Consider the following 461373-nt stretch of genomic DNA (forward strand, 5'->3'; position numbering starts at 1 on the left):
ATAACGGCACTCCGTTGAATTTTTATATTTACATAAATCCCTATGCGGAAGGTGACGAATTTACCATATACGACTTTAAGGCTGAACAAGTAGGTATGTTGTCGGAAGTATTAGGAAAGAATATGACGACTAATATGGTACGTGATACGGCTAATGTAGCCGAGACCGGAGGTGTAAAAGAGGTTATTCCGGCGCAACATCTTATAAATTTGGAAATGGAACCTAAAGAAGTATTGTTCTCTGATGCCATTCCCCATGTTAGCGGAAATATGTTAGGGAGCGGAACGATAGAAAAACAACCGGACGGAACCTGGCTGGTGGATATTGTGCAACCGGCTTCGGAAAGCCCCGGTTCGCGTCCGGTTATTAGCCTAAATTTTGGAAAGAATATTGAAATTGAATTTGGGGTAAATTATCGTTTGACCGTAGTGTTTGAACCGACAACGGACACGGCTAACAAAAAAAATATATGTAATGTATGGTTTTTAAGGAGCGACCGTACTACTCCTTTTTACGTGTATACGTCATCTGAACAGGTATACGGGGACCAGTTAAATAATGAAAGCACGGCACAGGTGGGTAGTGTAAATTTATATCTGGTATCGTCTAATGCACCTTTTCAGGTGAAATTGGTAAGTATGAAATTGGAAAAATTAGGTTATAGGAATAATGCCAAACTGGCGTATGAGAATCCGTACAATCCCGTATATGTGAGGACATTTAACGGCGCGGCGGTTAATAACGGGGATGCTACGGAGATTGTAAACAACCAGGACGGGACATTTACAATCAGTCAAACCGGAAAAGATTCTCAGGGGCGTTCTACCTATGTATTACATTCATTTACTGCTATCCCGACGACAGCCGGTAAAGAATATGATGTTACGCTGCAATGGACATCGCCGGATATTGCCAAAACTTTAACCCGAATAATAGTATTGTCCGGTATTAGTTTTCCCATACAATTAACGGGGAACAAGAATAGCGTTACGGCACGGATAACGGCTATTCAGTCATCTATAAGCAGCTTGTCGGTATATCCTGAAGATAATGATACACCGTTGGAATTTACTATTAAAAATATCACAGTGAAAGAAGTATTATAAAAAGAGGTTTTATTATGTATGCAAAATTGGAAAACGGGGTTTTAATTCCCTCTCCCGGTCACATAGGGAACGTATTTAATCCGAATGCAGAAACCTTGCTTGAGCATGGTTATAAGCTTGTAGTTTTCCCGGATGTTACGGAGGTTTCAGAAGGAAAAGAAGTTTATGAAGAGACAGAAACCGAAATAATCGTGAGTTATGAGGCGGTTGTATAACTGGGTAACAGGTCATGTGCCAGATAAGGTGCTGCATCTGGCGGTTTGTTTTATCGTGTCTTTAGGAAGCTGGGAAGTGGCTGTCGGGTTGGCGGCAGGACGTGAATCGGGGAATATTGCATATCCTGAAAGGTACGGTGATAGTCTTCTGGATTTGTTTTTTGACGGGATAGGTATTGTTACAGGGGTTTTAATTAAATATTTATTATGTGATGATGGAAGAGGTATTTAACACATTACGGAACTTGGTAGTATCTACAATATCGATGTTGCTTGCTTATTTTGCACCTGTAGGTAACTTTGTTTTCGTTATCTTTTTTGTTTTTCTGGTGAATTGTGTTGCCGGGTTAATCGCTGATATTTATGCGAATGATGAGCGTTTCCGGATAAAGAAATTTTTTCGTTGCTTGGTTGAAACGATGGTTTTTTACATGATAGTCGTATGCATTTATACGGTTGGGGAACGGATGGGGAATCCGGCCGGAGCAATACAATGTATTACGGGTGTGGTATACGCGGTTCTTTATTTTTATTCTGTTAATGTATTGCGAAATGTGAAGGAAATATTGCCGTCAAGCCGGGCCATTGCTTTTTTATATTATGTCGTTAGTTTTGAAATGCTTAAGAAAGTGCCTTTTTTGGAAAATTTTGTCAGGAGGGAGGAAAATAGATGAAATATTTTACGATACAGGAACTTTGCGCAAGTGATACGGCGCGAAAAAAGGGAATAGATAATACGGCTCCGGGCGATGTAAAAGTAAGATTGTCTACTTTGGTGGAAAAGGTTCTTGACCCTTTGCGCGAAAGATATGGGAAGCCGATCAGGGTGAACAGTGGTTATCGATGCCCGATACTAAATAAGGCTGTAGGAGGTAAACCGACGAGCCAGCATTTGAGAGGTGAAGCGGCGGATATTACGGGTGGCACTGTGGAAGAGAACCGCAAATTGCTGGCTTTATTAAGTGATATGGAGTTTGACCAGTTGATAGATGAAAGTAATTTAACGTGGATTCATGTGAGTTACCGGGCCGGTAATAACCGTAGACAATTCTTGAAATTATGAAGGGACTGTTATATCTTGTTATTGTCTGGTTTGCCGTGTCCTGTACTCGGACGGTTTATATTCCAGCAATACGCACACAGATTGCAAAAGAAACAGATACGTTGGTGGAGACGCAGTTGGTTCCCTATCGGGATAGCGTAGTGACAGAAGATACGGTGAGCTATCTGGCCAACCCGTATGCAGAGAGCTGGGCCGGAGTAATAAATGGTAAATTGTCACATTCGCTTAATATTAAGGATTCACCGGTGACAGTACCGGGGAAGGTTTACTATTTTTTTGTGCATGATTCGGTAGGTTACCCGGTGAAAGGGGATACAGTTTACCGGGAGCGTGTTCCTGGATGGTGCTGGTGGACGCTGGGAATTGGGGGGGTATGTTTAATGATTTTTATCGGTAAAGTTTTCAGGATATGGTGAACGGCAGAGCCTAACTTGATGTGAAATAATCTCAGGAAAATCAGCTTGTATCGTGGATGGATAGTTAACAAATAAAAGAGGGAACATAAACAACGTATATAATTTTGTTCATTATGAAGGAAATAACTCTTATTGTAAACCGGGCCAGCGTATATGATGAGGTAGCTAAAACAACAAGCTATACCGGAGCGAAAATGCAAAATGAAGATGAGACAGCATACAACCGTATATTTACAACGGATGAGGATCAACAAATGCTCGAAAGATTTTGGATTGAGGCTTGTCATATCGCCACTGACAATTTCAAACCATTTATTATGCATGTGAGTAAATATACTGAAAGCGACTACATAGTAAAACTTAAATTGTCATCATCGTTTGACGAGAATTTAAATGCTACGACTGAATCTTCTTTATTCAGTTTCTTCGTTGTCACAATAGTAGCAAAATGGTATCAATTCACCAATAAAGGAGAAACAGAATATTATACCAACTATGCTACAAAGTTAATGACAGATGTAATGCGTAAAATTTACTGGAAGAAAAAACCAAAGCGAATCGCTCCAACGAAAAAGTAGTCCATAAAATAATATAAATAATATGGCCAAAAAGACTATCAGCATTACTCTCTATTTGTCGGAATTGATTTACGATGTACAGAATAAAACTTATCTCACCGCCAGAAGTCGCTATAACGGCAATAACTACAAGGAAATAGCGAATATGCAAGCTGATGACGATGACGAAAATTCTAATCAAATTATACGGAGTATCGGTAATGCTTTTGCCATTTTGAAAACAAAATTGTGCGAGTATATATTTGACAGCGGAGATACTGCTTCGGATGAACAAATAATAACAGAGGGAGAATTGACTCTTACCCTTGAAATGCCTCATAACTATAATCCGGCAACCAGAAAAACTATAGCATCGGCTATGCACCAGTTTATTGTGGATAGTGCCGTAGGTGACTGGTTTATCATTACCAACAAAAGTGATGCTACCGATTATATGACAATGGCGGCAGCGCAGCTTGTGATAATCAGGGAGGCTATAAACAAACGGGTACGCCCGACAAAACCAAATATTTAAGGATATGGAATGTCATTATACATATAAAATGTCCGGAGGAAAAACACTGGTAACATTGCTTTTTAAACGGGAGGAACTGCTCTACGATATAGAGAACTATTCATATGTTGAGGGTGATGTAATGCAAACGAATGCAGAGCATGAACGTCACCAAGTGACAGACGTAGGCCAAGATGGAAATATAGACCGAGTTACCCGTGTGCTCGACCTGGCTCATGCAGAGTGTGTGAATATGCTTTATCCTTACACAAAGCAGCCTGTGGATATTAAAGAGGGAAGGGATAATACTCTCACAGAAATGCAAGAATACGAAATAAGGATGGTTGTACCGGGCGAAATGTCAAAAACGACTATAACCTTGCTTGAACGGCTCATCCATGAATATATGGTTTACAGAGTTCTTTCGGATTGGATGAGTATTACGAAACCTACAAGCAAAAGGAATTGGCAAGAAAAGTTAGACGACATAGAGGAAAAAATATATACCTGTATTAACACCAGATGCGGAAGGATAAGACGAACTCAAACCCCATTCTAAATTATATTTTCAAGGTAAATTTATTTGTATTAAAGAAGTGAAACGGCTAAACCTGTTAATTTGGTTTAGCCGTTTTATTGTGTTTATCTGGGTTGGTTCAGTAACCGCTGCGTATACTGTACGGTACAACTGAAAATACTTTCTCCCTTATTAAGATTACAAAGCAAAACTATGCAAAAATACTTATAAGCACTTCCACGGAAGCCACGCAAATAGTGGTCGGCGGAAGACCATATCAATTGCCAATTGAAAAGGTCCCGAGAGCCGTAAAGTATAGTCTGTACGTGTCCTTTACGGAACCTGCCACGCTGAATAATCGTATCGACTGTTTTGAGAATGTCTGGTGCATCGAGTTTGAACGGCCGAGTAACGAGCAATCCTCTAACGCTTGTGAGCGTAATATCGGTATCAGAGAAATCGACTAATGATCCGCTGCCGGTCATGGCAAAAGCTTCCGGGTAGGAATTAACGCCATAGGCAATGTTACTCGGCATCATACCCCATTTTTTACTTTCCAGCGAATAGATATAGGCATAAACGCAAGAGGTATTATAAACTATTATGCGCTGATGGGTATAGTCGTAGAGCATTCGGCATGCGGAGAGGAACTCACGAAACGGAAGATAATTAAATTCTTCAACTGTAAATCCTGCCATATCTATAATTTCGGAACTTTGAGGTAATGAAGCAAGCGAAAAGTATTCTTCTGCATCAATGGTATCGGAAAGACACAGGCTATTTGAACCGGAGATAATCATAATGCCGCGGCGGGTTGCAAAGAGGACAGCACTATCAATCTGGGTAATACTGTCGGGATTAATACAGACATCACGAGTTACGGGCTGTTTCGCGGAATATGTACCTGTGGAAGATACTTCCATAGCCCAAACACCTTCGGTGGTAAAAGCGTAGAGGGGAAACTGACCGAACTGCCCTTGAGACAAGGCTTTTACAGCAGCACAAATGCCTAAAATAGTACCTGTACCCACTGTGTTAACTCCAGTAACCGGATAGGAAAACGGATTGTTTATTTCGGAAGTATAAATTTTATTGGGTATATCGATCGTTGTATCGGAAAGAGGAGAGACAGCCGGAATATCGCCTGTTGCCTTAGTCAAATAATCCCAACCGTCAAAATAAAAAGCTCCGTTGAGAAAGTTATGTTGTTCGAGGGGGACTTCATAGTAAATCGGTATCATATTACCGACGGATATAACAGCCTTATACGCATTTATATTGGGGTAAAAGAAGTATAGCAAGGGTGCATAAAACCCTATAAGCCCGGTATCTCCTCTCACTACAATGTCTTTGCCGTCTTGTTTTATATACACAAATACACTCACACGTTCGGTATAATCATCGGTATAACCAGGAGGACTATATTTATCGACATAGCCATCGGAGAAAGTGAACAATGCGGATCCATTAAAACCATCGAACAACTGTTTTTTGATGTTGGTGATGTTCAATCGCTGATTATAAACGAATGAGTAACGGGGTATGAGTTTATCGTGGCTGTCATAGTCGTCACTCATTACTTCGCGAGTAACTAACGATTGCAAATAATCTTCTTCTACCTGAATGAGTGTACGGACGGTAGTGAGCTGTTCTACTTTGATACTTTCCAGAAAATAGAATTGGGCACAGCTTTTTATATCTTCTTTTACATCGTCTTTACTGCGCTGAGGTATCATCAAACGTCCGGCCGGATGGGTTAGCTCCGATGGGGAATAAGTGAACTCATAGAGCTTGGCAAAGCTATTCTTCTGATAACGCAACGGATAAAGGGAAGTACTTGCAGTCTGATTAACATGCTTACAGATGCAATAGCTGTCGGATATATCGAGATTAACAAATTTCGTACACTCTCCGTTCTGGTCATAGGTATAGACGGGCTTTGAAACAAATATATCGACGGATCTCACAATATCTTTCCAATTTTGCAACCGTGTAATATATGCCTCACCTATAACGGCATAATCAAGTGCATGAAAGACTCCGGCCACTTGCAATGTGGCACTGGTATATGAACCTTTACCTGTGATGTGTTTATAAAAGACTTGCGGAGCGAGGTCGGAGGAACAAACCATCAGAACCGGAGCTGAATGTTTGGTAAGTGTCCCGTCGTACAAACGATATGCGTAGCGTAAAAGGAAGGGATAGATAAATTTCCCTTTGCTGGTGGAGTGATCGGAAATAAACTTATTTACCTTGGCTAATACCTGACTTGTAATTTTTGATTTATTGGCATCAGAAAATTCATTCCATATATCACCCTCATTTATGCTATCGAAAGAAATACTGAACTCATCGGTACTTTTCATCTCTCCTTGCAACCCAAAAGCAATAGGACATTCGGGAATTTCGGTACCGAGATACAGATAACCGGTGGCACCGCCTTTCCAAAGGAAATAATGTGTACCATCGGAAGCAAGGGCTATAAGCGTATTGCCAATGGCATTGACCTGATAAATCTCGGTATCGGAAAAACTACGCAAATGTGTAAATGTATCATTTCCTAAAGTCCACGAAAGATTATTGGTATTATCGTCCTTTACTATATAGTGATTATAGTTAGAGGTGTGGTGAATGAATACCACACCTTTGCCGTAGGGCAACGAAAATATTAGCTTGGGTGGAAAAACGGGTTTAAGGGATTCTTCTTCGGGAATAAGTCCGATAACACCTGCCAGATCACCATCGAGACATTGATAGTCGGATGGCATAGCCGTAAATCCGTTGTACTTTATTTCTTTTATCATAACAAGATATTATTATTTGTGATAATTGTTACGGCCTTTCCGACCTCGTAATGGTTTACAAGCTCCCCTATGGGAAAAGCTATACGTTCTTTTGCGTTGCATCTTTCAAGTATTATTTTACAAAGACGACTGCTGTATGTACGGAAGTTCCTGCATTTCGGGGAACGGTTAGTAGGGATGCATTGTGCCTCATGCCTTCCGAGATTATTACCTGAAGCATGCAGGCGCACATATAAATAATATTCGTATCCATCGGTACAAATATCAATTACATCGCCACGAGAAATACCCAGCAAACGCGCTACGCGAGCCGTAATATCTATGCGCCCATTTTTATAAAAAGTAATGTCGGGCCGACGTGTTGTATTACCAAGCAGTTTTTCCATGGTGCGGTCTAACAAGTTCGAAATACTCCATATCGCAAGTGCGGCATACTTTCACAGATAGTTTACACCGAGAATTTGCAGGAATGGAATAATCAAAGAAAATACGATTTACAGTGGGACAAAGACTTTCAAATCCGATACACCGGTATTTAGAGTTATATTGAATATCGGACAAATGCGTCTCTACGTCTATTTTGGGATTTATTGTAAACGCATAATTGCCCGATGATGGAACATAAAACATAAAGACACGAGCAATTTCAAATTCCATCACACCCATTTTTCTAAACAGAAAACGAGAGAATGTAATAGAATTGTCGCCAGAATCGGCAATGACATAAAGTAAAGGTAATGACTTATATAGCCAATCAGTAATTTTTTTAATCATAATACGAAGTTAGTAAATGACATTCGACATCACATTTTATCAGTTAATTTAGCGACAGGGATAATCTTTTCGGGAACGGAAAGATATTGTCTCTATGTAGAGAAATGAACGAGTTGTTTCTAATTCCCGACGATGTGCATAGGCTGTTTCTCGAGATGCAAATATGAATGAACATACTTCATAACGGTCTGTGCCACGCATATTAATAACGTTGGCATAGTATCGATGCCCAAAAACATGGGCAATGATACTTTCTATTACAGTTTCTTTTGACATTGTTTTCTATTTTCTTGTATATTTGTGACTTAATTTTAATGAACATGGAAAATCTTAATGATCCTGATAAACTGGAGTCTTATAAAGGTCCTGGAGCTTTTTTTCCTAAATATGTGGATGAAAGAAATTCTCGTAAAATAATGCAAAAGCAATTCGACCTTATCAAACAGAAAGAGCAGGAAATCATTGAACTACGTAAATACAGAGAGGAAAGCCGAATATCGGCTAAACGATCATTTAAATTTGTTATTCTCGGAATAATTATCGCTTTGCTTACTCTTATTGCTACCATAATTGGGTGGTTTATTTAGAGTATTAATTTACTTGGATAATATTTCTCTAATTCTGGTGATAGGTTACGAGTTTCTTGCAATTCTTTTTCAAATTCAGATATTCTTAGCTCATTTTTGTCAACGGCTATTCTGGTTATAAAACAATGTACTTTTATACCACTATCGGTCAGACCTTCCCATATCCGTGCTGGGACACCATTTAATTCTACTATTTTATTTGTATTTTCAATTATTATTTTCATCACTGTAAATTTTATGGATTATAGAATAAATTCTTTGTAAATTTCCAGGAACTGCTTACCCGCATATTCCGCTAATTCAGCACTTTTAAAACAAAGGCGCAACCCGCTACCCGTAGACGCATCCAAATAGCCGTAACCCACACTGTAGAACACGAAGCCCGAAGAAGAATTTGGGTAGAACCAGAGCATCCACTTCTTTTGATTCTCATCATTCCAGTTGGGTTTCCAGCCCTCATTCAAAGCCTCTGTGATAGTTTTAATTTTCCTGTAGGCAATTTCATCTTTTGTAAATCCATTAATAAATGAAAAACTTTCATTAATAGGATCAATACCTAATTCTTCACACGCATCTTCATAGGTTTTAATACGGTCTGTTACTTTCTGGGAAAAGAATTCTTTTCCAAAAGTATCTTCCAACATGATTTTCAATTCGGGAGAAGCCGTATTATAAATAATTTTTGCTTTGCTTTCGTCAATTTGCAATGTTTTCATTTTCTCTATTTTTATACTATTTTATTCTCAATATCCGTTGTTTATTTATTGTTACTCCGGTTATATGAATACCTCCTTCTTCTATCAAAGAATTAAGTTCTTTATCCATCGATTAATTTCTGCAGATCTTCTAATGATGCCATTATTAGCGTATTTGTATTTCCTGTGCCCATAGCGTTATTAAAATTTAAACATTAATTGTTTTTGATGCCATTGTAAACGCCTCTTTGCCCTTTCATAATATCCTGTATGTTTTTCTATTGCTGTAAGGCTGAATTCCAAATCATGACATGCAATCAGCATTAATTAGTGTAATATTTCCAAACTTTTCAGGTATCATTTTATCACTATATAAATTTCTTGCCTTAACGGTATAGGCAATACACCTTATTTTCCGTAACGGTAAGCATATAAACTTCAAGTTTTCTTTTCTTTGAATTGATTATCCGGATTAGTTCCGGTTGAATTGGATTCTTTTTAATTATCATCCTTATTTTGTTTTTTAAGTATTAGAGTACTGGAAGCATATCTTCTTACCGCCCGATTACTATCTTTTTCCAACTCTGTCAATATTTCCACCAAGGTATTTGGATTTCCAGCGACAAAACTTCTTACCGCCCAATCACTATCTTTTGCCAATTCTGATAATATTTCTACCGAGGTATTTGGATTTCCAGCGACAAAACTTCTTACCGCCCAATCACTATCTTTAGCCAATTCTGATAATATTTCCACCAAGGTATTTGGATTCCAGGCAACAAAACTTCTGATCCTCCAATCACTATCTTTAGCCAACTCTGTCAATATCTCCACCGGGGTATTGGGGTTTTCGGAGACCACTATATTATTATTTTTCATGACTGTATTTATTGATTAAAAAGGTAATTCCTCTGCTTTTGCGTATTTGGAAAGATATTCATTTGCGTGCTTAACTTCTCTTCCGGTATAGTTGTCTGGATCATTTGCAATTTGATAATATTTGTCATATTCTTCGATAACAGCCTTTGCAAAGTCACGACTTTCTACAAAAGTTTTTGCTTTTTCAAGAGCTTCAAGGGCTTTTTCTCCTTCTTCGATTTCTAACTCTATTCCTACGACCTCGTTCTGATAGTTTCCGAGGTTGAAACATTTTTGATAATAAATTTTTGTTGCTTTCATTTCTATTCTGTTTTGATTAAATTTTCTGTAACGCTTCCATGCATTCAAAAGGAAAAGATGTGTTTAAAACGTCATACACTTCGTCGGGTATATTATCCTCGTTTTCAAAATCACCTTCTACACTTTTTGCCCCTGTTGAAGTAGCAATATGTCTCTCTTTAAACTCTTTGCCATTAATGGTCACAGTACTTTCCCAACCTTTGGGAGTTACTTCAATTATTATCTTATTTATTTTCATACCCTTTATTAGTCATTTAGAATTGGATTAATTTTTGCAATTCGGAAATAGCTTCCAAATCACGTTCTGCCTTTTGTCTGAGACTATCAACTGTTTTATATAGCTTCTCTTTTTCCTTAACAGTTGCCAGTCGCCAATCTGTTATTCCCTCCCACACCCCGAAAGGATTAACATTGATGACTTCCGAATCTATACATGCATAATCCCTAAATTCACCGTTATTATAGTCTCCTTTCAAGATGGAAATTATATTTTGGGAATCACTTACAAGTATATCCCCGTCTTTGAAATTAGTACCTTCCATAATGTTCCTTTCTACCGTTTTGTTTTACGCTAATTGATTAATAAAATCTTTCAACTCGTCACAGTCACACTTACCAGCATCTTTTTTAATCTGGCAACAGCCGGACGAGCCAAAGCGACAAGCGTTTTTATACGCTTCAATAGCTTTTTTCGTCAAATCCATCTCTGCCATTTGAACTGCCTGATGAGCCACAGTAGAATTAATCATCTTGTTTCTGGCATTATATTCTACCTCCATTGCCGTTACGTAATCCCTTGCTTCTTTTGATTTCATAAATACTCCTTTCTTCTTAGTTACGCGTTAGTTATTAACTATTTAATTTCTTCCATTCTATCGCTACTTTCTGCATTTCATCAAGTATTCTTTCTGAAAATGCTTGCCAATCAGCTTGCCAAGTTTTTGTACAAAAAAGCGGAACAGGGCTATCATTCAAATAAAAATCAATCCATGAATACCCCTTTACGCTATCATAATTGTTTCTTCTATATCTAAGTATAGGACGAAGTTCTCCTGATAGATAAGATTCTTTGTCCTTATCCAAAACCTCTATTAGCAATTCTTTCCTTTTGCTCATTACTGTTCTGATTTGAATTAATAAAAATATTCAGGCTCTCTTTTCTTTGAATTGAAAGAAATCGTATGAAATATGGCTCAATAAACTCACTTGGAATTTTAGTTAATTCATCCATTGTTAGTACCTGAATTTTGTGAAGTGAATAATCGCCATAGGTTTGGTGTGGTCATAAGAGACAAACCAAGAACGCCAATCCTCGAAGTCAAGCCCGTCATTGGAAGCCAGTTCACGAGCGTCAAAACAAGGGGCGTAACCGAGTAAAGCAGGAACGCCTGTCGCTAATGTTCGGGCGGTTATCTGTTCCACTCGCCGGAACGTCAGTTTTTGCAATCCGATACCGTGCTCCCGTGTTATCCGAGCAATTTCAACCTGTGGACTATGGTACGGTTTGTCCGTCCACTCACGAACAGAAATGCAAGCCTCGCCACGTTCAACCTGTTCAAACCGTTTCTTCCAAAGGTCATAGTTTGCCCGGATTGTGTGCAGCTTTATCGGCGCGTTGTGTTTCAAACATTCATCACATTCTGGATAGTTCGTGTTCCGGTATTTCGGGGGACAGAACTGACATTGTTGCCCGAACCTGAATTTTTCTTTGAAAAAGGTCTTTTCCCCCTCTTTTCTGTGTCCTTTCGGAAACTTTCGGGATAGTGTAATAACATACGTTTTCATAACCGTTTATTTTACAAGTGTTTACGCCGCCATTCTTAACAGCTTGATATTTAGTTATTTTGTAATTCTTAAAAAAGAGTTGGTAACTTTCGTTCTACTGTGCAAATAGTATCGTTATGGCTTCCACCGTGCGCAACCAACAATATTTCTATAAGTTCAAACCCTCTTTTTTTCCCAATACCTGAACTATTCCAACCAAAGCACATTACTATACCATTTGGTTTAACAATTCTTGCTATTTCATTTATGTGTTTAGTTCTCCAACTACTTTGAGTGGTTTCGGACGTTACATCTAAACCTACGTTCTTGTAGCACTCGCTTACTTGTCGCAATGAATATGGAGGGTCGTAGAAAACTAAGTCAATGGAATTGTCTGCAAACCGTTTCATAAAATCTGCCGCATCCAAATGATAGTCTGTATCATATTTGGGGTTCAGGTCATTGGTTATTTTAGCCAATTTGCATTTATTTGCGAATGGGTCAATGCTAAACATATCAGGGGATAAGTATTTCCATATCAATTTTCGGATGCACTTTATATCAAATGTGTTCGAGTTTGGCATTTCCCATTTTCGACTGAATAATATACCCATGTTGCTGTAATTATAATTGTTTCCATTATTTTGTTTGTTTTAGCTGTTTATTACTCAATTCCTCACAACCCTCGCAGTTTCCATAGCAGCGAACAAGCTTTTGTTGCCATCCAGATCTGTATTCAGCCCCGCAACACCCCACGTATTCATTTGTTGCAGTTGAAAGTATCAGAAAACGCCTGTTTTTTCGCTCTTCAACTCCGGCAATATACTTAGCGTACTCCTTGCACACTTTGGGGCGGGTTTTGCCGCAGTTGTAAGCCCTGTGCGAGCAATAATGTTGGCAATGAGAGCGAGTACACCATTGTCCGGGACATAGTTGTTTGCACATTATTTCAATAGCCTCGCTAACACGGTGAAAAGAGCGTTCTCCCTCACGCTCTATTATGCTACTGTTTTCAAGCAGGAAGCGAACAAGTTTTTCATCATCGCTCGTGCGATTGTCGTCATTTGGTAAGTCCACTTGCTTTTTTGTTCTCTTTTTGCAATCCAAGTAAGTCAAGAATTGCAGGTGTTGTGGGTATCCTAATTTTGTTCCCATAGTTGCTGCTTTCATTTCTTTATTATTTAAATAATATGTATAGCCCTCGAATCACATTCACTTGCAAATACAAATGCATCTTTGTACTCATCAAATGCACTTAAAAATGAGTTAACGTAATCTTCATCAGTAGCTTTGTACATCTCATGTGTAAATACTCCCCACTGACCTTGATATTTTTCTTTAATTTCTTTCTTTACTACTATATTCTTATTCATTTCTATTTTAATTATGCGTTAAACCTTTCAATACAAATCAATTTACTATCAAATAGTATGTAGTACCTATTATCCATATAGGCATTTATTAGATTAAAATCGTGTTTATCTATTGAGGTGGTTTTCAAGTCTATTTTCCCCACGATTTCAACAGGAGATACTCTTACTTCCTCAATCCATTCTAAACTATTGAGCCAATCAATAATTTCAATATCAGATTTCAATTTATCCATTTTTTTATGTTGTTATTAGTTAATACTTTTTCCCATGCCTTTTTTCTCGGAGTTCGTTATACTTCATTTTTTGATCGATGTGCCAAAACAGGTTAATACCAATATGTTTTGCAAGTCCGAAGATAGACAGTACCATATCGTTAATGACAGTAGGGAAATCATATAAACCGCTATATCTCACAGGAAGTGTAGATATGGCATAAATGGACTCTGTGAATGTTTCATCTTTGCATGACTCTGCCATATCATCAATGCAATCATCTACTATATCCTTAACTGCAATTCCAAAGGAGATATTTCGAGCCCCTGCTAAGTCAAATAGACGAATGACTGCATCGGCAAGTTCATCTTCTACTGTATCCTTGATAAACTTCTCAAAAGCACATTTAAAACGCTTGGATTCTTCTACTAATGCCGGGTATTTTGAAAATTCCTTTTCAAACTTTAGTCTATTGCTCTTTTTTGATTTTCTGTCTGCTTCTACGGCCTCCATAAGCTCGCTTATAACAAGGCATAAATAGTGCTCGTTACTCAAGTCCTTATCGTGAAACCCATGATCGTAAGCCGTTTTATAGGATTTGTCTCTTAATTTGTTTAAATTGATTTTATTCATGCTATCTGTTTTATCTTTAAGAGTTTATTCATTTTTATCAAATATATTATAACCTCTACCTACACAATTTGCAGGAAGATTATCTCTTTCCAATGTTGCTTGGTTCATAAATGAATCTTTAAAGTAGAATTTACTTCCCAAAGGAGTACAAGCAAGTATAAACCCTCTCAACTCTCGCCAATCATACTTTCTTCCACTCATCAAGCCAACCTTGTATAAATCACAAAATCTAATGGTTTTATGAATCATAGACAAACTGCTTTCAAAGTCTACAATTGGTTCGATACTTGCCCATGTTTTGAAACCGGCTTCATGTAATTGTCTCATTGTTGCTATCCGCTCGTCATTGGTGGATGCGCCCGGTTCAAGTTCATCGTGACCAGTCAGAGTAAAGCCGAAAGCGATGTATGCTTTCATCATGGTTGACAATGACCAATGAACGGCCGTCCACTTTCCGTTCAACTTATCCAGAAAGTCGGCACGTTTGGTCAATACTTTTACCGGAATGAAATTATCGATGCAGATGGATATCGCCTTGCGTGTAAGGTCGAATGTTTCAGGGAGAAAAGGATCGCTGGTAAATGTGAAGAATAAACCATGCTCCTGAAGCTTGGCAAGGTTTTCCAACAATTCTTTTTCAAATATGCGTAGCGCATCATCTTCATTCTTGAAACATTTCTTTAACTTGGCTATATCGCTCCATATGTGAGACATAACGCCTCGCTTACAATAACAATAATCGCATTTGTTGGAGCATCCTGTGAAAAAGTTACATGCCCAATAGCTATATTCACCGGCTCTACCAGATGGGTTGTATATTGCTTTTCCGTTAAATTGTTTTTTTCCCATTTCTTTATTGTTATTTGTTAATAATTTGGATTCAATACATTAACATCGCACTCATGACATAGATTACATATCTTGTCTTTGTCTCTAAGGCACACAGCTTTAGACTTTGCTTTATTCTTTTGTGCCCACTCTACGCCAGCTATAAAAGCTCGTTCCATATCGCCTGAATCAATATTATGGTTTATCATACCTTTTAGTTCTTGCTGCACGTAATACTGTGCGGCTCTCTGTATCTTACTCATTTCTTTATTGTTATTAATCAAATAAAAAAACATTTACAGTGCCATTTCTAAATTCGGCTCATAGTGTCTGCAAACTCTTTTTCAAAATCAAGTGATTCACCTGAAAGATTTGCAAGAGTAGCTCTAAGCATGAAGTTACGAAAGGCTATTTGGCATTTCTCTTTTGTTTCCCTCTTTACCATTTCGGCTGCTTCTAAGGCAGTTTTTTGCGGTATAACATCTATATACTCGTAGTAACTACTTGCTACGTCTGTGTGCTCTGTAATAAATCGCTTCGCGTTTTCTGATATTGTTATCTTACTCATTTCTGAAAAGTTATACGTTAATTGGTAATTTCATAAAACATAGCCAATGCGTTTGAGAGTACTTTCCTGATTTATGCCCAAATAATGGTTCAACGCCAAATATTTCAATTATACGGCTTACCGGAATCTGAAGCTCATTCCATTTAAAAATAAAAATTCCATAAGGTTCTAAAACCCGCATGCTCTCGTCGAATCCTGCTTTTAAATCAGTTTCCCACGACGGGAACAGTTTTCCATACTTCTGAGCGGTATAGCTATTTTCGCCTACATCTTTAAAATGTGGTGGATCCATTACTACGAGTTTGAAAGAATTATCCGGATATGGTATATTACGGAAGTCTGCAATCAGGTCCGGATCCACTTTAATATGTCTACCATCGCAGGCTGTGAATTCTTCTTTACGGATATCCATGTATACGGCCAAAGGATTTTGTTTATTAAACCACATCATCCTTGAACCACAACAGGTATCCAATATTATTTTTGATTTGCTCATTATTAAATTGTTCTGAATTACTTTCATAATTTGCTGTTAAAAGGGGCATTCATCTTCAAAGTCCGGTTTCCAGCAGTCAAAGACACTATTCGTTGCTACATCGATTAAAAACTCCATTCGAAAATTATCCGTATCCATTTTATTAGTAATAGGATTATTCCTATTACGATGATACAGAATGTCGAAGCGCAGATGCGGATAATAATTTTTTCCGAAAGAAATTTCATACGTTTAGCGTTTATTTTTCCTGTAATCGGCTATAATATTCCAGTTGCTATCGTAGTATGCGGTTTCCCATGTGGGATGGAAACTGATGCTTTTTTTACTGTTAATCAATGTCGCTTTCAGTCCACTACCCGAAACACCTGTTACTCTGGCCGCATTTTTGTTGACCAGAACATTCATCCCTATCTCAAGGAAATCCATTTTATATTGTGATTTTATATTTTCGAAAACGCATGTGTCCCCTTTTGTCATAATCTTTGTAGTTTGGTGGTTATTTACTGTTTTTTGTATATATGTTATTCCGAGTAATAATGGCATAAACTCCATTGTCTTTTTTAGTGGAAATCTAGAATCTGGCAAAATCTTTATTCTTTGTACTTTTTAATACCTCTGTAGCGACAACAGAGAAATTGCATGCGAATCCTTTTCCTGTTGTATGGTTTCGTAATAAGGCTCCTTTATCCGGACTTACGTCGAAATACCAATCTTCGGGATTATCTTCATCCTGGAAAAAGACTATTCTTTCTCCGCTTTTAATTCCTATTGATTCTGCTGCTGCCGCATTTATACCGATAAATCCTTTTTTATTGAAAGATATTGTGGCTATGCCGTTTAAGGCTTTTCTGCCTACTGTTGAAAATTCTTTTAGTTTCATATGATATTATTTAATTTGCATTTATGTAATAGTGGTTACTGTTTATATAGGCTACTAAAGTTTCGCCATGGTATACTGTCTTTCCACGGTGTACCGTTTCTCCGGGAAAATTATAGATGAACGTGAGATACTGTTCTTTGCTTACTTCTTTCATGGTTACTGTTTTTTAAGGTTGATTTTTTTCGAATTAAAGGCATGTTTTTTTTGACGAGTTCTATAATTCTGTCGTGGTACTCTGTATTACGGTTTAATGGCCCGCGAGACTGAATAATGGTAAAAGAATTTAGTGATATCTCTATTGTTTCTATTCTTTTACCTCCGATGGTTGCAGAAAGTATCAGGGAGTCATTTTTCTTGTAATAGTTATTTGTATATACGCAATGGTGCATGTTGTCTCCTTCTTCTACGAATTCCTGTACGGACGTCAAAACCCGAACGTTTATAAGATCATCGGAAAAGGCTATTCCAAAATACTTTCCTTTATTTTTCTTATATGCTTCTTCTTCCTGAATAGCTTGTTTTTTTTTCTTTTCCATATCTATTTTTCGCTGGATTTCCCTTTTTTTAGCGACAAGTTTGTTATGCGCATTATGAAGGTCGTCAGAAAAGATTACTTTTGGATTGCGAATGTCTTTATGAAAATAGAGGAGTAAATCGATGTAGTCGAGCCATAGCAACCTATCTTTTATTTCGTATTTGTGCCGGAATGCAATTTTTATGGCCGACCAGCATCTTGTAATTTGACGTTGGTTATGCGCAAAATTTTTAAACCACTCGATATTCCCTGTCTTCAAAAGGGTTTCTGCTATATTATTCCCTAATATCAGACTAAAAAAATCGGCCGGATGGAATCCATGGTATTTTCCTTTAAATCCGTTTCGTTTAATTTCGGGTAGGTATTTCACGGCCGGATAAATTTTATAAGGCAAAATATTATATACTTCATGGCAATATTTTCTTACTTCCATTCTTTCCCACCATCGCCAAATATCCAGGTAACACAGATTCCCCCCCCGGGGTACCGAAAGGGTTACTTTTTTCCCATTCCGGGAAACCCAGTGCTGAACTACTTCATGGCAGCTATATTCGGGTGATTTATTGGTAAAGAATTTTGCGGAGACAAAAAATAACCGAAAAAGTTGATATCCTTTGTGTGTTGTTGTTATTCCAAAATAGGCTGAATCTTTAAATACACGTTTTTTTGTTTCTTCTACTTTCAACTTATGACCGCAATTCGGACATTTACAGCTCTCCAGTTTTGCAAGGAGTATCGGTTTTTCATCCCATATGTGACCGCAGTCCAAGCAAGTGATTCCTTTCTTCGATATCCGGCCTATATGTTCTATGCAGTGATCGTAAGCCCATTTTGTTTGTTTATCGGATATGTCCGTGAGTTTTTTACTCAACCGGGCTACTTCTATTTGTATTTTTGTTTTCGGTATCATAACAGGTCGAATAAATTTAATTGTTGGTTATTGTTTTTTTCTTTTTTATTCTTCCGGCGTTGATTTTCCATTTTCCGAGTGTCTTGAAACATTTGTACTTTTGACTGTTTAGTTTCATTCTTATCTTGTTTAAGCCGATCTACAGAATGGTTAACAACTACATTGCAGTTTATAGCTTTCCCTACTTTGATATCATCTTCATCGTAGTAATGCACGGCCATAGAATACACCTCATCATCGGTAAAGCCATTTTTACCGGTGGATCTGACCGTATTCAGAATATAGGTGATACAGTCATCAATGTTTTTTAGGGGGTTGGCATACGTAACAGTAAACATAGGATCTTCTTTAGCCCTCTTATCAAGATAATTCTTGATAACTACTTTGAAATGTTCTGTTCCTTTCATATCTTTGTTTTATTTTTAAGTTTTTGGTCCGGATGCAAATGTGGTAGTTAGTGTCCGGACTTTATTTTTAGTTTAAAAGTGGCTTGGATTTATATACGATAGGATTCGTTTTCAAATGCAATACTATGCATCATCTCTCGGAAACGATCGGCAATCCTTTCATCGTAATATTTTGCTATATCATTTGGAGGCATATTGGTGGTTACAATCGTAAACAATTGTTTATCGTACCGATATGAAAGTAAATCTATAAGTGGCCGACTGACATTTCCATAGTGGAGGATTTCTACCGCATCTTTACCCATATCGTCAATGGCAAGCATTTCATATTTCATGATATTGCAATATTTCTCATAGTTATTTTTCGCCATCTCACACAACTCAGTGGCCGTTACGAGGCAAATAGCTTTTGCATTGGCAGTATCCTTTTCGTAGAGAAAATTAATGATGGAACGGATGGCAAGTACCATTGTGGTTTTGCCGTTTCCACAAATTCCACAAATGAATATTCCAAATTTACTATCATTTGAGGTAATCCACCGGGCTACTTCTTCGATATGCTGTTTTGTTGCATCATCCGGAATAAATGTGCGATGACGAAACTCTACTTCTGCTTTATAGGCTGCCATAAGCAGATTTTTAGCCTGACCGAAGGTATATGGCAACCTAAAACGAGGTATTATAGTCTTTTTTTTCAGAAGTACTGACGACAGATCCTCTACGTCTATTTTTGTTGTCTTGTTTATTGCTAACATTTTTCTTCTTTTCGTTTTCAATTTGTATTCTTAACCAATCACAGAAATGTTGTTTGGCATCTGATAAATCGTTATGTTTTTTTGCGCGGCATTGGCAATCGAGCATGAAAGCATCAATGCGGGTATAAATTACATCTTTGTTTGTAATTTGATATTTCATCATCATTTGTTCGATCCATATCGGAGAAGCTTTCATATCAGCTATGAATTGATATTCGAGTTTTTCCCCCCTACCATCTCCTGCAGAAGAATACGTTTGCTCGGATTTTAAATGCAGTTGTGCAACTGATGTCGTTTCTTTTTTATCAATTAAGAGATAAGGAAATTTATCTATCACAGACCTACGTTTGATGGCTTGAAAATAGCGCTTCTGTATGCCCCGACTTGTAAGTATTTTTTCCGAATTAAAAAGGTTCTTATCGAAGAAATCCCATTTAACCAAGCGTTGTACTATCTGCTCTATAAGCTCAGAAGATATCCCTGTCAGTTCTTTCAGGAGTTTGTACTTTAACATATCATTCCACTCTGCATAGTATCCATTACGATATACCGCACAAAGCAGCTTGATAACCGTGATTTCTCCTTTAATCCCGAACTCTCCCGATATGGCTGAAATTTTTTCATCAATAAAAAAATCAATATCGAAAGGGAAATAATCTATTCCTTTTTTGAATGGACGCGCCATATGTTATATTTTAGACTTCCTTAATTTTTATGCCATGAACAAGCAACATGAGTTTCCGCTTGATGATATATTCTTTTGTCCGTACACCTTTGGTGTCTTCTACTTTGAGAACACCTTGAATATCGTTATAAACGAAATCGGCAATATAGGTGCATGAATGTTCTATAAGTGTTCCTGACGCATCCCGTTGTGCGGGAATGAGTTCATAGCGCACCTGTTCACGCAAATTGGAAATAAGTCCGGCACGTTGCATCAGTTTCAACTGATTGGAGCGATGATACTCTTTTTTAGAAGCATAGCTTCCTACCTTTTGGGCATGATACTTATTTGTGCGGGAGTTATTTTTGCTCTGTTTCTGTGCTAAAGTCCGAAATTGCTTAATTGTTATTTGTTGTTGTTTCATATTCGTAAACTTGTGAAAATTCCACAGGTATAAAGCGTCCGATGGGAATTGTCTTGCTTTCTTCGATAAAAGAATTTATTTCACGCTTGATAAAAGTTCGCTCAGGATGTTTTAATGCTTCCTGATATTGTTTCTCCTGCTGGTCAAGGAGGTATTTTTTTATAAGCATATTGGCACGAACGGCTGTGTAGGTCTGTACGATGAATGTGCCATTTTCTTCATCATCTCCTTCTTTGTCATCGTGAGAGACAATACGGGCGATGATCTGATAAAATTTCAGCTTACTACTGTCTTCTGCTTCGTTCAGGGTTTCTTCACTCATTCCAGACTCAACAAATTCTTCTAAGGAGATTTCATTTTTAAGATAGGCTTTGTTTATATCATCGTTCCTCTGTTTTTTTGTTTTGAGATTGTCAATCAGTACAATGCAATATTCGAGTTCTTTTATATCGGAAACAGTGAATCCACCATTGTAATTCAGTTCTATATAATCGGTGAGGATTGTTAAAGCATTCTGTACAGACGTGGCATAAAGCAGAAAACTGTGTCGTTTATCATTGATTTTTACTACTGATTTGTAGGGAAACAGTGATTGATTTTTTCTAACAAAAGACATCCGTTTCTGATTGGATACTTCAACATCTTTAACAGAACCTTCCTCTTGCCAAAAACGTATCTGCATGAGTACATCGTTATCGACAAGTGTACCTTTTTCAAAAAGGATTTCATTTCGCTCGATGGACACAATTTTTCCTGTGTTTTCATCCACAAATTCCTCCATCCATGTTTTTAATACGCTACGTGCAATGAATTTATTAAGCATACGCGCCGGATCGGACGTGATATAACGTATTTCTGATTTTCTCGATTCTACAACTTTCCTCATATCATTTTGCTTTTAAGTTTTTTTCCAGGGATAAATTTCACTGTTTTGTGTACGAGATTTTCAATAATGTCTTGTTTTATCATTCTGCTTATTTTTAAGTTTTAGAATTAATTGTTTAATCATGTGGGCACGGCATTTGCATTTCTGCATTGGGAGTACTCATAGAGCCTGGCAGCATCATCAAGATAGGAGATGATTTTCTGCAAATCTGACTTACATACTTCCATCGGTCAATATCATATTTGTCAACTCATCGAAATAGAGTTCGTCGGTTGGTATGTCATCATTGGCAGCCATAATCTGATTTGCAATACTCTTTTTATCGTTGATGATATTATACAAAACTCGATCAATAGTTCCACGTCCTATCAGATAATAGCACGTTACGTTGTCTTTTTGTCCGATACGATGCGCCCGGTCTTCGCACTGGCAACAATCTGCATAAGTCCAAGGGAACTCCACAAACGCCACGTTAGAAGAGGCTGTTAGTGTTAATCCTACGCCTGCGGCCTTGATAGAACAAATGATTAGTTTTGTATCCGGATTTTGTTGAAAACTGTCAACGGCAGCTTGCTTAGATACCACACTATCCCGACCTGTAACACTTACCTCACAAGGGAATAACTTTTTCAGTTCATCTACAATCTCGTGAAGGGAGCAGAAGATTATAAGTTTCTTGCCACTGTCAAGAAATACATTGATAAAATCAACAGCTTGCTTAACCTTACCTTTGGCGGAGAGAGAGCGCAATGTCATGAACTTAACCAAGGCCTCCATACGCATTTTACGACGTATCTCACTATCGGTACATTCTTTGTATTGCCGCAAATACCCGGCAAGGTCTTCCTGAGCAAGTCGGTATTCGTCTACATTTGAGATGTCTACATATAAGTCTACTCGTGTTTTATCGGGTAAATCGGCAAGAACGCTACGTTTTTCACGACGTATCATACAACGCTCGTACAGTTCAGCAGAGAGATTCCCAAGGTTTTCGCCTTCTGCATAGTCAGCGAGGAACTTTGCCTTACCGCCGAACTCCGTGAGCCTTTCCATGATGGAAAGCTGAGATACGAGATCTTCCGGTTTATTGACTACCGGAGTACCAGATAAGAGGATGATGTATTTTTTACCGGTTGTTATGCCCTTGGTGAAAATTGTTTGTTGTGCTGCAGGATCTTTGACGCGATGACTTTCATCTATGATAATGCTACGAAATAACTTAATCTGCGGACAGAATACAACATCTTTCAGCCTGAAGGACTTCCGGCCTTTAATATCCCACACGAAATATTTGCGTAAGCTTTCATAATTGACAATGGCTATCTGATATATTCCCATTTGCAGGAGATAAGGCCAGGTTGTGCGTGTACTATTATCGAGGACTAATGCTTTTTTATCGGTAAGTTTTTCAAACTCACGCTGCCAGTTTATTTTAAGAGAGGAAGGACAGATTACCAGACAGGGATAGGCATTGGCTGTATCGGCAATGCCGATGCTTTGTAATGTCTTTCCAAGCCCCGGTTCATCGCCTATGATAAGGCGTTTCTTTTCAAGCCCGAATAATATACCTTCATTTTGGTAAGGGTATGGCTCGATTTTAAGATTATGTTGCAATTTTATCATTGTTTTTTATATCTCCATCCGTTAAGTTCATATACTCGCTTTTTTGCTTCTTCCCGATCTAAATAACTGGGTTCTCCATATACAGGACTTGAGGATGTGCCTGTATCGGAAACTTGGTCATAGCGATAAATTCTAAAGCAACTGCCGCGAAGCTCATAATGATATTGTCCTACTTTGGGTTTCATATTACAAGTTTTAAGCACCAATATTGGAATGCGAGTTCTTCATATTTTTCACGACCACGATTGTAAATTGCATCACCGCGATTGATATATTTCTTGAAGATTTTGCAGTTTTTTTTACTTATTGCATATATAAAATCCCGGTTTGAACCTGCAATATCCATATACCATGCACGGCTTCTGTCCCAATCGAAAAAATAAACTGCTTCGTCAAACTGTGCCTGACTTTCGGCAAACGTGGTCTTAAGGTCACCTCCAAATTTAAATTGAGGCAACCACCAATCCCATTTACACCGGGTATCAAGGGTAAAGGAAAATTCACCGTATTCAAATTGTTGTCCGTGGTTCACCATGAAGTTTTGAGTGTCTGCAAATTCGAGAACTTTGGCAAGGAAAGTATCACGACTGGCTTCCATACGCAAAGCTCTGTGCATTTCTTTTGCATGGTTAAACTCCTCTTCGGTATATTGTTCATTATCGACTGTATAACGATAATAGTTTACTCTTTTCTGCTCTGTTATAATGGCATCGACAAGGCTTCCGAAACGGAAAGCCGCTTCTTTATCTCCATATTGAACGCGAGGATATAAAAGATTTTTAAGTTCGGTGAGGTCGGAGTTGCTGACCTCACTTCGTCTGTAATATTCACCGGGGTTATTACTTTGCTTTAACTTCGTTTCCATAATAAATGTGTTCGGATTTAATGTGCACCGGAGAATTTTTGTCATTAGCCAGTTTCTCACAAAACATTATTTGTTTTTTGAATATCTTGGACAGTTCTTCAACGGAGAGTGTAATACCCTCATGCGTCCACCACATCATAAAGATTTCGGGGAAAGCATCAATATCGAGAGGTATAATTTTATTCTTAACGGATGTTTTCGGCTGATACTGTAAAATGCTTGTTTGCGCTACGCCAAAAAGACCATCCATTTCAACGGTTTGTTTTTTCATTTGTACTTCCAAGCGTTCTTGCTCTGCTTTTTGCTTACGTTCTGCTTCGCGACGTCCGGCTTCCTGGGCTTCTCGGGCAACAAGTTCAGCTTTTAGCTTTTCGGCTTCTTCGGCAGTTTTTTTTGCAATGGTTTCAAGTTCCCGTTTTTTGGAAGGTAAACGGTCGAGATAATCATCGCGATTACTTTCCATTTCGAACTTATATTGTTCTTTGAACTTAGGGAATAATTCATTAAGCACGGATTGCCGGATGGACCGTAACTCATCGGCGGATAATTCTGCTGGGAGAATGACGGAAGAGGTTACATTTTGTATCCAATCATCGGACAACAAGACATTGAATTGTTCTATGGCTTGTTTCTGTGCCTCATAATTGTCAAGCGTAATTGAATTATTGTAACTCATCATCTCATTGATGGCGGCATTCAGAGTGCGATTAAAAGATTGTTTGTAATCTTCTTCACAATTTAAACGATAGGTATTGCAAGCTATTTCAATACGTACCCGGCGTTCTTCTTCTCTACGTTTGCGTTCCGCTTCTTCGAGTTTTTTCGCTGCGTATGCATTACGGTATTGTTGTAATTTATAAGGGAGGCTGTCTTTTTTGGAGGGATCTACATCATTCTCCATTGCCGTGAACGTGGCACGTATCTCGTCAAAGAGTTTAGTACAGGGGCTCCGCTTCTCATTCATCTTGCGAACAGTCTTTTTGGCCCGTTCGATAAAAAAGGCCGCTTGCTGATCAAGATCGCCGTTCATTCCCTTCTGATTTATTGCATCGAGCAATTCTCGACAGGCATTAAGGCATCGGTCGTGTGATATCAGATTGTCTTCGTAGGCTTGAGGTGCTGATTGCACAATGATTGCTACATTTTCTTGCTTTATTATTAATTTATTATCATCCATTGACATACAGATTTTACGTTTGACATAGTTTATATAAATATTCAATTTCTCACAGTAATGTCCATTGATACCGTAATGCATCATAGGGCATTGTCCACAGGGATGATCAGAACGCTCCATCATCATCTGTACTGGATGTTTCGGACGGATTGACGGTTATCCCGGCAGAGGTATCGGAAGTATTACCAAATGGTTGCGGATCATGGGCCTGATCTTCTTCCATACCATAATAGTCGTCAATTTCCGGTTTTTCGGGTTGTTGTGTTTCTAATTCGGTATTTTTGCCTATACGTACTTTCGGGTATGTTTTGAAAGCGTGTTTTATACATTTTGCCATTAGGAAACTTGTATCTATAGTGCCGTTGTTGGCAGTATAGAGATCATTGGGTATTTCATCGTACGAGCGGGTATCATTGTTCCAACGGCGATTATTTTTTGCTGAATATATTTTTAAACGCATCCAATCCTGTTCGGACATTATGCTGTAATCGTCAGTTCCGTCGGCACGGGTTATATGCATATAACATGCAATAATGTTATTGGACTTATGTGGCAAGTGGCAAATGTAATCGACAGATTTACGGCCGTCACGGTCTGAGAAACTGAACTCGTCTTCTTCATATACCAGAACGGGGTTATCGGCGTGCCGTATCTGTCCGGAACGTATACGCATGACCAGTTCTCCATATCCGGAAATGGTGAGTGTGCAACGGCCTTCGTATATGCCAACTTTTTGTCCTTTGTCGTTCAATTGTTCGCCAATCTTGTAACTACGGCCTTGCAGGTAACACAAGGCTCGTGTGCCCGGCTCCAGGGAAAGACCGCAAACGGCCAAGTCGATGAAAGCTGTAAAGATTGAAAAACGTGTCGATGAGGTACGCAATTTTTCATTGTCGGAGAGCAACCTACTGAAGTAGTTGCTTTCACGCTCATAGGCTGCTTCTCCTGTACCCTCACCCCAAAGGGTATTATAGATTTGGATAAATCTTGAACGTACTGAAGGATCCGTCACAATGTCTAATGGTTGAAGTTTGTTAATACTTTCAACGGTTAATTGAATGTTGCTCATTGTTGATATAATTTATTTGTTAAAGAGTTAGTAGCCGGGACGAGAATCGAACTCGTTCTACAACGGTAGAGGAAACCGATGTGTGCACCTGTACACTACCGGGCTATGGGCGTTCAAGCCCTATGATTGTTTACTGATATATGCTAATCTCGTACGACGGGCATATTTAATGAACACGCCATAGAGTACACTCTTGTCGGAGAACCGGAGAAACGTCATTGGTTAACCCTCGTTGTCGTTATCGAGATACATAGGGTTTGGTTTCTCCATAACCTCGTCACACATCTTTTCGTAAGCCATAAGCCACGGGTCAATCTTGATCCAACGCTTATATAGACGTGTCATGTAGAAAATTGCGCCAATAGCAAGAGCCTTGTCTATGACTACATGAAAAAGCCATACAGTAGGGTTTTCGTCTTGTTCCTCGCTGAAGAGAAACAGAAAGGCAAACATGCCGAGCGAAAGTAAGATGGCGATTCGGATAATTGATATTGTCTTGTTCATGAGTTCTTTGTTTTAGGTGATTGTTGTTTATTTCATAGGGGGCTTCTTGCAGTAGGACGACATGGCTATTTGCGCTTTTTGAGAGTGTAAAGAGAGGCTTGTGCATTAGTCTCGTCAACCGACTTTATGCGATTTTCCGTTAGCCATGCTTCGATTTCCTCACGCTTGAAATAGTATGAGCCGTTCTGTTTGTAGCTTGGAAAGACGCGACCATGAGCCATACGGCGCACACGGTCTACCGAGCGGCGCAGGTATAGTGCAAGTTCTTCAATGTCCCACACATTTTTTTTCAAAATCTCGCGGCGGCGGTTGCTCGCCTCGTTGTCGGCCTTGATACCGTCAAGCGTGGCATGTATCTCGGCAAAGATTTTTTCCATTTTATCAGTCATGACTCAGTAAGGTTTTACTCTATTCGTTTAACAAGTATTGTTCTTTCTTTACGATTAATAGAAGTAGAGAACTTTTTTCCCCACTGAAAACCAAATGAACTTGACATTGCTTTTACACTATTCATCCTTCTTGCAGGAAAGGAATGTTCCTCACCTATCTGCATATTTTCAAGTATGCGTAAAACAGGTGTTTCTTGCTGATTTTTTTCCATATAATATTATTTGATAAATAATTTATTTAACTTTATGAGACAAAGGTATATCAAAATATCCATATTGCAAAGTAAAATATACATTATTTTCATTTAAAAACAAAACAAACTATACACAAAAATAACAACCTTATGAATATCAGAAAGTTAAGACAACTCGTAAAAGACAGTGGAAAAACGAAGGTTCAAATAGCAAAGCTAAGTGGGATAACGAGAGTTACACTTGATAACGCTTTACAGGGAGGTGATATAAGAGTTAGTATCATCGAGTCTCTTGCAAAGACTTTAGGTGTTAGAGTAGGTGTTTTTTTTGACGAAGATGCAATTGGGCAAAACGCAATAGCACAGGGGCAAAGTTCTGTTGCAGCCATTAATAGCGATGTGATAATAGGTCAAAATGTTTTGCTTGAAGAAAAGGTGAAACATTTAGAGGAAATTATTGCAGAAAAGGAACGACTTATTAACATTTTAATGGAAAGGAAATAGTATGGAATTTGTCATATATATAGCCGTATTGTTATTATGTGCATTGATATTTTTTTTATGGAATCCTAATACCAGAAGAATTAGAAAAATTCAATCTTTAATAAATAAGGACAGAAGTGTTTGTGATGTGATTAATTACTCAGATGGTTGGAATATATCTAATGTCAATGTAACTAATGATGCGTTGGTTATTATGGTTGACCCGGGTGTTATGCCAATTTATAAATTATACATAACCTATAAAAATCGTAAACCAACAAACAGCGAAATCAGAACACTTTATCATGAACTGACAAATGATAACTCTATTGTATCAAAAGCACACAAGGCAAATATGCCTGTGGAAAACTATATAGAACAAAAAGGATACAGTAACAACAGTAATGATAGATAATCAACCTTAAAATTCTAAACAAATGAAAATGCGAATGAAAAAATCACTTTTATTATTTCTATTTTGCCTTCCACTGCTGAGCATGAAGGTCGATACTCCAGAGACAGTGTATATCTGTACCGGACCGAAAGCGGAAGTATATCATTCAACTACCAAATGCCGGGGATTAAATCGCTGTAGTGGAGAAATTAAAGCTGTAAGTCTTGAGAAAATAAAAAAGAGTAGAAGAGCATGCAGAATATGCTATAATTAGCAAAATTATATTTGATAAAGAAATGGAATGTATATGTAAAATTTGTGGTAAAACAGTAACTTCTACTGTTTGCGAGAGAAATAGGCATTTGGAAGAAGAACACCCTAAAATACAAAAATCGAAATATTCATTTGAATATTTTAAAACTATATACAAAGAATTACATAAAGGAAAATCTCAAAAGAGTCATTTGAAAAAATTAAATAGAATAAATAATACCAAAAGAAAAAAAGAACATATTAAACAAAATGGAAAAATACAACAGAAATCTATTTTCTGGAAATCAATTTTAGTGACTTCCTTCGAAAGTTCAAGAAAGAAGCATTAAATAAAAATTATTTTGAAAATGCTATAAGTCTATGGCTGTTATAAATAATTAATATTCATGTAAATAATAAATTGATTAAGATGAAAATATTGTACTACATAACTCTTGTTGTGGCTATATTAGTAACAATGGGTATAGTAGCAACAATTATGTTGTTATTTTTAAACGAGGATAGTATTATCCTCAAATTTGTATATGCGTTATGCGGTTATGGAGTATTCGCAAATCGAAAGTTTATAAAGAAATGGTTTAAGATTTCGTAATTCGAGATTACAGTATTTCCACTGTTTGGATTTTACTTGGAAAAGAACCGATGTTTAAGTGATCAATGGGTACTTAATGGCGTACTACTACTTTTCAGCATTGAAGCGTTCCACTTGTTGGGCATCAATATACCATCGTGGACATTGCCGTCTATTGCAGCACATCCTGAAATTATAAGAAAAGAACCTAAAGAAGTATTTGAATAAACAGCAATAAACTCAAATAAGCCTTGTAAACGCATTCAAATCTCGCAAACAACAAACACTTCGTCCGACATCAGAAAAAACCAACAGCGGGTATTTCTGAAGCTCCTAAAGCCATTCTGTGGAGCAGTATCAAAACAACTTTGGAATACGGGCCACCGCAGCTTGTTTGTTTTTATCCAAAATCTTCGCGTAGATCTGGGTAGACTCGATGCTTTTGTGCCCCATGAGCTTTGACAGGGTGTAGAGGTCAACGCCGGCATCGAGCATCATGATGGCGAACGAATGCCGGGCGCAATGAAACGTGATATGTTTGTTTATACCCGCCGCCTTTACCCATGCCGTAACCGCTGTACGAGCCTGCTGTATGGCCGTGAGACCGTCAAACACTTTTGCATCGTTATCGTATCTTTCCCCAAGCAACTCAGCAGCCTGCTCGTTGATGTCGAGATATTCAAGCGAGCGAGTTTTCTTTTGCATGAATACGATGCGCGTCACCTCGCCGACTTGCTGCACCTCTCCCCATGTCAGCTTCGCGATGTCTGACCAACGTAACCCCGTAAGGCACGAGAAGAAGAATGCACGACCGAGCACCTCAGAGGGAGCAGGCACGGTTGCGAGACACCGCATTTCCTCAACGGTTAGAAATTCCCTGTCGGATTCCGGATCCTTGAACCGCTCCACGTTCAGCGAGGGATTGCGCGTGAGCACACCGTCCTTGATTGCGAAATTGAATAAACTACAAAGCTTCTGAAACATCAGTGCCTTCGTACCCTGTGCTATCGGACGCGGCCTCACATCGCGCTTCCGGTCGTCGATATCCCACTGCATGGCCTTAGCGTCAAGATAATCCCGAAAGCCCTGCACCCATCGGGGCGTTATGTCAGCGATCTTCAGCCGTGTGTTTGGCTCATAACGCAGCAAATGAGACCGACAGTTCAACCACGAAGTCTTAGTCGTGCCATCCTTTCGGTCAATGATAACCTGAAGATATTCGTATAATAGCACATCTTTGGTCACAGGTATGTCAACACCGAACTTCATCTGCTGGAGTTCTATTATCCTTTTGGCCTTTATGCTCTCAGCGAGTGCAAGTGTCTCTCTATTCCTTGCCCGGTCATCCTTTGTGCGTTCCGGAACAAGATAGAGAGACAAAAACTCATGCTTCCGGATACCGTTTACATTTAAATCAAGAAATAGCGATGCATTTCCATTGGCGCGTGGACGAATGCGCAGATAGACCATTTCTTTCGTTTTCTTTGTTGCCATTGCCGACTCGGTTTTAATTTGTTGCGGCTGTTGCGCAATTATTGATGCGCAACAAAATCGCAACGCAAATATACACATTATTTACCATACATACACACAAAAGCGCGATAAACTTTTTAGGTATATCGCGCTGATATTCGGCATATAATGTGTACCTTGTGTGTAGGTGTTGTGTATATCCGCACTGCTTTAAAACTCGCTCGTGAAATGAAAACGTATTTTTGGAAAATCCGTCTGTGCCATTTGCAGCACATAATTAGAATCGGCCAGAAATACATCCCGTCCTTCTTTATCCAGAGCCATAAACTGATGTTTCCGTTTTTTAAAAGCTTCGAGCGCATCTGCATCGTCACTTTCTATCCAGCAAGCCTTATATAAACTGATAGGTTCCCAACGACACTGGGCTCCATACTCGTTCAAGAGCCGATATTGAATAACCTCGAACTGGAGCTGCCCTACCGTCCCTATAATCTTACGGCCATTGAACTGATTAATGAACAATTGGGCAACACCTTCGTCCATCAACTGGTCTATGCCCTTATTCAACTGTTTGGTCTTCATCGGATCGGTATTCTCGATATATTTAAACATCTCGGGAGAGAAACTGGGTAATCCCTTGAAATGCAAATCTTCTCCGGCGGTGAGGGTATCTCCAATCTTAAAATTACCTGTATCCGGCAAACCTACTATATCTCCGGGATATGCCTCGTCAACAATAGATTTTTTTTGAGCCATAAAAGCAGTAGGACTGGAAAAACGCATCATCTTACCGCTCCTTACATGTTTGTAATTGGCATTTCGTTCAAACTCTCCGGAACATACCTTCACAAAAGCGATACAACTACGATGGTTCGGGTCCATATTGGCATGTATCTTAAAAACGAAACCGGAGAAAGCCTCTTCATCAGGTCTTACTATACGCTCCTGTGCCTGTACGGGTTTTGGAGACGGCGCTATCTGTACAAAACAATCGAGCAATTCTTTTACTCCGAACATATTTAATGCCGAACCGAAAAAAACGGGAGCCAACTTTCCTGCAAGATATTCGTTTTGATCGAACTCAGGATAGACACCTTCTATAAGTTCCAGATCATTACGAAGCTTAGCAGCATCGGCCTCTCCCACATAATTGTCCAAATCGGGGCTGTTCACATCCTTGAGCTCTACACGCTCGGTTACAACTTGTTTATTGGGAGTGAAAAGATTGAGATTCCGTTCATAAATATTATATACCCCTTTAAAATGCTGACCTATATTTATAGGCCAACTAAGAGGACGTACGCTAATTTTCAATTCCGATTCCAACTCATCAAGGATATCGAAAGGATCCCGTCCTTCCCGGTCCAGTTTATTGACAAACACGATAACCGGCGTATTGCGCATACGGCAAACTTCCATGAGCTTACGCGTCTGCATCTCCACGCCTTTTGCCACATCTACTACGATAATTACGCTGTCTACTGCCGTAAGCGTACGATAGGTATCTTCAGCGAAGTCCTGATGACCGGGGGTATCTAATATATTAATCTTGTAATCGCCATAATTAAATCCCATAACGGACGTTGCCACCGATATTCCTCTTTGCTTCTCTATTTCCATCCAGTCGGATGTAGCGGTCTTCTTTATTTTATTGGATTTCACCGCACCGGCCACATGAATGGCTCCACCGAAGAGAAGCAGTTTCTCGGTGAGGGTGGTTTTACCGGCATCGGGGTGACTGATAATGGCAAAAGTACGCCTTTTGCCGATTTCTTCTGTAAGTGTACTCACTGTTTCTTATTTCTTTAATATTTCAATGCATCGGGCCAAACTATCTTCCCAATGCGGTATTTCTATGGAATAAGTCTCTTTTATCTTCTTCTTGTTTAATACGCTATAAAACGGACGACGCACCTTAGCCGGATATTCGCTGCTGTCGATAGGCAGAACTTTGCAAGTTATACCGGCCAAACGATGTATAGAACGTGTGAAATCATACCAACTGCACACACCTTCATTACTGAAATGATATATACCGGGAATAAAAAGCGGTGCTTTCAGCAATACAAGGATAGCAGATGCCAGATCGGAGGCATAAGTCGGCGTACCGACCTGATCCGAAACTACTTTCAGTAATTCCCGTTCTTCTCCCAAGCGTATCATGGTCTTAACAAAATTATTTCCATACGGAGAATACAACCATGATGTTCTTATCACTGCGGCAGAATCAGGGGCGACAGAAAACAACAGCCGTTCCCCCTCCAGTTTTGTACGTCCGTATACTGAGACAGGAGCCGGTATATCAGTCTCGCTGTAAGGTTTATGCCCCATACCGTCAAATACATAATCGGTAGATATCTGAATCATTTTGGCACCATGGCGTATCACAGCCTCCGCTAAATTACCTACAGCTTCGGTATTGATCTTATGACACAGCGATTCATTTTCTTCCGCCTGTTCTACCTGAGTATAAGCGGCACAATTGACAATAAAATCAATACTTTCTGCAGTCATATATTTTTCTACTGCAACAGCATCTGTAATATCCAGTTCCTGTACATCGGTAAATAAACTGCGAAATGTATTTTCAGCTGTCAGGACCGTTTTCATTTCCCGGCCGAGCTGCCCGTTAGCACCTGTAACCCATACCGTACATTTTTTATCCATATTTGTGACAATCAATTTACAATTCCAGCTCTCCGGCTTTATCCTGCTTATATTTTTCGGAAAGCAAAGCCAGAAAGGAACCTATTTGCTGCATAGCTTTCTTTGTTTCTTCGCTTAGCTCCTTCTTTTGAAGACGTAGCATCAATGCTCCGTACATTGCATTGAAACAAGTCTCCAACTCACCCGATTTTTCTTCGCCCGATTTCGCCCTCAATTCTACAATATACGGCAATGTTTTAAAAAAGGAAGCGCCATAAAACGGTTCACGGGGAGACTTTAACAGACGCTCATGCAGATCGGTCAGTTCTATAATCACATTTTTATTTAACTGCAAATGTCCTTTTTCCATTACTCCTTCACGCCGCATCATATCGATAAGGGACTCATACCATTCCCTCATTTCTTTCTTCTGACTGTCCGGAATATCATATTTATCAATAATGTTTTCCTGAATAAGATCCAGATCCAGTTTATATGCCCGGATTATGTCCTCTATTTGCCACATATAAAGCAGATATTCGGCTATATTTTCCTTTTTTTTCTGACTTGATATAATCATGACTTGACCCTTTTCAAAATTACGTTACCGATGATACACTTGTCATTATATAAATGTTCATCTCTATAACAGCGGGGGTTATAAAACGGGTACAAAGTTAATACAATTACAGGAAGCTTCACAGCTATATCCGCTTTTTTATTCAGATTCCATGGCATTGCACCAAAGGGACAAGCCCTCCCGTATTCGGGTTCCAGAATATGATGTTTGTAAAAATTATACATACAAGCCTTTAATTCTTCACACATGCGGTCATAAGATACAGAATCACCCGGCTCCCCGCTTTCAACAAAAAAAATGATAATAACGCCGACTTCAGAACTAAACTTCGGGATTTCCATCTCGGTAGTGCCTCCCAATGTGATTACAAAATTCCAGGGTTCTTTCGTAAACTATTCATAAATTCTACCATACTATCGTTTAATGTCAGATTGAAACGGGACAATGCATTATTCAATATAGCAGTTCCTTTTCCTCTTGATCAGAAGAAACGGAAGCCACCATAAGAAAACGATCACAACACTGCAAAAAAATCCGGGCGGCTATAGCCATATCGGTATTCCCTGTACTAAATAATTTATAAGTATTTTCACTTTTAATCTTTCTATGAAATATAAAGATAAGTAATTATTTCCGATTATTGTTAATATATAAATTTTTACAATTATACCATCAAATATAAATAATATATATTATATTTAACTTTATATGAACAAAAAATATAATTTTGTTATTAAATAAAATTTAAAAATACAACTATATGAAAAAAATTATTCACTTACTACTCATCTTTCTCTATATTTTCCCCTTATATGGAGAGAAAACAGTTTTATATTTTGCCGTAAAAGACGGTAGTATATGTTATATCGATTTAAATGACCCGAACAAAAACATACACAATACCGGAATTGCCAGCGGTGCCCATCCGCTAACCATACAAGAAGACGAAGGTTCTTTATATGTTTTCGACGCAGGAGAACAATTTACCTATATTGACACTGAAAAAAATAAAGGAGACGGAGAAGTTTTCGTTATCAATTCAGATGGAAAGAACAACTATACTCGGGAAACGGTCATTGAGAATCGCGGAGGATATTCATCCGATGATTTTTACCGGGGAATTATTGTTCCGGGAACGTCTGACATGTATCTGCCGGACCGGAACCTCGGAATACGAAAAATACCGAAAGAGGTACGAGATATTTCGATAAACGCAGCTTCTTACCTGGTAAGAAACGAACAATTAGGATATTACTCAAAAGATTATTTTTACGGAGCTCTTAACGGAACCATACAAAAAAGAGGCGATATCTGGTGGTGGTGCAAAAGATATAACGTAAGCGGAATTTTCAGGTTCGAAGAGTCGGATATCAAAGACTACCCGGGAACCATACGCCCCGCCGCCGGTGCCATTTTCTATAATTTCTATATATCCACGTTCGCGTTCGACGATAAAAACGGTTATATGTATCTCGCCATGCGTATAGGGGACAAAGACGCTATTTATAAAATAAAAACAGAACTTGCGGAATCAATTAGCAGCACAGAACAAATGTCCCTCTTTCGTACATCGGCCATATGTATAGACGATTCTCCATTTAAAGATGAAGGAAGTATTGGAGAATTCATCCATATATCCCAAATGGCTGTCGACACCATCGGAGGCTATATATATTGGGCTTACCAAAGTCCTGACGAAAATCACAAAAGCGGAATTAAACGGGTATCTCTGAACATAGAACAACCATCGTTTGCCGATGTGGAAAACATAGCCGAGGGTATTGAAGCCTATGGCATTTGTATCGGATCGGAACTCAAAACTGGGAAACAGATACAAATCACGGCTCAGGCCGGAAACCTAAAAGAAAGTATAATACAACAAAATGCACAAAACGCGTCCTCTCTTAAGATTAAAGGGAACCTGGATGCCCGTGATTTCAAATATATTATGGATGAAATGAGACATAAATTATCATTTTTAGACCTTTCGGAAGTCAATATTACAGCCTATCGGGGAACCGAAGGTACAGTAATCGGACAAATCACCGACTATCCGGCCAATGAAATTCCCGCAGGAGCATTCCAGGCCTCATTTTACTCCCCCTCCCCATTAAGTCAAATCATTCTTCCCAATACACTGGAATCTATAGCAATGAAGGCGTTCATGCAATGTAAATATTTACACTCCGTAATATTTCCTCAAACTCTGAAAAAAATAAACACAGCGGCATTCGGGTCTTGTGAATCTCTTAAAAATATAGAACTTCCTCCTTCATTAGAATATCTTGGATATGCGTCTTTCAGCAACTGTCCCGGCCTGACCGAGATAGAAATTCCGGCCTCTGTCAAATATCTGATCCCGGGAGCGTTCAGGGCCTGCAACAACATAAAATCATTCCATGTCGAAAATGAGAATAAAGCATATAAAAGTATAAACGGCACTATCTTTTCCTTAGACGGAGATACACTAATCACTTATCCTATAGGCAAACCAGAAACAGACTATTCCGTTCCAGAAGGAGTAAAAGTAATCGCATTCGATGCTTTTCTTTGCAACCGGTTGCAAGAGGTGACATTTCCCGAATCATTGGAATTAATAGAATCTAATAGTTTCAGCATACAAGGTTGGGGAAATAGTGATTTAAATATAAGTCTATTAGAAAAAGCTGATTTTAGTAAATGTATAAATCTGAAAACAATACAATCATATGCTTTCGCCCGAACGGCCTTAAAAAACTTAGACCTATCAGCCTGTATTTCACTAACTGAAATTGAAAATAGTGCATTCGGATTTGAGTTGAGAAACATCAAATTACCTAAAAATTTAAACCGTATCGGACAATACGCATTCCAGTCATCTGTAAAGAACTTAATGTGTCTGGCAGAGAAACCTCCGGTATGCGAAACCGGAGCGTTCGGAGAGAATAATACAAACACTATATTATACATTCCTTCCGGTAGCGGAAACAGTTATAAAACAGCCAACGAATGGAAAAATTTCACACAAATAGAAGAGGTAAATTCTGTTAATACGAAAAAAAATATTTTCGTATCAAACGCAGGCAGTTTGTCCCGATTGCTGACAAATGATGATAAGGCATTTGTTACAAATTTAACCGTTTCGGGAACTATAGATGCACGGGATTTTAAGACTATTCAGGACTTACCGTTTTTGAATAATTTCTCACTGTCCGAGGCCAGAATCTCTGCTCATACAGGAATCGGCGGGACAGTTGGAGCAGAGACGTCTTATCCTGAAAACGAAATTCCGCAAGATTTTTGCAAAGACAAAGAAATTGAGAATTTCATATTCCCGACATCGGTCGTATCAATCGGACAAAATGCGCTTAACAATCCATCACTAAAAGTTATAGATTTATCGGGATATACCAACCTGACCACTATTCAAAGGCCAGGAGCTTTTTCAGGAGGAAATTTCCATACGGTAATCCTCCCGTCTTCACTAAAACAATTTGCCGGATTTAATAATAATGACAAGATAAAAAAGGTAGTAAGTTATTCTACAGTACCGCCAGAAACAGAAACTATACGTATCGGCTCGTCATTCTCATCAACCGATCGTGATCATTGCATCATTTATGTTCCTAAAGGCTGTAAAGAAACTTATCGTAATGCAAACGGATGGAAACGGTTCACAAACATTATAGAAATGGACGACAGTTATATCTACCCTATACAAGAAGACTTACAAACTAAAGCTTGGTTCAACGAGAACCATCTGATTATAGACTCTGAAAAAGGTATAAATAAAATAACGGTTTATAATATGACCGGGAAATTAATCATTACGAAAATTAATCCTTCAAATAGGATTAGTTTACCATGCGAAACGACAAAAGGTTTATATTTAGTCGGTATCACATTCGACGATAACAGTACACAAGCTATAAAAGTAATGAAACAGTAGCTCACTAATATACATACAACCATATATAAAAAGAGCCCGGATAATTAATATAGATTATCCGGGCTCTTTTTATATCGCATACATTACTTTCAATTCTTTTTTACAGAATTTCTTCCCATATACATAGTTTCAGGTTCACGCAACCATTGGTTTTAATAATAATTCCCTCTTTTTCCAATAGTAGCTTTTGATCAGTCCATCCCGGCACAAGCCTTCCCTGACTATTGACTACACGATGGCAGGGTAAATTCATCTCTTTCGGAACCAAAGACATTGACTTCCCTACCCGGCGTGAATGCCGGGGAAAACCGACAAGACGGGCTATCTGTCCGTAAGTAACGACCTTACCGAAAGGTATTTCCCTGACAATACTGTAAACTTCGGCGTCAAAATTCTCTAAATCGGGTTTCATCTTTGCTGAAATCTTTTTTGTATCATTACAAATATAGAGACAATCTCCTGAATATCCACAGCCGATTGTAATGATAAAAGCCGGAATAAATCCGGCTTTTATTCTCTCACGATCCAATTACCTGCATGAAAGACTGTATATCTAACAAGTTATAATCAAATACCTAACGACTTTTTAATAGCTTCGATCTTCACATCGGCATCGGCATTGGCTCTGTCATAATCGGCATAACTGTCCATATGCCCGTGAACTTCGATATAAAATTTGATTTTAGGCTCTGTTCCCGAAGGACGAATAGAAACTTTGGTTCCGTCTTCGGTAAAATATTGAAGGACATTAGAAGTAGCAGGCATATCCAATTTCGTTTTTTTGCCTGTTTTCATGTCTGTAGCTTCCAAAGAATCGAAATCTTTTACCAGAACAACCTCGGAACCTGCCAGTTCTTTCAGCGGATTTGCCCGGTAATTTTTCATCATAGCTACAATCTCTTCTGCCCCGGATTTACCTTTACGTACTACGGATATACCTTTTTCTTTTGAAAATCCGTACTCAAGATAAATATCCTGCAACATCTGGTACATGGTTTTTCCGTTGTCTTTCGCCCAGGCTGCTATCTCAGCCATTAAAGAGATAGAAGACACAGAGTCTTTGTCACGTGCAAAATCTTCGGGTAAGAATCCAAAACTTTCTTCTCCTCCGCCGATGTATTTTTCTTTACCTTCCAATTCACGAATAACAGCAGCTATCCATTTGAAGCCTGTGTAAGAATCGTACATTTTTATATTATTACGATCGGCTATGGTCTTAATGGTTTCAGTCGTTACTATCGTCTTCACAATAAACTCCTTACCTGTAAGACGTCCTAATTCTTTATAACGGGTCATCAGATAATTCAGGAATATCATCACGATCTGGTTTCCGTTAACCAATATGAACTCGCCTTTATCGTTACGAATAGCAATACCTATCCGGTCGGCATCGGGATCGCTCGCCATGACTAGTTCGGCATCTGTTTCAATGGCTTTACGAATAGCCATATCCAGCGCAGCCGGTTCTTCCGGGTTAGGTGATACTACTGTAGGAAAGTCTCCGCTTACTACATCCTGTTCGGGCACATGGATAATGTTAGTGAATCCGAAATTCTTTAATGAAGCGGGAATCATTTTCACCCCTGTACCGTGAATAGGTGTATACACAATTTTCAAATCGTGATGGCGGGCAATAGCATCGGGACTAAGGGAAAGCGTTTTAATTCTTTCCAAATATTTTTTATCCATTTCCTCCCCGATAATCTCTATCAGATCCGGATTGCCTTTAAACTTAATATCTTTAACCGAAGTGATTTTGTTCACCTCGTTTATGGTTTCTTTGTCATGGGGCGCGATCATTTGAGCGCCATCGCTCCAATACGCCTTATAACCATTATACTCTTTAGGGTTATGAGAAGCCGTAAGGATTATACCACTCTGACAACCTAATTCACGAATGGCAAAAGATGTTTCGGGTGTAGGACGCAACGAATCGAAAAGATAGACTTTAATACCGTTCGCCGAAAAAATATCGGCCGATATTTCGGCAAACTTGCGACTGTTATTCCGGCAATCGTGACCTATAACGACTTTAATCTGCGGTACGTCTGAAAAAGCTTTTTTCAAGTAATTGGAAAGTCCCTGTGTAGCCGCTCCTACCGTATATATGTTCATACGATTTGTTCCGGCTCCCATAATGCCGCGAAGGCCTCCGGTTCCAAATTCCAGGTCTTTATAAAAAGATTCTATCAATTCGGTCTTATCGTCGTTTTCCAGCATAGCTTTCACCTGTGTTCTGGTTTCCTCGTCATAGCCGTCTCCCAACCATACCTGGGCTTTCGCCGTAACATCTTTCAATAATTCTTCGTTTTCCATATTCACAACGTATTTAAAATTTGTATTTTATTCTCTATAGACAAATATACAATTTATTTCAATATTGTCTCATAAAACGAAAAAAAACCTTTTTTTAACCAGCCGGATTATTTAACAGTTTCCAGGAATTTATCACCGGTTTGCTTTACAATAGCCCGGTAATAATCTTCGGAATAACCCGGAAAAAGAGGATTTGCGGGCAACCCGTATCCATTCTCCTGGAATTTTCCGTTTTCTTCTCGTTTAACATTACCGTCCAAGAACTTAACCATCAAATACTCTCCCAATTCTTTCCAGCGGGCTGTGCTATTCTGTGCCTGCGATATACTATAATCGGTGAGATAACGTACCGCATCTTCCGGTGAATTTTTGTATAATTCCACAGCAGCTTTATCTACAGCTGCCTGACTTTTATTAAAACTTTCTTCCAGATCGGTCTGTACATTGCGTATGTCTCCTATCATCCTGTCATACCGATTATATGCCATATTGGCAACCCAGTTATGTATCCAGAAAGCCGAAGTCCATGAAAATTTCAACAGATTGCCATTAGCCGGACTGAAACATTCGGGTACGTGAGTAAGGCTGCAATATATAGGTATATATACACAAGTATTCGCATCATCGACACCGAACCAGAGAACTCCTCCTATAGGGTCGGGCAACCAGTTTCTCATTTGTGCAACCAAAGTAAAGCCCGTTTGTTGAGTAGCTGTCGCACGTTCCATGCAATAATGTTTTCCATCTACTTCAAAAGACATGGGGCGATACCTGTACGGCACTTTGAAGGGGCCGGCTCCCACGTCTTGGCTCATATCGAAAGGCGTACCTTCAAAGTGGTCGCGCATGGCGTCCTTCATATCTTGTACAGTTAATTTACGATTAGGTTTTATATAAAGGGGAAAAGGTTCCTCTGAAGTACCGTTCAGATACGGAAGATAACGGTCCATATCTTCACTGTATTTACGAAAGAAACTCCATACGCGTGCTTCACAAGCACGTAATGCTCCAAAGTCGGCAGGTGCATAAGTTTTAGCAAAGCTAAAATCTTTGTTCAGTCCGTCAAAATATCCTTGTTCACGGGCAAACGATATAACATCCGGCGAATAGATACAGTTATCTTTATCTTCTAAAGGAAATTTATGAATACGAGCCTGATTGGCGTGCCCGGCTATACAATCGTCAGGAATACGAACGGCTACCCACACGGCTCCTCTTCGCCCGGGACCTTTCCCAATCATATCCATGACCCAAACTTCATTGGGATCGGCAATAGAAAAAGTTTCCCCACTACTATAATACCCATACTTTTTCACCAGCGAGGTCATCACTTTTATCGCTTCTCTTGCTGTTTTGGCTCGTTGTAACGTTATGTACATCAAACTGCCGTAATCAATAATTCCGGTCGTATCAACCAGTTCTTCCCGGCCGCCCCAGGTAGACTCGGTAATTGACAACTGATGTTCATTCATATGTCCTACGACCGAATAAGTCTGTTCCACTTGTTCTATTTGTCCCAGGTATTTATTCGTATCCCACTCATATATGTCCAGCATAGAACCTTTAGGGTAAACTGCAGCCGGATATGTAGTCAGAGAACCATACAATGTATGCGAATCGGCTGAATAGGTTATCATCGTACTTCCGTCTTCTGTAGCCTGTTTTCCGGCTAAAAATCCCGTACATGCAAACACCGGCACCCCGGGTAATAATAGCGCCGCAAGGGCCGTAATAAGATTTTTTTTCATCTATTTCCTGTCTTTTATATATTTACCATTTAAAATCACGTGTATATACCTGTTCATTTCCACAGGCATCGGTCACAGTAAAACGCAGCCTATGCATTCTTCCTCCAGACACTCTCGAAGGCTCCAGCTTATACGATGCTCTCGCCGTTTTTCCATCCAGTTCAAATAATACGAATTTACCGTCAATCGTTCCTTTATAATTCTCGACACCACTATGCCGGTCGCTTATGCGAAGCGTAACTATGCCGGTGCGCCCCCATTGTTCGGGTTTAATAGGAGTTATCACAGGTTTTACCGTATCTATGGCTACGGCATAGGTTCCCAGGTCTCTGATTTTAGAAATTAAATAACCGTTCTGATATCTTCCTTTCACAGTACTTTTAGTTTTACCATTGATATGTACCATGTAATATGTCTGTTTATCCCTCTGATTATCTTGCGATAATTTTATGGTAAGAGTGGCAAAACGGTGCATAGGAACCGTGTTATTATGCAATACGTGCACATCCGAAACATATCCGGGCTCCTTACGTGCAGCATAGCGGAAATTGAAATCATCATAAAAAACATCTGGCGGAATTTCGAGTCTCACACCTTTTTCCACAAACAAATTCGCCTGGTTATATTTCATACGATGTCCCACCTCCTTTTTCACAGGTACCGGTTGCTTTATTCCTTGTATGGTAAAATTCACAACGGAACGATTCCCAAAACCATCGGACAACACATACCGGCAATTGTAGTCACGTTCTTCATTTATCCTGAAAACACCTCTGTTCACCACATCATTATATACACCGGATAATTTATTTCCCGGATCGACATATGATTTCATGACAATGGATTTATAAAGTATCTTATCTTCATAATCTATGAAACTATTCAGATACCGGCTTTCATCAAAAGAAAAAGCATCTATACAATAAGAAAAGAGAAGTATTCCGTCTACATACAATTCGGTCTTTTTTACGCCATAGATATTTGTCGTACCATCCATCCGGTCATACGCTTTAATCCCTAATGCAAGATCACCCCAAGCCCGAAAGGGACGAGCCAACGTATAATTACCGCTCTCATTTTTTATTACCGGTTGGCGGCATTTCTCAGTAGTTCCATCGACTACACCATTTATCGGGTATAATACAACCTGACGAGGATCGGGAGCTACGGCATCACGTATTAAAGTTTTAAAAAAAGGCATAGGGTCCACCGGCTTTTCCGTCCGGGTTTCCCTGATATCCAGATGCAAATGAGGACCTCCTGAAGAACCGGCATTGCCGCTATAAGCGATAATACGCCCCTTTTGCACAGGAATTTCCCCCGGTTTAAAATATTGGGTAAGAGAAAAATTCTCATTTTTATACTGAATCGGCTTTACAATTTTATCAATAAAAGGAGCAAACCGGTCCAGATGACCATACACAGTAGTATAACCGGAAGCATGAGCTATATACACAGCTCGTCCAAATCCCCATGGAGACACCATGACACGCGAAACATATCCATCATCCATAGCATAAACAGGAATACCGATACGCCCTTGTGTTTTAAAATCAAGTCCCGAATGAAAATGACTACCTCGTAACTCGCCGAAATTACCACTTAGATACAATGGTATTTTCATAGGAGGAAACATAGTTTCCGCTTTAGCTGATGTTATTATCGTTAATAATCCAATTACCAAAAAAGAAAAACCGATATATATTTTTTTCATTATACGTTTTGTCATAAGGAACGCAAATATAAAAAAAACAGAGGAAAGCTAAAAGTAAAATACATTTCCCGGCTCCCTTTATTAAGGTTATTTCTCTATTATACACACATACCTCGACCATACATATGCTCATTTACATTTTTTCTATTTTAAAGGTGAGAAAAAATAATATTTTTTTCATCTTCTTTTCATCTGGTTATCAAACGTATGTAATAGCAACAGCACTTTAGTGTACATTTTATTTGAATAAAATTAATCTCTACTATTGCAAAATTGAGAAATGACGTCTATATTTGCACTCGCAATTGGGACCGAGAGAGGCTCGCTGGTTGTAAAAATAAAAAGTTGGTGTGGTAGTTCAGCTGGTTAGAATACATGCCTGTCACGCATGGGGTCGCGGGTTCGAGTCCCGTCCGCACCGCAAATCAAAACTCTAAGTTAGTTAATTTCAACTACTTAGAGTTTTTTGTTTTTGAAGAGGGGCGCAATTAGGGGCGAATTCGCAAAATAGCCAACTTGCTATTGTTCAATATTTTGGCAAAATTAAAATTCCCCAAAGAAAATTTTCTTCTCAAAAAATCTTTAGTAACTTAATGCTTGAATTAAGTTATAAAGACCAGGTGAAACCGTCTCCGCATATCCTTGCATCATACTCGATAAGCCCTTGAAAATGGCAACTACTCAATCTATCTTCGGATAATGGTTATAGGGCAAGAGACGAAAACACCTACTGGTTATGAAACAGATAATAGCCTTTGGATAGCAAAGCCAAATTACCAAAGAAAAATTCATGTCGTGCCGTTATTCTTGATATAATTCGCCACGATAAAAATATCAAGAATCCTTACCTTAAATACAAAATCCCCAAGGACAAGATTAAAAATTGAATGAGTCGGTAGCAATGAAGAAGCTCCTGCCTCAATTTGAAGCCCTTTCATATCATAGAATTTCTATGCAGAGTTTCTCCTGGCTTGTTATTCAGGATGCATATTTCGGGATATATTAGACCTCAAATAGTCGCACATCGGGCGGAAGAATCAACGTATCAAAAGTAAGTCAAAACGAAATATTCCGTTACAACCGTCATCAAACCTTGTACAACTGCGCAAGGCGTTATAAAAAAAGAAGCAGATTGCCTTCCCGCCTATCAGGTATCGCCACACACCTACATATACACGGACAAACAACCCTATACGGAAAGTCATCTGTACCTTACCTTATGTATGCTTCTTCTTAATTTGGCGATTTCGATAAGCAAAGGACTTCTTACAATATGTCCGTTCCGAAGAACTATACAAAGATAAAGTATTTCATTCACTACCCGATTGAACCTCAGACAAAATATTGCTTGTTCTCCGATAGGATTTTTTTGTCAGTTCCAAACTCATATCTATTCGCATTACGCATGGAATAAGGTAGTCGGCATTGAACAAAAGGCAGAATTTATTTTGGAGAAACTTTTATTGCCAATCAAATATTCATACATTTATAGGTAATTTCAAAATGCAGAAATAACTAATTATTATGAAAGTAATTTTAGACTCTAATGTATTTGATGATGTAGTAAAAGGGAAGATAGACCTTGATATATTTGAAAAGAATAATATTGAGGTTTGTATCACCCATATACAAGTCGACGAAATAAATGAATGCCCTGATAAAGAGAAGCGGGCATTGCTTTTTAATTCTATGACCGCACTAAGACCAGAGAAAATCCCTTCAGAATCCTTCGTCATTGGAGTGTCTCGAATTGGAGAGGCAAAAATTACGGATGGAGATCACATTATTGAGCAACTAAGAAATAGTAACATAAAACGGACAAATGATGCGATAATTGGAGAGACTGCAATCAAAAATGACCTTATACTGATAACTAATGATAAGAGATTTAAAAATAAAGTCATTGAATTAGGTGGTCATGCCATGGATACAGAAGAACTCATACGCAATATCGGGGACGGTATAAAGGACAAAAATTTTCTGTACGATTAACATCTTCACATCCCTGAGTTAAAAATGCAATTCATTTAATCATCTTAATATAACCAAAATATCAATTAAATAAAGTCATTCGATTGTAAAAAAGAACTACCGTACGCACCGCTTATAAGATTACGAAACATCCTGAAGATTAATGATTTTCAGGATAGTTTTTGTATATATGGGTAATACAGAAGCATTTCAAAATTATCCGGTATTTTTATAAATGGTATTTTTCTTCTAATTGAATCTCCTGTAAATGGCTATCCTGCACATGGCTATCAATATGATAACACACCTTGTCGATTCAAAGTAACTCCGTAGCTTTAACAGTTTTTATCTTATGTAATAAGGCATGTGATATAAACTATAAATTTTCTCACTATTTTAAAAATTCCAGAGCTTCCAACAGAGCCGTTTTATTAATTGGTTTAGTTACATATCCGGTAAATCCGCTTTTCATAATGCGTTCGATATCATCGGAAAAAGCACAGGCAGAAACTGCTATAATGGGAATATCCACATTTACCGAACGAATTTTTGCAATAGCTTCATATCCATCCATGACAGGCATTTTTATGTCCATAAGAATAGCATCCGGATTATTCTTTTCAAAAAGTTCTACAGCTTCTTCTCCATTCCATGCGTGCAATAAAGTGAATTTACCTTTCAGCATAGTCTGGTATAGACGAAAATTATCGACGACATCTTCTGCAATTAACAGAACCGGAAGTTTTATGCGTACATTATCTTTTTTATCCATCGGGGCAATTGCTGCTGTTTTTGCCTCGTGCTCCTGGAATGATGTGCTTTCCACCGGTTTTACGGGTAAAGTGAACCAGAATGTACAACCGCCCGATTCATTGGTATAAACTCCTATCTCCCCGCCCAAGCGTTGTACTATATTCGTGCAAATAGGTAACCCCAACCCTGTTCCGTTTGTAAATGTATCTAATTTTACAAAGCGTTTGAAAACATCACACTGTTGTTCTTCCGGAATTCCACGTCCTGTATCGGAAACAAAAAATCTCAGTCCGTGTTCTTCCAGCTCATAGCCGAAACGAATATGTCCTTCCCGGGTAAATTTCATGGCATTACTAACCAAATTGGATATCACCTGCAACACACGGTTTTGTTCCGTATTAATTACACATGTTTTCAATGACGGTATAAAAACAATATCGACTTCCGGATTCACCGATTTGCGCCTGCAAGTCATTTCCAGTGTTTTCAGCATCTCATTTATATCCACTTCACTATATACAAATTCCAAAGTATTTGCTTCTATTTTAGACAAATCCAAAATATCATTAATGAGTTGTAACAGCAAATCATTATTACGGCTGATCACCGACATATATTCTTGCTTTTCTTCATTGTCTTCGGTGGCAGCCAATAACTCGCTAAATCCCACTATCGCATTTAAAGGTGTACGTATTTCATGACTCATATTAGAAAGAAACAGAGACTTTAAACGATCCGATTTTTCGGCAGCCTCCTTGGCCTCTTTCAATGCGTCTGCAGCCTTGCGCTGTACCGTTACATCTTCAAATTTCAATACACATCCCCGAATATTTCCTTCTTTGCCTTTATCGAATACAGGTATGGCCGTTACTTCTATATCCATCCCTCCTATCAATCTTCGCTCGCCTTTTTCTATTTTTCCTGAAAGCATAGCCCGCCCTGCCGAACAGCTGGTGCAAGGCTCTGTTTGTCCTAACACTGCTTTGTAGCAACAACAACCTTTTTTGTAACGCAGCGCGAAAGGATGATTGGAATATTTATCGACATTCGACCACTGTACTTTAAAATCGGGGGTAAGAAAGACCAAGCCATTATTGGTATGATTCAGAATCAACTGGTTTATTTCCTGCGCTTCTTCCACATCTCTGTTGGCCTCGATTAATTTCTTTTCATTCAATTTATTATCCGTAATATCCCTCAAGGTCCCTATGATACGAAGCGGGGCTCCCGATTTATCACGTTTATCGACCGTAAGGTAAAGATCATAATATGTTTCATATTTACCGGTGACATCATAACGAATTTCGCGATGTGCATTATCTATAGTCCCTTCTTTTATGTCTTTGAATATTTGTAATATATCATTCTTATCATCAGGATGTATATAACGGATCACATCCGATGAAGATACTCCGTTTTTATTTTTGAAAAAATTATCATTTCTATCTTTGAATTCCTGAAATTTCAAATAAATCAAATCAGTAGCAATATCCCAAATGAGAGGCACTGTAAATGTTACGGCAAAAGCTATTTTCATCTGACGATTCGCCTCTTGCAACTGTTCCTGTACCTTTATCAGATCGGTAATATCCCACCGGGTAGCCATCAACCAATTATGCGCGTCATTAGAAACCACATTTTTATTTACGATGGAATAATGTTTTACTCCGTCCGGAGTCACATATATCTCTTGCGCACGGTAAGAACCGTTATCTTCTATAATCTTTTTATCGACCGACTGATAATACTGCCCTCTTTCCTCACCATATATCTCAATATCTGTTTTTCCCAATATTTGTTCACGGGTGTATCCTCCGGTAAGTTCACACTGCTTGTTCCAGTAAACATATTTCAATTCATCATCTATATCTTTTATTATCAACGGCATAGGCATATTATCCAATACCGCATTCAACAGTTTCTCATTTTGTTTAATAGAAAGGTCTTTTTTCCTTCTTTCTGTAATATCTTGCTCGAAACAGATTACGTATTTTTCATTCAGCCTTTTAAAACGACCTTCGAAATACAATTTACAACCGTTATAAGTGACAGAATATTCCACTTTTACTATATCATCGGATTTCAAAACATGCTGAATCCCACTCTCCACATTGCCGATAAATTCCGTATCTACATATTCTTTTATATGTTTACCCAGAATTAAATCCTCATGTATCTTTTTCCCATTATAAATTTTTCGTATAATCAAATGGTCATCAATTAAAAACATAATATCAGGTATAGAATTTATAACCTTACCGGACATTTCCAAACGACCTGAAATACGTTTTCTGTAAATATAGATAAAAAGGAGATTACCCATTATTGCCGACAACACCCCTATTATGATATAAATAATCATTTTATTATTTATTTTAATGCACATTCAGGTACAAATATATAAGATATTTTATCTAATACTATGCTTAATTAAATTATTTATTACAAAATGAAATGCAAATAAGATAAACATATGTAAGTTTTCTGCTTTACTCCATCCATAAACCTACCTTCGGAACCATATACCTAACAAAACCTACCCGGTAACTAATCTATAGATTTATTATAAATAATATTTATATTTATAATTATATGAGTCAATTCTTTTTTCAGAAAATACATTATAATCCGATAAACAGACGTTAATATCCAAACATTTTATATATTTGTAGGAGTTACATGAAGTGTTGAAGACTTTTTGTTTTATAATAATATATTCATAACTTTGCAGTAACAAAAACATAAAATAACAGGTGGGATATACATGAGACAATCAGGTGATTTTGATGAATACGTACAATTTAAAAAACAACGAGGCAGAGAGATGGCGTGAAGCCATTGCTTTAGCCCAAACAGGCTGGTGGGAAGCCGATCCCGATCATCAGGTTTATTTCTGTTCGGACTTCATCGCAGACTTATTAAGTCTTCTGTCTAAAGAAATATCTTTTTCGTATCTCTTTAATACGATACGTGAGGATTACCATGACCCTGTCAGTTCTAATTTCCTCCCGGAAAATAAAAAAGAAAAACGAGAACTTTCCAATCCGTCAATTGCTCCGGCCGGTACTATCCGGATATATTGCAAGTGTGGACAGGAGCAAACGAATGAAAAAAGAACGGTTGACGTATATAAAACAGATAAATATGTTATTCTCAATGCCTCCACCGCTTTTGCTTTCGACAAAACCGGGAGTTAGCCGTCCACCGGGTACAAGGATTATTTACCTAAACCTTTCTTCGAAAACGAATTAAAAGTAATATAAAAAATGGTTATGAACCTATTTGCTCAGATGAAAAAGTCTAAATATATTTTTACTTTCATAACGAATTTACTGCTCTGCCTGGCAGTATCGACAAATGCGCTTGCAAACAATGCAAACGAGGAAAACGATTATATACTACTCATCAATACTTATACCGAAGCCACCCCTTGGAGCATCGACGTCATTAAGCCTATCATGGATATCGCTTCCCAAAGCAATAAGCTGGATCTCCATGTAGAAAATATGAATACACTGCTTATTGAAAATGAAAAAGATTTGTTGAGATTCGAGAATATTATTTTTTCCCATTACCGTATAAAGCCCCCAAAAATGATTGTATTGGTAGGTTTCGGAAGTACTATTTTAATAGACAGACTTGTTTCTGAATGGGGAAGGGATATACCTATTATGATTTGTAGTGAAAAAGATTATATATCAAATAAAGAAAATTTATTTTCAAGAAAAGCAATACTACCGGAAAACCGGATTCCGCTTTCTGACCTGCAAAAAAAATATAACATTACTCTATTGCAAAAGCCTGTCTATCCGGAAAAAAACCTTGACCTGATGCTCAGAATGCTTCCAGAAATGAAAAAACTTATTTTCATCGGAGATAAAACATACATTAGCCAACAAACCGACAGCGATTTAAAACAGTATATTAAAGAGAAATATCCATTTGTCGATTATCAATTCATTTCGTCGGCGCTTGTCACGACCGACAGTTTACTGACAGACCTTAATTATATAGATCCGGTTACGACCGGTTTGTTGTTTTCTTCTTGGTTTCAGAAACTGGATTTTCTAGGATACACCCTGATGATGACCAATCCTTATTACATAACCGAGACCTCTCCCGTCCCGATATTTTCTCTCTACCCGGCGGATATCGATAATAAAAACGCTCTTATAGGCGGATATTTCAATGATACGAAAGAATATGAGGAAAAAGAAAAAGAAACTGCAACCCGGATATTGAGAGGAGAACGGCCATCCAATATTCCATTCTTTGAAAATCCGGACGGAGTGCCAGTATTCAACTACAACAATCTATTATTTCATAAAATAGATCCTAAGCTATGCCCTAAAGAAACGATCCTTTTCAACAAACCTCCTACGTTCTGGAAAAAATATAAAGATTTTTTGATAGGCGGAGGTATTCTGCTGGTTCTCATCATAATCGGTTTTCAATACCGTCGTTTACGGACTCTAGAAAAATTAAAAGTCACCCAACAGCGAAATCTAAAATTAAGCGAACAATATACTAATCTGGTAGACAATATGCCTATCATATATATGAGGGGTACACTCATAAAAGACAACGAAGGAAATATAACCGATGCTACATTTTTAAATGTAAACCATTATTTCAATGCGATCTTCTATCCGAACGGAGAAGTAATCGGTAAAAAATGCAGTGAGGTTTTACCAGATATCATGTCCGAATTCCTTCATTATTCAAATTTATGTTTAAAAGAAAAACATACTATTACCTACTCGTCGTACAATAAAAATAAAAACATATTCTACGATATAGTCATGAATATTACCGGAAATAATAAATTCATTGACGTATTCTGCGTAGACAGTACGGCTCTGCACAATGTCCAGATCCAGCTACGTTCCACCAATCAAAAGTTAGCGATGGCATTAGAAGTAGCTAATATCATACCCTGGAGATGGAATTTGAAAGAAAAGACAATTATATGCGATATGAATCGCATTGTGAAACACGACAATGAAACAAATATAACAGGTGAGGAACTCATCGTAGCTCCAGAGGAGCAATATTTTTCAAAAGTCCATAAAAAAGACCGAGAAAGGTTATTACAAGCTTATCAAAATCTGATAGAAGGAAAAATCAGTAAAGTCAAAGAAGATGTCAGAATACTAAACAAATACCATTTCGAATGGGTAGAAATACAGGCTACGATAGAAAGTCGCGACGAAAATGAAAAACCGATATCTCTGGTAGGTTCATCTTTGGTAATTACCGAACGGAAAAAGATGGAAGAAGATCTATTATCGGCTAAAGAAAATGCCGAAGAATCGAATAAACTCAAATCGGCATTTCTGGCTAACATGAGCCACGAAATACGCACCCCTCTAAATGCAATCATCGGTTTTTCCGAAATCCTGGCTTCAACAAATGAAGAAAAGGAAAAGCAAGAGTACATCAGTATTATAGAGAACAATAATGCTTTATTATTACAGCTTATAAACGACATACTTGACTTGTCTAAAATTGAAGCGGGATCAATGGAGTTCACCTACTCAGATTTCGACCTTAACGACCTGATGAAAGAATTAGAACGTAGTCTCTTATTAAAAATTTCACCGGACAAATATTTAACTCTTCATTCTGAACTTTCCTTACAAGATTGTCATATACACTCTGAAAAGAACAGATTGTCTCAGTTAATTATCAACCTGGTTTCCAATGCAATAAAATTTACAGACAAAGGAGTTATAAATTTTGGATACACCGTTAAAGGAAAGATGCTGCATTTTTATGTAACCGACACGGGATGCGGTATTCCCAAAGACAAATTAGACAGCGTGTTCGGGCGTTTCATTAAACTGAACAAATTCGTGCCCGGTACCGGTCTCGGATTAGCTATATGCCGGTCTATAGTTAAACGCATGGGTGGTGAAATCGGAGTAATTTCACAAGAAAACCAAGGCTCCACATTCTGGTTCGAGATACCTTATCTTCCGATAACAATAGAAAAGAAAATAGAGGGTAAAGAACAGCCTGAAGAAATTAACGAACATGAGATCACTATTCTGGTAGCTGAAGATAATGAATATAATTATAAGCTAATAGAATCCATATTGAAAAAGGAATATAAGCTTATTCATGCATGGAACGGACGTGAAGCGGTAGAATTATACTTAAAACACAAGCCTCAAATTATTTTAATGGACATAAATATGCCGGTTATGAATGGATATGAAGCTACCCGAGAGATACGTAAATACGCACCAAACGTACCGATCATCGCGGTTACCGCTTTCGCATATGCTTCGGACGAAGAAAAAATAAAGGAACACGGTTTCAATGATTATGCCCCAAAACCTATTAATGCAAGCATATTAAAAAAACAAATCATCGCAAATTTACAACGGCATTTTATTTTTCTTTAAATAAAGGCTTCATCATACATCAATTATGGCAAAAAGAATATTAGTAAGCGGAGGAGCCGGTTTCATAGGCTCTCATTTGTGTACCAAACTGGTACAAGACGGAAATGACGTAATTTGCTTAGACAATTTTTTTACCGGTGCGAAAAAAAACGTGGAACACCTGATCGGATATACGAACTTCGAAATTGTCAGGCATGACGTAATAGATCCATTCAGAGCAGAAGTGGATGAGATCTATAATCTGGCTTGTCCAGCTTCTCCGATACATTACCAGTATGATCCCATACAAACGACCAAAACTTCGGTATATGGCGCGTTAAATATGTTAGGACTGGCCAAACGGGTACGAGCAAAGATTTTACAAGCTTCGACGAGCGAAGTTTACGGAGATCCCGAAGTACATCCTCAGCCGGAAGAATATTGGGGCAATGTTAACCCTATCGGCATACGCTCATGTTATGATGAAGGAAAACGCTGTGCCGAGACATTATTCATGGATTACCGCCGCCAACACAATCTGAGGATAAAAATCGTCCGCATATTCAATACTTACGGACCTAAAATGCTTGCGCACGACGGCAGAGTAGTTTCTAATTTCATCTTACAGGCTCTTAACAACCAGGTAATCACCATTTATGGAGACGGACAGCAAACCCGCAGCTTTCAATATATCGACGACCTTATTGAGGGTATGGTAAAAATGATGGATACAGAAGATAATTTCACAGGGCCGGTAAATATGGGCAATCCCGTAGAATTTACTATTCTGGAACTTGCCCAAAAAATTATAAAACTGACAAACTCCAAATCAGAAATAGTATTTTTACCTCTGCCACACGACGACCCGAAACAAAGAAAACCGGATATCAGTCTTGCCAAAGAAAAGCTAAACTGGGAACCGACTATCCAATTAGAAGAAGGTTTATTGAAAATGATAGAATATTTTACCAAGAATCACATACAATAAGAAAAAACATGGAAATCAACCGGAACGAATATAAAATACTGATAGTAGATGACATTAGTTCAAACGTTTTATTGCTAAAAGTCTTATTGGTAAAAGAACAATATAACGTAATCACCGCAAGCAGCGGACGTGAAGCCTTAACATTGATCGAACAAGAAAAACCCGATCTGCTGCTCCTGGATGTAATGATGCCCGAAATGAGTGGCTACGAAGTCGCCCAACATATGAAAATGAATGCCGAGATGAAAGAAATTCCTATCATCTTCCTGACCGCATTAAATTCTACAGTCGATATAGTAAACGGTTTTCAGGTAGGAGGAAACGATTTTATTTCAAAACCGTTTAAGAAGGAAGAACTGACTATCCGCATCGACCACCAGCTATCCCTGATCGCTGCAAAACGCATCATCATAAGACAGACGGAAGAATTAAGAAAAATAATCTGTGGACGAGACAAATTGTATTCGGTCATAGCTCACGACCTGCGTTCTCCTATGGGAGCCATAAAAATGGTATTGAACATGCTCATATTGAATCTTCCACCGGAAACCATAGGGCAAAATATGTTCGAAATGCTGGAAATGGCAAACAGAACGACAGAAGAGGTGTTTTCTTTACTCGATAATTTACTTAAATGGACAAAAAGCCAGATAGGAAAACTAAATGTGGTTTATCAGGATTTCGAAATCACCGAAGTGCTGGAAGGAATTATAGGAATAGTATCCATGGTAGGCGAATTAAAACATATTAGGATCAGCCAAGACGAATGTTACGAACTTGCGGATGTACATGCAGACATCGACATGACCAAAACTGTTATGCGTAACTTATTAAGCAATGCTGTTAAATTTAGTCATGAAGGAGGAGAAGTCCTCGTTTCTATCAGGAAAGAAAATGATATGGCTATCATAAGCGTAAAAGATTCAGGATGCGGAATGAGTGAAGAGGATCAAAAAAAGCTTCTGAACGAAAGTACCCACTTCAGTACTTTCGGGACCAATAAAGAGGAAGGCTCCGGCTTAGGTTTATTATTGTGTAAAGATTTCGTAGAAAAGAACGGCGGAACTCTTTGGTTTGAATCTCAAAAAGGAGTAGGATCGACTTTCAGTTTTTCAATACCATTAAAGAAATAAGGCGCATTGTTTTTAATATATACAAGTTAATATTTTTTCGTTAGGACGGTTATATAACCGCCCTATTTTTTTCTGATTTATTTGATCAGAATAAATTCCTATTTTACACGGGCATATTACAATATACCATTCAATGCATTCTTAATCTGTTCCTTTAACAAGGAGACTGATATAGGTTTAGTTATAAAACCGCTGCAACCGGCTTCACGGGCCTTCTCCTTATCGCTTTCAAAAGCAAAAGCAGTCACCGCCAGAATAGGAATCGTAGAATTAAATTCCCTTATTTTCCGGGTTGCTTCCAACCCATCCATAACAGGCATACGGATATCCATTAAAATAATATCCGGGGACAACTCTTTACACATCTGAACTGCTTCAAGACCATCGTGTGCCCATTCTACCGTATAATCTTTCCGTAAAATGGAAAATATCAGCAAATAGTTACTTCTCGTATCTTCCGCAACAAGAACTACCGGGTTATCTTTTCTAACCACCATATTATTTATTTCATTTGATTGGGATACTGTCATAGAATCTTCTTTATTTTGCAAGGGTATTACATACGGATGTGTAAACCAAAAACGCGAACCTTTACCCGGCTCCGAATCCACTCCGATGCTACCCCCTAACTGTTCTACAATACTTTTGCAAATAGACAATCCCAAACCTGTACCATTTACAAAATGATCCAATTTTACAAAACGCTCGAATATCTGAGATTGCCTTTCTCTCTCGATGCCCACGCCCGTATCGGAAACATAAAATTCAATATGTTCTCCTTTTATTTCATAACCAACGTGAATACTGCCTTCATGGGTAAATTTCATAGCATTATTGACAAAATTGGATAGAACCTGATACAAACGATTCTTGTCACTCCTCAAATAGCATTCCTGTTCATTGTCATCAAATACCAGATTTACATTTTCGGACGTCTTAATCTGTAGGGAATAAACAATCTCCTGACAAAGCTTGTTCGCATCAACATTATCGAATGTAAAATCAAACATACCCGCTTCTATTTTCGAGAGGTCCAGTATATCGGAAATCAACTGAAGCAACAAATCATTATTTTCCTGTACAATCTTTATATATTTACGACGTTCTTCAATATCATTAGTATCTACCAACAAATTGGAGAAACCTACTATTGCATTCAACGGTGTACGTATCTCGTGGCTCATATTAGCAACGAATGCACTCTTAAGACGATCCATTGCCTGTGCTTCATCGCGGGCTATCACCAATTCCGCTTCCGTTTCTTTGAGTTCTGTTATATCATAATTGATTCCTATCAATTCTATAATATTCTGTTCGGGATCATAGTTTGTAACAATCATATTCATGCTTAACCAGTTCCATCTCTCATCCTTCCCGTTTCTCATCACCCGTACGTCCCTCTGGAAATTCTTCTCCGTACCGTTTATTACATTGCATATAAATTCTAAAGCTTTTATACGGTCATCCGGATGTAATTTACTATAGACTCCTACTATCTCGGAAAGCGGCGTATTCTCATCCTCACCCAAATTCTTAAACCATTGTTTAATGGCATAACCTTTCATATCGGCCAGGTTCAGTTTACAATATCCTACTTTGGCATAATCGGAAATAAAAGAGAAAAAATTCTCAAAATCACGAATACGATTAAGAGAATCGAAACGTTCCGTATTATCTATATTCAAAAAAACATATCCATTAAAAACACCTTGATTGTCGTACCATTTACATATCTTGGTATATAAATCTATCCCTGTAGATTTTTGAGAATTATAATACACTCCGTTGACGTTCTTAAACTGGTAATTCATGCTGAAATCCACCATATCTTCTTCACGGATACGTTTTCTTAATTCAGTATTTATATTCGGATTGGAAAAGAGATTAACCCCCAACACATCGCTCTTTTTTACAATCCCGAAAATTTCCATATCCTTATTATTAAGATCGGTCAATGTACCGTTCTTATCGTATATTTCCACTCCAACCGGAATATTGGCAAAAACATTTTTAAAAAGCTTCTCACTACGGTCCATCGCCCGGGAAGCTTTCACATTTTCGGCCAAATTAATGAAAAGCCCTACAACCTCGTCTTTTTCAGGGGAATAAACGATCCAATGGGAATAAATCTCATTTTCTTCAACATACTCGTCCATCTCTTTATATATTCCTTTATCCAGAATATCCAGTATAAAATCGACTTTCTTTTTGGGATCCTCATATATTTCTGAAGCTAAGCGTCCTACAAAATTTCCGCTAAAACGGCCGAAAATATCGAGGCAAATCTGATTGGCATCCAATATACGATAATCGCAGGGGACTCCTTCTTTATCGCGAATGACGGACATATGTATATACCCCAAAGGCATATACCGGAATAAATTATACAAGAACTGCTTTTCGCGGATCACATTATCTTTTGCCTTTCTCAGCTCCAGGCAAATACTTATAATATTAGCCAAAGAAAGGAACCATTGATAGTCGTTATTACTCCATACATGATAGCTTTTCACCAGATCCAATCCCATATAGCCCCAAACTGAATCACAGTTAGTTAAGGGTACTACCATAAGAGATTTTATATTCTGCCGGGCCAATATTTCGTACTCCGATGCTGCTTCGGCAGGTAATTGGTTAATCGTATCGAGAATAATAGGTTGCCCCGACAAAATATGGTTACACCACCAGGGCGATTCATCCACCATCGTATACTGCAAATTATCTTTCTCCGCAGAAATATCCTTGGAAGATAGAACTTCATGTGTGCAATAATGGTATGTATGCTCCTTATCGAACTCAAAAATATAAGCACGCTCAGCCTGATAATGTTTAAGTATATCTTTTAAAATATTATCTACACAATTTTCTACGTTTTCATCTTTCAAAAAACGCAATAAACTCTGTGAAATAGACTTCTGATGAGATAACAGATTATTTACATTATGGAAATCCGAATCAGGACTACGCCCAGGATCATCTATTAATTGAAACGAACCGTACGAGCTTAATTTTTCTTTTGTTACAGGGTTTATTTCACTTCCCCCTAAACGGGCGCGTCCCCATACCACCCCCTGTTTGGAATGAACCGGAAAGACCCGTTCATAAAAATCTTTTATAATAGAAGACCGGAATTCTGTAAAATCTTCACTGCGATAATCTTCACACACCAACTTATGAAAATCCTCGAAAGAAATCATATCATTGTCCAATCCAAAAAGATCGGCAAGAAATTCTGAACACACAAAATGTCCTGTCAAAAAATCAGCTTCCCACCAACCTATCTGGGCCAGAGAAGACATTTTGCGAAACCGCTCGTTACTGTCAAGCATATATTATATTAATATTTTCACCTGAATCTTTTCTATTGCCGTGTAAATATAAACAATTATTCACAAGTTACATAGAAATTATAATAAAAATAGCACAAAGTCCCCTACAAAAGGAACTATTACATGAAAAACCATTACATAAAAAATATGGTATCACCTCCTTATCATATATATTTACTGTTAATAGTCAAACTCCAATCGGGTAATAACCGGGTTATGATCGCTCCATTTAAATTGCGGAGAATAGTAATCGGTTCCCCTCATGTGTTGTGAATAAAAAATATAATCGATCCTAAACATACGCCACATACCACGATACGTATATCCGTAACCATTTCCGCAAGCTATAAAACTATCTTTCAGAGAACCTTTTAATTTACGGTAAGTAAAAGACGCAGGAGTATCGTTAAAATCACCACACACAATAACAGGATAAGGGCTTTTGTCTATCAGATTACGGATCAGGCAAGCCTGCTCTGCCCGTTTGCCAAAGTTGTCCAAAAGAGATTCTTTCATATAGGAAAGAGCTCTTTCCTCTCCGTTAATATCATCGAATCGCTGGCTTTTAGCAAGTTTCGAACGGCTGCTATTCAAATTGGTAGTCTGCATATGCACATTGTATACCCGTATAACTGTATCATTTATTAAAACATCGGCCCACATACCACAATTCTCACTATCCCTAAACGGAATGAAATAAGAAGACCGGATAGGATATTTGCTAAAAATGGCAATACGAGTCTTCCCGTCTTCTACAGGTACTGTTTTATACGGATATGCCCGGAATGCATTATAAATACTATCTTTTGTAAATTGCGTATTCCAGCCAAATTCCTGTAAACTAATAATATCTACATTTTCTTCGTTCATATACCTGGCTATTTCTTTCGCCGTATAACCGGTAGTCTCGCGATTAAACACACGTACATTAAATGTGGCCACTTTCAATGCATATCCCCCGGAATTATGATCTTTATTATATTGTATTACCGAAGACAAATAATTTAAATTAACCAAAACAGCTATTACCGGAAGCCATATCCAATATTTTTTTCTAAATCCCCAATACAAGGCAAGCCATAAATTCAGGATCAACAAGCCGGGTAAAATCAATCCTATAACAGCCATTACAGGATGGTATGCAGGATGATAATAGGAAGAAAAAGCTCCCGCACACGTCACCATAGCAATAAGAAGTGTTATTGACACTATTATGCTATAAAAGAATTTAGATACTGCTAATTTTCCCATAATTCACATCAGGAATTTCTTTTCGCCTTTTCCCATACACCTGTTCCTCTCTTCTTACGAAGATAGAAAAATCCTCTGATCACATTCACGTTCATGAATAAAAAATAATAGGGAATAAACAGAAATTTATTCTTTATAGACTTTGTAGACAGGTAATATCCCCACAAACCCGATATATAAAAGAGGCATTGCAGCACCAGCAACAACCAGTAAATAAAAGAACCTGTACCCAGCGCAAGTATGATGTTCACAGGAAAAAGTAAAAAAAGAAGAATGGGGGTTAACGACCACCGTAATACCCGATGAGATACATACTGGAAAGTAAGCATTCCATAACGAAACGGATTCAACAAATAACGCAAGCGCATAATAGACTGAAGGCCTCCGGCTGCTATACGTACTTTTCTTTTCTCCTCTTCATGCATATCGGCCGAACCGCTCTCTACCGCATATGCAGCATCGCAATAAGCGATTTTATATCCTTTTCCGGCTATGCGCAATGATAGAATAAAATCATCCAGCAATGTATTGTTTTCCATCTCTTCAAATAATTCCCGGCGAACAGCAAACAGTTCCCCGGCAGCACCTACCGCAGTATATAACCGGGAATCAAGAGATTTAAGACAAGACTCATATTTCCAGTATATTCCTTCTCCACCGGCAGCAGCAGCGTCCTTATCTTGCACGGCGATGCGTTTCTCTCCGGCAACACATCCTACCTTCTTATCCCGAAAACAAGCTACAATCTCACGAAGGGCTTCCCTATTTATCATTGTATTGGCATCGGTAAACACGACTATCGGAGTATGCACATACGCCATTCCTCTATTCAATGCGGCAGTTTTTCCGGAACGTTGTGGCTGGTGAAGAACATCAACACCCGGATATGCCGATAACAACTCACCGGTTCTGTCATTACTACCGTCTGTTACCCACATTATTCTCAATTTGTCTTTCGGATAATCAAGAGACAAAGTATTATTCATCTTCTCTGCTACTACCGCTTCTTCATTATATGCCGCAATAAAAAGTGTTACCTCCGGCAAACCGCCTTCCTGTTCAGGTATTACCGTCCGGCGGAAACATTCCTTAATTTTCACCAGCAAGTAAAGCAAAATACCATATCCTAAATATGTATAGAAAATGATAAACAGACTTATCCAAAAAATAAATTCAAGAATACGCATATGTCTTTTTACAAACTATTATAATTTTTAAATCGTTTCACTCTCTAATAAAATATTTTTTTTAATCGCCCATAAATATATAGAGGAACCGGGGACATCTGCTCCGTAAAAAATTGTAAAATACATAACATAAAAAAATAACTAAAGAAGGTACTGCCACATATAAAAGCAATAACATGGCATTACTATCCGGAGCTATGATCTTATAAGCAGCTCTTTTCAATAACATTAATATCTGCTGATGTATGATAAAAACAAAAAAACTACCAGCCGAAAGTTTTACCAGCTTATTCCCATATCCTTTTATTATAAGCCAATGACAAAGATTAAACATAAATATTATTCCTACTAATATATATAGGAAATAAATGTAATTATAATATATTTTAAAATGATGTAAAACGACAAAAGAAGCGATATAAAAAAAAGGAAACAATATAAAACTTGAAACTCTACTATTCCGAACGAACAAAACCAGATCCGTATTTTTTATGCTCGCAAACGCCCCCAATATAAAAAAGTATGCAAATTGACTACCGGAAAATCCGATTATGTCGAATACGGAAAAAACATACCAGATAATGCTTATAACAAGAAATCCCCACACTCCTGTGACTTTCAGATAAATATAAATGAAAGGAGAAAACAGACATATAATGAATAAATCGATTAAAAACCAACATTGTCCGACAAAAGGATATCCGGTGAATATGCCGGTATAGGCATTAATAAAATCAAGCCAGTTATAATCGGCAATCAGTTTATTTTGCCCGGAGAACAGGCTCCTGGTATAAGGAAATTCCTGTGCTATAAAGAATAATAAAAGGAAAAAAGTAGTACTTATCAAGACCGGCATAAGTAATCTATGCGCCCGGTTTTTTATTTTTTTTATATAACACGACCAGGTGTTACTGTAGTTCATAAAAAACAAATACCCGGCTATTGCGGCAAAGAGTGGAACCGCGATCCAATTCAGAAAAGAAAGGTGCTTAATTACAAACTGATATATTACAAATCGAGAGTCGAAATCCTGAGGTACAGGTGCTGTAATTACCATATGCATAAAAACGACCTGCATACATAAAATCGTACGGCTAGCACTAATCGTACGTGAAATGTCGGACGGTAGCCTGTTAGAATATTCCATAAACTATTCTTTTATATTAATAACACTATTCTTCAACCTGGTTTTCTTTTCGTTCTTATCACTGATAACCCATCTTTAGCACCTTTCAACAAAGGATTAATCAATTTAAATTCAAATTTAAATAAATAAATCAATAACTTTTTAGGAATCGCTACCAACACCTGATATAAATAGGATAAAATACGGTCCTTTACCCCTGAGATGTTTCTACTTGCAAAAATAAGCCGGTTACGTGTATGATAATATACTTGTAACGGACTTTGCAAACCCACACTGGCACTTTCTTTATGACCTATTACCGCCTGTGGTTCATACCATATACCGAATCCATGCTCCTGCATACGCCTGCACCAATCCAGCTCTTCATAATACAAAAAATAATCTTCCGGCATTACACCGAATATCTCTATATCTTTACGGCGTATCATCATAGCCGCCCCGTTAGCAAATGCAGTCTCCCCGGCCCTGTCGTACTCGCCGTTATCTTTCTTCCCGTAACCGAGAAATTCATTCCTAAGCGTGATACGGCTCATCGGAGTTGCCCCGGCATATTGCAATACCGTATATTCGGGCCAAAATGTGGTTTTAGGAGAAACGCAACCTATATTGGGATCACGTTGCAGACACTCCACCAGAACCGACAAAACCGGCTTCGTAATTACCGTATCGTTATTCAGAAAAAACAAATAATCTCCCTTTGCCTTTCCGATGCCTAAATTATTTCCCCCTGCAAATCCCAAATTTTCTTTGCTACAAATAATTGTCACATCGGGAAATTTGTCTTTCAGCCTCTCTCCGTCACGATTGCGGGAAGCATTATCTACGATAATGACTTCATAAGGATGAGTTTCGACTCTCCTTAACGAATCTATCAATTCGCAGGTATCGTTAAACCCGTTATAATTTACCAATATAATAGATACCAGATTATTCATCGGAAGATACGTTTTGATGTGGTGTGTTATTAAAACTCATATCTTTACGGTACATCCGGATACAGGCGCCTACATAGCTCCGGACAGATACACATATTAATACAGGCAATTTCAATAAACTCATGAACAAAGCCCGGTTGTACATCTCGAAAGGTATAGCTATGGCAAAAATAACCATTTCCAGGAATATAAGGCTCCACCATTTTACTGAAACGGGGAAAGAAACAAAACTCCAGATAACAGCAAAAAGTACAGCTGTTATAAATCTTATTTGTTTGGGAAAAGGAATCCACTGGAAGAACTTATCCACCATATTTTTATTTATGGCGCCCGATTTCATGGCTTTCAACAGAGACGCCAGAACTACGGTTTGAGAATGAGCCCACCGGATACGCTGTCCGAAAAATATCTTCTCGGTTGCAGTCTTTTCATCATAAACATAGACCTTATCTCCATAATCTACAAAAATACCTTCTTTCGCCAGTAAAACTTCCATTTCCTTATCTTCGGCGAAAGTCGTACATTTTCCAATGTTTTCTTTTATCCAGTTAAAATCGAAAACGATGCCAGACCCGATAATGGCTGAAGAAAAACCGGCATTCACATGCCCTTTCCTGTAAATCGTATTGTTTATCTCTTCGGCAACAGCATCCCATACCGCGACAGAAGTATTACAGTTTTTCCAGGTCCGGTGTAATTGCAAAGCAATATCTTCCCGGGAGACATTGTTAACCTGCTTCAAAAAATCTTTACCAACTATATTATCGGCATCCAAAATAATAACCTTATCATATCCTTCTATCCGGTCCAAAGCAAACTTGATGGCTTTCGACTTTAAACTTTGCTTAAAATCCGGTATTAATAATTTTACAGGCAATTCGGATAAAATCCGGTTTGTTTCATCCGTCATTTTATCAGATACCACTACAACCTTATATCTATCTTGTGGATAATCCTGATCCAGGAACTTACAGACCGAGTCCAATATAACAGCATCTTCCTTATAAGCAGGAAAAATAACGGCGAAAGATTGCAATGAAGTCTCATGCTTTTTACCTTTGGAGGTGCGTGGAAAAAAGGAATAAAATGTAAAATAGGCGTTATATAAAACATATAGCGCAATAACACAGAATATAAAATAATCTATAATCGTAAAAAGCATGTTTTCAATAAATTAATAAATTTACAACAAATATATATTATTTATTATAATCACAGAAAAGAAGTATATATCATTTTCCGTGTATTACTATTAAATCTTTTACTCATCGATAAAACCGATAACTTTTTTCATTTGATTTTCCCATGAAAGATTTTCAATGCTATTTCTTATCGCTTCCGGGGTATCTTTCACCTGACGCCGAAAATCTATAAGACGGGCAATATCAATAGGACTCTCATCCGCCGGAGCTTTGATTATATATGGTTTCTTTTCAAAATCACTATCGGTCTCGGAATATACGAAAGGAATACCCCGTGCGGCATACTCTCTGTTTTTCAATGTTTTTATAGAAGTAATACCGCTACGATGCCTGGCAAGGCTACCGATCCCCATATCGGCTTTTTCAAATAATTCATCCAACTCTTTACCATGTTTTGCACCATGTAAAATGACATACTTCTCCAAAGCGTATTGACGGATAAGCGTAAATATCTCTTTTCTTTCTCTTTCACCGAAGAAATCCCCTATCAAATGAAAATAAACCCTATAGGAAGGAGCATCTTTATAATAATGACCTAATCCTGCAATTAACCGATCAAATCCATGCCAGTAATGAATTTCCGCCACTCCTATAAGGTGCAATTCTTTCTGAATATCTCCGGAATTCTCTTTCAATTTTATACGGCTGAAATCAATCCCGTTCGATATACGGATCGTAGGAATCCCGAAAATGTCTTCATAATCGGAAAATGTAACGATACGATCGATATGATATTTCAAAAAACGTCTGAAACATTTATCGGCAAATAACTTCAAGTTTTTCTTGGCTCCTTTGTATTCCTGGTCATACGGGTAAGTAGGAATTTCCATTACGATATGTACCCCCATATCCCGCAACTGTTTCAGCATGTGCAAAACAACAGGTCTGGCATTATGAGCAGAACGTATATATACAAAATCAATATTATTTTGTCTTACATAATTCACAACCGAATTATATTCTATGCGTTTCAATATCTTCCCCTTTAAACCGCCGCCATAATCACCAATAACCTTATCATCTACCCGCCTTTGTTTATATCCGTTCTCATCGGTCAAATAACATAACTCCGTAGCAACGCCGCATGCTTTCAATGCGGTTACCTGATAATGTATCTTTTTACTAATCCCGTTCGCCGGATTAAATCCGTGAAAAATAAGAAATAAGGCTTTCATTTTATTTTTTGACAAATGATTTGAATAATAAAATAAGTAAATTTTTTCCGGTTACATATTCCCGATAACGGGATAAACAGTATTGAGCAATATGCAACCGATCCTTGAACGGCATTTTATAGGACAACCATACGGCGGCATTTAACATTCCTGACAGATATTTATCCATCGTCTCTTTTGTTTGGGGATGTTTTTCTACATATTTCAGCAATTCATCGGCTACAATAAAATAGCTGTCCATATTTCGAAGGGAGAACCGGTTTGTCATGATAGAATTTTCCCGTATTCTTCTTCTAAAAAAATTTTCATGAATGCACATTACCTTTTCTGCCTGTAAATAAAGAAGACCTGTAAAAAGCTGGTCTTCATGAATAATACCGGGATAAAACATCATTGTTTTGGTTTTAACAAAATCTGTCTTTATAAAATTAAGACACGCAGAAGGTGAATAAGCTTTATTATCCAGCAAAATATTCAGAACTTCAAGTCCTGTATAAATACGGTTCTCATCGGTATATTTATTTCGCTGATACGATAATCCCAAATCGCGGGCAGTATCCGGATTCAAAATGGCAGCATCAAAAAAAACAAAATCCAAATCATAATTTTGACATTTATCATAACACCGTTCCAATGCATCCGGCTCCAAATAATCATCGCTATCCATAAAATATAAATACTCGCCTTCGGCTTGTAAGATTCCGGCATTCCTGGAACAGGACAAACCTTGGTTATCTTGAGAGAAAACCTTTATACGATTATCCTGAAGAGATAATTTATTGATAATTTCGGGGCTTTTATCCGTGGAACCATCATTTATAACAAGTATCTCTATATCCCGAAGTGTCTGGCCGATTATCGAATTAATGGCGATCTCCACATATTCCCCGGTATTGTAAACGGGTACTATGACACTTACTTTAGGTATCTCTTTCATAACAATAAATTATTTGTCCGTATGATTTTTATTTAAGAATTTTAAATTACGGAACCTATCCGATAAATCATATTCTTTACTCCACTGGGTATATATAAAAAACACCAGCAGAGAAACGATAATCTTCGCTGCCAGGCTTATATAAATAGACATATAGTCTATCCATAAGGACAGTACATACAACAATATTATCATACAGACGCTAAGAATCACAGGAGTAATAAACTGTTTCCAAAAATTACTCATAGACATCCTAAATGTCACTTTATACATCGTAAGATAACACTGGAGAAAATTCAATACAACAGCAATGCTCATAAATACAGCTACAATCTCCAGTTTTCCGAAACCAAAAACGCCCACACAAATGGCAGATACGGATGAGAAGGCCGAGAATACGCCGCATATAAACAAAGACCGTGTATCATTCCCAGCCTGGAATAAAGCACCGGAAGTATTCAACAATATCTGTAACCCTACCGTAACGGATAAAATACGAAATACCGGAACAGAGGGCAACCATTGTCCGCCGAAAATAATCAGCGTAATTTCCCGGGCAGTAAAAAAAAGAAAAACCGATAAAGGGAAGCCGATATAAGCCAGAAAATGGATAATCTTCTCGTAGGATAACAACATTTTAGTTTTATCTTTCTGCATTTCCGAAAAAACAGGATGCATAACAGGCCCTAATACATGCGAAACATTTTGCAAAGGCAGCATCATCAAACGGTAGGATTTTTCATAATATCCCAACGGAGCCATACCCATATATTTTCCTATAATGAGTTTATCCATATTCTTTCCTGCATAATTAAGCAGATTGAATAAAAACTGGTACAAGGAATAATTGGAGATTTTCCTGACCGGCTCCATATCGAGATGCCACCGGAAAGTCTGAGGATAACGGCGGATATTCAATATAAATATAAAAACAGACGATAAAACAGGATTAACGACGAGTGCATAGATGCCGGCTCCGAGATAAACGGAAAATATAGCTAAAATACCTGTACTGATCTGTACAAAGAAAGTTCTGCCCGCAATATACTTAAATTCTTTACGCTTATAAATAAGAGCATTGGGAACAATATTTACCGTTGCAAAAAAAAGATTAACAGAAAGAAGCTGGCAAATAACCGTCAATGTAGAATTGTTATAATAGCGGCCGATAAGCCAGGATAGACCAACGAATAGTAAAGAGATAAAGATACCGATCCAAAGTGTAAAAGTAAAAATAGCCGATATTTCCCGCTTATTCAGATCTTTATGCTGAATAATTGCCGGCCCTATTCCCATTTCGGAAAACGTACTGAAAAAAGCAATGATAACTGTAGCTATTGCGACAACACCAAAATCTTCAGGAACCAGCATACGTGAAAGTATTCCTGCGATCACCAACGAAATCAACATTCCCGAATATTTGGAGATTGCAGTATAAAATGCACCCGAAAATAAATCTTTTTTTACCGACATAAACTTATAATTTCATAGTCACTATGTATCCCATCCATCTAAATGCCGCTCAACAGCCTTTCTATTTATCTTTAAACAAATGTCAAACTCTTACCCACTCTCCTTTTTCCGGTTCATACCGTTTCACTACTCTGGCAGGATTTCCCACTGCAACACTATAATCCGGGATATTTTTGGTAACCACGCTTCCCGCTCCTATCTGACATCTTTTGCCTATATGCACTCCGGCCACGACTACGCAGTTAGCACCTATATGCGTATCTTCGTCTATCACCACCATCTTCTTATCTAATCCCTGATCTTTCGAGTTACGGGAACCATCTTTATAGGTATGATTAAATCCCGATATAAACACATGCTGTCCTAACCCGCAACCAGATTTAATAACAACCGGACCTATAACGACAGAACCTATACCTATTCTCACCTCATCGCCCAAAATCACATCGCCGGCACCATTGTTTATCGTAGTAAAGTCCTCAATGGTAGCACTATGTCCGACATCAAAACGATTCCATGGAAAAACATCTATTCTGGAACGCCGTGAACGAATGACCGTTCCTTTTCCTTTTTTATGCACAAACGGGTTAATAAACCATTTTACCCAAAGACGGGGCTTCGGATTTCTCTCTGGTACTATTAACCAGAGAATAAATCTCTTTATTTTATTATTTGCTTTTATCTTTTTCTTCAAACCGTCCATAAGGAAAAAATCATTTGTCTAAACATCACTAAATTTTCTTCGAAAAGGTTTCGTATATATCCAACAGCTTTTCGGCTGTTTTTTTCCAAGAAAAATATTTTATCCTTTCCAAACCATACAAAACCTGAGCATCATACAATTCGGGGGAAGATTCCAATTCGAGCATTTTTTCCGCTATCTCTTCGGGTGAACGGGGATCGACCAACATTCCTCCGTCCCCTACGATCTCAGGTATAGCAGACGTATTACTGGTTATAACAGGTGTGCCGCAAGCCATGGCTTCGAGAGAAGGAATACCGAAACTTTCCCGAAAAGATGTATATAAAAACGAAAATGCTCCGTTATACAGATACACCAAATCTTTATTAGGAATATACCCGGGAGAAAATAAATAAGGTTTTATCTCTTCTATATCTTGTTCTTTCAAAATAGTGTCTAATAATGTTTCTCTTAAATCCGCCACAAGTAAAGGGCGTTTCGCTGACGATTTCTTTAAATAAAGGCTATATGCTTTTAAAGTGCCAGCCGTATTTTTCTTAGGATCGGTGTTTCCCAAAAAGAAAAAATAGCCTGTTTCCGTTATATATTTGCGAACAACATCACTAACATTCTCAATAGGCTTAAAATGTGAGTTAAACCCGTTATATACGGCTATTATTTGATCAGCGGGTAATTGAAGAGTAGTTTGTATATGTCTGCACTCGAAATGAGACACCGTAATAATTTTCCGGCACTTAGGCAAAATACGGGGCACGACAAGTCTCCTGTATATACGTCCCATATTTTGATACCAGGACTTATTTTCATCTTGTCTCGGTTCCAAAAATATTATATCATGCAACGTGAGCACTAAAGGGACTTTGCAAAACAAAGGGGCGGTATTACTGGTGCAATGTAAACAATCGGGATTTATTTTAGAAACGGCCCGTGGCAAAGCAACTTGTTCCCATAAAGGATACGTAGGACAAGAAATTTCTATAATATGAAAATTCTCACATCCGGACAGGCATCGGTCTTCACCGGGACTAACCAGAATGTAGTATTCGTTTTCTTTATCTATTTTTTGCAGCTCCCGTATCGTTTCCAGGACTACAAAATCCATCCCATGCTTATTAGGGCGGAAAATACGTTGGGCTTCAATTGCTATTTTCACGGTACTTCAATTATTCGTCATGAGGAGTATGAACAAACGTCTTATGGGAACGGAATATGCGAAAATGATTAAAAAACATAAGCATAAACAGAACCGGCACATAAAAAAGCGCTTTTAACAACCGCTTATTTACAAGATAGTCCGGAATAGCCAAAGCAAATGTCACGCATAAAACACCAAATAAAATGAACCATTTTATCGACATATAAAAACTGAATGGCAATAATAAACACGCTATAATAAGAATACTGCCAAAAAGCATTACCCTGGGAGGCATAATCCACTGGAACAATTTATTACAATAATCCCAGTTCCCGTTAAATAACGCTTTGGGTAATGCCCGGGCTCCTAAAAACAAGTTATGTACCTGACTGAACAACCATCTTTTTCTTTGTTCGTAGAACTGTGAACTTTTCTTTACTTTTTCATCATAGGTATGGATATCGGCCAGATATTCTATATAGATATTTTGTTTCAACAATAATACTTCCAGTTGTTTGTCTTCTCCTACCGAATCGGCGTTATATATAATCTTTCTGAAAATATCGTATTCGAAAGCCATTCCTGAACCGATGAGACCGGCAGAGAAACCCAATTTAGTATGTCCTTTCCGGAAAATAGAATTATTCATTTCCTCACTCACCGCATCCAGTACCGCAACACTCGTATTCATATTTTTGGCAACGCGATGCGTCTGGACGGCAGAGCAACCTGAATAAAATGCATTATTAAGGTGTTCAAGGAAATCGGGATCGACCAGATTATCTGCATCCAGAACGACAACCATATCATATTCCGGTTTATTTTCCGCGATGTAATCGGTTGCTTTTTGAAGGGCGCGTATTTTCGTATGGCATGTTTCATCCACAGTTATTACTGTGGCGGACAAAGCTTCCAATGCCTTATTCGTTTCATCTTTCATTTCGGCCGAAATGACAAAAACGTCATAATTTTCCCTGGGATATTTTTGTAAGAAAAAATCTTTTACCGAATTTACTATGACTTTATCCTCCATATATGCAGGGAACAAAACAGCAAATTTATACTTCTTAGCAGCAGGGGGATACTTATTTTCTGATTTACCCACAGATTTTGCGGCAAAGACAAATAAATATAACACAAAAATAGCGAATATCAAGAATAGCACTGCATCTGCTATCCTGAAAATATACTCACCGTTTTCTAAATTAAATAAAGACTCGATGTCCATGAATTTATGCGATTAATTGTTTTGTTACATCCTTTTCTTTTTCCAAATAAGGACTCTTTAATATAATTGCCAGGAATATGAAGGCAATAAACATAGTCGGGAATTGCCCCCAGAAAGGATTCCCGTATGCACTTACGAACATGCCGAAAATACCACACAACATACCGGAGAGAATTCCGCGTTGTTCCTTATTTTTAATTTTAAACATAATGATTAAAGCACACTTTATCATTACAATTATCAAACCTCCCAAATACAAAATCGCACCTACTATACCCGTTTCCACCCACACTTTTACATACCAAGAGTCATTGGGTATATTGGTCGTAAAACGATATGAAATATCCCGGTTCTCTACACCGGAAAGCCCCAGTCCTTCACCGAACGGTTTGTGTTTAAGATATTCGGCTAATTTCTTCTGGTTATCCCGGCGAACATTAAAAGAAGCATCGTTAGTAGGCTGAAATGCGCTTCTCATCCGTCGTATCATACCGTTGCCTTGTCCAATAGTAGTATAGGCAAAAAAAACGTATACAAACGCCAATAATATTGTACCTGTTAAAAAGGCTTTGAAATTCTTACTTATCAAAACAAATAAAGCCAGGCCCGCCAACGGCACGATCATGGCGCCTCTCGTCCCGGAAAGGAACATGCCATATATGGCAAATCCGGAAATAATAGCGTAAAAAATCTTCAAACCATAATTTTTTACATAAAAAGCGAGTATTCCCAATGTTACTCCCGCAGCCCCCATATTGGGTCCGAAATTACCGGCATCGGTAAAGAAAGAGAAATAACGGGTTCCGGTTCCTATGATATGGGTTACCGAACCGCCGTTCGCCAACCAGCGTTTTTCTACGAAATCGAATCCCCAGTACTTTTGCATCATTGCCTTCAATACGGCCAGCATGGTAAAACACGCATACAAAAAAATCAGGACACGGATTTGTTTATAATCTGTTATTACCAAAGAAACAATAATAGATAAAAAAAGCCCATTAAAAATGAGACCCCGGGACAGGATCCACGCTTGTACCATCCCTGACGGATTTACAATTTCTAAAACGCAATATACCATCCAGACGAAACTGAATATGACAAGTGCATTCCATGCCGATCTCCATTCTATATTACGGTTACACGAACTATGTATACATATCAATACCAGTTCACTCACCAATAAGGCATCCATGACAACACTGATTCCTTCGATGGTATAATAACGATGTATACCCATCAAAAAATAATTCAAAGTAAAGATCAGGTACAATAGAATAACCGGATATTGCAGAATAGATAACAGGGTTATAATGACAATGGGGAAAATAATAATTCCGGCCGATAAAGGTATATTACCGGTAGAAAAGGCAATGACTATCCCGACCAACCCGAGAAATAGAGTCAGCCTTAGCCATTGTTTCCAATTCGTGGCAATATTATAATTATCGGTCAAATCAATCATAATCGGGTCTTTATTTTACCGCATCTCCTTTTGCAGTCAATCCCATGTGCATCATTTGCACTGCCAGTAAATGACCGGATGAGCGTGGAGGCAATTTTCCCGTATAATCTTCTACGGCTTCTCTATCGGCATTATTCAAACAGATGCATACCGAAGACTTACCTGCTACCTCTTCCAAGTGATTCAGAACTTCTTCATCGCTCTTTTTCCATACTCGTTTTGCATTAGCGACAATCAAATTAAGGCTCGCTTTAGTCAGCAACGATGTCGGTACACCTTTAAGTTGTAAAGCCGGATATTCCACCAACAAAATTTGCAGGTTTGCCGTATCAAGTCCCGGCTTCAAATCATGATAGGAAGCAGCCAGAATATAAGATGCATCCATCGGGAAATCTTCGCCGGCTTTTAAGTAACACGCATTCAATCCCTGTTTTTCCCACTCCTCTATTAAAAATTTAGCTATATAACTTTTTCCTTCTTGAGGTTCTATACTCATCAAATTGATATAAATCGTTTTTCCGGGCTCCAGTAAATTATCTATCTTATTACATAAATAAGCGGCCGATATGCGGTTCCAGTTCTTAGCATATCCTCTGTACCTCAACCTGCTTCTTCCCGAAAATATACCGCATACCTTTGTACCTGTCAATTGTTGTGTACGCTGAGCATCCCGTAATGTACGGTCCAATATTTCTATCAGCAGATTATATGCGGTGATAAAAACAAGACTGCCGATGAAAGCGGCGATTATAAATAAAAGACGCTTGCTCTTGTTGGCACCTAAAGGAAATGATGGTTCCGTCACGGTATTTAACCCGGCCGTAGTGAGCTCGATATTCTTTTTCCTCAAATATGCCAGATTCAGGAAATGCAACATTTCGAGATAAGATTGCTCCGTTACATTTATTTCCCTTTCCCTGCGCTTTATATCGGTTCCTACCGGAGAAAATGTCGTATATTTATTATGAAAATCTTTGAGACGTTCGTCCAGAACTTTCAACTCGGCCTTTGACTTCGTGTTATTGATCAAAGCTTTTAACCATTCCGAAACCATTTCTGGAATGGCGACACCTTCTTTAGAATATTGGTATTCGTCTATATTGTCGGATATTTGAGATATTTTCCGCTCCGCTTCTTTAAGTTGTCTTTTATAATTCAGGAGCTCCACATCACTTTCCGCTTTATTTCCCGTCGTGAACATCTCTATCTCCGTTATTTTACCATTTATCACAGAAACTTCATTTAAAGCTTTTAAAAAATCCTGATTCGTGTGAAATAATTTCGTGCGGGTTTCCATTTGTTTGTTCAGGGATTCCAACAATTTCTGGGAGCTTTGGAATTCCCTTAATGTAGCTTCATAACGGTCTTCATAATTACTAAAAGCGTGAGCGGTAGCTTTTGTCTGCTCCGAATAATTAATAATATTATTTTCAACATTATATTTTGTCAAAGCATCTTCTTGTTCTTTTAACTCCTTTCGTTTCTTTTCTACCTGTTTCCGGAAATATTCTATCACATCGTTTGTTGCCCGGTAACGCAGTTCATTATAATTATTAAGAAGTTCCTTATTAAACAATTTGACTGTCGTAGCCGCGATACCCGGATCGTCGGACTGATAAGAAAGATCTATCATATCGCTGTTCCCGATACGCTTAATCTGTACCGTATTCAAAACAGCATAACTATAATGCCGGTCATGTCCGTTTAATAGCGCATACATAAAATTACTTGCTACGGGAACAATACTCTTTCTCAAATTCGCAACTGTCTTTTCCACCGATTTTTTATCTATCAGTGATTTAATCTCATCAGGGACTTTTTCCTGTAACCGTTGATAATTTTGGGCTGTTATATATTCGTTATCTTTATCTTTATTTCCATACATCATATCCATAGCAAACAAATGAAGAGCCACACTCTCCAAAGTAGACTGTGAACGCAGCAAACTGATAAGATTATCGAAAGTATTGTTCACAATCTGATAGTTGCTCGTGGAGCCGTCCCCTTCCAACGAGGCCATAGATACTATACCGGTATAAATAGTCGTATTCACAGTATAACTCTTTGGCAGAAACTGGGTAAAGTAAGCAACCAATATAGTAACAATCAAACTGCCGAATATCAACTGATACCGTATCCTGTACAAAAAACGTGAAATAAATAAAGGTATATTATTCATCTTATTGTTTCATTATTTTCACATCGGTCAACATCTCCAGCAAAGTAATAGCATTCTGTAAAGCCACCCGTCCCGATTCATACGCAACAAGCGCCCCGGAACGGCGCCCTCTTTCCATAGACAAAGAGATTATGTCTATTTTTCCGTTTATAAAATCCTGCTCCGAAATTTTCATCTGTGCATTATATAATGCCGCTGCTTCGGCCTTCGCTTTCAACACAGCCAGTTCTTGCTGCACTTTATTATAAGCCTCCAAAACTATCAGCTTACGATTCTCTACCGTAATAGCGTAATCATATTCCATCTGGAGCAAACGAGCTTTATAAGCCTTCACATTTTGCCTTTGCCCCCCGATCAAATCGCCTAAAGGAATAGAAAGATTCACTCCTATATTATAGAGATTTTTCGTATTTCCCACCGCATAATAATTAGCAGAAGGATCATCCGATACTGTCGTTGGGGTAAAAAGCTGTCCATACTGGTAATTAGCCGTAATACGAAGATAATCCAGCCATTTGCGTTTTATGACCTTCAGTTCGGCTTCCGCTTCTTCACGTTTTGCATCATAAATACGTACGGTCGGATGTTTTTCAACAGACTCGAGAAAAACGGACAACGGCGGTAACTGTATATCTTTAAAATCAAATAATTCTTCTTCGTTTAAAGTATCTTTAACCGCAACGGGACGGGAATAATCGGTCACGGTAACCACAGTATCATACGGCAATATCTCCGAATTCGCCCATGTATTCTGTGCTCTGCCCGTCAGCGGGAAGCATAGAATCAACAACACAATAATAAAATGTACTTTATTCATATGCAGAAGTCTAATAAATATTCTTTAAAACGAGTTATACATTTTCTTTTTGAACAAACGCAGTCAAAGTTTTCAAAATAATCTTTATATCCATAAAAAATGAAAAGTTCTTTGCGTAGCGAATGTCAAGCTGCTTTCGTTCTTCCGCCGACAATCGTCCGGCACTTCCCCGTTTTTCTACCTGCCACAAACCTGTCAATCCGGCCGGAGCCATGAATCGGTCTATATATTCGTCTTTTGTCAGCAACTCGGCTTCATACAATGGAAGAGGACGATTACCGACAACCGACATATCACCTTTTAAGATGTTTAAAAGCTGAGGAAGTTCATCGATACTATACTTTCTTATAACACGGCCGACTTTCGTTATACGGGGATCATTTTCTATTTTTACGAAAGCATTTTCCTGCTCATTACGTATCTGAGATTGATAATCATCTTCCGATATCACAAAATCGTCTCCGATAAGAAGAGTACCGTCAAAAACCGTACTATCGTCGATCATAAGTTCTCCACGATCCGAAATATATTCTTTTCCACCGGTATCTTCTGACTTTTCTCCAGATTTATACTGGTTCAGGTCGTCAAATTCTTTCAGACGTTTATCTGCTCCTATATACATCGAACGGAATTTCAGGAAATCAAAAATACGATAATTACTTCCTACTCTCTTGGATTTGTAAATTACCGGTCCCCTATCTTCCAGATTAATAGCTATTGCCGTAAATATAAAAAGAGGAGAGATACAAATAAGTGCCGTTAATGAAAAAAGAATATCAAAAGACCTTTTCCATAAGGGAAGGCGAAAATGACTAATATCTTCCTGTTTATTATCCGATCGGGAAGAAGACAGCATCAAATCCCGGCTTTTATATGCAAAATAGATTCCTTTCAATAATTTTTCCTTTTCTACTTGTGGGGAAACCGTGTCATTAACACCATATTTCAAATATAATTTACGTTCTTTATCGGTCAAACCAGCAGTAATAAGGATAAAATAAGCTGTAGGAATATTTCTCCTTATGAGCCTAAGTATATCGTTATGTTTATTAAGATACTCTTTTTCACAAAGAAATATTTGAGGCAATACATCCATTTCAGACTGCCATTGTTGCTTTAAGGCTGCATCATAAGCCTTAATAAAGATCATACGTCCGTCCAGTAATTCGTTGAAACGGGCAATGCTTTCTTTATGATCGCCTATATAGACAATACGATCGCGCATCAAGATATAATCTTTTTAATTCTTATTTTCAATTCCATCGGATTAAATGGTTTGACGATATAATCGGCAGCACCATCTTCTAACAATTTAATACGTTCGGACGTACTATCTTCACTGGATAATATAACAACAGGGATACATTTGAACAACTCGTTATTTTTCACATAATGAAGGAACTCATCTCCTCTCATCTCAGGCATCCTGATATCGGATATAATCAAATCGGGGACATTCCCTTCCATTAGCCATTGTATACCTTTCACTGCATTATCAAAATAAATTATTTCAAATTCGGAAGAGAGATACACTGAAATAAGTTTTGCGATTGTTTCTTTATCATCCAGAAGTAAAATACTTTTCATATTTCTATTATTCCGTTTATCTTTTGTCTATTAAATCATAACACTTCATAAACAAAATACTACAACACCTCACACGGTAACTCATAATTTACAACACCTCACCTGTTTATGTGTATATATTGTTTTATTCGCTAAAGCCAATTACATATTGACCTACAAAGGTATTGAAAACGAATTAAATGTCCAAATAATTTACATTCATTCTTAACGCACCTCGATCTTCTTTTTCCTTTTTCTTGATAATCAGAGATTCAGCTAAAATTTTCACACAGGAGTTAAAGGTATAATGTCCTCTGTTTTAATCCCGTAGCTTAACACCTAACGCAGGGTCTTTTTTTCTCCGCCTTTGCTATCCGAACGTCATGGCAAAACAGCAAAAACAATACAACAATCTGATCAGAAACCATGAATGCCCCATAACACATAGGGACTACGAGATTTAAGTCCTGTAGTCCCATGTGTTTCCAATCAGATAAATCTGCAAAAAATATTTTATCAAATCATACTTTCATTTTCACCGGAATACAAATATCTACAATCCATTTTTTCTCAGGATGTTCATCCCGGTTATTTTGATATATCTCGTAATGATGTCCCGTGCCGCAGCAACAACCATGTTCTTCCACCAGATCGTACATGGCATGCCATGCATCCGGGAATTCTTCCATAGCGATTTCAAAACGGCCTACAGCATATAACCCTCCTTCTATTTCATATTGTCCTATTTCTCCACTGGTCTTTATTTCTTCATGTACTATCAAAGCAGCATCGGCCGTCAATTTTTCTTTTTCGGTGATATCCGGATCATCATGATAGACAGATAGTAATTTCGCACCCGGAACATTCACCAATCCTCTGGGATAAGCCCATTGAATAAGCTTCACAAAAGCATCCTGCATTTGGTCAAAAGCTCCCTGATGACGGCAATAAATAATATTGAAAGCTGTTACTTTTTTAATTTCAAATGTGCAATTCATTTCTTTTCCTCCTGTTATTAATGTTTTCGTGGTACAAAAATAACGGGAATAAAGCCGGGAACCCGGCTGGTCTTTGCTTATGAATTGACGTTTTTTGCTGTATGATTCACGATTTCTGCTCCTGTATTCCTCGGCTGTAACACCAAAATGTTTTTTAAAATTACGACAAAAAACATTTACCGAATTAAATCCACACTCATAAGCAACATTCTTAATAGGAGAAATGTCACTACCGGACAATAAGGACGCGGACTTTTCCAGACGCTTTCTTACTATATACCTGCCTAAAGTCTCTCCTACTACAAGCTTGAATACACGATGAAAATGATACGGCGACAACCCGGCCATACCGGATAACTCACTTGCCGATAATGAATTATCCAAATGCAACTGAATATAATCAATCACGCAATTTATCTGTTTTTTATAATCACTTTCATTTTTTCGAATCATATCCGTATCATTTATTTGCAAAGGAAAGGTTTTTCCTATAATATGCAAAAGCTATACCGGTAATTAAAACGATAGGGAAATGATAACGAACCTTTATTTCCGGAAACAAATTAAATCATCATTTTTACAAAAAACGATTGATTATTAAAACCGAAGTATGGACTTTGCCGTAAAAACAGAATTTAAAAACCTGAAATATTATACCGCTATCTCCGGAACATAGGTTTATAATACATAAAATCAACGACGGCGATAATCATTCAGATGTTCACCGTACATTTATACCCGTTATTGAATATCCGAATAAAAGTACTGTCACATATATACATAATCAGGATACCTGTACCAACTCCCTTACGAAATCTGTCCCAGGACTATTCATTATTTCTTCAGGAGTCCCTTTTTGTTCCAGCCTGCCTTGATTCATGACCAACACCAGTGTACCCAGTTTTAAAGCTTCTTTGATATCATGCGTAATGAAAACAATAGTTACTCCCAGTGTTATATGGATACGAGCTATTTCGTTTTGTAACATTTTACGGGTAATCTCATCGACAGCACCGAACGGCTCATCCATCAACAAAATATCCGGATTTGCGGCTAAAGAACGCGCTATTCCTACTCTTTGCCTCTGACCGCCGGATAATTCTGCCGGATAGCGATCGAGCATATCCATATCCAGTCCTACAACTTTGATCAGTCTTTCCACTGCCAGTCTGGTCTTTTCCTTATTACGTTGGTTCAGCAGTTCTGGCACATAGGCGATATTCTTACGCACCGTCATGTGAGGAAACAAACCGATACCTTGTATGACATATCCGATATTTCTACGAAGCAAAGTCTGATTTTCTTTTGATATATCTTTTCCATCGATATATACGGTACCGGATGTCGGGCTTAACAATCCGTTAATCATTTTCAGCATTGTAGTTTTGCCACTGCCAGAGCTTCCTATGACCGTAACGAACTGTCCTTTCTTTATATCCAGTGAAAAGTCTTTCAATACTTCGATCGTACCATAAGATTTGAAAACATGTTCAAATCGTATAACCACATCACTATCCATATACAAACATTAAAGTAATCCTTTCTTCTGCAGGAATATTTTAGCGACCTCCCTGTCGGAACGTCCTTCTACATCTACTTGATAATTCAATTCCGACATTTCTTCATCAGTGAGTATACCTCCCATTTTAGCCAGGATATTCTCCAAGCCCGGATGTTTCTCCAAACAGTCTTCCCGTACTACTGTCGCACAATAATATGTAGGGAAAAAATGTTTATCATCTTCCAGGACCGTCAATCCGGAATGACTTAACTGACCATCGGAAGTAAAAATATTCATAACATCTATTTTACCCGATTTTATCGCTTCATATTTGAGACCAATATCCATATCCAGGGTCTTCTTAAATTTCAAGCCGTATTGTTCACAAAGGTCCTTATATCCTTTCGGTATTTCATAAAAATCATATTCCGCTCCTAAAGTGAAAACACCGGGGTATTTTGCCAGATCGGAAAATTTTTTCAAATTATATTTTTCTGCATTTTGCTTATTTACGGCTAATCCGTACGAATTATTAAAGCCATAAGGAGCAATCCACTTCACACCATATTTCTCATAATATTCCTTCTGTAATTGCGGATATAATTCCTCATGTACGGGACAAGTGTCTTTTTTTAATACGACGAGCCATCCTGTTCCTGTATATTCGGGATACATATCGAATTCTCCTTTTAGCAAGGCTGGATGAATATTGCTGGTTCCACCTCCTATTCCTTTAGTAATAACTACATTATAATCCGTATTATTCTCTATCAATAATGATAACATCTCTCCCAGAATAAACTGTTCGGTCATAGGCTTGGTAGCAATATGAATTGTTCTGCTTCGGTCTTCACACGCCGAAAGAAATATTACTCCGGATAATATAACAGGCCACATTTTCCATTTCATGATTCGTCTCAAATTAATTTTCGTTTTTTATTGATATATCGCTCATAACGTCCCACGCCCCAATCTGCCAAAAGAGCAAGTAACGCTATCAGTATGCTACCGGCAACCGTCATCTCACTGTTGTTCGTAGTAATGCCTCTATATATGGCAACCCCTAATCCGCCGGCTCCTATAAAAGCCGCAATACCGGCCAGGGCAATCGTCATCACCATCATATTCCTGATCCCCGATAATATAACGGGAAAAGCCAGGGGTAACTTAATACGCCATAACATCTGGAAAGGAGTACTTCCCATTCCCCGAGCCGCTTCGATAATTTCTTTATCTATTCCGGTTATTCCCGTATAAGTATTGCGTACCATAGGCAACAAAGCGTATATAGTAAGAGCTATAATGGCAGTAGTATTTCCTATACCGGAAAGAGGAATAAGAAAACCGAAAAGGGCAATAGAAGGTATGGTATAAATGAGATTGGTAAGTCCTAATATCCAAGAAGCATTCTTCTTATACTCACTTATAAACACTCCCAATCCCAGTCCTAATATCACCGCTCCCGATATTGATATTACGGATATCTGAATATGCTCGATAGTTAGGTCCAAAAAGAACCGCCATCTGTCGGCATATAATATGAACAGATTTTTAATCATTATTATACGGTCCTAAAAATAATATCCTACATTCACATTGAAACGCGCATTCCATTTATTACTGCCAGTTCCTGCCCCGAAAGCCTCCCAGTCAGGGCCCAGCCAAGCCTGATGCTTACCCAGCGCATAGTCGATATACACCCATACGGGCCCAGCGGTCAGAAGGCACCCGGTAACATTCTGATAACTATCGTTAAATTCTTTTTTCCATTTTTGCAAACATCCGAAATCATTATAGAACTGTATACTGCTTATGGGGCCCCATTTGACAGGAATCTTATATCCCACCCCTATGGTATAAATATTGGCTTTAGAAGCGACTCCGTAAGGAGCACCGTATGCGGTCATGACAATCGTATCGGACGATTGTCCCGCCGCATTTTTAGGAGACATGGAATAAGTCGCTATCTGTGTTTTTACGCTCAAACCTTTCCAATACAGCTCATGATGTACGGCAAATGCATAGCGGGTCCCGTTCTTTTTCGTATCCAGATTATATAATCCGCCGAATTGAGCAGAGGCGCCTATTTTCTGATAGACGGAAGTTCCCCATTTATAAAAGAACTGGGCATTCCCCTGATTCACTTCTTTATTACGCCCTGCCACGTCATACCCGTAACGGTCGTTACTCGTTTCGGCGGTAGCACTAAACAATAATTCGTCCGCATTTTTAAAGATGGCGGCAGCAAAATCCCAGTGTTCCCCTTCATAAACATATTTAACGCCCATGTCCGAATCATCTTCAAGACCTACATAATAGGATATCTGGAATAAAAAGTTATGTGCAGTATACGGCTGAATACCGAATGGGACACGGGTCAGTCCCAATTGTAACTGCGACCTTTCATTTACCTGATATCCTATCCAGCCGTATTTAAGCATGGCTCCGCCGAAATCCTTACTGTAAAAACGAAAGTCGGCGTCCATGAGAATTTTTTTATAGGAGCCTCTTAAATGAAAAAGCAGCACATCATAGCCGAAATCACCTCCCCGATGTTTATGACCGTCATTCCAATTAGAATAGTTGTAACTGAACCGTAATGCACCTCCTAATTGAAATTCCGGCAAACCGTCCCCCAAACTAAAAGCATAAGACCGGAATGTAAGCAAGGAAAGAAGGAGACAAATTATTCCCTTGTGTATCATAATAACTGCATGTAATTAATTATTCATAACTATAGGTATTCAAAATCTTCATATATATATATATTTCCATAACAATTATTAATTCATTTAGTTTAATAAGTGTTTTAAAGTACCATAGCCGAACCTTTCCTTTTTAAGACTTGTTTTTCATTCATAATCAATCAGAACCGTATAAAAATGAAAAAATTCTTAAATTATACCCAGTGGCAAAATGCCGCCGATACTCTGCACATGTTATTACAAATAACGGGTAAAATAAAATTGGATCGTTGCTATAAACAGCCCGAATGGTCACATATACGGCAATATCTCACTATTGACGGCATAACTACCGGAATCATGCCGGGAGACGAATCGCCCTTTGAGATACTGGTAAATCTACGTAAACATTATATCAGATTACGAAACGCCACAGGAAAAGAAATACGCATCCCGCTGGAAAATGAAGTATCTATATCGGAATACTACAAACAAATATCTCAAGCTTTAAAACACATAGGTTCACCTACTCGCATTTTTGTACGTCCTCAGGAATTTTACGATTCCATCGATTTTGATAAAGACGAAAAACATGCATCTTATGATAAATATGCCGTAAACTTATTCCTGGATAATCTGCATTTTGCCTATTTAGCATTAAAAGAGTTCATGTCTCCTTTCCGGGGAAAAGTCACTTATCCGGCATATTATTTCGGTACGATGGATCTCTCCGGAATTATTTACAGTGGCGAGTCTGAACCCTTCGAAACAACCGATAAAATATCTCTACATGCTTTTGACGAAAGAAGTTGTGAATTCGGTTTTTGGCCGGGAGACCCTATCTTCCACAAACCCTCTTTTTATGTCATGCCTTATCCCTTCATATCGAGTATCGATCATTATGGTAATATACTGCGTCCCGATCAAGCCGTATTCAAACCGGAAAAAAAGGAATTTTTCCTCACTTTGGAAGATGTTTTTAGACATGATCTGCCTACCGAAGCCGTTATCGAATTCTTTAAAAGCAGTTTTACCATTCTACAACAATTAAAAAAATGGAATAATTTCGACTGGATTACTCATCCATTAAGTTATTCTTAATAAAAAACTAAACTACTATACAATATTTATAATTGAACAGAAGAAATGGTTGAATAAAAATTCAACCATTTTTAATATATAATAAATAGAAAAAAGTTGATAAAATTTCATTGTTATATAAATATTTTTCCATATTTTAGTAAAACAAAATATTCTAACTCTATATTACTATGAACACAAAAAAATTATTCCTGAGAAATAGATTCTGGATAATTCTACTCACCGTTTTATTCTGTATTCAAAATATTACAGGGCAAATTTACAAACTGGATTATTTTGATCTCATCTGTGACGAACTTCCACTAAATGCCAGAACAATCTCTAAAAAAGCCGATATCGGCTCATATATTTATCACTTTCAAGTAGGGGGCATATCGTTTGAACAGACAGCCCGGCCTTCTACTGAACTAATAAATAAAAAAATTTCCTTGGATTATATAGATAACAAATTAATTATACATATAGGAAATCAAAAATTTTATCCGGAACTTCCGGCATGGCAACTAGCTCCTATTGCCGAATTCTCCGATTCCGGTACACATTCCGCATTCACTCTATATGGCAATAATATTGATGCTGGCATGAATATACCTTTTTTATACCACCCTGCATTTATCGATAATCTGGTAGGACTTAGATTATTTCAGGCAGACATTTTACTCCCCCGGTATAACCCTAAAAAGGTACTTAAAGAAATATTAGCATTCTCTATCGAATCGACTATAGATCAATCAAGAAAGAACGGACAAAGCGAAAATGACATATACCTGTCCTTTAAATCTCTTTTGGAATCCTTTGGAACGGAAAACGTCACTATGAATAATTACAAAGAATCTTACATAAATTTATTATCACAGCTTTTTGAAAATTTTATGCCTGTCGAAAATAATTTGGCCGGAATGTGGAATTTACCGAAAAAAGATAACGAATATATATACGAAAAAAGTGAAACAAAGTTTCTCCCACGTGATAAATCAAACCTGATACAAATTGAAAAAGAATTATCGGATGAGGCAAGCAATGTCTTGATCGAAATATTTAAAAAATATACCCGTAACTATTTAAAACAATCGCCCGAAAATGCAATACAAAACTTGACAGAATTCATAAACCAAATATTCCAGAATTCCGAATTCCAAAATTTTTACATCTTAACTGACTGGAACAGACCTGTAACATTCTATATACGTGATAATCAACTGCAAATAGACAGTAATCCCTGGTATTTATTTTCGGCTTTGGACCCCATCGCTCAAAAAGTAGATTTACTGACAGAAGCATCCGAATTATATAATAAAAAATGGTCATTGCTGAAAGCTTATAACCCGGCAGTAATAACGGTTGTGGAAAATGTCGCCAAATGGTCTGCATTTTTTAGATATGTAAAACAAAACAATCCTGAGAGTTGGAATAAATTCATGGATAAAATGAATATTCTAAAAGATCATATTCCATTCATACCCACCCCTATTGACTATAAACTTAATGAACAATCCACCCATTAAAAAAAAGATCTTTTTTAGTTACGCATGGCGAGACATGGGTCTCGCTATGCGTATCGACTCCGATCTACGAAGATGCGGCCTCAACAATATCTGGCGAGACCGTATAAACGGTGAAGCGACCGGAGATTTCAGAAAAGAATACCAACAAAAAATAGATGAATGCGACTACTTTATCTTACTGGACAGTCCTAATTATAGAAATTATTCCACCTGGTGCAAAGACGAAATAAATTATTTCTTACAGATACAAGCGCAACACTCCCATAAAAAACTTATCTTATGCCTCGCACTAGCTGACGGAGAATGGCGTTATCCTGAATTATTCATCAACCAGCGTACTTATAAGTACATAGATTTTTCATCATCGGAAAATACCCCCGGAGCCATTTACGACAACGAAAGCAAATATAATTTAGCGATGTTAGAATTATGCTCTGTGTTCAAAATAAATTATTCTCCATGGACCGAGAATGACTATGAACAAGATTTTCTAGATGAACTTAAACAAAGCACTAATAATAAAATCACAGAAAAAGACAGAGAATATCTTTTAGAAGAATACAGAATCATTTCGTATAAATGGTTACAAAACATGAATACGGTGGAATCCAGAATCAATAATTTAATCACCGACTGCGAAGCTCTTAATATTAAAACGATTTTCCCCTACATTTTGCTGGGAGACTATTTATATAAAAAAGCTGAACTCAACAAATGTTTTGAGCTATTCCTGAAAACAACAAGTTTATATCCGCAAGATCCACGTCCTTTCCGGTGGCTGGGAACCATCAACTACTCATTTAAAAATTATGACAAGGCTATTTACTTTCATAATGAAGCTATAAAATTAGCAGAAATTTCACCGGACAAAGGACATAAAAAATATATAAGAGAATCCAGGCTCAGTATCATTTGTGTGCTTTTAAAAAAAGGGTTAGCAGAACAGGCTCTTGAAAAAGCTAAAGAATTTGAAGAAATATACCCTGAAACAGAATGGGATAATCCTGTTATTTATTCGTATGTGGCCCATGCTCATCTAATTACCGGTCAAACATCCGGGCATGTTTATGAATTATTACTGAATGCCATTTCGAAATTTCCGCAAGAAGAAAGATTCCACAAGTTTTTAGGAATATATTTCATTAATAAAAAGATATATTCCAAAGCATTAGAGGCTTTCGAAAAAGCTATAGATAACAGTTCTTCCCTGAGCCGCACGATTGAATATTATTATGATGCGATATTTACATGCCATAAACTCGGATTAAAAAATAAAATAAATGACATCATAAAAAGATGCAATGTAATTATACAGCCCGATATACAATTATCCGACAATGACATATATACGCTTGGATATATCTATTTCTACGGAGAAAACTTCATAAAAGCCGAAGAATATTACAAAAGGTGTCTGTCGAAAAATAAAAAAGAATATTCATTCTAATCGTCTCCTCTACTCAAAAAGAAAAAAGACGGGAGAAAAAAGAACTCACCAGAGAGGTGTCCAACAAAGCTGGATAAATAAGACCGTAAGCAGCCCCGTAAAAGTGAGCATTATGATTGATATTATCTCCCGACTGTTTAGCCATATACTGACAATATACCAGATATAAAATACCGAAAACAATACCGGGAACAGGTATGATTGCAAATAAAAGTATTTTGCTCCACGGCTCCAGAAATATAGAAGAGAATAAAACAGCGGAAACCGCTCCCGAAGCTCCTATCGACAAAAATGAAGGATTGTTTCGCTGACGGTACAAATCATACGCCGAAGCCATAACCATTCCTCCTATATACAGGCCGAGAAAACCGAAAGCTCCAAAACCAAGATAGCCGAATACCCGTTCGATATATACCCCAAACGACCAAAAGGTGAACATATTCACCAGCAAATGAGTCATATCGGCATGCACAAAACCATGCGTTACCAGCCGATACCATTCATTCCTTTTTACGGTAAGATAAGGAATGAAAGCCAGCTTTTCAAATAGGCGACGATCTTTAAAACAACGTAAAGAAATGACAACCGTAAGCGCAATAATTATATAAGTAAACATATCTGTCTTATTTTAAATAAATTTCATTATTTGAACAAATATACGACTATTATGTAACATTCGGTAAAACAAAAGAGTTCCGAGGCATTATTCCCCGGAACTCTTATTTTTATTTTTATAATAAGATATTATAAACAAACTTTTGTTACCTGATCTCCGGCTTTAACGATATAAACAGCACCCGCCGGCAAAGAGAATGTATCTGTTCCTCCGGCAGAAACGTTACTTTGTCCGACCAATATACCATACATGTTATAGACCTGAACATCGCTATCGCGGTTTACCGAAACCAGAACTTTACCATTTTCAGTTGTTACCAGCATAGAGGATATTTTTGTAGCCTCTGCTCCACCGGTCTCTCCTGTTATCTTGATATTTGCCAGACGGTAACCGTAATTAGTAGGATTATTAGCTGCCGTAAATGCGAATTTAAGATTCAGCTTATCAGCCTGAGGCAAACTCATTCCACTGATATTAGAGAATTCGTTCATTGCACCTAAAGTCACTGAAGGAACTGTTATATTCGCATCATTACAAGTCACGGTCATTTTACTAGAATTACCTGTATTTTCTTTTGAATTACCGCAAGCCATATCAAAAGAAAGTTCCAAATTACTATATCCTGCCACATTAATGCCGGAGATAGAGAAGAAAGATTCTTTATTAGCGACAAACCAAATGTTATTCACGTCATTTACGTTTCTTACCGAAGCATTTTGTCCGCCAAAAACGCATGAAGGATTCGACCAGTCAGTGAACTGATCCGGGTAAGGCCAGCTATTCTGATTCGGACCATAGGTCTTCGTAACAGCTTTATCCCCGAATGTTTCCAAGAAAACGACACCGCCCGTACCGGGATTTACAGGTTCATCGTCTCCACTTTCGTCATAGAAGTACACATCGCCTGTATAAGTCATTTTAACATCTTTACTTTCATCATCCTTCATATCAATGGCAATAGTATAATTTCCTTCCGTACCACTGATAGTCATCGTACCGCTCATCATATAGCGGACTTTCGTTCCATCATAATAATAAGAGGGGTAATTAGGAAAATTAACCGGCTCTCCGGCTATTACCGTTCCCGGATCATACGAAAAAGCGAAATCAACCGTATAAGTACCTACAAAATCAGGATTGCCCGGTTGTCCCATAAATTCAAAATAATATAATTCTCCGTCACCAGTCGGTTCTCCCGTCATTTCATCTAAGCCAACATCTCCTTTTACTAAAATAAGTTCAAAATCAGAGGCATCAATACCTTCATCTGCATAATAAGAACCGTAATAATCTATTTCGGCAATCCATTCACCGGCAGCCGGAGCTTTTACGATTCTTTTGTTCAATTTGGCACGGCCGGCGGACAATGCGGTCAACGGGATCATTGCACAAAGTGCTATTATTAAAATAACACTCGCTTTTTCAGTAAATTTTTTCATACGCTTTTGTTTTTAAATTTTACAATATATATTAATCTACAGTCTCTTCTGAAATAATAGAAATATTTTCTATATCCATGCTATCTGTGTTTACCCGGATCGTATCCGTATCCGGCCGATGGTAAATAGTCTGGCACTTATATGATTTATTTACAGGCACCTTAGGCCCGGAAAATTTGCCCCTATATCGGGACAGGCTTTTATCAGCCAGTACCTTTTCCATAAAGTAAGCAAATACAGGTAAAGCGGTCCGGCTTCCCTGTCCCAGAGCGCCTGTGCGGAAATGAATACTACGGTATTCCCCCCCCACCCAGGAACCTCCGACCAATGCTGGTGTAATTCCAACAAACCAGGCATCGGAATGGTTGGACGAAGTTCCGGTTTTACCGCCAAATTCCGTATCATATTTAAATAGATCGTACCCCCATAATGCCTGAGAAGTCCCCAACGGCTCGGTAAGTCCTGCTTTCAGCATCTCGGTCATAAGAAAAGCCGTTTCATAAGTCATTGCTTTTTTCTGCCCGGGTTTATAACGATACAGCACGTTACCGTCCTGGTCTTCGATACGGGTAACCCATACGGGGTTATGAGACATCCCGTCATTTACTACCGTACAATAGGCATTGACCAACTCAAGCAACGAAACATCCGAAGCTCCCAAACTCAACGAAGGCGTATCATCCAATGGAGAATTTATACCCATAGCCCGGGCCATCTTTATAATATTCGGAATCCCAACTTTTTTTGCTACCTGAACGGCAATGGTATTAATAGAACGTGCAAATGCCGCTTTTAGAGATAATGTATCGCCCGATAAATTTCCATCGGCATTGTGAGGAACCCACTTAGCGGGCTTCCCTTTTTCCGTAACGTCCCAATCCACATACCGGTCTATCTCCTCATCACATGGTTCCATTCCAGCCTCTATCGCCGCCGCATATACAAAAAGTTTGAACGTAGAACCGGGCTGACGTTTCGAAAGCACTTTATCATATTTCCATGAATCGAAGTTAATATCTCCTACCCAAGCTTTTACATGACCGGTATGCGGTTCCATTGCAACAAAACCACAATGCATAAAACGTTCCATATATCGTATAGAATCCATAGTACTCATCAATGTGTCTCTCACGCCAAACTTATAATCAAACACTTTAAGGCGATGAGGCTTGTTCAGATAATAAGTAACGGAATCCGGTTGATCCGGAAACTTTTGCTTAAGTTGCTTATATGAGACCGTTTTCTGCGCCAAATCTTCAATAAAACCGGGAATCTCTTTATGTTTCCTATCCTGCCAGGGATTTTCCCGTCCCCAATGACTGTTAAAATTGCGCTGTACGATACGCATCTGTTTGTCCACTGCCTCCTCGGCATATTGTTGCATACGTGTGTCCAGTGTGGTATATATCTTTAATCCGTCGGCATACAGATCCATATCATTTTCTTTGCACCACTCCTGCAAAAAACCGGCAACTGCTTCTCTAAAATATAGTGCAGTTCCGTCATAATTGGACTCGATATTGTAATTCAGTTTTATAGGAATATTTTTCAAAGAATCATATTGAATTTCCGTTATCAACTTATGATTGAACAGATTATTCAGTACCACATTCCGGCGTTTTAAACTGTTTTTAGGATTTAAATGAGGATTATAAGTAGTCGTAGCCTTTAACAAACCGATAAGAGTAGCCGCCTGTTCTACGGTAACATCAGACGGTATAGTATTAAAATAGGTCTTACAAGCCGTTTTTACCCCGAACGCATTACTGCCGAAATCGACCGTATTGAAATACATCGTAAGAATCTCTTTTTTGGAATAGAACATCTCTATTTTCACAGCTGTGATCCATTCCTTTGTTTTCATAACGAGTAATTTCACTCCGGGAATGTAACCCAATAATCCGGTAGAATATTGGGAACGCACCTTGAACATATTCTTTACAAGCTGCTGTGTAATGGTACTGGCTCCACGCGCACGGCCATGAGCCATGTCTTTAACAGCTGCAAATATACCTTGCAGGTCTACACCGAAATGTTGGTAAAACCGCTCATCCTCAGTACAAATAAGCGTTTGTATCAATATAGGGGAGATCTCGTCATATTCCACCGGAGACCGGTTTTCCCTGAAAAACTTACTGATAGGCTTATTATCGGCACTATAGATAACAGAAGAAATATTTTGAGACGGATTATTGATACTGGATAATCCGGGAGATTTACCAAATAACCATAGAAAATTAATATCTACCAGAAATAAGTACAACAGAAAAACGATGAGAAAATTAAGTCCGCACAGACCCATCTTTCCATACCAGGGCGACCTTTTGTAGTATGCCTTGTACCTAATTATACTGCTTTCACAACAGTAATAAAACTTGCGGATTCGTATCCACAAAGGACAAACGAGCCTCTTTACCTCCGATAGGATCATGCAATCAACATGTATATATTACAGATTCATGTAACTTCAGCAGCAAAATTAATCATATTTTCCGAATACACGTTAAAATATGAAGAATATTCACGGATATAAATGCTCAAAACCACTTTTCATTAAAAGTTACCTTTATTTTCAGATAAATCATTGCCACCTATACTCTAATATAAAACTGAACGATAATCAGATAAAAACAGGTCACGAATATTTTAAACACTAAAAAATTATATATTTACCGGATTGGATATTTTTATTTTTAGCATTACCTTCGCAACCGAAAATATTTCAAATCATGCGCATTATAAATCACACATATATGTTTTATAATCAAATATTTAACACAACAAACCATCCTCATAACCATTTCTCTTTTGCTAATAATTTCTGCATTTACGACAACAAAATTCACCTATGAAATTAAAAGGTATTCTTTATGGTTGCATATCTTCTGGGACATACGGTCTCATTCCGCTCTTTGCTCTTCCAATCATGAATAAAGGGATCGCTTTTGATTCGGTACTGTTTTACCGCTTTTCCTGCGCTACCGTTGCTTTAGCCGTACTTATGTTATTCCGGAAAGTATCTTTCCGTATCGGGCAAAATGAAATATTGCCGTTAATTACATTAGGAATATTATTCGCTCTATCGGCACTCTGCCTGTTTCGAAGCTATAATTTCATGCCGGCCGGAATTGCAGCTACGATACTTTTCTCATATCCTATTTTTGTAACACTTATCATGGCTGTTTTTTTCCATGAAAAAATCTCATTGATAATTATTACAGCCATTACCCTAGCATTCACAGGCATTTATCTTTTATATGGAGGAGACACGCAAGGACCGTTATATACGACAGGTATCGTACTCGTTTTGCTGTCAGCATTATCTTATGCAGTATATTTGGTTATAATAAACAGCTCTACGGTTTCTCATATGTCCGGAATAAAAATTACATTTTATGCTATGACAGTCAGCTCGCTATTTTTTTTATTGAAAACGACTTCTTATAACAATCTGCAAATACTCCCGGATACAGATTCCATAGTCAATATCATACTCCTCGCTCTTATTCCTACCATTATTTCATGTGTCACAATGGTTTACTCGGTACATTACATAGGCTCTACAGCGACGGCTGTACTGGGAGCAATGGAACCATTAACGGCTGTATGCGTTGGAATTTTTGTATTCGGAGAACCTTTCTCAATTAGTCTGGCCATAGGAATGACTCTTATTATTCTGGCGGTCATCCTCATTATAGTATCACATACTCTCTCCAAATATTTAAAAGAATTTCAACATTTTATACGAACCGAAATAGCCGGAAAGAAACCATAAAACCCAATCGATATGAGAACCAAAATAGATATCAATACGTGGAAAAGAAAAGAGAACTATCTGTTCTTTAAAGATTTTGTTACCCCGTTCTTCAGTATAACTGTAGAAATGGATGTAACAAAAGCATACAAAAAATCTAAAGAAAAAGGTTATAAATTCTCGTTATATTGTATGTATGCTGCTTTAAAAGCGGTAAACGAAAACGAATCTTTACGGTATCGCCAACTGGATGGTGAAATTTATTTATATGATCGCATCGAACTTAATACGCCTATCGCCCGTGCCGATCATTCTTTCTCGTCGGTCATTTTACCGTATTATAAAACATTTTCCGGATTTTCGCAAGCCGCCCTACCTATTATCGAAGCTGCAGAAAGAGGAGAAGGAGATGCATATAGCGCCGATGCTCGTAAAGACACTTTTGTCGTAAGTATCAATAAATGGTATAATTTCACAGGAGCGACATTTCAAATCCCGCAAAATGCGGGAGAAAGCATACCGCTTATGGCTTTAGGAAAAATGGTTTCAAAAGAAGGGCGTCTCCAAATGCCTGCAGTAATGAACTTTCATCATGGCTTTACCGACGGATATAACGTAGGACTATTCTGGAACCGGTTTCAGGAATTACTGGACGAAGACTGAAAATAGCGAACAATCCTGTATTTCGAGATGTTTTTGCTAATACAAAAACTATCAATGATGAATATTGCTATTAACGGAGCTACAGGATTTATCGGTTCCAATCTTTCTCATTATCTTTCCTGTATAGGACATTCTGTGATACCTATCGGGAGAGCTATTTATTATGATCAGCATAAACTAAAACAAACACTGGAAGGCACTAATGTCGTTATCAATCTTGCCGGTGCTTCCATTAATCACCGATGGTCTAAATCATACCAGCATGAAATATATTCCAGCCGGGTAGATGTAACCCGCCAACTGGTAAAAGCTATAAATAGTTTATCTCATAAGCCGGAACTGCTGATCTCGGCTTCAGCTGTAGGATTTTATGATTCACAAGGTATACATAACGAATACAATCACCGGCAAGGAAAAGGTTTCCTTCCCGCACTGTGCCGGGATTGGGAAGCAGAGGCAAACCAAGTATCCTCCGATATCCGGCTGGTCATCACCCGGTTTGGCGTCGTATTTTCCTCTAATGGAGGCGCATTTCCGCAAATGGTACGGTCAATCCCTTGGGGAATATCTTTTCGGATCGGGAATGGTCATCAAATTATTTCCTGGATCGCACTGGCAGATCTTATGCGTGCCATGGAATTTATTATTTCTCATCCGGAATTAGATGGTATTGTAAACTGTACAACACCAGAATCTATTACCCAGGGAGAGTTAGCCAAAGCTATAGCCAATGCCTATCATATAGGTATCATATTATCTGTACCTGCTCTCCTGTTCAAACTATTATATGGTAAAGCTTCAACTGTATTTACGGAAGGTCAGCATGCTAAACCGGTCAAATTGCCAGAATACGGTTTTTCTTTTATTTCACCGAATGCCGAAGATTTTTTACAAAGAACAGCTCCTAAAAAAACAAAAAAATGACGGGAAGTACAAAAATATAATTTACTTTGTCAGACATGACTTAATACTATAAATAACAATGAAAACAAAAAATCTACTTTATTTTACCCTGGCTATCATGATTTTCTGTTCTTGCCAGGATAAGAAATCATCCGGCAAAGAAGCAAATATTGTTTACGAGAACATCATGAACCGGAAAAGCGTACGTAACTACACCCCACAACCGGTAAAAAAAGAACTGTTAGACACTCTCGTCCGGGCTGGTATGGCCGCACCTACAAGCAGGGATATACGTCCCTGGGAGTTCATCATTATTACCGATAATGAAATATTACAATCATTAGGGGAAAAACTGCCTTTTGCTAAAATGCTTAAAGAAACAAAACAGGCTATCGTAGTCTGTGGAGATTCCATCAAATCGGATGCATGGGTACAAGATTGCTCCGCAGCCACAGAAAATATACTTTTAGCAGCAGAATCACTGGGATTAGGAGCTGTATGGACTGCTGCGTTTCCGTACCCAGACCGCATTAAAGCTGTAAGCGAAACTTTAAAATTACCGGCGAACATTATACCTTTGTGTGTAATCCCGCTCGGATACCCGGCCGGAAAAAACACTCCTAAAAATAAATATAATCCGTCCGTTATCCACTATAATGTATGGTAATACGACAGAATATAAAAAAGGTGGCTTTTAGGCCACCTTTTTTATGTATGCTGCATATTAATTATTCAGCACTTTCTTGAGCAGGAGCTTCTGCGGTAGCCTCTTCTTCCACCGGAGCGGCGGCAGCAGCTTCCTCGGCAGCTTTCGCAGCTTCGGCCTCAGCCTTGGCAGCAGCTATTTCTGCACGTTTTTGAGCAACAGCTTCGGCTTTAGCCTTATTAGTTTCCTGTTCGGCTTCAAGACGCTTTTTGGCTTCTATAGCTTTAGCATCATTCAATTTAGCTTTCGCGGCTTCTGTTGCAGATTGTTTGTTTTTCAACCAGGCTTCAAAACGCTTTTCTGCTTCTTCAGCGGAAAAGGCTCCTTTTTTCACACCACCTAAAAGGTGTTTCTTCAATAATACACCTTCGTTTGAAAGTATATTACGAACCGTATCGGTGGGTTGAGCACCGGTTGTCAGCCAATACAAAGCTCTTTCGAAATTCAAATTTATTGTAGCAGGATTAGTGTTCGGATTATAAGAACCTACCCTTTCAATAAACTTACCATCACGTGGTGCCCTGCTATCGGCGATTACAATCTGATAGAACGCGTAATCTTTACGGCCATGTCTTTGTAATCTGATTTTTGTTGCCATTTGAAATTTTATTAAATTGTTAGTAATTGCATTAGCGGTGCAAAGGTAAGATTTATGTTTTGTTCTGCAAAACAATTTAAGCAGAAATGAACATTCAGCCCATTTTTATTTTTTACCCGTCATTATTCTTTCAAAAAACTTATTGAATAGAATTGTTAAAAATACCAGAACATATCAATTCGTCATAGTAATGTAACGTATTTCATATATTATTTTTTGCATTTTTGCAGCAAAATACACTCTGAGACTTGTTTATTACATATAATATATATAACTTTGGTAACTTATTTTCTTTTCGGTCCATAATATGGAACATATAAATTGTTTAAATATTACTAACCTAAAAACAAAACATTTATGAAAAAATCTACTCTTCTTAAAAGTTTATTTCTGGCAGCTACTCTGTTCATGAGTACAAGCGCCTTTGCAGAGGAAATCTACAAAGAGACCTTCGACAACGTAACTCCCGACAAAGGTAAAATAGATGCCTGCAAAGGATTTGACCAGGCAGTAAACGGTGTCTCTTATGTGGCTACGAATAACACTGCAGGAGATATCCGTAAAACGTCAAGTCTAAATCCGCACCTTTGGTTACCAGCTGGAAAAGATGCCGGAATTAAAATATCCAACATCAATACCAGCGGATGCAACAACATGGTATTGTCTTTTAAAATAGCTCCCAATAAAGGAGGTGCAAAACTTGCTTTATCCATAACTGCAAACGGAACAACCATCGAATTTCCCGAAACCGTGCTGACTACTCAAAACGAATATCAGACAATTACCTGTACGACACAGATTCCTGAAGCTTCAGCTACGGAAATCATAATAGAAGCTTCAGCTACGGGGAACTCTACAGCTACGACCAATGGTTTAAGAATCGATGATATCACTATTAACGGCGACAAAGCCGCCGATGCACCGGTAATTACCGCTGAAAACGTTGACTTCGGAACGGTTTACGACGCTACCGAAACAAGCAAAAATTTAGTTGTAACGGGAACAAATACTACTGCTCCTATCACTTATGTTTTAGCTGACGATAATAATGTATTTACCGTTACAGGTGACTTAACTGCAGCCGGAGGAACTCTTACAGTAAAATTTGCTCCCAAAGCCGGAGGCGAATATGAGGCTACATTAAATATGGTAAGCGGAACCGCAAGTAAAACCGTAAATATAAAAGGTATATACGAAGCTCCTCAAACAGCGACTTTGCCTTATGAGCAAAATTTCGCAACAGATTTAGGCGACACATATGCTTACAGCGTAAGCGGTAGCCGTACTTGGTTCTGGGCACAATTTGAAAATAGCGGAACGACTGAAACTTACGCCCAAATGGGTGCTGGCAAACCTTCTTCTGCCAATGAGGACTGGTTAATTACTCCGGGCATTACTTCTAATTCTAATGACGGCGTTACTATTTCTTTCGACACGAAGACAGCTTACGCCGGCAAACCATTACAACTTTTATACTCTAAAAATTATAAAGGCGTAGGCGATCCTACAGCTGCAACATGGACCGAAATTACAAAAGATGCAACTTGGCCTGCAACTCCTGCCAGCGGTTATTCCAATATTACCCCGTCTGGAGATATAACAGTAGCAGGTAGCGGACAAATTCATTTTGCATTTAAATATACTTCAGACGATAGTGCAGAGGGTTCTTCTACATGGCAAATCCATCAGATTCAAATTAAAGCAGCGACTTCTGGTGTTGAATCTGCAAGTAATAACGAAACAAATATATACGCAGCAAACGGGACTATTTATGTAAATGCCGTAGCCGGCGAACTTATTGAAGTTTACAATACATTAGGACAGAAATTAATGGCTAAAAAAGCTACCGACGGTCTTAATGCCATTAATGTAAACGGTTCCGCATTAGTTATCGTAAAAGCCGGTAACAAAGTAGCAAAAGTTGTTCTTTAAGAAAAATAAGAATGAATATTATAAACTATCTAAGGAAGGAAGCGCGGACTATCTGCGCTTCTTCTTTTTTAATCATCATATCTGTATTACCCGCCTATAGTGAAATCGTTTATACCGAGAATTTCGATTATCCAATCGGAGATCTTTTATCGGCACACGGGTGGGAAGCATTCAGCACAGGAAGCTCCCCGATATCTGTTACCAACGGATTATCTTTCCCGGGCTATCCCGGCTCTGATATAGGGGGAGCAGCAGTTATAGACGCAAACGGAGAAGACGTTCGTCATGCTTTCGATCGCCCTATTACAAAAGGAAGCGCCTATGTAGCTTTTATGGGAAGAGTATCCTGGAGTGACAAAGCCTCATACTTCGTCTCCTTATGGGACGGAACAGTAAGTTATACGGTTCATAATTATCACGGACGGGTTTATGCTAACAGCGACGGACAGGTAGGATTATCTTTTGCCGATAATCAAAAGTCCGAATATTCATCTTCTTCTTTCTTTTCCCCGGAAGGAAAAACATATCTTTTTATCATACGATATGATATTGTTCCGGGAAACAATAATGACCAGGTAAGGCTTTACGTATTGGATGAAATAACAAAAAATGAACCGGAAACAGCTACGATAGGTCCGTTAAGCGATGCCACCAAACCGGACGTTTTACCCAATGGTTTCGTTCTCCGTCAATATAGCGACGGTCAGCAAATGGTCATCGACGGCATACGTGCTGCAACATCGTGGGAAGAAGCTGTCGGCATTACTTCAGGAATTGTACCTACCAGTAAAAACAGCTTTTTTTCTATTGACCGAACAACCAACGGGTTGGAAATAAATCTGGAAGAAGCAAAAGACATTATTCTCTATAATATCACCGGACAAATAGTAAAAAGACTAAACGGGAACATAGGGAAAAACTCTATTATGAATCTTTATAGGGGGATATATATACTACGGATAGGTAATGAAACAGTCAAAATATCCCTCTAAAGCAATAAACCCCGTACTTTAAATTTGAGTTACGGAGTTTATTTATATTTGAATATACAATAAAAATAAGGCAGAGCCTTTATCCTCTGCCTTCATTTTTTTACGATCATAAACTTTCTTACTGGTAATTATCCGATGATACGATACCGGATGTCCATACATTTCTATTTCCGCTTCACGACTACCACGCCGAGAAGCTTTCAGATAATCATCTTTAATCATTTTCTTCTTTCCCATATCATTTATCATTAAGAATAACAAAGATAATACTTACGGCTATCATTACAAAAGAACTTCCTTCTCCTAACTTAGCAAAGCACTCCGCAATACATGTATAATGTTCTCACGTGCAGTTTTCGGATTTAAAGCCCTTTCTTTCCGCATACCAGGAGGAGTAACGGTAATGACACGTGATATTCCCTCATTTGCCAGACCGGGAATATCTTCTGTTTTTCCTCCGACAGCCCAAACCGGAATATTTTGCAGGCGCGCCCTCCTCGCCACCGAGACAGGCACTTTCCCGTGAATTGTCTGGGAATCGATACTTCCCTCTCCGGTTATGACCAAATCTGCTCCTTTCAACAAATCTTCAAAACGTAAAACGTCCATTATCCAATCAGCTCCTCTCACCAACTCTGCATTCAGAAACACCTTTAAACCATATCCTACACCACCCGCAGCTCCTACTCCGGGAATCATATATGATCTATCATTATATTTACCCTCAACAACCTTGGCAAAAGAACGTAAACCGCAATCCAGTCTGGTTGTCATAAACTCGTCCGCCCCTTTCTGAGAAGCGAACATATAAGCAGCCCCGTTCGTACCATAAAGAGGATTATCCACATCGCAAGCGATCCGAAGCTGGATATTTCTCAATTCCGGCATAACATCTTTATCATCTATAGACACTATTTGCTTCAAATTTCCTCCGGCGGGCTTCACCTCATTACCTGCTTCATCGAGAAAATGAAAACCGAGAGCGGATAATAATCCTATGGCCGCATCGTTAGTAGCGCTCCCGCCGATAGCAAGAATAATTTTTTGAAATCCTTTCCGTAACGCTTCAGCAATGATTATCCCGGTTCCGTAAGTTGTAGTCTTCTCCGGATTATATTCCCTTTCATTAAGCAACATCAGTCCACTCGCTTGCGCCAACTCTATTACAGCCGTCAGGCCATCCCCTAATACACCCCAAAAAGCGTTTATAGGCCGCATTAGAGGATCATATGTATTACATGGGAAAAAGTGCCCCCGTGTAGCATTTACCAAAGTCGCCATTGTCCCCTCTCCTCCATCGGCCATCGGGACAGAAACGACCTCGCAAGCGGGATATATTCCTATTATAGCAGTTCTCACGGCATCGGCAACTTGTAAAGAAGAAAGGCAACCTTTAAAAGAATCGGAAGCCACTACTATTTTTTTCATTATCTATTATTTCTATGTACATTTATAAACCTTTCCTACAAATATACTTTTATTATCCAACAAACAGAACAAAAGTATCATCACATCTGCCATTCAAAGCACGAAGCTCTACTGTAAGAACTGTTAACATTTGGAACAATCGATTTGAAATAAATAAAACAAATTGAATTATCCGTTTTTTTATTTATTTTTGTATCATTGAATTCCCTTGAAGAGTCGAGGGCATAATTTTAACGGAAAGCGTTTTCTATTATCAGTGGCTTTGAAAACCGCCAATTTTTAACTCATTCATTGATAATAGATAATTGATCTCCGTCTTTTCTCCGTTATATGTGTTTTGCATATATACAGAAAAGGCGTGGGGCTATTATCTATTGAATGAGTGGGTGCTTGGCGGTACCTCAAAGCCGATAGATATTCCCCGCGCCTTCTTTTTTCTGTAAACACATATAAGGTATATATGAAAAAGCATATTCTCATTGCTGCCCCTCAGCATTATTCTAACACGTCATAGATAAATGTCCATGAACCCGAAATTTCGTTTCGGGACGACACTGATAATTATTTTTTATCATTTTTCACTCCTTCATTTTATCCATGACCACACTAAAAGGAAAAATAGTTCTTCATTTTCTAAAACATATAGAACCGGTTCATCCGTTTATTACATGCCAGAAAATACAGCCTTATATCCGGTTACATCATCTTACTTTGACAGATAACGGGATACGATTCCTGGGAGGAGATTTCATCTTGTATACAAATATACTGGATTTACGCGAAACCAAAGAAGGATTACACATCATCCTGAAAACAGGATGGGTCTATTTCCTTTCTCACAACGAAAATAAACATTTTTGTTGCGAAGTATACCAGAAATGACTTGAATAAAAAAGCTTTTTCCCATTTAATTAGTATTTCATATTGCAAAATACATTTATTCTGCCTATGTTTGTAGTTACAGACAGTACAAATATAATTAAATTCAAGTATTATACTTAAATATTACAAGTAATTTAATTTTTATTTTCATTTAAAACTAAAAACTACACATATTTTAATATTCAAATATGGAAAGTCCGGAAATTATAAAACAATTACTTACATATACGGGAATGTCCGCCAGAAAATTCGCTCAAACAATCGGATTGAAGACGGTACAGAACATATACGACATACAGAAAGGTAAAATAAAAAAAATAAGTCCGTCCTTTGCAAAAAAAATTATAACAGTTTTTCCCGAAATAAACCAGGCCTGGTTATTCACCGGAGAAGGAAATATGTTAAATTCCGGCTATAATTTTCCCGAAAAGAATTCTTTTCCTGTTAATGAAAATAAAGCGTATTACAGGAGCAAAAGTCCTTATTTTTCACATATTCCTCTGGTTTCCATACACAACGCAAATTATTATACAACAGGATGCGACAATGATGAATATCTTCACAGATTACCAACCATTCCAGTTATAATCGACAAAGATTTTCAAGGAGAATACAGATGTTTTGAAGTGGACGGCGACAGTATGGACGACGGAACCCGAAACGCAATATGCGATAAAGATATCGTCCTGGGAAGAGAAGTTAAACGCGAATTATGGAAGAATAAATTACAGATAGATGATTGGGATTTCGTTATCGTACATAAAGAAGGTGTAACAATTAAACGCTTGTCGGGACAGGATACCGAAAAAGGAATTATCATTTGCCATCCCCTAAATAGCTTATACAATGATTTTGAATTAAACCTTGACAATATATACGAAATCTATAATATCATCAAAATAGTAGATCGAAGCATGAGAAGATAAACACTCTATAAAATCTATCCTGTCCGTCTGATTAATGCCCGAGATGGAGAATCACCTGCGATACTTGAACTGTATTTAATTAGATCAGGAATATGCTACCTTTATTTTTGCAAGCACTCAAAACTTACTAAACGTACTCATCTTATCGTTCTTAAATAGAATACCATTATAATTATACTTTATAAATATCCTTAGAAAAGGATTACCGCAAAAGATTTAATCCATAAAAAAGGACGAATATACATAGCTCCCAGTTTTACAAATAGTTATAAAAACAGGGAGCTATGCATTCAATCCGCTAAAAATCAACATCATTTGTGGAGATGGAGGGATTCGAACCCTCGTCCAAACGAGGAACTAATGAGCTTTCTACATGCTTATCTTCGTTTCGATTGTCGGGTACAGACAAGACCGAAGCCACCAATCCATACCTTAGTCTTTAAAATTTCACCAACTGTCCAAGACAAACAGCAAGCTATTTCCGATATTATTGCACCACCGTTTCGGACCGCTTCGGAACCACAGCATCCGGGTGATGTCCCGTCTCCACAACTATTGCGGAGATTAAGCTAATCTACTATACTTCGATTAAGCAGCAAGAGCGTAATTATTTTCGCCAGTTAAATTTTTGATGTCTGAGATTATAGAGCAAGCCATCTACGCTCTGCATGCTTACACACCACTTCTACCCGCTGTCAAAACCGGTCATCCCCAGTTTGTCACAAAGACCACTCTTGTGGCCGTAGACGTAGTTTGTTACAAAGATACTATATTTTGATTTAATAAATAACTCTTCTTGTTTTAAAATTCAATAATGCATATATATTGCATATTATTACATTTAAAGCTTAAAAATATGATTTAATATACAGAAACAAGATTATATATACAATTTTCACTACTTTTGCACACAATAAGAACAACACCTAATATGAAAGAGTCTACAGCACCCATACCCTCTCCTTTAATATCCCTTATTCCTATTATTACTTTAGTTTGCATATTATTCATGGTTATAAAAGTATTCGGCGGAGAAGCCTTATCGGGTGCAAGCCAAGTATCGCTACTTATTTCCAGCGCGGTATGCATTCTCATCGCTATACTCGGTTATCGCATTTCCTGGAAAATACTGGAAGAACATATAGGAGAAAACGTCAAGAAAGTAACTCCAGCCCTTATCATTCTACTGCTTATAGGTTCTATTGCCGGTACCTGGATGCTGAGTGGCATTGTCCCCAGCCTTATCTACTACGGATTACAAATCATGCATCCCAAATTCTTTCTGGCAATAACCTGTATCATCTGTGCTGCTATATCTATTATGACAGGCAGTTCGTGGACTACTATTGCTACCATCGGAGTTGCATTTATAGGAATAGGAAAAGCACAGGGATTCGAGATCGGATGGATAGCCGGAGCTATTATTTCGGGCGCTTATTTCGGCGACAAAATATCCCCTCTTTCCGATACCACAGTACTAGCATCCTCCACTACCGAAACCCCTCTCTTTACACACATCCGCTATATGCTCGTTACCACCGTTCCATCAATCATTATCACTCTTGCCATTTTTACCGTAGCCGGGCTTAATCACACGGTAACATCCTACGATCAAATAGCCGCTTTCTCAAATACATTAAATGAAACATTCCATATTACTCCCTGGTTGCTTATGGTACCTGTTATTACAGGTGTGCTTATTGCATTAAGATTACCAACTATCATCACCTTATTCTTGTCTACAGTTTTAGCCGCCATATTTCTGGTAATATTCCAACCGGATATTTTACAAAAAATATCGGGAAATGGAGCCTTTGATTTCACTGCAGGTTTTAAAGGAGTCATGACGAGCATTTATGGTTCGACAAACATAGACACAGGTAATACCGAAATAAATAACCTGATAGCCACGCGAGGCATGTCGGGTATGATGAATACAATATGGCTTATTTTATGTGCTATGTGTTTCGGAGGCGCACTGTCCGGAAGCGGAATGTTAAAAAGCATCACATCTATTTTCCTCCGTTTTGTCAAAAAACCGAAAACGGCTGTCATCTCTACCGTGTCTTCAGGCTTATTCTTTAATGTATGCACTGCCGATCAATATCTGTCCATTATCCTAACCGGTAATTTATTCAAAGGACTTTATAAGAAACAAAAACTGGAAAGCCGTCTGCTCAGCCGTTCGGTCGAAGATTCCGTGACCGTAACATCGGTTCTTATTCCATGGAATTCCTGCGGTATGACACAAGCAACAGTATTGGGAGTTTCTACACTCACTTATCTCCCTTTCTGCTTCTTTAACATACTGAGTCCTATTATGTCTATTGCGGTCATTCTACTCGGCTATAAAATATATCCGGGCAAACAGGAAAAAGAAATTACAGAGAATAATACGGTCATCCGAAATATCCGTATCCAGAAAATATGATATTCTAATTTTTCAGCAACATGATCATTTTGATAGATAAATCAAATAAAACAATCTTTGCGTTAGCGTTCTGTCCTATATCCTTCTCCGCCTTTTCAAGATGTTCCATAATAGACCTTACATTCCGCTCATGTATGAACGGTGCAAAACGGGAAGAAAACATTTCTTCATCCCGGTTCATATAATTCAATTGAGGATTGTTAAGGTTATAGATATAATTCTCCCGTATCATCCGCTGCATATAGGAAAGAAATTTCCTGATGCGTTCCCGTCCTAAGTCGGAAACTTCCTCACTCCAGCTTTTCAGATCCTTTATCTTACGCATATATGCCAAACGCATAACCCGAACGAAAAAGTCAAAATATGCTTTATTCTCTTCATTCAGCATCAGATTTTCCCGGGCTCGTATATAATTCCCTTCCGCTAAATGAGCCACAGCCAAAGCGTCCTGACGGGCTATACCGAATTTTTCCTGTAAATCGGCAGCCATAACCTCTGCAGGCAACGCCTTCATCGCTACACGTTGTGAACGGGACAAAATGGTTCCCAACACTTTCGCAGGCTCATCGCTTACCAAAATGAACACCGTATTTTCATACGGTTCTTCCAATAATTTCAGCAATTTATTTGCGCAAGTCTGATGCATACGCTCCGGCATCCATATAATCATAACTTTATACGGAGATTCATACGTTTTCATATTCATCTTACGCAGGATACGTTCGCTTTCGTCGCCGTAAATAATCGCTTGCGAATTCTCTGCACCTATATAAGAGAGCCAGTCGTCTATACCAAAATAAAGATGTTCTTTAAGGAACGCCCGCCATTCGTTGTCATAATCATCGCAGGATTTTTTCTTTTTCTTCTCACTTCGAACTATAGGAAATACAAAATGCAGATCGGGATGAGTCAAGGCACTGTATTGACGGCACGAAGGACATTCCCCGCAGGCCTCATCCTGCCGGCGGTTAGTACAATGAATATAACGGGCATAGGCCATAGCCATAGGAAACTTTCCTATCCCTGACGGCCCGCAAATCAACTGTGCATGAGCGATTTGCCCGGTATGCACTGAATTCAGCAACCGTTCCTTGATCTCGTCCTGTCCTATTACATCCTTGAAAAACATGCTTTCAATATATTTCTTTTGCCACCTTGCGTACACTCTCGGTTGCCATCATCGAATAGAAATGAATGCTGGGAACTCCACGGGATATCAATTCTTTTGCCTGCAACGTACACCATTCCACACCCACTTCCTTCGCAGCTGCGTCATCCTTGCACTTACGCAACTCCGTCACCAACGTATCCGGCATATCCACATGGAACACTTTAGGCAATACGGTCAATTGATTACATACGACTACCGGCTTTATTCCGGGTATGATAGGAACATGGATACCGATAGCCCTGCAACGTTCTACAAAATCAAAATATTTGGCATTATCGAAGAACATCTGTGTAACAATATAATCAGCTCCGGAATCTACTTTCGCTTTTAGCCATTTCAGGTCTTCATCGGGGTTGGGAGATTCATCATGTTTCTCCGGATAACCGGCAACCCCGTAGCTAAACGGGGTACGTACCAGATCCATTCTCGTTCCGTCCAAAAAATAGCCTTCATTAAAATTATTAACCTGCCCCTGCAGATCAATCGCATGTTCGTGTCCATCGGCATCCGGCGTAAACCGGTTCTCATGCTTTGCCTTATCTCCTCTTAACAGTAACAGATTACAGATTCCTAAAAAATTAAGATCAATAAGAGCATATTCTGTCTCGCTACGGCTGAATCCGCTGCATATAACATGCGGTACTGCATTTATCTGGTATTTATGCTGTATAGCGGCAGCCATGGCAACCGTACCCGGACGATTACGTACCGATATACGACGATACAGGCCATCGGGAGTATCTTTATATACATATTCGCTACGATGGGTCGTAATATTAATATATAACGGATTAAATTCGCGCAAAGCATCCACAGTTTTAAATACACGGTCAATGCTACTGCCTTTAAGCGGCGGAAGCACCTCAAACGAAAATCCTGTTTTTTTGCTCTCGTTTATCAGATCTGTCACTTTCATATATAACTCTTCTTGCATTTGAAATACAAATGTACTGTTTTTATATCAAACAGAAAAACAGAGTATCAATAATTACAGAGAATCATAACAAAATGCAAATATTCGTTTCTAAAAATCATTAAAAAGCAGCCAATCATTAAATTACATTAAAACCCTTATTTTTCATGCCAGATAACTATGTTTTATAACACAAAACTTTTTATATTTGCATCGTGTTTTTCATGGTATTAGATTTAAGGTTAACGAAGATTGGTTGTCGGGATGACAATCAATTTTTTTTGTATATACCCTATTTCTTATAAAACAATTAAATAGCGGCTCCACGCCTCAATAATAAATTATTATATCATATACCATCAACTATCAACGAATCAATTCATTAACGGTAACAAAAAATCTCTACTGAAGAAAAATACGCGGAACTTGCAAAAACAATTTATTTTGATAGTCCAACTATCCACTACCGCACAACATAACCGCAGTACACATGGCATAATAAAAATGACAGGTAAGAGCATTCCCTCCTTTTAAATTTATCAATAAAAAGGAAACAGGAAGTTCTATTATCGACTGGCTACAGCAGACAATGAAAAATCGGAAGTTTAATTACAAAATCACCCTCACACATTTTCCCGATCTTGTAAAAGTTCTGCATGCAGAAAAGACAGACCAACCTACCGGATCGATATATTCCCATGTAAAATACAAATCCTCTGTGACTCATAGCTTCATCCGCCACTGCGTCGCGTGCTATAAAATCCGGACGAAGAATACCTGAAGACCGGGATGATAAAAAGCCATATTACCGGATAACAGAAACATAAAGTCCATAACAGATGAAATGGAATAAAATGTAAAGTCTTTTTTAAAGAATAATTGATTTTATCTTTTTCATAAAATATAATCTCGGAACAACAACGACTTATGTATGCTTGTTTATATATTATCTAATCATTATACATGTATGAAACAATATAAAAATATACAAGGCACAAATATCTCCTTTCTATTGCGGCGGCATCGCCGCTCGTATATCGGTCATCATAGCCGGGCACACAGAAGGAGAACTATACCGTAAGATCTCTATTCTATGTAATAATTATTGCCCGCCCCCGAAGACGTAGGTGAAGAATATCATCTTTTAATGACAAAGCTGAAAGCGTTCAACGCGACTCTCCACCAGCATATCCTGAAAAAAACATAGTGTTCAAAGAATCTCCGCAACCGGAGAAACAACTTTTTAATAGCTTATAGCAGTACAAATAGTTTCAACTTTTTAAAAGTTACAATAACAATGACAAAAACAATAAAAATAAAGCGTGTCTACGAAGAATATTCTGCAGAAGACGGATATCGTATACTGGTAGATCGTTTATGGCCAAGAGGCGTACGTAAAGAAAATCTGCATTATGACTTATGGGCAAAAGAGCTGGCTCCTTCTCCGGAGCTACGGAAGTGGTACCATACCGATCCGGAGAATAGATGGAAAGAGTTTCGCAACAGATATATATTTGAATTATCAAATTCGGAACAAGTTCGGCAATCGATTCAAGATATCGGACATTATAATACTATAACCTTACTCTACGCAGCAAAAAATCCTGTACAAAACCATGCCCAGGTACTCAAAGAGTATCTGAATAAAGTTTTCCATATCGAATATTAGCTTATTCTTCTATTTACCGGGTTGTAAAAAACAGCAGGATTGGGTAAAAGTTCCCCCAAACAGATCCTTTACCGTTTTAACCAGCAAATGTAATAATTCAATCATGTTTCCCTCCATACTTAAATCATCCAGCACACCGAATGATTCATTGCTTATCGCAAAAGATTTTCCTTTGCACCGGGAGCATACTGAAAAACAGAACCGACAATTCGGCAACTATCCAATTCTTTGCAGTCACCGCAAGTATTAAATCCTTTTTCACATACACACTTGCGAATCTCACAATAATCGCTGCAATATGCAAATTTCGCACCGCCTGTACGACACCCCATGCAATTGATGGTTGTTGCTGTAATTTCCGGAGCATTATTCATTTCACTCCACTTTTGAGCGGTTTTCTCTCTTAAATCATTGTCATTTGCGACTGTGGCCATGCGGGCGTCGCAACTTTCGCAATCCAATCCACAGCATGCAATTAATTGTTTCATTTTTAATAATCTACAGTTATTTCATTAAAAAACAGAGTTCTTTAAAATCATAAAAACGGACACATACTCTTTTTCGCACCTTCATGCTATGCTTTCACATACCATCATCTTTTAGAGTTGACTTAAAACCTGACAACTATTCTCTGACTGCGCCAAATATAAAAAAAATTGAATCGAGTTTACCCGATAGTACAATATTTAATAACACGTTTCACCATAACTTATCCATACGAAAGTATAGATTTCATCAATATATATATTGATATAATCAGTTTGATTTATAACATACATATATATACATTTGTATCAAACAAAAACAAATAAACAATAAGTAATATGAAAACATTAGATTATATCCAACTGGATGAAAAAAAAGTAGAAAATGTAATAAACGGGTTACAACAACTTCTATCCGACTTTCAAATTTATTACACCAACCTCAGAAGTTTTCATTGGAACATAAAAGGCCATTCATTTTTTATGCTCCATAGTAAATTTGAAGAAATGTACAATGATGCAGCCGAAACCGTAGATGAATTGGCTGAAAGAATTTTAATGCTCGGAGGCATTCCCAATCACCGGTACAGCGATTATCTTAAAATTTCCCGGATCAAAGAATCAAAATATATAGATAACGCGGACAAAGCATTAACGAATATAGAAGAAACATTCCGGCATTTTATTTCAGAAGAACATAAATTATTGTCTGTCGCTTCAGAAGCATCCGACGAAGTTACCGTATCTATGATGAGCGATCTACTGAAAAAACAGGAAAAAATGATCTGGATGATAAGAGCATATACTTCTCTTTAAATAGAAATACGATATTATAAAGAAATCCCGGAAGTTTTTCCGGGATTTTTTATAGTTAAACACCTATTATGTCATTAGGAAAACAAATAATATCCAGAAAAAAATATAATTTTGAAATCAGATACCGATCTATTGGCTTTCGAATGATAATCCGGGAATATAAGCCCAGATTATAATTACATCCGACATAATCTATATAAGAATTACACCGTATACATATAGTCTGTAACCGTACATATTTACTGTTCCGAAAACAATTTACACAAATATCGGTTACACTGAATAAACAAAGTTCATGAAACCAGGGACTAAAACTCTTATCAAAGATTAATAACCAATAAATTACAATAGATACATAAATAGTTTATAATTAAAAAACAGGAGGTATTGATATGTTATGGGAATTTACTTTCAGATTATTTTTAGCAGGAATATTAGGAGCAGTCATAGGACTCGAACGGGAATACAGAGCCAAAGAAGCCGGGTTCCGTACCCATTTTCTGGTCTCTCTGGGAAGCGCCCTTATTATGATCGTTTCTCAATACGGATTCGAAGGCGTATTAGGTGAAAACGGCATAGGACTGGACCCCAGCCGTGTAGCAGCACAAGTCGTAAGCGGTATAGGTTTTATCGGTGCCGGCACTATAATTATTCAAAGGCAATTTGTCCGTGGCCTTACAACAGCAGCAGGAATATGGGCCACTTCGGGCATAGGACTGGCCATAGGAGGCGGATTATATGGAGTCGGCATTGTTGCGACCACATTTACTTTACTTGGACTCGAACTCCTTTCTATTATTTTCAGGAAAGTAGGAATGCACAGTATATCGTTAGAATTTTGTACAAGCGAAGAAAACAACCTGAAAAAAATAACAGAAAAAATAACTTCTGCTAACGGCCGATTCGTCAGTTATTCGGTAAAAAAAGAAATATCCGAAGACAAAATATTATACCACGTATCAATGGTAGTAAAAACGAGAGACAACAGAGACGAAAAAGAGCTTATTTTATTTCTGCAAGGGCAACCGAATTTAATAATCGAAAAAATAGAGTGATAAGGATAATATAATAATGCATATATCATTTACACAATTTTTCAGCAATAACACAACAGCATACATTCCCTTATTATCCCTAATAAATCATACTAATATTTATCAGGAAAAAATCCGTCTATCATAAAAAACAATTACTATTTCTTTTTCCAACGGCTAAGATATTTTATTCCCCGGGTAAAAAACCATGAAATAAAACGGGAATGACCGTTCTCTCTTAATATCTTACGACAATATTCCTGAAATTCGGCCGCTGAACATTCTTTCGTAAATTTACCATTCTGATAACAAAAGCTGCAATATTCCTCGTTCAATGAACCGTCGGCATTAATTCCACCCCCCAACGGATCATGATCCATAGGCATACCACAACTTTGGCAAAAATGTCTTTTGCGCTTCATAATTAATTCATATTCTGATTTCCACTATCTATAACAAAACAAATATAATATTATTTCCATAATAATTCAACAATTTAAACAAAGAATATCTTATTTTCTATTTCATTGATAATAACCGTCAACTATAATATACCATTCGTAAAACCGTCTTATTAAAAAATACACATGCATGTAATCTCTTTTAATCTACTTTGCATTACAACTAAAAGCCATACTCGAAAATAGTATCATACCCTTTTACGGAACAAATACAATTTAATGAGCAAATAAATTAAAAAAACAACTTCGCTTTTTCACTGAAATAGATTTAAAGCCTACGAAGATCGTCTGTCGCGAGGACAAACGGTCTTTTTTATAATCATTCTCGAAAGATTCTACAATGCCATTATTTTAACTTCGAGTAAAATATTTTACGCCGGTTTATCTGACATATAAAAAAATATTTCTTTTTTTGTGTTACAAATTCTCTTCTGTTTCGTTATCAGATAAAACAAATAGATATAGTGCGAAAAGTTATCATGAATATTTTATGAGCCAGGAACCGTTACTTACTGCTTACCTGAAGTTAAAAAAGAATCTGCTTCAGATGACAGGACGACTGCTAAGGAACGAAGAGGATGCTTCGGACGCAGTACAAGAAGCTTTTTCCAGGCTTTGGATAATCAAGGACCGTATCCATGATGAAAAAGAAGCTTCCGCTTTGGTTATACGCACGGCACACAATATCTGTATCGACAATATCAGACATCATCAAAGTATTCGGAATCATGAAATAAGTATTGAAACAGAAAATATTCAAATTTCCGACACAACAGACAAAGAACTGGAAGTCCGGGAAAAATTCATACTGGTAAAACAAATTATAGATCGGGAGTTATCTGAATTGCAACAAAAAATACTGGAAATGAAAGAGTTCGAAGGATATGAAATCGAAGAAATAGCACAAGAACTCAATATGCAACCTACAGCCGTTCGTATGAATTTATCCCGGGCCCGAAAAGAAATAAGAAACCAATATAGCCGTTTGACTCATGAAAAATAGCCCTGTACACCAGCCCTGTAGCAGCTCATCTGACTGGAAAAAACTCCTTAAAAAGTATTACGAAGGAGCAACCACCGGAGAAGAAGAAAAAAAACTCAGGCAATATCTGCTCACACAGGAATCGAATAAAGAATTCCGTGATGATCTGGCTACGATGGCTTACACCGCAACGGGACAAGCTTTGCACAAACTTCACCGAAACAAGGCAGCATCACAAATTCCGCTATATCATTACCTCGCCCGTAGCATCGTAGCTGCGGCACTTATTGGTATCATAATAGGTTATTTTACACTACATAATAAGAATGATGAATATATCGTATATATCCATGGTAAAAAATATACTGAATCGGAAATAGTCCTGAAAGAAATGAAACAATCCCTGGCCGAATTCGATAATACCGAAATTTCGATAGAGCAGGAGTTATTCGATATTTTAGGACAACCGGCCAATAAATAACATAAGCATATAATACGGCAAATGAAAAGAATATTATCCATACTCACATTTTTACTATTGTTGTCCTGGAACAGCATATATGCACAGAAAGGACTTAATATAGAACCTGTTTTTTCAGGAGAATACAATGATAAGGAACAAGCCGTCGTAATCTATCTGAAAGGTAAAAAATTAAAACCATATCACCTGGATATCTTCTACAGTGTTTCGATACAGGATTCTCAGGACGACGTATTGAAATTTGAAAAAGCAGTACTGGCGGACGGAAGAAATGCATCTAACAGCGAGATCATCAAATCGGGGAACAAAACACTCGCCTGCTACTATCAATTGCCGCCAGATAAAAAAGATGGTCCGAACCGTTTTATTTTATTCAGGAAAAAAGGTTCGGCATCGGCAACCCTTATTTATATGGAAGGAAATACCGAACTCGATTCGCTCATCAACATCTTCATAAACAAGAAAAAACAATAATAAAATATATACTTATGAAAAAACTACTTATCTTACTATTATGTACCGTGTCGATTCCGGCTTTCGCCGTCCCAGATGAAAAACCGGACACAACATTCACTTTCAATGATAAAAAATTCGTAATCAACGATTCTACAGAATTTATTACGGTAAACGTTTATCAGGATACAACCTCCCTTGAAAAAATATACGAAGCCCGCTTCAATAATGGAAACCGTCACGAAACCTGGCAACTAAACGAATCCATTACATTTCCCTTCTCTGATCTGATAGGAAATAACGAGAAAAAAAGAAATCGGATGAAACCGCATTGGAGTGGTATCGGATTCGGATTCTGTCAAGCTATGGACGGTATGAGTTTTATCAATAAACCTAACGGTGTATCCATTAATTTCTCACGTTCATACGAAATATTCTGGAATATTTTTTCCTACAGGCTAACAAAAAGCAAACGCAATTACGGGCTGGTATCGGGTATCGGACTTGACTGGCGTAATTATGTAATGGACGATAACCGGTACTTTGTAAAAGAGAATCAACATATTCTCATACAGCCATGCAACGAAAACATGAGCCTGAAATATTCCAGACTTAAAACACTGGATATTACAATTCCTCTCCTATTCGAATGGCAACCTGAATCTAACCGCAATTTTTTCTTTTCAATAGGTCCGGTAATGAATATCAAGACTTACAGCAGCCTAAAGACTTTGTACAAAGTTGAAGATACGGAACACAAAATATTTCACAAGAACATAAACCCAAACCCAGTCAATATGGATATTCTTTTACAAGCGGGGTACAACTTCATTGGTTTCTACGCCAAGTATTCACCGTTCAACATTATGCAAAGCAAATACGGCCCCGATATGCAAAGTTTTTCTACGGGTATTATGCTTTTATTCTGATCTAAACAAATCCACCTACAACAATGCCGGAAAGACTCATTGTCTTCCGGCATTATCATAACACGCATTTCAGATACACACAATCGTCAAAAGCAATAATATTTCTCTCTAAAAATTATCTATGTATAATAATAGACGCGACTATTCCGCCAGTTGCTTTACCCGGCAACCCCATATCGCATAATATAAGATGTATATCTCACCCAAAACGACAATCGCCCAAGTCAATCTCCAGCTCCCCTGCATGGCATCGGCAAATATCCCCTGAAAAAGCGGAAGTAAAGCTCCGCCAATCACACCGATCATAAAGACCCCGGAAGCTACCGACGTATATTTTCCCAACTTATTGACCGATAGTGTAAAAATAGCTCCCCACATAACCGAGTGAAATAATCCTACTACCACCAGTAACCAAGGATTGTTCAATATAATAGCTAAGAGAGTAAACAATGCTGCAAATACCGCAGCAAATGCCAGCTGCGAATCGGGAGAGATCCTGCTTAAAGAACCGGATATAAGTCTTCCGGCCAGCATTCCCGCCCAATAAAGGGTCGCCATCAACGCAGGTATAGAAAAATTCACATCAAAAATAGTCATAGAATGCAAACCGAAAAATGAAAATAACTCTCCCTTATTTTCCAGCTCCAGCGCATATAAATTAATATTCGCACCCACACATACTTCCACACCCACGTAAAAGAAAATAGCGATGATACCCAACGTGAGATGACTGAACGACCACACGCTTTTTTCAAGCTTCTCACCCTTTTCCGCTTTTGTTCCCTGTATATCAGGCAGACTTAACCGCGACATAACGACCGCTACAATAGCAATAACGACCATTAACCACATAAAAGGGGCTTGAAGCTGAGCAACCTGTACATCTTCCATCGCAATTCCCCCGAAAACAATTCCGGTAACGAAGAACGGTGCAACCGTAGTTCCTACCGAATTTGAAGCTCCTCCTATATTCAGTCTCTGGACAGCCTGAGTACCTTTCACATTACAAGCTGTCAAGTAAGGATTAATAACAACCTGAAGGATAGTAGCAGCCGACCCTACTACGAAAGATCCCAATAAAAAGATAAAATATCCCCAAGGAATTACAGCCGATGCCAGATGTATTTTCGATTCAGGAAATTTCACCGTATAAAACGAAGATAACCAAAAAATACCCAATCCGACGACCATAATCAGTAAGGCGCGGATTAAAGTTCCTTTATAACCGTACCGCGTAGCCCACGCCGAACCGATTCCTCCCGTTACCGGATAAGCCAGAAACCAGGAAAAAGATATTAATGTGGCGAAAGTATTTTTCAAATCGCCCGCTCCACTTAAAAATGCGGATTTCAACGGTCCTTGAAACTGACCGTTAGCTGTAGTTAAAAATCCGACAAAGAAAAATAAGACTACCAGTGTGATAAAAGGAGCCAAATAGTTTGTTTGATTCTGTTTTTGTGTCATGGTCATTATTTTTTAAAGTCTGTTTTTTACAGGCGGATAATTAAAAAAGAAATTATTATTTTGTTTTCTTATCCGGCTTTATATCCTGTCCGCATTGAAACTCCGAACCGCTTCATAGAACGCTTTTATATTCTTTAACGGCACATTCGGGGGGACATCACATCCCGATGAAATGATATAATTCTTATACTGTACTGTTTTCTCAAGTAACTTTCTCGTAATTAAGAAAACTTCTTCGGAAGACATCATTTTAAAAACTCCTACCGGATCAAGATTTCCCATAACCAAAACATTTTGCGGAACCTGTTTCAATATTTCAAGCATATCAGCCTTATTTCCGAAATGATATCCCATGGCTCCCGTTTCCAGCATAGCTCCGGTACAATGTCCCGTATTACCACAATTATGCAGGACTATCATGAAATTATCATCTTGTACTTCTTCTATAATAGCCTTTATATACCGGGAAGAATAAAGTGAACAATCTTCATTACTGATAAGTCCGGCCGCAGGCTCGGCCATTATTACACCGTTTATCCCTGATTCTTTCATCGCCCGGCAATATTTCAGTATAAATTGACTACATTTATCCAGTAATAAACTGACTGTATCAGGCTCGGTATATATAGCCATCATGATTTCCGTCATATCGAATAACCGCCCGGCCAATGAATAAGGCCCTATACACCCGCCAAAAATGGGTTTTTCCTTGATATTCCCGGCTGCCAGACGATTAGCTTTCAAATATTCCGCTACACGGCCTTTTTCCAGTGAAGGTACTTCAAGCGCTTTCACAGAATCGTAATCCGAAACAAGCCTGTTCACCACGCTCGGCACTTCATTTTCAGGAAAAACCACATCTGCTCCGAATGCTTCCGCTTCTACCGTCAGGTCCATGATGGTAGTACAGGCATCTGCCGGATACATATCATACAGTCTTTTGATGGCTTCATAATGGACCTGTCCGTCAGTAACTGCATCAATTACGCGGTTTCCCGTCATTTCAATTCCCGGATGTGTCATGATAGGAATAGCCAACCGTTTTGAAGAATTTAAAGTTTCTTCCATCCATTTTCTCATATTTCTCATAACTCTATACCTCCTTTCGTTTGTAACAATTCTTATTTTCGCAAATATTGCATGAATATGCTTTCCGTTCTATATTTCTGCCTATTCCGATAATTCCGCTCACCGACTTGATAGGCAACATAAGGCAAGAGTCAGTCAATATTATTCCGCAAGGATTATCCGGCAACAAAGAAAATAACAATTGCTGCTCTGTAAGTTTCCACCCACAATATCCGGGACTATAAGGATAAGTAAAATCATCATTTACATTCATTGCCAGCTCATCGGAAATCTTTGTTACACAGGCTTCCGCAATTACGCTTCCTATGGAATCAGCAATGAATTCCTCCAAAATCTCACCTTTGTCCCGAAGTTGCTTCTTATATTTATCGTACGCTGTTCCCGCAGTCGTGGCAAAAACACAACACTTCTCCATTCCATACAAGTAACGGGTGATTATTCTTCCCGGCTTAAAACGTTTATAGCCGATTTCTACCGAAACCTTATCTAAAACACTTCCGTCATAGATCTCATAAACATATTGCGGATCACAAATCCGGCTAATTTCATTATAAATCCTATCTACGGATAACAAAATATTTTCTTCCGGTATATGTTTCTTATACCCCATTCCAAGAAAAATCTCCCCTTTATCTATATTCAACGAGGAAAGATTCAGTCTACAATATTTCATAAGAGATCAGTATAAAATAAAAGTCCTATCCAGCCTTTAACTCATGGGATGTTTGCCCTAATCTATAAAATCATTTCACATTCCCAATAATTCTTTTGCTTTTTGCACCGCAGCATTAGCATTCGAAGTATAAGCATCCGCCTTAATCTGTCTTGCAAAATTATCATTCAAAGGAGCTCCTCCTACCATGACTTTCACTTTATCCCGTACTCCGGCATCCTCCAAGGCTTTAATCACTTCTGCCATATAATTCATTGTCGTAGTCAATAACGCCGACAAACATACGATATCGGCATTCAACTCTTTTACCGCTTTTACAAATTGTTCACTTGAAACGTCAATTCCCAGATTAATCACTTCAAACCCACACCCCTCGAACATAGAAGCAACAAGATTTTTACCTATATCGTGCAAATCGCCTTTCACGGTTCCGATTACAATTTTCCCCAGTGTAGCATTATTTCCATCACTTAATAAAGGTTTGAGTATTTCCAGCGAGCCTTTCATGGCCCGGGCAGACATCAATAAATTGGGAACAAATGCTTTTCCATCCTGAAAACGTTGCCCTATGACTTCCATTCCTTTAATAAGTGCGTCGCTGATAATAACCTGCGGGTTAGCTCCCTCTTCAAGAGCTTTATTTACATTCTCTGTCGCCACTTCGAGTTTGCCGGTCTCGATTGCGACCTGAATCTTATCTAATAATGCCTCCATAATATATATTATTTTTATTTTAATTGATCTTGCGCCACCTCAATAAATGCCAGTATATTTTCCAACGAAGTATCCCCCTCAACCGAATGAGAAGGAGAAAAAATGTATCCTCCGTCTCTTCCTGCTTCCAGTAATTTTTTTGATTCGGCCACGACCTCATCCCGGGTTCCAAACGGTAAAGTCTTCTGCATAGAGAGCCCTCCATGAAATGCCAGACGTCCCCTATAACGGGCCAATATATCATATACATCCATTACTTCGGGCTGAAACGGATTAAAACAGTTCAAACCTATGGATATCAAATCATCGAACAACTCATCCACATCTCCGCAACTATGAATCATGACGAACTTTCCTGCTTCTCTGACACGGCCGTACATACGTTTCAAACGGGGATAAATAAATTCCCTCCATAAGTCGTATCCCATAATCAATCCGACCTGTTGTCCCCAATCGTCTCCAAAGTAAACAGCATCAATATCATACTCCAACGCTTTGTCTACCTGAGCCAGATTATAGTCACATATCGCGTCCAGTAGTTCATGAACAAAACCGGGATTGATATAAAAATCCATTAACAGATTCTCTATACCACGTAACGTCCAAGCCCGTTCATATAATGAAAAGCCTATCTGGAAACAACGAAATAAATCCGGTTTTTTTTCTATTTCCGATTCGATATTATCATAAAAACGCGGATCATGCGGATCTGGAAACGTATAGTCCTTCAATGTCGGTTCCGAAAGTAAACAACCTTTTACATCGCCTATATCTTTATCCACACTCCTGTCCCATATCACTTTAAAAACATCCTGATAAAGATTATTTCCCAAATAATCGAAAAAGCCATAATCATTTCCCAAGTTTAATATATGATTTCCTAATGGAACATCCAGATCTTCCACTCCATAATATTCTTGTAATAATTCTTTCGGTTCCTGTGTAAACTTAAAAGACCAAGGTACATAAGGAGGCTTTTTACCTTCCAGAACGGCCCTCACTACTTCGCGCTTTGTCATTTCGATATTATATTATTTAATTAAAGACACTTTTAAGCAAAGATATGGTAAGATATTTATTAATATATATTCAGAAATTGCCGAAAAATATTCTATATTTGCACTATATCTAATATTAGAGATAAAACCATGAAAAAACTAACCTTTGAAAAAATCATACCTGATAACGAAAGCTCATTCAAAGCAACCATATTTGAAGAAAAATACTTTTCTTCTCCTTTGCACTTCCATCCTGAATTCGAAATCATATTGATCGAAAAAGGAGACGGTTTATGTTTCTGTGGTGATTATGTAGGCCGGTTCCAACCGGGCGATATTGCCGTATTCGGAAAAGGACTGCCCCACTTTTACTTAAGCGACAACAGGTTCTATAAAGAAGACTGTGAAGAAATATGCCAATCCATATGCATTCAATTTAAAGAGGAATTACTTCCTCTGGATTATAAACAAATGCCTGGATTCAAATCAATTTATCATATATTAAAAGAAGCGGAAAGAGGCGTCTATTTCTTTTCCAAAGGGAATAAAAAACTGATCGAACTTATCCGTTCGATACCTAAAACCAAGCGATTCGAAAAAATTATCCAGCTGTATACCATACTCAACATATTGGGAGAATCAAACGGTTATACCGTTCTGGCCTCTTATAACTACCAAAACAATGACATCAGCCAGGATACCGTATATCAGAAAGTAATAACTTATATAAACAAACATTACCAGCAGGAAATCACGCTCGAAGAACTCGCAGACTCTGTGTGCATGAACCGTTCCGCTCTTTGCCGCCGGTTCAAGAAAGTTGCAGGCAAAACCATCTTTGAATTTTTAAATGAATTCCGGATAGCATATGCCTGTAAATTAATAGCTAATACCGACAACAAAATATCGACTATAGCTTATGACTGCGGATTCAATAATCTGGCACATTTCAACTCTCTATTTAAAACGTATACAAACCATACTCCAAAATCATATCGCAATTATTTCCACATGCAAGAATAGAACCCGTATCACATCCCCCTTAGTTATCATTGAACAGTAAAATCATACATACCGGAAGATAATTCATAAACATATTTCCCGTTCTCTCTACCTTTAAAAGTTACGCCTTCCATACCGGGAGAAACAGAAACCTCGCCCTTTTTCACATTTTGCGGATATAAAGTTTCTAAATACAATATTGCAGTCGTATTCGCCGGAATTGTAAATTTATAGTGACATTTCGTTCCTTCTACTTTCCAGCTACTTTCTATACGGCCGTACATAGAATCATAATATCCTCGGGCATATGTCATTTTCCCTGTAGGATCCGGTTCAGGTTTTAATATAAAATGTTTAAATCCCGGATAATTTTCGTCTCTCTCTATTCCCAAAGAACAGGAATACAGCCAGTAACCTACCGCACCGAAAGAATAATGATTAAATGAATTCATCTGATTATTTCCACCGAAGCCATTGGAACGAGTATAAGAATTCAAGCGTTCCCATATCGTAGTAGCCCCTTGCTTCACCGGATAAAGCCAAGAAGGATAACTATCCTGCTGAAGGAGACGATAAGCAATATCGCTCCGGCCGTTAGCCGATAAAGCGACATTAATCCAGGCCGTACCGATAAAACCGGTCATGAGGGAATAAGGAATACAATCTATTCCGTCGTCGGTCTTATTCTCACGTATAACAGTACCGACAAGATTTTCCAAAATTTTACTTCTATCTTTTTTGTCAGGTAAATCAAAAGCTAAAGGTAATACATAAGAAGTTTGGCTGTCGACCAAATCTCCTCTTTCCGTTTTATACTTACTGAACTGTTTTCCTCCGGAATGAATTGTCTTTCCCGTAATAACATCTATATATGTTTTATTAAAGAAAGACTTTCTTTCCTCATAAAGTTTTTTGAAAAAGGCTTCATCTTCTTTTTTATTCAGTACGGAAGCGATCTTAGCCATTAGTTCCAAATCATAAATAAAATATGCCTCCCAAAGAAGAGTCTTATCATTCCTGTCGTCCTCCGGACTCAGCCAATCTCCCAGATTTCCCCACGCACCCGGATCGTCCTGAACGAATATCCCGCTCTCACGGTCAATATTTTTTCTATATAAGAAATCAATATAATCCTTCATGGCATCGTAATGTTCCGAAAGAGATTGCCGGTCGTTATATTGCATATAATTTTCCCAGGCAACAGTAATACCGGCACTTCCCCATAATACACCACCGAAGCCACCACCGACCGGAGCGACATCGGCAAACCTGCCGTCACTACGCTGCACATCACGCATGGCCTTTATATGACGCTTCAAAAACGGCTGTACATCGGCCAGATAAGTAGCGGTACGGGAAAAAACCGATATATCGCCACTCCATCCCATTCTCTCATTCCGCTGGGGACAATCGGTAGGAATAGACAAAAAATTACCGAATGTCGACCAAGTTATATTTTTCCATAATTTATTGACATCCTCATTTGAAGATTCATAATTAGAAGCCAGATGATGAACCGAACTGATGACTTCTCCTTTTACATCGCTTACCGGAAGGGCAGAAGAAATTCCTGTGATTTCTACATAACGATAACCATGAAAAGTAAAACGGGGATTTATCGTCTCTTCTCCACCCCGGGTTATATAAATATCCTGCGCCATAGCTCCCCTGATATTTTCCAGCATGAGCATACCTTTATTGTCTTCATACTGAGGTAAATCCGGATATAAAATCTCCGCAAACCGCAACGTAATTTTTTTCCCGGATTCACAACCTGTCAATTTAATCAGAGGCACGCCTACCATATTCTGTCCCATATCGTAAATATATACGCCGGGACGGACCTCTTTGACCGAAACAGCCGATAGTTCCTTTATCTTACGGGGAGACGGGCCTATATCACACATCAGCCTCATATCATCATACTCATTTTGCAATAGACCATGATGCACCGCCGGAGCCGTATTGCCAGCAAGAGGTATAACAGATGCGTTTTTCCACCTGCTATCATCGTAAGAGGCCGTGCACCATCCTCTCACCGCATCTTCCCGCCCGGCATTATAAACCTCCCCCTGGAAGAAACTCCCGTACGTTACAGGGCCCTCGCTATAACATTTCCAGGAATCGGGACGAGTCGTTACAATTTTTTCTCTTCCATCCGAATAAGTAACGACCAGTTTCGCCAGTAACGACTGCCTGTCTCCAAAAAGGTTCCAGGCATCTCCTCTATAAGTAATACCTCCGCTCCACCATCCCTCACTTAATATGGCTCCTATTGCATTTTTACCGGGACCGATCAGAGAAGTCACATCATATACATGATAAAAATGCGTTTTATTATACTGGGATAAACCGGGATTAAAATAGTCATTCCCGACACGCTTACCATTTATGTAAACTTCATATATTCCCCGGGCTGTAATATATAAACGGGCTTTTGTTACCCGTCCGGAACTTTCGGAATTAAAAACGGTTCGTAACATGGGTGCGGCATTCCTGTTTACATTCTTCGTCCGTAATATTCCGTTATGCCCTCCGGTCAGATCGTATCTATGTTTATCCGAGTACAACGTATTGGAAGGCATCCGGTAATTCTTGATTTCAATATCGGAAAAAGAAGCTTTCATTCCGGGCCAGACCTGAAATCCTATTTCCCCTAAAACCGGAAACGTAATAAAATCACCTCCTTGTCCCAACGGATTCAGATTCAATTCAGCGACTAAATTTTGCTTTTCTCGACCATTAATATATATCTGTGTATATCCGTATACAGAATTAATATACAGTCGGTGTTTCTGATAACTATTATCTTTATTAAGGACAAACAAGGGTATTTCGAAACTTTTAAATGGAACATCTTTTTTGTCCGAAGGATGATATCCTACCCTGTAAACGTTCAGGGAGGCAAGCCCGTTCTTCTTCAAATTTCCTGCATCTATCTCCACAGCGATATATGACTCATTGTATTTGCTCTCGATATTATAGATATTCTTGTTTTTATCCATTAAACGATAATCATTCGCACCATAGACAAAAGCCGCTTTAGTCGTCCCGGAAGATTCATCGAATTGTAAAGTACAGCTAACTTTATAGACGGGAAGATAATGCGCATAAAGTACCAGATCATTGCTGCCTATCCATTGTGCCCCGTTCCATGCGGAAGAAATCCGGTCCGGCTGCATCAGTCCGGTCTCGAAGCAGGAAGTCGCCGAATGTCGCTCATTATCCTGGTCCCATACTTGCAATATCCAGTCATATCTGGTTTCCGGACTTAGCGGTAATCCGTCATAACGGATATTCAAGGATTCGTCACTCCCTGTTTTACCTGAATCCCAGACAGTCTTACCCGACTCATCCGAAACGGTAATCCGGTAAGCTTTCTGATAACATCCGCGACGGCCGTCATCGACCGTCATCTGCCAGCTGAACCGGGGATTCCCGGTCTCTATTCCTAACGGCTCGTGTTCATATTCAACTTTCAGATGCTCCACCGTTATTCCAGCCTTTGCAGAAATACAAAACAAGCAACTGCATATCAATACTGTAGCAAATCCCAACACACGCATAAAATCCTCTATATACATATTTCTATTCAGCGATAAAAGAATAAATACCGGCAGGGCAACTAAAAGTAATATACCTATCTGTCACTATTCCCTCCGATACAATACCGTTATCGACATACTTTCCATGGCTCCAGACCAAGCGATCGTTTATTTTTATCACTTTATATTTCCTTAGTTTCGGAATACCTATCGTTGCATTCGATCCTTCGGGAACTCCTGCCTGCAAATAAAATTTCTTGTCTTTAACCTGAAACGCCGATTTGATCTCGCCTTTTACCGAAGGCACTTTCGTTTCGGCATATTTCAAGGGACCGGGCTGTGGCATAATCCGGAATTTTTCAAACCCGGGAGTGACTGGCGATACCCCGCAAATATATTGAGAACAGACAACTAACCCGCCGCCACTCCAGCCATGATTAACGGTTCCCCCTCCGAAACCGTCTTTTCCGATCCCCCACCCTTCGAACAATGTAGTATAGTCGGGATGATTCACCATATAGGCAAAACGTTTCTCATGCCGTGCTATAGCTTCTTTTTCATATCCCATTAGCATCATCGCTTCGAAAACATATTTCTCCATATAAGGGCTGGCATGTTCTTCCTGCTTAAAAATATTCAATATTGAAGGATATTTGGATTTATCGGCAATACCCGAAACAACAGCCAAAGCCTGTACCCGGTCATCGACAGCCCCTTCATAGAGAGGATGGCGATATGCATTCCCATTCCAGAATTGCCCGTTGAACGATTTCTTAAATTTTTCCAGGAATGCTCCGTAAGACATTGCATCGTTCGCATAATCCAGCTCGACAGCCATATTATACATGCCGCGAACAGCTATATAATACCAAAGGTTATATAGCAAAACCATATCTTTATGCTCTCCCCAGTCTCCCCATGTCCAGTCTCCATTCCTGAATTTCATCGTTCCTTTTCCATCCGGCTCCCACAATTCCAAATACTTTTTTATCTTAGGGTACAACTCTTTAATCAACGTCTTATCGGCTGAATACATGTAATAATACCATATGCCATATTCACCTATTGTAGCCAGAACCTGTCCGGGAAGTTCATCGAACCAGTTACCGGCCGGAACGGGAGCGAACATGCTTCCGTCAGGACGCTGCCAGTTCACCGTTTCTTCAAGCCACTTCCTCACAAGCTTATGACTCGAAACCGACAAAGCATAATATGCTTCTAATGATTCATTAACAGCATCGCCCGCCCACTGGGCTCTCTCCCTGTCGGGACAATCCATAAAATTATCCCGCATTGTAATATACAAAGAGCGACAGGATTTTTTCCATAGCCGGTTCAAAAAATCATCGGAACAATTAAAATAACCTGAAAAATCGGCATCATATCCCGTCTCTCTATAACGCACATCTATAACTTCGGCGCCGTCAGGAATAACATAATACATTTTATGTCCGTTGATCCAGGCCAGATGTTCATACTCTTGTATTCCGTCTTTCGTAATATATTCTCCATATATGCAGGTAGAAGGGCTGAAAAGCAGATAACTGTCCGTAAACATCTTCACTGCCCTTCCTTCAGAAGCCTTCAGCTTTATATAAGGGGTGAACTGACAATTATAAGGAAGTTTACATATAAGGGTGTCTCCGCTTCGATATTTTTCGGGAAACGATTTCAGTCCGTAATTTCTGAACATAGGAATACTACGTCTATGCAATTTATTCCACGGATAGCATCCTGCTTCACCAAATACACGCACTTCCTGTAATTTATTCGGATCGAAACCGGAAGAAGTCCAGTCCCCTATCTCTTGTCGGGCATCATATGAAACATTCGACTCCGACAGCCGGAAATTGGGTACAGGCCCTTTACTCATACCATACGATTTCAACACACTTCCTCTCCAGGTCTTATCGCTTATAATCTCCCATTCCGGGGTCACGCATTCAAAAAGCAAACCTGCTTTCCCACTACTTATATGCGAAAATCCGTCTTTCCCGAAATACCACATAAGTACAGTAACAGTATTTTTTCCTTGCTTCAGCCAAGGAGCGATATCTATCTCATCGTAATAAGTATCGGTAGGGTTAGGTCCCCTTTTCAAACCTCCTTCGAAAACAACAGGCTCCCCGTTTATCCACAACCAATATTTACTGTCTACGGCTATCCTGGCTATTGCCTGTCCCGGAACTTTAGCAACGTCAGTCTGTTTACAAAACACATACCAGGAATTAGTTACATTCTGATTATCAAAAGCAACGATCCATTTTGCTTTCCAGTCGGCAGAATAAACCGTAAAACTGATAAAAAAAACTATTAACGATATTATCCCTTGTTTCATAGTTATATACAGATTAAGAATTTTTGTTTTTCATTCTCACACCGAAAATCCGCATGTCAATCCGAAGGCTTACAATTACCTACTATTATATCTTCGCGGCACGGCCGAAACCATATCACGAAGATAATCATTATTTTACTATCACAGTTACAGAACTTTTAATATCGGTAGCAGAAGAAGCGCAATGAAGCGTAAAACGATCCGATTCTATATTCCAGTCTTTGCTCGTATCATCATAAAAAGCCAGCCTGTCAACCGGTATTTCGACCTTAACGACCGTACTTTCCCCTGCTTTCAGGAACACTTTTGAAAAACCTTTCAATTCTTTTAACGGGCGTTCTAATGAAGGATTCGACTGGGAAGCATATATCTGCACCGTTTCTGCTCCTGCCATTTTTCCCGTATTGGTCAACTCCACAGATAAAAGAATCGTTTCATTTTTTCTATATTCTTTTTTATCCGATTTAATTTTACCGAATTTAAAATTGGTATAAGACAATCCATATCCGAAAGGAAATTGCGGAACAATCTTTTTCGTATCGAACCAACGATAACCGACATATATGTCTTCTTTGTAACAAACATCTGTCCCGTCTCCGGGGAAAGACAGGTCTCCATAAAAATGAGCACCGTTGTCTTCTAATCGCTTAGGAATACTAAAAGGAAGTTTCCCGGAAGGATTCACCTTTCCCGAAATAACATTTGCCGTTGCACTCCCCGCCTCAGATCCCAAATACCATGACTGCATAATTGCCGGGACCTTTTTTACCCAGGGCATTGCCACCGCATTTCCACTGATAAGGATGACTCCGGTATTTTTATTTGTATGGCATAGCTTTTCTATCAGTTCATTTTGTCCGTAAGGAAGTTCAAATGTTCTACGGTCTTCCCCTTCACAATCCTGGTAAAGCTCTTTATTCAACCCGCCGATAAAAAGAACAATGTCCGCAACCTTAGCCTTTTCCAGAGCTTCACCGGCCAGAAGACAATCATCTTGTTTTCGATCCGAGCTATATCCTTGCACGTATTCGATTACATCGCCGCCAAACTTATCAATCAATCCTTTTAAGGGAGATATTTCCTCTTTTACTTTCAATTCCGAAGAACCTCCACCCACGGTCAGCGGTCGGACAGCATTCTCTCCCACAACAAGAATTTTTCGATACTTTCCGGGAATAACCGGAAAAAAATCATTCTGATTTTTCAGCAACACAATTCCTTCTTCTGCAATTCGCCTCGCCACACCGGCATGCTCTTTTGTTGCAAAACTTCCGTAGGGACGATTCCGGTCCATAGTCGTACGGTACATAAGGCGTAAAATGCGGCGAACCTTGTCATCCAATTCCTTCCCGGTATATTTTCCCGATTTCAAACCGGCCAGATAAGCGTCCGCGAGATAAAAATCTCTGTAAGTAAACGGATCATTTTCCGGTTGCCGCTTAAACGTCCCCATTTCAATATCCAGCCCGTTCCTCACAGCCTCGTCTGTATCATGAGTACCGTCCCAGTCACTGACCACGACCCCGTCGAACTTCCAGTCTTCTTTCAACAACTTATTCAGCAGATAATCGTTATGACAACAATGAGTACCTCTTAACTTATTGTATGCACCCATAATCGCCCATGCACGACCTTGTTGTACTGCGGCTTTAAACGCTGGAAGATATATCTCATGCAACGCACGGTCACTTAGCTCGACATTGATATGTCCGCGCCATTTTTCCTGATTATTCAGTGCATAATGTTTTACACACGCCGCAACCCCGTTTTCCTGTACCCCTTGAACATAAGGGACTACCAGAACCGAACTAAGATACGGATCTTCTCCCATGTATTCAAAATTACGACCGTTCATCGGAGACCGGTAAATATTTATACCAGGACCCAATAAAATATCTTTCTTCCGATACCTGGCCTCTTCTCCTATTGCTTTTCCGTACTCATATGCCAGCACCGGATTAAAAGTAGCTCCCAAACAAGTCAGCGCGGGAAACGCCGTACAGGAATCGTTCGTCCATTTTGCCCCGGCAAAATCATCCCATAATGTTTCATTCCGTATACCATGGGGGCCGTCACTATGCCATATTTCCGGAATTCCTAACCGGGGTACTCCGGCTGAACTGAATTTTGCCTGAGCATGACACATCGCTACTTTTTCTTCCACCGTCATCCGGGAAATGGCATCTTCTATGCGTTGTTCTACCGGTTTAGAATCATCCAAATAAACCGGTATTGGTCGTTTTTGCGCCGAAGCGAATATTACCGAACTAACCAAAAGACCTAAAATAATCGTTTTTCTTTTCATAAACAGTTTATATATGCATAATTAATTACACCGGAATATATTATCACGAAAGACAAAAATCAATTCATTCATCTTCCATTTCAAAAGAGGGAGGAACTGAACTGTCATCACTCGCCCACGCTTTATTCGGATATTTGCCCATAACAAGCTCCAGTTTTCCTCCTCGCATAATATCCTTATGGCTGAACCATGATTTATTCCATACTTTTCCGTTCAGTCTTGCCGACTGTATATATTTATTTTCCGAAGCATAATGCTCACAAATGATTTCAAAAGTTTTTCCGTTACCCAACTTTATAAGGGATCTCTCAAAGCGGGGACTCCCTATCGCATACATAGGCAAACCGGGCGTCACAGGATAAAAGCCAAGAGAAGAGAATACTACGAACGCCGACATTCCGCCTCCGTCCTCATCTCCCGGCATTCCCATGAGATCATTCCTGAACCACTGATCAAGAAGACGGTGTATCTTCTTCTGGGTTCTCCAGGGTTGTTTTACATAATTATACAAGTAGGGAATATGTAATGAGGGTTCATTACCCATGGAAAATTGACCGACATTCCCTGTCTGGTCAGGTAGTTGCGCATAAAATTCATATTTGGGTTTACCCAACGGTTCCCGGAATGTCCTGTCAAGATTCCCGACAAACTTTTCGTTTCCTCCCATTAATGAAACCATATCCGCTATATTATGAGGTACGGCCCACCGATAAGTCCAGGCGTTATTTTCATCATAATAATCTCTTGCTCCCAATCCTCCGCTAAACTTATAATCCACTCCTTCAATAAAATCACCTTTGTTATTCCGGGGATGAAAAAATGCAGTTTCTTTATTATATAGCTTCCTATAACCCTGGGAGTTTATGAGAAAATCGTTCACATCATCCTTCATGCCCAGTTTTCGGGCTATTCTCGAAAGACACCAATAATCGTAATAAGCTCCAAGACTGATGGCAACGGATTGTCTTCGTTCCCAGGAGTCGACCTCTTTCACAGATTCGGTTTCCCCTATATTCAATCCGGGGAAATATCCGTTCCGGGTAAAGAAGTCATCCAGTTCGGTCTTCGGAATACGTAACCAAGGTAAGTGAGATTTTTCGGACAGCGCACTTTTACAGGCCTTATATGCTTGAGATACATCAAATCCGGTTAAGTCTTTACAAAGGGCATCGGCAATGACAGAAACAACGTGGTTCCCGTTCATACGGTGACTGTCACCCGTTACTTCGGGAAATGTAGGCATCCAACCCTCAGGAGTCTGCCGGGCCATTCGTATGAAAGACCGGATCATCCAAGCTTGTTTTTCCGGTTCGATCAGTATTCTCAACGGATGAACCGCCCGGTAAGTATCCCATACCCAATCATCCGTATAGAAAGGAATTCCTTCATCCTCATGCACCTTCTTATCGAAACCGCTATAATATTTCCCATCTTCGGAAATATTCACCATCCGTTCGTATATCCGGTACAGGGAGGTATAGAACACCACTTTATCATTTTCATTGTCACCCTGCACCTTTATCTTCCCCAACGCATTATTCCAGATATCCCGTCCCCGGCGGGCAATTATACCGGTATCGTATGTATCAATCTCTCTCTGCATATTTTTCTGCGCCTGCTCTCCACTGATATACGAGATGCCGTAACGGATATGTATATCGGGAGTACCGAAACATAATATTACTGAAGCATCCCTACCACTATATTTCGTACGAGTATAATCCACTTTATTATTTTTTCGCACTATTCCCGCTCTTGCAGGCATCTCTTTCGTCTCCAGATATATAAATACTTTCGTTTTTCCGTCACGGAGTATTTCATACCCCCTTACCGTATCTCCCGAAACCTCCAATTCCCCGTTTACAGCGGTTAAAATGAGATTGCCATTATTATCTTCAAAATGGAAATGACATACGGCAGACTGATGGGAAGGCGCATAATCGATATCCACTTCTTCCTCATCAAAACGGACAATATAACGATAAGGCTCAACCATTTCATTATCATAACTATATCCCTTAAGACAAACACTGTCTCCTACCATTCGGAAAGGGCTTATCCTGAAAGAAGATGGACTACGATGGCTTGTCGTAACAAGCGGTATTCCATACATCTGCTCGCTCGTATATGATTCTTTGTTGGGAATAAAGCGAAGCATACTGTTGGGCAAATGCACCGTAGGGAAAGTCGGTACCAGCAAATGGCTGATATTTCCCATATAAGGATTCACATAGTCCACCGGATCCTTCTCTTTTCCCGGACTATTGCAGGAACAAAAATTCAAGACCACGCTCAGTATCAAAAACAGCCGGAGAAAAAACCGCATTATCTTCATAACTTTTTAATTTTCCAGAATCTAAAAACTTATACCGGTAACAAAACATTCACGTATTTCAATAACCCTTTAAAATAAAACCGGATAACGATTTTAAAAAATCGGCCGAACTGACTATTTACAATCCGGCCGATGACTTAATATCACCTTAATAAAAACCTATTCCGCAGTAAGATTAGCTTTAGTAGGCCAACCGGGATTTTGATAAATAGGAGACAAAGATACATCTGTACCATCTCCGGATGTTACCTGAAAATGTTCCTCTGCTATAGGACTTAAATAATGTGCCATTTTCCACTTCAAACCATTATATACAATGGATGACGGAACTACTTCATAAGGTCTAAAATAAAGACTTGTTTTGGGACTGGAAACCGTACTGGAATTTCCTTTATCATATTTAAGGTAAGCCGAAGGATACTGGTATTGTATCACAGGTCCCCAAAGTTTAAAGCCTTCAATATGATAAGGAAGATTAATCATCTGGTCCATTGCCCTCCATCTCAAAATATCCATATTTCTCAATCCTTCCGCCATCAGCTCACAACGTCTTTCGCGGCGTATATTATAAAGTTCGGAGTCAATCAGCCTGCCGCCAGAATAAGCCCCCCAGTCATTCAAAGCTTCTCGATCCATTTGTGTTGCATCGATGGTTTTTCTGTAATTTATATCGACACCGGCTCTTTTTCTTATTTGTTTCCAGTACTCATCGGCATAATCGTCCAATCCGCCCGTCCTTTCATAACAGGCTTCTATATAGTTAAGATATGCTTCTACAGCCCTGAAAACCAATGTACCGGTCGTATTTTTCGAATCAGTCAAGCAAGTCGAGGCATCAAAATTCAAACCTTTACGCAAATCATATCCGGTAGCTGAAGCTTTCGAACGGCCTTTGAGGTTCACAATAGGAGATTCCAACTCGATAGGTACGGTACTGGTTTGCTGGTCGGAAGTAAAAAGAACATTTTTCTGTCCGGGTTCTTTCAGGAACAGGAATAGACGGTTATCTCTGTCTTTTCTTACTGCCGGTATGGAATCATCACCCTGATATTGAGAATCCGGATCATAAATTGGCAAACCATTTTTCATCAGGAAACAATCAACCATACCCCGTGTAATGTTAATCCGGCCTCCTTGCAGTTCTTCATTGTTGCCGTTAGTCACACCAAGACCGACATCATATTTTCTCCACATAAGCACCTCGGGATAAATTGACATGTTCGTTTGTGCAAACATATCATAATAAGGATTTATAGGATCACTTGCCGATTGCTGTAACAAATACGTATTTTCTACCAGAGGTGTTGACTCGGCAACAGCTTTTGCTTCTACCATCGCTTTATCCAGGAAAAATGCTATTTCATTATCAATACTACCAGAAGGAAATTGATACGAAGCATTATAACTTTTAGTCTTTCCAGGCCAGCCCGGTCCATTAGGAACAAAAGCCGTTTCTTTAAAATATTTTTCCCAGGTAGCTTCGAAAAGAGCGACACGCGAACTAAATAATTGCGCACATGGTTTTGATATGCGATTTTTCATACCGTCAGGCGAAACATTTTCCAGAAGTATCTTGGCAGAATCCAGATCGGCAAGTATAAAACGGGCAACTTCATTTCGGGGCATACGCCTGCTCGCCGTGAGCAGAACTTTCTCATCATTCGGCAAGACTGTCGTGATTATAGGAAAATCTCCAAGAAGCTGTAATTTCTTAAAATAGGCATAAGCCCGTAAAAAATACATTTCACCTATATAATGCTTTACATTTACCTGATTGCCCTGAATTTCTCCTGCTTTCCATTTCGGAAGAACAGACTGGAAGAAATAATTACACCTGTAAATTTCACTAAAGTCCCAGTCTCCGCCTGTTTGGACAGTCTTATATTGATCTGAAAATCTCGTTACTTTAGGATAAATAGAGGCTTGGTTATCGGTTATATCATCATATCCTGCAACAGATTGATCACCTCTGTTCGGTGTAGGAATAATATTATAGCAATTTATAACGTAAGCACTTACCTGAGTATCGTCCGTGAAATAATTTTTAGGAGTAACATCCGAAATCGGTTCTTGAAGAAGAAAATCGGTACACGAACTGAAGATCAGCAAAAGATATATACAAAATCCTTTATATATTAAATGATTCATATTGTTTTTCATAATGCTAAATTTAAATAGTTACACTAATGCCTACCGAGTAGGTTTTATTTAACGGATACGAAGCATTGGTCGGATTATCAATTGTTTCCGGATCAAATATCTTGGTCAGTTTTGTTCCTGTCCATAGATTTTCACCCGACAGATATACCCTGACTTTTTCCAGTTTGATCTTATTGGTCCATACTTTAGGCAGCGTATATCCCACCGTGAGGTTCTTCAAGCGGATATAAGCGGCATTCTGAAGATACCTCGTCTGTACACAACGGTTCTTTCCCATTGCATAATCCCAGATTTCCGGTGTAGAAGGCCTCGGATAATAAGCATCCATATTTAATCCCAGCGGATGTTCGGGATCGTCACGGAAATAATCGAGATGTTGTTTCAGCACGGTCGATTCCCACATGGAACGACCTGCTCCCCAGAACATATAAGCCTGATTAAAATAATCTCTTTTCATTACCCCTTGGAAGAAAAGCCGCAAATCTATCCCTTTCCATTCGGCACCAAGATCCAGACCAAAATTAAAACGCGGAGTAATATTACCGATAACACTCCTGTCACCCGGATCATTCAGCGTATTGGAGCCGGCATCGATCTTACCGTCTCCATTGATATCGGCATACATAATATCTCCGGCCCCCCAACTGTTTTCTTTACCGGAAAGCAACGCTGTTTGTCCGCCATTCGGCAACGATGCCAGATGCGCATCCATTTCTTCCTGAGTCTTTGCCATACCGACAGTGGTATATCCCCAGATATTACCATATCTTTCTCCTTCGTTAAATGTCGTATAATAAATAGAGCCTTCATACTGGTTGGCATATCCTATATTATGCGTAGGATTGTTCGGGTATTTCAAAATCGTCGATATTGCATCGGATAAAGTAAAGCGAACATTGTAGCTCAAACCATTGGAAAGGCGATCCTGCCAGGCAATCTCGAAATCGAATCCCTGGGTCTTCATATCTGTATTATTCGCTCTTGCAATCTGGTCTCCCGATAACCCGTAAACTGCAGGAAGTTTAGGAGACGGACCTATCATATTATTGGTATAACGAATAAAATAGTCGAATGATGTTGTCAATCTGTTATTCAAGAAACTAAGATCTACACCTACATCGTATGTCCTGATTTTTTCCCAAGTAAGATATTCATTCACATCAGACGGAGCCGACGCAATATTAGGTTTCACCCCGTTGATCAGCCAGTTACCTGCAGCCATGGCTGTTCCCATGACAGAATAGGTGGGATAGAAAGCATTGGTATTCTGGTTACCGAGAGAACCATATGAACCTCTTATCTTAAAGTTTCCTACATACTGTGTATAATCTTCCCAGAAGCGTTCCCGGGCTACATTCCATCCTAATGATACCGAAGGAAGTAAATTCCATTTATTTTTATTCTGGAATCTGGATGTTCCGTCATAACGGAGATTGGCTTCGAACAGATAACGTCCTTTATAATCATAATTCACACGCCCGAAATAACCTGCTGTCGCCCAGTTAGCCAAACCGCCGGAAACCCCGGGAGCGACCGTCTGCCCATTCTGGTCGATACCTGAAGTAGCATTCAGAGTAGGGTTTTCAGTAAGGATGAGACCTGTACGGTTTGCCCCTAATGTCCTGTATTTCAACATTTCGAATTGATATCCGACCAATACTTTAAAATAATGACCGCTTATTTCTTTCGAATATTCCGTATAAACATTTGCATTATAATAGTTCGAACGGTTAAAGCTTTCATCTACATAAGAGTTCCCATCTGTCATTACAGGATTACCGGCCACATCGTGTATAAAGAGTTGCTGACGGTCATAATGTCGTAAGTTCTCTACTAAGTTAAAATTATAATCTCCGATAATTCTCCAGCCTTTAATTGGTTCCAGCGTAACGTTGAACTGATGGGACATCCTGTCATTTATATTTTTCTCCCGTCCGGCTTGTACAATTTCCATATAGGGACTCGGACTGTCAAATATATATCCGTTCGGATCATAAACCGGTACCATAGGCCATCCCTGTGCAGCCACGCGGTATTCCCATCTACCTTTACCGGAAGAAGGTTGCTCATACCTTGCTCTTATAAATTTTCCGATATACGACAACGACAGCCAATTCGTTATCTTAGTATTGATTTTTGCCGTTACGCCTATACGGTCCTGAGTATCTCCTCCGAGTTTCATCATACCCGGGGCTTCCAGATAATTTCCCGAAAGATAATATGAAACATTATTGGAACCACCGCTCAACGCAAGATTATGTTCGTGAGCAAAGGTACGAGGTTTATATATAGTTTTAAATACATCCACATTATCATTACCGGCTGCATATCCGCTCGCCCATCTTTCAGGATTCGCCGGATCGACGATAGTCGTCATCGGGTATTGCTTTCCATTATAGGTATTCATAGGAATTTTACCATCCTGAAAATCTTTTATACGCTGCAGCCATTCCGGAGTAAAAAATTGCGGTTCACCGCTATACCGCTCCATATCATTATAGAACAACGCAAAAGAATAAGAATCGGCCATTTCCGGCAAAGAGATCGGTTTGTTGGAACGAAAACTTCCGTCATAAGTAATAACCGGTTTTCCCTTCTTCCCTTTTTTTGTGGTAACCAGAATAACACCGAACGGTGCACGCGAACCGTAAATGGCAGAAGAAGCCGCGTCCTTAAGAACAGAGATATTCTCCACGTCCTGCGGATTAAGTGTATTGATATCGCCTTCCATTCCATCTATAAGAACCAACGGACTTCCGCTGGAACCCTGGCCTATAGTACCTAACCCCCGGATACTAATTGACGGATTCGTTCCCATCATCCCCCCGTTGGTATTACTGATATTCAAACCGGGCACAGCTCCCTGAAGAGCCTGTACTACATTCGACACCGGTCTGTTTTCTATGATCTTCGAATCTATAGCAGAAACAGCTCCTGTCAAATTCACTTTTTTCTGAGTACCGAAACCAACAACGACAAGCTCATCCAGTTGGTTGATACTTTCTTTTAATGTGATAAACAATTTTTTTTGTGCATCGGCTACGACATCCTGGGTCGTATAGCCGACATAAGAAATCGTCAAGGTAGACTTATCCGGCGCATTTAAAGCAAATGTACCGTTAACATCAGTCATTATTCCGGTCTTGGTACCTTTAATATAAACTGACGCCCCAATAATAGGCTCTCCGCTTTCATCCACAACCACCCCCGTCAGCTTTGAATTTTGTGCAAACAAGACGGCCGTCGAGAAAAAACAAACGAGCACAGTTACAAACCTGAAAGAGCGAAAACAGTTTACCGCTCGTTTCAATCGTTTTGAATTCTTACTTTTCATTGTATTCGAATTAAAGATTTAACCATGATATATTATTATCTGTTTCAAATAATCCTCCGATATTACATAAGTCTTTCAAATAATGTATTTTAAGTATATTCCTTCTATTTTTATTTATTGGATTCAATGCGCAATCAGGCCCCTCCCGAAAAGATAATGAGTACAAGGCCCGTGATGAAAAGGAGGAACATTGCTGTTAAAAGTGTATATATCAGCTTCGAAGCATTTTTAAATTCTTTCCATACAAATACGCCCCAGATTGCAGCGACCATTGTTGCTCCCTGACCTAATCCGTATGAAATAGCAGCACCGGCCTTACCGGCGGCTATATAGCTTAAAGAAGTTCCCAAAGCCCATATACAACCACCTAAAATACCTATAAGATGCGTTCTGAAACTGCCATGAAAATAGTCATGATATGATACAGGAGTTCCTTCAAAAGGTCTCTTCATAACGAGCGTATTAAACAAGAAATTGCTCAATAAAATTCCTGCAGAAAAAATAAAGAAAGCTCCGTAGGGGGTTAACAATCCTGAAGAGGGCCGACAAAAGTTCTCCAGATCCATCGAAGCTGCGACAAACCGGTAAAAAAAGGCCATCAGAATACCGGCGAAAACAGCCAGTACAATTCCCTTAACATTCACTTTTCCTTTATTCGTTGTATTGTTTTTCCGAGCTGCTATTCCATTCAGAACAATTGCTATCACAACAAGCAATACGCCTATAAACAGGATAAAGGGATCTCCCTTCGGTTGCGCGAAATAATTAATAAATACTCCTAAAACCAAAGCGATACCCACTCCCAGCGGAAAAGCAACAGCCATACCGGCCAGAGAAACCGATGCTGAAAGCAAAATATTGGAGGCATTAAATATAAATCCCCCTGCCACAGCACTGGCAACATTCTTCAAATCGGCCTGTCCCAAATCGGATATAAAAGAGCGACCGGCATCCCCATGACTGCCTAAAGTCAATCCCATCAAAATACTGAACAAGAAAACACCTATTACATAATCCCAATAAAACAATTCATAACGCCAGCTTTTCGCTGCTAATTTCTGAGTATTGCCCCATGAACCCCAACATAGTATCGTAATAAAACAAAATACTATGGCTAATGAATAACTCTCTACTATAAACATCTCGATCTAAATATTCAAATTCGTACTTCTTTTCTGTAAGGAATAGAACTTTGTGCACCTTTTCTCGTAACAGAAATACCTGCTGCGGTATTCGCCATTTTTACTGCGTCCGTAACCGATAATCCTTCAGATATCCCAACACAGAAAGCGCCACAAAAAGTATCGCCTGCAGCCGTCGTATCAATAGCTTCTCTTTTTTCAGCAGAGATATGCAGAAATATCCCGTCACATTTTACAAATGCACCACTTCCACCCATCGTTATAATCACATTTTTTACCCCTTTGCGACTTATCGCATCTGCAGCGGCGCAAGCAGAATTGCTGTCAACTATTGTTATACCGGACAGCATTTCCGCTTCAATTCTGTTTGGAACAATGGCATAGAGGTACTTTAGTAAGCTATCCGGAATATTTCTCATAGGAGCAGGATTCAAAATGACTTTACTTCCGCTTCGATATGCTAACTTGGCTACATACTCCACAGTTTCTATAGGTGTTTCCAATTGCAATAATACGATATCGGACTTTTCTATAATATCTTTAGCTTTATCTATATCTTCGATACACAACCGGGCATTCGCTCCCGAAGCAACAACTATACTGTTTTCTCCTTGTTTATCTACAGTAATCAATGCAACACCCGTAGGGATTTCCGGATCTATGAAAACATAACCGGTATTGATATTCTCCGCCCGAAGTACTTCCATAGCGTTTTTTCCCAGCAAGTCATTTCCTATCTTAGCAATGAAAACCGGTTTTTCCTTACCTAACCGGGAAACAGCAACTACCTGATTGGCACCCTTCCCTCCGGAATTCATAAAAAAATCATTTCCAAGAATCGTTTCACCGGGGGCCGGAAGCTTATCTGCCCTTACAACCATATCAATATTGAAACTTCCTACAACAACTATTTTTTCTGTATTCATAAAGACAGGAACATAAAATTTACACCATACAAAACCTCGAAGAGAAAATATTATATCAGAACATTGTTCCGAATAGACTGGAACAATGTTCTGATGATTTGATTATTGAACAGCTACCTTGTATGCTTTACCTTCAACTTGAACAATGTAAATACCTTTTGCAGAAACAGTATACGGTTCATCGGCGTTGAAAACATCTGTCTGTCCTGATACTGAAATAATTTTTGCCTGAGTATCCGAACCTTTTACAAAGACCATACCATTCGCTGCATACACCAATACGTCATTCGCGGATATACCTTCTACCGCATCTGTTCCATATTTTTCAAACTCATACAGCGAACCAAAATCCCCAAATCCATAGAATACAAGATTACCATCCAGCATTCCATGCATAAAATCATTTATTTTGTAATCATTATCATAGCTTCCGTTAGCATTACATATACCATAGAAGAAACTGCCATCATCTATTCTCCGGTCGATTTTCCACGCTCCGTCCCAAGAAGAAGAACTTACTACGAATTTACCATCGGAATAAATCATTTTCGCACCATTTTCCATATTGGCTTTATTATAAATATTCACTCCCGTAATATTATTTCCGGTAAACGCCCATAATTGATTATCCGACTCTTCTTTAGCCGCCGTTATTACGCCCGTACCATCATTAGTCAAGTAGCCTTCTGCGGCCCGGCGTACATTTTTTACTTTATACCAAACCATATTGTCATCCGTGCTTATAGTGAACGGCAGGTCTATCAAAGCCAGACTATATTGATAACTGGCTTTTTTCAGATTATTCAGGGCGGCACTTACATTACTCTGTGTAGAAGAGGGATCATCCACGACAGCCTGTGCAATAGCAATAGCAGCCTCAAAGGCACTTATGCCTTCGGCATACTTTTCGGCTGTTGCAGGATTGCTCTTGTCATTATTTACTTTAATGGTATACTCTTCAATAAGTGCAATCAAAGCTGAAAAATCCACTACAATTTCCTGGCTGGCATCTTCAAAAATCCACGCACAACCGCCTTCAGTTGCCGTATGTCCATAGAATATGATGCCTATATCCAAAGTACCATGGAGGTAGTTATCATTTGTAGCCGTACCGGGAAGAAGACCATACAACCCATTATCATCTTTAATAAGCCAGGAATGATTCCATTCTGTATCGGCAGGCGCCAACTGGGCAGTTCCATTACCTCCTTCAACAGATATTAATCTTGCGCCATTTTCCAAAAAGGCTTTATTATAAATCTGAAATCCGTCAGTTTCATTACCGACAAAACACCACAGAAAATTATCCGCATCATCAATATCGGCCATTATCACAGCCTGATTGTAAGCCTCAGCCTTCATATAAGCCGCTTTGCCTCCATCTGCCGCACGTAGATTTTTTATACGATACCATGTTGCTCCTGCACCCGTATCGGTACTTGGCGTAACAGGCAGTGCAGCCAGAAGTGCATTCTGGGATATGAGCATAATAAATGCAATAAGTAAAAATAGATTTCTTTTCATGATAAATGTGATTTAAAAAGTTAACAATCAAATTACAGAGAACACCTTAATAAATTCAGCATAATGGCATTATCATCACACTTAAAAAATAGTATTTTTTATTATAAAATTAAAATATTAACAAAAAAAGAAGTTTATCCTTTAGCTATACAGTATAAAGTGTTTAACACCGAGCAAATAGAATATAGTTTATACATTACACAAAAGAAAATTCAAATTCAATATAAATTGTATCTCCTGAAATCCCGTCCTCGTCTTAATCAGGAACGAAACTTCAAATTATTGATACGACAATATATAGTGATCAGCACTTTGTGATAATAATTATAAATAAAACCGATAAATAAGCAGATGAAAAGTTATTTCATAATATTCTGGCAATCAAGGTAATTCTAATAAACCTTTTTCATTGGGCAGTCATAATGTTAATGAACTAATCTAGCATGTTTTATTATCAGACCGGAAGCGAATGCTTATTATTTATTTTCTAAAAACACCCTATCCGGCCCGATTTTTTATCTGAAACTCCTTTTTTATTACTTATAAATCGGTTTTTTCAATTTATTCCCAATCCATAACACACCGAAGAGAGGCTCCCTCTGCCTTGACAGTGGAAGCTACGTGAATCAAAGGATAGTCGTTAAATATGGCTGCATTATGCGCATTCTGCGGAAAACCAGGATTTGCGTCAGCATCTGCTGTCCAGAAAAGAGCTAAAGATGTATCGTCCATAACAGTAGTTCCGTTGAAATATCCTGTCGGAGTTGCGGTAAATCCTGTCATATTGTTCTTTAAAAGATTGTCTCCAGCAGTATAAAGGTTACTGGTTTCTTTATATGACCAACCGTAAGTAGATGCTAATGCCGATGCTATGGTCTGTTCCTGTCCTGAAATCAAAATTTCCACTGTACCTTGCAACTCGTCCCAATCTGCTACAGTGGGAATCCTCCAACCTCCTGCAGGGGCTATTTTTTCACTCGATGCTGCAAACCAGTTATAATAAGTCTTTTCTTTTGCCACGACATATGCGGGAGTAGATAATCCGCTCCAGGTTTCGCTGTTGCCTAATTGAATATCCGTTCCATCATTATATTTCGTAGTTTTTAGATTTTCAGCCATCCAAATCTGGAAGCCAATCTGAACTACCTTATAGTGATTACCCGAGCCGTCGGTACATTCTACAAAATAGAATTCCATTTCGCTGTCCGAAACCGGAACATCGGTAACTATCGTAGAACAATTTCCCGAATGACCTGTATAGATAATCCGGTCTCCTTCATTATAAAGCATTGCAACCGTACCGGCAACTGCTTCCGGAGCTTCCTGAACGCGAACCGGTTTCTTTGCCGTCTTACCTACATAAGAAACTGCGGGTGCCACCTGAGTATTATTGCGTTCCAAATACTTAGTATGGTATGCATATCCTTTGCCCGTTACACTGACCACATACGCACCCATAGGTAATGACAAATCAAACGTATTTTCTCCTGCCGAAACATTTTGTTTAAGGCCTGTCATTTTCTTACCATCCAATCCGAATACTTCAACCACGGCATCTCCCTGTTGTTTAGCCTGGAAAGTTACAATCGTCTTCCCGTCAGCACCAAATACACGAAGGTTTCCGTTCTCATTGCCAATTTGCTCTATTCCTTCCGGAGTAGGAGTCAAGACTAACGTTCCTCCTCCTTGTACGGTTTTGGTCTCTCCCGTATTTACATTGAATACATCAACCGATTCAACAGTCTCGGCTGCACCTGACCCGATAAAAGTAATCGAATAATCGGCACTCAAACCGGGTAATGATGTTGCGCATAATAATGATAAAAGAATTAAGTAATTTTTTGTCTTCATAATCATATAGAATTTAAGTTGTGAATAAAAACTTTTTTTATTTATTATATATACATCAAAGGTAGAATATAATTTACTCTTATATTTATTCGTAAATTGCTATAAGCTATGGAATATTTGCACTATTTCCTATTAAGTAAAAATAAAACCTATCTAGCGTAATAAAACCTACTGTTTTCAGGAATCAAATATAAATATATATATAAATGATTAAAGCAAATTTCGCAAAATCTTTCTATACAAATCCGTATTTAACATTGTAGCATCAATTACGATAACACCGTACTTACGCATTCTGTTCTATTTAAACTTCCACGAATATAAATGCCCATATTTGTTCCACTGAAAATTAAATTATAATATATTATTTGCTCTATTACTCAAAAAAATCGTTGATACAGGTCTCAAGAACAGATGGCTTTCACTAATATGTAAAAAGTAGCTCCAATTAAAATATATTCATCATCTTAATAGCATACAAGCAGTTATTTGTCAATTTAATAAACCCGAAGCAAAATTATCAACTTCATCTCCGGGTTTATTTCCCAATTCATAACAACTGATTTTATTTATATTTTGCCGGTTTAGCTGTAATGTTCCGTACAAAATAATCTTTTATACGGGTTTGTTGCTCAGGAGTCGTAGTCAGGTAAACATGTTTGCCTTGTTCATTTTCTTTAAAATGGCTGACTCCTTTTTCATCTATAGAAACGAATCCTTTCGGTGATTCATGAAAAAAAGCACTGTCCGGTTCCATTACATATAAAACAGCCGTAACATCCCAGGTAGGGCGGTCATAAGGCATTTCTGCATACATAGAATATCCATCGACCATGGGATGTTTCGGCGACCACTTAAAATCATTCTGTATACTTTTTCCGGGATAAAGAATCTTTTCTCCCAATTCGTACGGAGTAAATACAATTTCAGTCGGCCATTCAGTAAATACTTTTTGAGCAGAAGGAATATCCATCAGTACGTTATATTCCGAATAGTCATCTTTATCAAAACAACCGGCCATTACAGAAAGTAATTTTACTTTTTTGGCAATTAGTTCCGAGCCGCTCAAAGAAGAATATTCATCTGCAGGAGTATCCAGTAAGCGAACAAGATTGGTGGAAAAGCCGACAGATATAACAGTAACGGAATTATCAGGCTGTTCCGATAATAGTTTCCGGTAAAGTTTCGATGCGTCCGGAAGCGATTCATAATCGGTAAGTGTTCTCTCATATTTGGGCTGTCCGTTTTCTTCCATCATACAAACTTTGGTCGTAAAATTCATATCATTCGTATCCAGTGTTTCCCCTTTCTTCAATATACCGACGGGAATCTCCGGATAACCGTACCACGTTCCCATAATATCAATATATTCAGGAGCATAACGATAGTCCTTGTTCAACATGATCGCCAATATGTTTACACGACCTTCGTCTTTATATTTATATAATAAATCCAACGCCAATGCATCGTCCACATCGTTTCCCATATCGGTCTCGAAAATAACATTTACCGGAGAAACGGGTACTTGTTGTTCTTTTTTTCCGCATCCCAGTAAAAAAAATCCAAGACACATAAGTATTACTATTTTGCTATAACTGTTCATATTTCAAAGTTTTAAATATAATAAAAAAAAATATTTCGTGATATTAATTCTTTATCGTGCGCTTTTGTCCATTTTAAATACCAATGTTCCTCCGGCCATGATCTCTTCATAAGTAATTTTGAAATCTGTTAAGTCGGCACCATTTAGTTTGACCGATTTTACATATTTATTATGATCCGACAGATTCTCTGCGATAACCGTAAATGATTTTCCTTCGGGCAGCTCTATCTTTACTTTGGGGAGCTGCGGCGCACCGATAACAAACTCACCACTAACCGTATTCACCGGATAGAATCCCATCGCACTAAACATATACCATGCCGACATCTGCCCACAATCATCATTCCCGCACAACCCGTCGGGTTTAGGCATATAAAATTTATCAAAAACTTCGCGTATCAGTTCTGCTGTACGATAATTCTTTCCTGCCATCGTATACAGGTATATCACATGATGGCTGGGCTCGTTTCCCTGCGCATATTGCCCTATCAGTCCTGTGACGTCTCCGGTAAACCCGCCCTGCTCCGTTTTATTTGCCAATATAAAGAGCGAATCCAGTTTAGCCGTGAAAGATTCTTTTCCACCCATAGCCTCTATCAATCCGTCAATATCCTGCAGGACATGCCACGTATATTGCCACGCATTGCCCTCGGTATAATCACCCCCCGCCGTTCCTGCATGCGACAAATGATACTTATCGAAAGGAGTACGCCAGTTTCCTTTCGAATCTTTACCCCGCATAAGTTTTGCAGACGGGTCGAAAAGACTTTTGTAATAACAGGAGCGTTCCATAAAAAATGCATAATCTTCTTCTTTTCCCAGTTTTTGCGCTAACCGGGCGGCACAATAATCATCATATCCGCATTCGAGTGTTCGGGAAACCGATTCTTCAGGAACTAAGTCATACGGAAAATAACCATACCGGTCATACATTTTCCAGTCATATTTGCGATGATATCCGGTAAGGGATTTTTTCACCAGTTGATACGCTCTCTCATAATCGATACCTTTAAAATTCTTCAAGCAGGCTTCTGCAACTACAGGAACTCCGTGATTACCTATCATGCAGTATGTTTCCTTTCCCCACAATGCCCATATAGGCAGATAACCATAAGCCTCGGCATGCAAAAGCATCGTATTCACCATATCCGGAACCAGTTCCGGAGTAATGATCGTATACATAGGATGAGCAGCCCGGAAAGTGTCCCATAAAGAGAACGTAGAATAATATTTTCCGAACGGAGACATCGAGACAGAATCCGTTGCTCCCCGGTAAAAACCATCCACATCGGCAATATTAGAAGGTTGTAACATTAAATGATAAACCGAAGTATAAAAATTTTTCTTCTGATCTTCTGTACCTTCTACTTTTACGCGTGACAAGTATCTATTCCATTCTTTGTCTGCATTATCTTTTACTTTTTCGAAATTCCAGTGATCCAGTTCTGCTTCCATATTTCTTTCGGCACCTTCGAGGTTTACCATCGAATATGCTATTTTCACCTGTAATTGTTCCTCTTTTCCTGTATCGAAACGGAAAACTTTTTTAGGAGCTTTACTATCCTTTTCTCCCGTAACATCTTTCACAGAAACAAACGGGCGATCAAACTTCATGACAAAAAACAATTGCCGTCGGGTCCAGGCACGAACAATCTGATGACCTACTATCGTACTATCGTTTTTTATCCGAACATCAGAAAAAACCACCCGGTTGTCATAGTCTTTCCGGCTACCGACAGATCCACTCTGAAAATCTATATAAACCGATCCTTCCTCACCCTCAAAAAAATACTTGTGCATCGCAACATGAGGAGTCGCGGTCAGTTCTATTCTTACCTTATGATCCGTCAATTTTACCCCATAATAGCCAGGAGTGGCTTTTTCACTTTTCTTATCATAACGGCTTTGAAAAGCATCTGCAGGTTTCCCTGAAAAAGGCATCATCAACAAATCCCCCATATCGGGAACTCCGGTACCATTCAGTCTGTTCTGCGTGAAGCCCCAGATTTTTTCATCTTCATAACGATAACCGGCGCAATAGTCCCACTCAAAATTTCCTGTTTGAGGACCCGGCTGCATCATACCAAAGGGATAAGCGGCGCCCGGATAAGTATGCCCTGTATATGTAGTTCCTACAAAAGGATCGACATAATCACAATAATTAATATCTTCTCCCTTTTTCGAAATACAACCGGAAATCATCAGCACAGACAGTGATAATATAAATACAGATCTCATGGACATCTCAATATTAATATTTTACAATCAATTTCTTTACAATTTTTCCTTTATCCAAACCTGAGATATTCACCAAATACAGACCAGCGTCAAAACCGTTTAAAGGAATGATAAACGTATATTCCCCGGAAGAGGAGCATTTACCTGATACTTCATATCTTTTTATACCTTGCAGATCGTTTATCGTAATAATTATATCTTGAGGAAGCATAGTCCTAAAGCTAATCCGGATCTTATCTTTCGCCGGATTCGGAGCAATTTCGATATTCGACAATACAGCTTCAGGATCGAATACAGACAACATTTCGGACACAGGAACAAAATACCATTGCTGATTATCACTACCTGTTATATTGTTATTATATTCGATAGCATTTGTCCCATTCTCATAATTACCTCCGCTGTTATTGACCGATTTACCCGTTCTTTTATTAACTATACCATACATATTACCGGTATTCACGGGTTTTATATACCATTGCTGATCCGGATTGTCATTTTCTGCCGAAGTTTGGATTAAATTTATATTTTCATCCGTTCTTGTCATTGCCAAACCCGAATTTTTATTGATTATCTGAAACAAGTCCCCTTCTATCTGTTTCATTTCCCACAACTGAGCATCATTATTTTCCAAGGGTTCCCACATAACCAGTATTTCATTAGCGTCCAACGAATTCTGATTAACACTAATCCAGTTTCCTGTTTTTTTATTTTTAATCGCATAATAATAATTGTCAGGAACAAAAGGTTCGGAAGGTTTCTGCGGTTCAGCAGAGAAATTTTCCGTCAAGAATTCGATTCTTTTCTCCACATAGGATTTAAGATAATCGATACCTTCCTGATACGTTTTAAATAAATAGTTTTCTAAATAAACTTCTTTATCGAGAATATCCCAGGTCTCGAAATTTCTTTTCTGGGATGCATCGATCAACTGTGCGGTCTCATCGATATATGAAAGCAACGAACCGGATAAATCGTCTGCAATAAGCTTCTGCCATCGTCTGCATACTGCATCCCTGAACCAATCATCGCGCCATAATTGATGTATCCATTCTTTAGGATCCCAGGCTGCATCTCTCATAAATTTACGAGTCGCATCCCCCAACCGTTTGTCATTGTTGAAAGCAATATCATAATCCCATAACGGCCCGTAATATAACTTGTCATCGGAACGTTTTTTATAAAAATACGTACTCCAGAAAGAATCGGGATTGCCTGTAAGCTCGCAAGCGATATACCAGTTAACAAGAGAGACCGTATCTACCATGGCACGATATCCTTTTTCCGGATCGGCAAAATCGGCGGAGAAAAGCCGTTTCTCATAATCGGCAAAATATTTTTTGATATAAGCAAGCTGAGTACTGTTGATGACATCCGAGTCCGGAGACTTTACCACCAGCTTCATACCATGTTCTGTGAGAAACCATACCGGTTCGTCGGTCGGATCACCGGCCTGTTCAATCAGATACCCTCCTGTAATATCAGGTTCGGTTATCTCCGTACCTTCCTGTTCCACAACATTTACACGGTTCTTATCTACCTGTATCTGGTCGGTAAGCATATAATTACCCAGATAAGTCCCATTGAGCACGACATCGACAAAACGTACCGAAGGAGTAAATTCAAATCCCAAAATCGTACTTATTTTAAAAGCTAAAGCATTCCTTATAAGCGTTTTATCTGCATAATTGGCCAAAAGAACCCAACTTTTAGCTTTAGCCGGCAAATTCAAGACATTAGCCTTTTTATCGAATTTTATCCTATAAGCCTTTTTATCCATCCTGAATGTCGAATTTCCACGTAATCTGATTCCGGCAATGGCCGAAAGCTCTTCGGTAGGATCGGAACTTTTAATTACGACATTTCCGGAAACATAATTTTCCTTATCAACCACAGGCGCCCCGTTCTCGGTCGTAATGTATAAAGTGGGCAGATTGGTAAGTTGCTCTTGAGCAAAAGACTGAGTTACATAAAGCGATAAAGCAAATATTATACTCAATAAATACTTACCTGATTTACCTCTAATTATAGTCATGATATATAAATTTTATTTACTTCAGCAGAGAAGTAATCTGGTTAATAATACGTTATTATTTTTTTTCTGACGAAATTTCCCAAATATCCGTCCTGAAGGGACAAGCCGGAAGCCCCTCTTTATTATATAAATTACCATCCGGATTGTTGCCCCAATCATAACGGACCGCTACAGGATTTTCTACCCGGTCACTATAAACGATGACTTTATCTCCGGAAATATACGCCTTAGCCCAAACAAAATTTTTATCGTTTCCGGCAATGGAAAATCCACTCAGATAACCGTATTTATTACGTATATCCAGTCCTGAACCTATGTGATCGAAGGTAATAGTTATTTTGTTCCCTGTTACTTCGAACGACTTAAACACCGGCCCCGAAACTATCAGATCTTCTCTTCCGTAATCGTTCTTCAATGCATGAAGCGCCAACCGTACTCCCACATCTTGTTTATTTCGGGGATGGATATCTCCGGCATCCCCAATATCTATAATGACGGCTTGTCCTGTTCGGGGTAAAGAGAGCGTCATTGTTTGTGCTTCTCGCAATTCGGCCCAGGAACTCTCCCGGGGCTGCTCGTCCGACGCCATATAATTAGCTAATTGTACCCAATAGAACGGGAATTCATATCCCCATTTATTTCTCCAATCGTTGATGAGAGTCGGGAATAAGGTCCTGTAACTATAAGCATCCTCTGCATTATTCTCTCCTTGATACCATATTACCCCTTTCATTGCCAGCCTCACAATAGGATGAATCATGGCATTATACAACAATGAAGGATAAAAATTGGGAGATGTCGCCGTATAATTATATTTTTTGTTCGACTCGGCCAGCTTATATTTCCAAATACCGGATAAAAAATACTTCTTTTGGTCCACTTCCAGATAAACTTCTTCCGGAGTTCCGTACACGCCTCCTCCGGCGGCCGTATCAACAATACGTACACTTATACGGTTAACTCCCGGTTTTAACACGCCAGGAGAGACATTATACAATCTGGGAATATTGTATCCTTCCGTAGCCCCTACTTTTACACCGTTAATCCATGTGTCGTCATTATCATCTATTTTTCCAAGACTTATTAACGCTGGTTCGCCCGTTACAGATTCCGGCAATAAAAGATCGTACTGGATCCAAACCACTCCGTCTATATTCTCCAAATCAGGAACAGTCCATATCTGCGGAACCGGTAAATCCCCCCACCCGGAAATATCGGTAGACGGATTCTGCCAGCCTTTCTGTAATCCCAAATCATTTTTAAGGGCTGCATCATACAGAAGTTTATTCTTTATATTTTCAGCCAGAAATTTTTCAGGGTCAGATTGCCTGACCGCATTATATCTTGCCATAAATTTATCTGGCAGAGCATTAAAAACATCCGGACTAATCCAGGTTTCTATGTCGGTCCCTCCCCAAGATGAATTTATAATCCCAATAGGAATACCCGTTTCCTGATATAATTTACGCGCAAAGAAATAAGCAACAGCCGAAAAATCTCCAACAGTAGACGGAGTGCAAATATCCCAGTGACCTTTAAAATCAGGCTCCGGCATAAAAGACATTTCATGGACTACATTGAAAGACCGTATTTGAGAATAATCTGCCGTACACATTTCTTTTTTTGCGTTCATCGAGTTCGATACGATCCATTCCATATTCGATTGTCCGCTACATAACCACACATCTCCAATAAGAATATTTTCTTTCACCAGAACATTTTTTTTACCACGAACTTCCAAGGTATACGGTCCCCCATAAGTCATAGGATTAAGAATAACCTTCCAGTTTCCGGCCCGATCGGCTATGGCCGTTAATCTCTGGCCGTTGAAAACAATTTCAATCTTTTCGTTCTTATCTGCCCATCCCCATAACGAAACCGGTTGGTCACGCTGTAATATCATATTATCCGAGAAAATCGCCGGCAACCTGACTTCCGCAAACAAAAACGATATTCCCCAAAAAGCAAATAAAAGAATCAATAAAGCACTTTTTTTCATGGCATTATGCAATAATAAGTATTTAAAACAAGCAATCGAACGGGATAAATTCTCCTCTATTTTTTAATAATAGTCTTGCTTACCTGTAAATTGCCAACATTAATTTTAGCAAAATAAAGACCTCTATCCATACCGGACATGTTCACAGGAATTTTGACATCTCCTTCCTGACGGGAGCCATGTGTAAATACTTGTTGTCCCAAACTATTATACAATGTCACCGATATGTTTTCCATAGCGGGAACATTGAATGAAATCGCCGATTCAGTATCCACCGGGTTAGGAGAAACAGTCACGTCAAAAGCCGAGTTTTTTGCCGATTCAACACCGTCTGACTGATTACTGCTATATACACGAACATAATCGACATACATATCTATAACTCCGTCATAACGTGATAAATCAACAGGCCACCCTCCACCGGTTGAAAGATTTATCATAAAATAAAACGGTTTTGTTTTGGATATAGGCAATACTTCATGTCTTGCTACTTCAATATTGTCACAATAATAAATTATATCCGTTTCCGTAATCTTACAGCCGTAGATATGCAACTGATCATACCAGGGTGCCAAAATATTATAATTATACATATCTATAAGACCTTTAGTCTGGTAGAACTGGTCACAAATTTGTACCGGCTTTCCGGTTTGATTCCAGGCATGAGAAGTCACACGATACAATTGTTTGCTGTTGGGCGAACCGGGACCTTCTCCGCCATATGCCTCGATAACATCCAATTCGTCGCAAGGTTCCGTTTTAATGCTGATTCTATCTTTAACACTTAACAACCAGAATGAAGGCCATGAACCCGGAGCATTCGGCCCAATAAAACGACATTCGAAATAACAAGGAGCTTTAGCCATAATTCCGCGATTGTTGCTAAAGAGGGAGGATATTAACCCTGCACTGTTTTTATTGGCATCGGCACGGATACGTAAATAAGAATCTACCTGGCTGAAAGGATTATTCTTGTGATCAAAACTTGTAAATGGTATAGAACTGAAATCCTCCTGTCCGTAAGGAGGTTTATGGTCATAATAAGTATGTTTTGAAGGATCAACGCCAATGGATAATTCTGTATCAAAATCGTCGGCAAATACTAATTTCATACCTGCTGCTGCAGGAGGATCCGCAGGCAGTCCTTCATTCCAAGAGACTCCTCCCTTATTATATAACTGTAAATAACAATTATCCCTGTATGATTCACTATTCGTACCGGAAATTCTTATATTAAGCGGGCCATGAGGATACTCGTCCGCCGGAAATACAATGGTTCCCGCACCTTCGCTGTCCAGGGCCACCGTACCCACAAGTTCATATGTGCCGTAACCGGTTCCCTGTTTCCAGCAATGAACTTTTACTTCCGAATACGTAGGGGCGGAAATATCTATAGTGGTATTCCCCTGAATATCGGAACAATAAGCTGGAGACTTTACTCCTATGAGACTGGCTGCATAAATGCTTCCTGTCATCAACAATAAAATTAGAAATAAAATAGTTTTTTTCATGATCGGCAATTATTTAATTGTTATAATTTATTTTTCCCCGGTTTTATATCTTTCGTAATTTCACCTCCAGCCCATTTTAATATGATTTTCAGAGGAACATTCGTCTGAACGGAAAGTGAAGGTTTATCGGTTTCTTTATTTCTTTTTTTACATAGAATATCAAGCAGCCCCCCTTGTCCGAAAGGATATTTTTTAACTCCGTATTCATCGGTCAGACGTACGTCAATCAAAAGGGTGTTATCAGGCACATCGGGTCTGATCCCGAATATATATTCAAATAAATCGGAAGTAGGAACCAACGCCGTCCAACCTAAAAACTCGCTCAGGCTCCTGCCGCCAACTGCTTCCGGAGCATAATTCTCCCACAGCTTTCCAGTCTCATTAAATACTTCTACAACATTCAGCACATGATTCATAGCTATTTCATGAGCCAAAGCATTTTCTCCGAATTTTGTAAGACCTTTCAGTACCATATAATTGGTAGAAGCCCATATAGCACCTCTCCAGTATCCTCCATCGGCATCATAACCCGGTGCGTCTGCCGACAAGGTAGGAACACGATGAACTCTTTTAAATTTTTTCGGATCGTTCAGATGTCCTATGAACCGTTCTTTCCCGTCTGCCGGAACAACATCGGCCAATAAACTCCAATATGCTGCTATACTTTGTACATAATTTAAAGAACCGTCCCTGTACCGGTCATAAAAGAATGCGGTTTTGTCATCCCACATATTTTTCTGTACATACTGTGTCAACATTTTCACTTCATCTTCAATGTCTTTAACATCATTTTCGCGACCCAATATACCAGCCATCCGGATCAGTATCTTACCACAAAATATTTGTTGCATATTGATATCTATCCAGGACATAAATCCGGTACTGAAACGCGGATCATACTGTTCTCCTTCCGGAAGCCGGGGCTGATTATCCATTCCACACCCCCAACCGCTTGAAAAATAAGAACCGTCAGGCCATGACCTGTAAGTCCTGTACCACTGGTAATAGGCAAGCAGGGGAGAGAAAACAGCTTTCAACCGTTCCTTATCTCCGAATGACTGATAATATTCCCATTCTGCCCAAGGCATTATATTAGGACCGGTACTGGAGACATCAAATTTTGCAAAACAGTCTGTTCCGTCATCCATGGATATTTCACGGCATATAAAACCATCCTTGTGTTGTTTACAATAAAAATTATCCAATGACCTGATATATTTGAATGCATTGTTCGCATACCGGCCATACATCGTCATGAAACAACCATCCCACATAAAAATATTTTTATTTACAAACGGTGGGAAAATATAAGGCGATACGAATCCGTTTTCTTTAGTAACCTGACGCATATTTGAAAAAGATTTCTTCCAGGTTTCCCAATAACAATTGATCACATCCGGTCTTGCCGGCCACGACGGTTCGGGAAGCAGAGGTTTAGCTTCTTCAAAAGCCGGAGGTTCCGCAAAATCTGCATCTATTTTTAAAAACTGGTTTTCTTCCACATATTTATTGGGAATGCTAGTATCAAAATAATGCTGACTATATGCCGTAGTACATCCGGCACAAATAAATAAAGCCAACATATTTATTAACGGTCTTTTCATCTCTCGTATATATTTATTTCTCTCAATTATAAATTTATCGTATTAAACACAAACAGAACAATCAGTCGGTAACGGTCGTATGCCATTCATCTACCCACATCATCGGCTCGATATTTCCATCGGCATCAAAAACCAATGGCCGTCCCCAGTACTGCTGATCATGCCCCTTGACATTATCGGAAGCCGACCCCCATAAATCACCCATCCAGATATATTCTATACCTTTAGTCGTTTCTAACGGCATTACGAAAGTTTGCTGGGCCGGGATCATTGGTGTAGAATGCGCCGGATCAATATTATTGATATAAGCAAATACCTTATCTTCCGGTTTTATAATTTTATTATCCGGACCGTACATGTTAATCTCATTAATGAATATCTCATTATAAGGGTAATTAGCGGATGCCTTGAGCATAAAAGACTTCAAGCCGGCAGCTTTAAATTTAAGCGTTATGATATTATACATAGAAGTACGTTCAACAGATGTTTCCGTCACTATCTCGTGCCATTCCCCATTTTGTCTGGTCAACAATTCAAATTGCGGTACCGCGATATCATCATGACGTTTAAGAGATAAAGTATCACCGCAATATGTGCCGGAACGGTTGCCGGTGAACTGATATATCTGCAAATGTTCTATCTGACACTCATTATAAAAATCGATCTGCACCGGACTAAATGAATTATCCGGTCGCCGGCCTATCATCGAATACATATTAGGAGCAATCATACCGTCGGTAAGCGCCGGAGCGGGAACACCCGGAAACCGGTTTATATTGCCTTTAAACTGAAAACCCGACATAGGTTTATCGGATATGTGTACCCTGACTCCCGAACCTTCGTTACAAAAACAGCAAGTCTGGTCGATCAGAAAATAATATTTGCCGTCTCTTTTAAACATGGCACTAGCTTCGCAGCCTTCGGTCAAATAGCCGCTGTTTTCTAAAGTCGATTTGAGATAATTATCACTTAGTTTTTCTATTGAACCTTTATGTCCTTCTATCGTATTATATAAAATATAAGCAGTATCATCATCATCTACGAAAAGAGCCAGATCTCCGACACCATATTTAGAATTCAATACTTTTACATCTGTATTAACGATTTTAAAAGGCCCCTCCGGCTTATCGGAGACTGCCACTCCGAATTTGCCGTCCCATAATACCGGATACCAGTTATACCACAAAACATATTTTTTTGTCTTTTTATTGTAAATAACATGAGGCCTGTAATAATAGCCTGACGGAGGATTTTCAAGTAACCGCCCTTCTCTTCTCCAATTCATCATATCGCTGGAACTGTAACACTGGTAATAACTATTCCGTGAAAAACCGGACGTATTTCCATAAGCGGTTCCATACCAGTAAAAACGGTTTCCGTACTTAACTATACGTCCGTCATGCGCATCAACAATGTTGCCGTCGGTGTCCACTCTGGACTTCAGATTATTGATAACGATCTCTTTCTGAGCAAGTAGCAGTCCGGAAAAGAAAAAAGAAAAAATAAGAATCAATATTTGTTTCATGTTCGTTGTTATATTACTATTTCAATTCAATCAAAAACTCGTTTCTGGCATTACCGGATCATAAAGGTTCTATCCGGAACGAATAGCTTAAAGGAACATTGGCCGGAATCATATATTGGGTTAACGGCAGCGGACCGCAGCTTGCATTACCCAACCCTTGCTGTACACAATCTATATTCACATAAATCTCCGGTTTCCGCACCTTATCTAAATCAAAATCGTGAAGCGCATTCCAAATATCCTCATCAGAGAAGTGCAAAGCACTGAAACTCATATGATCTTTCGAGGTTATTTTAATTCCTTTATTATCACTGCCAGAGATCGTAAACCAACGTATATCTTCCCGGTTTCCCATACTTTGAGACCGGACATAATGTTCTTTTTCCATCCCGGTTACAGTCGTTTCATATATACCGAATAACGAAGCCTGCTTCCGGTCACTATAATTTTCTTCGGGCCCCCGTCCGTACCATTTTATAAATTCCGATCCTTCAGGCATAACTATCTGCAAACCTAAACGACGGATTATTCCGCCACCGGACGGTTTTATAAACTGTGCACTGACGTCAATTACTCCATTAGAATAAATATCGTATTTAACGAAATAAGGAATAACAACCTCACCGTCTTTGGTTTTCACCGTTACTTTAAAATCGGTAAATAAGGTTACGAATTTTTCACTGGTATCTACTTTGTAGGTGAACATAGGCCGATCATAAACAGTCTCATAATACGATTGATCCGAGAACTTATCGTTATTTACACTACGATACCAATTCAACACAAATCCTTGGCCACCATAAATCATTTCTTTTTTCCCATACCGAAGTGATGATAAAATACCTGTTTCCGAATCGAAAACAATCCTGGAATCGTCTCCGTTTATTATCAAATCTTTTCCATCACGGGTTACACTTATTTTATTTAAATCTGCTGTCTGGACAGCAGGAATTTCCGGACGGGAATTTAACGGAAATTGTTCCGATGCGACAATATGTCCCGCATCGGCCCAAGTTGCATCATCTTTCAATGAAAACCAAACATTCAGGAAATACTCGCTCCCTGCTTCAATTCGTGTTTTATACGGAACGGTCAAAGTTGTCTTGCCGTTAGCCTCAAGAAATAATGAAGCAACCGTTCCCGATTCTACGGTTATTCCGTTCCGCATCACCGTCCAGCCAATATCGAATTTTTCCAGATTGGTGAAATCATACTTATTCTCTATTTCTATTTTACCTGCATTCAACGCCAAGCCTCTGAACTTTATATACTGATATACTTTTTTTACTTCCAGTAACTTTGCGGTAATCCTCCTGTCGGGAGTAGTGAGACCATTGCAGCAAAAATCCAAATCGTTCGGCTTATCTCCAAAATCTCCTCCGAAATAATAATGATCGGCAGGTTCACCGTATTTATTAATTCCCTGATCTGCCCAATCCCATATACAACCGCCGATCATTCGTTGAGACTTATTTTCAATATAATCCATATACTCTGCCAGATTTCCGGGTGCATTACCCATAGAATGCGCATATTCACACAAGAAATAAGGTTTTTCCGATTCTTGCTGATCGAAAGCGGTCATACGCAGAATATCCGGATACATATGCGAATCCATATCGGCATAATCACTATTCCCTTCATAATGTACCGGACGTGTAGCATCCAGCTCTTTTACTTTTTTATACATCGCATGGAAATTTTCACCTCCGCCCGTTTCATTACCCAGTGACCAGAAAATCACCGACGGATGGTTTATATCCCTTTGTATCATACGGGTAACACGGTCGACAAATGCCGGCTGCCAGTCTTTATCCTCACTTAAACGATGATTTCCGTGAGCTTCCAGATCGGCTTCATCCATAGTATAAAGACCATAATAATCGTACATAGCATACATTTTCGAACTGTTGGGATAATGACTGGTACGTATGGTATTTATATTATGCTGTTTCATCATAATTATATCTTTTTCCATGCTCTCTACCGGAACCGCCTTCCCGTAACGGGGATGAATATCATGACGATTCACTCCCTTGAAAATAACAAGTTCGTTATTTACATATACTTTCTTATTCTTGATCTCGATCTTCCTGAAACCAAATTTAGAGGACATAGCCTCGGTCTCTTTTCCTTCTGCATTTTTCATGCTTACAATAACACTATACAATGCCGGATTTTCGGCCGACCAAAGTACAGGATTCTTGATTCCGGTTTCCATCAGGATTGTCTTTTCTTCTTTTGACCGGAGTTTATTAATATTTCCGGAAAGGACAGCAACCGTTTTTCCCGAGGGGTCTAAAAGGGAAACTTCCACCATACTGCCATCTACAGGCCGATCTCCATAATTTCTTACCGAAGCATTTACTTTGAAAACCGACATGCTGTAATCATTATCATTAAATTCCGAATTCAAACGGAAATCACGGATATGTACTTTCGGCGAAGCGTACATATACACATCCCGGTGAATTCCACTTAAGCGAAACATATCCTGGTCTTCGATATAACTGCCGTCCGTCCATCGGTATACTTCTACAGCAACCGTATTTTCTCCCGGTCTTATATATTTTGAAATATTGAATTCGGCATCATTATTCGATCCCTGGCTATATCCGACCTTACGACCGTTTACCCAGACATACATCCCGCTATAAACTCCGTCAAAATGAAGAAATACCTCTTTATCTTTCCAGTTGTCAGGAATATTGAAATTCCTTCGGTAAGAGCCTACCGGATTTACTTCGGTTTCATTCGTATATCCTTTTTGGGGAAGGATCAGCGACGTCTGATTTTTAAAAGGATAAGTAATATTCGTATAGATAGGCGTTCCATATCCGAACATCTCCCAACTGGACGGAACGGGTATCTCTTTCCATGAAGACACGTCATATTCCGTCTTGTAAAAATCAACAGGCCTTTCGGACGGTTGTTTTACCCAATGAAATTTCCACAGACCGTTTAAAGACTGATAAAATGATGATGAAGGCGTTTCCCAGGGCCTCTCATAATATTTATCCGATTTCAGGCTGTTTGTCGAAGGAAAAGGAATATAAGAACAATGTCCCGGTTCTTTATTAACCGCAAATATCTGTTCGTTTTCCCATTCCGCTTTTCCGTGTAAATTATCGGGAGGGAGTTTAGCAGAAGTTGCTTTAAGCTTCCACGAATTTGAAGCACCGGGTAATATGTATATATCTGTTCCGGCTGTTTCTTTTGTTTTGAAAGAGATCCTCTTATCCGAATTACCGGATTGAATAATATAACGGTCATTACCGGATTTTATAAATTTCCAGAGCTGATTTACATTTCCCCTGCTATAATCCCAGATACCTAAAGGTTTTTTACCTCCTTCGGAACTGGCTATGTCAAGGCTTTTTAATGTAAACGGATTATATACTATATAATAATCTTTATAAGGTACAAGCCTCCAAAGTTGTCCATTATTGTTCTTCTCTTCTTTACACAGATAAATAGTAGTCGAATTGCTCCGGCTTTCTTTATTGTCAAGGACTAGCCCGGAAGGACTTACTATTTTATACAAAATATGCTCGTTTATTTCCTGCGAATACAATTTTATATGCATCACAAAGACAAGCAATGTCGATATAAAGATATATATGATATTTTTTCTTCCGTTCATAGATAGTATATTATGGTAGTAGTAATAATCCTGGTATAAATTAACTCCGATCAGCGTATTCTCAAAAAGCTTACGCCGTGAGAGGGCAAATTCAGCCGCATAGAACTCGTTATATTAGGAATATCTGTCTGGCGCCATACATCCCTGACTTCGTTCACAACAGGGTAACCTAACGAAGAAAATAACAAATCGTATACTTCATCTACGTTCCCTAAATTAAATATTCCTACGGCTTTGCTGCCATCTTCCAATTCTTTTACCCATATCTGAATATTTTTATCTTTAATCAGCCGTTGCGCCTGTTTCCCAAGCGGATCCTGATTAACATCCAGCACTTCGGTATTTGTCAATAAACTAAGTGTAAACGGTTCCAGCTGACTTAAATCACAACCTATTAATAGCGGAGAAGCCAGCAGACTCCACAGTGTGATGTGTGTATATTGTTCATCGGGAGTAAGTCGGGAATTCCGTAATTCTTCACCCCAGCCTACTTTACCCACAATAAGCATATCGGGATCGTTCCAATGACCGGGGCCAGCATAAGAATAATAAGGATATTGATTGAATCCTATATCACTCATAGATTCCCAGGTATCGGTAATATCCCAGGTTGTTCTCCAACTGTTTCCTATGGCAGCACCCCAGCGCCATACATCGTCAAAACCATATTGGCACAGGCTATAAACGATGTCACGATCGAGTTCTCTCAAATGTTTTTGCATTAATAAATAAGGTTTCATATATGCAGAGGTAGAGGTATCTTTTTCACGATCGAAAACTTCGCTGTAATAGCACCAGTCATATTTCAGATAATCGACACCCCATTTGGCAAATATTTCGACATCTTGTTTCTCATGTTGATAAGAACCCAGATAACCGGCACAATCCCTGGGACCGGGAGAAGTATATATACCAAATTTCAAGCCCAGTGCATGAATACTGTCTCCTAATGCTTTCATATCCGGGAATTTTTTATTCGGTAGCATATTTCCCTTACTGTCTCGTGTATCCTGCCAGCCACCATCCAGATTTATATACGACCAACCGTAATGCATCAATCCCTTTTCTTTAAAAATATGGGCACTTTGCAACATTTTCTCCTGGTCTACTTTTAGCCCCCAACAGTTCCAACTGTTCCAGCCCATAGGAGGAGTAAGGGCTATTTTATCTCCTATCCTGATAAGTAACTCGCCTCGGGCTGCCCCTTTTTCGTTCTTTGCGGTCAAAATAACTTTATAATCTCCTTCCTTCTCGGGTTTCCCTGTGATAATACCAGTTTTACGGTCCAATTTCAATCCTTTGGGCAATCCCTGAGCCTCAAACGTCATCGGATAAATTCCGGAAGCGGCGATCGTAAATAAGAACGGATGTCCCGGACGGGCTCCATATACTTTGGGACCGTTTATCTTTGGAAAATCGGAAACAGGAGGAGTCAAAATATAATAAGAAATAATTTCCTTATTTTTGAATTTGCTTGTTTTATCGTCAATGTACGTAACATTAATTTTAATTCTTGTATTACCAGGAAATGCGATTTTCTTATCTAAGACTTTCAAGGGTGCTATTTCGATTTTTTCTGTTATCGTCTGAAGCATCTTGCCTTCTTGGGTATCTTCAACCGTAATCTGTAATTTTCCTGACTGCGTTTGGGGTAATTTATTGCGGAGATAAATATGATATTCACTCTCATTATAATCATTCAATGCCGTATAATCTATATCAAGTCCGTCTATCAGGTCATAAATCTGTAACGTAGGGATATCTGCATAAATCCCTCCCGAGCTTTCGCCGTCATATACCCTTATCGCCAGCACATTTTCTTCATCCCAAAGAACCGCCGGATCATCTAAATTCACAATATAATTCCTTGGTATTTCCCAACGGGAAACGAATCCTTCGGGATCGGAAGGAAATGTACCTGTTTTTCCTATTAACTTTCCATTGAGATAAACCTCGTCGGCATCATCTATTTTAGCTACATAAAAATTCAGTTTTTCTTTCAGATATGATTTATCCAGCATCGTTTTAGGCAGAAAGAAATGTATGCGATACCAAGCATATCCGTCGTAATTCATATATCCCTGTCTTTCCCAAGGAATAGAAGTTTTCACCTGTTTCCAGTCATTATCATCAAAAGTTCTTTCTTTCCAGGAAATATTATCTCCGGTTTTAAATCTTGCTTCAGGAAAAGATAAATGCAGCTGTGCGCTTAGATGCGTCATAATAAAAAGGCAGCTCACAAATAACAATACTTTATTTTTCATATAAATTATGTTTTTCATTGGTTTTATTTACTGGAATAAACATCATCTTTCTCAATGAGATAATAGTCGATTCATTTCTCTATTTCAATGATATAGGGATGATTTGTCATATTTAAATTAATTGCGGATATACCGCTTACTACCTTAACCGGTTTTGTTCCTACTACTGGATTATAGATTGTCGCTTTCTTTAATACTTCTCCAAAATTCACCCGGATATTATCTGCACCTTCTTTAAAACGCTCGCCCCAGATGACAAGAGAAAAATTACCGTTACTTTTCTGAAGCAACAAATCATGTACGGTTTCGGGCTGATCGGCAATGCCATAAGACAAACTACCCGGAGAATCAATAGATTTATTATCGGCCAGAATGGTAGTAAAGTTATGCAAATAGTCAGCGGCTAATCTGGGAGTATAATCCGGTCCGTAAAATCCATAAGTCAATTCAGGATTTTCATCGGTTCTGTCCCTTAAAATATACATAGCCGTATGGCTCCATCCCCGTTTGTACTGAGCCAGATATGTGGACATATATAATAATGCCTGCATCTCTTCGGTAACTTCACCATTTATCGTAGATCCTGTCTCGGTGGTTACCCGGGGTAAAGACCGTAGCTCATCTTCGGTATAACCGGTAAAATTCTTTATCCAGGTTTTTCCGAAATTACCATATAAACCATCGACCTTACAAGCACTTGTAGGATCAGATGCTACCCATGTCTGGTTATTTTGTACCGGAGGAAAACCCGGATGAACAAAATAATTATGACAACAGGCTACATCGGCATATTGGGTTCCATCGGGCATTAACGTATTCGCCCCGGCCGGAATAGTAAGATACTGTAAACCGCAATTATCGGTTTGAGCTCCGGTCTCCGTTGTACTCCAGACAGGATAATCTTTTAATATCTCATCTTTTTTCACAGCTGTATATAAATCTCTATGTAATTCGGCTACCGGCAGCCAAGAAGCATTAGCTCCTCCTTTTTTACCTTTATATTTCACATCCCAGTTATTCGGTTCATTGCAACCTTCAATGGCGAGCAAGGCCTGTGACTGTGCCACTTTTTTTACATTAGAAATAAAAGCCGGAAGATTAAAGTTTTTCTTTGTATTGAGACTACCCAAGCAACAAGCGACCTTTACTCCGCTTTTTTTATAAAACTCGGCTATGGAAGCTGGTTTATCTGCATTATCAAGACGTATCCAACGTATCCCCGTGTACTTACAACATTCCACGGTTTTGTCAATATTCTCACCCCGGCCATAAATAGCACTATTGGCTCCGATACTATTGAGAAAATCATTCGCCGGCACAGCAACCTCTTCTTTTACTGCTATAGACCGAGGATTACTACTGTAAACACGCACATAATCTACATACATATCTGCAACATTATTATATCGAGACAAGTCTACCGGCCAGCCGCCGCCAGTCGCCAGATTGATCATGAAGTACAAAGGTTTGGTTTTAGATATAGGTAATGTTTCGTGGCGGGCAACTTCAATATTATCACAATAATAGATAGTTTCGGTCTCTGTTATTTTACAACCGTAAATATGGGGAGATTCATACCATGTCGATGGAATTCCGTATTTGTTCATATCGGTCGGAAAGTAGCTGGCATGAAAAGCGTCACAAATCTGCTGAGGCGCTCCGGGCTGATTCCAGGCATGTGCAGCAATACTGTACAAGGGACCCGAATTAGGAGAATCTTTACCTTCACCTCCATAAGCTTCTATAATATCCAGTTCATCATTCGGTTCACGATAATTATTTATATCGTCTTTCACACTCATTAACCAAAAAGCAGGCCAGGTGCCCGGAGCATTCGGACCTATAAAACGACACTCGAAATAACACGGCATCATCGTAGAAAATCCGGTCTTATCGCTAAAGATAGAAGATATCAGCCCTGTACTGTTCTTGTTCGCGTCGATCCGTATCCTCAAATACGAGTCTATCTGGCTAAACGGATTCTTGGAAGAATTAAAATCCACAAAAGGGATAGAACTGAAATCTTCTTCCCCGCGTGGCGGTTTATGATCATAATACGTAGCATTTGAACCGTCGCCTCCTATAGAGAGAGCGGAATCAAAATCATCGGCATAGACCAATGTCATACCTTGTGCCGGAGACGGAGTTGCAGGTAATCCCTCTTTCCAGGATACACCGCTTTTATTATAAAGCTGAAGATAGCAATTATCGGTATTAGAAGCACTGCTACCCGATATTCTTAAGGTAATTGGACCATGCGGATATTCATTGGCAGGGAATACAAAAGAACCAGTTCCTTTATCGTCCAATTTTACGGTTCCAACAACCGAATTTGTTCCCAAACCGGTTCCTTGTTTCCAACAGTGGACCATAATCTGTTCGAAATTAGGGGCGAGAATATCTATTTTGGTATTCCCTTGTATCTCTGAACAGTATCGAGGAGATACTACTTTAATTATATCCGCAGAATAAGCATTACAAAAGAAACAAAATAAAATAATGCTGAATAATAATGTTTTTTTCATGGTCTTATATATATTTGAATTCTTTTTTAAGACTGAATAAAATAAATTCTTGAAAACACAGTTTAATTAAACCAGTCCATTTAATAAGCATATTTACAATCCGTATATTTAATGTATATATTTTAAAACTTAATCGTAACACCTTACAAATTATACAGCTTAAAATATATTTAACGCGGGGTTCGTAACAGATATAAAGGTTAAAGAAAATAGTTAACCGGGAAACCCACTCCTTTATTAGCACATTTATGAAACAAAGATAAATTAAGAATTACATTATTACTTATTGATGAATTGCATTAAATTATGGTATATTTGCACAATGTTGTTTTTCATGAACAATATAATAACAATTACGAATTAATAAAATACATCCGAACAAAGACATAATAAATTAATTCATTATATATCAAATATTTAAAGATAATAATTCAATCATATCTTATTCAAAAGAACAGATCAATTGAATCAACTTCAGTCAGGAGGAGTATACTAAAGTTTACGAAATAGCGGGATACAAGCACTATTATATTTAATATTGAATTTTCTTGTAATCCGGTAATTATAAAAAACAATCGGGTTTATAAGTACCTTATCCAAATTTCAACTCAAATATAGAAATAAATAAATTAAAAAAAGAAAGGTAAAGTTGTAAAAATACAGTCGTTTCAGAATTTATTTTTAGCCTGAAATTCTTCATAAAAAAGATATGCTATCTAAACATACTTTCGGAAAAAGTATATATGTTATTAAATTTCAAGCCAATCTATCTATTTTCAATAAAATCTAATATGTACGAATCAGAATCTTATATTCCAATAAATTAAACTTTCGTCTCTTTTTTCAAAATAAGAACAGCATATTCAAAAAAAAATTATAATTTCACCCCGCTGAATCAATTGAATTTATGAATCAGGTGTTGATACCGGAAAAATTATATATTTAAAATTTCCCTTCTAAATAAATGTAACGAGTAATACTTTCAGGGAATAAATAATTTTATTAAACAGGTGTACCATGGAATCTTATGAAAGTTTTTCCAGAACAGAATTATTAGAAATAATTGACCATCTCAAAAAGGAAAATGAACAACTCGCTTCCCACGTAAGAGGGCATAATGCACGAGATCATAAATCCGAAGTCATAGTAAAATATGCCGGTAAAATATTCGATTCACTCCCCGTCATGCTTACGATATTGGATCATTCTGGTACTATTGTAGATTATATTCCTTCGGGGAAAAATAATTATACAGGATCAATCGGTAACCAACTGATAGGAACACATCTCTCTCACATACTTCCAGACGAAGCTTATAATAAAATTCTGGATAATCTGGAATCGGTCATCACGACCCATCTTCCTTCCACCACATATTATTCGTTACAAAACAATAACAGGTTACGACATTTCGAAAATTATATATTTCCACTTAACGACCAACATATTTTTTGTATTTTCCACGATATCACCGACTCTGAAAACGAATTAAAAACATTAAAATACGCGGTGAACAGAGCAATGGAAGAAATATATTCCTGCTCATTAGACGGTACGATAAAATTTGCAAATCAACACTTTATAGACAGACATCATTTATCCCAACCTCTTTCTCAATACAAGATATACGATTTGAACGATTCTTTGCAAGGTAGAGAGCAATGGGAAGAAAAAATAAGAATAATAAATTCCACAGAAAATAAAACCTTAAAATATACCACCCGATACGGACGAGAAAAGGAAAACAATATAGCACAAGAAATAGTGGCATCCATTATACAGGACCCCTCAAAAGAGAGTACGATATGGTTCTTTGCCAGAGATATATCGCTAAGGATGGAGCAGGAAAACAAAATCAAAGAACTTAATTACATCATGGATGCTATCCTGAATAATATCCCCGTATATCTCTTTGTAAAAGATCCCGGGAACGATTTCAAATATCTATATTGGAATAAAGCATTCGAAGAATATTCCCATATTCCGGCTACTCATGCCCTGGGAAGAACCGATTTCGAAATATTTCCCAACCGGCAGGATGCCGAAAAATTCAGAAAAGACGATCTGCTGTTATTAAAGACAAGAGAAAGACTGGAATTCCAGGAGGAATATGTCACTGCGACCGGAGAAACCCGTGTTGTAAGTACATCGAAAGCCCTTGTACCTACAGAAAATAAAATTCCCCTCGTTATAGGAGTGTCGTGGGATATTACGGAACTGAAAGAATCGGAAAAAGAACTTATATCCGCACGTATAAAAGCCGAACAGTCCGACCGGTTAAAATCGGCGTTTCTCGCCAATATGAGCCATGAGATAAGGACTCCCCTGAATGCTATTGTCGGTTTTTCAAAATTGATGGCAGAGACTACTGATGAAGAAGAAAAACAACAATATTGCGATATCATCGATAATAATTCCGAAATGCTCCTGCAACTTATCAACGATATCCTGGATATTTCCAAAATAGAAGCGGGAACTCTTACATTCATAAACAAGCCTTTCGACCTAAGCGCTTTATGTCAGGATATATTTGAAGTACACAAAAACCGTGTAAAAAAAGGAGTAGAGCTCATTTTCGAAAATAACCGTCCCGGACTTATATTACAAAGTGACCAAAACCGGATTGCACAAGTTATCACAAATCTTATTACCAATGCAATAAAATTCACCGACCAGGGAAATATCCGGTTCGGCTTCTACATAAAAAATGAACAAATCAATTTCTACGTAATAGATACGGGACATGGAGTCCCTAAAGAAAAAATCGATACAATATTCGACCGGTTTATCAAATTAAATAATTTTGCACAAGGTACAGGACTGGGGCTCTCTATCTGTAAAATGATATTAGAAAAAATAGGCGGAACCATCAGCCTCGAATCCGAAGAAGGCCGCGGTTCCACATTCCGTTTTACCATTCCATATAAAAACGAAATTAATAAAAAGGAAACAATAAAACCAATAAAGAGTATAGATACCATGGTAAAGACGCAATTACAAGGGAAAAAAATTCTGGTTGCGGAAGATATCGAAAGTAATTTTTTACTGCTAAAGGTTTGTCTGGAAAAAAATTATAATCTTGTCCGTGCCAAAGACGGGGTCGAAGCCATTGCAAAGTTCAAAGAATGTAATCCTGATTTAATTTTTATGGATATAAAAATGCCGGAGATGGACGGACTGGATGCCACAAAAATAATCCGGAATTTGTCTCCGGATATTCCTATTATTGCCTTAACCGCATTCGCATTCGAAGAAGACAAGCAGAAAGCCTTTAAAGCAGGCTGTAACGATTTTATTACTAAACCGGTTTCTTTCAAAAGGTTAAACGAAATATTAAACCAATATCTTCATACAGAATAAAGATATATTTTTTTTGAAATAATTTCGTAATATTTCCTCTATCATTCCGAGATAAAAACGGCCGTTCCTTTTTACAGGAACAGCCGTACCAATCATCAAAGTTATATTAAAAGTACATTTATCTGAGCAAAATATCCTGTATCTTCTTTTCTAACCCGGCTTTCGGCATAACTCCCGAAAGTAACCGGGGTTTACCCTGCACAGGAATAAAAAGCAAAGTGGGAACCGTCCTTATCTTAAATATGTCGGAAAGTTCTTCCTCCTTATCTACATCTACTTTATAAATATAAATTTTATCTTTATATTTTCCGGCCAATTCTTCCAGCACAGGTCCCAACGCTTTACAGGGTCCGCACCAGGTAGCATAAAAATCTACCAATGCGGGTTTGTTCCCCCGGTACTTCCATTCCGAATTTACCGTATCCGTATCTGCTATTTTTACGGAAAATTCTTTCCGGGTTAATTGTTCAACACTCATTCTTTACCTCCTTTTACTTGCCCAATTTACTTTCAACGGTCTCTTTATCGAGTTTGCGTGTACAAAAGAACCAATCATAACAATGCATTTCTCCCTCTTTTCCCTCCATCCTGTCTTTAGCAACACCACAGGAACCGGCCGTAGGGACGATCACTTCATCACCGGGACGCCAGTCGGCAGGAAGGGCTACCCCGAAATTATCGGCTGTCTGCAGGCCGATAAGCACCCGTTTTATTTCATCGAAATTACGGCCTAAAGCCAAGGGGTAATACATAATCGTGCGGATAGTTCCCTGGGGATCGATAAAGAATACCGCACGCACAGCCGATGTGGAACTTTCTCCGGGCTGGATCATTCCGTAAAGTTTGGCAACATTCATCGTTATATCTTCGATCAAAGGAAACTTAATCTCCACATTCTTCATTCCTTTATAATCTATTTTATCTTTGATTGTACGCAGCCAGGCAATATGACTGTACAGTCCGTCTACAGATAACCCCACCAGCTGACAATTCAAGTTCTCGAACTCTTCCGCCATTTTCCCGAACGTCATAAATTCTGAAGTACATACAGGAGTGAAATCTGCCGGGTGACTGAACAGTATGATCCATTTACCTGCATAATCCGAAGGGAAATTAATTTTACCTTGTGTAGTTACTGCTTCAAAAGATGGTGCTTTTTCGCCGATCCTCGGCATTACGTTTACTTGATTTTCCATAATGTTACATTTTTATTGTTTATTGATAAATATATTTACTCTCTTTGTCTTCCGTTTCTTTAGATACCCGATACGGTATTCACCGATTAAACTTCTCACAACATTTATCGTTCGGAGACGGTTCAAGAATTATTATAATCTTTATTTTTCAATCTTACCAGTCTTAATTTTTGTACAAAAATATATCCCCGTTTTATATAAATCAAATAGATATTTTTTATATTTGTATTGATAAAATAAATACTATATGACCATACAACAATTTGAATACATCGTGGCAGTAAACCGTTACCGCCATTTTGTAAAAGCCGCAGAAGAATGCCGAGTCACTCAACCGACTTTAAGCACCATGATACAAAAAATGGAGGATGAGCTCAACGTAAAAATATTCGACCGGAATAAACATCCGGTGGAACCTACCGAAATGGGAATGAGAATAATCCGGCAGGCCGAAACTGCTTTACATGAAATCCGCCGGATACAAGAAATGGTACATTCGGAAAAAGAACTTATTTCGGGTAACATACGTATAGGAATCATCCCCACCATAGCCCCCTATCTCATACCGCCTTTTATCTCTGCATTCCGGAAAGACTTCCCTGCTGTAACGCTGTCCATATCGGAAATGAAAACGAACAATATCATTTACAATTTACGGAGTTCTCTATTGGATATGGCTATTGTCTCTACCCCTATAGAGCAACCCGATTTCCTTGAAATTCCGTTATATTACGAACGTTTCGTCGCCTATTACTCTCCCGACGAGCCTCAAAAGGATATCCAGCTAAACGCGCAGAATATGCCCTTGGAGCATCTTTGGGTATTACAGGAAGGACATTGTTTCCGGAAACAGATATTCAACTTCTGTGACAAAGCCTCTACCCATAATATGACTTATGAGGCGGGCAGTATAGATACTTTAATAAAGATAGTGGACAACAACGGCGGGTATACCGTTATTCCCGAACTCCACCTGCCGCTTCTTTCACCGGAACAAAAGAAAAACATCCGGGAAATTTCTTCACCGCCTGCGGTAAGGGAAATTTCCATTATCATACGTAACGACTATATTAAAGAACGTATAATAAACGCCGTTGCCGACACGATCAAAAAGATCATTCCCGAACCGATGCTGAACGAACATTTGAAAAAATTCTCAATCAAATTATAATTATCCGTCCGCACGAATAACTATCGTTGGTAGTACATCACCAAGGAAGTTTTTTGCAGGAGATGCTCATTAATCTGGAACCCTACCTTTGCAGGATTACTGTTTTCACACAGGTCCAAATGTTCTGTACGTAAAGCATATAGGGTTATCATATATTCATGAATACCGTCCCCCACGGGAGGACAAGGTCCGCTATAACCATGAAGGCCGAAATCGTTCAGGCTCTGAACTGCACCTCCGGGCATCAATCCCGATAAAGGATCACCCGCATTGCCGGCAAGCTCCGTAACCGACGACGGAATATTAAAAACCACCCAATGCCACCATCCGCTACCCGTAGGTGCATCTTTATCGTAAAGAGTCAAAGCAAAACTCTTTGTTCCCTTCGGTGCATCCGACCAGATTAAATGAGGTGAAATATTTCCGCCACCACACTCTTCACTATTAAACACCTGGATTCTCCTTACCTGTCCCTTTACATCCGGACTTGTTAATGTAAAATTACTTTCTCCGTTCATTCCATATCTTATTTAATTTATAAGATTAAAACAAGCAGATTCATTTTAAGGTTTATCCAATACGTCAATACGAGTTTAAAGGATCTTTTAATCCCTTTTAAGGGGCATGCGCCGGGAAAGTCGCAAGCAGCTAACGACTCCTGCTATCACAGAGAAAAAAAGTGCTGCCAGTAAACAAACCCGTGTACTCTGCGCATGAGGTATATAACTGAACAATATCGCTACAAGGGAAGCACCTAATGTCTGACCAAGCAGGCGTGCCGTACCCAGCATACCGCTGGCTCCTCCGCTACGGGAAGGGGGTGCAGAAGAAATAATTGTACTGTTGTTCGGAGTCTGAAACAAACCGAACCCCACACCGCATACTGCCATGCGCCATATTATATCCATATTGGAAGGCGCTTCGGAAAGTGCATATAATAAATACAGGCCTGTTGCCAATATAAACATTCCTATTCCTCCCAAAAGTCCTGCGTGGATACGCTCTACCAGATAACCGGCGGCCGGAGCAGCAAAAAGTATCGCGACCGGCCACGGAGTAATAAGAAGCCCCGTCTCTATTTCATTTCTGCCAAGAGAATCCTGAAAGAAAAAAGGGAGAGATATCAAAGCAAGCATTTGAGCCGTAAACGAACAAACAGAGGTAACTACCGATAAAGAAAAGATAGGTATTTTCATAAGATCAACCGGCAGCAAAGGATTCTCTTTATGAAGCTGATCCCGGATATACCACGTAGCGACAACAACAAGCAACATCAATAAAATAGCCAGTAACCACGGACTTTCATGATGGGCAAATCCCTCTATCGAATAGATAAGCAAGCCGAAAGTCAAAGCATTGGCGACTGCCGCTTTCTTATCGAATCTACGGTCTCTGCGCATCTCCCGTTTCGGCAAGAACAATGCTCCCATAATAAGAGCCGCGGCACCCATCGGTAAATTCATGGCAAACAACCAGTGCCAATCGGCAATGGCAAGGACAGCTCCGGCGACAGTAGGCCCAGCTACAGCAGAAACGGCAACGACCATAGCATTAATGGCGAGCCCGCGTCCTAAATATTTTGCCGGATAAATAGTTCTTAACTGGGCGGCATTCACTCCCGTGATAGCAGCAGCACCCAATCCTTGAAGAGCCCGGGCTCCTACCAACATCCAAAATGAATCGGAAAGAGCACAAACGAGAGAAGTAATACAAAAAAGCCCTACCCCCGAAAGATATACCCTACGATAGCCATAAATATCTCCTAAGGAAGAAAAAGACAGTAAAGAAACAATCAACGCTAACAGGTAAGCGTTCATGATCCAGATCGTAAGGGATGGAGTCGTTCCGAAATCCTTTGAAAAAGTAGGAAGAACCACGTTGGCAATACTGGCATCAAGAACCGACATCATAAGAGTAATAGAAATTGCCAGAACCGCCCATATCCTTCGGGGCATAGGAAGGCCGTCAGCCTTTTTCTCACACGTCATTACCTCAACTGTCATCTGTATTTTTTATGGAACAAAAGTACTCAATCTGATAAAGCCGTGATTATCCTTTTTAACGAAATTACTATCTTTTATATTTAATAAATAACAAGTACAGAATTATGTATAGAATTTTAGATTTTCTTTTAATAGATATTACAGAGTATTTAATGACGGTTAACCTTGTTATTTCTTAACTAATTGCTATTTTTGTTCTTATTATTAAAATTATTTTCATATATGATTATAATATAGCTCACAAACTTTGGAATATATTCACCGAAGAAATACGGGCTTAAATAATTAAAATGTTCCCGGCAATACATTTTAAAGAACAGTAGCGAGATTGCCGGGAACATTTACAAAAGGCATAAAACGTTTTTATTTCCGTTAAGAAATAAGGCGTTTTTCATAGATTAGCCATTCAAGATTACTCATCTTTTTATACATTACAAATTTATACATTGATAATCAATTATTTGTGACGTATTGTATGTATTTTGCTATCTGTCGGTTTCTAATTACACTATATTATCCTCCTTAGGAATCTAAAAATGAAAAAACAAATCTTACGAATCAGATTTGTTTCGGAATTCGAAACAAACCAAATCGAATTTTCGTTTTATAGAAAACATCCAATAATAATGCTTAAACATGATAAATCAAATACTAAACTCTGAACTTATCAATGCCATTAAAGAAAAAACACAGGAAAAAACAAATTTAGCCAACACTTTGATGGATATTTTACACTTGGGAAAAGAAGCAACTTACCGAAGGTTGCGCGGTGAAGTCCCGTTCACTTTAAGTGAAGCCATCACTATCTCCCACGCCATGGGTATTTCGATTGACAAAATAGCAGGTTCATATATCAATACGAACGCATTTTTCAATTTGAACATGGTCAGTTCTGAAAATCCATCAGAAACTTATTATGCTATTATCAACAAACACGTCGAGATTTTCTCTTTGCTGATAAATGACCCGGCTTCGGAATTAGGAGCTTCATCCAATATTATTCCACAAACTCTCTATTTCCGATATTACGAACTTTCGAAATTCCATCTGTTTAAATGGATATACCAACACGAAAAAGTAAATTTCTGCAAACGCTACGAAGATTTCGAACTTTCTCCTAAATTATTACAATGCCAGAAAGATTTTGTAGAAATGTCCCAATTACTTCATAAATCTTATTATATATGGGACAGAGAAATATTCCGGCATCTGATTAACGATATAAAATATTTTTCCAGTATTCATCTCATATCGGAAGAAAGCGTCCGGGCTCTGAAGAAAGATTTTTTACAATTGTTGAACGAAGCGGAACACATTGCTACGACAGGACAATTCTCCACGGGAAAAGAAATACAGCTATATATCGCCAACACAAATTTTGAGGCGACTTACAGCTATGTAAAAAGTACCGACTTTCATTTAAGCATGATAAGAGTATTCTCTATAAATTCGATCACAAGTAAAGACGATATGATATTCGGCAAGCTGAAAGAATGGATACAATCTTTGAAAAAATATTCTATTCTTATTTCCCAAAGCGGAGAAATACAGCGTATCGAATTCTTCAAAGAACAAAGAAAACTGGTCGAGAACCTATAATTACAATAGTCTCTACAAACCAAATTAAAAAGAATTCGGCATAAACAGTATCGATAAGTTAATTGTTTTACAAAAACAAAATAAACGATTTAAATATAAAAACATGGAAGCTTACAAATTAACCGATAATAAAGATAAAAAACAATATGAATTTCATATAGAAGGTTTCACCCCGAAAATAGAATACATAAAAAACAATAACGGAGAAATATATCTTACCCATACCGAAGTTCCCGATCAACTAGGAGGTCGCGGTATAGGCAGCGAACTGGTAAAACAAGTGCTGGAAAACATCGAAAAGCAAGGATTGCGGCTGGTTCCACTCTGTCCTTTCGTAGCCGGTTATATACAAAAGCATCCCGAATGGAAGCGCATCGTTATGAGAGGGATTAAGATAGATTAAATCAAAATGAAAGATATTATTGAATATACAAACGAGGAAATAACGATTCTCTGGAAACCATCGTTATGCAAGCATACGGGTATATGTGTAAAAACATTGCCACAAGTCTATAATCCCCGCGAAAGACCGTGGATAAAAATGGATAATGCGACGACCGAACAGTTAATCGGACAAATCAAAAAATGTCCCTCAGGTGCATTAAGCTACAAATTACTGAAATAAAATTACCAGGGGCTCATCCCCTTTCCCAAAATATTCACGGTTATATCTCCCATTGTACGATGGAAAGATATAACCGTGAATGGATTTTCAGCCCAAAATAAATTTTAAACCTTTATTTAATATTGGGGTTCAGATCATGCCATTTATCAATCGGTGGAATTATACCCATCGCTATCACTTCATCCCTCAATTTACACAAATGGTTATAACTGTTTTCCAACTCTTTTTCTTCTTGCAATGTGCCTTCTACTTCCCGGTAATGTACTCCATCTTTCGTAATAGAGGTCTCCATGGCCATCATAATATGATTAAATTTTCCTGATGATACATACACTCCGGCAGGCCAGCGGAACGGTGTTCCTCCCATAGCTGCCGCAATCATTTCGATAGAAAGATAAGCAGGACTCTGAAAAGAAGAACGTCCTCGCAAATCGATAATATGTTTGCCTCCCTGGATAACCCGTTGTTTTAAGTCATTCCAGTCTTTTTCAGACAACTTATCACTACCGATCAATTTGTCCAGAGCTACTCCGTTCACATCCGTAGTAGAGGCAAATACGGCCATTTGTTCTCCATGCCCGCCATAAGTACGGCAATTCTTTATTTCAGAAGCCGGAACACGAAAATACTTTACCAGTTCATTCTGCAACCGGGTGCTGTCCAAAGCTGCGAGAGTTGAAACCTGTGCCGGTTTCAATCCCGAATAAAGCAAGGTAATAAGACCTGTAATATCCGCCGGATTAAATACGACTACTACATGTTTTACTTCAGGACAATATAAACGAATATCTTTCCCAAACTGTTCTGCTATCTGTGCATTTCCTTTCAGCAAATCTTCTCTTGTCATCCCTGCTTTTCGGGCGGCTCCACCGGACGATACAATATATCCGGCTCCCGTAAGTGCTTCTTTTATATCCGTAGAGTAAGTTATGTTCACATTCTCAAACCCACATTGCAACAATTCTTCGGCCACTCCTTCCAGAGCCGGGCCATATGGGTCGTAAAGGCATACATTAGGCGTAAGTTTCATCATCAAAGCGGTTTGTGCCATATTGGAACCTATCATTCCGGCTGCACCTACAATAGTTAATTTCTCATTTGTCAGGAATCCCATAATCATATTTTTTAGTAAATAAATAATCCTTGCCGTTTTCTCGTATAACAAAAATAAGTCATATTTTGATAACCTATTTATATAAAATTGTTCTCCGATATATCTATAAGTTATAACAATCCCCAGCCTATTACCCATTGTAAAGCCAGAGGATCCGGTCTCATGCCTTTTTGTAAATACAAACCTGTTTAATTTTCTCCTTTCGTAAACGACAACAATATATTTATGTAAATAAAAACCGGATACAATACATTTCCAGCAATTGCCGAAAAAATATACCTTTGCTCCACTATAAACACAAGATTATATCAATTATGAAATTATATCTTTCTCTCGCTCTTTTCTTATATTCCATGACCTGCGGATACTGCCAGGATATTTTTTCTGTAACTATAGAAAAAGCTGTAGAAAACCAGCTACATATATATCCGCATTCCACGCTCAAAGATATATATAAGAATTTCTTTCAGGACAAATTTGGTCCCGGGCATCTTTTACCAGATACTGCAATAGCCGGAAATTATCTCCGAAAAGAACTGGCTGCCATGACTTCCGATGAAAGCCCTCTATTGGAACTTACCGGATATCAGGGTAATTTTTACCGCATAAATTTATCTGTGATTCAAAGTGGTTATATATCTTATGACAAATTTTTCGATTGTTTTATCCGTAGTATGGAAGGGCTCAAACAACCGGAAATACCGGAATGGAAAAAAGAATGGGAACAAATAGAAACGATAATATCGAAAAAATATAACTACCTGCCCGATTATGAGCAAGACAAAAAAGAAATTATCAACAACCTCGATTCCGGAGACTATATAGGACACCATAGCCGGCTGTTCGAACTTAATTATAAACCCCATTACAGGATCATAAGGCGGGATATTGCAGAACGAGAAATCATCCCTCTATTGCCTCCAGCACTTGCGAAATGATTATCTATACATTTATTTCAACGGTTCAACCGGTTTGCTGTTAAGGATTCTGTCTGCCAGTTCTACATCCTTCTCAAAAAGACTTAAACTTACCTGCCAAGTGGGAATATCGGTCATGGGTAATAAATTAGAAATATTCTCATTGGAAAGAAAACATGGAACACCGTTAGTTTCAAGTACTCCTTTCTCAATATTAGCGTCCACTGCCGAAGCGTACTTTTTGTAAACGACAATTTTATCTTCTTTCATAATCGTATGGTATTAATGATTTACACAAATATATAAAAACTAAATGGTAATTCCCAACAGATTACTATTTTTGTTTAACAATTAATCCTTAAAAAATATTTATAACACATTAATAATAATACTTATCCTATAGAGTCTACGGCATTTCTCAACCGTTCCATCGCCACCTCCAGGTTAACGCGCGGAGTACCTACGTTCATACGCATATATCCCTTTCCCTGGGGACCGAACATAACACCATTATTTAACGCCAAACGAACTTTATCCACAAAAAAAGCAGATAAACCGTCTTCGGGTAGATTCAGTTCCCTGCAATCAAGCCACACCAGAAACGAAGCCTGAGGCCTCATCATCTTAATACGGGGAATATAATCGTGCAAATATCGTTCTACGAAAAGAATGTTCTGTTCCACATAAGAAAGCATCTGTTCCAGCCATGCATGTCCTTCCTTATAAGCAGACTGGGTAGCAACTAACGCGAATATCGAAGGGGCATTAAATTCATTAGCCGACATCCATCCGTAAAACTTACTGCGAATATCCTCATTCTCAATAATAGAGAATGAGCTTATAATCCCTGCCATATTGAATGTTTTGGTGGGAGCTGCAAATGTAATACTGTTTTGCGCGGCCATTTCCGAAACGGAAGCAAACGGAATATGTTTATGGCCGAACAACGCCATATCGGAATGTATTTCATCCGATATGACCAGAATATGATGACGGGCACAAATATCGGCTAAACGCACCAGTTCATCCTGGTTCCAGACTCTCCCTCCCGGATTATGCGGATTACATAAAATCAGTATCTTGCAACGTTCGTCAATTACACTTTCCAGCTTTTCAAAATCCATTTCATAATGGTCACCCTGATTTATCAAAGGATTACGGACAACTTCCCGTCCGTTCATTTCAGGGACCAACCGAAACGGATGATAAACGGGACTCTGAATAATCACTTTATCACCGTCTTCACTGAATACCTGCAAAACCATACCTATTCCTGTCACGATACCAGGTACATAAGACAACCAGTCCCGCTCTACTTTCCAGCCATGTCTATATTCCATCCAATCGATTATCGACTCCCAATAGCCATCTTCGGTAACCGTGTATCCCAATATGGGGTGACGTAACCTTTTCCGCATAGCATCCAGAATGAAAGAAGGTGTTGCGAAATCCATATCAGCTACCCACAATGGCAACAAATCGGTACGGCCATAACGTTCCTGCAGGACATCCGTTTTTAAAGCTCCCGTGTGATGACGATCGATCTGTTCGTCGAAATTATATATAATATTCATAGTCAAGTTATTTTTAAGCTAAGATAATTATTTTTCGGAAAAACAGCCTATATTTTGTTATATTTGCAACCGGAATTATCTAACAGACATACTATGAAAAAGATTACTTTTGTTTTATTCTTTATTCTATTTTACAGCATTTACTGTCTTGCCGAGAACCAAATACGGGTTAATCAAATCGGATATCTCACCCACAGCCCCAAAAATGCGGTATGGATATCCCGGGAGCCGGCGAAAGAGAACCGTTTCCATATTATTGACGAGCAAAACGAAAAAATTATATATACAGGGATTTTTAATACTGAAAAGCAAAAAAGATCTCCTCTTTTTGCGGGACGTATAGATTTTTCATCTTTAAAAAAGGCTGGAAGATACCATATACAAATCGGCAACATATCATCACCCTCTTTTTCTATAGGAAACGATATATATGCAGGAGCAGCGGATATTCCCTTACAATATATGCGGCAACAGCGATGCGGCTACAATCCATTCCTAAAAGATTCTTGTCATCAGCACGACGGATTTATCATATATCATCCTACACGCACCGGAGAACATATAGATGTACGGGGCGGATGGCACGACGCTTCAGATTACTTGCAGTATGTCACGACCTCGGCAAACGCAACTTATCAAATGCTTCTGGCATATCAGCTGTTTCCCGATGCTTTCGGAGACGAATATCAGGCAAACGGAACACCCGGAAAAAACGGGATTCCGGATATTTTGGACGAGGCCAGGTGGGGATTGGAATGGTTAATAAAAATGAATCCTGACGACAGTACTTTTTTTAACCAAATAGCAGATGACAGGGACCATACCCAGTTCAAACTTCCGCAAAACGACAGCATCGACTACGGGTGGGGAGCCGGAAAAGGACGTCCGGTATATTTCTGCACCGGTAAAAAACAGGGACTTATGCAGTATCAGAACCGAACCACGGGACTGGCATCCACTGTCGGCAAATATGCCTCTGCTTTCTCACTGGGAGCAGATGTAATGGAACCATACGCCCCCGATTTTTCAAGATATCTTCTGAAAAAAGCCCGTAATGCTTTCGAAGCAGGCGTCGCGTCTCCAGGCGTATGTCAGACGGCACCCTGCCGGGCTCCCTACCTGTATGACGAAGATAACTGGTGCGACGATATGGAACTGGCCGCCGCACAACTCTATGCCGTTACACAGGAAAAACGATATCGGGATGCTGCCGTATATTATGGCCGCATGGAACCCGTTACCCCTTGGATGGGTGCCGATTCGGCCCGTCATTACCAATGGTATCCGTTCCTGAATATAGGACACTTTCAACTGGCGGTACATGACAACGGCGATATAAGAGAGGAATTTATACGTAATATACGTTCCGGGTTACAAAGGATAAAAGAAAAAAGTGAAAGCGCCCCTTATGGTAAAACGTTCGGCGTAGGCATACCTTTTATCTGGTGTTCCAACAACCTGATAACCGCAGCGCTTACACAATGCCTTCTCTACCGGACTCTTACCGGAAACACCGATTTTTACGAAATGGAATGCGACCTGCTTAACTGGATATTCGGTTGCAATCCATGGGGAAAAAGTATGATCGTAGGGTTCCCGGGGCATGGCGATACCCCTCGTTTCACTCATTCGGCTTTAATACCCGAAGGTATGATACCAACGGGAGGCATCGTAGACGGTCCTGTATATACGTCCATATTCAACAGTCTCCGGGGAGTCAAACTGAATAACGAAGATACCTATTCTTCTTTCCAATCGGATTATATAGTATATCACGATGATATGGCCGATTATTCGACAAATGAACCTACCATGGACGGAACGGCTGCCCTATGCATTTATCTGGGGTATTTATCGCAACCACGTAAATAAGTTGCCCGGAAAAACGGTCAGAATCCTAACTCTACCTGAAACCGGAATTCCCAACGGTTATAGTCAGGATCGGCTGCCATTTTCTTATAATTGTAAGAGGCATCGGCCTGTATTTTCAATGTATGACCGATGAGATATTTGGTAACACCTATGGTAGACTGATTGAAATATTCATATCCGACCAATGATTGTACAGATTCGTCTGGTAACAAAGTTGAATTGCGTAAAGCTATTTCCCAATTAGAGCGAAAAAGATAACTGGTTTGTACGTTCACACCGTTTCCTTTATATATAAATTCAGGTTCTCCCGGCTCTACCTCGTCGGGAGAAGGAATATAAAGAACTGGCGTATCGCACGAACGTCCCATAAAGTCGGTATAAAAAGCAAATCCTTGGTATTTAAAGATAAAATCGGCAAAATAAGAAGACAGACTGCGCGTTCGGCCGCCTGTCAACATAGCGCCATTCTGTCCCTGAACACGCAAAGCCCTGTCATTAAAACTATAAGCTCCCGCAAAAAGTATCTTCGGTTTTTCTTCCCGTGCAAAATCACCTTCCTGCACGTCTCCCAGACCTTTAAAACGTCCCAGAGGGAAAAGTTCCAGACGTCCTGTATAAGCCAGACCGCTACCTTTGGAAGAACTCCAGTTCCGTCCTTCCCCCAATGTAACCGAGGCACGGGCCGCCAAGTCGAAATGACCGAACAAATGTTTATTAAACTCTCCGAAAAAACCGAAATCCCTGTCGAGATTAAATTCGGAATTTACGATAGAACGGTCAACAAACTGTAAGGCACTGGAAGAATTGGTACGGGCCCTGTTGGCTTTGATCTTCGTCTGTCCGAATCCAACATTCCAAACGGCCGACGGAACATAATATACCATGGCATCCCGAACGATATTCATATTCCCGTTCGGCAATACTTTCGCATCATAAGGGGTAAAACCCAACTGAATAGAATAAGTAAGCTTAGGAGAATATATGTAACCGTCAAAGCGTAAACGCAGACGTTTTACACGCGCTTCGGTCTCGGTAGCAGTAAAATCTTTATTCAGCTCTACTCCCACCATGTTCTGCATACGAAAACGCATAGTAAGTTTATAGCTCTCGTTTTTCGGTTTAAATGAAATTCCTCTACCTACCTCTATATTCGGCATATTACGAAGTATCTCGGTCAATTCCTCGTCGTCATCCCCCGATAAAGAAGTAATAAGGGAATCAAGACGTGAACGAGCAGGTTCAACAGCATTCGCCTGCACAATAGTTCCTATAAAAAATAATAGTGCCGTTAAAAAGCGGAGAAGTATTTTCATATTATTTAAATTAAATCCATAATTTGTAGTATGCAAAGATAAATAACCAAAACTGAAATTATTATTTCAAAACGATTACATTACTGCAAACAATAATCGAATTAATTTGTGCATACTGATCCATACAAATATAGCTTTATTTTGACGAGGACATTATCATCCCCCGAAAATTTAATCATCTATTCCGCAAAATACATCATAAAAAATCACTCCGCAAAAATAAAACCGTTTGTTCCAACCGACGCATCCTGACAGTCACTCATTCGTCCGGCTTTTGGCTTAACGTTAAATAACACTATTACATTCGCCTCTATTTCGATCATCATTTATTTAATACTTCTCTTTTACTTTCAATATTGGGTAAAAGACCTGTGATTATTCCCAATAAAGGCAGGAGGGTACTGATCTGAAAAATAAATTCGATACTCGTCCTGTCGGCCAGCCACCCGAAAAAAGCAGAACCTATTCCTCCCAAGCCGAACATAAGTCCGAAAAAAACACCTGCAATCATTCCGACCTTTCCCGGCATCAGGTCGGTTGCATATACCAGAATAGCAGAAAAAGCCGATGAAATGATAAGGCCTATAATAATAGCCAGCAAAATAGTACAAACCAGATTTGTATAGGGAAGCATCAAAGTAAAAGGTGCCGCACCTAAAATAGAACCCCATATCACATATTTTCGCCCAAAACGATCTCCCAGAGGACCGCCCACGACAGTACCCACTGCCGATGCAGCCAGAAAGGCGAAAAGGCAGTATTGAGAACTTTGTACCGATATACCGAACTTATCTATCAGGAAAAAAGTAAAATAATTGCTCATACAAGCAAGATAGAAATATTTCGAGAATACCAGTACCGCCAGAATAAACAATGCCGTATGTATCTTTCTCCTGGTTAATCCGTGTACCGCCTCCGATGAAACTGCCGATTTACCCGTTGCAAGGATCAGCTGCCGTTTATACCAGTTTCCTATTTTTACAAGGATGAGAACAGCCAATACGGCGACCAGTGCAAACCAGCCGATAGCACTCTGTCCGAAAGGAATTATAATAAGCGCAGCCAAAAGAGGCCCTACTGCACTACCTGCATTACCGCCTACCTGAAATATAGACTGGGCTAATCCTTTCCGGCCGCCCGAAGCACACTGAGCAACCCGTGAAGATTCGGGATGAAATACGGAGGATCCCCAGCCGATCAAGCCCACCGCTACCAGTATGGGAACAAAACCGGAAGCCACGGAAAGCGTAAGCAACCCGACCAGAGTAAAACACATCCCTATAGCCAGCGAATAGGGCTTCGGGCGACGATCGGCCAACCGGCCTATGAAAGGTTGCAAGATAGAAGAAGTCATCTGAAAAACCAGAGTGATTATACCTATCTGAGCAAAAGTAAACCCGAATTTTTCCTTCAGGAGAGGATATACGGCCGGAATTAAAGACTGCATCATGTCATTTAACAAATGAGAAATACTGATCATGAACAAAACCGGATATATCGTACCGGATTTTGGCAGTTGGCCGTCGGACAGAACGCGGGCAGACTTTATAAAAGTATTCATTGCGGGAATTTAGGGATCTTTCAAAATTATAACGATTATATTTAATGTATTTCTAACATCTCCGGCATCTATATACCGAACCAACCGCTCATGAGAAAAATAAAAAAGTAATCGACCGTATTAAAATCAGATAAAGTAATTATATTAATAAAACCCTGCAAGTAAAACTTGCAGGGTTCATACGTTTCTCTTGGGAAATCGGCGGAAAGAGGGGGATTCGAACCCCCGGTACCCTTACGAGTACGACAGTTTAGCAAACTGTTGGTTTCAGCCACTCACCCATCTTTCCATAGGGTTGCTGAATCAATGATTCGTCCTAAACGCGGTGCAAAGATAAGTCGAAAATTTGAACTTGCAAATATTTTTTTGGTATTTTATCTGCGAAATATTCACTACTTTTGTTCCCGGTAAGAGCAATCAAGAACCTTACTGCTGATTTACAAATGAATAAACAAAATTCTCGACATACGGGAAAAAGCAGGGGCATCATAATTATCATTATTGTTGTCATGTTGCTAGGAATAACAGGATGGACAGGTATTACCTTTTTCTTTTTGTCCGCCGTGCCAGAATCGTTCATGGTATATATAACTCCTCAAACTACGACGTCACAACTGACAGAGGCACTCTCTATCCAAACCGGAGAAAATAATGCCAAAAAAATAATAACTCTTGCCTCTGTTCTCGGATTCGACAGCACAGAGAGAACCGGAGCCTATAAACTTTCGGGAGGAATGAGCGTATACAAGGCCGCATCAAAATTATCCCGAGGCTCGCAAACTCCTGTACGATTTACTTTTAACAATATAAGGACCAAAGAACAATTTGCCGACCGGGTAAGCAAATCTTTGCATATATCTAAAGATGAGCTACTTACAATGCTTAACAACGACTCTATATGCAACAGTTACGGTTTTACATCCGAAACTATTCCGGCTTTGTTTATTCCCGACACGTATGAATTCTACTGGACAGTAACTCCTAATAAATTCATAGAAAAAATGAAACAAGCTTACGATCGTTACTGGAATCAAGAACGTACCCAAAAAGCCAGATCCATAGGACTGACACCTGTAGAAACTGCCGTGATTGCATCGATTGTAGAAGAAGAAACGAATAAAAAAGACGAAATGGAGGATGTCGCCGGATTATATATTAACCGGTTGAAACAAAGGATGAAACTACAAGCCGATCCCACCGTCAAATTCGCTTTACAAGACTTCGGATTACGCCGTATTCTAAAAGAGCACACGATGACCCCATCACCATACAACACTTATTATGTAAACGGACTGCCTCCGGGACCTATACGCTTTGCCTCTAAGACAGGACTCGACGCTGTCTTAAATCATAAGCAGCACAATTATTTATATATGTGCGCAAAAGAAGATTTTTCGGGTTATCATAATTTTGCCACTACTTTACCAGAACATCAGCGAAATGCTGTCCGGTATCACAAGGCTCTGGCTAAAAGAAATATCTATAAGTGATACTTCTTCCGAACCCGTCACAAGAGAAATGATTTTCCATTAATAAACAAGATAGAACCGATACGGATAAAAACCACAGAGGGACAGATCCGTTAGAGTGATCTGTCCCTCTGCCATAAATAAAGATAGCCTTATTTTTTAACTTTCGCTGTCGTATCTACTGCAATTGTTATCTGTTCCAAAACATAATTATTTTCTAATTCACCCGTGATAGGTTTCATATTCTGATCCAACATACGCACGCGGCCTTCTTCAATCTGATAATATGTTTTACTTCCATTCTTCAAACCCAGTGTCATAATACTATCCGACACGGAATAATAGCCGGCTTCTACGAATTTACCGTCTTTTTTATCTATATATACCGATGTAAGAGTAAATGTAGAATCGGGATTAACTACCAACGTCGTCATAATACCGGGACCGTCGGCAGCAGGTAAAGTACCTTCATACACACCTATATAATTGATTTCCGACAACGAATCGGCAGCGATCGAATCCGCTTTCATTTCATCTCCTTTACTGCTTTTCGTATTGCCGCAACTTGCAAAAACAAACAATATCAGGGGCAGCATCCACAAACCTTTCAATTTTTTCATTTCATTCAATTCTTTAGAAGTTTATTTTAAAAACAACATTCATTCCTGATTTGTTTAATTACCCGTCCGTTTTGCTTCCAAAACGACATTCTATACTAAAAAAAGGATTTTCACATTATCATAAAACTTTTATATCTTTGCCGGCCTAACTCTTTCTTATATGAAAAAACAGACCTTAATAGATCTTTTTGAAGAATCCGTAAAAACATACGCTTCAAATACCTTCCTGATGGAAAAAACAGGAAAAGTGTGGACCCATACTTCCTATGAAGAGACCCGCCAAGCGGTTTACAGGTTAGGAGCCGGACTTGTTTCTTTGGGAGTAAAACCGGGAGATCATATCGCTTTATTATCGGAAGGAAGAAATGCCTGGATCATAGGAGAACTGGCTATGTTCTATGCCGGAGCTGTAAACATCCCCTTATCTATCAAACTGGAAGAAAGCAACGACTTACTTTTTCGCCTTATTCATTCGGACTCCCGTTTTATTATGATATCGGCCAATCAATTGCCCAAACTACGCAAGATAAAAGCACAATTACCCGATATACAAAAAATCATAGTAATGGACGAGGTCCCACTGGAAGAACGGGAAATATCACTGCAACAAGTCTATAAAGCAGGAGATAATTATCTGGAAAACCACAAAAACGATTTTTTCGAAATAAGCCGGTCCATTACAAATGATACACCGGCCACTATAACCTATACATCAGGTACTACAGCCGATCCTAAAGGCATAGTCCTGACACATCGTAACTATACCGCCAACGTTGAACAATCGCTCACGCTGGTCGATATTACTCCGGACTACCGGACTCTCATCATCCTGCCCCTGGATCATTGCTTCGCCCATGTCGTAGGCTTTTATATCTTTATGTCCAAGGGTGCGCAAGTAGCAACCGTACAAGTGGGAAAATCGGGTATTGATACATTAAAGAACATACCCGTAAATATTCAGGAGATAAAGCCCCATCTCATTTTATCGGTCCCGGCACTGGCAAAGAATTTCAGAAAATCTATAGAAACCAATATCCGTAAACAAGGGAAAAGCGTGGAACGGCTTTTTAATTTCGCATTGAAATGTTCTTACATCTACAATAAAGACGGATGGAGCAAAGGCAGCGGATGGACATTCATGTTAAAGCCTCTTTTAGCTCTGTTCGATAAAATCCTTTTTACTAAAGTACGGGACGGAATGGGTGGAGAATTGAAATTTTTTATCGGAGGCGGTGCTCTTTTAGATAAAGACTTACAGGATTTCTATTATGCTATAGGCATTCCTATGTATCAGGGATACGGACTGTCCGAAGCGACTCCCGTACTTTCGTCCAACTCCCCATCCCGGCACAAGTTCGGTACATCCGGTTCTCTTGTCAGCCCTCTGGAAATTAAGATACTGGATGCAGACGGACACGAACTCGCACCCGGCGAGAAAGGAGAGATCGTGGTTAAAGGAGAAAACGTTATGGCCGGATACTGGAAAAACGATACGGCTACTGCTGAAACCGTAAAAGACGGATGGTTGTACACCGGAGACATGGGTTATATGGATAAAGATAATTTCCTCGTGGTTCTGGGCCGATTCAAAAGTTTGCTTATCGGCAGCGACGGAGAAAAATACAGTCCCGAAGGCATAGAAGAAGCAATCGTATCTCATTCGCCTTACATAGACCAAATCATATTATATAATAACCAGTCTTCCTACACTACTGCTTTGATCGTACCGAACAAAGATAACCTGAAACGAAAAGTCCATGCAAAATGGGAAAGTACTGATGGCAAAAAAGAAGCTGTTCAGCGCATATTGAACACGCTTAACGATTTCCGCAAAGGAGGGAGTTGTGCCGGACAATTTCCCGAACGCTGGTTGCCTGCCTCCTTTGCTATTCTGCCGGAACCTTTTACGGAACAGAACCAGATGGTTAACAGTACTATGAAAATAGTACGGGGAAAAGTAGAATCGGTATATGCCGACAGAATAGCCTATTTGTACACCCCGGAAGGTAAAGATGTTTTCAACGAACAAAATTATCTTTCGCTAAAATAAAAGGTTATCCCTCTTCCGACAAATACTCCCGGTGAACATTCTTGTGAATACTACCGGGAGCCTTATTCTATACAAACGTTATTCCACTAACTCCAAAGAAATATCCACTACATTTTTTCTGTTTCCCACAACGAACAGCCGTTCCATTATCAGGTATAAGGTCCAGCCATAATCAACATTAATCCATACACTCATATTGTCTTCTCCTGTAATAACCGGAATTTCTTCCGATGGTATGGGAGGTATTTCTTCGGTAACCATATTCTTTAATGCAGAAAAATAACTTCTTATTGCATTATCCGCATCTATAAAACCATAAGACTGCATCTCGATGACGCCATCTTCAGTATCGTAATCATCTACCCAAAATTCTTTCTTCCCGGGTAACGGATCCTTACCAAAATAATTTGGATATTCCTCTTCCATAGAATAAGTGTCGGTCATATCATATCTCCCGCCATGATAAAACAATAACATAGATATCTCTTCCGTTACCCCCGGGAGAAGTGTTTTTTTATCGGAAATCAAAGCCATCGTTTCTCTTAATTTTTCGTAAGACATTACATTTTTCGTACTATCCGGCAACATATTCCACATACTATCGGTCATAATTTCTGCTATTTTAATAGCATCCTTCTCCACTTCTTCCAGATTTTCGAGAGATTGAAAAGCCCCGTTTTCATCCGTTTTGATAATAACCGTATTCATTAAACTATCATTAACCCAACTATCCATTCGGTTATCCAATGGATTACTCGACGTCCTTTCAACATTTTTATACTGGCATTTCAATGTATACGACCCGTCCGTAGAATCTGTAACCGTTACTATATAATCGAATTTATTCTTTTTCCAGGCAAGTGTATCTTCTCCCTGAATAGTATAAATATTCTTTTCATACTTATACGTATGCGATTCTCCCAGAGACCAGTACGCAACGACCTGAACAACGGAATCTTTTTCAAAGATCTGGGCATCCAAATTAAACAGGGAAAATGACAAAGTCAGCAGGAGAACTAATCTGTGTATCTTCATTGTACATCTTTATATGATTAATATTATTACAAAACTAATCATTATTATACATAATTACACAAATGATTTGTTTTTATCGTACAAGTAAAATACATAAATGAAAACGGCCGCATCTCCCGATGTGGCCGTTCCCAACTTGAAATATATCAAAAACAAGAAAGAGGATAATGTTTATTACTAAGAATAAACAAGGATAATAATACCAATGAAACACACAAAAAACAAGAATATAAAGTCTTTTCTTACTGTTTTCTTCTGTTGTATGACAACTCTTTGTCGTTCAAGAGGCCCTTTTGAACCTCGCTTGTATTAATAAAACAAGCAAGCAGGTTAATTGTTTACGTTATTATTATATTTAACTTATTTTATCACAATATTCTTTTATCTCCGTATGCATATAATAAAATAACATGCTATCATGAGTATCCTGAACAGAAATATTCTTAATAAAGCATGTTATTATTATTTATTCGGCCGTGTTTAACTCGGTAGGCGTTACCACTTCATTGTCATCGGAATTTATGAGGGTAGCCATAAACAACCAATAGAAAAGCAGTAAAGCCAGTATGACCGCACCTGCTATCATCCATACTTTTTTCTTTTTCATACGACAAAAGTTCTTATATTTCTCACCGGCACTATTGCAGGAGGAGAAGAGCCGGAATAAGACTCTCAGAAAGGAACGTCTTTCGTATTATTATTGTTCAGGAAATCTTCGGTTTTTCCCAGGAAAGGATTAGATTGAGACCCATTACCGACTTCTTCGGTATTCATTTTCGATTCAAAAGAAGAATAAAGCTGACGATCCTCATCCCAGTTCTGGAACCGGGCCAGTTCGGAACGGAATTTCAGTTTGACATCGCCGGTCGCACCACTACGATGCTTGGCAATAATAATTTCCGCCAGTCCGCGTATATCCATCCCGTTTCCGTCTTCACTGGATTTGGTATAATACTCGGGACGGTGAATAAAACATACCATATCGGCATCCTGTTCTATCGCACCGGATTCGCGCAAGTCGGCCAACTGGGGCCGCTTCCCTTCTCCCCGGCTCTCTACACTACGGTTCAACTGAGAAAGTGCGATAATAGGAATATTCAATTCTTTAGCTAATTGCTTTAACGAACGGGATATAGTACTCACCTCCTGTTCACGGCTGCCGAAAGACATTCCGCTCGCGTTCATTAACTGGAGGTAGTCGATAATGATCATCTTGATATGGTGCTCACGCACTAAACGACGGGCTTTCGTCCGTAATTCGAAAACCGACAGACTGGGCGTATCGTCAATATAGATAGGGGCGTCGAACAGATATTTGATACGAGTCATAAGCTGCTCCCACTCTCCCGTGTCAAGCTGCCCGCTCTTTATCTTTTCACCCGGAATCTCACAGGTATTGATAATAAGGCGGTTTACCAGTTGGACATTGGACATTTCCAGAGAAAACACCGCAATAGGCGTATTATAACTTACCGCCATATTCTTCGCCATGGATAAAACGAATGCCGTTTTTCCCATAGCCGGACGCGCTGCGATAATGATCAAATCGGAATTTTGCCAACCGGACGTCATCCGGTCCAGATCATGAAAGCCTGTTTCCAGACCGCTAAGACCGTCTTTCCTGTTTGCGGCAATCTGTATCAGTTCAATAGCTTCATTTATCACCGGATCTATCTGTGTAACATCCTTTTTCAGGTTACGCTGGGATATTTCAAATAATTTCCCCTCTGCTTCCTGCATAAGATCGTCCACGTCGATAGTTTCGTCAAAAGCTTTAGACTGTATCTCGCTGGAAAAACTTATCAGTTCCCGCGCCAGGAACTTTTGTGCAATGATCCGGGCATGGTATTCTATATGAGCAGCCGACGTTACGCGTCCCGTCAACTCCGATATAACGATGGCTCCCCCTACTTCATCCAGCGTCCCGTTCAGCCTGAGCTGCTCGGTCACAGTAAGCATATCTATAGGTCTTTGTCTGGATGCCAGATCCACAATAGCCTGATATATCAGTTGATGAGTAGGTTCGTAAAAACACTGAGGCTTCAGAATATCACAGACAATCGTATATGCGTCTTTTTCGAGCATAAGCGCCCCAAGTACGGCTTCTTCCAGTTCCCGGTCCTGCGGCTGCAACCGGCCCATTTCCGAAGTCTTGGGTACATAGCTTTTATTTTGTTGCCGGTAATTTCGTTTCTGTTCCATAGTGATGAGAAAATTTGGGAGTACAAACGTAAGGAAACTTTTAGTTTCCACAAAATTTCCTTACGTCATATTATGACATTTTACAGGAGCACCCCCTATAAATCTACAGAACAGGAGAAATAGACGGATAGGCGGCCATCGCTTTCTCGCAATAAGACCTGAAAGCATCCCAATCATAATACGGGCCTTTTTCGGCACCTATAGGCAATTTTACTTCTTCTTCATTGAAAAGGACTTTTACAAGTACTTTTCCGTCTTTATTCTTATACAATATCCATTGTATATTCGCAGCCATAGGATTGTATGTAAAATCCTGCCATACTTCGGCAACTTTCTCCGGATCGGGTTCCGTCACAGCCGCATTTTTAATACCCAGCATTGCCGCCAGAGGAATAGTATTCTCGCCATGGGCAAAACGCAGGTTGGCCGTAGCCCCTTTACCCTCGACCGCATTCTGGGCGGTATTAAGCATATCCTGTAATATCGGGCGGGCAATAGCCACAGGAAGCCCTTTCCCAGGAGCGGAATTTCCCTTCCGTATATATTGAGAAAAATTTATCGTAGACCATATTTCGTATGTTTCATCTTCGGTAAACCACTCGTAAAGCGACAAACCATAATCGGTATTAGGAAGTATGATAGCCAAAGAATACAGATCGGTAACAAAAGTGCGCGGATTTGCAATAAGTTTACGATAATCGCCCGCGAACAACTCTTTCATCAACCGCTCATAAGGTACATGACGTTCGGTAAAAGAATCCATCTGTTTTTTCCAAGAACCATTTTTCATATACTCATCATACTCCGGACTCTCAAAACAACGCAACGCATTATCATGGGAGTGACTGGGATCCATAAAAAAATCGGCAGAGGGAACCAGCCCTTTCAATTCTGTAACAAAAGCCCCCATGCTTCCCATAGATCTCGGGACAACCGTTGACTGAGCTTCCAACCGTACCGGCCCGTTCTCATTCGAAAAAACATCGGGAAAACGATGATACATTCTTGAAGCAATACCTCTGTGTTGTTCCGATCCTAAAGGGGTAAGGTCTCCCCAACGGTGATTCATCAAATTATAAATAGTATCCATGCGGTTTTTCAAACGCTTGCCTTCCGGGGTCAGAATACCCATAGAATCGGCTCGGGACAATGTTTTCCATAAATTAATTACAGGTTTACCGGAATGATGAGTCCTGGAACCATGGCGGGACATAAGCTCTATATGGAATGGTTTATATCCTTTCGGAGCAGGAGTGTTTATAGTATCTCCGAAATAATATACAGCCGAAGGTCCGGCCTTATAATTATCACTGCTCTTAAAGAACTCGCGTATATCATTTACCGCATACAGGGGAAGTGCAAATAATAGCGAACATATTCCCCCGAAAAAAAAACGTCTATTCATCAGATATCCTGTTAATTATTAAATTTGAATGGTAAATATAGCATAAATTATTTGAATCGGGGAATTAAAAAAATCAGAAATAAATAAATATATCTATTCAGAAGAAATCCTTTATCGATTTTATTATCAACAAATAAGGGGAACAATTACAAACCGTATCCGGAAAATTCAGGAAAGATGTTCTTCTTGTTTTTATATCTCCATTAATTCCTAATAAATAGCACTTGACAGAATAATATTTTTTAATTCGCCTATCCCCCATCTTTCCCAATATTTAAGATTTAAAGTTGTATGTATAGAACAGAATGCGTACTTTCGCAAACAGAAACGAACACAATAATTATATATCGGCTATGATCACGTTTCCTAATGCAAAGATCAATCTGGGTTTGAACATCGTGGCTAAGCGTCCGGACGGTTATCATGACATTGAAACTGTATTTTATCCCATTCCGTTACGCGACGCACTGGAAATAGTTCCTTCCCGCAGCGGGAAAACGGAACTGCATATAAGCGGCATAAAAATAGATGGCGATCCTGAAAAAAACCTGATCATGCAGGCATATCGTTCTTTCCAAAGCCGCTTCGATCTTCCTCCCCTGGATATTTATTTACATAAAGCTATTCCGTTCGGAGCCGGACTGGGTGGAGGGTCGGCCGACGCAGCATATATGCTGAACATGCTAAGGACATTTTTTAAATTACCCATATCGGACGATGAACTATGCGAATCGGCCTCTTCGCTGGGAGCAGATTGTCCGTTTTTTATTTACAACCATCCGCTGATGGCAGAAGGAATCGGTGATATATTCACTCCCGTAAATGTTTCTTTAAAAGGCTATCACATCATATTGGTAAAACCTCCTGTAGCCGTTCCTACGGCAGAAGCATATGCAAAAGTAAAACCGACAAAACCAACATTAAGAATTCCGGATATTATCAATAAACCGGTAACGGAATGGAAAGCAGAACTCGTAAACGATTTTGAATCCAGCGTATTTACCGCTCACCCCGATATAAAAAAAATAAAAGAAACCCTTTATAACGAAGGAGCCGACTATGCATCGATGTCAGGCTCCGGTTCTGCTGTTTACGGCTTATTCCGTGAGAAAAAAAATATTAAGAAATTATTTCCCGGCCATTTAGTCTGGGACGGTATTTGTGAAATTTAAATCCTTCTTACTTAACGAACAATGGCTGACAAAAAATCGTTTTAAATGACAAAAGAGCAGGTTATATAATTCTGGCAATATTTTTGTTAATTATAAAATGTATCTTGTCAGTAAGGTACGGATGAAAGGATTTAAGCATGAAAAAAAGGAAAGATAAAATTATGAGCGAAACCAAAGAAAAGTATTCAGAAAAAGAGCAAAAAACTTCTGCTTCCGCTACAGACGATACGGCCACAAAAGAAACAACCGAAGAGGGTGTAGAAAATACCCCGGAAGAAAAAGACGACACTGCCAAACTGACAGCAGCCCTTGATGAATTGAAAGCCGACAATGAAAAGCAAAAGAACGATTATTTGCGGCTCATGGCCGAATTCGACAATTTTCGTAAACGTACGTTGAGAGAAAAAGCCGATTTACTGAAAAGCGGCGGCGAACAATGTATGAGGAATATTCTTCCTATTGTCGACGACTTCGAACGCGGATTACTGGCCATCGGTGAAAGCACCGACGTTGAAGCCGTTAAAGAAGGCATGACCCTGATATATAACAAATTTAAAAAATACCTCGACCATAACGGGGTAAAAGAGATTCCGACAAAAGACGAGGAGTTCAATACGGAATTCCACGAAGCCGTAACGATGTATCCTGTAGAAGATCCTGAACAAAAAGGTAAAGTAATGGACTGTGTACAGAAAGGTTACACCTTAAACGACAAAGTAATACGCTTTGCCAAAGTAGTTGTAGGACAATAATTAAAAAATGACGATGGAAAAAAGAGACTATTATGAAGTGCTGGAGGTCGCAAAAAATGCGTCCGCTGATGAAATAAAAAAAGCATATCGTAAAAAAGCCATTCAATATCACCCCGACAAAAATCCCGGAGACAAAGAAGCCGAAGAAAAATTCAAAGAGGCGGCCGAAGCCTACGAAGTATTGAGCGACCCTGATAAAAGAAGCCGCTACGACCAATTCGGTCACCAGGGTGTAGGAGGAGCCGCAGGCGGAGGAGGTTTCGGTGCAGGCGGTATGTCCATGGAAGATATATTCTCACATTTCGGTGACATCTTCGGTGGAGGATTCGGAGGTTTCAGCGGATTCGGAGGTAGTTCCGGCGGAGGCCGTCGTCAACATGTAAACCGGGGATCGGACCTGCGGGTTAAAGTAAAACTGACCCTTAAAGAAATTGCGACCGGAGTAGAAAAAAAAATAAAAGTGCCCAAATACGTAAGCTGCTCTTATTGTAAAGGAACAGGAGCGGAAAACGGGACAGCCTATACTACCTGTACTACCTGTAACGGTTCCGGAGTAGTCACCCGGGTACAACAAAGTTTCCTGGGTCCTATGCAAACGACTACGACCTGTCCCACCTGTAACGGAGAAGGACGTATTATTACTAAAAAATGTCCTCATTGCAACGGAGAGGGCATAAGAAGGGAAGAAGAAGTCATTACTTTGAATATTCCAGCCGGGGTAGCCGAAGGTATGCAACTTACTATGAGCGGTAAAGGCAATGCTGCCCGTCACGGGGGAATCAACGGCGACCTGTTGGTGGTGATCGAGGAAGAAAAACATCCGGATCTGATTCGGGATGAAAACGACCTGATATATAACCTGATGCTCGACTTTACCACCGCCGCACTCGGAGGATCGGTAGAAGTGCCTACCATAGACGGAAAAGCGAAAGTAAAAATAGAAGCAGGTACACAGCCGGGGAAAGTACTCAGATTAAGAGGAAAAGGTTTGCCTTCCGTTAACCGATATGGCGTAGGGGATCTGCTGGTAAACGTTACGGTATATGTACCGGAAAATCTGTCTGCCGATGAGAAAAAAACAATCGAAGGGTTTAGAAATTCCGGTAATTTCACCCCCTCTTTATCGGTTAAAAACCGTATATTCAGCAAATTAAGACATATGTTCGAGTAAACCGCAATACGATTATAGACTGACAGCCTTTATCTCTTAATGAATAAAGGCTGTTTTTCTTTTAATACGGTTCTGTTTACCCCTGATTATAATTATATTTGACACCATAAAAACAAAACGATGTCAGCACCTTTACTCTCTATACATTTCGCACCTTTACAAGGTTATACACAGGCTGCATACAGGAATGCACATGAAAAAACGTTCGGAAGCGTAGACTATTATTATTCACCTTTTATCAGGATAGAGCATAATGAAATCCGGCATAAAGATATAAAAGACGTATCACCAGAAAATAACCCGACCGAAAAACTTATTCCGCAACTCATAGCTTCAACCCCGGACGAATTACGACGTATCGCTCATTTGCTATCCGATATGGGATATACCCGTGCCGATATTAATATGGGCTGCCCTTTTCCCCTTCTTACACGCAAACATAAAGGTTCGGGTATATTACCTTATACACAGGAAGCAGAAAATCTGTTACGTACTGTTTTGGAATTTCCCGAAATATCATTTTCGGTAAAAATGCGTTCCGGTCTCACAGAACAAAAGGAAAGCCTGGAACTGCTGCCGGTACTCAATGAGCTGCCCTTATCCCATATTACCCTGCATCCGCGATTAGGATACCAGCAATATAAAGGCATACCGGACAGAGAAGCCTTCCGCACCTTTTACAAACTATGCAGTAAACCGCTTATCTATAACGGCGATATATTGAAAATAAGCGACATACAAGCATTACAAGCAAGTTTTCCTAAATTATCCGGCGTTATGATAGGACGAGGACTCCTCCTCAATCCCGCTCTTGCACTGGAATACCGTACCGGAAAAAAACTTTCCCTAAACGAATATAAAAAAAGAATATACGATTTACATCATTCGGTCTATACAAAACTGGAACAGACCTTTGAAGGAGGAGAACATCAACTGCTTGCGCATATGAAAGTTTTTTGGGAATACCCTGCAGAAAATTTTGATAAAAAAGCGGCAAAACGTATAAAAAAATCGGCACGGACAGAGAATTATTTACAAGCCGTCAGAGAGTTATTTTCGGAAGATATATAAAAAAGGAACGGCCGGAAAATTTCCGGCCGTTCCTTTTTTATATCCTGAGAAAAATCAAAGTTTCACTTTGACATTCTTTCCTTTTACACTTTCATTGTGACAACGGTCAACAGCCGTCACTACATACACATAAGACTTGTTTCCCTTTTCATAAGGCAGCTTATAAGCCGTATTACGCGTAGTCGTTACTAACGCATCTCCCCTGCTCAGATCGATAGGTTCACCTTCGGCAAAGCGATAAATGCAATAATAAACAGGCTTTTGCATTTCATCTTTGGTATTTTTACCCTTCCAGCTCAGCATATACCCGTATTCCGTCCATTTGGCTTTCAGGCTCTTCACCTCATCGGGTGCTTTATTATCGATAAACGTATATGCCGGTATCAATGCCGGTTTGGAATGATAGTTATTTGCCAGCTCATCGGCTATCCCTTTATAATTCCTCGTTACCGAATATCCCGGCCACATGCAGTTACCATGTATATTATCCAGATAACGACTTAATTGTATCTTATGAGCCAACTGGTTAGAACCTTCCATCAGATCGGGGGTATCCATCGTACGGCCTACATCCTGTCCCACATACATATGACGGCCGTTCGTATTCTCGTTCCACCAATAAATAAGAACCTCGGAACTGGCGACCTTATGCTCCAGAGTCCAGTATAATTGAGGCAGCATATAATCCACCCATCCTTTTTGTGTCCACAAAAGAACATCGGCATACAAATCGCCATAGTTTTCCAGACCGTTGGTTTTACTTCCGCCAGGCATATTCCTTTCATTACGGTAAATACCAAAGGGGCTGATACCGAAACGTACCCACGGTTTAGTCTTCACGATATCTTCATGAATACCCTCTATCAGTTTATTTACATTATCACGTCTCCAGTCACCCAGGGTCATGCCGTTACCATAACGTGCATAACTGGCTTCATCGGGAAACGGTACACCGGGTTTGGGATAAGGATAAAAATAATCATCCATATGAATAGCATCCACATCATAGCGGGTAACAATATCGTTCACTACCTTTACAATAAAATCACGGCACTGCGGCAACCCCGGATCGAAATATTTCTTGCCGTCATATGTAACGAACCATTCCGGATGTTTATAAAATACATGATTAGGAGGCAGCACTTCGTTATTGGACGTGGTTACGCGATAAGGATTTAACCACGCATGCAATTCCATATTTCGTTTATGACATTCTTCAATCATAAAAGCCAGAGGATCCCAAAGGGGAGTAGGAGCCTGGCCTGCCGTACCCGTTACAAAACGGCTCCAGGGTTCCAGTTCCGAAATATAGAATGCATCCGCTTGCGGACGTACCTGAAAAAGAACGGCATTAATTCCGGCTCTTTCCAGTTTGTTCAGTTGATCTACCAGATAAGCCCGGGTTTGCTCCGGATTCATCTCTTTATACTGTCCCTGGGAAACAGTATGTAACCAAGCTCCCCTGAATTCGCGTTTGGGGTGCTGCTGAGCCATAGAAGTCAATACACTTAAACAGCATAACAATAATGGAATAATACGTACAGACATAAGGATTAATTTATTTTGGTAACACTTTTTTTGATTAATACAGACAAAAATAAACAATTAATTTCATTTTTCCATAAGGCTAACGTCGTTTTAGTTTTTTTGGCAAAAAAAGAATCTTTGCTACATTTTATATCTTTCCAGACCTTTCAGCCGTATATATAAATTTTGAAACCTGATGTATAAAAATTCCGAAGCAGATTTACCTGATAAATTAATTCGATTATCGCATGTAACTCATACCTCCTTTTTTTAAATATCTTCGCCTCACGATAACGGAAATTTTATATCTTTGCGACTACTTTTTAAAGACTTATAGAAACAGATAGAACAAATCAAGGAAATAATAATATGAACGAACTTGCCACAAAGTACAATCCCGCCGATGTAGAGGAAAAATGGTATAGCTACTGGCTGGAAAACGGATTATTCAAATCTAAGCCCGACGGTAGAGAACCTTATACGATCGTTATACCTCCGCCCAACGTCACCGGAGTGTTGCACATGGGACACATGCTAAATAACACTATACAGGATATACTGATACGCCGTGCCAGAATGGAAGGCAAAAATGCATGCTGGGTACCGGGAACCGACCACGCTTCGATAGCCACCGAAGCCAAGGTAGTAAATAAACTGGCAGCAAAAGGAATCAAAAAAAGCGACCTTACGCGGGAAGAATTCCTGAAACACGCCTGGGAATGGAAAGAAGAACACGGGGGAATTATCCTGAAACAATTACGTAAACTGGGCGCCTCCTGTGACTGGGACCGCACAGCCTTTACTATGGATGAAGAACGTTCGGAAAGCGTTATAAAAGTATTCACCGACTTGTATAACAAAGGGCTTATTTACCGCGGAGTACGCATGGTGAACTGGGATCCTAAGGCCCTGACCGCCCTTTCAGACGAGGAAGTAATTTACAAAGAGGAACACAGCAAACTATATTATCTTCGTTATTATATCGAAGGCGAAGACAAATATATCGTTGTAGCGACTACGCGGCCCGAGACTATTCTGGGAGACTCGGCCGTATGTGTAAATCCCAACGATGAAAGATATTCTTTCCTGAAAGGGAAAAAGGTTATCGTTCCATTGGTAAACCGCGCAGTGCCCGTCATCATGGATGAATATGTGGACATAGCATTCGGTACAGGATGCCTCAAGGTTACTCCGGCACACGATGTGAACGACTACATGCTGGGAGAAAAATATAATTTGCCTGTCATCGACATATTTAACGATAACGGAACGATAAGCGAAGCCGGACAGTTATATGTCGGGATGGATCGTTTCGACGTTCGTAAACAGATCAGCCAGGATCTCCAGTCGGCAGGATTGCTGGAAAAAGCAGAAGATTATGACAACAAAGTCGGTTATTCCGAACGTACCAATGTAGTCATCGAACCGAAACTCTCGATGCAATGGTTCCTGAAAATGACCGAAATATCGAAGCCGGCCCTGGATGCTGTCATGAACGACGAAATAAAATTCCACCCGGCAAAATTCAAGAACATCTACCGTTACTGGATGGAGAACGTAAAAGACTGGTGTATATCGAGACAGCTATGGTGGGGACATCGTATTCCGGCCTATTTCCTTCCCCAAGGCGGATTTGTCGTAGCCGAAAGTGCAGAAGAGGCACTAAAACTGGCACAGGAAAAAACAGGAGACAAAACTCTTACCATAAAAGACCTGAGACAAGACGACGATTGTCTGGATACCTGGTTTTCTTCCTGGTTATGGCCTATCTCCCTATTCAATGGTATAAACGCCCCCGATAACGAAGAAATAAACTATTATTATCCTACGAACGATCTGGTAACTGCACCCGATATTATTTTCTTCTGGGTAGCGCGTATGATTATCGCCGGATATGAATACCGGCAGGTAAAACCGTTTAACAATGTTTATTTTACAGGAATCGTAAGGGATAAACTGGGACGCAAAATGTCCAAATCATTAGGAAACTCGCCCGATCCCCTCGAGCTTATTAAAACTTATGGGGCCGACGGGGTGCGTATGGGGCTCATGCTGGCAGCTCCGGCAGGGAACGATATTTTGTATGATGATTCCTTATGCGAACAAGGGCGTAATTTTAACAACAAAATATGGAATGCATTCCGGCTTGTTAAAGGATGGGAAGTAAACGAGACAATAAAACAACCCGAATCTTCGGTCATCGCTATTGAATGGTTCGATGCACAGTTGAACCGTACACTGGCAGAAGTCAAAGACCTTTTCAGCAAATACAGACTCTCCGAAGCATTAATGGCGGTTTACAAATTATTCTGGGACGAATTTTCCTCCTGGTATCTGGAACTCATAAAACCGGGATACCAGCAGCCTATCGACTCGAAAAGTTATCAGGCCACACTGGGGTTCTTTGAAACACTGCTGAAACTGCTCCATCCGTTTATGCCGTTTATTACAGAAGAATTATGGCAACACATCGGAGAACATAAAACCGGAGAGAGCATCATGGTAGCCAGAATGCCTGAACCTAAGGAATACGACAACGCAATTACCGAACGTTTCGAAACAAGCAAACAAATCATAGCAGGAATACGTACCGTTCGTTTACAAAAAAATATTCCAAACAAAGAATCGCTTTTACTGCAAGTAACGGGTGAACACGACAAATCTAACGATTGTGTGATCATGAAGCTTACAAACTTATCCGCTATAGAACCGGTAAAAGAAAAAGAGGCCACAGCAGCTTCATTCCTCGTAGGGACGACCGAATATTCTATTCCGTTAGGAAATAATATAGATGTAGAAGCCGAAATTAAAAAACTGGAAGCAGAGCTCTCTTATTTACAGGGATTCCTCGGTTCCGTAAACAAAAAGCTAAGTAACGAACGTTTTGTAAATAATGCGCCTGCTACCGTTATCGAGACCGAACGTAAAAAACGATCCGATGCGGAAAGCAAAATAAAATCGTTGGAAGAAAGTATCGCTGCATTGAAAAAATAAAGAAATATTATCCTATAAAGGAGAACGGCTGCAATAAAAATTGCAGCCATTCCTTTTATAATTTACAAAGAATAAACCATCTTATTATTTTTTCATTTCCACTCCCATGAGAACACCTTCATATTCATCCAGTAAAGAGTTAACTGTCTTGAGCGCGGTACTTTGTGAACGGGAAGCAATGATTTTAAATATATTCACGAATTTTTGGGCATCGAAAAGCATATTCATCGTATTGCCTTTCACTTCTATATCGGCAGGAAGCTGCCCGATGGGTATAGCGCCTATTGCCTTAAACGTAAGTACGAATTTATCATTCTCTTTTGCAACCGTTCCCCGGATAGGAGTCTTTCCGTAATTCATGACGAACGTACTGTCGGCATTAAACGTAAAACCGAAATTACCAGAAGATATACCTATTTTCTGATAATAAGGAACCAGCTTGGTTTCCAGTTGCGATGCTACGACCTCACCGCCTGCTGATTTAAGAAAATCCTCACTTTTAAATTTACAGGACGGTGACTGATAAAGCCATTTTCCTTCCAGGGCTGCCACTGTCAATTCTTTGTTAGTGCCCAACACCCCGTTAATAACTTTGTCCACACTACCCGAATTAAGCAAATCTTTTAAAGAAAACTGGGCCATTGCCGGTAAAAACGAAATGACAAACAGGCAACATACAATAAATAAAAACTTTACATTAAATACTATTTTCATCTCTCTTGTCATATTAAAAAAATATATATAGCAAAATTACAATTTTTACAGATATAAAATTTACCGGCATATACGTTTTCCGCATAATTACCTACATACATCTTATTAAACCATAAAAAATATTACCTCACGAACAAAGGAAATATCCAGACGTTATATGATACAAAAGGATTTATTTCCTGATGTTGTATACAATCCGCCTCCATTACGGACGTTTCGGTAAAAGGAGGAGCAGCCGGAATTGTCCGGGGGCGGATTCTAAACCATTTTCATGAAATATTTTCTTTCATTAAAAGGCAGACTTTCTACCGTTCTACGGGCGTGAAAGTCTGCCTTTGCTTTACACCTACCTTATATTTTATTTATGTATGGAAATTACCTACCGATACAATGATATTCAAATCCATTCTCTTGCAGTTCGTCTATATCATAGATATTCCTACCGTCCAATATCAAAGGATTACTCATTGTTTTCTTTATCTGTATCCAGTCAGGTACACGGAACTCTTTCCATTCTGTAACGATCAGCAAGGCATCCGCATCTATAGCTGCTTCATATATGCTGCGTGCATATTCCACTTTATCACCTACCCTGCGACGACATTCATCCATCGCTATAGGATCATAAACCTTTATTTTCCCTCCGGCCCGGAGTATTTTATCTATAAGAATAAGCGCCGGAGCTTCACGCATATCATCCGTCTCCGGTTTGAAAGCCAATCCCCACATCGCAATGGTCTTTCCTTCTATCCGCCCGTTAAATGCCTTCATCAATTTTTGGAACAAAACCTCTTTCTGTCTATGGTTTACACTTTCTACAGCTTTCAGTATCTGCATATCATATCCATGTTCTTCGGCTGTTTTAATAAGAGCCTTCACATCTTTCGGAAAGCACGAACCTCCATAACCACAACCGGCATAAAGAAAGCGGCTGCCTATCCGTTCGTCGGAACCAATCCCTTTTCTTACCATATTTACATCCGCCCCTACCAATTCGCATAAATTAGCTATATCGTTCATAAAACTAATACGGGTAGCCAGCATTGAATTAGCAGCATACTTAATCATTTCGGCCGAAGGTATATCGGTAATAATCAGGCGATACTTGTTTATCATAAACGGTTTATACAACCGCGTCATCAATTTTTCCGCGCGGGGAGAGTCCACTCCGACCACCACCCTGTCGGGGCGCATAAAGTCATTTATAGCATTGCCCTCTTTCAGAAACTCGGGATTAGATGCGACATCGAAATCAATATTTACTCCTCTTTTTTCTTGCTCCCGCCGTATAACGTCTTTCACTTTTACAGCCGTACCTACGGGAACTGTACTTTTAGTTACCATAAGAATATATTTATTCATATGAGCGCCTACAGTACGGGCCACATCCAATACATAACTTAAATCGGCTCCTCCGTCTTCATCAGGAGGAGTACCTACCGCACTAAAAACGATATTGGCATTATTAAGACAAGACTTCAGATCGGTCGTAAAACTCAACCGACCGGCTTTATAATTACGGGCCACCATCTCCTCGAGTCCCGGTTCATATATAGGAATAATCCCTTTTTTAATATTTTCAATTTTCCGGGTGTCGACATCCACACATGTAACATCTACCCCTATTTCAGAAAAACAAGCACCTGTAACTAAGCCAACGTAACCTGTGCCAACAATAATTATTTTCATAATACAAATTTACTTATTAATCGGGAACCGACACCTTAATATATTAAACAACACAATAAAATAATCACTTAAATATTTTACTCGGCAAAAGTAAATATTTTTCCTCAAGGATAAGATAAAATATTAAAAATTTAACTGTGATCCGCAAAGACGTAGAGGTGCTCACAAAAATAACCCGGATAAGATATACGACATCTATCCGGGTTATTCATATTTAGAAAAAAGTTACTCTACTAATCAAAAGAAAATCATCGAACGATTACCTTATAAACTTGAACGATTTAGAACCATTCTCACTGTTCACAACCAGTATATAAACCCCTTTTTCGAGATTGGCAGTAGGAATAACGGAGCTTATCATACCTTTTCCTACAACGGCTCCATTCAACGCCACGACCGTATATGTTCCGTTTCCTGCATTGCGCAAAGTAATGCCTTCTCCGGTATTGATTATCTTCATTTCTTCCCTCTTTGTTACATTATCAACTCCGGCAATTATTTCGGCCAGATTGGATGTAATATACGTACGGGCAAATAAATTGCCGGAATTAAGAATATCGAGGGTCAATTGTTTTTCCCCCGTCATAGGAAGATTCGCTTCTATAAGCATATCCGTAGCTAATGCATTCGATTCATATGTTTTCACATACACTCTTCCTACCATAGCCGTTTCCGCAACTTCGGTAGTTATATCTATTTGCGAAGTCTGAATACGTTCCGTAGCACCGTCAGGTAAAATCTCGGTCTTCAGGCTGAATTGCGTATCTTCTTTGGCGGCAAATTGCTGTATCATCATTCGTACGGCATTTGCAGGGACTATAGCTTCTGCAATACCTGGAACAGACATAGTTAAAAAATAATCGGCCGTATATACGGAATCCACAGGAGCAGAAGCTACAACAGGATTAGAGCTCAGACTATACTCTTTCATGGTAATTTCATTCTGAGTATCGCCTGCATTCATCGAGAACCAGTACTTATTATAAGTAGAACTTACTCCTTCTGTATAACCGACAAGAGTTGCATAGTACAGAGGGAATTCTTCCGAACCTCCCAATAAACCCATTAAATCCAAACCTATATAAGCATCTCCCGTATTTACCTTTGTACCATCGGAAATTACAGCATAAGAATTAGCGACGACCGGTCCTCCGAATAAAGCAGAAAATATATCCAAGGTAACACCGTAATCATTTTCCAGAGCAGGAACCATAGCTACCAACAGACCAACTATTCCTCCCTCGTCCTGCTGGTTAATATCCACATTGAAAACAAATGCGCTGTTATCATCCTGAGCAATAGTCAGATTTAATAATTCAGATTTAAAATCGTCCATACCTACAATAGAATAAGAAACGGTCAGTTTAAGGAGCGGAGCATCTGCCGCCGCACCTTCATCTCCATTCGTAGCTACATCGAACATGATTTTCATCCAAGGAGATCCCATCATCTTTACAGTCAGAGCAGACGGTATATTAAGATTGATATTAAAAGGATTTACGGGTAATGTTACCGGTACAGTATTCTCATAGACCAGCGTAATCATCGGGACCATGCCTATAACATTCCCGGCATCATCGCTCGCTTCGGTATAAAGAAGTTCGGTACTGTCAGGAATAAGATTGACATCGACCATAGGAGGTTCTTCTCCTTCCGCTTTCTTCATTTTCACCGATTTCATCAACTGGCATCTGGAAATAACTTGCGCGTCCAATGCTGGAGCCGAGAACAGATCTATGCCTAATTGTTCTTTCAACGGACTTAAAATATAAGGTAGCGCTTCCTGCAAGGCACTTTCCTGCTGTTTGGTCAAACGTGCCGTTTGTGCCGCTTGTACAGATACTACGGACATGGACATTATGACCGCAACAAATAATAACGTAAAAATTTTCTTCATAATCAATTGTTTTTAATCTTTCAAAACATCACGTTTCAATCCTAATTTTATAAATACATTTCAAACCTGGGGACAAAGTACGGCCTTTAATACCTAATAAACAATAGCTAAAATTAATAATCGATATCCTATTATTAATATTTTCAAAATATTTCCTCGACCATCCATATTCTATTATTACCGAAACCAGATAGTTTCATATAAACGACAAAGACATAAAGAGAACATTTTTATTATTTCCTATGTTTACATAGGAGAAAAATAAACCGTTTTTAAACAGATAAAAAACAAGATATAAAAATTTCATATTAATACGAAAGTAAAGAATGATTACAATAATAAAGATCCCCGATTATAAAATCCAAACAGCAAATACTTATTGAAAAACCATACGATAATATATATCACTCCCGATACAAGATTTTTTTTATCTCATTCATTTTGAGAGTTCGGTTATTCTATCTATTTTTACCGGCGAAATATGATATATGTTTTTTCGTACATCAAGCTTCTGTACCTTTAAAGATACATTTCAACACCTGTAATTAAGGAAAAAAGCAAGATTCCCACTGTATTAAAACAAATATTATATGGCACGAATATTACTGCGTCTCTCTTCTGCTCTGGCTTTAATATTATTTTTATTCTCATCCTGCATACAGGATGAACCCTTAAATCCCGAGGCAGACATTTTATTTTTTGATGTTAAAGAAGACGTCGGACAGATTATCCCCGACCTTACCGGAGCACCCACCGACATATTGGTATATTATTCAAAAGGTGATCTCACAAATGAGAAACTGACCCCTATCATAAAAATTACCGAAGGGGCTACAATTTCACCATCACCCGATATTCCCCAGAATTTCAGTAAAACCGTCGTCTATACGGTTACCTCCCAAGACCGTAAACATGTACGTACATACCGGATAACATTCACCAAAGTAATCCTCGACACATACAATTTCGAAAATTGGGAAATTAACTCCAATTACCATTACGCAACTCCTTATGAATACGACGGGGATAACAAAATATCTTTGTGGGATTCCAGCAACCGGGGAGTCGTACTATATCAGAGATTCGATAACCAGGAAGATTATCCGGTACATTACACCACGAACCAGCAGGAAATAATAAGAGGAGAACGTTCGGCTGTTATGGTCACCAAAGTCGGTCCGGGATCTATTTTTAATATACAGTATATTCCTATTGTAGCGGGTTCGTTATTTACGGGGAGACTCGTTCCATTAGAAGCCATGAAAGATCCGTTGCTGGCTACGAAGTTCGGTCAGCCCTATTATAAATTGCCGAAAAAATTTGCAGGATATTACAAATACCGGAGCGGAGCGGGTGATTATATACAATCGGACGGCAGCCGTTCACCCAATAAAAAAGATAAATGTTCGGTATATGCAGTTTTTTATGAACGAGACAGCAAACTAACGACATTAGACGGAACGAACATCCTTACCGATCCTCACATCGTATCGGTAGCCAGTATTAGTGAAGAAGAGCGTCTACAATCCAAAGGAGACGGGATGGCCTATTTCGAAACCAATTTCGAATACAGAAACGGCTATACGCCCGCATCTATCGATTTCGAAACAAAAAAATACAGTCTGGCCGTCATATTCTCTTCAAGTTACAATGGAGACCGCTACGAAGGTACTCCAGGCAGCCGGCTGGTCGTAGATGATATAAAAATTATAAACGAATAATCGCTACACAAATGAAAAAAAAATTTGTCATCATAAATATAATTTTCTTGTTCAGTCTCACCGCATTTTCACAATCCGATACGACTGCATTCCGAAAATGGGAAACTCATATTTCCGTAGGTTATACCATAGGAGGTACGACGCCTATTCCGTTACCATCGGAAATACGTAAAATCGATTCCTACCGGCCTGGGGCCAATCTGCTTTTAGCGGTAGATTTCACCCGGTGGTTCAACTCCGAATGGGGAATTACGACAGGCATAGGAATAGGAACACAGGGGATGTCTATTTCGGCGGACGTAAAATATTGGAACACCGATCTCGTAGTTGGCGACGGGGAAAGTACCGGAAGATTTACCGGAACCTTCAGCGGAAAGAACAAAACCAAAGTAAAAAACGGATTTTTACGCATTCCTATACAAGCCAGCTGGAGACCGTTGAAACGATGGACTTTCCACGGCGGAACGTATATATCCCTGCTTATCGATCCCAAATTCGAAGGAACAGCATCGGACGGATACATCCGAAACGGAGGTCCTACAGGGGATAGAATACAGGTGGAACAGGCTACATTCGATTTTTCGGATGAGCTTCGCTTACTGGATTCCGGACTTCTGGTCGGAGCCGACTGGCAATATAACAAACGTTTTTTTATTACCGGACAGCTGGCATGGGGATTCGTTCCGGTTTTCCCAAATCATTTCAGCGGCATCCCCTATAAAATGTACAATATTTATGCAACCGTAGGAATTTCATATAAATTATAATACTGAAACGATATTTGAGCCGGAACACAAACAAATATCTCATGTACTCCGGCTTATATACCGGTCGTTCAAGAATATCAATTCAGTAAAAAAAGATTCATTTTTCTCTTTTAATAATAAATCGTAATTTTCTATCCGGTTGTACTATAAATTATCAACAAACCAAGCGCAAAAAATTTTAAAAACAGGACAAAATAAACTTATCTAACATTTTTTATCGTATCTTTACCGCAATTTTGAGAAAGATTTATCCGAGGAAGATAATATTTACAAACAAAAAAACAATACTTAAAAAACAAGAAACATCACTATACTTATATGAAAATCAAAACCTTATCGTTATTAGGAGCACTAGCGATACTCACCGTATCGTGTGCTAAAGACGATAACAGAATGACGGGATACGGAGAACTGTCATTCCAGTTATCAGCCGATTACGAGGCCATACCCGTCTCGAAAGCATCGGCGGCCAGTCATAGTAAGGCGGAAAATGCTCTTCCCGACGTCGACAACTTCTCTCTTTCAATGACAAAGGAAGACGGCTCTTTCTCGAAAGAGTGGGAAAAAGCATCCGAATTTCCTCAAGAGTCAAAATTCCCCACCGGAAATTATACAATGAAAGCGTGGTACGGAGACAAAGACAACGAAGGTTTCGACAGTCCTTATTACGAAGGCACTACACGACTTTCAATCCGTGAAAATGAATTAAGCCATGCAGAGATAACCTGTTATCTGGCTAATGTAAAACTAACGGTAGAATATACCGAAGCATTCAAAAAATATTTTACCGACTATTCTACGACAATTCATTCGGAAGGAGGACAGTTCATCGAATTTACCAAGAACGAAGAACGAGCCGCCTATGTGAAACCGGGGAATATATCTATATTAGTAAAACTCACCAAACAGAACGGCGTATCTTCAACATTCGAACCGGCTGCTATTACCGGAGCTACCGGCCGTCAGCATTACCGTATAAAATTAGATGTAAACGAAGGTAACGTAGGAGGTGATATTCTTTCCATTTCTTTTGATGACACTACTGCAGAAGAGCCTATACAAATAGATTTATCGGATGAAGTCATGACTGCTCCTGCACCATTCTTCACTCTTACCGGATTCGAATCGGGAATCATACAGGAAATTAAGGAAAACAATTATGCAGCAGCAGGTACCGTATCTTCTTTTCTGACGGCAAGAGGAGGAATAAAATCCTGTACTTTAACGACAAGTTCCGCAGTCCTCATATCACAGGGATGGCCGGCAGAAATAGACTTGACGAAAGCCACAGAACAGCAAAAGACCATTTTGGAAAAATTAGGGCTTAAACTGAAAGGGCTTACAGGCAATGTAGATAAAATGGCCGTTATCGACTTTACGGAAGTTATTCCTTTTCTTCAATTACAGAACGGAGAAAGCGACCACGTCTTTACCCTGGTTGCAAAAGATAATCTGGGGAAGGTCAATGATCCTATTTCCCTGAATATCAGAAGTCTTGAAGCTGCATTCAGCCTGCAGGAACCCACTCCGGTAGCTGTAGGAAGTACATCGGCCATTATTCCTGTAATATTGGACGGAGATATTTCCAAGCTGAAGATCAGTTACATGAGTGATTTCGGAAGCTGGATAGAATGTTCTAACTTATCGGTCGTATCGAATACAGACAATAGTTATGAGATCAAAGCCGACATACAGGCAGGCAATACGTCCAAGCGCGTAAAAGCATCGTATATGAACGACAGGAAGGTTTCGAACGAAGTGATACTGAAAGTCATAACTCCCGAATACTCTTTATCGACATCGACCGAAGACAGCTGGGCTACTAAAGTAAATATTAAAATAACCACAAATACCGAATACGAAGATATTGTAAATAAATATTTAACAATATATAGTAAGACCGGAACCGGAAACTGGACAAAAGCAACTACCGTTAAAAACGGTACGACAATAACTGTAACAGGACTTACTCCTGCTACTGCATACAGTTTCAAAGGTACATGTACCGATGGTGTAAGCAATACTGTTTTCTCTCCGGAGATCACTGCGACGACCGAAGCCGCTCCCAATCTGCCGAACGGGAACTTTGAAAACTGGACAGAATGGTTATCCAAAGAAATAAATCTGGGCGGTAAATATTCCGATATTTCCGTTAGCTGGACGGCTATTTTCGATAAAACGACCCTTTCATCACAAAATCCTGACGGATGGGCAACCGTTAATAGTAAAACCGTACCGTCCGGAGCCAGCAATTCCTGGTTTATGGTTCCCTCCACATTACAAGCCGAAGGTGCGAATGGCAAAGGAGCATTGATCCGCAGCGTAGCATGGGATAACAACGGCAGTGATCCTGACAGGGCTTATTCTAAAGGTGGTAAAAACAGTCCTAAAAGCATAGCCATGAGATCGGCCGGAAAATTATTTTTAGGTTCATACACCTGTACCCACTCCGGAAACGGAATATCGGACGAAACGTATACCGAAGGATATGAATTTACGTCACGTCCTTCCGAACTTACCGGAATGTACACTTATACGGCCAAAGGAGATGATACCAACGGGACCGCACATGTAACGATAGAAAACCGGGACGGCGGCGCAACGACGGTGCTGGCCGAAAAGCGAATAGCCCTTAATCCCGTATCATCGTTCACGAAATTCACGATACCATTAAACTATACTAATACGGAGCTCAAAGCTACGCACATAAAAGTAATGTTCACATCCTCCAATAAATCATCTTATGATCAAGCAGATGAAACAAGCAACATACAAACGGCCAACAACGATGCTGTAAATATTTGTACATCCACAGGCAGTGAACTTTGTATAGACGATTTAACTTTTGACTATAAATAACGGTAATTGAAATATATATGAAAAAGACTATTTGGATTCTATTTATAAGCGCCGTTTCAGCCCTCGTACTTTCTTCGTGCGACAGGGAAAAACTGACATATGACGAGCCGGCTCCGGAAGTAAAGACAACAGGACAGCTCAACCTGAAATCCATGAAGGTAAATTATCAGGATAATTCCGAAGCAGTACAATCTGCGCCTGCATCAATAAAAAATATTTTAAAAGCTACATCCGCAGTAAGTACATCTTCTTTTATTGTAAAAGTACTGAACAGCGACAACGTAGAACAAGGGAAATGGATATATAGCGCCATGCCCGAAATCATTACTCTCAAAACAGGCAGTTATAAAATTGCCGTTTACTCTCAGGAAGAAGTTCAGTCCGAATGGGAGGCACCTTACTACTATGCAGAAAAAGATTTTGTGATCACCGAATCGTCCATCACAAATATAGGAACGCTTCTCTGTACTTTACACAATATTAAGGTTACTGTTACCTATGATGAAAAACTAAAAGCTCTTCTCGGAGAAGACTGTACAGTAAACATATCTATCGGTAAAGGACAACTGAAATTCTCAAAAGAAGAGACACGCGCCGGATATTTTAAGGCTGAAAAAGAAGAAAACGTATTGACAGCCGAATTTTCAGGCACAGTAGACGGCGAGACTGATGTTCAGTTATATAAAGTTTTTACCAGCGTTAAGGCCGGACAACACAGAATCGTTAAATTCACATTGAAGGATACCGACAACAGCAGCAATCAGGAAGAAGGCAGTGCCTCCGCCGGAATTACACTCGATGCATCATGCACGATCATCGACAAGAATATAAGCGTGGACGCAGGAGAAGAAATAATTCCGGACGATCCCAAACCGGAACCAGAACCGGAACCAGAGCCGGAACCGGATAACGCTCCTTCTATTACCGGAAAAGATTTCGATATAAACAAAGCTCAAAAAACCTCCGAGCTATCCACCGTAATCGTTCTTGTCAGTTGTCCCGAGGGTGAAACCGTTACAGGAATGACCGTCGATATAAAATCGCCAACCCTGACACCGGAAGAATTAATTAATGTAGGACTTAATTCCCATCTCGACCTCGTGAATCCCGGAGAACAAAAACAAGGATTGATAGACCTGGGACTTCCGTGGGGAGACCAGGTAAAAGGACAGAATAATTTAAAGATGGATATCAGCCAGTTTGTCCCGCTGTTATCTCTTTTAGGACCCGGTACTCATAAATTCGAGATAAAAGTAATTTCCAGCTCCGGTCAATCTGCAATAAAAACATTAACCCTCGTAACCGAATAAAACAATGAAAAGAAATATAAAAAACATTCTTGCCTTCGGATTACTATCAATGGGATTATTTACCTCCTGTACGCAGGAAAATAAATGGTTGTCCGGAGAAGGAAAACTAAACCTGAAAGTCAAAGTCACCGGAGACGTGAATATCATAAACCGGTCAAGAGCAAAAGCAGTTTCTACCATCGAAGACAGCTGCAAAATATACATCCGGAACGAAAAAGGACTCGTCCGTAAATATGTAGGCATCAACAATATTCCCGCCGAATTATGGCTGGTTACCGGAGATTACCGGGTAGAGGTCATTGCGGGAGACTCCGTAAGCGCTGCATTCAATACACCATATTACAAAGGTAGCTCTCCATTCACCATTACTCCGAATGAGGTAGCGCAAACATCGGTTACCTGCAAAATAGCCAATACGCTGGCCGAAGTTATTTTCGCTCCCAGCGTAAATAACGTGTTGAAAGATTATCACGTAACCGTATTCACAAGTTCGGGCAGCCTTACGTTCGACTCGACGACTGCCGATTTGATTGGTTATTATATGCTCAACGGTAATGAAACAGACCTGGGATGGAGTCTCGAAGGCATAAAAGGCGACGGGACCCCTTACACACAGGCCGGAATGATCAAAAATGTAAAAGCTACCACAAAATACAAAATGACATTCAACTACTCCGAAGAAGATTATCACGACGGAGGAGCTATTCTGGATATTCAGGTAGATGAAACAACCCTGGATATAACCGACGAAATAGTCATCGCAAAAAGACCTGAAATATCGGGTAACGGGTTTAATATAGCATCTCCCGTTTATTGTGAAGTAGGTATAGGTAGTGCCGTATCGGTCTGGATCAATGCATCGTCCGAATTGAAAAATCTGGTACTATCCTGCGATAAGTTTACTTCGCTGGGACTTCCGGTCAATGAATTTGATTTCATCACCATGACACCGGACGCATACAACACCGTATCATCTTTAGGAATAAGTCTTAAACGTGCATATAATGAAGAAACAGATCAAGACAATGCCAAAGTAATTTTAAGCGAACCATTTATCCAGAGCCTGCCGGAAGGACAATATTCTGTCCGGATTTCAGCGACCGATTCCAACAATAAGAATCAGACGGCCACGCTTAATATTACTATTTCGGATGCAACAGTAATGACCAACCCCGTAGTTTCGCATGAAGTATGGGCTACCCGTGCTACATTAAGGGGCAGCAAACTGAAAGAGACGGACAAACCTCTCCAATTCAACTATCGTATCGTGGGTGAAACTAACTGGACAACCGTCGATGGAATATTAGGGCCGAATGGTGAATTTACGGCGAACATCACAGGATTGATACCGGGTAAAGAATACGAGTATCAGGCTAAAGCCGGAGATGTAATTTCATCCGTTACACAAACATTCAAAACAGATGCCGCACCTCAATTACCGAACAACAGTTTCGAGAACTGGAGTAAAGGGGATAAAGACGTAGCTCTCATATACGGGACAGGAGAAAGCATGTTCTGGGACAGCGGTAACCACGGTTCCATAACAATGGGCGTAAACGTAACGGAATATGACGATACGACTTTCCATAGCGGAAGATACTCTGTCCGGCTTAAATCCCAGTTTGTAGGTATTTCCGCTTCAATCGGAAAATTTGCAGCAGGGAATCTGTTCTCCGGAAAATTCGCAGGAATGAGCGGAATGGACGGAAATCTCGATTTCGGTCGGAAATTCACAGCCCGCCCAGCCAAATTGAAAGGCTACTTCCGCTATAACGCCGGTATCGTGGATAAAGCGAATATCAGTAAAGTACCCGATATGCCTAACGGTAGTACAGATATAGGACAAATATTTATCGCGCTGGGTGACTGGGATGCTCCGGTAGCTATTTCTACGGCAGGGCCCAAATTATTTGATAAAAACGACAGCCATATTATTGCTTACGGAGAATTGCTCCAAACCACAAATACGCCGTGGACAGAATTTACCATTACTCTGGATTACCGTTCTTTGGAACGCATACCCAAATATATTATAGTAGTAGCTTCGGCAAGCAAGAACGGTGATTATTTCGTAGGCAGCACCAAAAGCACCATGTGGCTGGATGACTTAGAATTAATTTATGAATAACAAACAAAAGATAATCCTTATCCTTTCGTTGGTCATGGGCGTGATATGCGCTCATGCCCAGCGATTTGACAGAGGAATAGAACAACATACGTTCGTTCCCAAAGGCCAATGGACATTGGGCAGCTCCATTTCCTATTCAGAATATTCTTTCGATAACTACAAATTTCTGATTATCGAAGGCATTAACGGAAGCGGATATTCTTTTAAAATAAGCCCTGTATTATGCTACACATTTAAGGATAACATGGCTGCCGGAGGACGTTTCAGATACAATCGCTCACTGAACCGCATTAACAGTGCCGATGTAAAAATAGACGATGATCTCAATTTCAATGTAGACAATTTGTATGTACTGAGCCATAGTTATTCCGGAATAGCGATTCTGCGAAATTATATCAGCTTAGGCTCCAGTACACGTTTCGGATTATATAACGAAATACAGCTCACATTAGGAGGAGGCCAATCTAAACTGGTCAATGGAAAGGGCGATTCTCTTACAGGTACTTTCGAAACATCATTCGACGCCCAGATAGGTATGTCTCCGGGGCTTATAGCGTTCATCAACAACTTCACGGCTGTCGAAGTAAGCGTAGGTGTACTAGGATTCAATTACAGTAAAGTGCGCCAGGTAACCGACCAAGTACAGTTTGGGGAACGGAATTCGAGTTCGGCAAATTTCAGGATCAATCTATTTTCTATCGGCTTAGGCATCGCATTTTATCTATAATACTTTTTCGGTTTTGGTAAAAACGATATTTAAAATATTTCTTTCGATATTCTTATGCCTGACATTTTCCGGCATACCTGCAACATGGGCCAATACTCCGGTAACGATTCCGGAAAAAATATCCGTATCCATATCCGAAAACGATTCCCTCAGTACCGATACCTATTCTCAGACTCTCATTATCTCGGAACCGCCTCAGGGACGCTTCAACAGAGGTATCTTCAATTATCTTTTCATCCCTAAAAAACAATGGTTCATCGGATTGAGTGCCTCATTAGGCCAATTCAACAGCAAGGACAGCCAATTGCTCATCTTTTTCAAAGAATTCGACTGTCATGGTTATTCCATGAGCATAAACCCTTTCATCGCTTATTGTTTCAAGAATAATAACTGTCTGGGAGTAAAGTTCGGCATAGGACGTTCACAAGGGGTACTGGACAATATCACCATGGATTTGGGAGAAGACCTCAACTTCACGATAAAAGATATGTTGCTGGAATCGGAAAGTTTATCTACGGTATTTTTCCACAGGGGATATGTGGGGCTGAGTACGAACAAGAGATTTGCTCTTTTCAACGAAACGTTCCTTTCGATCAACAGCGGTACAAGCCGTTTCAAGAGAGGTAGCGAAGAAAGTCTGAACGATGCAAAAACCACCTTCTCCGAAATCCAGCTGGGATTAAACCCGGGATTCTGCGTATTCATTATGAACAACATCAGCACCGAAGTCTCTTTCGGAGTACTGGGATTGAAATACCGTAAAGAAAAACAACAGGATAATAACGGTGAGACAGGATCTTACCATACCAACGGAGCTAATTTCAAAATCAATATTTTCAATATCAGTTTTGGTATGACCATTCATATATAGACATGAACATGATAACTAAAAACAACTACACAGCGTTATTCTTTATGTGGATACCGATTCTATTAATCGGATTTACTTCCTGTCTGGAAAACGATATTCCTTATCCGCGAATCAAAGCGCAAATATTGAAATTAGAAGCTAAAGGGCAAATCTCCCCGGCCGTTATCGACAATGAAGCCGGTATGGTAATACTCACCCTTTCCGATACGGTAGATTTGCGCCATGTTACCATAACATCTGCCGAAATCACCGAAGAAGCCCGCGCTTCATTCCGGCTGGACTCCGTACTGAATCTTTCAAAACCGTTGAAAGTAATACTCTCCATATATCAGGACTATCCCTGGACCATCATTGCCAAACAATCTATTGAACGCGCATTCGAAGTAGAAGGACAAATAGGAGAATCTATTATAGATGAAGATAACCATAAAGCAATCGCTTTCGTAGGAAAAGACGCCAATTTAAAACAAATAAAAATAAAAAAACTGATTTTAGGTCCATCGTCCATTACGACGATACGCCCGGCTATTGAAATGCTGCAGGATTTCACAAACAAGAAAACCGTAGTTGTCACCTACAGGGACATCATGGAAACCTGGGACTTGCTGGTGGTACGTTCTTCCAGCGACGTATCAACAAACCGGGTAGATGCATGGACACATGTAGCATGGCTGTCGGGCACAGGATTGGAAGGTGCCGATAACGGATTTGAATATAAAGAAAGCGGCGAATCGGAATGGAACAAAGTTCCTCCCGCATGGATGATCGAAACCGGAAGCAGTTTTAAAGCACGCCTGATAAATCTGAAAGAAAAAACCACGTATGTATGCAGAGCATTCTCAAACGGACAATACGGAAATGAAATAAGCTTCACAACCGAAGCTGCGGCTCTTCTTACGGATGGCAGTTTCGACAACTGGCATAAAGCCGGGAAATCATGGAATCCCTGGATCGAAGGAGCTACTTCCTTTTGGGATACCGGTAATGACGGAGCCGCTACTTTAGGGGAGAGCAATACTACTCCCTCCGACGATATCTGGAATGGAAAAAGCACAGGAAAAGCAGCCAGCCTGGCAACAAAATTCGTAGGAATAGGTTCCATCGGAAAATTAGCCGCCGGAAATATGTTTATCGGCGAATTCGTAGGAGTGGATGGAACTAACGGTATTCTGGCGTTAGGACGCCCGTTCACCCATTGTCCCACCCGGATGAAAGGTCATTTCAAATATACAACCAAACCTATCAATTACGCCTCATCCGAATTTACGTCACTTAAAGGACATCCCGATACATGCAGCATATACATCGCCCTGGGAGACTGGGATAAACCGGTAGAAATACGCACGAAGCCTTCGAATCAGAAATTATTCGATAAAAACGATTCGCACATCATAGCTTATGCCGAAATGAACTGCGGAGAAAACGTCAGCACCTATCAGGACTTTACACTGGAGCTGGATTACAGAACTACTTCCCGTAAACCCAAGTACATTATTATCGTAGCCTCGGCAAGCAAATACGGAGATTACTTTACAGGAGGCTCGGGTAGCGAACTTATCATAGACGAATTCAGTCTTGAATACGATTATTAAAATAATTATCATAAATACACAGGGCGGAGACTTTATAAAATCTCCGCCCTGTGTATTTTATATCCTGATTGATTTATATTCAGAACCGGTTAATAATCCCGCTTATTTCCCGGACAGATTCCAAAGAAAGGTTACCTGCCATAGGAAGGCTTAATTCCTCTCGTGATAATCTTTCCGCCACAGGAAAAGATAATAAGTTATATTCACGGTAGCATTGCTGCTGGTGCGGAGGAATAGGATAATGAATCAAAGTCCCTACCCCTTGAGTTGTTAAATATTCTTGTAATTCGTCCCGCCTGCGACAACGCAAAGCGTAAACATGGAATATATGTTCGCCCGGACTACCCGGTTCGGGAGTCATCACACCAGGGTGATCTATACACTTATTATATTCTGCGGCAACTACGGCTCTATGTCTGTTCTCTTCATCGAGATATTTCAGCTTTACCGACAAAAAAGCAGCTTGTATTTCATCCATCCGGCTATTCAAACCCCGATATATATTCACATATTTTTTGGCCGATCCATAAAAAGCCAATGTCCGTACCACATCTGCCAGTTCTTTATCGTCCGTAGTAACAGCCCCGGCATCACCCAGAGCCCCCAGGTTTTTTCCGGGATAAAAACTGTTTCCGGCAGCGTCTCCCAAAGCTCCGGTCCGGAACTTTCCGGAAATACCCGGAACGGAAGATACGGCTCCCATAGCCTGGGCATTATCTTCTATGATCTTGAGCCCATAACGGGCAGCCAGTTCTTTCAACTCGCCGCTCCAGCAGGCCCTGCCATATAAATGAACCGTCATAACAGCTTTTGTACGAGAAGTAATAGCACGTTCTATAAGAGACATGTTCAGATTGAATGTACTCTCCGACGGTTCTACGAATACAGGAACAAGACCGTTGTCCGTTACCGCCAGCACCGAGGCAATATATGTATTGGCTGGAACTATCACCTCATCCCCGGGAGCCATGCTCCCCAACTCTATATAAGCCTTAAGAATAAGGCGTAATGCATCCAGGCCGTTTCCCACCGCTACCGCATAATCACAGGATAAATAACGGCACAGCTCCGCCTCAAAACGAGCGACACGCTCACCTAACAGATAACGGCCGGATTCTATTACTTCCGAAGCTGCCTGTTTAAGTTCTTCGAAATAAGGAGTATTTGTTTCCTGTAAGCTCAGAAATGGATATTTCATCATTTATTTCTCATTTTCAAAAAATCCTCGTAATCACGAATATAATCCGCTTCATCATAAAAACCGGAAGCTAATACCAAAGTTACGGCACCGGAAGAAAAATTATTCAGTTCACTCCATATACCGGGTTTTACCCACAACCCGTAATAAGGCCTGTTAAGCGTTACCGTCTTGCGGTCAACGCCGTCATCTATTACGACGTCAAAACTTCCGCTTACCGCTATAATGAACTGATGCAACTCATAATGAGAATGTCCTCCCCTCTCTTCACCGCCCGGTACATCATAAAGATAAAAAACTCTTTTCACCTCGAACGGCAAGGTTATATTATTTTCAACAACGGTAATGCTTCCGTTGGGATGTGTATGTTTATCCAAAGTAATTACGGGACAATCTTCTACCGTTACTTTCCTTTCCTGCATATTATAAAACCGATTTACGATAAGTTTCAAAATCTTCTATATAATCCTCCGCATCATAGAATGTCGATGAAAGTACAAGAGCTAAAGAATTGGTCGAAAAATTATCTATCTTTCTCCATATCATAGGAGGGACATAAATTCCATAATAAGAACGGGACATATGAAAACGTTTTTCTTCCTTGCCGTCGTTCAGAACCACATCGAAACTACCGGAGAGCGCAACGATAAACTCTCGTTGTTCCTTAAAAGCATGCCCGTTCCTGTATTTTCCCCCGGGAACATCGTATATCCAGTAGGTACGCACAATATCGAAAGGGATATGGTGCGAACTCTCTATAAAGGACAGATTCCCCCGTCGGTCCTCTATTTTAGGCAGTTCAATTATCCGAGCATCACTCAATTTCATGATTCGCCAATTTTATAAGATACTGTCCGTACTGGTTCTTCTCCATAAGCTGAGCCTGTTCCAGCAGCTCTTCCCGGGTAATCCAGCCCATCCGGTAAGCGATTTCCTCCAACGACGCAACTTTAAGCCCTTGCCTGTGCTCTATTGTTTCGATAAAATTAGAAGCCTCATACAGCGATTCATGTGTCCCTGTGTCGAGCCACGCGAAACCTCGTCCCATCAATTGTACCTGGAGAGACTCTTCTTGCAGAAACGTTTGATTGACCGACGTTATTTCCAATTCTCCCCGGGCCGAAGGTTTCACCCGGCGGGCTGTTTCGATAACCCGGTTCGGATAAAAATAAAGACCTACTACTGCGTAATTGGAACGGGGATGTTCTGGTTTTTCCTCTATGCTCAAGGCCTGATTAGATGCATCGAACTCCACTACGCCATACCGTTCGGGATCATTCACCCTATAGCCGAAAATAGTCGCTTTTCCCTTCTCGGCATCCGCTACGGCACGGCGCAGCATCTGGGAAAATCCCTGACCGTAAAATATATTATCGCCCAGCACCAGACATACAGTATCTTCTCCGATGAAATCCTCCCCGATCAGAAAAGCCTGAGCCAATCCGTCAGGAGAAGGCTGTTCGGCATATTCAAAACGAACTCCGAACTGTGAACCGTCTCCAAGCAAGCGGCGGAAACCGGGCAAATCGACCGGCGTACTGATAACGAGGATGTCGCGTATCCCCGCCAGCATAAGCACCGAAACCGGATAATAAATCATAGGTTTGTCATACACCGGCAGCATTTGTTTCGAAATACCACGTGTAATAGGATACAAACGAGTACCGGCCCCCCCGGCTAATACAATACCTTTCATTTTATAGTTTTCTATATCGGTAACAAACGTTTACCGTTTGTCATACATGAGTTCATAATATTTTTGATAATCTCCGCTTACAACTTCATTCACCCAATCCTGATGTTCCAAATACCAGCGTACGGTTTTTTCTATCCCTTCGGTAAACGGTGTTTCAGGATACCAGCCCAATTCCCGGGCTATTTTAGAAGGATCGATGGCATACCGCATGTCATGTCCGGGCCTGTCTCCAACATAAGTAATAAGGTCATAATTTATATTTTCCGGATCTGTTTTCAAAACTTTCCGGTACTCCGGTTCTTCCCGCATAATACGGGCTATGATATCTATAGTCAGTTTTACTATATTGATATTCTGCTCCTCGTTGAATCCACCGATATTATAGACTTCCCCTATACGGCCGTCGTTCAACACCAGGTCGATGGCCTTGGCGTGATCCGTCACATAGAGCCAATCCCTCACATTTTCGCCTTTTCCATATACAGGCAAAGATTTTCCTTCTAAAATATTTTTGATAATCAACGGAATAAGTTTTTCAGGAAAATGATATGGGCCATAATTATTAGAGCAACGGGTAATATTCACCGGCAAACCATAGGTTTCATGATAAGCCCGTACAAAAAGGTCGGCACTGGTTTTGGAAGCCGAATACGGGGAACGCGGGTCCAGTCTTGTCTCCTCTGTAAAAAAACAGGTTCCGTAAGTATGGATATTCCTACGCCCTTTAACGACCTTCCTCACATCTTCATCTGCGATATCCAACGGTTGTGGTTCGGCATAATCCTTGGGCAAAGAACCATAAACCTCATCGGTCGATACCTGCAGGAATTTTTTCCCATCCTTGTAGAGGAGATTCCCTCTTTCATCCTTTCCTTGGAGCCAGGCTTTCCGGGCACATTCCAGCATATTCTGCGTGCCTAATATATTCGTTTCCAGAAAAAGCTGTGGTTCTGTTATACTCCGGTCCACATGAGATTCCGCGGCAAAATTAACTACATAGTCTATATCATGCGAAGCAAATATATCATTTACAAGACCGGCATCTTTAATATCACCTTTGACAAATTTTACACGGCAGTCGTTCAATTCTTCCCGTATGGTTCCCAGATTTCCGGCATAAGTGAGCTTATCCAAAACCACTACGAATATATCTTTTCCATATTTTTCCAGCAGATATTTCAAGAAATTAGCCCCTATAAATCCGGCAGCACCCGTAACCAAATATGTTTTCATCGCAAACTTGTTCTAATTTCCGCGCAATTTACAAAATATTTTCAATTTTACTTCTTGCCTTTCTTCTAAAATAAGGCGTAAACAGACAATTTTTCCTAACTTTACGCCCCAAACTCAAAAAAGACTATTTATGATATCTGTAGACGGATTAACTGTCGAATTCGGCGGAACAACTCTATTCCAGGATGTTTCGTTCGTAATTAATGAGAAAGACCGTATCGCGCTTATGGGGAAAAACGGGGCCGGAAAATCTACCCTGCTCAAGATACTTGCCGGAGCACGTACTGCTACACGCGGTAATATATCGGCACCCAAAGACACGGTAATCGCATATCTCCCCCAACATTTAATGACGGAAAATTTCCGTACGGTTTTCGAAGAAACATCACAAGCATTCGCCCATTTATTCGAGATGGAACAGGAGATAAACCATCTCAATGAAGAACTTGCCACCCGTACCGATTATGAAAGCGAAAGCTATTATGCCCTGATAGAACAAGTATCCACTCTAAGTGAAAAGTTCTACTCTATAGATGCTGTCAATTACGAGGAAGATGTAGAGAAGATATTGCTGGGACTCGGCTTTAAAAGAGAGGATTTCACACGACCTACCAGCGACTTCAGCGGAGGATGGCGTATGCGTATAGAGCTTGCCAAATTATTGTTGCAACGACCTGACGTACTTTTGCTGGACGAACCGACCAACCACCTCGACATAGAATCGATACAATGGCTGGAAGACTTTCTTATCAACAGTGCCAAAGCCGTAATAGTCATTTCACACGACCGCGCTTTTGTGGACCACATCACCACCCGTACTATCGAGGTCACTATGGGACGCATTTACGATTATAAAGTGAATTACAGCAAGTACCTGGAATTAAGAAAAGAACGAAGGGAACAACAGCAAAGAGCCTATGACGATCAGCAAAAGATGATAGCAGATACCAAGGAATTTATAGAGCGGTTCAAAGGTACATATTCCAAAACCCTACAGGTGCAGTCCCGCGTAAAAATGCTGGAGAAACTGGAACTGGTCGAGGTAGACGAAGAAGACACATCGGCCTTAAGGCTTAAATTCCCGCCGTCACCCCGTTCCGGAAATTATCCGGTCATTGCCGAAAACGTTAGCAAGAGTTACGGAGATTACAATGTATTCAGGAACGCCAGCTTCATGATAGAGCGAGGACAGAAAATAGCTTTCGTAGGTAAGAACGGAGAGGGAAAATCCACTCTTGTCAAATGCATCATGGGAGAAACAGACTATCAGGGAAACCTGACACTGGGCCACAATGTACAAATAGGATATTTTGCCCAGAACCAGGCATCTTTACTGGACGGGGAACTCACCGTTTTCCAGACCATAGACGATGTGGCGAAAGGAGATATTCGAACCAAGATACGGGATCTTCTGGGAGCTTTTATGTTCGGAGGAGAAGAATCGACAAAAAAAGTAAAAGTACTTTCCGGAGGAGAACGTACACGGCTGGCTATGATCAAACTTTTACTGGAGCCTGTAAATCTTCTTATTCTGGATGAGCCAACCAACCATCTCGACCTCAAAACCAAAGATATATTGAAAAGTGCTCTGAAAGATTTTGACGGTACTCTCATCGTCGTTTCGCACGACAGGGATTTCCTGGACGGACTCGTCACAAAAGTCTATGAATTCGGAAATAAAAAAGTCACCGAACATCTGTGCGGCATTTACGAATTCCTGGAAAAAAAGAAGCTGGACAGTTTACAAGAACTGGAAAGGAAATCATAAAAAGTTTCTTTTATAAACAAAAACTAAAGCGTGATATTTTTAATATCACGCTTTAGTTTTTCACAACAACGGCAAATGAGTGCTATTTAAGAGCCTTCATCACCGCATCGTAATCCGGTTCATGCGTGATCTCCGGAACCAGTTCTTCGTAAATAATCTTTCCGTCTTCGCCAATCACCACAACGGCACGAGCCAGCAATCCGGCCAAAGGCCCATCAACCATTTCCACCCCGTAATTCTTGGAGAACTCGGGAGAACGGAATGCGGAAGCCGCAATAACATGATCAATACCTTCCGTCGTACAGAAACGGGCCTGCGCAAACGGCAGGTCTTTGGATATAGCCACGACCACCGTATTTTCAAGACGAGAAGCCATTTCGTTAAATTTACGTACCGATGTAGCACATACCGAAGTATCCAGACTCGGAAAAATATTCAGTACGATGCGTTTCCCTTTCAGGTCGTGACAATAAAGTTCGCTTAAGTCCGAACGGGTCAATTTAAAACAAGGAGCTTCGCTTCCTGTGGACGGTAATGTCCCGTATGTATGAACAGGAGTACCCTTAAATTTTATTGTTTCCATAATTTATTGATTTTGAATGTTATTTATTTTCTTTAATTTTCAATTTTTCTAAAACTCCCGACAATGTATTTCCTATCCCGGGACTATACCCTATCACAACTTCCGAAACAATACCGCCCGGAGTTACGATAAAGAAAGACGGATATCCGGTGACTCCGTACCGCCCGGCCACCGAAGATGCTCCGCAAAGAATATTCTCACCTCCCGGTTGCTGTGAAACGGCATCGCCAAAACTACCCGGATCGGTTTCGCAGAAAAGTACGGCGGACTGCAATTCCGGCCGGAACCTTTCGATTACGGGTTGCAGCTCGGCCCATTCGGTCTTACTGGCCTCCCCGCTCGTATCCAGGAACAAAAGAATTACCGGCCTCTCCGACTCTTCCCTCAACGAAAACCAGCGCGTATCGTCATATACCGGAAGTGAAAAAACAGGAGCCCGTTTTCCTCTGAGGGATTCGGCCCTATATGAACTTTCCCGATACCGGCCCATGATATCTCCATATTGCTGTAACAACATGGATTCATCAAAGAAACCGGTATCGAAAAGAGGAGCTGTATCATGACTGGTATAACGTACCGTAACCGTCTGTGAACCCAGATGGCCGGGATTGTTTTCAACTTCCCGGTAAACCGGTAAACCGCTGTTCTTATCAAATGCAAACAACATATTTCTCAATGTTTCACCGTTCAGGGTTTCCGTCACTTTCACCGCATTACAGCTTATGCCCGAAACGATCGTATCGGGATACCATTTTACAGAGGCCCGGTCATTCTGTAAAAAACCCTTTAGCTGCTTTCCTATCTCCATGGGCAAAAGCTCAAAGAACATACCCTGTTTCTGTACCCCCGGAAATACCCTGCCACCGGATCGTCGGCCCATAAAAGGTTCGGGATGCTCGTCAAAATGATATTCCCTGAACTTGTCATATTCGAAACGGTACAGGTTTCCGGTGTAATATAAGATAAATCCGGGGATTTCTACCGTATCTTTTTTTCCTGCAAAACGAAAAAAGTAATCATAACCGCACAGGGTATCGGACGGACTCTTCCGGCTTGACATCTCTACTTCATATTCCACCTCTTCATCGGTCATAGGCAAAGTCACGATAAAGTGTAAACCGCCTTTATAACTCTGTATCTTCATCAGATTAGAAAGTAACGTATCCGGAACCGTACCGGCTGAGACTATGAATTGTAACGGGATGATCGCGATTATGAAAAGGAGCCGTTTCATTGTGACGTAATTAAATGTGTTGTATGTTATAACAATCTACCATCCTTTTTTGTTCCGCCCAAAATAAAAAATCCCCGAATAACTCGGGGATTTTTTATTTATTTTATTAAATCCTTATACAGATAACCACCGGGATGATTCTTCCGGCTGAATCCCCCGGACAGAACAATATTTGAGCCGTTGTTCTTCGTCTATTTTTCCTATATGGAAATACCGGGACCGGGGATGTGCAATCATAATTCCCGAAACAGATGAGGCCGGATGCATGGCGCCATTCTCCGTCAGCGATATATCCACACGGCTGTAATCCAATATCCGGTCAAAAAGGAAAGACAGAGAATGATCCGGCAACGAAGGATATCCCATAGCAGGACGAATACCGTCGTAATGTTCTTTCAGCAATTCCCGTACATCGAACTTTTCTTCGGGAGCATATCCCCACAAACGGGTCCGTATATGATAATGCAGATATTCCGTAGCGGCTTCCGCAAGCCTGTCGCTTAAAGATTGCAATAACAAAGCAGAATAATCGTCTCCCGACCGTTTATAATTGTCTATAATGGAAGCTATCTGCGTTCCGGCCGTTACCGCAAATAAACCGACATAATCGGTACGTCCGCAGGTATCGGGCATAACAAAATCATTCAAAGCGAAATAACTGGCTTCCGCATCTCTTTTATCTGCCTGTTGTCTCAGGCACGGAATATCGAACACTCCATTCTCCGTTTTTAAAACGATAGAACTTTCCGAAGAGTTAGCTTCATATATCCCATATATAGCCTTGATAGAATCACCGGCAACTTCCTGGACATGATCCAGCATACGGTTAGCTTCTTTGAACAGCTGCATGGCTTCGGCTGCTTTGGCCCTGTCAGCCTCAGGAAAAGAGGCCAGCCAGGAAGCCTTGCAATGGTCGCATCCGTCCATCTGCGACAAGGATGCGAAAGCCGCATTCATATTCCAGGCGGTAAAAAAATACCGCCAGTTTATAAGCTGCCGCACGTCTTTCACCGTTATATCTTCATACAAGGCAGGTCCGGCTGCTTCCGGTTTTTTGGGAGTATAATCCGTCCAGTCTATCCGGGGGGCACGTGCCGCTGCTTCGGACAGGGGCAAAAGCCGGGGCGCTTCTCCCACCGACTCCCGAAGCCGTTCTTGTTCTTCACACAACTGCAGGATATATCCCTCCCTTGTTTCAGGATTTATCAACTGTGCGGCAATAACCGGATTTTGCGCGGCATCTTTTACATGAATGACCGGATGGCTGTAACACGGCGCAATCTTCACCGCCGTATGCAGTTTAGACGTAGTAGCTCCGCCTATCATCAGCGGGACGCTCAATCCCGCCTTTTCCATTTCTCCGGCTACGTGGCACATCTCTTCAAGGGAAGGAGTTATAAGGCCGCTCAATCCCACAAAATCCACATTCTCTTCCTTTGCTTTCTTTATTATATCCTCGGCCGGAACCATAACTCCCATGTCCACCACATCGAAATTATTACAGGAAAGAATCACCGAAACGATATTTTTCCCTATGTCATGGACATCTCCCTTCACGGTAGCCAGCAAAAATTTTCCGGCCTTAGCCGAGGCGGAATCCGATTTTTCCTGTTCTATATATGGTTGTAAAATAGCTACGGCACGTTTCATGGTACGAGCCGTTTTTACGACCTGGGGCAAGAACATTTTCCCGGCGCCGAAAAGTTCTCCCACCTTGTTCATTCCGGCCATTAACGGTCCGTCTATTACCTTAAGGGCTTTTCCGTATTTCTTCACCGCCTCTTCCAGGTCTGTTTCCAATCCATCGGCATGACCTTTTACCAAAGCATATTCCAGTCTTTCTTCCAGCGACATCGAAGCTCTTTCATCCGCTACGCCGGCAACTTTACCGCCGCTTTTATCCTTCAGCTCCCCGGCCAGTTCTATCAACTTTTCAGTAGCATCCGGACGGCGGTTCAGGACCACGTCTTCTATACAGGTAAGAACTTCGGAAGGAATATCATCATAAACGACCGCCGCAGAAGGATTGACAATCCCCATATCCATTCCGGCCGCAATGGCATGATACAGGAATACGGCATGCATCGCCTCCCGGATATAGTTATTTCCCCGGAACGAAAACGAGAGATTACTGACTCCTCCGCTCACCTTGGCTCCCGGCAGGTTCTTTTTTATCCACGCCGTAGCTTCTATAAAATCCACACCGTAATTGCGGTGTTCGTCTATTCCGGTAGCTATAGCCAGAATATTCGGGTCAAAAATAATATCGTTAGGATCGAATCCGGCTTTATCCACCAACAAGCGGTAAGCCCTTTCGCACACTTCGATCTTACGGCCGAAAGAGTCAGCCTGTCCTTTTTCGTCGAACGCCATCACCACGACCGCAGCTCCGAGACGACGGATTTCCCGGGCGCGGGATAAGAATTTCTCTTCCCCCTCTTTCAGGCTTATAGAGTTTACTATGGATTTACCCTGAATACATTTCAACCCGGCAACGATAACTTCCCACTTGGAAGAATCCACCATGACCGGAACACGGGCTATCTCAGGTTCCGAAGCAATCAGATTAAGAAAGTTCACCATTTCGGCACGGGCATCCAGCATCGCATCGTCCATATTGATGTCGATCACCTGCGCACCGGCTTCCACCTGCTTCCTGGCTATCTCCAAGGCTTCTTCATATTTTTTTTCATTGATCAACCGTAAAAATTTGCGCGAACCGGCAACATTACATCTTTCTCCAACATTCACAAAATTATTTTCCAGCTTCACTTCCAGACGTTCAAGTCCCGAAAGCCACAAGACTCCGGAGGGTACCGCCGGAACATGGGGCATACCCCCCTCTATCAGGGCGGCATATTGCGCGATATGACCGGGAGAAGTTCCGCAACATCCTCCGATAATATTCACCAGACCTTCGTCCACAAATTCTTTTACCTGCTCCGCCATCATTTCGGGAGTTTCGTCGTACTGACCGAAACGATTGGGCAGGCCCGCATTAGGATACGCGCTTATGTAACAGGGAGCTATCGCCGCCAGCCTTTGAAGATAAGGTTTCATATCTCTGGCGCCGAACGAACAGTTCAACCCTACCGACAGAATACCGGCGTGCATGACCGAAGTCAGAAAGGCTTCCAGCATCTGTCCGGACAACGTGCGGCCGCCCTTGTCGGACAAAGTAACCGACAGCATAACGGGAACCGTAATCCCAGTTTCGGACATCGCCGACTGCGCAGCATACAGAGCCGCTTTCGCATTCAGCGTATCGAATATGGTCTCGATCAGCAAAGTATCCACCCCGCCTTCCAGCAACGCGCACATCTGTTCCTTATACGCGGCGGCCAGTTCATCGTAAGTGAGAGCCCGGTAGGCGGGATTATTCACATCGGGAGACATAGAACAGGTTTTATTGGTAGGCCCGACAGAACCGGCGACAAAACGCGGTTTATCCGGAGTCAGCGCCGTATATTTATCGGCAGCGGCACGGGCCACACGGGCAGCAGCACGGTTTATTTCAGTAACATAAACCTGCATACCGTAATCGGCCATAGAGACCGAAGTAGCGTTAAAACTGTTAGTCTCAATGATATCGGCTCCTATTTCCAGATAGGCCTCATGTATCTCCCCGATCACATCGGGACGGGTTATACATAAAAGGTCGTTATTTCCCTTAAGCTGCCCGGGAACATCTTTAAACCGTTCTCCCCGGTAATCGCTCTCTGTAAGTCCGTATCGCTGTATCATCGTGCCCATTGCGCCATCCAGCACCAAGATACGTTTTTTCAACTGCTCTTCCAATCTCATATTGTTATTTTATGGAAATACTAAATAATAAAAGAAACATTACCGGAATTTATTCTTCATCTTCATCCTCCGATTTTTTTCGGGAAGTCAAAGACTTTATTTTACCGGGATTCTTATTAATAAAATCTTTCCAGCTGTGATAAGCATTATCCAGCTGGGGACGATTGGTCTGATAATAATGACAAAGCGCGGCGGCCAGACCGTCCGTAGCGTCCAGCTGGGGCAACATATTCTCTTGTCGTATATGCAATATGCGCTGTAACATGGCGGCAACCTGCTCTTTTGTAGCACTGCCGTTCCCGGTTATCGACATTTTTATTTTCAGCGGGGCATATTCCGTAATGGGTATATCGCGGGATAATGCGGCAGCCATCGCTACACCCTGAGCCCGTCCCAGTTTAAGCATGGACTGCACATTCTTCCCGAAAAACGGAGCCTCTATCGCCATTTCATCCGGCAGATATTGTTCGATAAGTCCTATCACCCGCTCGAATATACGGCGAAGCCTCAGGTAATGGCTATCGTATTTATTCAACTGCAACACGCCCATAGCCAGCAGTTCCGGTTTGTTTCCCGCTATCCGCAGTACTCCGTAACCCATAACGTTGGTTCCCGGGTCTATACCTATTATGATTCGGTCGTTCTCCATCTTACAAATCAATCACCTCCAGTAAAGTAGTAAAACCGACCACCCGGTCGGCAAAGCGCCGTTTCATTTCTTCAGCCAGAACAAATCCACATTCTTCATACCAGCGATTCAGATGTCCGGTATCCGTCACATGGAATTGCAGCGAAAGGCTTATCCCACTGTCCTCGCTTTCCGACATCACCCTGCACAACTGAGGCTCGCTCAATTCTTCTCTCCGCAAGGCAGCCGGGATATAATCGGTCCTCAACCATACGATAAATGCTTCGGCCAAAGAAGCTTCCACATGATAGGTCGTATTATAGATAATCATGATGTTCCTTTTTTATCTTACAAAAGTAAAAAAAGTTTCCTGAAGTATTGCAGATTTTGGAAAATGAATATATCTTTGCCGACGCAAAAAGGGGTATTAGCTCATCTGGCTAGAGCGCGACACTGGCAGTGTCGAGGTGAGCGGTTCGAGTCCGCTATACTCCACGCGGTAGGGAAACCAAATAGTTGGTTTCCCTTTTATTGTTATATTCAATTTTTATTGCACGGTGTAATTTATATGAAATAACAACACAGACATTATAACACAATAAAAATAACAAATCTTTAAAGTCAACTTCATTACGAATGAAATTTCATATAATAAAAAAGCCATTACAATAGTTTTGTAACGGCTTTTTCGAATTACCTTTTCATTAATACCTATATCAAATCAACTTCAGCACCGGGAACATTGGCTATTTTCAAAAATATATCAATACCGGCCTTGTTCTATCCTGTATATATAAATTTCCCGCACCGATACCTGCCAAAGCCGCCAGTTTGTTTGCGTTAAATCCTTTTTTCCCGAAGCAGGCGGATTCTTGCTCCAGTTGTTTCGCGTTCTTCTCTTCGGTCACTTCCTCCATAGGGAAATGAGAAACCAACGGTTACATCGTTCCTCACATAACAAAATAAATCATTTTTGATTTATCATCAGAAAAATTTTGCTCAAACTGAAAAGCCAGCAAATCAGCTATACCTTGCTCCGGTTCCCAGGGAACAAGTAAAAAACGTTCCAAAATAAAAGCTATCATCATTAGGCACAATGATATGAATCTCTGTTTCATTTACAAATTCCACAAAAGTTTTCATATTCATCTGTCGGTTTTTCTTGGTGTCACTGCATTTGAAAATCAAAATATTAATTGCGGCAAGGATATAACGATATTTTAAACGGACAAATACAACAATTCAGTTTGATTGATTCGTTTTGTTCTATTTCAGTTCAAAAGTTATTCTTATGTTTTCCTGACCTACGGCCGCCCCGAGCCCCGAAGGATCATCTATACTTCCTATCTTCGTATAGCTATAAGATGCAGGGAAGGTCTTATAAAAAAGGACCAGACAGCTACTGCCGTACAGCATCAGGTCTCCTGTAAGAATGGTTCCGGGACGTACGGGAGCCGCTGTCAAAGCTTCTGGAAGATAGAAATATTTTTCATTCCCGTTCAGCTCTGACATATTTACCGTTATCGGGAGCAAAGCCCTGAAAGCCCCGGCCGTCGCATTATCCGCCAGACTACCGCTGAAAACGGCGGTGCCGACGGTCATTTCAAATTTATTGCTCATATGATCCTCATGACCATCGTCGTTTCCAGATTCTCCGGGAGTTCCCGGCTGTTCGTCCCGCGACGGCAAATCCGGTAATTCCTTGCTGCATGAAACGAAACATACCGACAGTAATACCCACACCGTAAAAAGCGTTACAACAGGTTTCATCTTTATTTCAGATATGTTTTAAAGAAAGTATCCAGTTTATCAAACGGGATAAGCTCCACTCTATCGTAGAGATCGACATGTCCGGCCCCGGGAACGATATAAAGCTCTTTCGGTTCGGCAGCCAGTCGGTAAGCATCTTCACTGAATTCCCGCGAATGGGCATTCTCTCCCGTGATAAAAAGCAGGGGACGCGGCGAAATGGTTTCTATACTGGCAAAAGGATAGAAATTCATAAACTTCACATTGCTGCTCAGCGTAGGGTGCGTAGTACGTTCGGGAGACTCTCCTTCGGGGGTGAACTCGCCGCGCGGTGTGCGGTAGAATTCATAAAATTCACGTTCCACAGGACCAGACGCCGCAGTCAGTTCATGTACCGTCCCCCCTGTATAGCGGGTCTCACCGCCCAGAAATTCCACATAACGCTGTTCGGCAGCCTCGGCTATGATTTGTTTACGTTGTTCCAGAGTCAAAGAGCTGCCCAGCCCGCTACGGCTTGCCGTTCCCATATCGTACATGCTGACCGTGGCAACGGCTTTGAGGCGCGGATCTATTTTTGCCGCGCTGATAGCAAAACTGCCGCTGCCGCAAATACCTATAGCACCGATGGCGTTGCGGTCCGTAAAAAGACGCGTACCGAGAAAATCGGCTGCGGCACTAAAAGCTTCGGCATACATTTCGGGCGAGACCGCATTGCGGGGCTCACCTTCGCTTTCTCCCCAGTAAGGCAGGTCTATAGAAAGGGTAACAAATCCGCGTTCAGCCATTTTCGTAGCGTACAGGTTTGCGCTCTGCTCTTTCACCGCTCCCATCGGATGTCCAACGATAATAGCCGGATATTTCTTTTCCGCTCTCATACCCGCCGGTAAGAACAGGTTACCCGCCACTTTCATTTTATACTGGTTCAGAAAAGATACTTTCTCCGCGTTTACCGACGTACTTTTATAAAAATTATCCGCACCAGCCTGTGCGAAAGAAATACCTGTACCGAAGATAATAAAAACCATCTCTATTATAAACAAAATACGTTTCATACTCTTTTTATTTTAGTGATTAAAGAACTCAACATCAATTTGCCATACAAAAATACAGTAAAAAGAAAGTCTTTATTGTAGACAGATTACGGGTATGATTACCCGGATTACAGGTTTCCGTAAAACCCGGCAGCAAGTGTATCCAGATAGATCCCGACGGTGCGGCCCGGTTTACGAACCGGAGCCCTGCACCTCAGAATCACTATTAGATAAAAGGTTGTTTCTGTATTTACTCCGGGAAATTACCGGAAAGATTTGCGGAAAATCTCCACGCAATCGGCATGTCCCAGTTCACAGGGATTAGCCAGGAACAACCCTCCCATCGTTTCCCTGGCATTTTTCGCCAGCGTATCGAATTCACCGGGACCGATACCGTAATCGCTCATCTTCAGGTCCGCCACGCCACATGCTTCCTGCAGCTTTACCAGCATTGTGATAAAATCTTCCGGCCGGGCAGCTTCCGGCATACCCATTGTCCGAGCCATCCGCACAAAACGCTCGTCACACACATGTTTCTCTATAAAGAATTCGTAAAATGCCCGGGAAATCATAATCAGTCCCGCACCATGGGGAAGCTCCTGGTGGTATGCGCTCATGGCATGTTCCAGAGAATGTTCGGCGGTAGTGCTGCAAAAGGTCATCACTGCCCCGGAAAGGTTATTGGCGAACGCCATCCGTTCCCGGGCTTCCATGTCGTTCCCGTCCCTGACGGCGCGCGGTAAATATTCCGCGACATTCCCGATGGCAGTCAGTGCGTACATGTCGCTCATCAGATTCGCCGTTTTGGATATGTAACATTCCGTAGAATGGAATAAGGCATCGAAGCCCTGATAGGCGGTGAACCGGGTCGGTACGGTCTTCATCAGTTCCGGATCGACAACGGACAAGACAGGGAACAGCTCGTCATAGCCGCCGAAACCGATCTTTTCATTCGTTTCGTCATTGGTAATAACGCCCCACTGGTCCGCTTCCGAACCGGTTCCGGCCGTCGTTGTGATACATACCAGCGGCAGAGGTTTATTGCGCATAACCTCTCCTTTCCCCGTACCCCCGTGAATATAATCCCACACATCTCCCGGATGTACAGCCATGAACGCTATCGCTTTGGACGCGTCCATTACGCTTCCGCCGCCCAAGGCAACGATAAAATCGCAATCGTTCTCCCGTGCGAAAGCTGCACCGGACATTACGGCAGACCTTAAAGGGTTGGCTCCCACTCCGGCGAACACGGCCGTTTCCGCTCCGGCTTTTTTCAGTTCCGTTTCAACCCGTTCCAGATAACCGTTATCGATTACCGAACGCCCGTTGGAAATAACGATCATCGCTTTGCGTCCGGGCAACGGCTGCTTGTGCAATTCTTTTACCACACCGCTTCCAAACAATGTACGGGTAGGTATATAAATGCTAAAATTACTCATCCTTGTTTTCTTTATTTGTTTATTTGTTTATCTTTTTATATTCTTTTTCCCATCTCATAAGCTTCCGCCATGGCCGGATTACCTTGTATTTCTCCGGGATGCCATACACCTGTAGCCAGAATTCTTCCCTTTACCACCGGATTCTCCAGGCAATCGACAAATCCCATGAGATTATCAAACACGCGCATCAGGTTTTCCCGACCGTCATCACCCTCGGCCGCCGAGGCAATAAAATAAAACTCTTTACCGCTCATCTCCGCATAGGGTCCGCAACAGCGGTCGAGAAAAGTTTTCAACTGCGCGCTCATCGCATAAAAATAGACAGGGGTCCCGAGCACGATCACATCAGCCGCCAGCATTTTAGCGAAGATTCCGGCGGCATCGTCTTCCTGGGGACAAGGTTTCCTGCGCAGGCTGCATGTACTGCATCCGGTACAATAACCGATCTTCTTGTCACGCAAAAACACTTTCTCCGTTTTATTTCCGGCTTCCGCGGCCCCGCGCATAAATTCGTCGCAAAGGGTATCGGAGTTCCCCCCTCTACGGGGACTGGACGATAATATCAATACATTTTTAGCCATAATCTTTTTATTTTAAAAATTAAAATCGTTTTTTGTCAATCCCGGTATACGCCCTGTATCCCACCCGACCTCCCCGGGCACGTCGCTCTTTACTCCGGTAAGGCTCGTTCCCTTTTTTATCGCGGCACGGCTTCCGCCTCCATTTGTTTTTCCGGCCGCGCCGCACGAATTCTCAAAGCGACGAATACGATACTTACCGCCAGGAACATCAAAGAACCGAAAACGGAATACCGTGTACCGAAAAAAGTAATGAAAATACCGCAAGCTACCGCTCCCGCCGTCGTGCCCAGATTGGCGGAGAGCAAATAAAGCCCGTTTGCAAAATCCGGAGCTTCGGGAGCGGCATGAGTTATCATATACTGCATGGTATTCTGTCCGTATCCTGCCAAAATACCCAGAAAAAGAACGATAACAGCCATGACCGGAAGCCATGCGCCCAGAATGAACAGGCATATATAAAAGAACAGCAGGGTGAAAGGAAGGCTCATCATACTGCGCACAGGATTCAGGGCGAGCCGTTTTCCGGCGATCATATTTCCGATAATGTTCGCCAGCCCGTACACCAGCAAAAGTATGCTAATCACGTTATATGATGCCCCGGTCACCGATCCCAGGAAATCGGACATATAACTGAAAAAACCGAATAACGCCCCGTTTATGAGTGTAACGGCCAGAACCGAATACCAGGTCTCGTTTTTTTTCAGTACGCCAAGCTGCGTACCGTAAGAGAGTTTCTCCCGGACAGGCATAGAAGGAACAAAAAAAATAGTCGCCACGAAGACCAGCGCATTTACGGCGGTGAAGAAAAGCATTCCCATCGTATATGAAAACTCACTTGCCACATAACTGGTCACAGGTACGCCGAGCACCATTCCGGCCGATACACCGATGAAAACTCTCGCCACCGCTTTGGACTCATTCCCTTTACCGGCAGACGCGGCCGCTACCGTAAAGGCCATCGAAACATATACGGGATGCAGGAAAGCAGGAACCGCCCGGGCAATCAACAGCACCGTAAAATTATCGGTAAGCATCGATATGACATTGCTCAAAGTAAACAGGCCCACCGCCAGCAACATGACTTTTTTCCGGTTCACACCCGAGAAAAGCAACGGCATGACAGGAGCAGACAAGGCTACGACCAACGCAAATATACTAACCGTCCATCCTGCTTCGGGAACCGTAACATGAAAGGTTTCCGCTATCAAGGGTAAAATCCCGATCACTCCCATTTCGGTATTGATAATACCGAACACTCCGGCAGTGAGTATAAATACGAGCAGGCCGCCCGGCTTTAATTTATTTTTCCGTTCCATAATTCAATGCGTTTCTTCACCGGACAAAATTCGGAAAAACCGGGGAATTCCTTTGTAGATAAATTACGGACTTTATAACCTCAATTACAGAAGTTGTTATTCCTCCCAATATCCGTCCTGTAAGGGAGGCAGCCTATCCTGCGAAAGAGGGGTAAAAGAATTTTGTAGACAGATTACAGATTCTCATACCCTAATTACAGATTTGGGTTCCCGGGTAAAAAACATGTGATACTAATTCGTATATTTGCCGCAGTTCAAATATTCACGTCTATGGATAAAATCATAAAACTGGAAAGCGTAGACCTGTACAACAGCCTGTACGGACTCGAGACATTACACCCCTTGGTGACGGTCGCAGACCTCAGGAAAGCAACGAAAACCCTTAACCATGTCCAACTGGACTACGGACTGTATGCCGTTTTTTTGAAACTGTACAAAAGCTGCGACATCAAATACGGACGTAAGAGCTACGATTACCAGGACGGAACGATCGTATGTTTCGCCCCGGGCCAGAGTATATATACCAGAAACCTGAACGACGATATATCCCAGCCTGTCCTGGGCCTGTTGTTCCATCCGGACCTGATCCGGGGAACCGCCCTCGGGAAAAGCATAAAGAACTACACCTTTTTTTCCTATGCCGTAAGCGAGGCGTTGCACATCTCGGAACAGGAAAGGGCGACTATCATAGACTGTTTTAAGAACATAGGCATAGAGCTGGAGCACGGCATAGACAAGCACAGCAAATCGCTGATCTCGATGAATATCGACCTGCTGCTCAGCTATTGCATGCGTTTTTATGAACGCCAGTTCATCACACGGGAAGGAGAAAACCGGGATTCCCTGACGAAATTCGAAGAGCTCCTGAACGATTATTTCGACAGCGAACTGCCGGCACAGGAGGGGTTACCCTCGGTAAAATATTTTGCCGACAAGATATGTCTTTCTCCCAATTATTTCGGGGACATGGTAAAAAAAGAGACGGGAAAAACACCTCAGGAGCATATCCAGGAAAAGGTCATAGAACTGGCCAAGGAACAGATATCCGGTACGGACGAGACCGTCAGCCGGATTGCTTACTCGCTGGGGTTCCAGTATCCGCAGCACCTTTGCCGGTTATTCAAAAAACGTGTCGGCTGTACCCCGAACGAATACAGACAACGGGAATATAACCGGATTTAAGTACCCGTTCCGGGCCATACGGAAAAACCGCAGCATACCGGATAAAACTCTTATCCCTGCTCCCCGCAATGCATCATGATAAAGAAAAAGACATTAAAAATAGAAACTGTCCACGAGTGCGACAGTTGTCTGGGAAACAAAACCCTGCATCCGCTGGCAACTGCCATCGACCTGTCGAAAGCAGACTGTCCGGAATGTTCTTTCAGATTCGGTTTCTATACGGTCCTGCTCACAGAGGGCGGATGCGAGGACACCAGCTACGGACGCAAATACGATGATTACTCCGGCGCAACCATGATATTTCTGCCGCCGGGCCGGGCTATATTAGCTGACGGAAATAAGCCGTTTCCTCCCGCAGGACGATTACTGGCGTTCCATCCCAACCTGATACTCGGCACGACTTTAGGAATGAACATAAACAACTATACGTTCTTTTCCTATTTTCCGGACGAAGCGCTGCACCTCTCCTTACGGGAAAAGGCCAAAGCCCTGGAATGTATCGACAATATAACCGGGGAACTCCGGCACGCAATCGACCGCCACAGCAAAATACTTATTTCACGGCATATAGAACTGTTGCTGGACTATTGCTCCCGTTTTTACGAACGGCAATTCATCACACGCAACGAAAGAAATAAACAAATACTGGAACAAACCGACCGGCTGCTGGACGAGTATATCCGGACGGGAAAACCGGACGGACGGCTCTCTCCTTCGGCAGAATATTGTTCCCGGCTCCTGCACCTCTCTCCGCAATACTTTAACGACCTTTTAAAATTCGAGACCGGAAAGAAGATACATGAATATTTTCAGTTGAAACAAGTTGAGACGGCCGGAAAAATGTTACTGTCGAAAGAGAACGACGTAAGCCTGATCGCCGAAAAACTGGGATTCCCGGATGTGCAGCATTTCAGCAGACTGTTCCGGAAAATAACCGGGGCGACTCCGGAGGAATACCGGATAACCCGGAACTGAAAACATCAATACTCCCCCAAAGCGGGCGGAATAGACCGGGGGCCCACGAAAAACAAAGTTTTTTCTGCATACTTCCACAAAAACCGCCCCCCTGTAATTGCAAGGACGGTAAAAAAGGGTAACGGCATATGCCGCCCCCGTTACCCCCGGAGTATAATATCAGGTGAACGGTGTTCCGTAAAAAACAATCCCCGGAAAACAAAATACGGAAAGTGAGTAGGTGACCGGGGACTGCGACCGTCTCTTCCGTACCGGAAAAGAGGCCATAACGACAGGGATCGTTCTTAGGAATGGAGGCTCCGAATGCTTTATGCGGTAAATAATGCTCTTGCTGAAAAAACGGCCACTCCCGGAAATAAATCCGTCCAAATTATTTCATCCGGACGGGCCGTTTCCCTATTTTTTAACAATCATGAAAAACATGCGTTGGAATTCTTCGCCCCGTTACCGGGCCGGGGCACGTAAAAACAGGAAGGTATATGACAGGCGGTTTTACCGTGACGGGAATATGCGAAAACGGAACGAAGAATCCGGCACCGTGTGCGGTCTCCCGGCCAGGACGCACCTGTACCGATACGACACAAGGGATATATACACACTGAACATTTACTCAAGTGAAGCCGTAGGATGCCTTAATCAGTAAAGTCAACGGACATATCCCCCAATACGGTATAAAATACGGATCTAAGTTATAGCCCGCATCGGGACATAAGCCGCATAGTTACAACAAGGAGGATTGCTCACTTACTCTGTGTCCATCGCTTTAGTAAAACCACATGAACAGACACATTTTATCGTTCGCAATCACAATCCTTTTTCCACAGGAAAAAGAATCACTCTGCTGTAAATATAAGTTTTTCACCTTATACTGCCAACATTCATAACATTTTCTTAAATATTTGTTTTACTTCCGTAACAGACACACAAAAAGGTGCAATTACAGCACCGAAACCTCATACCTTTCTGCAAACCTGTCTGCGGCGGCCTCCGCTATTCCTTACATATAACGGCAAAGACATTCAAATCTTTCATCCCGAATATATAATCCGGCATCCCATAAATAAAAAATCCTGCAGTAAAAAGCAGGATTTATCCCCAAGCCAACTGTTTTTTTATTTTCTAAAACACTCTATATCTTATTGTATTTCAATAAAATATTCCCATCGTAATTGTTAGTTCTGTCAGCTAAGTTACAAAAAATAGACTAATTACAACCAACCCCACTGATTCCACTGCTTGCGCTCGATTGTTAGTTCTGTCAGCTAAGTTACAAAAAATAGACTAATTACAACTGGGCGGAAGACGAAGCCAATAGGGCGGAAATTGTTAGTTCTGTCAGCTAAGTTACAAAAAATAGACTAATTACAACTTCCGGAGACTGATAATAATGAGCAAGAATATTGTTAGTTCTGTCAGCTAAGTTACAAAAAATAGACTAATTACAACTGTTGGAAATGAGTGAAAACAAAAAAGAAAATTGTTAGTTCTGTCAGCTAAGTTACAAAAAATAGACTAATTACAACTATGGTATGGGAAATTGTAGAATAAAAAATATTGTTAGTTCTGTCAGCTAAGTTACAAAAAATAGACTAATTACAACTTTATTTTTTATTTGGCTATCTATAAACCAATTGTTAGTTCTGTCAGCTAAGTTACAAAAAATAGTCTAATTACAACGTAAACAGCCATTGTTTCATTAAAAAGAATATATATCGTGAATTTAAACCCTCTTATTAAACTTACATATAACAGAACTTTTAACTCCTACAGCAACAGCATATGTAAAGTTATATTAACGGTTTATATACAACTGTAAACAGGGCAATCTTGCCGTTAATAGATTTTATTCATAAATAGCTCTAAACACATAAATAACAGCCAAACCATTACAAATCCTTCATACAAAAAACAACAATAAAATCAATATCTCTATTCTTACTAGTGAATTTTTTTTGTTCGTTATAAACATAAGATTTTATTATTTTAAATCCATTTTCACTTAATAAATCGTTTATTATATGTTCTTCAAAAAATGAAGTAAACCTTTCTATTCCTGCAAACTCATTTTCTTTAATGTAACATTCACCAATACCTTTTTTTACTGTAAAAAATAGAATTCCATTTTCTTTTAGTATATTATAAAATGATTTTAAAATACTGCTAAATTCTTGATAATAAAAATGGGATAATACAGCACAACACCATATACCATCAAAATATTCTTTTGATAATTTTAAATCAAGGATGTCCATTTTAAGAAATTCTATTTTACCAGAATTTGTTCTTTTACGAGCTATTTCTAATTGATTTTCCGTATTATCTATGGCAATCACATTAAATCCCTTTTCAGAAAAAATTACAGCATCTCTTCCATTTCCACAACCTGCATCTAAAATATTACGACCGTTGATTAATTTATTAAAAAAGTCCATTTCTTCATATAAAACCATATTTTCTCTCAACTCATAATATTTATCAGCTATTTCATTATAAGTTTCTATTAATTTTTTATTTTTTATTTTTAAAACATCACAATTCTTTTTTTGAACTGGCATAATAATTTAAGATTTTATCAAACCGCTTTATATAGTCTTTTATAAGTATTTTGCATTGTTTAGTATTACATTCCACATAAATAGGATCTATAACTCCTTGTCTGGAAGTAATCGTTTCATCAGGAAAATATATACCAGAGATCAATATCTCTTCATCAAAGATCACTTGGTATTCAGTAGAATTAAAATTATATCTATATAAATATAACTTTTTTATATGCCCATTTTTTTTATAATCTATCCATTGTTTTATTGTCGTTTCGATATTTCGTTCTTCATCTTTATTACGCTCATCAGCTAGTTCTTCTTCTGTAAACTTGCGAAGAAGCAAGTAACACGTATCTACTTCAATTTTTTTATCATCATATATCTCAAAAATTTTTTTTGATGAATGTGCATATATTCTCAATTTTTTATATTTCTTCTTTTTTGAAGAAACATCATCTAAAGATTTAGTTAAAATTTTATGTGTAAAAGTATCTTGCTTATTTAAAAGCAAATTTATAGAATCCTCTATATTCTGCGTTTTTTTATCAAAATAAACAAAAATAGTAGGAATTAAAGCTAAAACAAAGGCAAGGGTTCTTTCTTTTGAGAAGAAAGCTATTACAGCAGAATCGAACTTATCATAAAAGAAAAAATATACGATAAATACAATACAAAAAATAACATTCAAATATTTAATTGTAGTCGTTATTATTTTTCCCATATCTCAGATTTTATTAAAAATTAATAACCTCAGTATTAATACACAAAAAAGCAAATATATATATCATTCATACTATACATTTCAAAACTTTTATTATTAGCTATAAATTTACAAAATAATCTATATAAAAAAAATAAACATCAATAAAACATAAAAATATTTTTTTAATGGGACTAAAACCACTAATAATTTACGGTTTTATGTAACTTATAATATTTTGTTAAAATTAACCGTAAACCAATAACATTTATTCAAGATAAGTTACTACTCAAATCTTAATATAATAGAGATATCTATACAATATTCAAACAAAAATAAAAACTTGCAACAACTATTTTATCATGGCTAAAAATAACTACAACCTATTACCCTGGTCATTATTCCAAAATCATTGTTTTCCATCCAAGACTATACATACTTCATATAAAAAGAATATATTTTAATGACCTATCTATTTCAATATTCTATGTAACATCAATAGATTATACTACCCTACCACACAATAATATCCACAAAAAACAAAGAACCGATATTTAAAGAAATTTATTCAGAAAGAAACAAACTATATTACAAAAAAATATTCAAAATAATAATTGGTAATTCTGCGGGTTAAATTCCAAAAGCCAGACTAATCACAACCTGCATGAAGCTCTCGTTCTCCTCTATTTATCGCAAAGTTATTTCAACACAATTACATAAGATAATGCCCTGGGCCGTTACCTATCACATGTAAAGTACATCCAATCCGATTGTATAAGATCTTGTTCACTATCATCCTTATCGTAAAATTTCACGTCAAAATGTCCGCAACCCAAATGTAATTCTTCATAGGATATAAAGATATCCGCATCCTCGTAATTTTGTATTGTTAAAGTCGTGCCAGCACTCACATAGCCATCGGTAGTTCTGTTGCTTTGGTTATAATAGACTAATTTTCCCCTTTCTTGATAATAGAAATAAGCAACCATCTTTATATTATGTCCTTTTCGGTGCAGTACATTTGTTTTAACATGCTTTCTCATACCATTTTCCGTATCATTATTATTGTAAACTTCTGTCCTAAAATAAACTATTCCTCCAAATTCCATACCGGACCCGACTAACCGATAACGGGACTAATCCTGTTTAACATTGCCGGTTACCTGGGGACGAATAGCCAGGAACGAAGGTAGCAGCTCGTAGAGACGGCTATCCGCTGCAAGTTCCTTACAAGCATCGTAACTCATGAATAATATATCTTTCTGAGGATAAAACCGGGTATCGGGAGTCATCAAATGAGCTGTTTCCACCTGGCCGGCATATTCCGCTGCGGCAGCTTCAATTTTTTCTTCCAGTATTTTTTCCGATTCGGCGGCGGCATGGATATATATTTTTACTTTCGATACCCCGTTACTGAATATCGTACCCAGATAACCGAGCATAAAAAGATCGGCTTCACAACTAATTATGAAAAAATAACGGGAAGCTCGCCTGAAATCCCGGTTTTCGAATACGGCAACGGGGCATTCCACCCGAGACATGATATTTTCTATCTTCCTGCGCAACAGGACGCCGGGAAGGTGCATTGGAGTGTTCCTCAACAAATTAAATAAACTGGAAATCAGCGGAATATTAAATCCGGCCTTATTCTCCGTATGGCTCTCCCCGGACATAAAACGGGGACCGGCTCCTAATAATAACAAATCGGTTGCCGCTTCATTGCCCAGTTTCACGATCTCCTGGTTCAATTTGTCCGTAACCTTGTACCGCTTATCTATTTTCAGATGCAACTTATTCGCTTCCTTCACGATAGGTTCGAAACTCTCCCGGGCATACTGCATGGCCTTGACCGGAGCCAGATCGGTTCCCAGGGTATAGTGGGCGGCTACGACCTTCATCTGTTTCAGTTGCTTTCCGAAAAGGACGCGCGCTACATTCAGCAAAAGACGACCGCTATCGGGGCGCCCGAAGCAAAGCACCAAACGTTTGTATTTGTTAAGTTCCGGTTTATTCCGGTAAAGTTTCTCGATAAGAATGAGCAAAGGAGTGGTCATGAACGAAGTACTCAAGGCCATAAGGACGAGTATCGCGAAAATCTCGGGGGGAAGGACTCCCATTTCACGCCCGATATTGAGGGCGACGAGCTCCATGAGTCCCCGGGTATTCATGAGCGTTCCTATGATAAGGCTGTCTTTCCAGGATTCTCCTACCGCACGGGCCGCCAGGGCACAGCCGCCCAGCTTTCCGGTTATAGAAACCAAAATGAACATCAGGCATATTCCCCAAAGGGCGGGGGAATTTATCAGACCTATCTGTGTATTGAGTCCCGTATATGCAAAGAACAACGGGAGAAAAAGCACCGTAGCGATATCTTCCACTTTTTCCATCATTACTTTACGGAAACCGAAATTAACAGGCATAACCACTCCGGCCATGAATGCGCCGAACAAGGCATGTATTCCTATGACCTCTGTCGTTACCGATGAAATGATGAGCACCAGAAAAATAAAACCGACAAACGATTTGTTTATCACTTCTTTATTGGCATATAGCGCACCTATCTTTTTCAGGAAAGGCCGGGCAACCAGGAACATGAAGAGAATGTATGCGGCCGTAAGGCCTATCGTGTACAACGCGCTCACGAACGTACCGGCTTTGGCAATAGCTATCACGACCGCCAGCAGGCACCAGGCCGTTACGTCGTCGTTCGCCGCCGAAGCGAGAGAAAGTATTCCTACGGGGGTATGCGTTTTGTTGCGTTCCTGTACGATACGGGCCAATACGGGAAAAGCCGTGATGCTCATCGAGATACCCAAAAAAAGGGCGAAAGGCAGGAAATCGGTCTGTCCCGCCGCATATTCTTCATATACCCAGAAAGATGATACTGTTCCCAGAAAAAACGGCACGACGATACCCGCATGGCTGATCACGAGCGTCTCGTTGATCTTATTTTTCAAAATGCCAAAATCCAGTTCCATCCCGATAACGAACATGAACAGGACGAGACCTATCTGGCTGACCAGCTCCAGATTGGGCAAGGAGCGGGCGGGAAACAATACGTCGGAAATACCGGGCCATAAATAACCGAGCAGCGAAGGCCCGAGTACGATGCCGGCGACGATCTCGCCGATTACGCCGGGCTGGCCTATATACTTGAATATACGGGAAAATATACGGACAAAGACCAATATGATGATCATCTGAAACAGGAGCATCGCCAGGGGATGACTCATATTGCCGGCCATGATATTGAGGAAGATGTCGAAAGGCGAAGTATCGGCTGACGGCGGTTGTTTCTGCAAATGGCTGAACCGCTCCCCGCTCGAGACGGCAAAATATATCAGGCTGCAAAAAACAACCATCATCACCGCATACAGGGTATAATTCCTTCTGCTTTTACGCATATCCCTCGCATTAAAATTACTTCATCAAATATAGAGATAATTTTAGCGTAAAAACCAAAACTCCGGATAAAAAATCTCACCCTGAATTTCATCCCGTCTTTCTTAAAAACAAGTACAGACAGACAAAATCGAGGGTTCGCCAAAAGCGGAGAACAGACAAAAAGTCTCTGATAAAAAAACGGCACAGGCGCCGCCATATTCTTTTTTCAGTATTCACCGCAATAAAAATCAGATACATAACTAAAAAAGACAGAATGATTTTGAAAAAATCACTTGTAACTCCAGTGATTATTAATATTTATATAATATATATTTTATATTTAAATAAGAAAGCCTTCAGCAACCAGTTCCACACAGGGTCAAAAGAATATAATACATTAATAATAAACATATTATAGATATATATTATTTGTAATTATAGTTTCAGGCCGGCGACTAAAAACTTCGTATTAACAACTTATAACCTATCGAAGTCCTTTATTGTATATAATTCTCGATTATAATATCTATATTTGTATATATTAAATATTAAAATTCAGGAAGAGAAAAAAAATAGTTTTCTTAAAATGTTGTTCGGTGTTATTACTATACAACGGTAAGTGACAAGTGCGGGAGTAATATCCTATAAACTCATTTAAAAAACACATATGGGCCATATGTGTTTTTTTATTGCCCCGCCGCCAGGAAAACCGCCGATACCGCTTCCCTGTCCCGCCACATCAAAGCCGGCACGCTACAAGAGGCAAAAACGAGTACGAACTATTTGTAAATAAAAACGTGTTTTTCCTATTTTTTGTTACACTATAAACAAAAAAGCGTGGAAAAATATTCATATAAACGTACAATAAGTATATATTTGCATAACGATAAGTCAAATATAAAACTATATAAGATATGAAAAAAATAAGAGCAGCCATTGTCGGATACGGAAACATAGGCAAATATGTCCTGGAAGCGCTACAGGCCTCTCCCGATTTCGAGATCGCGGGTGTTATAAGACGCAATGTAACCGATGTCCCCGACGAACTGAAAGATTATCCCGTTGCAGGAACCCTGGACGGACTGGAAGATGTAGCCGTCGCTATTCTATGCACTCCGACCCGCAAAGTGGAAGAATTTGCAGAGAAGGCTCTTAGCAGGGGAATCAATACGGTAGACAGCTTCGATATACATACCGAAATAGCCGGACTGCGTTCGCGGCTTAATACCATAGCCAAGAAATATAATTCGGTCGCCGTAACGGCTGCCGGATGGGATCCGGGCAGCGATTCGGTCATACGCGCATTGCTGGAAGCCTGTGCCCCGAAAGGAATCACTTACACTAATTTCGGTCCGGGTATGAGTATGGGCCATACCGTAGCAGTTAAAGCTATTTCCGGCGTAAAAGCAGCACTCTCGATGACAATTCCTCTGGGAACGGGAATACACCGCCGCATGGTTTACGTCGAACTGGAGGAAGGACATCCGTTCGATGAAGTGGCAAAAGCAATCCAATCGGATGCCTACTTTGCCCACGACGAAACCCATGTCATACAGGTAGACAGCGTAGACGATGTCAAAGATATGGGACACGGCGTAAATATGGTCAGGAAAGGAGTATCGGGCAAAACCCAGAACCAGCGTTTCGAATTCCACATGAGTATCAACAACCCGGCTCTTACCGCGCAAATACTCGTATCGGCGGCACGCGCCTCTATGTTGCAACGTCCGGGGTGCTACACCCTGATAGAAATTCCGGTGATCGACCTGTTATACGGCGACAGAGATACTCTTATCCGTCATCTTGTGTAAAAAGAATATCTTTACCGGTATTCTCTGAAATATTTTTATAACTTTGCCCTGTCATTACCCTCCGGCAGGGCTTTGTTATTACGATAAACTAACAAAATTCATAATGCTCGATTTTATTACATGGACAGTCAACCCTTCCATCGTTCACCTGGGACCCTTCGAAATACGGTGGTACGGATTATTTTTCGCAATAGGATTTCTCGCAGGTTATAAGATCATCGAAAAAATGTTCAAACACGAAAAGGTACCCGACGGATGGCTCGATAAACTGTTCATATATGTAGTCGTTGCCACGATAGTGGGCGCGCGTCTGGGACATTGCCTGTTCTACGCCCGTGATTATTATATGGCACATCCGACCGAAATATTCAAGATATGGGAAGGCGGACTCGCCAGCCACGGAGGGGCAATAGGCATTATTATCGCTATCTGGATCTATTCCCGGCATGTCACCCGCCGCAACATGCTGTGGACTTTTGACCGGCTGGTCATTCCCGTAGCATTGGTGGGGGCGCTTATCCGAACCGGAAACCTGATGAACCATGAAATTTACGGACATGTCACCAACCTGCCCTGGGGATTTCGTTTTATAGACAACCTTCATGCATGGATGCAGGGAGCCGAACCTGTATTTACGGCTCCCTCGCATCCTACACAAATATACGAAGCCTTATGTTACCTAGCCCTTTTCGGCCTGCTTATGTATATGTACTGGAAACGAAACGCGGAAGAACGGCAGGGACTTATTTTCGGGGTATTTCTGACAGGTATATTCCTACCCCGTTTCCTTATAGAGTTTGTCAAAAACAATCAGGAAGCTTTTGAAGAAAACATGTTGCTGAATATGGGACAGTTACTGAGCATACCCTTCATTATAGCCGGTATATGGCTGATTGTAAGAGCGATAAAACGTCCCCGCACAGCTATTTCGTTCGCTACCCCGGGAAAGAAATAAAGAAGAAATAAATATTTACATGAAACGAAATGCGGATTTTTATTTCGCCTCTAATAATTTCAGGCAGACAGGACGCTCTGCCTGTATTTTTTTTCCGGTATCGGTCAGTAAGCCCGTTGCAGCGTCGCGCACGAATACCTGCACGGCATTTTCATCCCGGCAAGCAACAAGCAGATAATTGCCGTCCGGCGTTATTACGAAACTACGGGGATGCATTCCCGTAGGTTGATAACCTGTCCACGTCAGTTCCCCGGAATGCAGGTTTATGGCAAATATAGCGATACCGTCGTCCTTCAACCGATTGGACACATACAGGTATTTACCGTCGGGAGAAACATGTATGTCGGCACTCCCACGGCCTTCCACAGTATCTGCCACAACGGTTTGCACCAGCGTCATATCCCCGTTCTCATACTGTAATACCGATACTTTTCCGGATAGTTCGCCGATAAGGTACATATATTTGCCGGAAGGATGGAATGCTATATGGCGCGGTCCCGTACCGGGGTCCAAAGAAAAAGCGCCGGTATACCGCAGCGGAAAGGAGAGATCGTCATACCTCACTTCGAACCTGTATATTTTATCGCTGCCCAGATCACTGGCAAACAAATATCTTTGACCGGGGGAAAAAACGACACAATGCAGGTGCGGGCTTTTCTGTCTCACACCGTCCGGTCCGCTCCCGTGAAATTTAAACAACTGTACGTAAGGCAGTAACATACCGTTCTTTTCCGATACAGGAAAAACGGTAACGCTCCCTCCCGAATAATTAGCAGTCACGACGAAACGGTTCCCGCCGTCGACTGTTACATAGCAAGGATCGGGATCTCCTGTATGCCCGCTATTCAGGAATTTTAGCTCCCCGGTTTTCCGGTCAAAAGAAAAAGCGGCGGCAACGGCGGCATCCGTCGCCCCCAGTTCGCTTATCGCATACACATATTTCCCGTCGGCCGAAGGCGTAAGATAAGACGGATTGCTTATCTCAGCAGCACCTGTTTCCGTACAATCGCCCGTAAGCATATTGAACCGGAAAACATATATACCCCGGTGATATTCATTATCGTAAGTTCCCACGAATAAGAATACTTCCTTTTTTTTATCATTTATATCGGGACTGTTCGCAGCCGATATTCCCGGTAAAGCCATATATCTAAATTTTTTTGACATTCATGATAAGCGTTACGCCCGAACAAAGATAACATTTTTCCCCTGTTACAGAATCATATTGTAAGGCTTATAAAGATTATACCATGTAATTTTACACAAAAAAAGTCTGTAAAACTATCATTTGTTTAATATATTTACTATATTTGTAAAAGTTATATATATAAACACAAAGAATAATAACAAAATACTTTTCCCGGCGCACACAAGAATATTTATAATTTAAACCATAATTGTATAGGATATGAGAAAAATTACACTTGTTTCTATCTTAACAGTCCTCTGCTCGGTTATGTCCGTTTCGGGATATTCGCAGAAGACCGTACCTTATTCTTTCGACTTTTCCGATGCGGAAGCATTCGGACAGGAATGGAGTATTATCGATGTAAGCGGAGGCAATACATGGAGTTTAAACGAAAACTCGGAAGTTCTGTATGTAGGGGAAAAAAGCAATAAAGCCAACGACTGGCTTTTCACTCCGGGCATAACCCTGGAAAACGGCAAGGCTTACAAACTGGTATTCCGCGTGAAAACTGAAGAAGCCTACAATTTCGATTACGAATCTTTCAAGGTGACGTTAGGAGCCGATAAAACCGTGGAAGCCCAAACCCAAATACTGTTCAATGACGACAGATTCAAATGCAATTATTATGCAGACAAAGAGGCGACGGTAAGCGTAACGGAAACCGGAACCTACTATATAGCTTTCAATTGTTACAGTCCGTCCTACATGGGGAAAATATACATAAAGAACGTCACCCTCACTGAGCAGAAAACCTTTCCCGCCCAGATCACAGACCTGACCATTTCCGCCGGAAGCGAAGGAGCGTTAGCGGCGCAACTGAGCTGGACCGCCCCGTCAAAGAACGACCAGGGAGGTTCTCTAAGCTCCTTATCCGGAACCAAGATATACAGGAACAACGATTCTATTTTCGACCTGGCCGGAACGACACCGGGGGCCGCAATCACATGGACCGACAACAGTGTGCCCGCCGCCGGAACTTATACTTATAAGCTGGTTGCTTACAACGAGAACGGCAATGCGGCCGGAACACCCAAAAACGTAACTTCTCCCTGGATAGGCATAGATATTCCTACTGCCGTGACCGATATAACGGCTACGGCCGAAAATTCTACGGTCAGCCTCAGCTTCACGCCTCCTGCGACCGGCAAGAACGGAGGATGGGTGGATGTAAACGCCCTTACCTACCGTATTGTACGCAATCCGGGAAATACGGTACTGGAGGAGGCTTATACCGGGACATTGCCCTATACCGACGAAGTCCAGGACCTGGCCGCCTACACTTATACGGTGGTTCCGTCAAACGCTTCCGGAACCGGACCGTCAGCCAATTCAAATAAAGTAATAGCCGGAAACGCAAAATCGATTCCGTACTCGGAAACGTTCGACACAGCGGACGCTCTCGATATTTACACTATTTTCAGCAACATAGGGAATACCCGTACCTGGGCCTATTACTCTTCAAAGAAACTGGTACAGTACTGGGGTGGAACAAAAGCGGACGAATGGCTGATCACGCCCAAATTCGACCTGAAAGCGGGAAAGAATTACAAACTTACGTTCGACACTTACCTGGAAAGCGCTACATCGGCCAATGAAAAAGACCTGCGTATTACCCTGGGACAAGGCGTTACCGTAGAACAACAAAGCCAGTTACTGGACAGTATCCACCTCGATTACGCGCTGCCCCGTACTATAGAAATTATTTTCTATGTAGAAAACGACGGGAATTGGAACATCGGTTTCAACTGTTTCGGCAAAAGCAGCTCTTATGCCATATTCATCGACAATATAAAACTGGAAGAAACGGAAATCACTCCCGGACCCGTTTCAGATCTCCAGGTCACTCCGGGCGAGAATGGAGCCATGACCGCTCTTGTAAGCTGGAAAAACACTACGGAGACGGCTTCAGGTTCTCCCGTGGATAATTTATCTAAAGTGGAATTATACCGGGGAGACCTGTGTATTCATACCATCGACCACCCGGTTGCCGGAGCGGAAGAGAGTTACACCGACAATCTCGAAACAGCAGGAAAATATACCTATGGCGTAGTTGCTTATATAGGAGCTCTTCCCGGAGAAAAAACAACGGTAGAATCGTCCTGGATAGGAGCTGACGTTCCCGGTCCCGTAACTGACATTACGGTAAAAGCAGAAGGAACAAATGCCGTCATAACCTTTAAAGCCCCGAAAGAAGGGGTTAACGGAGGTTGGCTGGACACAGAGAACCTGACTTATAAAATAGTACGCAACCCGGGAGAAGAACTACTGGTAGAAAATCTGGCCGATACGGTTTATACCGATCAGGATGAAAAGAGTCTGGCTGCATATACTTATGTTATCACCGCGGTATCGAACGGTACGGAAAGCGCGAGCGCGACTTCCCCCAAAATCGTTATGGGAGATGCGCTGGAACTGCCCTATGAAGCTAAAATGGAACGTGAAGAAGACTTTGCTATCTGGTCCATACTGGATGCGGACCAGAACGGAAAATGCTGGCAATACAATGCGGATAAGTGGTGCGTAGAACTTCCGACTTCATCGAAAACGAACGACGACTGGTTATTCACGCCACCGTTTAAAGCAGATAGAGGCAGCCATAAATTATTATTCTCGGTGAAAACAGGTGCATACAGCAGCCGCTATACCGAACATCTGAGAATAACCTTGGGAACATCCAGCAATGATACCACGACACATACGACTATTGCCGAATATCCGGAACTGGTACAATTGACTTATTTCAAAGAATACGAAGTTGATTTCGATATTCCGGAGGAAGGCGTCTGGTATCTCGGATTCGAAGTATTGACGGAAGACGGCAGCTGGGGCGTATCCATGCAGAATTTCACCATCAAAAAAGGTCCTACCAGCCATATAGGCAGTACCCGTGAACAGAAAGTTTACTATGACCGCCGGAACCAGATACTGGCCATCGTACCGGGAGAGATATTGAACGAACTGACCGTCAGCAATATGTCAGGAGCCCGTCTCCTCCACAAAGAACACGTAGGTTCTTCAGTCAGCCTGGAACAACTGCCCGAAGGCATATACCTGGCAAGCTATACTACGTCCGAAGGAAAAACCGAAACCATTAAACTAGTTAAATAACATCACCTGACTATGAAACAAATAACGAATTTAATTCTTTGCGCAATATGGCTGCTCTCCTCCACAGGAATAGCCGCGCAAGTTGCAGAACCGGTAAAAACGCATAAGAACCTGAAAAAAGAGATACAGGGAATGCCGGCCATGCAATTCCAAACCGCCCCTCTGACAACGGCTTTCTTCCTGCCCCAGGCATCGGCTGCAGCACCCGTAGCGGACTTTACCTGTAAATCGGAATCCAGTTCCCAAACCGTGTGGAGCGATAATTTCGATACCGGAATCGGTAACTGGACCCTGACCTCGGAACACCCCGACCTGTTCGGGTGGGAAAGTCATACGACCACCGGAGATAAAGCTTTTTCCAAGATCGACGCCACCGATGTGGCTTCATTCTTCATCGAAGGGCATTACCGGTACGCCAACCGGGGAAACGCTACGGCTACATGCAACCAAAGCATAACGATACCGGAAAACGGGCAAATATCTTTTTATGCCGGTTATTCCCTTAATTTCAGCGATGATTGTACCCTGACCTTAAAAATATCGGACAACAACGGGAACAGTTGGAACAACATATGGGTAAGCACTGATGAAACCACGCCTAAAAATTGGGTATGGCATTATATTAAGAAAGATATATCGGCCTATGCAGGCAAGAATATTTTATTACAATGGTCGTATGACGGTTATACCGGGAGCTTCGATATCGATAATCTGAATATATCGGGGATGAAACCTATCGAACAGGTAGAAGTTAAAACAGGAGAAACAGTTCAACTGGCCGACCTTTCGACGGGAGAACCAACCCAATGGTCTTGGAGTTTCCCGGGAGGAACGCCATCTTCTTCGACCGAACGTAATCCGAATGTATATTATACCCAGGACGGTAAATATGACATCACTCTTACCGTAAGCAATGCAGACGGAAGCAACAGCAAAACACGTACGGCTTTCGTTTCGGTAACAGGAGACAAGCCGGTAGCACAAATACTGCCACCGGCAACTTTCAGGTATTTCCAGACACGCAATACATTTGTCGCTCCGTTATTACCGCTGCAATTCAAAGATAACTCCACTAACTACCCGACCGAATGGACCTGGGGATTTACTGGAATAGGAAATACAGGAGCAGAGATCGTTACCCGTACCGAACAAAATCCGGAAGTAGGCTACACATTCCTGCACAACCAGTCGGTGGCCTTGTTCGTATCGAACGAGCATGGAGTGGCCGACACTACCTTAAACGTATCGGTAGAGTATTCTGGGCTGGCTTTCAACTTCCAGCCGGACGACAGCCCGTTCACCTTTGACCTGGGAGACGGATACGGAAGTTTCCCCGGAAGTAATAAACTGAAAATAACGGAATATGCCGAGAAATTCTCTAAACCTTCACGTCCGGTACTGATACCCGGAGTAAATATTTACTTCACGGCTGCTACCGCAACCGAATTGTTAGACCAGATAGCCGACATTACGGTAAAACTCTGTAAAAGCGAAAACGGTTTACCGGGAGAAGCTCTTGCCATGGAGTCCTGGAGAGTGTTCGAACTGGATCTGCCCAGCGGAACCAGTATGACACCTACCACATTCGAATTCAGTAAACCGGTTGCTATCGATGACGAATTCTTCATTGTCGTGAGCGGATTTCCCGAGAAAAACGACGGAGTGAACGTTGCCATGGCTACTGCACGTTTCAGAGGACAGGGAAATACTGCCTATATGAAAAAAGACGGAGAATGGAAACAGGCAAGCGACTATTTTCCTGCCGGGAAGAATCACACGTCTTATCTTATTGCACCGCTCCTTATCCACTCGGTAATGGCTCCTTTCGCCGAAGTACCGTTAAAAGTAGGGAAAGAGAAAGGAACGGTTACACTGCCTTTCTACTCTTATAGCGGTTATAAAACGCCTATCGCTATCGATGCCGACTGGTGCCGTATCGTAAGGGAACCTAACGGATTTACACTGGATACCCTGCACATTGCTTATGACAGATTACCGGATAACCTTACTTCACGAAAAGCCGTATTGACGATCACGGACGGTATAAGCAACGAAAAAATAGAACTCATCCAAAGCGAAACAAGCGGGACCGAAGAAATCACGGTTACAGAAAAAGCAACCGTACGTCCTTCCCTTTTCTCCGATGAGTGTACCGTAACTTTTCCTGCGGGAAGCAAAGATATCAACGTCTATGACCTGACCGGGAAATTAATATTCTCAAAAAAACCGGGAAGTGAAGACACCCGCATGACTATTACAAGCCGGGACTGGACTCCGGGAATATACGTAATACACGTTGCCGAAGAAGCGGGAACGACAGTAATAAAAGGAATAAAACGGTAATTCTTATTTCATAATAATTCGTATTATAAAAACGCTGCACTTCAAATCCATTTTGAAGTACAGCGTTTTTTAAATAAGTAGCTCCCTTTTTAAAATAGCAACGGCTTACCGCAGATAATCATAAAATCCGTTTATTCAACTCATGTAAATAAACGGATTTCCAAGCAAACTTAAACTAATAAATACTGATCGAAAAAATATTAAAACATCATTAAACGATATCAATATATAGTATTTTGCGGATCCATATTCGTCCATCCGCTCATCCAGTTATCTGACACCGTTTCTGTAGGAGCAAAAGCCCCGATATATGAAACTTTATCGAAACCGGTACTCACATATGAATTACTCCAATCGGCACCAGAAGCCAACGGGCTATCAGAAGCAGGAATCATATTAAACGATGTAAGAGAGAACGGATCACCTTTGAGGCGAAGCTCATTTACGGAAGTAAATGCCTTGTTTTTTCCTCCTTCCCGATTGAAATAACCGGAAGCAAACGTACCGTTGTCATCGGGATTCAGTTGAGTATTTGCCGACCAATATTGAGCGTCCTGATAATTCTTGACCATTCCGGCGAACACACAATTTTCCACCACCAATTTACCGCTCGTAGCAAAAGACTGAGTGGTGGATTTCTTATCGTTCTCGATAATAAGGCCTATAGGGAAAGCAGCAAATAAGGAATTAAATACACGCAATTGTGTATTGCGGCGTAAATGCATCGCAGCCTGGAAACGAGCGTCGGTCTTACTTCCCTTTACCCCCGCTTCATTATTATAAGAAGACGGATTTACCACCGGACCAAACATAGAAACATTAGAAAAGACACAGGATGTATATGGTTCTATCGCCGAAGCATCCGCACAATTATCGGACTCAAAACCGTTTGAAGCCGATTTATCTCCAGTCTGAGGATCTCTCAGAGCCACCAGATATTGCAATTTTCCGGAATATCCGTTATCGGTATCAAAATCATCGTCCCATGTGCGTAATGCAACTAAATGACGGCAATTCACCGTGCCTCCAAACCATTCAAAAGAATCGTCACCAGAATATGATACTTGTACATAATCCACTACCGTACCCGAGCCTACAGAACCGAATGTTATTCCGTTTATCTCATTGTCAGTAGAATATTCTATTCCTGCAAATTCACAGCGCACATATTTGAGGATACCAGAATCATCGTTATCATTATTTCCTCCGTGAGAACTGCGTACTCCTCCTTCAATTGTCTGCTCTCCTTTGTTATTATTCGCTCTGCCTAACAGTATTAAACCGCCCCAGTCACCAGGTTTACGATTTCCCGGAGCCTGTGCCGAAGTAAACACAATAGGTTTATCTTTCGTACCCTCGGCAATGAGCTTTCCTCCTCTTTCAATTATAAGCGTCGCCTTCGAATTTTTATCTCCTTTTATGATAACTCCGGGCTCTATAGTCAAGGTAGCCCCGTCCGTTACATAAACAAACCCTTTTAGGTTATACGTATTGGGATAAGTCAATTTCATGTCTTCTTTAATTTCATAAGCATCGGAACCATCTCCCAAATCAAAACTATTCCCTGCCGGACCCAGTTCTTTATTATCGTCACTACAACTAACGGCAAAAACCGATACCGTAAATAACAAAACAACCATTCTGAACATTTTTTTCATTTCTTCTCGTTTTAATTAATAATTAATACTTATAGGAATATTAAAAATTCAATACCGCTCCCACACTCACCATTCTTCCGGGTGTGTACAATTTAATTATCTGCTCCCTTTTCTGCTTTTCGCCTTGCACATCACGAAACTCGGGAAATTGTTTATATACTACTTTCTCGGCCAGAATATCTTTTATTCCAGCTTTCATTTCAAAAATTTTACCAAATTTCTTACTGACGGTAAAATCAAGACTGTTTCTCGGCATTTCATACGTATCCGGAATATTCACACTCACATCATGGGTGGTACTATTGGACTTACCAATACCAATAATACGCTTACCCAACCGGTTATAAATTAACGATGACATAAGCTTCCAGTCATCATTCTGATAATATAAACCAGCATTAACGATATATGGAGACTGGCCTTGCATCTGACGATTTTCTTTTTTGATAATACCCGAATCGTCAAATTTCACTTTACTATTTATAAAAGTAGCATTGAACAAGAGAGAAAGACCTTTTAAACCTATAAAATCCAAACCCTTTCGAATATCAAGTTCCACTCCTAAGCTGTGTGCGGACAAGGCGTTTTCATAACTATAACGCAATGTTCCTCCCATATCGATAAAGGTCCATTCGATAGGATCGGAAAAATCTTTATAGAATAAGCCTATGCTCACAATTTCACCGGTATGAGGATAAAATTCATACCTTAAATCCAAATTATTTACTCTGCAAGTTTTCAGTTCTTCATTACCACCGATCTCATTAAAAAGATCAAAATCATAATATACAGCGGGAGAAACTTCTCTAAATTCCGGACGATTTAGAGAACGCCCGTATGCTACCCGAAATAATTGCTTATTATTAATATTATAGGAAATATTCACTGAAGGAAGCAAATCGAAATTATTATAATCCCGGCTGGTCATTAATGTTTGAGAAGCAGAAAGAGATTTGTCTCTTGTTAATCGCAAACGATTATATTCGGCCCGCAGTCCAGCATAGATATTAAAACGACGGACAGGAATTTCAACAGCAGCATATCCAGCTCCATATATATTGGATGCCTGATAAGCATCTGTTTTTTTGGTAATTTCTTCAATATAAACCTTATCGGCACCCAACCAAGTATCTTGTATCATCTCATTATACGGCAGATACAAATAAACATTTCGCTCCTCCTGAGTAAGGTTATCGTAACAATAAATAAACTCCCGCGGCGAATAATCACGATCTCTGTATTCTCCGCAAACCCCGCCTTTAACAACAGGCCGAAAACTTATATTCTGCAATGTTCCTTTATAATCAATGCCTCCGGAAACGACATGATCCCTAAATTTCTGAAAATAACGCTTGATATTTTCGTTTCCGGTTATTATACCGGTGAGATCGGCTCCTTCACTAGTCCCTGCCTGATTAGTTATAATACGTCGATCCGGCTCATTTTTATCGGCATAACTATACCCCACTATCCAGTCCAGCGAATGTTCTTTCTTTTTGTCTATAAAATGAGTACCGGCAAACTGTCCCACATAAGTGAGACGGGACTGATACATCATCTCCGTTTGTTCTCTGTAATAAGGACTGCTTATATCTTTTATTCCCGCACGTTCCGTAAGGCGATTTCTACCCAACAAATTGAACAGATTGCGAAACTCAAGCTTGTTATGATTATCCAGCACAAACGTCCAGTTATGCATAATCCCTACTCTAACATCATTGGAATATTGATTATCTATATAATTATCCAAATAAACCGGTTCGTCCGCTACAGCAGAATAGACCCCGAATCTTGCATTCGTTATATTTTTTACAGCTTTATAAGTATTGCTATAATTAATAAACGAAACATTTCCAATCTCCGTTCCTCCGGAAGTTTCAAATCTGCGATTAATATTTAACGACAACCTTTGATCCGGCATAGGCCAGAAATGTTTCACCCTCCAATCTTTATTAAACGCTGTTCTCGTCAGACGAGTAATAGTTTCTGCTTTCTCCCCCGATAGATCGAAATAAGAAGGCATGTCCGGAGAAAGAGCTCTCTTACTCGCATCAAATCCCAACCAATCGGTAGCACTCCCGGGGTTCAAATATATTTTATCAAAATGAGTAACCGTATTAAAACCAGTCGTATAACCTAATTGTATCGAATTCTTCACAGGCAAACTCTTGGTCGAAATCTTAATAAACCCTCCGGCAAAATCTCCAGGGATTTCAGGCGCAGGAGATTTATATATCATCATATTATCTATTTGCGAGCTCGGTAATATATCAAAAGAAAATGCACGGCTATCCGCTTCCAGACTTGGAGCGGCGGTTCCATTAATCCAAACATTATTATAACGCTGCGGCAACCCCCTGACCACAACAAAACGATCTTCTATTATCGAAATACCAGGAACACGCTTCACTACTTCCGAAGCATCCCGATCCAGTGTTTTTGCTATTTGTTGCGACGAAATACCGCTTGTAACCTGTACCTGGGCCTTCATACTTTCCAGCAAAGCCATTTCCGTATCGTTTCTGCGCCGTACCGCAACCATAACTTCCTGTAAAAGGACTCCATCTTCCTCCATCAATAAAACAGTCGATACATTACTTCCGCTTTTAACTTCTACTTCTTTATGAATCTCTTTATATGACAAACATTTACAAACTAATACTTTCTTTCCTTCCGGCACGTGAGGCAAAGAAAAGTTTCCATCCAAATCGGATACACCTACAACAGATGTACCTTGTATTGATAAAGTAGCCCCTATAATAGCCTCCCCACTTTTAAAATCTTTTACTGTTCCCGAAATAGATCCGTTATTCCCAAAAGCAAAAATATTTTCTGAAAATGATATTTGAAATATACATAACATTATAAAAAAAACACATGCGAATCGTCTCATCATTTTATTCATTTTTTACGCGACAAAAGTATAATGCTGCCAATACAAACAGGTTACAATACAATGAACTGTAATTACACATTTATGACATTACGATAACAAAAAATAATGCATCAAATATTCAAATGATTATTCCATTCCTACAATAAATATATAAACTCTATGTCGGAAAATAGTATTTATAAAAAAACGACCGATATAAAAAACAATTGATTTTTATTATTTTTACGAATTAAAACGAGAGCGTATACCTATGATTATTAAAAAAAAATTACTGATTTTCGTCTGGCTCATTTTTTTGTCATTTTCCCTGTCCGGCCAAGAAAACCTATTTGTCTTTCCCAAGAACCAGGAAGAATTTAACGACATCAAAAATAAATCTTTACGCGGAGACCCTCAGGAGAAAGCAAAATATCTTTATGAAATAGGATATTGTTATGAACATGGTATTGTCGTGGAAAAGAATATAAAAGAAGCTGTCAACTGGTACATAAAATCCGGATCGAGAAATTATATACCTGCTTGGTTAACTTTAGCACATGTCTATGAATCGAGAAATAATCCGATCATGTCATTAAAATCTTATTATAACGCCGCACTTATCGGAAGTGATGAAGCTGAACAGGAACTCGCCGGTATTTTCGAAGAAGATAATGACATTATTGCAGGACATTATCTCTCCAGACTTTATTATAAACGTAACGATAACAAGAACTTTGAGATTACCGCATATAACAATGTAAAAAAAGGAGACATTTTTATACAATGGATATGGGGAAAATATATTACAAAAAAATACGCAAAAGACCCGATACGTTATTTAGAAGGCTTTCACTGGCTTGAAAAAGTAGCCACCAGCGATTCTGCAAAAGTAATGAATATTTTAGCGCAAGAATTGGGTATCACCTCCAACAACGAAGATTTCGTGAACTGGTACGGATGGCAAACTCAAGAAACAATATCTAACGCATGGATAGAATTCGGGGTACTTTGCCTGGAGGGTACTGCTTATACTCAAAAGGATCCTCAAAGAGCCGTAATTTTATTTCAAAAAGCAGCAGAACGGGGAAACATCGAGGCAATGAAATATCTGGAAAAATGTTATACCAGCGGAACGGGAGTGACAAAAGACAGCCAGAAAGCTCTATACTGGAAAGAAAAAGCAGAAGAAAGGGAAGATAACGGATTATTAGAATCGTACATGTGGATGCTCGGCCTTTAAATGACGGTCGCCCGCTTATCGCCATTTTTAATCGCCAGGAAAAAACCGGTCCGTATTTCTTTTAAAGACAAAAAGATGTCTTATCCGCATGGTCGGGACATGATATTTTTTCCCGTGTAATCTCCTGAAAACGTTTCTTACATTTCTTCCCTGAGACTATTGAGCAGAGACCACATTTTTTCACCCTCGTCCATATAGAAAGGAGTTATTGCAAAATGTCCGCTTTCTATCCTGCAGTTGGGAGAAGGCGAACAAAGTAATTCTCCCCTGAACAAGAAACCTATCCGTTTTCCGACCGCTTTTCCGGTTTCGTCTGCAAAGATACCGTTTTTTTCATCCTTGAGTTTGCCGATTATCTGATATTCTGTTTTTCCATCAATAACAACAGAATCCATCCCGATATACTCAAAATCCTTTACGGTTACAAACGGCTTTACTCCAATGCTGTCATTCGCATCTTCCGATATATGGTACCACCCGTCAGGCTTTGTCGTCGATTTCGAAACACATCCCCCGAACAAGACGAGAACAGTGCACGTTATGCCAAATAATTTTAGATTCATAACCAACCACCTTTTATATTATCACACAAATTTATATTTAATTATTTTACGTCAATAATTTTTTCGGGAAAAACGTCATTTCCTGAAAACGGTTTTATCCACCGATTATTTATCTTGAGATTTTATGATAAATATACCCCGGAATCTTTTCGAAACCGGGGTATATTCATAAGAAAAATATTTAATTATACCGTCTCATAATTTTATCACCTCTAAATGATCTATATGACAATCATTCGCATTTTCTTTTCCATGAGACATATTGAAGTCATATCCGTTATTATCGGGATCATACGATAATTTTACCGTATGTGTACCTGCTTTCATACCGCGTAGCCCGATATAATTGGAATTCATCCACGTTGTCCAGTCTCCGGTTGCTTCCAGAATGAAAGTTCCGGTATCCTTTCCATCTACAAAGACAGAACGTATTGCGCAGTAAGTGCCATCGGGCCCGTGTCCGTTCGCTCCTCTCAATACGATCATATAATCTCCGTCTTCCGGTAATTCTACAGTGAACCCCAAATCTGCAGGTTTGGCACACAGGTCTACAACAAAACCTGTCCCCGTATATCCGGGATGTACCTTGCATAAAGTACCGGAATGACTGGCTTGTTCCGCTTCATATACGGCTCTCCTCGTCGTATGGATAACCGGATTGGACATATCGGACTGAAAACCGTTCTTATTATCTACGGAATATACCGAATAAAAACCACTCGGTTCATCTTTCATAGAATACGGGGAAGTTACCAGCTTATCTTCAGTATCATTATCAGCATGCAAATAATATTTCAATCCGTCTTCCTGCTCCCAGGTAAGAACAGAATCACGCAGAGATAATACAGGCTCTACCGGAGACCAGCATTTTCCCGGGCCTGCCTGAACCAGATTTATTTTATTATCCGGTGCTCCGGCAACCATTTCCATATCTATGACATAATGTCCTTCGGATGCGGCCGGCAAAATGTAAGGAAGCGTTTTTTCTTCGCCGTTTACTTTCAACGATTTTATTTTATTTCCGTTTCCTTTGACATTCACATCTATAAGAGCATTCCTGTATTTAAAGCCGGAAAGAGATAATTTACCGTTTACCATTTCAGGAACCACCGGATTGAAAGAAACTCCTTCTTCGGTAAGATTTATTCCGAATAATACCCGGTAAACCATGCTTATATAGGAAGATACCGACCATAACTGCCTGCTGGAATTAAGAGCTGTCCCTCTGTCATATCCGGTATCATAGGTCATATTTTCCTTATGTGTAAGGAATAACGCGGATTGACGCATAAGAGATTTCACCATATGGTTTACGGCTTCGACATTGCCGGCTTGTCTGGCGGCATACATATAAGGAGTCTGCCATACAGGCCATATACTCTTATTATGATATGAAAAATCATCGGGAATAGAGGGATAAAGCACTGCTGCTCCGTATTGGTAAAGAGGATAATTCTCTACCATTTCTTTAGATTGTTCTTCTGTTGCCGCACCCAATATGGCACATAATCCGTTGGACATGACGCCTACACGGCCGGTAGCCTTGTAAGCGGAAATTTCAGGATACAAATAACAGTCGTAAAGTCCTTTCTTTTCGTTCCAGAAATACTTATTGATGTTCGTTTTTAAAATATCATGATATTGTTTCCAGTAAGAAGCTTCGCTCTCCGGTTTTCCCAGCAACTCAGCCGACCGGAAGAGAAATTCATACAGGAACAGATGCAGGGCATTGGTTCCGCATGAGAACGAACTGCCTATCATGGCATTTGTAAACCAGTTGGGATAAGTATGGGTACGCCAGTCCATTGAACAGGTTTCTCCTTTGAACAAGCCGACATTCTTATCGAAAGCGACATGTATATCTTTCCGGGCCGTATTTCCAAGGCCTTCATATACCGATGCGAGCCAGCCCTTATCGCCTGTATACAGATAATATTCCCAGGCCGCCATCGCCCAGACTACCCTGTCGGTAGAGATGGGCCAGGAACCTCCGCTACCGGTATCCTGCAAGGCTTCCTCCGGATTCTTTAAGGTCTGCTTCTCCAAAGTCTTACGCGACTCGTCCGGCATGATCCACGCATACGAAAAATAGATGCTATATACGGCATCGCGTGTCCAGGTATCGGGCCAAAGGGCTCCGGCCATAAATGTGCTGTCGGTACGAACATCCAGCAACATTTCTTCCAAAGCCATATTGTAAAGAGCCTCCATCAACAGATTGTTTTCGGTTGAGAATTTGGGAAAACCGGATATGTCTTTATTCAGTTTCCAAACATTACTGCCGTGATAGTCGGACTTTATCTCGGTGGCGGAAACAGCTTCCGCCATCCTTTGTCCCAAAAATGAGGCATCTGTAACACTATTAGGTGTGAAGGCGAACGAAAGGAGCGATCCTTTTTCCCGGACCAACGTCCAGTGTGAAGAGAAATCGGTATTCCGGTCCGACCCGGTCATTTTCAGACTTCCGTTTTCCTCCGCCAGACGAGACTCAATCCCTGTCGTCTTATTGGAAATCGTATACCATCCGCAATTTTTCTGGGTAACAAAATCGAAATTTCCGTAAAACCACTGCGCCGATTCGGGGCGTTCTCCCTCAACGGAGACACAGGTAACCCGGTCACCGTCGAGAGAAAGATAACGTCCGCTTTTTTTATTCTTGATGTAAATTTCTTCTCCCGGAGTCGCTTCGATTTCCCACAAAGAACTTTCTCCCATCTTTTCGGAGCCGAATTTACAAAGCCCGTCTTCTTCATATAAATATTCTCCGGTTTCCCTATTCTGAAATCTCCATTCGGAATATATCTTGCCTTTACTGCTGCAAGCTGTTACGAATAAGAGGAGAACTCCTATTACGAAAACCAAATACTTCGGAATTGTTTTCATATATAATTAAGTTTCAATTAAAATACAACTATTTTAGATGTATTCATTTCATTACCGGATTTTACACATACGATATATGTACCTGTATTCCATCCTTGTGTAGGTAATGTAATTTCATTTTCACCTGCAGTATTCATAACTTTAACAAGTTGTCCCATCGTATTATAAACCTGAACTTCGGACACAATTTCCTTGCAGGAAACTTTAACTTCGGCACCAGCTTTCACCCAGTTAGGATAGACTTTGACACTTTTATTATTCATAACAGATTGAACAGCACTGGTAACGTTTTTTTTCACACTACACACATGAGTAGGTGTTATACCGGCAGGCATAAGAATAGTTTTGTCGAATGAGCCTTTTCCGTTATTACTGTAACCTCCGTTTTCCTTTTTGGTCGCACTGTTATGGAAATTGATACTGACTTCACCGTCATCCACCGAACACAATCCCATATCGTCATATCCATCACCGTCGAAATCCCCTAATACCGGAATGTCATAGGACGTACCGAATTTCATCTCGATATCCTTCACGGCAAAATCGGGAGTTTTATATTCGGTAGTGGAAGGAGTGAACGAACATAACCAGGAGCCTTTATCGTAACAAACGACATCGTCCTGACCGTCACCGTTCATATCTCCGGCCAGCAGAATATCTTTATCGCTTATACCGAATTGAAGGTTCACATCGGGAGCCATCGCCATAAAATGCATCAGCCACCAAAGTCCCCATTCATTATCCCGGCGGATAGCCACGTCTCCTATACCGTCCCCGTTGAAATCGCCCGATAATCTTTTATCTCCTACCGACATTCCATAAATCACTTCCTGAGGATCAACGAAATTATTTGAACCGTCATTATAATAAAAAATCCACTTAATCAATGCATCGTTCAAATCGACTTCGCATAAATCGAAATGGCCGTCACCATTAGCATCAAACACATAAATATCCGAGATAGCCCTGTCTTTCGTTTGAGTAGGCAATGTAAGATCGATCTTCCCGTCCAAATCGAAATCAAATGAATAGCCTTCACTCTGGGACCAATAAACCAAACCGTCCTGACTGTACATACTCATAGTCAAGGATAAAGAAAATAATAAAAAGATAATTTTTTTCATGGCTTTTAATTTTAATATTAATTATATCAATTTACTATGCAACGATTTTGTAATAATACCTCATGAGTATTTCTATCGCTTACACATATCAAATACACCCCTTTTGTCCGCCGGCCGACAGAACAGGATATTTCCTGTTCTCCGGCTATGATATTTTTTTGCAATATCAAGCGCCCCGGCATATCCATCATGCTCAAAGAATATTCCTTACCGGAAAACAATTCTGGAGACTTCACCTGTAACCATCCCGAACTATCCAGGAAGAAGACCGATTTATCGTTTTTTTTTACATCTTCGATGCCTCCATACTCGGGCGACATAAACATCAAATTATCGTAATCGGCGCTATTGCGGTCAACTGGTCCGTAATGAACAGCCGTAACAATGGCATCGGCCCAGTCCTCTCCCCATAATCCTTTTATATCTTCCCGGATATCCCGCTCATATTCCACCCATACGCCATTCTGTGGTTTTACAGGAAGTAATGTTATATAGGCTATATTCGGCTGGTTATAACCTACCCGATAATAAAGGTCTCTGGTTTCCCATACGGGAGATGTCTTAGACGGTTTCAATAAACGAAAACCGAACCAGCTGGCCGTCGTATTATTGGAACGAACCGCTATTTTAAATTTGTTAAATTTATTCACAGGTACGCGTATGGCTCCCTTAGTGGTCGTATTGAAACGAATATCTCCGGCTGTCACCCGAATGGCTTTTTCTCCTTTATAGGCATCATTTATAGAATACCACTCAGCGACATTACCGTTATAATTGCTGGAAACTACCAAAGGTTCCTCATCGTCCATAACAGAGATAAAATCGGCATCGGCGGGATGAAGGGTTTTTCCTTCTGCATCATATTCAAAGACCAGATCGGGAAAATCGTAAGAACCTTGCCGAGGCGCTTCCGGCAAAGAAGGCGAATGTTCCGATGTCAAAACCAAAGTAGCAAACGATGCAACAGAAGAAACCGTCGTTTCGATACGGTTATTATTTACCGTATAAGGTAATTCGGTACTGCCGTCGATCGTAACACAATATAACTTATGAGGAACCAGACCCGAAGGCAAATCGAATGCACACGACACTGAAGACGGTTGAGGGTCTTTATTTACTATATCCCAGCGCAAATCCACCGAATTACCAAAATTAATAAGATCCACTATCATGGCATCAATATGCCGCGTACGTTTGTCATAGCGTTTTTTCAATTTATAATAAAGACCGTTATTACTACCGGTACAAGCGAGATTCCCTTGCATATAGTCCGTAATCAGATAAGCGGGGTTAGAATAATACAAGTATGCGCCGTAAGCTGCTACAAAACGATTCCAACCGGCAATACGGGACAAAACATCCTTCGGATAATTCACGGCATGAAACGGTACGGGATCGGTAAATCCGGCCACTCCGTCCACCACTTGCGCTGCAGGATATCCTCCGGCTGACAAACAAACGGCAAACTGGTAGTCTATATTCTCCCGGGGCCAGCTCGTCGTCAGGTTCATTTCGGCAGGAGGATAAAAATTTGCGAATACCGGTTTATCGGGGAACCGGGATTTCGCATCATAAATATCCCTGTACAGATCGGAATATTTCGTTCCCGTCCCGAAAGGCCACAATTCCATGAATTGGTGGTTTGCTACCGCACCTGTCGTATAATGAGGAATGTTTCCGCTCGTAGAAGGAAGTTGCAAAGCGGTAGTGGTAACATCGTCCCGGCATCCTTTCACAGCTTTATCCAGTTGATCTACGAACTGTGCCATCTCGTAAGAGAAATTACCAGTTCCCGACAGTCCGTCACATACATATGTTTCAGGAAATCCGTACCAGTCCCAGCGATATCCGTCCCAGTTATACTCATTTTGAGCCATGACCGCCTGAGCCGTAAAATGTTCGTTAAAGCTTTTATATGTAGCTCCGTTCACCTCTTCCGGTGCATTCACACTCTCGTTCGTAGACATCAGATAAAGATAAGAGTTGCCATATGTCATGAAACTCCGGTCTCCGCTGTTCCGCATCGCCCAATCGGGATGAGACATGGCAAAAGCAGGGGTTGCTGCATAAATGCCCGTATAACAGACCGAACGGCCACCGATAGAACGGAACTTCTCGATCTTACGTTTCATCATCTCCCGGCTGGTCCATAAACGGTCGTCTCCCACATATGTATTCCAGGTAGATGTACGGGGAGCTATTTCCTCATGGGCTCTCATCCAGGGATGATATTCGAGCGTATTGATCCCGGCAGCCTGTAAAGCTTTTCCCCATTTATCCACATCGAGAGAATTGTCAAATATACACGTCCATCCATGCCGCAAATTTACCTCCGATCCTGTTTCTTCTATTGTCGCTAACGGTAGTACAAGCGGACGTGAAGAATCTATATCGGCCATTGTAACAGCAAGAATGCCTTGTAATGGAACCGGAATTTCCATATCTACACTTCCGGTTCCATTCAATAAAGCATAATGTTCGTATTTTGGTTTCTCCCTCTTATAGAAATTCACTAATACTCTGTTCTCGGAAGCCCGGTACAAAGCCATATCGTCATAACCGTCCCCATTAAAATCGCCGACTACAGGAATATCGGACTGTATACCGAAGGAGACTCCGTTGATAGCCAGATGGGTTTCAAAATCGGGATATCCTGTTATAGATGAAAATGCAACATACCAGGTTCCTGTAGAAGGACGATACACACAAATATCATCTACTCCGTCGGCATTGAAATCTCCTGCAAGCGGAATATCACCGGGCAACCCAAAACGGCCTTTGGCATCGAATTGTCCGTCACAGGGAGCAAAATCGACATACCAGGTGGCTAATGCGGCCGATCCCGAGCGCATAATCGCCAGATCGGTCTTTCCATCCCCGTTAAAATCACCAACGACACACCGGTCTGTCTCACTGACCCCGAAGTTTACCGGAGCTATTTCCTGATAATTTCCGTTCCCGTCATTTATCTTCCATATCCACCGGATCGTTTCTCCCGACATATCTATTTCACAGATATCGGACTTACCGTCTCCATTATAATCACCTGCCAAAGCACCACCGGAAAACGGAACAGTCAAAGATTGAGAAATAACAGAATGGTTTCCGGCGTCAAAATTCCACCCGGTCTGTGTACGGTATATCAGATCATCATGCGCATAAAGTCCCGTACTGAACATGATCGCCGAGAATAATATAATATGTGCTTTTTTCATATCGGATTTATATATATTGGTGATAATACAATGTCTGTAAAATATCTTTTCTGTTTAATAGCCCGGATTATTCGGCAACAGGTTAGAATTGGCATCTATATCGTCACTGGGAACAGGCAGTAACAAATGTTTGGGTAAAGTAAAATTAGACTTACCGATACTTGTAAAGAACGCCTTCGCATATTCTCCGTTCTCATCATATCTGATCAGGTCGAACCAACGGTGTCCGCCTTCAAAGGCCAACTCCATACGCCGTTCGTGACGAATAATCTCTCTTAATTCTACTTGGTCCAAAGTAGTTACGTTCGGAAGCCCGGCTCTCATTCTTACCCGGTTAAGTGGTCCTCCTTCGTTCTCGGAAGAAGCAGAAGCAGAAGCTTCGGATACGCGTCCCAGTTCATTAAGAGCTTCGGCCTTCATAAGCAGTATATCGGCAAAACGCAAAACCGGGAAGTTAAGAGGACTGTCCATAGCACGGTCCACTCCTATATTCTTACACAGGAATTTCTTGACATTATGCCCTGTCTGAGAACAGGCAGGGTCGTACGACCAGCCCTGATAAACGTCACCCTGACACCAAACCGACACCGGTTTCCGCAGGTCGCCTGATTCATAAGCAGATACAAATTCAGGATACACGGCAAACCAACCGAAGTTTCCCCACTTGCCTCCGATATTTATACTGGCCAGCGGTGCCATATATTCATGGTGCCAGCCTCCCTGTCCCAAAATATCGAACTCGGCATACGCTGTTACATCTTTTTCATACTGTACCTCGAAAAGGCTTTCGGGACCGTTCTCACGGGTATCGTCAAAATTCCATTCATATTTACGGTTCAAAGAGTATACACCCAGATTTGTGACAGAGTCTATCGCCACCAAAGTCTCGTTATATTTTTTAAGCGTAAGATATACCTTCGCCAGCATGCCGAATGCAGCGCCTTTGGTCGCACGGCCTATATCCGTCGAATTTTCATAAACAGCGGGCAACATAGAGGAAGCATCGGACAGATCATTTATGATATTCTGGTACACAATATCTTTACTGGTTCTGGAAACCTGAAGGTTATCACTGGCAGTCTGTTGTTTCTCGATCCAAGGCACATCCCCGAAAAGTCTCACCAAATTGAAATAATACAGGGCTCTGAGAAAATGGGCTTCTCCCTTATACTGTGTTTTTTTGGCATCCGATATTTTCGGAGATTTATCAATATTGGACAATATCCAGTTGGTACGACTTATACCCGCCCACGGCCCGCGCCATAACTCTTTTGCTCCGGAATTATCACTCGTAGTAGTAAAATTGGACAACTGGGTAGTCTCCAAACCGTTCCCTCCGGCTTCATTCCCTACACGGCCTTCACCGGCCATAATGTCGAGCGTCCACATACGTAAATTATACATATACGAGCTTTGGAGCCTTTGATACATCGAATTCACCCCGCTCTCTATTTCTTCCGGACTACCCTTTTCGAAAAAGTTCTCGGTAATAATCTGGTCGTTGGGTAATATATCCAGATTATCCATACATCCGCTTAATGATAGCGATAATCCCACAGCGGATATAATATATAAATATATATTATTTATTTTCATAGCTACAATAGATTTAAAATTTAATTGATGCTCCAAACATATACGTCCTGCAAGTCGGATAGATGCCATAGTCAAGTCCCCACAGTCCCACTTCAGGATCGAGTCCCGAATAGTTTGTCAGAGTCCACAAATTATCGAAGCTGAGATACAGTCTGAGCGATTTTACTCCTGCTCTTTTTATCCAATCCTGGGTGAACGTATATCCGAAAGTAAGATTTTTCAATCTCAGATACGAACCGTCTTCCACCCAGCGGGTAGAGGCTCTGTTATTGCGGTTAGGATCGGCGTATATAGCACGCGGCATCGTATGGCTGCTGCCTTCTCCGTTCCACCGGTTCAAAGTGGAGGTAAACTGATTGTACGCACTTTCCATACCTTCATGAGAAACTCTTACTCCATTCCATATATCATTTCCGTAAGAACCCTGGAAAAAGAGGCTTAAATCAAAATTCTTATAACCGAACTGGTTATTAAAGCCAAAAATGAAATCGGGTTGCGGATTACCGATAACCGTACGGTCAAGGTCATTAATTACATTATCATTATCATTGACATTGACGAAATAAATATCACCGGGCGAAGTATTCACTTTGGAATCGTGAGAAGCTTTATCCGCCGCCCTATTCTCCATAGCCGGACCTGTGAATACCTGATCAAGGTTCTGATATATTCCTCCCATTACAAATCCATAGAAAGAATTAATAGGCAAACCTTCCCGGATTAAACTGATGCCATTAAGAATTTCCGGGCCTCCCAGTTTCAATACCTCATTCTTGTTGAAAGACATATTCAAGTTGGTCTCCCAGGTAAACTGACCGACAAAATTGCGCGTATTCAAGGTGAATTCGATACCCTTATTTCTTACTTTTCCTATATTTACAGGGGGCCAGTCTTCTTGTTCCAGCGATGTACCGCTGGTTTGCGGAACCGGTTTTTTCGTCAGCATATCATTCGTATTCTTCAGGTACAAGTCCACACTGGCAACTATACGGTCATTCAGGAACCCCATATCCAAACCTACATTATACTGTTCGACAGCTTCCCATTTGATAGAAGGATTAGACAGTTTGTAAGGATAGATAAGTGATACCAAATTGGATTCGAAACCTCTTTGCGAACCGAAATTATAAACTCCGTTTACCTCCAGTTTATCGGCAAAGGCGTAAGCATCGATATTTTGATTACCGGTCTGCCCATAACCTAATCTCAGTTTCAGCATAGATATCCAGGGAACATCTTTCATAAACTCTTCATTGGATATATTCCAGGCTGTAGAAAAAGAAGGGAAATATCCGAACCGGTTGTTTTTACCGAATTTTGAAGAACCGTCGGCACGGAAAGTGGCGGTAAGAAAATAACGGTTATCATACGAATAATGCAGACGTGCCATATAGGACATCAACGCCCATCTATAAGAATTTCCTCCTACATCTGTAGCTTTAGTCGAATTATCGAGTTCGGTCGTCATTTCGCTGGCCCGGCCCGTACCGGCCGCCGACATCCATTCTTTTTTATACTCTTGGTATGACGTACCTATCATCGCATTCAATTTGTGTTTTCCTATCTTCTTATCATAAGAAAGAGAGTTGTCCCATAAATAAAGTTCTTCATAAGCAGAAGACAAGGATTGGGAAGTATTGGTTTGTTCCTTATTTCCCCATTTATATTTAGGAATATAATTATTGTTATATTCATATCCTAGTTCGGCTCCGCCGGTCGTCTTAATCACCAGACCTTTTATGATCTCCCATTCTGCCGACATATTCGCCAGCATCCGGAAACCTTTCATGCGATAAGACTGCTCATTGATAATAGCGACGGGATTCAACGCGTCTCCGTTCAGCTCCGCATTTCCTGTAGGCCCGTTATATTCCCCGTTCTCATCATACATGGCAACGGAAGGAAGCATCCTCATAGCATTCTGGATCACTGTAGATACCGGTTGATTACGACGATTTTCCGCACTGAGGTTAATATTAGCGGTTACTTTTACATTGCTGAGTATCTGAGAAGAGACGTTAGATTGTAAAGTCAAACGATTGAAATCCGAATTTTTCATAATTCCTTCTTGCGTATAATAACCTAAAGAAGTGGAATGCTGTATTCTTTTTGTTCCCCCCAGAATGGAAAGATTCACCTTGTGCATGGGTGCCATCCGGAATAACGGAGAAATCCAGTCGGTTCCTTTGCCTAACGAACCGGGATCGGAAAACAACGGATTCAAGGAGAGACCGGCATTGCCTCTCATATCATTATGTAAAGAGGCATACTGCGAAGCATTCATCATATTGAATGTCTTCGCGGTTTTCTGAATACCGTAACTATAATCCAAGTTTATCTCCGTTTTGCCTTCACGTGCCTGCTTGGTAGTGACGATCACCACGCCATTCGCACCCCGTGAACCGTATATAGCAGTAGCAGAAGCATCTTTAAGTACATCTATAGTTTCTACATCTGCTGGATTTATATACCACATCCCGCCGTTCACGGGAACTCCGTCAATAACATACAAAGGGGAAGCATCATTTATCGTTCCCACTCCCCGTATAAGGATAGAGACATCTCCTCCGGGAGCACCCGAATTTTGGACAACCTGCACACCGGATATTTTTCCAGCCAGCGACTGAACGACATTGGATGTCGCATTCTTCGTCAGCTCCGCACCCTTTACCGATGCAATAGCGCCCGTTACATCGGAGCGGCGCATCGTACCATATCCCACAACAACCACCTCGTCCAGGGCCTTGGTATTCTCTTCCAATACGATATTCACCGCACTCTTCCCCGATATATTCACTTCGGCCGGATGATACCCGACATAAGAGACCTGAAGAACAGAGCCAGTACCCGTACGAACGGAAAAATCCCCGTTCATATTAGTAACAGTCACATTACCAGATCCCTTTATCTGTACTGTAGCGCCAATAATGGGTTCTCCCGATGCACTCACCACTTTTCCCGAAATAAATTGCTGCGATTGTGCTCCAGACTGCTCGGAACGTACTTGTGTACCAAAAGCCATCATATCGGCCTGCTGCAGTGAGAACAGCGCCATAGCTACGATAAGTCCGCATTGCCTGATGACTCTTTTTCGTTTTCTCTCTCTTGTCATAATTGCGTGTTTTTCGATGTTATTTTTTATCTGTTTTTCATGTAAAAAATAAAGCACTTTTATATTATGCTAAATTAAAAGAATGTCATACATACTCTTTTCTCCATTTTAACCAACAATTATGGTATTTTATCATAATCGTGGGTTCAAACAGGATATTAGAATATTTTCCTTTACAAAGAATTTCTATTTTAATAGACGTGGAACACCACCTTTTCTCCAATAGTCCTCAATTCGTTCCAATGTAACACCCTTCGTTTCAGGAACATAGAAATATCCCCAAATAATTGCAGCCAACGCAATGACCGCATAAAACCAGAAAGCTCCCGCAGGATTACCCAGATTCTCATCGCCCAGATATATTTCCGTTCCTCCTATTGTAAATGCTTTAACTATTTTAAAGAATGTAAATGAAACGATTGCATTGAACACCCACACGGACAACGAGCCTAAAGAAGAGCCGAGCCCGCGCACTTTTTGAGGAAATATTTCAGAAATAATCAGCCAGCCCAACGGGCCTATGCTGATCGCATAAAATGAAACATAGGAAAAGACCAGTATGATGGACAGCCATTTCCCAGCTTCGCCCAGATGTGATGATAAAGCAAAACAGGTACCCAGCAGAACCAGAGAAACAAATATGCCGGTAAGTCCTGTAAAATAAAGTTTACGTCTTCCCAGTTTATCGACAAAATACACCGACACTAATGTAAACAGAAGATTAATGATTCCGACACCCACCGCTGCCCATATAGCAGAAATAGTACCGTCGAAACCGGCCATCAGAAAGATCTTGGGACTGTAATAAATTACTGTATTGATTCCTATAAATTGCTGGAAGAACATAATACCGATACCGATGATCACCGCATTCCTCAGCCAGGGTTTCATAAGTTCCCTGAATCCCGATTTTTCCTCCTTACTTTTTTCTATTTCTCCTTTGATTGTGCGATACGAATTTTCCATACCTTCATACCCTTCTATACGGGCAAGAACTGCACGGCCTTCCTCTTCCCTTCCATTGCTGATCAGCCACCGGGGGGTCTCCGGCATAAACAGCATTCCTATCAGCAATATCAAAGCGGGGATAACTCCAACATAAAACATAGGACGCCAGCAGGAAACAACTGCCTCATCGGCAAAAGCAAGATCGGAAAGATAGGATGCCAACACACCTACCGTAATCATAAGCTGAAACATGGAAACCAATGTGCCCCTTTTTTGAGCAGGCGATATTTCTGCTATGTACAACGGTACGGCAAAAGAAGAAACCCCGATCGCCACCCCAAGAAATAAACGGGATACGATGAGATGTCCTATATTGGGTGCAAACCCCGACCACAGGGCTCCTATGGAAAAAATAACGGCAGAAGCCAGGATAACTGTCTTTCTCCCCAGTCTGTCAGTCACTTTCCCACAGAACAAAGCTCCCAGCACAGCACCTACCAGACCCGCTGCCGTCACCACTTCTATCATGGAATTATCCAAACCGAAATCTTTCTGAAAAAAAGGAATCGCACCGGAAATGACCCCGGTATCGAATCCAAACAGCAAACCTCCTGTCGCTGCAATAATTGCAATGACGTAAATTACGGCATTATTGTGTTTTGGTTTCATTGTATTTGAATTTAAGAATTGAAAAAAATTATTTATCAGGGTTCGTAATTTCTCCAGACATTTTCTTTCAGTGCAGGATTCGGCACATACAGAAATGATTCGGGCGATCTTTCGAACGTACGGTATATAGCCTCTCCTTTTACAATACCTAAATCGGAATGGTCAGCCGGAGTTTTACATATCAGTGCTGTCTTCTCGTAAGAAGGATTGGCACTCCACTCGATCTTGTTCTTTTCATTAAAAACAGGAAACCAAGCTATGCCTTTATGTTTACGGATACCCTCATACTCAAATCCGTAATCTCGGTCACACCAAGCCCCGAAAGTCAAGGGCTCATCGGGATTGGCACTAATAGTGGCATGCGCCCAATACGGAGGAACGATCACGACGTCTCCGGCCTTAGCGTACACGGCATAACAACGTCCAGGATTATCTTCGGCATACTCCTGCATATATATGATAGCTTCTCCCGACCAGATTTCATAAACTTCAGGAGTAGACCAATCGCTGAAACGCGATACCCAATGAATGTGCCCCTGGCTACGGATAGGTTCGTTACCTAAACGACCCGCTGCATATGTCACGACACCATACAGCAAATGCATTTTATAAAGCTGCTCTTTATGTTCCTGCTTCCCTACGTCCATGGCTATAGAATATACGATTTCAGGACCATCACAATCAGGATCGGCCAAACTCGCCCGTATATCGTTGAGAAAACGATTCTCCACCTGCGGACCGAACACATCTTTCCCATATACGAACCCCATAGGGTTCGTAGTGGGTACTATATCAAATCCCGGATTAAATTTCATAGTATTTATACGTTATGTTTTACAAATGCTTTAATGGTCCCGCATAATTGTCCGTCCGACTCTCCGTACGGACGTATGGTATATCGTCCCACCGAAGCAGGTATGATAAAAGTTTCGGCATAATGTACCACAAACGGATCGAATGCTCCGTCGGGACTTTCCACTACAGCTTCCCTGCCTTCTACCAGATTCAATACGTTCACGCTGCCGTCGGTCTCGTGCGTAACAGGTTTTGAAAACCAATGTCTGCGAGTTTCAATGAATTCACATTCGTGAAGTCCGGTATGTTCTTCGGTCCAGCCGTCTCCCTCCGCTACTTTTTCTATTTTATTATATATCTCTTTTTTTACCCAAGATTCAGTACGGTTCCACTGGATGACTTCTTTTCCATGACCTATATTGATAGGACGGGGACGGCCATCCAGTCCCAAACGTCCCCAATCCCACAATTTGAATGTAAAGATGTAAGGAGTCGCACTTATTTCAAGTACCATGCTGTTCTGTCCCGAACAATGTATAGTTCCGGCCGGAATCAATACGTGATCATGTTTTTTCACAGGATAAGAACCTACGTATTTATCTGCATCGAATCTACCTGTAGTTTGTGCATCCGTCAGTGCCTGTATCATTTCAGCAGGTTCCGTTCCTTCTTTCACTCCCAAATATACAGTTGCATCATCTTCGGCATCCAGCAAATAGTAGCTCTCGTCCTGCGTATAATGCATACCGAATTTTTCCTGTATGTATTGAGTAAGCGGATGTACCTGTAAACTGAGATTACCACCCTCCATCGTATCCAGGAAGTCGAAACGGATAGGAAATTCATCTCCGAACCTCCCGTATACAGGGTTACCCAGCAACTCCCGGGGATAAGCAAAGACAAGGTTAACAGAAGGTATCTCGAAACGGATATCCCCGAAACCCAGGAAAAGACTGTTTTCCTCGGGTACGCAATCAAAGCACCAGGCAAAATTAGGAGTGTTTTTATCCAAATCGCAGATTTCTTTCATCCATTGTCCGCCCCAGGGACCCGGATCGAAAAAGGGCACTACGCGGAAAGGAGTGGAAGCCGCTTTTTTAAGACCCTGTTCTACTGCGGCCGCCGTTGCCATTTTAGGTTCTCCGGCCACATTGGTATCCAGCACATAATTCCACCGTTTCATTAATTTCTTTTTCCAGCGGTCGCAAATACGCCAGTCCACAAAAAAAGCACGTTTATACTGCAACCCCGGACGTTCCTTTTTATTTTCAATTCCGACATTGGATATTTCATTCCGTCTGAACCTTAATTGGAGTTCCCAACGAGCCATATCGGCATATACGAGCAAATCGCTCTTTTCACAGAGATATGCAGCACCCACACCATAGACGATGATTTCTCCTGATTCCACAGAATTTATACCGGCACGAACCGCGCTGACTTTCTTGTCATCAAAATAACAGTCCATATGGAAACGGGTCATATATCCGAATATCTCGTCATCGGTAATATCATCTTTAAAAAAGGTATTGATCTCCCCGGAAGTTTTCATCGCATCCGCCGAATTGAACCAATGAGCTTTAGGGAATGCCTGCGTCAAAGCCTGCTTTACTTCTTCGTCCAAAATACCCTGATAACAGTCTATTACAAGAATTCTAACATTCTTTTTTACTATATCCAGTTCTGTCCGAAGCCGGGCTGTTATAGCGGACCAACCGGACCAGCACATATTTTCGGAATCAGGGGTTACGGACACGACAGGAAATTTGTCGTAATTAGATTTATAATTTGAATATTTCTTCATTTTTTTCTTTTTTTATTTCCGATAAATAATAATCCAAGCCCAGTACAGCCGCATTATCGCACAGGGATGACGCAACTATCCGTACTTTATTAACAGGCGACCACGCAAGTCCATTCACCCTATCTGTAATATACGGCAGAATAATATCTTTGCTCTTCATGATACCACCTCCCATGATTACCACCTCAGGATCGTAAGAATGGATATAGGAAACAATAGCAGCCGTCCATACATCCATGCATTCTTTACATATTATCGTGGCATCGGGATCTCCTTCTCTCATCAGGGAGAAAAGGCGTTTAAAGTCTAAATCGGCAACATTCTCTTTGAACCGGGACGATATATTTTCATTGGATCTGATGATCTCGGGTAAAAAGAAAGAAGAGGCCATTGCTTCCACACAACCTCTGTTTCCGCAACTGCAACGACGTCCCCGGTAGTCAACGATAATATGCCCTCCCAGTGAACCAGCCTGACTATGACTGCCGACAAGAGGACGGCCATTTAGGATCACCCCCGTACCGATACCGGTTCCTATTGTCATAGTCACAACATTATCATATCCTTTTCCGGCTCCATGGCGCCATTCCCCGATAACAGCCAACCGAGCATCGTTCTCAATAAAAAAAGGTACGTTCCAGCAATCGTATGCCCACTCGTTCAAATCGATACGGCAAGCATCATCATATTTATCATTCGTCGAAACGATGCGTCTTTCCGACGGATTTACCATACCGGGAAAAGCCATTCCAACCGCATTCAACCGATCCGGGGTTATTCCTTCTTCAGACAAGACGCGCTTTATTGCATTTTCTATAAACGGCAGCATGGAAGCTAATCCGTCAGAAGAATCGGAGGGCAAAGAAACGAATCTCACAATCTCGGAGTGCTGAAGGAGTCCTATCTTTACAATAGTACCACCCAGGTCTATTGCAATACTATAGTTATCTTGCATACAATTATTTTATTAAACAGGGTTCTCCTTCTATTTCTACTAATCTGGCTGCAAAACCATGGTCGGCTATCTCCTGATAATTATGGCCGGCATCGGACGGCCAGCAGGCGGCGAAAGAGAACAGGGTGTTACCTGTGTTCGCCATACGGTGTGCGACCCCGCCCGGTATATAATGCAGACTGCCCGGAAAAACCCGCTCAGCCCATACACGACGTTGTTCATCCATAAGAATAAGCATACCTTCACCTTCAAGTCCCCAATAAAATTCAGCCCGGTCGATCTGAGCATGATAGTGGCCTTTCGTCATCAGGTATTCACTCCCCACCTTACCGGCATGCAAATAAGTAATTCCAAAATACAAACCTCCCGGCGTACCCTCTTTTTCAGGTAAGAAGCTACTTACTTCATAAGCAGGCATGTCGGAATCCAATTCGGAAAAAGCTTTAGTATCGGCAAATATTCCTTTCAGGTCTCCTAACGTGCGGGATATCGTTTGTACATTTTTTCCAACCAACCGGTTTCCGGTAAAAAAAAGCCGGGGGATTTCAATTTCCATATTTTCCATACTATTGTCATTAATGTTCATACCTTGATATCGATATGACAAAGGTATGACGGTAAGCAAATCGCGCTATTCGCAATCTTTGCCAACCATTATGCTATTTTATCATAATTTTATACCCTGGGAGTGGAAATGATAATATTCTAAATGTTCTAAGGATAATTTCAGATGACATTGCGCTTCTTGACTCCATATTTATCTTGATACTCGGAGGGAAGCATATTTGTGGCTCTTTTAAATTGATCTATAAAATTGGACAGATTATTAAAACCTACTTCTAAACTTATGGTAGAAATCTTCATACGTCCTTCAATGAGAAACTTTTTGGCATGCCCTATACGCATATCATTAAGATACTGGACAAATGTCTTTTTAGTGCGCTCTTTAAAATACCGGCAGAAAGCCGTAGGAGTAAGCCCGGCAATAGCCGCAACCTCTTCCAGTTTGATGGGCTTATTGAAATTACGCACCAGAAACTGATATATTTTATTGAACCTTTCGAAGTCGGACGAATTAACCGATTGCGTAAAACCTACGCTGGCCAGCAATTCATACTCTTCGGTCGTAGCCATCATATCGAGCAAGGTAAGCAGGTTCGTCACTCTTTCTACCCCCTCTCTATTGAATGTCTGCCGTATATAACTCGCTATTTTTTCCCTGGATTCTCCGACAAATTTTATACCCCTGCGTGAGCGTTCTATCAGTTCCCGTATCCGCGCCATTTCAGGGAGACGTATCATAACCCCGCTAAACAGTTCTATCCGGAAATACACGCAATGACAAATCGCACGAAGCCCCAGGGCCGTATCCTGATATTCTTTGTCATTCCTCCACTCATGAGGCAACTGAGGTCCCATCATACATACGTCCCCTTCGGAATAGCCTTCGATATGATCTCCCACGAAACGAGTCCCTATGCCTTTTTCTATACACATGATTTCCACCTCAGGATGATAATGCCACGGTACGATAAAATAAGGCAGATCTTCCCGGTAAAAATTAATGTAATTATCTACAGTAAAAGGTAATTCCTGATATAACGGTTTCATAAGCAAGAATGCGATTAGGTTAACCTGAATACAAAAAAGATATTCTGTTCCAAAATTAAAGAAATTATTAAAAAACCGGCAAACTTACGATAAAAATTCCACATCCGTTACTTTTAAATTAATACCGTATTGCATTCAGCCTTTAACTGTTCCTGTAGTCCAGAGGTGTCATTCCGGTATGACGCCGAAAGTATTTTCCAAAAAAAGAAGCATTGGGAAAATTAAGAGAATAGGCAATTTGTTTCACCGTATTATTAGACGAGTGCAATTGTGTTTTCGCATCCAGTATAACGGCTGCCGCTATAATAGACGATACATTTCTTCCGGTAAGAGCTTTAACGGTACTGGTAAGGTGCTTCGGAGAAATACAGAGCTTCTGCGCATAAAAATTAACATGTCGTTCGGTACGATAATATTTCATCACCAGAATCGTCAAATCTTTGAACAGTTGTATACTCCGGCTGTTCTTTTCTGTTATAGCAGCCTGTTTCTTCTTGTAAAGGGCGGTTACTTCATACATGAGTCCCATTATCATATTTCGAAGAAACTCAACATGTTCTTCTTCTTCCAGTCTGTGGCACTTTTTCCCGACTATACAAAAGAAATCTTTCATCCACAAGGCCTCGTCTTCGGTAAGAGAAATCAACGGATTATCAGTAACAGTTTTCAGATACGGCATAGACGCACGTACCAGGCTCATATTTGTAACTAACTTATAAGAATAGAGAAATACATACACCCTGAAATCGGAAGTATGTTCTACCAATTGCATAATTACACCGGGAGGCAAAGTCAATAAATCATGTTTGTTTATCTGGCGTTTCAATAAATTTAATCTTAATGTAGCCGAACCTTCACAGCAAAGAATATAAGCAACGTCTTCTACTCTCCTGGGATATTTTAAATCCTGGAACAATTCGTTCATATTACCATATAATATATCCAGATTTTTTTCCGATTTAATCACATATGCATTCCTTTTTTTCATGACATCTCACTTTTACACCATCAAATATAGATGAAATTTACTTATATGAACAAAAAATCGGAGAAACAGAACATTCATCGTTTCAATATGACCTTTCTTTACCGTTTTGGAAGTACCTACCTTTGTACCATGAATTTATATTATTTAATAATGAAAAGAAAACTAATTATCACATTTATGTTTCTATGCTGTTTAAGCAATTGCCATCTGCTATCGGGACAACATCTTACTCTTCGGGAGAGCATCGAAACCGGCATACAACGAAACCTTTCATTACAGAATAAAAATCTGGACATAAAACAACAAACATATACGGTAAAAGAAAGCCGGGCTCAATTATTACCTATAATAAATGCCTTCGGGAACTTTACCAATAACGTCGACAGAGGAACCTCCGTAAGCGACGGTACGAGCCGGGGAATACCTTATGTAGAAACACAAGGATTACGATATAGTACCAACGGCGGGGTACAATTGTCCATGCCTCTCTACAACCAAACTATTTACACAGGAATCTCCCTTTCCCGGAAAATAGAAGAGATAAGCCGGCTGAATTATGAACAGGCACGGCAGGAACTTGTTTTTCAAATATGTAAATTATATTATCTGGGACAAACTACTTTCCGTCAAATAGAACTTACATCGGAAAACATATCGAGATTAGAAGAATTAAACGACATTACACGAGCTTTTTATGAAAATGAAATGACCCTGGAAATAGATGTAAAACGGGTCGATATAAATCTCGAAAATCTCAAAGTGCAACTTAGCAATGCACAGTCTATGTACGAACAGCAGCTCAATTTGCTGAAATACACAATAGGTCTGCCGGCCGACACGGTCTTTACCCTATCGCCTTTAGACAGCGATATAAATTTATCGTTCCAATGGGAAGGATTATCTTCCAATTTACCGGAGCTAAGATTGCTTCAGGAACAAATCCAAATGAGCAAACTGCAAAAACGCTCGGTCATTCAAGGTTATATTCCGTCTTTATCTTTAATAGGACAATTGGCATATACCAATTATACAGACCATTTCAGGAACTATTTTCATGCCAATACACCGGAATCTTTAAACCAATGGTATAACTCTTTCAACTGGGGACTTTCCCTCAGGATTCCCATCTTCGACGCTTTTGACAAAACCCTGAAGTATAAGAAAGCCAACGTAAATCATATAAAATCGAAACTGGCACTGGAAGATACGCGGCAACGAATGGAGACACAATACAATAACGCCATGAAAGAATGGATGAATAACCAACGTACATACCAAAGGCTGGATAATAACTATAAACTGGCCGAGGAGGTCTACCTGGTAACCGCAGAAAAATATAAAGAAGGCGTTTCTTCCATGACAGAATTACTACAGGATGAATTAAGGATGAACGAAGCGCTGAACAATTATATTTCATCCGTCTATAATTATAAAATGTCAGAGCTAACTTTATTAAGGCTATCGGACAAACTTACGGAACTTCAATAACTTTTATATAACCAATTACCAATATACCAAAAACAGAATATTATGTCAACAGAAAATCATAAAAAACAGCTTAAGAAACTCCGCATATTACGTACAAGCCGCTGGATACTCAGTACAGTAGGTCTCCTTGTCATTATCGCCGGACTCTGGCAATCCGTCCTCCTGTTCCTCGACTATAAAAAAAGCGAAACGACCAATGACGCGCAGATAGAACAGTATGTATCCCCTATCAACATAAAAGTTCCCGGATACATTCGTAAAATATATTTTACGGAGCATCAATATGTCCGTAAAGGAGATACGCTGCTCGTTCTTGACGACAGCGAATACAGAATAAGGCTGAAAGAGGCAGAAGCCGCTTTCATGGATGCTCAAGCCGGAAAAAATGTACTGGAAACGACACTGAACACTACGCAGAATAATGCGGCCGTATTCATTGCATCTATTAAAGAGGCGGAAACTAAAGTAAGCAAGTTAAAAAAGGATTATGAACGATATCAGAACCTGGTAGAAAGAAAAGCGGCGACTCCCGTACAACTGGAACAGATAAAAACAGAGCTGGACATGACTAAAGCACGGATAGAAGCGCTGAAGACCCAGCAAAAGGCGGCGCAAAGCAGTGTGAACGAGGTGAGCAAACGACAGGAAAACAGCAAAGCCGCGATACAAAGGGCGGAGGCAAATGTAGAAATGATGCGTCTGAACTTATCCTACACAATCGTAACCGCACCTTGTGACGGAGTACTGGGCAGGAGAAACATGGAAGAAGGACAGTTGGTAAACGGCGGCCAGAATATCACCAATATTATTCCCGATACCAAAAAATGGGTAATTGCTAATTACAAGGAGACGCAGATTGGAAACCTCACTACAGGGCAAAAGGTAAATATTAAAGTAGACGCATTTCCGGACAAAATATTTACCGGAGAGATCACGGCAATATCTGGCGCAACCGGTTCTAAATACGCATTGGTCCCTGCCGATAATTCCACCGGGAATTTCGTAAAGATTCAGCAACGTATTCCGGTGCGCATCGAATTCACTAATCTTTCCAGCGAAGAAAACAGGCTTCTGGCCGCAGGTATGATGGCCGAAGTAGAAGCAATCTTAAAAAAGTAATGCATGAAACGAAGTAATTTCCCATTTCATGACTGGGTTCCCCGTTGGTTAGGCATATCGATATTATTTTTCATGTTCCTTCCCAGCCTTTTTATCAGCGGGGCATATACCGTCAACAGCGGAGAAATGTCGTCAGGATTAGGTATCTTATCGGAACACATACAATTTTCCAGCTTCTGTACTTCGATAGGAATGGTGGTTTACGCTCCTTTCATGGTAAGCTTCCTCAAGATCGGACGGCCTAAAATGGTCTTTCTTGCCGGCTGCATTATATTATTCTTTTTAAGTTGGTTATGTGCCGTCACAGAGTCCATGCCGTTATTAATGCTCTGTAGTTTTTTTATGGGATTCATCCGCATGATACTGGTATTTAATACTCTGTTCACCCTTATACATTATGCAACGGGCATCGATGCTATCGCCGGGATCGAGAACGAGCCAGATCTCTCGCCGGAAGAATACCAGAAAGGAGAAGCGGCTAAAGGCATCTACCTGCCGTTCATGTATTTATTTTTCATGATAGTAGCCCAAATAGGGAACGCTATTACGGCATGGTGCGCTTATGAATACCAATGGCAATATTCCTACTATTTTATGATGGGGCTGCTTCTTGTTGCCCTGATTCTCACCGAAGTAACGATGAAATATCAGAAACGGCTGTCTCCGGCAAAAATAACTTTCTCCAAATTCGCCGATATGACAACGGCTGCCATCGCCATGCTGGGATTATGCTACATATTGATCTACGGCAAGACTCTCGACTGGTTCGATAATCCCAACATACGTCTCGCCGCTTATATATCCCTGGTTTCCCTGGGTATTTTTTTACTACTTCAGGCCAACAGCCAAAAAGGATATATAAAACTGGAAATCTTCAGTGTACGCAAAGGATTGATCGCATGTCTCATGTTCATGTTCATCATGATACTCAACAGCAGTTCCATACTGGTAAATGCTTTTACGGGAGTAGCCATGAAAATAGACAATTTCCAAAACGCCAATCTGGGTAATTACACAATCATAGGTTATATTGCCGGCGCAGTTACCGCCGCAGTCATGGCCTGGAAAAAAATTCATTATAAATATATTTTTTCGGTTGGTTTTCTCTACATCATTATCTCCGCCTTGTTCCTGTATTTCTGGATACAACCTCAGGGCCTCTACGAATATATGAAATGGCCTACCCTGATACGGGCTGCCGGGATGATTATAGTATATGCCATGAGTGCTATCTACGGACAATACATGTTGCCTAAACGACTTATGGTTTCCTGGGTATTCCTCATGCTCGCATTCCGTTCTGTTATCGCGCCTGTTGCGGGAGTGGCGGTATATAGCAATCTGATGAACGAGCGCCAGCAATACTATATAACAAAATTCGTATCCCGTGCCGACGCCACTAATACAGAGGTAGCAGACTTGTTCCGGCAAACACAGGCAGGAAGTATGATAGCACAAGGGAAAAGCTACGAGGAAGGTTCCAATCTGGCCGCCATATCCCTGCGCGGAAGGATACAAGTACAAGGATTATTAGCTACGCTCAAAGAAATTGCCGGATGGACAATCTGGGGAGGAATTTTATTCATTATCATTACGCTGATTATTCCTTACGACGACAAAAAAGAAAAACTGATACTGGAAACCTGGGCACGAAACAAAGGCTAACTAACATATTCTATTTTTTACCTCTATCATCTGACATTCCCGGAACGGAATTCCGTTCCGGGGATTTCTTTTTTCGTAAAAACGAAGATCCTAAAAATCACCGGCCGTTGTCCGTATGGCAGGATAGTACGCCCCGGTGTGTTTTCCTGAACAATCTTTTTTCTGTACCGTTATAAAGCTAACATTTAATTCATAAACAGAAATTTTTATGTTCAGATATTTGGCTTCATGCAGCATGCTTCTTTTCTTTTTGTTTCCTGCAATCCTGACAGCACAAAATCCAGAAATAGAACTTAGTTACGAACAGTCCGCACAAAGGTTATTACAGGAAAACCAAAGTCTTAAAATAGCAGCCAAGGAAATAGAATGGGCGAAAAATGAACATCAGAGACTGAACGCATTCTGGTATCCTTCTATCAACGCTACGGGAGCTTATGTACACATGTCGAATAAAATAGAAGTCAAAGAACCGCTAAGCCAGTTCACCGATCCGGCAAAAGATTTCGTGCATTCTATTATTCCCAACGACCAGATCATATCTTCTATCCTGGACAAAATAGGTTCCTATTCACTGAGTTTTCCGCTAACGCCCCAGAACCTCACGACCATAGACGCTAATATTACATGGCCCGTTTTTACAGGAGGTAAACGTATCTATGCCGGGAAAATAGGAAGATCGATGGTTTCCATCGCAGAAATAAACAGAGAACAGGTTCATGCAAACCTTCAAGTCCTGCTGGTAGAAACATACTTCGGACTGCGACTGGGGCAACGTGTCGTCGAAGTCAGGGAACAAACTTACCGGTCACTGGAGAAACATTACCAAAACGCACTGAAACTCGAGGCGAACGGTATGATAAACAAAGCAGAACGTTTATTTGTAAAAGTCAATATGGACGAGGCGAAACGTGAACTGGAATCGGCAAAGAAAGACCTGAATGTGGCACAAAACGGATTCAAGGTTTTGATAAAAATGGACTCAGAAAACGACATACGTCCTGTAACTCCCCTTTTCATCAATGACGGACTGCCTTCTGTTTCTTACTTCAAGTCTCTGGTAAGCGATAATAATTATATTATCAATCAAATAAAACTGGAAGAGAATATTGCAGAGAACGAATTGAATATAGCCCGCACCGGATATGCTCCTAATATCGCCTTATTTGGAAAACAAACTTTATATGCACACGGTATAGAAAAGAACCTTTTGCCCAGAACCATGATAGGAGTCGGTTTTACCTGGAATATATTCGATGGTCTCGACAGGGAGAGAAAAGTGAGACAGGCTAAAATAAGTAAGCAAACACTGGAGCTGGGACGGGAAAAAGCGATAGACGACATACGGGTGGCTATAGATAAATTCTATAGCCAGATACAAAACGCTCTGGATAATATCACCGCTTTGAATACCACCATAGAAATGAGTCAGGAATTGGTAAGAATGAGAAAAAAATCCTTCACAGAAGGTATGGCGACCTCCGCCGAGGTGGTGGACGCCGAAGTTATGCTGTCAAAGGTACAGATCGCCTCGCTGCTGGCTTATTACCAATACGATGTAGCCCTGATCAATCTGCTGGCGACATCCGGTATTCCCGATACGTTCCAGTCATACCGGCAAGAGGGTAAGAGCGAACACCTTATTTTTAATTAATCATACGGATAAACAGATCATATCAACCATTAAGTTATGGAGAAACAAAGAAAATACCTGACAATAGCTTTTGTCATTATACTGGTCGCAGTTATTATAATTTCCGCAGCCGGAATGATACTGCTGGGGAATAAACCCATGATACTGCAGGGAGAGATTGAGGCTACAGAAATACGTATATCGGGAAAACTACCGGGCCGTATAGACACATTCCTCGTCAAGGAAGGACAGAATGTGAAAGCGGGAGATACGCTGGTGATCATTAACAGTCCCGAAGCGGTCGCGAAATACGAACAGGTAAACGCCATGGAAAATATCGCCGTTTTCCAGAATCAAAAGATAGACGAAGGAACACGGAAACAAATTATAGAATCGTTTCTGCAACTCTGGAACAAATCCAAATCGGATCTCCAACTGGCAAAGACTACCTATGACCGGATACGTACCTTATATAAAGACAGCGTAGTAACTTCACAAAGGAAAGATGAAGTAGAAGCTTTATATAAAGCTGCAGTAGCTAATGAACAGGCTGCTTACCAACAATACCAGATGGCACTGGACGGTGCACAGAAACAGGATAAAGAAAGTGCACGCTCTCTGGTCGAAGCGGCCAGAGGATCGGTGAACGAAGTAGAAGCCCTGCTACAGGATGCCCGCCTTACGGCTCCGGAAAGCGGACAAATATCGTCTATCTACCCTAAACGGGGGGAACTGGTCGGTGCCGGAACCCCCATTATGAGTCTTGTGGTATTAAACGATGCTCATGTCGTACTGAACGTCAGGGAAGATCTGCTCCCTCATTTCAAAATCGGTGAAATATTCCGGGGAGATGTTCCCGCCATAAATAAAAAAAGAATAGAATTTAAGACGAACTATATCAGTCCCCTGGGAAGTTACGCCACCTGGAAGTCAACCAAACAGACCGGAAGCTACGACCTGAGAACTTTCGAATTACATGCCTTACCCGTTTCACAAGTGGAAGGTTTACGCCCGGGCATGTCGGTACTGGTAAATATGAACGAATTGTAAATAATGGAGAGATGCACAAAAAACGGTCCTTTTGTTTCTGTCCTTAAACGGGAATGGAGACGTATGACATCCCGGAGGCTCTACTTCGGCGTATGTATCGTACTACCGTTGTTCTGTGTCTTTTTCATGGCAACCATATTCGGTTCGGGGCAAATGGAGAATATACCTATCGGTATCGTGGATTACGACCAAACTGCTACTTCGAGGAACATTGCACGAACGGTAAGTGCCGTCCCTACATTCAAAGTGGCGGGAGATTATACCGACGACGTGTCGGCCCGTACGGCTACACAAAAGAAAAAAATATACGGTTACCTGGTTATTCCGCCTAATTTCGAAGAGAATGTACTCGGAGGCAGGCAAACCACATTGTCTTACTATTACCACTACGCACTACTCAGCGTAGGAAGCGAAGTGCATGGGGCTTTCGAAACCGTATTGCAGCCTGTTTCAATGACACCGCTTGTAACGGAAGCTACAGCTTTGGGTATCAGCGAAAACCAGATAGAAGACTTCCTGGTACCGGTCAACGCGCAAGACCATCCGTTATTCAATCCCGACCTGGATTATTCGGTCTACCTGAGTCATCCGTTCTTTTTCATCCTGTTCCAGGTAATCATCCTGCTCGTTACCGTCTATTCGGTAGGAAGCGAAATAAAATTCCGTACCGGCGATGAATGGCTGAAAACCGCCGATATGAATATTTTTACGGCTGTAACCGGTAAATTGCTGCCTTATACGGTCATATTCGTTATTATAGGAATATTTGCCAATTATGTGATGTTCGGCATTGCGAATATACCTTTCTCGGGGCATTTTTTAAACCTAAACCTGTCAATGATTCTTTTCATTATCGCTACACAAGCCTTAGGAGTTTTTCTGTTCTCCCTATTCCCGGCCATCAGCATTATTATCAGTATCGTATCAATGGTAGGTTCGTTAGGCGCAACACTATCTGGTGTGACCTTTCCGGCCCCGTTCATGTTTCCCGTCGTATATTACTGCTCCTTTCTGTTTCCGGTAAGGCATTTTGTGGAAATAAACCAGAATCTCCTGTACGGCAATTACGGGTTCGCCTATTCCTGGCAAAATGTTTGTTCCCTTTTCGCTTTTGTCCCGGTGGCCCTGTTAATACTCCCCCACCTGAAAAAGGCTATATTAAGTCACAAATATGAAAACATCAAGTAAAATAAAATATATTCTCAAAGAAATAGCTTCGATAGCTGTAAACGAATTCAAGACCATATCGACAAGCTATGCGATTCTTCTCGTTCTCATGGGGGGCATTTTCGTATATGGACTGCTTTATAACTATATGTATGAACCTAACCTGATCAGGAATGCTCCGATAGCCGTAGTGGATAAATCGGGAACGGCCCTGAGCCGGGAATATACCCGCCTGATTGATGCCGCACCTCAAGTAGAAGTATATGCCCGGACATCTGATTTTACTCATGCGAAAGAACTGATGAAAAAGAACGAAGTCATCGGCATTATATATATTCCCGACGATTTCGATACGAGAGTAAACCGGGGAGACGAATCTCTCTTTATCATGTACGGAACGACAGATGCATTCCTCTATTATCTTGCCATGCAGGAATCATCCGCCGGAGCCATGATGGAACTGGACGAAAGATACCGACCGGAGATGCTGGTATTTTTACCTCATCAAGACATACAACAAATATCACAATCACAAGCCATTACGATAGCAGGAACAGCTCTATACAACCATACCGAAGGTTATGGCAGCTATCTCATTCCCGCCGTACTCATGGTAATCATTTTCCAAACGTTACTTATGGTTATCGGGATGATAAGCGGAGACGAACGGGACTCGGGTACAATCCGGTTGTACGGCAGGCAAGGACTTTCTTTCGGACATATGGCACGTATCATCACAGGAAAAACATTTGTCTACTGCACGTTATACGCCATATTCTCACTGTTTCTCCTGGGACTGATGCCTGTTGTTTTCAGCCTCCCGGCCATAGGCCATCCTTACGAGATCATTATGCTTATAATTCCTTATCTGCTGGCGACCAGTTTTATAGGACTTTCAGCATCGGTATTCTTTACCGATTCGGAAACACCACTTCTTATGATCGCATTTTTTTCCGTTGGGCTTATCTTTCTCTCAGGAGTTTCCTATCCGCTGGAACTGATGCCCTGGTACTGGCAAGCAGCACACTACCTTATTCCTGCAGCCCCGGGAACACTCGCTTTCGTAAAAATAAATTCGATGGGAGCTTCCATGTCTGACATACAAACTGAATACATCACCCTCTGGGTACAATGCATCGTTTACTTCATACTGGCATGTCTTGCTTACCGGTACAATATTAAAAAAGCCATAAACAATCCGATAACTCAGCCCGGGTGAATCAAAGTCCTCCATAACCAGACGATAAGGAATATAAGCAATCTTCATACATTTTTCCGGGCTTCTTACGGTAACCGAGCTTATGAATATTACTATAAGTCGCCTCCATTTCTTTTTTTAATTTTTGGGCAGCAAGGCTTTCCTTATCGGTTATTTTAAGATAATGCTCTGTCATTATTCCGGCTTGTACCAAAAGGGCGTTGATACAGTTGGGGTAATATTTCAAAACCGTACGGCAACATTCCCGGATAAATATTCCGTCATTACCGGGATACTTCCTGCCGTACCCCTGTGCCAGATCGACCAGACAGAGGGCTATTTCTTCTTTTACGGTAAGAGTGTCCATATACAGGCTGTTACGAATAGCATCGGGATGGATATAGCCGGATGTTATGATCCGGGCATCGGAAGGATGGCTCCGCGCGGTAAGTTCCAGATTATACAGACCACTCTTTTCTGTATAAGCTTTGACATACATATGATTAGGTGCGAGAGCCAGCCAGCATTTTTCTTCCAGTTTATTCATAATGAGTTTGTACAGCAACAGCATGGAGTGACAGTTACCTTTCCCCGTTGCCATCAACGTTGTAACAAACATGTGACTCCACTCTTTCTCTCCGGCAAAATCTTCGGAATTATACCTGAGCGGGAGATGATAGATAACGGTATCTTCTAATAATATGGGGATAGAATCGGTCATAAAAGAGAATACGGCGGCTTGTATGTTTACCGAACATGAATTCCGACCGGCATTATATGATATTCCTGTTTTTTGCTAAAGACCGGCATATTCCGGCATAATATTCTATCCGGCTATCGAAAGCGGATTGTGCCAGGTTCCCTTCGTAGTATGCGTTTTCAACACTAAAAACGGCTTTGGAAAGATCGGCGGTATCCGTGCCATCGAGCATGTTCTCTAACAACCGGAATCCCCTCATATAATCGACCTGTGCCAGAATATGAAAATTTCGTATGCCAAACAAAATGGCTAAGATAAATATAAGTTTATATTTCATCAGTAATACTTGTTTTATTATATATTTTTCTTCTAGCTACTACCGCCGGGACCAGAAATAATAAAAACATAACGATTCGATTCACCATATTATCACAGTAATTCTATTTAAAGCAACATATTCCTGTAAGAACCATTTTTCCATAGCTATAGGACAGGGAAAATGTTCCCGGATCGGTCATTCCCCGGGAAACATCTTCGGCATAAGACAATTTCTTTTTATTGTCCGATACCGTACAAAGATATTCGGGAACAGGACCTGACCATATAAAAAGATAATCTTTATATTCGAAACAGCCATCGAATGTAATTCTTCTATTTTCCCCGAATTCGGGAGTCAGCATGAAAATCAGATCAAAATAGTTTTCTCTTTTTTGACTGTAAATATTGAATATTCTATATTCTCTTTTTTTGATTTGAGGACAAAATGAATTGAAAATCAAAGAATCTATTCCTTGTAAAAACAGACTGTCTTTTATCATTAATTCCGGTAAATATTTATATCTGTCTTCAGCCTGAGGAGTATATCCCGAAGACTGGGCATGAACTATTTCTGTAAAAAAACAGAGTATCAATAAAGAGATTGTATGTTTTAATTTTATCATTTTATTTATCTATAAAAATTGAATTTAATTTTACTAAAAACAGCACATGCCTGTTAATTCCATTTTTCCTTGGGTATATTCAAATGAAAATTCCGCCAAATCGGATCGGATAAAAGGGAGATTCTTCAGGTAATATAGTTTTCTTTTATTATTTGAAATATTCCATAATCTATATGGTATTTCTCCATACCATATAAACAAATAATTCTTATATTTAAAACACCCTTGAAGTTTACTCTCATTATGAAATTGAATTGTAGGCAATAAGGCAAAATACAAATCATATTTATTCTCATTTTTTCTACAATCAATATTAAATGTTTTATGTTCTCTTTTTTTTATTTCCGGGCAAAATGAATTGAAAATCAAAGAATCAATTCCATGCAAAAACACGCTGTCTTTTATCATTAATTCCGGTAAATATTTATAGGTTTTTTCTAATTTAGGGACCGGGATCTTTGATTGTGTATTTAATACACCAAGTGAAGAATAAAATACACTCAAGAATATAATAAGATTTATTTTCATTTTTAATAATATATATATCTGTTCGTCTTAACATGATAAATTCCAAATGAAGGAACTAGTAATCCCTGTTGTCTCAATACACTTGTAACCTGAGATTTAAACAATTTGTCATTATTTCCTGGAAGATTGAATTTAATTTTACTAAAAACAGCACATGCCTGTTAATTCCATTTTTCCTTGGGTGTATTCAAATGAAAATTCCGCTGAGTCAGATTTTATTATAGGAACTACTTTCATATAAAATAGTTTCTTTTTATTGCCAGATATTTTACATAAATATTCCGGAACCGGACCATACCAAATAAAAAGGTAATTCTTATATTCAAAATAACCACCTAAATTAAGATACTCATAATACTGAAACTCAGCAGCTATACTAAAAATTAAATCAAAATAATTTTTTCTTTTTTCACTATAAATGTCAAAGATTTTAGTTTTACCTCTTTTTATTTCCGGACAAAATGAATTAAATATTAAAGAATCAATTCCCAATAAAAACAAACTATCTTTAATGATTAATTCTGGGACATATTTATAGGCTCTTTCAACTTTAAAAACAGGGACTTTTGATTGTAAGTTTGGTATTCCTGTGAAGAAACAAAATAAACATATACCAATTAAATATTTTAATTTCATAATTTAATATTTAATGTATGTATTTGTGGGTACATAAAATATTTCATAAATAGGAATAGATAACTTTTGCTTTTGTAAAACAGTGTTAACTTGAAATTTATATTGTAAATCTTTAAGACTTGCATAATCCGATTTGGGATGACTGTGTATCAACGTTCTGGTAGTATAACTATAATAAAGACGATCCGACATACTATATGATCCTCCAGGTTCTTTTCCTGCAATAACCCTATCAATTGTTCCCGGATTTTCATAGCTTATTGTAATTATGTAAAAATATAATTAATTTTCGTATTAAACAAATATATCTTAACAAAAGAGCTATTTATGACCGATTTAAAATAGAACCGAGAACAGATATATACAAAAAAAATTGATTGTCTCACGACAACCAATCTTTGTTAACCTTAATCTTAATCTAATACTATGAAAAACACAGTGCAAATATAATGGTTTTATGTTATGTAGCATAATTATAGAACACAAAAACACAATTTATTAACTTTATTTTAATATCGATGTCGTATACATGAAATATTTTTACATTTTGACCAACAAAACGGCATTCCATTAACATTTAGTTATAACCGCATGAATATAACGAAATAAATGTGCCGGTAAATTAGTTTTCTGAGGCAAACAGGAAAGAGTACGAAAACCGGCATTACCGTTAATCTCGCATACAGTATAGGAACTTCCGGCAAACAATATGTCCACTCCGGCAAAGTCCAGGCCAATTGCACGGGCAGCACGGACAGCGATATCCCCAACTTCTCTATTCATCTCGAAAGGAGCGACCCGGCCTCCTAAAGAGTAATTGGATTTAAACGAAGTATCGGAATGCCTCATTACCGAGGCGGCAATCTCGCCTCCTATCACCCACACTCGTATATCTTTTCCCCGGCTCGTCTCTATATATTCCTGAGCCAGACAGCGTTCACCTTCTTTCTCTAAAACTTCCTTCATTTCCACTCCAGAATTAACCAGATATACATTTTCTCCTTTCGACCCTTCTATGTTTTTTATAATAAACTTTTTATTTCCGAAAAGTGAGCATAAATGCTCATAATCATATGCGCCTCCGGATAAATATACGGTATGGGGAGTAGGTATATCTGCACAGGAAAGGTGCAAATGAGACAACATTTTATTTCGGGATATTACCATAGATTCATTAGTGTTGAAAACGGGAATACCGCGCATCTCGAAATATACCGATATTATACTTTCATATCCTCTCATCAGCACGAAGTCGGGAAGCTGGCGCAATTCTCCCGCACACAGGCATGCACCCTTCGTTCCGGCCGGAATCAATATGTCTTCAAAAAAGAATACCTGCAGATCTATATCATATTTACGGGCTTCTTCTTCCAGCCAGTTAAAAGCCTGGTTCTTATTATTTAATGTGGACTTAGGATATAAAGCCCAACCTGTTTTTTTCATTTTTCATTCTTTATTAATGTCATTCACTTTATTCCGCTCTACACTTAGGATAAGATATATAAAAAAGAAACTTAGTCCCATAACGGACAAGGCGGTAATCCAAACCGGCAATTTAAGTTCCAACAGTGCTATAAATATACCTATAAAAGTCATAACGTACAGAAATATATTCTTTTTTATAACGCTTTTCATATCCCGTTCGATAGAAACCACCCCGGCATTCTCACGGTACATACATAATTTTGTACGTATTTTAAATGGAATACAGACAACCATATCCATATCATTGATATCAATAACACCGTTATTTATCTGGATGATACGTGCATAATCCTCTCTTTCCAAAGTCAGCACCCTTACTTTTGCCGAGCGATTCATATAGGTAACTATTACGCAATCATTCTCTTCTACACCCAAGATATGCTGATGATTTTTCGTAAGACGTATCACGTCGATATTGTCATCGGTCTCTTTCGACCGGGCAGACCTAAGCATAAGGGTCTTGCTGCAAACAGCCTTGTGCAACCACCGGGCCTGTGTAATGGAACCGTCTTCCGGAAAGACCGCAGGTTTATACAAAATATTATTTAGAAGCAGGCATTTTTTACATAAATCTCTCAACTCCTGCAAACAATCATTATCGAGAGGTTTTATCTCATATCCCGATACATTCCCCTCTTTATTATGGACGGGGGCATAACACCGTTCTATAAAAGCTTTACCGGCAACAGAAGACAGTGTCCGGAAAGCTTCGGTATCGAGCCTCGTAAAAATATCGATTTCCAATAAACGGCGCTGATAATAATAAGGAAAAATCGTAGCCTTTTTCCCATCGGTATACGGTACTGTCTCAAAACATCCTGATATTCCAGATATACTATTATAAACGATTATCTTTTTTTTCTCGTCCAACGAATCATAAATATCCTTCGACACAAGCAGTTTATTATAAACGATGTTCTCATGGTAAGGTATGGAATAAGAGACTTTATTATAATTCATTTTATGGACCAGGAGCAACTGCGAAGCCGTTTCGGGAAACAATGATTTTAACAAACGCTCGGTTATCCCCGCTTTTTCGGGCTCTATCCCTTTGTTAATTACAACGGTTCCTGTCTCTTTCTTTCCCTCTAAATTGTAGATATCTATTTCTCCTCCGTTTATCACCCCTTCCAGGCTACAAAGTTCCACCCTGTTTTGCGGTTTATGTTTACTGCTGGCTACCGGTGTATAAAAAGAGTATTGCTCATAATCACCTGCAACGACCTTTATTCCATTCAGGTAATCGCAAAGTATACGAAATGTCTTCTCAAAGTATCCCGTCCCTTTCTTTATATTGAAATAATTACCATTGATTTCTATCTGAAGTGCGGGAATACCGCATGACTTATTGATATACCGCGAAATGGTATTCGGATTATGCGCTTTGAACGGTTCATCTATCAGAACCCTGACTCCGGGTATATGAATTCCGGCTATACAGGAAAACAAACCGGTAATGATCCCCTGATTCAGTATATTTATTCCTTCATTCGTTCCCAGTTCATAATCAAAAGGGCGTGCCGGATTTGCCAAATGTATATCAACGAGAAAACGAATGTCATGTTCCTTCACATAAATTTCCAGATTCTTTTTGTACTCGCAGGGAGCAACCGGAATATCCGGATGTTCCTCCACAGGATCGTCGTTCGGATCGATACCGGTATTTGTATTATAAAACACATGGCAGCCTATATGTTGGTTCAGCAAGCGTGCCAGTGCGATTGTATATATTTCGGACGGTTTCTCGGCAAAAGTCCCCGAAGCCTCATCATAACGTTTGTGAGTTACGCTGTGAGGAGCCGAAACCAATATATTACTGCTACCTTCCAGTATATTACAAGTTAAACCGGGAATAACAGTATGTTCCCACATTTTTATATCTTCTACCGTCATATATTCCATATTGGTATGCAAATATATAAAATAAATCCAGGGAACACCACCGGAAATATTCTGAACAAAATACAAGATGCAACCTGATAAGAACTATTCGTTACGATATTCCTGCGGGGTCATTCCCACATGTTGCTTGAAATACTTATTAAAAAAGGAAGGATTATTAAAACCTAATGAAATGGATATGTCTTTAATAGGCAAATTCGTTGATTTCAATTGTGCCTTGGCATCCATAATAATTACTCCCGATATGATTTCAAGTGCCGTCTGCCCTGTAGCATTTTTTATCGTAGAACAAAAATGCGGTAAGGTGATTCCCATCTTATCTGCATAAAAAGAGACGCTATGTTCGCGCGTATAATATTGCAATACCAGCTGTATAAATTCGCGGGATATTTCGTTCTCCCTCGTAGGAGCCGTTTTTTTCCATTGAGTACCCTGCTTGTATATACCGGCTATACCATGAATAAATATATCCATGACCGGTCCCATGATTTCATTCGAAAGAATCGCATCGGGAGAACTGTCAGCTCTTGCCAGCAATGCTATGGCATCCCGATATATAGGGAGTATTTCAGGCGATAAAGGAACTATGGGATTTTCCACTATAACGGATCTAAAATCCATAGTACCCTTAATGAAATTAAAACTGTTTACAAAATGAGAAGAAAAGCCTACGAAGTAAAGCAGGGCATCATCCGACACCTCATGTATTTGAATGAATGTATTAGGTATAAGGGTTACAAAATCATTTTCACAAATCGTAAATTCAGCCAGGTTCACCGTGGCACGAATCGTTCCTCTCACACAAAGGGCAAAAATACCCGCTTTTATCTTACAAGGAAATTTGCCATAAAGATTAAGAATCTCACCCGTTATGTTGTCTCCTACGATGTAATCCGTAGGAATATCAAATTTAGGTATTTCCTCTTCAATGTCCATATCGGTATATTTTTTCCATTTCAAATATACAACTTTTTTTTCTAATATTCTAATAATCTTAATAATAGTATATCATTTCATAAAAATAGAACGGCCGGCGATCAGGAGAAGAATCAAAAAAATATCTTCTAAGAGTCACCGGGATAGAAGGTACTTACTTTACTTATAACGAACAAAAAAAGATTCGATACCAAATTACAATGTTCATATATACCATATAAGACCGGGCTACCGAAAAATATATTAACTTTGTACACATGGAATCAAAAGAAAAACTCGCGTTAAAAGCCTGCCGGAACTTAGGTATCGAACGGCTGAACGAAATGCAAAACAAAACCATAGAAATATGTAACGAAGCCGGCGATATCGTCCTTCTCTCACCCACCGGATCGGGGAAAACGCTCGCTTTCCTGCTTCCTGTCCTATTTCATATGCAACCTCCGAGACAAATGGTACAGGCACTCATAATCGTCCCGTCCAGAGAACTCGCCCTGCAAATAGACCGTGTATTGCGAACCATCGCCGCGGGTTTCAAAGTATGCTGTTGTTACGGAGGCCACCCGGTAAAAGAGGAAATAAAATCCCTTTCGATGGCTCCGGATATACTGGTAGGAACTCCCGGCCGTATACTGGATCATATAGAACGGAGAAATATCTTTCTTGAAAACGTGCATACGGTTGTTCTGGACGAGTTCGATAAATGTCTGGAGTTAGGATTTCAGGAACAAATGTCATCGATACTGAAACCACTGTGCAAAGTAAAGACGCGCATTCTCACTTCTGCAACCGACAGCGAAGATATTCCTGCCTTTACCGGCATAAAAAATCCGAAAAAGCTGAACTACCTGAATATACCCGTCAAAGAAAAACGACTATCGGTATTCTATGTTCAATCTCCCGAAAAGGATAAACTCGAAACATTATTATCACTCCTTCAAAACATTGATCCGGGACTCACCCTTATATTCTGTAACCAGAGAGAAAGTGTGGAACGGATAAACGGATTCTTGACGTCTAAAAGAATAATCAACGAGGCTTTCCACGGCGGCATGGAACAACCCGACCGGGAAAGGGCCTTGTGTAAATTCAGGAACCAGAGCAGTTTCATCCTCATATCTACCGACTTGGCTGCCCGCGGACTGGACATACCGGAAGTAAAACATATCATCCATTACCATCTTCCCCTCGACGAGGAGACTTACATACACCGGAACGGCCGTACGGCGCGTATGCATGCCGACGGAAACGCTTACTTGATCCTGGGTAGCACGGAACAGATGCCCGAATATGTAAAAAAAGACGCCCGGACAATCACGCTATCTCCTACGACAATGGAACCGGCTGTGCCTCCCATGACTACCTTGCATTTTTCGGCAGGGAAAAAAGAAAAACTGGGAAAAGGAGATATCGTAGGTTTCCTCATACAAAAAGGAGGAATTGGGAAGGAAGATATCGGCTCCATAGATATCAAAGATCACTACTCTTACGTAGCAATAAACCGGGAGAAAGCCCATAAAACCTTGAAACAAATTTCACAGGAAAAAGTAAAAGGCAAAAAGATAAAGATTGGTTTTGCCCTATAAACTTACTTTGTCTTTGCCACCTGCTCTTCAAATGCTTTCCACAAACTATTATCAGGGACGGGAGCCGTTACTTCTACAAGTCGTTTCGACACAGGATGTACAAAACTGATATGACGAGCATGAAGCGAGATTCCCCCATCAGGATTGGAACGTTCGGCCCCATATTTAAGGTCTCCTTTAATGGGACATCCTATTTTTGACAATTGACACCGGATCTGATGATGACGGCCTGTTTTTAAATCGATTTCCAACAAATGATACCGATCACTGGAAGCAATAAGTTTATATCCCAAAACAGCCTGCCGTGCTCCTTGTTTCATCGCATCGTAAGCTATAGACTTATTCTGTTTTTCATTCCGTATCAGATAATGCGTTATCTCGTCCTCTGTTTTTGGCGGCCGGTTTTTCACTATAGCCCAATAACTCTTTTTCATTTCTCCGTTACGGAACATATCGTTCAACCTGGACAACGCTTTACTGGTCTTGGCAAAAACCACCAGCCCGCTCACCGGGCGGTCCAGCCTGTGGGTAACACCTACGAAAACATTCCCCGGCTTAGCATATTTTTCTTTTAGCCATAATTTAAGAATCTCGGACAAAGGAGTATCACCCGTTTTATCTCCCTGTACGATCTCAGAGTTATTTTTATTTACTATTATAATATGATTATCTTCGTAGATTACTTCCATGATCTTATTATTTGCAGACAAAGATAATAATAAAAACGGAAGGAAAAGCCGGGAACATTCCCGTCTTTTATCCTTCCGTGCAAGCTGTTTGGATAGTTTATATTACATATTCATACCGCCGCAGCAATGGATCACCTGACCGCTCACGTAAGAAGACAAATCAGAAGCCAGGAAAGTAGCCACATTGGCCACGTCCTCCGGCGTACCCCCACGACGCAATGGAATTTGTTTTGCCCATTCGGCTTTCACCTCGTCCGAGAGAGCAGCTGTCATATCGGTAATAATGAAACCGGGTGCAATTGCATTGGCACGAACGCCACGGGAACCGAGTTCCTTTGCAATAGATTTAGCCAAACCTATCATACCGGCTTTGGAGGCGGAATAATTGCATTGTCCGGCATTACCGGAAACTCCCACTACCGATGCCATATTGATGATACTTCCGCCTTTCTGACGCATCATGATAGGGGTAACGGCATGGATGAAATTGAACGCGGATTTCAGATTTACGGTAAGTACCATATCCCACTGCTGTTCGGTCATACGCATCATAAGTCCGTCACGGGTGATCCCGGCATTATTAACCAGGATATCGATACGTCCGAAATCTTTCATGATCTCTTCCACGACCTTATGCGTATCTTCAAAATCCGCAGCATTCGAAGCATATCCCTTTACCTTTACACCCAGTGCGGCAATTTCGGCTTCGGTAGCTTTGGCATTATCATCTATATTCAAATCGGTAAAAGCGATATTCGCTCCTTCCGAAGCAAATTTAAGAGCAATGGCTTTACCTATACCTCTCGCTGCGCCGGTAACGACAGCAACTTTTCCTTCTAATAATTTCATATCTTTCTTCTTTTTGCAGCCCGTAGGCTATCTATATTAATATTCGTCAAATACGTACCAGGAAACCTCCGCTCGAATAACCTCCTCCAAAAACAGTAAGTCCTACCATAGTACCTTTTTTCAATTCGTGTATATGTTGTGCCAACACTAACATCGCGCTAGCCGAACCGGTATTGCCCAGTTCCTCTATATTGTTCAGAAACCGTTCATCCGGAAATCTTAGCTGGTGAGCGACATTAGCCACAATACGCTTGTTGGCCTGATGGCATATAATATAATCCAGATCGGAAATCGTCATATTGCGATTACGGGTTATACGTTCAAGCGCATCAACCAGATATTTGCAAGCATGCAGGAATACATCCCGTCCCTCCGGCATTGCTATGCCGTCTTCTTTCGGGCGTAATCGCACTCCCTCGGGACCTTTGCCCAATGTAGCCAATCCTCTCGTCACAACCTCCAGAATCTCCGATTCACCTTCTCTTTGCGGTTCTTTGGATATAAATACCGCCACTGCAGCATCGCCCCACAAATGACCGCACTTCGGATCCGATTCATTACTATAATATGTATTATGCTCCGAACATATCACTAACGCCTTAGTTGCTTTTCCTGCGGCAAAATAACCTTCGACAACTTCGAGCCCGTTCGTAAACGACGAACATGCCGAGGAAACATACAGAGCTTTTGCTTCTTCAATATTAAACTCTTTTTGTGCGACGTGAGCCAACGTAGCCACTGTATCGTAAGGAGAATAACAAGCCGACACGATAAGATCGACTTCTTCAATAGGATAAGGCAAACCCGGAACCGCATTGCGGATAGCCGCTATCCCCATCGTATTGCTATTTTCATGTTCTCCAGCTTTAGAGCGGGTACGGATACCTGTACGCTGTTCGATCCATTCTCCCGTCAGCCCGTTTACATTCAAAAAATGATTATTATCTACCCTTTCTTCGGGAATATAATAACCGGTTGAGTTGATGTACATAATTATTTTCTTATTTCTTAATTCCGTATAAAATAAAATCCATTATGTACTCTTTCAGTTTAAGCCGTTCAATACCAAGCTCCGCAAAATTATCACGGATATAAGGAACGTCCAATCCTTTAAGAGCATAGTGTAAAACCGAAGCTGTCGCCGCGACATTGGGCATTTGAAACACCCCTTTCTCCACACCTTCCTCCAGTATACCCCGGATAAGGTTCAACTCCTGGTTATCGATGTTCTTACGAGCCTTTTCCACTTGCCAGATATCGCGGAAGAATTCGGCTTTGAGCGTCCCGTTTCGAAGTACCGTGTCTTTAACGGCTTCCAGACGGATGAATATGTAATTCAATAATTTCTCTTCGGGCTGAAGATCCTTATTCGCTACCTCACTAAGCCGTTGCAACAGATGGTCTAACTCTGATTCGATAACGGCCCAGTAAACATCATTCTTGCTTTTAAAGTAAGTATATAACGTTCTCCGCCCTTTTCCCGATGCCAATGCGATATCGTTCATTGTGGTATTTTCAACCCCGTTACGGGCGAAAAGCCTACGGGCGACATCGATAAGCATCTCTTTTGTTTTAGGCATGTGTTATAAACTCCTTCGTGTGCACATTTGTAAAAAAACTGCGCAAAAGTAACAATTAAGTCCCAATATGACAAATTTTACACTGTTTTTTATAACAAATCGTCAGCTGCTATAAAACATAAACTACAAATATGTCAATATCCCGTTCCCTTAAATGACCGACCTATTTAATCCAAGGTCCCCCAATCCTGTACATGTACAATATTTCGGCATATCCCCTCATTGCCTTTTTCTATATTACCACGAAAATGACAAAACAAACCACACATTATCAAATAATTAAACAAAACAAACAGCAAATAAACAAAAAAACTGCACAAAAAATTTGCAAAATAAAAAATCTTATGTACCTTTGCACTCACAAACATCGCGGGATGGAGCAGTGGTAGCTCGTTGGGCTCATAACCCAAAGGTCGTCAGTTCGAGTCTGGCTCCCGCAACTAAAAAAAGAATCGCTACATGGCGATTCTTTTTTATTTTCAGGACAACGCTTTCAATTTTTATAAAAAACCACTGGTATGTATTACAATCCCAATACCGGAGAATACGGCAATGTGTCCTTTTATCTTATAGTTCCTGCCAAATTCCCTGACATATCACTTTTTCACTACCTGGGTAAGAACGCAATAACAGAATAGAATACCGAAATAACTTCCGGAAAGAGGCTTTAAATTTACAGCCTTTCCCAATATCGTAAACGGAATGAAAATACCAGCGGTCATAATCATTACTGTTAATATCAATACCGAACGGGAAGCATAACTTTGAATAAAAGGTATCTTACGAGTGCGTATCATATAAGCTATCAAGATCTGAGACAATACTCTTTTTACGTTTTCTGCCATGAAAAACAGCAGGTTATATTTCCTTTGGGAGAAAACATTATCTCTTTCCCGGCACAGGATACTAACCGCCTATTCAATCACCGCAGGACACAGATTAACGACTGCATCATTTTTTCACTTCAGCAACACTTTTATACAGGCATCCAGCTCCCAAAAGTCAAAAGATTTTTCCATATAATCGTCTGGATCAGAATAGAACCCCTTCCAGTTTATCATTTGTTGTTCCCGAAGCTTTCAGCATAAATACCGGAATATTGTTATTTATTTCCACCATCACTTTACATAATTCAAAGCCATTCATTTTAGGCAATATGACATCCGATATCACTTCTGCCGGCCTGAACATGTCGCCCTCATAAACCGGCATACCTGGTATCCCTATTCCTCCTGCCTCATTGTCTTAATAAATCGGTGACGCGCCGCCCGTCTTCTATTATCCGTATTTTATCATAAATAAAAAAGATTGCATTAAAATATACTCCGGTAATATTCCACTTTATCTCAATACCTTATTAATCAAATTTCAAAAATTCTATTTTTTCAGACTTACGGCTATATTATAAAAAAGAATAACGGCAACCTTTTTCGAAAGGTTACCGTTATTTATTATTTCCAAATACAAAAGCCTTACCGGTTAATCAGCAACCAGGGGTCTTTAATAAGCTTTTCCGGATATTTCTGTTTGATCTGTTCACGAGCTGTCACAGCATCAGGACGATTATCAAAACTGCAAGCTACGACCCGAAACATCCCTTCGGCATTCTGAGCCAGGATAGCCGTATATCCGTCGGCAATAAGGCGGTCTCTCAAACCCATGGCATTCACTTTCTGGATAAAGCTTCCTACAATCACATTATATTCCTTAAGCAAAGCATCATTACCGTCCACGGCATTGATACGTTCCGAAGATTCACGGATCTGAGGCGTTTGTACCGGAGCAGCCGGTGTTGCAGGGGCCGGAGCTACCGGACGAAATTCAGGGTCGGCAATTTCTTCAGCTACAGTAGGTTTTTCCTGTGCTTTTTCATAAGCAGCTTTATAAGCGCTCTGACTGGGTTTACAAGAGGACATTCCGGCAATAAGTGCTACGGAAAGAATCCAAAACATACTCTTTTTCATCGTCTATTTTCTTTATAAATGATTATTCGTTTTAATCATACGGAGAACCTGTTCACCGCATATATGCGACTCCGTACCATCCGATACAAAAGTATAAAAAAATAATCGGAGAATATTATCCGGCATCATCTAAATTTTAATAAAATATTTCTCTTCTATAAAACACCTTTGGAAGAAGGTAGTTCATAATGAAAAACATCTCTTTTTACCGCCATTTTAAGAGCCCGGGCAAATGCTTTGAATATCCCTTCTATCTTATGATGTTCATTCGTTCCTTCCGCTTTGATATTTAGATTCATACGGGCGGAATCACTGAATGATTTAAAAAAATGAAAGAACATTTCGGTAGGCATATCTCCAATTTTTTCCCGGTGGAATTCTACATCCCATACCAACCAAGGCCTGCCGCCAAAATCAAGGGCGACTCTGCACAAACAATCATCCATTGGCAAACAAAAACCATAACGTTCTATCCCTCTTTTATTTCCTAATGCCTTATTTATAGCTTCACCCAGAACTATAGCGGTATCTTCTACCGTATGGTGCTCATCCACATACAGGTCACCCTTTGTATGTACATACAAGTCCATGCCTGAATGACGCCCTATCTGAGCAAGCATATGATCGAAGAACCCAAGTCCCGTAGATATATCGCACAATCCTTTTCCGTCCAGATTCAATGTTACCGAAATTTCCGTTTCCGAAGTTTTCCGGCTAACGGTAGCTGTACGTTCTCCGGCAAAAAGATATTCGGTTATCTCATCCCAATTCTCGGCGATCAACACACAACAGGAAGAGAGCCCTTCTTGCTCTAACCGATCGGCAGCATCGGCATCACTATTAAAATAAATGGCTTTACATCCCAAATTACGGGCCAGCATTATATCGGTAATGCGGTCACCGATTACATAAGAAGAAGCCAGGTCATAATCCTTACCATCCATGTAATGCTTTAACATCGCCGTCCCCGGTTTTCTGGTCGGTTTATTCTCTGCAGGAAAAGAACGGTCTATCAGTATTTCATCGAATGTAATGCCTTCTCCTTTAAATGCAGACAACATCTTATTATGTACAGGCCAAAAGGTTTCTTCCGGGAAGGAAGGTGTACCCAGGCCATCCTGATTGGTCACCATCACCCACTCGAAATCAAGATTCTTACGCATAAAAGATAAATTGCGGAATACACCGGGAATAAATTCAAGTTTATCCAGCGAATCGAGCTGGTAATCAACAGGAGGTTCTACGACTAATGTCCCGTCCCGGTCGATGAACAAACATCTTTTCAATATTTTCTTTGATTCATTTTCCATATATTGCAAGTGCTTCTACCAATATTCTGTTTTCTTCTGCATTCCCTACCGTTATACGCAAACAACCAGAACACAAAGTTATTTTATTACGGTTACGCACAATAATACCTTTATCTTGCAAGTAATTATATAAGGCGGCCGCATCTCGTGTTCTTACCAATAAAAAATTGGCATCACTGGGATAGACTTTGGTAACAAAAGGAAATTCCTGCAAAAGGGTTTCCAGTTTCAAACGTTCCCGTAACAATACGTCCACCCATTCTTTTACGCATTCTTCCTTTTCCAGTATCTCTAAAGCATATTCCTGAGTAAGCGCATTGATATTATACGGATATTTAACCTTATTGAATACCTCTATTATTCCGGACGACGCAAACGCCATTCCCAACCTTACACCGGCACTTCCCCATGCTTTTGAAAATGTTTGCAAAATAACCAGCCGCGGATAATCGGGAAGACGTTTCAAGAATGAGTCCTGCGAAGAGAAATCTATATAGGCCTCATCTATCACCAAAATTCCTCTAAAATTATCCAGCAAGTATTTTATTTTTGATGCGTCGAAAGTATTGCCGGTAGGATTGTTAGGAGAACATATAAAAAGCAGTTTGGTATGATCGTCGGCCACAGCCAGTAAATCTACAGGATCGAAATCGAACTCTTCATCCAACGGCACTTTCCTGTATTCCACATCATTAATGTTCGCACATACTTCGTACATCCCGTAAGTAGGTTCGATAGCTACTGCATTATCGCGGGCGGGAATACAAAACACACGAAACAGAAGGTCTATTGCTTCATCACTTCCGGCTCCCAAAAAAACAGAATCGGGAGAGAGTCCTTTTATTCGAGCGATTTTTTCTTTGATACGGGATTGTAACGGATCGGGATAACGGTTATAAGGGGTGTTAAAAGGACTTTCATTAGCATCCAGCCATACGGAAGCTTCCCCTTTAAACTCACTACGGGCCGAAGAATAAGGAGTCAGCCTGAGAATATTAGGTCTCATCAACTGTTCTATTTCTGTCATTGTTTTTTGTTTTTTGATATTATTTCATTTAACCTTACCGTTACTGCATTTTTGTGCGCGTCCAACTGTTCAAAAGATGCCATTGTCTCGATGACAGGCCCCAGGGAAACCAGCCCTTTTTCCGTTATTTCCTGAAATGTTATTTTTCTGCTGAAACTATCCAGATTCACTCCACTATAAGCTTTGGCATAACCACTGGTCGGTAACGTATGATTTGTTCCCGAAGCATAATCTCCTGCACTTTCAGGAGTATATTTTCCAAAAAAAACGGAACCAGCATTGACCACTTTATCGGCATACCAACCATAATTATCGCATTGTATTATCAAGTGTTCCGGAGCATATGCATTTGCAAAATCCATAATCTCCTTTTCATCTTTCAAAACGACGATACTGCTATGACTTAACGACCTGCGAGTCAGCTCCTGGCGTCTCAATTTTCCAAGCTGACGTTCTATTGTTTCCGAAAGCGAATCGGCCAGCTCCTCATCGGTGGTCAGCAATATAGACTGGCTGTCGGGACCATGCTCTGCCTGGGAAAGAAAATCGGCTGCCAAAAATTCTATATCCGCTGTCCCGTCTGCAATAAGCATCACTTCCGACGGGCCCGCGGGCATATCTATCGCGACATCTTTCAAACTTACCAATTGCTTGGCTGCCATAACGTACCGGTTTCCGGGACCAAAAATTTTATATACCCTCGGAACAGTTTCCGTTCCGTAGGCCATAGCCCCTATAGCCTGTGTACCTCCGATCTTAAACACATTCGTCACTCCCGCAATACGTGCGGCGTACAGGATAGCCGGATGTATTTTTCCGTCATTTCCCGGAGGAGTGCATATTACGATCTCCTTGCATCCGGCAATTTTTGCCGGCACAGCCAACATCAGTACAGTAGAAAATAACGGAGCCGTTCCTCCTGGAATATACAAACCTACTTTTTCTATTCCTACAGATTTTTGCCAGCAAGTTACCCCTGTCGTTGTTTCGACCGGATTACCTGCTATAACCTGTGAAGCATGGAAACGTGCTATATTCGCCGAGGCAACTCCTAAGGCAAAACGTAACTCCGGAGATACAAGTGTTTCTGCTTCTTCAAACTCTCCGGGGGTAACTTCCAGTGATGAAAGTTCCACTCCGTCAAATCGTTTCCCATATTCCCGGATAGCTTCATCTCCCCGTACACGGACATCTGCCAGTATTTCGCCCACCGTACGGTGCAATTCCGAAATATCGTTATCGGGGCGGGCCATCACCCGTTCCCAATCTTCCCGAGCCGGGTATTTAATAATTTGTACCATTAATTTATAAAATCATTTTTTCTATATCCAGCACAAGAATACCTTCGGCCCCGGCTGCTTTTAATTTATTGATTATCTCCCAAAAATACTTTTCTTCCAGAACCGTATGTACCGAACACCACTCATCATTCGCCAACGGCATGACCGTAGGGCTCTTGATCCCCGGCAATACGGCTAATACGTCTTCCAATTGAGACTTGGGAACATTCATCAGAATATATTTCTTACTATCCGCTGCCTGTACAGCTCCTATCCGGAATACCAGTTCTTCCAGGATTTCATTCTTCTCAGGAGTAAGGTTTTCATTGGCAACAAGCACGGCCTCGGAGTCCACAACGACCTCGACTTCTCTCAACTGGTTGCTGATAAGCGTACTGCCAGAACTCACAATATCAAAAATAGCATCGGCCAATCCTATACCGGGAGCAATCTCAACCGATCCGGTAATGACATGTATGTCCGCCTTTATTCCTTTTTCATTGAGAAAAGCAGATAATATCCCGGGATAAGACGTTGCGATCTTTTTTCCGGAGAACCACTCGAGTCCTTTATAAACGGCATCTTTCGGTATGGCGAGGGATAAACGGCATTTACTGAAACCCAAACGTTTCACTTCACGGGTTTTCTTAGCTTTTTCTAAGAGCTCGTTCAGTCCGACAATACCTACATCCGCCACCCCTGAAGCAACCGAATCGGGTATATCGTCATCCCTCAGAAACAATATCTCCACAGGAAAATTCCGTGAAGGGACAAGCAATGTACGCTTCCCGGAAGAAAGTTTTATACCGGCTTCGGCCAGCAAAGCCATCGAATCTTCATACAAACGTCCTTTAGACTGTACAGCAATACGTAACATAATATCTTTTCAATTAATGACGATGATCATTCCGGTAACAAAAAAGGCTTACCCGAACAGGTAAGCCTTCTCATTATATCTTTATTTATACAAACATAACATGCCGCTCACCTCTTACGAAGTCAGAAATGATGCCTTGCATGATGTCGTACGTTTCTATTCATTTTTTATTTATCTGTCGGCAAAAATAAAACTTATTTTTACAAACACAAAATATAATAACAAAAAAATTTCATTTCCACATAAAAACCTTTCTTTTAATAGCAGATTGCAAGTTCAATTCTTTACCCGGCCTACGATTCGTCCTAAGACAAATCCGTAAGCGACGTAAGCGATCATAATGCCATAAGCTTCGATAGCCCCGTTCAAAGATGCTATTTCATCATTAGTGGCATATAACATGGAAACGATAATTATAATGCTGACAAGCACTCCGTACACGACCCCTCGCATTCCTGTATTTTTGATCCAGGAAAACATATTATTAAAGAACCACGTATAAGCAACAGCTACGACGAAAGACATACAAGCCGATGCGACCCAGCCCACCCAAAGCATAGACCCCGACAATGAAGGAAAGATGACCGGTCTTGGCATAAGTACACCCATCATCTGCTCGACCAGAAAGATAACGACCAATATCACATATCCGGCACATGCCGCCAGCAAAGTCAATTCTATTTTCTTCATACTTTTTTTTAGTTAGTAAAATTAAAACAATCAACCGTACACTTTTGTTTACTTTTTTTATCGTACGTCAATAGGAAAAAACATCTTTTTAATCCTTCATTAAAGAATGTTTTTTTTTACGCAAAAATTCAGCATATGTTTTTCTTACTATCGTTTTTTTGTATTTTTATCGCTACAAATCAAGGATAATCTATAGTCTATCTTCTTATCATGAATAAAAAGACCCGATGGATCGTCATAGGGCTTATTTGCGCAGTAGGTGCAGGTATAGTCTTATATCCGACCCTCAGCAAGAATCAAGACACGCTGGAAGAAATACCTGTTAAAGGTAAAAGAAAAGAAAAAAAACCATTAAACGTCAAGGCTGCGATAATTAAAGCCCAAAAACTCACGGATGAAATCAAACCGTCAGGGAATCTCATACCGGACGAAGAAGTCGCCCTTTCTTTTGAAACATCCGGGAAAATCGTCAGTATAAACTTTACCGAAGGAAGTGCAGTGCACAAAGGAGACTTACTGGCCAAAGTCAATGACAAACCTTTGCAAGCCCAGTTAAAAAAACTGGAAGCTCAATATAAACTTGCCCAGGACAGGGTTTATCGTCAGAACGCTTTACTGGAAAAAGACGCCGTGAGTAAAGAAGCATACCAACAGGCAACTACCGATTTTGCAACTTTGAAAGCAGATATAGAACTGATAAAGGCCAATATAGCTCAAACGGAATTGCGTGCACCCTTCGACGGGATCATCGGATTACGCCAGGTTAGCGAAGGTGCTTATGCCGCACCCAATACTCCCATTGCATTATTGACAAAAATATCTCCGTTAAAAATAGACTTCGCCGTTCCCGAACGTTATGCTTCACAGATAAAAAAAGGAACCAGGCTCACATTTACTATCGACGGGCATTTACAGGAATATGCAGCAACAGTATACGCAACGGAATCGCAAGTTAATTCCACGACACATACATTATCGGTACGTGCACTTTACCCCAATACCCGGAATGAATTACTACCGGGACGCTTCGCCGGTATCCGTCTCAAGCTGCATGAAATACCTAATGCCATCGCAATTCCGTCCGAAGCAATCGTTCCTGAAATGGGTGTGGATAAAGTATATCTTTACAAAAGCGGAAAGGCGATGCCTGTCGAAGTCAGAACCGGTATTCGCACGGCTTCAAGCGTACAGATAACACAAGGACTAACCCCCGGAGATACGATTATTACATCAGGTACGCTGCAATTACGCACCGGACTGGATGTAATTTTGGAAAACATTAATTAATTCCCCGTCCTCATGAATATATCCGAATTAAGTATCCGCCGTCCCGTACTGGCAACCGTACTTACTCTTGTTATCCTGCTTTTCGGCTTTATCGGATACAACTATCTGGGCGTAAGAGAATATCCTTCAGTAGATAATCCTATCATATCTGTCGTATGTTCCTATCCCGGAGCAAACGCAGATGTTATCGAGAACCAGATAACGGAACCTTTGGAACAAAATATCAACGGTATTCCGGGTATACGTTCGCTTTCCAGTGTAAGCCGGCAAGGACAAAGCCGTATCACCGTAGAATTCGAATTATCCACCGACCTGGAAACGGCAGCCAATGATGTACGTGACAAAGTATCGCGCGCCCAGCGCTATTTGCCCCGCGACTGTGATCCGCCCACCGTATCAAAAGCAGATGCGGACGCTTCACCTATTCTCATGGTATCTATACAAAGTGATAAACGTTCTTTATTAGAGATAAGCGAAATAGCAGACCTTACCGTAAAAGAACAACTGCAAACAATCAGTAATGTAAGCAGTGTAGAAATATGGGGAGAAAAACGTTTTTCCATGAGGCTTTGGCTGGACCCCGTGAAAATGGCCGGGTGCGGGATAACACCGGTAGATGTGAAGAACGCGATCGACAAAGAAAATGTAGAGCTGCCTTCGGGAAGTATAGAGGGTAATACGACCGAATTGACGATACGGACACTGGGACTCATGCATACGGCGGACGAGTTCAACAACCTTATCATAAAAGAGGACGGAAATCAGGTCATACGTTTCCGGGATATCGGACGTGCCGAAGTTGGTCCGCAAGACACTCGTAGTTATATGAAAATGAACGGTGTCCCTATGGTAGGCGTCGTTGTGATTCCGCAACCCGGAGCCAACCATATAGAAATAGCCGACGCGGTGTATGCGCGTATGGAGCAAATGCAAAAAGACCTTCCCGATGATGTTAAAACCGGCTACGGATTTGATAATACAAAATTCATCCGTGCTTCCATCAAAGAAGTAAAAGATACAGTATACGAAGCATTTATCCTCGTAATCATCATTATCTTTCTGTTCCTTCGGGATTGGCGGGTTACTCTGGTTCCCTGTATAGTAATCCCTGTCTCGCTTATCGGTTCGTTTTTCGTTATGTATCTGGCGGGGTTCTCCATCAATGTATTATCTATGCTGGCTGTTGTTCTGGCCGTAGGACTTGTGGTCGACGATGCTATCGTTATGACCGAAAATATATATATACGCATAGAAAAGGGAATGAAGCCGAAAGAAGCCGGGATAGAAGGAGCTAAAGAAATATTCTTTGCCGTAATTTCAACTTCTATTACTCTCGTTGCTGTTTTCTTCCCCATCGTATTTATGGAAGGTATGACGGGAAGACTTTTCCGTGAATTCAGTATTGTAATATCAGGAGCGGTCATTATTTCGACTTTCGCAGCTCTTACTTTCACCCCCATGCTGGCAACGAAACTTCTGGTCCGCAGGGAAAAACACAACTGGTTTTACAGGAAAACAGAGCCCTTTTTCGAAGGAATGAACCGGCATTATAAAAACTCCCTCAAATTTTTCCTCCGGCACAGAATATGGGCATTGATTTTCATCGGTTTCGTTTTAACAGCCATCGGATGGTTGTGGTTCAATATACCGGCCGAAATGGCGCCGCTGGAAGATCGTTCCTCCATTACGATTAACACAAGAGGGGCAGAAGGCATAACCTATGAATATATACGGGACTATACCGAAGACCTCAACCGGATGGTCGACTCTATGGTTCCCGAAGCCAAATCTATTACAGCCCGGGTATCCAGCGGCAGCGGAAACGTCCGTATCTTCCTGAAAGATATGAACGAAAGAGAACGCAGCCAGATGGAAATTGCCGAAGAATTATCAGGAGCCGTACGAAAAAAAACGATGGCACGCGCCTTTGTCCAGCAACAAAGCACTTTTGGAGGCAGACGAGGTTCTATGCCAATACAATACGTATTACAGGCAACTACTATAGACAAGTTACAGCAAGTCCTGCCAGTGTTCATGTCCAAGGTGAACGATAATCCGACATTCCAAATGGCAGATGTCGATCTGAAATTCAGCAAACCCGAAGCCCGAATCGAAATAAACCGGGACAAAGCAAGTATTATGGGAGTCAGTACGCGCAATATCGCTCAAACATTGCAATACGGGCTGAGCGGACAACGGATGGGATATTTCTATATGAACGGAAAACAATATGAGATACTCGGAGAAATAAACCGGCAACAACGTAATAAGCCCTCGGACCTGAAATCCATTTACGTCCGAAGCGATAATGGCGAAATGATACAACTGGATAATCTCATCAATATGAGCGAGGGCATCGCTCCACCACAGCTTTACCGGTACAACCGTTTCGTTTCGGCTACAATATCCGCAGGTCTGGCGGAAGGCAAAACCATCGGACAAGGATTGGAAGAGATGGATAAAATAGCGAAAGAAACTTTGGACGATACATTCCGGACAGCCCTCGCCGGAGATTCCAAAGAATTTCGGGAAAGCTCTTCCAGCCTCCTCTTCGCATTTATTCTGGCAATTGTCCTTATTTATCTCATACTGGCTGCTCAGTTCGAAAGCTTCAAGGATCCCCTCGTTATCATGCTCACGGTTCCTCTGGCCATTGCCGGAGCTCTCATATTTATGTACTATAACGACCAGACGATGAATATTTACAGTCAGATCGGTATTATCATGCTGATAGGGTTAGTTGCCAAAAACGGTATTCTCATTGTTGAATTTGCGAACCAGAAACAGGAAGCAGGGGAAGACAAGAAAAATGCGATATTGGATGCCTCCCAACAGTGGCTTCGTCCTATCCTTATGACGAGCGCTTCAACCGTATTAGGACTTCTTCCGCTGATATATGCGACCGGCGAAGGTGCTAACGGCCGCATGGCAATGGGTATTGCCGTAGTAGGTGGTATGCTGGTATCTACCCTGCTTACCTTATACATAGTACCAGCGATATACAGTTATATATCCACTAACCGAAAAAACAAATAAAAATGAAATATATCCTGTTATTTACTCTTGTTTGTTACTCGGCCTTGACACATTCCCAAACTCCTTTCACCCTGAAAGATTGTTTGGAAGAAGGGTTAGAAAAAAATTATTCGGTACGTATCGCCCGTAATGAAGGTGATATGAGTAAAAATAATGCCACTATAGCAAATGCGGGATATCTCCCCACTCTGGATTTATCGGCCGGATATGACGGTTCCTTAGACAATATAAATACTACGCCCCGGAATGGCGACTCTTATACGGATAATGGTATATATGACCAGGTATTCAATGCAGGATTGAATCTGAACTGGACATTATTCGACGGTTTTAAAATTTCCACGACTTACGAAAAATTAAAAGAACTGGAAAAAATGGGTGAAACTAATACCCGTATAGCGATAGAAGATTTCATTGCCGGACTTACCTCGGAATATTATAGTTATGTACAGGAACAAATACGGTTGAAGAACCTGAGATATGCAGTTTCTCTTTCTAAAGAAAGGTTACGCATCGTTCAATCGAGATATGAAATAGGTAGTTTTTCACGACTCGACCTGCAACAGGCGAAAGTAGATTTCAACGCTGATAGTGCAAAGCTTTTAAAACAACAGGAACTAGTTATATCTTCCCGTATACGGCTTAATGAAATGATGGCTTGTGAACGCATGGACTATGTATGTCAGGTAGCCGACACAACTATCGGCCTCAACCTGGTTCCTCCGGTCGATCAGCTTTGGGAAAACACACTGAAAACCAATGCGAGCTTACTGAAAGCTGAGCAGAACCATACACTGTCGGAATTGGACCTTAAGACGGTCAACTCCCGTAATTATCCGTACCTGAAATTAAACTCCCGATATGGTTACACCTTTAATAAATACGGATCGGGTACTTATACGCAACGGAATAACTGGGGACTCGACGTAGGCGTCACAATAGGTATTAATCTGTTTGACGGAAACCGCCGGTCCGAACGTAAAAATGCACGGATAGCCATTGAAAATGCGAAACTGCAAAGGGATGAACTCGAACTGGGGCTCAAAGCAGATTTGTCAAATCTATGGCAGGCGTACCAGAATAATCTGGAATTGCTCAAACTGGAACGGGACAATCTGATCGCAGCACGAGAAAATCTGGACATAGCCATGGAACGTTATATGCTCGGCAATTTGTCGGGTATAGAAATGCGAGAGGCACAAAAAAGTTTACTGGATGCAGAAGAACGCATCCTTTCGGCAGAATATGATACAAAAATTTGCGAGATATCCCTGAAACAAATCAGCGGAAATATTCTTGACTATCTGCAAGAGTAGTATCTTTATTATTTACGAAAAAGTAAATAGTACATTTCATCGCTTTCATAAGCTTCCGTAACTTTCAACCCGGCCTTCCGGAATATATTCCGTTGTTCTTCAACCGGAATCAAAGGTGTGGAATATACGGGAGTTTCTATATTATCATGTACTCCATTCAATTCTTTACGCCCCTGTGAATGAGCGATGAGTAATGCCCCTTTACTTTTCAAATTCCGTTTAACCAGATGACTGATAACGGCTATCTTATCATATAAATGGGGAAATACCGAATATAGTATGATATGATCATACTGTTGAACTGGGGTATCCTTCTCTATGTCCTGAACGAAAAAACGGGTATGTTCATCATGCCGAAATTTACTTCGGGCAACCGATATCATCCCGGTAGAACTGTCTACGGCCGTAACAGGAGCTTTCGTTCCTATAATTTCCCTCAGAAAAGGAATCATGACGCCGGTACCGGTTCCCACATCCAAGACGGAATCTCCCGGATGCATACAAAGCCGGGAGAGCATAAAACGCAATTTAACCGGATCATGATAACATATATTATCCCACCGGGAAGCCATCTCATCAAAAAAGTTCATTTTTCCTCTCCTGTTCTTATTTGTTTTTCCAGAAATGTACACCATTCATCCATTCCGGTTCCCTTTGTTGCCGAAACTTCAAAGAAACTCAAATGATGATTTACCTTCCGGGCATTTTCTTTAAGACGCTTCAAATCACAATCGACATAAGGTAATAAATCGACTTTATTAATTACACATATAGAAGCGCTTTCGAACATATAAGGATATTTAAGAGGTTTATCGTCCCCCTCGGTCACACTGATAACTACTGCTCTGGCATTCTCCCCCAGATCGAACATCGCAGGACATACCAGGTTTCCTACATTTTCAATAAAGAGCAATGTATAATCGGATATATCAAGCGTCTCTATGGCACTGCGTACCATGCGTGCATCCAGATGACAGCCGTTTTGGGTATTAATCTGTACAGCCTGAATTCCCAGACGGTTTATACGGTCGGCATCATTCGAGGTTTGCTGGTCTCCCTCAATCACCGCCATCTCATATTTTCCTTTTAACCGTTGTATCGTAGCTTCCAGCAGAGTCGTCTTTCCTGAGCCGGGAGAACTTACCAGGTTCATGGCCCAACTTTTCTTTGCCTTCCAAAATCCCCGGTTATACATGGCTATTTTATTATTCTCCGCTAAAATATCTTGTTCTATTTCCAGCGTAGAGACTTCATCGTGATGATGATGGGCAATTCCATGCTTATGCATTTCTTCATGGCTCATATCGGAACCACATCCGCAAGTTACACACATATCTATTCGTTTTTATAATTGTTCGTTTTCCATATTTTCGATCTCGATAGACTTCAGCCTGAATTCCCGCCCATTAACCAGAAAGGACTCGTAACTTCCGCATACGGGACAAGGAGTATATAAACTTCGCGGTTCGAATACCGACCCACATTGTTCACAAGTAGCTTTCGGTTTTACCCGGGAAATATCGACCCGGACATCCTGTAAGGCTGTACGTTCCATTACCATTTGCAATGAAGTCAATAAAGAATCTATCTCTATCCCGGCAAGGCTCCCGATTTCCAGTTCCAGGCTTCGAATTTTGGAAGCCTGGGCTTTAGCCGCTTCGCGTTCCACCAGATCGACAATGCTCATAGCTAATGATAATTCATGCATAATACACTTCTTTATGAATGATATAAAGCAGCTGCACAAGCTAACTGTCCTACCGACACTGCAGCATCGTTACAAGGAAGTTTAGAAGGAAGATAAACTCTAAAGCCGTCTTTTTTTAACAAATGTACCAGTCGGGAACTCAAAATATTATTTTGCATAACACCCCCTGAAAGAACTATCGTTTTTAATTTTTCTGTTTCTGATGCTTTCCGAATCATCCGCAGCCACATAGCCGCTATTGTCCGGTGAAAGGCTGCAGATATGACCCTCCTTTCTACTCCTTTCCGATAATCTTCGAGCAACGCTGTCATTACCGGTTTGAAATCCAACGAGTTTTCGGGGTTCAAGGGGTAATGGAAATTCACATCGTCTGCCGCCAGATGTTCCAGACGCAAAGGGGCTTCGGCCTGATAATAATTTATATCCGTAACTCCCAGTAAAGATGCGACCGCATCGAACACACGGCCCATTCCCGAAGATAAAGGACTATTGACCGAACGTTCAATCATCCTCTCGACCAGCATTATTTTACGGTCTCCGATCCGTTTCTTAAAATCAGCCGGATAGGGAGCTTCTTTTCCAAATAATGTATATAAAAGAGAAACTGCCATACGCCAGGGTTCTTTAATTGCTGCATCTCCTCCGGGCAAAGGCAAATAAGGCAAATGACACAAACGCTCATAGCTTTCACGAGAACAACGAAACAATTCTCCACCCCATATATTACCGTCTTCTCCATAACCGGTCCCATCCAGACAAAGGGCCAGTACATCCCCGAACAAATGATACTCCGACATAACAGCTACAGCATGTGCATGATGGTGCTGGACTTTCAACAACGGAATATTGTGTTGCCGGGCATACCCCTCCGCAAAAGCAGAAGAATAATAACCCGGATGCATATCACATACGACAAGACGGGGACGGAACCGAAATAACCGGAACAGATGTTGTGCAGATTCTTCATAGAAAACACGGTTGGTTTTGCTCTCGAGCGAACCGATGTACTGGCTGGAAATGATCTGTTCTCCTTTACCTAAAGAAAAGGTTGAAATGATATGTGCACCGGCAGCAAAAATTCCTTCGGTATTTTCATCATTATTCACCGGTTCGGGAGTAAACCCCCTCGCTCTGCGTATCAGTCTCATTTCTCCCGCGACTTTACGAATAATAGAATCATCTACCCGGTTATATATTTCACGGTTATATGACACGATCCTGTCAACTTCCTGCATCAACTCTTGCTTTGCCAGTTCGTCAGAGATGAGCATCGGATCTCCTCCCCTATTGGCACTGGTAACGACAAGGGCTTCCAATTCTCCCGTAGAAAACAAGTCATAATGAACCGGTATATTAGGTAACATAACTCCTAAAGTATGCAATCCTTCATTTAAGGACTTATTCAATTTCAATTGTTCCCTGAGCAATACAATAGGTCGTCTCCAGGAAGTGACGGACTGTTCCTCAACGACAGACAAATGCATATATCTGCGAATAGCATCCGTATCTCTGAACATAACCGCAAACGGTTTGGCATATCTTCCTTTCAGTATACGTAAACGCGAAACGGCTTTACTGTCTTTCGCATTACACAATAAATTATACCCTCCCGTTCCTTTGATTGCTATGATACCTCCATAAAGAAGACAATCTATAAGATCGGCCACTATATCAGGATAATTATGTTTCATACGTTCTTTTCTGTCCAGCAAGGTATAACAGGGCCCGCAATGGTTACAGGCCACAGGCTGGGCATGAAAACGTCTGTCGGAAACTCTTTTGTATTCCGATTCGCACTGAGGACACATTTCGAATACATCCATTGTCGTTTTAGACCGGTCATAAGGCAAATCACGAATAATAGAAAAACGAGGACCACAATGTGTACAATTAATAAACGGATAACCATATCTGTGAGGTTGCATATTCCTGTCTTCCAGACATTTTTCGCAAACAGCGATATCGGGACTCACACGAGTTATATCATTTCCTTCACTAAAACTGGGTGCTATAAAAAAATCTTCATACCGGTCTCTGATGTTTTGTTCCGTTATTTCAACAGACTCTATAGAAGACACTTTCGGTTTCAGGGAATCCAGCATACGAAGAAATGACTCTTTCTGCTCTTCATCGGCTTGCAAGAGAACAAATACGCCGTCATTGCAGTTATCTACATACCCGCGAGCCCCCACTTTCGATGCTAAACGATAAATATAAGGACGGAACCCTACACCTTGCACCAATCCGCGAATATGAATGTGATATTGTACTGTCATGTGTATTTCCTTTTAATGGTTAAACAAAACTGTGTGAAAAATTGTTCATTCATTAAGTTTAACCAATCCTCATTAATTATGTGCTTGGCAATTCCCGGAAAAATTATATCTATAGATACGGCCCACGAATTAAAAATGGCGACCGTCAATTTTCACGGAGTAAGTAAGGAGATATGTATAGAATGGATCGATGCCGGTATAGGAGATTATATTCTCGCTCATGCAGGGGTCGCTCTCACTACTTTGGACGAAGCAGAAGCGACAGCGACTTTGCAGGATTTTAATGCTCTGGCAAAATATAATGAAACGAATCACTATGAGCAGAACCAATGAATTTAAAGATGCATCCCGAATGCGAACCTTATTATCTGCAATCCATCGCATTACTACAAAAAAATGGCGCATCATGGAAGTTTGCGGAGGACAAACGTATGCCTTATCACGTTACCGCATCGAAGAATTACTGCCTGAAAAGATAACGATGTTACACGGCCCCGGATGCCCCGTCTGCGTTACTCCGGCTATCATGATCGACCGGGCACTGGAACTGGCATCACGGCCCGAAGTTATTTTCTGTACCTTCGGTGATATGATGCGTGTACCGGGAAGTCGCAAAGATCTCATACAGGTAAAAGCAGAAGGCGGTGACGTAAGAATGATATATTCACCTTTGGACACTTTAAAAATTGCTACTGATAACCCGAAAAAAGAGGTGATATTTTTCGCAATCGGTTTTGAAACGACAACGCCTATATACGCCCTACTTATACAACAAGCCCAAAAACGGGGCATTAAAAACTTTTCTTTGTTGACCGCTATCTATACGATACCGGCGGCTATAGACCTGATAGCCGGAGATACCGACAGCCGTGTGAACGGCCTTTTAGCCGCCGGGCATGTATGTGCCGTAACTGGTACGGCAAAATATAAAGAAATAGCGGCACGGCACAAATTGCCGATAACCGTCACCGGTTTCGAACCGGTAGACTTGTTATATGGCATATACAAAACAATAAAACAACTGGAAGAAGAAACGTGCCGGGTAGAGAACGGATACAGCAGGGTCGTATCGGAAAAAGGAAATCCCAAAGCCTGGGAAGCCGTTCAACAATTTTTCAAGCCTTACGATTCTTCCTGGAGGGGATTAGGAGAAATACCCGGAAGCGGATTAATACTCCGTCCCGAATATGAACATTATAATGCGGAAAAACGTTTTATTTTCACTGAAAGTGCACCCATTGAGAAGCAAATCTGTCGTGCCGGAAAAATTATGCGCGGCCTGATGACACCGAAGCAATGCCCGGCTTTCGGAAAGCTCTGTACCCCCGATCATCCGGAGGGTGCTCCGATGGTTTCTTCGGAGGGCGTATGCTCAGCTTATTATCGCTATAATCATTAAAATCGACCGATATGAAAACGACACAATGTCCAGTACCACATAAATATGATCATATAGTCATGGCCCACGGAGGAGGAGGAAGACTTACCCAACAACTGATAGAAGAGGTCTTTCACCCGGCATTTTCCAATCCGTTACTCGATCAGTACCATGACGGGGCAATCATCGACCTTCCGTTACGACACATCGCATATACGACTGATTCTTTCGTCGTGAACCCTATTTTCTTCCCGGGGGGCGACATAGGTGATCTCGCCGTGAACGGAACCGTAAACGATTTACTGAGTTGCGGAGCCACCCCCTGTTATCTGTCAGCAGGCTTCATCATCGAAGAGGGATTACCTATCTCGGAATTAAAGATAATCGTGGAAAGCATGAAAGAAGCAGCACAAGCGGCCGGAGTCAGTATCGTAACCGGAGATACGAAGGTGGTAGAACGGGGAAAATGTGACAAGATATATATAAACACAAGCGGAATAGGTATAATTCCGGCCGGAATAGATATTTCTCTGAAACGTATAAAAAAAGGTGATGCCATCATCCTTACCGGAGGCATAGGTAATCACGGAGTATGCATACTTTCCACACGGGAAAACCTAGGATTCGAAACCATTATAAAAAGCGATACCGCCGCCCTTACTACGATGATAACGAATCTGCTGGCAAGTATACCCGATATCCATATCATGCGTGATCCTACACGAGGAGGCCTGTCCAGTACACTGAACGAGATCGCGGAAGGGGCTAATATCACCATAGAAATAGAAGAAGACAAACTACCTGTCAGCGAAGAGGTAGCAGCCGCCTGCAATTTATTGGGATTAGACCCCTTATATGTAGCAAACGAGGGAACCATGCTGATATTCGTACCTGAAGAACAGGCCGAAGATGCCCTCCGGCTGATCCGCCGGGATAAACACGGGAAACAGGCCGCTATCATTGGCCATGTAACAGATGATAAGGAAAGCGATGTTTATCTGAAAATGCCTCTGGGACAAACCAGAAAACTGGACATGCTCAGCGGAGAACAATTGCCACGAATTTGTTGACAAAATAAATATATAACTATGGAAGAAGAAAAGACTTTCTATCAGGAGTTAAGGGAGAAAGGATATACCCGCCGGCAATTCCTCAAATTCTGCGGATTGGTAGGTGTCATGCTGGGACTGGAACAAAGCGGAGTCGCTCAGGTCATCAATGCTTTGGAAACCAAACCCCGTAAACCGGTAATATGGCTCCATTTCCAGGAATGTACCTGCTGCAGCGAATCATTCCTAAGAGCATCTCATCCTCTTGTAGGACAAATATTGCTCGAATTGATATCTCTCGACTATTCCGATACCTTTATGGCAGCAAGCGGGACACAGGCCGAGGAAGTCCGCCTGCGTTCCATGAAAGATAACTGGGGAAAATATATCCTGATCACAGAAGGTTCTGTCCCACTGGGAAGTCCGGGCTATTGCACCATCGCCGGAAAATCGGCAAAACAAGTATTCGATGAAGCGGCAGAGGGGGCCGCCGCTATTATCGCATGGGGCAACTGTGCTTCTTCCGGTTGTATACAGGGTGCTTATCCCAACCCAACCAAAACAAAACCGATTCACCAAATCATATCCGGGAAACCTGTTATCAACGTGCAAGGATGTCCTCCTATTGCAGATGTGATGGCCGGTGTAATAACGTATATGCTCACATTCGATAAAATACCCGAACTGGATAATACGGGACGCCCCAAAGTATTTTACGGAAGGCGCATCCATGATTCCTGTTACAGGCGTCCCGCCTATGATGCAGGATTATTCGTACAATCGTTCGACGATGAAAATGCAAAAAAAGGATACTGCCTTTATAAAATGGGGTGTAAAGGGCCTAATACATTTAACTCCTGCGCTATCATCAAATGGAACGATAATATAAGCTACCCGATACAGTCGGGACACGGTTGCATAGGTTGTGCCGAACCTCACTTTTGGGATTATGAACCTTTGTACAGCCATATTCCTGATGTACACGGTTTCGGCATCGAAGCCACGGCGGATAAAATAGGTCTGGGACTCACCGCAGTTGCAGCAGCCGGGATAACCGCCCATGCCATCGTCACCAATATCCAAAAACGCAAACTTATCAAGAACCAGATGGATAATGATGAAATTAATCAGGAGAATTTCGCAGAAGACGAAACAGATATAAGAAAAAAAGAAATTCAGCTCGAAGAAAAAGCCGACCGACTGGAAGAAGAAGGGCGTATAGAAAATAATAAAAAATAGTAACTTATGGTACAAAGAATAGTAGTTGACCCCATTACCCGTATCGAGGGGCATTTACGCATGGAAGCCGATATAGAGAACGGCGTTATTACAGATGCATTCAGCACCGGTACGATGGTTCGCGGTATAGAGATCATCGTAAAAGACCGAGACCCGCGCGATGTATGGGCTTATGTAGGCCGCGTATGCGGAGTATGTACTTCGATACATTCTCTGTGTTCGGTCCGCGCCGTAGAAAACGCTTTAGGCATCGTTATTCCTCCTAACGCCCAGCAAGTGCGCAACCTTATGCAAGGGGCCTTAACGGAGCAAGATCATACTACACACTTCTACCAGTTACAGGCTTTAGACTGGATAGATGTCATGTCAGCTTTAAAAGCCGATCCCAAACAGGCAGCAGCGGTAGCACAAAGCATATCGCCCTGGCCTAAAAATTCCATAGGTTACTTCTCGGATATACAGAAGAAAGTTAAGAATTTCGTTAAGACTAGTAAGTTCAGTATCTTTTCCAACGGATATTGGGGCCACCCGGCGTATAAATTACCTCCGGAGGTCAACCTCGTAGGACTGGCGCACTATTTCGAAGCTCTCGAAAAGCAAAAAGAAATGGTAAAGATACAGACCATATTCGGCGGAAAGAACCCACACCCCAATTATCTGGTCGGAGGAATGGCCTGCGCCGTCAACATCAACGACCCGAATGCTATCAATCTGGAAAGATTAAGCGCCGTAGCGGAAATCATTGAACTCACCCAGCAATTTGCCGAACAAGTTTATCTGCCCGATGTTATGGCGATACTTTCCTATTATCCCGAATGGACGAAAATAGGAGGAGGACTGCGCAACTATATAGCCTACGGAGATTATCCGATGGGGAATTATGACGAACTGTCGACATACAAGAGTCCGAGGGGAATCGTATACAACCGCGATATATCGAAAGTAGAGGAATTCGATCCGAACGATATGGACGGGCTACAGGAATTTATCAATAATGCCTGGTACACTTACGATCAGGGAAAAGACGTAGGTCTGCATCCTTCGGTAGGAGAAACCAATCTCGATTATACCGGCCCAACTCCTCCGTACGAATATTTGCCCAGAGACAAACCTTACAGTTGGATCAAAACTCCGCGTTATAAAGGCGAACCGATGGAAACAGGCCCGCTGTCCCGTAACGTAGTGGGATATGCAATGGGGGTAGCCGACTACAGAGAAATAACAGACCGTTGCCTGAAAGAAATGAAACTTCCCTATGATGCGATGTTCTCTACGGCAGGGCGTACACTGGCACGAGCTATGGAAGCCGTACTGGTATCAAGATGGATGGGGGATTTCTATAAAGAACTAATCAGTAATATTAAAAAAGGTGATTACCGGATGTTCAATAATACATACTGGGAACCATCTACCTGGCCGAAGGAGGCCAAAGGTTTCGGCCTGACGGAAGCTCCACGCGGAGCGCTGGCCCATTACGTAGATATTAAGGATAAAAAAGTAAGCAATTACCAAATGGTAGTTCCTACGACCTGGAATGCATCTCCCCGGGATACGAAAGGTCAGCACTCTGCCTTCGAAGCTTCTTTGATCGGGACGCCGGTATTCGATAGCAAAATTCCATTGGAGATTATACGTACGATTCACTCGTTCGATCCGTGTATGGCATGTGCCGTGCATCTTTATGATGAGAAGGGTGAACATTTACACCAGTTCGATACGTTTTAAGTAAAAGGAGATACTATTATGATAAGCAGGAAAAAACGATTACGCGAAGTATATGTATGGGAATTACCGGTACGGATTTTCCATTGGGTAAATGCAGTTGCCATCGTAGTCTTATGCATTACCGGTTACATTATAGGTAATCCTCCGGCCATACAACACGGTACGGCTCCCGAATTCAATTACTGGTTCGGGTGGATACGTTTCATCCACTTCGTAGCGGCATTTGTATTCGTTATTAATTTCCTGGTACGCATATACTGGGCATTTGCCGGTAACAGTTTTGCCAGATGGCCTAACTATATTCCTTTGAAAAAAGAACAATGGAGGGGAATCATTGAAACTACAAAAGTAGATGTCCTCTTGTTATCGCCCAAACCGGTATATGACATCGGTCATAACAGCCTGGCGGCATTCACCTATTTCGGAGTGTTCATTCTATTTATTATCCAATCGCTTACCGGATTTGCCATGTTCTGCGTCTCCACTAATAATGTAATGGAACCGTTCTTCACTTGGCTGCTATTCTCAATGGGAGGATTTTATGTCGTACGTGACATACACCATATTGCCATGTGGGCTTTCATCCTCTTCTCCGTCGTTCATGTATATCTGGTATTTTACCACGATTATATAGAACGCAACGGAATAGCCTCCTCTATTATCGGAGGTTGGAAATTTATCCGGGAAGATCTGGCCGAAGAATATGAAACGGAACAAAAACAAAAAGTATTGATTGAACGGCAGAAAAATATAGAGAAACGGGACAAAGGTGTCCTGAATTTAGAGAGAAAGGAGTGATATATGAATGAGATTTTAATTTTAGGGCTTGGAAACCTTGTGTTGAAAGATGAAGGAATAGGTATCCATGTGGTTCAGAAACTGCAATCACAGCAAATACCTACCGGTGTAGATGTCCTTGACGGAGGAACAGGAGGATTGTTTCTGATTGGCACCTTACAACAGTATAAACACTTAATACTGATAGACGCCGCCCTCGACGACCTGCCTGCCGGAACAGTACGACGTTTAAAGCCACGATTTTCCAATGATTACCCGCGCTTGCTCAGCGCACACGAAATAGGGCTGAAAGACATGATAGATGCCATGCTTATCGAAGGTAACATACCCCAGATAAACTTACTGGCGGTAAGCGTAAAAAATTTCCAAAGTCTGGGAATACAACTATCTCCCGAAGTACAACACTGCATTCCTCAAGTTATCCAGCTCGTATATGAGATAATTGAGGAGTTGAGAGGACATAATAACACTAATTATGCCTGCTGATGGACCCGGAACAGACCTTTAAATAAATCCCGAAAAATTTAAAATTTTTCGGGATTTATTTAAATTGAATATTGTTATTCAAAATTATTTCTTCACAAATGATCTTACAATTATACCGTTATCTGTTTCTGCTTTTAAGATATATATACCCGGTAACAGATTATTTACAGGAACAGAAAATTCCGAAGTTCCGATAGAAGACGATTCCCATACCAGACTTCCTGCTGATGAATATATTTCAACTCTGGAAGTTACCCCTCCGGCATAAACATGCAACTTGTCCATTACAGGATTCGGATATATGCGCACATTTTCAGTATACAATGCATCCACAGCCCCCGCCTCGGTTACCACCAGAGGCAACCGGTTATACTCCTCCGGTTCCATAGATACATAAATATTATCTTTTACATATTTTAAGGATAAAATATATTCTCCGGGGTCCAAAGAACTTAAATCACCGTACACATATCCCGATATATTATTCTGACGGCCGGGAACCCAACCTATAAGATCGGCGATACATGTTTCGGCTCCCGTATAAACGGAACGGGCAAACAATCCGATCTGCACATCTCCCTGAGAACCTTGATTGTTACACAAAAAATATTGGTACACTTGTTCGTTCTGCATATAACTATTCTGCTCTCCATTGCGTTTCAACGGCTGAGCCAGAATAAGAACCGGTACCGTAGGAGCAGGATGTACTGTAATCATATCCTCCGTGGTTCTTAGGAACGATATAGATTCACCATTGATAGAATCGGTGTAAAAAACAGAAACTTCGTAATCGCCGGGAGCCAAAGAAATCTGATGTTTCAATAACAGATTCACATCACTTTCTCCATATATCATGGCAGAAGTAGTATAAGTCGTTAACTGTTCTTTTCCAACCGGCATGAACATCAACGAAACCGATCCTTTCAAATGTACTTTGCTTTCATTCCGCAACGATACTTTAAAACCCGATTCACATCCGCTATAAACAGTACTCATAGGAATAACAGAAGATAACAAACTCATTTCGACTTGCGTGTCCCATTCACCGAAAACAACAAAATTATTTTCTATAACAAGAGGAATCTTTCCTTTCTGGTTAATAGGGAATAAAGCATCAATCCAGTCGGCACGTCCTGTTTCACGAAAAACCAGACGAAGTTCATATTCTCCGTTTTCATAAGTTGGAGGAATAGTCGCTTCTAAAGGATAAGTAGTATAAAGATAATACGGGTCAAGAGCATATCCCGCACGTCCCAGTACCTCCAATAATTTATCGTTCTGATATAAAGCGATCCCCATTTCTCCCTCGAACCGGTTCACATTATAATTCCAGGCTTTGTTCACCGTTACCGTAAAGGCAGTGCCCAAAGGAACCCGGCTATCGGATACTTCAACATCTCCGAGTAAAGTCTGGGGCTTCAGTATTTCTTTTTCTTCTCCCTGTTCCGCCGGACGAATCCCCACCATAACCGCCTGGTTATAAATATAACTTCCTTCTCCTCCGCCTATACCCAAGTCGTCAGGATCCATATAATTCATATCGAAAAAACCGTCGCAAAGGCCGCCCCACCCCCAGTTTATATGTAAAAAGTTATTACTGTCTATACCGTCACAAACGAAAGCATGTCCTACTGTTTTTGATGAACCCGAATAATATAAAGGCCTTCCGGATTGCAATTCGCTCAATATAATATTTACCCACTGGCTTGTCGTACAATTATCCCGCTCATACAACCTTAAAGAATTGCCGCTATACTTGAAATTTTCTACTAAAGCCTTATACGCAAACATATTATTCGATCCGCTCGCAAAGGGAGTATAATTCATGTTTATGGAAATCCCCACATCCGACATTAACTTTGCGACCGCATCACCTTCTTCCTCCTTAAATTTCGGTGTAGTCATTGTTATACCTGAAGGACTCTGACGGTAGGAATATTCATACACATCGATCATATTATCCCAATCGTATCTCGACTGACTGAAATCGGCACTCAATTCACCGGCATACTCATTATAATAAGTATTGGAACCTTCTCCTTCCCCGGGCCAGTTATGGTACTTCATGATCTGGGCAAGGGCTGTCGCAACGCAACCGGTCACCATATTCCTTCCATTATATTCCGGACATTGCCCGTTAAAAGGTGCATCTTGGTTCCATCTTGTCGTTATCATAGGCGATACGACCACACTCGCTTTTTCAAAGGCCGATCGTACTACTTTAATTTTACCGCTTCGTACTCTATCTACATACTCACTATATACCTCCAGCCAGCTGTTTAAAGCATCGGGCATACGGTCGGGAACGATCTCCCCCTGATCGGCATATCCTATAACAGGAGTCAATTCATCATCACCGGAAACTACGACAAAACCACTCAATGTATCTATATTAAACATATAATAGGCAGGAGACTTCTCTATAGACCGTATTGGCTGCACCGGACGTACAGACCGCAATTTTGAAGATATCTTCTTTCCGGAACCGGAAGTAGTTGTACTGATATAAGTCTCTGCTATTTTCAGTGCTTGTTCCTGTGTTATCTCTTTAGCCCATAAAACAGGGAAGAAAAAGATAAATATCGAACAAAAGAGAGAAATACGTTTCATATATTTTATCATTTAATATAAAAAATCATCAGCAAATATATAAAAAATTACATAAATAAAGTATCTCGAATAATTTTAATTTATAATAAGGATTATTCCCCCCTCCGCATGTTCATGTTTAAACATCGGGGATTCCCGGGGCTTCGGGGGACTGACGGTAACGTAACCGGGTTGACTGGGAAGGGGCTGTACGGGATTGTGGAGAGAGGTAATTCTTCAGGGATGAAGTGGTGTGGATAATAGTATGGGTAGTAGTAGTAGTAGTAGTATGATAGTGGTATTGGGTGTGAGTGTGGTATGGGTGTGAGTGTTGGGTATTAGGTATTGATCTGATGTTCTTGACCTGTACATATAAAACAGGAGCCTGATCTTCCGGGGGTCATCTCCCCCTTCCGACAAGGCTCCTTTATGTGGCGGCTACCTACTCTCCCACTTTGCGCAGTACCATCGGCGTGACGAGGCTTAACTTCTCTGTTCGGTATGGGAAGAGGTGGGACCCTCGTGCTATAACCACCTTAATTTCTTTTTAAAAAAAGATCCGTATTGAAAGCAGAAGCGAAAACAATGCACTCAAATTATAAACTTCGAAACGTACGTCCTGTGAAAACCGAAAGTCACGGGTGATTAGTATTGCTCGACTTTGACATTACTGCCTTTACATCTGCAACCTATCTACGTCATCGTCTCTGACGACCCTTAAGGGAAATCTTATCTTGGGGCTGGCTTCGTACTTAGATGCTTTCAGCACTTATCCAATCCCGACTTAGCTACTCGGCTATGCTCCTGGCGGAACAACCGATAAACCAGGGGTCGGTCCAACACGGTCCTCTCGTACTAGTGTCANCGTTTTCACGAAAACGTAAAACTGATGAAACCCCTGTCCCTGAGTGACTACAACCAGTTACAGTTAAACGCTAACGCCGTGTTGTCCGATTCGGGTACGATCAGCGAAGAATCCTCCATCCTGAACTTCCGTGCACTGAACATCCGCGAAGCCCACGAACGTCCCGAAGCGATGGAAGAAGCCTCGGTGATGATGGTAGGTTTGGATCCCGATCGTGTGATGCAAGGGCTAGCCGAGTTACAGAACCAAGATATAGAAGAACGTAACTTTCGTCCCGTGTATGACTACTCGATGCCCAACGTAAGCGATAAAGTAGTGAGGATAATCCTCTCCTATACCGATTATGTGAAAAGGAATGTCTGGAGGGAAAAGTAAGTAATGATGGAAAAAAAGAGGGTATTAATTATTTCATCAGAGCCTTGGCGTCAGGAAAGTAGCGGAGGAAATGTTCTCACTAATTTATTTTCACCGTTAAAAGATGAATTTGAATTTGCACAAATCTATACAAATTCTCAGCTGCCCAGCAATAATGTTTGCAAACGTTATTTTCATCTATCGGAAAAAGAAATGCTATCCAGCATATTACATAATCATTATTTTGGTAATGAACTATATTATGAAAATTATCCGGAAAATGATATTACCTGTAGTCAGTCGAAAGATATAACAAGTGGAGGAATCTTTTTTTATATTCGTCGATTAAGATGGGAGATTTTTCAGACAGTTCGATATTTACTGTGGGGAATTTCTAAATGGAAAAGTCCCCGGTTGAAGAAATTTATAGACGAATTTAATCCGGATATCATATTTGCTCCTATGTATTATGATATTCATTTACATAGGCTGGACCGGTATGTTGCAAAGTTGACAAAGAAAAAGCTTATTTCTTATGTTTATGATGATCATTTAAGCTTACGGCAATATTCATGGTCGCCTGTATATTGGTATAACCGTTTGGTATTACGTTACAATGTAAAAAAAACGGCAAAATATTATAGTCTCCTGTATACGATGACTCAGGAACAAATGGATGAATATCAGCCTATTTTAAAAGTTCCTATGAAGATTTTGAAAAAAGGAGGGGATTTTAATGGGGAGATGATAATTAAAGAAAAATTAGACAAACCTCTGAAAATCGTGTATGGAGGTAACTTGTTTTATCATCGGGATAAACTTCTTTGCAAGCTTGCAGAAGCTCTTGAAAATATCAATCGTAATGAGATAAAAGCACAACTTTACATATATACCCAAAATCCTATTACGCCATATTTACTGAACAAACTGAATGATGGGAGAAATAGTTTTTTGATGGGGAAAGTATCGGAAAGAGAATTAAAAGATATATACCGAAATAAGTGCGACATTGCTTTACATGTAGAATCATTCTCACGGAAACCCCGGTTGATAACCCGATTATCTTTTTCAACTAAAATTATTGATTTATTATCAAATGCTTGTTGCATATTTGCTGTTTGTTGGTCGCAAAGTTCGCCCTATAAATATTTGAAGAAAGAAGATGCGGCAATTTGTGTTTCTGATCCTAAAAATATTGAGTCCGAGTTGATTTATCTTATTGAAAATCAGAATATTATTTTAGATTATCGTTTAAAGGCCTGGGAGTGCGGTAAGCGAAATCATGATACGAAAAATATAACCGCTTTATTAAAACAAGACTTTACGAATTCATTGTAATTTTTATAGCGACATTAATATGAATAAGAAAATATTAAATGTTGTTTGTGTCTATTTTTCCATTCCGTTTTTTTTTGGAAAGCAATTGACCTATTTCGGAAGAAAAGGTTATGAGATTCATTTAATCTGTAGTCCTTCGGATAAAATAGCCGCATTCTCAAAACAACATCACTGCCAATATAAGGAGATAAGTATATTAAGAAAATTTTCTGTATGGCAAGATATAAAAGCCGTATATGAAATATATAAATATATACGGTTAAATAAATTCGATACGGTTTGCGGGCATACTCCCAAAGGTGGTTTGCTTTCTATGATTGCAGCATATATGGCGGGAGTTCCTAATCGAGTGTTTTTTCGTCACGGATTAGTATATGAGACAAGCACGGGATTGAAGAAGTTTATTTTGCTTAGTGCCGAAAGAATAGCGTCTTTTTGTTCTACTAAAGTCGTATGTGTAAGTCCTTATTTAATAGAAAGGAGCCTTACAGATCGTTTGACATCGAAAAAGAAAATGATGTTATTGAATATTGGTTCCTGTAACGGAGTAGATGCTAATATAAAATACAATCCGGATTTCATAGATATTTCCAGGAAGAAAGAATTGAAAAGAAAATTGAATATACCCGATGATGCTTTTATAATGGGATATACCGGACGCCTGGTCTGTGATAAAGGAATCGTGGAACTGGTAGATGCCTTTTTAAAATTACAACAAGATAGGGAAAACTTATATCTTTTGTTGGTAGGGCCGGCAGAAGAGCGGGATGCTTTACCTGAAAAGACGCTTCAAGAAATTCGAAGAAATAAAAAAATCGTTTGTACAGGATTAATCGAATCGGATATGGAATACTATTATTCTTTGATGGATGTCCTTTTATTGCCGACGTATAGAGAGGGGTTGGGTACTTCAATACTGGAGGCTTCTTCAATGGGAAAACCGGTATTAACTACATCACATACGGGTAGCCGGGATGCTGTTGTAAATGGAGTTACCGGAATGTATATAAATATAAATGCAGATTCTATTGCAGAGAAAGTGTCAGATTATTTGAATAATCCGGAACTTTGCAGAAAGCATGGAGAAAATGGACGCAAATTTATTATGAAAAATTTTGAAGAAGAAATCATTTGGAAAGAAATAGAAAAGAAAGTCTATACAAATTAAAAAATCATGTATTATTATCTTCTAGTCCTGTTATTGTTATGGTCTATGGAAATTTTCTACTTCCGGATCGCCGACCGTTACAATATTATCGATAAGCCCAACGAGCGCAGCTCCCATCATCGCATTACCCTTCGCGGCGGCGGTATTATTTTTTATTTGGGCGCGTTGGTCTACTTTCTGACCAACCATTACCAATACCCCTGGTTCATGCTCGGTCTCACCCTGATCAGCCTTGTCAGTTTTATAGACGATATCCGTTCCGTTCCCCGTGGTATCCGTCTCATTGTCCATTTCACGGCCATGTTCCTACTGTTTTCCCAGCTCGGTCTGCTAAGCGGTATGCCCTGGTGGTACACTCTGGTCGCCCTGATAATCAGTACCGGTATCATCAACGCCTATAACTTTATGGACGGTATCAACGGCATTACCGGGGGCTACAGCCTCGTTCTGCTCCTTTCACTGGCATGGATCAACCATTACCGGATTTCTTTCGTAGAACCCCCTCTGCTGTATACCCTCATACTGTCCGTCCTGGTTTTCAACCTGTACAACTTCCGTCCCCAAGCCCGCTGTTTCGCCGGCGACGTCGGTTCCGTCAGTATAGCCTTCATTCTGGTATTTTTGCTCGGCAGGCTAATGATAACCACCCATGACCTCAGCTATATCATCCTCCTTTCCGTGTATGGAGTCGACACTGTCCTGACCATCCTCCATCGTCTCCGTCTCAAAGAAGATATCAGTTTGCCCCACCGCAAGCACCTGTACCAGCTGATGGCCAACGAACTGAAGATTCCCCATATCACCGTCAGTCTGATATATATGTCCTTACAAGCCCTGATCATCATCGGCTATCTGTGCAGCAGCCGTCCCTATATTTATTTACTGGTAACAGTCCTTTTGCTGAGCCTTATCTATATACTGTTCATGCGTAAATATTACCATTTACACCAACCTAAATCCGTTTCCCCATGCAAGAAATAAAACTCCTGACCGACGAACTTTTAGACCGAGTCATTCTCGAAGCCCGTGAAAATCCCCGTTTACGTAAAAACTATAACTTCCACGACGACCATGCCGATCCCGTCAACCGCATGCTCAACGCCCTGGAGCCGGGAACCTATCTACCTCCCCACCGCCATCAAGACCCGGACAAGACTGAGATCTACCTCGTCCTCCGGGGCCGTCTCGAAGCCCTTCTGTTTGACGATCAGGGAGAGGTAACCCGACGGATACAGATGGGCCCCGGTACCCCTGTCCACGCCATAGAAATCCCTCCCCGTACCTGGCACACGATACTGGTTCAAGAGCCGGGAACCGTGATCTATGAAATCAAGGAAGGTCCATACGTGCCGTTATCACCGGTTCATCTGGCGCCTTGGGCCCCTTCTGCGGAAGACAAAGAAGAAGTGCTTCGGTACATGCAGACATTGAAAGAAAAATAAGTTATCGCTTAAATGATTTACGAATCCTCTCTCTTATAACTTCTGTTTATGAGGTATAAGAGAGGGGATTTTTTTATAAGATACGAATTGTCATACTAAGAATTATATCTATCTTTGTCATTCAGGCAAATGAAAATATGTCTGTTCGTAACGGAATAATTCTCTAATTAATATGAAAAAAGCATTAATAACCGGTATTACAGGGCAGGATGGTTCATTTCTGGCCGAGTTCCTCATTGAAAAAGATTATGAAGTTCACGGGATTATACGTCGTTCTTCATCATTTAATACAGGACGTATCGAACATTTATATTTTGATGAATGGGTCAGGGATATGAAGCAGCAACGCCTGGTTAATTTACATTATGGCGATATGACCGATTCCAGTTCTTTAGTCCGTATTATTCAACAGATACAACCGGATGAAATATATAACCTGGCAGCTCAGAGCCATGTAAAGGTAAGTTTTGATGTTCCTGAATATACGGCCGAGACCGATGCTGTCGGAACACTCCGTTTATTAGAAGCGGTGCGAATATTGGGTCTGGAGAAAAAAACACGTATTTATCAGGCATCTACGAGTGAATTATTCGGGTTGGTACAGGAGATTCCCCAGAAAGAAACGACTCCTTTCTATCCTCGTTCTCCGTATGGTGTTGCAAAACAATACGGGTTCTGGATTACGAAAAATTATAGAGAATCGTATGGAATGTTTGCTGTAAACGGAATTCTTTTCAACCATGAGAGTGAGCGCAGAGGGGAGAATTTTGTAACCCGTAAAATTACTTTGGCCGCTTCACGTATTGCTCAGGGAATGCAGGATAAACTATATGTAGGAAATCTGGATGCGCGAAGAGATTGGGGATATGCGAAAGATTATGTAGAATGTATGTGGTTAATGCTGCAACACGAGAATCCCGAAGATTTTGTAATTGCTACAGGTGAAATGCATTCGGTACGTGAATTTTGTACATTAGCTTTCGGGGAGGCTGGTATAAACCTGACGTGGCAAGGCGAAGGCATACATGAAAAAGGAATAGATAAATCCACCGGAAAAGTTTTAGTAGAGGTGGATCCGAAATATTTTCGTCCCTCTGAAGTCGAACAGTTACTGGGCGATCCGACAAAAGCCCGTACGCTGTTAGGCTGGAATCCCCGTAAAACTTCATTTGAAGAATTGGTGAGAATTATGATGAAGTATGATATGGAATACGTCAGGAACTGGCGCTCATAGTCGGGGTTATGGAAAAGGATTCTAAAATATACGTTGCCGGACACCGGGGACTTGTAGGCTCGGCTATTTGGGAAAATTTGCAAAAAAAGGGTTATACGCAGCTGGTGGGGCGGACACATGAACAACTGGATTTGCTGGATGGTGCAGCCGTGCGTTCTTTTTTCGATGAAGAACGTCCCGATTATGTAATTCTTGCGGCAGCTTATGTCGGTGGTATTATGGCTAACAGTATATACCGGGCCGATTTTATATATCGTAATTTACAGATTCAGCAAAACGTGATAGGGGAGAGTTTCAGGCATCAGGTGAAAAAACTCCTTTTCCTGGGTAGTACTTGCATCTATCCGCGGGATGCTGAACAGCCGATGAAAGAAGACGCTTTGTTGGCTTCTCCTCTGGAATATACCAATGAACCTTATGCGATAGCGAAGATTGCCGGATTGAAGATGTGTGAAAGTTTCAATTTGCAATACGGAACTAATTATATTGCAGTGATGCCTACTAATCTGTACGGTCCTCATGATAATTTCGATTTGGAACGTAGTCACGTATTACCGGCCATGATAAGGAAAATTCATCTGGGAAAATGTTTGAATGAAGGAAACTGGTCCGGAGTGGAATACGATCTGAATTTAAGGCCTGTAGAAGGCATAGACGGAACAAGCAGTCATGAAAATATATTAAAGATACTGGATAAATATGGCATAACATCGCAGCAAGTCGAGCTGTGGGGAACCGGAACTCCCTTACGTGAGTTTTTGTGGAGTGAAGAGATGGCCGATGCCAGTGTCTATGTGATGGAGCACGTAGATTTTAAAGACGTGCGTGGAGTGCATCCCGAAGTTCGCAATTGTCATATCAATATCGGTACAGGCAAAGAAATAACTATTAGACAGCTGGCCGAGATGATAGTTGAGACGGTCGGTTACAAGGGTAATTTAACGTTTAATGCCGATAAACCGGACGGAACACTGAGGAAGCTGACCGATGTTACGAAACTTCATGACTTGGGCTGGCGTCATAAAATAGAAATTGACGAGGGCGTCCGGCGGATGTATGATTGGTATTTAAAAGGTGAGAAATGAAAACTCCTGATAGTAAATAAAAAGGTTCTGCACGGGACCTTTTTTATTTTGCATTATAATTTATACCTGTCATTTTTGATGTTTTTTTATAAAGCGTTTCAATTCGTCGCCTATATTTTGTTTGCAGCGGTTAAAGTCGTCATAGTTCATTTTCAAATGTCCTGTTATATCATAGGTATTATGGCCTTCCACTAATAATTTGAATATGTGTTGTTCCGTATCGTTCAGGTGAGACAAAATAGAACTCAGGTCTTTTATGTCAATATCATAATCGGAAAGAATTTCGGGAAATGCTTTTTGTAAATGAGCATACTGTTCATAGTCAGCTTTAAGGCTGAGAATCTCATCATAGTCTTGCAAAAATATACGATACATCCATTCCCGGATGTGAGATCTGAATTTAATAATTCCCATGAATTGTTTTCTTTAACAAGTTACTGTTATTCTATAGAAAACCTCCGTTGGTTAAATATTTTTTAGTCAGTATCTACATTAATTTATAATGTCTTTGTATGTTCAGCGGAGGTTTATTGAACAACAAAAAGCCATTATATTCTGCAAATAACTTATTCAAAATTACATAATAAGATTCAGGCTTTAATAAGAAAAGTACGTTTTTTAATTAAAATTAAAGTCCTGGCCGTGTGTTTCCTAAGAAAATAGTTTTTTTGATCAGAATTCTACAGTTACACCTAAAGTAGGTAATATGATCCCGCTTTTCTGATCGATATATTTCATTTTATATCTTTCCGTTCCATGATCGTCAGTATATTTTTCACCTGTGCTTCTCAATACAGGCTGATTATCGTATTTGGTGTTTAATACATTTTGCAGGTCTATATATAATCCTATCATTAGTCCTTTGCGGTAAAAACTTTTATCCAGTCTTACATCTATCTGAGTAAATGTTTTCAATCGTTCACTGTTATACCGGTTATAGTCGTAATAGGGCCTGCTGCTTGCATTCCATGCGGTGACGACAGACGACGTATATTCGTCGTAAGGAGTATAAGGAGCACCTCCCATCAGCCTGAATTTTAATCCGAAGTCCCAATTATATTTGAATTTATATGTACCCGACACCGTGACCAGATGGCGGTTATCCCAGGCTGTCGGTATAAATTTGCGGGTTTTAGGATTACGGAATTCGCTGTGGTACCAGGTATAAGAAGCAAGCATCGTAAATTTACCGCTTCCATACCAACGTATCATGAGTTCTGTCCCGTAGGCTCTTCCTTCCGAAGAACTAGAGGCTGCTTCATTACCCGATGCTCCATAATCGACACCTTTACAAGCCAGCGGAATAGAATCGGTAAGCGAAAGAGGGGCATTATCATATTTTTTGTAGAATCCCTCGGCGGTAATACGGGCGTTTTTACCTACCCGGTATTCCAGACCGGCCACTACTTGGTCGGAACGTATATATGACAGTCCGTTGTGCCTGTTGACGAGAGTTCCGTCGTTATTTTTATATCCCAGGGTCGTATAAGCCGGTAACTGATAATATCTCCCGATGTTACCGTTTATAAACAGACTCTCCGTGAGACCATACGATAACGATAGCCGCGGCGAAATCTGTTTGGCCGGATTGTTCATTTGAGAAGAATAGTTATTGGCATCGGTACGTATGCCCAGAGATGCCGAGAAACGTGAGTCGGGCAATTCATAGGATCCAGAAACGAATATTCCCCACTTGAACATTTTCAGGAACGTATGATAATTGACTTCTTTAGGAGACGATGCGAATATTCTTTGAAAGGTAGTGTTTCTGTAAGTCGCATAATCAATATTGGCTCCTGCCTGTATACGGAAAAGGCGGAGAGTAGATATGTTTTCGAAACGGAGATGATTTTCTATTTCATCCGAATTGTATTTTAATGTCAGGTTATCAAGGGATGATTTGTCGTTATCCCTGTATTTAATGTTGTTATTATTCATATAATTTCGGCTGAGGACAACCGTTTGTACGTGATTACCTCCGTAATGTTTATATACCGCGCCTAATGTGTAAGTTTTTTGTTTTATGACGGGTAAATAAGAGAGAATATATTGTTTCCCTTCATCTTCGGGATCGGCTTTCTGGTTCAGTTTCATGTCGTCGATAGCCCCGATACCGAGTAAAGTGAGTTCATGAGCCTGGTTAAATCGGGTTTTTATTTTGAATTGAGCGTCAGTATATTTGGGCAGGAACGGCATTTTAAGGAGGGTAAAAAGAAGTTGTAGATAAGACTGGCGTACCGATACCAGATATGTCGTGTGAGAACCGATATGTCCGTTTGAAGATAATGCCAGCTCCGACGCTCCGACGGTCGCTTTATAACTGTTCTTTTCTTTGTTCCCGTCCAGCAGTTTAAAATCCAGTATAGAACTCAGAGCATTTCCTTTTCCTGCGGGGAAAGCTCCGGTATAAAATCCGACTTCCCGGATAAAGTCAGCGTCAATGATTCCCATGGGTCCTCCTGAAGCTCCCTGTGTACTGAAATGGTTAATGTTGGGAATTTCTACTCCATCCAGATAGAACCGGTTTTCCATAGGGCCTCCGCCTCTTACCAGCAGATCGTTTCTGTATCCTCCTCCGACGGTGGATGCTACTCCCGGAAAAGAATTTACGACTTTAGATATGTCCCGGTTCGCACCTGCACTTTTTTCAATTTCCTGTACCCCGATAATGCGCATGGAAATAGGACTTTCCGGTGAGGGACGAAACATCCCGGCAGTGACGCTTACTTCTTTCAGGTCTGTTTTACTCCTTTCCATCTCGATATCCATAGCCAGATTTCGGGCAGTAAGTTTGAATTCGGAAGAAGAATAGGGCAAATATCCCAGGCTGGTCGCCTGTACCCGGTATATGCCGGGTTGGATGTTTTTTAATATGAATTTTCCGGTACTGTCTGCAGTACTTCCGTTTGACGTATTCCAAAGTAATACGCTGGCATACGGGATAGGTTCGTTTGTTTGCTTGTCCCTTATCTGTCCGTGAATTTCATAATATTGCTGGGCTGCAACATGAAGAGTAGAGGTATATAAAAGAACGAGTACAATAAATTTTATGCGTATCGTTTGATGTAGTCCGGTCATATTTGTCTGGTCGATATTTTATTTGTTCAAAAGTACGATAAAAAAACGGAATAGGAGTAGTTAAAGTTCTCACTTTTGAACCAATTGAAATTTTAAAGGTTTATAATAAATGATATAATGGATGAGAAAAATGAAGATTCCAAATACTTGTACATCATGCAGAAAAATATTTTGATTAATGATGTTCTTATTTTTGACGGGGAACATGATAATGTCCGGACCGGAAATATCCTGATAGAGGAAAACAAAATCAAGGTGATTTCGGAACAACCTATTCCCGTAGAGAAAGATCAAGAAACCGAGGTTGTGGATGGACTGGGTAATTTTATGATGCCCGGCCTTATCGATGCCCATTGGCATGCTTATATGTCAAGTAATACCATGATGGACTTGTTGACTGCCGATGATGCTTATACGCAATTGAAAGCCGGGAGAGAGGCTGGTAATACATTGTTACGGGGTTTTACTACAATCCGTGATGCCGGTGGCCCAGTGTTTGGTTTGAAGCGGGCTATTGATGAAGGAATAATAAGAGGACCTCATATTTATCCTTCAGGGCCTATAATTTCCCAGACTGGGGGACATGGTGATTTTCGTGCCGTATACGATGTACCGCGTCCGTTTGATTGCTGCGGATGGACACATACCGAAGAAATAGGAGCAGCTATAATAGCGGACGGTGTCGATGCCGTGATTACAGCGGCGAGAAATAATCTCCGTATGGGAGCCAGCCAGATTAAATTAATGACGGGAGGCGGAGTTGCTTCTTTGTACGATCGGTTGGAAGATTCTCAATTTTTTGAAGAAGAGATCCGTGCGGCAGTTAAAGTGGCGGAAGATGCTGGGACTTATGTTATGGTACATGTTTATGCTCCCAGAGCAATAGCCCGGGCAGTAAATGCCGGAGTACGGAGTATTGAGCACGGACATTTGATCGATGAACCTACTATGGCATTGATCGCCGAACGGGATGTATGGCTAAGCATGCAGCCGTTCACTTATGACGACAATCATTTCCCTACAAAAGAACAACAGGAAAAACATGCGTTGGTAGTACAAGGAACGGACAATACGTATAAACTGGCGAAGAAATATAATGTACATTTGGCCTGGGGGACCGATTTGTTGTTTAATCCGGTCGGGACTGTAAATCAGAATCAAGGGATTGTCAGGCTCCAGCAGTGGTTTACCAATTATGAAATACTTAAAATGATAACTCATGATAATGCAGAATTGTTATCTCTTTCAGGTCCGAGAAATCCTTATCCCGGTGATTTGGGAGTAATTAAAGAAGGCGCTTTAGCCGATGTCGTGATCGTTAAAGGTAATGTTTTGGAAGATATAAGCTTGCTTGGCGAACCTGAAGAAAATATAGTTTTTATTATGAAAGATGGAGTTGTGTATAAAAATCTATTATAAATAAAATGTAAAACTTATTATGAAACAGATCTTATCATTATGTTTGTCAGCAATTGCGATGGCAGGATTCAACGATTCCTATGCATGTACACGCGCTCTTTACCAGGGACCGGACGGTCTTACGATTACGGGCCGCACAATGGATTGGAAAGAAGATATACAGACTAATCTTTATATTCTTCCGAGAGGAGTATCCAGAGTGGGCTATGATAGTAATAATACTGTTAAATGGACGTCCAAATACGGTAGTATCGTAGCTACAGGATATGATATAGGGACTAGTGACGGAATGAATGAAAAAGGACTGGTCGTTAATATGCTGTATCTTCCTGAGTCCGATTATACGAGACCTGGAGATACACGTCCGGTTATGGGTATAGCCATTTGGCCGCAGTATGTACTGGATAATTTCGCTACTGTCGAGGAGGCTGTTCGGGAACTTCGGAAAGAAGTTTTCAGGATAGACGCACCTAATATGCCCAATGGAGCAGCTTCTACTCTTCATATGTCTATTTCCGATGAGACGGGAAACAGTGCTATACTGGAATATCTGAACGGAAATCTGGTAATACATGAGGGCAAACAATATCAGGTCATGACGAACTCTCCCCGTTACGAGCAGCAGCTGGCTATTAATGAGTATTGGAAGGGGATAGGCGGACTTACCATGCTACCCGGCACTAATCGTGCAGCCGATCGTTTTGTACGTGCCTCTTTTTATATAAATGTTATTCCTAAGACTTCCAATGAACGGGAGGCGTTGGCCGGAGTGTTCGGAGTTATGCGTAATGTTTCGGTCCCGTTGGGAATCAGTACGCCCGAAAGACCGGAAATATCCTCTACCCGCTGGCGGTCGATATCTGATCAGAAAAATAAGATTTATTATTTCGAATCTACTTTGAGTCCCAGTACCTTTTGGGTCGATTTGAAAAAGATGGACTTTACCCCTCAAGCCGGAACTAAAAAATTGAATCTCGTTAATGGTGAAATATATACAGGGGAAGCGAATAAGGATTTCAAGGAAAGCAAGCCTTTCCCCTTTCTGTTCCGTTTACCGTAAAAATAATTTGAAAGATAAGCAAACAAGAGCGTCTGTCCCGAATCATGCAGGGCAGACGCTCTTGCTTATTTGATGTATAAATTGTGGGAGATTATCCTGTTATTCTGATTTTGCTTTGTCCGTTTGCCGATTTCGTTACTTGTATTTGTACGGCTATTCTTTCGTTCATTTCCTGTACATGTGAAATAACACCAATTTTACGCCCCTGAGTTTGTAGCCGTTCTAAAGCGTCCATTGCTATACTGAGTGTTTCAGAGTCCAGCGAACCGAATCCTTCGTCTATGAATAATGATTCTACATTCATTCTGTTGGATGAAAGAGACGATAATCCCAGTGCCAGTGCCAGTGAAATCATGAAAGATTCGCCTCCGGATAATGAATGTACGCTACGTACTTCGCCTAACATATCTTTGTCACATACCTGTAAAGCTAATGTTTCGCCTATCCGTTGTAGTTCATAACGTTGGGTGAGATCCTGTAAGTGCTTGTTCGCATACCCCAATAGTACGTCCAACGTATATCCTTGCGCTATTTTTTTGAATTTCGCCCCGTCGGCCGAACCGAACAGGATGTCCAGTTTTTTCCAGTTCTCTGCGGTATGTTCTTTTTCCTTAAGTTCTTTTTCATATAATCTTATCTGCTCAAGATTTTTTTCCCGGTTACAGAAAACCGTATCGATCTCGGCGATGCGTTTTAGAGCATTTTGCAACGCATTCTGCAGTTCTTTGAGTCTGTAATTTGCTATTTCCAGTGTCTTTTCACGGTCTATTTTATATTTACTCTTTCTATGTTCGTCCAGTAGTCTTTTTCTTTCCCGGCAGGTTGCCGTGATGCTTATTTCATCATTGCGTAAATTTTCCAGATTTACGCATTATATGTATAGAATGAAAACAACATCCAATAAATTGATAACAAATATCCTGTAAATCAAAGTTTTATAATCTTATTTTTATTTTCGGTTGTTTTCAGTACTTTCAGTAGATTGGCTCTTGTTTGGTGCAATTTTGTTTCTCATTTGTTTCTCAAATTCGATACTTATTCGTATATTTGCAGTAGAAAAAATGAGAAAGGAATCCCTATGGCACGAGTTAAGAATCATACAAAAGTCAAAGAGCCAATTCGTCTTCGGATGAAGTCGCTGAGCAATGGCAGCAAGAGCCTGTATCTGGATATATACCGCGACGGAAAGCGGACATATGAATACCTCAAGATGTATATTATCCCGGAAACGGATAGCAACTCCCGCAGGCAGAATCAGACGACAATGGACGCCGCCAATGCCATCAAGTCGAAGCGTATTATCGAACTGACCAGTAATGAGGCCGGGATTGTATTCCGTAAGGACAAGACTTTCCTGCTGGATTGGATGCAGGTTTATATGGAGGCTCAAGAGAGTGCCGGTAAGAAAGATGGCAGTCAAATCAAGATTGCCATGCGCATACTGAAAGACTATGCCGGAGAAATGGTCACACTGGATCAGATTGACGGGGACTTTTGTCGTGGCTACATCACTTATCTGCTGACGGAATATCATCCGAAAGGCAAGGACATATCGAACTACACGCTTCACAATTATTACCGTGCGTTGAACGGTGCGTTGAACTCTGCCGTCAGGAAGAAAAAGATGAAGGCCAACCCTTTCAACGAACTTGAGAAGTCGGAGAAAATCCGCAAGCCGGAGAGTATGCGGTCGTACATGACCATCGAAGAGGTACAGGCGTTGATTGACACTCCTATGCCCCACGAGGAATACGAGATTGTAAAATGCGCATATCTGTTCTCCTGCTTTTGCGGATTACGCATCAGCGATATAATCAAGCTGAAATGGAATGACGTGTTCGTTGACAGGGGACAGTACCGTTTGGCCGTGTCCATGAAAAAGACCAAAGAGCCTATTTACCTGCCCCTCTCTCCTGAAGCGTTGAAGTGGATGCCGGAACGTGGGGGCAAATCATCAGAAGATAATGTGTTCGACCTGCCGTCCGCCAATACAATCAGAATGCAGCTCAAACCTTGGGCGAAAGCAGCCGGAATCTCCAAGCGGTTCTCCTACCACACCAGTCGCCATACGTTTGCCACCATGATGCTGACGCTCGGAGCGGACTTATATACTGTCTCGAAGCTGCTCGGCCATGCCGATGTGAAAATGACACAGGTGTATGCCAAGATTATCAATAAGAAAAAGGACGAGGCTGTGAATCTTGTAAACGGTTTGTTTCACTAATTGAAGGCATTCTGTGGTCCATGTCTAATTTACAAACATATATTTACGGCATTTCTCCGGTTGTAAATGCAACCGAAGTTAATGCTTCCATCACATATTATAAACTCAAAAAGGTAAATCGACATGAAAAGACCTGAAGACGGCCTTCTCTCTTTTTGGAGGGAGCCAACACCTGCAGCACTTCGCTGCGGACAAGGATGTGGCGAATGAACTTTTCGCCCTGCTTACCGAAGCAAAAACAGTTTATCTCCACGATGTTGTGTTGGGTGGTAAACAGTACCACCGCTATGTGGACGATTTCGTAAACGGACACCGGTACATAGACTGTGACCATGCGGCCTGCCGGAACTGCCACGAAATGAACATCCACATTGTCAAGGGGCTGCTGACCGAGTGCGCCAGTTCCGTCCAGCCCTGCTTTGCCGCACCGGATTTCACGTTTAATGAGTGCATGAAGTTGAAACGGATGTATGACACCTCGGAATCGTTGTCTCCGCTTGGTCCGCCCCGTATCAACCGACCTGCGGCTCTCTCTCTTTCTTTTGGTTGTAATTTTACCCCGGAACAGATGAAAAGTATAGTGGCTTGCGCCAATACTTATCATCTGTTCTGTGTTTCTGTACGCATTGAAGACATGGAGGCTCTCTTCGCCTGCAAGAAGGGCTTTTCCATCCGCGTGAACAATATCCGCCGTGTGGTAATCCTGTTCGATGCGCTTCTTGAAAACTCGTTCATCCAATCTCGGTGGCAGAATGTTCTCGGCAAGGGCGCATTCCTGCAGTCCAAGGACGGGACACGCTCCGTTTCGGTGTCAACCCTGTCTTCCGCGCTGTCATCCATCAAGAACAACATGACATCGGTCGCATACAGCATCCGAAAGGTCATTGATCGGCTGAAAGAATGACAGAAAGTGACAAGAAGCGAAGTATGTGAAAGGTAAAAGCATGAGAGTTACAATGACACGTGCATAGTATCATTCCCCAAATCACGGCATCTTCGTTTACAGGACATACCTTTGACCTCCGTTAGCGCGCTGCATAACGGAGGTTTCATCTCCATTGTCAAAAATCAAACTGTGTTATTATGCCGAATAGAATGACATTCATGGAGCGGATGAGCGGACGGCTCGCCGCCATCGAATCGGTACTGAAGAAATTGGAACCGGTCGAAAGTCTCTTGGAGCGTATTACGCTGCTGGAAAATACCATCTTCACGACCAAGAGAGTTTTCACATTTCAGGAAGCCTGCATGTATATCGGGGTTTCTGAAAGTATGCTGTACAAGCTCACATCGAGCAAGGAGATACCGCACTACAAACCGCGCGGTAAAATGGTTTATTTCGCCAAGGAGGAATTGGACGAATGGCTGTTGCAGAATTATGAACCTACCATGAACGAGGCAGTGCGCAGGGTGACGGAAGCCGCCGCCACAGAACCGTTCCTTAACAAGAGACGCTATGGAAAACGAAAGAAGGATTGACCGCACAACCAGCATGGGGATGGATGAACACCGCCTGTCGGACATCCTCCATGCCTCGCAAATCAAGGCGACGGACATTTATGAGACCCCTCCGCAAATCATCTGGATAGATAACTCAACGATTGCCACGCTCGGCAATTTCAGTGCATCGACTGGCAAGGCGAAATCGAAAAAGACGTTCAACGTCTCTGCGCTTGTCGCCGCATCATTGGCGGGGAAACAAGTATTGAACTACCGTGCACATCTGCCCGAAGGCAAACAGCGTATTCTGTACGTCGATACGGAACAGAGCCGTTTCCATTGCCGCTCGGTATTGGAGCGTATATTGCGGCTGGCCGGGTTGCCCACGACGACCGATCCGGAGAATCTCGATTTTTTCTGCCTGCGTGAATATTCGCCGTCGGTGCGTATCGAGGTCATCGACTATGCGCTGCGCCAACAGAAAGGCTACGGACTGGTCATCATCGACGGCATTCGCGACCTGATGCTCGACATCAATAATGCCGGTGAATCGGTGGAAGTCATCAACCGGATGATGGAATGGTCTTCGAGATACGACCTGCACATCCACTGTGTGCTTCATTTGAACAAAGGGGACAACAACGTGCGCGGACATATCGGAACGGAGATGAGCAACAAGGCGGAGACCGTGCTGGTCATCAGCAAGAGTAACGAGAATCCCGGCATCAGCGAAGTCCATGCGCTCCATATCCGGGAAAAAGAGTTCAAGCCGTTTGCATTTACCATCAATGAAACAGGACTGCCCGTCATTGCGGAAGTACACTCGTTTGGCGAGCCCCCGAAGCCCAAGGCAAGAACGGGGTTTACGGAACTGAGCATCGAACAGCACCGCGAAGCTCTCTCTGCCGCATTCGGGGAAAAGCCCATCCGGGGATTCGACAACCTGCTGCAGAGCCTGATGGTCTCCTACGAGGCAATCGGGTTCAAACGCGGCCGGAGTGTCATGATAAAACTGATGCAATACCTGATAGACAACCTCAAGCTCATCATCAAACGGGACAAGTTGTTCTATTACGACATGACGCCTACCGAGGCCATGCTTTTTGATGAAGAATGAAGTCGTGCGCGGGCTTATATCATTTAGTATACTTTAGTATTTATATATATAGGGGAAAAACTAAACTAAACCTTTTTTTGAAATCAAGTGAAAGAAAAATAGATGACCATAGCAGAAGCAAAACAAGTACGCATCGTGGATTTTCTGGCACAGCTCGGCCACCATGCACAGCATATAAAATCGGAACAATACTGGTACTTCTCACCGTTACGGAACGAGCGTACCCCGTCGTTCAAGGTGAATGACCGAATCAATGAATGGTACGATTTCGGCGAGGCGACCGGCGGCGACCTGGTGGAACTGGCAAAATACATTTGCCGGACGGACTGCGTGAGCGAGGCACTGGCGTATATCGAGAGGCTTGTGAATGGCGCATCACTACCGAGAACCCGTATGCCGACCGCTCCACCCCGACCGGTGGAGGCTGAAATGAAAGACGTGATCGTGATTCCACTCCGCCATCACGCCCTGTTCTCTTACCTCCAATCCCGGCTTATCGACGCGGACATCGGCCGTATGTATTGCAAGGAGGTGCATTATGAACTGCGAGGCCGTCATTATTTCGCTCTCGCATTCGGCAATACCTCCGGTGGTTACGAGGTGCGCAACGCCTATTACAAGGGATGCCTGAACAACAAGGACATCTCATTGATAAGACATCTGACAGAAGAGACACAGGAAAATGTCTGTGTTTTCGAGGGCTTCATGGATTTCCTTTCCTATATGACACTGAAACTGGCAGGCGACCGAACGGTCTGTCTTGCCATGCCATGCGACTACCTCGTGATGAACTCGGTAAACAACTTGAAAAAGACGCTGGCACGTTTACAGGAATATTCGGTCATCCACTGTTATCTCGACAATGACCTTGCCGGGCAGAGAACCACAGAGACCATTGCCGGGATGTATGATGGACGTGTCAGCGATGAATCCTGCCACTATGCGGAATACAAAGACCTGAACGATTACCTGCGCGGAAAGAAACGCTGATATTCAGTGTTCTCCTTTGCCACCTAAAGCTCTCCACCACGAGAGCTTTTTTTATGCCCCGATTTCTCCATTTCCCTCCATAGAGACTGCAATATAGTACGATTTAATAGTTCGATTTTTGGAAATTACATAAATCTCATTAACGAAATAGATGTTTAATGCTCAATTATTTTATGGTTTTATATTTCGTGCGTTTCTTTGCAAAATCATACTAATACAAATTTTAATATTCATACTAAATACATGAACTCATATTTCATTTTTGCCATCGTCCTGACGGTTGCCTACATCATTTACTACGCCGTCATCATAGCGCATGACCTCTACGGGAAAAAGGGGACGGACAAACCGAACGAGGAAGTTTTCGACCTCGGCGCACCGGAAGAGGAAGAGAGTGTGGCTGTCACGGAAAGCGAGACCGGCTTCAGTATCGGTAGCGAGAACTACGAGACGGAAAGTACGGCTACCTCTTCCGAAACATCCCTTGAGGATGTCAAGGACAAACCGGGAACGGCGCAGGAGAAACTGGAACGGCTGAAGGCCGAGGCGGAGGAACAGATGGAAGAGACCACGCCTTACCTGTCGGACGCACGCACGTCGGAGGAGATGTACAAGGCTATGATTTCCAAGGGACGGTTAGACAACCGACCGGAAATAAAGTGGAACCCAATTCAAGACCGGTTGTGAGATGTCGAAAGCTAAAAAGATTCTATGTGCGCTGTGCCTCCCGTTCCCCTACACGACTTTTGCCAAAAGCGGATGCGTGAACTATAGCTGGGGAGCGGATGCGTTGGCCACGATGCACGACTTCGTGGTGACGATGATGCTCTATGTCCAGTATATCTGTTGCGCTATCGCCGGAGTTTACGTCATCGTGTCCGTCTGTCAGATATACATCAAGATGAACACGGGCGAGGACGGCATCACCAAGTCGATAATGACGCTTGTAGGTGCGTGCCTGTTCCTGATCGGGGCATTCTATGTTTTCCCGGTTTTCTTCGGCTACCGCATATAACCTTACTTGTATCAGGTCGCAGACAAATAAAGTATTCACTAAAAAAGTAAACGTATGTTTCAGAAAACCAAACAGCTGTGCCGCAAGGCATTCGGATTCGTCAACGGAATCCCTACCAAAGTAATGATGTTCTCCTTCATGCTGCTGTCCGGCATGGTGGCGAAAGCGCAGAACTCCGCAGGCGACTATTCCGCCGGTACGAGCGCATTATCCACTGTCGCCGATGAGATTGCCAAGTATGTGCCTATTATGGTGAAATTGTGCTACGCCATTGCCGGCGTTGTGGCCATCGTGGGTGCAATCTCGGTATATATCGCCATGAACAACGAGGAGCAGGACGTCAAGAAGAAGATTATGATGGTCGTGGGAGCATGTATCTTCCTCATTGCGGCGGCCAAGGCGTTGCCTCTGTTCTTCGGTATTGCCGCTTAAACATCAAGGATAAGTATGAAAAGCAAGGACGAACGCTATCCGGACTATCCGCTGTTCAAGGGACTGCAACGGCCTCTTGAGTTTTTGGGCATCCAAGGCCGGTACATATATTGGGCGGCGGTGACGACGTGCGGAGCCATTGTCGGCTTTGTCGCCGCCTACTGCCTGCTCGGTTTCATTGCCGGGCTTGTCGTGCTGGCTACCGTCGTATCGGTCGGTATCGTGCTCATCCTTCTCAAACAGCGGAAAGGACTGCATAGCAAGAAGGTCGCTCCGGGTGTGTATGTGTATGCCCACTCGCGCAAGATCTGACGAAAGAAAAACCATCACGGCAATGTGCATGGCTTTATTGATTGTTGAACGCGGGCGGGTTTGTCTTGAAGCAAGGCGAACCTGCCCCTATTTAATTACACGTATATCGAAATGACCCTATACATCATTTTATGTTTTGTCGCTTTGTGCGCGGGTATGGCCTTGTCGGTCTATGCGTTCGGTACGGGCGGCAAGCGCAAGCGAATCTTTCAGGACATCTATTTCTCAGCGGAGGAAACGGACGGTGTGGGTGTGCTGTACACCAAGACCGGCGAATATTCCGCCGTACTTAAGATAGAGAATCCGGTACAGAAATATTCGGCGGACATAGATAGCTACTACGACTTCACGCACCTGTTCACCGCCCTTGCGCAGACCTTAGGCGAAGGGTACGCCATCCACAAGCAGGATATCTTCGTCAGGAAACAGTTTGCAAGCGAACCGGCTGACGGGCAGGAGTTCCTGTCGGCGTCGTATTTCCGCTACTTCAAAGGGCGTCCCTACACGGACAGCCTTTGCTACCTGACCATCACGCAGGAGGCGAAAAAGAGCCGCCTGTTCTCGTTCGACAACAAGAAGTGGCGCGATTTCCTCGTGAAAATCCGCAAGGTGCATGACCAACTGCATGACAGCGGCGTACAGGCCAGGTTCCTGAACAAAGCCGAGGCGAGCGAGTATGTCGACCGCTACTTCGCCATGAACTTCAAAGACCGCACCGTGTCGATGACGAACTTCAAGGCGGACGATGAAACGGTGTCGATGGGCGACAAACGCTGCAAGGTGTACAGCCTTGTGGACGTGGACTGTGCCGCACTGCCCTCGATGATACGTCCGTACACGAACATCGAGGTGAACAACACGGAAATGCCGGTCGATCTGGCTTCGGTGGTGGACAACATACCGGACGCCGAGACGGTGGTCTATAACCAAGTCATCTTCCTACCCAACCAAAAACGGGAACTGGCGATGCTCGACAAAAAGAAGAACCGCCACGCGAGTATTCCGAACCCGAACAACCAGATGGCGGTCGAGGACATCAAGCGTGTGCAGGAGGTCATTGCCCGTGAAAGCAAGCAACTGGTATATACGCACTTCAACATGGTGGTAGCCGTATCTGCCGGTGCAGACCTGCAAAAGTGTACGAACCACTTGGAAAACGCATTCGGGCGCATGGGCATCCATATCAGCAAGCGGGCGTACAACCAACTGGAACTGTTCGTCGGTTCGTTTCCGGGCAACTGCTACACGCTCAATGAGGAATACGACCGTTTCCTGACCCTTTCCGATGCGGCGATGTGCCTGATGTACAAGGAGCGCGTGCTGCACAGCGAGGAAACACCGCTGAAGATTTACTACACCGACCGTCAGGGTGTGCCGGTGGCTATTGACATCACGGGAAAAGAGGGAAAGAACAAGCTGACGGACAACTCGAATTTCTTTTGTCTGGGGCCTTCTGGGAGTGGCAAGAGCTTTCATATCAACTCGGTCGTGCGCCAGCTCCATGAGCAGGGAACGGATGTGGTCATGGTCGATACGGGAAACTCATACGAGGGACTGTGCGAGTATCTGGGCGGCAAGTATATCAGCTATACCGAAGAACGGCCTATCACGATGAATCCGTTTCGCATCAACCGGGAGGAATACAACATCGAGAAGATAGACTTCCTCAAGAACCTTATCCTGATGATTTGGAAAGGGTCGGACAGCCAAATCCCCGAAATTGAGTTCCGCATTGTCGAGCAGATAATCATAGACTACTATGATGCCTATTTCAACGGATTTACAAGATACACCGACGAGCAACGGGAGGTACTGCTGAAAAACCTGTTTGCGGCGGCCAGCCGAAAGAACCCAAACAAACCACCCAGAGAGGTGGATGAGATGGTGCGCAAACAGATAGAGGTGCTTGAGGCACGGCGGGCGGCCCTCAAAGTGACGGAGCTGAGTTTCAACTCATTCTTTGACTACTCATTCGACCGTCTGGAGCAGATCTGCACCGAAAACGACATCACGACAATCAGCTACTCGACCTATTCGACCATGCTGCAGCCGTTCTACAAGGGCGGTGCGTATGAGAAAATTCTCAACGAGACAGTGGATTCGGCACTGTTTGACGAGACATTCATTGTCTTTGAAGTGGATGCAATCAAGGAAAATAAGAAACTGTTTCCCATTGTCACACTGATTATCATGGACGTGTTCCTGCAGAAAATGCGCATCAAGAAGAACCGTAAAGTCCTTGTCATCGAGGAAGCGTGGAAGGCCATTGCCAGCCCGCTCATGGCGGAATACATCAAGTTCATGTACAAGACCGCCCGTAAATTTTGGGCTTCTGTTGGCGTGGTGACGCAGGAGATACAGGACATCATCGGCAGCGAAATCGTGAAGGAGGCCATCATCAACAACTCGGACGTGGTGATGCTGCTGGATCAAAGCAAGTTCAAGGAACGCTTTGACGAAATCCGAAAGATTCTTGGTCTGACCGAGGTGGATTGCAAGAAGATATTTACCATCAACCGCTTGGAGAACAAGGATGGGCGCAGCTTCTTCCGCGAAGTGTTCATCCGCCGGGGGACGACCAGCGGCGTGTATGGCGTGGAAGAGCCGCACGAGTGCTACATGACCTACACGACCGAACGGGCGGAAAAGGAGGCACTGAAGCTTTACAAGAAGGAACTTCGGTGCAGCCACCAGGAAGCTATCGAGGCATATTGCCGGGACTGGGATGCCAGCGGTATCGGGAAGTCCCTGCCTTTTGCACAAAAAGTAAACGAGACGGGGCGTGTGCTCAACCTCCGTCCCGTGTATGAATCCAAATAAGCATTGCAGCCATGAAACGACTACTCCTTATCCTGACCATCGCCTCGGTCGCACTCTGCCAGACGGTTCACGCCCAGTATTACAGCGTGAACTACGACACCCGTACCGTTGCGGCGATGGTGGCCGCCTTCGGTACGGAAGCGGTCGCCGAAGGGTACTACCGGGAGCAGGTCGATGACATCCTCAAGCACTACACGGCAGCGGAGGTCGCTACCGCCGGGATATTCGCGGCCAAGTTCTTGGAGCATAAAGCCCTGAGCGACCTCGGCATCTGGAACAGCCGCACGGAGAACTACTACTACCGGCGCATCTACCGGATGGTGGCGGAGAAAATCATGCCCAAGATATGGGTGGTGGCGAAGCAGATGCTCCATTCGCCGCAAACGGCTATCTATTGGGGCAGTTACCTGATGAAAGTCTGCGACGATACCAAAAGTCTGTGTATGCAGTTCGAGAGCGTGGTGACCAACAGCACGCTGACCTTTTCGGACATCGCCTTTCTCGAAATCAATCCGGAGATTGCCCCCTTGCTAAAGCTCTCCGAAACGGGAAACATCGACTGGCAGCGGATGATGGACAACTTCGCCCACATACCGGGCAACTTCACGCACGAGAACCTGAAAAGCGACCTCGACAACCTTTATAACACGGGTGTCGGCCTTGCAACGGCAGGCATTGCCAATCTCGGTGACGCCCTGTTGCAAAGCAGCTCGTTCCATGACCTGATGGGCGGAAAGGTTGAAGAAATCGGCAACCTGTATGAACACTACGGGAGTCTATTCGAGCAGGCGGAACATGACATCGGCGGCTTGCTGATTGACATGGTGGGTGGTCCGGACAACGTGGCCGGTCTGTTCAACTTCAGCAACTACAACCTCACGGCATGGATGACCGACTACCTGGACGAAGCGATGGGGAACTATTACACGCAGCGGTGGTACATTGCCCGGCGTGACCAAGGGAGCGTATCGCTGTGCGACTACTATCCTCCGACGGACGACAACAGCATCCTGAACGGGGGCGCATGGGTGCGGTTCAACACGAGCGACCCGAATTTCTATCCCAACGCCTCGCAACGGGAACAGGTACTTGCCAACTCGGAAGGATATGCCGGTTGGTCAAGAAACCGCGTGCAGCAGTTGAACAACCAGAACGACGGGTTCAGCTACAGCATCAACTATTGGATGAGTGCCTATATCATCAGCAAGAAAAACAAGCAGACCAAAAAGGCATACGCATACGAAATCCATGTGAGCAAAAGCTGGAATAAGGAAGAAGTTGTCTATGAGGAAGTCTTCGATTCCTACTCGATGGACTTGAATACGTTTCGGGCGCAACTGAATGTCCGACTTGCGGAGTTCAACGAAAACGAGGACGGCTACACCTATTATATATCTTCCGGTACGCGGAACTATTACCAAGCAACGGACGCCGCCAAATTGAAGGGATGCGAGAGCGTGACCATCAGCGTGACCTGTTCCGACGGGGTTACGCTCGGACAGGGCTCGACACAATACAAGTGCCGTAAATGCGGCAGCTCGTTGAATGCCCACACCAAGGAGTGCGCCATGCAGACCTCGGTGACGGAAAACAACCTCGACCTTTCGGAACTGGATGCGCTGTTGAACGAGGCAAACAGCCAAGCGGCCAATCTTGAAGCGCAAATCGGGACATTGGAAAACGAGAACGCTGTCCTGCTGAAGAAAATCAGTACGGCGAGCATTGAGGATGCGGCGGCTTACCGACAGCAGTATAATGCAAACAAGACACGGATAGACCGTCTGAAAGGCGAACTCGCGGAGTGGAAGAAGAAACAGTCCGACTATGCTCAGGCGAAGTCGGAAGCCGCAGACGACAACAGCGTAGCGACGGATGACTATTACCGCATTCCAGCTATCATGCAAGACTGCAAGGCTGCCTACGGCCTGACATGGCAGGACGGCGGATCGTGGAACGGCTATTCGTATGTGCGCAAGGCGACAATGCCGAACATCAACGGCATCATCACATTCAAGGCTACGGTCTCGATTGCCCGCAAGCCGAAATATTTTCTCGGCATCAAGATTCACCGTGCCATCATCCAAATCCAATGGGAACTGACCTCGGTCTATACGGACACGCACGTCGCCGATGTGCTGACACTCGATCCGGGGCTTTCGGATGCGGAGAAAACCAAATTAGTGAACGACCGCATCGCCGAAATCGCCCGTGAACACCCGTCCTGCAAAATCACGACGGAATACGCCCGCAGCACACCGCTGGAGGAAACTCCGTCCGGCGACGTGTACCATCTGCTGTGGTCGAGCGACCGCCTCGAAATCGCGAGGGAGGTGGACAGCAGAATCACAAGGATATACGCCGACTTGGTATCGCTGGAAAAGATGATGCACTACAAGCGGAGCATCCTTGACGTGATGAAGGATGTGTTGCCCGGACTGGACACGGACGAAGGCCGCAGGCTGACGCTCGTGGAGGAATGCCATGACCGCTGGGTGGAGAGCGCACGGACGTTTCGGAACGATGGCGGCAGAAACGGCGGAAAGGAGGTGCGGCCATGAAACGCATTTTACGGATAGCCGCATTGCTGCTCTTCCTGCTGCCCGGTATCGCCAAGGCGCAGTGGACTTTCGATATAGTCTCCGTCGAAGCCTACATCAACGACCACAAGAAGCAGCGCAGCCTGTTGTTGGCCCGCAGTACCTTGGAGTACAGCAACAAACTGTTGCACGAATACAGCTGTAAGGAAGTCGGGGGCTATAAAGAGCTGAATATCGACCTTGACCGGTACACCCGTGCGTTCGATGTCATCGACGTCATGTACCAGTCGTTGCGCACGGTGCTGAACGTCAAGAATACCTACACATCGGTCAGCGACCGTATCGGCGACTATAAATCATTGTTGGAGGATTTCAATGCGAAGATATTGAAACGGGGACGCATCGAATCCGCAGATACCCTGATTATCTCCATCAATGCGAGGGGGCTGAGGGCGATTGCCCGTGAGGGGGAACAGCTCTACAAGTCCGTGAGCGACCTCGTGCTGTATGCCACCGGAGCGGCAGCCTGCTCGACCTCCGACCTGCTGATGGTGTTGGAGGCCATCAACCGCTCATTGGACAACATCGAGCGGCATCTGAACCGTGCGTATTTCGAGACATGGCGGTATATACAGGTGCGTATCGGCTATTGGAAGGCAAAGGTATATCGCTCCCGCACCATGCGGGAGATTCTCGATGACGCCTTCGGGCGTTGGCGCGGAGCCGGAAGACTGGATTATTAACGACAAAAAGAGAAGAATATGAACAGAAAACTATTACTCATGGCGGTGGCGGTCACCGTAACGACAGCCGTACACGCACAGTATGTAACGTACAACCATGATTCGCCGAAGCAGAATCAGGTAACGGTCATGGAGACCGGTACGGGCGCACTCTCGCCCGACCTCTATTATTCCGTGCTGCACAACAAATACAAGAAGTCGGCAGCGGCCAAAAACAAGCTCTCGTTCCGCACGCTTGCCGGTATCAATCTCTACAACCAGGTGGACGAAGCGGAAGCCATTGATTCGGCCTTGGTCAAGCGGGCGAAGGTCGAGGCGTTGAACGTTGCCGACCGGCAGGTGGACATCGCATGGCTTGCCGAGGGCGATAAGGTCAGCGGACAGATGGAGCGGTTCCGGCGCAACATCGACCGTATTCTCCTGTCCGGTGGCACTCCGGCCGACAAGGAACGGTGGACGGAATACTACCACGTCTATCAGTGTGCCATCAAAGCCACGAAAGACGCCTATATGCCCAATGCCCAGCGAAAGAAGGAGTATCTGCGCATTTACGAGGATGTGGCACGGCAGAACGAGATTTTAGTGGGCTACCTTGCCAAGCGTCAGAACGCAACGGTGACGAATGCACTGCTGAACGCAACGGACAACCGTACCCTGCATAAAGGCGGTATTGTCCGCAATGCCATGAGCCGGTGGCAGGAATCACGCCTTGCGGTGCGTGGTTCGCAATCGGGCAGCAACGGAAACGGCGAAGATGACAACGAGAGTGTAAACAGAGGGAAATAAAAAGACAGGGCTATGGCAAACGGAGATATACTTTCGGATTTCGGCATCAACCTGTTGGAGGAGGAAATAGATGATGTCATCTTTCAGACCAACGAGTTTCTGACTGACGCGACTTTTACCGGTGCGCAGGGACCTTTTTGGTGGATATTGCAGATGTGCATGGCACTCGCGGCACTGTTCTCCATCGTCATGGCGGCAGGTATCGCCTACAAGATGATGGTAAAGCACGAGCCGTTGGACGTGATGAAGCTGTTTAGGCCGCTTGCCGTGTCGATTATCATCTGCTGGTGGTATCCGCCTGCGGACACGGGTATGGCGGGGAGCCGGAACAACTGGTGTTTTCTCGATTTCCTGTCCTACATCCCTAACTGCATAGGTTCGTACACCCATGACCTGTATGAAGCCGAAGCTTCACAGATATCGGACAGGTTCGAGGAAGTTCAGCAGCTCATCCATGTGCGTGACACGATGTACACGAACCTGCAGGCACAGGCGGATGTCGCCCACACAGGCACATCCGATCCCAATCTGATAGAGGCGACAATGGAGCAGACCGGTGTGGACGAAGTGACGAACATGGAAAAGGATGCGGCGAAGTTGTGGTTCACGTCTTTGACGGCAGGTGTCATCGTGGGGATAGACAAAATTATCATGCTGATTGCCCTCGTGGTGTTCCGAATCGGTTGGTGGGCTACTAACCTACTAAACACATTATCACATTATAAATAAGCGAATTAATTCTTACTTTATTAGAATGGATAACAAAAAAGCAACAATGATATAATTTATTTGTACGTTGTAGCAAATGCTCTCATTTGAATATAAACAAATGTACGCATTAATGGAGATAATGCAGAAAAACCATGAAGCATATACGACTCACTGCCACTCTCCATTTGTAGATGTGTGAAAGTAACAATCCATTAATGGACAATAGGGTATATAAAGGACAGATTTCCCGTATATTCGTCTCCTTATTCCTGAATTATGAGCGTAAGTCACATAATTATGGAGAGATATCCACCCTTTAATGGGGAGAGCTGTCGGCAAATATTTGATGGAAATGCCCCGAAAATCACAGGAGAATAGCCATACAATGGGCTGATACACAATAATTATTGGATAAACGTGGTCTGCTCCTGCAAACAGCAAGTTGTCTTTTCGTTAAACGAAAACAGGACGGTTTAACGGCGGAAACGCCGCCAAACCGCCTCCCCCCAAAAAGCTCCGGAGTCGGCTTTGATTTTCCTTATGCCATCTCTATACATTTACTTTCCAATTACAGGATTTTTCTTGAATATCCCATAAATGAGCATATAATCCCTCATCTTTTAATAATTGTTCATGTGTCCCTTGTTCTATAATATTTCCACCATCTAAAACAATAATTTTATCAGCATCACTTATTGTTTTTAGTTTATGCGCTATAACTATAACAGTTCTACCTTGTATTAAAGAATTGATTGCATACTGTATTTCCACTTCATTTTCTGGATCTAAAGAAGCTGTTGCTTCATCTAATAAAATTACAGGAGCATCTTTTAATATAGCACGTGCAATTGAGATTCTCTGTTTTTCTCCTCCAGATAAGGTACATCCACCTTCACCTATCATTGTATCATATCCTTGAGGTAAATGTATTATAAAATCATGACATTGAGCTTTTTTAGCCGCCTCTATTATCTCATTATCTGTAGCATTCTCTTTACCAAATCGAATATTATTCTTTATGGTATCCTGAAATAAATATACGTCCTGAAATACCATTGAAATGCGTTGCATAAGTTTCTCAGGATCAATCTCTCGTATATTTTTGTTACCTAATAATATTACACCTTTATCAGGATCATAAAACCGAGCGCAAAGTTTCATCAATGTACTTTTTCCACTTCCAGAAGGCCCAACTATAGCAGTTAAAGAACCTTGTTTCATTGTAACACTTATATCATGTAGGATATATTTATCATTATACCCAAAAGATACATTTCTAAATATAATATCTCCTTGTTCCGGAGCATCTTGTGTTCCTGACATTTCTGGTTCATTTAGTAAATTCAAAATACGTTCACCTGCAATAGAATAATAACGGAATTCTGCAAGATTGATTAGTGCTAATGTTAGTGGGTCAAAAACTCTGGAGCCAACGATAAGGAACATCACAAAAATAGCAACAGAAAGTTTTCCTCCAATTAAAAGGTATGTACCACATAATATCATCAAAGTAAGTCCCATACGAAGAAGGGTTACAGACAACATGACAATAGGTCCAATCAGAGCTTCTGTTTTGATATTCGCACGTTTGAGATCATTAAATGCTTCCTGTAAACGGATGAACTTTATTCCAGTCATATTATATGCTTTGATAACACGTATACCTTGTAAATATTCTTCCATTCTGCTACTGGCACGTATTTTAGCCAGAATTTGAGTTTGCCCTAGTTTCTTTTGAATACTAGAAGTGAAAATAAGTATTAAAAAAGAAATAGGAAGGGATAAAAACATAGCAATAGACATCTGCCAATCTACGAACAATAAACCTAAAAAAGCAAAAATAGGCATGACCAGTGCACCAAGCAATTGAGGAAGATGGTGCGACATCCCTTGTTCTGTCATAGCAAAATCAGTTATTAACATGGAAGATAATTCTCCAGAATCTTTTTTATAAAGAAAACCTAATGACAACTTGCGTAAATGTTCGGCTAAAGCAATACGACCTTCTGCACTAATATTGTATGCTTCCCGGAAATTTGCATTATAGGATTTCTTTTCTCCAAAAATCATAAAAATTATGTATACAAACATTATCACAATCAGCCCCCATAATTTAGATATGTTTAGAGGAGTTCCAGTTCCATCAAAAGCTTTAAAAAGGGTATTTATAACTTCTATTGAAAGACAAAAGGGAACTATATTTATAAAGTTTGCAAGCATTGTATACCCCACAGGCTTGTATAAACGTTTGGTTTGTCCTATAGTAATATGTTTTATAGCCTTTGTAATCATATTATTTCATTTTTTTAGATTTAACTTCCAGTTATGTGCATTTATATAAGCATTCCACATATTTTTATATATGCCTGTAGTAACATGAAGTTCGTCATGTCTTCCTTTTTGAACTAAACATCCTTCCTTAAAAACAAGAATTTGATGAGCAGAGGTGATAGAAGACAATCTATGAGCTATGATAATAACAGTTTTACCTTTTATTAACTTTTGTAAGGCCTGTTGTATTTTATATTCATTTTCTGGGTCAGCAAAAGCTGTTGCTTCATCTAATACTAAAATAGGAGAATTTCGTAAAATAGCCCTAGCTATACAAATTCGTTGTGCCTCTCCTCCAGAAAGAAAAACGCCTCTCTCTCCGACAATCGTATCATATCCTTTAGGAAGACTTCGAATAAAATCATCACATTGGGCAGCTTGAGCAGCTTGTATAACATCCGATAAACTAGCTTGAGTATTTCCTGCTGTAATATTGGCATATATGGTATCATTGAAAAGAAACGTATCTTGGAATACAAAAGACACGATCTCCAATAATTGGGGTGAGGAAATATTTTTTATGTTTATTCCCCCTATTAAAATCTCTCCAGAGGAAACATCCCAAAAGCGAGGAATGAGATTGGCTATTGTTGACTTCCCTGACCCAGAAGGTCCAACCAGAGCTGTTACTTCACCTTGTCGAGCGATAAAAGAGATATCCTTCAGCGCTTCTGTCTTTGTCATATTTTCTCTATCTTCGTAAGCAAAACTTACATTTCTGAATTCAATATCATACGTCTGAGGTATTTGAGGAACAACTGGTTCACATAGTTTTTTTTCCTCAAATATTTTGTCTATACGTTTTACTCCTTCATTAATTTCTACAGTTCCTGAAGCTAAAAATGCGAGTTTATATACAGGGGAAGCTACTCCGGGCCCCATCACGATGAAAAAAAGATAAATTGCAGCTAATGAGATGTTTTTAGGATCAGAGGTCATTATTAATATTCCTACAGGAAGAATAAACGTGACTATTGAATTCAACAGAATAATAAATGCAATTATACCATTTTGATAGTTATTACAGCATTTTAAAGCAAATGTTTTATACGCTTCGATTTCGGCATTGAACTGCCGAAAAGAACGTATACTTTGTCCAAATATCTTTATAATTGGCATACCTCTCACATATTGAACAGCTGAAGCACTCATGCGTTCTTGGACATCAAAATAGATTTTCGTAAGTGCAGTAGCTCTTTTCCCTACAAAATTAGAAAATTGCATTCCTATACTTAAAAGTATGCATAATAGAGCGGTGAATGCCATCCAACCATTTAAAGAAAAAAAGATAATAAACATAAAAGTTATGGTTGCAAACACATTCACCAAATCGGGAATAGTGTGAGCTATAAAATGCTCTATTTTTTCGACATTTTGTTCCATGATTTTCTTTATACAACCGATAGATGTCGAATTTAAATATCCCAAAGACAACTGACCTATATGCTCTGAAAGTTTTATTTTTAACCCATATAAAATACGAAAGGCGGCTATGTGAGATAACATTAATCCCGCATACAAAAATAGTACACCCACAATCAAAGCAATAAAAGCAAGCCACCCCCAACTGATCATTAGCTCAGAATCTATCGTAGATAAATCAGAAGCATGAACAAGCAATTCCTTTAATATTTCATATATAGACCAAAATGGTATAAGTATACATAATGCACTTATAGCGGAAAATAACCCGGAGAAAAGCAATAAACTTTTTTTTTCTCCCGCAATTTCCAGTAACCTAGATAATCCTTCTTTTTTCTTCATTATTTATTTAAATATATATTGTCGTAGTTAGACAAATATTTGTCACAATAATTACCAAGTAAAAAATAGCAAACAGCCATAATTCCTGATTCATATAAGCTGGAGTTTTTTTAGCATATTCTTCATATTCTTTCTTGAAATGTATACATAATGAATATTTATTTTCTATATATACAATTACAAGATTAATACATATATAAATTATATATAAACATAATGTATGTATGGCTCCAAGCAGAAGAATAAAACTTAAATGACAAAATAGATCTCCCATTATCATCGGATTTCTCACTTTTTTATAGGGACCTTCCGTTATTAACTTTGAAGGATGCAAAAACCTATCTTTGGTTGCTTGCAGATTACAATTTACCACTTTAGTACCCCAAACAGACATAAAATATCCAATTAATGCAATAAGGATAATATTGTAAAGAACATTTTCCAACAGTATTACTTTTATGTCAAACAAAGAAAAAATGTTTAGTTTGAAGCGAGGTTGATTTAAGAAGGGCATAATATACCAAAGAATAGATATAAAAAAGCCCGAATAATACATTAATGTATATCTATTATTGCAAGATAAATCTAGTGTTTTAGACATATATTTACGATTCCCAACCTTAAATGCTATATAATAAGGAATCAACCAAAGAAATGAAATTATGGCCAAAATAATTTGGGTGGCCCAGCTAAAATAAATCATATTATTTTTGTATAATTTAAAAAATTACAAATAACCAACAATGCCATAAATAAAACTATAAATAATAGTTTTTGATCAAGGAGAACAGGGGTTTTCTTTCTATAAACTATAAGTTCTGATTTATAATATGGTTCTAAAGAATACTTAACCTGTATTTTTATCATAAAGAGATCTATAAATACATATATAGGGAATAAAATGCAAGTGTAGATTCCACCTGTTAATAACACCAAAGAAAAATGTCCTAATATATCCCCTATGATCATTGGATGTTGAACTCTTGCATATATTCCTTCTGTTAACAATTTACTTGGGGCATAAAATGCACTTTTAGTAGCTTCAATATTTTGAGAAACAGACTTTTTACCCCAAATGCCAAAGAAATATACAAACAACAGAAAAGAAACTGGAATATACAAAACATTAAAAAAAACAAATTCGCCATTTAACCAGTCATATATTCCATGCATCCTTGGTTGCTCTATAAAGGGTAATACATACCATATGAGTGCTGGATAAGTGCTCATAAAATATAACTTTTCCGGAAGCTTTGATTGTTTTTTTAATTGAGAATTATGTTTTTTGTAACCTAGTAGAAATGCGTAATAATAAACAATTAATCCACTTAATGAGATCAAACTAATTACTATGTGAATTATCAACTTTGTATTCATTGCTGTATTTTATTATTTTTATCTGTATTTAAATAAGTATTTTCTTCTATATCATTTTTCGAAGGCATTTTTACAGCTATAATTCCTGCAAAATTGTGCCATTTAATGAAAGTATCCATACATTGAAAACCGACATCAGATAGTAGACTCAAATTCTCTGTAAGACTCAATGGAATCAAAACGCCTCTCAAACTTTGAGCCTTTTTTATAACTTGTTGTTCATTCAAACCATTTTCTTGCTTAAAATCCCAATACAAGTCATTCCATATATCCTCAAACAGTGAATTTTCCGCCCTTATTTTCTCTACAAATATAAAAGCTCCACCTTCTACTAATCCATTATATATCCGTTGTAAGACTTTTTTTCTTTTCCATAAAGGTAAAAACTGTAACGTATACAATGATAAAACTAAATCTATATTAGCAAATTCATTTATTTCCTCTATATGTTGTTGTAGAAATTGAACTAATTCGCTACTACATTTTTTTCTTGCAATCTCTATCATTGGTAAACTTTCTTCGACTCCGATGAATCTCACATTCTTTTTTCTTGAATGCTTTTGTAATAAAAGAGAAATGGTTTCTCCTGTAGAGGAACCTAAATCATATACAACACTATTGTCTCTAATAAACCATTCACTTATTTCGATAACAGCCTTTTGTACTTCCTCGTACAATGGGACACTTTTTCTTACATGAGTGTCGAAATGTTGTGATACTTGTTCATCAAATTTCCATTCTCCTGGAATTGATGTTATCAAATCATCGACTAGCCCTTCTTTATTTCTCATATATCCTCCTTTTAAATATATAATTAATTCCTACAATATTTAAAATCTCAACTAATACTACATATAAAATAAATAGAGGTTTATACAACTCACTAAAGTTTCCCCACACAAAGAAACCTAAGAAATAAAGAAAAGAGAAAATGAGAATCGCTTTAGATAAATTCATAAAAAAAAGAATCCTATTACTGATATAATATATAATAATAGAAGAGAAAGCAGTAAAACCACTTATCATTCCAAATGTATATTTATCATAAGGTGAAACTGTAGAATAAGAAATATTGAACATTATTTTCCAAGTCTGTTCGGGGACTAAAATATTTACAATGTTCAATAGCAATACTCCTGCCTGCACTTGGAATAAACAACTTAAAACGGGAAGTTTTTGTTTCTTTGGTGCTATACCATTAATACTATGATTTAAATAAAATATGAAACTTCCAATTATAAGCCAAATAAAAGGTTCATAATCTGATGATATATGTACAATCCCTGTTTGAAGTTTTAGCAAGTACATAAAACCACCCATAAATGCGACTAAGAAAGAACAGAAGCTAATAAGTCCTTTATATTTTTCGATATTTCTAAGAAAGAGAAAATAAATACAGAAAAAACCGAAGAACAAACATTCTTCTCGAAACAAGACAATTGTCAAGTCTGATGGTATATCATGGATTCCCATGTAAGAGTGAATTACATCCCATGAGAAAAATATCCAGGGAAAACCAGTGAAACATGCTATGGCACATAACCACAACATACACACAAGAATTTTCTTTTTAATTTTTATGTTCATAATATGAATATTTTATTCCGTAAAAGTCTAAATCCGACATAAAAGATTGGCAATTCAAAGAGTCACAAAGACAATTTAATCCTATTTTTGTTTTACCTTCTAAAATGTATTGAGTAGTAATAACAGCAGGTAATGCAGTATATAATAAATTATTTTTTGTATATAAATAGTAAAAGGTATCTATCTTTCTTTCTGGCTCTATTTTAGAAACTTGACAAATTACACTTCCCCACTTATTCTCTTTCTTAACGAGACGTTGATAATCATCTTGCAACATAAGTGTTGCTTTATTTAAATTATGTTTATAAAAGATCTTTATAAACATAAACTTCCCCATTGAGATATAGTCATTTAGCATAATGAATGTTGATATCTTTCTTATTTGTTTTAAAGAAGTAGCCAATTGAGTTAATTGTTCGTCAAATGATGGCATACATATTTTTTTATGTCCAATGAAAGGAAAAAATTTGTGATGTGTATATCGAAAAGGAGACACCTGTATTTCCTTTCCATGAGAATAAACATAGGAACGTGTTTTTCCCATAGATGATGCTGCCAGATCATAAGTTGAACTATATGACCAATTATCAACAGCACCATAATAGATATTAAAATTAGTATTTTCTGGGCTGTTTAAATGAGTCTCTATAATAGTTTTAGAAAATACGCCTGAAATACCAGGCATCCAACCAACACCTATAATAAAGCAAAGTTTCTGAGCTTCAATGCTTTTTTCATATGGTTTTAATAAATCACGCAAAATGCCATATCCTCCTATATCGATGTAGTGGCAATTATTTCTTAATGCATGTAAGGCAATCTTGTCATTTATTTTAAATGAAGGTCCAACAGCATTAATAACCAACAAACATTGAGAACAAAAATTATCCAATTCTACATCATTGTTATAGTTCATTTGGTTATACTTAAGTCGCTCACTATTATAAAATGTAGACATAGATATTTCTTTTATGGATCTCCTACCACCAATTAAAACATGGAAGTGAGTTTGTAGTTGTAATAAATATTTAACTATAATAGAACCAATTGTTCCAGTTCCACCTATTATTCCTATATATTTATTATAAACCATAATACTATTCCTCTATAGATATATTTATGTTGTTGTTTTTTAATATTTCGTTTAACATGTGCAGATTGATATTTATGTCTTCAAAAGTAAAGATGCCAGGCATAATTGGTATACATCCTTTTATTATCGAGAGCACAATTACCGCACAAAATACTCCTGTTAATCTAAATGAGGAATCTGAGTGCAATAAACATTTTACAATAGAATTTTGATTTCTTACATAAGTACATACTATCACAGATTTCTCGTTTTTCTCATTTTTCTCCAATTGCCCCTGTTGTTTATTGACCATTTTACAAATCAATTTTCTAATAAAAGAGCTCTTTCTTAGTAAGGGAACTATGCCCATAGGAAGATTTTGCAGATGAAAAGCACAATCAAAATTTTGTAGTTCTTCAAATCGACTAGCTCGTTGTATAGTCCTTATTTCAGGACTAGAAAAGAATATTAATGGCATATTGGAATGAAAACGATCAAAAGTAAAAGTTCTATCTGAATGATATTTAGTTGGTTTTATTCTTCGGATTTCCCTTTCTGAAAGGAGCATCAGGTCATCTTTAAAACCCTCAAACATATTGATTATTGAAGCTGTTCCAGAAACAACACCTGCTCCAAAATAGATTCTCAATTCGGCTTCTAAAACAGTTTTTTTTAATTGTTCTGCAGCATATTCTAGCATGAAAGTTGTCAACCCTGGACATAATCCCATTCCTGTAAAAATTGTTCCCCGAAAATTTGTTATGTTCTCATTTTTTATTTCTAGTACACGTCCACTATGTCCATAGTCATCATTAATATCAACACATATTACGTGATTTCTTAAACAAATTGTATAAATATCTGTTCCTACACATGAAAAAGGACCAAGTGCCAAAATTATAATATCAAATTGTTTAATAACAGATTCTATATTTTGGGTATCATGTATGTCCATTTTTATGAACTTTACTTTCTTCTCTGATATCTTATGAATACCTCTTGATGCTATAAATAATTCACAAATATCATGATAATGTAGCAAGTAATCTGTAATAAATTGTCCCGCAATCCCTGTGCCACCAATTACTAAAACTTTCTTTTTAGACATAAATTTCTATCTTTTTTTAAGCTTATCCAACAAATTATATAATACAGAGTGATCCCCAAACTAAAAATGCCTGGTAGTAAGCATTCGGTCTTGGGAATTATCCAAGTGACAATAGATAAAATAATTGTTAGTATAACAGGGTTCACAACTATAGACCATCGAGGAACTATAGCTTTGGATGAAAAGTTACTAAATCCAACAATCAGCCAGGTCACTGGAAGTAGAATAAACATAAAGGGGAAAAAAGGTATATTAGATCCTGTTAATAATTGCCAATCTATATTTGTTTGCATTATCATTTTTGATGTACCAATACTATATATTATGGCATAGCTGTAATGATAAAACCCCAACATCAATAAAGAATAAGATATACAGAATGTATTAATAAGCGCAAGCTTTTTATTAACTTTACACATTGTTGTGTATATGAAGTATGTCCCTAATATCCAAAAAGGAAAAGTAAAAATACATCCAAAAGATGATAAATTTAAAATAGTTTCTTCTAAAGAAAGTAGTCTTGAAACAAAATAATCTGTTTCAACAGTTTTCATCTGTACTAGATAGTCGCAGGTTGTGATAAATAAACCTGAGATTACACTTATAATGATTATACAGTCATAATTACGATTGTTCATTCCATAAAAATTAAAAAGCTGCCGGAATCTTTTAGCTTCCGGCAGTCTTTATTTATTTTAAATATTGAATTTTGAAGGGATTACCTTCTGTTTTTATCTTTAAAGGTTCATACTTATCTTCTTTATAGTTGTAAAGATAATAACCTGTTCCTTGAGTAGAAGCCATCCCGAACACCATATAGTCTCCTGCTTTACATTGACTACATGACCAACCCGTAGTTCCGTCAAAGTTCATTTTTTTGACAGTTTTATTATAAACATCTATTTCAAATGTTTGCATTGATTTGTCATTTACATAATCAGGTGGATTACTAACATATCCCGGAACATTGAAATATCCATATAGCTTACCATTTCCTGTATATGTTTTGCTATAAATATAATTTGCTTTATTACCCTTTATGTCCGGTATACTAATTGTTTCTATTGGGAAATAGTATGACTGATCAAAGTCTGTTTCTCCTTTCTTTATACGCAAGAAACCTTCTGTACAGTTTGCAAAATATCCGAAGCCTCCTACACAATAAATATAAAGATCGCCTTTTTCATCAATGAAAGGATCACCTGAATACTCATAAGCGGTTGCCATTGTAGCTCTATTATCAGATATCATTTTAATAGGCTTGTCTGTCTTTGTATCAATCAAAAGTACATAAGCTCCAGTATTAGGGTTAAACTGGGACTTATCTTGAGCTAATCCTACATATAAAATACCATCTCTAATAACCGAAGCACCAGGTTCAGGATTTTTATCACCACTTTCTTTCCCAATTGCATATTCAGATAAATCTATTTCACCTGTTTTTTGCATTGTCGTAGGATTTATTATATACAATTTTCCCAATCCTACGCATGATATATAAGCTTTTTCTTCTGAATCAAATGTAAGGAATGCAGGAAGAGAACCGGAAGGGAGAATCATCGTTTCTTTTTCTTGAATTAGCAAACCATTCTCGACTCTGTACTTATATAAACGGGCATTCATCGATTCTAAGACATAAATGTTACCCCCATAAGTAAAAAGAAAAGATTCTTTTGCAAAGACCAAAGAATTTTGTGTACTTGTCTGTTCTACATTTAAATCTTTAAATAGACTAACATAAGCATTATCACCCACCGTGACACTATGAACAAAACTCATATCGTCTTCTTCATCTGTTGGAAACGGATCATCTTTACTACATGAAATAAAACTTAAAAAGGTCGCTAATAGCGACAATAAAAACCATTGATTTTTCATTTTTTTTATTTTTTTAGTTAAAATAATTATTTATAATATTACAAACTCATCGCTCCCCCTGAAGATTCATCACCAAACCAATTAAATCGTAATTTAATTTTAAAAGTACGACCTTGTAAAGGCTTTTTAAATTCCATATAGCTCTCCTTGTTGAATATATTTTCAACTTCAAACCCTAATGATACTTTATTTTTCCAAATAGATTGCTGGAATCCTGCCGTAAAAAGATGACTACGAGGAATTAACCATTTCTTTCGCTGTTCTGGTAAGTTACTCATTTGCCAACTCCAATCAAAATCATGAACGTAAGATGCGTCTATATAGATTCTAGATATTTCATGTTTCCCAAGTAATCCCTCTGTATGATACTCTAAACCATAGTTAAAATAAAAACGAGGAATATTGGGTACCTGTTTATCATAAGTCGGGTTTTTCACACTTTGGTCATTAGTAGTCCATTTTAGCTTATCCCGAATATCTTGATAGGTTAAGTTAAAATAACTATAAAGCTGTGGAGTCACATCTATTTTTAAATCAAAATCTCCCCCCATGATCTGAGTCTTACCCAAATTCGTATAAATCATTCGTATATCAGCAGGAAATAAACTTATCATATCTGTTATATACATATAATATAAATTTGTCTCTAACTGAAAACGACTTAACCCCATAAAATTACTTTTATCCATGATTAACCCTAAATTTATATTATTACTTATTTCGGGATTTAAATCAACTGAAGGCTTTACTGTCACTCCGTCTCCAAACAATTCTTCCGTATCAGGAAGCCTCACGTTATGTGATAAGGAAAATTTACCTCTCACCCCTTTGAAAAATTCATAACTGATTCCTTCACTTATTCCATAGTAAAAATTGTTTATTTTTGTTTTTTTCGGTTCTTTCTTAACACTTTCAGATTCATCTACAATTTTATCACTTGTTCTATATATTCCAGAATTTAAATAGTATAGACTGAACATTAAAGAGTTTTGAAGTTTGTTATTACGTGAAGAATACTCATGTGCTAACCCCAAAGTATTTCCCTTCATATTACTGGGAAAACCACTAGGGTCAAAACCAACATATTCTGCTGTATAATCATCCTTAGGTCTATACCTTGAATATGTGAATTGATTGTTAAGATTAAAGGTATGTTGCTTTAACTTGTATTTTAAATTCAATTTATGTCTGATTTCAAATTGTTTGTCATCTGAATAGTTTAATAAATTATCATCAGTTTCTCCCATTGTATTTGTTATGGTTCCATCCCATTGCCGTTTTGTTCTAGCGGTATCAACCAAATGCGTATGAATGATTGGAGTTACTAGACCTGACTTGAATTCAAGGTTTTTAAATAAGAAATTCTTCTTCTCTAAAGTTAAAGTAGGCATAATGTTTGTCCCATGTGTATGAGAAAAACGTGAATCAAAATCTAAGGCCTGAATTCCCTTTTTATTGTTATAAAAAGCACATTCTAATTCAATCTTATCAAACCAGAATTTTGTAAATGTTAAACCTACATTATACATTGTGGACCTATAATAATCATTATTTCTTATTACTTCTTGGTAGGCACTTGAAGGTAAATTTGTTTCAAAAACAGGATAAGTCATTTTATAATTATTATCCGATTTATTATGAAAAAAACCTCCTCCAATTTGAATCCCTGGTTTTTCAAACATTTTTTTTACACTGACTAACGTTTTGGAAGTACCAAATGAAGCAAACTCCTGAGTAAAGCCTACCAAGTCACACTCGTCCTCTCTTGTAACAACATTAATCGCTCCTCCCAGACCATCACTGCCATATTCAGCAGGAACTATTCCTTTATATATCTCAATATATTTAATGGCATCAATAGGTATGTCGTTTATATCAAATGAACCATCGGGGCTATTTAAAGGAAAACCATCTATATAAATAGCTACTCTTTTTCCTTCCAGACCATGTATGGACATTTTAGAAGAGCTACCCAAACCTCCGGATTTTCTAACTTTGATTCCAGAAGTACGAGTAAGTACTTCTTCAATTCCAGTTGAACGACCTCTTAATTTTGCTCCATCAACAACCGTTACAGCCATAGGACTTTTACGTATATGATTTATTTCTGCCTGCTGTGAGGATGCTTTTACCACGACCTCATTCAACACTTCTGTACTTTCTTCCAAAAAGAAATTTTTAGTTGTATTTCTATTTACAGTAACAGACTGTTTTATTGTTTTGTATCCGATAAAAGAAACCTCTACAAGATACGTTCCGTTTTGAGGTAATTTTATTCTGTATAACCCATTATCATTTGCATTATCTCCAACCTGATTTTTTCGTATATATACAGAAGCTCCTACAACAGGTTCATTTGTCTTTTTATCTACGATTCGACCAGAAAGAAAAACTTGTGCCCAAGATATCATAGGGAAACAACATATTCCCATAATGACTAAAATTGTTTTTACTTTTCTACACAACATAGGTTTATAATAAAATTTTTTTTTAACATGCATATTATAGTTACATTGGAAGCTTTAGATACATTTATCGTGTCAATATCAATCCAATTGCATAATTTACTATATGCTGTATAATATGCCTTTAGAATAGCTTCTTTACGTGAAAAAATGTCAATAGGAGAAAATTCTTTCTTATCTATACACGCTATCTCTTGGGGTGTACAAAAAAGAGAATATTCCTTTTTTGATAATATCGTCGTTTGATCTTCAATATCTACTCCAATACCCTTATACCTCTTTTTCTTTCCAACAGCAGCAACTGCTATTGCATCTTTATGAGATATAGAACCAACTATGTCAAATGGCCATATTGGTTCACCATCTCTTCCTTTTAAAATGGGAACTATTTCCTTTTGTAAAGTCTGTAAGGCACGATGTGCGGCACAACGTCCCAAAATATAAGTTTTAAGACGTATTTCAGACCATTCTCTTTTAATGAATATTTTTTCCTCATTAAAGAGATTATCTGAAGTAGCAAAAGGACTATCTTCCACAATTTCTACTGCTATATCGGAAAAGGGTAATACAAGCATATTTATACATGCAATTCTATATAATTCATTATCAACTTAGCTAATTCCGCATGATATTTTGTAATAAGAACATGCCCTCCTGGCAATTGGTGGAAAGAAACTTTCTGAAAGTAATTATTCCATAGATGTTGATTGTTTCGAATTGTAGGCTCATCCTCTCTACCGACGATGGAACATAATGGGGTTTTCAATTTACAATCAAGAAACTTGTAATTTACCATTGCTACAGTATTCATTCTCAACTCATGCAAATATTCATGTTTTTCTTCATCTGATAAAGTTGCGATCAATTCTTCATTCAACAGATCTTTTGCACGTGAATAATCCAAAAGGGCATTATCGTCATTTGAAAAGAATTGCATTAAGTCATCACGCAATGTAGGAGGAGTTCCACCAATCATTATAATACCCTGTATCGGAATATTTTCTTGTTCAAATCGTTTACAGATATCATAAGCAATATAGCAACTGTAAGAATATCCCATGATAAACAAAGGAATCTCTTTATCAGCCTCTTTCAGTTCATTGGCTAATAGCGCACCAACTTCTTCTACAGAGGACTTTATCTCACGTCCATCTCCATGTCCCGGATATTGTACTGTATATAAGTTGATTTCTCCGGTAAAATCCCCAGAAAATGTACTATACATACCAGGGGTTCCTGCTGCATATGGAAGACATATAAGTTTTGCATATGGAGTAGAAACCTTTTTCATACAAATGAGATTCTCAACTTTATTATTCTCTATTTCTTGTTCAAGCAGTTCGGCTATCGTAGGTTTATCGAATAAATCTTTTAATTTGATGTTGGTTAATCCGACCTCCTTTAATTCTTTTATTAACCTTACAGATCGGATAGAGTCGCCTCCTATATCCCAGAAATTATCAAATACACCTACCTCTGGTATCCCTAATACCTTTTCCCAGATTAAGGTTATTTGTTTTTCCCTTTCATTCCTTGGACCTACAATATCCCTTTTAACAAAATTTTGTTTCTGATTCGCAATATTGGGTAATTGCTTCTTGTCTGTTTTTCCATTGGCAGAAATTGGAATCTGCTCTATTCTAGCCATTGCGGAAGGTAACATATAGTGAGGTATCTTCATTTGCAGAACAGACATTATATCCTTGTATTCTAAATCACAATTATTTGCTGTAACATAAAAAGCTACAACTACAGGCTGTTTGTTTACATCATATTGAATCTCTGCACAAGCCTCTGTAATACCTGATACTTTTAATAAAGCATTCTCTATTTCTCCTAATTCAATTCTATACCCTCTGACATTTACTTGAAAATCTTTACGTCCTACAAATACAATATCGCCAGTTACAGTCATCTTTACAACGTCTCCTGTATTATATACAATTCCTTCATGAGTAATAGGATTATTGATAAATACAGATTTCGTTTTCTCTTCTTTATTCAAATAACCACATGACACTCCCTCGCCTCCAATATAAAGGATACCAGGAACTTCTGGTAGTGTATATTCTAAATTATCATTTAATACATATACTTGTGTATTATAAATCGGTTTCCCTATTGGAACTATATTTAAATGACATTTGCCGTCTTCTTCAATCGGGATAGGATAAAAAGTGGAAGCCACCGTTGTTTCTGTAGGGCCGTATTCATTAATAAATTTGTGCAAAGGATAATTTTCTAACCACCTGTTTATATCCGAAACATTGATAATTTCAGCACCCAGCATAATAGTCATATTGGGTGATAGGTTTACAGGTCTCTCCAAAAATCCCAACATATTTACCAACATTGAAAAATGAGAGGGAGTTACATTCAAAAAATTGATTTTTTCTTCATCTATAAAATACAGAAGTTTCTCTATATCTTTAGTTGCATTATCGGAAAGAATGTGTAAAGAAGCTCCGGCAATGAAAGGTAGCCAATTAGAAGTAACAGTCATATCAAAGGAATACGATGTTATTAAAGCAAACCTGTTATTACAGTTTACATTAAACGCTTCTTTCTCATAATTCAAAAAATTGGATACATTTCTATGCCTAAGCATTGTACCTTTAGGTTGTCCTGTTGAACCAGAAGTATAAATCATATAAATCAAATCATCAGGAGTATTACAAGGTACTATATTATCCATAGATTGACTATTTATATCATTTACGGTGTATCGACGATATGTATCAGGTAAAGGAATAGAATCATCATCAAGTAACACACAATGTTTAATGTTGGGGGTATATGAACTATTAATATTGTCTACATGTATTCCTTGAGTTACAAGAACTTCTGCTCCACAGTCATTTATCATATACTGTATTCTATCCGAAGGATAAGAAGGGTCAATTGGCACATACGCCCCACCTGCTAAAAGAATTCCAAGTTGTACTATAGGCAAATCAAGCGTTCTGTTCAGTAATAAAGCAACCTTAGAATTTCGTACCACTCCAAGAGAACGTAAGAAATGCGCCATCTGATTAGCTTTTTTCCAAAACTCTGTATAAGTTAAAGAAACTCCTTGATAAGAGATCGCCTCTCTATTAGGATACAAATCTACAGTATTACTGATCTGTTCATATATTGTTTTAAGAGGATAAGCATGTTCTGTTTTATTTGTTTGCTCCAATAATTTTATATAGAAGAGAGGGAGTATATTTGAACATGAACGCTCTTCGTATCCCTTAGTGTTTGTATCATCTACCAATTGGTTAAGCATAGACGTGAATTGTTCAGAAAGTAGTTGTATGTATTCCGCATCAAATAGCTCACGAACATAATTCCAATCAAAACACCATTTATTTTCCCATGTATACATAACAAGGTCTATATAAGTACCAGGTGCACCTGTCTGTACTTTAGGCGCACCAATTGTCAAATATCTAGATGAATGACTGATACCTTTGGGAAGCATATTGATAGAATTACTAAAAATAATTGCACTCAAAGAGCTTTGTTTTAAGCCTTCCTGTTCTGCGATTTTTCTGGACAATTCTATTGAAGATATTGGATACTCAAGCATGGTTCGTACAAATTGTTCTATCTTACGTGCAATAGAAACAATCGGTTCTTGTGGAGATGTTTGGATACGGACAGGGAAAATATCAAGAAAACTACCTATTATATTTTTTGCATTAGGTAAATGCTGTTCCCTGTTAAATACAGGCATGTTGATAATGAGATCATTTTGTCCAGACCACAAATTCATCAGTTTAAAATAGCATGCCATAAGTAAGGAATTAAGGCATATACCAGAAGTATGAGAACTGATTTCAAGAACTTTATTCATCAATAAAGAATCCAATTCCGTATGTAAGGTATTAAAATGGACTTTATTTATTAAAGATGGCTGACATTTCGTGGGAATAGATATTTTCTCTGGTAAATCTTTAAACACCTTTAGGGCAAAATCCATTGCATTCTGATATCGCTTTGTTTGCCTTCTGAATCTCTCCACAAAAACATAGTCAGAAAAAGTTAGACCTTTTTCTTGTTCAACAGTTATTTCTTTACCAGCGATAAACTGATCATAAGTTGATGTTAATTCTTGAAGGAATTGAAAAAAGCTGAAACCATCAATTATCTGGTGATCAATATGTATAATTAATTCATGTTCATCTTCCCCTGTTTTATAAATATTACAATAGAATAAAGGATACTCTTTAAGGTCAAATCTGTGATCATGATCTTTTTCGTCCTTTTGTAAAAAGAATGTTTCCTGTTGTTCTTTGTTCATTGAAGTTATATCTTCATAAGAACTTTTAAATGTCGGATATTCAGGAAGAGTTATCATCTCAGGTTTATCCGACTCTTCGGAAAGAATAGAATGTAACAATGGATGACAGTTAATAATGTGATTTAACGTCTTGTCCCAACATGCTGGATCAAAAAAACCTTTCAATTGTGTCCGACAAATGATATAACAACTTAATCCTGTCGGTTCATTACGGATAAAACTTTTACTGTGATAGAATAATGTTTCTTGGAAATCCATTAACGGAAAAGAATACCCCTCTGGAGTTGCATAGCGTTCCTTAATGGTTTGTGCTATATCTCGTATACAAGTTTTATCTTTTATATCATCTAATGTTATTTTATCAAAAACTTCAGTTAAGCGCTTCATCATTTGATATACAGCGGCAAAAGAAGTCACTTTAGTTATAATATTTTCTGTATATTGTATTTCTAAAGAGGGAATTCCTATTTCTTCGCTGATAAACTCTCGAACTAACAGTTCATATTCATTTAAAGGAGATTGAAGTTCTTTTAATAAATATTGTTCAAGATAATGTTTTTGAGAGACTAAGGTCGGATATTTATAGAAGAAACTATTTTCTAATTTAATATTTAACAGTTCTTCAAGTTTAGAAACAGCCATCATACTGCGTATTGAGTCTCCTCCTAAAGAAAAGAAGTTATCTTCTATATGAATGAGGTTTGTTTTTAAAACTTCTGACCATATTTTTTTGAGAACCAATAAATAATCCATATTATGAGATTCTTTGTTTAGTTTTACAATTGATTTATTATACTGTCCTTGCTCAAAATACTTTGCCATAGATCGACGTTTTATTTTAGAGCTAGAAGTTCTGAGTATTTCTCCTTTTTTTATCTTTATAGAGTATTCTGGAGCAAATCCAACTTTGTCTGCTAGAAATGCGTTACATTCATTTATTAATTGTCTTATTTGTTCTTCCGACATTTTTCTTGATAATACAAAGAAATGAAGTACAATTTCACGATTTTCTGTAGAAGAATAAAAAGATGTAAATACAGTTTTTTCAATTGAAAGACCAAATTTCTCTAAGACACAATTTTCTAAATCAAAAGGATGAAAGTTTTGTCCATTTACTATAATTGTTTCCTTTTTTCGACCTACTATATAAAGAATATTGTTATAATCAAAAAAGCCCAAATCTCCTGTACTTAACCAACCGTCTTTTAATACTTCATCTGTTGATTGTATGTCATTATAATAACCAGACATGACACAAGCGCCTTTTACTTGAATCTCTCCTAAATTTAAATTATTTTGAGGAATACCGTCTTTAACAATGCGTACTTGTAAGCCTGGTAATATTCTACCTGCACTAACAAATTCACAAAAATCTTGTTGTTTATCGACTAATTTGATAATCCCTTCATAGAACGCCTCTCTATTTATTCTTATATTTTTATTTCCATAACCCGGTAAACAGGAAGAAACAATCAATGTTGTTTCAGCCATTCCATATGAAGGGCGGAATGCATTTCGATTAAACCCAAGTTGAAAAAGGGGGGATAATCGGACGTATAAATTAGATGGAACCATTTCTGCTCCAATTGAAAGAGTCTTCACTTGAGATAAATCCAATTCTTTTATGTCATTAGATTGTTCTAACTTTTGAATTAACAAATCCAATCCTGAAGGTGTCGTACCGCCACAAATACTTACTTGATATTCGGAAATTTTCTTTAGAAAAATCAAAGGATCTCTTAAAAAGGAAAAAGGCTCTATTTTTATTTCTGTAATTTGGTTATACAAACAAACCAAATGATTTCCAAATAGACCATAATCATGAAAATATGGCATCCAGTGAATCAAAGTATCTTCAGTTGTAATTTCATCCGCAAGAGTTTTTATTTTCAAATTAGTTAAAATATTGTTAAAACTAAGCATGACTCCTTTGGGTGCCCCTGTACTTCCTGATGAAAACTGAATAACACATAAATCTTTACTATCTCTTTTAGGTATGTGTAAAGAATAATCTTGCAACAAATCCAATTGTTTCATAATATCTTCAACACACACAGCTTTATGAAATGAAGATTTATAATATTCAAATAGATTAATATCATTTGTTATAAGTGTAACTACACCTAATATATCAATTGCATTCTTTAGGCGTTCAAAAGCAATAGAGTTCTTATTACTGAATTGTACAGAAGGCATTAAAACGGGTATACAACCTGCCATAACACATCCCCAAAATAATAATATAAAATTTTCGGATTTTTCAACAGAGATTATTATCTTACTGACAGGCTTTACTTGATAGTAAGATTTTAAAATAAAAGCTATTTTTCTAGATTTTTCTCGTAACTCTGAATAAGTTAGAAAAAGATCACATTGACTATTATTTACAATAACAATTCCTTTTGTCGGCACTTTATGTGCTGCTTCTTCCAACAATTCATATAGGTTTTCCATCTTGCTTTATTTTTTGCCCGCAAAGTTCGTTTGTTTAGCTAAATCCATCAATACCAATTATTAGGTATTTTTAATAAATTGTTGTATGCATATAATATTACTTAAATTATATATTTCTATTTATTGTGTGTAGCTATCGTATTAGTAGTCAGTTGATATTAATTTATATTAGATTGTTATACATAATCATTTATGATAAGGAAATATTACCTACAAAGGGGTATTATATGTATTTTTACCTTCCTATTTTTTGTAAAATGATAAGTTCTTTATATCTCATAAATAACTATTGCTTCTTTATTAAGACCTAGAAATCATCACATTTAATATATTACTGATACGCAATGCTCTAAAAATATTTAGTTATTTACTATAACAGTCAATGTATATTTCAGGTATACCTGATAATCTTCCATTATCATCTGGTCTATTACTGCCAACGGAACGTCCTTGTTATCCCGGAATCATTTGAAGCTGCCGAGTGCGGTATGGTAGTTCTTGGCCGTACCGATGTGATTTAATTGGCAGAGTCGCTCGATGAGATTCTCCATGAATATAAAAAGGGTATTTTCTTTTTCGGTGCACCGGAACTCCATAATTATATCTTCAGATGAATAACCTCGTCGTAGCAGATCGAATCTTTCAATAATCCTGTTCAGCTTTTCCAAATTCTCCTCCAGTTTTCGGATTATTGTCTGAATAACGGTTATCCGTTCGCCAGCCGGTGCCGAAACAGGTCTTGACTGTTTATCATCCCATTCATGAGAGAACACCTTATAACCGGTTGTGATTTGCCTGACGACACGGCGGTGAGTTACAAAATAAACGATAGTGCCCGGACGGCCTTCGACTGTTGACGGGCGGAATTTCACCTTTACTGTTGTCATACTTATATTTATTTAATTGGTAATGTTTCATTCTCGTCTTAACTTGCGGCATATAAAAATGGTCAACGTGACACAGACAACGAGAAAAGCAGCGGTACAGCCGAGTACTTCCCACAGCAATATGCTATGTATAAGACGAGCGTTCGCGGCGCAGGTACAAACGAAAGCCGCCGCGAGGGAGATGATTGCCTCTACCATACACCAGAAAGCGGTTGCGGAGATAAGCACACGGTCATTCGCCGAGAGGCGTCCGGCTAGCCTTGCGCATTCCCGTTCCATCCTGTCGGCCATCTTCCGGCAGATTTTCTCTCCCTCCTGTTCAAGCGTCTTTCTCGCTTCCTCGCCGAGTGTGACCGTGCTTGCCCCACGCAGGGAAGAAACAGCCCCGTCCATTTTGGGCAGGGCTTCCGAAAGTCTGTTTTCGAGCTTTTCCACGTTGGCACTAAGAATGCGGACAGCTTCATAATTGTTTTTCAGCGCATCGATTATGCGGTCTTGCTCCTGCATTTTTTCGGCAGTCGGAAGTGCCCCGTCTATTTCCGAGAAATCGAATTTTTTATTCATAGGCTGTTATCTTTTTCGTCCTGTCTTCGGTTTCTTTCCGATTACCCTTGCCGCTTCACGGGCGCACCGGCGTGCCCATTCCCGTTCGTCCTCGTCCTCGCGTCTTCCCCAAGGCAGGTCGTTGGAACTGCCGCCACCACCTCCCGAAGGAACCGCCGGAGTATCGAGCATCCCGACGAAAAGTGCCGCAGCCATGTCCGTGAGGTCACGGCTGTTGGCTGTCTCCCGGTAGTCGAACTCGTCATTGAATACGTCCAACGCTTCATCGGGAATGAAGAACCGGCGGCTTTCCCCGTCGATGTCGATATGGTACGGGCTGGTACCGGGACGATAGCCGGTGTATTGCGGAACCGGTGTCGTTCCTTGTGCGTGAACCGGAATCGTCCGGGGTGTAGTCGGTATAGATTTCCCTGCGGCGGGCTGTGTCGAAACAGTCCTTGTCTTGGGAGCCGCGTGCAGCTTTTTCCACGTGCTTTCAAGTTTGGTCGCCATGAGGTTGCGCCCCCTGCCGAGTTCGGAAGCCTTGTATCTGGCGTTGCCTTTCTTCAGCACGTAACCGCGCAATATCTTCTTGTTGTCGCGCAGCTCCCAAAACTCATATCCCTTGCTCCGGAGTCTGGCCACGTACTCGTCCCATGACCAGCTTTCCATGGATTGCAGGGTTTCCATGCAGTCCCGGTTCACCTGCCCGATGTTCGTCTCACGTACTTCGGCGGCAGTCGTCCAGCCCCGTTTCAGGGCCACACGCTCGGCTGCCCGCTGTGCCCGCAGGTGTATGTCATGGTCGTTGTTGATATTCCCCCGTTCGTCGATACGGCAGAACGCACCGTGAAGGTGGGGAATGCCGCTCTTGGATTCCAGATGCAGCCACACCGTGCCCTTGCTGCCTTTGAGGGCGGTTTTCGGGGAATAGGTCTTGCCGTTCTTGTCAAGCAGTTCGATGTTGTCGAACTCATCCGTGAAGTCGTCCCACAACCTTTGCCAGTCGTCGATGGTAAAGTCTTTGGTGTGTTCCGGCGCAGGGCTGACCTCGATGCGGATGACGGAATTTTTGACCCGTTTGGACTTCTCCAGCGTCAGCCGCATAGAATCCCATATACCCGTGGCATCCAGACCGGGCGGCAGCAGATTGTCCCCCACGTGGAAGATGCGTTCGGGATGTTTCTTGTTCCTCGATTCTCCCGTGATGTACCTGATGTCATTTATCCCGTGGGAGATGGATTTCGCTTTCCCTATCATGGCTCGTCCTCCCTGTCTTCACCGTTCCTTGTCCCGTCGGGCAGGCGGTTGGAAAACCGTACCTTGTCGAGCACGTCCGTGACACGCTCGGCCAGCCTGCCGAGTTCCTTGAGCCATTCGAGCATGAAAGGGTAACTGTTAAACATCTGTCTGCGCTTTTCGGGGTTCATGCCACGGAGCGCGGACGTGTAGTTCACGAGGTCGCTGCGGCATCCTATAAGGGTCTCCATGACCGCCTCCTGCCTTGCCGTCAGCCTCGCTTTCGGCCTGTAGTTGAAAGCTCTTGCCAGCACGTAGCTGCTGACGGTCATGCCGCACTCGGCGGCAAGGCGGCGGATGTACTGTTTCTGTTCCACGGTGACTTTGGCTCCGATGTATTCGGTGCGGCTGCCGCCGGACGGAAATGATGTGTCTTGCTTATTGTCTTCTGTCATAACTGTTGTTTTATAAGGGTTAAGCGGTGCGAGCCTGCGAGCGCCGCCACCGGCGAACTGCCAGTGAGCCGCGAGAGCGCCAAGGGATGACTGACCGAAGGGAGGTGATACCTTGGCATATCTCGAAACTGAAAGACGTTTTCACCTCTCCTGCGGCGTGCCTCCGCTGCCGGATAAAATGCCATTCAAAGGCCGTTCAGATGCCGTTCGAATACCATTCAGGGCGGGATTGCAAAGGTTTACGACGTGGAAGTTCTGAAAGTCCGTCCATTCCTCGACACAGGTCATGGAAGCGACGGAAGCGGTTTTGGAAGCGTCCACCGCTATCATGCCCAGCTTTTCCATCGTTGCAAGGAGATTGCGGATTCTTTTTCTCCCTATGTTCCATTCCTCCGCGAGTCTGGTTTCCGAGAACTGGAACTGTCCGGGCTGCAATTCCTGCGGCCTGCGGAATGAATCGCCCCTGCCGGGGGACAGTCGCATCCGTGAGAGCAGGTCATAAAAAAGAGTATGGTTGCCGATTGTATTGCCGTCGTCATCTTTCGTTGTCCCTCCGAGCCATTCGATTGCCTCTGCGGTAAAGTGGATGCGGACTGTACGGAAGCCCTGCGGCTTTTTGAAAAGGGATGTTTCCTTGTTCCTCTTGTTTTCTTGCATAATTCAATAAAAAATAAGGGAATGGAGTATCGGAAAACCTACAACAGTTTCAATGAGATAGTGCGTGCGGGAGTTTCCTTGTCCGTCCGATACCCCGTTCCGGTTTTGACATCAGTTCCGGTTCACGTTGGCGGCGGGTTGGGATTGCAGGTGTCCCCGTGCGTCCTCCACCGCCTTGAAGTCGGAAGAGATTTTCATCAGCACGATGCTGACGCGGCAGAGCTGGCCGATGTCAACGAAATCCTTGACGGCTTCCAACAGTTTTTGCGCACGTTCCTGACGGTGTTTCATCACGGCCTCGTTACTTGTTCCGTTTTCTTTGGCAAGCCCGTGATTGAGAAAGCGGTTGACAGCCAACATGTCCGTCGCCTCAATCGTTGCGGTATCGCCGTTGCCCGTCCCGTAACCGACCATTACCCGTATGGAATCGGCCTCGTAGGGGGAACAGCCGCGAAGAAAGTCCAGAATGGTCTGTACCTTCGCGCTGATTACGGGTCTGCTCTCTTTCTTTCTCTGTTCCTTGTTCGGGGATTCCTGAACCGTGGCATTCCTGATACCCGGTTCCATGTTCTTTGAATTGTCCATAACTGCATTGTTCTAAAAAAGGTTGATGAATCATTTGTTTTTCTCATGTGTTACCAGATAGTGGGATGCCTCGCTGTCGATCTCGACCTGCGATTTCACCCGTACCCGTTTCAGCCATGCGTCGAGGTCTTCCTTGGCGAAGAAGCACAGCTTGCCGCCCGGCTTGTAGTAAGGGATTGCGCGGCGCATCATCATCTTGTAGAGATAGCTTGGCTTCAGTCCGAGGTAACGGGCTGCTTCCGTGGTGGTCATCAAATTACGTTCACTTTCCATATACGTTCATTTTTATTGTTACTTGTACTTTCGTAGAATCGGAATCTGCTGTTTTTTCAGACTTTTCCTTTCTTCTGTTTCCGATGCAAAGTTAAGTTTGCTCCAAGGTGGGCCAATGGGGGACGAATGGGGAAAGTGCATGAAAAGAAAATGCGCCATACCGTTGTGTATGAACGGTATAGCGCATAGCTATAATGGGAAGATACCGGGCTGAATGGGGAAACGACGGGCGGTTATGGGGTACCTTTCAGCCGTCTTGCGTTTTCAACGGCCTTGTCGATGGATTTGCGGAAATCTTGATTCTCTTTGGTGGCAGCATTGTTGCAAACATCGCTGCGGTGCTTGTCGTAGTAGGATTTGGATATGCCGCAGCGTTTCAGGAACTCTTCCGACCAGAGTTTCCCGCGCTCTCGCGGCCTGATGGTACGGGCGATGGAAAACACCATGTAACAGATGCGAAGGTTCTCTTTCGGGCGCACGATGACCTCCCGTTCGGTGGGTTTCAGGTTCAGGAAGTTCACGAAGTCGCTGCCCGACAGATACTCGAACTGGTAGTCGTTGCACACCTCGTAAATGAACAGGCACAGGGCGAGGTCAACGGTATCCATCCATGCGGTGGTCTCTTGCAGCAGGCCTGCACGGTTCATGGGTTGCCCTCCTTCACGCGTCTGATGTCGGAGATGATGCTTCCGGCGATTCCTTGCAGACGCTCCACCAGCACGTCGAGGAATACCGGTTTGAAGCACCAGACACAGAAATTCCGGTCACGCTCCTGCTGCCATTCCTTATATGATAGGTTTGCGTGTGCATGAGCTTGGTCATATTTTGCCTTTGCTACTCCGCACTCCGTGTCGAGCGACCTGTATTCTTCCGAATCCAGAGGCAGGAAATCCAACCGGTTACTCATTGCCGAATACTCGCGCCAAAGTTCTGTGGCGGCTGTTTTCGCTTCCTCGTACCGGTGTTCAAAGGGGCTTAGATATTCCTCGAAAAGGGCTTCAAAGTTCACTGTCTGCAACGGTGTCCTGTCGAGTGAAAGGTATTTGTTCGTTTCCGAAAGAAGGGAAGAAGAAAAGTCCAGAAGTTGTCCGGGGTTCTCCTTTACCAGACAGGCTGCCTCCTTGACAAGAAGGTTCGTGTCGTTGAAATCCTGATAGAACAGGGACGGCGGCAAGGCCTGTTCAAAAGACAAGACGCCTTGTCCGTAAGTTGCAAGAAGCGTGTTCACTTCGTGCAACCGTTGTGTTATTTGCCGTATCATCATAATCGTCAGGAATTGAAAAGGTCGTCCATCGTCACCTCGCTGTGGACGATGCTTCTGTTCTTGCCATTGGCCACACCATACGTCGTGATAAAGGTATGAACCAGTGTCTTGTTGGTCTTGGTAAGTTCCCTGAACAAACCGGAACGGTCACGCAACCGGCGTTCGTATTCGGGCTTGATACGGTATGTGTCCATGCAGAATTTCATCTCGCACAGGTGTATGATCCGGTCAGCCCGCTCTATTATCATGTCTATTTGTCCGCCGGGCATTCCTTCCTCCTTATTGGGCTTGACCTGCCATGTGGACAAGGATGTAGCCATGCCCCTTATTCCCAAAGCCGACTTGATCTGTTTATGATGTCTCATGCAGACAAGCTCGAAACTGCTACCCATCCAGTCGAATACATTTCCGGAATCAAGATGATTGCTCCACCATTCATCATCGTGTGAGAGGTTGTCGGCAAGGAACTTGAAATAGAACAGCGAAAAGAAATCCGTAAGCCTGTAAACGGCTCCGCGACGTTTGTTGCCGTACTGAAGCCATTTCTCTATCATATCGGACCTTTCAAGGTTTTTTATCGCCTTGGTTATGTTGCTGCTCTTCGATGATAGTGACTGGAATATGTCCTTGCTTGTCATTCCCGATTCGTGTTCGCTGAGTAGTTGTACGATTGACGTGTACAGGTCGGCATTGTCGAAAAGGGCGTTGTATAGCTCCTCGAACTCCAGTTTCAAAAGTGCGCCTTCATTGAAAAACAGCCGGTCTATATTCTGGGAAAGGCTCAACGCGGGGTCAAGAAGGCTGTAATAAAACGGAACACCGCCAAGCACCATGTATGTCTGGGTAAGCTGGTAACGATCCCATTCGATGCCTCTGGTAGCGAGATACCGCTCCGTCTCATTCAGGGTGAACGGGGACAGATGCAGGTTACACGTCACTCTGGCATGGAGGCCTCCCTTGTTGGCGACAATCTTGTCTTTCATCCATGAGGTCGCGGACCCCGTGGCGATAAGCATGATGTTCCGCTGTGACATGGCCCAGCCGTTCCAGAAGTTTTCAAGGGCCGACACGAATATGGATTTTCCCGAATCCATCCAAGGCATTTCATCTATGAACACAATCCGTTTACGGTCAGCGGGCAGGGACGACAGGTATTCTTCAAGGGCATAAAAGGCTTCATCCCAGTTGCTTAAATGGGAGAACTTTTTTCCCGAATAACTGTTGAGCACATTCAGGAAGTTGTTCAACTGTCTGCGGGTGGTCATTCCATGCGCACCGACATATTTGAAATCAAACTCCCGGTCGAAAAATTCTTCAATCAGGAATGTCTTTCCGATACGCCGCCTGCCGTAGACTATGACCAGCTCCGATCTGTCCGAGTTCAGGCATCTTTCCAGTTCCGCGTGTTCTTTGTCGCGGCCAATAAGTTTATCCATACTTTCATGTTTTGATGCAAAATTACGCATTTGGAATTGCCCAAGCAAATTTTAGAACCACTTATTTGATATTATCTATGAAATATTACGCTGTAAATTCAGATATAAGGTTTTGTGAGGTTTATGAACTGCGTCCATAAATCTGAAATTATCTATCCAAATCAAGAAGATAAGTTCAGGTTTATGTATCTGATAAACAGATATGCCGAGTTTTGACCTCTTCGGATTGAAATCTGGCCGGAAAGGTCAAAATTCGGCAATTATTCAAATAAGGCTGAAAACGGTGGTAATGGAGTACAACGCAGGATGTCAGCCAAATACGTTATCAACCAGATTCACCGCTTCAACTTTCTTGCTGTCAACGATTTTCGCGTAAATCTGCGTAGTCTTTACGTTGGCATGGCCGAGCAGCTTGCTCGTGGTATAAAGATCCGCACCGAGGGTAAGCATCATTGTGGCGAACGTGTGGCGGCTCGTGTGATAGGTGATTTTTTTATTGATTCCTGCCGTTGCCATCCATTTGGCCAGTACCTTGTTGATATTGGGTTCTGCCGGGAGTCCGGCAAAGACATGCAGCCCGTCTTCCGCACCGTTCCTTTCAGGCAGCCAACGGACGGCATGGCGGGAAAGAGGCAAGTAAATCGGTGTGGTAGTTTTTTGCATCACGGTTGACATCCGGTATTGTTCCCCGTCCTGAACAATATCTTTCCATCGTAAGGCATAAACATCGCTCAACCTCAAACCGCAGTAACAGGCGAAAAGGTAGGCACGTTTCACGTCTTCGCGGGGGCATTCCGTGTCAATCAGAACTTTTATTTCGTCAATGGTCAGGTATTCCCGTTTGGATTCCGGCACCTTGATACGTTCTGTGGCTGCAAGTGTCATTATCGGGTTCTCCGGGATAACCTCGGCACGGACGGCGGCGTTGAGTGCGGTGGAGAAATAACCCACGTAGTCCGCTGCACTCTTGGGTGAAAGCGGCTTGTCCCACCGGGTCTTGTAGGTGTGCTGAATCCAGTCGATGAAACCCAGACACCAGTCCTTGTCAATCTCTCTCATCTTCACCTTTTTCTTGTAAAGGGGAAGTAACCGGCAGACTGTTCGTAACAGTTTCAGTCCTCTCGCGCCTTTTCGTTCCTGTTCGGCAAGATAGGCTTCCATCCAGTCGTCCAGTAGCATTTTGGAACGGACGGATGTCTTTTTCAGTCCGGCCTTCGAGTGAGTCAGTTCGATGATGCGTTTTGATTTGATGGCCTCTACCGCCGCTTTTGTGGCCCGGTTCTGCTCCTTGACCATAGGATTGATTTCGGGCAACAGGTACAGTTTCAAGAACTCGTAACTGCGTTTTCCGTCAACATAGATGTCGAGATAATAGGATTCCGAACCGTCGGCGAGCTTCTTCGTGCGCACCTTTACCGGTTCCTTGAGTCTGGTCGATTTCTTTGTTGTTGCCATATATAATAATGTATTTAGAATGCGTCGTCAACCAAGGTGATTGCATCGTCCTTTTTCTTGTCTACTATTTTTGCATAAACCTGTGTGGCACGCACGGAACGGTGGCCGAGGATTTTGGAAACGGTATAGATGTCCGCTCCGAGCGTCAGCAGCAGCACCGCACATGAATGACGTGCCGTGTGGAATGTCACGTTCTTCTTTACGCCTGCCTTATCAGCCCAGTTCTTGAGACTGACACAAAGGTTGCTTGTATTGGGCAGCCCTCCAAAGACAAGGCCATCCGGTGTACAGCCATTACGTTCCGGCAACCATTTTACCGCTTGGGACGAAAGGGGGATATAAACGGGATTGGTGGTCTTTGTCATTACTACCGACACGAGCCATTGCCCGCCTGATATGGAAATGTCACGCCAACGCAATTTCCGTATGTCACTGATACGAAGTCCGCAAAAACAGGAAAACAGGTATGCCTGCCGTACCTGCTCGTTAAAAAATGGCGTGGCTATCATTTTCTTTATCTCCTCGATGGTCAGAAAATCCCGTTTGCTTTCGGGAACTTTGATTTTCTCGGTCATCTCCAGTTTGTACCAAGGATTTGATTCAATCAGTCTCTCACGTACAGCCTCGTTCAAAGCGGTACGCAAAGTGGTATAATAGGAATGAGCCGTCTTGGGAGTAATCTGTTTTCCCCATGCGGTCTTGCAGGAAGAACGAAGCCAGTCGATATAATCAATGTAAAACTGTCTGTCCACATCACAGAGCCTGACATCTGCACGGAATTTCAGCAAGTTTTTACGGGCGTTGTCGATTCCGTTCAGGTCGCGTGCTTCCCGGTGTTCGTGGTTCTTGCGGACAATGGTCATCCAGTCGGACAGCAGCATATCGGAAGATTTGCTTTCCGGTACTGTTCCCACCTTCGCATTGAGCAGGGCTTCTGTCCGTTCTCGCTGAATATCTTCCGCCTTGCGGAGTGTCTGCGCATTTTGCCGCCTTGCTTTGGCAGATGTTTCCGGCATGAGGTAGAGTTGCAGAAACTCGTACTCATGCCCGCCGTCTACACTACGGTCAAGAAACAGGGATAAACGTCCGTCCGCCAGTTTACGGTGACGTAACTTGAACGGAGATTTCTCTATTAATGATTTCTTTTTTCTTCCCATTGTATATCAATGATTTATATCCATATACAAAGGTAACAAATAATCCGGATATAAGTATCGTTTTAGGTAACAAAAATGTCGAATAATAGAGATTTTTAAGGAATACAACAGAAATCATCATTAGTTAATAATACATTGATAATCAGTATTTATATAGATTTTATCTGTTTTTATTTTCCCTTCGTTTCAATACATTGGCTAATGGGTGACGATTTACTGCCAACAAATCCTGTTGGGAATGCTGACGATTTTCGGGCCGATACAGTGGGCGTTCAGCATCCTGCCAAAATGGGAAGGTGCTTGGGCGAAGTGGCTGACACGCTATCTGACGGTGCATTTCTACGGGGCGATGCTCTACTTCGTGGGCTTCTACGTGCTGCTGCTCTTTGACATTGTATTGTGCATCCAAATCGAGAACCTGACGGCGATAACCGCCAGCGAGCAGACGATGGCCGCCTACCTGCAGAACTCGTTCTTCTCGGCGGGCTACCTGATGGCGGCTTCGATTGTAGCTCTCAAGTGCCTGAACCTTGTTCCGGACTTGGCGGCATGGATGATACCGGAGGGCGACACGGCATTCTCTACCCGAAACTTCGGCGAGGGCGTGGCACAGCAGGCGAAGATGACGGCAACCGGAGGGTTGGGCGGCATCATGAGATAATCCGCAAAAGATAATATAAACCCAATAAAAATCATAACAACATGAAATTGCAAGAGAAAATCAAAAGCTGGTGCAAGGATGAGAAATTTATGTCCTTTGCACAGGAACGAGCGAGAAAAGAGGTTTGCGAGGTGGCGGAGAACCACCGCATCGACCCGCAGTATGAAGAACTGGACGAAGCCTTCGAGTACGACGACCGGTACATCGCCCCCTTAGTGACGTACCTAACGTACAAGCTGCGTCTTGCCCTGCTGCAGCGGAACGCTGGTAAGCGCAAAAGAGGAATCTGGTGGGTGCTTGTCCATGTGGAGATGCAGGGCTATTACGTGGAGATATTCTCGGCGGAGTTCGAGAATCTTTTGACGGAACTTCGGGATGCGGTCATACCCATGCTGCACACGGAATATGTACAGATGTTGAACGGTAAAAGGGAATAACCGATGGTCATCAAGAATTTGGAAAACAAAATCAGACTGGTGGGCATCATCTGTACCGCTTTTCTCGTGGGATGTGTCATCATCAGCTTGTCAAGCATCTGGACAGCCCGGACGATGGTCTCGGATGCGCAGAAGAAGGTGTATGTGCTGGACGGCAACGTGCCTATCCTCGTGAATCGCACGACAATGGACGAAACGCTTGATGTGGAAGCCAAAAGCCATGTGGAGATGTTTCATCATTATTTTTTCACGTTACCGCCGGATGACAAATATATCCGCTATACGATGGAAAAAGCGATGTATTTAGTCGATGAGACGGGGTTGGCACAATACAACACGCTCAAGGAAAAGGGTTTCTACTCCAACATTTTGGGTACGAGTTCGGTGTTCTCCATCTATTGCGACAGCGTGGCTTTCAACAAGGAGAAGATGGAGTTCACCTACTACGGACGGCAGCGCATCGAGCGACGGAGCAATATCCTGATGCGTGAACTGGTGACGGCAGGACAGCTCAAGCGTGTACCCCGAACAGAGAACAATCCGCATGGGCTGCTTATCGTGAACTGGCGTACCCTGCTGAACAAGGACATCGAACAGAAAACGAAGATCAACTACTAAACAACGGAGTTTATGAATATCAAGGGATTCAGGCGGATGCTCTTCGGTGAAAAGATGCCGGACAAGAACGATCCGAAATACAAAGACCGTTACGAGCGGGAGGTGTCCGCCGGACGAAAGTTCGCCCAAGCGACACGTATCGACAAGGCTGCCGCCAAGGTACAGGGATTCGCCAACGCGCACCGGATACTTTTTCTGGTCATCGTCTTCGGTTTCGCTATCGGAGGGTTCACTTGGAACATCTATCGCATTACGATGGCATACCGCAACAGCCGGCCGACACGCACGGCGACGGAAATGCAGGATTCGGTGCTGCGGGAAAGACACAAGAGGCTGCAAGGGGGTGAAATAAGGGAAAATCGGAACGAGAACAAGAAATATGAACCGCAATAAAGGAGTGCTTATGAATACACGATTTGAAAAATCAGTCCGCTCGTCGGACGAATGGTACACCCCGAAGGAGGTGCTGAAAGCGTTAGGCAGGTTCGACCTTGACCCTTGCGCCCCTGTCCATCCGTTGTGGCCGACCGCCGAGGTCATGTATGACCGGGACATGGACGGATTGTCCCTGAAATGGGAAGGGCGTGTATGGCTCAATCCTCCGTACTCGCGTCCCCTTATCGAACAGTTTGTCCGAAAGTTGGCGGAACACGGCAACGGCATCGCGCTGTTGTTCAACCGTTGCGATTCCAAAATGTTTCAGGACGTCATTTTCGAGAAAGCGACGGGCATGAAATTCCTGCGCCACCGCATCCGGTTTTACCGCCCGGACGGAACACGCGGCGATTCTCCCGGTTGCGGCAGCATCCTGATCGCATTCGGAGTGGAAAACGCAGAAGTGCTGAAAAACTGCAGCATTGAAGGCAAGTATGTACAACTCAATTAAAAGATGTATGATGAAGATATTTGATAAAATCAATTTCAGGGAGCCGAAGTATATGCTTCCGGCTGTCCTGTATATCCCGCTTCTGGTTGCATCGTACTTCATCTTCGACCTGTTTCAGACCGAAACGGCGGAGATTCCGGACAAGACGCTGCAGACAACGGAGTTTTTGAACCCCGATTTGCCGGATGCCCGGCTTAAAGGCGGTGACGGCATAGGCAGCAAGTACGAGAACATGGCCAAATCATGGGGTAAGATACAGGATTACTCCGCAGTGGATAACATAGAACGAGATGAACCCGATGACAACAAGGAAGAATATGAATCGCAATACACGGTGGACGACATCGCCCTGCTCGATGAGCAACAGCAGGAAAAGGCTGCGGCAGCGCAAATTGCCGATGCCAAGACGCGCGAGCAAGAAGCTCTCGCGGAACTGGAGAAAGCCCTTGCCGAAGCAAGGTTGAGAGGACGCAATGAGGTATTACCGGCGACCGATACGGACAGTACCGCATCGGCGCAACCCCCGACGGCAACCATAGAGGTTAAGGGAAAAATAGAGGAAGAGAGCCGTTCGGTAAAAGCCCCGTCAGAGAACGAACCGCCCAGCGAAGTGGTACGCAAGGTAAAGACGGCTTCGGATTACTTCAATACGCTTGCGGTCAATGCCCGTGAACCGAAACTGATAAAGGCCATTATCGACGAGGACATCAAAGCGGTGGACGGCTCGCGTGTGCGGTTGCGTCTGCTCGACGACGTGGAGATCAACGAGTGCGTGGTCAAACGAGGGTCGTATCTGTATGCCACCATGAGCGGCTTCTCGTCGGGGCGTGTGAAGGGGAACATCACCAGCATTCTCATCGAGGACGAACTGGTGAAGGTCAGCCTGTCCCTTTACGACACGGACGGCATGGAGGGGCTTTATGTACCGAACAGCCAGTTCCGGGAAACGAGCAAGGATGTGGCAAGCGGTGCGGTGTCGGGGAATCTGAACATGAATACCGGCAGTTACGGCAACAGTCTCTCGCAATGGGGAATGCAAGCCGCTACGAATGCCTACCAGAAAACGAGCAATGCCATCGGCAAAGCTATCAAAAAAAATAAGGTAAAGCTGAAATACGGCACTTTCGTCTATCTGGTGAACGGACGTGAGAAACAGTAAAAACGGAAGCCATGATAGAGATTGACAACATATATAATATGGACTGTATCGAGGGCATGAAGCTCATGGCGAACGGCAGTGTCGATGCCGTGATAGCGGATTTGCCTTACGGCGTGTTGAACCGTAGCAACAAGGCGGTACACTGGGACAGGCAGATACCGCTCGAAGCGTTGTGGGAACAGTACCGCAGGATCACCAAGCCGGGAAGCCCCGTTATCCTCTTTGCGCAGGGCATCTTCTCGGCGCGGCTCATGCTCTCGCAACCCCGGATGTGGCGGTATAACCTCGTGTGGCGGAAAGACCGGGTAACGGGTCACCTGAATGCCAACCGGATGCCGCTACGCCAGCATGAGGACATCATCGTGTTCTACGACCGTCAGCCGGTATATCATCCTCAGATGATGCCGTGTCCACCGGAACGGAAAAATCATGGACGGCGCAAGACGGACGGTTTCACGAACCGCTGTTACGGTGAAATGAAACTGGCTCCGGTGCGTGTTGCCGAAGACAAGTACCCGACCTCTGTCATTTCCATACCCAAGGAACACAAGACAGGAGCATTCTATCATCCGACACAGAAGCCGGTAGCCTTGATAGAGTACCTGATGCGCACCTATACCAACGAGGGCGATGTGGTGCTGGACAACTGCATCGGTTCGGGTACGACCGCCATTGCCGCCATCCGCACGGGACGGCATTACATCGGATTCGAGATTGAACCGACGTATTGCGAAATTGCCGGACGACGGATTCGGGAGGAACTGGAACGTGGTCATGGGATTAAAGAAAGCGAAATAAGGGAAATAAAGAAATAAACAATATCAACAGAAACGATATGAACAAGAAAATAATTGTAACTGCATTTCTTCTGGCGGCAGGACTTTTTGCCACACGGAACGCACAGGCTCAGCGTACATACGAAGAGATGGAACGGCTGACTGTCAATGAACAGGTAACGACCGTCATCACAGCCACGGAACCGGTCCGCTTCGTGGATATTTCCACAGACAAGGTGGCGGGCGACCAACCCATTGAGAACATCATCCGGTTGAAGCCCAAAGAGACGGGACACGAGGACGGTGAAGTGCTGGCCATCGTCACCATCGTAACGGAACGCTATCGCACGCAGTATGCACTCATCTACACCACGCGGATAAGCGAGGCGGTGGCAGACAAGGAAATTCAGCTACAGGAACGGGATGCCTACAACAATCCTACGGTCTCGATGTCCACAGCCGACATGGTGCGTTTTGCAAGACGGGTGTGGAACTCGCCCGCGAAAATCCGCAACGTGGCGACCAAGGCGCACCGAATGGTAATGCGCCTGAACAATATTTACTCGGTGGGCGACTATTTCTTCATCGACTTTTCCATCGAGAACAAAACGAACATCCGTTTCGACATCGACGAGATACGGGTGAAACTGTCGGACAAGAAACTTTCGAAGGCAACCAACGCGCAGACCATCGAGCTGACGCCTGCCCTGGTATTGGAACACGGCAAGACGTTCAAGCACGGCTACCGGAACGTGATTGTCGTGAAAAAGATGACCTTTCCGAACGACAAGCTGCTGACCATCGAAATGACGGAACAACAAATCAGCGGGCGCAATATCAGCCTGAACATTGACTACGAGGATGTGCTGTCGGCCGATTCATTTAACACCGCTTTATTGGAGGAGGAATGACGATGAAAAAGACGATAATACTGATGCTTGCCTGCATGTGCGTCTTCATGAATGCAAGTGCGCAGCGTAACAGCGGCCGCCTCTCGCTTGGAGTGGGATTGCTGTATGAGAACGGCATGGACGTAACGCTTGCTTACGAACATGAAATGAACTACCGCCATGCGTGGGAGTTTTTCGCCAACGGCTATCTGAAATGGACGGAATGTAAATCTTGCGGTCATATTTGTCCGGAATCCTTCTGGCGCAACTATCGCACTTACGGTTTCGGTGTGGCGTACAAACCTTGTGTGGTGCGTGGACGCAACCATTACGGCAACTTGCGTATCGGAGCTTCGGCAGGGAGCGACACGAACAAGTTTCTTGCCGGAATCCATGTGGGTTACGAGCACAATTATGTGCTGCGGTCGGGATGCACACTGTTCTGGCAGGTAAAGAGTGACATGATGATAAAAGGGGCGGATTTGCTGCGGACAGGTATCGTGCTGGGGGTGAAACTGCCGATAAAATAAAGGAAAAACAAAAAACGAAAATAACATGATACGAAAGATTCAATGGTTTGCAATGGCAGTGACGGCGGTATTGTGCGCTGCCTGTGACGCCCATATCGACGTACCTGATACGGCGGTACGTCCGGGACATATTCTCTGCGAGGACGGTACGGCTTTATCCTACGTACAGTATGAACAGTCGGGAAAACGGGCAATAGCGGTTGTCTTCGATACCGAACACCGTGAAGGTACGGAAGGGAACGGCTATGCGGTTTACCTGTGGGACATTGCTCCGGCAGCTTTTGCCGACAGCCTCGGTGTCGCACAAGGGACGTCGGCCGACATCGAGGCTTTGGACGGGAACATGAACACCTTTGCGCTGTACGACACACGGGAGACGGCTTCGCCTATGGCGGAAGCGGTCTTTGACCTGTGGCGGTACGGACAGAGTGCCTATATCCCGTCGGTGGCACAGATGCGGCTGCTGTATGCCGTCCGGGAAACCGTCAATCCTGTCATCGAACGGTGTGGCGGCCATCCGCTGCCGTTGGATGAAAACGACTGCTGGTACTGGACATCGACGGAGGTAACCGGACAGGAAACGGCGAAAGCGTGGCTTTACTCGACAGGAAGCGGTGCGATGCAGGAGACCCCGAAGACACAGGCGCACAAGGTGCGGCCGATTATCACACTGAACAGGTAGGAACGAAAAGAGGGAAAGGACAAAGACAATGGAAGAAAGCAAGGAACTACAAGGATTTTACAAAATATTCCGTGCGGTCATCTATATCTCCGTGCTGATGGAGTTCTTCGAGTATGCCATAGACCTTGCCATGCTCGACCACTGGGGCGGCATATTGATTGATATACACGGGCGCATCAAGCGATGGATGATCTATAACGACGGCAACCTCGTGTATAGTAAGATAGCGACCTTCCTACTCATCTGCATCACTTGTATCGGCACACGCAACAAAAAACACTTGGAGTTTGACGCACGCAGGCAAGTGTTATATCCACTTATCTGCGGATTGTTCTTGATTGTGTTCTCCGTGTGGCTGTACCATCATACGATGGAAACGAGGCTCTACACCCTGCCGCTGAACATCATCTTCTATATGGCGGCTACGCTGGTCGGTGTGATATTGGTGCATATCGCATTGGATAACATCTCGAAGTTCATCAAGGAGGGACTGGGTAAAGACCGGTTTAACTTCGAGAATGAAAGTTTCGAGCAGAGCGAAGAGAAGGATGAGAACCAGTATAGCGTGAATATACCGATGCGGTACTATTACAAAGGTAAATTTCGCAAGGGATGGGTGTCGATAAGCAACTGTTTCAGAGGAACATGGGTGGTTGGAACTCCAGGTAGCGGTAAGACGTTCAGTATCATAGAACCGTTCATCCGCCAACATAGTGCCAAGGGCTTCGCGATGGTGGTCTATGACTACAAATTTCCGACACTTGCCACTAAACTTTACTATCATTACAAGAAAAACCAGAAGCTCGGCAAAGTGCCAAAAGGATGCAAGTTCAACATCATCAACTTCGTGGATGTGGAGTACAGCAAACGGGTGAACCCCATTCAGGCAAAGTACATCAATAATCTTGCGGCGGCGAGCGAAACGGCGGAAACCCTGTTGGAATCCCTGCAGAAAGGCAAGAAAGAGGGAGGCGGAGGCAGTGACCAGTTCTTTCAGACTTCTGCCGTGAACTTTCTTGCCGCCTGTATCTACTTTTTCGTGAACTACGAGCGGGAACCCTACGATGCAAACGGAAAGAAACTGTATGCGGAGAAACGGCAAGATCCGCAGACGAAGTTCTGGAAGCCGACGGGTGTCGTTCGTGACCGTGAGGGTGGCAGCATCGTGGAACCTGCCTATTGGCTTGGAAAATACTCGGATATGCCGCATATCCTTTCATTTCTCAATGAGAGCTACCAGACTATTTTTGAGGTACTTGAGACGGACAACGAGGTCGCGCCGTTGCTCGGCCCGTTCCAAACGGCCTTCAAAAACAAGGCGATGGAACAGTTGGAAGGTATGATAGGTACGCTGCGTGTCTATACCAGCCGTTTGGCTACAAAGGAATCTTACTGGATATTCCACAAGGATGGGGACGATTTCGACCTGAAAGTTAGTGACCCCAAGTCACCCAGTTATCTGCTGATAGCCAACGATCCGGAAATGGAAAGTATCATCGGAGCGTTGAACGCTCTGATATTGAACCGTCTCGTTACCCGTGTGAACACCGGGCAGGGGAAAAATATTCCGGTCAGCATCATCGTGGATGAGCTACCGACACTGTATTTCCACAAGATAGACCGACTGATAGGTACGGCGAGAAGCAACAAGGTAAGCGTAACGCTGGGTTTTCAGGAGTTGCCGCAGTTGGAGGCTGACTACGGAAAAGTGGGAATGCAAAAAATCATCACGACAGTGGGCAACGTGGTAAGCGGTTCAGCTCGCGCAAAAGAGACACTGGAATGGTTGTCGAATGACATTTTCGGCAAGGTGGTACAGGTCAAAAAGGGCGTGACGATCGACCGGGACAAAACGAGTATCAATCTCAATGAGAACATGGACAGTCTTGTACCCGCCTCGAAAATTTCGGATATGGCGACGGGATGGATTTGCGGACAGACGGCACGTGATTTCGTGAAGACGAAAACCGGTACGGGAGGCTCGATGAACATTCAGGAGTCGGAAGAGTTCAAGACTACAAAGTTCTTCTGCAAGACGGATTTCGATATGAGGGAGATAAAAGCGGAGGAAGCGGCCTATGTACCGCTACCGAAGTTCTACACTTTCAAGTCGAGGGAGGAACGGGAACGCATCTTGTATAAAAATTTCATACAAGTCGGACAGGATGTAAAAGACATGATAGCGGATGTACTGAACAAGCGTGGGGCGAAATAAATCAAAATCCCTGCAATAATTTACGTGGTTATTGCAGGGATTTTTGTATTCCATTCAGCTACCCGAAATCTTGCGGACATAAATGAATCATCTGACAGTTTCCGATTTGGAATCGTTTTCCGACAGCAGATTTTGTAATTTGTCGATGTCCGGTAGAGTCTTGCGCAAATTTTCCGGCATTTCTTGGGCTGTGCGGTATGTCGCCACGCCCATAGGCTTATCATAGTCGCGCACCATGATTTCGACAAATTGGCGGTTGGCATCCTGACATAGGACAATACCGATTGAAGGGTTCTCGTGCGGTTTCTTGTCGGTCATATCATATACAGTCAGATAACCGCTAAGCTGTCCGAGATAATTCGGGCGGAACTTGCCCCGTTTCAATTCCACGATTACGCTGGCATTCAGTTCTCTGTTGAAGAATACAAGGTCAGCAAACATTTCCTCTCCGGCAACTATCAGGCGATGCTGACTGTCGATAAAAGTGAAGTCGTTTCCAAAACGGAGAATGAACTGCTTGATATTGGTTACGATTTGGTTTTCGATGACCTTTTCGTTCCAGTCCTGTTCGCGTTCTCCCACATTCTCCAGATTAACCATTTCGAGCATATACTCATCCTTGAACGCCAATGTCGCTTTTACGGCATAAATGGCTTCGGGCAGCACTTGAAGGAAGTTGCTCGGCAAAGATCCGCGATTTGAATAGATGTCTTCTTTCAAGTAATTTTTGAGAGAGGATAGCGACCACGCATTTTGAGCGGCACAATGGATATAGAACAATCGTTCTGCGATGTCTTTTGAACGAGTCAGGATTTCAATATGATGTGAAAAGCTAATCTTGACAAAATCGTCCCAGGTAAATTCGGTATTGACCGGTTGCCCGATAAGTTGCAGCAGTAGATGCTCGTCAATATCCAATTCGCCCAACGCTGTTGGATGAATTAAAGCCGTACCCTTTTCCGACGAATGGTTTTCCAATTCGCCCAACACTGTTGGACGAATTAAAAACGTCCTCCATTCCTCATAGAATGAGCGCATCCGTTTCAACCCCGATTCAGAAAAGCCGTGCAGACCGGGCAACTCCCGTTGAAGGAGCTTTGATATGGTAGGCAATGCTTTAGTACCCCAACAGCCGATGCGGGAATTTTCAGACACGAATTTCCCCACTCCAAAATACAACGAGAGAGTTTCTTTGTTGACCGCAGCCGCACTTCTATACCGGCAGCGTTCGATGGCATGTTTGATTATCTCTACTGCCTCTGCATATTGTGTATAATCCGATGGGATAACTTGTTGTTCCATATACATACGTTTTTGTGCCGCAAAGGTACGAAAAATACGGGATATACAGGGCAGAATGCCAACATATTATAGTGCCGTGTGGGTCTTATTCGGTATTTTTAGCGTTCCGGTTTCCTGCACTCGCTTTGCTGCCAATCTACTCACTTAGATGTTCATGTGTCTGGGGCGTGCCGAGAAAGCCGGTAGCGGTGTGGATAAGATTGTGAGCGGTTGGCAGTCTTTGGGTTGGCCGCTTCCTACTGTAGCCGAGGAAACACGTCCGGACTATGTTGTGCTGACCTTGCAGTTAGGGATGAAAACCCGACAAGAAAACCTCGCAAGCAGGATTTGAGAAAAGAGCAAATCTTGGAGTTCTGTGTTGAGCCGCAATCCCTATCTGATATTTTGCAACATTTAGGATTGAAAGATAGGGAAAATCTTATGGAGGTCTATATCAATCCGATGATTGGTGCAGGGGTATTGGAAATGACGGAGCCGGACAATCCCACAAGCCGTAACCAGATGTATGTAACGGTAAAAGTGGAACAAGAATTTCAAAAGTAAGTTTATAATAGGATATTGCGGCTTGGACGCATCCAACCTCATACAAATAACACTGCCCGCGTGAAAATGGGGGCAGTGTTATTTATATGGTAGTTCGCTTATTTAAGCTCGTGTACCGCTTAAAAGTTCGGCAAGTTGCCGGTCGCAGAATTTATCGTATTCCTCCTTGTCTGTACCGCTTTCGATAGCCCGGTCGATAACATCGCCCAGTTCGTCGAAGCAGACTTCTTCATTGACACACTTTGCATTGCTATCATCTTCTTTCAGTAGATAGACCTCGTAGTAATCAGAGCCGTTGAGAGCGATAACGACATATCCGGCGTGTAACCGTCCGTTTACTTTCAGCCGCAGTGCCGGTAATTCTTGGAATACCGTAGCGACAAATTCGCTGACTCCCCACGACATAAAGACGGGTATGGGGGTAAATGACAGTAATTGTTCTTTGATGGTCTGTGCGATGTGCATTACATACTCTTTATCCATAACTTTGATTTTTAATATGATTATTGATTTATGTTAGTTGAACCATTCGGGGTTATCCTCTTTTAATTCCGTGATGAGTTCATCGTCCGGTAATTTGAGGGTCTTCGCATCGGCGAAAAAGAAAACCTCGTCATATATTTGTTCGGCTTCCTTACTTGCAAAACCTTCGCTCTCGTCCTCGAAACTGCCCGGATGAAGTGCATCGAGCAGAGCGGTAGAGCCGATAAGTAGTTCTTCACCTTCGTTGGATTTCACGATACGGCAGATGTAGATATTGCCGTCAAATTGTAGTTCTTTCGTTTTCATACGCCTGTTATCTTAATGGGATATGTCTCCCGTTTGCCTTGAGGTATTCCATGATACACTTCGCTTCTTCGTGCGATGCACGGTTGCGGTCATCGTAATTGCGTGTCTCGTCTGCCATGACCACGATACACTCCTTTACCAACCTGTAAAGGCTTTGCTGCAGCGTGGGGTGCATTTCGGGGATAGCGGCTGCAAACCGTTTGGGATTGAAGCCGTAATCGTTCACTGCTCTTTCCCAGTCTTTGGCGAGCTGGTACTCCTTGCTTTCCTTGATGTTGTCCATAATCTTGAATTTTAATGATTTGTTTTTTATTCCCTCCGTTCGATTCCTTTCTGTCGGAACCGCTTTGGGATTTTATAGATGCGGTAAACGGTTGTCGGTACAGCTTCATACGGGAGGCTTTTCCTGCCAATTACTCTTTCTGAGGGAAGGAAGAATTTGCAGGAAATACATTTCAAGCCGCCGGATCAAGCGCGACGGCCGACCTTTGCATCTGATAAAACCAAACCGGGGCTGACAGGGAATGAAGCTGGGGAAACGCTATAAAAGGGAAGTTGAAAATGGTAAAAAAGAGAGGAAACGAAAGCTATGAATGGAGGAAGGGTGGGTGGTGACGGGTTCGTCAGAAAGTTAAAAGAGGTACTTGGGTCCTTTGTCCGGAGCATACAAAAATGAATAGAGGGCGGATTTCCCCCCCCCTATTCGTTATGACAACAACATTTGTCAGGCAGCTATTTCTTCCGTTTGCGGTTCGGTCTGTGCTTCCGCTTCGGGTTGCGGTTCATCGGGTTGTTCCGCTTCCTGCGTGGCTTGTTCCTGCAAAGCGGCTTTTTTTTCCTTAATGCGTTGGTGCCGCTTTTCGTACACTTCATTATATCCGTCTTGGATATTGGCAAGTTCTTCGGGCATATGCTTTTGGGCGAAGCCAAGCAACAGGGAGGCTGTGGCGTTGTTACCGAATGCGTCCTTGAAATTGGCAATCAGATAATCCCTGCGGATAACGGCTTTCTGCTTGGCGGTAAGGTTCTCGATGATGCGCATTTTGTCCTCGCTCGTAAGGTAGTAATAAGAACCTTTATCTTCAATTCCCACCTCATTGAAATGCTCTTTGCGGAGTGAGGAGAGCAGGAAGAAATACACCATTTTCTCCTCGTCCTGTCCAAATTTGCGCTCTGACATATCGACCTCTAAAATCCGCTTTTTGGTGTCTTCAACGGTCTTTTCGAGGGCAATCTCCTTGTTGCGTTTGTCCTGCTTTTCCAACTTCTCGATAGGTGAAAGCGGCATTTCGGTTGCTGTACCGTTTACGGTGGTAGCGGTATTTGCAACATAGCACAGTGTAATGTCGTTGCTCTCAATACGGAGATAGAGGGAGATTTCTCCTGCTTCGCTTCGGGTGCGGATTGCTTCGCATTTTTCGGTGTAACCGTTCAATTCCTGCCCGTAATCCTTTTCTGCATCCTCGTATTCCTCGGTGGTATCATAATCCTCTTTTTGAGGTGCTTGGGGGCTTTCGGGGTATTTCGTTGCATAGGTTTTAAGGCTTTCCACTTCGTAGCCCATAGCGGTAAGTCGGTCGATGACAGCTTCATTGTAATTGTAGCTTTCGTGGCAGAGGGGAACGGCAGGGTGCTGTTCCATGAGCCGCATAGCCTTTTCGGTAAGGTGCGATGTGTTCATTTCCACCAAGCAAGCGCGGTTGGCGCAATTTCCGCAACCACCCTCACAGAACAACATCATATTATTGGTATTGTGAGGGCATGAAAGACAAAGGGTTTTGTCGAATGAATAGCGATTGAGGTCTGCGGTGTATTGCCGTTCGATGCTTTGTGCCACCTCGGAAGCTTTCATGCCTCGCCAACTATTGTACTGCACCCCCTCTTTCAGATGTTGGTCGTACACCTCACGCTGTATCTCTTCCCCATAACGGCAGATTTCACTTGCCACGCTGATTGTGATTTCGTCCTGCTCCAACAGCAAAGCGATTTCGGGTATCAAGGAAACGAATTTAAGTCGTGTACGGATATATGCCTCCGTCTTGCCGAACTGCACGGTCAAGGACTGTACATCGTGGCGACCGCTGTCTATGAGCTTTTGGTAGGCGTTGGCTTCCTCAATCGGGGTCACATCCTTACGCTGCAGGTTCTCGGTAATCGCCATTTCCTCGGCTGTCTCGTCTGAAATTTCCATGACGATAGCCGGAATTTCCGCCAATTCAGCCATGAGGGAAGCACGGTATCTGCGTTCTCCGAATACAATCTCGAAACGGTTGTCCGCAATAGGGCGCACACCGATAGGCTGAAGCACTCCCTGCTGACGGATGCTCTCGGCAAGTTCCGCAAGGCTTGTCTCGTCAAAGTTCTTACGTGGGTTGTAGTTACTCGGCTGAATGTCTGCCAATGCTACCGATGTGATGTTCTTCTCTACTGCTTGAACTGCTGTTGTTGCCATAATCATAAAATTTAATTGGTTGATATTTGATTTTTTTATTTTCCCTTTTTTCGGTTCTTTTCTCTGCCTGAACCGCTTGGGATTTACAGATGCTTCAAGGGACTGACGAACAAGCTATTTTCAACGCTTTTTCCGGAAAATTACTCTTTCGCAGGAAGGAAGAATTTTACGAGAAATGCACTTCAAAGCGGTGAAATCAAGCGCGGCAGTCCAAATTTGCGTCTGGAAAACCAACCGGCGATGGCAGGAACGAGGCCGGACAAGCGGCAAGTGGAATAAATAAAAAAGTAATACAACCATGCGGTTATAAGAGGTAATAGAACAGGAGAACACCCAGGAGGGTATAAACAGGAAAAACGCTACCTTGTGGACGTGCCCATAAGATAGCGGTATGCTATAAAAGGTATATCGGATGGGGACTACAACCGCCGTACCGGTTATTTCTCGTGCTTTTCCAAATACTCTTTCATCGCCTCGTTCACGATGTCCCGTAGAGACATATTCTTTTCGATGGCGAGGTACTTCATCCGGGTATGAATACTTTTGTTTATGACAAAGTTGCAATGTACAGCAGGCTCTTTTTCCGTTTTGACCGGTGCAGGTTCTTTCTTTTGCGTGGACTTCCCGGTGGATGACAGCAAGCCGTCCAGTCCGCTTCTCATGCCGTTTTTCAATGAATCACTTTTGCCCATATCGTTTTTATTTTAATTTCAACACTTCTTTTGCTAACTCCATGTAGTCCTTTGCCCCGTTGCTGTTCTTGTTATACTCAAAGATATTCATGCCTTTTATCGGAGCTTCGGCCAATGATACATTGTCCCGGATGACGGTCTTGAATACCTTGTCGCAGAACGATTCGCTGATTAGTTCCGCCACACTTTTGTTGAGCGTCTTGCGCTTGTCAAACTGGGTGATGACAATGCCGCCGATATTTAGGTTTGGGTTCAAACGTTCCTTGACAATCCCGACCACATTTGTAATCTTTGCCATTCCGCGCATGGCGAGGAACTGCGCCTGTACCGGGATAATCAGGAAATCCGCCGATGTGAGGGCGTTCAGTGTCAGCAAACCCAGCGAGGGCGGACAGTCAATCAGGATATAGTCGAATTTACGGGTTTCAAGCAATTTTGCAATCAGCCCTTTTAGTATTAATTCCCGCCCCGGCTCGTTGATAAGCTCGGATTCTGTCGCCGACAAATCGAGGCAGGACGGTACAACGGAAAGACCGTTTTCCAACTCGAATACCGGTAAGGTATATTCGCCTTTCATCGCTCCGTACACCGTCCGTTCCTCTTCGATGGAGAGACCGCAGGATTCCGTGAGGTTTGCCTGACCGTCCATGTCGATGAGCAGTACACGCTTTTTCTTCTGCTGCAATGCGGCAGCAAGATTGATGGTGGTAGTTGTCTTTCCGACACCGCCCTTGTGGTTCAAAACTGCGATTATTTTTGTCATAATTTCGTGTCTTTATATCTGATACAAAGATAATACTATTTTTAGTATTTACTATTATTAGTGTATACTATTTTACTACTTTTGTATATTTTAGTATTATAGCATCTACTACTATACTAAACTAAAATACTGATTGACTAAATGTAGTGCATTCTATCATTTCTGATGGGATATTTCCTAATATCCTACTTTACTAACCTTAGTATATACTACATTTAGTATTTGTTGTATAACAGCAAAATAAGCTCATTTTGGAATTAGTCTTATAAATCATCATCATGCGCATTAGATAAATTCTGTCTCAAGTGCTTCCAACAAGTCGTGTATTTGTTTTTCCGCTTCCTCCATATCCGATACAATGTCCTTGATGTGGTAAGGTGCGCCATTTTTACCGTGCCCATCATTTCCAATCCATAGATAGGCTTCGTAATCCGGGTCAAAACCCTCGAAATATTGTTCCATGTCAGCAATGAGGGTATCAATGTCCTCACATTTCATTTCGGCACTGAAATTAAAATCCTGCCCATAGTTGGTATAGCGTTGGAAGTCGAACTGAATATTTGATTTATTTTTGTCATCCACACTTATACTCCAGCCTTTGCTTTGGGATATTTCCGTTACTTTTTGTATCTTTTCTTGAGCGGTCATAGTTTTGAGTTTATAGTGGGGAGACTTCACACCGTCCTACCGATTGCTTTAATCCGTTATTTGAAAGTAATACTCCTGCAGCTCGTCTGGCCATTCGGCGGTCATAGAGCGTGGCTTTCTGGTTGTCCCGCTCGTGCCATTGCCAAATTTTGTGATTAAGTACAAGGCACAGCTCTGTCCAATGCTTGTAGTTATCTTTCCATTCTGCCTTAACCTTTCTGTATGTGTCAGCTATGGCTTCATTCCCGAACTTGTCTGCCATAGAGAAGTCCTGCCAAAAGGTTGTCATCGGGTCATAGCCAGTAATTTCCGCTATATTCCACTTGGGAATTACTATTTTTAATATTTCCATACTTATTATTGTTTTTGTAATACTCATGAATCAAGATTACTATTTCCCTTTGTTCGGTCTGTTTGCGACCGCCGGGAAGATTTTTCTGCTTTCAGAAGGTGGCGGGGAACAATCGGACAAGGCTGATCCGGAAAAATACGCTCGACAGCGGAGAGGAAGATTTTTACGTGTCATTTGCGGCAGTATGCCGGCATTGGCAGGATTGGAGCCGCCGGTTACCTTTGCGGAAAATTCTGTTCCGTAGGTCGCACGGCAGCGGACTTGGGTTTAATGGGAATCCGTTAGAAAAGGAAAGATTTATGAATAAAAGAGTGAGGCGGCCAGCCGGGACGGACTTTCCGATGGACTGTCTTGGGACTACAGAGGGCAGGATTTATCCCGCCCCCTGTAATGCCAAGTCTGTCCGTGTCCGTCCTTTTGCAAAAAGGGGCTTCACGCACTTTATGTAACGTGTTACACAAAATGCGTGAGGCTGCTTGAAGCAAACTGGCCGCAGGATGTAAGGCTATATGAGGGAGAAAGGAATTTTATAAAAGGCCGTTGGTCGATCGGAACAACAAACCGTACCGAGACTTTGCCCGATACGGTCTTGCATATAACTCAGTCTATGTCATAGCCTATCATGTATTCATCGTTGATAAGCAGATAATAGTAGCCGTTGCCACAATTCCTGTATTCTTTGCTGAATCCAGCCGCCATATCTCCATTTTCGCGTGGCTCACACCATAACGTACCGTCATAGCCACAAAAGTCGAAGCGTCCGGTGGAAAACTTTTCGCCTTGCTTCAGTGCCGTTCTGAAACGAGCCATATCCCAACTGCTGCAATACTTCTCGATGGTGGCAAGTCCGATACACTTGCCGTCGATGCGTGTGCCGGTCGTGATGCGGTTCTCGTAGAGGGATTTATCCAAATCGGCATTAGCGATTTTGCGAAGCCAATCATTCGTATGCGTGGCAAGTCGGGCAAGTTTCTGGTATTTCAAGACCTGTTTCTTTCCTATGTCCGCTGCATCTTCGGGAGAGGATGACGGATAGTATATCTTCTCAATGCTTGCCCAATCCGTGAAGATGTACCCGCTTTTTCGTTTTCTTGGCGCAATAATGCCGATGACGTTTTCATTGCGGTTGATGAATAATCGCCTACGTTGTCCTGCAATCCTTACATATAAAGAGGTGGAATTCTGCTCGTTTCGGAGATAGGCTTCTGCCGGATGAATAGTTGTTGTTTCCATATTTGTATAAATTTTGATTTTTGCTGTTCCTATTTTGGTTTACCTGTTCAAAGTTCCGGGATTGTGCCGTTCTTATATAGAACACCGTCCCGATAATGGGACACGATGCCCGGCTTAAGTCCCATTTCCTCAAAGGCTATATGCCTGATATAGTCCTTGTATTCTTTGCCAATGAAATTCTTTCCACAAAGGTTGTTGAAAATCATAGGGACGGAAAAACCGTCTTCGCTCGATAATATCACTTTGTCGTCTTGTCTAATTTCTTCTACCATACTTGTTTACTTTTAATTGGTTGAACTATCATGCTGATTTTTCTTTTTCCCTGCTTTCGTTTGCCGTGCAGGTTTGTTTTCAGCTTTTTGAGGCAGCCAGAGGATGAAGCTGTGGCATCATAAGCCAAACCCGGATAGAAAACCGACCGTGTAACAGTCTGTTTTCGTCATCCGAATGCAATGCGGCTTGGCGATTATGCGCTTCGTCCTACATTCGCCGACGAAAAGAGTAAAGAATGACCTGCCGGTAAAAGCAAGGATTTTGTAAAAAAGAAGAGTCGTATATGATAGAAAAAACGGCTTGGGATGTGAGAAAATACCCTGAAAAATTTGCGGTGTATCGTATTTTATGTAATTTTGCAGTTGTATTTCAAAATTGCATAAACAGTATGGAGGCAAAATATATCCACAGGGAGCTATCCGCCGTGATAGAAGAGGCTTACCGCTATTTTTCAGTCATTACGGTAACAGGACCGCGCCAGTCCGGAAAGACGACGCTGCTCCGCAACTTGTTCTCATACCTACCGTATTACTCGTTGGAAAATCTTGATGTCCGGAGTTTCGCCGAAAACGACCCGGTCGCTTTTCTGAACCAGCACACGGAGGGCATGATTCTTGACGAGGTACACAACGCTCCGAACCTGCTGTCGTATATTCAGGGTATGGTGGACAATGATGCCGACCGGCGGTTTATCCTTTCGGGCAGTTCGCAGTTTGCCATGCTGAAAAAGGTTACACAGTCTTTGGCAGGACGTACCGCCGTTTTCGAGTTGCTCCCCCTGTCATACTCCGAAATACGGGAGCAGATCACCGATACGCCTCTTGACAACCTGCTGTTTAACGGGTTTTACCCTGCCATTTATTCGGGCCGTAACATACCCAAATTTCTTTATCCGGCGTACATGAAAACCTATCTGGACAAGGACGTGCGCGACCTGCTACAAATCAAGGACATGATGCAGTTCCACACATTCATCAGGCTTTGCGCCGGACGTATCGGATCGCTGTTCAAAGCCTCTGAACTGGCCAACGAAATCGGTGTCAGTTCACATACCGTTACGGCATGGCTGTCCGTCTTACAGGCATCTTATATTGTTTTCCTGCTACCTCCCTATTTCGAGAACACACGCAAACGGCTGACTAAAACTCCCAAGCTCTATTTTACGGATACAGGGCTTGCCTGTCACCTGCTCGGCATCGAATCGCCGGAACAGCTTGCACGGGACAAGATGCGTGGGGCGTTGTTCGAGAACTTCATCGTAACGGAAGCCTTGAAGCGGCGGTATAACCAAGGCAAGGAAAGCAACCTCTATTTTTACAGGGATTCGAACCAGAACGAGGTCGATTTGCTGTTGAAAAAACATTCGGGGCTATACGGTATTGAAATCAAGTCGGCGATGACCTACCATGCGGACTTCGAGAAGGCGTTGAAACAAATGGACGGCTGGGTCAAAGAAACCATACTGGGTAAGGCGGTGGCCTATGCGGGTACACTCGAAAATACTGCTGGAGAAATCAAACTTCTGAATTACAGTCACCTGGATGAGGTGTTGGCTTAACAGCCCTATAACAGTCCAGCTAATGCCGACACACACTCCTGCTGCATGGATTTGATGTAATCGAAGAGAACCGAGGGATTGATATTCTTGCCATTTAGCTTGCAGGTGACGTGCAAGTGCTCGCCTGTACTTCGTCCGGTCGAGCCGGTAATACCGACGGCATCGCGGGGACGGACTACCGTACCCTTGGCGGCCAGCACCCGTGAAAGGTGGCAATAGCTGACGGTGTAATTTCCGTGCCGCAGTGTCACATACTTGCCGGACGTCTTGTCTTGTCCCACTTTGACGACCACCCCCTCCATCATGGCCAATACCTGCTCGCCCCGTGCGTGCAGGTCGATACCCCCGTGAAACTTCCTCTTCCCGGTAAACGGGTCTTTCCGGTAGCCGTATGGCGATGTAATTCTGATGCGCTGCAATGGATAAGACACACTGAGATAACGGTCAATCCACAACTTCTTACTTTCATCGGCAGGTTTTGTCGAAGTCTCCTGTGCAGGAGCCATGCTTTCGGGTGTCGGCTCCGGCTTTTTCATACCCTCCTGCAAGGCTTCTACCTTGTATCTTTCTGGTGTCTTGGCAATCGTGTTGAACTGCGCCTGAACGGGCATCGTGCAGAATGAAATACCCGATATTGCTATCAGTAGAATTTTTCTCATTCGGCAAAGTTATAACGGGAATTTTCATGTCGGAAACAAACTACCGTCATTTCTTGTATTGGTTTGATATTTTGCGTCTATTAGTACGATTTTGATTAGATAATTGTACTAATGAAGATAAAAACAGCATATTACAACCATTTATATAGCTGTATTTTTGTCCGTCATAATAAGATGTCTCTATCTTTGTATAGTACAATTTTATAATATGAATATAGTATGAAAAAAGTTCAGATTGAATTTGATGAATTACCCTTTTCGACACTGGAACGATTCGGTCTTACAAGGGAAATGATCGAGGACTTGCCGATGCGTGTGTTGGAAGACATCTGCAACGGCCGGCATTCTCCCGTGCTTCCCGTGCGTGTCACTGACGAGCATGGCGGGCAAATCGAGAGCCGCAGCCGCTTTGCCTTTATCCGCATGGACGACGGTCAGGTGGATGTGGTGTTCTATCCGGCACTGAAATCCTCTCCACTGGAGCGGTATGACGAAGCACAGCAGAAACAGTTGCTCGACGGCAAGGCGATTGTCGCCGATGTGGAAATGTCGGACGGACGGAGCAGCAAGGCTTTCGTACAGATTGACGCCGAGACGAAACAGGTGATGTATGTCCCCACGCCCATCATCGCACGCAACCTGAAAGTGCTGGCCGAGGTCATGCGCCTCGGTACGGTGGAGGTAAACGGGATGCAGCACGGCGAGCCGCTGACGGTAGTCGTGGGCGGCGAGCCTGCCACAGTGGGCATCGACCTTCATGCCAAGACCGGCATCCGCATCTGTTCGGGCGACGCGCAGCAATGGCGCAACCAACCCAAGCGAGAGTGGGACAAATACACCTTCGGGTGCTACGGCTGCTGGGTCATGGACGATGACGGTAACCTTGACTACGTTTCGGAGGAAGACTACACCGAAGAGCTGTGGAACGAACAGAAGAAGAGCGGCGAGCGCAATCGTGCGACAGCTCTCCATAAGTAAAACATCAATCCGTACATTATGGCACAGAACGAATATTATCCCGAAGACGTACTTGTCGGGAAGATGCAGAGCGGCGAATACGGCTGGCTCGATTACGTCAATCATTTCTCCGCCGACTGGCAGGAGGAATACGCCCGTTACTGCGAGGAAAAAGGGCTTGCAGTCGGCAACGAATCCGCCGCCGAGTTCGTCCGCTTCAAGGACGAACAGTTGGAGGCAGCAATGGAAAGCGGAGACGCATAACGAAAACAATCAGACTATGGCGATACGAACGAATACCAATCCCCGGCAGATGGACTTGCAGCCCGAAATGCGCGATATGCTGATGCGCAACGGGCTTCAAGCCCATGTTGCACTTGACGATGCAGGGTATCGGCTGATCGTGCAGGGACATGACTCGCCCCTGCTGGTCTATCCGATCACCGAACGTCAGATGTTGGCACTCACGGACTGGGGAACGAACACTGCCAACAAGAAGGCCTACAACGTGCTGACGAGCATCGTGGGCAAGGACTTCTATATGCCCAAGAACTTCGTCCATGCCCGCAATGCCAACGGTCGTGTGGCTATGGGGCTGCACGGCTACCGCATCGTCATCGGCGAGTACGGGCGCATGGGGCGTATGGGAATGCCCCCGCCGTTCCTTGGCTGGACACCTCGCAACCAGTTGGGCTTCCACCTTCGCAGGGTCGGCGGCCAACTGTTCTTTCCGGGGCCGTCCATCGTACCCGAACGCCCCGACGGGCGCATGAAGCCCGGCGAACTGCAATCAGGCGGTTACGGCTTCTATTACAAGGGGCATCAACAGGAGCAGCCCGTACAGCAACGGGATGTGCTGCAGGACTTGCAGGCGGCTATCACGCCGATGGTCAGCCGTCCACGCAGCAAGGAACCGGCACGGCCGTACAAGGAGCTTATAGCCTCTCCGGTCTATTTCTCCAACGAGAAATGGGCGGAGTGCCTTGCCTCGCACGGTCTTGTCGTGGATGCGGAAAAGCAGACGCTGACCGTGCAGTCGGAAAGCGTCCAAGCCGATATGGTCTATGACCTGACGGAAGAGGAAGTGAGGACACTGGTTGCCGCACCCATCGAGGAGCAGCCCGTAGAGAAACGTCTGGAACTGCTGAACGGCATTATCGGGGCTGACTTTTCCGACAAAGTGACGATGGAGGCTCTCAACAGCGATCAACGCATCGCTATCGGTCTGCATCCCGAAGTACAGCAGGATTTGAAACAACGCCAACGGCAGGAGCAAGAGGCTTTTATGCCAGTGAAAACCTCGCTGCAACAGCAAGAGGAATCCGTACAGGGAAATATCGGTGCGGTAGTGGACGGGCGTGACCTCCAGTTTTTGAATGAAAACAAGGGATGGTATCGGGAAGAGAAACACGGGCGGGAAGTCGAAGTGAGCCAGATAGCCGTTCAACCGGCACAGACCGAGGGGAAATACAGGATGACCGCCGTTATCGACGGTCAGGCTATCAGCCATGAGATAACCCAACGGGACTACGACAAGTTCCTTGCTGTGGATGACTATCACCGGATGAAGCTCTTTTCCAAGATTTTCAGCGAAGTGGACATGAAAACACGCCCGGAAGCACAGCGGGGTCTCGGCACGAAAATCTTTGCCGCCCTCACCGCAGGTACGGTAGTCGCGGCGGGTGTCGCACACGGCATCCACCATCACTGCCATGCCCCGGAGTTCTACGGCGAGTGTTTCGGCGGTCCGCCACGCCCGTACTTCAAGCCGGGTGTCGATACGCCGAGGGATGTGGCCATCCGTTGTTTCGAGGCAGAGATGAACCGTGAAATCAATGATATGAGAATGGGGAGGTAAACCATGAGAGAGGGCGAACTGACTTATGACGATTTTCTGCGCAGGCTGAACATTCAGGACGTGCTTATCGACGCGGGCTATCACCTGAACCGGCGTGACGGCCTGCGCTATCCCTCGTATGTCCGGTTGGACAGCGAGGGGCGGCGCATCCGCAACGACAAATTCATTGTCACGCAGCAAGGGAAATGTTGTTTCAAACCGCAACAGCAGAAGTCGTATAACATCATTTCCTTTATCAAGGAGCATCCGCATTTTTTCGCGGAATACCATGCCGGTGTGTCTCCCGACCGACTGGTAAACCTTGTCTGCAACCGGTTGCTGAACCATCCCGTCGCTGACCGGGATACCCGGATTATCCAGCCTAAACGGGATGTGAAGCCGTTTGACATGGCGGATTACGACATTCACCAGTTCAATCCGCAGGATCGGGCGACACAAAAGAAGTTCTATCCGTTCTTCAAGCATCGGGGCATCGACCTTTACACGCAATACGCCTTCCACCGGAACTTTTGTCTGGCGACGAAACACCGTGAGGACGGCATGAAATACACCAACCTCGCCTTTCCGCTGACCGTTCCGAAAGATACGGGACAGGTTGTCGGTCTGGAAGAGCGAGGGCGCCCTCGCATGGATGGCAGCGGCAGTTATAAAGGGAAGGCGGAAGGGAGCAATTCGAGCCAAGGGCTATGGATTGCCAGCCCAGCCAAAACTACGCTTACCGAAGCCAAGCATATCTACTGGTTCGAGAGTGCATACGACGCGATGGCCTATTACCAGCTTCATCAGGCCAACGACAAGGATTTGCGGAAAGCGGTCTTCATATCTACCGGCGGTAACCCGACGGTGGAACAGATGCGGGGTGTCCTCACGCTCTCGCTTCCTGCCAAGCAACACATCTGTTTCGATACCGACCTTGCGGGAATCGAGTTTGCCAAGAACCTGCAACAGGAGATGTACCGGGCTGTCCGTTCCACCATCGAGGAGACACCGGAGCGGAAGCCTTATCTGGATTCCGTCGCTGACGGCAAGAACCTCGATGAAGGAGACATAGACCTGCTGCCCGACGCTTTGCGGTCGAGCTACGGGAAATATGAATCCGCATGGGAAGAAGCCATGTCGATGCGTTCGAGCGGCCTGTGCCATCCGGACGACATACGGGAACAGACGGATATCATGAACGGAAATTACAAGGAGTTCCGTGAAGGATTGCGGGAGTTCCTCGGTCTGGACAAGGCGAATGACGCCTCTTTTGTCCGTGAACAGCCTACCTATCCCAACAAGGACTGGAACGAACAGCTTTTGGCCGGGCAGAAACAGGAAGAGACGGTCGATGAGACACAGGCGAGAGAACAGTCACCGGAAGAGGAACAACAAACACACTTTCGCCGATGATGACCGATGCACCCACAGGACATTTCCAAAGCATCGTGCTGCAACCGCACGCCGGACAGTTCGTCATCGACGAGCTGCCCGCAATCGTATTGTGCTGTGCAGCATGGGTGTACGGTGGCATGGAGGGACTGCCTCTGACAGCTCTTGCCGTATCGGTTGCCGCATTGCTTTCTTTGGCATTGCTGTACCGTTTCATCTATCTGCGCCGGACACGCTACCACATCGGTAGCGAGCAGCTTATCAGCAGGCATGGGGTGCTGTCCCGGAAGACGGACTACATGGAACAATATCGTATCGTGGACTTTGTGGAACACCAAAGCCTCATGCAGCAGCTTTGCGGCCTAAAGACGGTACGCATCTTCTCGATGGACAGGAATACACCCCGGCTTGATTTGGTAGGCATCAGACACAACTTCGATGTGGTAACGCTTATCCGGGAACGGGTCGAGTATAACAAACGAAAAAAGGGAATATATGAAATCACGAATCATTAGTCTGGTCATTTTTGCCCTCTGCCTGATGCCACACTGGGCAAAAGCCCAAATCACGGCGTCCAATCCGTTGGAATGGATGGCGTTGGCCGAGGGCAACGAGGTTATCAATGACCAAATAGAGAAACAGATAAATGGTCAGACGAAGACAGCTATGCTGCAGAACAGCATCGCCGCCGAGTTTAACCGCATCCACAAATGGGAGAAGCAGTACAACAGTTATCTCAAGACGGTAAGCGGCTACGCTTCATCGCTGAAAGCCTGCACCCATCTCTACAACGACGGCGTGAGAATCTTTCTCACGTTAGGGAAATTGGGCAACGCCATCCGAAACAACCCGCAGGGCATCATCGCCTCCATGAGCATGAACAATCTGTATATCGAGACGGCAACGGAACTGGTATCGGTCTTCACGCTCCTGAATGACGCAGTGGCCAAGGGCGGCAAAGAGAATATGCTCACGGGTGCGGAACGCAGCAAGACCTTGTGGGCGTTGAACGACAAACTTTCGGTTTTCAGCCGGAAGCTGCACCTGCTCTACCTGAGCATACGGTACTATACCCTCAATGACGTGTGGAACAACGTGACGGCCGGGATGCTCGACCGCAACAACGGAGAGGCGGCACGGATGGCCATGTCCCGTTGGCGCAGGGCTGCCGTCCTTGCACGATAAAATCAGGTGAATGATGAAACGGACGATTTGGATAGGCATCTTATTGCTGTGCATCGGTATCGGCAAGGTTCGGGCACAGAACGACCCCGTGCTTGCCGGGATGATCCTGCTCTATACCGACAAGGCGGAAAAGGAGCTGAAGAACCAGGAGAAGGTCATGCTGATACAGACCACCGGACACCTGTGGACGAAAGAGGAAGTGAAAGCCACGACCGACCTGCAACGGGAGTTCAACAACTATTTGGACTCTTTCCGGTCGATAATCTGCTACGCAGCGCAGATATACGGTTTTTACCACGAAATATCAAGGCTGACGGACAATATGGGAGACTTTACCAGACAGGTAAGCCGCAATAGTCCCAACGCGCTGGCCGTTGCTCTCTCCACGCAACGGAACCGCATTTACCGGGAACTGATTATGAACAGCGTGGAGATTGTGAATGACATCCGCATGGCGTGCCTGTCAGACAACAAAATGACGGAGAAGGAGCGCATGGAAATCGTATTTGGCATCCGTCCGAAGCTCAAGATGATGAACAAGAAACTGCAACGGCTGACCAAGGCGGTGAAATACACGACGATGGGCGACATCTGGCGTGAAATCGACGAGGGGGCACGCCCGGCAGCCGACAAACGGGATATCGTGGAAGCCGCCAAAAGACGCTGGCGGCAGATAGGAAGAAATGTAAGACCTTAAAAACAGACAACGTATGGGCGTTTGGAGTACACTATTGAAATATGGCGGCAAGGCCATGAAAGGTGTCGGTACGGCTACAGCGACTACCGGCAAAAGTATGGGTAAGGCAGTGCTGCACCCTTCGCAGACCTTGCGTGGCGCGGGTCAGGCCGTCAAGACGGCGACCATCGGCGGTGCGGTCGGTTATGTGGGCTGGGAGAAGCTGACCACCGACAAAAGCGTGGTGCGTATCGTGAGCGATGCGGTCATCGGCGAACCGGCAACGAATACCCTCGCGGAGACGGCGGACGGAGTGCGTGAACTGACGGGCAAGGCCGGGGAAGCCGTCAGTTCGGTCAGCGGTGCGGTAACCGGCATCGACAACAAGCTGAACGGTGTGTCGAACTTTTTGCGCCAAGCCTCCGGTGGCGGAGGCCTTGATATGTTCGGCAACTTTTTCCGTAACCTCGGCAGCGGCAACGTGTCGGGGCTGAGTATTGCCGGGCTGGTTGCGGCGGCGTTCCTCATATTCGGACGCTTCGGCTGGCTGGGCAAGATTGCCGGCGCATTCCTCGGCATGATGCTCATCGGCAACAATGCGGGTGTCTTCCGAACGCCGGAGACAGAAAACGTGCAGCGCACCCGGACGCCCGAACTTCCGGCAGAGGAACAGACGCATGGCGGAGGGATGAGAAGATAGGGATATGAATCAATAGGTAAACAGCATGAAATATACAGAAGAAATGATCCTGCAATCCGATAGCGGTTATTGTATGCCTTTCGAGGAACAGCAGGGCAAAGACGTGGAGCTGTCGCTCGGCTACGGCGAACAGACCGACCCGGCGACGGGCGAGAAATTCTTTCATCACGGCATTGACTTCAACGTGCGGTGCTATATGCTTTCTGCCCTCGCCAGCGGCATTGTGTCGGGCGTGGGCAACGATTCCGGACACGGCATCTGCCAGACCATCCGCTACGGGGAGTATGAGGTGACATACGGAAATCTGTCCAATGTCTTCGCTCAATTCGGACAGCGTGTAAAGGCCGGACAGACGGTAGCTTTGAGCGGTGACAAACTGCACATGACCGTCCGCTTCAAGGGCGAGGAACTGAACCCGCTGGAGTTCCTGACGATGCTGTACGGGAACATACAGGCAATGCGTCAGGCCGGCGGACACGAGACAGACTATTTATCCGGCTTGGAGATGGAACTGAAAACCGATTATGAACGGGACAAAAGGGAGATAGAGGAACTGATGCTGCACTTCCTGCCGCACTATATGGAGGATTTGCGGCATGGAGCATACACCTTGCCCCGGAATACGGAGCAGTCGCTACGCCACATCTTCACGGTGGGCGCGATGAAGGAGTATTTCTACGAGAATATGCCGAGCATGGCCAATCCGCTCGGACTGGGACACAAGGCCATGCCGCTGGCCTGCAAGGTGCAGAACCTCCTTATTGCGGATTTCCTGCATTACCTCGCCCTGCGGCATGATGTGTACCTCTCCACTGCGAGCAGCGACATAAAAAAAAACTCCATGACGAAGCCCTGACCTATGGCGGCATCATAGACCCGTTGGCGGAACTGGACATCGACATACAGAGCTTCGACATACCGAGGCTTGTCACGGTCTATCCCGACCGGGCGGGTGTGCGCTGGTGGACCAAGGCATGGTTCAACAATCGGGAAGAGGGCGAGACATCCGTCGAAATCGAACGGGAGCAGGCGATACGGTTCATGCAGGACAACATCGAAAAGGACGCATGGCTGGAAGAGTTCTTTCCCCGGCAGATGGAGGTTTACCACAACGCCATCGAGCAGACGAAAGAACAGCTATTGAAACAGATAAATATATAATACACAACATGGATGGAATCAGACATAGCCGGCAATTCGCGGAAATAGAACGTCTTGTGAGCGATTATTTCCATTGCCATCTCGCTCCCGTCATGTCGAAAACGCAGGCTTTCCTCACGAAGAAGCAGGGCGAGGAAATGAGGGAGTATTCCACCTCATTGGGCGGCATACTCAGCGCAATGGCGTCTGCGGCACAGCCGATGGGCGACCCGTACCAGGTACTCAAGGTTACGGGCGAATGGAACTCGAAGACGACGGAGGACTACATCGGAATGTGCAAGGCGGAGATTACCGGCTCCAAGGAGATACAGCAAGACCTCGCATACATGGCCGGGCAATGGCGCGATACCGTCGTGCGGGAAATCGGGCGTGAACGGTACAACGAACTGTCGGAACAATTGGGCGGTGACCTTGCCTACGCCTATATGGACTACCGGGTAGAGGAACTGATGATCGACCGGCTGGTCAAGGAGCGAATGCCGAAATCGTCAGCCGACTACATCATCCGCAAAGCCGCAGAATCAAGCTTGCTCGGACTTTCGCAGACCGCCGCTTGCTGAGGAAATCGAGGCACGGGGCGAAGCGGCCTACCGTCCGAAAGGATGGGAAAAAGGTGCGGGTCGGGTATTGGGCGCAACGGCGGATGCCGTCATGATGGGTGGCGCAGGTTCGTGGGCGACATTGGCAAAGTTTGTCGGGGCGGACGTGGCTATCTCGGCAGTCGCCTCACGCTTCGAGCCTGAAAAGTCGCCCAAGCTCTCTGTGGAGCAATGTATCAGCAAAGGTGTGTTCGGTAGCGAACGGAACGTGTTTACGGACTTCCGTAAGGAGGCTGCAACAGTACAGACGGGTGATAGTGCGCTTATTGTGGCGGCCAACGAGCAGTTGAAGAAAAAAATACCTGTGATGAACTTTAATTTTTTGGAGTGGATGCAGACACCAAAGTTTACCCCTTTCCAAATGTCCGAAAAGCCCGGACACCCTGAAAAGAAAAATGAACGTGCCGAACGGTACAAGGATGTGCCGCTCATCGTCGCTCCCGGACAGGAAGAAGCCTATTTGAAGCATTTGGAGAAATATAAGAATGCAACGGCTGTAAAATCCACAAAGGAATCAACACAGCCGGAAATGGAACAGAGGGAAAAAGTGGAGAAAGAGGAACGGCAGGTGGTTATTCCACATGAGGAAGAAAAGCAAGAGAGAGAGGCTGTGCAGACCAACACGAACGGATGGAGCGGATTGCTCGGTACATTGGGATTAGAGGGATTGGGCGATATCACGGGCAACCTCGGATATGTCATGGCCATGCTGCCCGACATCCTGCTGGGAGCTTTTACCGGCAAGACGCAATCGTTGCGCTTTGGGGACAACCTGTTGCCGATAGCGAGTATTGTGGCCGGTCTGTTCGTGCGTAACCCGCTGCTGAAGATGCTCCTTGTCGGTCTGGGCGGCGCGAACTTGCTGAACAAGGCTGGACACGAGGCGTTGGGGCGTCCCATGCCGTCCGCCGACGTGCATACGGAAAACCAGTACCGCCGTTATCCCGACGAACCGCTCAATTCCCGTATCGTAAACCCTGTACTGCAAGGCAGCACGCTCATCGCCACGATAGACCGTGTGCCTTGTACCATCCAGCTCACGCCGACCGTCGCGGAGGCTTACCGTGCAGGGGCATTGCCGCTGAACACGCTGGCGAACGCCGTGCTTGCCAAGAGCGACCAGTTGCGCCATATTGCCTCGCAGAATTACGACGACGGACAGCGGGAGACGATTGTGCGCACACGGGGCATCCAATAAATCCATGAACAATAAAAGCATGATGATATGAAAGAAAAGTCGCAAATCGAAAAAAAAGCCGAAGAAAAGCAGACGGAACTGCTGTCTGCCGCACTGGGCGGGGCATCGAACGCCGGCGGCCATTGGCTCAACGTATCGGGCAAGGGATTTCCCCGGCTCTATCCGCAAGGGGTCTCGGCCAGCCCGTTCAATGCCCTCTTTATGGCCTTGCATTCGGACAATAACGGATGCAAGACCAACCTGTTCACGCTTTACAGTGAAACCAAGGCACGGGGGGCTGCGGTACGGGAGCATGAGCAGGGCGTACCGTTCCTGTTCTATAACTGGAACAAGTATGTCAACCGGAACAATCCGAATGAAACCATCGACCGTACCGCCTATCTCCAATTGGACGAAGAGCAGAAGGCACAGTTCAAGGGTGTCCACAACCGAGAAATCCGCACGCTTTTCAATATCGACCAGACGACGTTGCCCTACGTGGACAAGCCGGCTTACGAGGATGCGGTAAAGCAGGACGGCAGTGTTCAGGAAAGAGGATATGCCGAGGCGGACAACCGCAGGTTGCGCACTCGGTTCAACGACTTTCTATTGAAGATGCGGGACAACCTCGTTCCCGTGCGCTCGGACGGTAGCGGAGTTCCTCATTACGAGACGGACAAAGATGCGGTCTATATGCCGCGCCAAAAGGATTTTGAGCATTACCACGATTATGTGCAGGAAGCCTTGCGGCAGATCGTGAGTGCCACAGGACATCAACAACGACTTGCCCGTGAAGGCATGGTCATGAAGAATGGTGTGGCTCCGTCAGAGGATGCGGTAAAATATGAAAGGTTGGTTGTGGAACTGGCTTCGGGTATCAAGATGTTGGAACTGGGACTGCCCGCGCGTTTGTCCGATGCAAGCCTGAAGACGGTGGATTACTGGTGTCGGGAGTTCAAGGAAAACCCGTGTATAATGGACGCTCTCGAAAGCGACGTGAACAATGCGCTTGATGTTATCCGAAAAGCGGAACGGGGCGAGAAAATTGAGTACGCCACCCTGCGAAACAGACGGCAGACCACGACCATGCAGGAACAGATGCCCAAGCATTACTTTGTGGCGAATGAAATCCGCCAGCACCCGGACAAGGCGGCGAAAAGCATCGTCCTCGTCATCGACCGGGAGGCGAAATCGGCGGATGTCATTTTGCCGGCAGGAGCTTCGACCGAGGCGAACAACGAGATTCCCGGCATGAACAAGGGGCGTATCGAACGGGCATTGCAGAAAGAGGGTATCGAGCAGGTGCGTTTCTATAATACTGACGGTGCATTGGGTTACAGACCCGATGACAGCTATTTCAATGAAAAAATGGTGACACTGGCCCGGTTAAGGAACTACACGTTGGAAAAGCTCTCCACGCTGGACGTGTCGGAAGCTGTCAGACGGGCGAATGAGGTCGGGTTCGATGCCGTGCAGATGATTCAGGATGACAAGAACCGTTGGGCACTCTATATCAAGCCGGAAAACAAGGAGGGGTACAGCGTCTATCCCGACAAGGAGGATGTGAACCGTTTTTTCTCCACGCTCAAGCAGGCGATGGACAACATCGACAAGGTACGGATGGAGCTGGCGCACAAGTATTATGCACTGGCGGAGGTCAAACCCGACCTGAAAGTGGATTTGTTCGGCAGCGATACGCCGGAGATTGACCTGAACCGTATTCAGCGTGTTGCCATCTTCAAGACCAGGCAGGATGGAATCCAGTGTGTGGCAACCATCGACGGACAAAAGCTGCAGCCCCGCAGCGTCACTCCACAGCAGTGGCAACGGATGTGGGTGGCGGAAGACCGTGACGGCTACAAGCGGCATTTGGCGGCTACGCTGTTTGCCGATGTGCTGCAAAAGGGACAATCCGTCGGGGAACAGAAAGCGGAAGAGCAGGTACGGCAACAGAATGAGGTGGTGGCGGAAAATCGGTCGGAAGAGACGAATGATGAAAATATGTCTCCGAAACGGCAGTTTTGGGACAACCTCAAGGAAAAGCATCCCGACGCCCTGTATCTGATTCGTGCAGGAGAAGTCTATCGGCTTTATAATGAGGATGCGGCAAAGGGAGCTGATATATTGGGGATTACGATGAAGAAATATCCGGAACGTGGATTTTCGGCTTTCGCAGAGTTCCCAAGGACGCAACTGGACAGCTATCTGCCCAAACTTGTCCGTGCTGGTGAGCGTGTCGCCATCAGTGAGATAGAGCTACAGGATAAACGGCAGGACGAGCAGGAAACACATAGGGGTATTCATAGATAAGGAGTGACGATTATGACCAAGAATCAGGAATATGCACTGCAATACGCAGATTATGCGATGGCACAGATGCGAAGGTATGGCATCCCGGCTTCCGTCACATTGGCGCAAGGCATACTGGAAAGCAGCAACGGACAGAGCCGTCTGGCAAGGAACGAGAACAACCATTTCGGCATCAAGGCAACTTCCTCGTGGATTGCCGAAGGCGGCAAATACGGAATCTACACCGATGATAAGCCGAATGAAAAGTTCTGCAGCTATGACAGCGTGGGTGATTCATACGAGCATCATTCCCGCTTTTTGAAGGAGAACAGCCGCTATGCCGGTTGCTTCAAACTCTCCCCGGACGATTACAAGGGCTGGGCACAAAGCATTGAGAAAGCCGGTTACGCCACAGGCGGCAAGTATGCCGAGAACCTGCAGAAAATCATTGAGCAGAACGGCTTGCAGAAGTATGACAGACAGGTGATGCAGGAGATGACGGCACAAGGCCGGCAGTTCGGGGTGGAACACAATCCGCTCCAGACTTCCGAGAGTGCGGAACATGGAACGGGGTATTCGTTCCCGGTGGAACGGGAGGAATTTCTGTTCATTACCTCTCCGTTCGGAACACGGCAAGACCCGTTGGACAGCACAAAGCAACAGATGCACAAGGGCGTGGATATCCGTTGCAAAGCCGACGCGGTACTGGCTACGGAGAGCGGCGGCAAGGTCGTGGCGGTAAACCAGAACAAGAATACACCCGGCGGCAAGTCGCTGACGGTGGAATATGCTCGGACGGACGGCAGCAAGGTACAATGTACCTATATGCACCTCAAGGAGATTTCCGTCAAGGTCGGCGATACGGTACAGGCAGGCGGACGGCTTGGCACATCGGGCAATACGGGGACACGGACGACCGGGGAACATCTGCATTTCGGTGTGAAGAATATCTATGCCGACGGGACGAAACGGGATATAGACCCTGCGGCGTATCTGGCTGAAATCGCACAGAAAGGACATATCAAATTGCAAATGCTGCACAACGGAAATGACCTGCTCGTCAAATACAAGGCGGCGGAAGATACCGTGCCTGAAAAGAACCTTTCGCCAGACGGATGGATGAAAAAACTCCTTTCGTCGGAGGATAGCGGTGTGGGAATATCGGGATGCAACGACCCGATTGTGGAGATGGCGATGACCGCTTTCGCCTCCCTGATGCTTTTAGCCACACAGATTGATAACCGGGAGGAAGAGGAACAGAAGACGGCGATATCCGCCGCGATGGATCTTCGTACCATCGACCTGAAGCCGTTGTTGCCGAATATGAAGAACTGCGACCTGACTATCGGCGAGAACGGCAAGGCCATTCTGAAAGCGGACAACGGGGAACTGCATGTCTCGCGGGAGCTGACCGCTTCCGAGCTGAACCGGTTGTCTGCCACGTTGAACAACGGTACACTCACGGAAGAGGCCAAACAGATGCGTGTAACCGGTATGCTGAATACGGTTATCCTGTCGGAAGCGGCCTCACAGAATTTTGAGCAGGGGATGACCCGGCAACAGGGACAAACGGAAAACCTGCGAAGATAAAGGCATGGCGATATGATAAAATGCGTGATGATACAGCTATGCAAGTGTCTGGCGGGAGTTTCCCTCCTTGCGTTGCACCTCCGGTTCTGCTACCTGCTGTTGGGATGGATCGGGACGCTCGTTGTCGTGGGCGTGCAATTAGCCATCGCCGGATGGATGGTCTGGGCGATGATACGCGCACCCGACTGACCGCACTCTACAACAGTTCAACATCAATCAACCCATGTATCACTTGTCCGGATGATCCATGTATCATTAAAGACAAAAAACAGATGATTAAATGTAATGTTACGGTATGCGGCGTTATCGGCCGCGATGCGTCGGTTCGCAAGAATAAAGAAGAGAAAGAATTTCTGGTGTTTCCGCTCCGGGTACAGATTCCGGCGACGGGTGGCGGGCACACTATCGAGGTGGATGTCCGCAAGGAGGGCTGTCAGGAGGAAGCCGCCGGTTATCGGAACGGCTCCCGTGTAGAAGTGAGGGGTACGATGTATCTCAAACGCCGGGGCGACAAGCTATATTTCAACCTGTTCGCCGATGAAATCTGCAATGCCGCTACGGATGATGCGGATTGCGTCAAGGGCGAGCTGGTGTTTCGTGGTAAGGTCGGCCAGAACATCGAGGAAAAAAGGGATAAGAAAGACCAGCCTTATACGGTGTTCTCGGCGTTTAGCGCAGAGAAGGTCGATGACGGCTTCGAGTACCAGTGGGTGCGCTTCTTCTGTTTCGGTAAGGAGCGCGAAGCGTGGTTGCAGCCGGGTGTAAAGGTGGATGCCAAAGGTGAAATGAACCTGTCGGCACACAACGGGAAAATCAACCTTTCCTGCAAGATGGAGGAACTGACGCAATATGTGGCGGATTCGTCTAACTATAATCAATAAGGGTTATGGCCGGTTACAGAAAGAAGAATGCCGACGGACCGAACAGCGAGGACAAGGCTCTTGACCTGTTCGCCGAAATGATGATCGAGAAAATCGAGGGCATTCAAAAGGACTGGAAAAAGCCTTGGTTTACGGAGGGTACGCTACAGTGGCCCCGCAACCTTCACGGGCGCGAGTACAACGGGATGAATGCTTTTATGCTGCTTTTGCACTGCGAGAAAGAAGGGTACAAGATTCCCCGTTTCTGCACGTTCGATTGTGTTCAGAAGCTCAATAAGCCCGGAAAGGATGGAGAGGAACTGCCGCGTGTCTCCGTGCTTCGTGGTGAAAAATCCTTTCCGGTCATGCTCACCACGTTCACTTGTATCCATAAGGAGACTAAGGAGAAAATCAAGTATGACGATTACAAGAAACTCTCCGATGACGAAAAGGAACAATACAATGTCTATCCGAAGATGCAGGTGTTCCGGGTCTTCAATGTCGCGCAAACTAACTTGCAGGAAGCGAGACCGGAGCTGTGGCAAAAACTGGAGCGAGAAAATTCGCGTCCGGCAATCGAGGAGGGCGAGCATTTCAGTTTTGCCCCAGTCGATACGATGATAAGGGATAACCTGTGGATTTGTCCGATTACGCCGAAATATCAGAATGACGCCTACTATTCCATCACGAAGAACGAAATCATCGTACCCGAAAAGGAGCAGTTCAAATCGGGAGAATCGTTCTACGGGACACTGTTCCACGAGATGACGCACTCCACCGGAGCGGAAAACGTACTTGACAGGTTCAAGCCGACTACTTTCGGTTCTCCTGAATATGCCCGTGAGGAACTGGTGGCAGAGTTAGGCAGCGCACTGGTCGCACAGCGTTACGGCATGACCAAGCATATCAAGGAGGACAGTTGCGCGTATCTTAAAGGTTGGCTTGATGAGCTGAAGGAATCGCCACAGTTCATCAAGACAACGCTTCTGGACGTGAAAAGGGCAACCTCGATGATTACCCAGAAGGTGGATAAGATAGCGCAAGAACTGGAACAAAATGTCGGCGAGAAGCAGGAAAACGGAGCGGCAGCAAAGGAGAATACATTTTATTCTTCTGTTGCGTATCTCCAATTTTCGGATGACACGAGGCAGCTTGACGAACTTCGGGAGAAAGGCGATTACGAGGGATTGCTGACGCTTGCCAAGGAGTATTACGACGGCAATGGCATCAACGAACAGCATACTTATTTATCGGCCACGAACAACAAGGGTGACAGCCTTATTGCCGAGGATGAGAATTTCGCTGTCGTGTACAACGGGAGTGTCGGGGGAACCTACGAGGTGATGTTGAAATTCACGGAGCAGGAAATCCGAGACCATATCCGGCGTTACGGTGTCGATATCGCCGGAGATACAATAAAAGGGGTTGCCAGGGAGATGGCGGCGGAACAGTTCTCCGCTTTGGCGTATCAAAAGATTCCGGCCTTCGAGATGCCGAACGGTGAAGTGCTATATGTCGAATATAACAAGGAATCCGATACGCTTGATGTCGGGCAACCCACCAATGCCGGGCTGGTCGCGCAGCATCGTTTCCCTTACGACCACAATGTCGGGCTGGATGCCAATCTGCAAGCCGTGAACGAGAAGCTGAACGAGCTGGAAGAGTATCGGGCAGAACTACAAGAGGCAGAATACGGCAGCGGTATGCGCCGGTAAGGATGGAAAGAAAAAGATGCGGAACTGGTTGGCTCCGCATCTTTTTTGCAGTTTATTTCCCCAACAAACCGTCTATCATAGACTGTAAATTTGCTATGTCGCAATACTGGTTACATCCCCCTCGGTAGTCCTTTCCATTTTGAGCTGTCCGTATCAGAAACGAATCGAGTTCAATTCTTACGCCGCTGCCCATTCGTGACAGACCGGAAGAGTGGCTGATGTAAACGAACTTGCCGTTGCGCTCAATGAAGCAGGAGGTGTCATAATGCCCTTTTGAATTGGAAGCCACCTTTGCACCAACGGCTGCGGCATATTTGGAAATCTCACGCACCAATGCTGTCTGGAAACTGCGGTACTCTTTTGAAACATAGTCTCCTGCATCTGCAAGTATAGCGTCCTGCCATTTGGTATAAAAATTCTGTGCCATATTGATATTTATTATTATTCGTTCCGCAAATAACTTTTCCATTTCTCGCCGTCAATGGTCAGTTTGCCCATTTCCCAATCGTATTCCACTTCCGGTATATTGGTATAAGGGAAATGAACGGTGTAGCCTATCTGTCCGTAAGAGCAATGCAGAGGGGTAACGCAAATCTCCCAACCGAAGTAAGATTGCGGCGTGCAGTATTTTCGCCAGTTGAAACGACCTGCGGCAATATTGCCGCAAAGTCGTTTGAGTATGTCGTTTGTTGTCATTCTGTACCTCCTTTGCTGAGTATGGTGAGTTGTTCGGGACGGTCTGGAAACCAATAAGCATCACTGTCGATATATACGCATCTATAGCCATTCCAAGGTTTTCTGAAAGCTAATACTTCTTTGGGGCCAAATACCACCCCGTAGTCGTTTGTAAACGCCACCATATCGCCTACAGCCAAATCACTGTCTGTTTCCATGACTTCGGACAACCGGCTGAAAAACTCCATGCCCTCGGCTTCACGCTCTTTCTTCCAGCGCATAAACTCCTCTTTGTGGCTTCTTGATGAGCCAATAGGTAATAACTCCGATGCCAAAACCTCTGTCTCGGAAGAGCTTGTTGAGATTAAGATGATGCTGTCACTATCCACTTTTTCGGGAGTTGAGATAATTCGACATTCTATATCATTATCGGCAGTGTGCCAAAAAAGGAGGTTGCCTTGCTTGATGAAATCGTACTTGCTCATTGTCTTTTGATTTATTGTTTTTTTTATTTCCCTTTTCTTGAAGCCTTTTGACTTCGCCCAAAGGGGTTGTTTTCATGTGCGTCACAAACGGGGGGATGCAAGAACGATGAGCAAGGAACCTGCAATGAAATTTTATGAAATACCGTCATCTCCGATTACGGAAAGTTGTCGTCAAATTTTATTTCAGGTAGCGATAGCGGTACTTGGGCAATGTTCGTCCACCGTACCTTTGCACACGAAAACAGACCTGCGGCGTATGTCGGGGCTGTGAAGGGATTATACCCTTAAAACAGGAATATACCGGCTGTGAAACCGGTGGCGGAAGCTCTGCAGAGCATATTTATAAAAGTAACCGGGGAGCCTGTGCAAAAAAGAGAGCAACCACCCACTTTTGAGGCGGGTGGTTGCCAATGTTTCGGACAAACATCAGAAGTGGTAATCAACAACTCCTCCGATGTAGAGTATCGTTCCCGGTTCAAGCCTACAAACAAACTCCATAAACGTAAAGGACTGTTCGGCAAAAGACTGCAGCCATCGCCATCCAAATAGAAATGATAGGCGACATCCAACGGATTTTCCACTGCCTGTTTGAGATAATAGGTCGAACCCCATTCCAACATATTATCTGCCGTAAGAGCATTCGCTCTTTTTTTGATATTGGCGACATACTCCTCTTTCCATTGCTCTATTCCACCATTATAGCGCATGGTGTCATCGGATATAAGCTCGAACATTCCTTTGGGCAAGGCATGATTGACCAAATTGGCAATATCCTCTTTACGGTCTTCCTCGTCTATTTCTGAACAATAGTCATAGAAGCTCCCGTCTCCTTGCTGGAGTGTGTCCTCATTCAGATAGTTTTCTTTGTCTATCGGCTCCGTTGAAATTTGAAAAATCCTGCTGTGCATAATTGTAAATTTTAGATTGTCAAATATTTTCTTTTTTTCCTTTTCTTGAAACTCTTTTGGCTTCTCGTCGGGGAATGATTTTTATGCAGGACTGACAGCGGGAAAAGGACGGATAAGGCAAGTAAACAGTGTACGGGATGAAACGGAATACCCAACCGCCCAATGTAAGAGCACAGTCAGGCTCGTCCGACTATGCCCTGCAACGAGGTGGGGAGTGAAAGTCAATCTTCGATTTGTGGAAGGCTGCCGTGAAGAATATCCGGGAACCGTTAGTGAAAGCGATACTTGACGACCAGACGCACGCTGTACCTTTGCATATAAAATCTCTCCGAAGAGAATTGCCGACGTGAGATGAAAAGAGACCATAATTGAGAAACGCTATTATTCATAAGGGGAAAAGACTATTCGTGGTTGTTATAAATGCTTGATTAACATGAAAATACAATTCGCGCCATAAAATAATCCTTTCTTGAAATAAAAATCACAGAAAAAGAAACAAGATTAAAAAATAACCATTAACTTTGCACCAGTCAAGTTTCCAATCGAAGCGTCGAACGGAATTAAAAGGGAATCCCGGTGAAAATCCGGAGCTGTACTCGCAGCTGTAAGTCCTATTAAAGTTTATCGCACTCTTTGCCACTGGTGAAAGCTGGGAAGGCGCGATAAGCGGGATGAGCCAGAAGACCTGCTTGATGAGATAGATTTAGTGACCACGGGATAATTGGCATTAGATTAAAATGAACAGAGGCTCGTCCACAGGCACCTATATTCTTTTTGATAACCGATTTCTCATTCGTTGCAAATCTGTCGCAATAAAAACGAATGTGTGTTTAAACTTTTTGTTTAACTTTTAATAATTAAGTTATGAAAAAGAATTTTAGATTCTTGGCAATGGCTGTTGTAGCAATGGCCGCCGCAGTGTTCACGGGATGTTCATCCGACGATGACTTCCTTGCTCCGTATGAGGAGAGTGCGATTCAAACCCGCGCGATAAGTTCTACCAATGCGCTTATCGATTTTGATAACGTACCTTCCAGCGTAATGGCTTCTGACCAGTATGGAAACAATCTCTATTCTGCCACGGCCAACGGCAAGCAGGTAACGACCGGCTACATCACTCAAATCGGGCAAACCGGTACGTACATTCAGTTCCCGATTAACTATTTGGAACAAGAATGGGTAAGCGGACAGCCTTGGGAATATGAATTTTGGAATGGTGGTTTTGCCATCTCTAATTTCCATAATCTGACACAGGGGGATTATCAAAACCAATGTAGCGTGTACTGGCCCAACGGCGGTCATAGCGGTAAAAATTTTGCTGTAGCTTTCGGTTATAGCGATTCATACAATGATTCACAAGCAACCTATGACAAATGTGCGAAGATTTACCTGACCGATGCAACCGGCTACAGAGTCGTTACCACAAACACTCCTGTCAAGGGTACACCGAAATATGGTAAATTCAACAGCGTATGGGTTTGTAATACGACTTATACCTACTTAGTCATGAAGGATGGCAACTCGTTTACACAAGGCTCTTTGTCGGCACAAAAAGGATGGTTTAAGGTGGTATTTGTTGCGTTGGATGCGACGGGTAAACCTACAGGTAAGGAAGTAGAATACTATTTGGCAAACTTCGATTCCAGTAAAGATGCAGAATCAGGTTTGACCAATAAAATCCGTACCGGATGGAATCAAGTGGATTTAAGCGGTTTAGGTGACAGCGTATGTACTGTAGCTATCAATTTCGAAGGAAGCGATTCAAGCGCATACGGATTGAACACTCCTGCTTACGTTGCTATAGACGATATTGATGTAACCGTAAACGAATAACATGAATTTGGGGCAAATGCTTTTTAACGGCAAGTGCAAAGTATTTGCCCCTTTTTATTATATCCCAATGGAGATTGGAATCAAATACTTTCTTCAAGGGAATTTCAGCATTAAAATTATAAATATAATGAAGAAGTATTTGCTTTTATTTTCCTTGACGATATTTCTATTTGCATGCAACAAAGACGAAGAAATATCGCAGGACGTGATATTGCCTCCTGTCATTGAGTTGGATAGCGAGGACGGAATCTACGTTGTAAAGATAGGAAAAGAGGTCGTTATTGAGCCGACCTATCAGAATGTCGATTACGCCGTTTATTCATGGAAATGCAACGGTCGTATCATTTCCGACGAGCCTCAATTGAAATACATTTTCAACGAATGCGGTTCGTATTACGTTACCCTGCGTGTGGATACGAGGGATGCCAGCACAGAGGAAGAAATTCGTGTGGATGTCAATGAATTGGCTCCGCCCGTTATTTCATTGGTAACCCCCTCTATAGGGCTTAAAGTTGTCGCAGGACGTGAGTATATCCTTACACCCGACATTCAAAATGCAGAAGGAGCTACTTATTTGTGGACTCTTAACGGAAACGAAGTCGGAACGGAAAATACTTATACATTCAAGCAAGATGAGTTGGGAACTTATGAACTGACCTTAACCGTAACAAATGAAGACGGACAATCAAAGAAGACAGTTTCTATTGAGGTTGTCGATAAACTTCCGATTGAAATCGTAGTTCCGTCATCTTTATATTTTACCGAGAATAATACCAAATACGTAGAATTAGGACGTACTTTGTTTGTCCGCCCCTTTGTATCAATAAGTGCCGAGCCTTCTTATCAATGGAGTTTGGACGGGCAACCGATTGAGGGAGCCAATTCTTTGGTTTACGGTTTCAAACCCGCTAAAACCGGAGAACACACGCTTACCTTTACTGTGAAATACGACAATCAAGATACAAAAGCAGTGCTCACCCGTAATATTTCGGTCTCCGGTGTCGATGAAGTCAGTGTCAATATTCCGGTGAAATGTTGTGAAGCGGCCGGAAAAAGACCTTTTGCTGCCGGAAATTCCATTTACAGCAATAAAGTATATGAATTTGTTCCGGCTCCGGGACAATTTGTAAACGAAACGAATACAGCAGGTTTCAATGGGGAAAGCACGCACGAAGCAGCCTGTGCTTACGCACAAAAACGTCTTGATAATGAACAATATGTTTCTCTCGGAGGTTGGGGAGGATATATTGTAGTAGGATTCGACCACAGTATCGAAAACAAAGGCGGTTATGATTTTTCCATCAAAGGAAATGCCTTTGATTCGTCAAATGAACCGGGCATTGTATGGGTAATGCAAGATGTCAATGGAGACGGCTTGCCCAACGATGAATGGTATGAACTGAAGGGTTCTGAATATGGAAAACCCGAAACCATTCAGGACTATGCCGTAACTTATTTCCGTCCCGGTCCCAACATGGACACCCAATGGCAAGACAACAAGGGAAATAAAGGGGCGATTGACCGTCTCGGCAACTATCACCCGCAAGAGTTTTATTATCCTTTGTGGATTGAAGAGGATTCCTATACGTTATACGGCACATGCCTGAAAGCACGTACCGAACAAAGCCCGTCGACAGGCATGTGGTCCAATAATCCGTTCGGGTGGGGATATGCCGATAATATTGGTGATGATATGCCCAATAAAGACAATCCTAACGCGGGAGCACTTGGAAACTATTTTAAGATTTCCGATGCGCTCAATATCGACGGCACGTCTGCAAACCTTTCCCATATCGACTTTATCAAGGTGCAGACCGGAGTCAATGTAAAAGCCGGATGGTTAGGGGAAAATTCCACGGAAGTTTTCAAGTTCTGTGATGAAAACAACAATAACGACAAATAAAATTCATTATGAACAAAATATATCATTTCATCCTATTCTGTTTCGCTACGCTCTGCCTTGCTGCATGTAGTGATGACGACCCTGAAGTAAGCGGAATAGACGGCAAGGATCACTTCATCTCCGAGTTTGCTCTAACTGTAGATGGCATTACCTATCAAGCCATGATAGTCGGGGACAAGATTACAGTTGAGATACCTTATAATACCAGTCTGAAAGGGGCTACCGTAGAGTATGCCCTTTGCGAGGGAGCCTCTATTAACCCGAATCCATCGACCATAGAGGATTGGGAGAATGAATGGAAATTCGTAGTTACCTCCAAAATGCAGGATAGCAAAGTATATTCCTATACTTATCAATATACAGACATCGAACAGAGCGGCAGCGTAGTACTTGCCACGCAAGCCGAGGTTGATAATTTTGCAAAGACAGGAATAAACAAAATCGAAGGCAGCCTGACCATCGGAACGGCAGACGGAGAAGAAATCACCAATCTGGACGGACTTGCCAACCTGAAACAAATCAGTAACTCCCTTGTCATCAATCCGTCTTACAAAGGAACGGATTTGACCGGGTTGGATAATCTGGAACAACTCGGAAGTTTCAAATTAGGTTCGACAACTTCTGCCAGTAAAAACATAATGCTCAAAACGGTTAATCTGCCCTCTTTGCTTGGAGTGACCGGTGATTTTGTCGTTAACAGTTCTGTCATTGAAAAAATATCTATACCCAAAGTCGAGTTCATTGGTGAGGATATGTATATAACTTCCGATGCTTTACTTGATTTGGATGCAAATGCCGTTGAATCTGTCGGAGCTTCCTTAATTGTCAAAGGTTCGGTAGCACAAAAAGAATCAGCGACAACCGAAGCCATTGTTTTCTCAGCGCTCAAACAGGTCGGGAATGAACTTACAATCCAATATTTTCCCAAACTGCAAGGAATTTATCTACCGGCATTGGAAAGTGTGGCCGGTACTGCCTCATTCTCCGATATGTCCTCCATCGGAAGTCTTGCAATGACCGAATTACATTCGGTTGGAGGACTAACTATAAAAAATTGCAAAGAAATTTCCATTGTTGAACTTCCCGGTCTTATTTCCTGCGGAGAGACCAGTGTGGATGCGAATAAAGTCAATAAACTCAATATAGCTTCTTTGAAAGATGTACTCGGTGATATGACTTTAACTAATCTGCTCATAGAAGAACTGGATTTGTCCCAGATAAATTTTAACGGAAATACACTTACCCTACAATGTAAGCAACTAAATAAAATCGTAGGATCGGAAACATTTAACGGTAGCCTTTTTCTACTTCCTAAAGATTGTCGATTGACAGAATTTACGTTGGAAGGAATCTCAAATATACAGGGTGACTTCCAATGCATAGATTATTTTTATGTAAAAGAATTTGTTATGCCATTTATTCGTGTGGCAGGAGATATGACTATTGCATTGAATTCGGGAAGTGTTAATACGGCGGCGGAAATCGAATTTCCTAAATTGCAGGAAATTGGAGGGACCTTAACATTAGGGACAAATAGGAATGCAAATAATATTACCTTCCCGTTATTGAAAAAAATTCTCGGTTCATGTTCAGTTACGACTTACAACCTTAAGAATGATATTGAGTTTACCAATCTGGAAAGCATTGGAACGGATGGAGCTGATGCACAAATTAAGTTTGAGATTGAGGCTACTAATATTCTATGTCCCAAATTAAAAACGATAAATGGGAAGTTTGATATTGCAACATCTTCTTTTATGTTTGATATGGAAGTAGATAAAGTATCTTATCCTAACGTAGAATCAATATCCGAAAATCTTTCAATAACATGCCCGTATTCTGATTTTGGTTCTAATGGTATTTTGTCCATTGATTTTTCAGGTCTCAAATCAGCAAAAGGGATTAGTATAAGCGGGCAAGGAGATGTTACTGATTTCAGTTCTTTCAAATACCTGTTTGAAAACAATGTTCTAACAGGAGAATCTCAATGGTCTGTCAAAGAATGTGGTTACAACCCCACTTTCCAAGAGATGAAAGACGGGAAGTACAAGCTTGCCGAATAGATAACGAAACAATAAATTTTCTGCCAATCCTCGGTATGCTTACCGTAAGGTAAGCTGCCGGGGATTAACTATAAAAATAACGGTATGACCTATCACCAATTGAAATATCTGCTATGGAGCGTAGTTGTCGGAGTGACACTATCCTTGACATCCTGCATGAAGTGGGACTACGGCGATGCCGTGGAAGATTTCAACGCCACGGGAGCCGGACTGTTCATCACCAACGAGGGCAACTTCCAGTACGGCAATGCTACCTTGTCCTATTACGACCCGGCAACCAAACAGGTGCAGAACGAAATCTTCTTCCGTGCCAACGGCATGAAACTCGGCGACGTGGCACAGTCGATGACCATCTACGACAACAAGGGCTGGGTCGTGGTGAACAACTCCCACGTGATTTTCGCCATCGACCTGAACACCTTCAAGGAGGTAGGACGCATCGAGAACCTGACCTCACCGCGCTACATTCATTTCCTAAGCGACGAAAAAGCATACGTCACCCAATTGTGGGACAACCGCATCTTCATCATCAACCCGAAGAAATACGAAATTACCGGCTATATTCAAGTGCCGGACATGACGATGGAAAGCGGCTCGACGGAGCAAATGGTGCAGTACGGCAAATACGTCTATTGCAACTGCTGGAGTTACCAGAACCGCATCATCAAAATCGACACCGAAACCGATCAAGTAGTCGATGAACTGAAGGTCGGCATACAACCGACATCGCTGGTCATGGACAAGTACAACAAAATGTGGACGGTGACCGACGGCGGTTATGAGGGCAGCCCCTACGGTTACGAAGCCCCGTCGCTCTACCGCATCGATGCCGAGACCTTCACCGTGGAGAAGCAGTTCAAGTTCAAGTTGGGCGACTGGCCCTCGGAGGTGCAGCTCAATGGCGACAGGGACAAACTCTACTGGATCAACAAGGCCATTTGGAGCATGGACGTGACAGCCAGCCATGTGCCGGTACGTCCGTTCCTCGAATACAGCGGCACGATTTATTACGGACTGACGGTAAACCCCGCCAACGGAGAAGTGTACATCGCCGATGCCATCGATTACCAGCAGCAGGGCATGATATACCGCTACTCGCCCGAAGGGAAATTGATAGATGAATTTTATGTCGGGATTATCCCCGGTGCATTTTGTTGGAAATGAAGAATAAATTGCGGCATATATACCATATTATTTTCATCACGAAAAGACAGGAGATGACGATTCCAATGACAACCAAAGGAATGATTCTCGATCAGATGGTACAAATTTTCACAAGGAAAGGCTGTCATGTCTATGCCTGCAATGCTTTTCTCAATCATGTTCATATACTTGTAGAGATACCATCTCCCACGGACTTCGCAAAGATTATCAATAAAGTAAAAAGTTCTACAGGCGTTGTCTATCGAAAATATCCGGAATATGCGGATTTTTCAGGATGGGCAGCCGGATTTGATTCGTTTAGCGTGTCATTCAATGATCTGAATCGGGTAAAACACCACATTGAGAAACAAGAGACGGTTCATCAGGAACTTTCATTCGAGGACGAATACGACCAACTGCTTGAAGAAAACGGATTCAATGCCTATCAAGATTTTATGCGGGCATCATTCTCTGCATATGCTGCGGTAAATAACCATATTAAAAACAAAAGGAAATGACATATACAAAATATTTACTTTTCTCAATATTGGTTGTCTGTCCATCCGTGCTGTCTGCGCAGGGAATCACCCGGCGTATTCACCAGATAGACGAGGTGACCGTATGGGGCAAACGGCCGATGAAGGAAATCGGCGTGCAGAAGACGAAGTTCGATTCACTCGCACTGAAAGAAAATATCGCCCTCTCGATGGCGGACATCCTGACGTTCAACTCGTCCGTGTTTGTCAAGAGCTACGGCCGCGCCACGCTCTCGACCGTCGCCTTCCGAGGCACGTCGCCCAGCCATACGCAGGTGACGTGGAACGGGATGCGCATCAACAACCCCATGCTCGGCATGACCGACTTCTCCACCATTCCGTCCTACTTCATCGACCAGGCATCGCTGCTGCACGGTACTTCATCGGTGAACGAAACGGGCGGTGGACTGGGCGGTCTGGTCAAACTCGGCACGGCTCCTGAAGTCGCTGAAGGGTTCAACGCCCAGTACGTGCAGGGCATCGGCTCGTTCAAGACCTTCGATGAGTTCGCCCGCTTCACCTACGGAAGTGAGCGGTGGCACGTCTCCACCCGTGCGGTCTATTCTTCCTCGCCTAACGATTACAAGTACACCAACCACGACAAAAAGATAAACATCTACGACGAGGATAAGAACATCGTCGGACAGTATCACCCGAAAGAGCGCAACCGCTCCGGGGCGTTCAAGGACCTGCATTTGCTTCAGGAAGTGTATTACAATACCGGGAAAGGCGACCGTTTCGGGCTGAACGCCTGGTATATCAACTCCAACCGGGAACTTCCGATGTTGACGACCGACTATGGAGATGCAACCGACTTCGAGAACCGCCAGCGAGAACAGACGTTCCGCAGCGTCTTGTCCTGGGATCACATGAAAAGCAACTGGAAACTCGGCGTGAAAGGCGGTTACATACACACATGGATGGCCTACGACTACAAGCGTGAGGTCGCACCTGACAACTGGGCGTCGATGACCCGCTCCCGCAGCAAGGTAAACACGTTTTACGGTCAGGCGGAGGGAGAGTATTCTTTGGATAAAAAATGGTTTTTCACCGCCAATGTATCGGCACACCAGCATTTGGTACGGAGCGAGGACAAGAACATCATCTTGCAGGACGGTGGCAAGGCCATCGTGGGCTATGACAAGGGGCGCGTGGAACTCTCCGGCTCCGTATCCGCCAAGTGGCAGCCGATAGACCGCTTGGGTATGTCGGTGGTACTGCGGGAAGAGATGTATGGTTCCGATTGGATTCCACTCATTCCGGCTTTCTTCATTGACGGTATCATTTCCCCGAAAGGAAATGTGATGCTGAAAGCATCCATATCGCGTAACTACCGTTTCCCAACTCTGAACGACCTATACTTTTTGCCGGGAGGTAATCCCAACCTGAAAAACGAACAAGGTTTCAGTTATGATGCCGGGGTGAGTTTCGATGTCGGCAAGAAAGGCATTTACAAGTTGAGCGGCGGTGCGAACTGGTTCGACTCCTACATCGACGACTGGATTATCTGGCTGCCCACCACCAAGGGCTTCTTCTCGCCCCGCAACGTAAAGAAGGTCCACGCCTACGGCGTCGAGGTCAAAGCGAACTTCGCCGTGCAGCCGGCGAAAGATTGGCTCATCGACTTGAACGGGTCCTATTCGTGGACACCCTCCATCAATGAAGGTGAGAAGATGTCGCCTGCTGACCAGTCAGTGGGCAAGCAGTTACCCTACGTGCCGAAGCACTCCGCATCGCTGACCGGACGGTTGTCGTGGCGGACTTGGGCGTTCCTTTACAAATGGGCGTTCTACTCGGAACGTTACACCATGTCGAGCAACGACTATACGCTGACAGGACACCTGCCCGAATATTTCATGAGCAATGTCTCGTTGGAGAAAAACCTGTTTTTCAAACCGGTGGACATCCAGTTAAAATTCGCCGTCAACAACCTCTTCAACGAGGACTACCTTTCGGTACTCTCGCGCCCCATGCCCGGCATCAACTTCGAGTTCTTCATCGGCATTACCCCGAAGTTCGGGAAAAACAAGAAAAAGTCCGAAAATACAAATATGTAACGATATGAAAGCATTAAAGAATTTAAGCCTGCTGTTGCTACTTGTATTAGCATTCACAGGCTGCCACAATAAAAGTTCAAAACTCGCCGATTTCAACCGAACGGTCTATACACCTGAATACGCTTCGGGGTTTGACATAAAAGGTGCAGACGGCAAAAAGAGCGTATTGGTTACCGTCACGAACCCTTGGCAGGGCGCCGACAGCATCACTACGAACCTGTTCATTGCCCGTGATGACGAAGAGGTTCCGGCGGATTTCACCGGTCAGATGCTCAAGGGGGATGCCGAGCGCATCGTCTGCATGTCCTCGACCCATATCGCCATGCTCGACGCAATCGGCGAAACGGGACGCGTAGTCGGCGTGTCAGGCATCGACTACATCTCCAATCCCGACATTCAGGCACGGCGGGACAGCGTTGGAGATGTGGGCTACGAAGGGAACATCAATTACGAACTGCTGCTCTCGCTTGACCCCGACCTCGTGTTGCTTTACGGCGTGAACGGGGCAAGCTCGATGGAGGGTAAGCTCAAAGAGTTGGATATCCCGTTCATGTATGTCGGCGATTACCTCGAAGAGTCTCCGCTGGGCAAAGCCGAATGGCTGGTGGCACTTTCGGAGGTTATCGGAAAACGGGCGGAGGGCGAAAAAGTATTCGCGGAAATCCCCGTCAGATACAATGTCCTGAAAAAGAAAGTAGCGGACAATATCCTCGACGCTCCGTCAGTCATGCTCAACACGCCTTACGGCGACAGCTGGTTCATGCCCTCGACCGAAAGCTATGTCGCCCGGTTAATCAAAGATGCCGGAGGCGATTACATCTACAAGAAGAACACAGGAAACGCTTCCGCGCCCATCGACCTCGAAGAGGCGTATCTGCTGGCCTCGCAAGCCGATATGTGGCTGCATGTGGGGATGGCGAACACGCTTGATGAACTGAAAGCCGCATGCCCGAAGTTCATCGACACCCGCTGTTTCCGTGGTGGACAGGTCTATAACAACAACGCCCGCACCAATGCTGCTGGCGGCAACGACTACTATGAGTCGGCGGTCGTAAATCCCGACCTCGTGCTGCGAGACCTCGTGAAGATATTCCACCCCGAACTGGTCGAGGAAGATTTCGTCTATTACAAGCAACTGAAATAGATGCGCTCCCGTTCCGCCATATTGTTTGCCATGCTGGCCGCCCTCACCCTTTTCCTGTTTCTGCTGGATTTGGCGGTGGGGGCAGTCGCCGTACCGCTCGGCGATGTATGGGCGGCTTTGACGGGCGGCGACTGCCCGCGGGCGACGGCGAAAATTATACTGAATATCCGACTGATTAAGGCGGTGGTCGCGTTGCTGGCCGGAGCAGCTCTGTCGGTCAGCGGTCTTCAGATGCAAACCCTCTTCCGCAATCCTCTTGCCGGCCCCTACGTGCTCGGCATCAGTTCGGGCGCGAGCCTCGGCGTGGCACTCGTCGTGCTTGCAGGCTTCGGTTCGTCGATAGGCATTGCCGGGGCGGCTTGGCTCGGAGCGGCGCTCGTGCTGGTCGTCATCGCCGCCGTCGGCCACCGCATCAAGGACATCATGGTGATTCTGATTCTCGGCATGATGTTCTCGTCGGGAGTCGGCGCGATTGTACAGATATTGCAATATCTCAGCAAGGAAGAATCCCTGAAAGCCTTTGTCATTTGGACGATGGGGTCGCTCGGCGACGTGACCTTCGACCAGCTTGCGGTACTCGTCCCGTCGATTATCGCCGGACTGTTGTTGGCGGTGGTGACGATCAAGCCGCTCAACTTACTGCTGTTCGGCGAGGAGTATGCCGTGACGATGGGGCTGAACATCCGACGCTCGCGCGGGCTGCTGTTCCTCTCCACGACGCTGCTTGCTGGTACGGTGACCGCCTTTTGCGGTCCGATAGGCTTCATCGGACTGGCCATGCCCCACGTCACGAGAATGCTGTTCCGCAACAGCGACCATCGGGTACTCGTACCGGGAACCGTTCTTTCGGGTGCGGCGGTGCTGCTTCTTTGCGACCTCGTTTCTAAAATGTTCACCCTGCCGATCAACGCCATCACCGCATTGCTGGGAATCCCCATCGTGGTGTGGGTGGTCTTGCGCAATAAATCCGTCACCGCATGATAAAGTTACACGATTTTTCCATAGGCTACGGCGAGCGCACCTTGCTCTGCGAGGTGGAAACCACCATAGAAAAGGGCAGGCTGACTGCCCTTATCGGGCGCAACGGCACGGGCAAATCGACACTGCTTCGAGCCATCGCCGGACTGAACCGCCGTTATACCGGCCGAATCCTGCTCGACGGGCATAACGCCGCCGATATGCGAGCAGCAGAAATGGCCAGAACGCTGGCATTCGTCACGACCGAGCGCACACGCATCGCCAATCTCAAATGCAAGGATGTCGTGGCTATCGGCCGCGCACCCTATACCAACTGGATTGGAAAGATGCAGGAGGTCGACAAGGAGATCGTCATGCGGTCGCTCGCCTCGGTGGGCATGGAGGCTTATGCGGAGCGCACGATGGACAAGATGTCGGACGGCGAGTGCCAGCGCATCATGATCGCACGGGCGTTGGCGCAGGATACGCCGATTATCCTGCTCGACGAACCCACCTCGTTTCTCGATATGCCCAACCGCTACGAATTGTGTACACTGCTGGCACGGCTGGCGCATGAAGAAAACAAGTGCATCCTTTTTTCCACGCACGAGCTGGATATCGCCCTCTCGCTTGCCGATGCGATAGCCCTTATCGACCCACCCCAGTTGTCGTATATGCCGACCGAAGAGATGCGCCGGAGCGGCTGCATCGAGCGGCTGTTCCGAAATAATTGTGTGACGTTCGATGCCACGACAGGATTCATAAAAGTGGGACAATGACTAAGGAATATATCATAGAGAATTTCACAGCAAATATCAGCGTGGACGAATATATTTCACGCTTCCGGGACGAAAAACGTTTTGTCGAATTTTGCAAACAATGCCCCAACTACGGTAATAGTTGGGGATGCCCGCCGTTCGATTTCGATACCGGAGAATTTCTGCGCCAATATGAATATGCCCACCTGATGGCCACGAAAATAATTCCGGTCGAGAAAAATATTCCGATAGACAGAACGCAGGAATTGATTAAACCGGAACGGCTCAGGATAGAAAGGGAATTGCTGGAAATGGAGCACAGATACGGAGGTCGGGCATTCGCCTATGTAGGAAAATGCCTATACTGTCCCGATTCCGAATGCGCCCGCAAATGCAACCGTCCTTGCCTGCATCCGGACAAAGTACGTCCCTCGCTTGAAGCATTCGGGTTCGATATGACACGAACACTCTCGGAACTTTTCGGGATAGAGCTGCTTTGGGGAAAGGATGGTATTCTACCGGAATATCTTGTGATTGTAAGCGGATTATTTCATAATTCGGCAGAAAATATTATCAGTCATACGAAGCGTAATCAGGATTCAGGAAACCTATAATCTTATTACCCTCATTGATAACAAAAGTCCCTGCAATCCGAATTATAGATTGAGGGACTCGATGAAAGTGAATGTAAAAACTAAAAGAACAACTCTACTTTCGTATGCCTGTTGACTTCGACCGGTACATGGTCGGCTATGCCGCCTCTGCTTACCTTGACGATGCGTTCGATCGGTATGCCACGCTTTTTCAATTCTGCAACGATATAATCCGCTCTCGATGTACTTAATGAACCATTAAGCACAGGAGTTCCAGTCGAACTGTCGGCCGCACCGGTTACTCTCAAGGATAATCCGTATTTCTTGGCCACGCGAGCCAGTTCATCAAGGTTAAGCATTTGGGAAGCATCCGTCAGGTGCGCCGTATTGAGGTTAAAAAAGAAATAGACAGGCGACCCGATGCAATTCCCGGCTTGTATGAGTTCCGTCCTTTCAGAGACGATTATGCCCGGTTTCTCGGCATCATCTCCGTTGTTGCCATATCCAATACTTGCAGAATCAAGCAGCGAGATTCCATCCCAATGCCGGTTTTTCAATCTTGCCCGTAGTGAGTTCAATCCGCTGTAATTATTTCTGGGATAACCTTGACGGCGGTCGGTCTCATCGTCATTAACCAGATGACCGTACTTGTCAAGCAATCCTTCTATTTCCAGAATTTTCTTCAATTCTGCGACCGTCCGTCGGTTGCGGTCGTACCAGTCTTTATAACGCTTGTTTTCTCCGGATAAGATATTGGCATGATCCACGAGCCACTCATTCTGACGAATGTAAGATGTCGCATCAACCGCGCGTTTCCAACCGACCTTTCCGAGATGAAACGTGAAACCGGCGGTCAGCGATACCATGTGGTCGCCGAGGCGGTTCGGGCGTCCGTAACCATCGAAGTCCTGAAAGGTGGTCGTGCCGGAGAGTTCCAACATGGCACTTACTCGTTTGGAAATCCGATATTCTCCCTGTACGCCATACGAAACAGTAAAGGGATTATTCCCGTTAGAGGCATTGTGCAACAGGCCGACACCGGCAAAGGGAGCAAGATTCCAGCGTACCTGTTCTTGCCGGGCATATCTGCAGCCAAGGACATTCCACAGCAGATCCGCATGGATATGGTGGTAGTCCTGATTGGACAATGTTCCATCTTTGAACTGCACACCGCTGTAATTGATACGTGCGCCGACGGACGGAGTGAACCATTTTCCGACTGCGAAACTGTACGAGGGTTTCAAGCGTCCGAAGAGGTCTTCGCAGCCGAGAGGTGTGCCGAGAAAGGCGGACGTACCCCCGGCAATACTGACAAACCAGTTGCCAGTCAGGGATGCCGGAAGTACCACTCCGTCAAGATAGACGGGCTGTATCGGTTGCAGTTCCTCCGAGACATTATAGTACGGTGTATGTTGTACAGTATCCACCTGTACGGGTTGTATACTTGCCTGTGCCTGCAACGTGCAAAGCACGGCCAATATAAAAAAGATTTGTTTCGTCATATTCCAATGATATTATTCGTTATACTTTTTGATTTGTCATGAGACGTATGCCACTTACCGTTTGGGTTTCTTGCCAATGGCCGGACGCATCATGCGGCTCGCCATCCTCATGCTGCGGAGTGCCCATGCACGGTTGTCCTCGTCCTCATCGCGCCCCCATTTCAGGTCGCTGCCGCCACCTCCGCCGCCACGAGTTTCGGCAAAAGTGGTGGCATCATCGACCATACCGAGAAACAGCATCGTCGCGCAGTGCATCACGTCTGTACCTTGTTCCGCTATGGACTGGACGAGCGAGCCGTCGAACAGTTGCCGTTCCGCCACGTCCATCTGTGCCGATACGTTCCTATACTCGCCGACCACATTTTCCAGCAGGACATCCTTGAGCAACGTGTCCACTTTGGAATGTATATCATGGGAGTATTTGTAGGCTTCCTCCTTGAGTTCCCCGGTACGTTCCTCAATGGCATCCATGTTCTCTTTCAGCTCGGCAAGCTGCCGGTCAGCCGTCTGTAACTTCTCCTGCTTGTCTGCCAGTTGCCTGTTGATGCCTGCCAGCTCTTTCTCCAGACTTTTAACTTGTGCGGCTAATTGTTCCGCATCGCCCTTGTTCGCTTTCAAATCCTGTTCGGCTGCCGATAGCAGAGCCTCTTTTTCGGCTTTCGACTTCTCAAGGTTATCGACCATTGTCGTAAGCCCCTTGACCCTGCGCTCTGCCAGACGGATGTCCGATTGAAGGGTTGCCAGCACCTTTTGGTGGCGGTCTATATTTTCCTCGATGGTCGTACATTCTTCCGATAGCATACGGCGGTATTCTTCGGTAGTCCTGTGCCGTGCGCCTGTTTCGGATATGCTTGTTCCTCTCGACATTCCCCACCTTGTATTGACTTCGGCGAAAAAGTCGGTATGAAGCTGTTTCATCCTTGCGCTGTATTCAAACTTGTCCTTTCCGGCGAATATTTCCTTGTACGCAAAGCGGCCGTCTTTGATTGGCAACAAAGTACAATGCACATGAGGGTTCAATTCGTCAAGGTGTACGATGAATGCGGCGATGTTCTGCTCGCCATATTTGCCACTCACGAATGAATAGACGTCTTTCGCCCAGCGTTCAATATCGCTCATTCTTTTGATACGGGTATTGTTCGCACCTTCATCAAAATCCACGTTCTGCGTGCCGAACGCGAGTTCGTGCATCCGCTTACGGGAACCGCCGAAAATGAAGTTCACCACCGTGCGGTACTTCGGTTCTGCCAGTCCTTCGTTGGGGTCTTTGATTCCACGCCTCTCCAATATGTCCGCCATCCGTTCGGGAATGTTGCGGCTCGTGTCAATGGGACGTACCTTGCCTCCGGGCGCAATCTCGAAGTTCAGGTGTTTGCGTGTGGGGTCGTAATTCCCCTTATTCATAGCGTACTTTTCCGCCCTTTCACTGCGGTCACGCAAATGTTCGTTGCTTTGGGCTGCGGTGATGCCTTTCGACACCTGCATATCAAGTACCTGTTTTTGATCTGCCATACTCTTTTCGTGTTGTTTGGACAATCCGTCCTGTCCCAGCTTGCTGCTTGCCCGGACAGCCTACCGACGGTCGGAGACCTATCGGGGTATTAGGCTCCCCCTTCCCTTTGTTTCGTGGCAGACGGGCAAGCCCGTGTGCCTCCTATAACCGGCAGGATGACCGTTAAGGGATGGAGGCGGATTGTTCGCGTTATACAATCTGTTTTCGACTCCCGGTTCAATCCACCATCGCCTGTGCCTTCGCCAGAAGCGATAAAAAGGGTTTGCGAAGCGATTTGAGGCGTTCTTGGTCTTCGTCCATGTCGAAGTCCGTCACTGATGCCTCGGTGTCGAGAATCAGCCCGGCGAGGTCTTTGGCGGACTCGATGAAAGCTGCCCATTCTTCGCCGAGGTCAAGCCGGAAGAAATCCACAAGCGGCGAACTGTCATCGAATCTCGACTTGTGCAGGATTTTTTGCAGGGCGGCGTGGGCGATGCAGCACAGGGCTGTTTCACGATGTTCCGTGACCAAAGTGCCGGAATGTGCGGAGGTCGTGATGGAATGGGTGTCCGAACAGTGTCCGGCGTCACGGTCGGCAATTTCAGCCTTTGCCAGACTTACGAGTTGTCCACACATTACGCCAGTTTCGGCAGCGGTCGTTTTGCCGATTACCCAATCGGACAATACCTCACGGAGCTGTCCGGCAAAGTCCGGCTGCTCCTGTGCATCGCGGGGCTGTGCTGCCTGACCGGATTGTACGGTCATGGTAATGACCACGCTTTTGGGAAGCTGGATGCGGGTCAGCAAGCCGAATGCCTCCATTGCACTCAAAAAAGAACGGACGGTAGCCCTGTGCCAATGCCACTCCGATGCGAGGTCGGAAACGGTCAGGTAGCACTGGTTGGGTTGCAGCACGTAGTCCTTCTTTCTTAAAAACGGGGAAACGAAACCTGCCAGTGATTTGTCCAACAGGTCACAGTACGCTTCGGTGCGTGTCTTGCGTTCATCCCCTTTCTCCTTGAGATATTCGAATACCTCCCTGTCTGCCAATATGGAAACAGGTATCTTTTGGTTATTTTTCATTTTCATTCGGTTTTAATGATTCATATTGTGCGGATATGTCAGTGTTGCCGCTGTCCGCTTCATGCGGCAGATTTGCGTGATGATTGTCGTGATAGGATTCTGACAGCATTCCGGGATGCTTTGCCCATCCGGAAAGTGTCCCCGTGTCCTTGCATTCGGACATGACCCGAACGGAGGGATAGAACAGGGCTGCCAGAAGAAGATAGGTAATGGTTATCGCCAAGGTGTACAGATGCGGCACAAAGCCGATGACCAGTGCGACCGATGCGAGTGTGACAAATGCACCGGGGCGGTCAAGCAACCTGCGTAACCAGTTGTCCGTCCATCGGAACGAGAACATTGCGGCACAGACACCGGTAGAGAGTAGGATTCCAAACTCACCCATATGTCCACAGGCATATACATAATGGAAAAGAAGCAGGCATATCAGCCATACTTGCACATACAGTTTACGGGCGTTGCCGCTTCGTGCCATTGCCATGTAAAAGGGTGTCATGAACCGCTTGTTGTTCTTGTACAATGACATTGATACCCCGAAAGGTATCGCGCAGAAAATGAGTAGCAGGATATTCAGTAACATAAGTAATAGGGCTTTTCGGGTATGGGAGTGGGGCGCACAATGAGTTCCAACTGGACAATACCGTATGTCGCCAGTCGGATAAGGGTTTCGGCATCCTTGGGCGAAAAGTACATGGCCGCTTTCTTGATGCGCTGCTTGAATGTACTGTCTTGCTTTCGGTAGATGGCCAAAGCCTTGTCCAGTTCGTGTTCGGGAATAGTCCATGTCGTACCCTCGGCGTGTATGCCGTTCGTCTTGAAGGCACGCAGCACCAATGTACGGGAAACGAGGTAATCGGTGCGGTCGGTTCTTGAGATGATATGCTCCTTGTAGAGATTGTCATCGGCAACCTCTATCCACGTCCGGTAGGTGTTGATGCAATAGACCATCTGTCGGTATAAACTTTCTCTCATATGAAATTCATCAGCACGTCGGACTTGTCTTTCTTGTATTTCAGGAACCCGCTTTTGGAGTGAAGTTCCAAATCGAGGCATAGGTCCCCGTACATCTGCTCCAAAGAATCATAGATGGTAACAAGGATGCTGTTTACATTACCCTCCGTATCAGTCTTGGCGTTCATCTTGAACATCTGTCCGAAAGCGGGATTCGAGTATGCACAAGTGCTATGACCGAATTTTTCCGTCCGCATCGGGATATGGTGGTAAAGCGTGATCAACTCCATGTCGTCCTCGAACATATCCATTACTTCGTCCAGTTCGTAAGGGGTGCGCAACGGAAACGTAAGCAGCACATAGTCGCCGTAGAACTGCGGTTCTTCCATCGTCGTCACATCGAGCAACTGCGGAAGTTGCAGGGGGACGAATGCCATGAAGTCATTATAAAAATGTCGTAACATATTCATATATTTTTCTGTTGTCATATTTTACAGCGTGTGTATGAATGCTTCCATCAGCATTCCGGGCAGCTCGTCCAAGCGGTTGTCTCCTGGGTGCAGCATCCTGCCCAACTCTCTGAAAGCGTCGGGTGTCTGCGAGGCAAGCATATCGAGTTGCTCTCTTTCTTCGGCTGAAAGCAACGCCAAGCAGAAACCGTCCAACGACGAATAAGGCTGGAGAAGCATCCAGATGTAGGCTTGTGCCTGTGCCGGTGTCTTGACTTTTTGATTGCAGATGTCGTCGATACAGGTTCGGACATTCTGAATCAGCCTGCGGTTGGTGCGCATGGCCAAATAAATCATGGCATTGCGATAGGTGATGTCGTTCCGTTCGGCGGCAAGAAATACCTGTGCGCAGCATCGTTCCGTGTCATGCGTGATGTCGGAAAGATTCTCGCCGTCGAAATCAGGCAGACGTGAAAGGAATGCCCGGTACACAGCATCCTCCTTTTCGATAAAGGTCGTCAGGTCTGCCATACAATGAATACCGTAATCAATCGTTTCAGCAAGGGTAGCTCGATAAGTGGCAAGAATATGTTGTCGGTTTCTCTGACTGACGGGCTGGTTATCCAATGAGGCAAAGAACGGCCGGATTGTTTCAGCCACACGATGCAACTCTTTGTCTTCAAGATGCGGCGAGATTTGTTCTTTTACCCACAGTATATCCTTATAAGTGCGTGTTTGAGACAGCACCATCCGTGAAAATTCCATGCGGATGGAATCATGTATCTGTTCACACTCTTCTCTTACAGTGGAATGAAGCCGGCCAAGCGTATCACATTCGAGATACAGGAATACGGAATCCCTCAATGTTTGCCATTGCTTGAGGTGTCCGGTCAATTCTTTAATGGAGAGTCTTTTCTGCCTGCGTATGTCAGACAGGTATTCCCTGTATGTTCCGGCAGGGTCATTCTTGGCTTTCGCCAATCGTTTGCCATTGCCGTTGTCGCATGACGCGCATAGGAATACGGCAATCGAAACGGCAATTATTTTGGCAAAGATTATCGGCTGTTTTAAGTTCGATTTTGATGTTTTCATACTATATTATTTCGTACTATTTAGTGCAAAACTATATATTATTTTTGATACTTCGCATCCGAAAAACCGTATTTTGCGCATTTTTTAATATCGTACTTAATAGTATGATTACCAATGAAAACAAGTGAAGATAAAAACATGAAAAATGTACGATTTTCGTTTTTTAATATAGTATGATTCAGATACTCGAATAAAACTTGTATATTTGCACTTGTTATCATGAATATTGTATATTGATATGGCAAAAGTCGGTTATATATTCGAGGCGAATTCCTACGATGCGTTTGATGCGGATAAGGAATGGATGCGCCAGTACGGGTGTGTACAAGTGGTTGAAGAATCGGTCGGACACGAGACGCTCAGACCGAGATGGAAACAACTGATGTCGAATCTTGAAAGAGGCGACGAATTGGTGGTGTCAAAATTCAGCAATGCCGTGCGTGGTTTACGGGAACTATCGGCATTGATCGAGCTATGCCGCATCAAGGTCGTGCGTATTATCTCCATTCACGATAAAATTGACACCGACAACAAATTGTTTCCGGACACGACACCGGCGGAAGTATTGGCCATGTTCGGGGCATTACCGGAGGAAGTGGCTGTTTTGCGGAAGTCGTCAGATAAGATTATACGCCTGCAGCAGAGTATCAGTATTCCGATTACCAAAAAAAGTATGAGTAAAACTGAACGGGACAAAAAAATCGTGGATATGTATAACAATGGGTATTCAATCCGTGATATTTGGAAAGAGAGCGGTGTCCGGAGTAAAAGCACCGTGTACAGCATTCTCAATAAATACAAGGTTCAGCTTAACCGAACACCGGGACGCGTGCCGGGCATCCGGAAATAGAACTTATAAATCAAATATGGATATTGAAAATCAGTAGATTACTTGCGTAATTCATTATTTTTTCGTATCTTTAAGTTGGATATAACTATAAAAAATAAGACCTATGGGAGATATTATAATTTTATTGTTGGTATTTTTGGTAGTGGGCAGGCTCTTGAGGGGCGTCTTCGGCGGATTCAGTAAAAGCAGTTTTCGGGATGACAAATAAGTTTGGATTGTTATAACAGGCGGATATTTGTTAATTTTGCACCGTATTCATTAAAATCAAGAACAATATGACAAAAGCGGAAATTGTCGCTCAGATCTCACGGCAGAGCGGAATTGAGAAAACGGTTGTGATGACTGTGGTGGAATCATTCATGGAAAATGTAAAAGAGTCGATGGTTGCGGGAAACGAGGTGTTCTTGCGCGGCTTCGGCAGCTTTGTTATAAAACGGAGAGCTGAAAAGACGGCCCGGAACATTTCGAAGAATACGACAATTAAAATTCCCGCTCACAACATCCCTGCATTCAAACCTGCCAAAGCATTTCTGAATGCGGTAAAAGAGAACAAGTAGAGTATAAAAGTACAGATGGTGCAACAACACCGTAATGAGTAAAACAAAAGCGACCCAAAGGCCGCTTTTGTCGTGATAAGGCAAGGATTATTTCTTGCCTTTTTTCGCTGGTTTGGCCGGCTTTTCAGGAGTCTCCTCCTTCTCGACGGGCGGATAGAACTTGACGGCGACTATCACGATACGGTTGTGTTTCACACCGCTTTGGTCGCTCCATTCTTCGGGCTTGAAATACCCCTCGACGGTCAGCATCGTACCCTTGGTCAGTTGGTCGAACGACCCGGTGTTCTCGTTTTTACGCCACGCCTCAAAATTCATAAAGGCGGAAACGCGTTTGGATTCCTCGCCATTATTCTCCAGTCGGCTTACTGCCAGAGGGAAACGTGCTACACTTGCGTTGGTGAACTGACGGATTTCTGCATCCTTTCCTACGAAACCGGTTACTACGAAATTGTTTTCAATCTTTTTCATAATGAATTGTTTTTAGAAGTTATTAAATCAATTTTACGCTGCCTCAAAAAGTAGGTGCAGTTAAGGGAATGCACCAAGGCCGGACGCATCAATACTCTTTATTTTTGTCCGTAGGCAAAACCAGAAGGCTCGATAAAGGAAGATTGTACGGCTGTGCCATTGGTCAAGACTTCCAAAGTCGTTCCCGTCTGCATACTATCTTTGCATCGGAAAATGATGATGACTTCGGCGGAAAACTATTCTGAAAATGAGCGGAAAGCCGTAGTTGCAGGGGAAGTGAAAGAGCAATCCGTCCACCGGCACAATGGTGCGCGTTTCGGCTGTAAGTCCGCAGAATCGGCAGGGATTTTCGTGTAATTCGGTCGGACTGAATAGAGGTGGCTACAAACAGAACACTGAACTGACAACAGGTGGCGATACCGCAGAAGGGAATATCAACGAAGTGGCGACAAAAGGCGGAACGGGGTATCGGGGTGCTGCCATGTTCCCGTCCGGCAGAAAGAATAGGGGACAAAAGGGAAAAAGGAAAGAACCCTGCTTTTCGGAAAAGCGGACGGCAGCTTTTCACGAATGGCTGGTTTTTACAAAAGGATATGGCGCAGCCAAAAGAGAGAGATAGATGTAAAAAAGGGAATGCGGCGTGGCAGGAATGGAAGATTATCCCGTTCCTGCCTGTATCATCAAAATTCTGCCATGATTACCCGATGCTCGAAAATCTTTTTTTGATTACTGGGACGTCTTTGGCAGACCCATAGGTGATGCTTGCCATAGCCGAAGACGAAATAATCATCAAGACGTGTTTTTTCTTGTAGGCGTTCCATGCCGGTACGCAGTTCCGTTTCATCGGTTGAGAAAAGAATCGTGTTGATGATACGGAAGTAGAGTTCTGTTACCTCGTCACAATAAGGACAAAAGCTATGCTCAATCGTTGCTTTCATGTTTCTTTGATTTTAATTATACTTCTACTACGTCTTCTATTCGACCATACAAGACAGAGCGCAACGCAGTCTTGTCAATGGCGCAATACTCGGTGATATGTCCGTGCTGTTTCACGAAATATCGTTTGAGAACATCGGAGAAATCAAAGAAGTAGCCCATCAATGCGATACCTCTTTTGAAATGGATGCACTCTTTCACGTTTCGGGTAATCCAGTTCTTGTCTTCACGGCTCAACTTGTCTCCGTTATCAAGTTGTTCCCGTAACTGGTAAACCCTGCAGCCTTTCAGCTTTTCTAATTCGGGTACGTCCCATTGGACGAATTTCATTGCTACCTGTTGCATCGCTCTTGGATTTAATCGTAAATAATCACTTCATCACGGTACTCGACCACCTCTTTGCCACTGCTAAGACGTACCACTATTTTATTGCCGAAGTCGCCGACAACTGTTCCCTCGGAGTAGCCTTTATAGGGGGTAAGCAGGGTGCAGTGCGCACCTATAATTTCGCTATCTTTTTCGTATTCGTACATAGTCTTGTCATTTTAGGGTTACAACTTGATATCCCATTTACCCTGTGAGAAGATTCTGAAGCTCACGTATTCGTCTGCAAATTCGTAGGACAGAATTTTGATATAAGTTTTGTCTTTGGCTTCCAACGAAGCTATCAGCCTGTCGATTTCTTCTTCCGGATAAACCCAACGAGAGGTAAACTCCGCATCCACGCTATCGCTGTGTCTATTGACAAAGCCGTCAAAAGTGTCATCCAAGAATGCCTCTATCTTGTCGAGGTCTGCTTTGTTTTCCGTCCTTGCGTAGAAAATGTTTGTTGCATAGTTTGCCATAATCCTAAGTTTTAAGTTTTTTATTTTCCCTCTTTTAGCATTTCAGCTACTTTCGGGCTTGATTGAAAATTATGTCGCCTCAAAAGGTGTTATGGCTCTTTATGCAGGGTTTCACGACCAAATACGACCTCTGCAAAGCGGAGCGTGGAGATTTTGTCGGGAACCGTCAGGCTGTGACCTTGAATACAAGAAAGACATGACAAGTACCTTTGCGACACAATTCTCATCAGGCAGACCGAAAGTTGGGATGCGAGGATAAAATGCCTATGGCAGAAGTTACGATAAAAGGAACTTCCGTAAAATTGGGATGCAGCGAAAAAAGAAAATATCGGTGCGATTATCTTCTCTTTTGACTGTGAATATAAAAGTAAGGGGGAGAACTTCGGTAAAGGTTTAGTTTAGTCTATTAGCTTATATATATGCTAAACTAAAGTAAACTAAATATAGGCAGATATATTGGACTGCCTGTATAGGTGTTTTGAGGGAAATGGTTACCTTTGCAAAAAACAATGTTCCTTGAAAGAAACAGAGATTTGTCCTTTTTTCTTTTGGCTGTGGTTATTCATCCATAGATGACTGCAACAATCACTCTTGGCGAGAGGATGAAAATCGTGTGAAATGACTTGGAAAAATACTCAAAGTACGAACAAGTGAAGAGAAAGAAAGGTAGTGCAAATAAAAAAACAAGAAAATATGATAATTCGTGTTTCTGTTCCTAATTTGTTCCTTGATAAAAACACATCACAATATAAATTGTTAATTTATAAGATATTAAGATGTGAAATTTTGAGATATAACTAAATTTTCCAGTTCTTTTTTCTCTTTGGATATCCATTCAGGGTCTAAAGACAGAAGTTCTTCTAAAAGATCGCCCGAGATAATTCCTTTTTTATTTTCGAGCCAATTATCAACGGTAGTCTTGGCGCTGTCGTGTAATTTTGTCAGCCGTTTATTTTCTGTCATAAGTTGTTTATATGCACCTTCCGAATTTTTGAGTGTAGCTGTGATTTCATTTAACGTGCGGGATAATTCTTCCTTTTTTGAAAAACTATCCGATATTCTCTTTTTGAAAAAAATTTCGGTTTCTTCTGCCGATTTTCCGTTCAGAATGCTCTTCTGTTCTTGAAATAATAAAGATAGGTGTGTATCGATTTCTGCTTTTTTATTCTCTTTCAGTTTTATATCTTCCGACAATGTTTTTAAATTTTCTTGTTCATTGTCAAGAGACGATGATAATTTAGCAGTTTTTTCTTTCAGTTCGTTTTGTAAATTTCCGTATTTCTCCCATTCCAGAGATAACGTTTTGATTTTTTCCTGTAAACGGGTTTTATCTATTTTTTCCCAGTTCGGTAATATTGACAGAAAGTGTCCGGCTTCTTGTTCTTTTTCGTTGATATTGCCGATGCAGTTTTTTAATAAAGTACTGGTTTCGATAAACTCGTTCTGCCACAGCTCTATTCTGTGTTTCAGTTGCTCTATTGCTTCGGTGGTTTCCTGCTTTTCTTTTTCTATAGCCGATTCTTCTAAAATATGTTCAGGATCGGGAGACATTTGTATAGGGTGGTGGACGCTGCCGCACACGGGACAAGGTTTGCCGTCGGTTAATTTTGCCCGTAATATGGCGATCTCGACAGGCAATTTCTTATTTAGGTTTTCTATTTTTTCCTGTAAGTTTTGTAATGTTTTATTACCGGTCTCAATGTGTTCCGAATATAATTTTATATCTTTTTCCAACAAAATTTTCGACTTTTCATTTTTGTCGATTTCCTGTAATAATCTGCATATATGTTCATTTTTCGTAACCAGACCGATATATGCTCCTCTCTGCTCGAACCATTCTTCCAGAGCTTTTTCTTTTCTCGTGTTTTTATCGATGGTATCTTTTATAATATGTGCATTCTCTTTCTTCTTATCATAAGATTGCCTGATGCGTATAAGCTCTGCATCGGTTTCGTCCAGATTTTTTTTTGTTTCTGTTATCCTTACGTCTATATCTCTTGCCTGTTTAATAAGAGGTTCTGTCTTTTCATACTCTGATTGCAGGGTTTTCAGGGTCTCGTTTTCTTTATTACCGGTTAGTTTGATTTGTTCCGATTTATCTTTTAATTCTTTTATCTCCCGTAAATAGCGTTCGGATAGCGATGTGTTCTTGGTGAGTTCCTTTTTATATGATTGTAGGCTGATATGATTATCCCGTATTTCCTGGACCAAATTAATTAATTCTATATAATGGAAACGGGGCTTTGCTTTTTCTATAGACTGGTATATTCCCTTAGAGATATTTTCCGATTCGGCCACCGATTTCTCCAGTTGCGCATCTTTGATCGACCAGGAATATTGTTCCTGCATGGTTTCCCAGTCTTTATTGAGACGTTCAATCTGTACTGATAGTCTCTTTTTTTCCTGTTTCAGTTCCTTTATTTCGTCCGGAGAAAGTATTTCTATTCCTTTGATTTTTTCATTGACCAGATTCAGTTCTTGTTCTGCCGATTTTCTTTTTTCAAAGATGGATGAAGATATTTTAGAATAAATATCGGTACCGGTAAGTTTTTCCAATAATTCGGCTTTTTCTCCCTGACTGGCTTTCATAAATGTAGCGAAATCCCCTTGGGCTAATAATACCGCGCGGGTAAACTGATTGAAATTTAATCCCAGAAGTTCGGTGATACGGGAGAGCAATTCGGTTTTTCCTCCATATATTTCGGTACCAGAAGTAAGGTTAATTAACCGTATACGGGTACTTTGAAGTTTCCCGTTGATTTTATTATTTGCCCGGTTTACATACCAGTTAGAACGGTAGTGTTCTCCATCCAGTGCAACGAAATCAACCTCAGCATATCCTTCGGCCGTTCCCCGGCGTAAAATATTACGGCTGTCGCGAATGTTTATGGTTCTGTCTTGTGTTTCGGTTATCTGGAGATTTTCAATGCCTTTGGATGTACGTGGGGTCGCATCGAATAATGCTACACACAATGCATCCAGAATGGTTGATTTCCCGGCTCCCGTACTTCCGGTAATGGCAAATATTCCTGCATGAGATAAAGGTTCTTGTGTAAAATCGATTTCAAATTTTCCCTGTAAAGATGCCAGATTTTTTCCTCTTATAGCTAGTATCTTCATTCCTGTACCTCCTCTATGATTTGTGATAATAAGGCAGTCAGTTCGTCTGTCATTTCCGTATTATATTGTTTTTTATAAACTTCTTGGGCTAAAGTTATGGGATTGAGTGAATGCAGGTCCCGATAAAATACAGTATCTTTGCTTTGTGATGATACTGTATTACTTCCTATCCGGGCTAATCTTACCGATTTATTCCGTAATATTTCTTCTATTTGAAACTTCATGGACGGTTCGGGGTCGGTAATGAGGACATTGACTTCCAGGTAAGGAGAATATTCTGTAATCTCACCTTCCGGTAATTGTTTCAATTCTTTTAATACCTCCGGTAGTCTTTTGGGTTTTTGAGGAATACTTATGAACTTGGCAGGAGCATCGAATTCTATATGTTCTATACGGGCTGCTGTCCCGTTATCTATTTCTATATAAGTAACCCCGTGTTTGTAGTTTTTTTCCGCGAAGGACATAGGAAGGGGACTTCCCGAGTAGCGTACATTCTCTCTTTTTGAAACGCGTTGGGCTTTATGTAAATGCCCCAGTGCCGTATAGGCGATTCCCGTATCGAATGTATCAGGAGAAATACATTCTAATCCACCGATGACAGCACGTTCACTCCGGTCGTTATCCGAAATTTCCGAGCCGGTCGCCTGCAGATGTCCCATCGCAATAATGGTATCTTTTTTTTCTTTTCTGGCGTTGATCTTGTCGAATATATTTTTGTACATATTTTTGACTCCGGTGGCGTAAGTACACTCCTCATCGGTTTTTAAAACGGGATAATCACCTTGTCTCAGGTAAGGGATCGCCATGCACCAGACAGTTGTTTTGTCTTTTTTGTTCTTGACGGGGATAATAAAATGCTCATAGTCTATCTCTTTGTTGCTGTATTTTATGATTCCGCGTACGGTTATATTCATTTCTTCCAGTAAAGGATTCGGAGCTTCTAACCGGGCGGCAGAATCGTGATTGCCCGAAATGATAATGATCTGAATTTCGGGACTTGTATCCGTGACTTCCTTTAAAAAACGATAAAACATCTTTTGGGCTTCGGCCGATGGATTAGGGTTGTCGAATACATCTCCGCTGATGAGTAACAGGTCGGCGCTTTTTCTGCTTAAAGTCTGTTTCAACCAAGCCAGGAATTTTTTATGTTCTTTTATTCTTTCGTACCCGAAAAAAGTTTGTCCTAAATGCCAGTCGGCCGTATGTATGATATTCATAAATAAATTTCTGATGTTTATATATGTTGACCGGAAATTTCAGAAATTCGTTCCAGTCTCAGATATGTTTCTTTGTCGAAAGCTATGATGAGCTCGTCATTTTTGTTGTCTATCCCCATATAAACGGGGCCGAACACCTCGGTTTCGGGGCCTATCCATTCTCCGGAGAATAAGTTTATATTACCTTCCGATTGTTTGCATATACCTTTAAGCATTCCGGATTTCCATGAAACGAAAGCCTTAACCGGTAATCCTGAAAGATATACTATTTTATATGTTTGTTTATCTTTTACTATTCCTACAATATATTTTCCTCCGGGAACAAATTTCGTCGTGTCTCCCCGAAAAGAAACCGCTTTCCATATCCCTTCAATGGGATTATCCGGCCTGTTTTTTACTTTTTCCCGTATACTTTCTTCATTCCAGCCACTTTCTCTTATTCTTTGCTTAATAGTTTGTTTTGTAGTGAGCTGTTTCAATATTACCTTCGCTCCCGTACCAATTATTATTCCGGCTTTTTTACCCCCTGTCTCTGTTAACTTGAAGGAGCCTGCGAAACTTTGTCCGTCTTTACCTACGAAAATTTTACAGAGGTTTTCTTCTTTGACTATATTTACGGTATTATCGTCCGATTTGTAATCATAACTATAACAATTGTTGCAATTCCAATCTTTTAGAACAGTCGTATTTCCATTCGTAACCGAAAATATTTTACAGAATATAAACTTTTTATCTTCAAAGTTATTTCTTTTTTTTGTATCGTATTTGAATAATATAGCATGATAATTACTATCGTTTTTAAAATCCCAGGTAAATCCCCATTCCGGATGGGAAATCTTTAGGGGATACTTCTTTATATTTCCGTTTTTCCCTTTGGAATATTGAGGGTATTTTTTACCTTTTTCACAATGAAGATTGGAGAGTTTTGCTGTTATAATATAATCGTTCATTCCTGCCGATGATATTTCTGTTACGTTAATTGCCGTTTTATTACGTTCTCCGTTCCAGTCAATGAGTTTGTTATCTGCGATTTCGGAATGTCGGAGCTCTTCATTGTGTATTTCCCATGCGTGAGAATTGTCGGTGAAATTATCTTCCCATAATATTTTTTGTGCATTTAAAGACATGACGCTTATTAAAGCAATAAAAGATAATCTAACTCTTGTATTCATATTGTGGATATTGGAGATTGTCACAAAGATAATAAAAGCATTTGAACTATGGAATGAAGGTTTAAAATGATATAATAAATGAATAAATAAGGATATTTATATTAAAATAAGTAATTAATAAGTCTTCATTAAATTTAATAATAAAAAAAATATGACATATTAGTGATTTTTAATATTAATGTAAAGATTTTTTTTATTTATTTTGAATCGAATAGTTTACTATTGCTAATAAATAAGTTGTTTGCGTTAAATCACTTTACTTTTAATAGGTGCGGAATGATACACATTGAAAAACTAAATGGTCTGGACAAAAGGTTATATGAGTTGGTTGCTCCGCTTATAATGAATCCGGTCGTTTTGAGAAAAAATCGTAATTATCCGTTTAAGACTACTCGTAAATATATATGGTACGTAGCGGTTGAGGATGATGCGGTAGTTAGCTTTTTGCCTGTTGAATTCAGAGATAATCAGGCTATCATCAATAATTATTATGTATCGGGAGACAAGCCGGGAGTACTGTCTGAACTTATTGCACAGGCAGTACGGGAGTACGATGATAATTATAATTTAGTATCGGTTACACTCAATGAGCATATCGATGCCTTTAAAGAAAACGGATTTGGTGTGAGGCTTGAGTGGAAACATTATGTGAAAATGTCCCGAAAGCAAGATGAATAATAAAAATGTTTATGAATTAACACAAGAGCGGATAAAGAGAATATTCATGGAATTCGATAATGTCTATGTTTCCTTTTCAGGAGGAAAAGACAGTGGAGTTCTGTTAAATATGTGTATAGATTATATTCGGCAGAATAATCTTGATCGTAAATTAGGTGTTTTCCATATGGATTATGAAGCCCAGTATTCCATGACTACCGAATATGTAGACAGAGTTTTGGCTCAAAACCGCGATATATTAGAGGTATACCGGGTATGTGTACCTTTTAAAGTTGTAACATGTGCATCGATGTATCAGAACTATTGGCGTCCCTGGGATGAATCTATGAAAGATATATGGGTCAGGGAAAGACCGGCAGAATGTTATACATGGCAGGATTTTCCTTTTTATAGGACAGATATGTGGGATTATGAATTTCAGATGCGGTTTTCTTTATGGCTTCATGAAAAAAAGAATGCCGTGCGTACCTGTTGCTTGGTCGGAATACGTACGCAGGAAAGTTTTAATAGATGGAGAAGCGTACACGACGAAAAAAAATTTCGGCGTTATCACCGGTGGGGATGGACCCGTAAAATGTACAATGATGTTTTTAATGCCTATCCTATTTATGACTGGCGTACGACCGATATATGGATAGCAAATGGCAAATTCCACTGGGATTATAATCGTTTGTATGACTTATATTACAAAGCCGGAGTGAGCATAGAAAGGCAGCGTGTTGCCAGTCCTTTTATATCCGCCGCTCAAGAAAGCTTGCGGTTATACAAAGTTATCGATCCGAATACCTGGGCGCGTATGATAGGCCGGGTGAATGGAGTAAATTGTACTGGATTATATGGTTCTACCCGAGCGATGGGATGGCAATCTATCCGTTTGCCGAAAGGTCATACATGGGAAAGTTATATGTATTTTCTATTAGGTACCCTGCCGGAAGATACGCGAAACAATTATTTGACAAAACTGGCGGTAAGCATTGATTTCTGGACAAAAAAAGGAGGCTGTCTTTCCGAAGAAGTTATTGCGAAATTACGAAAAGCAGATGTTCCTTTTGAATTAGGAGAATTTACTAATTATAAGACGACAAAGACTCCGGTAAGGATGAATTATCTGGATGATATAGACATTCCGGAATTTCGTGAAATTCCTACCTATAAGAGGCTATGTATCTGTATTATGAAGAATGACCATGCTTGTAAATATATGGGATTCGCTTTGACGAAAAAAGAAAAAGAGAGTATTAAGGCTGTTCTTGAAAAATATAAAGTAATAGATGAGTGAATTGATAAATTATAAAAGTCCTGTTTATCAGGTTCAGGCAGTACCGGTAGAGAAAGTTAGGGCCAATAGTTACAACCCTAATGTCGTGGCTCCTCCTGAAATGAAATTATTGGAACTTTCGATCTGGGAAGACGGTTATACAATGCCTTGTGTATGTTATTATGTTCCCGAAGAGGATATGTATGAATTGGTGGATGGCTTCCATCGTTATACGGTAATGAAAAAATCCAAACGTATTTATGAACGGGAACAAGGATTATTGCCGGTAGTCGTGATTGACAAAGACCTCTCAAACAGGATGGCTTCTACTATTCGTCATAACCGGGCGCGGGGATCACATAATATCGAACTGATGAGCGAAATCGTTTCGGAACTTACTAAATCGGGTATTTCTGATGAATGGATAATGAAGAATATAGGCATGGATGCCGATGAACTTTTACGTTTGAAACAAATATCGGGCTTAGCTGAATTATTTGCTGATAAAGAATTTACAATTCCTGTATATCGCAGGAAAGGACGTTTGTCTTCGGAAAACAAGAATGTGCACTGACTTGTTATATCTGAAAATTAAACAAGAACGATTATGGAAGAAATTAAACAAAAAGCCTCTGCGTTATTAAAGAATTGTAAGACAGTAGTATTAGCTTCAATAGATGAAAAAGGTTTTCCCAGACCTGTGCCAATGGATAAATTAAAATCGGAAAATCTTTCAGTCATATGGTTCGCAACGGGAGCCAATGCTGAAAAAACGAAACAATTTCATGTAAATCCCAAAGCCGGTGTTTGTTGTTATGAGGGGAATAATAGTGTGGTTCTTACAGGACATATCGAAGCTATAAGTGAGATGGAACATAAGAGGCATATGTGGGATAATGAACTGATAAAATATTTTCCACAGGGAGTGGACGATCCCGATTTTTGTCTTTTGAAATTCAAGGCCGATAATGCAACATTATGGATTGACGGAGATTTTCAAACTATAAAAGTATAATTTTCCGGTTACCCTTTTACTGGTTTTCGTCGGAGTTAAAACAAGGGATTGACGGAGTTTTTACTTCAATAACCGAAACTTCTCTGGTAAAAGAGATAAACCGTTGTGGTTTGTGTTACTGGGGCTTTGGAATGTGAGTGTCTGTTTCAGGTAATGGCCGGTTATTCAGTTATGAATGGGTAAACCCCGGTAGTTGTTTATGATGTAGGTCAACCGGAAATAGAGATAAATCTTCGTATAAATATGGATAGGCAAATCGTAGAAGGTTTATTTTCGGAATAAAAATTTTGTGATAAAGCAATATCTGCAGGCTCTGGTTATGTTTTATACCAGGGCCTGCGGTTATTTATGAAATAGTATTAAAAAGCAAATTTTCTTTTGTGTGTTTCTTTTTATTTCTTTTTCTTTGCAAAACACTAATATAGGAAAGCATGGAAAACCTAAAAGAAATTACGTCACATTTTAAATTGGAAGGATCTGTTCAAAATATAGCTCCTTTAGGTACTGGTCTTATTAATGATTCATATCGTGTGAATACGCAGGAAGTACATACTCCCGATTATGTATTGCAACGGATCAACCATGACATATTTACCGATGTGGATATGTTGCAGAATAACATAATAGCAGTAACCTCTCATATCCGGAAGAAACTGGAAGAAAAGAAAGAAAGTGATATCGGACGGAAAGTTCTGACTTATATTCCTTCTTTGGACGGCAGGTATTATTATTTTGACGGTAATAATTACTGGCGTATGATGATATTTATTCCTGGAGCGAAAACTTATGAAGCTGTAACACCTGAATTTTCGTATTTTGCCGGATTAGCTTTTGGTGATTTTCAATCTATGCTTTCAGATATTCCGGTGAAATTAGGCGAGACAATACCCGATTTTCATAATATGGAGTTTCGTTTGTTCCAATTACGTGAAGCGGTAAAAAAAGACCTTGCCGGTCGTTTGAAAGGAGTGCTTTATTATGTGGATGAAATTGAAAAACGGGCACAAGACATGTGCTTGGCCGAGCAATTGCACAGGGAAGGTAAATTACCTAAAAGAGTTTGTCATTGTGATACGAAGGTAAATAATATGATGTTCGATGCAGATGGAAAAGTATTATGTGTTATTGATCTGGATACGGTAATGCCCAGCTATATTTTTTCAGATTACGGTGATTTTCTTCGTACCGGAGCCAATATGGGGGAAGAAGACGATAAAGATTTGGATAAAGTAGCTTTTAATATGGAAATATTCAAAGCCTTTACACGGGGATATCTGCAAGCTGCGAAAGTGTTCCTCACTCCTGTAGAAACAGAAAATCTGCCTTATGCCGCTGCCTTGTTTCCTTACATGCAATGTGTACGTTTTCTGACAGATTATATAAATGGAGATATTTATTATAAAATTAAATACCCCGATCATAACCTGGTACGTACGAAGGCGCAATTTAAACTTTGGCAAAGTGTGGAATCTCGTCACAAGGAAATGAAAGAGTTTATTGAACGCTGTTTGGATTAAAAGCAGAGACAGAATTACATAGCGGGTCTTAAAATAAAAAGCACGATTTATCGTGCTTTTTATTTTAAGATGTATCGTTTCTGTTATAGCCGAAATTTAAAAAAAAGATGATGCTCTGTTTGCTTATTATTCTGTATTTGATTTATTTATTGAGATGAAGTAATTGACTTTTTGCCTGTGCTTTGTGAGGTTAAATAAGAGTTGCTATATTTGTAATCAAGTAAAATCATAAAGTATATGAATAGATTATTTTTTATGATAATAGCTGTTGTTATATTGACAGCTTGCGATCAGGTTCCAAAATCTTATGAAATTGCCGGTACGGTAGTTGAGGCTGCTTTTAACGGTAAAATGATATATTTATCACGCAGTAATGGCGATGAGTTAGTCAATATAGATAGTACTATAGTCGAAAAAGGCGTATTCCGTTTTAAAGGAGTACAGGATGAACCTGTGATGGGTTATATTCGTTTTGGCCGGGATAATATGGATCTATATTCCCCTTTGACTTTTGTCTTGCAGAATGGTAGTATTTCTGTCCGGTTGGGAAAGGAATTTTCTTGGGCAGAAGGCACTGAGTTGAATAATGAATTAAAAAATTATCAGGAAAGATACCGGTCTTTGAACTTCGCTTACGGACAGCTGCATGAAAAATATGTAAAAATGGCAGGCGACAGTACATTAACAGAACAACTGGAATTTAAATTCTCCGTACAGGCCGATTCTATAAAAAGACTAAGCAATAAGCTGTCGAAATCCTTTGTAGAAAGAAATCTGGATAATGTGGCCGGAGCTTTTATTTTTGCCCGTAACCGTTCTGATTTTTCAGATAGGGAACAGGAGCAGATTGTGGCTAAGTCCGAATCGGTATTTAAAACTGATGCAGGAGTACGGAAAGTCATAGATCGGCTAAAAGCTGTCGAGAAGGTTTCGGAAGGCAAACAGTTCGCCGATATTATATTAAACGTACCCGGGGGAAAAGACAGCCGTCTTTCCGATTATGTAGGGAAAGGTAAATACGTCCTGCTGTCGTTCTGGGCTTCCTGGTGTTCTCCCTGTAAAATATTTATGCCGGATATGAAAGATATATACAGGAGCCATGCCGGTAAATTGTATGTGGTAGGTATCTCGCTGGATAATAATGAAAAAGAGTGGTTGGAGGCTGTTCGGGAATTGAACGAATCCTGGCCGCAGTTTGCCGAATTGAAAAGTTGGAATTCAAAAGCCGTAAGAACATACGGAATAGATGCTATTCCCCAATTTATATTGATTAATCCTGATGGAACCATAGCCGCCCGCGGATTAACGGAAAAGACATTGAAAGATAAACTGGAAACTTTAGTACAATAAGGAACAAAATAAAAACAGGATGTATTTTGATCCATCCTGTTTTTATGTGATAATTTTAAGATAATTTTATCGGGTGTGTAACCTGTTCTTTTAGCAAGGCTATATCCAGAACCTCCTTGATATTGCGAACGTAATGAAATGTGAGTCCTTTCAGGTAATCTTCTTTGATCTCTTCAATATCTTTACGATTCTCTTCACATAAGATAATTTCTTTGATATTGGCCCGTTTGGCGGCCAGTATTTTTTCTTTAATACCTCCTACGGGAAGTACTTTTCCCCGCAGTGTTATCTCACCCGTCATAGCCAGATTCGCTTTTACCTTTCGTTGAGTAAACGAGGAGGCGAGAGAAGTTACCATCGTGATGCCGGCAGATGGACCGTCTTTGGGAATAGCTCCTTCCGGGACATGAATATGTACGCTCCATTTGTCAAATATATCTTCATCTATATTCAGCATTTCAGCATGAGCTTTAATATATTGCAGGGCGATGATAGCCGATTCTTTCATGACATCTCCTAAATTTCCGGTCAAGGTCAGTTTTTCACCCTTTCCTTTATTGAGACTTGATTCGACAAAAAGTATTTCTCCGCCTACAGCCGTCCAAGCCAGTCCTGTAACTACGCCGGCGTATTCGTTACCTTCATATTTATCACGGTTGAATTGAACTGCTCCCAGATATTCATGCAAGTCGTTCACCGAAAGGGTATGAGGGTATTCCTGGTTAGATGCTTTCTTTCTGGCTATCTTACGCATGATTTTGGCTATTTTTTTATCCAGTTCCCGAACACCCGATTCACGGGTATAAGAATCTATGATAGTCATCATGGTCTTTTTGGGAATATCCAGATCTTTTTTATCCAAACCATGGTTTTCCAATTGTTTTGGAACCAAATGCCGCCGGCCTATTTCAACCTTCTCCTCCAGGATATATCCGTTGACATCGATTAGCTCCATACGGTCCAGTAACGGTTGCGATATGGTATTCAGGTTATTGGCTGTTGCAATGAACAGAATTTTAGATAAGTCATAATCAATATCCAGGAAATTATCGTGGAATGCATTGTTTTGCTCCGGATCCAGTACCTCCAATAAGGCAGAAGCAGGATCACCCTTAAAATCATTTCCTATCTTGTCTATTTCATCCAGTACGAAAACAGGATTAGAGCTTCCGGCTTTTATGAGCCCCTGTATAATACGGCCGGGCATTGCTCCTATATAGGTACGGCGGTGACCGCGGATTTCCGCTTCGTCATGCAGGCCTCCTAAAGATACCCGTATATATTTTCGTTTCAGAGCTTCGGCAATAGATTTTCCCAAAGAAGTTTTTCCGACTCCCGGAGGACCGTACAGGCAAATGATAGGAGATTTAAGATCTCCTCTTAATTTTAATACCGCAAGATGTTCCAGTATGCGTTCTTTTACATTTTCCAGTCCGTAATGGTCTTTATCCAATTGCTTTTGTACATGAGGCAAATTGAAATTATCTTTGGTATATTCGTTCCAGGGCAACTCTATCATAGTTTCCAGGTAATTGTACTGTACCGAAAAATCGGGAGATTGAGGATGCAGCCGTTCTAGCTTTTTGATCTCTTTTTCAAAGACTGCCGCTACTTTTTCATCCCATTTTTTCCGGGAAGCCTTGTTCCTGAGTTCCTGTATGTCCTGTTCCTGTACGCTGCCGCCCAGCTCATCCTGAATAGTACGTATCTGCTGTTGCAGGAAATGCTCTCTTTGCTGCTGGTTCAGGTCTTCTCTCGTCTTGGACTGGATATCGGCTTTTAGCTCGATAAGCTGAGCTTCCCGGGTCAGCATGCTATATAAACTGAACGCTCTTTTCTTGAGGCTGTCGATACTTAATAATTCTTGTTTTTGTGCGGCCGAAATGGGTATGTGCGAACATAGGAAATTGATCAGATATACCGGGTTCTCTATATTGCGTATAGCGAAAGTAAGCTCTTTGGTCGGTTCGCCTATATTTTGCAATATATTGAACGTAATATCTTTAATGGAAGCAATGAGTGCTTCGAACTCTTTGTCATTCGGTTCAGGGATATATTCTTCCAGTAAGGATATGTTTCCTTTTAAAAAAGGTTCGGTGCCGGTTATTTCGTTGAGGAAGAAACGCTTTTTTCCTTGTAGGATCACAGTCGTACTGTTATCCGGCATTTCCAGTACTTTTATTATTTCGGCGATTACACCAACAGGAAATAAATCGTCATATCCCGGGTCGTCCACGTCTACCGATTTTTGACAGGTCACGCCTATATAAGTTTTCTTGGTTTGGGCCTCTTTGATGAGCTTCAGAGACTTATGTCTTCCTACGGACACCGGAAGCGCTACTCCCGGATACATAACCATATTACGAAGGGCGAGAATTGGCAGATCCTTATCTTTCAATCCTTTACAGCTCGTATCAGGGTCTCCTGTTACCTCAGTAAATATAGGCATAATCGGGGTAATATTTTCTTCGTTATCGCAATACATATGAATGGTTCCTCTCGTTTTTTGTTAATTAATTAGGTGATTGTCATTTTGTCATGTTTGTTAAAACAAGGACAGGTTTAGGTCAATTATAAAATACATTATACATATAGACAACTAACGTGCCAAATTTAATCATTCGTGTCCGCATGACGAAATTATTATTATTTTTTCCATATTTGTACCTGTAAAAAAATAATTATGTCCAATCCTTTTTTTCAATTCAAGCGATTTACAGTTTATCATGATCTGTGTGCGATGAAAGTCGGTACCGATGGTGTATTGCTGGGTGCGTGGTGCGAAGTAAAAAAGAGCCGTCATATTTTAGATATAGGAGCCGGTACAGGACTTATATGTCTTATGGCAGCTCAGCGTTCCGATGCCGGGATTGACGGGGTGGAAATCGACCCTCTCGCTTGTACACAAGCGAGAGAGAATGTATTGCGTTCTCCCTGGCCTGACAGAATAAGGTTATATAATGAATCATTTCAGGAATTTTCGAAACATACGGATATAAAATATGACCTTATTGTTTCTAATCCTCCTTATTTCGAAGAATCGGTATTGCCCGATGAACACACCCGTATAAATGCCCGGCATACGGTATCTCTCAATTACGATGATATTTTTCGTTGTTCTGCTGACATACTGGCAGCAACCGGGCGTATTTCTTTAATTTTTCCTTTTTCTATGGAAGAGCAAGTAGAGAAGAGTGCTATGCGGCAAGGATTCTTTCCTATACGTAAAACATATGTGTCCGGTACTCCCCGGAGCTTACCTAAACGTATTTTGGAAGAATGGGGAAGATATGAGAGTTTATATGAGAGCGATTCATTGGTAATAGAGGAAAAGAGACATTCCTATACTCCTGAATATATAAATCTTACACGGGATTTTTATCTTAAAATGTAACAAAGTCTGCCGACTTCTTAACAAACATTATTACGGAGGTAAAATCAAAACCTTCGTTACGTTGTTATACCCTTATAAAAATTTAATGGAGTTAATCATCTTAAAAATGAATCAAAAATGATGGACATTTCAACAATTAATTTCTGGGGAAAGACCAAATATTGGTGGGTAGTAGTCATATTGGGATTGCTGTTGATTCCCTGTGGTTTCTGGTTGTGGTTTCAACCGGTGATAGGGTATGCTGTAATTTCCACTCTGTTAGGGTGGGGGCTTGTACTGGCCGGAGTAGTACAATTATTGGTCGCTGGTAATGTGAAGCGCAAAGCAACCGGTTGGGGCTGGTGGCTCGCAGGAGGCATAATTGATATTTTTATCGGTTTTGTTTTGATAGGTAATCTTTCTCTGAGCGAAACCATCTTACCTTTCTTTTTTGCCTTTGTGTTTTTATATAAAGGTTTGAGTAATTTATTCTCGGCTTTCGGTATGACCTCTTCTTATAAATACTGGTGGCTGTACCTGATAAACGGTATATTATTGCTTGTCATAGCTTTCTTGTTTATGTATTCACCTTTCACAGCGGCATATTCGATCGTATTCTTATGTGCTATTGTGTTTGTTTATTGGGGCTTTTCCCTTATTTTGTTCGCTTATGATCTTCGCCCCCGCGTAGGTGATGGTACTGATAATTCGCAACGAACAGGTTCCGATTTACTATAATATACGGTTTAAGCCATTATTTAAAGATACTGCTTCGAATTTAGAAGTGGTATCTTTTTTATATGATTATATGTGCTCGCATATTTATTTTTATCGTTTTAATTAAATAAATATATTTTCATGTCACGTAAGAATGTTGTAAATAATATCAGTAAGATGTATTTTGTCTTTGTTTATAGTAGTTAAATAAAATCGTTAAAGTGTCAGTTAATTTCTCCAAAATGATAATTTTGTACAAAATCATTCCGAAAATGCAGCAAAAGTGTTTTAAATATACTCTATGTTTATAACAAATTTATATCTTTGTACAAGAACCCGTTATCTGTGTATTAAACCTTTTCGGGTATGTGGAGTCAAAGTATAATAATAATTAATGGGAGGAATGAATATGAAAACGAAGAGAGTATCCTTATTCCTGATATCGGTCATCATGACGGTTACTTTTTCTTTCGGGCAAACGTATATTCTGGAAGATGATATATATTATACCCCGAAAGCGAAAAATCCGGTGGTTGAACAAAAGAAGAAAGAAAAAGAGAAAGAAACTTATAGGGAGAATAGCCGACAAGAAACTTCTTATCAATATGAGCGGGATGTAGATGAATATAATCGTCGGAGCGATGTGACCGTCGATGATGTCGTTGAGGCTCAGAAGGAACAGGGAGAATCGCAAAAAACTTCTTTGAAAAAGTCGCGAACTGTCGGTAATGATGATTATAATTATGATGATGGTGAGGGATATTATCTGAATGGATTTAATGGTTCACAATCCGATTATGAATATGCCACTCGTATTCGTCGTTTCCATAATCCGCGATTTACAATAACCATTGGAGATCCCGGATACAATGATATTTATTTTCTTAATTCCAGCGATTGGAATGTATACGTTGACGGGCCGTATGCGTGGGTAACTCCTACATGGTCCAATCCTTGGTACTGGAATTATACATGGGCCCCTGCATCTTATGGCAGTTGGACGTGGAGAATGTATCCATGGGGGCCTTATTGGGGAGGTGGAATAAGTTGGAATTGGGGGTACAACTGGGGATGGAATTCTTGGTATTATCCTCATTACCATCATTATCATGGCTATTATCCTCATTCGGGTCATTGGAACTATCCTTATTATCGGAATACGTCATACAGCCATGGAACATTAGGCCGAAACAACGGTCGTAATATGGGGACGTCTGTGTCAACAGGAGGTTCCCGCCAGAATAACCGGAATCAGGGAACTGTTTCTTCCGGAAACGGTTATAGGGGAAATGGCAATAGTTCGGGAACGATTTCCTCCGGAACAAGAGGACGCGGCGGAAATACGACCGGGACTATCGGTTCGGGTACGACGACAAGACCCGGGGTAAATGAAAGCTCTGCAAACCGGGGACGTCAGCAAGGTGTAACAACCAACCGGGGTGGTAATTTAGATACTCCTATAAACGGAGATAATGCAACTATTATGAATAATGGCCGTGGTTCAGGAACGTCGGTAACACGTCCGTCTACAGGTACGGCAAGTCCTTCGGGAAGCTCGGGAACCCGTGGCAGGACTGGTATTAATAGCGGGAATTCTTCGGGAGAACGTTATTCTGCACCATCCGGAACTTCTCGAGGGCGGTCTTCTTACGGTACAGGTTCTTCTTCGACAGGACGTTCTTCTGGTTATACGAGAGGTTCGTCGCCTTCGGGCACGAATAACAGGAATTCGTATTCGGCTCCTTCGTCACGCCAGTCCAGCGGGAGTAGTTATAATAGCGGAGGAAGCCGGAGTAGCGGAAGCAGCCGGGGTAGTAGCCGCGGTCGATAATGATATGTTAATTTAAGATGTATATAACAATGAAAAAGATATATGTAGCTTTGTTAAGCGCTTTTTTCTGCCCCTCCTTGTTATTGGCACAGGGTGCAACAGACGCATTTAATATTTCTCAAACCGATTTGAAAGGTACTGCCCGTTTTATGAGTATGGGCGGAGCCTTTGGTGCTTTAGGCGGAGATATAACTACCTTGATCCAAAATCCCGCTGGTTTGGGTGTTTATAGAAATTCCGAACTGGCTGTTACACTGGACTTTTCCAATCAGTCGACAGGAAATAAAATAGATGGTTTCAATAGTACCGACAACCGTTTTAAATTCAGTTGCAATAATTTTGGCTATATCGCGGCGATCAATCTTAATTCCGACGTTTCTCCATATATCAATTTCGGTGTTTCTTATAATCGGACTAAATCATTTGAACGCACCTACCAGGGATATTATGGAAGTCTAAATACTTCGATGTCTAATTATATCGCCAATGTGACAAATGGTATTTCTGCAAATGACCTGGGCTATGACTTGGACAGCAATGGTAATCCCGTTTATAATGGAGGCTATGACCCCTATGGTAATGCTCCCTGGTTAAGCGTTTTAGGTTATAATTCATTTCTTATAAGTCCGACTGCGGAGGATAATACATTATATGACGGTATATTTTCCAGAGGCAGTTCTACTGGTTCCGGAACATACCGGGCGCGTGAAAGAGGTGACATTAGCGAATTTTCATTCAATTTCGGTGGAAATATTTATGATGTGTTGTACTATGGTATTGGAGTTGGAGTTACAAATTTCGACTATCGTTTAGAATCCAATTATAGCGAAAGAATAAATAACGGTGTTATTTTGGGAAGTGAAAAAGAAGTGGTTTCCGGGGAATATAATATTGCTAACCGGTTGGTTATGGATGGTAACGGAGTTAATTTCAAGATGGGAGTTATATTACGACCGATAGATAATATCAGGCTCGGTTTTGCATTTCATACTCCTACATATTATACCATGACGAACCGGATGGGTGTAAGCAGTGCCTATAATTTCGGAAAATCGTATCAGGGAGTTCAGCCTAATTCTGCCGTTCCTGTTTTGGAAGATGCGTATGATTATGATTTTCAGTCTCCCTGGCGTTTTATAGCCAGTGCCGCATATTTATTTGGCCGCAGGGGATTAGTCAGTTTTGATTATGAATACACCAACTATCCGGGCATGTCATTGGATTCGCATAATTATGATTATAGGAATGAGAATAACGATATAAAGATATATTATAAGAGCGGTAGTACGTTTCGTGTAGGTGGAGAATACAGATTGACCAATCAGTTAAGTTTACGTTTAGGATATTCATATCAAACTTCCCCCGTAAAGCAGCAGGTTCTGAATGGAAGAGAGATTGTATATACGAGTGGAACGAATACAGCCTATACGCTGGATCGTAGTATTCAATATTACACAGGCGGTTTGGGATATCGTTTTTCTAACTTATATCTTGATTTGGCCTATATATTCC

405 protein-coding genes, 5 tRNA genes, 1 rRNA gene, 1 other RNA gene, 5 pseudogenes, 1 CRISPR repeat array, 1 riboswitch and 1 other annotated feature (1 of these 420 only partly in view) are annotated in these 461373 nt (G+C 41.6%); of the genes and pseudogenes, 169 read left to right on the forward strand and 248 right to left on the reverse strand.

Annotated features, from left to right (window positions below; all coding sequences use genetic code 11):
• The 9 genes from OCV73_RS00005 to OCV73_RS00045 all read left to right on the forward strand — a co-directional run.
• The coding region (locus OCV73_RS00005) for a hypothetical protein (RefSeq protein WP_167551173.1) at positions 1 to 1106 on the forward strand (1106 nt) is incomplete at its 5' end.
• Positions 1107 to 1120: 14 nt separating this feature from the next.
• Positions 1121 to 1321, forward strand: coding sequence for a hypothetical protein (locus OCV73_RS00010; protein ID WP_147548258.1), 201 nt, complete (start codon positions 1121 to 1123; stop codon positions 1319 to 1321).
• Complete coding sequence (locus OCV73_RS00015; protein ID WP_147548259.1) at positions 1305 to 1553, forward strand: hypothetical protein; 249 nt, start codon at positions 1305 to 1307, stop codon at positions 1551 to 1553. Before OCV73_RS00010 ends, OCV73_RS00015 begins: the two co-directional genes overlap by 17 nt.
• Positions 1531 to 1995 carry a hypothetical protein gene (locus OCV73_RS00020; RefSeq protein ID WP_147548260.1) on the forward strand — a complete coding sequence of 155 codons (465 nt, stop codon included), beginning with the start codon at positions 1531 to 1533 and terminating at the stop codon, positions 1993 to 1995. The genes OCV73_RS00015 and OCV73_RS00020 overlap by 23 nt, the downstream gene beginning before the upstream one ends.
• Positions 1992 to 2384, forward strand: a complete 393-nt coding sequence (locus OCV73_RS00025; protein WP_147548261.1) for a D-Ala-D-Ala carboxypeptidase family metallohydrolase — start codon at positions 1992 to 1994, stop codon at positions 2382 to 2384. Before OCV73_RS00020 ends, OCV73_RS00025 begins: the two co-directional genes overlap by 4 nt.
• Positions 2381 to 2800 (forward strand): hypothetical protein, encoded by a 420-nt coding sequence (locus OCV73_RS00030; protein ID WP_147548262.1) that lies wholly within the window; start codon positions 2381 to 2383, stop codon positions 2798 to 2800. The genes OCV73_RS00025 and OCV73_RS00030 overlap by 4 nt, the downstream gene beginning before the upstream one ends.
• 113 nt (positions 2801 to 2913) lie before the next feature.
• Entirely contained in the window at positions 2914 to 3378 is a 465-nt protein-coding gene (locus OCV73_RS00035) for a hypothetical protein (RefSeq protein WP_147548674.1), read from the forward strand.
• Positions 3379 to 3400: 22 nt separating this feature from the next.
• Positions 3401 to 3892 (forward strand): hypothetical protein, encoded by a 492-nt coding sequence (locus OCV73_RS00040; RefSeq protein ID WP_147548263.1) that lies wholly within the window; start codon positions 3401 to 3403, stop codon positions 3890 to 3892.
• Positions 3893 to 3896: 4 nt separating this feature from the next.
• A complete protein-coding gene (locus tag OCV73_RS00045) occupies positions 3897 to 4430 on the forward strand; it encodes a hypothetical protein (protein ID WP_262512820.1) in 534 nt (177 codons plus the stop codon).
• An 83-nt stretch (positions 4431 to 4513) separates the two neighbouring features.
• Here OCV73_RS00045 and OCV73_RS00050 read toward each other — a convergent pair whose 3' ends face one another.
• From OCV73_RS00050 to OCV73_RS00060, 3 genes are read right to left on the reverse strand one after another with little or no spacing between them, the layout of a single operon-like run.
• Positions 4514 to 7192, reverse strand: coding sequence for a hypothetical protein (locus OCV73_RS00050; RefSeq protein ID WP_147548264.1), 2679 nt, complete (start codon positions 7190 to 7192; stop codon positions 4514 to 4516).
• Positions 7189 to 7578 (reverse strand): hypothetical protein, encoded by a 390-nt coding sequence (locus OCV73_RS00055; RefSeq protein WP_147548265.1) that lies wholly within the window; start codon positions 7576 to 7578, stop codon positions 7189 to 7191. Before OCV73_RS00055 ends, OCV73_RS00050 begins: the two co-directional genes overlap by 4 nt.
• On the reverse strand, positions 7559 to 7849 hold the full coding sequence (locus OCV73_RS00060) for a hypothetical protein (RefSeq protein WP_262512821.1): 291 nt from the start codon (positions 7847 to 7849) through the stop codon (positions 7559 to 7561). Before OCV73_RS00060 ends, OCV73_RS00055 begins: the two co-directional genes overlap by 20 nt.
• A 437-nt stretch (positions 7850 to 8286) precedes the next feature.
• Here OCV73_RS00060 and OCV73_RS00065 point away from each other — a divergent pair, with 437 nt between their 5' ends.
• The gene (locus OCV73_RS00065; RefSeq protein WP_147548267.1) at positions 8287 to 8553 is read left to right on the forward strand and encodes a hypothetical protein; all 267 of its coding nucleotides are present in this window, start codon (positions 8287 to 8289) and stop codon (positions 8551 to 8553) included.
• Here the strand turns inward: OCV73_RS00065 and OCV73_RS00070 are convergent.
• The 35 genes from OCV73_RS00070 to OCV73_RS00240 all read right to left on the reverse strand — a co-directional run bounded on the left by OCV73_RS00070 (position 8550) and on the right by OCV73_RS00240 (position 27602).
• The gene (locus tag OCV73_RS00070) at positions 8550 to 8777 is read right to left on the reverse strand and encodes a hypothetical protein (protein ID WP_262512822.1); all 228 of its coding nucleotides are present in this window, start codon (positions 8775 to 8777) and stop codon (positions 8550 to 8552) included. The two genes, OCV73_RS00065 and OCV73_RS00070, sit on opposite strands and share 4 nt — an antisense overlap.
• Positions 8778 to 8795: 18 nt before the next feature.
• Positions 8796 to 9269 carry a hypothetical protein gene (locus OCV73_RS00075; protein ID WP_147548268.1) on the reverse strand — a complete coding sequence of 158 codons (474 nt, stop codon included), beginning with the start codon at positions 9267 to 9269 and terminating at the stop codon, positions 8796 to 8798.
• A 477-nt stretch (positions 9270 to 9746) separates the two neighbouring features.
• Positions 9747 to 10127 carry a HEAT repeat domain-containing protein gene (locus OCV73_RS00080; protein WP_147548269.1) on the reverse strand — a complete coding sequence of 127 codons (381 nt, stop codon included), beginning with the start codon at positions 10125 to 10127 and terminating at the stop codon, positions 9747 to 9749.
• Positions 10128 to 10142: 15 nt separating this feature from the next.
• On the reverse strand, positions 10143 to 10427 hold the full coding sequence (locus OCV73_RS00085; protein ID WP_147548270.1) for a hypothetical protein: 285 nt from the start codon (positions 10425 to 10427) through the stop codon (positions 10143 to 10145).
• Positions 10428 to 10443: 16 nt separating this feature from the next.
• The gene (locus OCV73_RS00090) at positions 10444 to 10665 is read right to left on the reverse strand and encodes a hypothetical protein (protein WP_262512823.1); all 222 of its coding nucleotides are present in this window, start codon (positions 10663 to 10665) and stop codon (positions 10444 to 10446) included.
• Positions 10666 to 10681: 16 nt separating this feature from the next.
• A complete protein-coding gene (locus tag OCV73_RS00095; protein ID WP_147548271.1) occupies positions 10682 to 10969 on the reverse strand; it encodes a hypothetical protein in 288 nt (95 codons plus the stop codon).
• 24 nt (positions 10970 to 10993) lie between these two features.
• The gene (locus OCV73_RS00100; protein ID WP_147548272.1) at positions 10994 to 11242 is read right to left on the reverse strand and encodes a hypothetical protein; all 249 of its coding nucleotides are present in this window, start codon (positions 11240 to 11242) and stop codon (positions 10994 to 10996) included.
• Between the two features lie 34 nt (positions 11243 to 11276).
• Positions 11277 to 11543 carry a hypothetical protein gene (locus OCV73_RS00105; protein ID WP_147548273.1) on the reverse strand — a complete coding sequence of 89 codons (267 nt, stop codon included), beginning with the start codon at positions 11541 to 11543 and terminating at the stop codon, positions 11277 to 11279.
• 117 nt (positions 11544 to 11660) lie between these two features.
• Positions 11661 to 12212 (reverse strand): hypothetical protein, encoded by a 552-nt coding sequence (locus OCV73_RS00110; protein WP_147548274.1) that lies wholly within the window; start codon positions 12210 to 12212, stop codon positions 11661 to 11663.
• A gap of 68 nt (positions 12213 to 12280) precedes the next feature.
• Complete coding sequence (locus OCV73_RS00115) at positions 12281 to 12670, reverse strand: class I SAM-dependent methyltransferase (protein ID WP_262512824.1); 390 nt, start codon at positions 12668 to 12670, stop codon at positions 12281 to 12283.
• A gap of 160 nt (positions 12671 to 12830) precedes the next feature.
• Positions 12831 to 13361, reverse strand: a complete 531-nt coding sequence (locus OCV73_RS00120; protein ID WP_147548275.1) for a hypothetical protein — start codon at positions 13359 to 13361, stop codon at positions 12831 to 12833.
• A gap of 11 nt (positions 13362 to 13372) precedes the next feature.
• On the reverse strand, positions 13373 to 13564 hold the full coding sequence (locus OCV73_RS00125) for a hypothetical protein (RefSeq protein WP_147548276.1): 192 nt from the start codon (positions 13562 to 13564) through the stop codon (positions 13373 to 13375).
• An 11-nt stretch (positions 13565 to 13575) separates the two neighbouring features.
• Positions 13576 to 13797, reverse strand: a complete 222-nt coding sequence (locus OCV73_RS00130) for a hypothetical protein (protein ID WP_147548277.1) — start codon at positions 13795 to 13797, stop codon at positions 13576 to 13578.
• A gap of 19 nt (positions 13798 to 13816) precedes the next feature.
• Entirely contained in the window at positions 13817 to 14410 is a 594-nt protein-coding gene (locus tag OCV73_RS00135; protein WP_147548278.1) for a nucleoside triphosphate pyrophosphohydrolase family protein, read from the reverse strand.
• 24 nt (positions 14411 to 14434) lie between these two features.
• Entirely contained in the window at positions 14435 to 15259 is an 825-nt protein-coding gene (locus OCV73_RS00140) for a radical SAM family protein (RefSeq protein ID WP_147548279.1), read from the reverse strand.
• Positions 15260 to 15276: 17 nt separating this feature from the next.
• A complete protein-coding gene (locus OCV73_RS00145) occupies positions 15277 to 15501 on the reverse strand; it encodes a hypothetical protein (RefSeq protein WP_147548280.1) in 225 nt (74 codons plus the stop codon).
• Positions 15502 to 15548: 47 nt separating this feature from the next.
• A complete protein-coding gene (locus OCV73_RS00150; protein WP_147548281.1) occupies positions 15549 to 15806 on the reverse strand; it encodes a hypothetical protein in 258 nt (85 codons plus the stop codon).
• A gap of 10 nt (positions 15807 to 15816) precedes the next feature.
• Positions 15817 to 16302 (reverse strand): class I SAM-dependent methyltransferase, encoded by a 486-nt coding sequence (locus OCV73_RS00155; protein ID WP_147548682.1) that lies wholly within the window; start codon positions 16300 to 16302, stop codon positions 15817 to 15819.
• A gap of 231 nt (positions 16303 to 16533) precedes the next feature.
• Positions 16534 to 16728, reverse strand: a complete 195-nt coding sequence (locus OCV73_RS00160) for a hypothetical protein (protein WP_262512825.1) — start codon at positions 16726 to 16728, stop codon at positions 16534 to 16536.
• Between the two features lie 145 nt (positions 16729 to 16873).
• On the reverse strand, positions 16874 to 17182 hold the full coding sequence (locus tag OCV73_RS00165) for a hypothetical protein (RefSeq protein ID WP_147548283.1): 309 nt from the start codon (positions 17180 to 17182) through the stop codon (positions 16874 to 16876).
• Between the two features lie 110 nt (positions 17183 to 17292).
• On the reverse strand, positions 17293 to 18627 hold the full coding sequence (locus tag OCV73_RS00170) for a PcfJ domain-containing protein (protein ID WP_147548284.1): 1335 nt from the start codon (positions 18625 to 18627) through the stop codon (positions 17293 to 17295).
• The gene (locus tag OCV73_RS00175) at positions 18624 to 19034 is read right to left on the reverse strand and encodes a PcfK-like family protein (RefSeq protein WP_147548285.1); all 411 of its coding nucleotides are present in this window, start codon (positions 19032 to 19034) and stop codon (positions 18624 to 18626) included. The genes OCV73_RS00170 and OCV73_RS00175 overlap by 4 nt, the downstream gene beginning before the upstream one ends.
• Before the next feature lie 89 nt (positions 19035 to 19123).
• Entirely contained in the window at positions 19124 to 19663 is a 540-nt protein-coding gene (locus OCV73_RS00180) for a P-loop NTPase family protein (RefSeq protein WP_167551175.1), read from the reverse strand.
• A 37-nt stretch (positions 19664 to 19700) separates the two neighbouring features.
• A complete protein-coding gene (locus OCV73_RS00185) occupies positions 19701 to 20474 on the reverse strand; it encodes a DUF4373 domain-containing protein (protein WP_147548287.1) in 774 nt (257 codons plus the stop codon).
• A gap of 10 nt (positions 20475 to 20484) precedes the next feature.
• Complete coding sequence (locus OCV73_RS00190) at positions 20485 to 20877, reverse strand: DUF1064 domain-containing protein (protein ID WP_147548288.1); 393 nt, start codon at positions 20875 to 20877, stop codon at positions 20485 to 20487.
• On the reverse strand, positions 20852 to 21763 hold the full coding sequence (locus tag OCV73_RS00195) for an RNA polymerase subunit sigma (protein ID WP_262512826.1): 912 nt from the start codon (positions 21761 to 21763) through the stop codon (positions 20852 to 20854). Before OCV73_RS00195 ends, OCV73_RS00190 begins: the two co-directional genes overlap by 26 nt.
• A gap of 213 nt (positions 21764 to 21976) precedes the next feature.
• Positions 21977 to 23386, reverse strand: a complete 1410-nt coding sequence (locus tag OCV73_RS00200) for a DEAD/DEAH box helicase (protein WP_147548289.1) — start codon at positions 23384 to 23386, stop codon at positions 21977 to 21979.
• Positions 23383 to 23571, reverse strand: a complete 189-nt coding sequence (locus tag OCV73_RS00205; RefSeq protein WP_147548290.1) for a hypothetical protein — start codon at positions 23569 to 23571, stop codon at positions 23383 to 23385. The genes OCV73_RS00200 and OCV73_RS00205 overlap by 4 nt, the downstream gene beginning before the upstream one ends.
• The gene (locus OCV73_RS00210; protein ID WP_147548291.1) at positions 23568 to 24251 is read right to left on the reverse strand and encodes a PD-(D/E)XK nuclease-like domain-containing protein; all 684 of its coding nucleotides are present in this window, start codon (positions 24249 to 24251) and stop codon (positions 23568 to 23570) included. The genes OCV73_RS00205 and OCV73_RS00210 overlap by 4 nt, the downstream gene beginning before the upstream one ends.
• The gene (locus tag OCV73_RS00215; RefSeq protein ID WP_262512827.1) at positions 24226 to 25554 is read right to left on the reverse strand and encodes a hypothetical protein; all 1329 of its coding nucleotides are present in this window, start codon (positions 25552 to 25554) and stop codon (positions 24226 to 24228) included. Before OCV73_RS00215 ends, OCV73_RS00210 begins: the two co-directional genes overlap by 26 nt.
• Positions 25535 to 26497 carry a recombinase RecT gene (locus OCV73_RS00220; RefSeq protein ID WP_147548292.1) on the reverse strand — a complete coding sequence of 321 codons (963 nt, stop codon included), beginning with the start codon at positions 26495 to 26497 and terminating at the stop codon, positions 25535 to 25537. Before OCV73_RS00220 ends, OCV73_RS00215 begins: the two co-directional genes overlap by 20 nt.
• 31 nt (positions 26498 to 26528) lie before the next feature.
• Positions 26529 to 26602, reverse strand: a tRNA-Arg gene (locus tag OCV73_RS00225).
• Positions 26603 to 26719: 117 nt separating this feature from the next.
• Positions 26720 to 26950: a hypothetical protein gene (locus tag OCV73_RS00230; protein ID WP_147548293.1), complete on the reverse strand. Its 231-nt coding sequence runs from the start codon at positions 26948 to 26950 to the stop codon at positions 26720 to 26722.
• A gap of 116 nt (positions 26951 to 27066) precedes the next feature.
• On the reverse strand, positions 27067 to 27390 hold the full coding sequence (locus tag OCV73_RS00235) for a helix-turn-helix domain-containing protein (RefSeq protein WP_147548294.1): 324 nt from the start codon (positions 27388 to 27390) through the stop codon (positions 27067 to 27069).
• A 14-nt stretch (positions 27391 to 27404) separates the two neighbouring features.
• Positions 27405 to 27602 carry a hypothetical protein gene (locus tag OCV73_RS00240; protein ID WP_147548295.1) on the reverse strand — a complete coding sequence of 66 codons (198 nt, stop codon included), beginning with the start codon at positions 27600 to 27602 and terminating at the stop codon, positions 27405 to 27407.
• Between the two features lie 132 nt (positions 27603 to 27734).
• Here OCV73_RS00240 and OCV73_RS00245 point away from each other — a divergent pair, with 132 nt between their 5' ends.
• The gene (locus tag OCV73_RS00245) at positions 27735 to 28088 is read left to right on the forward strand and encodes a helix-turn-helix domain-containing protein (RefSeq protein WP_262512828.1); all 354 of its coding nucleotides are present in this window, start codon (positions 27735 to 27737) and stop codon (positions 28086 to 28088) included.
• A 1-nt stretch (position 28089) separates the two neighbouring features.
• Complete coding sequence (locus OCV73_RS00250; RefSeq protein WP_147548296.1) at positions 28090 to 28482, forward strand: hypothetical protein; 393 nt, start codon at positions 28090 to 28092, stop codon at positions 28480 to 28482.
• Positions 28483 to 29662: 1180 nt separating this feature from the next.
• On the opposite strand, the gene OCV73_RS00255 is transcribed toward OCV73_RS00250, so the two are convergent.
• From OCV73_RS00255 to OCV73_RS00270, 4 genes are all read right to left on the reverse strand, one after another.
• Positions 29663 to 30799: a site-specific integrase gene (locus OCV73_RS00255; protein ID WP_167551176.1), complete on the reverse strand. Its 1137-nt coding sequence runs from the start codon at positions 30797 to 30799 to the stop codon at positions 29663 to 29665.
• A 189-nt stretch (positions 30800 to 30988) separates the two neighbouring features.
• A complete protein-coding gene (locus OCV73_RS00260) occupies positions 30989 to 32569 on the reverse strand; it encodes a peptide chain release factor 3 (protein ID WP_147548298.1) in 1581 nt (526 codons plus the stop codon).
• Between the two features lie 6 nt (positions 32570 to 32575).
• Positions 32576 to 33445 carry a dTDP-4-dehydrorhamnose reductase gene (rfbD, locus tag OCV73_RS00265; RefSeq protein WP_147548299.1) on the reverse strand — a complete coding sequence of 290 codons (870 nt, stop codon included), beginning with the start codon at positions 33443 to 33445 and terminating at the stop codon, positions 32576 to 32578.
• Positions 33446 to 33461: 16 nt separating this feature from the next.
• Positions 33462 to 34004 carry a DUF4924 family protein gene (locus OCV73_RS00270; protein ID WP_147548300.1) on the reverse strand — a complete coding sequence of 181 codons (543 nt, stop codon included), beginning with the start codon at positions 34002 to 34004 and terminating at the stop codon, positions 33462 to 33464.
• A gap of 760 nt (positions 34005 to 34764) precedes the next feature.
• Here OCV73_RS00270 and OCV73_RS00275 point away from each other — a divergent pair.
• Complete coding sequence (locus OCV73_RS00275) at positions 34765 to 37932, forward strand: leucine-rich repeat protein (RefSeq protein WP_147548301.1); 3168 nt, start codon at positions 34765 to 34767, stop codon at positions 37930 to 37932.
• Between the two features lie 100 nt (positions 37933 to 38032).
• On the opposite strand, the gene OCV73_RS00280 is transcribed toward OCV73_RS00275, so the two are convergent.
• From OCV73_RS00280 to OCV73_RS00295, 4 genes are all read right to left on the reverse strand, one after another.
• On the reverse strand, positions 38033 to 38344 hold the full coding sequence (locus OCV73_RS00280; protein WP_147548302.1) for an MGMT family protein: 312 nt from the start codon (positions 38342 to 38344) through the stop codon (positions 38033 to 38035).
• 155 nt (positions 38345 to 38499) lie between these two features.
• Positions 38500 to 40248: a phospho-sugar mutase gene (locus OCV73_RS00285; protein WP_147548303.1), complete on the reverse strand. Its 1749-nt coding sequence runs from the start codon at positions 40246 to 40248 to the stop codon at positions 38500 to 38502.
• Positions 40249 to 40355: 107 nt separating this feature from the next.
• The gene (locus OCV73_RS00290) at positions 40356 to 41996 is read right to left on the reverse strand and encodes a C69 family dipeptidase (protein WP_147548304.1); all 1641 of its coding nucleotides are present in this window, start codon (positions 41994 to 41996) and stop codon (positions 40356 to 40358) included.
• Positions 41997 to 42018: 22 nt separating this feature from the next.
• Positions 42019 to 43620, reverse strand: coding sequence for a M23 family metallopeptidase (locus OCV73_RS00295; RefSeq protein ID WP_167551177.1), 1602 nt, complete (start codon positions 43618 to 43620; stop codon positions 42019 to 42021).
• Between the two features lie 437 nt (positions 43621 to 44057).
• Here OCV73_RS00295 and OCV73_RS00300 point away from each other — a divergent pair.
• Positions 44058 to 44131 (forward strand) — tRNA-Asp (locus OCV73_RS00300).
• A gap of 1103 nt (positions 44132 to 45234) precedes the next feature.
• A complete protein-coding gene (locus OCV73_RS00305) occupies positions 45235 to 45702 on the forward strand; it encodes a type II toxin-antitoxin system VapC family toxin (RefSeq protein WP_147548306.1) in 468 nt (155 codons plus the stop codon).
• Positions 45703 to 46072: 370 nt separating this feature from the next.
• Here OCV73_RS00305 and OCV73_RS00310 read toward each other — a convergent pair whose 3' ends face one another.
• The gene (locus tag OCV73_RS00310) at positions 46073 to 48796 is read right to left on the reverse strand and encodes an ATP-binding protein (RefSeq protein ID WP_167551178.1); all 2724 of its coding nucleotides are present in this window, start codon (positions 48794 to 48796) and stop codon (positions 46073 to 46075) included.
• 424 nt (positions 48797 to 49220) lie between these two features.
• Between OCV73_RS00310 and OCV73_RS00315 the strand changes: the two genes are divergently transcribed.
• From OCV73_RS00315 to OCV73_RS00330, 4 genes are all read left to right on the forward strand, one after another.
• On the forward strand, positions 49221 to 49631 hold the full coding sequence (locus tag OCV73_RS00315) for a hypothetical protein (protein WP_147548308.1): 411 nt from the start codon (positions 49221 to 49223) through the stop codon (positions 49629 to 49631).
• Positions 49632 to 49706: 75 nt separating this feature from the next.
• Complete coding sequence (locus OCV73_RS00320; RefSeq protein WP_262512829.1) at positions 49707 to 52844, forward strand: ATP-binding protein; 3138 nt, start codon at positions 49707 to 49709, stop codon at positions 52842 to 52844.
• A 25-nt stretch (positions 52845 to 52869) separates the two neighbouring features.
• Positions 52870 to 53811: a UDP-glucuronic acid decarboxylase family protein gene (locus OCV73_RS00325; RefSeq protein WP_147548309.1), complete on the forward strand. Its 942-nt coding sequence runs from the start codon at positions 52870 to 52872 to the stop codon at positions 53809 to 53811.
• 8 nt (positions 53812 to 53819) lie between these two features.
• Positions 53820 to 54944 (forward strand): hybrid sensor histidine kinase/response regulator, encoded by a 1125-nt coding sequence (locus tag OCV73_RS00330; RefSeq protein ID WP_147548310.1) that lies wholly within the window; start codon positions 53820 to 53822, stop codon positions 54942 to 54944.
• Positions 54945 to 55060: 116 nt separating this feature from the next.
• Here the strand turns inward: OCV73_RS00330 and OCV73_RS00335 are convergent, their stop codons facing one another.
• The 22 genes from OCV73_RS00335 to OCV73_RS00440 all read right to left on the reverse strand — a co-directional run bounded on the left by OCV73_RS00335 (position 55061) and on the right by OCV73_RS00440 (position 81874).
• Positions 55061 to 58273 carry a hybrid sensor histidine kinase/response regulator gene (locus OCV73_RS00335; protein ID WP_147548311.1) on the reverse strand — a complete coding sequence of 1071 codons (3213 nt, stop codon included), beginning with the start codon at positions 58271 to 58273 and terminating at the stop codon, positions 55061 to 55063.
• Between the two features lie 180 nt (positions 58274 to 58453).
• Positions 58454 to 59524: an endonuclease/exonuclease/phosphatase family protein gene (locus OCV73_RS00340; protein ID WP_147548312.1), complete on the reverse strand. Its 1071-nt coding sequence runs from the start codon at positions 59522 to 59524 to the stop codon at positions 58454 to 58456.
• An 8-nt stretch (positions 59525 to 59532) separates the two neighbouring features.
• Positions 59533 to 60711 carry a glycosyltransferase family 2 protein gene (locus tag OCV73_RS00345; RefSeq protein ID WP_147548313.1) on the reverse strand — a complete coding sequence of 393 codons (1179 nt, stop codon included), beginning with the start codon at positions 60709 to 60711 and terminating at the stop codon, positions 59533 to 59535.
• A gap of 61 nt (positions 60712 to 60772) precedes the next feature.
• Positions 60773 to 61858 carry an acyltransferase family protein gene (locus tag OCV73_RS00350; protein ID WP_147548314.1) on the reverse strand — a complete coding sequence of 362 codons (1086 nt, stop codon included), beginning with the start codon at positions 61856 to 61858 and terminating at the stop codon, positions 60773 to 60775.
• A 32-nt stretch (positions 61859 to 61890) separates the two neighbouring features.
• A complete protein-coding gene (locus OCV73_RS00355) occupies positions 61891 to 62793 on the reverse strand; it encodes a glycosyltransferase family 2 protein (protein ID WP_147548315.1) in 903 nt (300 codons plus the stop codon).
• On the reverse strand, positions 62786 to 63955 hold the full coding sequence (locus OCV73_RS00360) for a glycosyltransferase (protein WP_147548316.1): 1170 nt from the start codon (positions 63953 to 63955) through the stop codon (positions 62786 to 62788). The genes OCV73_RS00355 and OCV73_RS00360 overlap by 8 nt, the downstream gene beginning before the upstream one ends.
• Before the next feature lie 99 nt (positions 63956 to 64054).
• On the reverse strand, positions 64055 to 65170 hold the full coding sequence (locus OCV73_RS00365) for a glycosyltransferase family protein (RefSeq protein WP_147548317.1): 1116 nt from the start codon (positions 65168 to 65170) through the stop codon (positions 64055 to 64057).
• Between the two features lies 1 nt (position 65171).
• On the reverse strand, positions 65172 to 66107 hold the full coding sequence (locus OCV73_RS00370) for a glycosyltransferase (protein WP_147548318.1): 936 nt from the start codon (positions 66105 to 66107) through the stop codon (positions 65172 to 65174).
• A 9-nt stretch (positions 66108 to 66116) separates the two neighbouring features.
• Positions 66117 to 67580, reverse strand: a complete 1464-nt coding sequence (locus tag OCV73_RS00375) for a lipopolysaccharide biosynthesis protein (RefSeq protein ID WP_147548319.1) — start codon at positions 67578 to 67580, stop codon at positions 66117 to 66119.
• A gap of 82 nt (positions 67581 to 67662) precedes the next feature.
• Complete coding sequence (locus OCV73_RS00380) at positions 67663 to 68283, reverse strand: acyltransferase (protein ID WP_147548320.1); 621 nt, start codon at positions 68281 to 68283, stop codon at positions 67663 to 67665.
• A gap of 28 nt (positions 68284 to 68311) precedes the next feature.
• Positions 68312 to 69436, reverse strand: coding sequence for a glycosyltransferase family 4 protein (locus OCV73_RS00385; protein WP_147548321.1), 1125 nt, complete (start codon positions 69434 to 69436; stop codon positions 68312 to 68314).
• Between the two features lie 10 nt (positions 69437 to 69446).
• Positions 69447 to 70523 (reverse strand): glycosyltransferase family 2 protein, encoded by a 1077-nt coding sequence (locus tag OCV73_RS00390; RefSeq protein ID WP_317244115.1) that lies wholly within the window; start codon positions 70521 to 70523, stop codon positions 69447 to 69449.
• Positions 70524 to 70650: 127 nt separating this feature from the next.
• Positions 70651 to 72108 (reverse strand): O-antigen ligase family protein, encoded by a 1458-nt coding sequence (locus OCV73_RS00395; RefSeq protein WP_147548323.1) that lies wholly within the window; start codon positions 72106 to 72108, stop codon positions 70651 to 70653.
• Between the two features lie 10 nt (positions 72109 to 72118).
• On the reverse strand, positions 72119 to 74287 hold the full coding sequence (locus OCV73_RS00400) for a GumC family protein (RefSeq protein ID WP_147548324.1): 2169 nt from the start codon (positions 74285 to 74287) through the stop codon (positions 72119 to 72121).
• Position 74288: 1 nt separating this feature from the next.
• Positions 74289 to 75104, reverse strand: a complete 816-nt coding sequence (locus tag OCV73_RS00405) for a TolC family protein (protein WP_147548325.1) — start codon at positions 75102 to 75104, stop codon at positions 74289 to 74291.
• A gap of 34 nt (positions 75105 to 75138) precedes the next feature.
• Complete coding sequence (locus OCV73_RS00410; protein WP_167551179.1) at positions 75139 to 76329, reverse strand: sugar transferase; 1191 nt, start codon at positions 76327 to 76329, stop codon at positions 75139 to 75141.
• The gene (locus OCV73_RS00415) at positions 76329 to 76691 is read right to left on the reverse strand and encodes a response regulator transcription factor (RefSeq protein ID WP_147548326.1); all 363 of its coding nucleotides are present in this window, start codon (positions 76689 to 76691) and stop codon (positions 76329 to 76331) included. Before OCV73_RS00415 ends, OCV73_RS00410 begins: the two co-directional genes overlap by 1 nt.
• A gap of 500 nt (positions 76692 to 77191) precedes the next feature.
• Positions 77192 to 78121: an AraC family transcriptional regulator gene (locus tag OCV73_RS00420; RefSeq protein WP_147548327.1), complete on the reverse strand. Its 930-nt coding sequence runs from the start codon at positions 78119 to 78121 to the stop codon at positions 77192 to 77194.
• A 331-nt stretch (positions 78122 to 78452) separates the two neighbouring features.
• Positions 78453 to 79187 (reverse strand): ATP-binding cassette domain-containing protein, encoded by a 735-nt coding sequence (locus OCV73_RS00425; protein ID WP_147548328.1) that lies wholly within the window; start codon positions 79185 to 79187, stop codon positions 78453 to 78455.
• 9 nt (positions 79188 to 79196) lie between these two features.
• A complete protein-coding gene (locus tag OCV73_RS00430; RefSeq protein WP_262512830.1) occupies positions 79197 to 80078 on the reverse strand; it encodes a glycine betaine ABC transporter substrate-binding protein in 882 nt (293 codons plus the stop codon).
• Between the two features lie 8 nt (positions 80079 to 80086).
• Entirely contained in the window at positions 80087 to 80728 is a 642-nt protein-coding gene (locus tag OCV73_RS00435) for an ABC transporter permease (RefSeq protein ID WP_147548329.1), read from the reverse strand.
• A 12-nt stretch (positions 80729 to 80740) separates the two neighbouring features.
• The gene (locus OCV73_RS00440; protein WP_262512831.1) at positions 80741 to 81874 is read right to left on the reverse strand and encodes a hypothetical protein; all 1134 of its coding nucleotides are present in this window, start codon (positions 81872 to 81874) and stop codon (positions 80741 to 80743) included.
• Positions 81875 to 82051: 177 nt separating this feature from the next.
• Here OCV73_RS00440 and OCV73_RS00445 point away from each other — a divergent pair, with 177 nt between their 5' ends.
• From OCV73_RS00445 to OCV73_RS00455, 3 genes are all read left to right on the forward strand, one after another.
• Positions 82052 to 82954 carry a DUF5996 family protein gene (locus OCV73_RS00445; protein ID WP_147548330.1) on the forward strand — a complete coding sequence of 301 codons (903 nt, stop codon included), beginning with the start codon at positions 82052 to 82054 and terminating at the stop codon, positions 82952 to 82954.
• Positions 82955 to 83124: 170 nt separating this feature from the next.
• Positions 83125 to 84459 (forward strand): hypothetical protein, encoded by a 1335-nt coding sequence (locus tag OCV73_RS00450; protein WP_147548331.1) that lies wholly within the window; start codon positions 83125 to 83127, stop codon positions 84457 to 84459.
• Entirely contained in the window at positions 84440 to 85906 is a 1467-nt protein-coding gene (locus tag OCV73_RS00455) for a toll/interleukin-1 receptor domain-containing protein (RefSeq protein ID WP_147548332.1), read from the forward strand. Before OCV73_RS00450 ends, OCV73_RS00455 begins: the two co-directional genes overlap by 20 nt.
• Positions 85907 to 85919: 13 nt before the next feature.
• Here the strand turns inward: OCV73_RS00455 and OCV73_RS00460 are convergent, their stop codons facing one another.
• The 3 genes from OCV73_RS00460 to OCV73_RS00470 form a co-directional block, all read right to left on the reverse strand.
• Positions 85920 to 86522, reverse strand: a complete 603-nt coding sequence (locus OCV73_RS00460; protein ID WP_147548333.1) for a rhomboid family intramembrane serine protease — start codon at positions 86520 to 86522, stop codon at positions 85920 to 85922.
• A 128-nt stretch (positions 86523 to 86650) separates the two neighbouring features.
• The gene (locus OCV73_RS00465; protein WP_147548334.1) at positions 86651 to 87961 is read right to left on the reverse strand and encodes a hypothetical protein; all 1311 of its coding nucleotides are present in this window, start codon (positions 87959 to 87961) and stop codon (positions 86651 to 86653) included.
• Between the two features lie 31 nt (positions 87962 to 87992).
• Positions 87993 to 90392, reverse strand: a complete 2400-nt coding sequence (locus tag OCV73_RS00470; protein WP_147548335.1) for a transglycosylase domain-containing protein — start codon at positions 90390 to 90392, stop codon at positions 87993 to 87995.
• Between the two features lie 417 nt (positions 90393 to 90809).
• Here OCV73_RS00470 and OCV73_RS00475 point away from each other — a divergent pair, with 417 nt between their 5' ends.
• From OCV73_RS00475 to OCV73_RS00490, 4 genes are all read left to right on the forward strand, one after another.
• Complete coding sequence (locus tag OCV73_RS00475; protein ID WP_147548336.1) at positions 90810 to 91736, forward strand: DMT family transporter; 927 nt, start codon at positions 90810 to 90812, stop codon at positions 91734 to 91736.
• Between the two features lie 12 nt (positions 91737 to 91748).
• Positions 91749 to 92378, forward strand: coding sequence for a CatA-like O-acetyltransferase (locus tag OCV73_RS00480; RefSeq protein ID WP_147548337.1), 630 nt, complete (start codon positions 91749 to 91751; stop codon positions 92376 to 92378).
• A 54-nt stretch (positions 92379 to 92432) separates the two neighbouring features.
• A complete protein-coding gene (locus tag OCV73_RS00485) occupies positions 92433 to 93302 on the forward strand; it encodes a TIGR01777 family oxidoreductase (RefSeq protein WP_167551180.1) in 870 nt (289 codons plus the stop codon).
• A 97-nt stretch (positions 93303 to 93399) separates the two neighbouring features.
• The gene (locus OCV73_RS00490) at positions 93400 to 93948 is read left to right on the forward strand and encodes a nitroreductase family protein (RefSeq protein ID WP_147548697.1); all 549 of its coding nucleotides are present in this window, start codon (positions 93400 to 93402) and stop codon (positions 93946 to 93948) included.
• Positions 93949 to 94009: 61 nt separating this feature from the next.
• Here the strand turns inward: OCV73_RS00490 and OCV73_RS00495 are convergent, their stop codons facing one another.
• Positions 94010 to 94585, reverse strand: coding sequence for a 30S ribosomal protein S16 (locus OCV73_RS00495; protein ID WP_147548339.1), 576 nt, complete (start codon positions 94583 to 94585; stop codon positions 94010 to 94012).
• A gap of 357 nt (positions 94586 to 94942) precedes the next feature.
• On the opposite strand from OCV73_RS00495, the gene OCV73_RS00500 reads away from it, so the two are divergent.
• Complete coding sequence (locus OCV73_RS00500) at positions 94943 to 96517, forward strand: choice-of-anchor J domain-containing protein (protein WP_147548340.1); 1575 nt, start codon at positions 94943 to 94945, stop codon at positions 96515 to 96517.
• 11 nt (positions 96518 to 96528) lie between these two features.
• Entirely contained in the window at positions 96529 to 97509 is a 981-nt protein-coding gene (locus OCV73_RS00505) for a T9SS type A sorting domain-containing protein (protein ID WP_147548341.1), read from the forward strand.
• Positions 97510 to 97551: 42 nt separating this feature from the next.
• Here OCV73_RS00505 and OCV73_RS00510 read toward each other — a convergent pair whose 3' ends face one another.
• Both OCV73_RS00510 and OCV73_RS00515 read right to left on the reverse strand, forming a co-directional pair.
• Positions 97552 to 97746, reverse strand: coding sequence for a hypothetical protein (locus OCV73_RS00510; protein ID WP_147548342.1), 195 nt, complete (start codon positions 97744 to 97746; stop codon positions 97552 to 97554).
• Positions 97747 to 97812: 66 nt separating this feature from the next.
• Complete coding sequence (locus OCV73_RS00515) at positions 97813 to 98937, reverse strand: glycerate kinase family protein (protein WP_147548343.1); 1125 nt, start codon at positions 98935 to 98937, stop codon at positions 97813 to 97815.
• 597 nt (positions 98938 to 99534) lie between these two features.
• Here OCV73_RS00515 and OCV73_RS00520 point away from each other — a divergent pair.
• Positions 99535 to 99819 (forward strand): hypothetical protein, encoded by a 285-nt coding sequence (locus OCV73_RS00520; RefSeq protein ID WP_147548344.1) that lies wholly within the window; start codon positions 99535 to 99537, stop codon positions 99817 to 99819.
• Positions 99820 to 100007: 188 nt separating this feature from the next.
• The gene (locus tag OCV73_RS00525) at positions 100008 to 100745 is read left to right on the forward strand and encodes a S24 family peptidase (RefSeq protein ID WP_147548345.1); all 738 of its coding nucleotides are present in this window, start codon (positions 100008 to 100010) and stop codon (positions 100743 to 100745) included.
• A 315-nt stretch (positions 100746 to 101060) separates the two neighbouring features.
• Here the strand turns inward: OCV73_RS00525 and ssrA are convergent.
• Positions 101061 to 101458: a transfer-messenger RNA gene (gene ssrA, locus OCV73_RS00530) on the reverse strand.
• Between the two features lie 218 nt (positions 101459 to 101676).
• On the opposite strand from ssrA, the gene OCV73_RS00535 reads away from it, so the two are divergent.
• Entirely contained in the window at positions 101677 to 103176 is a 1500-nt protein-coding gene (locus tag OCV73_RS00535; RefSeq protein WP_147548346.1) for a Na+/H+ antiporter NhaC family protein, read from the forward strand.
• A 4-nt stretch (positions 103177 to 103180) separates the two neighbouring features.
• On the opposite strand, the gene OCV73_RS00540 is transcribed toward OCV73_RS00535, so the two are convergent.
• Together OCV73_RS00540 and metF are read right to left on the reverse strand one after the other, a co-directional pair.
• The gene (locus OCV73_RS00540; RefSeq protein ID WP_147548347.1) at positions 103181 to 104305 is read right to left on the reverse strand and encodes a DNA polymerase III subunit; all 1125 of its coding nucleotides are present in this window, start codon (positions 104303 to 104305) and stop codon (positions 103181 to 103183) included.
• Between the two features lie 4 nt (positions 104306 to 104309).
• Entirely contained in the window at positions 104310 to 105263 is a 954-nt protein-coding gene (gene metF, locus OCV73_RS00545; RefSeq protein WP_147548348.1) for a methylenetetrahydrofolate reductase [NAD(P)H], read from the reverse strand.
• A 1294-nt stretch (positions 105264 to 106557) separates the two neighbouring features.
• Here metF and OCV73_RS00550 point away from each other — a divergent pair.
• Complete coding sequence (locus OCV73_RS00550; protein WP_147548349.1) at positions 106558 to 106929, forward strand: DUF488 domain-containing protein; 372 nt, start codon at positions 106558 to 106560, stop codon at positions 106927 to 106929.
• A gap of 152 nt (positions 106930 to 107081) precedes the next feature.
• On the opposite strand, the gene OCV73_RS00555 is transcribed toward OCV73_RS00550, so the two are convergent.
• Entirely contained in the window at positions 107082 to 107417 is a 336-nt protein-coding gene (locus OCV73_RS00555) for a DUF3795 domain-containing protein (RefSeq protein WP_147548350.1), read from the reverse strand.
• 336 nt (positions 107418 to 107753) lie between these two features.
• On the opposite strand from OCV73_RS00555, the gene OCV73_RS00560 reads away from it, so the two are divergent.
• Together OCV73_RS00560 and OCV73_RS00565 are read left to right on the forward strand one after the other, a co-directional pair.
• Entirely contained in the window at positions 107754 to 108230 is a 477-nt protein-coding gene (locus tag OCV73_RS00560) for a Dps family protein (protein WP_147548351.1), read from the forward strand.
• A gap of 392 nt (positions 108231 to 108622) precedes the next feature.
• Entirely contained in the window at positions 108623 to 109285 is a 663-nt protein-coding gene (locus tag OCV73_RS00565; protein WP_147548352.1) for an MgtC/SapB family protein, read from the forward strand.
• Between the two features lie 137 nt (positions 109286 to 109422).
• Here the strand turns inward: OCV73_RS00565 and OCV73_RS00570 are convergent, their stop codons facing one another.
• Positions 109423 to 109686 carry a zinc ribbon domain-containing protein gene (locus OCV73_RS00570; RefSeq protein WP_147548353.1) on the reverse strand — a complete coding sequence of 88 codons (264 nt, stop codon included), beginning with the start codon at positions 109684 to 109686 and terminating at the stop codon, positions 109423 to 109425.
• 529 nt (positions 109687 to 110215) lie between these two features.
• Here OCV73_RS00570 and OCV73_RS00575 point away from each other — a divergent pair.
• From OCV73_RS00575 to OCV73_RS00590, 4 genes are read left to right on the forward strand one after another with little or no spacing between them, the layout of a single operon-like run.
• The gene (locus OCV73_RS00575) at positions 110216 to 110728 is read left to right on the forward strand and encodes an RNA polymerase sigma factor (RefSeq protein ID WP_147548354.1); all 513 of its coding nucleotides are present in this window, start codon (positions 110216 to 110218) and stop codon (positions 110726 to 110728) included.
• On the forward strand, positions 110718 to 111188 hold the full coding sequence (locus tag OCV73_RS00580; protein WP_147548355.1) for a hypothetical protein: 471 nt from the start codon (positions 110718 to 110720) through the stop codon (positions 111186 to 111188). Before OCV73_RS00575 ends, OCV73_RS00580 begins: the two co-directional genes overlap by 11 nt.
• Positions 111189 to 111209: 21 nt before the next feature.
• A complete protein-coding gene (locus tag OCV73_RS00585) occupies positions 111210 to 111662 on the forward strand; it encodes a DUF6108 family protein (protein ID WP_147548356.1) in 453 nt (150 codons plus the stop codon).
• 14 nt (positions 111663 to 111676) lie between these two features.
• Complete coding sequence (locus OCV73_RS00590; protein WP_147548357.1) at positions 111677 to 112570, forward strand: hypothetical protein; 894 nt, start codon at positions 111677 to 111679, stop codon at positions 112568 to 112570.
• A gap of 141 nt (positions 112571 to 112711) precedes the next feature.
• On the opposite strand, the gene OCV73_RS00595 is transcribed toward OCV73_RS00590, so the two are convergent.
• The 5 genes from OCV73_RS00595 to OCV73_RS00615 form a co-directional block, all read right to left on the reverse strand.
• On the reverse strand, positions 112712 to 114034 hold the full coding sequence (locus OCV73_RS00595; RefSeq protein ID WP_147548358.1) for an MFS transporter: 1323 nt from the start codon (positions 114032 to 114034) through the stop codon (positions 112712 to 112714).
• 78 nt (positions 114035 to 114112) lie between these two features.
• Positions 114113 to 115123, reverse strand: coding sequence for a uroporphyrinogen decarboxylase family protein (locus tag OCV73_RS00600; RefSeq protein WP_147548359.1), 1011 nt, complete (start codon positions 115121 to 115123; stop codon positions 114113 to 114115).
• Between the two features lie 4 nt (positions 115124 to 115127).
• Complete coding sequence (locus tag OCV73_RS00605) at positions 115128 to 115796, reverse strand: vitamin B12 dependent-methionine synthase activation domain-containing protein (RefSeq protein WP_147548360.1); 669 nt, start codon at positions 115794 to 115796, stop codon at positions 115128 to 115130.
• Between the two features lie 75 nt (positions 115797 to 115871).
• The gene (locus OCV73_RS00610; protein WP_147548361.1) at positions 115872 to 116510 is read right to left on the reverse strand and encodes a corrinoid protein; all 639 of its coding nucleotides are present in this window, start codon (positions 116508 to 116510) and stop codon (positions 115872 to 115874) included.
• 14 nt (positions 116511 to 116524) lie between these two features.
• A complete protein-coding gene (locus tag OCV73_RS00615) occupies positions 116525 to 117529 on the reverse strand; it encodes a uroporphyrinogen decarboxylase family protein (RefSeq protein WP_147548362.1) in 1005 nt (334 codons plus the stop codon).
• 129 nt (positions 117530 to 117658) lie between these two features.
• On the opposite strand from OCV73_RS00615, the gene OCV73_RS00620 reads away from it, so the two are divergent.
• Positions 117659 to 118531: an AraC family transcriptional regulator gene (locus OCV73_RS00620; RefSeq protein ID WP_147548363.1), complete on the forward strand. Its 873-nt coding sequence runs from the start codon at positions 117659 to 117661 to the stop codon at positions 118529 to 118531.
• Between the two features lie 26 nt (positions 118532 to 118557).
• Here the strand turns inward: OCV73_RS00620 and OCV73_RS00625 are convergent, their stop codons facing one another.
• From OCV73_RS00625 to OCV73_RS00720, 20 genes are all read right to left on the reverse strand, one after another.
• Positions 118558 to 122076 (reverse strand): alpha-L-rhamnosidase, encoded by a 3519-nt coding sequence (locus OCV73_RS00625; RefSeq protein ID WP_147548699.1) that lies wholly within the window; start codon positions 122074 to 122076, stop codon positions 118558 to 118560.
• A gap of 22 nt (positions 122077 to 122098) precedes the next feature.
• The gene (locus OCV73_RS00630) at positions 122099 to 124393 is read right to left on the reverse strand and encodes an alpha-L-rhamnosidase-related protein (RefSeq protein WP_147548364.1); all 2295 of its coding nucleotides are present in this window, start codon (positions 124391 to 124393) and stop codon (positions 122099 to 122101) included.
• Between the two features lie 130 nt (positions 124394 to 124523).
• Complete coding sequence (locus tag OCV73_RS00635) at positions 124524 to 126698, reverse strand: beta-glucosidase family protein (protein ID WP_147548365.1); 2175 nt, start codon at positions 126696 to 126698, stop codon at positions 124524 to 124526.
• Positions 126699 to 126762: 64 nt separating this feature from the next.
• The gene (locus OCV73_RS00640; RefSeq protein WP_147548366.1) at positions 126763 to 129033 is read right to left on the reverse strand and encodes a GH92 family glycosyl hydrolase; all 2271 of its coding nucleotides are present in this window, start codon (positions 129031 to 129033) and stop codon (positions 126763 to 126765) included.
• 159 nt (positions 129034 to 129192) lie between these two features.
• A complete protein-coding gene (locus OCV73_RS00645) occupies positions 129193 to 131193 on the reverse strand; it encodes a RagB/SusD family nutrient uptake outer membrane protein (protein ID WP_243764629.1) in 2001 nt (666 codons plus the stop codon).
• Positions 131194 to 131203: 10 nt separating this feature from the next.
• Positions 131204 to 134527 (reverse strand): SusC/RagA family TonB-linked outer membrane protein, encoded by a 3324-nt coding sequence (locus tag OCV73_RS00650; RefSeq protein ID WP_147548368.1) that lies wholly within the window; start codon positions 134525 to 134527, stop codon positions 131204 to 131206.
• 134 nt (positions 134528 to 134661) lie between these two features.
• Positions 134662 to 135669, reverse strand: a complete 1008-nt coding sequence (locus OCV73_RS00655) for a multidrug DMT transporter permease (RefSeq protein ID WP_147548369.1) — start codon at positions 135667 to 135669, stop codon at positions 134662 to 134664.
• Between the two features lie 14 nt (positions 135670 to 135683).
• The gene (gene rbsK, locus OCV73_RS00660; protein WP_147548370.1) at positions 135684 to 136595 is read right to left on the reverse strand and encodes a ribokinase; all 912 of its coding nucleotides are present in this window, start codon (positions 136593 to 136595) and stop codon (positions 135684 to 135686) included.
• 102 nt (positions 136596 to 136697) lie between these two features.
• Entirely contained in the window at positions 136698 to 138119 is a 1422-nt protein-coding gene (locus OCV73_RS00665; protein WP_147548371.1) for a DUF6383 domain-containing protein, read from the reverse strand.
• Positions 138120 to 138680: 561 nt separating this feature from the next.
• On the reverse strand, positions 138681 to 139970 hold the full coding sequence (locus OCV73_RS00670) for an FISUMP domain-containing protein (RefSeq protein WP_167551181.1): 1290 nt from the start codon (positions 139968 to 139970) through the stop codon (positions 138681 to 138683).
• A 565-nt stretch (positions 139971 to 140535) separates the two neighbouring features.
• Complete coding sequence (locus tag OCV73_RS00675) at positions 140536 to 141573, reverse strand: nucleoside hydrolase (protein WP_208062395.1); 1038 nt, start codon at positions 141571 to 141573, stop codon at positions 140536 to 140538.
• 51 nt (positions 141574 to 141624) lie between these two features.
• Complete coding sequence (locus OCV73_RS00680) at positions 141625 to 143811, reverse strand: GH92 family glycosyl hydrolase (RefSeq protein WP_449500939.1); 2187 nt, start codon at positions 143809 to 143811, stop codon at positions 141625 to 141627.
• 13 nt (positions 143812 to 143824) lie between these two features.
• Complete coding sequence (locus OCV73_RS00685; protein ID WP_147548374.1) at positions 143825 to 145846, reverse strand: CotH kinase family protein; 2022 nt, start codon at positions 145844 to 145846, stop codon at positions 143825 to 143827.
• Positions 145847 to 145901: 55 nt separating this feature from the next.
• Entirely contained in the window at positions 145902 to 147845 is a 1944-nt protein-coding gene (locus OCV73_RS00690; protein WP_147548375.1) for a sialate O-acetylesterase, read from the reverse strand.
• Positions 147846 to 147901: 56 nt separating this feature from the next.
• A complete protein-coding gene (locus OCV73_RS00695; RefSeq protein ID WP_147548376.1) occupies positions 147902 to 149356 on the reverse strand; it encodes a T9SS type A sorting domain-containing protein in 1455 nt (484 codons plus the stop codon).
• Between the two features lie 20 nt (positions 149357 to 149376).
• Positions 149377 to 150960 (reverse strand): MGH1-like glycoside hydrolase domain-containing protein, encoded by a 1584-nt coding sequence (locus tag OCV73_RS00700; protein WP_147548377.1) that lies wholly within the window; start codon positions 150958 to 150960, stop codon positions 149377 to 149379.
• A 61-nt stretch (positions 150961 to 151021) separates the two neighbouring features.
• Positions 151022 to 152485, reverse strand: a complete 1464-nt coding sequence (locus tag OCV73_RS00705; RefSeq protein ID WP_147548378.1) for a family 43 glycosylhydrolase — start codon at positions 152483 to 152485, stop codon at positions 151022 to 151024.
• Positions 152486 to 152543: 58 nt separating this feature from the next.
• On the reverse strand, positions 152544 to 156128 hold the full coding sequence (locus OCV73_RS00710) for a glycoside hydrolase family 2 TIM barrel-domain containing protein (RefSeq protein WP_147548379.1): 3585 nt from the start codon (positions 156126 to 156128) through the stop codon (positions 152544 to 152546).
• Positions 156129 to 156178: 50 nt separating this feature from the next.
• Positions 156179 to 158392: a putative Ig domain-containing protein gene (locus tag OCV73_RS00715; RefSeq protein ID WP_167551182.1), complete on the reverse strand. Its 2214-nt coding sequence runs from the start codon at positions 158390 to 158392 to the stop codon at positions 156179 to 156181.
• Positions 158393 to 158463: 71 nt separating this feature from the next.
• Positions 158464 to 160917 (reverse strand): glycoside hydrolase family 16 protein, encoded by a 2454-nt coding sequence (locus OCV73_RS00720; RefSeq protein WP_147548381.1) that lies wholly within the window; start codon positions 160915 to 160917, stop codon positions 158464 to 158466.
• Between the two features lie 1017 nt (positions 160918 to 161934).
• On the opposite strand from OCV73_RS00720, the gene OCV73_RS00725 reads away from it, so the two are divergent.
• On the forward strand, positions 161935 to 164277 hold the full coding sequence (locus OCV73_RS00725; protein ID WP_147548382.1) for a PAS domain-containing protein: 2343 nt from the start codon (positions 161935 to 161937) through the stop codon (positions 164275 to 164277).
• Between the two features lie 118 nt (positions 164278 to 164395).
• On the opposite strand, the gene trxA is transcribed toward OCV73_RS00725, so the two are convergent.
• On the reverse strand, positions 164396 to 164755 hold the full coding sequence (gene trxA, locus OCV73_RS00730) for a thioredoxin (protein ID WP_147548383.1): 360 nt from the start codon (positions 164753 to 164755) through the stop codon (positions 164396 to 164398).
• Between the two features lie 13 nt (positions 164756 to 164768).
• On the reverse strand, positions 164769 to 165473 hold the full coding sequence (locus OCV73_RS00735; protein WP_147548384.1) for a peroxiredoxin: 705 nt from the start codon (positions 165471 to 165473) through the stop codon (positions 164769 to 164771).
• Between the two features lie 247 nt (positions 165474 to 165720).
• Here OCV73_RS00735 and OCV73_RS00740 point away from each other — a divergent pair, with 247 nt between their 5' ends.
• Positions 165721 to 166644, forward strand: coding sequence for a hydrogen peroxide-inducible genes activator (locus OCV73_RS00740; RefSeq protein WP_147548385.1), 924 nt, complete (start codon positions 165721 to 165723; stop codon positions 166642 to 166644).
• A gap of 20 nt (positions 166645 to 166664) precedes the next feature.
• Here OCV73_RS00740 and OCV73_RS00745 read toward each other — a convergent pair whose 3' ends face one another.
• Positions 166665 to 167162, reverse strand: coding sequence for a YbhB/YbcL family Raf kinase inhibitor-like protein (locus tag OCV73_RS00745; RefSeq protein ID WP_147548386.1), 498 nt, complete (start codon positions 167160 to 167162; stop codon positions 166665 to 166667).
• 87 nt (positions 167163 to 167249) lie between these two features.
• On the reverse strand, positions 167250 to 168647 hold the full coding sequence (locus OCV73_RS00750; RefSeq protein WP_147548387.1) for an MFS transporter: 1398 nt from the start codon (positions 168645 to 168647) through the stop codon (positions 167250 to 167252).
• 636 nt (positions 168648 to 169283) lie between these two features.
• Here OCV73_RS00750 and OCV73_RS00755 point away from each other — a divergent pair.
• The 3 genes from OCV73_RS00755 (at position 169284) to OCV73_RS00765 (ending at position 170871) form a co-directional block, all read left to right on the forward strand.
• The gene (locus OCV73_RS00755) at positions 169284 to 170246 is read left to right on the forward strand and encodes a hypothetical protein (RefSeq protein WP_147548388.1); all 963 of its coding nucleotides are present in this window, start codon (positions 169284 to 169286) and stop codon (positions 170244 to 170246) included.
• Between the two features lie 103 nt (positions 170247 to 170349).
• Positions 170350 to 170649 (forward strand): GNAT family N-acetyltransferase, encoded by a 300-nt coding sequence (locus OCV73_RS00760; RefSeq protein WP_147548389.1) that lies wholly within the window; start codon positions 170350 to 170352, stop codon positions 170647 to 170649.
• Between the two features lie 6 nt (positions 170650 to 170655).
• Positions 170656 to 170871 (forward strand): (4Fe-4S)-binding protein, encoded by a 216-nt coding sequence (locus tag OCV73_RS00765; protein ID WP_147548390.1) that lies wholly within the window; start codon positions 170656 to 170658, stop codon positions 170869 to 170871.
• A 112-nt stretch (positions 170872 to 170983) separates the two neighbouring features.
• On the opposite strand, the gene OCV73_RS00770 is transcribed toward OCV73_RS00765, so the two are convergent.
• Positions 170984 to 171985: a malate dehydrogenase gene (locus OCV73_RS00770; protein ID WP_147548391.1), complete on the reverse strand. Its 1002-nt coding sequence runs from the start codon at positions 171983 to 171985 to the stop codon at positions 170984 to 170986.
• Between the two features lie 314 nt (positions 171986 to 172299).
• On the opposite strand from OCV73_RS00770, the gene OCV73_RS00775 reads away from it, so the two are divergent.
• Positions 172300 to 172923: a hypothetical protein gene (locus tag OCV73_RS00775; RefSeq protein WP_147548392.1), complete on the forward strand. Its 624-nt coding sequence runs from the start codon at positions 172300 to 172302 to the stop codon at positions 172921 to 172923.
• Positions 172924 to 172935: 12 nt separating this feature from the next.
• On the opposite strand, the gene OCV73_RS00780 is transcribed toward OCV73_RS00775, so the two are convergent.
• Complete coding sequence (locus OCV73_RS00780; protein ID WP_147548393.1) at positions 172936 to 173172, reverse strand: putative signal transducing protein; 237 nt, start codon at positions 173170 to 173172, stop codon at positions 172936 to 172938.
• 122 nt (positions 173173 to 173294) lie between these two features.
• On the reverse strand, positions 173295 to 174476 hold the full coding sequence (locus tag OCV73_RS00785) for a MalY/PatB family protein (RefSeq protein ID WP_147548394.1): 1182 nt from the start codon (positions 174474 to 174476) through the stop codon (positions 173295 to 173297).
• Between the two features lie 93 nt (positions 174477 to 174569).
• On the opposite strand from OCV73_RS00785, the gene OCV73_RS00790 reads away from it, so the two are divergent.
• Positions 174570 to 176348 carry a glycoside hydrolase family 9 protein gene (locus OCV73_RS00790; RefSeq protein WP_147548395.1) on the forward strand — a complete coding sequence of 593 codons (1779 nt, stop codon included), beginning with the start codon at positions 174570 to 174572 and terminating at the stop codon, positions 176346 to 176348.
• Between the two features lie 17 nt (positions 176349 to 176365).
• Here OCV73_RS00790 and OCV73_RS00795 read toward each other — a convergent pair whose 3' ends face one another.
• The 3 genes from OCV73_RS00795 to OCV73_RS00805 all read right to left on the reverse strand — a co-directional run bounded on the left by OCV73_RS00795 (position 176366) and on the right by OCV73_RS00805 (position 179511).
• On the reverse strand, positions 176366 to 177661 hold the full coding sequence (locus tag OCV73_RS00795) for a porin (RefSeq protein WP_147548396.1): 1296 nt from the start codon (positions 177659 to 177661) through the stop codon (positions 176366 to 176368).
• A 322-nt stretch (positions 177662 to 177983) separates the two neighbouring features.
• Complete coding sequence (locus OCV73_RS00800) at positions 177984 to 179222, reverse strand: MFS transporter (RefSeq protein WP_262512832.1); 1239 nt, start codon at positions 179220 to 179222, stop codon at positions 177984 to 177986.
• A 202-nt stretch (positions 179223 to 179424) separates the two neighbouring features.
• Positions 179425 to 179511 (reverse strand) — tRNA-Ser (locus OCV73_RS00805).
• 154 nt (positions 179512 to 179665) lie between these two features.
• Between OCV73_RS00805 and mltG the strand changes: the two genes are divergently transcribed.
• Entirely contained in the window at positions 179666 to 180712 is a 1047-nt protein-coding gene (gene mltG, locus OCV73_RS00810) for an endolytic transglycosylase MltG (RefSeq protein WP_147548397.1), read from the forward strand.
• A 131-nt stretch (positions 180713 to 180843) separates the two neighbouring features.
• On the opposite strand, the gene OCV73_RS00815 is transcribed toward mltG, so the two are convergent.
• Positions 180844 to 181311 (reverse strand): copper resistance protein NlpE, encoded by a 468-nt coding sequence (locus tag OCV73_RS00815; protein WP_147548398.1) that lies wholly within the window; start codon positions 181309 to 181311, stop codon positions 180844 to 180846.
• Positions 181312 to 181471: 160 nt separating this feature from the next.
• Here OCV73_RS00815 and OCV73_RS00820 point away from each other — a divergent pair, with 160 nt between their 5' ends.
• Positions 181472 to 183361: an AMP-dependent synthetase/ligase gene (locus OCV73_RS00820; protein WP_147548399.1), complete on the forward strand. Its 1890-nt coding sequence runs from the start codon at positions 181472 to 181474 to the stop codon at positions 183359 to 183361.
• Between the two features lie 78 nt (positions 183362 to 183439).
• Here OCV73_RS00820 and OCV73_RS00825 read toward each other — a convergent pair whose 3' ends face one another.
• From OCV73_RS00825 to OCV73_RS00840, 4 genes are all read right to left on the reverse strand, one after another.
• Entirely contained in the window at positions 183440 to 184396 is a 957-nt protein-coding gene (locus OCV73_RS00825) for a hypothetical protein (protein WP_147548400.1), read from the reverse strand.
• Positions 184397 to 184862: 466 nt separating this feature from the next.
• Complete coding sequence (locus OCV73_RS00830; RefSeq protein WP_167551183.1) at positions 184863 to 185003, reverse strand: hypothetical protein; 141 nt, start codon at positions 185001 to 185003, stop codon at positions 184863 to 184865.
• 65 nt (positions 185004 to 185068) lie between these two features.
• On the reverse strand, positions 185069 to 186598 hold the full coding sequence (dnaB, locus tag OCV73_RS00835; RefSeq protein WP_147548401.1) for a replicative DNA helicase: 1530 nt from the start codon (positions 186596 to 186598) through the stop codon (positions 185069 to 185071).
• A 103-nt stretch (positions 186599 to 186701) separates the two neighbouring features.
• Complete coding sequence (locus OCV73_RS00840) at positions 186702 to 188003, reverse strand: histidine-type phosphatase (RefSeq protein ID WP_147548402.1); 1302 nt, start codon at positions 188001 to 188003, stop codon at positions 186702 to 186704.
• A gap of 353 nt (positions 188004 to 188356) precedes the next feature.
• On the opposite strand from OCV73_RS00840, the gene ispE reads away from it, so the two are divergent.
• From ispE to OCV73_RS00860, 4 genes are all read left to right on the forward strand, one after another.
• On the forward strand, positions 188357 to 189175 hold the full coding sequence (ispE, locus tag OCV73_RS00845) for a 4-(cytidine 5'-diphospho)-2-C-methyl-D-erythritol kinase (protein ID WP_147548705.1): 819 nt from the start codon (positions 188357 to 188359) through the stop codon (positions 189173 to 189175).
• A gap of 137 nt (positions 189176 to 189312) precedes the next feature.
• On the forward strand, positions 189313 to 189927 hold the full coding sequence (locus OCV73_RS00850; RefSeq protein WP_262512833.1) for a nucleotide exchange factor GrpE: 615 nt from the start codon (positions 189313 to 189315) through the stop codon (positions 189925 to 189927).
• Positions 189928 to 189940: 13 nt separating this feature from the next.
• On the forward strand, positions 189941 to 191098 hold the full coding sequence (gene dnaJ / locus OCV73_RS00855; RefSeq protein ID WP_147548403.1) for a molecular chaperone DnaJ: 1158 nt from the start codon (positions 189941 to 189943) through the stop codon (positions 191096 to 191098).
• A gap of 120 nt (positions 191099 to 191218) precedes the next feature.
• Complete coding sequence (locus OCV73_RS00860; RefSeq protein WP_147548404.1) at positions 191219 to 192169, forward strand: tRNA-dihydrouridine synthase family protein; 951 nt, start codon at positions 191219 to 191221, stop codon at positions 192167 to 192169.
• A 54-nt stretch (positions 192170 to 192223) separates the two neighbouring features.
• Here the strand turns inward: OCV73_RS00860 and OCV73_RS00865 are convergent, their stop codons facing one another.
• Positions 192224 to 193717, reverse strand: coding sequence for a glycoside hydrolase family 10 protein (locus OCV73_RS00865; RefSeq protein WP_147548405.1), 1494 nt, complete (start codon positions 193715 to 193717; stop codon positions 192224 to 192226).
• 348 nt (positions 193718 to 194065) lie between these two features.
• Here OCV73_RS00865 and OCV73_RS00870 point away from each other — a divergent pair, with 348 nt between their 5' ends.
• Positions 194066 to 196690: a valine--tRNA ligase gene (locus OCV73_RS00870; RefSeq protein ID WP_147548406.1), complete on the forward strand. Its 2625-nt coding sequence runs from the start codon at positions 194066 to 194068 to the stop codon at positions 196688 to 196690.
• Between the two features lie 84 nt (positions 196691 to 196774).
• Here the strand turns inward: OCV73_RS00870 and OCV73_RS00875 are convergent, their stop codons facing one another.
• The 3 genes from OCV73_RS00875 to OCV73_RS00885 form a co-directional block, all read right to left on the reverse strand.
• The gene (locus OCV73_RS00875) at positions 196775 to 197404 is read right to left on the reverse strand and encodes a DUF4923 family protein (RefSeq protein WP_167551184.1); all 630 of its coding nucleotides are present in this window, start codon (positions 197402 to 197404) and stop codon (positions 196775 to 196777) included.
• 375 nt (positions 197405 to 197779) lie between these two features.
• Positions 197780 to 199093, reverse strand: coding sequence for a UDP-glucose dehydrogenase family protein (locus OCV73_RS00880; protein WP_147548408.1), 1314 nt, complete (start codon positions 199091 to 199093; stop codon positions 197780 to 197782).
• A 259-nt stretch (positions 199094 to 199352) separates the two neighbouring features.
• Positions 199353 to 200990 carry a T9SS type A sorting domain-containing protein gene (locus OCV73_RS00885; protein WP_147548409.1) on the reverse strand — a complete coding sequence of 546 codons (1638 nt, stop codon included), beginning with the start codon at positions 200988 to 200990 and terminating at the stop codon, positions 199353 to 199355.
• A gap of 590 nt (positions 200991 to 201580) precedes the next feature.
• Between OCV73_RS00885 and OCV73_RS00890 the strand changes: the two genes are divergently transcribed.
• The 8 genes from OCV73_RS00890 to OCV73_RS00925 all read left to right on the forward strand — a co-directional run bounded on the left by OCV73_RS00890 (position 201581) and on the right by OCV73_RS00925 (position 212965).
• Positions 201581 to 202711 (forward strand): PCMD domain-containing protein, encoded by a 1131-nt coding sequence (locus tag OCV73_RS00890; RefSeq protein ID WP_147548410.1) that lies wholly within the window; start codon positions 201581 to 201583, stop codon positions 202709 to 202711.
• Between the two features lie 11 nt (positions 202712 to 202722).
• Positions 202723 to 203478: an outer membrane beta-barrel protein gene (locus OCV73_RS00895; protein ID WP_147548411.1), complete on the forward strand. Its 756-nt coding sequence runs from the start codon at positions 202723 to 202725 to the stop codon at positions 203476 to 203478.
• A 318-nt stretch (positions 203479 to 203796) separates the two neighbouring features.
• Positions 203797 to 206337 (forward strand): DUF4493 domain-containing protein, encoded by a 2541-nt coding sequence (locus OCV73_RS00900; RefSeq protein WP_147548412.1) that lies wholly within the window; start codon positions 203797 to 203799, stop codon positions 206335 to 206337.
• Positions 206338 to 206354: 17 nt separating this feature from the next.
• Positions 206355 to 207647 (forward strand): DUF4493 domain-containing protein, encoded by a 1293-nt coding sequence (locus tag OCV73_RS00905; RefSeq protein WP_147548413.1) that lies wholly within the window; start codon positions 206355 to 206357, stop codon positions 207645 to 207647.
• A 4-nt stretch (positions 207648 to 207651) separates the two neighbouring features.
• Positions 207652 to 209775 (forward strand): DUF4493 domain-containing protein, encoded by a 2124-nt coding sequence (locus OCV73_RS00910; RefSeq protein ID WP_147548414.1) that lies wholly within the window; start codon positions 207652 to 207654, stop codon positions 209773 to 209775.
• Positions 209768 to 210502: a hypothetical protein gene (locus OCV73_RS00915; protein ID WP_208062422.1), complete on the forward strand. Its 735-nt coding sequence runs from the start codon at positions 209768 to 209770 to the stop codon at positions 210500 to 210502. Before OCV73_RS00910 ends, OCV73_RS00915 begins: the two co-directional genes overlap by 8 nt.
• 13 nt (positions 210503 to 210515) lie before the next feature.
• Positions 210516 to 211373, forward strand: a complete 858-nt coding sequence (locus tag OCV73_RS00920; protein WP_147548415.1) for a hypothetical protein — start codon at positions 210516 to 210518, stop codon at positions 211371 to 211373.
• Positions 211374 to 211381: 8 nt separating this feature from the next.
• Positions 211382 to 212965: a PCMD domain-containing protein gene (locus OCV73_RS00925; RefSeq protein ID WP_262512835.1), complete on the forward strand. Its 1584-nt coding sequence runs from the start codon at positions 211382 to 211384 to the stop codon at positions 212963 to 212965.
• A gap of 79 nt (positions 212966 to 213044) precedes the next feature.
• Here the strand turns inward: OCV73_RS00925 and OCV73_RS00930 are convergent, their stop codons facing one another.
• The 5 genes from OCV73_RS00930 to OCV73_RS00950 are packed head-to-tail and all read right to left on the reverse strand — an operon-like array spanning position 213045 to position 217092.
• Positions 213045 to 214166 (reverse strand): DegT/DnrJ/EryC1/StrS family aminotransferase, encoded by a 1122-nt coding sequence (locus tag OCV73_RS00930; RefSeq protein ID WP_147548416.1) that lies wholly within the window; start codon positions 214164 to 214166, stop codon positions 213045 to 213047.
• Positions 214163 to 214585, reverse strand: coding sequence for a sugar 3,4-ketoisomerase (locus OCV73_RS00935; RefSeq protein ID WP_147548417.1), 423 nt, complete (start codon positions 214583 to 214585; stop codon positions 214163 to 214165). Before OCV73_RS00935 ends, OCV73_RS00930 begins: the two co-directional genes overlap by 4 nt.
• 1 nt (position 214586) lies before the next feature.
• Complete coding sequence (locus OCV73_RS00940) at positions 214587 to 214991, reverse strand: sugar 3,4-ketoisomerase (protein ID WP_147548418.1); 405 nt, start codon at positions 214989 to 214991, stop codon at positions 214587 to 214589.
• Entirely contained in the window at positions 214978 to 215859 is an 882-nt protein-coding gene (gene rfbA / locus OCV73_RS00945) for a glucose-1-phosphate thymidylyltransferase RfbA (RefSeq protein WP_147548419.1), read from the reverse strand. Before rfbA ends, OCV73_RS00940 begins: the two co-directional genes overlap by 14 nt.
• A gap of 30 nt (positions 215860 to 215889) precedes the next feature.
• Positions 215890 to 217092 carry a dTDP-glucose 4,6-dehydratase gene (locus OCV73_RS00950; RefSeq protein ID WP_147548420.1) on the reverse strand — a complete coding sequence of 401 codons (1203 nt, stop codon included), beginning with the start codon at positions 217090 to 217092 and terminating at the stop codon, positions 215890 to 215892.
• Positions 217093 to 217222: 130 nt separating this feature from the next.
• Between OCV73_RS00950 and OCV73_RS00955 the strand changes: the two genes are divergently transcribed.
• Positions 217223 to 218860 carry an ABC-F family ATP-binding cassette domain-containing protein gene (locus OCV73_RS00955; RefSeq protein ID WP_147548421.1) on the forward strand — a complete coding sequence of 546 codons (1638 nt, stop codon included), beginning with the start codon at positions 217223 to 217225 and terminating at the stop codon, positions 218858 to 218860.
• 82 nt (positions 218861 to 218942) lie between these two features.
• Here the strand turns inward: OCV73_RS00955 and tpx are convergent, their stop codons facing one another.
• From tpx to OCV73_RS00980, 5 genes are all read right to left on the reverse strand, one after another.
• Entirely contained in the window at positions 218943 to 219443 is a 501-nt protein-coding gene (tpx, locus tag OCV73_RS00960; RefSeq protein WP_147548422.1) for a thiol peroxidase, read from the reverse strand.
• Positions 219444 to 219462: 19 nt separating this feature from the next.
• Positions 219463 to 220677, reverse strand: coding sequence for a thioredoxin domain-containing protein (locus OCV73_RS00965; protein ID WP_147548423.1), 1215 nt, complete (start codon positions 220675 to 220677; stop codon positions 219463 to 219465).
• Positions 220678 to 220791: 114 nt separating this feature from the next.
• On the reverse strand, positions 220792 to 224481 hold the full coding sequence (gene metH / locus OCV73_RS00970) for a methionine synthase (RefSeq protein ID WP_147548424.1): 3690 nt from the start codon (positions 224479 to 224481) through the stop codon (positions 220792 to 220794).
• A gap of 49 nt (positions 224482 to 224530) precedes the next feature.
• Entirely contained in the window at positions 224531 to 225130 is a 600-nt protein-coding gene (ruvC, locus tag OCV73_RS00975; protein ID WP_147548425.1) for a crossover junction endodeoxyribonuclease RuvC, read from the reverse strand.
• A 1-nt stretch (position 225131) separates the two neighbouring features.
• The gene (locus tag OCV73_RS00980) at positions 225132 to 225440 is read right to left on the reverse strand and encodes a DUF4286 family protein (RefSeq protein ID WP_147548426.1); all 309 of its coding nucleotides are present in this window, start codon (positions 225438 to 225440) and stop codon (positions 225132 to 225134) included.
• Between the two features lie 90 nt (positions 225441 to 225530).
• Between OCV73_RS00980 and OCV73_RS00985 the strand changes: the two genes are divergently transcribed.
• A tRNA-Ala gene (locus OCV73_RS00985) sits at positions 225531 to 225604 on the forward strand.
• A 257-nt stretch (positions 225605 to 225861) separates the two neighbouring features.
• Here OCV73_RS00985 and OCV73_RS00990 read toward each other — a convergent pair.
• The 6 genes from OCV73_RS00990 to OCV73_RS01015 form a co-directional block, all read right to left on the reverse strand.
• Positions 225862 to 226026, reverse strand: coding sequence for a hypothetical protein (locus OCV73_RS00990; protein WP_167551185.1), 165 nt, complete (start codon positions 226024 to 226026; stop codon positions 225862 to 225864).
• A 349-nt stretch (positions 226027 to 226375) separates the two neighbouring features.
• Positions 226376 to 226879, reverse strand: a complete 504-nt coding sequence (locus tag OCV73_RS00995; RefSeq protein WP_147548427.1) for a cyclophilin-like fold protein — start codon at positions 226877 to 226879, stop codon at positions 226376 to 226378.
• 2 nt (positions 226880 to 226881) lie between these two features.
• Positions 226882 to 227910, reverse strand: a complete 1029-nt coding sequence (locus OCV73_RS01000; protein ID WP_147548428.1) for an alpha/beta hydrolase — start codon at positions 227908 to 227910, stop codon at positions 226882 to 226884.
• Positions 227911 to 228152: 242 nt separating this feature from the next.
• Entirely contained in the window at positions 228153 to 229328 is a 1176-nt protein-coding gene (locus OCV73_RS01005) for an iron-containing alcohol dehydrogenase (protein ID WP_147548429.1), read from the reverse strand.
• Positions 229329 to 229363: 35 nt separating this feature from the next.
• Complete coding sequence (locus OCV73_RS01010; protein ID WP_147548430.1) at positions 229364 to 229909, reverse strand: flavodoxin family protein; 546 nt, start codon at positions 229907 to 229909, stop codon at positions 229364 to 229366.
• A 116-nt stretch (positions 229910 to 230025) separates the two neighbouring features.
• The gene (locus OCV73_RS01015; RefSeq protein WP_147548431.1) at positions 230026 to 231225 is read right to left on the reverse strand and encodes an MFS transporter; all 1200 of its coding nucleotides are present in this window, start codon (positions 231223 to 231225) and stop codon (positions 230026 to 230028) included.
• 270 nt (positions 231226 to 231495) lie between these two features.
• Between OCV73_RS01015 and OCV73_RS01020 the strand changes: the two genes are divergently transcribed.
• The 3 genes from OCV73_RS01020 to OCV73_RS01030 all read left to right on the forward strand — a co-directional run bounded on the left by OCV73_RS01020 (position 231496) and on the right by OCV73_RS01030 (position 234025).
• Positions 231496 to 232407, forward strand: coding sequence for a helix-turn-helix domain-containing protein (locus OCV73_RS01020; protein ID WP_147548432.1), 912 nt, complete (start codon positions 231496 to 231498; stop codon positions 232405 to 232407).
• A gap of 78 nt (positions 232408 to 232485) precedes the next feature.
• Positions 232486 to 233382 (forward strand): helix-turn-helix domain-containing protein, encoded by an 897-nt coding sequence (locus OCV73_RS01025; RefSeq protein ID WP_147548713.1) that lies wholly within the window; start codon positions 232486 to 232488, stop codon positions 233380 to 233382.
• Between the two features lie 412 nt (positions 233383 to 233794).
• Complete coding sequence (locus OCV73_RS01030) at positions 233795 to 234025, forward strand: hypothetical protein (protein WP_147548433.1); 231 nt, start codon at positions 233795 to 233797, stop codon at positions 234023 to 234025.
• 525 nt (positions 234026 to 234550) lie between these two features.
• Positions 234551 to 235060: a CRISPR direct-repeat array (repeat unit 48 nt; unit sequence ATTGTTAGTTCTGTCAGCTAAGTTACAAAAAATAGACTAATTACAACT).
• A 208-nt stretch (positions 235061 to 235268) separates the two neighbouring features.
• Here OCV73_RS01030 and OCV73_RS01035 read toward each other — a convergent pair.
• The 4 genes from OCV73_RS01035 to OCV73_RS01050 form a co-directional block, all read right to left on the reverse strand.
• Positions 235269 to 235937 (reverse strand): class I SAM-dependent methyltransferase, encoded by a 669-nt coding sequence (locus OCV73_RS01035; protein WP_147548434.1) that lies wholly within the window; start codon positions 235935 to 235937, stop codon positions 235269 to 235271.
• The gene (locus OCV73_RS01040; RefSeq protein ID WP_147548435.1) at positions 235912 to 236646 is read right to left on the reverse strand and encodes a hypothetical protein; all 735 of its coding nucleotides are present in this window, start codon (positions 236644 to 236646) and stop codon (positions 235912 to 235914) included. The genes OCV73_RS01035 and OCV73_RS01040 overlap by 26 nt, the downstream gene beginning before the upstream one ends.
• A gap of 716 nt (positions 236647 to 237362) precedes the next feature.
• Positions 237363 to 237668 (reverse strand): hypothetical protein, encoded by a 306-nt coding sequence (locus OCV73_RS01045; RefSeq protein WP_147548436.1) that lies wholly within the window; start codon positions 237666 to 237668, stop codon positions 237363 to 237365.
• Between the two features lie 93 nt (positions 237669 to 237761).
• The gene (locus OCV73_RS01050) at positions 237762 to 240029 is read right to left on the reverse strand and encodes a cation:proton antiporter (protein ID WP_147548437.1); all 2268 of its coding nucleotides are present in this window, start codon (positions 240027 to 240029) and stop codon (positions 237762 to 237764) included.
• Between the two features lie 894 nt (positions 240030 to 240923).
• Between OCV73_RS01050 and OCV73_RS01055 the strand changes: the two genes are divergently transcribed.
• Positions 240924 to 241820 (forward strand): diaminopimelate dehydrogenase, encoded by an 897-nt coding sequence (locus OCV73_RS01055; protein WP_147548438.1) that lies wholly within the window; start codon positions 240924 to 240926, stop codon positions 241818 to 241820.
• Between the two features lie 103 nt (positions 241821 to 241923).
• Entirely contained in the window at positions 241924 to 242775 is an 852-nt protein-coding gene (lgt, locus tag OCV73_RS01060) for a prolipoprotein diacylglyceryl transferase (RefSeq protein WP_147548439.1), read from the forward strand.
• Between the two features lie 39 nt (positions 242776 to 242814).
• Here lgt and OCV73_RS01065 read toward each other — a convergent pair whose 3' ends face one another.
• Complete coding sequence (locus OCV73_RS01065) at positions 242815 to 243921, reverse strand: lactonase family protein (RefSeq protein ID WP_147548440.1); 1107 nt, start codon at positions 243919 to 243921, stop codon at positions 242815 to 242817.
• A gap of 262 nt (positions 243922 to 244183) precedes the next feature.
• On the opposite strand from OCV73_RS01065, the gene OCV73_RS01070 reads away from it, so the two are divergent.
• Positions 244184 to 247072, forward strand: coding sequence for a choice-of-anchor J domain-containing protein (locus OCV73_RS01070; protein ID WP_147548441.1), 2889 nt, complete (start codon positions 244184 to 244186; stop codon positions 247070 to 247072).
• Between the two features lie 12 nt (positions 247073 to 247084).
• A complete protein-coding gene (locus OCV73_RS01075) occupies positions 247085 to 249415 on the forward strand; it encodes a PKD domain-containing protein (RefSeq protein ID WP_147548442.1) in 2331 nt (776 codons plus the stop codon).
• Positions 249416 to 249636: 221 nt separating this feature from the next.
• On the opposite strand, the gene OCV73_RS01080 is transcribed toward OCV73_RS01075, so the two are convergent.
• On the reverse strand, positions 249637 to 251073 hold the full coding sequence (locus OCV73_RS01080; protein ID WP_147548443.1) for a hypothetical protein: 1437 nt from the start codon (positions 251071 to 251073) through the stop codon (positions 249637 to 249639).
• A 40-nt stretch (positions 251074 to 251113) separates the two neighbouring features.
• The gene (locus OCV73_RS01085) at positions 251114 to 253969 is read right to left on the reverse strand and encodes a TonB-dependent receptor (protein ID WP_262512837.1); all 2856 of its coding nucleotides are present in this window, start codon (positions 253967 to 253969) and stop codon (positions 251114 to 251116) included.
• Between the two features lie 250 nt (positions 253970 to 254219).
• Between OCV73_RS01085 and OCV73_RS01090 the strand changes: the two genes are divergently transcribed.
• Positions 254220 to 255188, forward strand: coding sequence for a tetratricopeptide repeat protein (locus tag OCV73_RS01090; RefSeq protein WP_147548444.1), 969 nt, complete (start codon positions 254220 to 254222; stop codon positions 255186 to 255188).
• 137 nt (positions 255189 to 255325) lie between these two features.
• Here the strand turns inward: OCV73_RS01090 and OCV73_RS01095 are convergent, their stop codons facing one another.
• The 13 genes from OCV73_RS01095 to OCV73_RS01155 form a co-directional block, all read right to left on the reverse strand.
• Entirely contained in the window at positions 255326 to 255751 is a 426-nt protein-coding gene (locus OCV73_RS01095; RefSeq protein ID WP_147548445.1) for a hypothetical protein, read from the reverse strand.
• Between the two features lie 195 nt (positions 255752 to 255946).
• Entirely contained in the window at positions 255947 to 258634 is a 2688-nt protein-coding gene (locus OCV73_RS01100; RefSeq protein ID WP_147548446.1) for a carbohydrate-binding protein, read from the reverse strand.
• Between the two features lie 17 nt (positions 258635 to 258651).
• Positions 258652 to 259758 carry a T9SS type A sorting domain-containing protein gene (locus OCV73_RS01105; protein WP_147548447.1) on the reverse strand — a complete coding sequence of 369 codons (1107 nt, stop codon included), beginning with the start codon at positions 259756 to 259758 and terminating at the stop codon, positions 258652 to 258654.
• Between the two features lie 26 nt (positions 259759 to 259784).
• Entirely contained in the window at positions 259785 to 262973 is a 3189-nt protein-coding gene (locus OCV73_RS01110; RefSeq protein ID WP_147548448.1) for a glycoside hydrolase family 66 protein, read from the reverse strand.
• Between the two features lie 54 nt (positions 262974 to 263027).
• Positions 263028 to 264569 carry a RagB/SusD family nutrient uptake outer membrane protein gene (locus tag OCV73_RS01115; RefSeq protein ID WP_147548449.1) on the reverse strand — a complete coding sequence of 514 codons (1542 nt, stop codon included), beginning with the start codon at positions 264567 to 264569 and terminating at the stop codon, positions 263028 to 263030.
• Between the two features lie 13 nt (positions 264570 to 264582).
• On the reverse strand, positions 264583 to 267681 hold the full coding sequence (locus OCV73_RS01120; protein WP_147548450.1) for a SusC/RagA family TonB-linked outer membrane protein: 3099 nt from the start codon (positions 267679 to 267681) through the stop codon (positions 264583 to 264585).
• A 186-nt stretch (positions 267682 to 267867) separates the two neighbouring features.
• The gene (locus OCV73_RS01125) at positions 267868 to 269298 is read right to left on the reverse strand and encodes a sugar porter family MFS transporter (protein ID WP_147548451.1); all 1431 of its coding nucleotides are present in this window, start codon (positions 269296 to 269298) and stop codon (positions 267868 to 267870) included.
• A 35-nt stretch (positions 269299 to 269333) separates the two neighbouring features.
• Positions 269334 to 270113 carry a glucose-6-phosphate isomerase family protein gene (locus OCV73_RS01130; protein ID WP_147548452.1) on the reverse strand — a complete coding sequence of 260 codons (780 nt, stop codon included), beginning with the start codon at positions 270111 to 270113 and terminating at the stop codon, positions 269334 to 269336.
• Between the two features lie 5 nt (positions 270114 to 270118).
• Complete coding sequence (locus OCV73_RS01135; RefSeq protein WP_147548453.1) at positions 270119 to 271897, reverse strand: class I mannose-6-phosphate isomerase; 1779 nt, start codon at positions 271895 to 271897, stop codon at positions 270119 to 270121.
• Complete coding sequence (locus OCV73_RS01140) at positions 271875 to 272852, reverse strand: ROK family protein (RefSeq protein ID WP_147548454.1); 978 nt, start codon at positions 272850 to 272852, stop codon at positions 271875 to 271877. The genes OCV73_RS01135 and OCV73_RS01140 overlap by 23 nt, the downstream gene beginning before the upstream one ends.
• A gap of 4 nt (positions 272853 to 272856) precedes the next feature.
• A complete protein-coding gene (locus tag OCV73_RS01145; protein ID WP_147548455.1) occupies positions 272857 to 273417 on the reverse strand; it encodes a glucose-6-phosphate isomerase family protein in 561 nt (186 codons plus the stop codon).
• A gap of 161 nt (positions 273418 to 273578) precedes the next feature.
• Positions 273579 to 274463: an AraC family transcriptional regulator gene (locus tag OCV73_RS01150; RefSeq protein WP_147548456.1), complete on the reverse strand. Its 885-nt coding sequence runs from the start codon at positions 274461 to 274463 to the stop codon at positions 273579 to 273581.
• A gap of 142 nt (positions 274464 to 274605) precedes the next feature.
• Positions 274606 to 275451 (reverse strand): helix-turn-helix domain-containing protein, encoded by an 846-nt coding sequence (locus tag OCV73_RS01155; RefSeq protein ID WP_147548457.1) that lies wholly within the window; start codon positions 275449 to 275451, stop codon positions 274606 to 274608.
• A gap of 150 nt (positions 275452 to 275601) precedes the next feature.
• Between OCV73_RS01155 and OCV73_RS01160 the strand changes: the two genes are divergently transcribed.
• From OCV73_RS01160 to OCV73_RS01190, 7 genes are all read left to right on the forward strand, one after another.
• The gene (locus tag OCV73_RS01160) at positions 275602 to 276939 is read left to right on the forward strand and encodes a TolC family protein (protein WP_147548458.1); all 1338 of its coding nucleotides are present in this window, start codon (positions 275602 to 275604) and stop codon (positions 276937 to 276939) included.
• Between the two features lie 21 nt (positions 276940 to 276960).
• A complete protein-coding gene (locus OCV73_RS01165) occupies positions 276961 to 278058 on the forward strand; it encodes an HlyD family secretion protein (protein WP_394802938.1) in 1098 nt (365 codons plus the stop codon).
• A gap of 3 nt (positions 278059 to 278061) precedes the next feature.
• Positions 278062 to 279723 (forward strand): MFS transporter, encoded by a 1662-nt coding sequence (locus tag OCV73_RS01170; protein ID WP_147548460.1) that lies wholly within the window; start codon positions 278062 to 278064, stop codon positions 279721 to 279723.
• Positions 279724 to 279931: 208 nt separating this feature from the next.
• Complete coding sequence (locus OCV73_RS01175; RefSeq protein WP_147548461.1) at positions 279932 to 281374, forward strand: TolC family protein; 1443 nt, start codon at positions 279932 to 279934, stop codon at positions 281372 to 281374.
• A 36-nt stretch (positions 281375 to 281410) separates the two neighbouring features.
• Complete coding sequence (locus tag OCV73_RS01180; protein WP_147548462.1) at positions 281411 to 282403, forward strand: HlyD family secretion protein; 993 nt, start codon at positions 281411 to 281413, stop codon at positions 282401 to 282403.
• Positions 282404 to 282406: 3 nt separating this feature from the next.
• Positions 282407 to 283591 carry an ABC transporter permease gene (locus tag OCV73_RS01185; protein ID WP_147548463.1) on the forward strand — a complete coding sequence of 395 codons (1185 nt, stop codon included), beginning with the start codon at positions 282407 to 282409 and terminating at the stop codon, positions 283589 to 283591.
• Positions 283575 to 284789: an ABC transporter permease gene (locus OCV73_RS01190; protein WP_147548464.1), complete on the forward strand. Its 1215-nt coding sequence runs from the start codon at positions 283575 to 283577 to the stop codon at positions 284787 to 284789. The genes OCV73_RS01185 and OCV73_RS01190 overlap by 17 nt, the downstream gene beginning before the upstream one ends.
• Before the next feature lies 1 nt (position 284790).
• Here the strand turns inward: OCV73_RS01190 and OCV73_RS01195 are convergent, their stop codons facing one another.
• The 9 genes from OCV73_RS01195 to OCV73_RS01230 all read right to left on the reverse strand — a co-directional run bounded on the left by OCV73_RS01195 (position 284791) and on the right by OCV73_RS01230 (position 291896).
• Positions 284791 to 285489, reverse strand: coding sequence for a hypothetical protein (locus OCV73_RS01195; RefSeq protein WP_262512838.1), 699 nt, complete (start codon positions 285487 to 285489; stop codon positions 284791 to 284793).
• 52 nt (positions 285490 to 285541) lie between these two features.
• Entirely contained in the window at positions 285542 to 285805 is a 264-nt protein-coding gene (locus OCV73_RS01200) for a hypothetical protein (RefSeq protein ID WP_262512839.1), read from the reverse strand.
• Positions 285806 to 285908: 103 nt separating this feature from the next.
• A complete protein-coding gene (locus tag OCV73_RS01205) occupies positions 285909 to 286409 on the reverse strand; it encodes a hypothetical protein (RefSeq protein WP_147548465.1) in 501 nt (166 codons plus the stop codon).
• Between the two features lie 33 nt (positions 286410 to 286442).
• Positions 286443 to 286937 carry a hypothetical protein gene (locus OCV73_RS01210; protein ID WP_147548466.1) on the reverse strand — a complete coding sequence of 165 codons (495 nt, stop codon included), beginning with the start codon at positions 286935 to 286937 and terminating at the stop codon, positions 286443 to 286445.
• A 141-nt stretch (positions 286938 to 287078) separates the two neighbouring features.
• On the reverse strand, positions 287079 to 287573 hold the full coding sequence (locus OCV73_RS01215) for a hypothetical protein (protein WP_147548467.1): 495 nt from the start codon (positions 287571 to 287573) through the stop codon (positions 287079 to 287081).
• A gap of 3 nt (positions 287574 to 287576) precedes the next feature.
• Complete coding sequence (locus OCV73_RS14525; protein WP_394802939.1) at positions 287577 to 287843, reverse strand: JAB-like toxin 1 domain-containing protein; 267 nt, start codon at positions 287841 to 287843, stop codon at positions 287577 to 287579.
• A gap of 300 nt (positions 287844 to 288143) precedes the next feature.
• Positions 288144 to 289016, reverse strand: coding sequence for an ATP-grasp domain-containing protein (locus OCV73_RS01220; protein ID WP_147548469.1), 873 nt, complete (start codon positions 289014 to 289016; stop codon positions 288144 to 288146).
• Between the two features lie 3 nt (positions 289017 to 289019).
• Positions 289020 to 290960, reverse strand: a complete 1941-nt coding sequence (locus OCV73_RS01225; protein ID WP_147548470.1) for an N-formylglutamate amidohydrolase — start codon at positions 290958 to 290960, stop codon at positions 289020 to 289022.
• Between the two features lie 84 nt (positions 290961 to 291044).
• Positions 291045 to 291896 carry a helix-turn-helix domain-containing protein gene (locus tag OCV73_RS01230; protein ID WP_147548471.1) on the reverse strand — a complete coding sequence of 284 codons (852 nt, stop codon included), beginning with the start codon at positions 291894 to 291896 and terminating at the stop codon, positions 291045 to 291047.
• A gap of 257 nt (positions 291897 to 292153) precedes the next feature.
• Between OCV73_RS01230 and OCV73_RS01235 the strand changes: the two genes are divergently transcribed.
• On the forward strand, positions 292154 to 293479 hold the full coding sequence (locus tag OCV73_RS01235; RefSeq protein ID WP_147548472.1) for a DEAD/DEAH box helicase: 1326 nt from the start codon (positions 292154 to 292156) through the stop codon (positions 293477 to 293479).
• A gap of 2 nt (positions 293480 to 293481) precedes the next feature.
• Here the strand turns inward: OCV73_RS01235 and OCV73_RS01240 are convergent, their stop codons facing one another.
• From OCV73_RS01240 to OCV73_RS01255, 4 genes are all read right to left on the reverse strand, one after another.
• On the reverse strand, positions 293482 to 294168 hold the full coding sequence (locus tag OCV73_RS01240) for an RluA family pseudouridine synthase (protein ID WP_147548473.1): 687 nt from the start codon (positions 294166 to 294168) through the stop codon (positions 293482 to 293484).
• Positions 294169 to 294270: 102 nt separating this feature from the next.
• On the reverse strand, positions 294271 to 295017 hold the full coding sequence (fabG, locus tag OCV73_RS01245; protein WP_147548474.1) for a 3-oxoacyl-[acyl-carrier-protein] reductase: 747 nt from the start codon (positions 295015 to 295017) through the stop codon (positions 294271 to 294273).
• A 46-nt stretch (positions 295018 to 295063) separates the two neighbouring features.
• A complete protein-coding gene (locus OCV73_RS01250) occupies positions 295064 to 296008 on the reverse strand; it encodes a 3-oxoacyl-ACP synthase III family protein (protein WP_147548475.1) in 945 nt (314 codons plus the stop codon).
• A gap of 10 nt (positions 296009 to 296018) precedes the next feature.
• A complete protein-coding gene (locus OCV73_RS01255) occupies positions 296019 to 296597 on the reverse strand; it encodes a TetR/AcrR family transcriptional regulator (RefSeq protein WP_147548476.1) in 579 nt (192 codons plus the stop codon).
• Between the two features lie 368 nt (positions 296598 to 296965).
• Here OCV73_RS01255 and OCV73_RS01260 point away from each other — a divergent pair.
• Positions 296966 to 297037: transfer RNA gene (locus tag OCV73_RS01260), tRNA-Met, on the forward strand.
• 156 nt (positions 297038 to 297193) lie between these two features.
• On the opposite strand, the gene OCV73_RS01265 is transcribed toward OCV73_RS01260, so the two are convergent.
• From OCV73_RS01265 to OCV73_RS01300, 8 genes are all read right to left on the reverse strand, one after another.
• Positions 297194 to 297442: a hypothetical protein gene (locus tag OCV73_RS01265; protein WP_147548477.1), complete on the reverse strand. Its 249-nt coding sequence runs from the start codon at positions 297440 to 297442 to the stop codon at positions 297194 to 297196.
• 187 nt (positions 297443 to 297629) lie between these two features.
• Positions 297630 to 297809, reverse strand: coding sequence for a response regulator (locus tag OCV73_RS01270; RefSeq protein WP_147548478.1), 180 nt, complete (start codon positions 297807 to 297809; stop codon positions 297630 to 297632).
• A 260-nt stretch (positions 297810 to 298069) separates the two neighbouring features.
• On the reverse strand, positions 298070 to 298561 hold the full coding sequence (locus tag OCV73_RS01275; RefSeq protein ID WP_147548479.1) for an SPOR domain-containing protein: 492 nt from the start codon (positions 298559 to 298561) through the stop codon (positions 298070 to 298072).
• A 155-nt stretch (positions 298562 to 298716) separates the two neighbouring features.
• Positions 298717 to 299850, reverse strand: coding sequence for a bifunctional histidinol-phosphatase/imidazoleglycerol-phosphate dehydratase HisB (gene hisB, locus OCV73_RS01280; RefSeq protein ID WP_167551191.1), 1134 nt, complete (start codon positions 299848 to 299850; stop codon positions 298717 to 298719).
• Positions 299851 to 299860: 10 nt separating this feature from the next.
• Positions 299861 to 300898: a histidinol-phosphate transaminase gene (hisC, locus tag OCV73_RS01285; protein ID WP_147548483.1), complete on the reverse strand. Its 1038-nt coding sequence runs from the start codon at positions 300896 to 300898 to the stop codon at positions 299861 to 299863.
• The gene (gene hisD / locus OCV73_RS01290; protein WP_147548485.1) at positions 300895 to 302199 is read right to left on the reverse strand and encodes a histidinol dehydrogenase; all 1305 of its coding nucleotides are present in this window, start codon (positions 302197 to 302199) and stop codon (positions 300895 to 300897) included. Before hisD ends, hisC begins: the two co-directional genes overlap by 4 nt.
• Before the next feature lie 4 nt (positions 302200 to 302203).
• Complete coding sequence (gene hisG, locus OCV73_RS01295) at positions 302204 to 303055, reverse strand: ATP phosphoribosyltransferase (protein ID WP_147548487.1); 852 nt, start codon at positions 303053 to 303055, stop codon at positions 302204 to 302206.
• Between the two features lie 276 nt (positions 303056 to 303331).
• Positions 303332 to 303745: a DUF6789 family protein gene (locus OCV73_RS01300; RefSeq protein WP_147548489.1), complete on the reverse strand. Its 414-nt coding sequence runs from the start codon at positions 303743 to 303745 to the stop codon at positions 303332 to 303334.
• Between the two features lie 210 nt (positions 303746 to 303955).
• Between OCV73_RS01300 and OCV73_RS01305 the strand changes: the two genes are divergently transcribed.
• From OCV73_RS01305 to OCV73_RS01315, 3 genes are read left to right on the forward strand one after another with little or no spacing between them, the layout of a single operon-like run.
• Entirely contained in the window at positions 303956 to 305032 is a 1077-nt protein-coding gene (locus OCV73_RS01305; protein ID WP_147548491.1) for an efflux RND transporter periplasmic adaptor subunit, read from the forward strand.
• Between the two features lie 12 nt (positions 305033 to 305044).
• Complete coding sequence (locus OCV73_RS01310; protein WP_147548492.1) at positions 305045 to 308068, forward strand: efflux RND transporter permease subunit; 3024 nt, start codon at positions 305045 to 305047, stop codon at positions 308066 to 308068.
• A gap of 2 nt (positions 308069 to 308070) precedes the next feature.
• Positions 308071 to 309384, forward strand: coding sequence for a TolC family protein (locus OCV73_RS01315; RefSeq protein ID WP_147548494.1), 1314 nt, complete (start codon positions 308071 to 308073; stop codon positions 309382 to 309384).
• 8 nt (positions 309385 to 309392) lie between these two features.
• On the opposite strand, the gene OCV73_RS01320 is transcribed toward OCV73_RS01315, so the two are convergent.
• Genes OCV73_RS01320 through hypF form a run of 4 tightly spaced genes read right to left on the reverse strand, consistent with a single transcriptional unit; the run spans position 309393 to position 313368 of the window.
• Entirely contained in the window at positions 309393 to 309974 is a 582-nt protein-coding gene (locus tag OCV73_RS01320; RefSeq protein WP_167551186.1) for a class I SAM-dependent methyltransferase, read from the reverse strand.
• Positions 309971 to 310717, reverse strand: coding sequence for a hydrogenase nickel incorporation protein HypB (gene hypB / locus OCV73_RS01325; RefSeq protein WP_147548498.1), 747 nt, complete (start codon positions 310715 to 310717; stop codon positions 309971 to 309973). Before hypB ends, OCV73_RS01320 begins: the two co-directional genes overlap by 4 nt.
• A 12-nt stretch (positions 310718 to 310729) precedes the next feature.
• The gene (hypA, locus tag OCV73_RS01330; protein WP_147548500.1) at positions 310730 to 311092 is read right to left on the reverse strand and encodes a hydrogenase maturation nickel metallochaperone HypA; all 363 of its coding nucleotides are present in this window, start codon (positions 311090 to 311092) and stop codon (positions 310730 to 310732) included.
• Positions 311093 to 311103: 11 nt separating this feature from the next.
• Positions 311104 to 313368: a carbamoyltransferase HypF gene (hypF, locus tag OCV73_RS01335; RefSeq protein ID WP_147548502.1), complete on the reverse strand. Its 2265-nt coding sequence runs from the start codon at positions 313366 to 313368 to the stop codon at positions 311104 to 311106.
• Between the two features lie 78 nt (positions 313369 to 313446).
• Here hypF and OCV73_RS01340 point away from each other — a divergent pair, with 78 nt between their 5' ends.
• The 7 genes from OCV73_RS01340 to OCV73_RS01370 are packed head-to-tail and all read left to right on the forward strand — an operon-like array spanning position 313447 to position 320043.
• Positions 313447 to 313701: a HypC/HybG/HupF family hydrogenase formation chaperone gene (locus tag OCV73_RS01340; RefSeq protein WP_147548717.1), complete on the forward strand. Its 255-nt coding sequence runs from the start codon at positions 313447 to 313449 to the stop codon at positions 313699 to 313701.
• The gene (hypD, locus tag OCV73_RS01345; protein ID WP_147548719.1) at positions 313685 to 314767 is read left to right on the forward strand and encodes a hydrogenase formation protein HypD; all 1083 of its coding nucleotides are present in this window, start codon (positions 313685 to 313687) and stop codon (positions 314765 to 314767) included. Before OCV73_RS01340 ends, hypD begins: the two co-directional genes overlap by 17 nt.
• 11 nt (positions 314768 to 314778) lie before the next feature.
• A complete protein-coding gene (gene hypE / locus OCV73_RS01350) occupies positions 314779 to 315816 on the forward strand; it encodes a hydrogenase expression/formation protein HypE (protein ID WP_147548504.1) in 1038 nt (345 codons plus the stop codon).
• A gap of 18 nt (positions 315817 to 315834) precedes the next feature.
• Positions 315835 to 317034, forward strand: a complete 1200-nt coding sequence (locus OCV73_RS01355) for a hydrogenase small subunit (RefSeq protein ID WP_147548506.1) — start codon at positions 315835 to 315837, stop codon at positions 317032 to 317034.
• A 6-nt stretch (positions 317035 to 317040) separates the two neighbouring features.
• Complete coding sequence (locus OCV73_RS01360; protein ID WP_147548508.1) at positions 317041 to 318759, forward strand: nickel-dependent hydrogenase large subunit; 1719 nt, start codon at positions 317041 to 317043, stop codon at positions 318757 to 318759.
• 18 nt (positions 318760 to 318777) lie between these two features.
• Positions 318778 to 319557, forward strand: a complete 780-nt coding sequence (cybH, locus tag OCV73_RS01365) for a Ni/Fe-hydrogenase, b-type cytochrome subunit (RefSeq protein WP_147548511.1) — start codon at positions 318778 to 318780, stop codon at positions 319555 to 319557.
• A 3-nt stretch (positions 319558 to 319560) separates the two neighbouring features.
• Positions 319561 to 320043: a hydrogenase maturation protease gene (locus tag OCV73_RS01370; protein ID WP_147548513.1), complete on the forward strand. Its 483-nt coding sequence runs from the start codon at positions 319561 to 319563 to the stop codon at positions 320041 to 320043.
• 84 nt (positions 320044 to 320127) lie between these two features.
• Here the strand turns inward: OCV73_RS01370 and OCV73_RS01375 are convergent, their stop codons facing one another.
• Together OCV73_RS01375 and rrf are read right to left on the reverse strand one after the other, a co-directional pair.
• On the reverse strand, positions 320128 to 322653 hold the full coding sequence (locus tag OCV73_RS01375) for a thiol protease/hemagglutinin PrtT (RefSeq protein ID WP_167551187.1): 2526 nt from the start codon (positions 322651 to 322653) through the stop codon (positions 320128 to 320130).
• Between the two features lie 408 nt (positions 322654 to 323061).
• Positions 323062 to 323171 (reverse strand): 5S ribosomal RNA (gene rrf, locus OCV73_RS01380).
• 98 nt (positions 323172 to 323269) lie between these two features.
• Positions 323270 to 323519 (reverse strand) — a sequence feature (23S ribosomal RNA rRNA prediction is too short).
• 2 nt (positions 323520 to 323521) lie between these two features.
• Here rrf and OCV73_RS01385 point away from each other — a divergent pair.
• From OCV73_RS01385 to OCV73_RS01415, 7 genes are all read left to right on the forward strand, one after another.
• Positions 323522 to 323872: a UDP-N-acetylglucosamine 2-epimerase gene (locus OCV73_RS01385; RefSeq protein WP_317244116.1), complete on the forward strand. Its 351-nt coding sequence runs from the start codon at positions 323522 to 323524 to the stop codon at positions 323870 to 323872.
• Between the two features lie 6 nt (positions 323873 to 323878).
• On the forward strand, positions 323879 to 325189 hold the full coding sequence (locus OCV73_RS01390) for a glycosyltransferase family protein (protein ID WP_147548517.1): 1311 nt from the start codon (positions 323879 to 323881) through the stop codon (positions 325187 to 325189).
• 19 nt (positions 325190 to 325208) lie between these two features.
• Positions 325209 to 326357 carry a glycosyltransferase family 4 protein gene (locus OCV73_RS01395; protein WP_147548519.1) on the forward strand — a complete coding sequence of 383 codons (1149 nt, stop codon included), beginning with the start codon at positions 325209 to 325211 and terminating at the stop codon, positions 326355 to 326357.
• Positions 326358 to 326363: 6 nt separating this feature from the next.
• Complete coding sequence (locus tag OCV73_RS01400; protein ID WP_147548521.1) at positions 326364 to 327338, forward strand: MraY family glycosyltransferase; 975 nt, start codon at positions 326364 to 326366, stop codon at positions 327336 to 327338.
• Positions 327335 to 327799, forward strand: coding sequence for a WbuC family cupin fold metalloprotein (locus OCV73_RS01405; protein ID WP_147548721.1), 465 nt, complete (start codon positions 327335 to 327337; stop codon positions 327797 to 327799). Before OCV73_RS01400 ends, OCV73_RS01405 begins: the two co-directional genes overlap by 4 nt.
• 172 nt (positions 327800 to 327971) lie before the next feature.
• A complete protein-coding gene (gene gmd / locus OCV73_RS01410) occupies positions 327972 to 329033 on the forward strand; it encodes a GDP-mannose 4,6-dehydratase (protein ID WP_147548524.1) in 1062 nt (353 codons plus the stop codon).
• An 8-nt stretch (positions 329034 to 329041) separates the two neighbouring features.
• Positions 329042 to 330118: a GDP-L-fucose synthase family protein gene (locus tag OCV73_RS01415; RefSeq protein ID WP_147548526.1), complete on the forward strand. Its 1077-nt coding sequence runs from the start codon at positions 329042 to 329044 to the stop codon at positions 330116 to 330118.
• A 69-nt stretch (positions 330119 to 330187) separates the two neighbouring features.
• Here the strand turns inward: OCV73_RS01415 and OCV73_RS01420 are convergent, their stop codons facing one another.
• Positions 330188 to 330532, reverse strand: a complete 345-nt coding sequence (locus OCV73_RS01420; protein WP_147548528.1) for a hypothetical protein — start codon at positions 330530 to 330532, stop codon at positions 330188 to 330190.
• A 258-nt stretch (positions 330533 to 330790) separates the two neighbouring features.
• On the reverse strand, positions 330791 to 333196 hold the full coding sequence (locus OCV73_RS01425) for a TonB-dependent receptor (RefSeq protein WP_147548530.1): 2406 nt from the start codon (positions 333194 to 333196) through the stop codon (positions 330791 to 330793).
• A 156-nt stretch (positions 333197 to 333352) separates the two neighbouring features.
• Between OCV73_RS01425 and OCV73_RS01430 the strand changes: the two genes are divergently transcribed.
• Positions 333353 to 334615: a metal-dependent hydrolase family protein gene (locus tag OCV73_RS01430; protein ID WP_147548723.1), complete on the forward strand. Its 1263-nt coding sequence runs from the start codon at positions 333353 to 333355 to the stop codon at positions 334613 to 334615.
• Positions 334616 to 334673: 58 nt separating this feature from the next.
• Positions 334674 to 335675 (forward strand): linear amide C-N hydrolase, encoded by a 1002-nt coding sequence (locus OCV73_RS01435; protein WP_394802940.1) that lies wholly within the window; start codon positions 334674 to 334676, stop codon positions 335673 to 335675.
• A 91-nt stretch (positions 335676 to 335766) separates the two neighbouring features.
• Here OCV73_RS01435 and OCV73_RS01440 read toward each other — a convergent pair.
• Positions 335767 to 336303: pseudogene (locus OCV73_RS01440) on the reverse strand (SbcC/MukB-like Walker B domain-containing protein); the annotation flags it as partial.
• A 450-nt stretch (positions 336304 to 336753) separates the two neighbouring features.
• Here OCV73_RS01440 and OCV73_RS01445 point away from each other — a divergent pair.
• The 14 genes and pseudogenes from OCV73_RS01445 to OCV73_RS01510 form a co-directional block, all read left to right on the forward strand.
• Complete coding sequence (locus OCV73_RS01445; protein WP_004320429.1) at positions 336754 to 337899, forward strand: site-specific integrase; 1146 nt, start codon at positions 336754 to 336756, stop codon at positions 337897 to 337899.
• A 199-nt stretch (positions 337900 to 338098) separates the two neighbouring features.
• Positions 338099 to 338803 (forward strand): hypothetical protein, encoded by a 705-nt coding sequence (locus OCV73_RS01450; RefSeq protein WP_005679961.1) that lies wholly within the window; start codon positions 338099 to 338101, stop codon positions 338801 to 338803.
• A gap of 200 nt (positions 338804 to 339003) precedes the next feature.
• The gene (locus tag OCV73_RS01455; protein ID WP_008645392.1) at positions 339004 to 339378 is read left to right on the forward strand and encodes a helix-turn-helix domain-containing protein; all 375 of its coding nucleotides are present in this window, start codon (positions 339004 to 339006) and stop codon (positions 339376 to 339378) included.
• Positions 339356 to 340456, forward strand: coding sequence for an AAA family ATPase (locus OCV73_RS01460; RefSeq protein WP_007487638.1), 1101 nt, complete (start codon positions 339356 to 339358; stop codon positions 340454 to 340456). The genes OCV73_RS01455 and OCV73_RS01460 overlap by 23 nt, the downstream gene beginning before the upstream one ends.
• Before the next feature lie 102 nt (positions 340457 to 340558).
• Positions 340559 to 341446 carry a toprim domain-containing protein gene (locus tag OCV73_RS01465; RefSeq protein WP_004320436.1) on the forward strand — a complete coding sequence of 296 codons (888 nt, stop codon included), beginning with the start codon at positions 340559 to 340561 and terminating at the stop codon, positions 341444 to 341446.
• 243 nt (positions 341447 to 341689) lie between these two features.
• Positions 341690 to 342133 (forward strand): hypothetical protein, encoded by a 444-nt coding sequence (locus OCV73_RS01470; protein WP_147548542.1) that lies wholly within the window; start codon positions 341690 to 341692, stop codon positions 342131 to 342133.
• A 1-nt stretch (position 342134) separates the two neighbouring features.
• Positions 342135 to 342461: a DUF4134 domain-containing protein gene (locus OCV73_RS01475; RefSeq protein WP_147548543.1), complete on the forward strand. Its 327-nt coding sequence runs from the start codon at positions 342135 to 342137 to the stop codon at positions 342459 to 342461.
• Positions 342462 to 342515: 54 nt separating this feature from the next.
• Entirely contained in the window at positions 342516 to 342893 is a 378-nt protein-coding gene (locus OCV73_RS01480) for a DUF4134 domain-containing protein (RefSeq protein ID WP_004301347.1), read from the forward strand.
• A 15-nt stretch (positions 342894 to 342908) separates the two neighbouring features.
• Entirely contained in the window at positions 342909 to 343205 is a 297-nt protein-coding gene (locus OCV73_RS01485; RefSeq protein WP_005944213.1) for a hypothetical protein, read from the forward strand.
• Between the two features lie 111 nt (positions 343206 to 343316).
• Positions 343317 to 346025: a TraG/VirB4 family ATPase gene (locus tag OCV73_RS01490; RefSeq protein ID WP_005944216.1), complete on the forward strand. Its 2709-nt coding sequence runs from the start codon at positions 343317 to 343319 to the stop codon at positions 346023 to 346025.
• A gap of 11 nt (positions 346026 to 346036) precedes the next feature.
• Complete coding sequence (locus OCV73_RS01495; RefSeq protein WP_004301344.1) at positions 346037 to 348583, forward strand: coiled-coil domain-containing protein; 2547 nt, start codon at positions 346037 to 346039, stop codon at positions 348581 to 348583.
• Positions 348580 to 349305: a hypothetical protein gene (locus OCV73_RS01500; protein ID WP_004301343.1), complete on the forward strand. Its 726-nt coding sequence runs from the start codon at positions 348580 to 348582 to the stop codon at positions 349303 to 349305. The genes OCV73_RS01495 and OCV73_RS01500 overlap by 4 nt, the downstream gene beginning before the upstream one ends.
• An 18-nt stretch (positions 349306 to 349323) precedes the next feature.
• Positions 349324 to 350091 carry a DUF5045 domain-containing protein gene (locus OCV73_RS01505; RefSeq protein WP_004301342.1) on the forward strand — a complete coding sequence of 256 codons (768 nt, stop codon included), beginning with the start codon at positions 349324 to 349326 and terminating at the stop codon, positions 350089 to 350091.
• Between the two features lie 12 nt (positions 350092 to 350103).
• Positions 350104 to 350787: pseudogene (locus OCV73_RS01510) on the forward strand (hypothetical protein); the annotation flags it as partial.
• A gap of 564 nt (positions 350788 to 351351) precedes the next feature.
• On the opposite strand, the gene OCV73_RS01515 reads toward OCV73_RS01510, so the two are convergent.
• The 25 genes from OCV73_RS01515 to OCV73_RS01630 all read right to left on the reverse strand — a co-directional run bounded on the left by OCV73_RS01515 (position 351352) and on the right by OCV73_RS01630 (position 381077).
• Positions 351352 to 353094 carry an ABC transporter ATP-binding protein gene (locus tag OCV73_RS01515; protein ID WP_004312237.1) on the reverse strand — a complete coding sequence of 581 codons (1743 nt, stop codon included), beginning with the start codon at positions 353092 to 353094 and terminating at the stop codon, positions 351352 to 351354.
• A gap of 6 nt (positions 353095 to 353100) precedes the next feature.
• Positions 353101 to 354897, reverse strand: coding sequence for an ABC transporter ATP-binding protein (locus OCV73_RS01520; RefSeq protein WP_004292668.1), 1797 nt, complete (start codon positions 354895 to 354897; stop codon positions 353101 to 353103).
• A gap of 7 nt (positions 354898 to 354904) precedes the next feature.
• Complete coding sequence (locus tag OCV73_RS01525) at positions 354905 to 355600, reverse strand: methyltransferase family protein (protein ID WP_004292666.1); 696 nt, start codon at positions 355598 to 355600, stop codon at positions 354905 to 354907.
• A complete protein-coding gene (locus tag OCV73_RS01530; RefSeq protein ID WP_004292663.1) occupies positions 355597 to 356274 on the reverse strand; it encodes a methyltransferase in 678 nt (225 codons plus the stop codon). The genes OCV73_RS01525 and OCV73_RS01530 overlap by 4 nt, the downstream gene beginning before the upstream one ends.
• Positions 356271 to 357065, reverse strand: coding sequence for a methyltransferase domain-containing protein (locus tag OCV73_RS01535; protein ID WP_005942640.1), 795 nt, complete (start codon positions 357063 to 357065; stop codon positions 356271 to 356273). Before OCV73_RS01535 ends, OCV73_RS01530 begins: the two co-directional genes overlap by 4 nt.
• The gene (locus OCV73_RS01540) at positions 357055 to 357861 is read right to left on the reverse strand and encodes a hypothetical protein (protein ID WP_008775151.1); all 807 of its coding nucleotides are present in this window, start codon (positions 357859 to 357861) and stop codon (positions 357055 to 357057) included. The genes OCV73_RS01535 and OCV73_RS01540 overlap by 11 nt, the downstream gene beginning before the upstream one ends.
• Positions 357845 to 358954 (reverse strand): saccharopine dehydrogenase NADP-binding domain-containing protein, encoded by a 1110-nt coding sequence (locus tag OCV73_RS01545; RefSeq protein WP_004292658.1) that lies wholly within the window; start codon positions 358952 to 358954, stop codon positions 357845 to 357847. The genes OCV73_RS01540 and OCV73_RS01545 overlap by 17 nt, the downstream gene beginning before the upstream one ends.
• Before the next feature lie 4 nt (positions 358955 to 358958).
• Positions 358959 to 360041: a saccharopine dehydrogenase NADP-binding domain-containing protein gene (locus OCV73_RS01550; protein WP_004292655.1), complete on the reverse strand. Its 1083-nt coding sequence runs from the start codon at positions 360039 to 360041 to the stop codon at positions 358959 to 358961.
• Positions 360020 to 360679, reverse strand: coding sequence for a DUF6796 family protein (locus tag OCV73_RS14495; protein ID WP_008778686.1), 660 nt, complete (start codon positions 360677 to 360679; stop codon positions 360020 to 360022). The genes OCV73_RS01550 and OCV73_RS14495 overlap by 22 nt, the downstream gene beginning before the upstream one ends.
• Positions 360680 to 360731: 52 nt before the next feature.
• The gene (locus OCV73_RS01555; RefSeq protein ID WP_004292650.1) at positions 360732 to 361919 is read right to left on the reverse strand and encodes a YncE family protein; all 1188 of its coding nucleotides are present in this window, start codon (positions 361917 to 361919) and stop codon (positions 360732 to 360734) included.
• Positions 361920 to 361957: 38 nt separating this feature from the next.
• A complete protein-coding gene (locus OCV73_RS01560) occupies positions 361958 to 364351 on the reverse strand; it encodes a TonB-dependent receptor (protein WP_004312213.1) in 2394 nt (797 codons plus the stop codon).
• Between the two features lie 17 nt (positions 364352 to 364368).
• Positions 364369 to 364959 carry a 4'-phosphopantetheinyl transferase family protein gene (locus tag OCV73_RS01565; protein WP_004292648.1) on the reverse strand — a complete coding sequence of 197 codons (591 nt, stop codon included), beginning with the start codon at positions 364957 to 364959 and terminating at the stop codon, positions 364369 to 364371.
• Between the two features lie 2 nt (positions 364960 to 364961).
• Positions 364962 to 371126 carry a non-ribosomal peptide synthetase gene (locus OCV73_RS01570; RefSeq protein WP_004312211.1) on the reverse strand — a complete coding sequence of 2055 codons (6165 nt, stop codon included), beginning with the start codon at positions 371124 to 371126 and terminating at the stop codon, positions 364962 to 364964.
• Between the two features lie 464 nt (positions 371127 to 371590).
• Positions 371591 to 372013: an integrase gene (locus OCV73_RS01575; protein ID WP_004312210.1), complete on the reverse strand. Its 423-nt coding sequence runs from the start codon at positions 372011 to 372013 to the stop codon at positions 371591 to 371593.
• Between the two features lie 27 nt (positions 372014 to 372040).
• Positions 372041 to 372577, reverse strand: coding sequence for an Ntn hydrolase family protein (locus OCV73_RS01580; RefSeq protein ID WP_004292644.1), 537 nt, complete (start codon positions 372575 to 372577; stop codon positions 372041 to 372043).
• 6 nt (positions 372578 to 372583) lie between these two features.
• A complete protein-coding gene (locus OCV73_RS01585; RefSeq protein ID WP_004292643.1) occupies positions 372584 to 373816 on the reverse strand; it encodes a hypothetical protein in 1233 nt (410 codons plus the stop codon).
• Complete coding sequence (locus OCV73_RS01590) at positions 373813 to 374250, reverse strand: plasmid mobilization protein (protein ID WP_004292642.1); 438 nt, start codon at positions 374248 to 374250, stop codon at positions 373813 to 373815. Before OCV73_RS01590 ends, OCV73_RS01585 begins: the two co-directional genes overlap by 4 nt.
• A 141-nt stretch (positions 374251 to 374391) precedes the next feature.
• Entirely contained in the window at positions 374392 to 374907 is a 516-nt protein-coding gene (locus tag OCV73_RS01595; protein WP_005942618.1) for a hypothetical protein, read from the reverse strand.
• A gap of 111 nt (positions 374908 to 375018) precedes the next feature.
• Positions 375019 to 375492: a hypothetical protein gene (locus tag OCV73_RS01600; protein WP_004312208.1), complete on the reverse strand. Its 474-nt coding sequence runs from the start codon at positions 375490 to 375492 to the stop codon at positions 375019 to 375021.
• 30 nt (positions 375493 to 375522) lie between these two features.
• Positions 375523 to 375765, reverse strand: coding sequence for a helix-turn-helix domain-containing protein (locus OCV73_RS01605; RefSeq protein ID WP_004292639.1), 243 nt, complete (start codon positions 375763 to 375765; stop codon positions 375523 to 375525).
• A 233-nt stretch (positions 375766 to 375998) separates the two neighbouring features.
• Positions 375999 to 376412: a hypothetical protein gene (locus OCV73_RS01610; RefSeq protein ID WP_004312207.1), complete on the reverse strand. Its 414-nt coding sequence runs from the start codon at positions 376410 to 376412 to the stop codon at positions 375999 to 376001.
• Positions 376409 to 377029: a hypothetical protein gene (locus OCV73_RS01615; RefSeq protein WP_004312206.1), complete on the reverse strand. Its 621-nt coding sequence runs from the start codon at positions 377027 to 377029 to the stop codon at positions 376409 to 376411. The genes OCV73_RS01610 and OCV73_RS01615 overlap by 4 nt, the downstream gene beginning before the upstream one ends.
• A 5-nt stretch (positions 377030 to 377034) precedes the next feature.
• Positions 377035 to 378465 carry an AAA family ATPase gene (locus tag OCV73_RS01620; RefSeq protein WP_004292637.1) on the reverse strand — a complete coding sequence of 477 codons (1431 nt, stop codon included), beginning with the start codon at positions 378463 to 378465 and terminating at the stop codon, positions 377035 to 377037.
• A 309-nt stretch (positions 378466 to 378774) separates the two neighbouring features.
• On the reverse strand, positions 378775 to 379920 hold the full coding sequence (locus tag OCV73_RS01625; protein WP_004292636.1) for a site-specific integrase: 1146 nt from the start codon (positions 379918 to 379920) through the stop codon (positions 378775 to 378777).
• A gap of 14 nt (positions 379921 to 379934) precedes the next feature.
• On the reverse strand, positions 379935 to 381077 hold the full coding sequence (locus OCV73_RS01630; protein WP_004292635.1) for a site-specific integrase: 1143 nt from the start codon (positions 381075 to 381077) through the stop codon (positions 379935 to 379937).
• Between the two features lie 202 nt (positions 381078 to 381279).
• Here OCV73_RS01630 and OCV73_RS01635 point away from each other — a divergent pair.
• From OCV73_RS01635 to OCV73_RS01685, 11 genes and pseudogenes are all read left to right on the forward strand, one after another.
• Positions 381280 to 381738 (forward strand): annotated as a pseudogene (locus OCV73_RS01635) (hypothetical protein); the annotation flags it as partial.
• Between the two features lie 41 nt (positions 381739 to 381779).
• Complete coding sequence (locus OCV73_RS01640) at positions 381780 to 382175, forward strand: hypothetical protein (RefSeq protein ID WP_004301340.1); 396 nt, start codon at positions 381780 to 381782, stop codon at positions 382173 to 382175.
• 3 nt (positions 382176 to 382178) lie between these two features.
• Positions 382179 to 382793 (forward strand): conjugative transposon protein TraK, encoded by a 615-nt coding sequence (gene traK, locus OCV73_RS01645; protein ID WP_004301339.1) that lies wholly within the window; start codon positions 382179 to 382181, stop codon positions 382791 to 382793.
• A gap of 12 nt (positions 382794 to 382805) precedes the next feature.
• Positions 382806 to 383186, forward strand: coding sequence for a hypothetical protein (locus OCV73_RS01650; protein WP_004301338.1), 381 nt, complete (start codon positions 382806 to 382808; stop codon positions 383184 to 383186).
• A 10-nt stretch (positions 383187 to 383196) separates the two neighbouring features.
• Entirely contained in the window at positions 383197 to 383679 is a 483-nt protein-coding gene (locus OCV73_RS01655) for a DNA N-6-adenine-methyltransferase (RefSeq protein WP_052588035.1), read from the forward strand.
• 7 nt (positions 383680 to 383686) lie between these two features.
• Complete coding sequence (traM, locus tag OCV73_RS01660; RefSeq protein WP_018452180.1) at positions 383687 to 384838, forward strand: conjugative transposon protein TraM; 1152 nt, start codon at positions 383687 to 383689, stop codon at positions 384836 to 384838.
• A gap of 11 nt (positions 384839 to 384849) precedes the next feature.
• Positions 384850 to 385653 carry a DNA-methyltransferase gene (locus OCV73_RS01665; RefSeq protein WP_004301335.1) on the forward strand — a complete coding sequence of 268 codons (804 nt, stop codon included), beginning with the start codon at positions 384850 to 384852 and terminating at the stop codon, positions 385651 to 385653.
• 20 nt (positions 385654 to 385673) lie between these two features.
• On the forward strand, positions 385674 to 386525 hold the full coding sequence (gene traN / locus OCV73_RS01670; RefSeq protein WP_004320485.1) for a conjugative transposon protein TraN: 852 nt from the start codon (positions 385674 to 385676) through the stop codon (positions 386523 to 386525).
• Complete coding sequence (locus tag OCV73_RS01675; RefSeq protein ID WP_004320486.1) at positions 386522 to 387034, forward strand: hypothetical protein; 513 nt, start codon at positions 386522 to 386524, stop codon at positions 387032 to 387034. The genes traN and OCV73_RS01675 overlap by 4 nt, the downstream gene beginning before the upstream one ends.
• A 25-nt stretch (positions 387035 to 387059) precedes the next feature.
• On the forward strand, positions 387060 to 387716 hold the full coding sequence (locus OCV73_RS01680) for a hypothetical protein (RefSeq protein WP_004320488.1): 657 nt from the start codon (positions 387060 to 387062) through the stop codon (positions 387714 to 387716).
• A 28-nt stretch (positions 387717 to 387744) separates the two neighbouring features.
• A complete protein-coding gene (locus tag OCV73_RS01685; RefSeq protein WP_004320491.1) occupies positions 387745 to 389931 on the forward strand; it encodes a type IV secretory system conjugative DNA transfer family protein in 2187 nt (728 codons plus the stop codon).
• An 87-nt stretch (positions 389932 to 390018) separates the two neighbouring features.
• On the opposite strand, the gene OCV73_RS01690 is transcribed toward OCV73_RS01685, so the two are convergent.
• Positions 390019 to 391233 carry a PDDEXK nuclease domain-containing protein gene (locus tag OCV73_RS01690; protein WP_004320495.1) on the reverse strand — a complete coding sequence of 405 codons (1215 nt, stop codon included), beginning with the start codon at positions 391231 to 391233 and terminating at the stop codon, positions 390019 to 390021.
• Between the two features lie 148 nt (positions 391234 to 391381).
• Between OCV73_RS01690 and OCV73_RS01695 the strand changes: the two genes are divergently transcribed.
• Together OCV73_RS01695 and OCV73_RS01700 are read left to right on the forward strand one after the other, a co-directional pair.
• Positions 391382 to 391564, forward strand: coding sequence for a hypothetical protein (locus OCV73_RS01695; RefSeq protein WP_008782490.1), 183 nt, complete (start codon positions 391382 to 391384; stop codon positions 391562 to 391564).
• 14 nt (positions 391565 to 391578) lie between these two features.
• Positions 391579 to 391776: a Fic family protein gene (locus tag OCV73_RS01700; protein ID WP_055236228.1), complete on the forward strand. Its 198-nt coding sequence runs from the start codon at positions 391579 to 391581 to the stop codon at positions 391774 to 391776.
• A 102-nt stretch (positions 391777 to 391878) separates the two neighbouring features.
• Here the strand turns inward: OCV73_RS01700 and OCV73_RS01705 are convergent, their stop codons facing one another.
• The 8 genes from OCV73_RS01705 to OCV73_RS01740 all read right to left on the reverse strand — a co-directional run bounded on the left by OCV73_RS01705 (position 391879) and on the right by OCV73_RS01740 (position 397499).
• The gene (locus tag OCV73_RS01705) at positions 391879 to 392259 is read right to left on the reverse strand and encodes a hypothetical protein (RefSeq protein ID WP_004320499.1); all 381 of its coding nucleotides are present in this window, start codon (positions 392257 to 392259) and stop codon (positions 391879 to 391881) included.
• A gap of 33 nt (positions 392260 to 392292) precedes the next feature.
• On the reverse strand, positions 392293 to 392565 hold the full coding sequence (locus OCV73_RS01710; RefSeq protein WP_004320500.1) for a hypothetical protein: 273 nt from the start codon (positions 392563 to 392565) through the stop codon (positions 392293 to 392295).
• Positions 392566 to 392572: 7 nt separating this feature from the next.
• A complete protein-coding gene (locus OCV73_RS01715) occupies positions 392573 to 392848 on the reverse strand; it encodes a hypothetical protein (protein WP_004320502.1) in 276 nt (91 codons plus the stop codon).
• 441 nt (positions 392849 to 393289) lie between these two features.
• Positions 393290 to 395017, reverse strand: coding sequence for a ParB/RepB/Spo0J family partition protein (locus OCV73_RS01720; RefSeq protein ID WP_004320504.1), 1728 nt, complete (start codon positions 395015 to 395017; stop codon positions 393290 to 393292).
• A 437-nt stretch (positions 395018 to 395454) separates the two neighbouring features.
• Positions 395455 to 395709 (reverse strand): hypothetical protein, encoded by a 255-nt coding sequence (locus tag OCV73_RS01725; RefSeq protein ID WP_004320506.1) that lies wholly within the window; start codon positions 395707 to 395709, stop codon positions 395455 to 395457.
• Between the two features lie 7 nt (positions 395710 to 395716).
• Positions 395717 to 396472, reverse strand: coding sequence for a ParA family protein (locus OCV73_RS01730; RefSeq protein ID WP_004320508.1), 756 nt, complete (start codon positions 396470 to 396472; stop codon positions 395717 to 395719).
• 285 nt (positions 396473 to 396757) lie between these two features.
• Positions 396758 to 397120, reverse strand: a complete 363-nt coding sequence (locus tag OCV73_RS01735; protein WP_004320510.1) for a hypothetical protein — start codon at positions 397118 to 397120, stop codon at positions 396758 to 396760.
• Positions 397121 to 397130: 10 nt separating this feature from the next.
• Positions 397131 to 397499 carry a hypothetical protein gene (locus OCV73_RS01740; protein WP_227201947.1) on the reverse strand — a complete coding sequence of 123 codons (369 nt, stop codon included), beginning with the start codon at positions 397497 to 397499 and terminating at the stop codon, positions 397131 to 397133.
• Here OCV73_RS01740 and OCV73_RS01745 point away from each other — a divergent pair.
• Positions 397498 to 397716, forward strand: a complete 219-nt coding sequence (locus OCV73_RS01745; protein ID WP_004320514.1) for a hypothetical protein — start codon at positions 397498 to 397500, stop codon at positions 397714 to 397716. The two genes, OCV73_RS01740 and OCV73_RS01745, sit on opposite strands and share 2 nt — an antisense overlap.
• A gap of 356 nt (positions 397717 to 398072) precedes the next feature.
• On the opposite strand, the gene OCV73_RS01750 is transcribed toward OCV73_RS01745, so the two are convergent.
• Positions 398073 to 398705, reverse strand: a complete 633-nt coding sequence (locus tag OCV73_RS01750; RefSeq protein WP_004320516.1) for a hypothetical protein — start codon at positions 398703 to 398705, stop codon at positions 398073 to 398075.
• A 47-nt stretch (positions 398706 to 398752) separates the two neighbouring features.
• Complete coding sequence (locus tag OCV73_RS01755; protein WP_004320520.1) at positions 398753 to 398977, reverse strand: DUF7688 family protein; 225 nt, start codon at positions 398975 to 398977, stop codon at positions 398753 to 398755.
• 284 nt (positions 398978 to 399261) lie between these two features.
• Between OCV73_RS01755 and OCV73_RS01760 the strand changes: the two genes are divergently transcribed.
• Entirely contained in the window at positions 399262 to 400536 is a 1275-nt protein-coding gene (locus OCV73_RS01760) for an ATP-binding protein (RefSeq protein ID WP_004320523.1), read from the forward strand.
• Between the two features lie 5 nt (positions 400537 to 400541).
• Here the strand turns inward: OCV73_RS01760 and OCV73_RS01765 are convergent, their stop codons facing one another.
• On the reverse strand, positions 400542 to 401195 hold the full coding sequence (locus OCV73_RS01765) for a M23 family metallopeptidase (RefSeq protein ID WP_004320525.1): 654 nt from the start codon (positions 401193 to 401195) through the stop codon (positions 400542 to 400544).
• A 219-nt stretch (positions 401196 to 401414) separates the two neighbouring features.
• Here OCV73_RS01765 and OCV73_RS01770 point away from each other — a divergent pair, with 219 nt between their 5' ends.
• The 15 genes and pseudogenes from OCV73_RS01770 to OCV73_RS01840 all read left to right on the forward strand — a co-directional run bounded on the left by OCV73_RS01770 (position 401415) and on the right by OCV73_RS01840 (position 417333).
• Entirely contained in the window at positions 401415 to 402173 is a 759-nt protein-coding gene (locus OCV73_RS01770; RefSeq protein ID WP_004320528.1) for a DUF4099 domain-containing protein, read from the forward strand.
• 18 nt (positions 402174 to 402191) lie between these two features.
• The gene (locus OCV73_RS01775; protein ID WP_004320530.1) at positions 402192 to 402416 is read left to right on the forward strand and encodes a hypothetical protein; all 225 of its coding nucleotides are present in this window, start codon (positions 402192 to 402194) and stop codon (positions 402414 to 402416) included.
• A gap of 16 nt (positions 402417 to 402432) precedes the next feature.
• A complete protein-coding gene (locus tag OCV73_RS01780) occupies positions 402433 to 404010 on the forward strand; it encodes a hypothetical protein (RefSeq protein WP_004320531.1) in 1578 nt (525 codons plus the stop codon).
• A 3-nt stretch (positions 404011 to 404013) separates the two neighbouring features.
• Positions 404014 to 405402, forward strand: coding sequence for a toprim domain-containing protein (locus OCV73_RS01785; protein WP_004320533.1), 1389 nt, complete (start codon positions 404014 to 404016; stop codon positions 405400 to 405402).
• Positions 405399 to 405896 (forward strand): PH domain-containing protein, encoded by a 498-nt coding sequence (locus OCV73_RS01790; RefSeq protein WP_004320535.1) that lies wholly within the window; start codon positions 405399 to 405401, stop codon positions 405894 to 405896. The genes OCV73_RS01785 and OCV73_RS01790 overlap by 4 nt, the downstream gene beginning before the upstream one ends.
• Entirely contained in the window at positions 405877 to 406566 is a 690-nt protein-coding gene (locus OCV73_RS01795; protein WP_004320537.1) for a hypothetical protein, read from the forward strand. Before OCV73_RS01790 ends, OCV73_RS01795 begins: the two co-directional genes overlap by 20 nt.
• A gap of 13 nt (positions 406567 to 406579) precedes the next feature.
• Positions 406580 to 407263 (forward strand): hypothetical protein, encoded by a 684-nt coding sequence (locus OCV73_RS01800; protein WP_004320540.1) that lies wholly within the window; start codon positions 406580 to 406582, stop codon positions 407261 to 407263.
• Positions 407264 to 407276: 13 nt separating this feature from the next.
• On the forward strand, positions 407277 to 407942 hold the full coding sequence (locus tag OCV73_RS01805) for a hypothetical protein (RefSeq protein ID WP_004320541.1): 666 nt from the start codon (positions 407277 to 407279) through the stop codon (positions 407940 to 407942).
• A gap of 25 nt (positions 407943 to 407967) precedes the next feature.
• Complete coding sequence (locus OCV73_RS01810; RefSeq protein WP_004320543.1) at positions 407968 to 408798, forward strand: M23 family metallopeptidase; 831 nt, start codon at positions 407968 to 407970, stop codon at positions 408796 to 408798.
• Positions 408799 to 408821: 23 nt separating this feature from the next.
• Entirely contained in the window at positions 408822 to 409103 is a 282-nt protein-coding gene (locus OCV73_RS01815) for a hypothetical protein (RefSeq protein WP_004301295.1), read from the forward strand.
• A gap of 8 nt (positions 409104 to 409111) precedes the next feature.
• Positions 409112 to 410900: pseudogene (locus tag OCV73_RS01820) on the forward strand (hypothetical protein).
• Positions 410901 to 410927: 27 nt separating this feature from the next.
• The gene (locus OCV73_RS01825; protein WP_004320548.1) at positions 410928 to 413189 is read left to right on the forward strand and encodes a MutS N-terminal domain-containing protein; all 2262 of its coding nucleotides are present in this window, start codon (positions 410928 to 410930) and stop codon (positions 413187 to 413189) included.
• Between the two features lie 12 nt (positions 413190 to 413201).
• Positions 413202 to 414758 carry a glucosaminidase domain-containing protein gene (locus tag OCV73_RS01830; RefSeq protein ID WP_004320549.1) on the forward strand — a complete coding sequence of 519 codons (1557 nt, stop codon included), beginning with the start codon at positions 413202 to 413204 and terminating at the stop codon, positions 414756 to 414758.
• A gap of 272 nt (positions 414759 to 415030) precedes the next feature.
• On the forward strand, positions 415031 to 415639 hold the full coding sequence (locus tag OCV73_RS01835) for a hypothetical protein (protein WP_004320554.1): 609 nt from the start codon (positions 415031 to 415033) through the stop codon (positions 415637 to 415639).
• 5 nt (positions 415640 to 415644) lie between these two features.
• Positions 415645 to 417333, forward strand: a complete 1689-nt coding sequence (locus OCV73_RS01840; protein WP_005680013.1) for a zincin-like metallopeptidase domain-containing protein — start codon at positions 415645 to 415647, stop codon at positions 417331 to 417333.
• A 52-nt stretch (positions 417334 to 417385) separates the two neighbouring features.
• Here the strand turns inward: OCV73_RS01840 and OCV73_RS01845 are convergent, their stop codons facing one another.
• The 3 genes from OCV73_RS01845 to OCV73_RS01855 are packed head-to-tail and all read right to left on the reverse strand — an operon-like array spanning position 417386 to position 418493.
• On the reverse strand, positions 417386 to 417760 hold the full coding sequence (locus tag OCV73_RS01845) for a hypothetical protein (RefSeq protein ID WP_004320558.1): 375 nt from the start codon (positions 417758 to 417760) through the stop codon (positions 417386 to 417388).
• 14 nt (positions 417761 to 417774) lie between these two features.
• A complete protein-coding gene (locus OCV73_RS01850; protein WP_004320560.1) occupies positions 417775 to 418029 on the reverse strand; it encodes a hypothetical protein in 255 nt (84 codons plus the stop codon).
• A complete protein-coding gene (locus tag OCV73_RS01855) occupies positions 418026 to 418493 on the reverse strand; it encodes a hypothetical protein (protein ID WP_004320562.1) in 468 nt (155 codons plus the stop codon). The genes OCV73_RS01850 and OCV73_RS01855 overlap by 4 nt, the downstream gene beginning before the upstream one ends.
• Before the next feature lie 106 nt (positions 418494 to 418599).
• Here OCV73_RS01855 and OCV73_RS01860 point away from each other — a divergent pair, with 106 nt between their 5' ends.
• Complete coding sequence (locus OCV73_RS01860; protein WP_153882658.1) at positions 418600 to 418764, forward strand: hypothetical protein; 165 nt, start codon at positions 418600 to 418602, stop codon at positions 418762 to 418764.
• A gap of 155 nt (positions 418765 to 418919) precedes the next feature.
• Here the strand turns inward: OCV73_RS01860 and OCV73_RS01865 are convergent.
• Positions 418920 to 419401, reverse strand: a pseudogene (locus OCV73_RS01865) (hypothetical protein).
• Between the two features lie 81 nt (positions 419402 to 419482).
• A complete protein-coding gene (locus tag OCV73_RS01870) occupies positions 419483 to 419767 on the reverse strand; it encodes a hypothetical protein (RefSeq protein ID WP_153834750.1) in 285 nt (94 codons plus the stop codon).
• Positions 419768 to 419916: 149 nt separating this feature from the next.
• A riboswitch (cobalamin riboswitch) is annotated at positions 419917 to 420108 on the forward strand.
• Between the two features lie 157 nt (positions 420109 to 420265).
• On the opposite strand from OCV73_RS01870, the gene OCV73_RS01875 reads away from it, so the two are divergent.
• The 10 genes from OCV73_RS01875 (at position 420266) to OCV73_RS01920 (ending at position 432409) form a co-directional block, all read left to right on the forward strand.
• Positions 420266 to 421234 (forward strand): DUF4465 domain-containing protein, encoded by a 969-nt coding sequence (locus tag OCV73_RS01875; RefSeq protein WP_004320565.1) that lies wholly within the window; start codon positions 420266 to 420268, stop codon positions 421232 to 421234.
• Position 421235: 1 nt separating this feature from the next.
• Positions 421236 to 423137 carry a PKD-like domain-containing protein gene (locus OCV73_RS01880; RefSeq protein WP_004320567.1) on the forward strand — a complete coding sequence of 634 codons (1902 nt, stop codon included), beginning with the start codon at positions 421236 to 421238 and terminating at the stop codon, positions 423135 to 423137.
• Between the two features lie 8 nt (positions 423138 to 423145).
• Complete coding sequence (locus OCV73_RS01885; protein ID WP_122120517.1) at positions 423146 to 425200, forward strand: DUF4971 domain-containing protein; 2055 nt, start codon at positions 423146 to 423148, stop codon at positions 425198 to 425200.
• Between the two features lie 84 nt (positions 425201 to 425284).
• Positions 425285 to 426364, forward strand: coding sequence for a glutaminyl-peptide cyclotransferase (locus OCV73_RS01890; protein ID WP_004320571.1), 1080 nt, complete (start codon positions 425285 to 425287; stop codon positions 426362 to 426364).
• Positions 426361 to 426861 (forward strand): transposase, encoded by a 501-nt coding sequence (locus OCV73_RS01895; protein ID WP_004320573.1) that lies wholly within the window; start codon positions 426361 to 426363, stop codon positions 426859 to 426861. The genes OCV73_RS01890 and OCV73_RS01895 overlap by 4 nt, the downstream gene beginning before the upstream one ends.
• Positions 426858 to 428936, forward strand: a complete 2079-nt coding sequence (locus tag OCV73_RS01900; protein WP_004320575.1) for a TonB-dependent receptor — start codon at positions 426858 to 426860, stop codon at positions 428934 to 428936. Before OCV73_RS01895 ends, OCV73_RS01900 begins: the two co-directional genes overlap by 4 nt.
• 4 nt (positions 428937 to 428940) lie before the next feature.
• A complete protein-coding gene (locus OCV73_RS01905; protein WP_004320576.1) occupies positions 428941 to 430080 on the forward strand; it encodes an ABC transporter substrate-binding protein in 1140 nt (379 codons plus the stop codon).
• On the forward strand, positions 430081 to 431061 hold the full coding sequence (locus OCV73_RS01910) for a FecCD family ABC transporter permease (protein ID WP_004320577.1): 981 nt from the start codon (positions 430081 to 430083) through the stop codon (positions 431059 to 431061).
• Positions 431058 to 431816 (forward strand): ABC transporter ATP-binding protein, encoded by a 759-nt coding sequence (locus OCV73_RS01915; protein ID WP_004320578.1) that lies wholly within the window; start codon positions 431058 to 431060, stop codon positions 431814 to 431816. Before OCV73_RS01910 ends, OCV73_RS01915 begins: the two co-directional genes overlap by 4 nt.
• A complete protein-coding gene (locus OCV73_RS01920) occupies positions 431813 to 432409 on the forward strand; it encodes a DUF2284 domain-containing protein (protein ID WP_004320579.1) in 597 nt (198 codons plus the stop codon). The genes OCV73_RS01915 and OCV73_RS01920 overlap by 4 nt, the downstream gene beginning before the upstream one ends.
• Positions 432410 to 432489: 80 nt before the next feature.
• Here OCV73_RS01920 and OCV73_RS01925 read toward each other — a convergent pair whose 3' ends face one another.
• From OCV73_RS01925 to OCV73_RS01955, 7 genes are all read right to left on the reverse strand, one after another.
• Positions 432490 to 433890, reverse strand: coding sequence for an OmpA family protein (locus OCV73_RS01925; protein ID WP_147548547.1), 1401 nt, complete (start codon positions 433888 to 433890; stop codon positions 432490 to 432492).
• A 54-nt stretch (positions 433891 to 433944) separates the two neighbouring features.
• On the reverse strand, positions 433945 to 435402 hold the full coding sequence (gene mobV / locus OCV73_RS01930; protein ID WP_007482776.1) for a MobV family relaxase: 1458 nt from the start codon (positions 435400 to 435402) through the stop codon (positions 433945 to 433947).
• A gap of 217 nt (positions 435403 to 435619) precedes the next feature.
• Positions 435620 to 436465, reverse strand: a complete 846-nt coding sequence (locus tag OCV73_RS01935) for a helix-turn-helix domain-containing protein (RefSeq protein ID WP_004320581.1) — start codon at positions 436463 to 436465, stop codon at positions 435620 to 435622.
• On the reverse strand, positions 436455 to 437045 hold the full coding sequence (locus tag OCV73_RS01940) for a hypothetical protein (protein ID WP_004301229.1): 591 nt from the start codon (positions 437043 to 437045) through the stop codon (positions 436455 to 436457). The genes OCV73_RS01935 and OCV73_RS01940 overlap by 11 nt, the downstream gene beginning before the upstream one ends.
• The gene (locus OCV73_RS01945) at positions 437036 to 437437 is read right to left on the reverse strand and encodes a hypothetical protein (protein WP_004301227.1); all 402 of its coding nucleotides are present in this window, start codon (positions 437435 to 437437) and stop codon (positions 437036 to 437038) included. The genes OCV73_RS01940 and OCV73_RS01945 overlap by 10 nt, the downstream gene beginning before the upstream one ends.
• On the reverse strand, positions 437434 to 437880 hold the full coding sequence (locus tag OCV73_RS01950; protein WP_005680025.1) for a hypothetical protein: 447 nt from the start codon (positions 437878 to 437880) through the stop codon (positions 437434 to 437436). Before OCV73_RS01950 ends, OCV73_RS01945 begins: the two co-directional genes overlap by 4 nt.
• Before the next feature lie 27 nt (positions 437881 to 437907).
• Positions 437908 to 438957, reverse strand: a complete 1050-nt coding sequence (locus OCV73_RS01955) for a hypothetical protein (RefSeq protein ID WP_004301222.1) — start codon at positions 438955 to 438957, stop codon at positions 437908 to 437910.
• Between the two features lie 238 nt (positions 438958 to 439195).
• On the opposite strand from OCV73_RS01955, the gene OCV73_RS01960 reads away from it, so the two are divergent.
• On the forward strand, positions 439196 to 439807 hold the full coding sequence (locus tag OCV73_RS01960; RefSeq protein ID WP_004301218.1) for a recombinase family protein: 612 nt from the start codon (positions 439196 to 439198) through the stop codon (positions 439805 to 439807).
• Positions 439808 to 440070: 263 nt separating this feature from the next.
• Complete coding sequence (locus OCV73_RS01965; RefSeq protein ID WP_256596129.1) at positions 440071 to 440364, forward strand: HU family DNA-binding protein; 294 nt, start codon at positions 440071 to 440073, stop codon at positions 440362 to 440364.
• Between the two features lie 87 nt (positions 440365 to 440451).
• On the opposite strand, the gene OCV73_RS01970 is transcribed toward OCV73_RS01965, so the two are convergent.
• The gene (locus OCV73_RS01970; protein ID WP_004301211.1) at positions 440452 to 440832 is read right to left on the reverse strand and encodes a single-stranded DNA-binding protein; all 381 of its coding nucleotides are present in this window, start codon (positions 440830 to 440832) and stop codon (positions 440452 to 440454) included.
• Between the two features lie 153 nt (positions 440833 to 440985).
• Between OCV73_RS01970 and OCV73_RS01975 the strand changes: the two genes are divergently transcribed.
• Positions 440986 to 441189 (forward strand): hypothetical protein, encoded by a 204-nt coding sequence (locus OCV73_RS01975; RefSeq protein ID WP_004301210.1) that lies wholly within the window; start codon positions 440986 to 440988, stop codon positions 441187 to 441189.
• Positions 441137 to 441451: a hypothetical protein gene (locus OCV73_RS01980; RefSeq protein ID WP_004301209.1), complete on the forward strand. Its 315-nt coding sequence runs from the start codon at positions 441137 to 441139 to the stop codon at positions 441449 to 441451. The genes OCV73_RS01975 and OCV73_RS01980 overlap by 53 nt, the downstream gene beginning before the upstream one ends.
• Positions 441452 to 441512: 61 nt before the next feature.
• Here OCV73_RS01980 and OCV73_RS01985 read toward each other — a convergent pair whose 3' ends face one another.
• From OCV73_RS01985 to OCV73_RS02000, 4 genes are read right to left on the reverse strand one after another with little or no spacing between them, the layout of a single operon-like run.
• Positions 441513 to 441770: a hypothetical protein gene (locus OCV73_RS01985; protein WP_004301208.1), complete on the reverse strand. Its 258-nt coding sequence runs from the start codon at positions 441768 to 441770 to the stop codon at positions 441513 to 441515.
• Positions 441771 to 441786: 16 nt separating this feature from the next.
• Positions 441787 to 442113 (reverse strand): hypothetical protein, encoded by a 327-nt coding sequence (locus OCV73_RS01990; protein ID WP_004301207.1) that lies wholly within the window; start codon positions 442111 to 442113, stop codon positions 441787 to 441789.
• Positions 442114 to 442124: 11 nt separating this feature from the next.
• Positions 442125 to 442301: a hypothetical protein gene (locus tag OCV73_RS01995; RefSeq protein ID WP_004301206.1), complete on the reverse strand. Its 177-nt coding sequence runs from the start codon at positions 442299 to 442301 to the stop codon at positions 442125 to 442127.
• An 18-nt stretch (positions 442302 to 442319) separates the two neighbouring features.
• Positions 442320 to 442613 (reverse strand): hypothetical protein, encoded by a 294-nt coding sequence (locus tag OCV73_RS02000; RefSeq protein ID WP_004301205.1) that lies wholly within the window; start codon positions 442611 to 442613, stop codon positions 442320 to 442322.
• A 71-nt stretch (positions 442614 to 442684) separates the two neighbouring features.
• Here OCV73_RS02000 and OCV73_RS02005 point away from each other — a divergent pair, with 71 nt between their 5' ends.
• On the forward strand, positions 442685 to 442813 hold the full coding sequence (locus tag OCV73_RS02005) for a hypothetical protein (protein WP_004301204.1): 129 nt from the start codon (positions 442685 to 442687) through the stop codon (positions 442811 to 442813).
• 571 nt (positions 442814 to 443384) lie between these two features.
• On the opposite strand, the gene OCV73_RS02010 is transcribed toward OCV73_RS02005, so the two are convergent.
• From OCV73_RS02010 to OCV73_RS02020, 3 genes are read right to left on the reverse strand one after another with little or no spacing between them, the layout of a single operon-like run.
• Positions 443385 to 445733 carry an AAA family ATPase gene (locus tag OCV73_RS02010; RefSeq protein ID WP_147548549.1) on the reverse strand — a complete coding sequence of 783 codons (2349 nt, stop codon included), beginning with the start codon at positions 445731 to 445733 and terminating at the stop codon, positions 443385 to 443387.
• Positions 445730 to 446950, reverse strand: a complete 1221-nt coding sequence (locus OCV73_RS02015; RefSeq protein WP_147548551.1) for an exonuclease SbcCD subunit D — start codon at positions 446948 to 446950, stop codon at positions 445730 to 445732. Before OCV73_RS02015 ends, OCV73_RS02010 begins: the two co-directional genes overlap by 4 nt.
• 17 nt (positions 446951 to 446967) lie before the next feature.
• Complete coding sequence (locus tag OCV73_RS02020) at positions 446968 to 448122, reverse strand: hypothetical protein (protein WP_147548553.1); 1155 nt, start codon at positions 448120 to 448122, stop codon at positions 446968 to 446970.
• A gap of 276 nt (positions 448123 to 448398) precedes the next feature.
• Here OCV73_RS02020 and OCV73_RS02025 point away from each other — a divergent pair, with 276 nt between their 5' ends.
• The 6 genes from OCV73_RS02025 to OCV73_RS02050 all read left to right on the forward strand — a co-directional run bounded on the left by OCV73_RS02025 (position 448399) and on the right by OCV73_RS02050 (position 453940).
• Positions 448399 to 448800: a hypothetical protein gene (locus tag OCV73_RS02025; RefSeq protein ID WP_147548555.1), complete on the forward strand. Its 402-nt coding sequence runs from the start codon at positions 448399 to 448401 to the stop codon at positions 448798 to 448800.
• A complete protein-coding gene (locus tag OCV73_RS02030) occupies positions 448793 to 450079 on the forward strand; it encodes a DUF3440 domain-containing protein (protein ID WP_147548557.1) in 1287 nt (428 codons plus the stop codon). The genes OCV73_RS02025 and OCV73_RS02030 overlap by 8 nt, the downstream gene beginning before the upstream one ends.
• Positions 450072 to 450632: an IbrB-like domain-containing protein gene (locus OCV73_RS02035; RefSeq protein WP_147548559.1), complete on the forward strand. Its 561-nt coding sequence runs from the start codon at positions 450072 to 450074 to the stop codon at positions 450630 to 450632. Before OCV73_RS02030 ends, OCV73_RS02035 begins: the two co-directional genes overlap by 8 nt.
• 33 nt (positions 450633 to 450665) lie before the next feature.
• Positions 450666 to 451073 carry a pyridoxamine 5'-phosphate oxidase family protein gene (locus OCV73_RS02040; RefSeq protein ID WP_147548561.1) on the forward strand — a complete coding sequence of 136 codons (408 nt, stop codon included), beginning with the start codon at positions 450666 to 450668 and terminating at the stop codon, positions 451071 to 451073.
• Positions 451074 to 451504: 431 nt separating this feature from the next.
• Entirely contained in the window at positions 451505 to 452590 is a 1086-nt protein-coding gene (locus OCV73_RS02045) for a phosphotransferase enzyme family protein (protein WP_147548563.1), read from the forward strand.
• A 237-nt stretch (positions 452591 to 452827) separates the two neighbouring features.
• Positions 452828 to 453940, forward strand: coding sequence for a TlpA disulfide reductase family protein (locus tag OCV73_RS02050; protein WP_147548565.1), 1113 nt, complete (start codon positions 452828 to 452830; stop codon positions 453938 to 453940).
• Positions 453941 to 453995: 55 nt separating this feature from the next.
• Here the strand turns inward: OCV73_RS02050 and lon are convergent, their stop codons facing one another.
• Positions 453996 to 456389: an endopeptidase La gene (gene lon, locus OCV73_RS02055; RefSeq protein WP_262512842.1), complete on the reverse strand. Its 2394-nt coding sequence runs from the start codon at positions 456387 to 456389 to the stop codon at positions 453996 to 453998.
• A 234-nt stretch (positions 456390 to 456623) separates the two neighbouring features.
• On the opposite strand from lon, the gene OCV73_RS02060 reads away from it, so the two are divergent.
• The 4 genes from OCV73_RS02060 to OCV73_RS02075 all read left to right on the forward strand — a co-directional run.
• Positions 456624 to 457334 (forward strand): tRNA1(Val) (adenine(37)-N6)-methyltransferase, encoded by a 711-nt coding sequence (locus tag OCV73_RS02060; RefSeq protein ID WP_147548569.1) that lies wholly within the window; start codon positions 456624 to 456626, stop codon positions 457332 to 457334.
• Between the two features lie 117 nt (positions 457335 to 457451).
• On the forward strand, positions 457452 to 458051 hold the full coding sequence (locus OCV73_RS02065) for an HdeD family acid-resistance protein (protein ID WP_243764699.1): 600 nt from the start codon (positions 457452 to 457454) through the stop codon (positions 458049 to 458051).
• Between the two features lie 388 nt (positions 458052 to 458439).
• Complete coding sequence (locus tag OCV73_RS02070; RefSeq protein ID WP_147548571.1) at positions 458440 to 459861, forward strand: hypothetical protein; 1422 nt, start codon at positions 458440 to 458442, stop codon at positions 459859 to 459861.
• 29 nt (positions 459862 to 459890) lie between these two features.
• Positions 459891 to 461373 carry the 5' portion of an OmpP1/FadL family transporter gene (locus tag OCV73_RS02075; protein ID WP_167551188.1) on the forward strand. Its footprint extends 131 nt past the window's final position, so only the first 1483 of its 1614 coding nucleotides appear in the window; it begins with the start codon at positions 459891 to 459893; its stop codon lies off the right edge, out of view.

The sequence above is a fragment of the Barnesiella propionica genome, assembly GCF_025567045.1.
Taxonomy (GTDB): domain Bacteria; phylum Bacteroidota; class Bacteroidia; order Bacteroidales; family Barnesiellaceae; genus Barnesiella_B; species Barnesiella_B propionica.

Bases quoted from the DNA above. Each gene is read 5' to 3' on its own strand.
- OCV73_RS00010 (WP_147548258.1), top strand. From the start codon at position 1,121: ATGTATGCAAAATTGGAAAACGGGGTTTTAATTCCCTCTCCCGGTCAC.
- OCV73_RS00015 (WP_147548259.1), top strand. From the start codon at position 1,305: ATGAGGCGGTTGTATAACTGGGTAACAGGTCATGTGCCAGATAAGGTG.
- OCV73_RS00025 (WP_147548261.1), top strand. From the start codon at position 1,992: ATGAAATATTTTACGATACAGGAACTTTGCGCAAGTGATACGGCGCGA.
- OCV73_RS00030 (WP_147548262.1), top strand. From the start codon at position 2,381: ATGAAGGGACTGTTATATCTTGTTATTGTCTGGTTTGCCGTGTCCTGT.
- OCV73_RS00035 (WP_147548674.1), top strand. From the start codon at position 2,914: ATGAAGGAAATAACTCTTATTGTAAACCGGGCCAGCGTATATGATGAG.
- OCV73_RS00040 (WP_147548263.1), top strand. From the start codon at position 3,401: ATGGCCAAAAAGACTATCAGCATTACTCTCTATTTGTCGGAATTGATT.
- OCV73_RS00045 (WP_262512820.1), top strand. From the start codon at position 3,897: ATGGAATGTCATTATACATATAAAATGTCCGGAGGAAAAACACTGGTA.
- OCV73_RS00050 (WP_147548264.1), bottom strand. From the start codon at position 7,192: ATGATAAAAGAAATAAAGTACAACGGATTTACGGCTATGCCATCCGAC.
- OCV73_RS00055 (WP_147548265.1), bottom strand. From the start codon at position 7,578: ATGGAAAAACTGCTTGGTAATACAACACGTCGGCCCGACATTACTTTT.
- OCV73_RS00060 (WP_262512821.1), bottom strand. From the start codon at position 7,849: ATGGAATTTGAAATTGCTCGTGTCTTTATGTTTTATGTTCCATCATCG.
- OCV73_RS00065 (WP_147548267.1), top strand. From the start codon at position 8,287: ATGGAAAATCTTAATGATCCTGATAAACTGGAGTCTTATAAAGGTCCT.
- OCV73_RS00070 (WP_262512822.1), bottom strand. From the start codon at position 8,777: ATGAAAATAATAATTGAAAATACAAATAAAATAGTAGAATTAAATGGT.
- OCV73_RS00075 (WP_147548268.1), bottom strand. From the start codon at position 9,269: ATGAAAACATTGCAAATTGACGAAAGCAAAGCAAAAATTATTTATAAT.
- OCV73_RS00080 (WP_147548269.1), bottom strand. From the start codon at position 10,127: ATGAAAAATAATAATATAGTGGTCTCCGAAAACCCCAATACCCCGGTG.
- OCV73_RS00085 (WP_147548270.1), bottom strand. From the start codon at position 10,427: ATGAAAGCAACAAAAATTTATTATCAAAAATGTTTCAACCTCGGAAAC.
- OCV73_RS00090 (WP_262512823.1), bottom strand. From the start codon at position 10,665: ATGAAAATAAATAAGATAATAATTGAAGTAACTCCCAAAGGTTGGGAA.
- OCV73_RS00095 (WP_147548271.1), bottom strand. From the start codon at position 10,969: ATGGAAGGTACTAATTTCAAAGACGGGGATATACTTGTAAGTGATTCC.
- OCV73_RS00100 (WP_147548272.1), bottom strand. From the start codon at position 11,242: ATGAAATCAAAAGAAGCAAGGGATTACGTAACGGCAATGGAGGTAGAA.
- OCV73_RS00105 (WP_147548273.1), bottom strand. From the start codon at position 11,543: ATGAGCAAAAGGAAAGAATTGCTAATAGAGGTTTTGGATAAGGACAAA.
- OCV73_RS00110 (WP_147548274.1), bottom strand. From the start codon at position 12,212: ATGAAAACGTATGTTATTACACTATCCCGAAAGTTTCCGAAAGGACAC.
- OCV73_RS00120 (WP_147548275.1), bottom strand. From the start codon at position 13,361: ATGAAAGCAGCAACTATGGGAACAAAATTAGGATACCCACAACACCTG.
- OCV73_RS00125 (WP_147548276.1), bottom strand. From the start codon at position 13,564: ATGAATAAGAATATAGTAGTAAAGAAAGAAATTAAAGAAAAATATCAA.
- OCV73_RS00130 (WP_147548277.1), bottom strand. From the start codon at position 13,797: ATGGATAAATTGAAATCTGATATTGAAATTATTGATTGGCTCAATAGT.
- OCV73_RS00135 (WP_147548278.1), bottom strand. From the start codon at position 14,410: ATGAATAAAATCAATTTAAACAAATTAAGAGACAAATCCTATAAAACG.
- OCV73_RS00140 (WP_147548279.1), bottom strand. From the start codon at position 15,259: ATGGGAAAAAAACAATTTAACGGAAAAGCAATATACAACCCATCTGGT.
- OCV73_RS00145 (WP_147548280.1), bottom strand. From the start codon at position 15,501: ATGAGTAAGATACAGAGAGCCGCACAGTATTACGTGCAGCAAGAACTA.
- OCV73_RS00150 (WP_147548281.1), bottom strand. From the start codon at position 15,806: ATGAGTAAGATAACAATATCAGAAAACGCGAAGCGATTTATTACAGAG.
- OCV73_RS00155 (WP_147548682.1), bottom strand. From the start codon at position 16,302: ATGAGCAAATCAAAAATAATATTGGATACCTGTTGTGGTTCAAGGATG.
- OCV73_RS00160 (WP_262512825.1), bottom strand. From the start codon at position 16,728: ATGGATTTCCTTGAGATAGGGATGAATGTTCTGGTCAACAAAAATGCG.
- OCV73_RS00165 (WP_147548283.1), bottom strand. From the start codon at position 17,182: ATGAAACTAAAAGAATTTTCAACAGTAGGCAGAAAAGCCTTAAACGGC.
- OCV73_RS00170 (WP_147548284.1), bottom strand. From the start codon at position 18,627: ATGATACCGAAAACAAAAATACAAATAGAAGTAGCCCGGTTGAGTAAA.
- OCV73_RS00175 (WP_147548285.1), bottom strand. From the start codon at position 19,034: ATGAAAGGAACAGAACATTTCAAAGTAGTTATCAAGAATTATCTTGAT.
- OCV73_RS00180 (WP_167551175.1), bottom strand. From the start codon at position 19,663: ATGGCAGCCTATAAAGCAGAAGTAGAGTTTCGTCATCGCACATTTATT.
- OCV73_RS00185 (WP_147548287.1), bottom strand. From the start codon at position 20,474: ATGGCGCGTCCATTCAAAAAAGGAATAGATTATTTCCCTTTCGATATT.
- OCV73_RS00190 (WP_147548288.1), bottom strand. From the start codon at position 20,877: ATGAAACAACAACAAATAACAATTAAGCAATTTCGGACTTTAGCACAG.
- OCV73_RS00195 (WP_262512826.1), bottom strand. From the start codon at position 21,763: ATGAGGAAAGTTGTAGAATCGAGAAAATCAGAAATACGTTATATCACG.
- OCV73_RS00200 (WP_147548289.1), bottom strand. From the start codon at position 23,386: ATGATAAAATTGCAACATAATCTTAAAATCGAGCCATACCCTTACCAA.
- OCV73_RS00205 (WP_147548290.1), bottom strand. From the start codon at position 23,571: ATGAAACCCAAAGTAGGACAATATCATTATGAGCTTCGCGGCAGTTGC.
- OCV73_RS00210 (WP_147548291.1), bottom strand. From the start codon at position 24,251: ATGGAAACGAAGTTAAAGCAAAGTAATAACCCCGGTGAATATTACAGA.
- OCV73_RS00215 (WP_262512827.1), bottom strand. From the start codon at position 25,554: ATGATGATGGAGCGTTCTGATCATCCCTGTGGACAATGCCCTATGATG.
- OCV73_RS00220 (WP_147548292.1), bottom strand. From the start codon at position 26,497: ATGAGCAACATTCAATTAACCGTTGAAAGTATTAACAAACTTCAACCA.
- OCV73_RS00230 (WP_147548293.1), bottom strand. From the start codon at position 26,950: ATGTTTGCCTTTCTGTTTCTCTTCAGCGAGGAACAAGACGAAAACCCT.
- OCV73_RS00235 (WP_147548294.1), bottom strand. From the start codon at position 27,390: ATGACTGATAAAATGGAAAAAATCTTTGCCGAGATACATGCCACGCTT.
- OCV73_RS00240 (WP_147548295.1), bottom strand. From the start codon at position 27,602: ATGGAAAAAAATCAGCAAGAAACACCTGTTTTACGCATACTTGAAAAT.
- OCV73_RS00245 (WP_262512828.1), top strand. From the start codon at position 27,735: ATGAATATCAGAAAGTTAAGACAACTCGTAAAAGACAGTGGAAAAACG.
- OCV73_RS00250 (WP_147548296.1), top strand. From the start codon at position 28,090: ATGGAATTTGTCATATATATAGCCGTATTGTTATTATGTGCATTGATA.
- OCV73_RS00255 (WP_167551176.1), bottom strand. From the start codon at position 30,799: ATGGCAACAAAGAAAACGAAAGAAATGGTCTATCTGCGCATTCGTCCA.
- rfbD (WP_147548299.1), bottom strand. From the start codon at position 33,445: ATGGATAAAAAATGTACGGTATGGGTTACAGGTGCTAACGGGCAGCTC.
- OCV73_RS00270 (WP_147548300.1), bottom strand. From the start codon at position 34,004: ATGATTATATCAAGTCAGAAAAAAAAGGAAAATATAGCCGAATATCTG.
- OCV73_RS00275 (WP_147548301.1), top strand. From the start codon at position 34,765: ATGAAAAAAATTATTCACTTACTACTCATCTTTCTCTATATTTTCCCC.
- OCV73_RS00280 (WP_147548302.1), bottom strand. From the start codon at position 38,344: ATGAAACCCGATTTAGAGAATTTTGACGCCGAAGTTTACAGTATTGTC.
- OCV73_RS00285 (WP_147548303.1), bottom strand. From the start codon at position 40,248: ATGGAAAACGAAGAATTATTGAAAGATGTTACGGCGAAAGCCCAGGTA.
- OCV73_RS00290 (WP_147548304.1), bottom strand. From the start codon at position 41,996: ATGAAAAAAAATCTTATTACGGCCCTTGCGGCGCTATTATTACCCGGG.
- OCV73_RS00295 (WP_167551177.1), bottom strand. From the start codon at position 43,620: ATGAAAATACCATTGTATCTAAGTGGTAATTTCGGCGAGTTACGAGGT.
- OCV73_RS00305 (WP_147548306.1), top strand. From the start codon at position 45,235: ATGAAAGTAATTTTAGACTCTAATGTATTTGATGATGTAGTAAAAGGG.
- OCV73_RS00310 (WP_167551178.1), bottom strand. From the start codon at position 48,796: ATGATTATTTATATCATAATAGGGGTGTTGTCGGCAATAATGGGTAAT.
- OCV73_RS00315 (WP_147548308.1), top strand. From the start codon at position 49,221: ATGAATACGTACAATTTAAAAAACAACGAGGCAGAGAGATGGCGTGAA.
- OCV73_RS00320 (WP_262512829.1), top strand. From the start codon at position 49,707: ATGAACCTATTTGCTCAGATGAAAAAGTCTAAATATATTTTTACTTTC.
- OCV73_RS00325 (WP_147548309.1), top strand. From the start codon at position 52,870: ATGGCAAAAAGAATATTAGTAAGCGGAGGAGCCGGTTTCATAGGCTCT.
- OCV73_RS00330 (WP_147548310.1), top strand. From the start codon at position 53,820: ATGGAAATCAACCGGAACGAATATAAAATACTGATAGTAGATGACATT.
- OCV73_RS00335 (WP_147548311.1), bottom strand. From the start codon at position 58,273: ATGCTTGACAGTAACGAGCGGTTTCGCAAAATGTCTTCTCTGGCCCAG.
- OCV73_RS00340 (WP_147548312.1), bottom strand. From the start codon at position 59,524: ATGGGAAAATTAGCAGTATCTAAATTCTTTTATAGCATAATAGTGTCA.
- OCV73_RS00345 (WP_147548313.1), bottom strand. From the start codon at position 60,711: ATGCGTATTCTTGAATTTATTTTTTGGATAAGTCTGTTTATCATTTTC.
- OCV73_RS00350 (WP_147548314.1), bottom strand. From the start codon at position 61,858: ATGGAATATTCTAACAGGCTACCGTCCGACATTTCACGTACGATTAGT.
- OCV73_RS00355 (WP_147548315.1), bottom strand. From the start codon at position 62,793: ATGAATAATCTGGTATCTATTATATTGGTAAATTATAACGGGTTTAAC.
- OCV73_RS00360 (WP_147548316.1), bottom strand. From the start codon at position 63,955: ATGCTTTTTACGATTATAGATTATTTTATATTCTGTGTTATTGCGCTA.
- OCV73_RS00365 (WP_147548317.1), bottom strand. From the start codon at position 65,170: ATGAAAGCCTTATTTCTTATTTTTCACGGATTTAATCCGGCGAACGGG.
- OCV73_RS00370 (WP_147548318.1), bottom strand. From the start codon at position 66,107: ATGAAAGAGATACCTAAAGTAAGTGTCATAGTACCCGTTTACAATACC.
- OCV73_RS00375 (WP_147548319.1), bottom strand. From the start codon at position 67,580: ATGTCGGTAAAAAAAGATTTATTTTCGGGTGCATTTTATACTGCAATC.
- OCV73_RS00380 (WP_147548320.1), bottom strand. From the start codon at position 68,283: ATGGACGGTTTGAAGAAAAAGATAAAAGCAAATAATAAAATAAAGAGA.
- OCV73_RS00395 (WP_147548323.1), bottom strand. From the start codon at position 72,108: ATGATTGATTTGACCGATAATTATAATATTGCCACGAATTGGAAACAA.
- OCV73_RS00400 (WP_147548324.1), bottom strand. From the start codon at position 74,287: ATGAATAATATACCTTTATTTATTTCACGTTTTTTGTACAGGATACGG.
- OCV73_RS00405 (WP_147548325.1), bottom strand. From the start codon at position 75,104: ATGAATAAAGTACATTTTATTATTGTGTTGTTGATTCTATGCTTCCCG.
- OCV73_RS00410 (WP_167551179.1), bottom strand. From the start codon at position 76,329: ATGCGCGATCGTATTGTCTATATAGGCGATCATAAAGAAAGCATTGCC.
- OCV73_RS00415 (WP_147548326.1), bottom strand. From the start codon at position 76,691: ATGAAAAGTATTTTACTTCTGGATGATAAAGAAACAATCGCAAAACTT.
- OCV73_RS00420 (WP_147548327.1), bottom strand. From the start codon at position 78,121: ATGATTCGAAAAAATGAAAGTGATTATAAAAAACAGATAAATTGCGTG.
- OCV73_RS00425 (WP_147548328.1), bottom strand. From the start codon at position 79,187: ATGGATAGTGATGTGGTTATACGATTTGAACATGTTTTCAAATCTTAT.
- OCV73_RS00430 (WP_262512830.1), bottom strand. From the start codon at position 80,078: ATGAAATGGAAAATGTGGCCTGTTATATTATCCGGAGTAATATTTCTT.
- OCV73_RS00435 (WP_147548329.1), bottom strand. From the start codon at position 80,728: ATGATTAAAAATCTGTTCATATTATATGCCGACAGATGGCGGTTCTTT.
- OCV73_RS00440 (WP_262512831.1), bottom strand. From the start codon at position 81,874: ATGATACACAAGGGAATAATTTGTCTCCTTCTTTCCTTGCTTACATTC.
- OCV73_RS00445 (WP_147548330.1), top strand. From the start codon at position 82,052: ATGAAAAAATTCTTAAATTATACCCAGTGGCAAAATGCCGCCGATACT.
- OCV73_RS00450 (WP_147548331.1), top strand. From the start codon at position 83,125: ATGAACACAAAAAAATTATTCCTGAGAAATAGATTCTGGATAATTCTA.
- OCV73_RS00455 (WP_147548332.1), top strand. From the start codon at position 84,440: ATGAACAATCCACCCATTAAAAAAAAGATCTTTTTTAGTTACGCATGG.
- OCV73_RS00460 (WP_147548333.1), bottom strand. From the start codon at position 86,522: ATGTTTACTTATATAATTATTGCGCTTACGGTTGTCATTTCTTTACGT.
- OCV73_RS00465 (WP_147548334.1), bottom strand. From the start codon at position 87,961: ATGAAAAAATTTACTGAAAAAGCGAGTGTTATTTTAATAATAGCACTT.
- OCV73_RS00470 (WP_147548335.1), bottom strand. From the start codon at position 90,392: ATGATCCTATCGGAGGTAAAGAGGCTCGTTTGTCCTTTGTGGATACGA.
- OCV73_RS00475 (WP_147548336.1), top strand. From the start codon at position 90,810: ATGAAATTAAAAGGTATTCTTTATGGTTGCATATCTTCTGGGACATAC.
- OCV73_RS00480 (WP_147548337.1), top strand. From the start codon at position 91,749: ATGAGAACCAAAATAGATATCAATACGTGGAAAAGAAAAGAGAACTAT.
- OCV73_RS00485 (WP_167551180.1), top strand. From the start codon at position 92,433: ATGATGAATATTGCTATTAACGGAGCTACAGGATTTATCGGTTCCAAT.
- OCV73_RS00490 (WP_147548697.1), top strand. From the start codon at position 93,400: ATGATTTTCTGTTCTTGCCAGGATAAGAAATCATCCGGCAAAGAAGCA.
- OCV73_RS00495 (WP_147548339.1), bottom strand. From the start codon at position 94,585: ATGGCAACAAAAATCAGATTACAAAGACATGGCCGTAAAGATTACGCG.
- OCV73_RS00500 (WP_147548340.1), top strand. From the start codon at position 94,943: ATGAAAAAATCTACTCTTCTTAAAAGTTTATTTCTGGCAGCTACTCTG.
- OCV73_RS00505 (WP_147548341.1), top strand. From the start codon at position 96,529: ATGAATATTATAAACTATCTAAGGAAGGAAGCGCGGACTATCTGCGCT.
- OCV73_RS00510 (WP_147548342.1), bottom strand. From the start codon at position 97,746: ATGGGAAAGAAGAAAATGATTAAAGATGATTATCTGAAAGCTTCTCGG.
- OCV73_RS00515 (WP_147548343.1), bottom strand. From the start codon at position 98,937: ATGAAAAAAATAGTAGTGGCTTCCGATTCTTTTAAAGGTTGCCTTTCT.
- OCV73_RS00520 (WP_147548344.1), top strand. From the start codon at position 99,535: ATGACCACACTAAAAGGAAAAATAGTTCTTCATTTTCTAAAACATATA.
- OCV73_RS00525 (WP_147548345.1), top strand. From the start codon at position 100,008: ATGGAAAGTCCGGAAATTATAAAACAATTACTTACATATACGGGAATG.
- OCV73_RS00535 (WP_147548346.1), top strand. From the start codon at position 101,677: ATGAAAGAGTCTACAGCACCCATACCCTCTCCTTTAATATCCCTTATT.
- OCV73_RS00540 (WP_147548347.1), bottom strand. From the start codon at position 104,305: ATGTTTTTCAAGGATGTAATAGGACAGGACGAGATCAAGGAACGGTTG.
- metF (WP_147548348.1), bottom strand. From the start codon at position 105,263: ATGAAAGTGACAGATCTGATAAACGAGAGCAAAAAAACAGGATTTTCG.
- OCV73_RS00550 (WP_147548349.1), top strand. From the start codon at position 106,558: ATGACAAAAACAATAAAAATAAAGCGTGTCTACGAAGAATATTCTGCA.
- OCV73_RS00555 (WP_147548350.1), bottom strand. From the start codon at position 107,417: ATGAAACAATTAATTGCATGCTGTGGATTGGATTGCGAAAGTTGCGAC.
- OCV73_RS00560 (WP_147548351.1), top strand. From the start codon at position 107,754: ATGAAAACATTAGATTATATCCAACTGGATGAAAAAAAAGTAGAAAAT.
- OCV73_RS00565 (WP_147548352.1), top strand. From the start codon at position 108,623: ATGTTATGGGAATTTACTTTCAGATTATTTTTAGCAGGAATATTAGGA.
- OCV73_RS00570 (WP_147548353.1), bottom strand. From the start codon at position 109,686: ATGAAGCGCAAAAGACATTTTTGCCAAAGTTGTGGTATGCCTATGGAT.
- OCV73_RS00575 (WP_147548354.1), top strand. From the start codon at position 110,216: ATGAGCCAGGAACCGTTACTTACTGCTTACCTGAAGTTAAAAAAGAAT.
- OCV73_RS00580 (WP_147548355.1), top strand. From the start codon at position 110,718: ATGAAAAATAGCCCTGTACACCAGCCCTGTAGCAGCTCATCTGACTGG.
- OCV73_RS00585 (WP_147548356.1), top strand. From the start codon at position 111,210: ATGAAAAGAATATTATCCATACTCACATTTTTACTATTGTTGTCCTGG.
- OCV73_RS00590 (WP_147548357.1), top strand. From the start codon at position 111,677: ATGAAAAAACTACTTATCTTACTATTATGTACCGTGTCGATTCCGGCT.
- OCV73_RS00595 (WP_147548358.1), bottom strand. From the start codon at position 114,034: ATGACACAAAAACAGAATCAAACAAACTATTTGGCTCCTTTTATCACA.
- OCV73_RS00600 (WP_147548359.1), bottom strand. From the start codon at position 115,123: ATGAGAAATATGAGAAAATGGATGGAAGAAACTTTAAATTCTTCAAAA.
- OCV73_RS00605 (WP_147548360.1), bottom strand. From the start codon at position 115,796: ATGAAATATTGTAGACTGAATCTTTCCTCGTTGAATATAGATAAAGGG.
- OCV73_RS00610 (WP_147548361.1), bottom strand. From the start codon at position 116,510: ATGGAGGCATTATTAGATAAGATTCAGGTCGCAATCGAGACCGGCAAA.
- OCV73_RS00615 (WP_147548362.1), bottom strand. From the start codon at position 117,529: ATGACAAAGCGCGAAGTAGTGAGGGCCGTTCTGGAAGGTAAAAAGCCT.
- OCV73_RS00620 (WP_147548363.1), top strand. From the start codon at position 117,659: ATGAAAAAACTAACCTTTGAAAAAATCATACCTGATAACGAAAGCTCA.
- OCV73_RS00625 (WP_147548699.1), bottom strand. From the start codon at position 122,076: ATGCGTGTGTTGGGATTTGCTACAGTATTGATATGCAGTTGCTTGTTT.
- OCV73_RS00630 (WP_147548364.1), bottom strand. From the start codon at position 124,393: ATGAAACAAGGGATAATATCGTTAATAGTTTTTTTTATCAGTTTTACG.
- OCV73_RS00635 (WP_147548365.1), bottom strand. From the start codon at position 126,698: ATGAAAAGAAAAACGATTATTTTAGGTCTTTTGGTTAGTTCGGTAATA.
- OCV73_RS00640 (WP_147548366.1), bottom strand. From the start codon at position 129,033: ATGAAGATAATGCGGTTTTTTCTCCGGCTGTTTTTGATACTGAGCGTG.
- OCV73_RS00645 (WP_243764629.1), bottom strand. From the start codon at position 131,193: ATGAAAAACAATATGAATCATTTAATATATAAAGGATTTTGTATATAT.
- OCV73_RS00650 (WP_147548368.1), bottom strand. From the start codon at position 134,527: ATGAAAAGTAAGAATTCAAAACGATTGAAACGAGCGGTAAACTGTTTT.
- OCV73_RS00655 (WP_147548369.1), bottom strand. From the start codon at position 135,669: ATGTTTATAGTAGAGAGTTATTCATTAGCCATAGTATTTTGTTTTATT.
- rbsK (WP_147548370.1), bottom strand. From the start codon at position 136,595: ATGAATACAGAAAAAATAGTTGTTGTAGGAAGTTTCAATATTGATATG.
- OCV73_RS00665 (WP_147548371.1), bottom strand. From the start codon at position 138,119: ATGAAAAGAAATCTATTTTTACTTATTGCATTTATTATGCTCATATCC.
- OCV73_RS00670 (WP_167551181.1), bottom strand. From the start codon at position 139,970: ATGAAGACAAAAAATTACTTAATTCTTTTATCATTATTATGCGCAACA.
- OCV73_RS00675 (WP_208062395.1), bottom strand. From the start codon at position 141,573: ATGAACAGTTATAGCAAAATAGTAATACTTATGTGTCTTGGATTTTTT.
- OCV73_RS00680 (WP_449500939.1), bottom strand. From the start codon at position 143,811: ATGAGATCTGTATTTATATTATCACTGTCTGTGCTGATGATTTCCGGT.
- OCV73_RS00685 (WP_147548374.1), bottom strand. From the start codon at position 145,846: ATGACTATAATTAGAGGTAAATCAGGTAAGTATTTATTGAGTATAATA.
- OCV73_RS00690 (WP_147548375.1), bottom strand. From the start codon at position 147,845: ATGAAAAAAAGTGCTTTATTGATTCTTTTATTTGCTTTTTGGGGAATA.
- OCV73_RS00695 (WP_147548376.1), bottom strand. From the start codon at position 149,356: ATGAAAAAAACTATTTTATTTCTAATTTTATTGTTGATGACAGGAAGC.
- OCV73_RS00700 (WP_147548377.1), bottom strand. From the start codon at position 150,960: ATGAAAAGACCGTTAATAAATATGTTGGCTTTATTTATTTGTGCCGGA.
- OCV73_RS00705 (WP_147548378.1), bottom strand. From the start codon at position 152,485: ATGAAACAAATATTGATTCTTATTTTTTCTTTTTTCTTTTCCGGACTG.
- OCV73_RS00710 (WP_147548379.1), bottom strand. From the start codon at position 156,128: ATGAACGGAAGAAAAAATATCATATATATCTTTATATCGACATTGCTT.
- OCV73_RS00715 (WP_167551182.1), bottom strand. From the start codon at position 158,392: ATGAAAAATAAAGTATTGTTATTTGTGAGCTGCCTTTTTATTATGACG.
- OCV73_RS00720 (WP_147548381.1), bottom strand. From the start codon at position 160,917: ATGAAAAAAACATTATTATTCAGCATTATTTTATTTTGTTTCTTTTGT.
- OCV73_RS00725 (WP_147548382.1), top strand. From the start codon at position 161,935: ATGGAATCTTATGAAAGTTTTTCCAGAACAGAATTATTAGAAATAATT.
- trxA (WP_147548383.1), bottom strand. From the start codon at position 164,755: ATGAGTGTTGAACAATTAACCCGGAAAGAATTTTCCGTAAAAATAGCA.
- OCV73_RS00735 (WP_147548384.1), bottom strand. From the start codon at position 165,473: ATGGAAAATCAAGTAAACGTAATGCCGAGGATCGGCGAAAAAGCACCA.
- OCV73_RS00740 (WP_147548385.1), top strand. From the start codon at position 165,721: ATGACCATACAACAATTTGAATACATCGTGGCAGTAAACCGTTACCGC.
- OCV73_RS00745 (WP_147548386.1), bottom strand. From the start codon at position 167,162: ATGAACGGAGAAAGTAATTTTACATTAACAAGTCCGGATGTAAAGGGA.
- OCV73_RS00750 (WP_147548387.1), bottom strand. From the start codon at position 168,647: ATGACAGTTGAGGTAATGACGTGTGAGAAAAAGGCTGACGGCCTTCCT.
- OCV73_RS00755 (WP_147548388.1), top strand. From the start codon at position 169,284: ATGATAAATCAAATACTAAACTCTGAACTTATCAATGCCATTAAAGAA.
- OCV73_RS00760 (WP_147548389.1), top strand. From the start codon at position 170,350: ATGGAAGCTTACAAATTAACCGATAATAAAGATAAAAAACAATATGAA.
- OCV73_RS00765 (WP_147548390.1), top strand. From the start codon at position 170,656: ATGAAAGATATTATTGAATATACAAACGAGGAAATAACGATTCTCTGG.
- OCV73_RS00770 (WP_147548391.1), bottom strand. From the start codon at position 171,985: ATGGGATTCCTGACAAATGAGAAATTAACTATTGTAGGTGCAGCCGGA.
- OCV73_RS00775 (WP_147548392.1), top strand. From the start codon at position 172,300: ATGAAATTATATCTTTCTCTCGCTCTTTTCTTATATTCCATGACCTGC.
- OCV73_RS00780 (WP_147548393.1), bottom strand. From the start codon at position 173,172: ATGAAAGAAGATAAAATTGTCGTTTACAAAAAGTACGCTTCGGCAGTG.
- OCV73_RS00785 (WP_147548394.1), bottom strand. From the start codon at position 174,476: ATGAATATTATATATAATTTCGACGAACAGATCGATCGTCATCACACG.
- OCV73_RS00790 (WP_147548395.1), top strand. From the start codon at position 174,570: ATGAAAAAGATTACTTTTGTTTTATTCTTTATTCTATTTTACAGCATT.
- OCV73_RS00795 (WP_147548396.1), bottom strand. From the start codon at position 177,661: ATGAAAATACTTCTCCGCTTTTTAACGGCACTATTATTTTTTATAGGA.
- OCV73_RS00800 (WP_262512832.1), bottom strand. From the start codon at position 179,222: ATGAATACTTTTATAAAGTCTGCCCGCGTTCTGTCCGACGGCCAACTG.
- mltG (WP_147548397.1), top strand. From the start codon at position 179,666: ATGAATAAACAAAATTCTCGACATACGGGAAAAAGCAGGGGCATCATA.
- OCV73_RS00815 (WP_147548398.1), bottom strand. From the start codon at position 181,311: ATGAAAAAATTGAAAGGTTTGTGGATGCTGCCCCTGATATTGTTTGTT.
- OCV73_RS00820 (WP_147548399.1), top strand. From the start codon at position 181,472: ATGAAAAAACAGACCTTAATAGATCTTTTTGAAGAATCCGTAAAAACA.
- OCV73_RS00825 (WP_147548400.1), bottom strand. From the start codon at position 184,396: ATGAAGATACACAGATTAGTTCTCCTGCTGACTTTGTCATTTTCCCTG.
- OCV73_RS00830 (WP_167551183.1), bottom strand. From the start codon at position 185,003: ATGAAAAAGAAAAAAGTATGGATGATAGCAGGTGCGGTCATACTGGCT.
- dnaB (WP_147548401.1), bottom strand. From the start codon at position 186,598: ATGGAACAGAAACGAAATTACCGGCAACAAAATAAAAGCTATGTACCC.
- OCV73_RS00840 (WP_147548402.1), bottom strand. From the start codon at position 188,003: ATGAATAGACGTTTTTTTTTCGGGGGAATATGTTCGCTATTATTTGCA.
- ispE (WP_147548705.1), top strand. From the start codon at position 188,357: ATGATCACGTTTCCTAATGCAAAGATCAATCTGGGTTTGAACATCGTG.
- OCV73_RS00850 (WP_262512833.1), top strand. From the start codon at position 189,313: ATGAAAAAAAGGAAAGATAAAATTATGAGCGAAACCAAAGAAAAGTAT.
- dnaJ (WP_147548403.1), top strand. From the start codon at position 189,941: ATGGAAAAAAGAGACTATTATGAAGTGCTGGAGGTCGCAAAAAATGCG.
- OCV73_RS00860 (WP_147548404.1), top strand. From the start codon at position 191,219: ATGTCAGCACCTTTACTCTCTATACATTTCGCACCTTTACAAGGTTAT.
- OCV73_RS00865 (WP_147548405.1), bottom strand. From the start codon at position 193,717: ATGTCTGTACGTATTATTCCATTATTGTTATGCTGTTTAAGTGTATTG.
- OCV73_RS00870 (WP_147548406.1), top strand. From the start codon at position 194,066: ATGAACGAACTTGCCACAAAGTACAATCCCGCCGATGTAGAGGAAAAA.
- OCV73_RS00875 (WP_167551184.1), bottom strand. From the start codon at position 197,404: ATGAAAATAGTATTTAATGTAAAGTTTTTATTTATTGTATGTTGCCTG.
- OCV73_RS00880 (WP_147548408.1), bottom strand. From the start codon at position 199,093: ATGAAAATAATTATTGTTGGCACAGGTTACGTTGGCTTAGTTACAGGT.
- OCV73_RS00885 (WP_147548409.1), bottom strand. From the start codon at position 200,990: ATGAAGAAAATTTTTACGTTATTATTTGTTGCGGTCATAATGTCCATG.
- OCV73_RS00890 (WP_147548410.1), top strand. From the start codon at position 201,581: ATGGCACGAATATTACTGCGTCTCTCTTCTGCTCTGGCTTTAATATTA.
- OCV73_RS00895 (WP_147548411.1), top strand. From the start codon at position 202,723: ATGAAAAAAAAATTTGTCATCATAAATATAATTTTCTTGTTCAGTCTC.
- OCV73_RS00900 (WP_147548412.1), top strand. From the start codon at position 203,797: ATGAAAATCAAAACCTTATCGTTATTAGGAGCACTAGCGATACTCACC.
- OCV73_RS00905 (WP_147548413.1), top strand. From the start codon at position 206,355: ATGAAAAAGACTATTTGGATTCTATTTATAAGCGCCGTTTCAGCCCTC.
- OCV73_RS00910 (WP_147548414.1), top strand. From the start codon at position 207,652: ATGAAAAGAAATATAAAAAACATTCTTGCCTTCGGATTACTATCAATG.
- OCV73_RS00915 (WP_208062422.1), top strand. From the start codon at position 209,768: ATGAATAACAAACAAAAGATAATCCTTATCCTTTCGTTGGTCATGGGC.
- OCV73_RS00925 (WP_262512835.1), top strand. From the start codon at position 211,382: ATGATAACTAAAAACAACTACACAGCGTTATTCTTTATGTGGATACCG.
- OCV73_RS00930 (WP_147548416.1), bottom strand. From the start codon at position 214,166: ATGATGAAATATCCATTTCTGAGCTTACAGGAAACAAATACTCCTTAT.
- OCV73_RS00935 (WP_147548417.1), bottom strand. From the start codon at position 214,585: ATGCAGGAAAGGAAAGTAACGGTAGAAGATTGTCCCGTAATTACTTTG.
- OCV73_RS00940 (WP_147548418.1), bottom strand. From the start codon at position 214,991: ATGAAATTGAGTGATGCTCGGATAATTGAACTGCCTAAAATAGAGGAC.
- rfbA (WP_147548419.1), bottom strand. From the start codon at position 215,859: ATGAAAGGTATTGTATTAGCCGGGGGGGCCGGTACTCGTTTGTATCCT.
- OCV73_RS00950 (WP_147548420.1), bottom strand. From the start codon at position 217,092: ATGAAAACATATTTGGTTACGGGTGCTGCCGGATTTATAGGGGCTAAT.
- OCV73_RS00955 (WP_147548421.1), top strand. From the start codon at position 217,223: ATGATATCTGTAGACGGATTAACTGTCGAATTCGGCGGAACAACTCTA.
- tpx (WP_147548422.1), bottom strand. From the start codon at position 219,443: ATGGAAACAATAAAATTTAAGGGTACTCCTGTTCATACATACGGGACA.
- OCV73_RS00965 (WP_147548423.1), bottom strand. From the start codon at position 220,677: ATGAAACGGCTCCTTTTCATAATCGCGATCATCCCGTTACAATTCATA.
- metH (WP_147548424.1), bottom strand. From the start codon at position 224,481: ATGAGATTGGAAGAGCAGTTGAAAAAACGTATCTTGGTGCTGGATGGC.
- ruvC (WP_147548425.1), bottom strand. From the start codon at position 225,130: ATGGAGAACGACCGAATCATAATAGGTATAGACCCGGGAACCAACGTT.
- OCV73_RS00980 (WP_147548426.1), bottom strand. From the start codon at position 225,440: ATGATTATCTATAATACGACCTATCATGTGGAAGCTTCTTTGGCCGAA.
- OCV73_RS00990 (WP_167551185.1), bottom strand. From the start codon at position 226,026: ATGGAGGAAGTGACCGAAGAGAAGAACGCGAAACAACTGGAGCAAGAA.
- OCV73_RS00995 (WP_147548427.1), bottom strand. From the start codon at position 226,879: ATGAAACCTGTTGTAACGCTTTTTACGGTGTGGGTATTACTGTCGGTA.
- OCV73_RS01000 (WP_147548428.1), bottom strand. From the start codon at position 227,910: ATGAAACGTATTTTGTTTATAATAGAGATGGTTTTTATTATCTTCGGT.
- OCV73_RS01005 (WP_147548429.1), bottom strand. From the start codon at position 229,328: ATGAGTAATTTTAGCATTTATATACCTACCCGTACATTGTTTGGAAGC.
- OCV73_RS01010 (WP_147548430.1), bottom strand. From the start codon at position 229,909: ATGGCTAAAAATGTATTGATATTATCGTCCAGTCCCCGTAGAGGGGGG.
- OCV73_RS01015 (WP_147548431.1), bottom strand. From the start codon at position 231,225: ATGGAACGGAAAAATAAATTAAAGCCGGGCGGCCTGCTCGTATTTATA.
- OCV73_RS01020 (WP_147548432.1), top strand. From the start codon at position 231,496: ATGGATAAAATCATAAAACTGGAAAGCGTAGACCTGTACAACAGCCTG.
- OCV73_RS01030 (WP_147548433.1), top strand. From the start codon at position 233,795: ATGAAAAACATGCGTTGGAATTCTTCGCCCCGTTACCGGGCCGGGGCA.
- OCV73_RS01035 (WP_147548434.1), bottom strand. From the start codon at position 235,937: ATGCCAGTTCAAAAAAAGAATTGTGATGTTTTAAAAATAAAAAATAAA.
- OCV73_RS01040 (WP_147548435.1), bottom strand. From the start codon at position 236,646: ATGGGAAAAATAATAACGACTACAATTAAATATTTGAATGTTATTTTT.
- OCV73_RS01045 (WP_147548436.1), bottom strand. From the start codon at position 237,668: ATGAGAAAGCATGTTAAAACAAATGTACTGCACCGAAAAGGACATAAT.
- OCV73_RS01050 (WP_147548437.1), bottom strand. From the start codon at position 240,029: ATGCGTAAAAGCAGAAGGAATTATACCCTGTATGCGGTGATGATGGTT.
- OCV73_RS01055 (WP_147548438.1), top strand. From the start codon at position 240,924: ATGAAAAAAATAAGAGCAGCCATTGTCGGATACGGAAACATAGGCAAA.
- lgt (WP_147548439.1), top strand. From the start codon at position 241,924: ATGCTCGATTTTATTACATGGACAGTCAACCCTTCCATCGTTCACCTG.
- OCV73_RS01065 (WP_147548440.1), bottom strand. From the start codon at position 243,921: ATGGCTTTACCGGGAATATCGGCTGCGAACAGTCCCGATATAAATGAT.
- OCV73_RS01070 (WP_147548441.1), top strand. From the start codon at position 244,184: ATGAGAAAAATTACACTTGTTTCTATCTTAACAGTCCTCTGCTCGGTT.
- OCV73_RS01075 (WP_147548442.1), top strand. From the start codon at position 247,085: ATGAAACAAATAACGAATTTAATTCTTTGCGCAATATGGCTGCTCTCC.
- OCV73_RS01080 (WP_147548443.1), bottom strand. From the start codon at position 251,073: ATGAAAAAAATGTTCAGAATGGTTGTTTTGTTATTTACGGTATCGGTT.
- OCV73_RS01085 (WP_262512837.1), bottom strand. From the start codon at position 253,969: ATGATGAGACGATTCGCATGTGTTTTTTTTATAATGTTATGTATATTT.
- OCV73_RS01090 (WP_147548444.1), top strand. From the start codon at position 254,220: ATGATTATTAAAAAAAAATTACTGATTTTCGTCTGGCTCATTTTTTTG.
- OCV73_RS01095 (WP_147548445.1), bottom strand. From the start codon at position 255,751: ATGAATCTAAAATTATTTGGCATAACGTGCACTGTTCTCGTCTTGTTC.
- OCV73_RS01100 (WP_147548446.1), bottom strand. From the start codon at position 258,634: ATGAAAACAATTCCGAAGTATTTGGTTTTCGTAATAGGAGTTCTCCTC.
- OCV73_RS01105 (WP_147548447.1), bottom strand. From the start codon at position 259,758: ATGAAAAAAATTATCTTTTTATTATTTTCTTTATCCTTGACTATGAGT.
- OCV73_RS01110 (WP_147548448.1), bottom strand. From the start codon at position 262,973: ATGAAAAAAGCACATATTATATTATTCTCGGCGATCATGTTCAGTACG.
- OCV73_RS01115 (WP_147548449.1), bottom strand. From the start codon at position 264,569: ATGAAAATAAATAATATATATTTATATATTATATCCGCTGTGGGATTA.
- OCV73_RS01120 (WP_147548450.1), bottom strand. From the start codon at position 267,681: ATGACAAGAGAGAGAAAACGAAAAAGAGTCATCAGGCAATGCGGACTT.
- OCV73_RS01125 (WP_147548451.1), bottom strand. From the start codon at position 269,298: ATGAAACCAAAACACAATAATGCCGTAATTTACGTCATTGCAATTATT.
- OCV73_RS01130 (WP_147548452.1), bottom strand. From the start codon at position 270,113: ATGAAATTTAATCCGGGATTTGATATAGTACCCACTACGAACCCTATG.
- OCV73_RS01135 (WP_147548453.1), bottom strand. From the start codon at position 271,897: ATGAAGAAATATTCAAATTATAAATCTAATTACGACAAATTTCCTGTC.
- OCV73_RS01140 (WP_147548454.1), bottom strand. From the start codon at position 272,852: ATGCAAGATAACTATAGTATTGCAATAGACCTGGGTGGTACTATTGTA.
- OCV73_RS01145 (WP_147548455.1), bottom strand. From the start codon at position 273,417: ATGGAAAATATGGAAATTGAAATCCCCCGGCTTTTTTTTACCGGAAAC.
- OCV73_RS01150 (WP_147548456.1), bottom strand. From the start codon at position 274,463: ATGAAACCGTTATATCAGGAATTACCTTTTACTGTAGATAATTACATT.
- OCV73_RS01155 (WP_147548457.1), bottom strand. From the start codon at position 275,451: ATGAAAAAAAGGAATGCATATGTGATTAAATCGGAAAAAAATCTGGAT.
- OCV73_RS01160 (WP_147548458.1), top strand. From the start codon at position 275,602: ATGAAAAGAAAACTAATTATCACATTTATGTTTCTATGCTGTTTAAGC.
- OCV73_RS01170 (WP_147548460.1), top strand. From the start codon at position 278,062: ATGAAACGAAGTAATTTCCCATTTCATGACTGGGTTCCCCGTTGGTTA.
- OCV73_RS01175 (WP_147548461.1), top strand. From the start codon at position 279,932: ATGTTCAGATATTTGGCTTCATGCAGCATGCTTCTTTTCTTTTTGTTT.
- OCV73_RS01180 (WP_147548462.1), top strand. From the start codon at position 281,411: ATGGAGAAACAAAGAAAATACCTGACAATAGCTTTTGTCATTATACTG.
- OCV73_RS01185 (WP_147548463.1), top strand. From the start codon at position 282,407: ATGGAGAGATGCACAAAAAACGGTCCTTTTGTTTCTGTCCTTAAACGG.
- OCV73_RS01190 (WP_147548464.1), top strand. From the start codon at position 283,575: ATGAAAACATCAAGTAAAATAAAATATATTCTCAAAGAAATAGCTTCG.
- OCV73_RS01195 (WP_262512838.1), bottom strand. From the start codon at position 285,489: ATGACCGATTCTATCCCCATATTATTAGAAGATACCGTTATCTATCAT.
- OCV73_RS01200 (WP_262512839.1), bottom strand. From the start codon at position 285,805: ATGAAATATAAACTTATATTTATCTTAGCCATTTTGTTTGGCATACGA.
- OCV73_RS01205 (WP_147548465.1), bottom strand. From the start codon at position 286,409: ATGATAAAATTAAAACATACAATCTCTTTATTGATACTCTGTTTTTTT.
- OCV73_RS01210 (WP_147548466.1), bottom strand. From the start codon at position 286,937: ATGAAAATAAATCTTATTATATTCTTGAGTGTATTTTATTCTTCACTT.
- OCV73_RS01215 (WP_147548467.1), bottom strand. From the start codon at position 287,573: ATGAAATTAAAATATTTAATTGGTATATGTTTATTTTGTTTCTTCACA.
- OCV73_RS01220 (WP_147548469.1), bottom strand. From the start codon at position 289,016: ATGAAAAAAACAGGTTGGGCTTTATATCCTAAGTCCACATTAAATAAT.
- OCV73_RS01225 (WP_147548470.1), bottom strand. From the start codon at position 290,960: ATGGAATATATGACGGTAGAAGATATAAAAATGTGGGAACATACTGTT.
- OCV73_RS01230 (WP_147548471.1), bottom strand. From the start codon at position 291,896: ATGGACATTGAAGAGGAAATACCTAAATTTGATATTCCTACGGATTAC.
- OCV73_RS01235 (WP_147548472.1), top strand. From the start codon at position 292,154: ATGGAATCAAAAGAAAAACTCGCGTTAAAAGCCTGCCGGAACTTAGGT.
- OCV73_RS01240 (WP_147548473.1), bottom strand. From the start codon at position 294,168: ATGGAAGTAATCTACGAAGATAATCATATTATAATAGTAAATAAAAAT.
- fabG (WP_147548474.1), bottom strand. From the start codon at position 295,017: ATGAAATTATTAGAAGGAAAAGTTGCTGTCGTTACCGGCGCAGCGAGA.
- OCV73_RS01250 (WP_147548475.1), bottom strand. From the start codon at position 296,008: ATGTACATCAACTCAACCGGTTATTATATTCCCGAAGAAAGGGTAGAT.
- OCV73_RS01255 (WP_147548476.1), bottom strand. From the start codon at position 296,597: ATGCCTAAAACAAAAGAGATGCTTATCGATGTCGCCCGTAGGCTTTTC.
- OCV73_RS01265 (WP_147548477.1), bottom strand. From the start codon at position 297,442: ATGGCAGAAAACGTAAAAAGAGTATTGTCTCAGATCTTGATAGCTTAT.
- OCV73_RS01270 (WP_147548478.1), bottom strand. From the start codon at position 297,809: ATGCCGGTTTATGAGGGCGACATGTTCAGGCCGGCAGAAGTGATATCG.
- OCV73_RS01275 (WP_147548479.1), bottom strand. From the start codon at position 298,561: ATGAAAAAGAGTATGTTTTGGATTCTTTCCGTAGCACTTATTGCCGGA.
- hisC (WP_147548483.1), bottom strand. From the start codon at position 300,898: ATGACAGAAATAGAACAGTTGATGAGACCTAATATTCTCAGGCTGACT.
- hisD (WP_147548485.1), bottom strand. From the start codon at position 302,199: ATGGTACAAATTATTAAATACCCGGCTCGGGAAGATTGGGAACGGGTG.
- hisG (WP_147548487.1), bottom strand. From the start codon at position 303,055: ATGTTACGTATTGCTGTACAGTCTAAAGGACGTTTGTATGAAGATTCG.
- OCV73_RS01300 (WP_147548489.1), bottom strand. From the start codon at position 303,745: ATGAAGAAAATAGAATTGACTTTGCTGGCGGCATGTGCCGGATATGTG.
- OCV73_RS01305 (WP_147548491.1), top strand. From the start codon at position 303,956: ATGAATAAAAAGACCCGATGGATCGTCATAGGGCTTATTTGCGCAGTA.
- OCV73_RS01310 (WP_147548492.1), top strand. From the start codon at position 305,045: ATGAATATATCCGAATTAAGTATCCGCCGTCCCGTACTGGCAACCGTA.
- OCV73_RS01315 (WP_147548494.1), top strand. From the start codon at position 308,071: ATGAAATATATCCTGTTATTTACTCTTGTTTGTTACTCGGCCTTGACA.
- OCV73_RS01320 (WP_167551186.1), bottom strand. From the start codon at position 309,974: ATGAACTTTTTTGATGAGATGGCTTCCCGGTGGGATAATATATGTTAT.
- hypB (WP_147548498.1), bottom strand. From the start codon at position 310,717: ATGTGTGTAACTTGCGGATGTGGTTCCGATATGAGCCATGAAGAAATG.
- hypA (WP_147548500.1), bottom strand. From the start codon at position 311,092: ATGCATGAATTATCATTAGCTATGAGCATTGTCGATCTGGTGGAACGC.
- hypF (WP_147548502.1), bottom strand. From the start codon at position 313,368: ATGACAGTACAATATCACATTCATATTCGCGGATTGGTGCAAGGTGTA.
- OCV73_RS01340 (WP_147548717.1), top strand. From the start codon at position 313,447: ATGTGCTTGGCAATTCCCGGAAAAATTATATCTATAGATACGGCCCAC.
- hypD (WP_147548719.1), top strand. From the start codon at position 313,685: ATGAGCAGAACCAATGAATTTAAAGATGCATCCCGAATGCGAACCTTA.
- hypE (WP_147548504.1), top strand. From the start codon at position 314,779: ATGAAAACGACACAATGTCCAGTACCACATAAATATGATCATATAGTC.
- OCV73_RS01355 (WP_147548506.1), top strand. From the start codon at position 315,835: ATGGAAGAAGAAAAGACTTTCTATCAGGAGTTAAGGGAGAAAGGATAT.
- OCV73_RS01360 (WP_147548508.1), top strand. From the start codon at position 317,041: ATGGTACAAAGAATAGTAGTTGACCCCATTACCCGTATCGAGGGGCAT.
- cybH (WP_147548511.1), top strand. From the start codon at position 318,778: ATGATAAGCAGGAAAAAACGATTACGCGAAGTATATGTATGGGAATTA.
- OCV73_RS01370 (WP_147548513.1), top strand. From the start codon at position 319,561: ATGAATGAGATTTTAATTTTAGGGCTTGGAAACCTTGTGTTGAAAGAT.
- OCV73_RS01375 (WP_167551187.1), bottom strand. From the start codon at position 322,653: ATGAAACGTATTTCTCTCTTTTGTTCGATATTTATCTTTTTCTTCCCT.
- OCV73_RS01385 (WP_317244116.1), top strand. From the start codon at position 323,522: ATGAAACCCCTGTCCCTGAGTGACTACAACCAGTTACAGTTAAACGCT.
- OCV73_RS01390 (WP_147548517.1), top strand. From the start codon at position 323,879: ATGGAAAAAAAGAGGGTATTAATTATTTCATCAGAGCCTTGGCGTCAG.
- OCV73_RS01395 (WP_147548519.1), top strand. From the start codon at position 325,209: ATGAATAAGAAAATATTAAATGTTGTTTGTGTCTATTTTTCCATTCCG.
- OCV73_RS01400 (WP_147548521.1), top strand. From the start codon at position 326,364: ATGTATTATTATCTTCTAGTCCTGTTATTGTTATGGTCTATGGAAATT.
- gmd (WP_147548524.1), top strand. From the start codon at position 327,972: ATGAAAAAAGCATTAATAACCGGTATTACAGGGCAGGATGGTTCATTT.
- OCV73_RS01415 (WP_147548526.1), top strand. From the start codon at position 329,042: ATGGAAAAGGATTCTAAAATATACGTTGCCGGACACCGGGGACTTGTA.
- OCV73_RS01420 (WP_147548528.1), bottom strand. From the start codon at position 330,532: ATGGGAATTATTAAATTCAGATCTCACATCCGGGAATGGATGTATCGT.
- OCV73_RS01425 (WP_147548530.1), bottom strand. From the start codon at position 333,196: ATGACCGGACTACATCAAACGATACGCATAAAATTTATTGTACTCGTT.
- OCV73_RS01430 (WP_147548723.1), top strand. From the start codon at position 333,353: ATGCAGAAAAATATTTTGATTAATGATGTTCTTATTTTTGACGGGGAA.
- OCV73_RS01435 (WP_394802940.1), top strand. From the start codon at position 334,674: ATGGCAGGATTCAACGATTCCTATGCATGTACACGCGCTCTTTACCAG.
- OCV73_RS01445 (WP_004320429.1), top strand. From the start codon at position 336,754: ATGGCACGAGTTAAGAATCATACAAAAGTCAAAGAGCCAATTCGTCTT.
- OCV73_RS01455 (WP_008645392.1), top strand. From the start codon at position 339,004: ATGGAGCGGATGAGCGGACGGCTCGCCGCCATCGAATCGGTACTGAAG.
- OCV73_RS01460 (WP_007487638.1), top strand. From the start codon at position 339,356: ATGGAAAACGAAAGAAGGATTGACCGCACAACCAGCATGGGGATGGAT.
- OCV73_RS01465 (WP_004320436.1), top strand. From the start codon at position 340,559: ATGACCATAGCAGAAGCAAAACAAGTACGCATCGTGGATTTTCTGGCA.
- OCV73_RS01470 (WP_147548542.1), top strand. From the start codon at position 341,690: ATGAACTCATATTTCATTTTTGCCATCGTCCTGACGGTTGCCTACATC.
- OCV73_RS01475 (WP_147548543.1), top strand. From the start codon at position 342,135: ATGTCGAAAGCTAAAAAGATTCTATGTGCGCTGTGCCTCCCGTTCCCC.
- OCV73_RS01480 (WP_004301347.1), top strand. From the start codon at position 342,516: ATGTTTCAGAAAACCAAACAGCTGTGCCGCAAGGCATTCGGATTCGTC.
- OCV73_RS01485 (WP_005944213.1), top strand. From the start codon at position 342,909: ATGAAAAGCAAGGACGAACGCTATCCGGACTATCCGCTGTTCAAGGGA.
- OCV73_RS01490 (WP_005944216.1), top strand. From the start codon at position 343,317: ATGACCCTATACATCATTTTATGTTTTGTCGCTTTGTGCGCGGGTATG.
- OCV73_RS01495 (WP_004301344.1), top strand. From the start codon at position 346,037: ATGAAACGACTACTCCTTATCCTGACCATCGCCTCGGTCGCACTCTGC.
- OCV73_RS01500 (WP_004301343.1), top strand. From the start codon at position 348,580: ATGAAACGCATTTTACGGATAGCCGCATTGCTGCTCTTCCTGCTGCCC.
- OCV73_RS01505 (WP_004301342.1), top strand. From the start codon at position 349,324: ATGAACAGAAAACTATTACTCATGGCGGTGGCGGTCACCGTAACGACA.
- OCV73_RS01515 (WP_004312237.1), bottom strand. From the start codon at position 353,094: ATGATTACAAAGGCTATAAAACATATTACTATAGGACAAACCAAACGT.
- OCV73_RS01520 (WP_004292668.1), bottom strand. From the start codon at position 354,897: ATGAAGAAAAAAGAAGGATTATCTAGGTTACTGGAAATTGCGGGAGAA.
- OCV73_RS01525 (WP_004292666.1), bottom strand. From the start codon at position 355,600: ATGATTTATTTTAGCTGGGCCACCCAAATTATTTTGGCCATAATTTCA.
- OCV73_RS01530 (WP_004292663.1), bottom strand. From the start codon at position 356,274: ATGAATACAAAGTTGATAATTCACATAGTAATTAGTTTGATCTCATTA.
- OCV73_RS01535 (WP_005942640.1), bottom strand. From the start codon at position 357,065: ATGAGAAATAAAGAAGGGCTAGTCGATGATTTGATAACATCAATTCCA.
- OCV73_RS01540 (WP_008775151.1), bottom strand. From the start codon at position 357,861: ATGAACATAAAAATTAAAAAGAAAATTCTTGTGTGTATGTTGTGGTTA.
- OCV73_RS01545 (WP_004292658.1), bottom strand. From the start codon at position 358,954: ATGGTTTATAATAAATATATAGGAATAATAGGTGGAACTGGAACAATT.
- OCV73_RS01550 (WP_004292655.1), bottom strand. From the start codon at position 360,041: ATGTCTAAAAAGAAAGTTTTAGTAATTGGTGGCACAGGGATTGCGGGA.
- OCV73_RS14495 (WP_008778686.1), bottom strand. From the start codon at position 360,679: ATGAACAATCGTAATTATGACTGTATAATCATTATAAGTGTAATCTCA.
- OCV73_RS01555 (WP_004292650.1), bottom strand. From the start codon at position 361,919: ATGAAAAATCAATGGTTTTTATTGTCGCTATTAGCGACCTTTTTAAGT.
- OCV73_RS01560 (WP_004312213.1), bottom strand. From the start codon at position 364,351: ATGGGAATATGTTGTTTCCCTATGATATCTTGGGCACAAGTTTTTCTT.
- OCV73_RS01565 (WP_004292648.1), bottom strand. From the start codon at position 364,959: ATGCTTGTATTACCCTTTTCCGATATAGCAGTAGAAATTGTGGAAGAT.
- OCV73_RS01570 (WP_004312211.1), bottom strand. From the start codon at position 371,126: ATGGAAAACCTATATGAATTGTTGGAAGAAGCAGCACATAAAGTGCCG.
- OCV73_RS01575 (WP_004312210.1), bottom strand. From the start codon at position 372,013: ATGACAACAGTAAAGGTGAAATTCCGCCCGTCAACAGTCGAAGGCCGT.
- OCV73_RS01580 (WP_004292644.1), bottom strand. From the start codon at position 372,577: ATGAATAAAAAATTCGATTTCTCGGAAATAGACGGGGCACTTCCGACT.
- OCV73_RS01585 (WP_004292643.1), bottom strand. From the start codon at position 373,816: ATGATAGGGAAAGCGAAATCCATCTCCCACGGGATAAATGACATCAGG.
- OCV73_RS01590 (WP_004292642.1), bottom strand. From the start codon at position 374,250: ATGACAGAAGACAATAAGCAAGACACATCATTTCCGTCCGGCGGCAGC.
- OCV73_RS01595 (WP_005942618.1), bottom strand. From the start codon at position 374,907: ATGCAAGAAAACAAGAGGAACAAGGAAACATCCCTTTTCAAAAAGCCG.
- OCV73_RS01600 (WP_004312208.1), bottom strand. From the start codon at position 375,492: ATGGACAATTCAAAGAACATGGAACCGGGTATCAGGAATGCCACGGTT.
- OCV73_RS01605 (WP_004292639.1), bottom strand. From the start codon at position 375,765: ATGGAAAGTGAACGTAATTTGATGACCACCACGGAAGCAGCCCGTTAC.
- OCV73_RS01610 (WP_004312207.1), bottom strand. From the start codon at position 376,412: ATGAACCGTGCAGGCCTGCTGCAAGAGACCACCGCATGGATGGATACC.
- OCV73_RS01615 (WP_004312206.1), bottom strand. From the start codon at position 377,029: ATGATGATACGGCAAATAACACAACGGTTGCACGAAGTGAACACGCTT.
- OCV73_RS01620 (WP_004292637.1), bottom strand. From the start codon at position 378,465: ATGGATAAACTTATTGGCCGCGACAAAGAACACGCGGAACTGGAAAGA.
- OCV73_RS01625 (WP_004292636.1), bottom strand. From the start codon at position 379,920: ATGGCAACAACAAAGAAATCGACCAGACTCAAGGAACCGGTAAAGGTG.
- OCV73_RS01630 (WP_004292635.1), bottom strand. From the start codon at position 381,077: ATGGGAAGAAAAAAGAAATCATTAATAGAGAAATCTCCGTTCAAGTTA.
- OCV73_RS01640 (WP_004301340.1), top strand. From the start codon at position 381,780: ATGAAATTGCAAGAGAAAATCAAAAGCTGGTGCAAGGATGAGAAATTT.
- traK (WP_004301339.1), top strand. From the start codon at position 382,179: ATGGTCATCAAGAATTTGGAAAACAAAATCAGACTGGTGGGCATCATC.
- OCV73_RS01650 (WP_004301338.1), top strand. From the start codon at position 382,806: ATGAATATCAAGGGATTCAGGCGGATGCTCTTCGGTGAAAAGATGCCG.
- OCV73_RS01655 (WP_052588035.1), top strand. From the start codon at position 383,197: ATGAATACACGATTTGAAAAATCAGTCCGCTCGTCGGACGAATGGTAC.
- traM (WP_018452180.1), top strand. From the start codon at position 383,687: ATGATGAAGATATTTGATAAAATCAATTTCAGGGAGCCGAAGTATATG.
- OCV73_RS01665 (WP_004301335.1), top strand. From the start codon at position 384,850: ATGATAGAGATTGACAACATATATAATATGGACTGTATCGAGGGCATG.
- traN (WP_004320485.1), top strand. From the start codon at position 385,674: ATGAACAAGAAAATAATTGTAACTGCATTTCTTCTGGCGGCAGGACTT.
- OCV73_RS01675 (WP_004320486.1), top strand. From the start codon at position 386,522: ATGACGATGAAAAAGACGATAATACTGATGCTTGCCTGCATGTGCGTC.
- OCV73_RS01680 (WP_004320488.1), top strand. From the start codon at position 387,060: ATGATACGAAAGATTCAATGGTTTGCAATGGCAGTGACGGCGGTATTG.
- OCV73_RS01685 (WP_004320491.1), top strand. From the start codon at position 387,745: ATGGAAGAAAGCAAGGAACTACAAGGATTTTACAAAATATTCCGTGCG.
- OCV73_RS01690 (WP_004320495.1), bottom strand. From the start codon at position 391,233: ATGGAACAACAAGTTATCCCATCGGATTATACACAATATGCAGAGGCA.
- OCV73_RS01695 (WP_008782490.1), top strand. From the start codon at position 391,382: ATGTTCATGTGTCTGGGGCGTGCCGAGAAAGCCGGTAGCGGTGTGGAT.
- OCV73_RS01705 (WP_004320499.1), bottom strand. From the start codon at position 392,259: ATGGATAAAGAGTATGTAATGCACATCGCACAGACCATCAAAGAACAA.
- OCV73_RS01710 (WP_004320500.1), bottom strand. From the start codon at position 392,565: ATGAAAACGAAAGAACTACAATTTGACGGCAATATCTACATCTGCCGT.
- OCV73_RS01715 (WP_004320502.1), bottom strand. From the start codon at position 392,848: ATGGACAACATCAAGGAAAGCAAGGAGTACCAGCTCGCCAAAGACTGG.
- OCV73_RS01720 (WP_004320504.1), bottom strand. From the start codon at position 395,017: ATGGCAACAACAGCAGTTCAAGCAGTAGAGAAGAACATCACATCGGTA.
- OCV73_RS01725 (WP_004320506.1), bottom strand. From the start codon at position 395,709: ATGGGCAAAAGTGATTCATTGAAAAACGGCATGAGAAGCGGACTGGAC.
- OCV73_RS01730 (WP_004320508.1), bottom strand. From the start codon at position 396,472: ATGACAAAAATAATCGCAGTTTTGAACCACAAGGGCGGTGTCGGAAAG.
- OCV73_RS01735 (WP_004320510.1), bottom strand. From the start codon at position 397,120: ATGACCGCTCAAGAAAAGATACAAAAAGTAACGGAAATATCCCAAAGC.
- OCV73_RS01745 (WP_004320514.1), top strand. From the start codon at position 397,498: ATGAATCAAGATTACTATTTCCCTTTGTTCGGTCTGTTTGCGACCGCC.
- OCV73_RS01740 (WP_227201947.1), bottom strand. From the start codon at position 397,499: ATGAGTATTACAAAAACAATAATAAGTATGGAAATATTAAAAATAGTA.
- OCV73_RS01750 (WP_004320516.1), bottom strand. From the start codon at position 398,705: ATGGAAACAACAACTATTCATCCGGCAGAAGCCTATCTCCGAAACGAG.
- OCV73_RS01755 (WP_004320520.1), bottom strand. From the start codon at position 398,977: ATGGTAGAAGAAATTAGACAAGACGACAAAGTGATATTATCGAGCGAA.
- OCV73_RS01760 (WP_004320523.1), top strand. From the start codon at position 399,262: ATGATAGAAAAAACGGCTTGGGATGTGAGAAAATACCCTGAAAAATTT.
- OCV73_RS01765 (WP_004320525.1), bottom strand. From the start codon at position 401,195: ATGAGAAAAATTCTACTGATAGCAATATCGGGTATTTCATTCTGCACG.
- OCV73_RS01770 (WP_004320528.1), top strand. From the start codon at position 401,415: ATGAAAAAAGTTCAGATTGAATTTGATGAATTACCCTTTTCGACACTG.
- OCV73_RS01775 (WP_004320530.1), top strand. From the start codon at position 402,192: ATGGCACAGAACGAATATTATCCCGAAGACGTACTTGTCGGGAAGATG.
- OCV73_RS01780 (WP_004320531.1), top strand. From the start codon at position 402,433: ATGGCGATACGAACGAATACCAATCCCCGGCAGATGGACTTGCAGCCC.
- OCV73_RS01785 (WP_004320533.1), top strand. From the start codon at position 404,014: ATGAGAGAGGGCGAACTGACTTATGACGATTTTCTGCGCAGGCTGAAC.
- OCV73_RS01790 (WP_004320535.1), top strand. From the start codon at position 405,399: ATGATGACCGATGCACCCACAGGACATTTCCAAAGCATCGTGCTGCAA.
- OCV73_RS01795 (WP_004320537.1), top strand. From the start codon at position 405,877: ATGAAATCACGAATCATTAGTCTGGTCATTTTTGCCCTCTGCCTGATG.
- OCV73_RS01800 (WP_004320540.1), top strand. From the start codon at position 406,580: ATGAAACGGACGATTTGGATAGGCATCTTATTGCTGTGCATCGGTATC.
- OCV73_RS01805 (WP_004320541.1), top strand. From the start codon at position 407,277: ATGGGCGTTTGGAGTACACTATTGAAATATGGCGGCAAGGCCATGAAA.
- OCV73_RS01810 (WP_004320543.1), top strand. From the start codon at position 407,968: ATGAAATATACAGAAGAAATGATCCTGCAATCCGATAGCGGTTATTGT.
- OCV73_RS01825 (WP_004320548.1), top strand. From the start codon at position 410,928: ATGAAAGAAAAGTCGCAAATCGAAAAAAAAGCCGAAGAAAAGCAGACG.
- OCV73_RS01830 (WP_004320549.1), top strand. From the start codon at position 413,202: ATGACCAAGAATCAGGAATATGCACTGCAATACGCAGATTATGCGATG.
- OCV73_RS01835 (WP_004320554.1), top strand. From the start codon at position 415,031: ATGATTAAATGTAATGTTACGGTATGCGGCGTTATCGGCCGCGATGCG.
- OCV73_RS01840 (WP_005680013.1), top strand. From the start codon at position 415,645: ATGGCCGGTTACAGAAAGAAGAATGCCGACGGACCGAACAGCGAGGAC.
- OCV73_RS01845 (WP_004320558.1), bottom strand. From the start codon at position 417,760: ATGGCACAGAATTTTTATACCAAATGGCAGGACGCTATACTTGCAGAT.
- OCV73_RS01850 (WP_004320560.1), bottom strand. From the start codon at position 418,029: ATGACAACAAACGACATACTCAAACGACTTTGCGGCAATATTGCCGCA.
- OCV73_RS01855 (WP_004320562.1), bottom strand. From the start codon at position 418,493: ATGAGCAAGTACGATTTCATCAAGCAAGGCAACCTCCTTTTTTGGCAC.
- OCV73_RS01860 (WP_153882658.1), top strand. From the start codon at position 418,600: ATGAGCAAGGAACCTGCAATGAAATTTTATGAAATACCGTCATCTCCG.
- OCV73_RS01870 (WP_153834750.1), bottom strand. From the start codon at position 419,767: ATGGTCTCTTTTCATCTCACGTCGGCAATTCTCTTCGGAGAGATTTTA.
- OCV73_RS01875 (WP_004320565.1), top strand. From the start codon at position 420,266: ATGAAAAAGAATTTTAGATTCTTGGCAATGGCTGTTGTAGCAATGGCC.
- OCV73_RS01880 (WP_004320567.1), top strand. From the start codon at position 421,236: ATGAATTTGGGGCAAATGCTTTTTAACGGCAAGTGCAAAGTATTTGCC.
- OCV73_RS01885 (WP_122120517.1), top strand. From the start codon at position 423,146: ATGAACAAAATATATCATTTCATCCTATTCTGTTTCGCTACGCTCTGC.
- OCV73_RS01890 (WP_004320571.1), top strand. From the start codon at position 425,285: ATGACCTATCACCAATTGAAATATCTGCTATGGAGCGTAGTTGTCGGA.
- OCV73_RS01895 (WP_004320573.1), top strand. From the start codon at position 426,361: ATGAAGAATAAATTGCGGCATATATACCATATTATTTTCATCACGAAA.
- OCV73_RS01900 (WP_004320575.1), top strand. From the start codon at position 426,858: ATGACATATACAAAATATTTACTTTTCTCAATATTGGTTGTCTGTCCA.
- OCV73_RS01905 (WP_004320576.1), top strand. From the start codon at position 428,941: ATGAAAGCATTAAAGAATTTAAGCCTGCTGTTGCTACTTGTATTAGCA.
- OCV73_RS01910 (WP_004320577.1), top strand. From the start codon at position 430,081: ATGCGCTCCCGTTCCGCCATATTGTTTGCCATGCTGGCCGCCCTCACC.
- OCV73_RS01915 (WP_004320578.1), top strand. From the start codon at position 431,058: ATGATAAAGTTACACGATTTTTCCATAGGCTACGGCGAGCGCACCTTG.
- OCV73_RS01920 (WP_004320579.1), top strand. From the start codon at position 431,813: ATGACTAAGGAATATATCATAGAGAATTTCACAGCAAATATCAGCGTG.
- OCV73_RS01925 (WP_147548547.1), bottom strand. From the start codon at position 433,890: ATGACGAAACAAATCTTTTTTATATTGGCCGTGCTTTGCACGTTGCAG.
- mobV (WP_007482776.1), bottom strand. From the start codon at position 435,402: ATGGCAGATCAAAAACAGGTACTTGATATGCAGGTGTCGAAAGGCATC.
- OCV73_RS01935 (WP_004320581.1), bottom strand. From the start codon at position 436,465: ATGAAAAATAACCAAAAGATACCTGTTTCCATATTGGCAGACAGGGAG.
- OCV73_RS01940 (WP_004301229.1), bottom strand. From the start codon at position 437,045: ATGTTACTGAATATCCTGCTACTCATTTTCTGCGCGATACCTTTCGGG.
- OCV73_RS01945 (WP_004301227.1), bottom strand. From the start codon at position 437,437: ATGAGAGAAAGTTTATACCGACAGATGGTCTATTGCATCAACACCTAC.
- OCV73_RS01950 (WP_005680025.1), bottom strand. From the start codon at position 437,880: ATGTTACGACATTTTTATAATGACTTCATGGCATTCGTCCCCCTGCAA.
- OCV73_RS01955 (WP_004301222.1), bottom strand. From the start codon at position 438,957: ATGAAAACATCAAAATCGAACTTAAAACAGCCGATAATCTTTGCCAAA.
- OCV73_RS01960 (WP_004301218.1), top strand. From the start codon at position 439,196: ATGGCAAAAGTCGGTTATATATTCGAGGCGAATTCCTACGATGCGTTT.
- OCV73_RS01970 (WP_004301211.1), bottom strand. From the start codon at position 440,832: ATGAAAAAGATTGAAAACAATTTCGTAGTAACCGGTTTCGTAGGAAAG.
- OCV73_RS01980 (WP_004301209.1), top strand. From the start codon at position 441,137: ATGGTGCGCGTTTCGGCTGTAAGTCCGCAGAATCGGCAGGGATTTTCG.
- OCV73_RS01985 (WP_004301208.1), bottom strand. From the start codon at position 441,770: ATGAAAGCAACGATTGAGCATAGCTTTTGTCCTTATTGTGACGAGGTA.
- OCV73_RS01990 (WP_004301207.1), bottom strand. From the start codon at position 442,113: ATGCAACAGGTAGCAATGAAATTCGTCCAATGGGACGTACCCGAATTA.
- OCV73_RS01995 (WP_004301206.1), bottom strand. From the start codon at position 442,301: ATGTACGAATACGAAAAAGATAGCGAAATTATAGGTGCGCACTGCACC.
- OCV73_RS02000 (WP_004301205.1), bottom strand. From the start codon at position 442,613: ATGGCAAACTATGCAACAAACATTTTCTACGCAAGGACGGAAAACAAA.
- OCV73_RS02005 (WP_004301204.1), top strand. From the start codon at position 442,685: ATGTCGCCTCAAAAGGTGTTATGGCTCTTTATGCAGGGTTTCACGACC.
- OCV73_RS02010 (WP_147548549.1), bottom strand. From the start codon at position 445,733: ATGAAGATACTAGCTATAAGAGGAAAAAATCTGGCATCTTTACAGGGA.
- OCV73_RS02015 (WP_147548551.1), bottom strand. From the start codon at position 446,950: ATGAATATCATACATACGGCCGACTGGCATTTAGGACAAACTTTTTTC.
- OCV73_RS02020 (WP_147548553.1), bottom strand. From the start codon at position 448,122: ATGAATACAAGAGTTAGATTATCTTTTATTGCTTTAATAAGCGTCATG.
- OCV73_RS02025 (WP_147548555.1), top strand. From the start codon at position 448,399: ATGATACACATTGAAAAACTAAATGGTCTGGACAAAAGGTTATATGAG.
- OCV73_RS02030 (WP_147548557.1), top strand. From the start codon at position 448,793: ATGAATAATAAAAATGTTTATGAATTAACACAAGAGCGGATAAAGAGA.
- OCV73_RS02035 (WP_147548559.1), top strand. From the start codon at position 450,072: ATGAGTGAATTGATAAATTATAAAAGTCCTGTTTATCAGGTTCAGGCA.
- OCV73_RS02040 (WP_147548561.1), top strand. From the start codon at position 450,666: ATGGAAGAAATTAAACAAAAAGCCTCTGCGTTATTAAAGAATTGTAAG.
- OCV73_RS02045 (WP_147548563.1), top strand. From the start codon at position 451,505: ATGGAAAACCTAAAAGAAATTACGTCACATTTTAAATTGGAAGGATCT.
- OCV73_RS02050 (WP_147548565.1), top strand. From the start codon at position 452,828: ATGAATAGATTATTTTTTATGATAATAGCTGTTGTTATATTGACAGCT.
- lon (WP_262512842.1), bottom strand. From the start codon at position 456,389: ATGCCTATATTTACTGAGGTAACAGGAGACCCTGATACGAGCTGTAAA.
- OCV73_RS02060 (WP_147548569.1), top strand. From the start codon at position 456,624: ATGTCCAATCCTTTTTTTCAATTCAAGCGATTTACAGTTTATCATGAT.
- OCV73_RS02065 (WP_243764699.1), top strand. From the start codon at position 457,452: ATGATGGACATTTCAACAATTAATTTCTGGGGAAAGACCAAATATTGG.
- OCV73_RS02070 (WP_147548571.1), top strand. From the start codon at position 458,440: ATGAAAACGAAGAGAGTATCCTTATTCCTGATATCGGTCATCATGACG.